The organism is Amycolatopsis sp. N2S4-7 (assembly GCF_058119595.1).
The window spans coordinates 4,022,060-4,472,090 of record NZ_CP172299.1 but is presented as its reverse complement, the minus strand read 5'-3'; the positions used below and the strand labels follow the sequence as shown (position 1 = coordinate 4,472,090).

Annotated in this window: 437 protein-coding genes, 3 tRNA genes, 3 pseudogenes and 1 riboswitch (2 of these 444 cut by a window edge); of the genes and pseudogenes, 269 read left to right on the top strand and 174 right to left on the bottom strand. The window is 71.9% G+C overall.

All coding sequences use genetic code 11. The features are described from left to right. The 8 genes from ACH54P_RS20940 to ACH54P_RS20905 form a co-directional block, all read left to right on the top strand. Nucleotides 1-565, top strand: the 3' portion of a protein-coding gene (locus tag ACH54P_RS20940; protein WP_489915223.1) for an ABC transporter ATP-binding protein. Its footprint begins 257 nt before the window's first position; the window shows 565 of its 822 coding nt (coding positions 258-822); its start codon lies beyond the left edge, outside the window; the stop codon is at nt 563-565. 54 nt (nt 566-619) lie between these two features. After that, nucleotides 620-1,399 (top strand): enoyl-CoA hydratase/isomerase family protein, encoded by a 780-nt coding sequence (locus tag ACH54P_RS20935; protein ID WP_489915221.1) that lies wholly within the window; start codon nt 620-622, stop codon nt 1,397-1,399. 4 nt (nt 1,400-1,403) lie between these two features. Then, nucleotides 1,404-2,369 (top strand): class I SAM-dependent methyltransferase, encoded by a 966-nt coding sequence (locus ACH54P_RS20930; RefSeq protein WP_489915219.1) that lies wholly within the window; start codon nt 1,404-1,406, stop codon nt 2,367-2,369. Next, nucleotides 2,370-3,536: a class I SAM-dependent methyltransferase gene (locus ACH54P_RS20925; protein WP_489915217.1), complete on the top strand. Its 1,167-nt coding sequence runs from the start codon at nt 2,370-2,372 to the stop codon at nt 3,534-3,536. 80 nt (nt 3,537-3,616) lie between these two features. After that, nucleotides 3,617-4,381: an HAD family acid phosphatase gene (locus ACH54P_RS20920; RefSeq protein ID WP_489915215.1), complete on the top strand. Its 765-nt coding sequence runs from the start codon at nt 3,617-3,619 to the stop codon at nt 4,379-4,381. Between the two features lie 63 nt (nt 4,382-4,444). Continuing rightward, nucleotides 4,445-4,822, top strand: a complete 378-nt coding sequence (locus ACH54P_RS20915; RefSeq protein ID WP_489915213.1) for a DUF427 domain-containing protein — start codon at nt 4,445-4,447, stop codon at nt 4,820-4,822. Next, nucleotides 4,797-5,669, top strand: a complete 873-nt coding sequence (locus tag ACH54P_RS20910; protein WP_489916548.1) for a LysR family transcriptional regulator — start codon at nt 4,797-4,799, stop codon at nt 5,667-5,669. The genes ACH54P_RS20915 and ACH54P_RS20910 overlap by 26 nt, the downstream gene beginning before the upstream one ends. 66 nt (nt 5,670-5,735) lie before the next feature. Further along, nucleotides 5,736-6,671, top strand: a complete 936-nt coding sequence (locus tag ACH54P_RS20905; RefSeq protein WP_489915211.1) for a hypothetical protein — start codon at nt 5,736-5,738, stop codon at nt 6,669-6,671. 3 nt (nt 6,672-6,674) lie between these two features. On the opposite strand, the gene ACH54P_RS20900 is transcribed toward ACH54P_RS20905, so the two are convergent. Continuing rightward, nucleotides 6,675-7,382 carry a DUF2306 domain-containing protein gene (locus ACH54P_RS20900; RefSeq protein ID WP_489915209.1) on the bottom strand — a complete coding sequence of 236 codons (708 nt, stop codon included), beginning with the start codon at nt 7,380-7,382 and terminating at the stop codon, nt 6,675-6,677. Nucleotides 7,383-7,523: 141 nt separating this feature from the next. Here ACH54P_RS20900 and ACH54P_RS20895 point away from each other — a divergent pair, with 141 nt between their 5' ends. The 3 genes from ACH54P_RS20895 to ACH54P_RS20885 are packed head-to-tail and all read left to right on the top strand — an operon-like array spanning nt 7,524 to nt 9,942. Continuing rightward, complete coding sequence (locus ACH54P_RS20895) at nt 7,524-8,423, top strand: TetR/AcrR family transcriptional regulator C-terminal domain-containing protein (protein WP_489915207.1); 900 nt, start codon at nt 7,524-7,526, stop codon at nt 8,421-8,423. A 39-nt stretch (nt 8,424-8,462) separates the two neighbouring features. After that, nucleotides 8,463-9,404, top strand: coding sequence for an SDR family NAD(P)-dependent oxidoreductase (locus ACH54P_RS20890; RefSeq protein ID WP_489915205.1), 942 nt, complete (start codon nt 8,463-8,465; stop codon nt 9,402-9,404). A 10-nt stretch (nt 9,405-9,414) separates the two neighbouring features. Further along, the gene (locus ACH54P_RS20885) at nt 9,415-9,942 is read left to right on the top strand and encodes a GNAT family N-acetyltransferase (protein ID WP_489915203.1); all 528 of its coding nucleotides are present in this window, start codon (nt 9,415-9,417) and stop codon (nt 9,940-9,942) included. On the opposite strand, the gene ACH54P_RS20880 is transcribed toward ACH54P_RS20885, so the two are convergent. Genes ACH54P_RS20880 through ACH54P_RS20850 form a run of 7 tightly spaced genes read right to left on the bottom strand, consistent with a single transcriptional unit; the run spans nt 9,939 to nt 15,263 of the window. Beyond that, nucleotides 9,939-10,229: a hypothetical protein gene (locus ACH54P_RS20880; protein ID WP_489915201.1), complete on the bottom strand. Its 291-nt coding sequence runs from the start codon at nt 10,227-10,229 to the stop codon at nt 9,939-9,941. The genes ACH54P_RS20885 and ACH54P_RS20880 overlap by 4 nt on opposite strands. Before the next feature lie 48 nt (nt 10,230-10,277). Further along, nucleotides 10,278-11,711, bottom strand: coding sequence for an FAD-dependent monooxygenase (locus ACH54P_RS20875; RefSeq protein ID WP_489915199.1), 1,434 nt, complete (start codon nt 11,709-11,711; stop codon nt 10,278-10,280). A gap of 11 nt (nt 11,712-11,722) precedes the next feature. After that, the gene (locus tag ACH54P_RS20870; protein WP_489915197.1) at nt 11,723-12,298 is read right to left on the bottom strand and encodes a PadR family transcriptional regulator; all 576 of its coding nucleotides are present in this window, start codon (nt 12,296-12,298) and stop codon (nt 11,723-11,725) included. A 41-nt stretch (nt 12,299-12,339) separates the two neighbouring features. After that, entirely contained in the window at nt 12,340-12,768 is a 429-nt protein-coding gene (locus tag ACH54P_RS20865) for a MarR family winged helix-turn-helix transcriptional regulator (RefSeq protein WP_489915195.1), read from the bottom strand. Between the two features lie 30 nt (nt 12,769-12,798). Further along, nucleotides 12,799-13,569, bottom strand: a complete 771-nt coding sequence (locus ACH54P_RS20860) for a maleylpyruvate isomerase family mycothiol-dependent enzyme (RefSeq protein ID WP_489915193.1) — start codon at nt 13,567-13,569, stop codon at nt 12,799-12,801. A 36-nt stretch (nt 13,570-13,605) separates the two neighbouring features. Next, nucleotides 13,606-14,868: an RNA polymerase sigma factor gene (locus ACH54P_RS20855; protein WP_489915191.1), complete on the bottom strand. Its 1,263-nt coding sequence runs from the start codon at nt 14,866-14,868 to the stop codon at nt 13,606-13,608. Next, on the bottom strand, nt 14,868-15,263 hold the full coding sequence (locus tag ACH54P_RS20850) for a YciI family protein (RefSeq protein ID WP_489915190.1): 396 nt from the start codon (nt 15,261-15,263) through the stop codon (nt 14,868-14,870). Before ACH54P_RS20850 ends, ACH54P_RS20855 begins: the two co-directional genes overlap by 1 nt. Nucleotides 15,264-15,386: 123 nt before the next feature. Between ACH54P_RS20850 and ACH54P_RS20845 the strand changes: the two genes are divergently transcribed. Then, entirely contained in the window at nt 15,387-16,541 is a 1,155-nt protein-coding gene (locus ACH54P_RS20845; protein ID WP_489915188.1) for an MFS transporter, read from the top strand. Here ACH54P_RS20845 and ACH54P_RS20840 read toward each other — a convergent pair. Further along, on the bottom strand, nt 16,531-17,325 hold the full coding sequence (locus ACH54P_RS20840) for a helix-turn-helix transcriptional regulator (RefSeq protein WP_489915186.1): 795 nt from the start codon (nt 17,323-17,325) through the stop codon (nt 16,531-16,533). The two genes, ACH54P_RS20845 and ACH54P_RS20840, sit on opposite strands and share 11 nt — an antisense overlap. Nucleotides 17,326-17,403: 78 nt before the next feature. Between ACH54P_RS20840 and ACH54P_RS20835 the strand changes: the two genes are divergently transcribed. Then, nucleotides 17,404-18,255, top strand: coding sequence for an SDR family oxidoreductase (locus ACH54P_RS20835; protein ID WP_489915184.1), 852 nt, complete (start codon nt 17,404-17,406; stop codon nt 18,253-18,255). A gap of 126 nt (nt 18,256-18,381) precedes the next feature. Here the strand turns inward: ACH54P_RS20835 and ACH54P_RS20830 are convergent, their stop codons facing one another. Continuing rightward, nucleotides 18,382-19,011 (bottom strand): winged helix-turn-helix transcriptional regulator, encoded by a 630-nt coding sequence (locus ACH54P_RS20830; protein ID WP_489915182.1) that lies wholly within the window; start codon nt 19,009-19,011, stop codon nt 18,382-18,384. An 86-nt stretch (nt 19,012-19,097) separates the two neighbouring features. Here ACH54P_RS20830 and ACH54P_RS20825 point away from each other — a divergent pair, with 86 nt between their 5' ends. Beyond that, entirely contained in the window at nt 19,098-19,466 is a 369-nt protein-coding gene (locus ACH54P_RS20825) for a VOC family protein (RefSeq protein WP_489915180.1), read from the top strand. Between the two features lie 40 nt (nt 19,467-19,506). Continuing rightward, on the top strand, nt 19,507-20,328 hold the full coding sequence (locus tag ACH54P_RS20820) for an MBL fold metallo-hydrolase (RefSeq protein WP_489915179.1): 822 nt from the start codon (nt 19,507-19,509) through the stop codon (nt 20,326-20,328). A gap of 43 nt (nt 20,329-20,371) precedes the next feature. Here the strand turns inward: ACH54P_RS20820 and rox are convergent, their stop codons facing one another. From rox to ACH54P_RS20805, 3 genes are all read right to left on the bottom strand, one after another. Further along, the gene (gene rox, locus ACH54P_RS20815) at nt 20,372-21,808 is read right to left on the bottom strand and encodes a rifampin monooxygenase (protein ID WP_489915177.1); all 1,437 of its coding nucleotides are present in this window, start codon (nt 21,806-21,808) and stop codon (nt 20,372-20,374) included. A gap of 194 nt (nt 21,809-22,002) precedes the next feature. Next, nucleotides 22,003-23,148: a C40 family peptidase gene (locus tag ACH54P_RS20810; RefSeq protein WP_489915175.1), complete on the bottom strand. Its 1,146-nt coding sequence runs from the start codon at nt 23,146-23,148 to the stop codon at nt 22,003-22,005. Continuing rightward, nucleotides 23,145-24,107 (bottom strand): nucleoside hydrolase, encoded by a 963-nt coding sequence (locus ACH54P_RS20805; protein ID WP_489916546.1) that lies wholly within the window; start codon nt 24,105-24,107, stop codon nt 23,145-23,147. The genes ACH54P_RS20810 and ACH54P_RS20805 overlap by 4 nt, the downstream gene beginning before the upstream one ends. A gap of 52 nt (nt 24,108-24,159) precedes the next feature. Here ACH54P_RS20805 and ACH54P_RS20800 point away from each other — a divergent pair, with 52 nt between their 5' ends. Both ACH54P_RS20800 and ACH54P_RS20795 read left to right on the top strand, forming a co-directional pair. Further along, nucleotides 24,160-24,915, top strand: coding sequence for an acyltransferase (locus ACH54P_RS20800; RefSeq protein ID WP_489915173.1), 756 nt, complete (start codon nt 24,160-24,162; stop codon nt 24,913-24,915). 43 nt (nt 24,916-24,958) lie between these two features. After that, a complete protein-coding gene (locus ACH54P_RS20795) occupies nt 24,959-25,336 on the top strand; it encodes a hypothetical protein (RefSeq protein WP_489915171.1) in 378 nt (125 codons plus the stop codon). Nucleotide 25,337: 1 nt separating this feature from the next. Here the strand turns inward: ACH54P_RS20795 and ACH54P_RS20790 are convergent, their stop codons facing one another. Further along, nucleotides 25,338-26,663 carry an APC family permease gene (locus ACH54P_RS20790; RefSeq protein WP_489915169.1) on the bottom strand — a complete coding sequence of 442 codons (1,326 nt, stop codon included), beginning with the start codon at nt 26,661-26,663 and terminating at the stop codon, nt 25,338-25,340. Then, nucleotides 26,660-27,544, bottom strand: a complete 885-nt coding sequence (locus ACH54P_RS20785; RefSeq protein WP_489915167.1) for a carbon-nitrogen hydrolase family protein — start codon at nt 27,542-27,544, stop codon at nt 26,660-26,662. Before ACH54P_RS20785 ends, ACH54P_RS20790 begins: the two co-directional genes overlap by 4 nt. 75 nt (nt 27,545-27,619) lie before the next feature. Between ACH54P_RS20785 and ACH54P_RS20780 the strand changes: the two genes are divergently transcribed. Both ACH54P_RS20780 and ACH54P_RS20775 read left to right on the top strand, forming a co-directional pair. Next, the gene (locus ACH54P_RS20780; protein ID WP_489915165.1) at nt 27,620-28,324 is read left to right on the top strand and encodes a FadR/GntR family transcriptional regulator; all 705 of its coding nucleotides are present in this window, start codon (nt 27,620-27,622) and stop codon (nt 28,322-28,324) included. Between the two features lie 205 nt (nt 28,325-28,529). Further along, on the top strand, nt 28,530-29,960 hold the full coding sequence (locus ACH54P_RS20775) for an alpha/beta fold hydrolase (protein WP_489915163.1): 1,431 nt from the start codon (nt 28,530-28,532) through the stop codon (nt 29,958-29,960). Between the two features lies 1 nt (nt 29,961). Here the strand turns inward: ACH54P_RS20775 and ybiA are convergent, their stop codons facing one another. Both ybiA and ilvA read right to left on the bottom strand, forming a co-directional pair. Beyond that, nucleotides 29,962-30,531 (bottom strand): riboflavin biosynthesis intermediates N-glycosidase, encoded by a 570-nt coding sequence (gene ybiA / locus ACH54P_RS20770; RefSeq protein WP_489915161.1) that lies wholly within the window; start codon nt 30,529-30,531, stop codon nt 29,962-29,964. 20 nt (nt 30,532-30,551) lie between these two features. Continuing rightward, nucleotides 30,552-31,808, bottom strand: a complete 1,257-nt coding sequence (gene ilvA / locus ACH54P_RS20765; RefSeq protein WP_489915159.1) for a threonine ammonia-lyase IlvA — start codon at nt 31,806-31,808, stop codon at nt 30,552-30,554. Nucleotides 31,809-31,896: 88 nt separating this feature from the next. Between ilvA and ACH54P_RS20760 the strand changes: the two genes are divergently transcribed. After that, nucleotides 31,897-32,388, top strand: a complete 492-nt coding sequence (locus ACH54P_RS20760; RefSeq protein WP_489915157.1) for a SigE family RNA polymerase sigma factor — start codon at nt 31,897-31,899, stop codon at nt 32,386-32,388. Beyond that, nucleotides 32,385-33,368 (top strand): hypothetical protein, encoded by a 984-nt coding sequence (locus tag ACH54P_RS20755; protein ID WP_489915155.1) that lies wholly within the window; start codon nt 32,385-32,387, stop codon nt 33,366-33,368. The genes ACH54P_RS20760 and ACH54P_RS20755 overlap by 4 nt, the downstream gene beginning before the upstream one ends. Here the strand turns inward: ACH54P_RS20755 and ACH54P_RS20750 are convergent, their stop codons facing one another. After that, nucleotides 33,369-34,793, bottom strand: a complete 1,425-nt coding sequence (locus tag ACH54P_RS20750) for a short-chain fatty acyl-CoA regulator family protein (RefSeq protein ID WP_489915153.1) — start codon at nt 34,791-34,793, stop codon at nt 33,369-33,371. Nucleotides 34,794-35,021: 228 nt separating this feature from the next. Here ACH54P_RS20750 and aceA point away from each other — a divergent pair, with 228 nt between their 5' ends. Beyond that, the gene (gene aceA, locus ACH54P_RS20745) at nt 35,022-36,302 is read left to right on the top strand and encodes an isocitrate lyase (protein WP_489915151.1); all 1,281 of its coding nucleotides are present in this window, start codon (nt 35,022-35,024) and stop codon (nt 36,300-36,302) included. Nucleotides 36,303-36,394: 92 nt separating this feature from the next. Then, nucleotides 36,395-38,002, top strand: coding sequence for a malate synthase A (gene aceB, locus ACH54P_RS20740; protein ID WP_489915149.1), 1,608 nt, complete (start codon nt 36,395-36,397; stop codon nt 38,000-38,002). Between the two features lie 121 nt (nt 38,003-38,123). On the opposite strand, the gene ACH54P_RS20735 is transcribed toward aceB (ACH54P_RS20740), so the two are convergent. Continuing rightward, nucleotides 38,124-41,744 (bottom strand): S8 family serine peptidase, encoded by a 3,621-nt coding sequence (locus ACH54P_RS20735; protein ID WP_489915144.1) that lies wholly within the window; start codon nt 41,742-41,744, stop codon nt 38,124-38,126. Between the two features lie 143 nt (nt 41,745-41,887). Between ACH54P_RS20735 and ACH54P_RS20730 the strand changes: the two genes are divergently transcribed. Continuing rightward, on the top strand, nt 41,888-42,379 hold the full coding sequence (locus tag ACH54P_RS20730) for a SigE family RNA polymerase sigma factor (RefSeq protein ID WP_489915142.1): 492 nt from the start codon (nt 41,888-41,890) through the stop codon (nt 42,377-42,379). Between the two features lie 10 nt (nt 42,380-42,389). Continuing rightward, entirely contained in the window at nt 42,390-43,280 is an 891-nt protein-coding gene (locus tag ACH54P_RS20725) for a hypothetical protein (protein ID WP_489915140.1), read from the top strand. Here the strand turns inward: ACH54P_RS20725 and ACH54P_RS20720 are convergent. Next, entirely contained in the window at nt 43,271-43,804 is a 534-nt protein-coding gene (locus tag ACH54P_RS20720) for a TetR/AcrR family transcriptional regulator (RefSeq protein ID WP_489915138.1), read from the bottom strand. The two genes, ACH54P_RS20725 and ACH54P_RS20720, sit on opposite strands and share 10 nt — an antisense overlap. Before the next feature lie 82 nt (nt 43,805-43,886). Here ACH54P_RS20720 and ACH54P_RS20715 point away from each other — a divergent pair, with 82 nt between their 5' ends. From ACH54P_RS20715 to ACH54P_RS20705, 3 genes are all read left to right on the top strand, one after another. After that, nucleotides 43,887-44,345: a nuclear transport factor 2 family protein gene (locus ACH54P_RS20715; protein ID WP_489915136.1), complete on the top strand. Its 459-nt coding sequence runs from the start codon at nt 43,887-43,889 to the stop codon at nt 44,343-44,345. Between the two features lie 56 nt (nt 44,346-44,401). Next, nucleotides 44,402-45,181: a class I SAM-dependent methyltransferase gene (locus tag ACH54P_RS20710; protein ID WP_489915134.1), complete on the top strand. Its 780-nt coding sequence runs from the start codon at nt 44,402-44,404 to the stop codon at nt 45,179-45,181. 129 nt (nt 45,182-45,310) lie between these two features. Next, nucleotides 45,311-45,439, top strand: a complete 129-nt coding sequence (locus ACH54P_RS20705; protein ID WP_489915132.1) for a hypothetical protein — start codon at nt 45,311-45,313, stop codon at nt 45,437-45,439. Nucleotides 45,440-45,448: 9 nt separating this feature from the next. On the opposite strand, the gene ACH54P_RS20700 is transcribed toward ACH54P_RS20705, so the two are convergent. Further along, nucleotides 45,449-46,726, bottom strand: coding sequence for a glycosyltransferase family 4 protein (locus ACH54P_RS20700; protein WP_489915130.1), 1,278 nt, complete (start codon nt 46,724-46,726; stop codon nt 45,449-45,451). 126 nt (nt 46,727-46,852) lie between these two features. Here ACH54P_RS20700 and ACH54P_RS20695 point away from each other — a divergent pair, with 126 nt between their 5' ends. After that, nucleotides 46,853-48,616 carry a glycoside hydrolase family 2 protein gene (locus ACH54P_RS20695; RefSeq protein WP_489915128.1) on the top strand — a complete coding sequence of 588 codons (1,764 nt, stop codon included), beginning with the start codon at nt 46,853-46,855 and terminating at the stop codon, nt 48,614-48,616. 18 nt (nt 48,617-48,634) lie between these two features. Here the strand turns inward: ACH54P_RS20695 and ACH54P_RS20690 are convergent, their stop codons facing one another. Continuing rightward, entirely contained in the window at nt 48,635-49,750 is a 1,116-nt protein-coding gene (locus ACH54P_RS20690) for an ROK family protein (protein WP_489915126.1), read from the bottom strand. Between the two features lie 85 nt (nt 49,751-49,835). Here ACH54P_RS20690 and ACH54P_RS20685 point away from each other — a divergent pair, with 85 nt between their 5' ends. Beyond that, a complete protein-coding gene (locus ACH54P_RS20685; RefSeq protein ID WP_489915124.1) occupies nt 49,836-51,065 on the top strand; it encodes a YbiU family protein in 1,230 nt (409 codons plus the stop codon). A gap of 49 nt (nt 51,066-51,114) precedes the next feature. Here ACH54P_RS20685 and ACH54P_RS20680 read toward each other — a convergent pair whose 3' ends face one another. From ACH54P_RS20680 to ACH54P_RS20665, 4 genes are all read right to left on the bottom strand, one after another. Then, the gene (locus tag ACH54P_RS20680; RefSeq protein ID WP_489915122.1) at nt 51,115-51,345 is read right to left on the bottom strand and encodes a hypothetical protein; all 231 of its coding nucleotides are present in this window, start codon (nt 51,343-51,345) and stop codon (nt 51,115-51,117) included. A 217-nt stretch (nt 51,346-51,562) separates the two neighbouring features. Then, nucleotides 51,563-52,051 carry a glutathione peroxidase gene (locus ACH54P_RS20675; protein WP_489915120.1) on the bottom strand — a complete coding sequence of 163 codons (489 nt, stop codon included), beginning with the start codon at nt 52,049-52,051 and terminating at the stop codon, nt 51,563-51,565. Between the two features lie 9 nt (nt 52,052-52,060). After that, complete coding sequence (locus ACH54P_RS20670; RefSeq protein ID WP_489915118.1) at nt 52,061-53,566, bottom strand: 1,4-alpha-glucan branching protein domain-containing protein; 1,506 nt, start codon at nt 53,564-53,566, stop codon at nt 52,061-52,063. Then, nucleotides 53,563-54,336, bottom strand: a complete 774-nt coding sequence (locus tag ACH54P_RS20665) for a class I SAM-dependent methyltransferase (RefSeq protein ID WP_489915116.1) — start codon at nt 54,334-54,336, stop codon at nt 53,563-53,565. The genes ACH54P_RS20670 and ACH54P_RS20665 overlap by 4 nt, the downstream gene beginning before the upstream one ends. A 52-nt stretch (nt 54,337-54,388) precedes the next feature. On the opposite strand from ACH54P_RS20665, the gene ACH54P_RS20660 reads away from it, so the two are divergent. Then, the gene (locus ACH54P_RS20660; protein WP_489915114.1) at nt 54,389-54,814 is read left to right on the top strand and encodes a hypothetical protein; all 426 of its coding nucleotides are present in this window, start codon (nt 54,389-54,391) and stop codon (nt 54,812-54,814) included. On the opposite strand, the gene ACH54P_RS20655 is transcribed toward ACH54P_RS20660, so the two are convergent. After that, nucleotides 54,792-55,637, bottom strand: a complete 846-nt coding sequence (locus ACH54P_RS20655; protein ID WP_489915112.1) for a DegV family protein — start codon at nt 55,635-55,637, stop codon at nt 54,792-54,794. The genes ACH54P_RS20660 and ACH54P_RS20655 overlap by 23 nt on opposite strands. Nucleotides 55,638-55,881: 244 nt before the next feature. On the opposite strand from ACH54P_RS20655, the gene ACH54P_RS20650 reads away from it, so the two are divergent. From ACH54P_RS20650 to ACH54P_RS20635, 4 genes are all read left to right on the top strand, one after another. After that, nucleotides 55,882-56,667: an electron transfer flavoprotein subunit beta/FixA family protein gene (locus tag ACH54P_RS20650; protein WP_489915110.1), complete on the top strand. Its 786-nt coding sequence runs from the start codon at nt 55,882-55,884 to the stop codon at nt 56,665-56,667. A gap of 26 nt (nt 56,668-56,693) precedes the next feature. Beyond that, nucleotides 56,694-57,653 carry an electron transfer flavoprotein subunit alpha/FixB family protein gene (locus ACH54P_RS20645; protein WP_489915108.1) on the top strand — a complete coding sequence of 320 codons (960 nt, stop codon included), beginning with the start codon at nt 56,694-56,696 and terminating at the stop codon, nt 57,651-57,653. 158 nt (nt 57,654-57,811) lie between these two features. Further along, nucleotides 57,812-58,594: a GNAT family N-acetyltransferase gene (locus tag ACH54P_RS20640; RefSeq protein ID WP_489915106.1), complete on the top strand. Its 783-nt coding sequence runs from the start codon at nt 57,812-57,814 to the stop codon at nt 58,592-58,594. Next, nucleotides 58,591-59,466, top strand: a complete 876-nt coding sequence (locus tag ACH54P_RS20635; protein ID WP_489915104.1) for a lysophospholipid acyltransferase family protein — start codon at nt 58,591-58,593, stop codon at nt 59,464-59,466. The genes ACH54P_RS20640 and ACH54P_RS20635 overlap by 4 nt, the downstream gene beginning before the upstream one ends. 320 nt (nt 59,467-59,786) lie before the next feature. Here the strand turns inward: ACH54P_RS20635 and ACH54P_RS20630 are convergent, their stop codons facing one another. Beyond that, on the bottom strand, nt 59,787-60,689 hold the full coding sequence (locus ACH54P_RS20630; RefSeq protein WP_489915102.1) for an NADP-dependent oxidoreductase: 903 nt from the start codon (nt 60,687-60,689) through the stop codon (nt 59,787-59,789). A 147-nt stretch (nt 60,690-60,836) separates the two neighbouring features. Between ACH54P_RS20630 and ACH54P_RS20625 the strand changes: the two genes are divergently transcribed. The 4 genes from ACH54P_RS20625 to mnmA all read left to right on the top strand — a co-directional run bounded on the left by ACH54P_RS20625 (nt 60,837) and on the right by mnmA (nt 65,899). Beyond that, nucleotides 60,837-62,129, top strand: a complete 1,293-nt coding sequence (locus tag ACH54P_RS20625) for a helix-turn-helix transcriptional regulator (RefSeq protein ID WP_489915101.1) — start codon at nt 60,837-60,839, stop codon at nt 62,127-62,129. 45 nt (nt 62,130-62,174) lie between these two features. Continuing rightward, nucleotides 62,175-63,542 carry an MFS transporter gene (locus tag ACH54P_RS20620; protein WP_489915099.1) on the top strand — a complete coding sequence of 456 codons (1,368 nt, stop codon included), beginning with the start codon at nt 62,175-62,177 and terminating at the stop codon, nt 63,540-63,542. A gap of 64 nt (nt 63,543-63,606) precedes the next feature. Continuing rightward, on the top strand, nt 63,607-64,803 hold the full coding sequence (locus tag ACH54P_RS20615) for a cysteine desulfurase family protein (RefSeq protein ID WP_489915097.1): 1,197 nt from the start codon (nt 63,607-63,609) through the stop codon (nt 64,801-64,803). 4 nt (nt 64,804-64,807) lie between these two features. Further along, complete coding sequence (gene mnmA, locus ACH54P_RS20610; RefSeq protein ID WP_489915095.1) at nt 64,808-65,899, top strand: tRNA 2-thiouridine(34) synthase MnmA; 1,092 nt, start codon at nt 64,808-64,810, stop codon at nt 65,897-65,899. 7 nt (nt 65,900-65,906) lie between these two features. On the opposite strand, the gene ACH54P_RS20605 is transcribed toward mnmA, so the two are convergent. From ACH54P_RS20605 to ACH54P_RS20585, 5 genes are all read right to left on the bottom strand, one after another. Further along, nucleotides 65,907-67,064, bottom strand: coding sequence for a DUF222 domain-containing protein (locus ACH54P_RS20605; protein ID WP_489915093.1), 1,158 nt, complete (start codon nt 67,062-67,064; stop codon nt 65,907-65,909). A 333-nt stretch (nt 67,065-67,397) separates the two neighbouring features. Continuing rightward, the gene (locus tag ACH54P_RS20600; RefSeq protein WP_489915091.1) at nt 67,398-67,850 is read right to left on the bottom strand and encodes a GNAT family N-acetyltransferase; all 453 of its coding nucleotides are present in this window, start codon (nt 67,848-67,850) and stop codon (nt 67,398-67,400) included. A gap of 10 nt (nt 67,851-67,860) precedes the next feature. Further along, nucleotides 67,861-68,262 carry a GNAT family N-acetyltransferase gene (locus tag ACH54P_RS20595; RefSeq protein WP_489915089.1) on the bottom strand — a complete coding sequence of 134 codons (402 nt, stop codon included), beginning with the start codon at nt 68,260-68,262 and terminating at the stop codon, nt 67,861-67,863. A 79-nt stretch (nt 68,263-68,341) separates the two neighbouring features. Next, nucleotides 68,342-69,385 (bottom strand): MBL fold metallo-hydrolase, encoded by a 1,044-nt coding sequence (locus ACH54P_RS20590; RefSeq protein ID WP_489915087.1) that lies wholly within the window; start codon nt 69,383-69,385, stop codon nt 68,342-68,344. Between the two features lie 104 nt (nt 69,386-69,489). After that, nucleotides 69,490-70,311, bottom strand: coding sequence for an LURP-one-related family protein (locus ACH54P_RS20585; protein ID WP_489915085.1), 822 nt, complete (start codon nt 70,309-70,311; stop codon nt 69,490-69,492). A gap of 121 nt (nt 70,312-70,432) precedes the next feature. Between ACH54P_RS20585 and ACH54P_RS20580 the strand changes: the two genes are divergently transcribed. The 4 genes from ACH54P_RS20580 to ACH54P_RS20565 all read left to right on the top strand — a co-directional run bounded on the left by ACH54P_RS20580 (nt 70,433) and on the right by ACH54P_RS20565 (nt 74,938). Further along, nucleotides 70,433-71,470 carry a methionine synthase gene (locus ACH54P_RS20580; protein ID WP_489915083.1) on the top strand — a complete coding sequence of 346 codons (1,038 nt, stop codon included), beginning with the start codon at nt 70,433-70,435 and terminating at the stop codon, nt 71,468-71,470. A gap of 84 nt (nt 71,471-71,554) precedes the next feature. After that, entirely contained in the window at nt 71,555-72,259 is a 705-nt protein-coding gene (locus tag ACH54P_RS20575; RefSeq protein ID WP_489915081.1) for a hypothetical protein, read from the top strand. Between the two features lie 11 nt (nt 72,260-72,270). Continuing rightward, entirely contained in the window at nt 72,271-74,451 is a 2,181-nt protein-coding gene (ligA, locus tag ACH54P_RS20570) for an NAD-dependent DNA ligase LigA (RefSeq protein ID WP_489915079.1), read from the top strand. After that, entirely contained in the window at nt 74,444-74,938 is a 495-nt protein-coding gene (locus ACH54P_RS20565) for a GNAT family N-acetyltransferase (RefSeq protein WP_489915077.1), read from the top strand. The genes ligA and ACH54P_RS20565 overlap by 8 nt, the downstream gene beginning before the upstream one ends. 63 nt (nt 74,939-75,001) lie before the next feature. Here ACH54P_RS20565 and ACH54P_RS20560 read toward each other — a convergent pair whose 3' ends face one another. Continuing rightward, nucleotides 75,002-75,655, bottom strand: a complete 654-nt coding sequence (locus ACH54P_RS20560; protein ID WP_364258797.1) for an ACT domain-containing protein — start codon at nt 75,653-75,655, stop codon at nt 75,002-75,004. Between the two features lie 236 nt (nt 75,656-75,891). On the opposite strand from ACH54P_RS20560, the gene gatC reads away from it, so the two are divergent. The 8 genes from gatC to ACH54P_RS20520 all read left to right on the top strand — a co-directional run bounded on the left by gatC (nt 75,892) and on the right by ACH54P_RS20520 (nt 83,881). Continuing rightward, nucleotides 75,892-76,191, top strand: coding sequence for an Asp-tRNA(Asn)/Glu-tRNA(Gln) amidotransferase subunit GatC (gene gatC, locus ACH54P_RS20555; RefSeq protein WP_489915075.1), 300 nt, complete (start codon nt 75,892-75,894; stop codon nt 76,189-76,191). Then, the gene (gatA, locus tag ACH54P_RS20550; RefSeq protein WP_489915073.1) at nt 76,188-77,705 is read left to right on the top strand and encodes an Asp-tRNA(Asn)/Glu-tRNA(Gln) amidotransferase subunit GatA; all 1,518 of its coding nucleotides are present in this window, start codon (nt 76,188-76,190) and stop codon (nt 77,703-77,705) included. Before gatC ends, gatA begins: the two co-directional genes overlap by 4 nt. Next, nucleotides 77,702-79,207, top strand: a complete 1,506-nt coding sequence (gene gatB, locus ACH54P_RS20545) for an Asp-tRNA(Asn)/Glu-tRNA(Gln) amidotransferase subunit GatB (protein WP_489915071.1) — start codon at nt 77,702-77,704, stop codon at nt 79,205-79,207. The genes gatA and gatB overlap by 4 nt, the downstream gene beginning before the upstream one ends. A gap of 3 nt (nt 79,208-79,210) precedes the next feature. Next, the gene (locus tag ACH54P_RS20540) at nt 79,211-79,741 is read left to right on the top strand and encodes a hypothetical protein (protein ID WP_489915069.1); all 531 of its coding nucleotides are present in this window, start codon (nt 79,211-79,213) and stop codon (nt 79,739-79,741) included. 249 nt (nt 79,742-79,990) lie between these two features. Further along, nucleotides 79,991-81,070 carry a Gfo/Idh/MocA family protein gene (locus tag ACH54P_RS20535; RefSeq protein WP_489915067.1) on the top strand — a complete coding sequence of 360 codons (1,080 nt, stop codon included), beginning with the start codon at nt 79,991-79,993 and terminating at the stop codon, nt 81,068-81,070. After that, nucleotides 81,067-81,984, top strand: a complete 918-nt coding sequence (locus ACH54P_RS20530; RefSeq protein ID WP_489915065.1) for a DUF6807 domain-containing protein — start codon at nt 81,067-81,069, stop codon at nt 81,982-81,984. Before ACH54P_RS20535 ends, ACH54P_RS20530 begins: the two co-directional genes overlap by 4 nt. A gap of 8 nt (nt 81,985-81,992) precedes the next feature. Then, a complete protein-coding gene (locus tag ACH54P_RS20525) occupies nt 81,993-82,739 on the top strand; it encodes a cupin (protein ID WP_489915063.1) in 747 nt (248 codons plus the stop codon). Continuing rightward, nucleotides 82,739-83,881, top strand: a complete 1,143-nt coding sequence (locus ACH54P_RS20520) for a Gfo/Idh/MocA family protein (protein ID WP_489915061.1) — start codon at nt 82,739-82,741, stop codon at nt 83,879-83,881. The genes ACH54P_RS20525 and ACH54P_RS20520 overlap by 1 nt, the downstream gene beginning before the upstream one ends. Before the next feature lies 1 nt (nt 83,882). On the opposite strand, the gene ACH54P_RS20515 is transcribed toward ACH54P_RS20520, so the two are convergent. The 3 genes from ACH54P_RS20515 to ACH54P_RS20505 all read right to left on the bottom strand — a co-directional run bounded on the left by ACH54P_RS20515 (nt 83,883) and on the right by ACH54P_RS20505 (nt 89,852). Further along, nucleotides 83,883-84,335: a hypothetical protein gene (locus tag ACH54P_RS20515; protein ID WP_489915059.1), complete on the bottom strand. Its 453-nt coding sequence runs from the start codon at nt 84,333-84,335 to the stop codon at nt 83,883-83,885. Between the two features lie 70 nt (nt 84,336-84,405). Beyond that, a complete protein-coding gene (locus ACH54P_RS20510; protein ID WP_489915057.1) occupies nt 84,406-88,347 on the bottom strand; it encodes a nucleic acid/nucleotide deaminase domain-containing protein in 3,942 nt (1,313 codons plus the stop codon). 296 nt (nt 88,348-88,643) lie between these two features. Continuing rightward, a complete protein-coding gene (locus ACH54P_RS20505) occupies nt 88,644-89,852 on the bottom strand; it encodes a PQQ-dependent sugar dehydrogenase (protein ID WP_489915055.1) in 1,209 nt (402 codons plus the stop codon). A 65-nt stretch (nt 89,853-89,917) separates the two neighbouring features. Here ACH54P_RS20505 and ACH54P_RS20500 point away from each other — a divergent pair, with 65 nt between their 5' ends. Beyond that, nucleotides 89,918-90,826 carry a 2-hydroxyacid dehydrogenase gene (locus tag ACH54P_RS20500; RefSeq protein ID WP_489915053.1) on the top strand — a complete coding sequence of 303 codons (909 nt, stop codon included), beginning with the start codon at nt 89,918-89,920 and terminating at the stop codon, nt 90,824-90,826. Nucleotides 90,827-90,852: 26 nt separating this feature from the next. Then, nucleotides 90,853-91,428, top strand: a complete 576-nt coding sequence (locus ACH54P_RS20495; RefSeq protein WP_489915052.1) for a DoxX family membrane protein — start codon at nt 90,853-90,855, stop codon at nt 91,426-91,428. A 247-nt stretch (nt 91,429-91,675) separates the two neighbouring features. On the opposite strand, the gene ilvD is transcribed toward ACH54P_RS20495, so the two are convergent. Further along, a complete protein-coding gene (gene ilvD / locus ACH54P_RS20490; RefSeq protein WP_489915050.1) occupies nt 91,676-93,520 on the bottom strand; it encodes a dihydroxy-acid dehydratase in 1,845 nt (614 codons plus the stop codon). Between the two features lie 105 nt (nt 93,521-93,625). Further along, nucleotides 93,626-94,075, bottom strand: a complete 450-nt coding sequence (locus tag ACH54P_RS20485; protein WP_489915048.1) for a PH domain-containing protein — start codon at nt 94,073-94,075, stop codon at nt 93,626-93,628. A 424-nt stretch (nt 94,076-94,499) separates the two neighbouring features. Between ACH54P_RS20485 and ACH54P_RS20480 the strand changes: the two genes are divergently transcribed. The 4 genes from ACH54P_RS20480 to ACH54P_RS20465 all read left to right on the top strand — a co-directional run bounded on the left by ACH54P_RS20480 (nt 94,500) and on the right by ACH54P_RS20465 (nt 98,200). Further along, nucleotides 94,500-96,296 carry an acetolactate synthase large subunit gene (locus ACH54P_RS20480; protein ID WP_489915046.1) on the top strand — a complete coding sequence of 599 codons (1,797 nt, stop codon included), beginning with the start codon at nt 94,500-94,502 and terminating at the stop codon, nt 96,294-96,296. A gap of 1 nt (nt 96,297) precedes the next feature. After that, nucleotides 96,298-96,804, top strand: a complete 507-nt coding sequence (ilvN, locus tag ACH54P_RS20475) for an acetolactate synthase small subunit (RefSeq protein ID WP_003080760.1) — start codon at nt 96,298-96,300, stop codon at nt 96,802-96,804. A gap of 39 nt (nt 96,805-96,843) precedes the next feature. Beyond that, on the top strand, nt 96,844-97,857 hold the full coding sequence (ilvC, locus tag ACH54P_RS20470; RefSeq protein ID WP_013223583.1) for a ketol-acid reductoisomerase: 1,014 nt from the start codon (nt 96,844-96,846) through the stop codon (nt 97,855-97,857). An 88-nt stretch (nt 97,858-97,945) separates the two neighbouring features. Continuing rightward, nucleotides 97,946-98,200, top strand: a complete 255-nt coding sequence (locus ACH54P_RS20465) for a DUF397 domain-containing protein (RefSeq protein WP_489915043.1) — start codon at nt 97,946-97,948, stop codon at nt 98,198-98,200. On the opposite strand, the gene ACH54P_RS20460 is transcribed toward ACH54P_RS20465, so the two are convergent. From ACH54P_RS20460 to ACH54P_RS20445, 4 genes are all read right to left on the bottom strand, one after another. After that, nucleotides 98,197-99,063 carry a nuclear transport factor 2 family protein gene (locus ACH54P_RS20460; RefSeq protein ID WP_489915041.1) on the bottom strand — a complete coding sequence of 289 codons (867 nt, stop codon included), beginning with the start codon at nt 99,061-99,063 and terminating at the stop codon, nt 98,197-98,199. The two genes, ACH54P_RS20465 and ACH54P_RS20460, sit on opposite strands and share 4 nt — an antisense overlap. Nucleotides 99,064-99,133: 70 nt before the next feature. Next, complete coding sequence (locus tag ACH54P_RS20455; protein WP_489915039.1) at nt 99,134-100,462, bottom strand: ankyrin repeat domain-containing protein; 1,329 nt, start codon at nt 100,460-100,462, stop codon at nt 99,134-99,136. Between the two features lie 203 nt (nt 100,463-100,665). After that, nucleotides 100,666-101,490 carry a TIGR03620 family F420-dependent LLM class oxidoreductase gene (locus tag ACH54P_RS20450; protein ID WP_489915038.1) on the bottom strand — a complete coding sequence of 275 codons (825 nt, stop codon included), beginning with the start codon at nt 101,488-101,490 and terminating at the stop codon, nt 100,666-100,668. Continuing rightward, nucleotides 101,487-102,386, bottom strand: a complete 900-nt coding sequence (locus ACH54P_RS20445; RefSeq protein WP_489915036.1) for a TIGR03620 family F420-dependent LLM class oxidoreductase — start codon at nt 102,384-102,386, stop codon at nt 101,487-101,489. The genes ACH54P_RS20450 and ACH54P_RS20445 overlap by 4 nt, the downstream gene beginning before the upstream one ends. Nucleotides 102,387-102,474: 88 nt before the next feature. Between ACH54P_RS20445 and ACH54P_RS20440 the strand changes: the two genes are divergently transcribed. From ACH54P_RS20440 to ACH54P_RS20415, 6 genes are all read left to right on the top strand, one after another. Beyond that, a complete protein-coding gene (locus tag ACH54P_RS20440; RefSeq protein WP_489915034.1) occupies nt 102,475-103,038 on the top strand; it encodes a TetR/AcrR family transcriptional regulator in 564 nt (187 codons plus the stop codon). Nucleotides 103,039-103,163: 125 nt separating this feature from the next. After that, nucleotides 103,164-104,762 (top strand): phosphoglycerate dehydrogenase, encoded by a 1,599-nt coding sequence (serA, locus tag ACH54P_RS20435; RefSeq protein ID WP_489915032.1) that lies wholly within the window; start codon nt 103,164-103,166, stop codon nt 104,760-104,762. Nucleotides 104,763-104,992: 230 nt separating this feature from the next. After that, the gene (locus ACH54P_RS20430) at nt 104,993-108,355 is read left to right on the top strand and encodes a S8 family serine peptidase (protein ID WP_489915030.1); all 3,363 of its coding nucleotides are present in this window, start codon (nt 104,993-104,995) and stop codon (nt 108,353-108,355) included. A gap of 228 nt (nt 108,356-108,583) precedes the next feature. Next, entirely contained in the window at nt 108,584-109,624 is a 1,041-nt protein-coding gene (locus tag ACH54P_RS20425; RefSeq protein ID WP_489915028.1) for a 3-isopropylmalate dehydrogenase, read from the top strand. 628 nt (nt 109,625-110,252) lie between these two features. After that, a complete protein-coding gene (gene cimA, locus ACH54P_RS20420) occupies nt 110,253-111,857 on the top strand; it encodes a citramalate synthase (RefSeq protein WP_489915026.1) in 1,605 nt (534 codons plus the stop codon). Between the two features lie 31 nt (nt 111,858-111,888). Then, a complete protein-coding gene (locus ACH54P_RS20415) occupies nt 111,889-112,659 on the top strand; it encodes a fumarylacetoacetate hydrolase family protein (RefSeq protein ID WP_489915024.1) in 771 nt (256 codons plus the stop codon). 47 nt (nt 112,660-112,706) lie between these two features. Here ACH54P_RS20415 and ACH54P_RS20410 read toward each other — a convergent pair whose 3' ends face one another. Then, a complete protein-coding gene (locus ACH54P_RS20410; protein ID WP_489915022.1) occupies nt 112,707-113,945 on the bottom strand; it encodes an FAD-dependent oxidoreductase in 1,239 nt (412 codons plus the stop codon). 529 nt (nt 113,946-114,474) lie between these two features. On the opposite strand from ACH54P_RS20410, the gene ACH54P_RS20405 reads away from it, so the two are divergent. The 4 genes from ACH54P_RS20405 to ACH54P_RS20390 all read left to right on the top strand — a co-directional run bounded on the left by ACH54P_RS20405 (nt 114,475) and on the right by ACH54P_RS20390 (nt 118,948). After that, nucleotides 114,475-115,209 carry an HAD family hydrolase gene (locus ACH54P_RS20405; RefSeq protein ID WP_489916544.1) on the top strand — a complete coding sequence of 245 codons (735 nt, stop codon included), beginning with the start codon at nt 114,475-114,477 and terminating at the stop codon, nt 115,207-115,209. 50 nt (nt 115,210-115,259) lie between these two features. After that, nucleotides 115,260-115,331: transfer RNA gene (locus ACH54P_RS20400), tRNA-Gln, on the top strand. A gap of 101 nt (nt 115,332-115,432) precedes the next feature. Next, nucleotides 115,433-115,508 (top strand) — tRNA-Glu (locus ACH54P_RS20395). Nucleotides 115,509-115,903: 395 nt separating this feature from the next. After that, nucleotides 115,904-118,948, top strand: a complete 3,045-nt coding sequence (locus tag ACH54P_RS20390) for a hypothetical protein (RefSeq protein WP_489915020.1) — start codon at nt 115,904-115,906, stop codon at nt 118,946-118,948. A gap of 336 nt (nt 118,949-119,284) precedes the next feature. Here the strand turns inward: ACH54P_RS20390 and ACH54P_RS20385 are convergent, their stop codons facing one another. Both ACH54P_RS20385 and ACH54P_RS20380 read right to left on the bottom strand, forming a co-directional pair. Continuing rightward, nucleotides 119,285-119,695 carry a histone-like nucleoid-structuring protein Lsr2 gene (locus ACH54P_RS20385; protein ID WP_489915018.1) on the bottom strand — a complete coding sequence of 137 codons (411 nt, stop codon included), beginning with the start codon at nt 119,693-119,695 and terminating at the stop codon, nt 119,285-119,287. Nucleotides 119,696-119,853: 158 nt separating this feature from the next. Next, nucleotides 119,854-120,144: pseudogene (locus ACH54P_RS20380) on the bottom strand (CocE/NonD family hydrolase C-terminal non-catalytic domain-containing protein); the annotation flags it as partial. Between ACH54P_RS20380 and ACH54P_RS20375 the strand changes: the two are divergent. From ACH54P_RS20375 to ACH54P_RS20365, 3 genes are all read left to right on the top strand, one after another. Further along, entirely contained in the window at nt 120,086-120,415 is a 330-nt protein-coding gene (locus ACH54P_RS20375) for a LysR substrate-binding domain-containing protein (RefSeq protein WP_489916542.1), read from the top strand. The pseudogene ACH54P_RS20380 and the gene ACH54P_RS20375 overlap by 59 nt on opposite strands. 472 nt (nt 120,416-120,887) lie before the next feature. Continuing rightward, complete coding sequence (locus ACH54P_RS20370; RefSeq protein WP_489915016.1) at nt 120,888-121,259, top strand: hypothetical protein; 372 nt, start codon at nt 120,888-120,890, stop codon at nt 121,257-121,259. Nucleotides 121,260-121,527: 268 nt separating this feature from the next. Continuing rightward, complete coding sequence (locus ACH54P_RS20365; RefSeq protein ID WP_489915014.1) at nt 121,528-121,881, top strand: hypothetical protein; 354 nt, start codon at nt 121,528-121,530, stop codon at nt 121,879-121,881. A 57-nt stretch (nt 121,882-121,938) separates the two neighbouring features. Here the strand turns inward: ACH54P_RS20365 and ACH54P_RS20360 are convergent, their stop codons facing one another. Together ACH54P_RS20360 and ACH54P_RS20355 are read right to left on the bottom strand one after the other, a co-directional pair. Continuing rightward, complete coding sequence (locus ACH54P_RS20360) at nt 121,939-122,622, bottom strand: DUF6766 family protein (protein WP_489915012.1); 684 nt, start codon at nt 122,620-122,622, stop codon at nt 121,939-121,941. Nucleotides 122,623-122,704: 82 nt separating this feature from the next. Then, a complete protein-coding gene (locus ACH54P_RS20355; protein WP_489915010.1) occupies nt 122,705-123,082 on the bottom strand; it encodes a hypothetical protein in 378 nt (125 codons plus the stop codon). Between the two features lie 351 nt (nt 123,083-123,433). On the opposite strand from ACH54P_RS20355, the gene ACH54P_RS20350 reads away from it, so the two are divergent. From ACH54P_RS20350 to ACH54P_RS20325, 6 genes are all read left to right on the top strand, one after another. Beyond that, nucleotides 123,434-123,688, top strand: coding sequence for a hypothetical protein (locus tag ACH54P_RS20350; RefSeq protein ID WP_489915008.1), 255 nt, complete (start codon nt 123,434-123,436; stop codon nt 123,686-123,688). Nucleotides 123,689-123,750: 62 nt separating this feature from the next. Next, nucleotides 123,751-125,301 carry a hypothetical protein gene (locus ACH54P_RS20345; protein ID WP_489915006.1) on the top strand — a complete coding sequence of 517 codons (1,551 nt, stop codon included), beginning with the start codon at nt 123,751-123,753 and terminating at the stop codon, nt 125,299-125,301. A 32-nt stretch (nt 125,302-125,333) separates the two neighbouring features. Then, nucleotides 125,334-125,585, top strand: a complete 252-nt coding sequence (locus ACH54P_RS20340; protein ID WP_489915004.1) for a hypothetical protein — start codon at nt 125,334-125,336, stop codon at nt 125,583-125,585. 318 nt (nt 125,586-125,903) lie between these two features. Further along, nucleotides 125,904-126,572, top strand: coding sequence for an HU family DNA-binding protein (locus tag ACH54P_RS20335; RefSeq protein WP_489914994.1), 669 nt, complete (start codon nt 125,904-125,906; stop codon nt 126,570-126,572). Nucleotides 126,573-127,273: 701 nt separating this feature from the next. Continuing rightward, a complete protein-coding gene (locus ACH54P_RS20330) occupies nt 127,274-127,468 on the top strand; it encodes a hypothetical protein (RefSeq protein ID WP_489915002.1) in 195 nt (64 codons plus the stop codon). Nucleotides 127,469-127,666: 198 nt separating this feature from the next. Beyond that, nucleotides 127,667-128,080, top strand: coding sequence for a histone-like nucleoid-structuring protein Lsr2 (locus ACH54P_RS20325; protein ID WP_489915000.1), 414 nt, complete (start codon nt 127,667-127,669; stop codon nt 128,078-128,080). 125 nt (nt 128,081-128,205) lie between these two features. Here the strand turns inward: ACH54P_RS20325 and ACH54P_RS20320 are convergent, their stop codons facing one another. Further along, nucleotides 128,206-129,108 (bottom strand): LysR family transcriptional regulator, encoded by a 903-nt coding sequence (locus ACH54P_RS20320; protein WP_489914998.1) that lies wholly within the window; start codon nt 129,106-129,108, stop codon nt 128,206-128,208. Between the two features lie 100 nt (nt 129,109-129,208). Between ACH54P_RS20320 and ACH54P_RS20315 the strand changes: the two genes are divergently transcribed. Further along, entirely contained in the window at nt 129,209-130,048 is an 840-nt protein-coding gene (locus tag ACH54P_RS20315) for an oxidoreductase (protein ID WP_489914996.1), read from the top strand. Nucleotides 130,049-130,171: 123 nt separating this feature from the next. Here ACH54P_RS20315 and ACH54P_RS20310 read toward each other — a convergent pair whose 3' ends face one another. Continuing rightward, a complete protein-coding gene (locus ACH54P_RS20310; protein WP_489914994.1) occupies nt 130,172-130,840 on the bottom strand; it encodes an HU family DNA-binding protein in 669 nt (222 codons plus the stop codon). 638 nt (nt 130,841-131,478) lie between these two features. Between ACH54P_RS20310 and ACH54P_RS20305 the strand changes: the two genes are divergently transcribed. From ACH54P_RS20305 to ACH54P_RS20290, 4 genes are read left to right on the top strand one after another with little or no spacing between them, the layout of a single operon-like run. Next, nucleotides 131,479-133,221 carry an ATP-binding protein gene (locus ACH54P_RS20305; RefSeq protein ID WP_489914992.1) on the top strand — a complete coding sequence of 581 codons (1,743 nt, stop codon included), beginning with the start codon at nt 131,479-131,481 and terminating at the stop codon, nt 133,219-133,221. 34 nt (nt 133,222-133,255) lie between these two features. Then, the gene (locus tag ACH54P_RS20300) at nt 133,256-134,416 is read left to right on the top strand and encodes an exonuclease SbcCD subunit D (protein ID WP_489914990.1); all 1,161 of its coding nucleotides are present in this window, start codon (nt 133,256-133,258) and stop codon (nt 134,414-134,416) included. Nucleotide 134,417: 1 nt separating this feature from the next. Further along, on the top strand, nt 134,418-137,822 hold the full coding sequence (locus tag ACH54P_RS20295) for an AAA family ATPase (RefSeq protein ID WP_489914988.1): 3,405 nt from the start codon (nt 134,418-134,420) through the stop codon (nt 137,820-137,822). Next, nucleotides 137,819-138,796 (top strand): hypothetical protein, encoded by a 978-nt coding sequence (locus ACH54P_RS20290; RefSeq protein ID WP_489914986.1) that lies wholly within the window; start codon nt 137,819-137,821, stop codon nt 138,794-138,796. Before ACH54P_RS20295 ends, ACH54P_RS20290 begins: the two co-directional genes overlap by 4 nt. Before the next feature lie 61 nt (nt 138,797-138,857). On the opposite strand, the gene ACH54P_RS20285 is transcribed toward ACH54P_RS20290, so the two are convergent. Both ACH54P_RS20285 and ACH54P_RS20280 read right to left on the bottom strand, forming a co-directional pair. Beyond that, complete coding sequence (locus tag ACH54P_RS20285) at nt 138,858-139,337, bottom strand: hypothetical protein (RefSeq protein ID WP_489914984.1); 480 nt, start codon at nt 139,335-139,337, stop codon at nt 138,858-138,860. A gap of 23 nt (nt 139,338-139,360) precedes the next feature. Further along, complete coding sequence (locus ACH54P_RS20280; protein ID WP_489914982.1) at nt 139,361-139,855, bottom strand: hypothetical protein; 495 nt, start codon at nt 139,853-139,855, stop codon at nt 139,361-139,363. A gap of 162 nt (nt 139,856-140,017) precedes the next feature. Here ACH54P_RS20280 and ACH54P_RS20275 point away from each other — a divergent pair, with 162 nt between their 5' ends. Next, a complete protein-coding gene (locus tag ACH54P_RS20275) occupies nt 140,018-142,078 on the top strand; it encodes a glycoside hydrolase family 3 C-terminal domain-containing protein (protein WP_489914980.1) in 2,061 nt (686 codons plus the stop codon). A 93-nt stretch (nt 142,079-142,171) separates the two neighbouring features. Here the strand turns inward: ACH54P_RS20275 and ACH54P_RS20270 are convergent, their stop codons facing one another. Then, a complete protein-coding gene (locus tag ACH54P_RS20270) occupies nt 142,172-142,750 on the bottom strand; it encodes a hypothetical protein (protein WP_489914978.1) in 579 nt (192 codons plus the stop codon). A 60-nt stretch (nt 142,751-142,810) separates the two neighbouring features. Next, complete coding sequence (locus tag ACH54P_RS20265) at nt 142,811-143,056, bottom strand: hypothetical protein (protein ID WP_489914976.1); 246 nt, start codon at nt 143,054-143,056, stop codon at nt 142,811-142,813. A gap of 121 nt (nt 143,057-143,177) precedes the next feature. Between ACH54P_RS20265 and ACH54P_RS20260 the strand changes: the two genes are divergently transcribed. Continuing rightward, nucleotides 143,178-143,492: a nuclear transport factor 2 family protein gene (locus ACH54P_RS20260; protein WP_489914974.1), complete on the top strand. Its 315-nt coding sequence runs from the start codon at nt 143,178-143,180 to the stop codon at nt 143,490-143,492. Nucleotides 143,493-144,176: 684 nt separating this feature from the next. On the opposite strand, the gene ACH54P_RS20255 is transcribed toward ACH54P_RS20260, so the two are convergent. Then, nucleotides 144,177-144,878 carry an IclR family transcriptional regulator gene (locus ACH54P_RS20255; protein ID WP_051183801.1) on the bottom strand — a complete coding sequence of 234 codons (702 nt, stop codon included), beginning with the start codon at nt 144,876-144,878 and terminating at the stop codon, nt 144,177-144,179. A gap of 143 nt (nt 144,879-145,021) precedes the next feature. Between ACH54P_RS20255 and leuC the strand changes: the two genes are divergently transcribed. The 4 genes from leuC (at nt 145,022) to ACH54P_RS20235 (ending at nt 151,353) form a co-directional block, all read left to right on the top strand. Continuing rightward, a complete protein-coding gene (leuC, locus tag ACH54P_RS20250) occupies nt 145,022-146,455 on the top strand; it encodes a 3-isopropylmalate dehydratase large subunit (RefSeq protein ID WP_489914972.1) in 1,434 nt (477 codons plus the stop codon). 19 nt (nt 146,456-146,474) lie between these two features. After that, the gene (gene leuD, locus ACH54P_RS20245; protein ID WP_489914970.1) at nt 146,475-147,077 is read left to right on the top strand and encodes a 3-isopropylmalate dehydratase small subunit; all 603 of its coding nucleotides are present in this window, start codon (nt 146,475-146,477) and stop codon (nt 147,075-147,077) included. Between the two features lie 229 nt (nt 147,078-147,306). Then, nucleotides 147,307-147,996 (top strand): HU family DNA-binding protein, encoded by a 690-nt coding sequence (locus ACH54P_RS20240; protein WP_489914968.1) that lies wholly within the window; start codon nt 147,307-147,309, stop codon nt 147,994-147,996. A 492-nt stretch (nt 147,997-148,488) separates the two neighbouring features. Next, a complete protein-coding gene (locus ACH54P_RS20235) occupies nt 148,489-151,353 on the top strand; it encodes an AfsR/SARP family transcriptional regulator (protein WP_489914966.1) in 2,865 nt (954 codons plus the stop codon). Between the two features lie 91 nt (nt 151,354-151,444). Here the strand turns inward: ACH54P_RS20235 and ACH54P_RS20230 are convergent, their stop codons facing one another. Genes ACH54P_RS20230 through cofC form a run of 3 tightly spaced genes read right to left on the bottom strand, consistent with a single transcriptional unit; the run spans nt 151,445 to nt 155,445 of the window. Continuing rightward, nucleotides 151,445-152,398 carry an NUDIX hydrolase gene (locus ACH54P_RS20230; protein WP_489914964.1) on the bottom strand — a complete coding sequence of 318 codons (954 nt, stop codon included), beginning with the start codon at nt 152,396-152,398 and terminating at the stop codon, nt 151,445-151,447. Beyond that, nucleotides 152,395-154,779, bottom strand: coding sequence for an RNA degradosome polyphosphate kinase (locus tag ACH54P_RS20225; RefSeq protein ID WP_489914962.1), 2,385 nt, complete (start codon nt 154,777-154,779; stop codon nt 152,395-152,397). The genes ACH54P_RS20230 and ACH54P_RS20225 overlap by 4 nt, the downstream gene beginning before the upstream one ends. Nucleotides 154,780-154,821: 42 nt before the next feature. Next, the gene (cofC, locus tag ACH54P_RS20220) at nt 154,822-155,445 is read right to left on the bottom strand and encodes a 2-phospho-L-lactate guanylyltransferase (protein WP_489914960.1); all 624 of its coding nucleotides are present in this window, start codon (nt 155,443-155,445) and stop codon (nt 154,822-154,824) included. Nucleotides 155,446-155,712: 267 nt separating this feature from the next. Between cofC and ACH54P_RS20215 the strand changes: the two genes are divergently transcribed. From ACH54P_RS20215 to ACH54P_RS20205, 3 genes are all read left to right on the top strand, one after another. After that, nucleotides 155,713-156,417, top strand: coding sequence for a lysophospholipid acyltransferase family protein (locus ACH54P_RS20215; RefSeq protein ID WP_489914958.1), 705 nt, complete (start codon nt 155,713-155,715; stop codon nt 156,415-156,417). Continuing rightward, the gene (locus ACH54P_RS20210) at nt 156,417-157,433 is read left to right on the top strand and encodes an NAD(P)H-dependent glycerol-3-phosphate dehydrogenase (RefSeq protein ID WP_489914956.1); all 1,017 of its coding nucleotides are present in this window, start codon (nt 156,417-156,419) and stop codon (nt 157,431-157,433) included. Before ACH54P_RS20215 ends, ACH54P_RS20210 begins: the two co-directional genes overlap by 1 nt. Nucleotides 157,434-157,633: 200 nt before the next feature. Continuing rightward, nucleotides 157,634-158,113, top strand: a complete 480-nt coding sequence (locus ACH54P_RS20205; RefSeq protein WP_489916540.1) for a cysteine dioxygenase — start codon at nt 157,634-157,636, stop codon at nt 158,111-158,113. 12 nt (nt 158,114-158,125) lie between these two features. Here the strand turns inward: ACH54P_RS20205 and ACH54P_RS20200 are convergent, their stop codons facing one another. From ACH54P_RS20200 to ACH54P_RS20175, 6 genes are all read right to left on the bottom strand, one after another. Then, a complete protein-coding gene (locus ACH54P_RS20200; RefSeq protein ID WP_489914954.1) occupies nt 158,126-159,103 on the bottom strand; it encodes an asparaginase in 978 nt (325 codons plus the stop codon). Between the two features lie 14 nt (nt 159,104-159,117). Next, nucleotides 159,118-159,942: a class I SAM-dependent methyltransferase gene (locus ACH54P_RS20195; protein WP_489914951.1), complete on the bottom strand. Its 825-nt coding sequence runs from the start codon at nt 159,940-159,942 to the stop codon at nt 159,118-159,120. Further along, a complete protein-coding gene (locus tag ACH54P_RS20190; protein ID WP_489914949.1) occupies nt 159,939-160,319 on the bottom strand; it encodes a VOC family protein in 381 nt (126 codons plus the stop codon). The genes ACH54P_RS20195 and ACH54P_RS20190 overlap by 4 nt, the downstream gene beginning before the upstream one ends. A gap of 72 nt (nt 160,320-160,391) precedes the next feature. Next, nucleotides 160,392-161,132: an FAD:protein FMN transferase gene (locus ACH54P_RS20185; RefSeq protein ID WP_489914947.1), complete on the bottom strand. Its 741-nt coding sequence runs from the start codon at nt 161,130-161,132 to the stop codon at nt 160,392-160,394. After that, nucleotides 161,129-161,587: an FMN-binding protein gene (locus ACH54P_RS20180; RefSeq protein ID WP_489914945.1), complete on the bottom strand. Its 459-nt coding sequence runs from the start codon at nt 161,585-161,587 to the stop codon at nt 161,129-161,131. Before ACH54P_RS20180 ends, ACH54P_RS20185 begins: the two co-directional genes overlap by 4 nt. A gap of 8 nt (nt 161,588-161,595) precedes the next feature. After that, nucleotides 161,596-162,942: a ferredoxin reductase family protein gene (locus tag ACH54P_RS20175; protein WP_489916538.1), complete on the bottom strand. Its 1,347-nt coding sequence runs from the start codon at nt 162,940-162,942 to the stop codon at nt 161,596-161,598. Nucleotides 162,943-163,089: 147 nt separating this feature from the next. Here ACH54P_RS20175 and ACH54P_RS20170 point away from each other — a divergent pair, with 147 nt between their 5' ends. From ACH54P_RS20170 to ACH54P_RS20160, 3 genes are all read left to right on the top strand, one after another. Next, on the top strand, nt 163,090-163,803 hold the full coding sequence (locus tag ACH54P_RS20170; protein ID WP_489916536.1) for a response regulator transcription factor: 714 nt from the start codon (nt 163,090-163,092) through the stop codon (nt 163,801-163,803). Beyond that, nucleotides 163,800-165,224: a sensor histidine kinase gene (locus tag ACH54P_RS20165; protein WP_489914943.1), complete on the top strand. Its 1,425-nt coding sequence runs from the start codon at nt 163,800-163,802 to the stop codon at nt 165,222-165,224. The genes ACH54P_RS20170 and ACH54P_RS20165 overlap by 4 nt, the downstream gene beginning before the upstream one ends. An 88-nt stretch (nt 165,225-165,312) precedes the next feature. Next, entirely contained in the window at nt 165,313-165,852 is a 540-nt protein-coding gene (locus tag ACH54P_RS20160; protein WP_489914941.1) for a hypothetical protein, read from the top strand. Here the strand turns inward: ACH54P_RS20160 and ACH54P_RS20155 are convergent. Further along, complete coding sequence (locus ACH54P_RS20155) at nt 165,841-166,506, bottom strand: pyridoxamine 5'-phosphate oxidase family protein (protein ID WP_489914939.1); 666 nt, start codon at nt 166,504-166,506, stop codon at nt 165,841-165,843. The two genes, ACH54P_RS20160 and ACH54P_RS20155, sit on opposite strands and share 12 nt — an antisense overlap. 80 nt (nt 166,507-166,586) lie before the next feature. On the opposite strand from ACH54P_RS20155, the gene pdxR reads away from it, so the two are divergent. Then, a complete protein-coding gene (gene pdxR / locus ACH54P_RS20150; protein WP_489914937.1) occupies nt 166,587-167,960 on the top strand; it encodes a MocR-like pyridoxine biosynthesis transcription factor PdxR in 1,374 nt (457 codons plus the stop codon). 802 nt (nt 167,961-168,762) lie between these two features. After that, nucleotides 168,763-169,857, top strand: coding sequence for a D-alanine--D-alanine ligase family protein (locus ACH54P_RS20145; protein WP_489914935.1), 1,095 nt, complete (start codon nt 168,763-168,765; stop codon nt 169,855-169,857). Here ACH54P_RS20145 and ACH54P_RS20140 read toward each other — a convergent pair. After that, nucleotides 169,854-170,390 (bottom strand): DUF3515 domain-containing protein, encoded by a 537-nt coding sequence (locus ACH54P_RS20140; RefSeq protein WP_489914933.1) that lies wholly within the window; start codon nt 170,388-170,390, stop codon nt 169,854-169,856. The two genes, ACH54P_RS20145 and ACH54P_RS20140, sit on opposite strands and share 4 nt — an antisense overlap. A gap of 42 nt (nt 170,391-170,432) precedes the next feature. Beyond that, on the bottom strand, nt 170,433-170,666 hold the full coding sequence (locus tag ACH54P_RS20135) for an Lrp/AsnC family transcriptional regulator (protein ID WP_003091994.1): 234 nt from the start codon (nt 170,664-170,666) through the stop codon (nt 170,433-170,435). 137 nt (nt 170,667-170,803) lie between these two features. Here ACH54P_RS20135 and ACH54P_RS20130 point away from each other — a divergent pair, with 137 nt between their 5' ends. Together ACH54P_RS20130 and ACH54P_RS20125 are read left to right on the top strand one after the other, a co-directional pair. Then, the gene (locus ACH54P_RS20130) at nt 170,804-171,760 is read left to right on the top strand and encodes a thiamine-phosphate kinase (protein WP_489914931.1); all 957 of its coding nucleotides are present in this window, start codon (nt 170,804-170,806) and stop codon (nt 171,758-171,760) included. A gap of 16 nt (nt 171,761-171,776) precedes the next feature. Further along, entirely contained in the window at nt 171,777-172,256 is a 480-nt protein-coding gene (locus ACH54P_RS20125) for a GNAT family N-acetyltransferase (RefSeq protein WP_489914929.1), read from the top strand. On the opposite strand, the gene ACH54P_RS20120 is transcribed toward ACH54P_RS20125, so the two are convergent. Continuing rightward, entirely contained in the window at nt 172,243-173,457 is a 1,215-nt protein-coding gene (locus ACH54P_RS20120) for a glycoside hydrolase family 27 protein (protein WP_489914927.1), read from the bottom strand. The genes ACH54P_RS20125 and ACH54P_RS20120 overlap by 14 nt on opposite strands. Before the next feature lie 32 nt (nt 173,458-173,489). On the opposite strand from ACH54P_RS20120, the gene ACH54P_RS20115 reads away from it, so the two are divergent. Genes ACH54P_RS20115 through ACH54P_RS20105 form a run of 3 tightly spaced genes read left to right on the top strand, consistent with a single transcriptional unit; the run spans nt 173,490 to nt 175,562 of the window. Beyond that, nucleotides 173,490-174,020: a gamma carbonic anhydrase family protein gene (locus ACH54P_RS20115; RefSeq protein WP_489914925.1), complete on the top strand. Its 531-nt coding sequence runs from the start codon at nt 173,490-173,492 to the stop codon at nt 174,018-174,020. Between the two features lie 30 nt (nt 174,021-174,050). Then, nucleotides 174,051-174,728, top strand: coding sequence for a uracil-DNA glycosylase (locus tag ACH54P_RS20110; RefSeq protein ID WP_489914923.1), 678 nt, complete (start codon nt 174,051-174,053; stop codon nt 174,726-174,728). A gap of 57 nt (nt 174,729-174,785) precedes the next feature. After that, entirely contained in the window at nt 174,786-175,562 is a 777-nt protein-coding gene (locus ACH54P_RS20105; RefSeq protein ID WP_489914921.1) for an alpha/beta fold hydrolase, read from the top strand. Between the two features lie 48 nt (nt 175,563-175,610). Here ACH54P_RS20105 and rpmB read toward each other — a convergent pair whose 3' ends face one another. Further along, nucleotides 175,611-175,802, bottom strand: a complete 192-nt coding sequence (gene rpmB / locus ACH54P_RS20100) for a 50S ribosomal protein L28 (RefSeq protein WP_003091970.1) — start codon at nt 175,800-175,802, stop codon at nt 175,611-175,613. A gap of 134 nt (nt 175,803-175,936) precedes the next feature. Here rpmB and ACH54P_RS20095 point away from each other — a divergent pair, with 134 nt between their 5' ends. The 3 genes from ACH54P_RS20095 to ACH54P_RS20085 are packed head-to-tail and all read left to right on the top strand — an operon-like array spanning nt 175,937 to nt 180,156. Continuing rightward, nucleotides 175,937-177,520, top strand: a complete 1,584-nt coding sequence (locus tag ACH54P_RS20095) for a DAK2 domain-containing protein (protein WP_489914918.1) — start codon at nt 175,937-175,939, stop codon at nt 177,518-177,520. A gap of 3 nt (nt 177,521-177,523) precedes the next feature. Continuing rightward, a complete protein-coding gene (gene recG / locus ACH54P_RS20090; protein WP_489914916.1) occupies nt 177,524-179,677 on the top strand; it encodes an ATP-dependent DNA helicase RecG in 2,154 nt (717 codons plus the stop codon). Then, complete coding sequence (locus ACH54P_RS20085) at nt 179,674-180,156, top strand: GNAT family N-acetyltransferase (protein WP_489914914.1); 483 nt, start codon at nt 179,674-179,676, stop codon at nt 180,154-180,156. Before recG ends, ACH54P_RS20085 begins: the two co-directional genes overlap by 4 nt. On the opposite strand, the gene ACH54P_RS20080 is transcribed toward ACH54P_RS20085, so the two are convergent. Continuing rightward, on the bottom strand, nt 180,116-180,751 hold the full coding sequence (locus ACH54P_RS20080) for a TetR/AcrR family transcriptional regulator (protein ID WP_489914912.1): 636 nt from the start codon (nt 180,749-180,751) through the stop codon (nt 180,116-180,118). The two genes, ACH54P_RS20085 and ACH54P_RS20080, sit on opposite strands and share 41 nt — an antisense overlap. Nucleotides 180,752-180,782: 31 nt before the next feature. Between ACH54P_RS20080 and ACH54P_RS20075 the strand changes: the two genes are divergently transcribed. The 5 genes from ACH54P_RS20075 (at nt 180,783) to ACH54P_RS20055 (ending at nt 189,762) form a co-directional block, all read left to right on the top strand. Further along, nucleotides 180,783-181,934, top strand: coding sequence for an erythromycin esterase family protein (locus ACH54P_RS20075; RefSeq protein ID WP_489914910.1), 1,152 nt, complete (start codon nt 180,783-180,785; stop codon nt 181,932-181,934). A gap of 58 nt (nt 181,935-181,992) precedes the next feature. Continuing rightward, nucleotides 181,993-184,515 (top strand): caspase family protein, encoded by a 2,523-nt coding sequence (locus tag ACH54P_RS20070; protein WP_489914908.1) that lies wholly within the window; start codon nt 181,993-181,995, stop codon nt 184,513-184,515. Nucleotides 184,516-184,558: 43 nt separating this feature from the next. Continuing rightward, the gene (locus ACH54P_RS20065; protein ID WP_489916534.1) at nt 184,559-185,446 is read left to right on the top strand and encodes a S8 family peptidase; all 888 of its coding nucleotides are present in this window, start codon (nt 184,559-184,561) and stop codon (nt 185,444-185,446) included. Between the two features lie 133 nt (nt 185,447-185,579). Then, complete coding sequence (locus tag ACH54P_RS20060) at nt 185,580-188,957, top strand: pyruvate carboxylase (RefSeq protein WP_489914906.1); 3,378 nt, start codon at nt 185,580-185,582, stop codon at nt 188,955-188,957. Between the two features lie 16 nt (nt 188,958-188,973). Beyond that, complete coding sequence (locus ACH54P_RS20055; RefSeq protein WP_489914904.1) at nt 188,974-189,762, top strand: arginase family protein; 789 nt, start codon at nt 188,974-188,976, stop codon at nt 189,760-189,762. 23 nt (nt 189,763-189,785) lie between these two features. On the opposite strand, the gene ACH54P_RS20050 is transcribed toward ACH54P_RS20055, so the two are convergent. Together ACH54P_RS20050 and ACH54P_RS20045 are read right to left on the bottom strand one after the other, a co-directional pair. Beyond that, nucleotides 189,786-190,148, bottom strand: a complete 363-nt coding sequence (locus tag ACH54P_RS20050; protein ID WP_489914902.1) for a GntR family transcriptional regulator — start codon at nt 190,146-190,148, stop codon at nt 189,786-189,788. Then, nucleotides 190,145-190,840, bottom strand: a complete 696-nt coding sequence (locus ACH54P_RS20045; RefSeq protein ID WP_489914900.1) for a hypothetical protein — start codon at nt 190,838-190,840, stop codon at nt 190,145-190,147. The genes ACH54P_RS20050 and ACH54P_RS20045 overlap by 4 nt, the downstream gene beginning before the upstream one ends. A gap of 290 nt (nt 190,841-191,130) precedes the next feature. Here ACH54P_RS20045 and ACH54P_RS20040 point away from each other — a divergent pair, with 290 nt between their 5' ends. Continuing rightward, nucleotides 191,131-192,411 (top strand): PucR-like N-terminal domain-containing protein, encoded by a 1,281-nt coding sequence (locus tag ACH54P_RS20040; protein ID WP_489914898.1) that lies wholly within the window; start codon nt 191,131-191,133, stop codon nt 192,409-192,411. A 9-nt stretch (nt 192,412-192,420) separates the two neighbouring features. Here the strand turns inward: ACH54P_RS20040 and ACH54P_RS20035 are convergent, their stop codons facing one another. The 4 genes from ACH54P_RS20035 to ACH54P_RS20020 form a co-directional block, all read right to left on the bottom strand. Further along, nucleotides 192,421-192,987 carry a DUF6801 domain-containing protein gene (locus ACH54P_RS20035; protein WP_489914896.1) on the bottom strand — a complete coding sequence of 189 codons (567 nt, stop codon included), beginning with the start codon at nt 192,985-192,987 and terminating at the stop codon, nt 192,421-192,423. A gap of 27 nt (nt 192,988-193,014) precedes the next feature. After that, nucleotides 193,015-193,602: a DUF6801 domain-containing protein gene (locus ACH54P_RS20030; RefSeq protein ID WP_489914894.1), complete on the bottom strand. Its 588-nt coding sequence runs from the start codon at nt 193,600-193,602 to the stop codon at nt 193,015-193,017. Between the two features lie 11 nt (nt 193,603-193,613). Further along, nucleotides 193,614-195,044, bottom strand: a complete 1,431-nt coding sequence (locus tag ACH54P_RS20025) for a DUF6801 domain-containing protein (protein WP_489914892.1) — start codon at nt 195,042-195,044, stop codon at nt 193,614-193,616. Between the two features lie 86 nt (nt 195,045-195,130). Further along, nucleotides 195,131-195,769 (bottom strand): DUF6801 domain-containing protein, encoded by a 639-nt coding sequence (locus ACH54P_RS20020; protein WP_489914890.1) that lies wholly within the window; start codon nt 195,767-195,769, stop codon nt 195,131-195,133. Nucleotides 195,770-196,223: 454 nt separating this feature from the next. Here ACH54P_RS20020 and ACH54P_RS20015 point away from each other — a divergent pair, with 454 nt between their 5' ends. Beyond that, on the top strand, nt 196,224-197,084 hold the full coding sequence (locus ACH54P_RS20015; protein WP_489916532.1) for an RCC1 domain-containing protein: 861 nt from the start codon (nt 196,224-196,226) through the stop codon (nt 197,082-197,084). 48 nt (nt 197,085-197,132) lie between these two features. Here ACH54P_RS20015 and ACH54P_RS20010 read toward each other — a convergent pair whose 3' ends face one another. The 13 genes from ACH54P_RS20010 to ACH54P_RS19950 form a co-directional block, all read right to left on the bottom strand. Continuing rightward, complete coding sequence (locus tag ACH54P_RS20010; protein WP_489914888.1) at nt 197,133-197,774, bottom strand: hypothetical protein; 642 nt, start codon at nt 197,772-197,774, stop codon at nt 197,133-197,135. Nucleotides 197,775-197,843: 69 nt separating this feature from the next. After that, nucleotides 197,844-198,815 (bottom strand): hypothetical protein, encoded by a 972-nt coding sequence (locus ACH54P_RS20005; RefSeq protein ID WP_489914886.1) that lies wholly within the window; start codon nt 198,813-198,815, stop codon nt 197,844-197,846. Beyond that, nucleotides 198,812-199,315: an Rv1363c family protein gene (locus ACH54P_RS20000; protein WP_489914884.1), complete on the bottom strand. Its 504-nt coding sequence runs from the start codon at nt 199,313-199,315 to the stop codon at nt 198,812-198,814. Before ACH54P_RS20000 ends, ACH54P_RS20005 begins: the two co-directional genes overlap by 4 nt. Next, nucleotides 199,303-200,502, bottom strand: a complete 1,200-nt coding sequence (locus ACH54P_RS19995) for an MCE family protein (RefSeq protein ID WP_489914883.1) — start codon at nt 200,500-200,502, stop codon at nt 199,303-199,305. The genes ACH54P_RS20000 and ACH54P_RS19995 overlap by 13 nt, the downstream gene beginning before the upstream one ends. Next, nucleotides 200,502-201,575 (bottom strand): MCE family protein, encoded by a 1,074-nt coding sequence (locus ACH54P_RS19990; RefSeq protein ID WP_489914881.1) that lies wholly within the window; start codon nt 201,573-201,575, stop codon nt 200,502-200,504. The genes ACH54P_RS19995 and ACH54P_RS19990 overlap by 1 nt, the downstream gene beginning before the upstream one ends. Next, nucleotides 201,572-202,606 carry an MCE family protein gene (locus ACH54P_RS19985; RefSeq protein ID WP_489914879.1) on the bottom strand — a complete coding sequence of 345 codons (1,035 nt, stop codon included), beginning with the start codon at nt 202,604-202,606 and terminating at the stop codon, nt 201,572-201,574. Before ACH54P_RS19985 ends, ACH54P_RS19990 begins: the two co-directional genes overlap by 4 nt. Further along, entirely contained in the window at nt 202,603-203,595 is a 993-nt protein-coding gene (locus ACH54P_RS19980; protein WP_489914877.1) for an MCE family protein, read from the bottom strand. The genes ACH54P_RS19985 and ACH54P_RS19980 overlap by 4 nt, the downstream gene beginning before the upstream one ends. Continuing rightward, nucleotides 203,592-204,596: an MCE family protein gene (locus ACH54P_RS19975; protein WP_489914875.1), complete on the bottom strand. Its 1,005-nt coding sequence runs from the start codon at nt 204,594-204,596 to the stop codon at nt 203,592-203,594. The genes ACH54P_RS19980 and ACH54P_RS19975 overlap by 4 nt, the downstream gene beginning before the upstream one ends. Beyond that, a complete protein-coding gene (locus tag ACH54P_RS19970; protein WP_489914873.1) occupies nt 204,593-205,867 on the bottom strand; it encodes an MCE family protein in 1,275 nt (424 codons plus the stop codon). Before ACH54P_RS19970 ends, ACH54P_RS19975 begins: the two co-directional genes overlap by 4 nt. Next, nucleotides 205,864-206,718 (bottom strand): MlaE family ABC transporter permease, encoded by an 855-nt coding sequence (locus ACH54P_RS19965; protein WP_489914871.1) that lies wholly within the window; start codon nt 206,716-206,718, stop codon nt 205,864-205,866. Before ACH54P_RS19965 ends, ACH54P_RS19970 begins: the two co-directional genes overlap by 4 nt. Nucleotides 206,719-206,720: 2 nt before the next feature. Next, nucleotides 206,721-207,515, bottom strand: coding sequence for an MlaE family ABC transporter permease (locus tag ACH54P_RS19960; protein ID WP_489914869.1), 795 nt, complete (start codon nt 207,513-207,515; stop codon nt 206,721-206,723). A 386-nt stretch (nt 207,516-207,901) separates the two neighbouring features. Continuing rightward, nucleotides 207,902-208,894, bottom strand: coding sequence for an LLM class flavin-dependent oxidoreductase (locus tag ACH54P_RS19955; protein ID WP_489914867.1), 993 nt, complete (start codon nt 208,892-208,894; stop codon nt 207,902-207,904). Between the two features lie 8 nt (nt 208,895-208,902). Beyond that, on the bottom strand, nt 208,903-210,297 hold the full coding sequence (locus tag ACH54P_RS19950; protein WP_489914865.1) for an FAD-dependent monooxygenase: 1,395 nt from the start codon (nt 210,295-210,297) through the stop codon (nt 208,903-208,905). A 56-nt stretch (nt 210,298-210,353) separates the two neighbouring features. Here ACH54P_RS19950 and ACH54P_RS19945 point away from each other — a divergent pair, with 56 nt between their 5' ends. The 3 genes from ACH54P_RS19945 (at nt 210,354) to ACH54P_RS19935 (ending at nt 215,027) form a co-directional block, all read left to right on the top strand. Then, complete coding sequence (locus ACH54P_RS19945; protein WP_013223678.1) at nt 210,354-210,557, top strand: helix-turn-helix domain-containing protein; 204 nt, start codon at nt 210,354-210,356, stop codon at nt 210,555-210,557. Nucleotides 210,558-210,564: 7 nt separating this feature from the next. Then, complete coding sequence (locus tag ACH54P_RS19940; protein ID WP_489914863.1) at nt 210,565-211,032, top strand: Clp protease N-terminal domain-containing protein; 468 nt, start codon at nt 210,565-210,567, stop codon at nt 211,030-211,032. Nucleotides 211,033-211,262: 230 nt separating this feature from the next. Beyond that, nucleotides 211,263-215,027: an nSTAND1 domain-containing NTPase gene (locus ACH54P_RS19935; RefSeq protein WP_489914861.1), complete on the top strand. Its 3,765-nt coding sequence runs from the start codon at nt 211,263-211,265 to the stop codon at nt 215,025-215,027. Between the two features lie 228 nt (nt 215,028-215,255). Here the strand turns inward: ACH54P_RS19935 and ACH54P_RS19930 are convergent, their stop codons facing one another. Continuing rightward, nucleotides 215,256-217,373, bottom strand: coding sequence for a HelD family protein (locus tag ACH54P_RS19930; protein ID WP_489914860.1), 2,118 nt, complete (start codon nt 217,371-217,373; stop codon nt 215,256-215,258). 123 nt (nt 217,374-217,496) lie between these two features. Between ACH54P_RS19930 and rsmD the strand changes: the two genes are divergently transcribed. The 14 genes from rsmD (at nt 217,497) to ACH54P_RS19860 (ending at nt 229,050) form a co-directional block, all read left to right on the top strand. Further along, nucleotides 217,497-218,057, top strand: a complete 561-nt coding sequence (gene rsmD, locus ACH54P_RS19925; protein ID WP_489914858.1) for a 16S rRNA (guanine(966)-N(2))-methyltransferase RsmD — start codon at nt 217,497-217,499, stop codon at nt 218,055-218,057. Nucleotides 218,058-218,110: 53 nt separating this feature from the next. Then, the gene (gene coaD / locus ACH54P_RS19920; protein ID WP_489914856.1) at nt 218,111-218,596 is read left to right on the top strand and encodes a pantetheine-phosphate adenylyltransferase; all 486 of its coding nucleotides are present in this window, start codon (nt 218,111-218,113) and stop codon (nt 218,594-218,596) included. 141 nt (nt 218,597-218,737) lie between these two features. Continuing rightward, the gene (locus ACH54P_RS19915; RefSeq protein ID WP_489914854.1) at nt 218,738-219,436 is read left to right on the top strand and encodes a ribonuclease domain-containing protein; all 699 of its coding nucleotides are present in this window, start codon (nt 218,738-218,740) and stop codon (nt 219,434-219,436) included. 63 nt (nt 219,437-219,499) lie between these two features. Beyond that, entirely contained in the window at nt 219,500-220,000 is a 501-nt protein-coding gene (locus ACH54P_RS19910; RefSeq protein ID WP_489914852.1) for a SigE family RNA polymerase sigma factor, read from the top strand. Then, entirely contained in the window at nt 220,000-220,683 is a 684-nt protein-coding gene (locus tag ACH54P_RS19905) for a hypothetical protein (protein ID WP_489914850.1), read from the top strand. Before ACH54P_RS19910 ends, ACH54P_RS19905 begins: the two co-directional genes overlap by 1 nt. Before the next feature lie 111 nt (nt 220,684-220,794). Further along, complete coding sequence (locus tag ACH54P_RS19900; protein WP_489914848.1) at nt 220,795-221,523, top strand: DivIVA domain-containing protein; 729 nt, start codon at nt 220,795-220,797, stop codon at nt 221,521-221,523. A 765-nt stretch (nt 221,524-222,288) separates the two neighbouring features. After that, nucleotides 222,289-222,891, top strand: coding sequence for a YceD family protein (locus ACH54P_RS19895; RefSeq protein ID WP_489914846.1), 603 nt, complete (start codon nt 222,289-222,291; stop codon nt 222,889-222,891). Nucleotides 222,892-222,961: 70 nt separating this feature from the next. Then, nucleotides 222,962-223,144, top strand: a complete 183-nt coding sequence (gene rpmF / locus ACH54P_RS19890; protein WP_003090635.1) for a 50S ribosomal protein L32 — start codon at nt 222,962-222,964, stop codon at nt 223,142-223,144. A 13-nt stretch (nt 223,145-223,157) separates the two neighbouring features. Then, complete coding sequence (rnc, locus tag ACH54P_RS19885; RefSeq protein ID WP_489914844.1) at nt 223,158-223,907, top strand: ribonuclease III; 750 nt, start codon at nt 223,158-223,160, stop codon at nt 223,905-223,907. A 90-nt stretch (nt 223,908-223,997) separates the two neighbouring features. Then, nucleotides 223,998-225,353, top strand: a complete 1,356-nt coding sequence (locus ACH54P_RS19880) for a chondroitinase-B domain-containing protein (RefSeq protein ID WP_489914842.1) — start codon at nt 223,998-224,000, stop codon at nt 225,351-225,353. A 46-nt stretch (nt 225,354-225,399) separates the two neighbouring features. After that, nucleotides 225,400-226,269 carry a bifunctional DNA-formamidopyrimidine glycosylase/DNA-(apurinic or apyrimidinic site) lyase gene (gene mutM / locus ACH54P_RS19875; RefSeq protein WP_489914840.1) on the top strand — a complete coding sequence of 290 codons (870 nt, stop codon included), beginning with the start codon at nt 225,400-225,402 and terminating at the stop codon, nt 226,267-226,269. Between the two features lie 58 nt (nt 226,270-226,327). Next, nucleotides 226,328-226,759 (top strand): helix-turn-helix domain-containing protein, encoded by a 432-nt coding sequence (locus ACH54P_RS19870; RefSeq protein ID WP_489914838.1) that lies wholly within the window; start codon nt 226,328-226,330, stop codon nt 226,757-226,759. A gap of 591 nt (nt 226,760-227,350) precedes the next feature. Further along, complete coding sequence (locus ACH54P_RS19865) at nt 227,351-227,881, top strand: hypothetical protein (RefSeq protein WP_489916530.1); 531 nt, start codon at nt 227,351-227,353, stop codon at nt 227,879-227,881. Beyond that, the gene (locus ACH54P_RS19860) at nt 227,878-229,050 is read left to right on the top strand and encodes an MAB_1171c family putative transporter (protein ID WP_489914836.1); all 1,173 of its coding nucleotides are present in this window, start codon (nt 227,878-227,880) and stop codon (nt 229,048-229,050) included. The genes ACH54P_RS19865 and ACH54P_RS19860 overlap by 4 nt, the downstream gene beginning before the upstream one ends. A 142-nt stretch (nt 229,051-229,192) precedes the next feature. On the opposite strand, the gene ACH54P_RS19855 is transcribed toward ACH54P_RS19860, so the two are convergent. Beyond that, nucleotides 229,193-230,095, bottom strand: a complete 903-nt coding sequence (locus tag ACH54P_RS19855; RefSeq protein WP_489914834.1) for an SMP-30/gluconolactonase/LRE family protein — start codon at nt 230,093-230,095, stop codon at nt 229,193-229,195. A gap of 61 nt (nt 230,096-230,156) precedes the next feature. On the opposite strand from ACH54P_RS19855, the gene ACH54P_RS19850 reads away from it, so the two are divergent. The 4 genes from ACH54P_RS19850 to ACH54P_RS19835 all read left to right on the top strand — a co-directional run bounded on the left by ACH54P_RS19850 (nt 230,157) and on the right by ACH54P_RS19835 (nt 233,306). Then, nucleotides 230,157-230,603 carry an Lrp/AsnC family transcriptional regulator gene (locus tag ACH54P_RS19850; protein ID WP_489914832.1) on the top strand — a complete coding sequence of 149 codons (447 nt, stop codon included), beginning with the start codon at nt 230,157-230,159 and terminating at the stop codon, nt 230,601-230,603. An 89-nt stretch (nt 230,604-230,692) separates the two neighbouring features. Continuing rightward, complete coding sequence (locus ACH54P_RS19845; RefSeq protein ID WP_360684380.1) at nt 230,693-231,016, top strand: PadR family transcriptional regulator; 324 nt, start codon at nt 230,693-230,695, stop codon at nt 231,014-231,016. After that, nucleotides 231,013-232,236, top strand: a complete 1,224-nt coding sequence (locus tag ACH54P_RS19840) for a DUF1700 domain-containing protein (RefSeq protein ID WP_489914830.1) — start codon at nt 231,013-231,015, stop codon at nt 232,234-232,236. Before ACH54P_RS19845 ends, ACH54P_RS19840 begins: the two co-directional genes overlap by 4 nt. A 104-nt stretch (nt 232,237-232,340) precedes the next feature. After that, nucleotides 232,341-233,306: an alpha/beta fold hydrolase gene (locus ACH54P_RS19835; protein ID WP_489914828.1), complete on the top strand. Its 966-nt coding sequence runs from the start codon at nt 232,341-232,343 to the stop codon at nt 233,304-233,306. Nucleotides 233,307-233,502: 196 nt separating this feature from the next. Here the strand turns inward: ACH54P_RS19835 and ACH54P_RS19830 are convergent, their stop codons facing one another. Further along, entirely contained in the window at nt 233,503-234,027 is a 525-nt protein-coding gene (locus tag ACH54P_RS19830) for a YflT domain-containing protein (protein WP_489914826.1), read from the bottom strand. Nucleotides 234,028-234,237: 210 nt separating this feature from the next. On the opposite strand from ACH54P_RS19830, the gene ACH54P_RS19825 reads away from it, so the two are divergent. Genes ACH54P_RS19825 through ACH54P_RS19810 form a run of 4 tightly spaced genes read left to right on the top strand, consistent with a single transcriptional unit; the run spans nt 234,238 to nt 238,427 of the window. Beyond that, a complete protein-coding gene (locus ACH54P_RS19825) occupies nt 234,238-235,602 on the top strand; it encodes a glutamine synthetase family protein (RefSeq protein ID WP_489914824.1) in 1,365 nt (454 codons plus the stop codon). After that, on the top strand, nt 235,583-236,299 hold the full coding sequence (locus ACH54P_RS19820) for a gamma-glutamyl-gamma-aminobutyrate hydrolase family protein (RefSeq protein ID WP_489914822.1): 717 nt from the start codon (nt 235,583-235,585) through the stop codon (nt 236,297-236,299). Before ACH54P_RS19825 ends, ACH54P_RS19820 begins: the two co-directional genes overlap by 20 nt. Continuing rightward, nucleotides 236,296-237,660, top strand: coding sequence for an aldehyde dehydrogenase family protein (locus tag ACH54P_RS19815; protein ID WP_489914820.1), 1,365 nt, complete (start codon nt 236,296-236,298; stop codon nt 237,658-237,660). The genes ACH54P_RS19820 and ACH54P_RS19815 overlap by 4 nt, the downstream gene beginning before the upstream one ends. Next, on the top strand, nt 237,660-238,427 hold the full coding sequence (locus ACH54P_RS19810) for a 3-oxoacyl-ACP reductase (protein WP_489914818.1): 768 nt from the start codon (nt 237,660-237,662) through the stop codon (nt 238,425-238,427). The genes ACH54P_RS19815 and ACH54P_RS19810 overlap by 1 nt, the downstream gene beginning before the upstream one ends. Here the strand turns inward: ACH54P_RS19810 and ACH54P_RS19805 are convergent. Beyond that, complete coding sequence (locus ACH54P_RS19805) at nt 238,424-238,621, bottom strand: hypothetical protein (protein ID WP_372670492.1); 198 nt, start codon at nt 238,619-238,621, stop codon at nt 238,424-238,426. The genes ACH54P_RS19810 and ACH54P_RS19805 overlap by 4 nt on opposite strands. 71 nt (nt 238,622-238,692) lie before the next feature. Between ACH54P_RS19805 and ACH54P_RS19800 the strand changes: the two genes are divergently transcribed. The 7 genes from ACH54P_RS19800 (at nt 238,693) to ACH54P_RS19770 (ending at nt 248,298) form a co-directional block, all read left to right on the top strand. Next, on the top strand, nt 238,693-240,015 hold the full coding sequence (locus ACH54P_RS19800) for a helix-turn-helix domain-containing protein (RefSeq protein ID WP_489914816.1): 1,323 nt from the start codon (nt 238,693-238,695) through the stop codon (nt 240,013-240,015). Nucleotides 240,016-240,093: 78 nt separating this feature from the next. Beyond that, nucleotides 240,094-240,187, top strand: a riboswitch (glycine riboswitch). A 134-nt stretch (nt 240,188-240,321) separates the two neighbouring features. Continuing rightward, a complete protein-coding gene (gcvP, locus tag ACH54P_RS19795) occupies nt 240,322-243,153 on the top strand; it encodes an aminomethyl-transferring glycine dehydrogenase (RefSeq protein WP_489916528.1) in 2,832 nt (943 codons plus the stop codon). A 7-nt stretch (nt 243,154-243,160) separates the two neighbouring features. Then, the gene (gene gcvT, locus ACH54P_RS19790; protein ID WP_489914814.1) at nt 243,161-244,252 is read left to right on the top strand and encodes a glycine cleavage system aminomethyltransferase GcvT; all 1,092 of its coding nucleotides are present in this window, start codon (nt 243,161-243,163) and stop codon (nt 244,250-244,252) included. Between the two features lie 13 nt (nt 244,253-244,265). Further along, nucleotides 244,266-244,643 carry a glycine cleavage system protein GcvH gene (gene gcvH, locus ACH54P_RS19785; RefSeq protein ID WP_489914812.1) on the top strand — a complete coding sequence of 126 codons (378 nt, stop codon included), beginning with the start codon at nt 244,266-244,268 and terminating at the stop codon, nt 244,641-244,643. After that, entirely contained in the window at nt 244,644-245,918 is a 1,275-nt protein-coding gene (gene glyA, locus ACH54P_RS19780; protein WP_489914810.1) for a serine hydroxymethyltransferase, read from the top strand. Next, nucleotides 245,915-246,916, top strand: a complete 1,002-nt coding sequence (lipA, locus tag ACH54P_RS19775; protein WP_489914808.1) for a lipoyl synthase — start codon at nt 245,915-245,917, stop codon at nt 246,914-246,916. Before glyA ends, lipA begins: the two co-directional genes overlap by 4 nt. A 14-nt stretch (nt 246,917-246,930) precedes the next feature. Continuing rightward, on the top strand, nt 246,931-248,298 hold the full coding sequence (locus ACH54P_RS19770) for an L-serine ammonia-lyase (protein WP_489914806.1): 1,368 nt from the start codon (nt 246,931-246,933) through the stop codon (nt 248,296-248,298). A gap of 12 nt (nt 248,299-248,310) precedes the next feature. On the opposite strand, the gene ACH54P_RS19765 is transcribed toward ACH54P_RS19770, so the two are convergent. After that, a complete protein-coding gene (locus ACH54P_RS19765; RefSeq protein WP_489914804.1) occupies nt 248,311-248,541 on the bottom strand; it encodes a hypothetical protein in 231 nt (76 codons plus the stop codon). Nucleotides 248,542-248,659: 118 nt separating this feature from the next. Here ACH54P_RS19765 and ACH54P_RS19760 point away from each other — a divergent pair, with 118 nt between their 5' ends. Beyond that, nucleotides 248,660-249,385, top strand: a complete 726-nt coding sequence (locus tag ACH54P_RS19760; protein ID WP_489914802.1) for a FadR/GntR family transcriptional regulator — start codon at nt 248,660-248,662, stop codon at nt 249,383-249,385. A gap of 77 nt (nt 249,386-249,462) precedes the next feature. Continuing rightward, nucleotides 249,463-251,376, top strand: a complete 1,914-nt coding sequence (locus ACH54P_RS19755; RefSeq protein ID WP_489914800.1) for a transglycosylase domain-containing protein — start codon at nt 249,463-249,465, stop codon at nt 251,374-251,376. Nucleotide 251,377: 1 nt separating this feature from the next. Here ACH54P_RS19755 and ACH54P_RS19750 read toward each other — a convergent pair whose 3' ends face one another. Together ACH54P_RS19750 and ACH54P_RS19745 are read right to left on the bottom strand one after the other, a co-directional pair. After that, nucleotides 251,378-252,034, bottom strand: coding sequence for an O-methyltransferase (locus ACH54P_RS19750; protein WP_489914798.1), 657 nt, complete (start codon nt 252,032-252,034; stop codon nt 251,378-251,380). A 19-nt stretch (nt 252,035-252,053) separates the two neighbouring features. After that, the gene (locus ACH54P_RS19745; protein ID WP_489914796.1) at nt 252,054-252,836 is read right to left on the bottom strand and encodes an ABC transporter ATP-binding protein; all 783 of its coding nucleotides are present in this window, start codon (nt 252,834-252,836) and stop codon (nt 252,054-252,056) included. Between the two features lie 89 nt (nt 252,837-252,925). Between ACH54P_RS19745 and ACH54P_RS19740 the strand changes: the two genes are divergently transcribed. The 4 genes from ACH54P_RS19740 (at nt 252,926) to ACH54P_RS19725 (ending at nt 256,442) form a co-directional block, all read left to right on the top strand. Then, complete coding sequence (locus ACH54P_RS19740; protein WP_489914794.1) at nt 252,926-254,257, top strand: aminotransferase-like domain-containing protein; 1,332 nt, start codon at nt 252,926-252,928, stop codon at nt 254,255-254,257. 106 nt (nt 254,258-254,363) lie between these two features. Next, nucleotides 254,364-255,497, top strand: a complete 1,134-nt coding sequence (locus tag ACH54P_RS19735) for an FAD-dependent oxidoreductase (RefSeq protein ID WP_489914792.1) — start codon at nt 254,364-254,366, stop codon at nt 255,495-255,497. Nucleotides 255,498-255,532: 35 nt separating this feature from the next. Further along, complete coding sequence (locus ACH54P_RS19730) at nt 255,533-255,940, top strand: transposase (protein WP_489914790.1); 408 nt, start codon at nt 255,533-255,535, stop codon at nt 255,938-255,940. A gap of 40 nt (nt 255,941-255,980) precedes the next feature. Beyond that, complete coding sequence (locus ACH54P_RS19725) at nt 255,981-256,442, top strand: transposase (RefSeq protein WP_489914788.1); 462 nt, start codon at nt 255,981-255,983, stop codon at nt 256,440-256,442. A 14-nt stretch (nt 256,443-256,456) separates the two neighbouring features. Here the strand turns inward: ACH54P_RS19725 and ACH54P_RS19720 are convergent, their stop codons facing one another. From ACH54P_RS19720 to ACH54P_RS19710, 3 genes are all read right to left on the bottom strand, one after another. Beyond that, nucleotides 256,457-258,238, bottom strand: a complete 1,782-nt coding sequence (locus ACH54P_RS19720; protein WP_489914786.1) for a hypothetical protein — start codon at nt 258,236-258,238, stop codon at nt 256,457-256,459. An 824-nt stretch (nt 258,239-259,062) separates the two neighbouring features. Beyond that, on the bottom strand, nt 259,063-261,042 hold the full coding sequence (locus ACH54P_RS19715; protein WP_489914784.1) for an SDR family oxidoreductase: 1,980 nt from the start codon (nt 261,040-261,042) through the stop codon (nt 259,063-259,065). A 60-nt stretch (nt 261,043-261,102) separates the two neighbouring features. Further along, complete coding sequence (locus ACH54P_RS19710) at nt 261,103-261,309, bottom strand: hypothetical protein (protein WP_489914782.1); 207 nt, start codon at nt 261,307-261,309, stop codon at nt 261,103-261,105. Nucleotides 261,310-261,526: 217 nt separating this feature from the next. Between ACH54P_RS19710 and ACH54P_RS19705 the strand changes: the two genes are divergently transcribed. After that, on the top strand, nt 261,527-262,750 hold the full coding sequence (locus ACH54P_RS19705) for an NAD(P)/FAD-dependent oxidoreductase (RefSeq protein ID WP_489914780.1): 1,224 nt from the start codon (nt 261,527-261,529) through the stop codon (nt 262,748-262,750). On the opposite strand, the gene ACH54P_RS19700 is transcribed toward ACH54P_RS19705, so the two are convergent. Next, entirely contained in the window at nt 262,743-263,462 is a 720-nt protein-coding gene (locus ACH54P_RS19700; RefSeq protein ID WP_489914778.1) for a MerR family transcriptional regulator, read from the bottom strand. The two genes, ACH54P_RS19705 and ACH54P_RS19700, sit on opposite strands and share 8 nt — an antisense overlap. A 46-nt stretch (nt 263,463-263,508) precedes the next feature. On the opposite strand from ACH54P_RS19700, the gene ACH54P_RS19695 reads away from it, so the two are divergent. After that, on the top strand, nt 263,509-263,772 hold the full coding sequence (locus ACH54P_RS19695; RefSeq protein ID WP_489914777.1) for a hypothetical protein: 264 nt from the start codon (nt 263,509-263,511) through the stop codon (nt 263,770-263,772). Here ACH54P_RS19695 and ACH54P_RS19690 read toward each other — a convergent pair. Next, nucleotides 263,762-264,973: a multidrug effflux MFS transporter gene (locus ACH54P_RS19690; RefSeq protein WP_489914775.1), complete on the bottom strand. Its 1,212-nt coding sequence runs from the start codon at nt 264,971-264,973 to the stop codon at nt 263,762-263,764. The two genes, ACH54P_RS19695 and ACH54P_RS19690, sit on opposite strands and share 11 nt — an antisense overlap. A 206-nt stretch (nt 264,974-265,179) precedes the next feature. Here ACH54P_RS19690 and ACH54P_RS19685 point away from each other — a divergent pair, with 206 nt between their 5' ends. The 6 genes from ACH54P_RS19685 (at nt 265,180) to ACH54P_RS19660 (ending at nt 271,701) form a co-directional block, all read left to right on the top strand. Then, the gene (locus tag ACH54P_RS19685; RefSeq protein ID WP_489914773.1) at nt 265,180-266,031 is read left to right on the top strand and encodes a fumarylacetoacetate hydrolase family protein; all 852 of its coding nucleotides are present in this window, start codon (nt 265,180-265,182) and stop codon (nt 266,029-266,031) included. A 2-nt stretch (nt 266,032-266,033) separates the two neighbouring features. Continuing rightward, nucleotides 266,034-267,338, top strand: a complete 1,305-nt coding sequence (locus ACH54P_RS19680; protein WP_489914771.1) for an enolase C-terminal domain-like protein — start codon at nt 266,034-266,036, stop codon at nt 267,336-267,338. Then, entirely contained in the window at nt 267,331-268,077 is a 747-nt protein-coding gene (locus tag ACH54P_RS19675) for an SDR family NAD(P)-dependent oxidoreductase (RefSeq protein ID WP_489914769.1), read from the top strand. Before ACH54P_RS19680 ends, ACH54P_RS19675 begins: the two co-directional genes overlap by 8 nt. Nucleotides 268,078-268,139: 62 nt before the next feature. Then, nucleotides 268,140-269,171, top strand: a complete 1,032-nt coding sequence (locus tag ACH54P_RS19670) for a sugar ABC transporter substrate-binding protein (RefSeq protein WP_489916526.1) — start codon at nt 268,140-268,142, stop codon at nt 269,169-269,171. Further along, complete coding sequence (locus ACH54P_RS19665; protein WP_489914767.1) at nt 269,168-270,691, top strand: sugar ABC transporter ATP-binding protein; 1,524 nt, start codon at nt 269,168-269,170, stop codon at nt 270,689-270,691. The genes ACH54P_RS19670 and ACH54P_RS19665 overlap by 4 nt, the downstream gene beginning before the upstream one ends. Further along, nucleotides 270,688-271,701: an ABC transporter permease gene (locus ACH54P_RS19660; protein ID WP_489914765.1), complete on the top strand. Its 1,014-nt coding sequence runs from the start codon at nt 270,688-270,690 to the stop codon at nt 271,699-271,701. Before ACH54P_RS19665 ends, ACH54P_RS19660 begins: the two co-directional genes overlap by 4 nt. 42 nt (nt 271,702-271,743) lie before the next feature. On the opposite strand, the gene ACH54P_RS19655 is transcribed toward ACH54P_RS19660, so the two are convergent. Beyond that, nucleotides 271,744-272,475 (bottom strand): FadR/GntR family transcriptional regulator, encoded by a 732-nt coding sequence (locus ACH54P_RS19655; RefSeq protein ID WP_489914763.1) that lies wholly within the window; start codon nt 272,473-272,475, stop codon nt 271,744-271,746. Between the two features lie 81 nt (nt 272,476-272,556). Here ACH54P_RS19655 and ACH54P_RS19650 point away from each other — a divergent pair, with 81 nt between their 5' ends. From ACH54P_RS19650 to ACH54P_RS19640, 3 genes are read left to right on the top strand one after another with little or no spacing between them, the layout of a single operon-like run. Further along, nucleotides 272,557-272,895 (top strand): L-rhamnose mutarotase, encoded by a 339-nt coding sequence (locus ACH54P_RS19650; RefSeq protein ID WP_489914761.1) that lies wholly within the window; start codon nt 272,557-272,559, stop codon nt 272,893-272,895. 5 nt (nt 272,896-272,900) lie between these two features. Beyond that, nucleotides 272,901-273,869, top strand: coding sequence for an aldo/keto reductase (locus ACH54P_RS19645; RefSeq protein WP_489916524.1), 969 nt, complete (start codon nt 272,901-272,903; stop codon nt 273,867-273,869). Beyond that, a complete protein-coding gene (locus tag ACH54P_RS19640) occupies nt 273,866-274,735 on the top strand; it encodes an amidohydrolase family protein (RefSeq protein ID WP_489914760.1) in 870 nt (289 codons plus the stop codon). Before ACH54P_RS19645 ends, ACH54P_RS19640 begins: the two co-directional genes overlap by 4 nt. 34 nt (nt 274,736-274,769) lie before the next feature. On the opposite strand, the gene shbA is transcribed toward ACH54P_RS19640, so the two are convergent. The 4 genes from shbA to ACH54P_RS19620 all read right to left on the bottom strand — a co-directional run bounded on the left by shbA (nt 274,770) and on the right by ACH54P_RS19620 (nt 277,109). Continuing rightward, nucleotides 274,770-275,423, bottom strand: coding sequence for an RNA polymerase sigma factor ShbA (shbA, locus tag ACH54P_RS19635; protein WP_489914758.1), 654 nt, complete (start codon nt 275,421-275,423; stop codon nt 274,770-274,772). A 253-nt stretch (nt 275,424-275,676) separates the two neighbouring features. After that, entirely contained in the window at nt 275,677-275,973 is a 297-nt protein-coding gene (locus ACH54P_RS19630) for a DUF202 domain-containing protein (RefSeq protein ID WP_489914756.1), read from the bottom strand. A 291-nt stretch (nt 275,974-276,264) separates the two neighbouring features. Continuing rightward, nucleotides 276,265-276,618, bottom strand: a complete 354-nt coding sequence (locus ACH54P_RS19625; protein WP_489914754.1) for a YidH family protein — start codon at nt 276,616-276,618, stop codon at nt 276,265-276,267. Between the two features lie 11 nt (nt 276,619-276,629). Further along, nucleotides 276,630-277,109 (bottom strand): GtrA family protein, encoded by a 480-nt coding sequence (locus ACH54P_RS19620; RefSeq protein ID WP_489914752.1) that lies wholly within the window; start codon nt 277,107-277,109, stop codon nt 276,630-276,632. A 148-nt stretch (nt 277,110-277,257) separates the two neighbouring features. Between ACH54P_RS19620 and ACH54P_RS19615 the strand changes: the two genes are divergently transcribed. After that, complete coding sequence (locus tag ACH54P_RS19615) at nt 277,258-277,668, top strand: hypothetical protein (RefSeq protein ID WP_489914750.1); 411 nt, start codon at nt 277,258-277,260, stop codon at nt 277,666-277,668. A 76-nt stretch (nt 277,669-277,744) separates the two neighbouring features. Beyond that, nucleotides 277,745-278,038, top strand: a complete 294-nt coding sequence (locus ACH54P_RS19610) for an iron-sulfur cluster biosynthesis family protein (RefSeq protein ID WP_020644357.1) — start codon at nt 277,745-277,747, stop codon at nt 278,036-278,038. Between the two features lie 171 nt (nt 278,039-278,209). Here ACH54P_RS19610 and ACH54P_RS19605 read toward each other — a convergent pair whose 3' ends face one another. The 3 genes from ACH54P_RS19605 to ACH54P_RS19595 are packed head-to-tail and all read right to left on the bottom strand — an operon-like array spanning nt 278,210 to nt 282,393. Continuing rightward, nucleotides 278,210-279,331, bottom strand: a complete 1,122-nt coding sequence (locus ACH54P_RS19605) for a glycerate kinase (RefSeq protein ID WP_489914748.1) — start codon at nt 279,329-279,331, stop codon at nt 278,210-278,212. Then, nucleotides 279,328-280,272 carry a 2-hydroxyacid dehydrogenase gene (locus ACH54P_RS19600; protein WP_489914747.1) on the bottom strand — a complete coding sequence of 315 codons (945 nt, stop codon included), beginning with the start codon at nt 280,270-280,272 and terminating at the stop codon, nt 279,328-279,330. The genes ACH54P_RS19605 and ACH54P_RS19600 overlap by 4 nt, the downstream gene beginning before the upstream one ends. Before the next feature lie 30 nt (nt 280,273-280,302). After that, nucleotides 280,303-282,393, bottom strand: coding sequence for an alpha-galactosidase (locus tag ACH54P_RS19595; protein WP_489914745.1), 2,091 nt, complete (start codon nt 282,391-282,393; stop codon nt 280,303-280,305). A 76-nt stretch (nt 282,394-282,469) separates the two neighbouring features. Between ACH54P_RS19595 and ACH54P_RS19590 the strand changes: the two genes are divergently transcribed. From ACH54P_RS19590 to ACH54P_RS19460, 27 genes are all read left to right on the top strand, one after another. Further along, entirely contained in the window at nt 282,470-283,660 is a 1,191-nt protein-coding gene (locus tag ACH54P_RS19590) for an ROK family protein (protein WP_489914743.1), read from the top strand. Between the two features lie 18 nt (nt 283,661-283,678). Then, nucleotides 283,679-284,947, top strand: a complete 1,269-nt coding sequence (locus tag ACH54P_RS19585) for an ABC transporter substrate-binding protein (protein ID WP_489914741.1) — start codon at nt 283,679-283,681, stop codon at nt 284,945-284,947. Further along, the gene (locus ACH54P_RS19580; protein WP_489914739.1) at nt 284,944-285,906 is read left to right on the top strand and encodes a carbohydrate ABC transporter permease; all 963 of its coding nucleotides are present in this window, start codon (nt 284,944-284,946) and stop codon (nt 285,904-285,906) included. The genes ACH54P_RS19585 and ACH54P_RS19580 overlap by 4 nt, the downstream gene beginning before the upstream one ends. Beyond that, the gene (locus ACH54P_RS19575; RefSeq protein ID WP_489914737.1) at nt 285,906-286,745 is read left to right on the top strand and encodes a carbohydrate ABC transporter permease; all 840 of its coding nucleotides are present in this window, start codon (nt 285,906-285,908) and stop codon (nt 286,743-286,745) included. Before ACH54P_RS19580 ends, ACH54P_RS19575 begins: the two co-directional genes overlap by 1 nt. A gap of 22 nt (nt 286,746-286,767) precedes the next feature. Next, nucleotides 286,768-288,084: a glycoside hydrolase family 27 protein gene (locus tag ACH54P_RS19570; RefSeq protein WP_489914735.1), complete on the top strand. Its 1,317-nt coding sequence runs from the start codon at nt 286,768-286,770 to the stop codon at nt 288,082-288,084. 165 nt (nt 288,085-288,249) lie between these two features. Then, the gene (locus tag ACH54P_RS19565; protein WP_489914733.1) at nt 288,250-289,059 is read left to right on the top strand and encodes a CoA transferase subunit A; all 810 of its coding nucleotides are present in this window, start codon (nt 288,250-288,252) and stop codon (nt 289,057-289,059) included. Further along, on the top strand, nt 289,056-289,814 hold the full coding sequence (locus tag ACH54P_RS19560; RefSeq protein WP_489916522.1) for a CoA-transferase subunit beta: 759 nt from the start codon (nt 289,056-289,058) through the stop codon (nt 289,812-289,814). The genes ACH54P_RS19565 and ACH54P_RS19560 overlap by 4 nt, the downstream gene beginning before the upstream one ends. Beyond that, nucleotides 289,811-290,992 (top strand): thiolase family protein, encoded by a 1,182-nt coding sequence (locus tag ACH54P_RS19555; RefSeq protein WP_489914731.1) that lies wholly within the window; start codon nt 289,811-289,813, stop codon nt 290,990-290,992. Before ACH54P_RS19560 ends, ACH54P_RS19555 begins: the two co-directional genes overlap by 4 nt. A 13-nt stretch (nt 290,993-291,005) precedes the next feature. Further along, on the top strand, nt 291,006-291,743 hold the full coding sequence (gene pcaH, locus ACH54P_RS19550; RefSeq protein WP_489914729.1) for a protocatechuate 3,4-dioxygenase subunit beta: 738 nt from the start codon (nt 291,006-291,008) through the stop codon (nt 291,741-291,743). After that, on the top strand, nt 291,743-292,297 hold the full coding sequence (pcaG, locus tag ACH54P_RS19545) for a protocatechuate 3,4-dioxygenase subunit alpha (protein WP_489914727.1): 555 nt from the start codon (nt 291,743-291,745) through the stop codon (nt 292,295-292,297). The genes pcaH and pcaG overlap by 1 nt, the downstream gene beginning before the upstream one ends. A gap of 13 nt (nt 292,298-292,310) precedes the next feature. Next, nucleotides 292,311-293,087 carry a 3-oxoadipate enol-lactonase gene (gene pcaD / locus ACH54P_RS19540; RefSeq protein ID WP_489914725.1) on the top strand — a complete coding sequence of 259 codons (777 nt, stop codon included), beginning with the start codon at nt 292,311-292,313 and terminating at the stop codon, nt 293,085-293,087. Further along, entirely contained in the window at nt 293,084-293,488 is a 405-nt protein-coding gene (gene pcaC, locus ACH54P_RS19535; protein WP_489914723.1) for a 4-carboxymuconolactone decarboxylase, read from the top strand. Before pcaD ends, pcaC begins: the two co-directional genes overlap by 4 nt. A gap of 10 nt (nt 293,489-293,498) precedes the next feature. Beyond that, the gene (locus ACH54P_RS19530; protein WP_489914721.1) at nt 293,499-294,329 is read left to right on the top strand and encodes an IclR family transcriptional regulator domain-containing protein; all 831 of its coding nucleotides are present in this window, start codon (nt 293,499-293,501) and stop codon (nt 294,327-294,329) included. A 133-nt stretch (nt 294,330-294,462) separates the two neighbouring features. Beyond that, nucleotides 294,463-295,059: a nucleotidyltransferase family protein gene (locus ACH54P_RS19525; RefSeq protein ID WP_489914720.1), complete on the top strand. Its 597-nt coding sequence runs from the start codon at nt 294,463-294,465 to the stop codon at nt 295,057-295,059. A gap of 528 nt (nt 295,060-295,587) precedes the next feature. Next, nucleotides 295,588-296,466, top strand: a complete 879-nt coding sequence (locus ACH54P_RS19520; protein WP_489914718.1) for an AAA family ATPase — start codon at nt 295,588-295,590, stop codon at nt 296,464-296,466. Nucleotides 296,467-296,730: 264 nt separating this feature from the next. Next, nucleotides 296,731-296,804, top strand: a tRNA-Arg gene (locus ACH54P_RS19515). Nucleotides 296,805-296,999: 195 nt separating this feature from the next. Next, nucleotides 297,000-298,112 carry a vWA domain-containing protein gene (locus ACH54P_RS19510; RefSeq protein ID WP_489914716.1) on the top strand — a complete coding sequence of 371 codons (1,113 nt, stop codon included), beginning with the start codon at nt 297,000-297,002 and terminating at the stop codon, nt 298,110-298,112. After that, nucleotides 298,105-299,217, top strand: coding sequence for an XdhC family protein (locus tag ACH54P_RS19505; RefSeq protein ID WP_489914714.1), 1,113 nt, complete (start codon nt 298,105-298,107; stop codon nt 299,215-299,217). Before ACH54P_RS19510 ends, ACH54P_RS19505 begins: the two co-directional genes overlap by 8 nt. A 255-nt stretch (nt 299,218-299,472) precedes the next feature. Continuing rightward, nucleotides 299,473-299,997, top strand: coding sequence for a (2Fe-2S)-binding protein (locus ACH54P_RS19500; RefSeq protein WP_489914712.1), 525 nt, complete (start codon nt 299,473-299,475; stop codon nt 299,995-299,997). After that, on the top strand, nt 299,997-302,438 hold the full coding sequence (locus tag ACH54P_RS19495; protein WP_489914710.1) for a xanthine dehydrogenase family protein molybdopterin-binding subunit: 2,442 nt from the start codon (nt 299,997-299,999) through the stop codon (nt 302,436-302,438). Before ACH54P_RS19500 ends, ACH54P_RS19495 begins: the two co-directional genes overlap by 1 nt. Further along, the gene (locus ACH54P_RS19490) at nt 302,435-303,289 is read left to right on the top strand and encodes an FAD binding domain-containing protein (protein ID WP_489914708.1); all 855 of its coding nucleotides are present in this window, start codon (nt 302,435-302,437) and stop codon (nt 303,287-303,289) included. Before ACH54P_RS19495 ends, ACH54P_RS19490 begins: the two co-directional genes overlap by 4 nt. 78 nt (nt 303,290-303,367) lie before the next feature. Beyond that, on the top strand, nt 303,368-304,117 hold the full coding sequence (locus tag ACH54P_RS19485) for an SRPBCC family protein (protein WP_489914706.1): 750 nt from the start codon (nt 303,368-303,370) through the stop codon (nt 304,115-304,117). A gap of 381 nt (nt 304,118-304,498) precedes the next feature. Then, nucleotides 304,499-305,722 carry a GGDEF domain-containing protein gene (locus ACH54P_RS19480; RefSeq protein WP_489916521.1) on the top strand — a complete coding sequence of 408 codons (1,224 nt, stop codon included), beginning with the start codon at nt 304,499-304,501 and terminating at the stop codon, nt 305,720-305,722. A 66-nt stretch (nt 305,723-305,788) separates the two neighbouring features. Next, entirely contained in the window at nt 305,789-306,856 is a 1,068-nt protein-coding gene (locus tag ACH54P_RS19475; RefSeq protein WP_489914704.1) for an NAD(P)-binding domain-containing protein, read from the top strand. A 286-nt stretch (nt 306,857-307,142) separates the two neighbouring features. Continuing rightward, nucleotides 307,143-308,699 (top strand): discoidin domain-containing protein, encoded by a 1,557-nt coding sequence (locus tag ACH54P_RS19470; RefSeq protein WP_489914702.1) that lies wholly within the window; start codon nt 307,143-307,145, stop codon nt 308,697-308,699. An 11-nt stretch (nt 308,700-308,710) separates the two neighbouring features. Continuing rightward, entirely contained in the window at nt 308,711-309,946 is a 1,236-nt protein-coding gene (locus tag ACH54P_RS19465) for an MFS transporter (RefSeq protein ID WP_489914700.1), read from the top strand. Then, nucleotides 309,943-310,884: a hypothetical protein gene (locus tag ACH54P_RS19460; RefSeq protein ID WP_489914699.1), complete on the top strand. Its 942-nt coding sequence runs from the start codon at nt 309,943-309,945 to the stop codon at nt 310,882-310,884. The genes ACH54P_RS19465 and ACH54P_RS19460 overlap by 4 nt, the downstream gene beginning before the upstream one ends. Here the strand turns inward: ACH54P_RS19460 and iolD are convergent. The 8 genes from iolD to ACH54P_RS19420 are packed head-to-tail and all read right to left on the bottom strand — an operon-like array spanning nt 310,881 to nt 319,087. Further along, the gene (iolD, locus tag ACH54P_RS19455) at nt 310,881-312,716 is read right to left on the bottom strand and encodes a 3D-(3,5/4)-trihydroxycyclohexane-1,2-dione acylhydrolase (decyclizing) (protein ID WP_489914697.1); all 1,836 of its coding nucleotides are present in this window, start codon (nt 312,714-312,716) and stop codon (nt 310,881-310,883) included. The two genes, ACH54P_RS19460 and iolD, sit on opposite strands and share 4 nt — an antisense overlap. Next, the gene (iolB, locus tag ACH54P_RS19450) at nt 312,713-313,603 is read right to left on the bottom strand and encodes a 5-deoxy-glucuronate isomerase (RefSeq protein WP_489914695.1); all 891 of its coding nucleotides are present in this window, start codon (nt 313,601-313,603) and stop codon (nt 312,713-312,715) included. The genes iolD and iolB overlap by 4 nt, the downstream gene beginning before the upstream one ends. Next, the gene (locus ACH54P_RS19445; protein ID WP_489914693.1) at nt 313,600-314,442 is read right to left on the bottom strand and encodes a Cgl0159 family (beta/alpha)8-fold protein; all 843 of its coding nucleotides are present in this window, start codon (nt 314,440-314,442) and stop codon (nt 313,600-313,602) included. Before ACH54P_RS19445 ends, iolB begins: the two co-directional genes overlap by 4 nt. Further along, a complete protein-coding gene (gene iolC, locus ACH54P_RS19440; RefSeq protein WP_489914691.1) occupies nt 314,439-315,368 on the bottom strand; it encodes a 5-dehydro-2-deoxygluconokinase in 930 nt (309 codons plus the stop codon). The genes ACH54P_RS19445 and iolC overlap by 4 nt, the downstream gene beginning before the upstream one ends. Continuing rightward, entirely contained in the window at nt 315,365-316,144 is a 780-nt protein-coding gene (locus ACH54P_RS19435) for an ATP-binding cassette domain-containing protein (protein WP_489914689.1), read from the bottom strand. The genes iolC and ACH54P_RS19435 overlap by 4 nt, the downstream gene beginning before the upstream one ends. Next, nucleotides 316,141-317,184, bottom strand: coding sequence for an ABC transporter permease (locus ACH54P_RS19430; protein WP_489914686.1), 1,044 nt, complete (start codon nt 317,182-317,184; stop codon nt 316,141-316,143). The genes ACH54P_RS19435 and ACH54P_RS19430 overlap by 4 nt, the downstream gene beginning before the upstream one ends. Beyond that, nucleotides 317,181-318,185, bottom strand: a complete 1,005-nt coding sequence (locus ACH54P_RS19425; protein WP_489914684.1) for a sugar ABC transporter substrate-binding protein — start codon at nt 318,183-318,185, stop codon at nt 317,181-317,183. The genes ACH54P_RS19430 and ACH54P_RS19425 overlap by 4 nt, the downstream gene beginning before the upstream one ends. 23 nt (nt 318,186-318,208) lie before the next feature. After that, nucleotides 318,209-319,087: a TIM barrel protein gene (locus ACH54P_RS19420; RefSeq protein ID WP_489914682.1), complete on the bottom strand. Its 879-nt coding sequence runs from the start codon at nt 319,085-319,087 to the stop codon at nt 318,209-318,211. Nucleotides 319,088-319,199: 112 nt separating this feature from the next. On the opposite strand from ACH54P_RS19420, the gene ACH54P_RS19415 reads away from it, so the two are divergent. Both ACH54P_RS19415 and ACH54P_RS19410 read left to right on the top strand, forming a co-directional pair. Next, nucleotides 319,200-320,222, top strand: a complete 1,023-nt coding sequence (locus ACH54P_RS19415; RefSeq protein WP_489914680.1) for a LacI family DNA-binding transcriptional regulator — start codon at nt 319,200-319,202, stop codon at nt 320,220-320,222. Next, complete coding sequence (locus ACH54P_RS19410) at nt 320,219-321,217, top strand: Gfo/Idh/MocA family protein (RefSeq protein ID WP_489914678.1); 999 nt, start codon at nt 320,219-320,221, stop codon at nt 321,215-321,217. Before ACH54P_RS19415 ends, ACH54P_RS19410 begins: the two co-directional genes overlap by 4 nt. On the opposite strand, the gene ACH54P_RS19405 is transcribed toward ACH54P_RS19410, so the two are convergent. After that, entirely contained in the window at nt 321,207-321,788 is a 582-nt protein-coding gene (locus tag ACH54P_RS19405) for a TetR/AcrR family transcriptional regulator (protein ID WP_489914676.1), read from the bottom strand. The two genes, ACH54P_RS19410 and ACH54P_RS19405, sit on opposite strands and share 11 nt — an antisense overlap. A gap of 58 nt (nt 321,789-321,846) precedes the next feature. Here ACH54P_RS19405 and ACH54P_RS19400 point away from each other — a divergent pair, with 58 nt between their 5' ends. Then, nucleotides 321,847-322,350, top strand: coding sequence for an SRPBCC family protein (locus ACH54P_RS19400; protein WP_489914674.1), 504 nt, complete (start codon nt 321,847-321,849; stop codon nt 322,348-322,350). Beyond that, complete coding sequence (locus ACH54P_RS19395; protein ID WP_489914672.1) at nt 322,347-322,820, top strand: GNAT family N-acetyltransferase; 474 nt, start codon at nt 322,347-322,349, stop codon at nt 322,818-322,820. The genes ACH54P_RS19400 and ACH54P_RS19395 overlap by 4 nt, the downstream gene beginning before the upstream one ends. Before the next feature lie 191 nt (nt 322,821-323,011). On the opposite strand, the gene asnB is transcribed toward ACH54P_RS19395, so the two are convergent. Next, on the bottom strand, nt 323,012-324,853 hold the full coding sequence (gene asnB, locus ACH54P_RS19390) for an asparagine synthase (glutamine-hydrolyzing) (protein WP_489914670.1): 1,842 nt from the start codon (nt 324,851-324,853) through the stop codon (nt 323,012-323,014). Nucleotides 324,854-325,255: 402 nt separating this feature from the next. On the opposite strand from asnB, the gene kdpF reads away from it, so the two are divergent. From kdpF to ACH54P_RS19360, 6 genes are read left to right on the top strand one after another with little or no spacing between them, the layout of a single operon-like run. Next, nucleotides 325,256-325,357 carry a K(+)-transporting ATPase subunit F gene (gene kdpF / locus ACH54P_RS19385; RefSeq protein WP_103337465.1) on the top strand — a complete coding sequence of 34 codons (102 nt, stop codon included), beginning with the start codon at nt 325,256-325,258 and terminating at the stop codon, nt 325,355-325,357. Nucleotides 325,358-325,394: 37 nt separating this feature from the next. Further along, nucleotides 325,395-327,056: a potassium-transporting ATPase subunit KdpA gene (gene kdpA, locus ACH54P_RS19380; RefSeq protein ID WP_489914668.1), complete on the top strand. Its 1,662-nt coding sequence runs from the start codon at nt 325,395-325,397 to the stop codon at nt 327,054-327,056. Further along, nucleotides 327,053-329,101 (top strand): potassium-transporting ATPase subunit KdpB, encoded by a 2,049-nt coding sequence (gene kdpB, locus ACH54P_RS19375; RefSeq protein WP_489914666.1) that lies wholly within the window; start codon nt 327,053-327,055, stop codon nt 329,099-329,101. The genes kdpA and kdpB overlap by 4 nt, the downstream gene beginning before the upstream one ends. A 5-nt stretch (nt 329,102-329,106) precedes the next feature. Continuing rightward, nucleotides 329,107-329,697: a potassium-transporting ATPase subunit C gene (locus tag ACH54P_RS19370; RefSeq protein ID WP_489914664.1), complete on the top strand. Its 591-nt coding sequence runs from the start codon at nt 329,107-329,109 to the stop codon at nt 329,695-329,697. Nucleotides 329,698-329,701: 4 nt separating this feature from the next. Continuing rightward, the gene (locus tag ACH54P_RS19365; protein WP_489914662.1) at nt 329,702-332,230 is read left to right on the top strand and encodes a DUF4118 domain-containing protein; all 2,529 of its coding nucleotides are present in this window, start codon (nt 329,702-329,704) and stop codon (nt 332,228-332,230) included. Continuing rightward, on the top strand, nt 332,227-332,925 hold the full coding sequence (locus ACH54P_RS19360) for a response regulator (RefSeq protein ID WP_489914660.1): 699 nt from the start codon (nt 332,227-332,229) through the stop codon (nt 332,923-332,925). Before ACH54P_RS19365 ends, ACH54P_RS19360 begins: the two co-directional genes overlap by 4 nt. A 248-nt stretch (nt 332,926-333,173) precedes the next feature. Here ACH54P_RS19360 and ACH54P_RS19355 read toward each other — a convergent pair whose 3' ends face one another. Beyond that, nucleotides 333,174-333,770: a hypothetical protein gene (locus tag ACH54P_RS19355; protein ID WP_489914658.1), complete on the bottom strand. Its 597-nt coding sequence runs from the start codon at nt 333,768-333,770 to the stop codon at nt 333,174-333,176. A gap of 175 nt (nt 333,771-333,945) precedes the next feature. Between ACH54P_RS19355 and ACH54P_RS19350 the strand changes: the two genes are divergently transcribed. Together ACH54P_RS19350 and smc are read left to right on the top strand one after the other, a co-directional pair. Beyond that, nucleotides 333,946-334,233 (top strand): acylphosphatase, encoded by a 288-nt coding sequence (locus ACH54P_RS19350; RefSeq protein WP_489916519.1) that lies wholly within the window; start codon nt 333,946-333,948, stop codon nt 334,231-334,233. A gap of 169 nt (nt 334,234-334,402) precedes the next feature. Next, nucleotides 334,403-338,029, top strand: coding sequence for a chromosome segregation protein SMC (smc, locus tag ACH54P_RS19345; RefSeq protein WP_489914656.1), 3,627 nt, complete (start codon nt 334,403-334,405; stop codon nt 338,027-338,029). A 14-nt stretch (nt 338,030-338,043) separates the two neighbouring features. Here the strand turns inward: smc and ACH54P_RS19340 are convergent, their stop codons facing one another. From ACH54P_RS19340 to ACH54P_RS19315, 6 genes are all read right to left on the bottom strand, one after another. Then, nucleotides 338,044-339,042, bottom strand: a complete 999-nt coding sequence (locus ACH54P_RS19340) for a GDSL-type esterase/lipase family protein (RefSeq protein ID WP_489914654.1) — start codon at nt 339,040-339,042, stop codon at nt 338,044-338,046. Further along, on the bottom strand, nt 339,039-341,741 hold the full coding sequence (locus tag ACH54P_RS19335) for an exo-rhamnogalacturonan lyase family protein (RefSeq protein ID WP_489914652.1): 2,703 nt from the start codon (nt 341,739-341,741) through the stop codon (nt 339,039-339,041). Before ACH54P_RS19335 ends, ACH54P_RS19340 begins: the two co-directional genes overlap by 4 nt. Nucleotides 341,742-342,216: 475 nt before the next feature. Next, nucleotides 342,217-342,441: a hypothetical protein gene (locus tag ACH54P_RS19330; protein WP_489914650.1), complete on the bottom strand. Its 225-nt coding sequence runs from the start codon at nt 342,439-342,441 to the stop codon at nt 342,217-342,219. Nucleotides 342,442-342,554: 113 nt separating this feature from the next. Next, nucleotides 342,555-343,055: a DUF3455 domain-containing protein gene (locus tag ACH54P_RS19325; protein WP_489914648.1), complete on the bottom strand. Its 501-nt coding sequence runs from the start codon at nt 343,053-343,055 to the stop codon at nt 342,555-342,557. 82 nt (nt 343,056-343,137) lie between these two features. After that, on the bottom strand, nt 343,138-344,715 hold the full coding sequence (locus ACH54P_RS19320) for a sodium:solute symporter (RefSeq protein WP_489914646.1): 1,578 nt from the start codon (nt 344,713-344,715) through the stop codon (nt 343,138-343,140). A gap of 18 nt (nt 344,716-344,733) precedes the next feature. Then, a complete protein-coding gene (locus tag ACH54P_RS19315; protein WP_489914644.1) occupies nt 344,734-345,942 on the bottom strand; it encodes an anhydro-N-acetylmuramic acid kinase in 1,209 nt (402 codons plus the stop codon). Between the two features lie 139 nt (nt 345,943-346,081). Here ACH54P_RS19315 and ftsY point away from each other — a divergent pair, with 139 nt between their 5' ends. Beyond that, on the top strand, nt 346,082-347,377 hold the full coding sequence (gene ftsY, locus ACH54P_RS19310) for a signal recognition particle-docking protein FtsY (protein ID WP_489914642.1): 1,296 nt from the start codon (nt 346,082-346,084) through the stop codon (nt 347,375-347,377). A gap of 126 nt (nt 347,378-347,503) precedes the next feature. On the opposite strand, the gene ACH54P_RS19305 is transcribed toward ftsY, so the two are convergent. Continuing rightward, nucleotides 347,504-347,992 carry a hypothetical protein gene (locus ACH54P_RS19305; protein WP_489914640.1) on the bottom strand — a complete coding sequence of 163 codons (489 nt, stop codon included), beginning with the start codon at nt 347,990-347,992 and terminating at the stop codon, nt 347,504-347,506. Between the two features lie 139 nt (nt 347,993-348,131). Between ACH54P_RS19305 and ACH54P_RS19300 the strand changes: the two genes are divergently transcribed. Next, complete coding sequence (locus ACH54P_RS19300) at nt 348,132-348,632, top strand: GNAT family N-acetyltransferase (protein ID WP_489914638.1); 501 nt, start codon at nt 348,132-348,134, stop codon at nt 348,630-348,632. On the opposite strand, the gene ACH54P_RS19295 is transcribed toward ACH54P_RS19300, so the two are convergent. Next, on the bottom strand, nt 348,629-349,405 hold the full coding sequence (locus tag ACH54P_RS19295) for an IclR family transcriptional regulator (protein WP_489914636.1): 777 nt from the start codon (nt 349,403-349,405) through the stop codon (nt 348,629-348,631). The two genes, ACH54P_RS19300 and ACH54P_RS19295, sit on opposite strands and share 4 nt — an antisense overlap. A 111-nt stretch (nt 349,406-349,516) precedes the next feature. Here ACH54P_RS19295 and aceB (ACH54P_RS19290) point away from each other — a divergent pair, with 111 nt between their 5' ends. Next, on the top strand, nt 349,517-351,094 hold the full coding sequence (gene aceB, locus ACH54P_RS19290; protein WP_489914634.1) for a malate synthase A: 1,578 nt from the start codon (nt 349,517-349,519) through the stop codon (nt 351,092-351,094). Next, the gene (locus ACH54P_RS19285) at nt 351,095-352,282 is read left to right on the top strand and encodes a DUF6986 family protein (protein ID WP_489914632.1); all 1,188 of its coding nucleotides are present in this window, start codon (nt 351,095-351,097) and stop codon (nt 352,280-352,282) included. It abuts the gene before it with no gap. A gap of 3 nt (nt 352,283-352,285) precedes the next feature. On the opposite strand, the gene ACH54P_RS19280 is transcribed toward ACH54P_RS19285, so the two are convergent. After that, nucleotides 352,286-353,452, bottom strand: coding sequence for a DUF2786 domain-containing protein (locus tag ACH54P_RS19280; protein ID WP_489914631.1), 1,167 nt, complete (start codon nt 353,450-353,452; stop codon nt 352,286-352,288). Nucleotides 353,453-353,528: 76 nt separating this feature from the next. On the opposite strand from ACH54P_RS19280, the gene ACH54P_RS19275 reads away from it, so the two are divergent. Next, nucleotides 353,529-353,855 carry a DoxX family protein gene (locus ACH54P_RS19275; RefSeq protein WP_489914630.1) on the top strand — a complete coding sequence of 109 codons (327 nt, stop codon included), beginning with the start codon at nt 353,529-353,531 and terminating at the stop codon, nt 353,853-353,855. Here the strand turns inward: ACH54P_RS19275 and ACH54P_RS19270 are convergent. Next, on the bottom strand, nt 353,852-354,340 hold the full coding sequence (locus tag ACH54P_RS19270; protein WP_489914629.1) for a MarR family winged helix-turn-helix transcriptional regulator: 489 nt from the start codon (nt 354,338-354,340) through the stop codon (nt 353,852-353,854). The two genes, ACH54P_RS19275 and ACH54P_RS19270, sit on opposite strands and share 4 nt — an antisense overlap. 8 nt (nt 354,341-354,348) lie before the next feature. Continuing rightward, complete coding sequence (locus tag ACH54P_RS19265; RefSeq protein WP_489914627.1) at nt 354,349-355,686, bottom strand: PucR family transcriptional regulator; 1,338 nt, start codon at nt 355,684-355,686, stop codon at nt 354,349-354,351. 122 nt (nt 355,687-355,808) lie between these two features. Here ACH54P_RS19265 and ACH54P_RS19260 point away from each other — a divergent pair, with 122 nt between their 5' ends. Genes ACH54P_RS19260 through pucD form a run of 4 tightly spaced genes read left to right on the top strand, consistent with a single transcriptional unit; the run spans nt 355,809 to nt 360,737 of the window. Continuing rightward, nucleotides 355,809-356,672: an FAD binding domain-containing protein gene (locus ACH54P_RS19260; protein WP_489914625.1), complete on the top strand. Its 864-nt coding sequence runs from the start codon at nt 355,809-355,811 to the stop codon at nt 356,670-356,672. Then, complete coding sequence (locus ACH54P_RS19255; protein WP_489914623.1) at nt 356,663-357,145, top strand: (2Fe-2S)-binding protein; 483 nt, start codon at nt 356,663-356,665, stop codon at nt 357,143-357,145. Before ACH54P_RS19260 ends, ACH54P_RS19255 begins: the two co-directional genes overlap by 10 nt. Then, nucleotides 357,142-358,482 carry an 8-oxoguanine deaminase gene (locus ACH54P_RS19250; RefSeq protein WP_489914621.1) on the top strand — a complete coding sequence of 447 codons (1,341 nt, stop codon included), beginning with the start codon at nt 357,142-357,144 and terminating at the stop codon, nt 358,480-358,482. The genes ACH54P_RS19255 and ACH54P_RS19250 overlap by 4 nt, the downstream gene beginning before the upstream one ends. Continuing rightward, nucleotides 358,479-360,737: a xanthine dehydrogenase subunit D gene (gene pucD, locus ACH54P_RS19245; RefSeq protein WP_489914619.1), complete on the top strand. Its 2,259-nt coding sequence runs from the start codon at nt 358,479-358,481 to the stop codon at nt 360,735-360,737. The genes ACH54P_RS19250 and pucD overlap by 4 nt, the downstream gene beginning before the upstream one ends. Here pucD and ACH54P_RS19240 read toward each other — a convergent pair. From ACH54P_RS19240 to ACH54P_RS19215, 6 genes are all read right to left on the bottom strand, one after another. Beyond that, nucleotides 360,724-362,310: a glycoside hydrolase family 27 protein gene (locus ACH54P_RS19240; RefSeq protein ID WP_489914617.1), complete on the bottom strand. Its 1,587-nt coding sequence runs from the start codon at nt 362,308-362,310 to the stop codon at nt 360,724-360,726. The two genes, pucD and ACH54P_RS19240, sit on opposite strands and share 14 nt — an antisense overlap. A gap of 114 nt (nt 362,311-362,424) precedes the next feature. Then, a complete protein-coding gene (locus ACH54P_RS19235) occupies nt 362,425-363,009 on the bottom strand; it encodes a TetR/AcrR family transcriptional regulator (RefSeq protein WP_489914615.1) in 585 nt (194 codons plus the stop codon). 47 nt (nt 363,010-363,056) lie between these two features. Continuing rightward, nucleotides 363,057-363,938 (bottom strand): factor-independent urate hydroxylase, encoded by an 882-nt coding sequence (pucL, locus tag ACH54P_RS19230; protein ID WP_489914613.1) that lies wholly within the window; start codon nt 363,936-363,938, stop codon nt 363,057-363,059. A 3-nt stretch (nt 363,939-363,941) separates the two neighbouring features. Next, on the bottom strand, nt 363,942-364,259 hold the full coding sequence (uraH, locus tag ACH54P_RS19225; protein WP_489914611.1) for a hydroxyisourate hydrolase: 318 nt from the start codon (nt 364,257-364,259) through the stop codon (nt 363,942-363,944). Beyond that, a complete protein-coding gene (gene uraD / locus ACH54P_RS19220) occupies nt 364,256-364,735 on the bottom strand; it encodes a 2-oxo-4-hydroxy-4-carboxy-5-ureidoimidazoline decarboxylase (protein WP_489916517.1) in 480 nt (159 codons plus the stop codon). The genes uraH and uraD overlap by 4 nt, the downstream gene beginning before the upstream one ends. Nucleotides 364,736-364,814: 79 nt before the next feature. Further along, nucleotides 364,815-365,336, bottom strand: coding sequence for a helix-turn-helix domain-containing protein (locus ACH54P_RS19215; RefSeq protein ID WP_489914609.1), 522 nt, complete (start codon nt 365,334-365,336; stop codon nt 364,815-364,817). A 130-nt stretch (nt 365,337-365,466) separates the two neighbouring features. Here ACH54P_RS19215 and allB point away from each other — a divergent pair, with 130 nt between their 5' ends. Together allB and alc are read left to right on the top strand one after the other, a co-directional pair. Next, nucleotides 365,467-366,795, top strand: a complete 1,329-nt coding sequence (allB, locus tag ACH54P_RS19210; protein WP_489914607.1) for an allantoinase AllB — start codon at nt 365,467-365,469, stop codon at nt 366,793-366,795. Nucleotide 366,796: 1 nt separating this feature from the next. Continuing rightward, nucleotides 366,797-367,810, top strand: a complete 1,014-nt coding sequence (gene alc / locus ACH54P_RS19205) for an allantoicase (protein WP_489914605.1) — start codon at nt 366,797-366,799, stop codon at nt 367,808-367,810. A gap of 48 nt (nt 367,811-367,858) precedes the next feature. On the opposite strand, the gene ACH54P_RS19200 is transcribed toward alc, so the two are convergent. From ACH54P_RS19200 to ACH54P_RS19185, 4 genes are read right to left on the bottom strand one after another with little or no spacing between them, the layout of a single operon-like run. Beyond that, complete coding sequence (locus ACH54P_RS19200; RefSeq protein WP_489914603.1) at nt 367,859-368,032, bottom strand: hypothetical protein; 174 nt, start codon at nt 368,030-368,032, stop codon at nt 367,859-367,861. Between the two features lie 60 nt (nt 368,033-368,092). Continuing rightward, complete coding sequence (locus ACH54P_RS19195; RefSeq protein ID WP_489914601.1) at nt 368,093-368,848, bottom strand: MBL fold metallo-hydrolase; 756 nt, start codon at nt 368,846-368,848, stop codon at nt 368,093-368,095. A 36-nt stretch (nt 368,849-368,884) separates the two neighbouring features. Then, nucleotides 368,885-369,361 carry a CoA-binding protein gene (locus ACH54P_RS19190; RefSeq protein ID WP_489914599.1) on the bottom strand — a complete coding sequence of 159 codons (477 nt, stop codon included), beginning with the start codon at nt 369,359-369,361 and terminating at the stop codon, nt 368,885-368,887. Continuing rightward, the gene (locus ACH54P_RS19185) at nt 369,358-370,644 is read right to left on the bottom strand and encodes an O-acetylhomoserine aminocarboxypropyltransferase/cysteine synthase family protein (RefSeq protein WP_489914597.1); all 1,287 of its coding nucleotides are present in this window, start codon (nt 370,642-370,644) and stop codon (nt 369,358-369,360) included. The genes ACH54P_RS19190 and ACH54P_RS19185 overlap by 4 nt, the downstream gene beginning before the upstream one ends. Nucleotides 370,645-370,922: 278 nt before the next feature. On the opposite strand from ACH54P_RS19185, the gene ACH54P_RS19180 reads away from it, so the two are divergent. The 5 genes from ACH54P_RS19180 (at nt 370,923) to ACH54P_RS19160 (ending at nt 374,682) form a co-directional block, all read left to right on the top strand. Continuing rightward, nucleotides 370,923-371,450 (top strand): DUF3887 domain-containing protein, encoded by a 528-nt coding sequence (locus tag ACH54P_RS19180; protein WP_489914595.1) that lies wholly within the window; start codon nt 370,923-370,925, stop codon nt 371,448-371,450. A gap of 40 nt (nt 371,451-371,490) precedes the next feature. Beyond that, nucleotides 371,491-372,789 carry a serine hydrolase gene (locus tag ACH54P_RS19175; RefSeq protein WP_489914593.1) on the top strand — a complete coding sequence of 433 codons (1,299 nt, stop codon included), beginning with the start codon at nt 371,491-371,493 and terminating at the stop codon, nt 372,787-372,789. Next, nucleotides 372,786-373,223, top strand: coding sequence for a VOC family protein (locus tag ACH54P_RS19170; RefSeq protein WP_489914591.1), 438 nt, complete (start codon nt 372,786-372,788; stop codon nt 373,221-373,223). The genes ACH54P_RS19175 and ACH54P_RS19170 overlap by 4 nt, the downstream gene beginning before the upstream one ends. Before the next feature lie 62 nt (nt 373,224-373,285). Beyond that, nucleotides 373,286-373,699 (top strand): PPOX class F420-dependent oxidoreductase, encoded by a 414-nt coding sequence (locus ACH54P_RS19165; protein ID WP_489914589.1) that lies wholly within the window; start codon nt 373,286-373,288, stop codon nt 373,697-373,699. A gap of 122 nt (nt 373,700-373,821) precedes the next feature. Next, on the top strand, nt 373,822-374,682 hold the full coding sequence (locus tag ACH54P_RS19160; protein ID WP_489916515.1) for a sigma-70 family RNA polymerase sigma factor: 861 nt from the start codon (nt 373,822-373,824) through the stop codon (nt 374,680-374,682). Between the two features lie 5 nt (nt 374,683-374,687). Here the strand turns inward: ACH54P_RS19160 and ACH54P_RS19155 are convergent, their stop codons facing one another. Together ACH54P_RS19155 and ACH54P_RS19150 are read right to left on the bottom strand one after the other, a co-directional pair. Further along, a complete protein-coding gene (locus ACH54P_RS19155; protein WP_489914587.1) occupies nt 374,688-375,428 on the bottom strand; it encodes a (2Fe-2S)-binding protein in 741 nt (246 codons plus the stop codon). Nucleotides 375,429-375,479: 51 nt separating this feature from the next. Then, nucleotides 375,480-376,337 carry a putative RNA methyltransferase gene (locus ACH54P_RS19150; RefSeq protein WP_489914585.1) on the bottom strand — a complete coding sequence of 286 codons (858 nt, stop codon included), beginning with the start codon at nt 376,335-376,337 and terminating at the stop codon, nt 375,480-375,482. 173 nt (nt 376,338-376,510) lie between these two features. Between ACH54P_RS19150 and ACH54P_RS19145 the strand changes: the two genes are divergently transcribed. From ACH54P_RS19145 to ACH54P_RS19135, 3 genes are read left to right on the top strand one after another with little or no spacing between them, the layout of a single operon-like run. Further along, nucleotides 376,511-377,899 carry an ammonium transporter gene (locus tag ACH54P_RS19145; RefSeq protein WP_489914583.1) on the top strand — a complete coding sequence of 463 codons (1,389 nt, stop codon included), beginning with the start codon at nt 376,511-376,513 and terminating at the stop codon, nt 377,897-377,899. Continuing rightward, on the top strand, nt 377,896-378,234 hold the full coding sequence (locus ACH54P_RS19140) for a P-II family nitrogen regulator (protein WP_247062350.1): 339 nt from the start codon (nt 377,896-377,898) through the stop codon (nt 378,232-378,234). The genes ACH54P_RS19145 and ACH54P_RS19140 overlap by 4 nt, the downstream gene beginning before the upstream one ends. Before the next feature lie 8 nt (nt 378,235-378,242). Then, on the top strand, nt 378,243-380,558 hold the full coding sequence (locus tag ACH54P_RS19135; protein WP_489914581.1) for a [protein-PII] uridylyltransferase: 2,316 nt from the start codon (nt 378,243-378,245) through the stop codon (nt 380,556-380,558). A 141-nt stretch (nt 380,559-380,699) separates the two neighbouring features. Here the strand turns inward: ACH54P_RS19135 and ACH54P_RS19130 are convergent, their stop codons facing one another. The 6 genes from ACH54P_RS19130 to ACH54P_RS19105 form a co-directional block, all read right to left on the bottom strand. Further along, nucleotides 380,700-382,052: an FAD-dependent oxidoreductase gene (locus ACH54P_RS19130; protein WP_489914579.1), complete on the bottom strand. Its 1,353-nt coding sequence runs from the start codon at nt 382,050-382,052 to the stop codon at nt 380,700-380,702. Then, nucleotides 382,045-382,707, bottom strand: coding sequence for a VC0807 family protein (locus ACH54P_RS19125; RefSeq protein ID WP_489914577.1), 663 nt, complete (start codon nt 382,705-382,707; stop codon nt 382,045-382,047). The genes ACH54P_RS19130 and ACH54P_RS19125 overlap by 8 nt, the downstream gene beginning before the upstream one ends. Next, the gene (locus ACH54P_RS19120; protein WP_489914575.1) at nt 382,704-383,306 is read right to left on the bottom strand and encodes a TetR/AcrR family transcriptional regulator; all 603 of its coding nucleotides are present in this window, start codon (nt 383,304-383,306) and stop codon (nt 382,704-382,706) included. The genes ACH54P_RS19125 and ACH54P_RS19120 overlap by 4 nt, the downstream gene beginning before the upstream one ends. Nucleotides 383,307-383,373: 67 nt before the next feature. Next, complete coding sequence (locus ACH54P_RS19115) at nt 383,374-384,678, bottom strand: GGDEF domain-containing protein (protein WP_489914573.1); 1,305 nt, start codon at nt 384,676-384,678, stop codon at nt 383,374-383,376. A 419-nt stretch (nt 384,679-385,097) separates the two neighbouring features. Next, the gene (locus ACH54P_RS19110; protein WP_489914571.1) at nt 385,098-385,850 is read right to left on the bottom strand and encodes a glucose 1-dehydrogenase; all 753 of its coding nucleotides are present in this window, start codon (nt 385,848-385,850) and stop codon (nt 385,098-385,100) included. A 24-nt stretch (nt 385,851-385,874) separates the two neighbouring features. Further along, nucleotides 385,875-386,462: a TetR/AcrR family transcriptional regulator gene (locus ACH54P_RS19105; protein ID WP_489914569.1), complete on the bottom strand. Its 588-nt coding sequence runs from the start codon at nt 386,460-386,462 to the stop codon at nt 385,875-385,877. Nucleotides 386,463-386,583: 121 nt separating this feature from the next. Between ACH54P_RS19105 and ACH54P_RS19100 the strand changes: the two genes are divergently transcribed. Both ACH54P_RS19100 and ku read left to right on the top strand, forming a co-directional pair. Then, the gene (locus tag ACH54P_RS19100) at nt 386,584-386,952 is read left to right on the top strand and encodes a hypothetical protein (protein ID WP_489914567.1); all 369 of its coding nucleotides are present in this window, start codon (nt 386,584-386,586) and stop codon (nt 386,950-386,952) included. Nucleotides 386,953-387,005: 53 nt separating this feature from the next. After that, nucleotides 387,006-387,887, top strand: coding sequence for a non-homologous end joining protein Ku (gene ku / locus ACH54P_RS19095; RefSeq protein WP_489914565.1), 882 nt, complete (start codon nt 387,006-387,008; stop codon nt 387,885-387,887). A gap of 276 nt (nt 387,888-388,163) precedes the next feature. Here the strand turns inward: ku and ACH54P_RS19090 are convergent, their stop codons facing one another. Then, nucleotides 388,164-388,628: a MarR family winged helix-turn-helix transcriptional regulator gene (locus ACH54P_RS19090; protein ID WP_489914563.1), complete on the bottom strand. Its 465-nt coding sequence runs from the start codon at nt 388,626-388,628 to the stop codon at nt 388,164-388,166. Between the two features lie 10 nt (nt 388,629-388,638). Beyond that, nucleotides 388,639-390,429 carry an ABC transporter ATP-binding protein gene (locus tag ACH54P_RS19085; RefSeq protein ID WP_489914561.1) on the bottom strand — a complete coding sequence of 597 codons (1,791 nt, stop codon included), beginning with the start codon at nt 390,427-390,429 and terminating at the stop codon, nt 388,639-388,641. A 217-nt stretch (nt 390,430-390,646) separates the two neighbouring features. Between ACH54P_RS19085 and ffh the strand changes: the two genes are divergently transcribed. From ffh to ACH54P_RS19000, 17 genes are all read left to right on the top strand, one after another. Beyond that, the gene (gene ffh / locus ACH54P_RS19080) at nt 390,647-392,185 is read left to right on the top strand and encodes a signal recognition particle protein (RefSeq protein WP_489914559.1); all 1,539 of its coding nucleotides are present in this window, start codon (nt 390,647-390,649) and stop codon (nt 392,183-392,185) included. Beyond that, entirely contained in the window at nt 392,182-393,258 is a 1,077-nt protein-coding gene (locus ACH54P_RS19075) for an amidohydrolase family protein (protein ID WP_489914557.1), read from the top strand. The genes ffh and ACH54P_RS19075 overlap by 4 nt, the downstream gene beginning before the upstream one ends. Nucleotides 393,259-393,304: 46 nt before the next feature. Further along, complete coding sequence (locus tag ACH54P_RS19070; RefSeq protein ID WP_489914555.1) at nt 393,305-394,030, top strand: CPBP family intramembrane glutamic endopeptidase; 726 nt, start codon at nt 393,305-393,307, stop codon at nt 394,028-394,030. 100 nt (nt 394,031-394,130) lie between these two features. After that, entirely contained in the window at nt 394,131-394,934 is an 804-nt protein-coding gene (locus tag ACH54P_RS19065) for a CPBP family intramembrane glutamic endopeptidase (RefSeq protein ID WP_489914553.1), read from the top strand. A gap of 194 nt (nt 394,935-395,128) precedes the next feature. Beyond that, nucleotides 395,129-395,572, top strand: coding sequence for a 30S ribosomal protein S16 (gene rpsP, locus ACH54P_RS19060; protein WP_043780385.1), 444 nt, complete (start codon nt 395,129-395,131; stop codon nt 395,570-395,572). Beyond that, nucleotides 395,569-395,808 (top strand): RNA-binding protein, encoded by a 240-nt coding sequence (locus ACH54P_RS19055; protein WP_003103110.1) that lies wholly within the window; start codon nt 395,569-395,571, stop codon nt 395,806-395,808. The genes rpsP and ACH54P_RS19055 overlap by 4 nt, the downstream gene beginning before the upstream one ends. A gap of 22 nt (nt 395,809-395,830) precedes the next feature. Continuing rightward, complete coding sequence (gene rimM / locus ACH54P_RS19050; RefSeq protein ID WP_489914550.1) at nt 395,831-396,343, top strand: ribosome maturation factor RimM; 513 nt, start codon at nt 395,831-395,833, stop codon at nt 396,341-396,343. A gap of 93 nt (nt 396,344-396,436) precedes the next feature. Beyond that, complete coding sequence (gene trmD, locus ACH54P_RS19045) at nt 396,437-397,198, top strand: tRNA (guanosine(37)-N1)-methyltransferase TrmD (protein ID WP_489914548.1); 762 nt, start codon at nt 396,437-396,439, stop codon at nt 397,196-397,198. A gap of 152 nt (nt 397,199-397,350) precedes the next feature. Next, nucleotides 397,351-397,719, top strand: a complete 369-nt coding sequence (gene rplS / locus ACH54P_RS19040) for a 50S ribosomal protein L19 (protein WP_489914546.1) — start codon at nt 397,351-397,353, stop codon at nt 397,717-397,719. Nucleotides 397,720-397,750: 31 nt separating this feature from the next. Then, nucleotides 397,751-398,689, top strand: coding sequence for a signal peptidase I (gene lepB / locus ACH54P_RS19035; RefSeq protein WP_489914544.1), 939 nt, complete (start codon nt 397,751-397,753; stop codon nt 398,687-398,689). A gap of 90 nt (nt 398,690-398,779) precedes the next feature. Continuing rightward, nucleotides 398,780-399,622, top strand: a complete 843-nt coding sequence (locus tag ACH54P_RS19030; protein ID WP_489916513.1) for a ribonuclease HII — start codon at nt 398,780-398,782, stop codon at nt 399,620-399,622. Continuing rightward, nucleotides 399,619-399,942, top strand: a complete 324-nt coding sequence (locus ACH54P_RS19025; RefSeq protein ID WP_003096226.1) for a DUF2469 domain-containing protein — start codon at nt 399,619-399,621, stop codon at nt 399,940-399,942. Before ACH54P_RS19030 ends, ACH54P_RS19025 begins: the two co-directional genes overlap by 4 nt. A 296-nt stretch (nt 399,943-400,238) precedes the next feature. Further along, the gene (locus tag ACH54P_RS19020) at nt 400,239-400,616 is read left to right on the top strand and encodes a YraN family protein (protein ID WP_489914541.1); all 378 of its coding nucleotides are present in this window, start codon (nt 400,239-400,241) and stop codon (nt 400,614-400,616) included. Continuing rightward, nucleotides 400,616-402,127 (top strand): YifB family Mg chelatase-like AAA ATPase, encoded by a 1,512-nt coding sequence (locus ACH54P_RS19015; protein WP_489914539.1) that lies wholly within the window; start codon nt 400,616-400,618, stop codon nt 402,125-402,127. Before ACH54P_RS19020 ends, ACH54P_RS19015 begins: the two co-directional genes overlap by 1 nt. Nucleotides 402,128-402,311: 184 nt before the next feature. Continuing rightward, nucleotides 402,312-403,454: a DNA-processing protein DprA gene (gene dprA / locus ACH54P_RS19010; RefSeq protein WP_489914537.1), complete on the top strand. Its 1,143-nt coding sequence runs from the start codon at nt 402,312-402,314 to the stop codon at nt 403,452-403,454. Nucleotides 403,455-403,556: 102 nt separating this feature from the next. Further along, nucleotides 403,557-404,537: a tyrosine recombinase XerC gene (locus tag ACH54P_RS19005; protein WP_489914535.1), complete on the top strand. Its 981-nt coding sequence runs from the start codon at nt 403,557-403,559 to the stop codon at nt 404,535-404,537. Between the two features lie 109 nt (nt 404,538-404,646). Then, entirely contained in the window at nt 404,647-405,495 is an 849-nt protein-coding gene (locus tag ACH54P_RS19000) for a FliA/WhiG family RNA polymerase sigma factor (protein ID WP_489914533.1), read from the top strand. Here the strand turns inward: ACH54P_RS19000 and ACH54P_RS18995 are convergent, their stop codons facing one another. Then, on the bottom strand, nt 405,496-405,963 hold the full coding sequence (locus ACH54P_RS18995; RefSeq protein ID WP_489916511.1) for a M23 family metallopeptidase: 468 nt from the start codon (nt 405,961-405,963) through the stop codon (nt 405,496-405,498). Nucleotides 405,964-406,578: 615 nt separating this feature from the next. On the opposite strand from ACH54P_RS18995, the gene rpsB reads away from it, so the two are divergent. The 6 genes from rpsB to ACH54P_RS18965 all read left to right on the top strand — a co-directional run bounded on the left by rpsB (nt 406,579) and on the right by ACH54P_RS18965 (nt 412,349). After that, nucleotides 406,579-407,454, top strand: coding sequence for a 30S ribosomal protein S2 (rpsB, locus tag ACH54P_RS18990; RefSeq protein ID WP_364274107.1), 876 nt, complete (start codon nt 406,579-406,581; stop codon nt 407,452-407,454). Nucleotides 407,455-407,550: 96 nt separating this feature from the next. Next, nucleotides 407,551-408,366: a translation elongation factor Ts gene (gene tsf / locus ACH54P_RS18985; RefSeq protein WP_489916509.1), complete on the top strand. Its 816-nt coding sequence runs from the start codon at nt 407,551-407,553 to the stop codon at nt 408,364-408,366. A 114-nt stretch (nt 408,367-408,480) separates the two neighbouring features. Continuing rightward, complete coding sequence (pyrH, locus tag ACH54P_RS18980) at nt 408,481-409,224, top strand: UMP kinase (RefSeq protein WP_003065595.1); 744 nt, start codon at nt 408,481-408,483, stop codon at nt 409,222-409,224. Nucleotides 409,225-409,273: 49 nt separating this feature from the next. Further along, complete coding sequence (gene frr / locus ACH54P_RS18975) at nt 409,274-409,831, top strand: ribosome recycling factor (RefSeq protein ID WP_364570223.1); 558 nt, start codon at nt 409,274-409,276, stop codon at nt 409,829-409,831. After that, nucleotides 409,831-410,943, top strand: a complete 1,113-nt coding sequence (locus ACH54P_RS18970) for a phosphatidate cytidylyltransferase (RefSeq protein WP_489914530.1) — start codon at nt 409,831-409,833, stop codon at nt 410,941-410,943. The genes frr and ACH54P_RS18970 overlap by 1 nt, the downstream gene beginning before the upstream one ends. Before the next feature lie 80 nt (nt 410,944-411,023). Then, nucleotides 411,024-412,349: an MFS transporter gene (locus ACH54P_RS18965; RefSeq protein ID WP_489914528.1), complete on the top strand. Its 1,326-nt coding sequence runs from the start codon at nt 411,024-411,026 to the stop codon at nt 412,347-412,349. Here ACH54P_RS18965 and ACH54P_RS18960 read toward each other — a convergent pair. Then, nucleotides 412,337-413,182, bottom strand: coding sequence for a VOC family protein (locus ACH54P_RS18960; RefSeq protein ID WP_489914526.1), 846 nt, complete (start codon nt 413,180-413,182; stop codon nt 412,337-412,339). The two genes, ACH54P_RS18965 and ACH54P_RS18960, sit on opposite strands and share 13 nt — an antisense overlap. Before the next feature lie 112 nt (nt 413,183-413,294). On the opposite strand from ACH54P_RS18960, the gene ACH54P_RS18955 reads away from it, so the two are divergent. Then, nucleotides 413,295-414,104: a class I SAM-dependent methyltransferase gene (locus ACH54P_RS18955; RefSeq protein WP_489914524.1), complete on the top strand. Its 810-nt coding sequence runs from the start codon at nt 413,295-413,297 to the stop codon at nt 414,102-414,104. Here ACH54P_RS18955 and ACH54P_RS18950 read toward each other — a convergent pair. Beyond that, complete coding sequence (locus ACH54P_RS18950) at nt 414,044-414,664, bottom strand: PadR family transcriptional regulator (protein ID WP_489914522.1); 621 nt, start codon at nt 414,662-414,664, stop codon at nt 414,044-414,046. The genes ACH54P_RS18955 and ACH54P_RS18950 overlap by 61 nt on opposite strands. 161 nt (nt 414,665-414,825) lie before the next feature. Here ACH54P_RS18950 and ACH54P_RS18945 point away from each other — a divergent pair, with 161 nt between their 5' ends. The 6 genes from ACH54P_RS18945 (at nt 414,826) to ACH54P_RS18920 (ending at nt 421,638) form a co-directional block, all read left to right on the top strand. Beyond that, nucleotides 414,826-415,833 (top strand): FecCD family ABC transporter permease, encoded by a 1,008-nt coding sequence (locus ACH54P_RS18945; protein WP_489914520.1) that lies wholly within the window; start codon nt 414,826-414,828, stop codon nt 415,831-415,833. Beyond that, nucleotides 415,830-416,858, top strand: a complete 1,029-nt coding sequence (locus ACH54P_RS18940; RefSeq protein WP_489914518.1) for a FecCD family ABC transporter permease — start codon at nt 415,830-415,832, stop codon at nt 416,856-416,858. Before ACH54P_RS18945 ends, ACH54P_RS18940 begins: the two co-directional genes overlap by 4 nt. Nucleotides 416,859-416,868: 10 nt before the next feature. Next, nucleotides 416,869-417,687 carry an ABC transporter ATP-binding protein gene (locus ACH54P_RS18935; RefSeq protein ID WP_489914516.1) on the top strand — a complete coding sequence of 273 codons (819 nt, stop codon included), beginning with the start codon at nt 416,869-416,871 and terminating at the stop codon, nt 417,685-417,687. Further along, entirely contained in the window at nt 417,677-418,684 is a 1,008-nt protein-coding gene (locus ACH54P_RS18930; protein WP_489914514.1) for an ABC transporter substrate-binding protein, read from the top strand. Before ACH54P_RS18935 ends, ACH54P_RS18930 begins: the two co-directional genes overlap by 11 nt. Nucleotides 418,685-418,696: 12 nt before the next feature. Then, the gene (locus tag ACH54P_RS18925; RefSeq protein WP_489914512.1) at nt 418,697-419,182 is read left to right on the top strand and encodes an Lrp/AsnC family transcriptional regulator; all 486 of its coding nucleotides are present in this window, start codon (nt 418,697-418,699) and stop codon (nt 419,180-419,182) included. 107 nt (nt 419,183-419,289) lie between these two features. Further along, nucleotides 419,290-421,638 carry a transketolase-like TK C-terminal-containing protein gene (locus ACH54P_RS18920; protein WP_489914510.1) on the top strand — a complete coding sequence of 783 codons (2,349 nt, stop codon included), beginning with the start codon at nt 419,290-419,292 and terminating at the stop codon, nt 421,636-421,638. Here the strand turns inward: ACH54P_RS18920 and ACH54P_RS18915 are convergent. The 5 genes from ACH54P_RS18915 to ACH54P_RS18895 form a co-directional block, all read right to left on the bottom strand. Beyond that, nucleotides 421,521-422,177 carry a hypothetical protein gene (locus tag ACH54P_RS18915; protein ID WP_489914508.1) on the bottom strand — a complete coding sequence of 219 codons (657 nt, stop codon included), beginning with the start codon at nt 422,175-422,177 and terminating at the stop codon, nt 421,521-421,523. The two genes, ACH54P_RS18920 and ACH54P_RS18915, sit on opposite strands and share 118 nt — an antisense overlap. Before the next feature lie 331 nt (nt 422,178-422,508). Next, nucleotides 422,509-422,631, bottom strand: coding sequence for a hypothetical protein (locus ACH54P_RS18910; RefSeq protein WP_489914506.1), 123 nt, complete (start codon nt 422,629-422,631; stop codon nt 422,509-422,511). A gap of 10 nt (nt 422,632-422,641) precedes the next feature. Beyond that, the gene (locus ACH54P_RS18905; protein ID WP_489914504.1) at nt 422,642-422,914 is read right to left on the bottom strand and encodes a hypothetical protein; all 273 of its coding nucleotides are present in this window, start codon (nt 422,912-422,914) and stop codon (nt 422,642-422,644) included. A 92-nt stretch (nt 422,915-423,006) separates the two neighbouring features. Next, nucleotides 423,007-423,204 carry a hypothetical protein gene (locus ACH54P_RS18900; protein ID WP_489914502.1) on the bottom strand — a complete coding sequence of 66 codons (198 nt, stop codon included), beginning with the start codon at nt 423,202-423,204 and terminating at the stop codon, nt 423,007-423,009. A gap of 168 nt (nt 423,205-423,372) precedes the next feature. Then, nucleotides 423,373-424,224 carry an SDR family NAD(P)-dependent oxidoreductase gene (locus ACH54P_RS18895; RefSeq protein ID WP_489914500.1) on the bottom strand — a complete coding sequence of 284 codons (852 nt, stop codon included), beginning with the start codon at nt 424,222-424,224 and terminating at the stop codon, nt 423,373-423,375. Between the two features lie 56 nt (nt 424,225-424,280). Here ACH54P_RS18895 and ACH54P_RS18890 point away from each other — a divergent pair, with 56 nt between their 5' ends. Further along, a complete protein-coding gene (locus ACH54P_RS18890) occupies nt 424,281-424,883 on the top strand; it encodes a TetR/AcrR family transcriptional regulator (RefSeq protein ID WP_489914498.1) in 603 nt (200 codons plus the stop codon). Nucleotides 424,884-424,941: 58 nt separating this feature from the next. Here the strand turns inward: ACH54P_RS18890 and ACH54P_RS18885 are convergent. Both ACH54P_RS18885 and ACH54P_RS18880 read right to left on the bottom strand, forming a co-directional pair. Continuing rightward, a pseudogene (locus tag ACH54P_RS18885) lies at nt 424,942-425,088 on the bottom strand (helix-turn-helix domain-containing protein); the annotation flags it as partial. Nucleotides 425,089-425,141: 53 nt separating this feature from the next. After that, complete coding sequence (locus ACH54P_RS18880) at nt 425,142-425,603, bottom strand: AraC family transcriptional regulator (protein WP_489914496.1); 462 nt, start codon at nt 425,601-425,603, stop codon at nt 425,142-425,144. On the opposite strand from ACH54P_RS18880, the gene ACH54P_RS18875 reads away from it, so the two are divergent. The 5 genes and pseudogenes from ACH54P_RS18875 to ACH54P_RS18855 all read left to right on the top strand — a co-directional run bounded on the left by ACH54P_RS18875 (nt 425,595) and on the right by ACH54P_RS18855 (nt 429,414). Next, nucleotides 425,595-426,047 (top strand): HD domain-containing protein, encoded by a 453-nt coding sequence (locus ACH54P_RS18875; RefSeq protein WP_489914494.1) that lies wholly within the window; start codon nt 425,595-425,597, stop codon nt 426,045-426,047. The genes ACH54P_RS18880 and ACH54P_RS18875 overlap by 9 nt on opposite strands. A 392-nt stretch (nt 426,048-426,439) precedes the next feature. Continuing rightward, nucleotides 426,440-426,682: a zinc-binding dehydrogenase gene (locus ACH54P_RS18870; RefSeq protein WP_489914492.1), complete on the top strand. Its 243-nt coding sequence runs from the start codon at nt 426,440-426,442 to the stop codon at nt 426,680-426,682. A gap of 6 nt (nt 426,683-426,688) precedes the next feature. After that, nucleotides 426,689-427,650, top strand: a pseudogene (locus ACH54P_RS18865) (TIGR03619 family F420-dependent LLM class oxidoreductase). A 352-nt stretch (nt 427,651-428,002) separates the two neighbouring features. Continuing rightward, nucleotides 428,003-429,109, top strand: coding sequence for a dual-specificity RNA methyltransferase RlmN (rlmN, locus tag ACH54P_RS18860; protein ID WP_489914490.1), 1,107 nt, complete (start codon nt 428,003-428,005; stop codon nt 429,107-429,109). Nucleotides 429,110-429,147: 38 nt separating this feature from the next. Further along, complete coding sequence (locus ACH54P_RS18855) at nt 429,148-429,414, top strand: hypothetical protein (protein ID WP_489914488.1); 267 nt, start codon at nt 429,148-429,150, stop codon at nt 429,412-429,414. A gap of 36 nt (nt 429,415-429,450) precedes the next feature. On the opposite strand, the gene ACH54P_RS18850 is transcribed toward ACH54P_RS18855, so the two are convergent. Together ACH54P_RS18850 and ACH54P_RS18845 are read right to left on the bottom strand one after the other, a co-directional pair. Further along, the gene (locus ACH54P_RS18850) at nt 429,451-430,326 is read right to left on the bottom strand and encodes a hypothetical protein (RefSeq protein ID WP_489914486.1); all 876 of its coding nucleotides are present in this window, start codon (nt 430,324-430,326) and stop codon (nt 429,451-429,453) included. Continuing rightward, the gene (locus ACH54P_RS18845) at nt 430,323-431,333 is read right to left on the bottom strand and encodes an NBR1-Ig-like domain-containing protein (protein ID WP_489914484.1); all 1,011 of its coding nucleotides are present in this window, start codon (nt 431,331-431,333) and stop codon (nt 430,323-430,325) included. The genes ACH54P_RS18850 and ACH54P_RS18845 overlap by 4 nt, the downstream gene beginning before the upstream one ends. A gap of 67 nt (nt 431,334-431,400) precedes the next feature. On the opposite strand from ACH54P_RS18845, the gene ACH54P_RS18840 reads away from it, so the two are divergent. From ACH54P_RS18840 to ACH54P_RS18830, 3 genes are all read left to right on the top strand, one after another. Then, complete coding sequence (locus ACH54P_RS18840; protein ID WP_489914482.1) at nt 431,401-431,985, top strand: toll/interleukin-1 receptor domain-containing protein; 585 nt, start codon at nt 431,401-431,403, stop codon at nt 431,983-431,985. A 140-nt stretch (nt 431,986-432,125) separates the two neighbouring features. Next, the gene (locus ACH54P_RS18835) at nt 432,126-433,262 is read left to right on the top strand and encodes an FAD-dependent oxidoreductase (protein ID WP_489914480.1); all 1,137 of its coding nucleotides are present in this window, start codon (nt 432,126-432,128) and stop codon (nt 433,260-433,262) included. A gap of 59 nt (nt 433,263-433,321) precedes the next feature. Continuing rightward, complete coding sequence (locus tag ACH54P_RS18830) at nt 433,322-436,177, top strand: hypothetical protein (protein WP_489914478.1); 2,856 nt, start codon at nt 433,322-433,324, stop codon at nt 436,175-436,177. Here the strand turns inward: ACH54P_RS18830 and ACH54P_RS18825 are convergent. Further along, nucleotides 436,174-436,605, bottom strand: a complete 432-nt coding sequence (locus tag ACH54P_RS18825; protein ID WP_489914476.1) for a MerR family transcriptional regulator — start codon at nt 436,603-436,605, stop codon at nt 436,174-436,176. The two genes, ACH54P_RS18830 and ACH54P_RS18825, sit on opposite strands and share 4 nt — an antisense overlap. A gap of 24 nt (nt 436,606-436,629) precedes the next feature. On the opposite strand from ACH54P_RS18825, the gene ACH54P_RS18820 reads away from it, so the two are divergent. Next, nucleotides 436,630-438,042, top strand: a complete 1,413-nt coding sequence (locus tag ACH54P_RS18820) for an MFS transporter (protein ID WP_489914474.1) — start codon at nt 436,630-436,632, stop codon at nt 438,040-438,042. Here ACH54P_RS18820 and ACH54P_RS18815 read toward each other — a convergent pair. The 3 genes from ACH54P_RS18815 to ACH54P_RS18805 are packed head-to-tail and all read right to left on the bottom strand — an operon-like array spanning nt 438,017 to nt 439,389. Beyond that, nucleotides 438,017-438,301 carry a ubiquitin-like small modifier protein 1 gene (locus tag ACH54P_RS18815; RefSeq protein WP_489914472.1) on the bottom strand — a complete coding sequence of 95 codons (285 nt, stop codon included), beginning with the start codon at nt 438,299-438,301 and terminating at the stop codon, nt 438,017-438,019. The two genes, ACH54P_RS18820 and ACH54P_RS18815, sit on opposite strands and share 26 nt — an antisense overlap. Nucleotides 438,302-438,304: 3 nt before the next feature. Further along, nucleotides 438,305-438,631: a WD40/YVTN/BNR-like repeat-containing protein gene (locus ACH54P_RS18810; protein ID WP_489914470.1), complete on the bottom strand. Its 327-nt coding sequence runs from the start codon at nt 438,629-438,631 to the stop codon at nt 438,305-438,307. Beyond that, a complete protein-coding gene (locus ACH54P_RS18805; RefSeq protein WP_489914468.1) occupies nt 438,601-439,389 on the bottom strand; it encodes a WD40/YVTN/BNR-like repeat-containing protein in 789 nt (262 codons plus the stop codon). The genes ACH54P_RS18810 and ACH54P_RS18805 overlap by 31 nt, the downstream gene beginning before the upstream one ends. 161 nt (nt 439,390-439,550) lie before the next feature. Here ACH54P_RS18805 and ACH54P_RS18800 point away from each other — a divergent pair, with 161 nt between their 5' ends. From ACH54P_RS18800 to ACH54P_RS18790, 3 genes are all read left to right on the top strand, one after another. After that, nucleotides 439,551-439,919 (top strand): YciI family protein, encoded by a 369-nt coding sequence (locus ACH54P_RS18800; protein ID WP_489914466.1) that lies wholly within the window; start codon nt 439,551-439,553, stop codon nt 439,917-439,919. Nucleotides 439,920-439,974: 55 nt separating this feature from the next. After that, nucleotides 439,975-440,799 (top strand): NAD(P)H-binding protein, encoded by an 825-nt coding sequence (locus ACH54P_RS18795; protein ID WP_489914464.1) that lies wholly within the window; start codon nt 439,975-439,977, stop codon nt 440,797-440,799. A 93-nt stretch (nt 440,800-440,892) separates the two neighbouring features. After that, nucleotides 440,893-441,780, top strand: a complete 888-nt coding sequence (locus ACH54P_RS18790) for a M48 family metalloprotease (RefSeq protein WP_489914462.1) — start codon at nt 440,893-440,895, stop codon at nt 441,778-441,780. Here ACH54P_RS18790 and ACH54P_RS18785 read toward each other — a convergent pair. From ACH54P_RS18785 to ACH54P_RS18775, 3 genes are read right to left on the bottom strand one after another with little or no spacing between them, the layout of a single operon-like run. Further along, entirely contained in the window at nt 441,770-442,732 is a 963-nt protein-coding gene (locus tag ACH54P_RS18785; protein WP_489914460.1) for an NAD(P)-dependent alcohol dehydrogenase, read from the bottom strand. The genes ACH54P_RS18790 and ACH54P_RS18785 overlap by 11 nt on opposite strands. Then, nucleotides 442,729-442,953 carry a helix-turn-helix transcriptional regulator gene (locus ACH54P_RS18780; RefSeq protein WP_489914458.1) on the bottom strand — a complete coding sequence of 75 codons (225 nt, stop codon included), beginning with the start codon at nt 442,951-442,953 and terminating at the stop codon, nt 442,729-442,731. The genes ACH54P_RS18785 and ACH54P_RS18780 overlap by 4 nt, the downstream gene beginning before the upstream one ends. Beyond that, nucleotides 442,947-443,399 carry a hypothetical protein gene (locus tag ACH54P_RS18775; protein ID WP_489914456.1) on the bottom strand — a complete coding sequence of 151 codons (453 nt, stop codon included), beginning with the start codon at nt 443,397-443,399 and terminating at the stop codon, nt 442,947-442,949. The genes ACH54P_RS18780 and ACH54P_RS18775 overlap by 7 nt, the downstream gene beginning before the upstream one ends. A 105-nt stretch (nt 443,400-443,504) precedes the next feature. Between ACH54P_RS18775 and ACH54P_RS18770 the strand changes: the two genes are divergently transcribed. Continuing rightward, nucleotides 443,505-443,855 carry a YciI family protein gene (locus ACH54P_RS18770; RefSeq protein WP_489914454.1) on the top strand — a complete coding sequence of 117 codons (351 nt, stop codon included), beginning with the start codon at nt 443,505-443,507 and terminating at the stop codon, nt 443,853-443,855. Nucleotides 443,856-443,950: 95 nt separating this feature from the next. Then, nucleotides 443,951-445,162: an RNA polymerase sigma factor gene (locus ACH54P_RS18765; protein ID WP_489914452.1), complete on the top strand. Its 1,212-nt coding sequence runs from the start codon at nt 443,951-443,953 to the stop codon at nt 445,160-445,162. Here the strand turns inward: ACH54P_RS18765 and ACH54P_RS18760 are convergent. Continuing rightward, the gene (locus ACH54P_RS18760) at nt 445,137-445,766 is read right to left on the bottom strand and encodes an enoyl-CoA hydratase/isomerase family protein (RefSeq protein WP_489914450.1); all 630 of its coding nucleotides are present in this window, start codon (nt 445,764-445,766) and stop codon (nt 445,137-445,139) included. The two genes, ACH54P_RS18765 and ACH54P_RS18760, sit on opposite strands and share 26 nt — an antisense overlap. Next, nucleotides 445,763-446,356: a TetR/AcrR family transcriptional regulator gene (locus tag ACH54P_RS18755; protein ID WP_489914448.1), complete on the bottom strand. Its 594-nt coding sequence runs from the start codon at nt 446,354-446,356 to the stop codon at nt 445,763-445,765. The genes ACH54P_RS18760 and ACH54P_RS18755 overlap by 4 nt, the downstream gene beginning before the upstream one ends. A 55-nt stretch (nt 446,357-446,411) precedes the next feature. Here ACH54P_RS18755 and ACH54P_RS18750 point away from each other — a divergent pair, with 55 nt between their 5' ends. Further along, nucleotides 446,412-446,765 carry an arsenate reductase family protein gene (locus ACH54P_RS18750; RefSeq protein WP_489914446.1) on the top strand — a complete coding sequence of 118 codons (354 nt, stop codon included), beginning with the start codon at nt 446,412-446,414 and terminating at the stop codon, nt 446,763-446,765. Here the strand turns inward: ACH54P_RS18750 and ACH54P_RS18745 are convergent. Continuing rightward, the gene (locus ACH54P_RS18745) at nt 446,762-447,973 is read right to left on the bottom strand and encodes a threonine synthase (RefSeq protein WP_489914444.1); all 1,212 of its coding nucleotides are present in this window, start codon (nt 447,971-447,973) and stop codon (nt 446,762-446,764) included. The two genes, ACH54P_RS18750 and ACH54P_RS18745, sit on opposite strands and share 4 nt — an antisense overlap. Nucleotides 447,974-447,984: 11 nt before the next feature. Further along, nucleotides 447,985-448,476 (bottom strand): EXPERA domain-containing protein, encoded by a 492-nt coding sequence (locus ACH54P_RS18740; RefSeq protein ID WP_489914442.1) that lies wholly within the window; start codon nt 448,474-448,476, stop codon nt 447,985-447,987. 30 nt (nt 448,477-448,506) lie between these two features. On the opposite strand from ACH54P_RS18740, the gene ACH54P_RS18735 reads away from it, so the two are divergent. Beyond that, entirely contained in the window at nt 448,507-449,289 is a 783-nt protein-coding gene (locus tag ACH54P_RS18735) for a DUF1295 domain-containing protein (protein ID WP_489914440.1), read from the top strand. Continuing rightward, nucleotides 449,268-450,031 carry the 5' portion of a carbon-nitrogen hydrolase family protein gene (locus ACH54P_RS18730; RefSeq protein WP_489914438.1) on the top strand. 70 nt of this gene lie beyond the right edge of the window, so the window shows 764 of its 834 coding nt (coding positions 1-764); the start codon lies at nt 449,268-449,270; its stop codon lies beyond the right edge, outside the window. Before ACH54P_RS18735 ends, ACH54P_RS18730 begins: the two co-directional genes overlap by 22 nt.

Below are 450,031 nucleotides of genomic sequence, written 5' to 3'. Positions count from 1 at the left end.
CTTCGACCTGCGCCCGCGCATCGGCTTCACCTCGGCGGCCATCGCCCAGCGCGTGCCCGGCGACGAGCTGGTCAAGGACGTCGTGGTCAGCGCCGGCTACGCCGTGCTCGGCCGCTGGCGTGAGGAATACGACACCCTCGACACGGCCCGCGCGACCGAGCTGCTCGACGCGATGGGCATCGGGAACCTCGCCGAGCGCACCTTCGGCACGCTGTCCGAGGGCGAGCGCAAGCGCGCGCTGATCGCCCGGTCGCTGATGACCGACCCGGAGATGCTGCTGCTCGACGAGCCGGCCGCCGGCCTCGACCTGGGCGGCCGCGAGGACCTGGTCGCGCGGCTGTCCGCGCTGGCCATGGACCCGGACGCGCCCGCGCTCGTGCTGGTCACCCACCACGTCGAGGAGATCCCGCCGGGGTTCACCCACGCGTTGCTCCTCCGTGACGGCCACGCGGTGGTCTCCGGGCTCGTCGACGACGTCATCACCAGCGAAAACCTCTCGAAGACGTTCGACCAGGACCTCGTGCTGGAGCGTTCCGGGGATCGCTTCTTCGCCCGCCGTCGCTAGGCTGTCCTTACCCGCCGGTAGCGTGCTGGCAGATCGTCAACGAGGAGGATGGGCGTGGGAGAGTTCGTAACCCTTGAGGTCAAGGACGGGGTCGGCACGATCCGGCTCGACCGGCCGCCGGTCAACGCCCTGAACGCCCAGGTCACCGCCGAGCTCGCCGAGCTGGCGAAGGAGGTCTCCGAGCGTGACGACGTCCGCGCGGTGATCCTCTACGGCGGCGAGAAGACCTTCGCCGGCGGCGCGGACATCAAGGAGATGGCCACCCGCACCTACCCGGAGATCGCGAAGTTCGGCGCGACCCTCACCGGCACGCTGGCCGCCATCGCGAACATCCCGAAGCCGGTTGTCGCGGCCATCACCGGGTACGCCCTCGGCGGCGGCCTCGAGCTGGCGCTGACCGCGGACTGGCGGGTCGCCGGCGACAACGTCAAGGTCGGCCAGCCCGAGATCCAGCTCGGCGTCATCCCCGGCGCGGGCGGCACCCAGCGCCTCGCCCGGCTGATCGGGCCCAGCAAGACCAAGGACATCGTCTACACCGGACGGTTCGTCAAGGCCCAGGAAGCACTGGCTCTCGGGATCGTCGACCAGGTCGTCGCGCCGGACGACGTCTACGCGGCCGCGCACAAGTGGGCGGCGCAGTTCGCGAACGGCCCCGCCGTGGCGCTGCGCGCGGCGAAGGCGGCCATCGACGGCGGTCTCGACATGGACCTGCCGAACGCGCTCAAGCTCGAGTCGCACCTGTTCGCCGCCCTCTGGGCGACCGAAGACCAGCAGAACGGCATGAAGTCGTTCATCGAAAACGGGCCCGGCAAGGCCACTTTCGAAGGGAAATGACGCCTTGACCGACGTGAACGACCCGGCGCCGAACCCGCACGCCACCGCCGAAGAGGTCCAGGCGGCCTACGCCGACCCGAAGCTGGCGAACGTGCTGTACCACGACTGGGAAGCCGGGACCTACGACGAGAAGTGGTCCATCTCCTACGACGAGCGCTGCATCTCCTACGCCACCGACGTGTTCAACGCCGTCGCGGGCGAGGACGGCCAGCCGTACCAGCACGCGATGGAGCTGGGCAGCGGCACCGGCTTCTTCCTGCTGAACCTCATGCAGGGCGGCGTCGCCAAGAAGGGCTCGGTCACCGACCTCTCGCCCGGCATGGTCCAGGTCGCGCTGCGCAACGCCGAGAAGCTCGGCCTCGACGTCGACGGCCGGGTCGCCGACGCCGAGCGCATCCCGTACGACGACAACACGTTCGACCTGGTCGTCGGGCACGCGGTGCTGCACCACATCCCGGACGTCCAGGCGGCGTTCCGCGAGGTGCTGCGCGTGCTCAAGCCGGGCGGCCGGTTCGTCTTCGCCGGCGAGCCGACGAAGATCGGCGACTTCTACGCCCGCAAGCTCGGCCAGTTCACCTGGTTCCTGACCACCCGCGTGACGAAGCTGCCCGCGCTGCGCGGCTGGCGCCGTCCGCAGGAGGAGCTCGACGAGTCCTCGCGCGCCGCCGCGCTGGAGGCCGTCGTCGACATCCACACCTTCGACCCGTCGGAGCTGGAGGGGTGGGCCCGCGGGGCGGGCGCCCAGGACGTCCGCGCGGTCACCGAGGAGTTCGCCGCGGCGCTCGCGGGCTGGCCGATCCGGACGTTCGAGGCCGCGGTGCCGCCGGAGAAGCTGACCGTCCGCTGGCGGCTGTTCGCCTACAAGCTGTGGCTGCGGCTGTCCGCCGTGGACAAGAAGCTGCTGGCGAAGGTGCTGCCGCGCGAGCTGTTCTACAACGTGATGATCACCGGGACCAAGCGGCCGTCCTGAGTGGGTTATTCGTTCAGCCTCGGCGACGTCGCCTTCCTGCGCTCCGGCGCGGGTGAGGCGGCGCTCGCCGAGGTCTCGGCCCTGCCGCTGACCGACCGCATCGCGTCCGTCGCCCGGGTGCGCCGCCTGGTCGGCGACGAGCACGCGGCCGCCGTCCTGGAAACGGTGCTGCTGCGCCGCAAAGCCGCGTCCAAAGTGGATTCGGACGGCTGGCTGTTCACGTCGGATGCGCTCCAGCAGGCGAGCGCCACGCCCGTCGCGCGGCACCGAGCCGCTCGCCTGGCCGGGCTCGACGTCCACGACGTCACGTGTTCCGTGGGCGCCGACCTCGTCGAAATCGCCCGGGTGGCGCGGCGCACGCTGGGGTCCGATCTGGACCCGGTACGGCTGGAGATGGCCCGCCACAACGGAACCACCGCGGGCGTCGCGTTCGGGCTCGTCCGCGCCGACGCGCTGCGGCCGGTCAGCCGGGACGCCGTGGTCGTCGCCGATCCGGCCCGCCGGGACTCCGCCGGCCGGCGGTCCTGGAAACCGGCCGACTTCGCCCCGCCGCTGGACGGCCTGGTCGAGGCCTGCCCGGGCCGCGCGCTCGCGGTGAAGTGCGCCCCCGGCCTCGACTTCGCGCTCACGCCGTGGGCCGACGAGGTCGAGCTGGTGTCGCTCGACGGGCAGGTGCGCGAGTCGTGCCTCTGGCGCGGCCTCGGCACCGGCGTCACCCGGCGGGCCACCGTGCTGCGCGCGGACGGGACACAGTGGACGGTCACCGACGCGGAACCGGACGAACTGCCCGGCCGGGAGCCGGGGGAGTGGATCGTCGACCCGGACGGCGCCGTCGTCCGCGCCGGGCTGGTCCGCCACTACGCGGCGCGCCACGGGTTGTGGCAGCTGGACGAACGCATCGCGTACCTGACCGGTGACACCCCGCCGCCGGGGGTGCGGGCCTTCCGCGTCCTGGAGCACGGGCCGTACACGGAAAAGGCGCTGAAGGCCGTCCTCAAGCGACACGACGTCGGGCGGCTGGAGATCCTGGTGCGGGGCCTGGACGTCGACCCGGACGCGCTGCGGCGGCGCCTGAAACCCCGGGGTGCCGCGGAAGCGTCGGTGGTGCTCACGCGGATCGGGCGCTCACCCGTCGCGTTCCTGTGCCGCGCTGAAAGAATCACGTGAACGGAAACTTTCGAGGGGTGGAACTCCGGGTGAACGTGACGTACGTTCCCCCAGTTGCCGAGTTTCACTGGAGGGTCGCCGTGTCGAACAAGTGGTCAGGTCTCGTCAAGCTCGCCGCCGCCGCGGCCATCGGCGCCACCGTCGCCTCGGGGGCCACCGCGCTCGCCGGCTCGGACGACTCGACCGCCGCCCGCTCGAAGGAGCCGGCCAACATCGGGAAGGTCAAGCTCGACGTCAAGGCCTACTACGGCGACTACCTCGACGCCGCCGGCAAGCACCACTACTCCGACACGAGCCAGTTCGTGAAGGACACCAACCGCATCGTCACCGACGCGAAGCGCTTCCTGCAGCAGCAGCTGGGCCGGGTGACGAACCCGGCGGTCGTGCTCGACGTCGACGACACCTCCGAGGTCACCTACGGCTGGGAGGCCGACAACGACTTCGGTTTCGACCCGGTCAAGCAGCAGCAGGCCATCGACAACGGCACCTTCGACGCGAACAAGCCGGTGCTGGAGCTGGCCAACTGGGCCGCGCAGCACGGCGTCAAGGTGTACTTCCTGACCGGCCGCAACGAGTTCCAGGGGCCGCAGTCGCTGAAGAACCTCGCCAACGAGGGCTACCCCGCGCCGGCGGGCGCGTTCTTCAAGCCCAAGACCACCGCGCCCGACTACCTGCCGTGCGGGCTGACCTGCAACACCGTCCAGTACAAGTCGGGCACGCGGGCGCACATCGAGGCGACCGGCGCGAAGATCGTGCTGAACCTCGGTGACCAGTTCAGCGACCTCGAAGGCGGCTACGCGCTGCGTCCGGTCAAGCTGCCGAACCCGATGTACTACCTGCCCTGATCGCGGAATAACCACCGGGCCCGGTGTGCTGCTCCTGGTACACAGGACTCTCAGGGAGCTGACATGGCGAAGCAGGTTCTGCAGCCGGGCCCGGACCACCCGATCACCGTCGAGCCCACGAAGGCGCGGGTGGTGGTCAAGGCGGGCGGGCGCGTCGTCGCGGACAGCCGCAACGCGTTCACCCTGCAGGAATCCACGTACCCGGCGGTCCAGTACATCCCGCTGGCGGACGTCGATCCCGCGGTGCTGGAGCGGACCGACCACGAGACGTACTGCCCGTACAAGGGCGAGGCCGGCTACTACAGCCTCCACGTCGGGGACGTGCGGGCCGAGAACGCGGTCTGGACGTACGAGAAGCCGTACGACGCGGTCGCGCCGATCAAGGACCACGTCGCGTTCTACCCGAACGTGGTGGATTCGATCGAGCTGGTCGAGGACTGAGCTGGACCTCGACCTGCTGAAGACGTTCCTGGCCGTCCACCGGGCAGGCTCGCTGACCGGCGCGGCACCGTCGCTGGGGTTGTCCCAGCCGACGGTGACCGCGCAGGTCAGGGCCCTCGAGGAGCAGCTGGGACAGCAACTGTTCGTCCGGCGCGCGCGGGGCGTGACCCCGACGTCGGTGGCCGACGAACTGGCCGCCCGCGTGGCTCCACACGTCGACGCGCTGTCCGACGTCGTCGTGGGGCGCACCGACCCGTTCGCGACGCCGGTGCACCTGGCCGGCCCGGCCGAGCTGACCACCGCGCGGGTGCTGCCCGCGCTGGCGGGCCTGGTCGGGTCCGGGCTCAAGCTCCGGGTGACGTTCGGCCTGGCCGACAACCTCCTCGCCGGGCTCGCGCACCGGCGCTTCGACCTGGTCGTTTCCACGATCCGGCCGCGCGGCCGCGGCTTCACGGCGACGCCGTTGACCGACGAGGAGTTCGTCCTGGTCGGCCGCCGCGGCTTCGACGGCGACCCCAGGACGGCGCCGCTGGTCGCCTACGCCGAAGACCTGCCGATCATCCGCCGCTACTGGCGTTCGGTGCTGGGCGTGCGGCCGCCGGCGGGTCCCGCCGTGGTCGTCCCGGACCTGCGCGGTGTCCTGACGTGCGTGCTGGCCGGGTTCGGCGTCAGCGTGCTCCCGCGGTACCTCTGCGCGGCCGAACTCGCGTCGGGTGACCTGGTCGCGCTGCTGGAGCCCGAGGAGCCGCCGATCAACACGCTCTTCGTCGTCAGCCGGGCGGAGCCGTGCCGGGCGGGTCCGGCGGCGGTGCGGGACGCCCTGCTCGCCGACGCCGCCGGGTGGTGACGACGGAACCGGAGATCATCCCGGCGAGTCCCAGTCCGGCAAGGCGGAGCCGACTGAGGGAGCTCGATGAACACCTGGAAGAGGAAGGCCGCCGTCGTGACGGCGAGCGTCGCGGTCGCGATCGGGACGACCGCCGTCGCCGCCGGACCGGCCGTGGCGGCGATCAGCTGCGAGACGTCGTCGAGCGGGAAGCTCGCTTCGTTCTACTCGGGGCTTTCGGCGTCCTACGCGTATGACGGACGCTTCGCGAAGGGCCCGGCGGTGCCGGAGCTGGAGACGTACACGCCGCAGGGCATCGCCACCTGGTACGGCTGGGACGGCGGGAACGACCTCCTGGTGATCGCGGCCTACCGCGACGGCCACGACGCCCACCTGATCGGGATCGACGCGAAGACCGGCAAGCACGTCGGCACCGTCGCCATCGCGGCGACGCACGCGGGCGGCATCGCGATCACCCAGGGCTGGGCGTTCGTGCAGGGGTCGGGCGACTCGATCCGCAAGTACCGGCTGTCCGAGCTCAAGGCGGCGATGAAGAAGTCCGGGACGCCGTACCTCAAGCAGGTCGGCGAGGCCCGCACGGTCTACGGCGCGTCGTTCCTGACCAGCTACGGCGACAACCTGTACTCGGGCAAGTTCAGCGAGACCGGCCGCGAGAAGATGTACCGCTACAAGGTGGGCACCGACGGTTCGCTGACCACCCAGTCCGGCGCGTACGAGGTGCCCACCAAGACCCAGGGCCTGATGGTGACCCGGTCCCACTTCGTGTTCAGCACCTCGTACGGCAACGACAACCGCGGCAACATCTACGTCGTCGACGCCGGCGCGCGGGACATCGACCGGTCTTCGACCCGGTGCTACCGCTCGCCCAGCATGAACGAGGGCATGACCGAGTCGGGCGGTTACGCCTACCTGGTCTTCGAGTCGGGTGCCGCGCAATACGTCGCGAAGAACCCGCGGAACATCATCCGGAACCTGCACAAGGGCCGGGTTTCCGGGCTGTAGGGCTCAGGCCGGGGACGGCGCGCGGCGGCGTCCCCGGCCCCGCTCCAGCCACCATTCGGCGAACAGCAGCGGCAGCACCCAGCCGGTCCACGTGGTGATCCCGGCGATCGCCTGGACCATGGCGAGCTCGCTGCCGCCGAACGTCGTCTCCAGCTGCGGGGTGAACACCAGGAACCACACGACGCCCCAGATCCGGTTGCTGATGATCGACATGCACAGCGCGAAGCTGCGGATCATCCAGCGGCGGTGGTCGCCGAAGCGCCGGGCCCGCGCCATCCGGTAGCCCTGGACGGTGAAACCGAACCAGAGCAGTGAAAGCAGCACCGTCGACACCGCGCCGATCGGGCCGAACGCGGCGCCGAGGGCCACGAAGAACCCGGCGATCGACGCCGGGATCGCGCCGGCGAACACGTACACGCGGCCGGTCCGGCGGTGCACCGCCGGGTACCGCTGCCGCAGCCACGGCCAGATCTGCAGCGCGCACGTGACCATCGCGATGCTGGCGAAGCCGATGTGCGCCACCAGTACCGGGTAGTACCAGCCGAGCCCGGCGGGCGCGGGGACGCGCGACTGCGCCGCGTCCAGGCCGAGGTAGGGCGGCAGGGAGTAGACCAGGAACACCGTGACGAGCAGGCCCAGCGGGAACACCCACGGCCGGCGCCACCACGTCTTCTTCGCGGGCCGGGCCTCGGGCTTTTCGATCGTGGTCATGGGTCCCCCTGTTCGTACGGTGTATCGGGACCGTATTGACCAGCGGGAAGCCTCGGCAATGCCTGCTGGGAACAATGGGGGAGGACCCTGGAAGTGTTCTAGGCTGCTCCGTGAAGTGTTCTAGAACGGTGGAGGTGGCATGTGGCCGAACCGGCGCCCTACCTGCGGATCGCGGCGGACCTGCGGCGCCGGATCAGCGCCGGTGAACTGCGGCCCGGTGACCGCGTCCCGTCGACCCGCGCGCTGGTCCGCGACTGGGGTGTCGCGATGGCGACCGCGGCGAGAGCGCTCTCCGTGCTGGGCGAGCAGGGCTGGGTGCGCGCGGTGCCGGGCAGCGGCACGGTCGTGGCCGAGCGGGCACCGGTCAAGCCGCCCCTGGGCCGGGAGGGCCTGGTCCGCGCGGCCGTCGCGCTCGCCGACGCCGAAGGCCTCGCCGCGCTGTCGATGCGGCGGCTCGCCGCCGAGGTCGGCGTCGGCCCGATGGCGCTCTACCGGCACGTGCCGGACAAGGACGAGCTGCTCCGCCTGATGGCCGACGCGGCGCTCGGGGAAGCGGAACTCCCGGAGCCGGGGCCGGTGCCCTGGCGGCCACGGCTCGAACTGGCCGCCCGTGCGCAGTGGAGCGCCTACCGCCGTCACCCGTGGCTCGCGCCGATCCTGCTGAACTCGCTGGTCCGGCCGCCGATCGTGGCCGCCGGGCTCCGGCTGGTCGACTGGTCGCTGCGCGCGCTGGCCGGCACCGGCCTGCGGCGGCGGGTCAAGCTGCAGGTGATCATGACGCTCAACGGCTGGGTCGGCGGGCTCGCGGTGAGCAACTCCTTCGAAGTCCAGGCGGAGCAGGAAAGCGGCATCTCGGGCGACCAGCGGCTCGAGGCGGACCTGTCCCTGCTGCTGGGGTACCTGGAGTCGGGCCGGTTCCCGGAGCTGGCCGAGGTGCTGGCCGGGCTGGACGACGTCGACCTCGACGAGGCGTTCGAGTTCGGGCTGCGCCGCCAGCTCGACGGCATCGGCGTGCTGCTGGGGGAACACCGGTCGGTTTGACGGATGGTCACGGCGCCCGGCCCGGCCACGCTGGGGCCCATGAGCGAGAACGACGAAGAAGCCCGCCGCTACAGCCGTCGCCGGCTCCTGGCCACCGGCGGGATCGCCGCCGGGGTGGGTGCGGTCGCCGGCGTCGCCGGCGGGGTGGCCCTGGTGCAGGGCGGGGCGAAGACACCGCAGATCGCGCCGTCGGCGGCGCGGCGGTTCGCGGGGAAGGTCGTGCTGGTCACCGGGGCGACGTCGGGGATCGGCCGGGCGGCCGCGGTGCGGTTCGCGGCCGAGGGCGGGAAGGTCGGCTTCTGCGGGCGCCGCGAGAACCTCGGCGCTTCGGTCGAGCGTCAGATCCGCGACGCGGGCGGCGAAGCGACGTACGTGCGCGCCGACGTCCGGTCCGAAGACGACGTGAAGCGATTTGTCGACACGGTCGCCGGCAAATACGGCGGGCTGCACGTGTGCTTCAACAACGCGGGCGTGACCGTCCAGAAGCCGCTGGACGAGTACACCGCGGCCGAGTGGGACGACGTGGTGGGAACCAACCTGCGCGGGAACTTCCTCGCGCTGAAGTACGAGGTGCCGCACCTGAAGGCGGCGGGCGGCGGGACAGTGGTGGTCACGGCGTCGTCCAACGCGCTGGCCACCGACGCCGGCCGCGCCGCCTACACGGCGTCGAAACGCGGCCTGGTCGGCCTGGTCCAGACCGCGGCCCTGGACTACGCCGGGCACGGCATCCGCGTCAACGCGCTGGTGCCCGGCACGACGAACACCGAGCTGGTCCGGCGAGCGGGTGGCGCGATGGACCTGCCGGACGCGGTGTGGGACGCGATGGCGGCGAACTGGGCCCTCACGAACGTCCCGGGGTTGAAGCGGATGGCCACGGCGGACGAGATCGCGGTCTTCGCACTGGCCCTGGCTTCGGGCGACTTCCCGTACCTGACCGGTGCTCAGCTGGTGATCGATGGCGGAAAGACCGCGCACGCCTAGACTGGTGGCGGTGCTGATCACCACGGAACGGCTCACGCTGCACGCGTGGTCCGAAGAGTTCTTCGACGACTTGTTCGCCCTGGCCCAGATTCCCGAGACGGTCCGCTACGTCGGCACCGGCGAGCCGTGGACCCGCGAATACACGCTCGGCAAGCACCGAGCGACGCTCTCGCACTGGGCCGAGCACGGCTTCGGCTGGTTCGCGGTGTCCGCGGCCCCCGGTTCCTTCGACGGCGTGGTGTCGCTGGTCCGCCGCGGCGCCCCGGAGTCGGGCCTCGGCTTGCCGGCGGTGGAGATGGGCTGGTGGATCGCCCCCGCCGGCTGGGGCCGGGGGTACGCGACGGAGGCGACGACGGCGGTCCGAGACAAGGTCTTCGAGTCCGGCTGGGCGGACCGCCTGATGGCGGTGTACGAACCGGTGAACAAGGCTTCGGCGCGGGTCGTGGAGAAGCTCGGGTTCACGCCGCACAGCAAGTTCACCCTGGACGGCCGGGAGGAGCAGCGGGCGGTCCTGGACCGTCCGGTCCGCCCCACCTAGGTCGTCTCGCGCATGCAGATTTCGGTGAAGACGTGACCCTCGGGAATCACGCGGAACGAATGCCCGGTCCGGACGGTGAGGGTGAGCATGATCTTGCCGGTCCCGGTCCGCCGGTAACCGCTGTGGTCGGGCACGTAACCCGCGGCCCTGATCCTGCCGGCGAGCACCCGCCGGACCTCGGCCACGGTGCCGGAGCGGATGGTCTGCAGGCACATCGAAGCCTGGTGGCCGAGGGCCGCCCACCGCCGGCGGTTCTCGTACACCAGCAGCAAATAACGTCCACGCATCCGGCGCCTCCCCAGGTCCGCCCCCTGCCGGCAGGGTACGCGCTCCGGTCAGGCGTGCGCCGGAACCGGGACGTCGCCGATCCAGCGGCGCACCGCCTCCGCCAGACCCGCGTCACCGGAGCCGGGCGTGCCCACCCACGCCACGTGCCCGTCCGGCCGCAGCAGCACCGCCTCGATGTCCGAAGTGGACGGAGAGGCGGCGTGGACCACCTCGACCGCCGGTGCCCACGCCGCCAGCGAGCCCGTGAGGTCCAGCAGCACCGGACGTCCGGCGTGCAGCAACGCGGCCAGGTGGGTCGGGTGCCCGGAAACCGAGAGCGGAACGTCCGGCGCCAGCCGCCCCAGCCACGGGTGCCCGCCCGGTTCGTAGCAGGCGTCCAGGCCGGTGATGATCTCGGCCAGCGCCCGGTTCCCCGCCGGGTGCGCGGCGACGCGGCGCATCAGGTCGGCCCACGGCTCCCCGGCGGCTTCCTCCAGCGCGACCTGCGCCCGCGTGTTGGCCAGGATCCGTTCCCCCGCCGCGTGCCGCTCGTCGTGGTAGGTGTCCAGGAGAGCGTCCGGCGCGGTCCCGCGGACCACGGCGGCGAGCTTCCAGCCCAGGTTGAAGGCGTCGTCGAGGGCGACGTTCACGCCGATCGCGCCCGCCGGCGGGTGGATGTGCGCCGCGTCGCCGGCGAGCAGGACGCGTCCGGAGCGGTAGCGCTCGGCCAGCCGCGCGGCGTCGCCGAAGCGGCTCAGCCAGCGGGGCGCGCTCAGTTCGACGTGCCGGCCCAGCACCGCGTCGACCTGCGCCTGGAGCCGGTCGAGGGTGACGGGCGTGTCCTTGTCCGCGGGCGGGTCGTCCTCGCGGACGACGATCCGGACGTACCCCGGCCGCGGGATGACGAACACGCTGCGGCCGTCCGGCCCGGCCGACGGTCCGTACGGCAGCTCGCATTCGACGTCGCCGAGCAGGGCGAACCAGCGCGCGTCGACGCCGGGAAAGCCGATGCCGGCCTGCTTTCGCACGGTGCTGCGCCCGCCGTCGCACCCCACGAGGTACCGCGCCCGGATGGTCTGTCCATTGTGGATCACCGCGGTGACGCCGTCGGGGAGCGGGGTGAACGACTTCAGTTCGTGGCCGCGCCGGATTTCGACGCCGAGTTCGAGGGCCCGGGCTTCGAGGACCTCCTCGACCCGGGTCTGCGGGATGCCCAGCGAGAAGGGGTGACCGGTCGCCGCGCCGTCGAGCAGCAGCGGCCCGGGCAGGCCGGTGACCGGCGCGTGCGGCACGCGGTGGCCTTCGGCGACCAGCCCTTCGGCCAGCCCGCGCCGGGCCAGCAGGTCCAGCGAGCGCGAGTTGAGGTTGAAGCCGCGGCAGTACGGCGGGCGCTCCGGGTGGCGTTCGACGATCGTGGTGCGGACGCCGGCCAGCGCGAGCTCCGCGGCGAGCAGCAGGCCGGCCGGGCCGGCGCCGGCGACGAGGACATCGGTTTCGAGCACGGTTCTTCCCCTCAGAAGTGTTCGGGCCAGGGCAGGGAGCCGGACCGGATTTCGGCGGCGGTGCGGCGCGCCCAGTCCAGTTCGGCCTGCCAGGCGTGCCGGACGAACTCGACCTCGATCATGAACAGCCGCGGCGCGCCCTTGCCGACGGTGTCCGCGAGCGCGGTGTCCGCGCCCTCGATGCGTTCGGCGAGGTGGCGGGCGCGTTCCTCCAGCGCGTCGGCGGCGCGCTCCGGTCCCAGCGCGCCCAGGTAGCTGACCGCCGCGACGAACTTCGGGTACTCGGCGACCGGCACGCGGACCAGCTCGTCGAGCCAGGCGACGAACTCCTGGCGGCCGAGTTCGGTGTGCGCGTAGACGGTCCGCTCCGGCCGGTTGCCCTCCCGCACCGTCTCGACGGGCTCGATCCAGCGGTGCTTCGCCAGCGACTCCACGGTGTCGTAGAGCGAGCCGGGGTTGATCTTGAAGGTCGTGTCCTTGTAGCGCTCGCGCAGCGTGGACGCCATTTCGTACGGGTGCATCGGGCGTTCCAGCAGCAGGCCGAGCAGGGCCAGCGCGAGGGTGTTGCGGATCTTGCGTGGTGGCACTAGTCGCTCCCTATTAGTCGGAACCGACTATACGACCGCCGTCAAGTCAGGTTTTCGACGCAGGTGCGCAGCAGGTCGGCCAGGTGGCGCTGCTGATCGGCCGAGAGGTCGCCGAGCATCTCCGTCTCGACCTGCGTGACCAGCTCCTCGGCGGCGCGCAGCTTCGCGTGGCCGGACGGCGTCAACTCGACCGGGCGCGCCCGGCCGGTGCTCGCCTGCTCCGCCACGGTGACCAGCCCGGCCGACCGCAGCCCGCCCAGGACGTCCCGCAGCGACTGCCGGGTGACGAAGGTGATCCGGGCGAGCTCGGCCGACGACGCGCCGGGGTGGTCGTCGAGCGCGCGCAGCACGGCGTACTGCGACATCGACAGCTCGATCGGGCGCAGCCGGTCGGTGCACGCCTGGTTCAGCGCCTGCTGGGCGCGTTTGATCAGGTAGCCGGGCCGGCCGCCGGTCGGGACTGGACTCATGACAGGAACCTTACAGACCGGCCTGGCCGCTCAGAAGCGCGTGTGCTCCAGCCAGTGCCGGAACAGGTCCGCGTCGCCGGACACGGTGAGCCGGGGGTCGTCTTCGGGGAGGCGCCCGGCGAGCGCGAGGAGCAGGTCGGCGGCGCGGCCCGCGACGACGACGTCGGCCTCGGCGTGCCCGTGCCCCACTTCGACGCCCGACGGCGTCCGCCGGACCAGCCAGTCGAGCCCGGGCTCGGTGGCGTGGAACAGCAGGGTCTCGCCGGTGCCCCGCAGCGGCGTCCGGTCCAGCGCCGGGTGGTACTGGCGCGAAAAGACGGCGACCAGGCCGAGGCCCTCGGCGATGCCGTCCGCGGCGAGCTCGGCGTCGACGTCGTACGGCGTTTCCGTGGCGAAGGCGGCGTCCGCGCGGTGGACGACGGTTTCGTGGGTGAGCCGCCGCGTCCAGAACCCGGCCCGGCGATCGGGCGTCCAGGTCGACGTCGGTGTCTCCGGGCCGACTTCGGCCACCACGGCGACGAGCCGTTCCGCGCCGTCGACCAGCCAGCCGCCGAGGGCGTCGAACGCGGGCGGGTCGTCGACCGTGACCGCGTCGAAGGGCACGTACCCGGTGGGCCGGCTCGCGATGATCGCGGCGGACTTGTGGTAGGCCAGCCCGACGTGGCAGGTCAGGTCACGCAGTGTCCACTCCGGACACGTCGGCACGCGCAGCGCCGGTTCGGCGCCCGCGATCGTCGTCCCGAACCGCTCCGCTTCCGCGACGAGGGCGACGGCCAGCCGGTCGTGGCTCAGGGTCTTCACCCGGCCACCGTAAACCGGGCGGCGGCGGCCGTGGGGTCATGATCCGCTGCCCCGAAGGCCACCTCCCGGGACCTGGACGGGTGCCTCCGCGGTGCCGGACGATGACTTCCGGAGCCGGGCGGCGCGCGTCAGCAGGTACCGCCGCTCCGGGGTGTTGGCGGTCCGCGCGGCCGCCGCGTCGTAGTGCCGGACGGCGGCGGCCCCGTCGCCGGCCAGCTCCAGCAGGTGCGCGCGGGCGGCGTCGGGCCGGTGCCCGGCCAGGTCGAGCGTGTCCAGCAGCGCGAGCCCGGCGGCGGGCCCGTGCACCATCGCCGTCGCGATCGCGCGGTTGAGCGACACCACCGGGTTGTCCGTCATCCGGTCCAGCAGCCGGTAAGTGCCCAGGATCCGGGGCCAGTCGGTGTCTTCGAAGCGCGGCGCGACGTCGTGGGCGGCGGCGATCGCGGCCTGCAGCCGGTACTCGCCGGCGTCGCCGCGCCCGAGCGCTTCGGTGACCAGCGCGACGCCCTCCCGGATCTGCGCGCGGTCCCACTTCGCCCGGTCCTGCTCGGCCAGCGGCACCAGCTCGCCGGACGGACCGGTCCGGGCCGGGCGCCGCGCGTCGGTGAGCAGCATGAGCGCCAGCAGCCCGGTGACTTCGCCGTCGTCCGGCAGCATCCCGTGCAGCAGCCGGGTCAGCCGGATCGCCTCGCCGGACAGCTCGGTGCGGTGCAGGCGGCCGCCGGCGCTGCTCGTGTAGCCCTCGTTGAACAGCAGGTAGAGCACGTGCAGCACCGACCGCAGCCGGGCTTCGCGCTCGCCGTCGTCCGGCAGCCGGAACGGCACGGCCGAGGCCTTGATCCGCGCCTTGGCGCGGCTGATCCGCTGCGCCATGGTCGCCTCCGGGACCAGGAACGCCCCGGCGATCTCGGCCGTGGTCAGGCCGCCGACCGCGCGCAGCGTCAGCGCGATCGCCGACGCGGGCGTCAGCGCCGGGTGGCCGCACAGGAACAGCAGGACCAGCGTGTCGTCGGTGTCCGGGACCGCCGCGGGCGGGGGTTCCTGGGCCGCCGCGTCCTCCCGGCGGCGCCGCGCCTGGTCGCCGCGGAGCTGGTCGGTCAGCCGGTTGACGGCGGCCTGCAGCAGCCACCCGCGCGGGTTGTCCGGCAATCCGCCGGACGGCCAGTGCTTCGCCGCCGCGAGCAGCGCCTCCTGGACGGCGTCCTCCGCGGCGTCGAAGTCGCGGAACCGCCGCGCGACGACGCCGAGGACCTGCGGCGCGAGCGTGCGCAGCAGGTCCTCGACCCCTTCGCCGGGCATCAGGCGGGCGCGCTCATCACCTGGCGCACCTCGATCGGGTGCTGGATCGGCACGCCGTCCGGCCCGGGCGCGGCCGAGACCTGCGCCGCGATCTCCAGCGCGCGGTCCTCGCTGTCGACGTCGACGAGCCGGTAGCCGGCCAGCAGTTCCTTGCCCTCCGGGTACGGCCCGTCGGTGACCACCGGGCTGCGCCGGCCGTCGGAGACGACGGTCTTCGCCGCGTCCGGCCCGGCCAGGCCCTGCGAATCGACCAGCTCGCCCTTGTCCCGCAGTTCGTCGTCGAGCGCTTGCTGGAACGCGATGTGCGCCCGGATGTCCTCCAGCGGCCACTCGCCCATGGGGACGTCACACCCGGCGGCGGTCGTGTAGCTCTGCAGCAGCAGGTACTTCGGCATGTTCGGCTCCTGTTCCGCGCCTTCGGCCGGCGCGTTCACGGGTAAGGACGGAGCCCGGCCCGCGGTCTCTACATCGGCGGCGCACTTTTCCGCGCTTCGGAGGGTAATCGCTACGGTGGCCGGATGACCGGGGAGTTGAAACGCGCCCGCCTGGGGGTTTCCGCCGTGTTCGCCGTGTGCGGCGCCGCGTTCGCGACGTGGCTGGCCCGGGTGCCCGCGGTGCAGGAACAGCTGGGCCTGACCACGGGACAGCTGGCGACCGGGCTGTTCGGGCTCGCGGCCGGGTCGGTGCTGGCGCTGCTGGGCGCGGGGGCCCTGCTCACCCGGATCGGCAGCCGCGCGGCCGTCGTGCTGGGCGCGGCCGTGCTGTGCGCCGGCCTGCCGCTGGTCGCGTTCGCGTGGTCCGCGCCGGTGTTCGTCGCCGCGCTCGTCGTGCTCGGCGTGGGCAACAGCCTGCTCGACGTCGCGATGAACGCGCACGCCGCCCGGGTCGAGGAGGGCTACGGACGCCCGATCTTCGCCGGGTTCCACGCCTTCTGGAACATCGGCGGCCTCGCCGGTTCGGGCGTCGACGCGCTGATGGAGGCCGCGCACGTCCCGGTGTCGGTGCACTTCCCGATCGCCGGCGCGGTGCTGCTCGCGCTCGCGCTGTGGGCCGCGCGCACCCGGCTCCTCACCGGCGCGGACCGCGGCCAGGGCGACGCCGCGTTCGCGTGGCCGAGCCGGGCGCTGGTGCCGCTGGGCGTGCTGGCGTTCTGCGGGTTCGTCGCCGAAGGCGCGGTCAACAGCTGGAGCGCGGTGTACCTCGCCGACGTCACCGGCGCGACACCCGCGCTCGCCTCGCTGGGCTACTTCGCCTTCTCCGGGACGATGATCGCGGTCCGCCTGGTCGCCGACCGCGTCGTCGCGCGGACGGGCGCGGTGCGGTTCGTCCGCGTGGCGACCACGGTCGCCGTGCTGGGGTTCGCCCTGGTCCTCGCCGTGCCATCGCCGGTCGCCGGGGTGCTCGGCTTCGCCGTGGTCGGGCTCGGCGTCGCCGGGATCGTGCCGATCGCGTGGAGCGCGGCGAGCCGGAAGCAGGCGGACGCGCCGGGCCGGGCGGTCGCCGCCGTCGCCGCGTGCGGCTACCTGGGCTTCCTCGTGGAGCCCGTGCTGGTCGGCGCCCTGGCCACCCGGATCGGCCTGCACTGGGCGCTGTCGTCGGCGGTCGTCGTCACCTTCGCGATCCTGTTCCTGGCGCCGTCGCTGCGGGTGCGGGACCCGGCGCTCACGCGGTGAGCAGCCGCTTCAGGCCTTCGGCGGACGGACTGCCCGGCGCCGCCGTGTAGACGATCAGCCGGTGCTCGTGCCCCGGGACGGCGAGGATCTCGCAGTCCAGCTCCAGCGGGCCCGCGACCGGGTGGACGGTCCGCTTGGTCAGCGTCCGCTGCACGACGACTTCCCGCTCCGCCCAGAGCCGGGCGAACTCCGGGCTCTCGGCGAGCAGTTCGTCCACCAGGGACCGGACGGCGGCGTCGGCCGGGTACCGCCCGCCGGCGCGCAGGTCCGCGACGCACTGCCGGGCCAGCTCCAGCCGGTTCCCCGTGATCGTGTCGCCGGTGTCGAACAGCCGGCGCAGGCGGTTGCGCCGCTTCGGCGGCAGCGCGGCCGGGTCGCCGATCAGTGCGACCAGCATCCGGTTCCAGGCCACCAGGTCGTAGCCCGCGTCGATCACCATCGCCGGCACGGCGTCGAGCCGGTCGAGCAGCCGCAGGACGTTCCCGGGCACCGGCCGCGGCGACGGCGCCGGACCGGAGTCGGTCAGCCGCCGGAGGTACGCGTGTTCGTCGCCGGTCAGCCGCAGCGCGCGCCCGAGCGCGGTGAGGACCTGCTCCGACGGCCGCGGCCCCCGGCCCTGTTCGAGCCGCACGTAGTAGTCGACGGAAATCCCGGCCAGCAGCGCCACTTCCGTGCGCCGCAGCCCCGGCGTCTGCCGCCGTGGCCCGGGCGCGAGCCCGACGTCGGCGGCCTGCAGCCGGGCCCGCCGGCTGCGCAGGAACGCGCCCAGCTCCACCCTGTCCATCGTCCCATCATCACCCCGCGGCGGGGTGGTACCGCCAGTGCCTACCCCGGTCCGGGCACCCGGGACGAGCCTGGGCGCATGACGATTCTGGTGACCGGGGCCCGGGGGAACGTCGCCCGTGCCCTGGTGGCAAACCTGCTCGAAGCCGGGTACGAAGTCCGTGCGGCCGGCCGGGATCCGGGCCGCGCCCGGCTGCCCGGCGGCGTCGAGGTGGTCGCGGCCGACCTGGCCCGGCCCGAAGGCTGGGACGCGGCCTTGAGCGGGGTCACGAAGGCGTTCCTCTACGCCGGCACGGCCGGGCTCGGCGGGTTCCTCGCCCGGGCGGGCGGCCTGGCCCACGTCGTCCTGCTGTCCGCGGCGGGCGCCGACCCAGCGTCGGGCGACGCGATCACCCGTGCCCACGGCGAGGCCGAGCGGGCCGTGCGCGATTCGGGGACGCCGTGGACGTTCCTGCGTCCCGTGGGTTTCGCGGCCAACCGCCTGCTGTGGGCGGAGCCGATCCGCGCGGCGGGCGTGGTGCGCGACCCGTTCCCGGACTCGCACGCGGCGCTGATCCACGAGGCCGACATCGCCGCCGTCGCCGCGAGCGCGTTGACGTCGTCGGGGCATGCCGGCGCGGAGTACACGCTGACCGGACCGGAATCGCTCACCGTGCGGCGCCAGGCTTCGCTGATCGGCCGGGCGGCCGGACGTCCGGTCCGCGTCGAGGTCCAGGACCTCGACGACTACCGCCGCGAACTCACGGCGGCGTTCGCGGCCCGCGGCCTCGGCAACGTGGGTTCGGCCGACGTGGTCGAAGCCCGCATGCAGCGCCTGGCCGCCCTGGTGGGCCACCCCCAGCCGACGACGGCGACCGTCGCGGAGATCACCGGCCGCCCGGCGCGGGGGTTCGCCGAGTGGGCTGCAGACCACGCCGGGGATTTCGCGTGACCGGGTCGCGCAGCAGCCGGTCGCCGCCGACCTCCACGCGGCCGCCCGGCGCGGGCCGGGGATTTCGCGTGGCCGGGTCGCCGCCGATCTCCTCGCGGCCGCCCTGGCCGGGACTCGCGTGACCGGTCAGCCCTCGTGTTCGCGCAGCAGCCGCCGGACGGCTTTCCGGTCCCCGCCCACCTCCACGCGGCCGTCGGCGATCGCGGCGTCGAGGTCCGACGGCTTCTCGAGCAGGGCGTTCAACGTCGGCGGGTCGGTCCGGAGCGTGGCGTCCGGTGCCGCGGGTTCGCCCGGCTCGACCGTCAGGCGGCCGGGCTCGGTGCGGACCGTCCACACGCGAGCGTCCAGTTCGACGCGGTAGCACGCCGACCCGCGCGGGCGGGCGGAGCCGCGGAGGAACAGGAGCACCGAGGTGACGCCCAGGTTCGCGGACCGGGGGAGCGGGACCCGGGCGCCCCAGGCCCCCAGCGCGAGCACGACCGGCTCCAGTTCGCGGCCCCACTCCGTCAGCTCGTAGACGGTCGAGCCCGCCGGCGGCGGCAGTTTCCGGCGCGCCACGACGCCGTGGCCTTCGAGCTCCCGCAATCGGTCGGTGACGAGGTTCGAGCTCGCGCCCGGCAGCGCGCGCCGGACGTCGGAGAACCGCTGCGGCCCGAGCAGCAGCTCGCGCACGACGAGCAGCGCCCAGCGTTCGCCGACGACGTCCAGCGCGCGGGCGATCGTGCAGGCGTCCCCGTAGCTGCGGCTCGTCGGCATGGTGCCAATCTACAACTAAGAGGTTGTTTTTAACAACTAGCACGGAGTACGGTGGCGGTCTCGGACGTCGACGGGAAGGAACGGTCATGGGCCGGCCGGTCGTGCACTTCGAAATCATCGGCAGCGACCCCGCGCGGCTGCGCGGGTACTACGGCGAGCTGTTCGGCTGGGCGTTCGACACTTCGGGTCCCGTGTCGGACCAGGTGTCGGAGCCGGGCAACTACGGGTTCGTGGAAACGGACGGCATCCCGGGCGGCGTCGGCGGCGGCGCGGGACACGAGAGCCACGTCGTGTTCTACGTGGGCGTCCCGGACGTCGCGGCTGCGCTGGCCGAGGCCGAGCGGCTCGGCGGAACCCGCCGGATGGGCCCGGACCGCGCGCCGGGGCGGGACCTGGTCGTCGCCCACTTCAGCGACCCGGAAGGGAACCTGATCGGCCTCGCGGGCCCGGCCTGACGCTTGACCTCCACCTCGCTGGAGCTCCAAGACTGGCGGCATGACGATCTGGATCTGCGGAACCTGCGGGGTCGAGCACCCCGACACCGAACAACCCCCGGCCGGCGCGTGCGCGATCTGCGCCGACGACCGCCAGTGGGTCCCGGCCGCCGGGCAGGTGTGGACGACGTTGGACGAACTCGCCGCCGGCGGCCACGAAGTGGTGCACCAGGAACTGGAACCGGGCCTGCACCGCTTCAACCGGGAACCACCGTTCGGCATCGGCCAGTGGACGCACCTGGTCCGGACCGCCCGGGGCAACCTGCTGTGGGACCCGCCGAACCACCTCGACCCGGCGCTGGCCGCGAAGATCGAGGAACTCGGGGGCGCCGCGGTGATCGTGGCCGGCCACCCGCACATGTACGGCTCCCAGGTCTCCTGGAGCCACCGCCTCGGGCGCGTTCCCGTGCTCGTGCACACCGCCGACCGGCAGTGGGTGCGGCGGGAGGATCCGGTGCTCCGTGAGTGGTCCGGCACCGAGCGGATCCTCCCCGGCGTGACGCTCGTCGAGGCGGGCGGGCACTTCCCCGGTGCGGCGGTGGCCCACGTCGGGAACGACACCGGCGGCACCCTGCTGGCCGGCGACACGATCGTGCCGGTGGCCGCGGCCGGGTGGGTGACGTTCATGCGCAGCTACCCCAACAAGATCCCGCTCTCGGCCGCCCTGGTGCAGCGAATCGTGGACCGGCTCGAACCGTACGAGTTCGACCGGCTCTACGGCCTGCCCGGCGGCACGGTGCTGGGTGACGCCAAGGGCTCGGTGCGCCGGTCCGCGGAGCGCTACATCGCCTGGGTGAGCGGCGCGAACGACCACCTCGGCTGACTGCCGGGAGGAAGGTGCCGGCGGCGCCTTCCTCCCGGCGGGATCAGCGGGCGGGCTCGCCGAACCAGCGGGCGAGGTGGTCGTCCAGGTCCCGCTGATCGTCGCCGATCCAGGCGACGTGCCCGTCGGGGCGGAGCAGGACGCACGGAACGTCCAGGGCCGCGGTGGGATCCGCGAGGTGGTCGACGCGGTCCGACCAGCCGCCGGCGGTCAGGCGTTCGGTGCGGTCCAGCAGCAGGCCGCGGCCGCGATGCAGCAGGTCGTAGAGGCGGCCCGGTTTCACGTCGATGTCGCGCAGGCGGCGGCCGAGCAGGTCGGGACCTTCGCCGAAGTCGTAGCGGATGTCGATCGCGGTGATCTTCTCGATCAGGAAGCGGTTGACCTCGTCGAAGTCCATCAGTTCGGTGAACAGCCTGCGCAGGGCCCGCGGGCCCGGTTCGGGGGACAGCAGGGCGTTCTGGGCACGGGTGTTGTCCAGCACGTCCGCGGCGACCGGATGACGTTCGGCCTCGTAGGTGTCCAGCAGGGTGTCCGGCGCCCAGCCGCGGAGCTGCGCGGCCAGTTTCCAGCCGAGGTTGAAGGCGTCCTGGACGCCCAGGTTGAGGCCCTGCCCACCGGTGGGCGGGTGGATGTGCGCCGCGTCGCCGGCCAGCAGGACCCGCCCGACCCGATAGCGTTCGGCCAGCCGGGTCGCGTCCCCGAAACGGGACAGCCAGCGCGGGGAATGCACGCCGAAATCGGTGCCGGCGATGGCGCGCAGCCGGTCTTGGAAATCCTCGAGGGTGGGCGGTTCCGCGCGATCGCGGACGCCCTCGGCGGGGACGACGACGCTGTAGACGCCGGCGCCGAAAGGCCTGACCCAGAACGGTTTGTGGGTCTCTTGGACTTCGGCCACCTTGGCGGCGATCTCCTCCGGCGGCACCCCGGCTTCCATCTCGCCCATCAGCGTCTCGGTCCGCGAGGGCTCGCCGGGGAAGCCGACGCCGAGCAGTTTTCGCACGGTACTGCGCCCGCCGTCACAGCCGACGAGATAGCGCGTACGCAGCCGTTCTCCGTCGGCCAGTTCGACGGTCACCCCGTCGTCGTCCTGCTCGAACCCCGTCACCGCACCGCCGCGGCGGACCTCCGCACCCAGGTCGACCGCGTGTTCTTCGAGAAGGCGTTCGATGACCGGCTGCGGGATGCCCAAGAGGTAGGCGTGCGCGGAATCCAGGTCCCGGGGCGCGGGTTTGGCGATGGCGGCGAAGAAACCGGCAGCCGGACGCTGCCGTCCGTGCGCGAGAAGGCGATCCAGCAGTCCGCGCATGGCCATCAGCTCGAGGCTGCGGACGTGCAGGCCGACGATGCGGACGAACGACTTGGGCTCGGTTTCCTTCTCCAGCACGAGTACGCGCACACCGCGCAGCCGCAGTTCGCCGGCCAGGGTCGCGCCGGTCGGCCCGCAGCCGGCGATGATCACGTCGAACTTCGGAGAGTCCATGGTGGTGCCTTTCGGGAGTGCCTGGTGGTCGAGGCGCTCCCGGCGACACCTACGTCAGTCGCCGGCCGTGACGGGCAGGGGGAGCACCCACGTCGATACAGCGGTCATGGGTCTCACCTCCTCGGGCGGGTCACGGTCGGCTGCAAGGTACAAGCCCGGGCGCGACCCCGTCCAGTCCTTTTCCGGCCCCCGGCTCAGGCCGTCGGGCGGCCCGCTCCCGCGTAGTCGTCGCCGTCCCTGCGGTACGAGTGGACCTGCACCGCCTGGCCGGTCTGCGGCGCGTCGATCATCTGCTGGTTGCCGATGTACAGCCCGACGTGGTGGATCTTCGTCGCCGGCTCGCCGTAGAAGATCAGGTCGCCCAGCTGCGGGTCGGTCACGTGCGGGACGCTCCGGAACTGCGTGTCGGCCGTGCGCATCAGCTTGACCCCGGCGCTCGCGTACGCCGCCGTCGTCAAGCCCGAGCAGTCGAAGCCCGGGTCGTTGCCGCCGGTGCCGTTGCCGCCCCAGATGTAGGGGAGGCCGATCTTGTCGATGGCGAAGTTGACCGCGCTCAGCACCGCCGCGTTCGGCGCGGCCGAGCCCTGGCCGACCGTGCCGTAGACGTTGACCGTCGCCAGCGTCCGGTGCAGGAACAGCGGCGCCGCCTGCAGCGTGCTGACCGCGTCCCACCAGGTCTGGCCCTGGGACAGGTCGTGGCCGTCGGCGCACAGCGCCCGCCCGGTGGTCAGGGCCGCGTCGTCGATGTTCTGCACGTCGGGCTTCCCGCCCGAGTAGCTCGCCTGGTACTGGCCCCAGATGGCGGGGGACAGCTGCATCGGCCCGGCGGCGTTCGCCGTCGAGACGACCTTGTTGTAGAAGTCGCGCACCTCGATCGTGCCGAGCGGCTTGTCCAGCACCCCGGTGGTGCCGAGCTGCCCGCTGCGCGCCCGGCCGTGGTCGGAGGTCACCTTGCCGACCGCGGCCAGCGTCACCCACGACAGGTGACAGCCCGGGACGTCCTTGCCCAGCTTCGTCGTCGCCTTCGCGTAGCCGACCATCGCGCGCAGCGGGATGTCGAGCCACTGGCTGGTCTTGGACGCCCAGGCGTCGAACTCGCTCGCTTCCGGCACCTTCGGCGGCGTCGGCGTCTGCGGCGTGGTCTTCGGGGCGGACGTCGTCGTCGGCGGCGGCGGCATTGTCGCGGCGGCGTTCGTGGTTGCCTGCTGCTTCGGCGCCAGCTGGACGCCGACGACCAGCGCGGCCGCGACCACGACCACGGCGGACACGACGATCGCGGCCTTCCGGCGGCGCGGTTCGCGGGGCGTCTCGTCCGCGACGACGTCGGGTTCTTCGCTCACCGGGCGGCCCCGGTCAGCCGGTCGAGCACGAAGCCGCGCAGGCCGTCGAGGTCGGTGTCCATGGCGACCTCGATCGGACGGCCGGGGCTGAACTGCGGGTCGTCCTCGCCGAGCCGCCGCCGGTCGACCAGGGTCTGCCCGCGTGCCGGGCCGAGCCCGCAGTCGACGTCGACGCGGTAGGTCTCGGTGTGCAGGATCCCCGGCGAGATGGCCTCGGCGACCGCGACGGCGTCGTGCATGACCATCCGGTCCTCGCCGAACACGCGCGTGTAGTGCTGCCGGTAGGTCGAGGTGAGGCCTTCGAGGGTGGCGCCGACCGGCCCCGACGCCGCGAGCTTCGCCAGCCACTCGCCGTCGACGGCGCAGCGGTGGGTGAGGTCGAGCGGCACGAGCACGACCGGGACGTCCTCCTCGACCAGCACCCGGCGGGCCGATTCAGGGTCGCTCCAGATGTTGAACTCGGCGGCGGTGGTGCTGTTGCCGAACGTCACGCCGCCGCCCATGATCACCAGCCGCGCGATCTTCGCCGCCGCGCCCGGGTGCGCCGCGAGCAGCGCGGCGATGTTCGTCAGCGGTCCGATCGGCGCGATGGTCACCGGCTCGTCGGCGGTTTCCAGCAACTCGAGCATCAGGCTGACGGCGTCGCGCTCTTCGAGCGGCCGGCTCGCCTCGGGCAGGGTGTAGGAGTGGCCCGACAGGCCGTCGCCGCCGTGGACCTCCTTGGCGTCGCGCGGCTTGGAGTAGACGAGCGGCCGCGCGGCTCCGGCGGCCACGGGCACGTCGGTGCGGCCGAACAGCTCCAGCAGCCGCCGCGCGTTCGAAGTCGTCCGCTCGATCGGGACGTTGCCGAACACCGACGTCACGCCCAGCAGGTCGACGTCCGGGGACAGCGCCGCCAGCGCGATCGCCAGCGCGTCGTCGACGCCCGGGTCGGTGTCGATGATCAGCTTCGTGCCCATCCAGCTCCCCTTGCCCGTGAACCCGTCCCGCACACAGGTTACGGTCACGGGCATGACGTCGATGTGGGGTGCACCCGCGCTGTCGCGGGTGCGGGCCTGGCGGCGCGCCCGGCGCGACCCGCGGCAGGCGAAGTTCCTGACCGCCGACTCGCTGCGCTGGGTGCTGCGAAACCGCGCGTACACGCCCTGGTACCTGGTCCGGTACTACCGGCTGCTCAAGTTCCGGCTCGCCAACCCGCACATCATCCTGCGCGGGATGCTCTTCCTCGGGAAGAACGTCGAGATCCACTGCCGGCCGGGGTACGGGCGGCTGGAGATCGGCCGCTGGGTGCACATCGGCGACGGCAACGCCATCCGCTGCCACGAGGGTTCGCTGCGGATCGGCGACAAGTCGGTGTTCGGCCGCCAGAACGTGATCAACTGCTACCTCGACATCGAGCTCGGCGCGGCCACGCTGGTCGCCGACTGGGTGTACATCTGTGACTTCGACCACGTCATCGCCGACATCCACGTGCCGATCAAGGACCAGGGCATCGTGAAGTCGCCGGTGCGGATCGGGCCGGACACCTGGCTCGGCACGAAGGTCAGCGTGCTGAAGGGCACCCGCATCGGCCGTGGTTCGGTGCTGGGCGCGCACGCGGTCGTCCGCGGGGACATCCCGGACTACTCGATCGCGGTCGGCGCGCCGGCCCGGGTCGTCCGCAACCGCGAAGACGACTACGCCGCCGACGCCGCCCGTCGCGAGGCTGTCGCGGACATGGCCCGCAAGGCGAACAAGGCGCTGCAGAAGACCCTCGGCGAGCAGTAGATCTACTCAGGTTTTCCGCCCTCGTCCTGGCCATACTGACCGGGTGGGGGAACTCCGGACCGCCTGGTCGTCGCTCGTGCTGGCGCTGTGTGCCGTCGGCCTGCTGCTCGTCGTCCCGTTCCTGGTGCTGCTCGGTTTCCTGGCGAGCATCCCGGTGTTCGGCGAAGCCGGCGACGGCGCGGACGGCTACCTGACGTGGGCGGCCTGGCTCGGCGCCGGGTTGCCGCTGGTCGGCGTGGTCGTCGCGGCGGCCGCGCGGCGTCGGGGGTGGACGTGGTTCTTCGGGATCTGCCTGGCCGTCGCCGCCGCGGTCGCGGCGCTGAGCTGGGCGGACGAGCTCCGGCACGCCCCGCCCCCGTCGCCGGGGCCGCGCCACTGCGTCGAGCGCAGCGGCGGCGGCAACGACTGCCCGGGCGGCTGACCTACTCCTCGAACGTCATCTCCGGCGGCGGCCGCCGGAAGCCGCGGGTGATCGCCGCCAGGACGACGACGCCGATCGCCAGCCAGACCAGGCCGAACACGAGCGCGATGCCGTCCAGGTTGACCAGCAGCCACAGATCGACCACGGCGCCGATCACCGGGAACACCACCCAGGTCAGCACGCGTTTCCCGGCCCGGTCGCGCAGCCAGGTCGCGACCACGCTGACGTTGACGAAGGTGAACGCCGTGAACGCGCCGAAGTTGATGAACGACGTCGACGTGCTGACGTCCAGCGCCAGCGCGACCAGCCCCACCAGCCCGGTGAGGACGATGCCGAACACCGGCGTCGCGAACCGCGGCTGGAGCTTGCCGAAGACGCGCGGCAGGACACCGTCGCGGCCCATCGCGAACATCAGCCGGGACGCGCTCGCCTGCGCGGCGATCCCCGACGCGAACTGCGCCACGACGAGACCGGCGAGGAAGAACGACGCGAAGAGGTTGCCGCCGATCGTCGTCGCGATTTCGAACGCGGCGGACGACTCGTCGGTGAACGCGCTGCCCGGGTGGGCGAGCTGGGTGAAGTAGGCGAGCACGACGAAGATGCCGCCGCCGATGAGCGCGGTCAGCAGGATGGCGCGCGGGATCGTCCTGCGCGGCTCGATGGTCTCCTCGGTCAACGTCGTCACGGCGTCGAAGCCGAGGAAGGAGTACGTCGCGAGCGCGGCGCCGCCGGAGACCATGCCCAGCGTGGTGCCCGCGTGGAAGAACGGCTGCGTGCTCGCCAGCGAGCCGCCGACGTGCAGCACCTGCTTGACCGAAAGCACGACGAAGAACCCGATCACGAGGATCTGGAACGCCATCAGGACGAAGTTGGCCTTTTCGGCGATCTTGATGCCGAGGACGTTGAGGATGGTCGTCACCGCGATGAAAGTGATCAACCAGATCCAATTCGGCACGGCGGGGAACTCGGCCGAGAGGTAGGCGCCGCCGATCAGCCAGATGACCATCGGCAGGAAGAAGTAGTCGAGCAGCACCGCCCAGCCGACCAGGAACCCGGCGCGCGCGTCGACCGCTTTCCGGACGTAGGTGTAGGCCGACCCGGCGACGGGGTGGGTGGCGGCCATCTTCCCGTAGCTCGCCGCCGTGAACAGCATCGCGACCAGCGCGAGGAGGTAGGCCGAGGGCACGGTGCCCTCGGTCGTCGTCGCGACGATGCCGAACGTGCCGAGCACGATCAGCGGCGCCATGTAGGCGAGCCCGAACAGGACGACGCCGGGCAGGCCGAGCCGGCGCTGCAGGGCGGCCGGGGCCGCGGCCGTGGTGGTCATCGGTCGTCTCCTTCTTGTGGACGCCAGCGGTCCGGGTCGATCCGGCCCTGGTAGAGCGGCAGGCGCAGGGGTGCGTCGGCGGGGGTGAACTGCGCCCACATGCGGTTGGTGCCCGCGGTGCCGTCGCGTCGGACGCGGGCCACCTCGTCGAGGTCGATCGTGTGGGCGAGGACGCCGTCGTCCGGGCCGGGCAGTGCGCCCAGGACGTCGCCTTCCGGGCCGACGAGCAGGCTGTCGCCCATGCCGAGCGGGCCGGCCGTGTTCACGCTGGCGACGAAGACCTGGTTGACGATGGCGTTCGCCCGGGCCAGGACCAGTTCCTGAGCCCGGTCGGGGGTGGTGGTCTGCACGGGGTTGAGCACGAGTTCGGCGCCCATCCAGGCCAGGTGACGGGTGACTTCGGGGAACCAGGCGTCGTAGCAGATCGAGAAGCCGACGCGGCCGGCGTCGGCCAGATCGGCGACGACGAAGCGGTCGCCGGGGTCGTACGGCTCGTACGGCCGCCAGGGGAAGACCTTGCGGTACCAGCCGGCGAGCTCGCCTTGCGGGGAAAAGACCAGGGCGGTGTTGAACAGCTCGCCGTGGTCGCCGGTTTCGCACACCGTGCCGGGCGCGAGCCAGATGCCCAGGTCGCCGGCCAGTTCGGCGAGCTCCTTGGTGCGGTTTCCGGCCAACGGCTGGGCGGCGGCCCGGAGCTGCTCGGTGCGTTCGCCGCCTTCGCCGCCTTCGCTGTTGACGCCGCAGAGGTGCAGCTCCGGGAAGGCGGCCAGGCGCGTGTCCGGGAACCGGCGAAGGACGGCCTCGACCTCGCCCGCGAACCCGGCGTCTCCGGCGGGGCGGGGCGGCGCTTGCACCAGGGCGATCGGCAGGGGGCGCGGCATGGACGAAAAATAGTCCATCTTGAACACTTAAACAAGAGTGCTCAAGATGAGCAGTTTGTGCGGTACGGTCGGTTCATGGCGACCGCAGATCTGAGCGCGCCCGCGTTGACCGGGATCCGGCGGCTGTCGGCACTGGACACCGTCCGCGCCCGGATCGCCCTCGCCGTGGAGCTCGGCCTGCTGAAGCCGGGGGAGCGCCTGCCGGCGAACGGCGAGATCGCGCGGGCCCTCGGCGTCGCCGAGATCACCGTGCGGCGGGCGCTGGAGTCCCTGGCCGAAGACGGGCTGATCGAACGCCGCCGCGGTCGTGCGGGCGGGACGCTCGTGGCCGAAAACCCGCCGGCGGAGCGGGTCCGCGAGGTGGGCGCCTACCGCGAGTCGGCCGCCGAGGTCCGCGAGCTGATCGACCACCGGCTGGTGCTGGAGGTGGGCTTGGTGCAACTGGTGGCGAAGCGCGCATCCGACCTCGGGCGGCTGCGGACGCTGGTCGCCCGGATGGACACGGCGGCGGGCTGGGCGGAGTTCCACGAGCTCGACGCGGAATTCCACCGGACGGTGGCCGCCCCCGGCCCGGCCGCGGCGGTCGCGCAGTACGAGGTGGTGCTGGCGGAGCTGTACCGGTTCTACCTGCCGTACCCGATGGCCAAGCTGCGCGACTCGAACCGCGACCACGCGCGGTTGGTGAAGGCATTGGCCTCAGGCGACCCCGACGCGGCGGCGCGGGTCACGCGCAGGCACGTACGCGGGTTGCACCAGACGATGTTCGTGGGCCTCGGCTGAGTCGGAGAGGCATCGGGTCGGCCGAGGCGGTGGCCATCGGGTCAACCCGCCTTTGCGGCGGCGGGCGTTGCTCGCCGGATGGCTGGCCGGGTTCGCGGCGCGTGGGCGTCGGGTCATCGCCGCCTTTGCGACACCCGGCCGATCGGCGGTGAGCATCGGCTGATCGGCCGATCTCCCCACCGGCTGCGCCCGCCACCCTGAGCTCATGTCGATCACCCGGTTCGCCGTTCCGCTGCTCACCGCGGCGGCGCTGCTCCCCGCCGTCCCCGCGGTCGCCGCCGCCGACGGGCTCTCCTGGCAACTCTGCTCCGCCGTCGCGAAGGGCTGGGACCCCGGCGACCACCGCACCGAGTGCGCGCTCGTCCCCGTCCCGCTGGACTACGCCGACCCGGGTGGTCCGGAAATCGACATCGCCGTGAGCCGGATCCGGGCGACCGGCGAGCGGACCGGGGCCGTGCTGCTGAACCCCGGCGGTCCCGGCCAGTCCGGCCTCGACATGCCCCGCAGCATCGCCGACAGCCACGCCGCCGGCATCGGCGTCCACCACGACCTCGTCGGCTTCGACCCGCGCGGGGTCGGCTACAGCGCCGATCTGCCGTGCGCCGTCGACGTCCAGGAGCCGGATCCCGGCCTCCCGGACAAGGAGAAGGCCCGCGAAGCCGCGGAGCGCGCCGCCAAGGCCAACCGCGAGTGCGTCGCCGCGCACCCCGCCTTCGTCCGCAACCTGACCACGCCGACGATCGCCCGCGATATGGACCGCATCCGCGTGGCGCTGGGCGAAGACAAGATCGGCTACTACGGCGTCTCCTGGGGCACCGCCCTCGGCGCGCAGTACCGGACGCTCTTCGACGACCACGTCGACAAGATGCTGCTCGACTCCGTCATGCCGCCCGATCTGAACGTCACGGCGATGGACGACGGCCAGGCGACCGCCGGCGAGAACACCTTCCACGACTTCGCGTCCTGGATCGCCCGCTACGACGCCGTCTACCACTTCGGGACCACGGAGCCGGTGGTCGCGAAAGCCCTGCTCGACCTGCGGGCCGAGCTGACCGCCCACCCGCGCGGCGACGTGGACGGCGCGACCGTCAACGGCATGCTCGCCAACCCCCGCCGCGACTGGGCCGACCTGGCCCAGCAGCTGGCAGCGATCCGCGACGGCGGCACAACATCACCCGATCGTGCGAAGCAGCCGGGACAGCTCGGCTGGGACGGCGAGGCCCACGCGTTCAACCACTTCCAGCAGACGGCCCTGCTCTGCAACGAGTCGGCGAGCCCCCGCGACTTCGAGACCGTCTGGCAGCACCGTCTCGACCGGATGCGGCGCCTGCCGGTCGCGGGTGGCTACGGCTTCTACGAACAGCTTTGCGTCGGCTGGCCCCTGCCCGCGCGGCCCTGGACCTTCACGGCCGGGACGAGCCCAGTGCAGCTGGTCGGCCACGTCTACGAGCCGGTCACGCCGATCGGCTGGGCGATCGGCATGCGCCGGCGGATCGGCGGCGCGCTGATGACGATCGAGGACGACGCCCACGGCTCGCTGTCGTCACTGCCCTGCGCCGCAGCCGCGGTCACGTTCTTCGACACGGGCACGACGACGTCGAAGTCGTGCCCCGGCGAGCCGGTCCCGGCGCCGTGACTCAGGTGCGGGCGCGCAGCTGGTCGCGGACCTCCATCAGCGCGAAGCCGAGCAGGTTGAGCCCGCGCCAGTAGTCCGGCTTGGCCGCGTTCTTCTCTTCGCGGGCGAGGCCGGTGCCCCAGACGAGGTCCTTCTTGGACGCCTCGACGAGCACCGCCTCGCCGGTCCCGAGGAGGAACCGGCGCAGGTCGCGGTGGGCGCGGAACTTGGCCAGGTTGCCGTCGACGACGATGTCGAACCGGTGGCGCTCCCAGGTGGCGGCGTCGAACCCGGCGACCTCGCGGCCGAGCACCTTCGCCGTCTTCGGGTCGGGCGTGGTCCGGATCAGCTCCGCCTTCTCGTGGTCTCCGAACAGCGACGCCTTGCCGGCCATCATGTAGTGCTCGGCGGTGGGGTAGACGACGCCGTCGGCCTCGAACGGGTCGAGCCACCACTGGCTCAGGCAGCTCGCCGTCACCCGCCCGGACTTCGACGGCGTGTGGCCGTAGAACAGCAGGTATTCGGGCTCCGCACCCTCGTGGACCTTTTCGCGCAACGCCTCGACACTGCGGACCCCGTCGACCTTCACCATCCGACTAGTGGACCACGTGCTCAAAGCAGGAAGTGGAACAGGGGGCTGCCCGGCTCGATCCGCTCCACCTGCAGGGGGCTCGCGTCCATCCGGGCCAGCAGTCCCGGGAGGTCGGACGACCGGGCGATCTCCACGCCGACCAGCGCCGGGCCCATCTCGCGGTTGGTGCGCTTGACGTACTCGAAGCGGGTGATGTCGTCCTCGGGGCCGAGCACCTGCTCGAGGAACCGCCGCAGCGCGCCCGGCTCCTGCGGGAACCCGACCAGGAAGTAGTGCTTCAGCCCTTCGTGCATCAGCGAGCGTTCGAGGATCTCGCTGTAGCGGCTGACGTCGTTGTTGCCGCCGGAGACCAGGCACACGACGGTCTGGCCCGGCTCGACGTCGACGACCGTGCCGAGCGCCGCCGCGGCGAGCGCGCCCGCGGGTTCGGCGATGATGCCGTCGGACTGGTACATCGCCAGCATCTCGGTGCACACCGCGCCCTCGGCGACCGCGGTCAGCTCGGCGCCGCTTTCGCGGATCAGCGGGTAGGTGACGCCGCCGGCCTCGCGGACGGCGGCGCCGTCGACGAACGAGTCGAGCTGGGGCAGCCGCACCGGCCGCCCGGCGTCCAGCGCCGCCGCCATGCAGGCCGCGCCCGCGGGCTCGACGCCGACGATCCGGACCTCCGGGTGCCGCTCGCGCAGCCAGCTGCCGACGCCGGCGAGCAGCCCGCCGCCGCCGACCGGCACGACCACGACGTCGGGGACGAAGCCCAGCTGCTCGATGACCTCCACCGCGACCGTGCCCTGGCCGGCGACGGTCCGGATGTCGTCGAACGCGGGCACCAGCGTCGCGCCCGTGCGCTGGGCGTCCTCGTTGGCCGCGGCGAAGGCGTCTTCGTACGTTTCGCCGACGACGATGACCTCGATGTGCGCGCCGCCGAGCGTCGCGATGCGTTCGCGCTTCTGCCGCGGCGTCGTCCCGGGCACGTACACGCGGCCGCTGGCGCCCAACCGGCGGCACGCGTACGCGACGCCCTGGGCGTGGTTGCCCGCGCTCGCGCAGACGACGCCGAGCTGCCGGGTCGGCTCGTCGAGCTGGACGATGAAGTTGTAGGCGCCGCGGATCTTGTACGACCGGACGGTCTGCAGGTCCTCGCGCTTCACCCAGACCTGGGCGTCCACCCGGGACGACAGCCGCGCGCTCGGCTCCAGCGGCGTGCGGGTCACCACCCCGGCCAGCCGCTCGGCGGCCTTTTCGATGGTCGCGGCGGTCACCGTGTCGATGTCGTGCACCCCGATGAATCTACGACTCGCGCGTCCCGGGCAACCTCCCGGGCCTCCGGGCGCATCAGAGGGGTGACGAACAGGATGGGGGGCGCCGATGGACGCCGGTTTCACGGAGTACGTGACCGCGCGGACGGCTTGGCTGCGCAAGGTCGCGTACCTGCTCTGCGGGGACTGGCACCGCGCCGACGATCTGGTCCAGTCGGCGATCACCCGGCTCTACGCGAACTGGCCGCGGGCCGCGCGGGCGGACAACCTCGACGGCTACGCCCGCCGGACGCTGGTCAACACGTTCCTCGCCGAGCAGCGGACGTCCTGGTGGCGGCGGGTCGACCTGCGCGGAACGGACCACGATCCGCCCGCGAATGGCCCGGACGTCGACACGGCACTCGACCTGCGGGCCGCGCTCGACCGGCTGCCGGCGCGGCAGCGCACCACCGTCGTGCTGCGTTACTTCTGCGACCTGCCGGTCGCCGACACCGCCCGGGCACTGGGGTGTTCCGAGGGCACCGTCAAGAGCCAGACCGCGAAGGCCGTCGACGCGCTGCGCGAGCTGCTGCGCGAGCCGATTCCGGAGGGACGAGCATGACCGACCACGAGCTGGCCACGAAGCTGAAGGAGCTGGCCGACGCGCCCGCGCCGCCGCCCCGGATCGACCTCGACCGGGCCCGCCGGCTGGGGGGACGTCGTCGGCGCACGCGGACCACGGCGCTGGTCGTCGGCTGCACCGCGGTGGTGACGGCCGCGGGCCTGACCGCCGTGTCGGTGTTCCGGACCACGCCACCGCCCGCACCGGCGGCCGTCCTGCCCCAGCCCGCGCCCGTCGCGCCGGCGCCCACCGACAACCCGCTGGTGACGAAGGCGAGCTTCGGCTGGCTGCCGGAGCCGATCAAGGGCATCGAGTACGGCGTCGGCGGCCACGGCGACTACGCGCTGGCCATCGGCCGCGGCGACCTGGCGCCGATGATCTGGCTCGCGGTGTACGACCAGGAGCCGCCGTTGGACCGCAGACGTGACATGGGCGGGCGGGCGGTGCGCGTCCCGGTCCGGGTCGGCGACCGCGACGGCTACTGGGTCACGGCCGACGCGAGGGACCCGCTGAACCACGGCAACAGCTACCTGCGCTGGCCGACCGGGGACGGCCGCTGGGCCGAGCTGAACGCCTACTACCTCGCCCTTCCCGACCTGCGGCAGGTCCTGCTGCGCGTCGCCGGGGAGGTGACGTTCGCGAACCGCGCGGTGCCCTTGCCACTGCACGTCACCGGTCTGCCGGAGACGTTCCGCGTCGCCGACGTCAACCTGTGGCGCCGTCCCGACACCGACAACGTCCCGTGGCGGGCGGTGCTCCAGTACTCGTCGAACAGCGCACTGGCGACGATCACCGTCTCCCTCCCCGGCGGCCAGGCGGACGGCCTCGGCAAGCCCGTGTGCACGACGAAGAACGGGCTGCAGGCGTGCGTCGCGATCGACCAGCCGAAGGCGGCGGGCATCACGTCGAAGGAGCTGCTGGGCCGGATCACGCTGATCGGCCCGGACGAGGCGAAGTGGACTCCGCACGTGATCGGCTGATCAGCCCTTCGGCACCGCGGGGTAGGGGACGAAGGTGCTCGTGTTCTCGTCCACCGTGAGCTGCTTGCCGATCGTCGGGAACGCGCGCTGCGAGCACGCCGGGCGTTCGCAGACTTTGCAGCCCATGCCGATCGGGGTCGCCGCGGCGGGTTCGTCGAGGTCGAGGCCGGTCGAATAGACGAGCCGCCCGGCGTGGCGCAGTTCGCAGCCGAGACCGACCGTGAACGTCTTTCCCGGGCTGCCGTAGCCGCCGATGTTGCGCGACACCGTGCGCGCGACCCAGAAGTAGCTCTTGCCGTCGGGGAGCGTCGCGATCTGGGTGAGGATCTTGCCCGGCTGGGTGAACGCCTCGTAGATGTTCCACAGGGGACAGGCGCCCCCGACGCGCGAGAAGTGGAACCCGGCCGCGGACTGCCGCTTCGACATGTTCCCGGCCCGGTCCACCCGCACGAACGAGAACGGCACCCCGCGCTGCTTGGGCCGCTGCAGCGTGGACAGCCGGTGGCACACGGTCTCGAAGCCGACGCCGTAGTGGTCGCACAGCCGCTCGATGTCGTAGCGGAACCGCTCGGCCGTGGCCAGGAACGGTCCGTAGGGGAGGATCAGCGCCCCGGCGAAGTAGTTCGCCAGGCCGACCCGGGCGAGCGACCGCGCGGCAGGACCGGAGAACGCCCACGAGTCGGCCAGCTCGGTGATCAGGTCGTCGTACTCGAGCAGCGCGATCTGCGAAGCCATCCGGAACGCCTGCTGCCCGACCCGAAGGCTCGGCGCCAGCCGCAGCACCCGCGTCACCGGCTCGTAGCGGTGCTGCTGGCCGGCGGCCTCGTCGATGCCTTCGCTGGTGACCTCGACGCCGTAGCGCTGCGAAAGGCGTTCCTTCAGCGCGCTGAGCACCTGGCCGCGCTGCAGCGGGATGTCGGCGGCCATCTTCTCGGCGCGTTCGTCCAGCTCGGCGACGTAGTTCTCGCGCTCGTAGAAGAAGTCGCGCACCTCTTCGTGCGGCAGGGGCGCGGCGGCGCTGCCGTGCAGGCCCAGGCCGTTTTCCGTGGTCAGCGCGGCGGTGTTCTCGACGGCGTTGCGGTAGCTGCGGTGCAGCTTGACCAGCGCCTGCGCGATCGCGGGCAGGTTCGTGGCGAGCTCGTTCAGCTCGCCCATGGTGACGTCGACGCCGAGGGCCTCGTCGAGCAGCGCTTCCTTGACGTCCGCGACCAGCCGCGAGGTGTCGTTGTTGGCGAAGAACTCCGTGTCGACGCCGAACGCCTGCGTGATCCGCAGCAGCACGGGGACGGTCAGCGGGCGCGAGTTGTGCTCGATCTGGTTGAGGTAACTGGGTGAGATCTCCAGCACACGGGCGAGGTCCGCCTGGCTCATCGCCCGGCTTTCGCGGAGGTGCCGCAGCCGCGCGCCGGCGAAAGTCTTCTCCATTCGTGCCCTCCTTTCCGGAAGGTTTCCGGTCCTGAACGGTTACGTGAACGGTCAAGAACGCGGATTTTCGCGGTGCTTGCGAACCGGCGATTCGCAACCTTTGCAAAGAGCGTACGGACCCTTCGCACAAATTGGCAAATTGGACAACTGGACCCGATTTTCGCTGCCGTGTCAGGGTCTGACCAAGCAAGGCGAGCAATCGCAAACTTCGCAACACCGGGAGTACCGATGACGGAACAGGCCAAGCAGGCGGCCGCGGAGCTGGCCGCGCAGTGGGCGAGCGACCCCCGCTGGGCTGGCGTCCAGCGCTCCTACTCGGCCGAAGACGTGATCAAGCTGCGCGGCAGCGTCGTCGAGGAGCACACGCTGGCCCGCCGCGGTGCGGAGAAGCTGTGGAACCTCCTGCACACCGAGGACTACATCCACGCGCTGGGCGCCCTGACCGGTAACCAGGCCGTGCAGCAGGTCCGCGCGGGCCTGCAGGCCATCTACCTGTCCGGCTGGCAGGTCGCGGCCGACGCCAACCTGTCGGGCCAGACCTACCCGGACCAGAGCCTCTACCCGGCCAACTCGGTGCCGGCCGTGGTCCGCCGCATCAACAACGCGCTGGGCCGCGCCGACCAGATCACCTGGGCCGAAGGCAACACGGACATCGACTGGTACGCGCCGATCGTCGCCGACGCCGAGGCCGGCTTCGGTGGCCCGCTCAACGCGTTCGAGCTGATGAAGGGCATGATCGCCGCCGGCGCCGCGGGCGTGCACTGGGAAGACCAGCTCGCGTCCGAGAAGAAGTGCGGCCACCTCGGCGGCAAGGTCCTCATCCCGACCAAGCAGCACGAGCGCACGCTGAACGCCGCGCGCCTCGCGTCCGACGTGCTGAACGTGCCGACCCTGGTCGTCGCCCGCACCGACGCGCAGGCCGCGACGCTGCTGACCAGCGACGTCGACGAGCGCGACCAGCAGTTCCTCACCGGCGGCCGCACCGCCGAGGGCTTCTACGAGGTCCGCAACGGCATCGAGCCCTGCATCGAGCGTGGCCTGGCCTACGCCCAGTACGCCGACCTCCTCTGGATGGAGACCTCGGAGCCGGACCTCGAGGTGGCGCGCAAGTACGCCGAGGCCATCAAGGCGAAGTTCCCGGACCAGATGCTGGCCTACAACTGCTCGCCGTCGTTCAACTGGAAGAAGCACCTGGACGACGCGACGATCGCGAAGTTCCAGCGCGAGCTCGGCCACATGGGCTACAAGTTCCAGTTCATCACGCTGGCCGGCTTCCACGCGCTGAACTACTCGATGTTCGACCTGGCGCACGGCTACGCCCGCGAGGGCATGACCGCCTACGTCGACCTGCAGGAGCGCGAGTTCGCTTCGGAGAGCCGCGGCTACACCGCCACCAAGCACCAGCGCGAGGTCGGCACCGGCTACTTCGACAACGTCGCGACGGCGCTGAACCCGGAGAGCTCCACCACGGCGCTCAAGGGCTCCACCGAAGAAGCCCAGTTCCACTGATCCCGGCCGCGGCCGGCGGCGGCACCCCCCCTCCGCCGCCGGCCGCGTCCCTCCCTCTTTCCTTCCCTGCCCACAGCTCGCGGAGGCACCCCATGGTTGATCGGCTGAACTACCGCATCGAGGTCACCGGACCGGTCGAGGGCCGGTTCGCGGAGATCCTCACCCCGGCGGCACTCGACTTCCTGGCCAAGCTGGACAACACGTTCGCCGGTCGCCGGCGCGAGCTGCTCGACGCCCGCCGCACGCGGCGCGAGGAACTGCAGTCCGGCGAGAAGCCGCTCGGCTTCCTGCCGGAGACCCGCCGGATCCGCGACGACGAGTCGTGGCACGTCGCCCCGACCGCGCCCGGTCTGGAGGACCGCCGCGTCGAGATCACCGGCCCGACCGACCGCAAGATGACGGTCAACGCGCTGAATTCCGGCGCGAAGGTGTGGCTGGCGGACTTCGAAGACGCGACGTCGCCGACGTGGCACAACGTCATCGACGGCCAGCTCAACCTGTTCGACGCGATCCGCCGCAACATCGACTTCACCACCGAGGCCGGTAAGCACTACGCCATCGGCGACGACCCGGCGACGATCGTCGCGCGCCCCCGCGGCTGGCACCTGGTGGAGAAGCACATCCGCATCGACGGCCGCCCGGTGTCGGCGAGCCTGGTCGACTTCGGCCTGTACTTCTTCCACAACGCGCGTCAGCTGGTCGCCCGCGGCGTCGGCCCGTACTTCTACCTGCCGAAGCTGGAGAACCACCTCGAAGCGCGGCTGTGGAACGACGTCTTCCTCCTGGCGCAGCGCGAGCTCGGCATCCCGCGCGGCACGATCCGCGCGACCGTGCTGATCGAGACGATCACCGCCGCCTTCGAGATGGACGAGATCCTCTACGAGCTGCGCGAGCACGCGGCGGGTCTCAACGCGGGCCGCTGGGACTACATCTTCAGCATGATCAAGAACTTCGCCGCGCACGGCGCCGACTTCGTGCTGCCGGACCGCGCGCAGGTCACGATGACCGTGCCGTTCATGCGCGCCTACACCGAGCTGCTCGTGCAGACCTGCCACAAGCGCGGCGCGCACGCCATCGGCGGCATGGCCGCGTTCATCCCGAGCAAGGACCCGGAGGTCAACGCGACCGCGATCGAGAAGGTCCGCGCCGACAAGGAACGCGAGGCCGGCGACGGCTTCGACGGCTCCTGGGTCGCGCACCCCGGCCTGGTCCCGGTCTGCCGCGAGGTCTTCGACCGCGTGCTCGGCGGCTGGCCCAACCAGCTCGGCAAGCTCCGCGAAGACGTCCACGTCACGGCGGAGGACCTGCTCGACGTGGCCAGCGCCGGCGGCGAGGTCACCGAAGCGGGCGTGCGCGCGAACATCAACGTCGCCCTGCGCTACGTCGACGCGTGGCTGCGTGGCACCGGCGCCGCGGCGATCCACAACCTGATGGAAGACGCGGCGACCGCGGAAATCGCGCGGTGCCAGGTGTGGCAGTGGATCCGCAACGGCACGAAGCTCGAGGACGGCACCGCGCTGACCCGCGAGCTCGCGGTCGAGTTCCTGGACGACGAGCTGACCAAGGTCCGCGCGGACCTCGGCGAGGGCAACCGCCTCGACGACGCCCGCGAGATCTTCACCGAGACCGCGCTGGGCGAGAAGCTGCCCAGCTTCCTCACCACGGGTGCCTACGCGCGGTACCTTACGGACGCCCGGTAGCAGGGCCCCGGCCTCCCCTACCTGACGAGGGGAGGCCGGATCCACACTGGTTGGGATGGTGTGGACCGGACCGGTCCGGTCGGCGGTGGCTCCCCGCCGACCGGACCGGTCCCTTTCTCCGTCAGCCCACCGCGTACGCCCGGATCACGGTCTGGCGCACGGTGTTCCCGCTGTCGTCGCTCGCGCTCGCCCGCAGCGAGACGGACCCGCTCGCCGGGTTCCGCACCACGACCGTCCAGTGGTCCCCGGTCCGCGTCGTCACCGCGGGCTGCCAGGTGCGTCCGTCGTCGGTGGACATTTCGACAGCCAGCTTGGTCCCGGCACCCCCGCCTTGCCGCTCCACGAACGCAGGGATCGTGAAGAACCGGTTGCCCGGCGCGCGGTTGCGGAGGTCGACGGCGGGCGCGAAGCGGGCCGTCAGCAGCGGCAGGGCCTGGCCGTCCGCGGCGGCCGACGAGCGGAACCCCCACTCCGCCGAGACGTCCGTCCACAGTGGCCACCAGCCGGTGTGCCGGTGGGCCTCGGCGGTGAGCCGGTACGCGCCGTCGGCGTCCGGCACCGGGATCGCCGCGAGCGTGGGTTCGCCCGACGGCGCGACGGGAACCACGACGCCGTCCCGGGTGAGACCCACCGAACCGGTGTCGCCGGCGAACGCCTCGGGCTTGCGCGGCCGGCCGGCGGCGTCGCCGAACAGCGGCAGCCACAGGTCGAAGACGCCGTCCTTGCGCCACGCCCACGGCCGCGGTTTCTCGCCGGAGTACGTCACGGTCAGTCCGCGCAACGTCGGCCCGGCGACGGCCTTGTTCCAGCTCAGCTGGTACTTCCGGCCCGCGGCCACGTCGAGGTTTTCGGTCAGCTCGCCGCGGTGACCGCCGGTCCACACCGTCTCCCACCGGCCGGGGGAGTAGTACTCGGACCGTTCCTGCTGCGCGGCGACGGGTTCGGTGTAGCCGTACCCGATCAACCGGCCGAAGAACTCGCGCCCGGCGACGTACCGGACTTCGCCGGGAGCGTTGTCGTGGTAGGCGGTGCGCACTTCGGCGAGGTCACGGGTCTTCGGCCGCTGCACGCGGGGCGCCGTCAGCTGCTTTTCGACGCCGTCGGACAGCTCGTAGCGGAAGTTCGGCGACGGACGGCTGACCACCGTCGCCGACGCCCGGCCCGTCTTGGCCAGTTCCGTGAACCGCTGCGCGGTCACGCTCTGCCCGCTCCAGATCGTCGGCAGGGTCAGCTTCGGCAGTTCGCCGCCGAGGACCGTGGCCGCGGCGGCGTCGCCGGACAGGTCGACCAGGCCGAGCGCCGCTCCGGCGTGCTCGACGTTCGCGAGCCGCCGGTACGTCTCGTCGACCGGCGTGCTCGACGGCAGCCGGAGGACCACGAGCTTGCCGTGGACGTCGATCCCGGCCAGGTCCTCCGGTGTGCCGGCGCCGCCGGACGCCACCGGGAGCGTGGTGCGCCCGGCCGGGGCGGCCGATTCCAGCCAGCGACCCCGGACGGCGAACGGCTGCCCGTCGTCCGCGGTCAGCTCCAGGTCCGGCTCGGTGGCCCGCCGTTGCTGGGCGAAGGCGAACGTCGCCGACGAAGTGCCCGGCACCGTCGCGGCGAAGGCCTCGTGGAAGCGGGGATCGAGGTCGAACCCGCCGTCGAAGACGCACGCGCAGGCCGTGATCCGGCTCAGCCGCTCGACGGTGTGCGTGCCGCCGCGCGCCGCCGGGTTGTCCGGCTCGAGCGACACCGGTTTGCCGTCGCGCGCGTCGAACGTCTGCGTGACGGCGTGGTCGAGGACGAGTTCGGGGTGGGTGATGAAGCTGTACGACGGTTCCTGACCCGGTCGCGGCGTCTCGATCACGCTGTTCACGACGTAGCGGCCGCGCGGCAGCCGGTAGGTGCCCGGCTCGCCCTGGGTGAGCGCGCCGCTGTCGAGGTCGAGGATGGTCACCGGCGGATAGCCGGTCGGTGACCACGGTTTGCCGTCGCGGTCCAGGAGGCCGACGGTCAGGTCGTACGTCTCGTCCTCCTGCCGCACCGACAGCGCGGTGCGGGTGCTGACGCCGTCGCCACGCGCGGTGAGGACGCCGGAGTACGTGCCCGGGTGCCCGTCCCGCGCGGTGAAGGTGAGGTCCACCGGGGAGCTCCCGCCGGCCGGCACCGTCACGGTCGCCGGGAAGGTGACGCCGTCGAGGGACGTCTCGAGCGTCAGCGTGACCGGGGCGGTGCCCGCGTTGTACCAGGTCACCGTCGCGTGCTTGGTCATCCCGTGGTTGGGCCACGGGAGGAATGCCGACGCGCTGCCGGTGGCGGTGACCGTCGTGGTCGTCGCGCGGGCGACGTCGACGCGGCCCGTGCCGACCGCGGCCGGGGTGGCGTCGACCGGGGTGGCGGTGCTGGTCAGAGCGGCCTTGAGGCGGTCAGCGGTCCAGTCGGGGTGCTGCTGGGCGAGGATCGCCGCCGAGCCCGCGACGTGCGGCGTCGCCATCGACGTGCCGCTCAGCGTCTGGTAGCTGTCGCCGACGGGGTCGCCCGCGGACGGAATCCCGGCGGGCCGCGCGGCGGTGATCGCCTCACCGGGCGCCGCGACGTCCGGCTTCGCGGCGCCGTCGCCGATCCGCGGCCCCCGGCTGGAGAACGGGCTGAGGACGTCCTTTTTGGACACACTGGCCACGGCGAGCGCCGCGTCGGCCGCGGCCGGGGCCGCGACGGATTCGTCCTGCCCGAAGTTGCCCGCGGCGACGACGAAGAGCGTGCCGTACTGCCGGGTCAGGGTGTTCACGGCTTCGGACACCGGATCGGTCCCGTCGGACGGTCCGCCGCCGAGGCTCATGTTGACGACGCGCGCGTGCGCTTCGGTCACCGCCCACTGCATGCCGGCCAGGACCGTGCCGAGCGTGCCGTCGCCGGAGTCGTCCAGGACCTTGCCGACGGCCAGCGTCGCGTCGGGGGCCACGCCCCGGTACTTCCCGCCGGACGCCGCGCCGGAGCCGGCGATGGTCGAGGCCACGTGCGTGCCGTGCCCGTGGCCGTCCTCGACGCTGCCCTTGCCGGTGAAGTCCTTGCTCGCCGTCACGTGCCCGGCCACGTCCGGGTGCGCGGTGGCGATCCCGCTGTCGAGCACGGCGACGGCGACCCCGCGGCCGGTCAGGCCCGCCTGCCACGCGGTGGGGGCGCCGATCTGCGGCACGCTCTGGTCGAGGGTCGCGTGCACCTTGGCGTTCAGCCAGACCTTCGCGGGGCCCGCCGCGAGCGTCGCGGGTTCCGCGGTGAGCCGGTTCCAGAACGCCGCGGCGCCGGACTTCGGCTCGTCCAGGGCGGTGTAGCCGAGCCCGGACGGCCGCGCGGCGACACCGGTCCGGGTGGCGACCGCCGGGTCCGCCTGGCGGACCAGCAGCGGCACGTGCGGTGTGCGGGCGTCGTCGTAGCCCTGGCGCAGCAGGCCGGTGACGTTGAACAGCTGCTCGTCGAGCCGTCCGGCCCGGACGAGCCCGGCGGCGTCGCCGGGCAGGACGTACCGGTCTCCGCGCCGGGCGTACTGCTGGAACGGCACCGGGCGGTCGCGGCGGGCGGGCAGCACCCGCACGTCGGAGCCGCTGACCAGCACCTGGTCGCCCGTGACCAGCGTGATCCGGCGCGGCGAGGCCGCGGGCCCGTCCACCGGCCCGCCGCCCGGGGCGGCCGCCGCGCCGGGTGCCGCGAGCGCGCCCACGGCCAAGGTCACCGCGAGGATCGCGGTGGTGGGTCGTCTCATGGGATGTTTCCTCCCTTGTCGGAGTCCCTCGGCCTGTGGAACGGCCTCGGCGAGCCGGCGGGTTGCCCGGATTTCGATCTCCGGGCAACCCCGGCGCCCGTGGACCCCGTTGGACAGGTGTTGGGGGCGACGAGGAGGAACTGGTGAAACGGTCGGAAGAAGCGGGGTACCGCGACTACGTCACGGCCCGGATGGAGGTCCTGCGCCGCACGGCGTACCTGTTGTGCCGGGACTGGCACCTCGCCGACAACCTGGTGTCGATCACCATCGGCAAGCTGTACCGGCACTGGCCGCGGGTCCGGCAGGTCGAGCACCTCGACGCCTACGTGCGCCGGATCCTGGTGCGGACGTGGCTGGACGAGAAGGCCAGAGCCTGGCGGCGGGAGGAGCCGGCGGAGACGCTGCCGGAGCCTGCGGTGCTGCCCAGCGACGACGTCGTCGAGCGGATCGGCCTGCTGGAACTGCTCGACGCGCTGCCGCCGCGGCGCCGGGCCGCGGTGGTGCTGCGCTACTACTGCGACCTGTCCGTCGAGGAGACCGCCGAGATCCTCGAGTGTTCACCCGGAACCGTGAAGAGCCAGACCGCGCGCGGGCTCGACTCGCTGCGCGCGCTCGTCGCCGCGAGCCAGAGCTGATGGAGGGGCAATGAGCAAGGACCAGTTCGACGCGGCGATGGGCGCCGTCCCACCGTCCACAGTAGACGTCGAGGCGGTGCTGGACCGCGAACGCCGTCGCGCGCGGGTGCGGCGGGTGGCGAACCCGTGGACCGCCGCGGGCGCAGGCGTGGCGGCAGTGGCCGTCGGCGTGGCGGTGGCGTTCGTCCCCGGTGGCTCCGGTGGCTCCGGCGGCACGGCGGTGGTGCCCGGGGCGTCCGGCACGCCGACGGCGCCCTCGCCCTCGGAAGATCCCTGTGCCGTCAGCCCCTACCCGCCGCAGACCGGCGCGCCGATCCCGGAGACCGCGGCCGCCGCGGCGAGCCGGCTGACGAAGGCGCTGACGGGTGCGGTGCAGCAGCGGGTCGCCGAGGGCACGAAGCTGACGGAGAACGCCGCCCAGGGTGAGTACCCGAAGGGGAAGCAGCACCCGCCGTTGACCTTCTTCCACGTGTTCTCCGCGCAGGTGCGGCACGAGTCGTCGTGCCGCGGCGGCGAGGACTACTTCATGGCCGCGGCCACGACGTCGAAGGGAGCGCTCAGGGGCAACGTCTGGGCGATCGTGACGCGGCTCGGCGGCAACGCCACACCGGCCACCGAGTGCGGCAAACCGCCCGAGGACATGCAGCAATCGTGCGAGCGGAAGGCCGGGCCGCACGGCGAGACGGTCGTCGAGGAAACGCTCAGCTCCCCGGGGCAGGCGACGTTCAACCGGACGAACGTCACCAAGCCCGACGGCACGGGCGTCATGGTGGAGGCGCAGAACGTCGCCGACGACGCCAAGAAGAACCACCCGGACGGGCCGGACATGCCGTCGCCGCCGCTGACCCTCGCCCAGCTGACCGACATCGCGCTCGACCCCGGCCTGACGCTCTACCCCTGAGCAGCCAGGATGGCCTTCGCGGCTTCGCGGGCCGTGCTCGCTTCGCCCGGGTCACCGGTGATCGCGGCGAGCACGGTCGCGCCCTCGACCAGCGCGAACAGCTGGTCGGCGGTGCTCCGGGCGGCGACGAGACCACGCAGGTAGGCGCGGACCTCGTCCTTGTGCTTGCGGATCGCGGCGGCGATGCCCGGCGCGGGCTCGCCGAACTCGCCGAAGGAGTTGATGAACGCGCAGCCGCGGAAGCCCGGCTCGGCGAACCAGCTCCCCAGCCAGTCGAAGACGGCGAGGGGGTCGTCGCCGCGGGCGTGGACGAATTCGCGCAACGACCTCCGCCAGCGCTCGTCCCGGCGGAGGAGGTAGGCCTCGACCAGGTCGTTCTTCGCCGGGAAGCACTGGTAGAGCCGCTTGAGCGAGACGCCCGAGCGCGCGCGGACGGCGTCCATCCCGACCGCCTGCACGCCGTGGGCGTAGAAGAGCTCTTCGGCGGCCTCCAGCAGGCGGTCGGTCGCCTCCGTGGAATTCATGTCACCTGCCTCTGGCGCGGAGAATGGCCGTTCTCTAGGCTACCGGAGAACGCGCGTTCTCTACTTGATGGAGGAAGATCCCATGACCCCACGCCCGCCCTTCCCGCCGTTCGACGAAGACACCGCCCGCCAGAAGGTGCAAGCCGCCGAGGACGCGTGGAACACCCGAGACCCGGAGCGGGTCTCGCTCGCCTACACGGAGGATTCGGTCTGGCGCAACCGCGACCAGCACGTCGTGGGGCGCGCGGAGATCGTCAAGTTCCTGACGGCGAAGTGGGAGCGCGAGCTGGACTACGCGCTGCGCAAGGAGCTGTGGGGCTTCCGCGGCAACCGCATCGGCGTCCGGTTCCAGTACGAGTCCCGGAACGCCGAGGGCCAGTGGTTCCGCAGCTACGGCAACGAGCTGTGGGAGTTCAGCGACGAAGGCCTGATGCGACGGCGCGAAGCGAGCATCAACGACGTCCCGATCGCGGAGGCCGACCGCCGCATCTTCGGCCCGCGCCCGGAGTCCGAACACGGCGTGCTGCTGCCGGTCTTCTGAGTCCGCCCTCGGCGGAACCGCGCCCGGCGGCCCCGCGGCCCCGGCAGGCTCGGGGCATGACGGCATCGGCGTTCGGCGGGGAAGTGAGCGAGTACTACCAGCGGTTCCGCCGCGGCTACCCGCCGGAGGTGGTGTCGGCGCTGGTCACGGCGTTCGGGCTGACCCGCTCGGACGTCGTGCTCGACCTCGGGTGCGGCACCGGCCAGCTCACCCGCGCCCTGGCGCCCTCGGTCGGCGCCGTGCTCGGCATGGACCCGGAACCGGCGATGCTCGCCCAGGCCCGCGGGGCGACGGCGGAGTCGAACGTCAGCTGGTTGCTCGGCGCGGACACCGACCTCGGCGCACTGACGGCGGTCCTCGGCCCAGGCCGCCTGGCCATGGTGACGGTGGCGCAGGCGCTGCACTGGATGGACCACGAGCGGCTGTTCGCCGCGGTGCGTCCGCTGCTGCGCCCCGGCGGCGGGGTCGCGGTGGTGACCAACGGCGAACCGCTGTGGCTCCAGGACACCGCGTGGTCCGCCGCGCTGCGAGAGATCCTCTCGGCGTACCTCGGCACCCCGCTGCACCGCACCTGCGGAACGGACGCGGCGAGCCAGCAGCGGTACGCGGACGCCTTGTCGGAGGCCGGATACGGCGTCGATTCGCTGGTCGTCGAGTACTCCGCGCCGCTGAGCGTCGAGGAGATCGCCGGTGGCGTGTTTTCGGCGATGAGCCCCGAGCAGCTGCCCGCCCCCGACGCGAGGCCGGCGTTCACCGAGCGCGTCCGGGAGGCCGTGGCGCCGCACGGACCACTGCGGGAGCAGGTCCGCGTGCGGCTCCTGACCGGAAGCCGGTGAACCGGACGAACCGATCACGGAAGGCGATTACGTACCGGTCCCTACTGTTCCGCTGATTGTTTCCCGGGGAAGCGGCGCGGATGCTCGCTGCGAGGCGCCCGTCGCGCCACCGTTCCCCGAGGAGTCCCCATGACCAGCAGGTTGAGAGCTGTCGCCGCCACCTTCTTCGCCGTCTTCGCCCTCGCGCTCACCGTCGACGCGGCCGTGACCACGCCCGCCGCGGCGCAGCCGGACTGCGTCCGGCCCTGCCGCTTCTGAACGGCCTACCTACAGTTCCGGAACCCCGGCGGCGACCGGCTCGAAGGCGTTCCCGGTGGCGATCTTCGGCCGGGGCAGCTCGACCGGTTCGGCCGGCTTCGCGCGCCGGTAGACCGCGGCGGTCGCCTCGGCGATCCGGCTCCAGTCGAAGTCCGCGGCCAGCCGGGACTGGGCGGCTCGGGCCCGCTCGGCCGCGGCGTCCGCGTCGGACAGCACCGTCGTCACCGCGTCGGCCAGCGCGGCGACGTCGCCGGGGCTGAACGCCAGCCCGGTCTCGCCGTGGACCACGACCTCGCCGAGCCCGCCGGCGGTCGACGCCACCAGCGGCGCCTTCGCGGCCGCGGCCTCCAGCGCGACGATCCCGAACGGCTCGTACCGGCTGGGCAGCACCACGGCGTCGGCCGCGGCGAGCGCCGCGCGCAGGTCGCGGTCGGACAGGTGCCCGACGAAGTCGACCGCCCGCCGCACCCGCAGCTTCCGCGCCTGCTCGACCAGCTCGTCGAAGTGCCGTCCCTTTCCGGCGACGACCACCCGCGTGCCGGGGTGGCGGCGCCGGATGCGGGGGAGCGCGGCCAGGAGGTCCTGCACGCCCTTCTCCCACTCGAGCCGGCCGAAATAGAGCAACAGCGGCGCCCCGGCCGGGCTGTAGACCTCGCGGGCGTGCGCGATTTCGTCCGCCGGCACCTGCCAGCCGCGTTCCTCGATGCCGTTGTGGATCACGGTGACGTCGGCCGCTTCGACCTCGAAGAGGTGCGCGACCTCCCGGCGCATGGCCTGCGAGCAGGTGATCAGCGCGTCGGCGCGGTTCGCCAGCCACCACTCGACCGAGTGAACCTGCTGGTTCAGCGGGTGCGACAGCCAGCCGGAGTGCCGCCCCGCCTCGGTCGCGTGGATCGTGCCGACCAGCGGTACCCGCGCGGCCTCGGCGATGGCGATGGCCGGGTGCGCGACCAGCCAGTCGTGCGCGTGCACGACATCGGGCTGCCAGCCGCGCAGCAGGTCCTGCGCCGCGCGGATCATGGCGTGGCCCATGGCCAGCGTCCAGGCGACGAGGTCGCGTTCGAAGGTCACGTGCATCGGGTCTTCGGCGACCCGGATGATCCGCACGCCCTCGACGACGCGGTCGGTGCGCGGGTGCGTCCCGGCGTCGGTGCCCGCGGCGTGCCGGCAGAGCACGACGACTTCGTGACCCTGCCTGGCCAGGTGGCAGGCGAGCGCGTGCACGTGCCGGGCCAGGCCCCCGATGGCCACTGGCGGGTACTCCCAGGACAGCATCAGCACACGCATGCGCAGAGGTTACTCGCGAGTCGGAAGGGCTCCGCGCCGCCCGTGCCAGCCGACCGGCGGGAACTTCGTCCGGAATGTGACACGTCTCACCGGCAGCCTTCGCGATCTCTGCCACCATCGGCCGGGATGACTCCTCCCGAAGACCCCGGCTGGCGCCGGCTCGACCCGCCCCTGTCCACTCCCTGGACCGGCGAGGTGGGTCCGGGCAACGCGCTTCCCGAGTACCCGCGGCCGCAGCTGACCCGGTCGCGCTGGCTGAACCTCAACGGCGTCTGGGAGTACGCGGGCTGGCCGTCTTCGCCCGACGAGCCCCGGCCATCCGGCTACGCCGAGCGGATCCTGGTCCCGTTCCCGCCGGAGTCGGCGTTGTCCGGAATCGGCCGTCGCGACGAGGTCCTCTGGTACCGCCGCCTGGTCGAGATCCCGGCCGACTGGCGTGGCGACCGCGTCCTCCTGCACTTCGGCGCGGTCGACCAGACGGCGAAGGTCTGGGTCAACAACCAGCTCGTCGCGACGCACGAAGGTGGCTACACGTCGTTCAGCGCGGACATCACCGACGTCCTGCGGGCTTCGGGGCCGCAGGAGCTGACCGTCCGGGCCGAGGACCGGACCGACATCGAGCCGTTCCCGGTCGGCAAGCAGCGCAACGCGCCCGGCGGGATCTGGTACACGGCGTCGTCGGGAATCTGGCAGACGGTCTGGCTGGAGCCGGTGCCCGAGCACCGCGTCGAACGGCTGGACCTGACCCCGGACCTGACCGGCGTGACGGTGTTCCCCCAGGTCACCGGCGGCGCCGAGGTCGTGGTCGTCGTTTCGGCGAACGACGCCGAGGTGGCCCGCGCGTCGGGGCCGGCCGGCACGTCGGTGCGCGTGGACGTTCCCGAACCACGTCTCTGGACGCCCGACGACCCGCACCTCTACACGCTGCGCGTCCAGCTCCGCGACCGCCACGGCGCGCTTCTCGACGAGGCCGGCAGCTACGCGGGCCTCCGGACGATCGGCCTGGTCCCGGACGAGCGCGGGCGCCCGCGGATCGCGCTCAACGGCCGCGTCACCTTCCTGCACGGCCCGCTCGACCAGGGCTACTGGCCGGACGGCATCTCGACCGCGCCCACCGACGACGCGCTGCGCTTCGACCTCGAAAAGACGAAGGAGCTGGGCTTCAACTTCGTCCGCAAGCACGTCAAGGTCGAGCCGGCCCGCTGGTACTTCTGGGCCGACACGCTGGGCCTGGTCGTCTGGCAGGACATGCCGTCGCTGACCGCGTCGTTCGACGGGCCGCCCGGGATCGCGCCGGACCCGGTGCCGCGGGCGCGCGAGCGGTTCGAGGCGGAACTGATCAAAATGATCACTCAGTTGCGGGCGGTCCCGTCGATCGTCGGCTGGGTGCCGTTCAACGAAGGCTGGGGCGAGTTCGAGACGGCCCGCGTCGCGGAGCTGGTCAAGTCCCTCGACCCGACCCGGCTGGTGATCGCGAACAGCGGCGTCAACTGCTGCTTCTCCCGGCCGGACAGTGGCGCGGGTGACGTCTACGACAACCACACGTATGTGGGCCCGGGGTCGCCGTCGGTGGCGGACGGCCGCGCGCTCGTCGACGGTGAGTACGGCGGCCTCGGCCTGGTCCTCGACGACCACCGCTGGCCCGGTCCGCCGAACGCGTACGAAATGACGACTACGCCGGAGCGGCTCACCGAGCGCTACGCGGAGGTGAGCGCCGCTCTCGAGCGAGTGGTGGCGGAATGCGGGTTGTCCGGCGCGGTCTACACGCAGACGACGGATGTCGAGAACGAAGTCAACGGCCTGCTCACCTATGACCGGCGGGTGGTCAAGGTCGACGCGGACGTGGTCGCGAAGTGCGTGCGAGCGGTGATCGGGGCAGGCTCGGCCTGACCTCGCCGACAGCCGTCGTCAGTTTTCGGCCACCGCTCTGAGCAGGCCGTCGCGCCCGTGGTCGAGCGCCGACAACAGGGCCCCGCGCAGCGCCGCCGAGTCCGTCACGGCTCCGGCCTCCACGCGCACCGGCCCGGGCGCCACCGCGTGGACCGTTCGCCGGATTTCCGCCACGAGCTCCGGCCGGCTCCCGGCCGGCCCGCCCAGGAGCACCAGGTCCGGGTCGACGATCGTGCAGATCGCGGCCACGGCCCGGCCGAGTGTCGCGCCCAGCAGCCGTAGCCGTTCGACGGCCACGGCGTCTCCGGCCGCCTGGTCGAGCGTGGTCAAGATCGCGCCGACGTCCAGCGAAGGCGCGTCCGCCCGCCCGAACCCCTGGTCGGCGAGGGTCGACGCGAGCGTGGACCCCGAACTGTCCAGGTAGCCGATCTCGCCCGCCAGGCCGTGCGCCCCGCGGACCAGCTGGTCCCCGACGTAGAGGCTGACGCCGAGCCCGGCGCCGACATAGACGTACGCGAAGCTCTTCGCGTCCCGGGCGGCGCCCTCCCGCCGTTCGGCGAGCGCCGAGAAGTTGACGTCGTTGTCGAGGAGGACGTCCGGGCCGATCTCGCCGGCCCGCAGCGTGCCTTCGGGAAATGGCGACCCCGGCAGTGCGACGACCTCGTGCGTGACAGGGTCGACGGGGTTGGCCACCGAGATCGCGGTCGCCCGCACCGGCCCCGGCCCGGCGACGCCCGCGGCCGTGATCGCCGCCCGGACGGCGGCGGTGATCGGACCGGCGTCCGGTGGGTGCCGTTCGGTGGCCAGGACCGTCCCGGTCAGATCCGTCGTCACGGTGCGGATGCCCTGCTGGTTCACCTCGGCGGCGACGACGCGCCCGGCGTCGGCGGCCAGCTCGTAGAACGTGGCGATCCGGCCGCGGCGGCCGGTCTGGTCGGTGCCCGTGGCCCGCAGCGCGCCCGCCGTCTCGAGCCGCCGGACGGATTCGGAGATCGTCGGCTTAGAGATCCCGGTGGTCGCCGCGAGCTCGGCGCGCGTGGTCCGGCCGTGGCCGAAGACGTGGTCGAGGACCGCGCGGTCGGTCATCGCCCGCAGCATCGCCAGGCGCGGGAGCGGCCGGTCGGGGTCGGACATCGCACCTCTTGTGGCGGGGGACGGACAGGGGTTACCGTAGCCGGGCCATTCTAGTAAGGAGTCCTAACCAAAACGGAGGACGCCGGTGACCACCACGGAACTGCCCACGAACATGTCCGAAGCCATCTCACGGACCAAGCGGGAGCTGCGCGCCCGGATCGGCGACGTCGCCGGCGCGTTCGCCGAGGTCCGGGACGCGATGCGGCGGGAGGTCGACGCCGTCGCCGCGGATCCGGACGCCTTCCCAGTGGTCCGCTACCGCGACATCGCCGACGGCACCGTGCCGCAGCGGACGCTCGACGCCGTCCGGCGCCGCGGCTGCGCCGTCGTCAAAGGCACCTTCGCGCGCGAAGCGGCCGAAGCGTGGGACGCCGAGCTGGCCGCCTACCTCGCCGACAACGACTTCGCCGGCACCTACCAAGGCCCGGCCGACGACGTCTTCGCCGGCCTCGCCTCCAGCCAGCCGCAGATCTACCCGGTCTACTGGTCGAAGCCACAGATCCAGGCCCGCCAGCACGAGCACATGGTGACCGTCCGGCGGTTCCTCAACTCCTTCTGGCGGCACGAGTCCGAGGGCCGCGTCTGGTTCGACCCCGACCGCGACACGGCCTACCCCGACCGCATCCGCCGCCGCGCGCCCGGCTCGGCGTCGCTGGGCCTGTCCGCCCACACGGACTCCGGCTCGGTCGAACGCTGGCTGCTGCCCGCCTGCCAGCAGGTCTTCCGGCACGTCTTCGCCGGCGACTGGCGCGCCTACGACCCGTGGGACGGCGCCCACCGCACCGAAGTCGACGAATATCCGTCGACGGTGATGTGCTCGGCCTTCCGCACCTTCCAGGGCTGGACGGCGTTGTCGGAAATGCGCCAGGGCGACGGCCTGCTCCACGTGGTGCCGATCCCGTCGGCGATCGCGTACGTCCTGCTTCGCGCCCTGCAGGACGACATCCCCGACGACGACCTCTGCGGCGCGGTCAACGGCCAGGCGCTGCCGGTCAGCGACAAGTACCACGACGTCCTGCTGCCGGCGCTGACGTCGATCCCCGACGTCGAACCGGGTGACACGGTGTGGTGGCACGGCGACGTCGTCCACGCGGTCGCCGACGGCACCAATCCGGACCGCTGGGGAAACGTCATGTACATCCCGGCGAGCCCGCATTGCGCGAAAAACGCCGCCTACGCCGAGAAATGCGGACGCGCATTCCTGGCCGGTAAGAGTCCCGGCGATTTCGCGCCCGAAGACTACGAAGTGCACTGGACCGGCCGCGCCACGATCGACGACCTCAACGCAGTCGGACGCGCCCAGCTCGGCCTGTGAACGGGCACCGCGCCGGGGCGGAGGCCACCCGCCCCGGCGCGATCGGCCACTACAAGGACAGCCCGAGTCCCAAGTGGAGACCCAGCAGGTGAAGGGGCTCGCCGTGGTGGTGGTGATGGTGGTGGTGGTGACCGCCGCACACCAGCAGGCAGTGGCGGGCTTGGACGTCCGCGTCGGACTGCGTCGCGGCGGAGGCGGTTCCCAGTGCGGGGCCGGCCAGCAGCAGCCCGAGTGCCACGGGGAACGCGGCCACGGCGGCCCGGCGTGTGGAGGTGCTCATCGGTGATCCCTTCTCGCACACGGTGGCGCCGGAATGGCGTCGTCTCCAGTATTCGGCGCGGAGAAGGGAAAACGGCAGACTGATCACCCGGGATTAGACCGTCCGGATCGCGGCACCCGATTTTATGGGGTTTGCGTGATACCCGGTCAGCGGGGTGTTTCCCGCCGGTCCGGTGAATTCCGGCGATGGCGGGGGACAGGGGTCCCCCGCCGTGGTATCACGCCGGAAGGGCCGCCTCGATGGCCTTGACGACCGTCTCGTCCTCGGGCTCGGTCCGCGGCCGGAACCGCGCCAGGACCTCGCCGTCCGCGCTGACCAGGAACTTCTCGAAGTTCCACTGGACGTCACCGGCGGCACCCTCGGCGTCGGCCGCCTTGGTCAGCTCCGCGTAGAGCGGGTGCCGGTCCTCGCCGTTGACGTCGATCTTCTCGAACATCGGGAACGTGACGCCGTAGGTCGTCGAGCAGAACGTCTGGATCTCCTCCGCGCTGCCCGGCTCCTGCCCGGCGAACTGGTTGCACGGAAAACCGACCACGGAGAAGCCTTGGCCGCCGAAGCGCTCCTGCAGCCGCTCCAAGCCCGAGTACTGCGGGGTAAGGCCGCACTTCGACGCGACGTTGACCACGAGCAGCGCCTTGCCGGCCAGCGAGCCGAGCGAGCTGTCCTGCCCGTCGAGCGTCTTGACCGGAATGTCGTGAATCGCCATGAGTCCCTCTCAGTCGTGCTTCAGCGCCCGGGCGTCGAGGTGCCCGAACGGTCCGTCGTCGGCGCGGAAGGCGGCGGCGAGCTCCTCGGCCCGCACGCGGTCGCCGCGGCGCAGCAGCCCGGCGAGCGCGTCGAAGCGCTCGGTGTGCACCGCCGCGCGCCGCCGCGCGTAGTCGGCGGCGGAGTCCTTCGTGACCATGAACGCCCAGTCGCTTTCCAGCGCCAGCATCGCCTCGGCCACGGCCTGGTCGGCGACGGTGTCCCGGGCGGTCGTGTCCAGCCCGGCGACCAGGTCGAGGAGCCGCCCCTGCAGCGCCGCGTTGGCGTCGACCATGTCCTTGACCTGCTCGCCGTCCCAGACGCGCCAGTCCTTGCCCGACCCCCACGACGACGACGGCAGGTCGATCGGCGGGCCGACGTGTCCAGCCTCCATCGCGCCCTTCAGCGTCGTCACCCGCACCCCGGCCTCGGGTAGCGCGCGCAGCACGCCTTCCAGCCAGGCCGGGCCTTCGTGCCACCAGTGCCCGAACAGCTCCGTGTCGTACGCGGCGACGACGAGGGCCTCGCGCCCGTGTTGCGCCTTCAACGACCGAAGCCGCGTCACGACCGTGTCGACGAAGTCCTTGACGTGCAGCCCGAGGACGTCCGCAGCGAGCGAAGGGTCGTACGGCGCCTTGTCCGGCGGCTCGACCGTCTTGCCGGTGACGCGCGACGCCTTGAGCCCGACCTCGTGCGCCCACGTGTGGAAGTCGCGGTACGCGGCATGGCCCGGATAACCGGCCTTCGGCGACCACACGCGGTAGGTGACCTCGAGGTCCCGGCCGAACGCGAGGACGTCGGTGTCGCCGACCGGCCGCGCGGCCCAGGTCTCGCCGCGCAGCGACGGGCCGTCGACGAGGAACCGCCGCACGCCCGCGGCCGCGTAGGCGTTTTCCAGACCAGGCGCGTAGCCGCATTCGGGCGCCCAGATCCCCTCGGGCCGCGACCCGATCCGCAGCGCCGTGTCGGCGAGGCCGAACTTCAGCGCGAACTCCCGCACCCGCGGGTCCAGCAACGGCTGGAACGGGTGCGCGAGGGGGCCGCCGAGCAGCTCGATCGTCGAGTCGTCGACCAGCGACCGCAGGATCGGCGAGAACCCGTGCCGCCACCGCGTGCCGAGTTCTCCGGCCGCGCGGACCGCGGTCCGGTGCTCGGCCGCGGCGAGCTCGCGCAGGATCGGATCGTCCCGCCAGAGCGTCGACGCGTGCTGCGCGCGCAGCTGCCAGTGGCCGAGCCAGTCGTGGAACGCGCGGATGCTGTACGGGTCGTCGAGCTGCGCGGCGAGCACCGGCGTCACGCCCAGCGTCAGCACGTCCCGGCGGCCTTCGGCGGCGAACCGTTCCAGCAGGTCGACCATCGGCAGGTACGAGTGCGCCCACGCCTGGTAGAGCCACTCCTCGCCGACCGGCCAGCTCCCGTGGTGCGGCAACCACGGCAGGTGGCTGTGCAGGACGAGGCAGAAGGTGCCTTCGTTCATCGGCGCACCGCCACGGCGACCAGGTCGAGGCTCGCGTCGAGGTTGTCGCCGTGGATGTCGAACCCGGTCGCTTCGATCGCGGCGACGTCGGCGAGCAGCGCCGCGGGCCAGACGGCCTGCCCGGGCAGCTTGCCCATGACGACGTCGAGCTGGGCGTCGATGATCGAACCGCCGTACCGCTCGTCGAGCGCGCGCACGGCTTCGCCGTGGTGCAGGCCGTGCAGCGATTCGACGTCGAAACCGGCGTCCGTGAGGAGCTCGGCCAGCTCCGCCGGCGCCAGCTCACGCGTGTGGAACGGGTTGAGCGGCGTGTCGCTGTCCGGCGTGAACGTCAGCCGGTTCGGCGTCGTGACCAGCAGCCGCCCGCCCGGCTTCAGCACCCGGTGGCATTCGGTGAGGAACCCCGCTTGGTCCCACAGGTGCTCGATGACCTGGAAATTGGCCACGACGTCGACGGCGCCGTCCCGCACCGGCAGGTACGCCAGGTTCGCCCGCGCGACGGTGACCTCGGGGTAGCGCCGGGCGACGTGTTCGGTCGTCGGCACGTCGTAGTCCAGCGCGAGCACCCGCCGGGCCGTGGTCGCGACGAGCCCGGCGCCGTAGCCCTCGCCGCAGCCGGCTTCGAGCACCGTCGCGTCCGCGCAGTGGGGGAGCAGGGCGGCGTACGCGGCTTCGTGGCGGCGGAACCAGTAGTTCTCCTCGGCGATGCCGGGGACGGTGCGTTCGCCGGTCAGGTGCAGCGCCTCGGCCCGGGTGGCTGGGGTGGTCACGTCCGCGACCCTAGCGGTGTCACGTCCGGTCCGGCCGTCTCGTTCCGTGGTCATGCAACGGACCATCACCCGCGTACTCCTCGTCGTCTTCGGCCTCGTCGAACTGCCCGTCGGCCTCTGGCCCCTGCTCTCGCCACTGGGCTTCTACCAGGACTTTCCCGGCTTCCGCAGCGGCTGGGTCAGCATGGACGGGCCCTTCAACGAGCACCTCCTGCGCGACTTCGGCGGCCTCAACCTGGCGCTCGCGGCGCTGCTGGTGGGAGCCGCCGTGATCGGCACCACAGCGGCCGCGCGGCTCGCGGCCGTCTCGGCGCTGCTGTTCGGGCTGCCGCACTTCCTCTACCACCTCGGCCACGTCGGGCACTTCGAGACGATCGACCAGGTGCTCATCCTCGCGACGACCGGCCTCGGCGTGCTGGTGCCGCTCGCGCTCCTGCTGATCCCCGCGCGCCGGGTCAGTACACCGGCGACACCGTGATGCCGAGCGCGCCCGGGCCGAGGTGCGCGCCGATGACCGTGCTCGCCTCGACGACCATGCTCTCGGCCATCGCGGGCACCCGGCGTTCGATCTGCCTGCCGATCTCGAGCTCGTGGTCGCTGGCGCCGAACCGGGTCACGGCGATGTCGGCGCGGAACCCGCCGGACTTCTTCACCGCGAGGTCGACCATCTTGGCCAGCGCCCGCCGGGTACCGGGGACGCGGGCCAGCGGCGCGACCTCGCCGTCCTTGACCGTGAGCAGCGGCTTGATCGAGAACGCGGAGCCGATCATCGCCTGCGCGGCGCCGATCCGCCCGCCGCGCCGGAGGTATTCCAGCGTGTCGACGTAGATGAATTCGGTGCTCGTGGCGCACCGGCGTTCGGCGGCTTCGATGACGCGGCCGGCGTCCGCGCCGGCCGCGGCCGCCCGGGCCGCGGACACCGCGGCGAAACCGAGGCTCATCCCGGTGGTGCGGCTGTCCAGGACGTGCACCGGGATGCGGACCTGCTGGGCGGCCTCCCGGGCCGCGCGGACGGTGTCGGACATGCGGCCGGAGATGTGGATGCTGACGATGGCGGTCGCGCCGGAGGCCGCCGCTTCCTGGTAGGTCCAGAAAAACGCCCCCGGATCCGGGGGCGCAGTGGTGATCACCTGTCCCGCTCTCATCGCGTCGATCACCTCGCCGCGGTCGAACCGGTTTTCGTCGTCGAAGTGACTTCCCAGGTTCAGCTGGATCTGGACGACTCCGATGGCCCAGCGGGCGGCGACGAGGTCGGGCAGGCAGGAGCTCGAGTCGGTGATGACGGCGATGCGCGCGGGCATGGTGGGGGAGGTTAATGCCTCACACCCACTGCTAGTAGGCCGTGGTTGGTCCGATCGGACGAACGGCACTTCGGGCGGGGTAACCGGTCGACTACCGGGACAATCGTCCCAATAGATTGCGCATCCAGGTGAATGGCGTCACCTCGGCGGGTCCTGGCGGCCGAATGCCCCTAATCTACCGGCCAGTAGAGCACTGTCCCGTGGTCTTCCCGCGGGCCACGAACCGGGAGGTCGAAGCAGACCCATGACCAACATCGTCGTCCTGGTCAAGCAGGTACCGGACACCTACTCGGAGCGGAAGCTCAACGGGTCCGACCACACCCTTGACCGCGAATCCGCCGACGCCGTGCTCGACGAGATCAACGAGAAGGCCGTCGAAGAAGCGCTGAAGATCAAGGAAGCCGGCGAGGGCGAGGTCACCGTGATCTCGGTGGGCCCGGACCGCGCGACCGACGCCATCCGCAAGGCGCTGTCCATGGGCGCCGACAAGGCCATCCACGTCTCCGACGAGGCCCTGCACGGCTCCGACGCGATCGCCACCGCCAAGGTGCTCGCCGCCGCGATCGCGAAGGTCGAAAGCTACGACCTGATCATCGCCGGAAACGAGTCCTCCGACGGCCGTGGCGGCGCCATCCCGGCCATCCTCGCCGAGCTGCTCGGCCTGCCGCAGGTCACCTACGCCCGTGAGGTCACGGTCGAGGGCACGACCATCAAGGCGGTCCGCGAGACCGAGGACGGCCTCACCCGCCTCGAGGCGACCCTGCCCGCCGTGGTCAGCGTCGGCGAGAAGATCAACGAGCCGCGCTACCCGTCCTTCAAGGGCATCATGGCCGCGAAGAAGAAGCCGGTCGAGACGTTCACCATCGCCGACCTGGGTGTCGACGCGGGCGAGGTCGGCCTGGCCAACGCGTGGTCCACGGTGACCGAATCCTCGCCGAAGCCGCCGCGCACCGCCGGCGAGAAGGTCGAGGACGAGGGCGACGGCGGCACCAAGGTCGCCGAGTACCTGGTCGGCCAGAAGCTCATCTGACAACGGTTCGAGGAGGAAGTAGAACAATGGCTGAAGTACTCGTCCTCGTCGACCACGTCGACGGTGAGGTCAAGAAGGTCACGCTCGAGCTGCTGACCGCCGCCCGCGCGCTCGGTGAGCCGTCGGCCGTCGTCGTCGGCCCGACCGGCACCGCCGCCAAGGCGAAGCAGGCGCTGGCCTCGCACGGCGCCGCCAAGGTGTATGTCGCCGAAGGCGACGACGCCGCGAACTACCTGGTCACGCCGAAGGTGGACGTGCTCGCCGCGCTGGCGCAGCAGGCCTCCCCGGCCGCCGTCCTGGTCACCGCCAGCGGTGAGGGCAAGGAGGTGGCCGCGCGCCTCGCCGTCCGGCTCGGCTCCGGCCTCATCTACGACGCCGTGGGCGTCAACGGCGACGGCGTCATCGACCAGTCGATCTTCGGTGGCGCGTTCTCGGTGAAGTCGAAGTCCGCGAAGGGCGCCCCGGTCGTCTCGATCCGCCCCGGCGCGGTCGAGGCCGAGCCCGCCGAGGGCGCGGCGGCCGAAGAGACCGTCGAGATCCCCGCCACCGACGCGGCGAAGTCCACCCGCATCACCGGCGTCGAGCCGGTGACCGGCGGTGACCGGCCGGAGCTGACCGAGGCCTCGATCGTGGTCTCCGGTGGCCGCGGCGTCGGCTCGGCGGAGAAGTTCGACGTCGTCGAGAAGCTGGCCGACTCGCTCGGCGCGGCTGTCGGCGCCTCGCGCGCCGCCGTCGACTCCGGCTACTACCCGGCGCAGTTCCAGGTGGGCCAGACCGGCAAGACCGTGTCGCCGCAGCTGTACATCGCCCTCGGCATCTCCGGCGCGATCCAGCACCGCGCCGGCATGCAGACGTCGAAGACGATCATCGCCGTCAACAAGGACCCGGAGGCGCCGATCTTCGAGATCGCCGACTTCGGCATCGTCGGCGACCTGTTCAACGTCGCGCCGCAGCTGACCGAAGCGGTCGAGAAGCGCAAGGGCTGATCGCTCGTCCGAAGGGCCTTCCGGGAACTCCCCGGAAGGCCCTTCGCGGGTTCTCAGGACCTGAGAGAAGCCTGAGAACCCGCCATTAACTGAACGTGCACTAATCGGTCATCGGATGGCACTCTCCGCGGCTTCCTCCGCGCAGGTACACCTTGACCATGACGACGTCACAGCTCCTCGTCAGCACTGATCAGGCGGGTGTCGAGCTCCCCGCGGACGCTCCCCGGTACTCCCTTCTCGTCGCGCACGCGAACGACGAAGTGGTCGCCGCGCAAAAGCTGCGTCACCGGGTTTTCGCCGAGGAGATGGGCGCACGCCTGCACTCCCTCACGCCCGGCCTCGACGCAGACGAGTTCGACGAGTTCTGCGACCACCTCGTCGTCCGCGACGACAACACCGGCGACATCGTCGGCTGCTACCGGATGCTGCCGCCGGACCGCGCCGCCCAGGCCGGGAAGCTGTACGCCGACAGCGAATTCGACCTGACCGCCCTCGACGGCATCCGGCCGTCACTGGTCGAAACCGGCCGTTCGTGCGTGCACCCGGACCACCGCAGCGGCGCCGTCGTCAGCCTGGTCTGGGCCGGGATCGCCCGCTACATGCTGCTTTCGGGCCACCGCTACCTCGCCGGCTGCGCGTCCGTCCCGCTGGCGGACGGCGGTTCGCTCGCCGCCGGCGTGTGGGACATCCTGCGCACCAAGCACTACTCGGACGAGGCCACGCGCGTCTCGCCACTGATCCCGTGGGACGCCACGGGGATCGAACGCCCGGCGCGCGCCACGCTGCCGCCGCTGATCAAGGGCTACGTCCGGCTCGGCGCCAAGGCCTGCGGGCCACCCGCGCTGGACGCGGACTTCGGCGTCGCGGACTTCTTCGTCGTGCTGGACCTGCACAACGTCGACGAGCGGTACCTGAAGTTCTTCCTCGGAGTCCAGGTATGAGCCACGCCTGGATGCCGGCCTCGCCGTGCGGCGACGGCTGCCTGACCCACGACAACCCGGTCGTTAGCTTCCCCCGTCGGGTCCTGCGCTTCGGGGCGGCGATCGGGGTCGTCTTCGCGGCGCTGCTGTTCGCACCGGTGCTGCTGGTGGCGCCCCGCCTGGTCCGGCTGATCTTCCGCGGCATGCTGCGGGCGTTCGGCGTCCGCCTGGACATCCGGGGCGGCGCCGATTTCCTGACCGCCCCCGCCGGCCGCGGCGCGCTGGTGGTCAACAACCACATCTCGTGGCTCGACATCGTGGCGATCAACGCCCTGCGGCCGATGCGCGCACTGGCGAAGAAGGAGATCGCGAGCTGGCCGGTGCTCGGCGGCCTGGTCCGCCGCGGCGGCAGCATCTTCCTCGACCGCGAACGGCTGACGACGCTGCCCGCCACGATGGCTTCACTGGCCGACGCCCTGCGGACGGGCTCGCTGGTGAGCGTGACTCCGGAGGGCACGACGTGGTGCGGCCTGGCCTCAGGCCGCTTCACGACGGCGACGTTCCAGGCGGCCATCGACGGCGGCGTCCCGGTCCGCCCGATCGCGCTGCGGTACCGTCTCGCCGACGGCCGCGAGACGAGCCGCCCGGCCTTCATCGGCCCGGAGTCGCTGATCGCGTCCCTGCGCCGGGTCGCGTCCCTGCGCGGCCTGGTGCTCGAGGTCCACATCTGCCCGGAGATCGCCCCGGGCCGCGCGGAGAACCGCCGCGAACTGGCCGCCCTCGCCGAGGCGGCGGTCCATTCCGCACTGGGCACGGTCCAGATCCCGGCCCAGGCGCGGCGCCGGACCCCGCGAGGGCAGAAGGCGCCACTGGCTTCGCCTCCCGCGAAGTGATCCGGGCCTGTCGCCGCGACCCGGCGACAGGTCCGGGTCGGCTTGCAGCGTTGTTCGTGGCCTGTCACCGTTATTCGGCGACAGGCCACGTTCGTTGCTCAGCCGGTCGGGCTTGGAGACCCGCTGGCGCCCGTTGTTCTGCCGGTCGGGCCTGGAGATCCGCTGGCGCCCGTTGCTCAGCCGGTCGGGCGAAAACCGCTGCCGCCCGTTGCCACATCTGCTCAGGCTGGCCGGATCCGGCTTGGTGCCGGTCCGGCCCGCCGAACGGCTGCGAAGACTGGCCGAATCCGCAGCGGCCGTCCCCAGCCCGCCCGCCTCGGTCAGCTGACGGCGATCGTCAACTTCCCGCCCGGGTGCCCGCCCTCGCTCTCGATCTGCGCCGCGGCCGCCTCGGCGAGTGGGTAGCTCTTGCCCTGCGCGATGCCGACCCCGCGGTCGGTCACCCAGCCGGCGATCTCGGTCAGGACCTCCCGCGTCTGCTCACCCCCGCTGGAGAAGGGGATGCCCAGCTCGAAGGCAGCGCCGTCGGCGATGGTGACGATCCGGTCCTTCGTGCCCCGCAGCTCGACGGACTCGGGCAGCACCCCGCGACCGGCGGCGTCGAACACGGCGTCCACCGGCCCGGACGCGACCCCGCGGACCCGCTCCAGCCAGCCGTCGCCGTAGAGCACCGATACGACGCCCAGCGACTTCAGGTCGTCGAGGCTCCGGCTGCCGCCGGTGCCGATGACGGTCAGCCCCTGCGCGACGGCGACCTGGGCGGCGAACCGGCCGACCGTGCCGCTGGCGCCGTGGATCAGCAGCGTCTCGCCTTCACGGACGTCAAGCAGCCCGAGAACGCGAAGCGCCGTCTCGCCGGCGACAGGCATTGCCGCCGCGTCCGCCCACGAAAGGCTCGCGGGCTTCGGCGCGACGGTCTTCGCCAGCGCGTACTCGGCGTACGCGCCGGTCTCGGACCAGCCGAACACCTCGTCGCCGACGGCGAAGTCCGCGCCCTCGCCGACGGCGTCGACCACCCCGGCGACCTCGAGGCCGGGGATGTGCGGGAAGGGGACCTGGAAGTTCTGCTGCATGGCGCCGTTGCGGATCTTCCAGTCGATCGGGTTGATCCCGGCGGCCCGGACGGCCAGCCGCACCTGTCCCGGTCCGGGCTCCGGCACCGGAACCTCGGACAGCTGCAGGACGTCCGGCCCGCCGTAGGCGGAGAAGGTGATCGCTCGCATGGTGTTTCTGCGCTCCTCGGTTCGTGACCTTCGGTGTTCGAATGTCCTCCCTGGAAGTCAACTCGTCCAGCGGGTCCGCCGAACCACCCGGACGAGCAGTGTTCACTAGCCGGACGAGCAGGTCGCCGGCCCGGGGACGCGCCTACCTTGGCAGCCAGGGATGCCTCCTGGTCGGATCCGCGCCACGTCCTGGACGTCGTCGAACGGCTGCTTTCGGCGCCGCGGCCCCAGCTGCTCAGCCGGTTTTCCGTCGAGCTGGGGAAGCTGATCCCGCACCGCGCCGTCGCCATGCAGACGGGGGACTGTCCCCGCAGCCCGCTCAAGGTCCTCGGCGACGAGACGATCACCCAAGCCGTGACGAGCGTCGAGCTGCAGCGGCTGGTCGACCGCAGCGAGCCGGACCAGGCCCTGGTGCTCGACGGTCCGCTGGGAGGCGTCGAGCGTCGTCTGGTCCTGCTCGCTTCGACGCCGGCGGTCGGCCGGGGCGCCGTGCTCGCCGTGGTGCCGGAGGACGCGGAGCCGCCGTCCGCCGAGCTGGAGCTCGCGGCCCAGTTGTGGCACATCGTCAGCACCGACGCGGGCCAGCGCGCGACCGACCCGGGCCCGGACGTCCTGGCCAGCAGCCTCGCCGCGGCGACCGCCCGGGCCCAGGCGATCACGGACCTCGGCCAAACCCACGCGGCGACCCTCGTCACACTCCTGGCGGTCCTCCGCTCCGGACGGCTTTCCGACGCCGTCGCGCGCCGCACCGCGATCGACCTCGCCGCGGACGCGCTCCTCGAGCTCAAAGGCGTCGTCGACCGCGACCAGGCGCTGTCCGCAGAACAGGCGGACGCGGCCTTCGCCGTGCTCAAGACCCAGCTCGCCGACCTGGTCCGGCACACGGAGGTCGACGTCGACCTCGCCGACCCGGTCGGCGACGCGTCCCTCCCGCAGGACATCGCCCACACCGCGCGCACCCTGACCCGCGGCCTGGTCCTGGCCGCCGTCGACCGCCCGGCGACCACGCGCCTGCGAGCGTCCTGGCGGCTGGACGGCTCGGTGCTGCGGATCACGGTCCGCGACGACAGTCCCGAAGTCGCCGACGCGATCCCGGCCCGCGGCCTGACCGACCGGCTCACCACCCTCGGCGGCCACTGGGAGGTCGACGCAGTACCCGGCTGGGGCACGACGGTCACCGCGGTCCTCCCGCTCGGCGTGGCCGAACCGCCGGAGCTGCGGCCCCTCGACCGGCTCAACCCGCGCGAACTCGAGGTTCTGTCGGGCATCTCGCAAGGCTTGCGCAACCGGCAGATCGCCGAGCAGCTGCAGCTCAGCGAACACACGGTCAAGTTCCACGTCCGCAACATCCTCGACAAGCTGAACGTGAGCTCCCGCGGCGAAGCGGCCGCCTTGGCCCGCGACCTGCCGCTGGAACCGGTGGCGCACCGCTCCGCCTGAAATCGGCTTGACCTCCAGCGGGCTGGAGGTTGCACTCTGCTGATCATGGCCTCGACGATCGACTCCGCACCGCGTCGCCGAAGTGTGCTGTGGAGCGCGGAACACCGGCTGACCACGGTCGCGCTGCTGCTCGTGGTCACCCTGGTCGCGTTCGAGAGCATGGGCGTCGCGACGGCCATGCCGACCTTGGTCGCCGACCTCCACGGGCTGTCGCTGTATGCGTGGCCGTTCACGATCTTCCTGATTTCCAGCGTGGTCGCGACGGTCCTGTCGGGCCGGATCGGCGACCGCCGCGGCCCGGCGCCGGCACTGCTCGCGGGTCCCGTGCTGTTCGCGGCCGGCCTGGTCGTCGCGGGGACGGCGACCGGGATGCCGACGTTCCTCCTCGGCCGCGCGCTCCAGGGCTTCGGCTCGGGACTGCTCCTGGTCTCGGTCTCGCTCCTGATCGCGCTGACGTTCACCGACCACGAACGCCCGGTGATCTACGCGGCGAACGCCGCGGCCTGGGTCCTGCCGGCGGTGATCGGCCCCTCGGTGGCCGGCGTGGTGACGGTGAGCATCGGCTGGCGTTGGGTCTTCCTCGGCCTGGTCCCGCTCGTGGCCGTTGGCGTGGTGATGCTGGTGGTGGTCGTCCGCCGCTTGCCGACGCATGCGCCCGCCACGGGCGGTCGCCGCGCGAGCGTGCCGCAGGCGATCTTCGCCGCGCTGGGCGTCGCGGCGCTGACATGGGCGGCTCAGCACCAGTCCCTCCTGGCCCTCGGCTACGGCACGGTCGGCCTCGTGGCGCTGGGCTACGCCCTCCGGACGCTGCTGCCGGTCGGGACGCTGACCTCCCGCCCCGGCCTCCCGACGGTCGTCGCCTCCCGCGCCCTGATCGCCGGCGCGTACGCCGGGATGGAGGCGTACCTGCCCCTGACGATGAGCGCGGTCCACGGATACAGCCCCGCCCTCGCCGGCCTGCCGCTGACGATCACGGCTTTGGGCTGGTCGGCGGCGTCGGCAGCGCAAGGCCGGTTCCTCAGCTGGTCGAGGGAGGCATCGCTACGCACGGGGTTCTGGCTGGTCGCGGCCGGGCTCGTCTGCTTCGGCTTGGTCTCCCAACCCTGGTTCCCCAGCTGGGTGGCGTTCGTCGCCTGTGCGGTCGGCGGCGCCGGAATGGGGATCGCGATGCCCGCGATCTCCGTCCTCCTGCTCCGGTACTCACCCGAAGGTGAACGCGGGTTCAACACTTCGGCGATGCAGCTCGCGGACTGGGTGGGGTCCGCGCTGCTCATCGGCTTGGGCGGCGTCCTGCTGAGCGTGATGGGCTCCGTTCTGCACCCGTCGCCGGCGATGGGCCTGCTCACGGTGGCCTTGGTTGCGCTCGCGTTGCTGGGCGTCCGGCTGACGGGAAGGTGGCCGTCGAAGGTGTGACAGCCCACTTCGAGGGCCAGGGTGGGCTTCGTCACGCGCTGGAGCGGACTACCCTGAACTAGCGATGACCTATCTCGACCACGCGGCGACCACTCCGATGTTGCCCGAAGCCCTAGCGGCGATGACCGAGGCGCTGTCCACCGTGGGCAACGCCTCCGCGCTGCACTCTTCGGGCCGCCGGGCGCGGCGGATGGTCGAGGAGGCCCGCGAGACCATCGCCGACGCCATGGGCGCCCGCCCCTCCGAGGTGATCTTCACCGGCGGCGGTACGGAGAGCGACAACCTCGCGGTCAAGGGCATCTACTGGGCTCGTCACGACGAGCAGGAGCAGCGTCGGCGCATCTTGTGCGGAGCTGCGGAGCACCACGCCGTGCTCGACACCGTCGAATGGCTCGAGGCCCACAGCGGCGCAGAGATCACGTTCCTCGACGTGGACAGCCAGGGCCGCGTTTCGCCCGACGTCCTCCGCGCCGCCATCACCGCGGATCCCGAGACCGTGGCGCTGGCGACCGTGATGTGGGCCAATAACGAGGTCGGCACGATCAACCCGATCGCCGAGCTGGCAGCGGTCTGCGCCGAGTTCGACATCCCGCTCCACACCGACGCGGTCCAGGCCGTCGGCGCCGTTCCGGTCGACTTCGCGGCCAGCGGCGCCGCTGCGCTCACCCTCACCGGACACAAGCTCGGTGGTCCGTTCGGTGTCGGAGCACTCCTCCTTGGACGCGACGTGACCTGCGTGCCCCTGCTGCACGGCGGGGGCCAGGAGCGCAGCGTTCGTTCCGGCACCCTGGACGTCCCGGCGATCGTCGGGTTCGCAGCTGCCGTGCAAAGCAGCGTCGGAACCCGAGCCGAGTATGCGAAGCGCGTCGAGGAGCTTCGAGACGGGCTCATCGAAGCCATTCGGCGCGAAGTGCCCGATGCTGTTCTCAACGGCGGAGACGGTGAGCGGCTGCCCAGCCATGCCCACTTCACATTCCCCGGGTGCGCCGGCGACAGCCTGTTGATGCTGCTCGACGCCAAGGGCATCGAATGCTCGACTGGCTCCGCCTGCACCGCGGGCGTCGCCCAGCCGAGCCACGTACTACTCGCCATGGGTGCCGACCCGGCGGCGGCCCGTGGTTCCCTCCGTTTCTCTCTCGGCCACACATCCACTGCCGCAGACGTCGAGGCAGTGGCTGCCGAGATCGGCGGAGTCGTCACGCGTGCCCGGCAGGCCGGCCTGGCCGGAATGCGCAAGCAGACCCAGAAGCAAGAGGTGTAAGGCAATGCGGGTTTTGGCCGCGATGAGCGGAGGAGTGGACTCGGCGGTTGCCGCAGCACGTGCGGTCGACGCGGGGCACGACGTCGTCGGCGTGCACCTGGCGCTTTCGGCCAAGCCGGGCACGTTGCGGACCGGCTCGCGCGGGTGCTGCACGATCGAAGACTCGCACGACGCACGGCGGGCTGCCGACATCCTCGGGATTCCGTTCTACATCTGGGATTTCGCGGAGCGCTTCACCGAAGAGGTCGTCGAGACCTTCGTCGGTGAATACGCCGCCGGTCGCACGCCGAACCCGTGCGTCACCTGCAACGAGAAGATCAAGTTCGAAGCTCTTCTCGAAAAGGCGATGGCACTCGGGTTCGACGCAGTCGCCACTGGCCACTACGCGCGTCTCACCGTCGTGAACGGCGTGCCCGAGCTGCGTCGTAGTGCGGACAGCGGCAAGGACCAGTCCTACGTGCTCGCCTCCCTCACCGCGGAGCAGCTAAGCCACGCCATGTTCCCTCTTGGCGACTCTTGGAAGACCGAGGTGCGGGCCGAGGCGGAGCGACGAGGTCTGTCCGTCGCCAACAAGCCGGACAGCCACGACATCTGCTTCATCCCGGACGGTGACACCAAGAAGTTCCTGGAGAACCGGCTGGGGCAGCGTCCTGGCGAGCTCGTCGACGCAGAAACCGGGGCGGTTCTCGGCCGGCACACAGGGGTGCATGGATTCACCGTTGGGCAGCGCAAGGGCCTCGGCATCGAGGCTCCGGCGCCGGACGGTCGTCCTCGGTATGTCCTGTCGCTCGAGCCGGTGTCCGGCTCGGTGAAGGTCGGTCCCGCAGCTGAGCTCGGGGTCAAGGTGATCGAGGCCGATCGCGCGATCTGGCCCAGCGGCCGGCCGCTGACCGAACCGACCGAGTGCGTGGTCCAGGTCAGGGCTCACGGGGGCATCGTCGACGCGGTCGCCGACGTCGACTCGGACACCATGACTGTGCACCTGCGTGAGCCGCTGCGCGGAGTCGCCCCGGGGCAGGTCGTCGTCCTCTACCGCCCGGATGCCGACGGCGGGGACGTCGTCCTGGGCAGCGCGAAGATCTCCGGCACCCGCTGAGCGTCGGTCACTTTCGGCGCTTGATGCTGAATCGGCTTGCTCGTCGGCGGCCGGGGTTCATCGCCGGTGGCGTCGTCGAGTGCACCCGTCCGGCTGGCGTCGCAACGTTCACGGTGCCGTCCGGAGTGACCTCGTAGTCCCAGCCAGGTTGTCCCTTCAGCTTGCGGTGCCGCGAGCAGTAGGTGACCGGCTGATCGGCCGCCCCCTCGGTCTCGCCCTGTGCGCGAGTTCCTTCGATGCCGCAACTCTGGGCGGGCCGCGTGCATCCGGGCTGGCGGCACTCCTGGTCCCGCACCCGGATGAACTCGTCGTGCTCGAGCAGGTGGCGCGTTGGAGAGAGTTCGATCGCCTGGCCGGTTCGCGGGTCGGTGAGGACCCGGCGAAGGGTCGTGTCGGGGCCGCCGATGATGTGGCGGGCCACCTCCGCCGCGAGGGATCCGCGGCCGGCCAAGATCGCCGGGGATTCGCTGAGGCCGAGGTAGGTATCCAAGTCGATGTGCAGGAACACCTCGGTGCGCTCGCTCGGACCACCCGTGCCGCTGAGCAGCAGGTCCACGGCCACGTCCGCTCGGAGCTGATCCAGCGTCCGCGACTCGTCCGGAGTCTTCATCGCTCGAGCGGCCCGGTCGATGCGGGCGAAGGCGGCAGTCGCCTTTTCGGTCGGCGCGTTGTTGATCGACACATGGGTCACGCCGGCGTCCTGGTGATGCAGGGCGAACCGCCGTTCGACGAGTTTCCGCTCGGTGCGTTGCGCCGCACCCTCCGGATCGACCTTCGCGGCTGCGTAGGCCGCGGCCCGGCGGACCTGGGTGGCGTTCCGGCCCGGAACCCGGTCCACGAGCGTCGCGTCGACAACCTGTACCCGATCGCTGGGCAGCCATGCCGTCGCATCCGTGACCTTCATGGCGCGATAGAGGTCGAGTCTGCCGTCGTCCATGAGGTCGAGCATGCGGGGGAGTCGGGCAATCAGCGCGTTGGCCGCGGAAACGATGGAACTGGCCCGGTGTTCCGTTACGGACAAAGCCAAAGCCACTTCCGAAGCCGCGCTGGGCGCCCGTCTCCGGCGCACGCTCAGTTCCGCGATCGCTCTCAGCTGAAGGGCCTGCAGCTTGGAAATCTCGGCGTCGGTATCGCGGATAAGGTCGATGATCTGGTCGTCTTTCATGCGCTGCAACGTATGCGGATCGGTGCGGACCGAGCGAAGCATGAACGGGAGCTTGTCGTGCTCGCTTCGGTCAGTCGAGGGAGTGAGCTTGCGGAGTGGTTGCGAAGATGCCATGAGCGTGACCGTACGGCCGCTCACGAGAAAAGTCATCGAGATTCGCGGGAATGGGTGGCGAAAGGGAGCGAACGGTCCTTTCGTGCTCTTCATGACTTGACGCACGGCAATAGATTCGGAATCGTTCGCGTGCGTGGACACGTGCGTCGTCGATGGAGGGAGGATCCAATGTCCAATATGGACAGACGGCAGTTCAACGGACGTCGAGGCCATCAGTGCTTAGAGCTTGAGCTTGAAACCTGTGTGACTGGGTTCGAAACCGAGGCGCTTGTAGAACCGGTGTGCGTCTGTCCTGGAGACGTCGGACGTGAGCTGCACGAGTGCGCACCCGCGCCGTCGCGACTCGTCGATTGCCCAACGTATGAGGTCGGCGCCGAGTCCGGTGCCCCGATGGTCGACGTGGATCCGCACTGCCTCGATTTGACCACGGAGCGCGCCTCGCCTGGCCAGGCCGGGAATGATCGTCAGCTGCAAGGTTCCGACGGGCTCATCACCGGAAGCGACAACCATCAGAAGCTGGTTCGGGTCCGCGACGATTTCGTCGAAGGCCCGCAGATAAGGCGCGAGATCGTTGGGATCGTCCCGGGTGGTGCCGAGCTGGTCGTCCGCCAGCATGCGCACGATCGCGCCGACGTCCTCTCGCCGTGCCCTGCGGATGGTGTAGTCGGTCACGGCGTCAGTATCACAGGACGCGGGTGAATCCTTGGTAGCTGTGCTCGAAACCGAAGCGGGCGTAGAACTCTCGCAGGTCGGCGCGGTTGAGGCCGGAATCCAGGTGGAGACGGGTGCAGCCTCGTCGGCGGGCTTCGTCGATGCCCCAGGTCAGGAGCGCGCTGGTGACCCCGCGCCGCGCGGCGCGGATGCCTTCGAGGAGGCCGCGGGGAGCGCCTTCCCACGCGAGCCCTCGCAGCACGGTCAGCTGGGCGGTGCCGGCGACGCCGTTGTCGTCCTCGGCGACGACCAGCGTGACGTGCGGAGTGTTGATCAGCTCCTGGAGCGCGGCTGCCAGCGGTTTGCCCGGCGCACCGAACAAGCGCACGAGCGCCTCGATGTCCGTTGCGCGGGCACGTCTGATGACATCCATTTCACCCAGTATGCAGGATGGCCATCGATGGTCGTAACTGCTACAGGGCGGCTACGCGCGGTGTCGACCGCCGTGTTCCTCAGGTTGTCGCGTAGTGCCGAACCCCGTCGACGACCTGGGCGGTCAGTTTGCCCTGCGCTACCAGGAGGTCGAGGTGCGCTGCCGTTTCCAGGACCGCGAGCATGCGGTTGAAGGAGTCCATTTCGGACAGCTTGCGGTTGCGACGGGTCCAGCCGACCCGGTTCGCGGCTTCGAAAGCGGTGCTCGCGCCGGCCACGATCTGGGAGCCCATCGTTTCGAGGCGTTGCCGATGATGTTCCAGAAGCTCGTCGACCCGTGTGTGCACGCTTTCGGATACGGGGCCGTGGGCGGGAAGCATGCGGCGGTCCGGCATCGCGCGCACCAGGCGCAGGGAGTCGATGAAGTCGTTGAGCGGCAACTCGGCCGGCACGGGCTGGAACCCGATCGAGGGCGTGATGTGGGGCAGTACGTGGTCACCGGAGAACAACAGATCGGCGGTGTCGTCGACGAAGACGACATGCCCGGCCGTGTGTCCGGGAGTGGCGACGACGTTGAACTCACGTCCGGGGAGGATCGGCCTCCGGCCCGGCGTCAGCCATTCGTCGGGCGCTTCCCAGAGATCGGCTTCCGTGTGCCGCCGGTTCGTGCCGAACTCGCGAGCCAGCGCCTCGACGACCTCACTGGCGCCCGCCCGGAACAGCAGATCGACCTGGGCTTCCATCGGCAGCCGGTCGGGGTTGCCCGACACCTTCAGCGACGGCTCTTCGTCTTGGCCGAGGGCGATCTTCGAGCCGAATTCACGACGGAGGACGACCGCCTGTGAATAGTGGTCCCGGTGCACGTGGGTCACGAGGAACTCGCTGACGTCGGCGAGTTCGGCGCCGATGCCGCCGAGTGCGTCCGCAAGCTGTTGCCGTGCGACGGCCAACGCCCAGCCCGAGTCGACCAAGACCAGCTTCTCGCCATCGGTGACCGCGTAGACGTTGACCGCGCGCAGAGCGTCGTTGGGCAAGGGCAACGGGATCCGGTAGACACCGGTCGAGACCTCGTAGATTCCGGGCTCGGTCCAGTTCCTGTCGCTGCTTTCCGGCAACGGTTCCACGGTGACCTCCGTCCCGGCGAGACCTCGGCGTCCCGGCCTTTCTTCACCCTGAGCCGTGCCGGGCTCGCTGTCCACCGGGAGGAGATGAGACACCGGTCACTCGATCAGTCGGTGTCCTGCTTCAGGGCGGTGTCGATCGTGAGGGCCGCGGCGACCACCATGCTGGCCAGCGGATCCGGCAGCGGGTGGGGGATCTCGACGACGTAGTTGTCGGCCGTGGTGAAGGCGGCCTTGAGGAACCCACCCCACGTCTTGGTCACCCGGGCGACTTCGGTGCCGGCGTGGTCTCGGATCGAGAAGTTCCAGGCGCGCCAGTTCTCGGCGAAGATCCCGCCGACCGAGCGGCCGTCGACGACGAAGCCGAACCGGATCTTCCCGAAGACGTTCTCCTGGACGATCTCGCCGATCGGAGTCTCGTCGGCCCTGGTGACGACGAACCGCGACTTGAACACCTTCGCGGGCCGGGTCACCTTGAGCACGGTGCTGTGGTTGGCGTCGCGGACCTCGAACTTGTGGGTCAGGAACTGGTCGTAGTTGGTCAGGAGCCGGATCGCCTTCTTCAGCGTGCTCTGGCCGACCTGGACGACCCCGCCGAGCCGGTTGCCGTTCTGGTCGAAGACGCCGAACTCGTTGGCCATCTCGATCAGCTTGGCGCGCTGGTTGACCACCAGGACCGGTTCCGTGAACAAGGTCCCGCCACCGCTCTGCCCGCCGCCTCGGCCGCGGGTCGCGCGGTTGACCTGGCTCTGGATCCGCGCCGGGTCGTGGCCGCGCTCGATGTCCAGCTCGATCGGCGCAGAGTCGCTCGGCGGTGGCTGGTTGGCCGGCCGGGTGTTGGTGGTCCAGGCCTGGCCGTCCCACCATCGGTGCAGACGGGGATCCCGCGCGTCGGGGTACCAGCCCGGTTGCGGTGGCGAACTCGTCATGGCCGGTCAGCCTATCCGCGCGGACCTGCTCGTGGTGTCGGTAAAAGGAAATACGGTGAATGTCCGCATACCGGCGGCCCGGTCGGCGCCGCCGGGGGGTGGTCGACCAGAATCGGTGGTCGTGAACGAGCGACTTTGGCCCAGCGGTGCCGCGACGGCGATCGGCTCGATGCCGGGCACGGACCCGGCGGAGGCGGCGGCGGTCGTGTTCGGCGAGCTGCCCGACTTCCCGCACCTGCCGGAGCTGCCGGCTCGCGGCGTCGGGGCGGACATGCTCGGCCGGACCGCCGCGTTGCTGGTGGACCTGGCCGTCGAGGTCGTCCCGAGCGGCTACCGCGTCGCGGCCCGGCCGGGGCACGAGCACCGCCGGGCCGTCGACCTGCTCCGCTGGGACCTCGACGCCTTGCAAGAGGCGCGCGAGAAGGCCGGAGTCACGCCGCCGGTCTTCAAGGTCCAGGTGGCCGGGCCATGGACCCTCGGCGCCGGGATCGAACTGCCCCGGGGGCATCGGGTGCTCACCGACCGCGGCGCCCTGCGCGACTTCAGCGCGTCCCTGCTGGACGGCCTCACCGGCCATGTCGCCGAAGTCCGAGCCAGGACGGGCGCACCGGTGGTCGTCCAGTTCGACGAGCCGTCGCTGCCCACGGTGCTGGCGGGTGGGCTGTCGACGCCTTCCGGCTACGGGAATGTCCCGGCGGTGCCGGAGCCGGACGCCCGTGACCTGCTCGCCACCATGATCGACGGCGCCCGGCAGATCACGGGCAATCCCGTGATCCTGCATTGCTGCGCCGCGAAACCGCCCCTCGGCCTGCTGCGCCAGGCCGGCGCGGACGCCATCGCCTTCGACCTCGCCGCGCTCGACGGTGCGTCCGCCGCGTTCCTCGACGAGATCGGCGAGGTGTGGGACGGCGGGGCGACGTTGTTCTTGGGCGCGGTCCCGGCGACGGCGCCCGCGTCTCCGCCCAGCCTGAAGGACATCGGTGAGCCGGCCTTCCGGCTGGCCGACCGGCTCGGCTTCAACCGGAGCGTCCTCGCCGAACGGGCCGTGCCGACGCCCGCATGCGGCCTCGCCGGCGCGACGCCGGAATGGCTGCGCCGGACCCTTGCGCTGACGCGTGACCTCGGCAAGGCCTTCGTGGAGCCGCCGGAGGACTGGTGACGGAATCCGGCAACTCGCCGACGTCCGCTCCGCCCGGCAAGTAGCGTGTCGGGGTAGCCGACCGAACGAGGACCACCCGTAACCATGCGCCTGTTCCGCCGCAAGAGCACCGCCGCCGATCCGCCCGACCCGCGCACCGCGTGGCCCGAGCAGCACGTGCCGGAGGACCCGGCGGCCGCCGCGGAAGCGTTCTGGCACGGCTGGTTCGACTTGCTCCCGATGACCAGCGCGGCGCTCGGCGAGGGCGAGCCGCACCGGGTCGAGCACGAGCTCTGCCAGCTGGTCGAGGCGCTGCACCCGCGGCTGCACTTCTCGCTCGAACGGGGGCGACAGGCGATCTACGCCCTGGTCGTGACCGGCCAGGAAGACCCGGAGCTGCGGCCGTTCACCGACGCGTGGCGCGCCGCCGCGCCGCCGGACGACGCGATTTGGGAGTACCACGACTCCGTCCCGCCGGTGCCCGATCCGACCGAGGTCACGGTGAACCTCGGCGAGCACCGGATCGCGCTGGCCGACGTCCGGGTTGTCGCGCAGGTGGACGACGACGAGCACGTGGTCGACGTCGCCGTCTTCCACCCGGGGTTCCGCGACCTTGACGACGCCTCCCGGCGGACCATGACTTTCCTGCCCCTCGACGCGACACTGGGTGAACGGCTCGCCGCCGAACGGTTACGCCGCGTCGAGACCGCGGAGGCCGAGCCGGCCGGGGCGATCACCCTTCTGGAGCTCCGTGAACTGGTCCGCGGACTGGACGCCGGGCCGGACGAAATTGTCGGTACCTCCGGCTAGGGTTACCACCCGTGAGCAGCACCGAACTCCCCCAGGACCAGATTGCGGCGGTCGACGCCCCGGTGGCCGCCGAGGACGTCGCCGACGTCCCGGCCGACGTGCGCGAGCGGCACGCTGCCCTCGCGGAGGAACTGCGCAACCACCAGTTCCGCTACTACGTCCTGGACTCGCCGATCATCTCCGACGGGCAGTTCGACGAGCTGCTCGGCGAGCTGCAGCGGCTGGAAGAGGCGCATCCGGCGCTGATCACGCCCGATTCGCCGTCCCAGCGGGTCGGGGGCACGTTCTCGACCGAGTTCACCGCGCACGACCACCTCGAGCGCATGCTCAGCCTCGACAACGTCTTCGATGAGGACGAGTTCCTGGCCTGGGTCGAGCGCGTCGAGAAGGAGGTCGGGCGCACCGAGTTCCTCGCCGAGCTGAAGATCGACGGCCTGGCGATCAACCTCCTGTACGAGAACGGCCACCTCACCCGGGCGCTCACCCGGGGTGACGGCCGGACCGGGGAGGACGTCACGCTGAACGTCCGCACGCTCGACCAGGTGCCCGAGACACTGACCGGCAGCGACCAGTTCCCGGTGCCCGCCCTGGTCGAGGTGCGCGGCGAGGTCTACTTCCGTGTTGAGGACTTCCTCGAGCTGAACGCGAAGATGGTCGAGGCGGGCAAGCCGCCGTACGCGAACCCGCGCAACACCGCGGCCGGGTCGCTGCGGCAGAAGGACCCCAAGATCACCCGCGAGCGCCGGCTGCGGCTGATCTGCCACGGGCTCGGCAAGCGCGAGGGCTTCGAACCGCAGCGTCAATCGGAGGCGTACGACGCGCTGGCGGCGTGGGGCTTGCCGGTGTCGCCGCACAGCAAGGTGCTGACGTCGGCCGAGGAACTCACCGAGCACATCACCTACTGGGGTGAACACCGGCACGACGCCGAGCACGAGATCGACGGCGTGGTCATCAAGGTCGACCAGGTGGGACTGCAGCGACGCCTGGGCACGACGTCACGCGCGCCGCGGTGGGCGATCGCGTACAAATACCCGCCCGAAGAAGCGATCACCACGCTGCTGGACATCCAGGTCGGCGTCGGGCGCACCGGACGGGTGACGCCCTTCGCGGTCACCGAGCCGGTCACGGTCGCGGGGTCGACCGTCGCGCGGGCCACCCTCCACAACCAGGAGGAGGTCAAGCGCAAGGGCGTGCTGATCGGCGACCGGATCGTCATCCGGAAGGCCGGCGACGTCATTCCCGAGGTCCTCGGGCCGGTGGTGGAAGCGCGCACGGGCGACGAGCGCGAGTTCGTCATGCCCACCCATTGCCCGGAATGCGGCACGGAGCTCGCCTACCAGAAGGAAGGCGACAAGGACATCCGCTGTCCGAACACCCGGTTCTGCCCGGCGCAGCTCCGGGAGCGGCTCTTCCACCTGGCCGGGCGCGGCGCCTTCGACATCGAGGTCCTCGGGTACGAGGCGGCGGTCGCGCTGCTCGACGCGCGGGTGGTCGCCGACGAGGGCGACGTCTTCGACCTGAACGAGGACAGCCTCGCCGAGGTCGAGCTGTTCCGGACCAAGGCGGGCGAGTTGTCCGCGAACGCGCGGAAGCTGCTCGCCAACCTCGACGCGGCGAAGGACCGGCCGTTGTGGAAGGTGCTGGTCGCGCTGTCGATCCGGCACGTCGGGCCGACGGCGGCGCAGGCGCTGGCGCGCGAGTTCGGCTCGATCGAGCGGATCGAGCAGGCGAGCGAGGAGGAACTGGCGGACGTCGACGGCGTCGGCCCGACCATCGCGCGGGCGACTCAGGAGTGGTTCGAGGTCGGCTGGCACCGCGAGATCGTCGAAAAGTGGCGACGCGCCGGCGTGCGGATGGCGGAGGAGCGCGACGAGTCGATCCCGCGCAACCTCGAAGGGCTGTCGATCGTGGTGACGGGCTCGCTCGACACCTTCTCCCGCGACGAGGCGAAGGAAGTCATCATGGCCCGCGGCGGCAAGGCCGCTGGGTCCGTCTCGAAGAAGACCGCGTTCGTCGTCGTCGGCGACTCGCCTGGGTCGAAATACGACAAGGCTGTCCAGCTGAAGGTGCCGGTGCTCGACGAAGCCGGCTTCCGCGTCCTCCTGGAGCGGGGGCCCGAGGCGGCGCAGGAGGTGGCGCTGCCGACCGGTGACGAAACGGGCGAAGAAGAGACTGGGGGAACCGATGGGTGATGTCGAGATCCGGCCGCCGCGGCCCGAGGAGTATGCCGCGGCGGGCGAGGTCACGGTGCGGGCCTACGACGCCGACGGCCACCTGGCCGGGGACGTCGGGTATGACGCGGAGTTGCGCGACATCGAGCGGCGGGTCGAGCTGGCCGAGGTGCTCGTCGCTGTCGACGGCGCAGGAGAGGTGGTCGGCACGGTGACCATCGTGCATCCCGGCTCTCCGTACGCCGAGATCTCGCGGCCGGGGGAGCTGGAGTTCCGGATGCTGGCGGTGGCGCCGTCGGCGCGTGGCCGCGGCATCGGCGAGGCGTTGACGAAGGCCGTGCTCGACCGTGCGCGGGCGCTGGGCATCCGCAAGGTGGTGCTGAGCAGCGTCGAGGGGATGCGCAGCGCGCATCGGCTCTACGAGCGGCTCGGCTTTGCCCGCCTGGCCGAGCGGGACTGGCGGCCATACCCGCATATCAGCCTGATCGCCTACCAGATCGACGTCTGACCTGGCGGTCGCCGAATCGGGGACGAGCTGTTCGTCCCCGATTCGGCCACGCCGGTCCGGAGCTCAGCCGTCGAGGACGACCGCGACGATGCCCGCGAGGTGGGCGAGCCGGGCGACCTCGGCGGCGCGGAAGTTCGGCCCGCCCGGGCGGGCGACGAGCAGCGCCTTGCCCGGCTTGCCGAGCGGCGTGGCGGCCAGCTCGGTGCCGAGCTCCTTCCACGTCTCCGGGATCCAGTCGTCCTCGCTGTCGAGCACCGTCGCGCGTTCGAGCGGCAGCCACGGCAGGTCGGTGATCGGCGTCTCGGGAGCCGCGCTGGACGAGGCCAGCCGGACCGCGCCGGTTTCGGCGTGTTCGACGATCATCGCCCAGCCGGCACGCACGATGCGGGGGACGCCCTCGGCCAGGATGTCGAGGCCGGACTTCGGCTGCGCGGCGATCTCTTCGACGAGTTCGAGCTCGCGGTGCGTGTCCAGCACGCCCGCGTAAGGGCGGACCGCGTCCACTTCGACGCCTTCGACGCTCTCCGCCGCCGTGATCAGCGCGTCGGGCAGGCGGCCCGACGGGAGCTCGACCACCAGGTCGTCGACGGCGACTCCGCTGCCGCGTTCGACGACGTCGACGCTGAGGATGTCGGCGCCTACCGTGCCGAGAGCCGTGGCGACCGCGCCGAGGGTCCCCGGGCTGTCCGGAAGGAGGACCCGGATCAGGAACGACACCACGCGCCCCTCTCACCTCTGGCGTCCCAGCCTTGCCGTGGGACGCTCGATGCCGGTCGCCGATTGTGACAGACCCACCCGGCTCGCGGGACCTGCTGTCCGCCGGGCGGGATGCGAGCGTCGCCGGACGGCACCTGGCTTGCGCCGGGCGTAACCCAGTCGAGTCCGCCCACGCCGCCACCATAGACTTGCAGCTTCCGAGACAACCCGCACAGCACAACCCGGGAGTCACCCGCGTGCCCAACATTTCCCGAGACGAGGTCGCGCACCTCGCGAAGCTGGCCAGGCTGGCCGTGACCGACGACGAGATCGACGTCTTCGCCGGCCAGCTCGACCAGATCCTGGACTCGGTGGCCAAGGTGAGCGAGGTCGCCGCCGACGACGTGCCGCCGACGTCGCACGCCGTGCCGCTGACGAACGTCTTCCGACAGGACGTCGTCGTCCCCGGGCTCTCGCAGCAGCAGGCGCTGGCCGGTGCGCCGGCCGCCGAGGACGGGCGTTTCCGGGTGCCGCGGATTCTGGGGGAAGAGCAGTGACCGAGCTCATCAAGCTGTCCGCCGCGGAGCTGGCGGAGAAGATCCACGCGCGTGAGGTGTCCGCGGTCGAGGTCACGCAGGCCCACCTGGACCGGATCGCCGAGGTCGACGACCACATCCACGCGTTCCTGCACGTCGACACCGAGGGCGCGCTGGCCGCGGCCAAGGCCGTCGACGAGGGGCTCGCCGACGGCAACGCGCCCGCGTCGTCGCTGGCCGGCGTGCCGCTCGCGCTCAAGGACGTCCTGACCACCGAGGGCGTGCCGACCACGTGTGGGTCGAAAACGCTCGAAGGCTGGATCCCGCCGTACGACGCCACGGTGACGCGCAAGTTGCGCGAGGCCGGCGTCGTGATCCTCGGCAAGACCAACATGGACGAGTTCGCCATGGGGTTGTCGACGGAGAACTCGGCCTACGGCCCGACGCACAACCCGTGGGACCACGCCCGCATCCCGGGCGGGTCGGGTGGCGGCTCGTCGGCGTCGATCGCGGCCTTCGAGGCGGCCATCGCCATCGGGACCGACACCGGCGGCTCGATCCGCCAGCCCGGGTCCGTCACCGGGACCGTGGGGGTCAAGCCGACCTACGGTGGCGTGTCGCGGTACGGGCTCGTCGCGTTTTCGTCGTCGCTCGACCAGGCCGGGCCGTGCGCCCGGACGGTGCTCGACGCCGCGCTGCTGCACGAGGTCATCGCCGGGTACGACCCGCGCGACTCGACCTCGATCGACGCGCCGGTGCCGCCGGTTGTCGCCGCGGCGCGCCAGGGCGCGAACGGTGACCTGAAGGGCGTCAAGGTCGGCGTCGTGAAGGAGTTCGGCGGCGACGGCTACCAGCCGGGCGTCCTGCGGTCGTTCCAGGGCGCGGTCGAACAGCTGCGGGCGCTCGGCGCCGAGGTTGTCGAGGTCTCTTGTCCGCATTTCGTCTACGCGCTGCCCGCGTACTACCTGATCGCGCCGAGCGAGTGCTCGTCGAACCTCGCCCGGTTCGACGCCATGCGCTACGGCCTGCGCGTCGCCGACGACGGCACGCACAGCGCCGAAGAGGTCATGTCGCTGACCCGCGAAAAGGGCTTCGGCGCCGAGGTCAAGCGGCGCATCATGCTCGGGACGTACGCGTTGTCGTCCGGCTACTACGACGCCTACTACGGCTCGGCGCAGAAGGTGCGCACGCTGATCACGCGTGACTTCGACGCCGCCTTCCAGCAGGTCGACGTCCTCGTGTCGCCGACCACGCCCACGACCGCGTTCAAGATCGGCGAGCGCGTCGACGACCCGATGGCGATGTACCTCGCCGACCTGTGCACGATCCCGTCGAACCTCGCCGGCAACGCCGCCATGAGCGTGCCGAGCGGGCTGTCCGACGAGGACGGGCTGCCGGTCGGCCTGCAGATCATGGCCCCGGCGCTCGCCGACGACCGGCTCTACCGGGTCGGCGCCGCCTACGAGGCCGCCCGCGACGCCGCCGCTGGTGGCTCGCTCGTCCACAAGGTCCCGGAGCTGGGAGGAACGAAGTGACTGCCGTGGCCGAGTTGATGGACTACGCCGACGTCATCGAACGCTTCAACCCGGTGCTCGGGCTCGAAGTGCACGTCGAGCTCAACACCAACACGAAGATGTTCTGCGGCTGCCCGAACGAGTTCGGCGGCGAGCCGAACACGAAGGTCTGCCCGACCTGCTTGGGCATGCCCGGCGCGTTGCCGGCGGTGAACGGCAAGGCCGTCGAGGGCGCGATCCGGATCGGTCTCGCGCTGAACTGCGAGATCGCCGAGTGGTGCCGGTTCGCTCGGAAGAACTACTTCTACCCGGACATGCCGAAGAACTTCCAGACCTCGCAGTACGACGAGCCGATCGCCTTCAACGGCTACCTCGACGTCACGCTCGACGACGGTGAGGTCGTCCGCGTGCAGATCGAGCGCGCGCACATGGAGGAGGACACCGGCAAGTCGCTGCACGTCGGCGGCGCCACCGGCCGGATCCACGGCGCCGAGCACTCGCTGCTCGACTACAACCGGGCCGGCGTGCCGCTGATCGAAATCGTCACCAAGCCGATCGAGGGCACCGGCGAGCGGGCCCCCGAGGTCGCGCGCGCCTACGTGAGCGCGCTGCGTGACCTGCTTCGCGCGCTCGACGTGTCGGACGTCCGCATGGACCAGGGCTCGCTGCGCTGCGACGCGAACGTTTCGCTGATGGCGAAGGACGCGACCGAGTTCGGCACCCGGACCGAGACGAAGAACGTCAACTCGCTGCGCAGCGTCGAGCGCGCGGTGCGCTACGAGATGACGCGGCAGGCGGCGATCCTCGCCGACGGCGGGACGATCAAGCAGGAGACCCGGCACTTCCAGGAGGCCGACGGCACCACGTCGCCGGGCCGGACGAAGGAAACCGCCGAGGACTACCGGTACTTCCCGGAGCCCGACCTGGTCCCGATCGCGCCGTCGCGCGAGTGGGTCGAGCAGCTGCGCGGCACGCTGCCGGAGATGCCGTCCGAGCGGCGGAAGCGGATCCAGACCGAGTGGTCGCTTTCCGACGAAGCCCTGCGTGACCTGCTGAACGTCGGTGCCGTCGACCTCGTCGCGGCCACGGTCGAGGCCGGCGCGTCGCCGGACGAGGCGCGCGGCTGGTGGGTCAACACGCTGGCGCAGGAGGCGAACACCCGCGAGGTCGAGCTCGCCGATCTGCCGATCACGCCGAAGCAGCTGGCCGAGGTCATCGGGCTGGTGTCGTCCGGCGAACTGACGAACAAGCTGGCCAAGGAAGTCGTCCAGGGTGTGCTCGCCGGTGAGGGCGAGCCGCGCGATGTCGTCGAGAAGCGCGGGCTGAAGGTCGTCTCGGACGACTCGGCCCTGCTCGCGGCGATCGACGAGGCCCTGGCGGCGCAGCCCGACGTCGCGGACAAGATCCGCGGCGGCAAGGTGGCCGCGGCGGGCGCGATCGTCGGAGCGGTCATGAAGGCGACCAAGGGGCAGGCCGACGCCAAGCGGGTCCGCGAGCTGATCATCGAGCGCGTCGGTTCCTGACCGTTGTCCTTCTCCGTCAAAAGCGTCACCTGGCGCGAGTGGCTCGGCCTGGCGGCCGGGCTGCTCGCGCTGGGCTCGACGTTCCTGCCGTGGACCACGCTCAGCACCAACAAGGCGGAAATCGAGGACATCCTCTCGCAGTTGCCGCGCGACGACGTCATCCGCGACGCGTGGCACTCGAGCTTCTTCGCCTGGTGCCCGCCGTTGCCGTTGCTGCTGGCCGGGCTGGTCGTGGTCTTCTTCGGCCGCATCCGGAAACTGCGGGTCAGCGGGCTGCCGCACCTGTGGCTGGTGGTCGCCGCGGCGTCGCTGCTGCTGATGGTGATCGGCTGGTTCACGCTCGACTGGGAGTTCGACGCCGACCAGCGCGGCATCTTCGACGCCGCCGGGATCGCCATCAACCCCGGCTCCGGGCGGTTCCTCGGGCTGCTCGCCGCGCTCGTGTCGGGCGTCGCCGCGTTCCTGGACATGCGCGCGGTGCGGGCCGAGAGCCGGCAGCCGCGGAAGCGTGAGCCTCGGAGCAAGAGCCGCTGATCGCCTGGGCCGCGGTTGTCGGGAGCAGGCAGGTGTGCGGAGCCGCGGTGAGGTCGGTACGGCCTTCGTAGCCCGTGTGGGAGACCGAGCCGCAGGTCGTCCGTTTGGTTGACCACCAGCGTTGACAACGTTGTCAGTTTGGTCGGCCGTTGCGCGAGAAAGCGCTTTCTGACACGGTCGAAGTCGGCGTCGCCGATGCCGCGCCGATCGCTGCCGCGGGGTGTCGTCGTCGAGGAGGGAGGTCCGGGGTTGGCTTCGGGAAAGCGCTTACGGGTCGCCGTCGTCGGGGCTGGGGGGATCGCCGGGAGCCATCGGGCCGCCTTTCAGGCTCATGGCGGCGACGTCGACCTCGTGGCCGCCGCGGACGTCGATGAGGCCCGGGCCGTGGCGTTCTGTGCGGCGACCGACCACGCCAAGCCCTACCGCGACCTCGACGCCCTGCTCGCCGAGCAGGAACCCGACCTCGTCTCGATCTGCACGCCGCCGGGACTGCACGTCGAGCAGACCAAGAAGGTCCTCGAGAGCGGCGCCTGGGTCTGGTGTGAGAAGCCGCCGTGCCGGTCGCTCGCCGAGTACGACGAGATGGCCGCCGCCGAACGGGACGGGGGTCCGTACGCCGCCTTCGTGTACCAGCAGCGGTCCGGTTCGGGCGCCGCGCACTTCCGGAGCCTGCTCGTGGACGGGGAGCTCGGCCGTCCGCTCGTCGCGCACTGTCAGACGACCTGGTACCGCGACGCCGCCTACTACGCCGTGCCCTGGCGGGGGCGGTGGGAGACCGAGGGTGGCGGGCCAGCCATGGGGCATGGCATCCACCAGATGGACCTGCTGCTCCACCTCCTCGGCGAGTGGGCCGAAGTGCGGGCGATGACCGCGCGGCTGGTGCACGACGTCGAGACCGAGGACGTCTCCACCGCGCTCGTCCGGTTCGAGTCGGGGGCGCTCGCGACCGTCGTCAACAGCGTCCTCTCCCCGGACGAGGTGAGCCGGATCCGGATCGACTGCGAGCGCGCCACCGTCGAGCTCACCCACCTCTACGGGTACGGCAACGACCACTGGCGTTACACCCCCGCACCGGGGCTGACCGTCGGAAACACGCCGCCCGCCGACGTCGCCAGCTCGCACGCCGCCGCGTTCGCGCCGGTCCTGGCCGCGTTCCGGGAAGGGCGGCGGCCGCCGTGCAGCGGGGCGGACGGGCGGCGGGTGCTGGAGTTCGTCGCCGCGCTCTACAAGTCCGCGAGCACCGGCCTCGGCGTGCGCCGCGGGCAGATCGGGCCCGGCGACGCCTTCTACCGGTCCATGGCCGGGACCGCGGACGGAAACCGCCGGTGAGCGCGCCCATCACCGTGACCCACCGGCACGGCGACCACGTCGTCGTCGAGGCGGCGGGCGTCCAGCTCCTGTCCTATGTGTACAAACCCGACCCCGTGGCGTACGAGTCCCGCAAGCCCTACACCCATCCGCTGCGCACCCTCGGCGGCTGGTGCGTCAGCGGGTACCGGCCGTCGGACCACCGGTGGCACAAGGGCCTGCAGATGACGGCGAGCCACCTGTCCGGCCAGAACTTCTGGGGCGGCCACACCTACGTCCCCGGCCGCTGGTACCAGGACCTGCCCGACCGGATCGGCTCCATGCGGCACGACGAGTTCGCGGACTTCACCGTCGAGGGCGACCGGCTGAGCCTCACCGAACGGCTCACCTGGGTCGCCAACGGCGGCGACGAGTGGGCGCGGGAACGGCGTGACATCGTCATCCACTCGGTCGAGCCGGCCGAGGGCGCCTGGGCCCTCGACTGGGCGATCGAGCTGACCAACGTCCGCGACGTCCCGCTCGAGTTCGGCAGCCCGACCACCGCCGGCCGCGACCAGGCCGGGTACACCGGCCTGCACTGGCGTGGTCCGCGGGACTTCGGCGGCGGCCGCGTCCTCGGGCCCGGCGACCTCGAGGGCGACGCCATGATGGGCGCGCAGGCGCCGTGGCTGGCGTTCGTCGGCGAGCACGACGGCGTCGACGCGCACTCGACGCTCGTCTTCGCGCACGCGCCCGAGAACGACAAAGCCATCCACGAGTCGCACTGGTTCGTGCGTTCGCAGGACGCGCCGATGGTCGCCATCTCGTGGGCGTTCTTCGAAGAGTTCGCGCTGCCGCCGGGGGAGAGCTTCACTTATCGCTACCGGATCGTCGTCGGCGACGGGGCCTGGGACCGCGACCGGGTGACGCAGTACCTCGAGAGCCACGGATTCTGAGGAGCAGCATGGACGAGTTCCCGCTACCGGGTGGCATCGGCGTCTCGCACCTGCGCGCCTACGACTGGGCGGCCGAGGACGGCGTCTGCGGCGGCAGCCCGCACCTGCACCTCGCCTGCACCGAGGCGTACGTCGTCACCGGGGGACAAGGCGCCGTCCAGACGCTGAGCACCGGCGGCTACGCCGAGACGCCCCTGGAGCCCGGGGTGATCGCGTGGTTCGCGCCGGGCACCGTGCACCGGATGGTGCAGGGCGGCGGCCTGCGCGTCACGGTCCTCATGCAGAACAGCGGGCTGCCCGAGGCGGGCGACGCCGTGTTCACGTTCCCGCCCGACGTGCTCGCCGACGCCGCGGCCTACGCCGAGGCCGCCGCGTTGCCGAAAACCGACGACGCCGCCCGACGGCGGCGTGACCTGGCGATTCGCGGTTACCTGCCGCTGCGGGAGGCCCTGCTGGACGGGGACGCGGAGCCGCTGCGGGCCTTCCACCGCGCGGCCGTCGCGCTCGTCGGGCCGAAGGTCGCCGGGTGGGTGCCGCGCTGGCAGGCCGGGGCGCTGAAGGCCGCCGAACTGACCGGGGCGCACCTCAAGGCGCTCGCCGACGGCGACGGGAGCCACCTCGAGCAGGCGGGGGTCCGGGTCGCGACGCCGTCGAACCCGGACGGCTACGGCATGTGCGGGCGCCGCGCCGAATACGACATCCCGGGTGTCACCTCGCCCTGCGGCGGGGACGCCCTCGATCAGGAAGGCCAGTGATGAACCAGCCCAGTATCGGAGTGCTGCTCAACGGGGTCACCGGCCGGATGGGGTACCGGCAGCACCTGCTCCGGTCGGTGCTGGCCATCCGGGAGCAGGGCGGCGTCGAGCTGCCCGACGGCACCCGGGTGCAGCTCGAGCCGATCCTCGCCGGGCGCAACGCGGCGAAGCTCAAGGAGCTCGCCGACCGCCACGGCCTGACCGCGTGGACGACCGACGTCGATTCGGCGCTGGCCGACGTCCAGATCTACTTCGACGCGCAGCTGACGTCGGCGCGCGAGCCGTCGGTGCGGGCGGCGATCGCCGCGGGCAAGCACGTCTACGCCGAGAAGCCCCTGGCCGAGTCGCTGCCGGCCGCGCTGGAGCTGGCCGGGCTCGCGCGGGACGCCGGGATCTGCCACGGCGTCGTGCACGACAAGCTGTTCCTGCCCGGCCTGCGGAAGCTGCGGCGGCTGATCGACGGCGGGTTCTTCGGGCGGATCCTGTCGGTGCGCGGCGAGTTCGGCTACTGGGTGTTCGAGGGCGACTGGCAGGAAGCGCAGCGGCCGAGCTGGAACTACCGCGCCGAGGACGGCGGCGGAATCGTGCTCGACATGTTCTGCCACTGGAACTACGTGCTCGAGAACCTCTTCGGCCGCGTCTCGGCGGTGACGGCGAAGGCGGTGACGCACATCCCGCGTCGCTGGGACGAGCAGGGCGAGGCCTACGCGGCGACGGCCGACGACGCCGCGTACGGCATCTTCGAGCTCGAGTCGGGGACCATCGCGCAGATCAACTCGTCGTGGTCCACCCGGGTCTTCCGCGACGAGCTGGTCGAGTTCCAGGTCGACGGCACCGAAGGCAGCGCGGTCGCCGGGCTGCGGCGCTGCCGCGTCCAGCACCGCTCGGCGACGCCGAAGCCGGTGTGGAACCCGGACCTCCCGGCGACCGAGCCGTTCCGCGACCAGTGGCAGGAGGTCCCGGACAACACCGAGTTCGACAACGGCTTCAAGGCGCAGTGGGAGGAGTTCGTCCGGGACGTCGTCGCCGGACGGCAACACCGCTACGACTTCTTCTCGGCCGCGCGCGGACTGCAGCTGGCCGAGGCCGGGCTGACGTCGTCGGCGGAGGGCCGCCGGGTGGAGCTGAAGCCGCTGGCGTAGCTCAGGCCTTCGGGAACCGCGGCGCCTCGAGCACGCGGTAGTGGTACGTCTGGCGCTCTTCGTGGTCGACGAGCGTCCGGAAGCCCGCCTCCCGCACGACCTCCAGCAGCGAACGGACGATCAGTTCCTTCGCCGTGACGACGTAGGAGACGAGCGGGTCGGCGGGATCCTGCCGGCGGAGCCGGGTGTGGTAGGACTCCGTCTCCTGGACGGGCGCGTGCCACTCCAGCGTCACCCCGAAGGGCTGGATGTCGTGCACGTGGATCCACGCCCCGGGCGGCCACGGGTCGGGCGTGAAGCGGTCGAGGACCGTCGCCGCGAAACCCATCCTGGTCAGTTCCGCCCGCACGGACTCCGCCAGTTCGCGCCAGGACGCGACCGCGTCGTCCGGCGCGCGGAACAGCGGGTTGTCGGCCAGGTGCGCGGCCTTTTCGAAAGCGAAAGGATCGGTCACCCATTCACCCTAACAGAGCCCGGTGGTGGCCGGCGCCGGAACGCGCGGCCACCACCGGGTACTCAATTCGTCACCGATATCCCGCGCCGCGCTGGGCGATCAGGGCTTCCAGGGTTTCGATTTCCTGCCTGCTTTGTTTCAGGTAGTAGACGGCGAAGTCGATCACCGTGCCGTTTTCGAGGGCCTCCCCGAGGAGCGGCAGGCACCGGTCGGTGCACGGGCTCCGTTCGGTGAACAGGCGCTCGATCGCCTTCGTGTCGAATCCCTTGTCCTGGAGCGTTTTGATGATGCGTTCCTCGGCGTGGAGGCCGCTGCCGCTGATCGCGCCGATGTAGCCGTCGCCGAGGACCGGGTCCTTGTACCCGGGGATCTTCGCCACCGAAACGTTGATCTCCGGCCTCCTGAGCAGGCCCGTCGCCCGGCGGAACTCGTAGGCTTTGTCCGCGAGTTCGCTGCCCCAGCGTTCGTACTGGACGGGGTTGAGGCAAAGGCCGCCCGCGGCGGCCGCGCGGAATGCCGCGAACCCGGGAACACAGGCCGCGCCGACCTTGCTGATGAAATTGCGCGCCAGATCACCGAGGGTGTTCCGGACCGCGATGCTCGATAGGAATTCCTCCGAACTCAGCGCGCTCAGCCGGGACGCGAGGAACGTATCGCTCGCGATTCCGGTGACGAACTCCGCGCCGATCGTCAGCTCGATGCCCGCGCCCGCCGCTTCCGCGAGGAAACCGGCTTCGGCGCCGGCGAGGGCGCCGACGAGCGGGGCCGTGCAGATTTCGGCGCAGAAGACGCCGGCGCCGATGATCACCGCGCCCGCGACGATCGTGCCGCCGATCGTCCACCAGCGCTCCGCGTCGGCTTCGTCCTCGGCCTGCTGCTTGGCGTCGGCGATCGCCTTGTTGATGACGTACGTCAGCGCCGGGTTGTACGCGCCCTTCAGGCAGTCGTTGAACGTCTGCTCGCTGTACTGCTTGAGCTGGTTGCAGACCGCGACGTTGCGTTCGGACTCGCCCTTGGGGTCATTGATCAACCGGGTCGCGCGCGCCACGCAGTCGTCGTGGGCCGGGCCCGCGGGGACGGCGTTGCAGGCGTTGTTGACGTCGTCGGCGAACTTCTTCTTGGCGGCGTCGATCTCCTGGTTGGCCTTGGCGATCGCCTTGTCGCGGGCGTCGTTCGCGGCCGTGACGGCGGCGTCGGCGTCCTTGCCGGCGTCGATCGCGTCCTGGTACGCCTGGTGCGCGGCCTGGATGGCGCTCTGCGCGTACTGGGCCGCCACGTTGGCCGAGTGCCGCGCCGACATGGCCGACTGCGAAGCCCGGACCGCCGCCTGCGAAGCGCGGGCCGCGGCCTCCTGCGCGGTGACGGCCGACTCGTACGCCTTCTGCGCCGACTGCCGGGCATCCTCCGCCGACTGCGCGGCCCGCGTCGCCGCCGCGATGGCCGCGTCGGCGTGGGCGGTGGCCTGCCGTGCGTACTCGGCCGCCTGGTCCGCGGCGTGGCGGGCGTTGGCGGCGACGGACTGGGCCGTGGCCGCGTTCTTGGACGCCGTCGCCGCGACCGAAGTCGCTTCCGCGACGAGCCCGGCGACGACCGCGTTGTGCGCCGCCGACTCCCGGTCGTGCCGGGCGGCGACGTACTGGCCGTTGAGCCGGTACATGCGGACCATGTCGGGCGGGCCGGCCAGTGCCGCCTGGGCCAGCATCCGGGCCTCGGGCCCGGTCGCGGTGTTGGCGATCAGCTGGTTCAGCGCGAGGCGGTCGTCCTTCTCCCGGGCGAGGTTCTGCCCGGTGTCGAGGAACTGCCGGTACGCGGCCACCGTCGCGGCGTCGAGCGCCTTCTGCGCCTCGGAGACGACGACGGCGTTGCTCTCGGCGCGCGCGGCGGCCTGGACCTGGTTGACCTGGATCCGCAGGTCATTGCCTTCGGTGGGGTAGTCCGGCGACGCGAGGAACCGCTTGACGTCGGCGTCGCTGCCCGCGAGCGCCTGCTGCCCGGCGGCCTTCTTGGCCGCGTTCGCGTCGGCGATGAGCTCCTGCAGGGTTTCGCGGTCGTCGAGCGCGGCCGCCTGGCCGATGCCGGTGCGGACGAACTCCCGGACCTCGCGGTCGGCTCCGGCCAGCGCGCCTTCGGCGGCCGACTTCGTCCACGGTCCGCCGGTGGCCAGCAGGCGCAGCGCGATCTTCCGGCCGTCGAGGACGGCCAGGGCCGGATCGGTGCCCGGGGCGTTCGCCTCCGCGAGCAGCCGGGTGGTTTCGGCGTCGCGCTGGGCTTCCTGCGCCGCGTTCCACTTGCGGGTCAGGCCCAGCCGGTCCTGGACGCCGAGAGCCTGCTGCGCGGCCTCGGTGGCCTGGTCGGCCTGCAGCGCGAGCCGGTCCTCGTCGGCCTTGCGGGCGGCGGTGTAGATCCGGTTCGCCTGGTTGGCCGAGTCGACCGCGATCTGCGCGGCGGCGCTCGCCGCGTTCGCGTGCTCGGTCGCGAGCTGGGCCGCCTGTTCGGCGCCGACCGCGTGTTCGGCCGCGTCCTTGGCCGCCGCGGCGGCGACGGCGGCGTCCACCGCGGCCCGGGACGCCAGTTCCCGCGCCTGCGCCGCGGCATCGGCCGCTTCGTCCGCGTACGCGCGGGCAGAGGCCGCGGCCCGGTTCGCCCGGTCGGCTTGCCGCTGTGCGGTCGCCGCCGCGGCTTCGGCCTCGTGGGCGTCGGCGCCGGCGTTCTTCGCCCACTTGACGGCTTCACGCGCCGCCGCGGCCGAGTTCGACGCGTTCTGCCCGGCCGAGTTCGCGGCGTCGATCGCCTCGCGGGCGTGGCCCAGCGCGGTCTTCGCCTGGTCGATCGCGTCGACGGCCTGCTGCGCGCTGGTCGACGCCGCGGCCGCGTCGATGGCGGCCTTCGAGGCGTCGCCGGCCTTGCCGCGGTCGACGCGGGCGGCGGCGGCCGCGTTCCACGCGGCGCTCGAGGCCTGCCCGGCCTTCGCCGCCGCGGCGGCCGCCCGCGTCGCGGCGTTGGCGGCGACACGCGCCGCCGACGTCGCCGCGTTGGCCGCGCCGATCGCCGTGACCGCGGCGTTCGCGGCTCGGTCGGCCGCCGACGCGGCCCGGCCGGCCGCTTCGGCCGCACCGGCGGCGTTGTCCTTCGCCGCTTCCGCGGCCTGGGCGGCGAGTTCGCTCGCCTGCCGCGCCAGGTCGGCTTCCTTCAGCGCGCGGTCGGCGGCGTTCTTCGCCTCCTGGGTTTCCTGCGCGGCCTGGGCGCCGGCGATCTTCGCCGCGTCGACCAGTTGCTGGATGCTCGCGGTCTCCTGGTCGCGGGCGGCCGCGACCTCCCAGTCGCGGTCGATGAACAGCCGCAGCCGGTTCGGGGTCCCGTCGTCCAGCGCGTCCTGCGCCGCGGCCTTCGCCTCGGGGCCGCTGATGGCGAGGATCTGGTTGACCCGCACGCGCAGGTCGGTCGCCTCGGCGCGGGCCGACGTCGTGTCCAGGAACTGGTGGAGTGCCTCGAAAGTCCCGTTGTCCAGCGCGGCCTGCGCGGCCTTTTTGACCTCCGGACCGCCCGCGGCCATGATCTGGTTGACGCGGACGCGCAGGTCGGTGACCGACGCGGACGCCCACCCGTCGTTCAGGAACTCGCGCAGCGCGGCCGGATCGCCGTCGGCGGCGTCGAGCGCCTGCTGCGCCTTGGTCTTCACGGCCGGCCCGCCGGCCGCGAGGATCTGGTTCACCGACAGCCGGTCGTCCAGCGCGGCGAGGCGGCCCAGCTTGTCGTTCAGGAACGCCTCGACGTCGGCGTCCGAGCCGATCAGCGCCTTTTCGGCTTCGGCCTTGACCTGCGAGCCGGCGCTGCGCCAGACGGTGAGCACCTTGGCGCGCGGGGAGAGCGGCGCACCGGCGGCCGCCGTGGTGGCGGCGGCCCGGGGGACCGCGGCCGGCGCCGCGGCCGCCTGCTGCACGGTTTGTGCGGTCAGTGCGGCCACCATCGCGACGATCAGGCCGCCGCGCCGGAGCCGCTGGAGTCTCTTCACCGGTCTCATGGCTCTCTTTCGCGAACGCGCACCGGCGCCACACCGTCCGGTGCTCGGGTGGAGGGAAACGGCCGGAAGAAAGCTCAGGCGAGCGGCGAAGAATCGCGATACGTCGATCGGGCAGCACAAAGCCGGGCACGAAGCGCGAACATCCGGAAATCCCCCTCAGCGGAACACCTGTGAGTTTCCGCCCGACAGCGACCTTAACAGCGCGAAGATCACCGAAGCAGGAGGCAAAAGGGGGTGATCGGGGTCACATTCGCGGCAAAAGAACGCGCCGGCTTGGTCCGGCCGGGTCAGTCCTTGCCGTTGCCGCCGCCGGACGTCGCCGGCGTGATCAGCACGACGCGATCGTCGCTCGAGACCGGGGTGCCGCCGTCCTTGTTGACCGTGCCGGCCACCGCGAGCTGCGGGTTGATCATGCTCATCCCGGCGAGCCGCCCGAACGTCGCCGGCGGCTTGCCGGTCTTGCCGTCGAGGCTCACCGTCGGCTTGCCGCTGACCGCGCCCTCGGCCGTCACCGGCAGGTTCTGCAGGTTCCCGGCCAGCGACGTCCCGACCGACACCGAGCCGTTGGCGTCGACGAAGTCCGCACAGCCCGCGACGCCCGGCTTTTCCGGCCACGTCCACGCCGGCGTCGTCAGCGGCTGCCCGGCCTGCACGCGGTAGAGGGCGTCCTTGTCGGCGAGCCGGTCGGTGACCCAGACGCGGCCGCCGTCGGCGGAGGCGCACAACCCGCCGGGGGCGTGCAGGCCGGCCGCCACCACGAGCGCGCCGTTCGGGTTGCCCGCCGCGGCCTTGCCCGACGTGTCGATCCGCAGGACCTTGCCCGCCAGCGAACCGGCGTCGGCCGCGGCGTTCGGGTTGCCCGCGTCGCCGGTCGCGACGAGCAGCGCGCCACGGTTGTCGGCGCCGATCGTGCCGCGGTTGCCGGTCGCGCCCTTCGGGATGCCGGTGAGCACCGGCTTCGGCGCCTGGCCCTTCGCGAAGCGCACGACGCGGTTGTCCGTCGCCGTCGTGACGTAGGCGAACACGAGCTGGTCCTCGACGTAGGACGGCGAGAGCGCGAGCCCGGTCAGGCCGCCGTCGCCGGCCGCCTGGACGTCGAGCTTCGCGAAGTCCGTCGCGTCCTTGCCCGCCGTCGCGAGCAGCACGCGGCCGCTCTTGCGCTCGCCCGCCAGGGCGCTCGGCGTGGAGCCGTCACCGGGCAGGCCGGCCACCGCGGCGACGGTGTCCAGGCAGGTCGCGATCACCGAGGGGTCGAAGTCCTTGCAGCCCTGGGGCGGCGGCACCGGCGTCGCCGACTGGCCGGGCCGCGCCTGCTTGCCGTCGCCGCCGGAGTCCGCGCCGGGGCCCTGGACCTCGGGCGGCGACTCGGGGCTGGGGACGGGTGCGGGGCTGAACGTCTGGCCCGCCGCGGTGTCGTCGAACCGCGCGCACCCGGCGGGCAGCAGGACGCCGCAGGCCAGGATCGCCAGCAGGGCCGACCGGTACCGGGTTCGCATGATCGCCCAGCCTAGGACCCGCCGCGTGAACCATGGGTGAGTACTCCTCGATTACGTTGGGGATCATGACGCTGACCGTGCTGGTGCCCGACGACGAGGGCATGTCCGTGCTCGCCGAGGTCCCGCGGGTCCTGCCCGTGCGCTACCAGTGGGGCGAGCCGGTGCCGCCGGAGGCCGCGAAGGCCGAGGTGCTCATCCCCGGCAAGCACCCGCCGGGCGAGCAGCTGTGGCGCACGCTGCCGAGCCTGAGGCTGATCCAGCTGCTGTCCGCCGGCGCCGAGGACTGGGTCGGCAAGGTGCCCGACGGCGTCCTGCTTTCCACCTGCCGCGGCGCGCACGGCGGGAGCACCGCCGAGTGGGTCGTCGCCGTGCTGCTGTCGCTCTACCGGAAGCTGGACGCCTTCGCCGCCGCCCGGCGCGACGGCCGGTGGGAGCGGCAGACCGCCGAAACGCTGCAGGGCAAGCGCGTGCTCATCATCGGCGCCGGCGACCTCGGGCGGCACCTGCGGCGACGGCTCGAGCCGTTCGAGGCGCGGTGCACGATGGTCGGGATGACCGCGCGGGAGGGCATCCACGGCGTGCGCGAGCTGCCCGCGCTGCTCGGCCTGCACGACGTCGTGGTGCTGATGGTGCCGCTGACCTCGCGCACCCGCGGGATGGTCAACGCGGAGTTCCTCGCCGAAATGCGCGACGGCGCGGTGCTGGTCAACGCCGCCCGCGGCCCCGTCGTCGTCACCGACGCCCTGGTCGCCGAACTGGCCACGGGCCGGCTGCGCGCCGCCCTCGACGTCACCGACCCCGAGCCGCCGCCCGCCGGGCACCCGCTGTGGACGGTGCCGGGCCTGGTGCTGACCCCGCACGTCGGCGGGGCCGTGCGCGGGGTGCGGGGCCGTTCGTACGCCGTCGCGGCGGCGGAAATCGCCCGGTACGCCGGGGGAGAGCTGCCGGACAACCTCGTGCACGGGGAGTACTGAACCGTGAGATTCGCTACTCTTCGCGCGTGAGCAGTGGAGACGAGTTTTCGCAGCAGCCCACCAGCCTCCTCTCGGGTGTCGAGGACGACGGGGCCGACGACGCCCCGCGCCAGGGCGGTCTGGGTCTCGGCCTGCTGGTCCTGCGGCTCGCGCTCGGCGTGACCATGGGGGCGCACGGCCTGCAGCACCTGTTCGGCCTCTTCGGCGGGCCGGGCATCGGCGGGTTCGCGCGGGTGCTGGAGACGTTCGGCTACCACAAGCAGACGACGCTGCTGTCGTGGATCACCGGCATCACCGAACTCGGCGGCGGGGTGCTGGTGGTGGTCGGGCTGTTCACGCCGCTGGCCGCGGCGGGCCTGCTCGGCGTCGCCGCGAACGCGGTGTACGCGAAGTTCCACGGCGGGTTCTTCGAGGGCCAGGGGCAGGGGTTCGAGTTCGAGCTGCTGCTCGGGGCGGCGGCGCTGAGCCTGCTGTTCACCGGATCCGGGCCGATTTCGCTGGAGCGGAACACGCCGTGGCGGAAGCGGCCGTTGCCGCTGGGACTGGTTTCGCTGCTGCTCGCCGCGGCGGCGGCCGTGGTGGTCATCGTTCTGACGCGGTAGCCGCGGCTGGGCACGACTCGGCGGCGCAGAACGACCCTGGGGCAACAACGCCTCTGGGGACAACTCGGTCACGAGCACGCAGCCTGTGGACAACCCGGCTGCGCGGCCCGGAATTGTCAGTGCCCGCCGGTAACGTTGAAACCGGGGGTCCCCCTCACGCGCGCGGGGGTTGGGCGTCCGGCTCGAAAACCGTAAAGGCCACCGCGGGGGACTCCCCACGGTGGCCTTCACGAAGCTGTCCAGAGACCTACTTGTTCACGTCCCGAACCGCGCCCGTATCGGCCGACGTGGCCATCCGGGCGTACGCGCGCAAAGCCGCCGTCACGGGGCGCTGGCGGTCCTTCGGCTGCCACGGGCGCTCGGAGGCCTCCATCTTCGCGCGGCGCTCGGCCAGCACCGACTCGTCCACCAGCAGCTCGAGGCGTCGCTCGTGGATGTCCAGGAGGATCCGGTCGCCGTTCTCCACCAGGCCGATCAGGCCGCCCGCCGCCGCCTCCGGGGAGATGTGGCCCACGGAAATGCCGGACGAGCCGCCGGAGAAGCGGCCGTCGGTGATCAGGGCGCACTTCTTGCCCAGGCCCGACCCCTTGAGGAACGCCGTCGGGTGCAGCATCTCCTGCATGCCCGGGCCGCCCGCCGGACCCTCGTAGCGGATGACCAGCACCTCGCCCGGCTGGATCTCCTTCTTGAGGATCGCCGACACCGCCTCCTCCTGGCTCTCCAGCACCCGCGCCGGGCCCTCGAAGTGCCACAGGTCCTCGTCGATGCCCGCGGCCTTGATCACCGCGCCGTTCTCGGCGAGGTTGCCGCGCAGGATCGCCAGGCCGCCGTCCTTCGTGTACGCGTGCTCGACGTCGCGGATGCAGCCGCCCGCCGCGTCCGTGTCCAGTGACGACCAGCGGTTCGACGTCGAGAACGCTTCCGTCGTGCGGACCCCGCCCGGCGCCGCGTGGAACAGCTCGAGCGCAACAGCTGAGGGCGACGAAGCCCGGATGTCCCAGGCGGAAAGCCAAGAGTCGAGGTCGCGGGAGTGCACGGACCACACGTCGGTGTTCAGCAGCCCGCCGCGGTACAGCTCACCGAGGATCGCCGGGATGCCGCCGGCCCGGTGGACGTCCTCCATGTGGTAGTCGGAGTTCGGCGCCACCTTCGACAGGCACGGCACGCGCCGGCCGATCGCGTCGATGTCGGAGATCGTGAAGTCGACCTCGCCCTCCTGGGCGGCGGCGAGGATGTGCAGCACCGTGTTCGTCGAGCCGCCCATCGCCATGTCGAGCGCCATCGCGTTCTCGAACGCCGCCTTGGACGCGATCGAGCGCGGCAGCACCGAGGCGTCGTCCTCTTCGTACCAGCGGCGGCACAGCTCGACGACCGTGCGCCCGGCCTCTTCGAACAGCGCGCGGCGCGCGGCGTGCGTCGCCAGCGTCGAGCCGTTGCCCGGCAGCGAAAGACCCAGCGCCTCGGTGAGGCAGTTCATCGAGTTCGCGGTGAACATGCCGGAGCACGAACCACACGTCGGGCAGGCGGACCGCTCGACGACGTCCAGCCCGTCGTCGTCGACCTCGCTGCTCGCCGACGCCGCGATCGCGGTGATCAGGTCGGTCGGGGCCTGCGCGACGCCGCCCACGACGACGGCCTTGCCGGCCTCCATCGGGCCGCCGGAGACGAACACGACCGGGATGTTCAGCCGCATCGCGGCGTTGAGCATGCCGGGGGTGATCTTGTCGCAGTTGGAGATGCACACCAACGCGTCGGCCTGGTGCGCGTTGACCATGTACTCCACCGAGTCGGCGATGATCTCGCGCGAGGGCAGCGAGTAGAGCATGCCCGAGTGGCCCATCGCGATGCCGTCGTCGACGGCGATGGTGTGGAACTCGCGCGCGACGCCGCCGGCTTCCTTGACCGCGCCGGCGACGATCTCGCCGAGGTCCTTCAGGTGCACGTGGCCGGGCACGAACTGGGTGTAGGAGTTGGCGATCGCCACGATCGGCTTGCCGAAGTCGCTGTCGGTCATGCCGGTGGCGCGCCAGAGCGAGCGCGCGCCCGCCGCGTTGCGGCCGTGGGTGGTGGTCCGGGAACGGAGAGGCGGCACGGCGAACTCCCAGGTCGGATGGTGGGCCAGGCGGAGGTTCGGAACGCTCCGGCGAAACTGGTCCTACCAATTTAGCCCTCCGGGCCGGGCCCGTGTGCCGTGGGGCTACTCGCTGGCCGAGGTCTCCGGCTTGCCGGGCTTGATGTCCTCGGGGTCCAGCAGGCCGCTCGGGTCCGCCACCAGACCTTCGCTGACCAGCGACAGCACCGGCAGGTGCCGCGTGCGGACCGTCGGCAGCGGCACCTTCGTGTCGTCCTTGAGCACCGCCTGCACCCGCGACTTCTTGGTGATCGCCAGCCCCTTCAACGCCGACCACGGGACGTCCCGGTGGCCGAACACCGTCCGGACCGCCAGGCCTTCGCGGGTCGCGACGGTGCGGGTGCGGATCACGAACACCGCCAGCGCGATCGGGAAGAGGTAGAGCCACTGCAGGTACGGGATCTCGCCGAGGGCGATCGGCGTCACGCAGATCGTCAGGAGGGCGATCGCCATGAACGACGTGCGGGGGATGCGGAAGACGGCTTTCCGGCCCTCGTCCTGCTCTTTTTCGGCCACCCGGAAATGGTGCACCGCCGCGCGGACCGGCCCGGACCCGGGTCGGGCAGGGGTGACGTGCGCCGCGTGCGTGTCCAGCATGCGGAATCGCCGTCCCGCAGAGTTGACACCCGCCCGGCGTTCGGTCTAGCGTCATCGCCGTGACACCGCTGACCGGCCTCGTACTTCCCAAGCGCGTCGACGCTTAGGGAAGACTTTCCGCTGCGTCGACGCGCGACCCTCGTGCGACCTTACGGTCGGCGAGGGTTTTTTGTTGCCCAAGGGAAGAGATTCCCGGCCCCACCGCACAAAACCGACCCGAACGAGTGACACCGAGACCCACGAGGCAGACCCGATGACCAGTGCCACAAATCCGACGAAGCCGGGTCCCACACCCGGCGCGCCCGGCGCACGTCCGAAGCCGGCGCCACCGGCGGGAACCCCGGTGCGCGTCACCGGCGCCCAGTCGCTCGTGCGTTCGCTCGAGGCGGTCGGCGCCGAGGTGGTCTTCGGGATCCCCGGCGGCACCATCCTGCCCGCCTACGACCCGCTGCTCGACTCGACGAAGGTCCGCCACGTCCTGGTCCGCCACGAACAGGGCGCGGGCCACGCGGCCACCGGCTACGCGCAGGCCACCGGCAAGGTCGGCGTCTGCATGGCCACCTCCGGTCCGGGCGCGACCAACCTGGTCACCCCGCTCGCCGACGCGAACATGGACTCCGTCCCGGTCGTGGCCATCACCGGCCAGCAGTCCCGGGCGCTGATCGGCACTGACGCGTTCCAGGAAGCCGACATCTGCGGCATCACCATGCCGATCACCAAGCACAACTTCCTCGTCACGGACCCGGCGGACATCCCGCGGACCATCGCCGAGGCGTTCCACCTGGCGTCCACGGGCCGACCCGGCCCGGTCCTGGTGGACATCCCCAAGGACGTGCTGCAGGAGATGACCTCGTTCTCCTGGCCGACCGAGCTGCGGCTGCCGGGCTACCGCCCCACGCTGCGCCCGCACGGCAAGCAGGTCCGCGAAGCCGCGAAGCTGATCGCGAAGTCGCGTCGCCCGGTGCTCTACGTCGGCGGTGGCGTGATCAAGGCGGAGGCGCACGCGCAGCTCAAGCAGCTCGCCGAGCTGACGAACATCCCCGTCGTCACCACGCTGATGGCGCGCGGCGCGTTCCCCGACTCGCACCCGCAGCACCTCGGCATGCCGGGCATGCACGGCTCGGTCGCCGCCGTCGCCGCGATGCAGCGCGCCGACCTGCTGATCGCCCTCGGCGCCCGGTTCGACGACCGCGTCACCGGCCAGCTGGAGTCGTTCGCGCCGGACGCCGCGGTCGTGCACGCCGACATCGACCCGGCCGAGATCTCCAAGAACCGCAAGGCCGACGTCCCGATCGTGGGCGACTGCAAGGAGATCATCGGCGAGCTGATCACCGCCGTGCAGACGGAGTTCGAGCACGGCGGCAAGCCCGACCTGACCGACTGGTGGACCCAGGCCGACGACTGGCGCAAGACCTACCCGGCCGGCTACGAGTGGCCCGACGACGGTTCGCTGTCGCCGCAGTACGTCATCGAGCGGATCGGCGAGATCGTCGGCCCCGACGCGGTGTACGCCGCCGGTGTCGGCCAGCACCAGATGTGGGCCGCGCAGTTCGTCAAGTACGAGAACCCGCGCACCTGGATCAACTCCGGCGGCCTCGGCACCATGGGGTACGCGGTGCCCGCCGCGATGGGCGCGCAGTTCGGCGTCCCGGACAAGCAGGTCTGGGCGATCGACGGCGACGGCTGCTTCCAGATGACCAACCAGGAGCTGGCCACCTGCGCCATCGAGGGCGCGCCGATCAAGGTCGCCGTGATCAACAACGGCAACCTCGGCATGGTCCGGCAGTGGCAGAACCTGTTCTACTCCGAGCGGTACTCCAACACCGACCTCGGCACGCACAAGCACCGCATCCCGGACTTCGTGCTGCTGGCCGAGGCGCTGGGCTGCGCCGGGCTGCGGTGCGAGACCCGCGAAGACGTCGACGCCACCATCCGCCGCGCGATGGAGATCAACGACCGCCCCGTCGTGATCGACTTCGTCGTGGGGAAGGATGCCCAGGTGTGGCCGATGGTCGCGGCCGGCACCGGCAACGACGAGATCATGGCGGTCCGGGGCATCCGGCCGCTGTTCGACGACGACGAGGTTTCGGTCGAGACGACCGAGGCCGCCGCGGAAGCCGCTGGGGAGGGTGAGCGCTGAGATGAGCGTCCACACGCTGAGTGTCCTGGTCGAGAACAAGCCCGGTGTGCTCGCGCGCGTCTCGGGCCTGTTCTCCCGCCGCGGGTTCAACATCGAGTCCCTCGCCGTCGGGCCCACGGAGAACCCCGAGGTGTCCCGGATGACGATCGTGGTCGCCGTGGAAGAGCTACCGCTCGAACAGGTGACCAAACAGCTCAACAAGCTGGTCAACGTGATCAAGATCGTCGAGCTGGAGCAGTCGACCGCCGTGCAGCGCGAACTACTGCTGGTCAAGGTCCGCGCCGACAACACCGTGCGCAGCCAGGTCCTCGAAACCGTCCAGCTCTTCCGTGCGAAGGTGGTGGACGTGTCCCCGGAGGCGCTCACCGTCGAGGCGACCGGGACGTCGGACAAGATCGGTGCCCTGCTGCGGATGCTGGAGCCGTATGGCATCCGCGAGCTCGTGCAGTCCGGCATGGTCGCGGTGGGCCGTGGCGCCCGTTCGATCACGGCCACTTCACCGCGATAAAGAAGTCTTTGTAAGTCAGGAAAGGAAGCAGTAACCCCCATGGCAGTGGAAATCTTCTACGACGACGACGCCGACCTCTCGATCATCCAGGGGCGCAAGGTCGCTGTCATCGGCTACGGCAGCCAGGGCCACGCCCACTCGCTGAGCCTGCGCGACTCCGGCGTCGACGTCCGCATCGGCCTGCCCGAGGGGTCCAAGTCGCGGGCGAAGGCCGAGGAGCAGGGCCTGCGCGTGCTCACCCCGGCCGAGGCGTCGGCCGAGGCCGACCTGATCATGATCCTGGCGCCGGACACGAAGCAGCGCTTCATCTACGAGCAGGACATCGCGCCGAACCTCAAGGACGGCGACGCGATCTTCTTCGGGCACGGCTTCAACATCCGCTACGACCTCATCAAGCCGCCGGCCAACGTCGACGTCGCGATGGTCGCCCCGAAGGGCCCGGGCCACCTGGTCCGCCGCCAGTTCGTCGACGGCAAGGGCGTCCCGGCGCTCATCGCCGTCGAGCAGGACGCCTCCGGCAACGCCCAGGCGCTCGCCCTCTCCTACGCGGCCGCCATCGGTGGCGCCCGCGCCGGCGTCATCAAGACGACGTTCACCGAGGAGACCGAGACCGACCTCTTCGGCGAGCAGGCCGTGCTCTGCGGTGGCGCGTCCGCGCTGGTGCAGACCGGGTTCGAGGTGCTCACCGAGGCCGGCTACGCCCCGGAGATCGCCTACTTCGAGGTGCTGCACGAGCTGAAGCTGATCGTCGACCTGATGTACGAGGGCGGCATCGCGCGCCAGCGCTACTCGATCTCCGACACCGCCGAGTACGGCGACCTGACCCGCGGCCCGCGCGTCATCTCGCCGGCGGTCAAGGAGGAGATGAAGAAGATCCTCGGCGAGATCCAGGACGGCACGTTCGCCCGCGAATGGGTCGCCGAGGACGAGGCAGGCCGGCCGAACTTCACCAAGCTCGAGGAGCAGGGCAACCAGCACCCGATCGAGGCGACCGGCAAGAAGCTGCGCGACCTGATGTCGTGGGTGGACCGGCCGATCACCGAGACCGCCTGACCTTCTTTTCGGCAACACGGTTCCCGCAAGACGCCGAAGGGGACGCCCGTGCCGGGCGTCCCCTTCGGCGTCTCGTTACGCTGGCCGCATGACCGATGACAAGGCGCACATCCGGCACCACCTGGACCTTTCGCGGGCCGAGTGGATCCGGGGTGAACCTGCGGGCGTCACCCTCGACGAGGTTGTCGAGTACGCCTTCGTGCCGCACACCGATGGCGTCACCTACGTCGCGATGCGGAAGTCGACGGATCCCGAGGGCGTGGTCCTGGTCTTCACGCCTTCGGAATGGGACGCGTTCCTCAAGGGCGTCCAGGACGGCGAGTTCGACCTGCCCGAAGCCTAGGAAAGCTTCGCGGCCAGCTCGGGGATCCGCCCGAGGTCACCGGCGATGCCGAGGTGGTCGCCGTAGTCGCGGGATTCGACGATCAGGCCGTCGCGCACGCGCATCGAGAAGATGTTGGCGATCCGCACCGGACGGCCGTCGTAGCTGCCCTGGTAGGCGAACTCACCGATCAGCACCTCCGGGTCGGTGCCCTGGTAGGTGACCAGGTCCGCGACGGCGAACCCCGGGTTCAGCGCCTTGCCCGCCGCGAAGTGGGCCCGCAGCTCGCCGCGGGTGCGCACCACGTCGGAGCCCGGCAGGAACGGGTGCGTGACGTGCGTTTCCCCGGCGTACAGCTCCGGCAGCTCGTCCCAGCGTCCGCCCGCGACGCCGTGCACGAGCCGTTCGAACACGGTTCCGGCGCTTTCCGGGGTGACCGGGGAAAGCTCGCGCGGCGGCGCCTGTTCGTAGGCCTTGACGAGCTGGCCGACCCCGTCGCGGATCGCCGCGAGCCGCAGGTAGTCGTGGTAGTCGCGGGAATGGACGATCAGGCCGTCGCGGACGCGCAGCACCTGGATGTTGGCCGTCGTGGTCGTCCGGCCGGTCTCGACCGACTCGGCGTCGTAGTCGTATTCCGCGACGATCACCTCGGGGTCGGTCGTCTCGTGGACGACGACGTTCTTGCGCTTGAGGCGCAGCGCTCCCGCGAGGGCGCCGGCGAAGCGCTCGTGGACCGCCGCGCGGCCGGTGAGGCGGGTCGGGCGCGGCACGGCCTGGGGGTGTTCGACGACGGTGTCCTCGGCGTAGAGCGCGGAAAGCTCACCGAACCGTCCTTCGCTGATGCCGTCGGACAGGGCGGCGAACACGTCGCGGGGTGTGGTCATGGGTCCTCCCAGAAGGCAAAACGGAGTCTGTAGTCCGCCTGAGACGATACGGACTACAGACTCCGGTTGTCTACCGGGTGCGCAGCAGGTCCCGCGCGGCCGGCTGCCCGCACACCTCCGCCCACTTCTCCGGGGTGCTGTGGAAGATCGCGTCCCGGGCTTCGAGGTCGGCGCCGTTCTCGACGAGGACGTCGATCGCGTCCAGGTGCCCGGACTGCGCCGCGAGGTGCAGGGCCGTGACGCCTTCGCCGTGGTTCGGGCCGCCGAACGTGCCGGCGTGGTTCACGTCGGCGCCGAGGTCGAGGAGCGTCCGGATCGCGGTGACCCGCCCGGTCGCCGCCGCCCAGGCCAAGGCCGTCCCGCGGTAGACGTCGGCGTCCGGCCGGGCGCCGCGCGCGACGAGGGTGCGCAAGGCGCCGGCACGGTCGTTGCGCGCGGCCCAGGCCAGGGCTTCGTTCTTGACTTCGGCGGGGTCGTCCGCCGGCTGCCACCGCGGGAAGCCGCTGTGCGGGCGGTAGAAGCCGCGGTGAGCTCCGGCGGCCGGGTGGCCCGGCGTCAGCAGTTCCTCGAGGAGGTCGGTGTCGCCCAGCCCGGCCGCGACGCGCAGGTTGCCGGGCGCCCGGCTGTGGTCCGCGAGCTTCTCCGCGGCTTCGTGGTGACCCCAGAACAGGGCGACGACCAGGGGAGTGCCGCCGTCACCGCGAGCGGAGACGTCGACCGGCGCGCCGGCGTCGAGCAGCTGGTCGAGCAGGAGCGGGAGGTTGCGGTAGGCGGCCTGGTGCAACGGCGTCCAGCCGTGGACGTTGCCGCGGCCCGGGTCCGCGCCGTGGTCGAGCAGCACGCGGGTCAGCCGTTCGTCGCAGGTGGCGCCGGCCATACCGAGCAGGTCGTTGCCGTTGGTGCCGCGGGCGGTGACGAGGCCGGGGAACTCGGCGAGCAGCTCGCCGAGCCCGTCGACGTCCCGCGCCTCGATCGCCCGGTACGCGCGGGCGAACGGTTCACCACTGTCCACAAGCGACTTGACGTGCTCGCGGAGTGCTTTCCAGGAACCGAAACCGTGCTCCCGGGCGACGACCACCCGGGCGCCGTCCCGGGTGAGCGGCTGACCCCACCGGTCGAACGGCTCCCGCGCGCCGGGCGTCTCGTCTTCGGCGGAGGCGAGGAGGCCGAGCGCGCGCTCGGCGTAGTAGTGGACGTCCTGGTGGTACGGGTGCTGCAGGCTTTCGCCGTGTTCGGTGACGCGCCGGACGTACGCCTGCAGCTTCGGCCAGCTCGGGAAGCCGTGGTCCCGGGCGATCCGGAACTGTGCTTCCGACAGCTTCACGGCTTCGGCGCGCGCGAGGTCCTTCGCGCGCTTGCGCAGCTGGTCCAGGCTGGGTTTCGCGGGCAACGTGCCCATGGTGCCTCCTTCCCTCGTCGCCCGTGGTCCGCCGGCACCGGGCAGGAAGAAGGTGCGGAGCTGGTGGTGCGGTGCTGCGGGGGTGGGCTCGGCCCTTTCCGCGGACGGGGCGCGGCCCTCACCGCGCCCCGTCACCCTACGCCGACGTGATCGAAGGGGCATCACCCGTGATTCCCGTCAGGACACGGGTGATGCCGCGCTGATCACGGGAGGAGGTCCGCCAGGCGGCGGTAGGACTTCTCCGTGCGGGCCAGGACCTGGACGCAGACGTGGTCGGCGCCCGCGTCGAGGTGGGCCCGGATCCGGTCGGCCGCCGCCTGCTCGCCGGTCGCGACCAGGGCGTCGACCAGGCGGTCGCTGCCGCCGTCGGCCAGGTCGGCGTCGGTGAAGCCGAGCCGGCGGAGGTTGGCCTGGTGGTGCGGGGCCTGCCGGACGTACAGGTCCACGTGCTCCCGCGCCGCGTCCCGCGCGTCCGAAGGCGAAGCGTCCAGGATCACCGCCTGCTCGACCGCCAGGTACTTGCCGGCACCGAGCCGTTCCCGGGCCACCGCGGTGTGTTCCGGCGGGACGAAGTACGGGTGGGCGCCGTCGGCCCGGTCGGCGGCCAGGTCCAGGACCCGGGGACCGAGCGCCGCGAGCAGCCGCCGCGGCCGGGGTGACGGCGGTGGCAGGCCCGGCAGGGCGGCGGCGTCCATCCCGTCCAGGTACTCGCGGATCGCTGCCAGGGGCCGCGCGCCGGGAAAGTGCCCGCCGAGGCCGACGGTGAACCGGCCCGGGTACGCCTCGCCGAGCGCCCGCGTCGCCGCTTCCGCCGTGATCGGCGCGCGGCGGTCGAACCGCGCGATCCCGGTGGCCACGGTGATGCGGGAGGTCGCCGCCAGGATCAGCGCCGCCTGCGTGAACGCGTCCCGCCCGGCGTACTCGCCGAACCAGAGCGCGTCGAAGCCGAATTCCTCCACCTCGGCGGCCGTTTCGCGCACCACGCCGATCGGGGCGCCGTCGAAGAACCGCCAAATCCCGACGCTCATCGGGTCACCTCCGGGGCCAGCTCGGCCAGTAGGTCCACTGTGGATTCGAAAGTGGCCGCCGACGGGGTCAGCAGCACGTGGTCCGCGCCCGCGTCGAGCAGCTCGGCCAGCCGTTTCGCGATGGTTCCCGCGTCGCCCCACAGCACGAGGTTGTCGACGAACGCGTCGCTCGGCCCGGTGATGTCGGCTTCGGTGTAGCCGAGCCGTTTCCAGCCCGCGATGTAGCCCTTCACGTGGTGTTCGCGCGAAAGGGCCACGCGCCGCCGGACGTCGGCCCTGGCGTCCTCGCGGGTGCCGAGCACCACCGTCTGCTGGGGGATCAGCAGCTTGTCCGGCCCGAGGATTTCGCGGGCGTACGGCGTGTGCGAAACCGGCTGGGCGAACGGGTGCGCGCCGTCGGCGTGGTCGCGGGACAGGGCCAGCATCCTCGGCCCGACCGCGGCCAGGACGCGCGGGAACGCCACCGGCACCGGGTTTTCCGCCGCAACGGCGTCCATTTCGGACAGATAGGCGCGCATCCGGTCGATCGGCCGGTACTCCTCGCCGTGCTTCGCCGCCTGGAACGCGTGCCCGATGCCGATGCCGAGCACGAAGCGGCCGGGATGGGCCCGGGCGAGGGTGATGCCGCCCTTCTCGGCGGTCCGCCCGGGCCGTGCCCAGACGTTGGCGATGCCGGCGCCCAGCACGACGTCCGGCACCGAGGCGAGCAGGTCGCCGAACTGGGCGAACAGCTCGCGCGTGCCGGAGGCTTCGCCGCTCCAGATCGAGCGGTAGCCGAGCTCGGCGAGCCGCCGGGTGGCCGCGCGCTCGACGTCCGGCGGCGGAGCCATGGGGACGCTCGGCAGCCAGGCGCCGACCGCGCCGAGCCGCGCGCGGGTGTCTTCGATCAAGGTCATCCTCGAGTCCCTCCAGTAATGTGAGGCTGCCTCCGGTTACTGTACGGAGGCAGCCTCCGATTGGCTACCCGGTAGGCTCGGAAGGGCGATGACCGAAGTCAAGCCGATGCGCGCGGACGCCCGCCGCAACTACGAGCGCCTCCTCGAAGAGGCGCAACGCGCCTTCGCCGAACACGGCGTCGAGGCGTCGCTGGAAGACGTCGCGCGCCGCGCCGGGGTCGGCATCGGCACGCTCTACCGGCACTTCCCGACGCGGGACGCGCTGCTCGAGACGCTCCTGCGGGCCCGGTTCGACGCCCAGGCCGAGCGGGCGCGCGAACTGCTCACCCACCCGGAGCCGCTGAACGCGCTGCAGACGTGGCTGGCCGGGCTCGGCGACGCCACCGGCACCTTCCGCGGCCTCGTCGAACTCACGGCCGACGCGCTCGACGACGAATCGTCCCGGTTGTACGCGTCGTGCCACGAGATGCGCGAGGCCGGTTCCCATCTGGTGGAACGTGCGAAGCGCGAAGGCGAACTGCGCCAGGACGTCACGACGCACGAGCTGCTTTTGTTGCTGCACGCGGCATCCTGGGCGGGTGGGCACCTGCCCGCCCCGGGAGGCATGCAGCGCCTCCTGGCTCTTGTTTTCGAGGGATTACGGGCGAGTTAACACCGTGGGAAGCCAGGGGGCGGCCCAGCGGGTTAAACTCCGGCTCGACCGGGGCACAACGACGTGCTGAGACCGTCTGTCGACACAGAGCGTCCTGGAAATGACCAGATAGTGGGAGCCGCATCGTGAGCAAGCCCAACAAACCCGTCGTTCTCATCGCGGAGAAGCTCGCCCCCTCCGTGCTGAGCGTCTTCGGTGACGAGGTGGAGGTCCGGCACGTCGACGGTACGGACCGGTCCGCGCTGCTCGAGGCGGTGAAGAGCGCCGACGCGCTCCTGGTCCGGTCCGCCACCCAGGTGGACGCCGAAGTCCTCGGCGCCACGACCCAGCTCAAGGTCGTCGCCCGCGCCGGCGTCGGGCTGGACAACGTCGAGGTGCCCGCCGCCACCGAGCGCGGCGTCCTGGTCGTCAACGCGCCGACGTCGAACATCGTCTCCGCCGCCGAGCACGCCGTCGCCCTGCTGCTGTCGGTCGCGCGCCGCGTCCCGGCCGCCAGCCAGAGCCTCCGCGGCGGCGAGTGGAAGCGCAGCTCGTTCTCCGGCGTCGAGCTCCAGGGCAAGACCATCGGCGTGGTCGGCCTCGGCAAGATCGGGCAGCTGTTCGCCCAGCGCCTCGCCGCCTTCGACACCAAGCTCATCGCGTACGACCCCTACGTCTCGGCCGCGCGCGCCGCGCAGCTCGGCATCGAGCTCGTCACCCTCGACGAACTCCTCTCGCGCGCCGACGCCATCTCCATCCACCTGCCGAAGACGCCGGAGACCAAGGGCCTCATCGACGCCGAGGCGCTGAAGAAGACCAAGCCGGGCGTCATCATCGTGAACGCCGCCCGCGGCGGGCTGATCGTCGAGGAGGACCTGGCCGACGCGCTGCGCTCGGGCCACGTCGGCGGCGCCGGCATCGACGTGTTCGTCACCGAGCCGACCACGTCCAGCCCGCTGTTCGAGCTGGACAACGTCGTCGTGACGCCGCACCTGGGCGCGTCGACGGCCGAGGCGCAGGACCGCGCGGGCACCGACGTCGCGAAGTCGGTGCTGCTGGCCCTGCGCGGCGACTTCGTGCCGGACGCGGTGAACGTCTCCGGCGGCGGCGCGGTCGGCGAGCACGTCCGCCCGTACCTGTCGCTGACCCAGAAGCTCGGCACGCTGCTCACCGCCTTGAACCCGAAGGCGCCGACGTCGGTGACCGTGCAGGTCAAGGGCGAGATCTCCAACGAGGACACCGGCGTGCTGCAGCTGGCCGCGCTGCGCGGGGTGTTCACCGGCGTGGTCGAAGACCAGGTCACCTTCGTCAACGCGCCGCAGCTGGCGGAGAAGCTGGGCGTGCAGGTCGAGCTGGAGACCGAGTCGGAGAGCCCGAAGTTCCGCAGCCTGGTCACGGTGCGCGCGGTGCACTCCGACGGCGCGGTGCTGACCGTGTCCGGTTCGGTCACCGGCCTGGACGAGGTCGAGAAGCTGGTCGAGGTCAACGGCCGCGGCTTCGACCTGCGTGCCGAAGGCACCGTCCTGCTGGTCGAGTACGGCGACCGCCCGGGCGTGATGGGCCGCGTCGGCACGCTGCTCGGCGAAGCCGGCATCAACATCGAGGCCGCGCAGATCAGCCAGACCACCGACGGCTCCGACGCGGTGATGCTGCTGCGCGTCGACCGCCACATCGACTCGCACCTGCTCGACCCGATCGGTGCTTCGGTCGGCGCGCACACGATCCGTGCCGTCGACTTCAACTGACGTAACACTTTCGAGGGCCCCCTGTCACCCGGCAGGGGGCCTTCGTGCGCAATTACATTCACATAACGGACTTCTTTGCCTACGGAAGTAGGTGTTTTGGGGCATTAGGTTCTCCCCGCGAGGTCGAACCACGCGCCGTCGAGGGCACGGCGCTGTGCCGCGCTTCACCGTCGGGGGTGCCAGGAGCGGCAGGCAGGTTCGGGTCCAGACCTCGAGTAAGGGGCCGACTCATGAGCAGATCCCGCTTACCCGCTCGCGCCACGACGGCGGCCTTCGCCGTGGTGCTGGCCGCCGCGCTGGGCGCGCCGGCCGCGAGTGCGGCGGACGCTCCGCTCGCCGACGGGGTCACGCCGGCGAAGATCGACGACGCGAAGCTGCAGGGCAAGCTCTCGCCGCGGCTGGGCGCCGCGCAGGGCCGTGTCACCGCGTTCGTCGAGCTGGCCAAGAAGCCCGCCGTCGACGCGTTCACCTCGGCGCAGCCCCAGGGCAAGGAGGCTGCCAAGCGCGCCGCCAGGGCCGCGAAGGACGACACCTCGGCCGCGGTGAACTCGGTCCTCGGCCAGCTGCGCGCGGCCGACGCGAAGCCGCAGGTCGTCACCCAGACCGCCAACGCCGTTCCCGGCGTGGTCGTCACGGCCGACGCCGCGAAGCTGCGTGAAGTCGCGAAGCGGGCGGACGTCGTCGCGGTGCGCACGGTCGTCCCGAAGACCCGCACCAACGCCAGCGCCGAGCAGCTGACCAACACCCTCGCCGCCTGGCAGCAGACCGGCAAGTTCGGCGACGGCGTCCGCGTCGGCGTCATCGACGACGGCATCGACTACACCCACGCCGACTTCGGCGGCCCCGGCACGCAGGCCGCCTACAACGGCGTCGACCGGACCAAGCCGACCCCGCTGTTCCCGAGCGCCAAGGTGGTCGGCGGCACCGACCTCGTCGGCGACGACTACGACGCCGCGACGGCCGGCAAGACCACCCCGAAGCCCGACCCGAACCCCCTCGCCTGCGGTGAGCACGGGACGCACGTGGCCGGCACCATCGGCGGCTTCGGCGTCACCGCCGACGGCAAGACCTTCAAGGGCGACTACAAGAAGCTCACGGCCAAGAAGGTCGACGAGATGCAGATCGGCCCGGGCACGGCGCCGAAGTCGCTGCTCTACGCCATCAAGGTGTTCGGCTGCGCGGGCTCGACGAACGTCACCTCGCAGGCCCTCGACTGGGCACTCGACCCGGACGGCGACGGCGACTTCACCGACCACCTCGACATCGTCAACCTCTCGCTCGGCTCCGACTTCGGCGCGCCGGACGACCCGGACTCGCTGTTCGTGCGCAAGCTCGCCGCGAACAACGTGCTCCCGGTGATCTCCGCGGGCAACGGCGGTGACATCAACGACGTCGCCGGCTCCCCGGGCAACACCCCCGAGGCGCTCACCGTCGCCAGCACGCGCGACGCGGGCATCCTGCGCGACGCCGCCGAGGTCAAGGCGCCGGCGACCGCCGCGGGGCAGAAGACCGGGCAGTACAGCCAGAACTACACCGGCTACGACAACCTCGACCTGACCGCCCCGGTTGTCGCGCTGTCTCCGGCGAACGCCGCGGGCTGTGCGCCCTACTCGGCCGAGGACAAGGCGAAGGCCGCCGGCAAGTTCGTCTTCCTGGAGTGGGACGACAACGACTCGACCCGCGCCTGCGGTTCGGCCGCGCGCGCCAACAACGCGCAGGCCGCCGGGGCGAAGGGCGCGCTGCTTTCGTCCACTTTGGAGCACTTCAGCGCGGGCATCGCGGGCAACGCGGCGATCCCGATGTTCCAGTTCACCGGCTCCGCCACCAAGACGCTGCGCGCGGCGCTGACCGCGGGCACGCTGCAGGTCCGGCTCTACGGCGCCGGGCGCGCCTCGATCCAGACCTACGACAAGACGATCGTGGACACCCCGAGCTCGTTCACCTCGCGCGGCACCCGCGGCCCGGCCGTCAAGCCGGACGTCGCCGCCCCCGGTGACACGATCACCTCGGCGTTCCGCGGCAGCGGCAACGGCCGGACCGTGCTCTCGGGCACCTCGATGGCCGCCCCGCACACCGCGGGCATCACGGCGCTGGTCCGCCAGTCCCACCCGGACTGGTCGGTCGAGGAGGTCAAGGCCTCGGTCATCGACACCGCGGGCCACGACGTCACCGACGGCGCGGGCCACACCTACGCGCCGCAGCGGGTCGGCAGCGGCCGGATCGACGCCAAGGCGGCGCTGGACAACCAGGTGCTCGCCTACGTCGTCGACGACCCGGGCACGGTGAGCGTCAGCTTCGGCACGGTCGAGGCTTCCGGGCCGGTGACCCTGTCGAAGACGATCAAGCTGGTCAACAAGGGCGTCACGCCGGCCGAGTACACCGTGGCCTACCAGGCGGTCAACGCGCTGCCGGGCGTCGAGTACACAGTGGACAAGCCGACGGTGAAGCTGACCCCGCGCGGCACCGCCAAGGTGAAGGTGACGCTGAAGATCACCGACCCGAAGGCGCTGCGCAAGGTCATGGACCCGACCATGCAGGCCACCCAGGCCGGCCTGGCTCGGCAGTTCGTCGCCGACGCATCCGGGCGCGTCGCGTTCACCCCGGTGAGCGGGGCCAAGGTGCCGCTGCGGGTCTCGGTCTACGCCGCGCCGAAGCCGGTGTCGACGATTTCGACCCCGCCGTCGGTGAAGTTCGCCCCGGACGCCACCCAGGCCGTGCTCAACCTGACCGGCAAGGGCGTCGACCAGGGCGCCGGCGCGCAGCGGTACCGCTCGCTGATCAGCGTGCTCGAGCTGCAGGCGGAGTCCCCGCAGCTGCCCGAGTGCGACGCGGACGTCGTCACCGACTGCACGGTGAACAAGACGGCCAAGGGCGGCGACCTCCGCTACATCGGCGCGGCGTCCACCGCTCCGCTGGCGAAGGCGCAGGGCGAGCCGGAGAACGCGATCCTCGCGTTCGGTCTGTCCACCTGGGGCGACTGGGCGAACATCGGCAGCAACACCTCGCCGTTCGTCGACATCGACACCACCGGGGACGGGACGCCGGACTTCGAGACCTACGTGACCAAGGCGACGTCCACCGACGTCCTGCTGGCCGTCACGGTCGCGCTGACCCCGGGCTTCCCGCAGGTCGACGTCCAGGCCGTCAACGGCCAGCTCGGCGACGTCGACACGAACGTGTTCGACACGAACGTGGTCACGCTGCCGGTCTCGCTGGCCGCGCTCGGCATCGACGCGAACGCCGACAGCCACCGCATCTCCTACACGGTGGGGGTGAGCGGTTTCTACGTCGCGCCGGGTACGACGAACGGGCTGATCGACTACGTCGGCACGCCGCTTTCGTTCGACGCGCTCGCGCCGGGCTACGCGGTCCAGGGCGGCGGCGACGCCGCGCTCGGCTACGTCGCGAAACCGGGAACGGCGCTGGTCGTGACGCGGAACGCGGCGTCGGCCGCGGCCGACAAGGCACTCGGGCTGCTCGCCATCGAGCACCACAACGCCGCGGGCAACCGGGCGAACGTGGTCAAGGTGGACGCGGCCCAGGGCGCCCGGCCGGGGAACGACCGTCAGCCGATCGGGGCCGGCGGCCGGTAAGTCCGGGCAAGATCGATTCGTGCAGGACCAGGGGCGTCTCCGGCGGGTTTCCGCCGGGGGCGCCCTTCTGGCATTCACCCGATTGGGTGTCTCACCCTGCGGGAGGATGCGGCATAAGGGTGGTGCGGCTACGGCCGTTTGTCTACGGCCGGTAACCTTCCGGCTGCTGGCGTTTTGTTGCGGTGGGCCATCGGTGCGGCCGGTGGTCCGGTCGACGGAGGTGTGTGGATGCGGCTCGCGGTGATCCCAGGTGACGGGATCGGGCCCGAGGTGGTCTCCGAGGCGCTGAAGGTGCTCGGCGAGGTAGTACCGACGGCGGAGATCACGAACTACGACCTCGGCGCCGCCCGATGGCACTCGACCGGTGAGCTGCTCCCGGAGTCGGTGCTCGGCGAGCTCCGTCAGCACGACGCGATCCTGCTGGGCGCGGTCGGCGATCCGACGGTGCCGAGCGGAATCCTGGAGCGCGGCCTGCTGCTGCGCCTGCGGTTCGAAATGGACCACCACGTCAACCTGCGTCCGGCGCGGCTGTACCCGGGTGTCCGGGGACCGCTGGCCGACGCGGGTGACGTCGACATGGTTGTCGTGCGCGAAGGGACCGAAGGCCCGTACGCGGGTACCGGTGGCCTGCTGCGCAAGGACACCGAGCACGAGATCGCGACGGAGGTCAGCGTCAACACGGCGTTCGGCGTCCGCCGCGTGGTCGCGGACGCGTTCAACCGCGCCGAGGCCCGTCCGCGCAAGCACCTGACGCTCGTGCACAAGACCAACGTGCTCGAATACGCGGGTTCGCTGTGGTCGCGGATCGTCGAAGAGGTCTCGCTGGAGCACCCGGAGGTGACGGTCGCGTACTCCCACGTGGACGCGGCGACCATCCACCTGGTGACGGACCCGTCCCGGTTCGACGTGATCGTCACGGACAACCTGTTCGGCGACATCATCACCGACCTCGCGGCGGCGGTGACGGGCGGAATCGGCCTGGCGGCGAGCGGCAACCTGGACATCACCCGCCGCAACCCGAGCATGTTCGAGCCGGTCCACGGTTCGGCCCCGGACATCGCGGGCCAGGGCCTGGCCGACCCGACGGCGGCGGTGCTTTCGGTGGCGCTCCTGCTGGACCACCTGGGCCAGAAGGAGTCGGCGCGGCGCATCGAGGCTTCGGTGGCGTTCGACTTGGCTACGCGGGACCAGTCTTCGCCGGGGGCCACGCAGGCTATCGGTGACCGGCTGGCGGCTCTGGTTTCGTCGAATGTTCGGACGGCGGGCTGAGTTTTTTCTTCGGGAGGGCCCCGCGCTGAGGTGGCGCGGGGCTTTTTCGTGCCTTCCGCAGCGGCGGGCGTGTTGCGGACAACCGAGCTTGGCCAGCCCGTGGTCGAGTTGCCGCCGTGTCTTCGCTGCGGCTGTCCCACCGTGCGCATCTTGAGGTCCGCCTGCGCGAGCGTCATTCCGGCGGCGCCGATCCGGGCCTGCGCGCTGTCGTGCAGGCCGCGTTCGATCCGCCGTAGCTCGGCCGCCTGCGCCCCGGGGCGTGGAGGTGAGTTCGCGGGCCGCCAGGCCAGCTGCCGCGGCCCGTGGTTTTCCACAGCAGCGCCGCATTGTGGACAACCGAGCCGTCGAGAGGCTTTTCCGCCGGTTCTGTCGGGCCCCGCCGATAGACTGGACCGGGGTCAGCCCCCAGGGAGCGGTGGGGCTTGGTCGGTGGGGGATTCCCGGATCGTGGGAGTCTGGACCCAGCTTGTGGACTTCTCCGCGAACCCTGTGGCATGATGCGACCGTGACCAGCTTCGCGATCATTATCGACGAGCGCGCCGGACGATAGCTCCCACCGAGCACCCGGCGCGCAACCTCTCGCACCCTGCGGGAGGTTTTTTTGTTGCCCGAGAACGAGGAGATGACCGTGACCCGCAAGGAGCCCGCCGATACCCCCCTCGGCGACGCCTTCCACCTCTACGACACGACCCTGCGCGACGGCGCGCAGCGGGAGGGCATCTCCTACTCCGTCCAGGACAAGCTGGCCGTCGCGCGGCTGCTGGACGAGCTCGGCGTCGGGTTCATCGAGGGTGGCTGGCCCGGGGCGCTCCCCAAGGACACGGAGTTCTTCGCCCGCGCCGCGAAGGGCGAACTGCAGCTCAAGCACGCCGCCCTCGTCGCGTTCGGGGCGACGCGCAAGGCCGGGACCACCGCCGACGCCGATCCGCAGGTGCGGGCCCTGCTCGACAGCGAAGCGCCGGTCATCACGCTCGTCGCGAAGTCCGACCTCAGGCACATCGAACGCGCTCTCCGCGTCGACGTCGACGAAGCCTGTGCGATGGTGAAAGACACCGTCGAGTTCCTCACCAAGGAAGGCCGCCGCGTCTTCCTCGACGCCGAGCACTTCTTCGACGGCTACGCCCACTCTCCCGAGACCTCCCTCAAGGTCCTCGACGCCGCCGCGCACGCGGGCGCCGACGTCCTCGTGCTCTGCGACACCAACGGCGGCCAGCTGCCGCTCGGGCTCGCCGAGACCGTCTCGGCCATCAAGGAAAAGACCGGATTCCGGCTCGGAATCCACTGTCAGGACGACACTTCCTGCGCCGTGGCGAACTCCGTCGCCGCGGTGCAGGCCGGCGCGACGCACGTCCAGTGCACCGCCAACGGTTACGGGGAGCGGGCCGGCAACGCCGACCTCTTCGCCGTGACGGGAAACCTGGTGACCAAGCTCGGCATGGACGTCCTCCCGACCGGAGGCGCCGCCGAACTCACCCGGGTCTCCCATGCCCTTGCCGAAATCGCCAACCTCGCCCCCTACACCCACCAGGCCTACGTAGGGGCGTCGGCTTTCGCTCACAAGGCGGGACTGCACGCGAGCGCGATCAAGGTGGATCCGTTGTTGTACAACCACATCGATCCGTCTTCCGTCGGCAACGACATGCGGGTACTGGTCACCGAGATGGCCGGCAGGGCCAGCCTCGAGCTCAAGGGACGTGAGCTCGGGGTCGACCTTGCCGGCCGGCCCGAAGCGCTGACGAGCGCGATCACGAAGGTCAAGCGCCTCGAGGCGGAGGGCTGGTCCTTCGAGGCCGCCGACGCCTCCCTCGAGCTCCTGCTGCGGCAGGAGGCCGACGTCCCCGCCGAGGCGCCGTTCGAGCTCGAGTCCTACCGCGTGGTGCTCGACCACCGCCCGGACGCCGAGGTCATGGCCGAGGCGACGGTCAAGGTGCACGTCGGCGGCCAGCGCGTCATCGCCACCGCCGAGGGCATCGGCCCGGTGCACGCCCTCGACGCCGCGCTCCGGAAGGCCCTGTCGCCGCACCTGTCCTGGTTGGACAGTGTGGAGCTGGCCGACTACAAGGTGCGGATCCTCCAGGGGCACCCCGGCACCGACGCCGTCACCCGGGTGCTGGTGGAGAGCACCGACGGGGAACGGGAGTGGACCACCGTCGGGGTGCACGGGAACATCGTCGAGGCCAGCTGGCTGGCGCTGTGCGACGCGCTCGTCCACAAGAGCACGACCGTGGCCTGACTCACGGGTGGGGCGCACGTAGACTGGTCGCGTGCGCCTAGCCCGTATTGCTCATCCCGGTGGTGTCGCGTTCGCCTCGATCGAAGGCGACGGCGACGACGCCCAGGTCCTCGAAATCGCCGAGCACCCGTTCGGCAAGCCCAACTTCACCGGCAAGCGGTGGCCGCTGGCCGACGTCCGGCTGCTCGCGCCGATCCTGCCGTCCAAGGTGATCGCCGTCGGCCGCAACTACGCCAAGCACGCGGCCGAGTTCGGCAACGAGGTGCCCGCCGCCCCGATGCTGTTCCTCAAGCCGTCGACGACGGTCATCGGCCCCCACGCGCCGATCCGCCGCCCGTCGGGCATCGGCCGGGTCGACTTCGAGGGCGAGCTCGCCATCGTCATCGGCCAGCCGGTGAAGAACGTCCCGGCCGCGCGCGCCGCGAGCGCGATCCTCGGCTACACGATCGCGAACGACGTCAGCGCCCGCGACCTCCAGAAGTCCGACGGCCAGTGGGGCCGCGCCAAGGGCTTCGACACCTTCTGCCCGCTCGGCCCGTGGATCGAGACGTCGATCGACGCGTCCGACCTGGCGCTCAAGGCCGAGGTCGACGGCGAGCTCAAGCAGGACGGCCGCACCTCCGACCTCGTCCACAAGATCCCCGAGCTGGTCGAGTTCGTCTCCGGCGTCATGACGCTCCTGCCCGGCGACGTCATCCTCACCGGCACCCCGGAGGGCGTCGGCCCGATCGAGGGCGGCCAGAGCGTCTCGATCACCATCGACGGCCTCGGCACCCTGACCAACCCGGTCGAAGACATCTGAGCCGAAGCCGTGAAGGCCACCGCGAGGTGGCCTTCACGGCTTTCCGGCTACCGCTGCACCGGCTCCATCGGGCGCCGCGCGTAGGCCGGGGCGTGCTCCGGGCGCAGGCCCAGGCCCAGCAGCCGCGCCGGGATGTACGACAGCCGCGGGAACCGCGCGAACAGCTTGATCATGGGCGCCGGCGGGCCGTTGCGCTTGCCCGCCATCACCGGCCGCATCACGGCCCGGTGCAGCAGCCGCTGCAGCCCCTGCACCAGGACCGTCGGCGCCAGCCGCCGCGCGCGCACCTTCGCCAGGTCCGCCTCCGACGGGCGGCCCCGCCGCAGCGGCTCGGCCAGCAGCGTCGCCGCCGCGACGGCGTCCTGCACCGCCAGGTTGATGCCGACCCCGCCGATCGGCGACATCGCGTGCGCCGCGTCTCCGAGGCACAGCAGCCCGTCGGTGTGCCACTTGCGCAGCAGGTTCAGCCGCACGTCGAGGAACTTCACGTCGTCCATCGACTTCAGCTCGTCCACCCGGTCGGCGAACTCCGGGCAGATCAGCGTCACGTTTTCGCGGAACGCCTCGATGCCCTCCTTGCGCAGATCCGCCCCCTTCGGGCTGAGGTAGGCGATCTGGAAGAAGTCCGGGCGCGGCAGCGGCACGGCGAACCGGCGGTCGTGCATCTTCGGCGTCAGCATCCCGCCCTCGTCGCCTTCCTTGCGCGAGAGCCGGAACCACCAGACGTCGAACGGGCAGTCGTACTCGTGCGGCACCAGGCCGGCCTCGCGGCGGGCCAGCGACCACCGGCCGTCCGCGGCGAGCACCAGGTCGGCGCGGATTTCGCCGGTCTCGCCGGAACTGGTGCGGTAGGTGACGCCCTCGACCCGGCCGTGCTCGCGGACGAGACCGGTCATTTCGGTCTCCATCCGCAGGACGAACGTCGGCTCCTTGCGTGCGCTCTCGGCGAGCAGGTCGAGGAAGTCCCACTGCGGCACCATCGCGATGTACGGGTGCGCCACCTTCAGCCTGCTCAGGTCGGCGAGCTTCATCATCTCGCCGTTCTCGGTCGGGAACCCCGCCGCGGTCAGCTCGCTGTGCGGCAGCGCGTGGAACTTCTCGCCGAGGCCCAGCTCGTCGAGCAGCGTGAGCGTCGACGGGTGGACGGTGTCCCCGCGGAAGTCGCGGAGGAAATCGGCGTGCTTCTCCAGCACAGTTACCTCGACACCGGCCCTGGCCAGCAGGAGTCCCGCAACCATCCCGGCCGGCCCGCCACCGATGACGACGCAGCGCGTGCGCTCGGTCATCTCCACCATCTCCCCTATTCATCGCCTGTTGAATAACTCGAGGATGCACCTGGCCGCAGCCCGCGTCAAGCGATGTGGCGGGGGATACGCTGATCGGGCTACGCCGGGCGCTTCTCGTGGATCGCGGTGATTCGGGGAAACTGTCCAAACGCGACCGTCCGGTGGGCTCGTGAACCGGGTCACGCGCCGGCCCGGTACCGCCGGTGCCCTTCCGGGGGCCGGTGTCCATGTGGACGGTCGGATTTTCAAGCCCGGTAAGGGTTTTGTGTCAGTTTGGGATGGAGTTGCCCGGCTGGAACTCTTCGTCCGGCATCGGTCGGATAACCGACAGGCGACGGTTCGCCAACTGGGAGTAGAGCCGGTGCGCCGGAACAGGGGAGCGGCAATCACCTCTTTGGCAGCGTCGCGAACGCTGCGGTTGCCCTAGCCTCACTGGGTGGATTTCGCCCTGGCACCCCGGACCCCGTCGCGAACCGCCCCGCCCGCCGCGGCGGCGCACGAGCCCTGGGCGCCGCCCGAGCTCCGGCTGGTGTGCCTGGACATCGACGACACCCTGATCGACTGCACCGCCGCGATCCGCCGCAGCCTGCACATCCTCACCGGCCGGGGCGACCTGTGGCCGTTGTGGGACCTGATCACCGAGGAGCACGTCGCCCTCGTCGTCGCCGGCGAGCTCGACTACGCGACCATGCACCAGCGGCGCACCGACTGCTTCCTCGCCGAGATCGGCATCTTCGCCGACGCCGAGCAGGTGAGCTCGTTCGAGCGTCGCCGAAGAGAGCTGCTCGACCACTCCTGGCAGCTGTTCGACGACGTCCTCCCGTGCCTGGAATGGCTCCGCGCCGCCGGCCTGACGCTGGCCGCCGTGACGAATGCGTCGGGGTCGCACCAGCGGAAGAAAATGGCCGACCTGGGCCTCGCGCCGTTTTTCGACCACGTCGCCATCGCCGGCGAGCTCGGCGTCGCGAAACCCGATCCGGTGATGTTCCACACGGTCTGCCTCGGCCTGGGCTGCGCCCCCGCCCAGGCCGTCCACGTGGGAGACAAACTCGACACCGACGCGATCGGCGCCCGCGACGCCGGCCTGGGCGCGGTCTGGCTCGACCGCGACGGCATCGCCGAGCGCGCGCCCGAGGGCGTCCACACGCTGGCCGGCCTCGCCGAGCTGCCTGAGCTGCTGGTTTCGGAGTACGCCACGATCGGGGTCCCCGCCCAGCGCGGCAGTGACACCCCCGCGTTCACCGTCCGGAACGGCGTGCTCTAGTATTTCTCTCCGTGCGGTGCTGAACCGACCAGGTCGGTGAAGTACCTCACTGGGGTATGGTGTAATTGGCAGCACGACTGGTTCTGGTCCAGTTAGTCTAGGTTCGAGTCCTGGTACCCCAGCTGCGGAGAGTGACCCCCCTGCGAAGCGAGAAATCGCCTCTGGTAAGTTCTCTCCAGCAAGAAAAACAGAAAAGCCCCTGGGAAACCAGGGAAGATCCTAAGCCCCCGTCGTCTAGCGGCCTAGGACGCCGGCCTCTCACGCCGGTAGCGTGGGTTCGAATCCCATCGGGGGTACCAGTAGTTACCATCAAGCTCGGCTGACCCAGGTCAGCCGAGCTTTTTGCATGCGCGGAGATCTTTTCCACGGCCCTCTTCGGCAGATGATCAATCGGCAGTCCGACCATGATCGTCACGTCGTGCGTTGACGCTGAGCTGCTGTCGCGAATGGCGACACCTGTGGCGGGTGAGGAACGCTTTGACCAGCACAAATAACTCCCCGATCGGGTGAAGACTGTCCGCAAGAGGTAACGAATTTCCGGGTGACCGTCGTCGCGGCGGCGGGACCGCTCGGCGCTTCGAGCGGGATGGCGGTGGACGGGAAGAAGCGGAACGACGACGGTCGAGACAGCAGGGGGTGGTGCCGGTCGTGGGGACTCGGGCCCCTTGCGCGAGCCGCTCGACACGAAGGAACCGTGAACCCGCACGTGAACGTCCGTCCGCACACCACGACGCGCAAGACAGCCTCCGACGCCGCCGTCAGCCGTTTGGCACTCGCTCTTCCCGAGTGCTCTCCCCAGCAGCTGGAGATCGCGTCGTTGCGGAGCGAGGTCGGGGACGCCGACTTGCCCCTCTTGACTCCCTACGTCGCCAGGGAGCACGACAAGCCGCTCGTCGCCCTGGTCGAGCGCGCGGAAGCCGGAGTCAGCGGAATCGTCTCGCTGATCGGCGAACCCGCGACGGGGAGGAAGCGGGCCGCCTGGGAGGCGATGCACCATCGTGCGAGCGGTGCGCGCGAACCGTTGCTGAACTCCTGGTACGTGTGGCCGGGAACGAGCCCCAGCGATCCCGTCACCCTGCTCGCGGAGATCGCGAGGATGCCGCCCAAGACCGGGTACTGGTTGGTGGAAGCCGATCGCTACTTCGTCAACGCCGGCCCGGAAACCGGCAATGAGGTCGCTCTTGCCCTCCGCGCTTTGCTCGGGGATCCGACCCGGGGCCCGAACCTGATCATCTGCACCTTCACCCCGCGGGTCTGGCAGTCGCTCACCGCTGTGCCGTCCGTGCCGGGAGAAGACCAGTACCAGCAGGTCCGGCTGCTGCTGGCGGGCAGTCAGGTCGTGGTGCCCGACAGCTTCACGGAAGCGGAAGTCAGGAAAGCGGCCGAGTCGGGAGACCCGCGGCTGGCCGAAGCCGGCACCAGGGCCGCCGGTCGCCGGGTCATCCAGTACCTCGCCGCCGCACCTTGGCTGGACGGTGCCGTCGAGGCCGCGACCCCGGCCGCGCGCGCGATCCTGCGCTGCGGCGTGGCGGTTCGCCGGCTCGGTCATGGTCGCTGGATTTCGCGCAACCTTCTGGAGCGTGGCTCGCTGGGCTTCTTCACCGAACCGGAGCTGGAGGAACTCGACGGGGACTGGTTCTCCGTGGCGCTGGAGGAACTGACCCGGCGTGGCACCGGGGGCGCCAGCCTGCTGACCGACAAGGCGGCACCGGTGAACGCCGACGGTGACCATGGCCAATGGCTTCGGCTGGACGAGCACATCGATCGGCGCTTCGTCAAGGACAACAAGGCACCGCAGCCCGCCGAAGCGGGTCTTTGGGCGGCGCTGGTCGAATTCGCTGCGACGGACAGCCTCATGGTGCTGGCGGCCGAGTGCCGTCGTCGTCGACTTCTGCTCCAGTGCAACCAGTTCTACCGCCGGGCCGCCGACGAGAACGTGCCTGGCGCCGCCGAGGCGTTGATCGACTTTTTCCGCGACGCGAAGCGAGTCGACGACGTCGTCGAGGTCTACGCCGAACTGGCCTCGGCCGGCAGTGACGAAGCGCGCCTCGACGCGGCCGAGACGCTGATTGCCGCACAGCGTCGAGTCGAGGCCATGCGGTGGCTGGAGCCGGTGGCCGGCTCGAGTGATCGCGCCCGGGTCCTCATGGCGATGGCGCTCGCGGACGCCAACAAGCCGGCCTCGGCCGTCGGCGGCTACCAGGCGCTGGCGAAGGAAGGCGTGCTGAGCGCGGCAGGAGCCGCGGCGGACCTGATGACCGACAAGACGACCGACGGCGGTCTGTGGGACGGCTACTCGGAGAACCGGTACGAACCCGCGATCGAGTGGTTGACGGATCTGCTGGACCAGCCGGGGATCGACACCCGCGGCAAGATCATCGAGCTGATGATCGCCCGAGACGAAGGGCGGATAGAAGATGTGACCCGCTGGCTCCACGAGCGTGGGCAGGGCGGCGATCACCTGGCCTACCTTTACGGTGCCCGCTTGCTCGCCGAGCACGATCGAGCCGAAGACGCGCTTTCGTGGTGTGACACCGCAGTCGAATACGGCGTCGACGGTGCTCGTACCGCGATGGCGATGGTCTACGCGCAGGCCGGCTTCCTCGACGCAGCGTTCCAGCACGCGAGGGCCGCTGCCGTCGAGAACCCTGCCGTGCTCACGGCCATCTCGGAGATGTTCGCGCGCAAGGGTTTGCTGCAGAGGGCGTTGGAGGGCTTCCGGGACGCCGCCGACCTGGGCGACACGGCGGCCTGGGCTCGCGCTGCCGAAGCGGCCGCCGAAGTCGGCTGGGAAGACGTCGCGGGTGACTTCGTGAAGCGCGCCGAGCGCGTGGGAATGGCGTCCGCCGCCCTCCGGCAGCGTGTCGCCGGTGCGATGTGCCGCTCGGGGAAGGCCCGGGAGGCGATCGAGTGGTACCTCGGCGGGGTCGACCTGGCCGATCCCGGGGTGCTGGAACCGATCAGTGACTTCCTGCTCGTGGACGAGACGTTCCACGCCGCCGCGGAGAAGTATGCGCGTCTGGTCCACGTCAGCCGCGGTGAGGCGCTGAACTGGGTGGCCGAAAGCCTGCTCAAGATCGGGTACCGGGAACTGGAGGCGCAGCGCCGCCACGTCGCCAACACCGGCGCGAACCTCTGGCCCAAGTTCAACGACAAGATCGTGATAGCCGTCGAGTACTGGTTCCCCGCGGCGGCAGCGGCGGGCTACGGACCGGCGTGGCTGCGTACCGTGGACGTGCTCCTCGAGCTGGGGCGCTACGAGTCAGCCGCTCGCCGGCTCCGGGACGCCCGGATCAAGGCGAACATCCGCAGTGAGATCCACGAAGTGATCATCCTGGCCCGGGAGCACGAGGACAACGCCGACGAGGTGGTCGCGATCGTCGAGGCGCAGATCGAGCGCGGAATCACGACGGCGGTGGCACGAACCGCGGTCGCTCTCCTGGTTCACGAGAAGACAGAGCACGCGGAGAGGCTGCTCATCCGCGGACGGGACGCCGGCGATCTGCCGTCGCGGGTGGCCCTGGCCGACTTCTGGTGCCGGCACGAAAACCCGACGAAAGCGCTCGACGAGTACTTCGTCGCACTGGCGTCCGGTTGTGACGTCCAGCAGAAGATCGTCCAGACCATGCACGTGGCTCGGAACAAGGAAATGCTCAAGGACTTCCGGACGTATGGTGTGACCCCGAGGGGTGAGCTGGCGAAGCCTTGGGCGGCTGCCGCTTCGAAACTCGCCCGGTAGTACGTTCACGGCCCGTGAGCAGCAACCCGATCCGGCCGCAGTGGCGCGTGCCGCGTCCTTGGTGATGGGTTTGGTCTTCGCGCGCAGGCTGCGAAAGCGAATCATGAATCCGACGGAGCTTGTTCTCGCTCTGTTCCGGGTGGGGACGCGTGATCCTCGCGGGTTGCTCAACGGAGTGCGAGTGGGCCGCTCCGGCCATTGAGTGTCGGCCCGATCACAAACAGTGGAATTCGACGGGTTCGGGGAAGAAGTGGCCGTCGGCGACGAGAGTTCGTGGGCTCGTCGCCGACGGAATGGTTGCGGTGATCTCTCCCCAGTGATCTGCCGCCACCGCCGTTACTTCTTCGCGGCCGCGACCTTCTTGCGCGGGGCGCGCTTGCGCGGCGCCGCCGCGGGGGGCTCGGCCTCCGCTACCTGGGCCTGCTCGTAGGCGGCGATCACCTCGGAAGACAGGCGGCCCCGCTCGGAGACCTCGTAGCCGTTCGCGTTGGCCCACGCCCGGATCTGCTGGTTGCGCTCGCGGTCGGACGCCGTCGTCGTCGACTGGCCGGTTGCGACGCGGACCTTGCGGCCTCCGGTGCGGCGGGCGGCGGCGATGTAGCGGGCGAGTTCGTCGCGCAGGGCGCTGGCGTTGTCGTCCGAGAGATCGATTTCGTAGGTGACGCCGTCGAGCGCGAACGGGACGGTGTGGGCGGCGGGCGTGCCGTCGATGTCGTCGAGCATCTCGACGAGGACCTTCTGGGCCATTCCTGCTCCTTGATCCTGATGCGGGGCGCGTTGTGACTTGGCACACGAATTTGTTGCTCCACTGTGGAGTATAGCCATACCCGCTGGTCTGGGGAAATTTCTCCGCCATTCCGCCAGATGCAGCAAATCACTCCCGCGGCCGGAAAAAGCGACCGCAATCAGGAACGCGTGATCCGGACGGTGCCGCCGGCGAAGGGCACCCGGCCGCCCGGGGCGTCCGAGTCGATCTCCGGGTAGTCGCCGGCGGCCACCGTGACCTGCAGGTGGTGTCCCGCCGGGACGCGGTGGCGGGTGGGCCGGACGTGGACCGGGAGGTCGCGGGCCACGCCGGGGCGGACCGGTGGCTTCCGTTCGTGGCCGAAGCGGTGGCTCGCCTTCAGCCGGCCCTGCGTGACGCGGACGGCCGTGCCGTCCGGGCCCACGTCCGACACCACCACCGCGAGGTTGCCGTCGGTCGCCGAGAAGCCACGCGTTCTCCTTGCGAGCGTCTGCCGTGGCCGGGCTCGTGGCGGCCTGGGTGTCTCGTCCGTGCCGGGGCTCGTGCTTCCGCTCGTCCGGTTCGCGGGCCTGGACCACCGGCCCCTCGGCACACCGCGCACGGAACGGCGCATCGCCGTCGTCCGCGTCCCGCACCGGCCGCTTTCACCCGCGGCTCGCGCGTTCCTGAACGCCGTCACCGACGCCAGCCGGTCCGGCGGGGCACGGGAATCGCGGAGGTGAATTCGTAGGGAACCGGCGAGGCCGCGCGTCGCCCGGCTGCGGGCTTGGCTTGGGGGTTCGTACCTCGCCGGTTCACCTGACGGGTGCCTCCGGGAGACCGGGACACCGTGATTCGATCATAGGCAACCCGGCTCGATTTCCTCGCTGTTCTTCGGGTGGTTGTGGCCTGAACGTGTGTGCGAAGCCGCGGGTCCACGGCCCGGCGGTTTCCGGGTTCACTCTTGCGTCAGGTCGCGAGGAGGATCAAGGTGTCCATGGCGCAACCGGTCTTGCCGCGGTTCAAACCTTCTCGGCGCCGTGAATCGGATTTGACTCGATCGGGGCAACCACTGCCCGGTCAGCAGCTTTGGACGCGCACACGATGGTGGAATGAAGTGTGAATGGCGCGGGATTTGTCAGTACGTTCCCTCTCGCGCAGGGCGGAGAACACACCCCGTCCTCCCCATTGTGATCGTCTATTAGAGGAGTCTCCATGTTGAAGAAGGTTGGTTTCGTCGTGGCTGCCATGGCTGCGGGCGCGTTCCTGGCCGGCGGTGTCGCCGCGGCCGACACCCCGGACGGCCACGTGCACCACCACGGTCACTACCTCGGTGGCTCCGACTCCACCGAGCAGTTCGGCCTGCTCAACCTGAGCAACACCGACGTGCTGCACAACGTCAACGGCACGCTCGGCGTGTGCGGCAACGACGTGAACGTCCTGGGCGTCCAGGTCCCGATCCACGACTCGCTCAACGGCATCGGCGTGCCGATCCTGTCGCCGGGCGGGTCCGAGGCCAGCGGCGAATCGCCCTACAACTGCGCGTCGGGCGGCATCGCCGACGGCGGCACGAGCCAGGGCGACTGAGTCTCCGCGCCGCGGCCGCCCGTGGTGTGTGCGGACGCCGGCCCCAGGCGCGGAATCCGGCACCGCGCGTGACGTCGTACCGCGTGCCCGGAACAGGGAGCGAGCTGCACACTCCGGTTCCCCGTCCCGGGCACGCCGCGACGCCGTGCGGCGCCGGCACGGGTGGGGCCGGGCACGCGGAGCGACGCGTGCCCCGGTCCCACCCCCGTGAACCCCCACCAGCGCGGCCCCGGACCGGGACCGCAGACCCACTTCAGGAGTTTTTCCCGTGATCAAGCAGCTCGGCTTCGTCGCCACGACCCTGGCCGCCGGCATGGCGATCCTCGGCGGATCCGCCTCCGCGACCGACATCACCGTCGCCGGCCAGCCGATCGACCACAACGACCAGTTCGGTCTCGTCGGCAACGTCCAGGGCCTCGACGCCCTGCACAACGTGAACCTCGTCGGCGGCGTGTGCGACAACGAAGTCAACGTCCTCGGGGTGCAGGTCCCGGTCCACCACGTCGCCGAAGGCGTCGGCGTGCCGGTGCTCTCGCCCGGCTGGCACGAGGCCGAGGGTGGCACCCCGGACAACTGCGCCGCCGGATCGATCGAGGACGGCGGATCCTCGCAGGGCGACTGACCGGGACCCCTTCAGGCCGCCGCGCGGAGCTTCTCCGTGCGGCGGCTTTTTGCTGTCTCAGCCCGACTCGTCGGTCACGCCGTGGGGGGTGCCGACCGGTTTGGACTCCGGCGAACCACGCTGGCGCAGGTAGACGCCGAAGACCGCCATCGAGCCGATGGCCAGGAACTCCGACTGCCAGTTCTGCAGGGTGCGGTTCCAGAAGTCCGCCGACACGACGTATTCCGGCCAGGACACCGGGTCCCCGAAGCCGCTGAGCTGTTCGGCGTTGTAAGCGGCGTCTCCCGCGACGGACTGGGCGAGCCAGGAAAGCACGAAGATCGTGCCCATGACCAGTCCCAGCGAGCGCGAGAACACCGCCGTCCGCCAGCCGCCGGCCTTCGCCCAGGGCGGCGAACCGGCCTTGGCGTAGCGGCCGACCAGCTGGTCGCGATCGCTCTCGATCCCCACCCGGCTCAGCGGCTTCGACTCGGGGGAGCCGCGCTGGACCAGCCAGACGGTCGCGAAGATGTACAAGAAGAACTGCAGGTACTCCGACTGCCAGTTCTCCGCGACGTCCACCGCGAACGACGAGGACGTCAGGTAGTGGCCCAGGCTGACGGGGTCGGTGCCGCGGGCGAGCTGCTTGTCGTTGAAGTCGGCCAAACCGGACAGCGCCTGGCCCACGAGGCTCACCAGGAACAGGGCGCCGAACCCGAGGGAAAGGCCGTTGTCGCGGAGGAAGGTACCGAGCCGGTTCATCGTCCGAGCACCCCGATCAGGAGGAAGTACGCCAAGCCGCCGAGGACGACGACGAGATACCCGATGTAGACGCCACGTGCTCTCATCGGCCACCTACCGTGCAGTCGTAGACCTGCTCGTTGCGGAGCCGGCAGCCCGCGCCGGTGACCCGCCAGCCGTCCGGGAAGTCGTGCAGGAACAGGGTGTCGGCCGCGGTCCGGACCTGGGCCTCGTCGCCCCAGACGACGACCGGGCCGGGCGGGGCGTGGGGGAGCCGGGCGACCGGTGAACCGGCGGCGCAGCCGGCCGGGCCCAGGGCGTCACGGGCGCGGGGAGCCAGCAACGCGCAGGCCGACCCGCCGCCGTCCGCGACCGCCGCGAGGAACCGCTGCACCGCGTCTTCCGCGGACGAGGTGTCCGCGGCTGAACACCCGCAGAGGAGGACCGCTGCGGCGCCGAGTCCGGCGATGATCTTGCGCACAAGGGGGAATACCCCCGGGAGCCGGAGTTCACACGGGAGCCCCCTCGGCGCCGGTCCGGCCGGGGCGGGGCCGGGCGCGGCCGAGACGTCCAACCGGCCGCCGAAAGCGGGGCGAGCCGTTCTCCGGTATCTTGGCCCGGACCGGCCGGATATCGGCCTTGGGGGACAACATTTTCGGTCGTTGTCCGGTGTCGGATTTTCCTGAACAGTTCGATTGTGGCGGCAACAATGCACGCCCGGGGCTTTCTTGGGCCATTCGGCTGAAACTGCGCACCCACTGGTATCAGGCCTGTGCCTGAAGGCGACTTTCCTGTGCAGCACGCCCACCCGTGGATGGTCGAAGGACAGCCGGTGAACGATCGGGAGTGGCCGCGCTCCGAGGCGGGACGCGGAGACGGAACGGAAAACGGGCCGGCCGGACGGCCCTCCGAAGACGAGCCGTCCGAATCGGCGGGCGAGGTCGAAATCCCGCTCGGGATGCCGATGACCCCCGCGGAAATAGCGCGCTTGAAGGCAGCAGCCGAACGACACCGCGATCGGGAGGAAACCGACGCACCTGCCCAGGCGGACGAAGCGGCACCGAAGGAAGAAGGAGATGACCAGTGATGCCCGATGCACAGGAGCCTCAGGGTGGAGCCGGCGGTTCCGGCGGTGGTACGTCCCGCGCGATGGCGGACCTGACGGTCGACGAACTGCTGGCCACCCCGCCGTCGCCGGTCCGGTCGCCGCTGTTCGTCCACCGGTTCCCGGTGCCGGTCGAGGAGTTCGAGCGGATGAAGGTCGACGCGCGCACGCACGACCTCGCCCCGCTCGCGACCGGAGACGTGCTCGAGGCACAGGTGGACGAGGAAGCGTCGGCTGAAGCGGCCGAGGAGAACCCGCCCGAGGACGAACCCGCCGGCGGCCTGGCCCCGGCCGCGTCCGCGAGCTTCGACGGGATCTCGCAGACCGCGTTCCGCCCGCCGGACTGCACGGTCGCCGTCGGACCGAGCCGGGTGCTGGCAGCGGTCAACGTCGATCTGGTGGGGTACGACAAGAGCGGGTTGCAGGCGTTCCGGTGGGCGAACTTCACCGCGCTGTTCAACCCCGTGCTGCCGGCCGGGGCGCAGCTGTTCGATCCGAAGCTCGCCTACGACCACTACAGCGGCCGGTGGATCGTCTGCATCGCGGGCCGGCGCGCGGCTCCGCAGGGAGCGTGGATCCTGCTCGGCGTCTCCCAGACCGACGACCCGGCGGGCGCGTACTGGATCTGGAGCACCGACGCCACGACCAACGGCTCGACGGCCACGAACAACTGGTCGGACTACCCGATGCTCGGGTTCGACACCCAGGCGATCTACGTCTCGACCAACCAGTTCGCCTTCGGCGGCGGGTTCTCGCACGCGAAGGTGCGCATCTTCAACAAGGCGGAACTCTACGGTGGTGGCGCGGGTCCCCAGCACACGATCCGCTGGTGGGACTCCTGGAACCTCAAGAACCCCGACGGGAGCGCGGCGTTCACCGTCCAGCCGTGCTGCCACTTCCAGGGACAAGGCGGCAATCCCCGCGCCTACCTGGTCAACTCGCTGTTCCCGTCGGGCTCGAGCCTCACGCTGTGGACGCTGTCCAACCCGCTGGCCCTGTGGTCCGGGGGCGCGCCGTCGCTGACGTCGTCCGCGGTGGCGTGCCGCGGCTACAGCATGCCGCCGGGCGCGGTGCAGAAGGACGGCGGCGCGACGCGGATCGCGACCAACGACATCCGGCTCCTCAACGCGGTCTTCCAGTCGGCGGGCGGCACGCAGCGCGTGTGGACGGCGCACACCTCCGCCTACAGCTGGGCCGGCGACAGCGAGGCGCGCTCGGTGGTGCAGTGGTACGAGATCGACGTCCCCACGGCCACGGTGGCCCAGCAGGGCGCGTTCGGGGCGGCCGGACGGCACTACTTCTTCCCGGTGATCCAGACGGACATCTCCCGCAACGCGCACGTCGCCTTCGGCCGGTCCGCGGCCGACGAGTACGGCCACCTGCGCCAGACCGGGCGGCTGGCCACGGACCCCGTGAACTCGCTGCAGGGCAGCGCGACGGTGGTCGCCGGCCAAAGCGCCTACACCGGTGGCCGGTGGGGTGACTACTTCGGGATCGCCAGGGATCCTTCCGACGCGCGCACCGTGTGGAGCTACGGCGAGTACGCCGGAGCGGGCAACAGCTGGCGGACCCGGATCAACGCCGCGAAGTACTGAGAAGCCGGACAACCGAGGAGAGGCCGCAAGTCATGAGTACTCCACGAGCACGCAAGCTTCGCGTCGCGGTCGAAGCCGCGCTCACCACGATCAGCGCCGTCGCCCTGGTCCTGACCCTGGTGGCCCGGGACTGGATCGAGCAGCTGACGGGCGAATCCCCCGACGGCGGCAGCGGTGCGGCGGAATGGCTGTTCACCGCGGTGGCCTTCGCCGCGACGGCCGTGTTCGCGTCGGTCACGGTGTGGGAGTGGCGCCGGGTGCGGGCGCGCCCGGCGTCGGCCTGAGCCGCCCTCCCGGCGGCGAACACTCGTTGAGCCGCTTGGGTTTTACGCGAAGCCCAGTCGAACAACTGAGCGACTGAGGACGTCCTGTCCTATATGGACGCGTTGCGCCGTGAAGGGAAGAGTCGCAGGTCAGGGGCGTCTCGTGCGGGTTCGGGCCGCCGGACGGGGTGCGTGTCCGACGGTGTCGTGAGGCAGACTTCCCCCACGACACAACGGAGTTACGGGTCACCATGTTTGGATTTTGTGCCGTTCTGGTAATACTCTGTGTGATGTCGGCCGAGATGGGCCTGACGGTTGGTTCCACTATGGAGGACTGGAATGACGAACAAGGCCCAGCTGATCGAGGCGCTGTCGGAGCGTCTGGGCGACAAGAAGGTGGCTTCGCAGGCCGTTGACGGTCTGGTGGACATCATCATCCGGACGGTCAACAAGGGCGAAAAGGTCAACATCACCGGGTTCGGGGTGTTCGAGAAGCGTGCCCGTGCCGCGCGCACCGCTCGCAACCCGCGTACCGGTGAGGCCGTGCGGGTGAAGAAGACGAACGTGCCCGCGTTCCGGGCCGGGACCACGTTCAAGGACGTCATCTCCGGGACCAAGAAGCTGCCGAAGGCCACCCCGGTCAAGCGCGCCACCGCCGCGACCAGCACGCGAGCGACCGCGACCAAGACCGCCGCGGCCGCCCCGGCCAAGGCCACCACCACCCGCACCACCCGGGCGGCTGCCGCGAAGCCGGCCACCACCCGCTCCACCACCACCCGGACCCGCGCCACCGCGGCCAAGCCCGCCGCCAAGGCCACCACCGCCACCAAGGCCGCCCCCAAGGCCACCGCGACCAAGACCACCGCAGCCAAGCCGGCCGCGGCCAAGGCGAGCACCACCCGGGCCAAGGCCACCGCCAAGCCCGCCGCCACCAAGACCGCCGCGGCCAAGAAGACCACCGCCGCCAAGGCCCCCGCCAAGCGGACCTCCGCCGCCAAGAAGAAGTAACACCAGCTCCACCGCCGGAAGGGCCCCACACCACAGGTGCGGGGCCCTTCCGCCGTTTCCAGGTCCCCGGACGCGGCTTTGCACACGGCTCGGGCGAGACCGGGCCCCTGGGCGAGGCCTCCCGGCTGCGGCTCGGCGAATCCCTGGCCATGGCCGCCTTCGACTCAGCTCGCCGGTGGCCGGGCGCTCGGAGCCCGCACGAGCGGACCTTCGCCCAGCGAATGCCCGCTCGGCGAATCCCTGGCCACGGCCGCCTTTGGCCCAGCTCACCGGAGCCCGCACGGGCGGACCTTCGCCCAGCGAATGCCCGCTCGGCGAATCCCAGGCCACGACCACCTTTGACCCCAGCCCGCCGATGACGCGGCTCGGGATGAGTGATTCCGGGCCGGGAGCCCGGAGCCCGCACGGGCCGACCTCCCCCAGCGAATGCCCGCTCCGCGAGGATCAGCGGCGAGGCCATCCACGGCAACTCCCCCACCGTTCTCAGGCAAGCCGGCTTGAACGCCGTTTACCCCTCCGAAGTTCCCCGGAACCGGTGCCGGTCACCCGCTCACCACTTCACCTCGAGAGTCGCGAAACAATTCCGCGGACGCGTCCCCGAGAGCCTCGATTCTCGGAATCATGCCACGGTTGCGTCCCCGCGTTCCGGGGTAGCCGTCGAGGGTGAAGAAGCGGCCCGACGACCTCGGCGAGGAGTGGCGATGACGGCGGACGAGAACCGGCCGGAGGATCCCGAAGCGGACCTTGCCCGCAGCCGGCAGCACATCAAGGAAGCGAAAGAGGCCGCCGAGAAGGCCGACCTGGCCGATCCGGCCGAGGGGGACGCCGACGAGGCGCTCGAGACGGATCCGCCCTACCACCACGGCGAGCAGGGTTCCACTCCATCGGGAACCTGATTCCGGCGATCCCGGAAGGGCCCCGCACCCCCAGGTGCGGGGCCTTTCCCGTGCGCGGTGAGTCCTATCAGGACCGTCGAACCCGGAAAATTGCCGTACCGATCCCCGAGTGGATACACTCCACCGAAGAACGTCGGCCATTGTGCAACTTGTCACACGTCACGTTCACGGACGCACATCCAGCTGAGGAGCATTCCCGTGGCCCAGAAAGTCCTCGTCGAGATCCTGGACGACATCGACGGCACCACCGCCGCCCAGACCGTTCAGTTCGGCCTCGACGGCGTCACCTACGAAATCGACCTGTCGGACCAGAACGCCACCGCCCTGCGCGACGCGCTCGCCCGCTACATCGCGGCCGGCCGCCGGATCGGGGGCCGGAAGGTCCGGGTCGCGACCGGCCAGTCGACCACGACCAGCACGACCGACCGCGAGCGCAACCAGCAGATCCGCGCCTGGGCCAACGCGAACGGCTACGAGGTCTCCGAGCGGGGCCGCCTGTCCTCCGAGGTGATCGCCGCCTACGAGCAGGCCCAGGTCGCCGAGGCCGAGGCCCCCGCCGCGGCGCCGCGCAAGCGCGCCCCGCGCAAGAAGGTCGCCGCCGCCAAGAAGTAACGGCGGTGGCCGGCAGATCACTGGGGAGAGATCACGCAGCCGAACCGTTGGCGGCCAGGGCCGAACACCCTCGCCGCCGACGGAGGCCCCTTCCGCCGTAGCCCATCCCCGGACCAGCCGGTCAGTCAGCCGGACGCGGTCAGGTCCGTCGACGCGGCCACCTCGGTGACGACGTCCAGCAGCGCGCGCAGAGCGGCGGAGTCGTTGCCCGCCGACCAGACCACCTCGGTCGAGACGCGTTCCCCGGCGATCGGCACGAACACCACGCCGGTGCGGCGCAGGTTTCCGGCCGAGCGAGCCAGCCGCGTGATGCCCTCCCCGGCCGCGACGAGGCCGAGCAGCGCCTGGACGCTCGCGTCCCGGTGGACGACGTCGGGGGTGAACCCGGCCGCCTCGAAGGCGTTGTCGAACGCCCGGTGCCACGGTTCCCAGGAACTGCGCGGGGTCAGCACCCAGCGTTCGCCGGCCAACTCGGCCAGGGCCACTTCGGCGCGACCGGCCAGCGGATGCCCCTCGGGCAGGACCGCGCACACCGGTTCACTCACGAGCGTCCGGGTTTCCAGGTCGTCCACGAGCGGCGGCCGGGTGAACGCGACGTCGTAACGGCCTTTCCGCAGCCCCTCCACCAGCAGGGCGATCGTCGTCTCCTCCGTGCTCAGCCGGAGTTCCGGGAGCCGTTGCCGGACGGCCCGCACCACCGGCGGCAGCAGGTGGTTCGTCGTGGTCGCGAGGAAGGCGAGGCAGAGGCTGCCGACCTCCCCGCGGGCGGCCCGGGCCACCACGTCGAACGCCTCGTCGGCGCGGGCGAGCACCGCACGGGCCTCGGGCAGGAACAACGCGCCGATCGCGGTCAGGCTGGTGCCACGGGTGTCGCGGTCGAAGAGCTTCACGCCCAGCATGCGCTCCAGCAGGGTCATCTGCTGGGACAGCGACTGCTGGCTGATCACGAGCCGTTCGGCGGCGCGCGTGTAGCTGGACTCCTCCGCGACGGCGACGAAATACCTCAGCTGCCGCAGATCGGGGGTCACAGGAAAAGCTTACAACCACGACAGGTAACCGGTGTTGGACGACGCGGGGACACCGAGACGACCATCGACCTCGGTGAACAACAACGTGAAAGGCATCGGAATGACGAACGAAACACCGGACCGCGTCTGGCTGATCTCGGGCTGCTCCAGCGGCTTCGGCCGGGAGCTCGTGCAGGCAGCGCTGGCCGCCGGCGACCGGGTGATGGCCACCGCGCGCCGCCCGGAGACCCTCGCGGACCTCTCGCGGGCCGGGGGCGACCGGATCAGCACCGTGGCGATGGACGTCACCGACCCGGCGTCCGTCCGTGCGGCGGTCGAAGCGACGCTGGCCGTGTTCGGCCGCATCGACGTCCTGGTGAACAACGCCGGCGTCAGCGTGATCGGGGCCGTCGAAGAAACCCCGGTCGAGGACCTGCGGGGCATGTTCGAAGTCAACTACTTCGGCGCGGTGGAGCTGACCCGGGCCGTCCTCCCCGTGCTGCGTGAGCAGGGGAGCGGGACGATCGTGGTGATGAGCTCGCTCGGCGGCGTGATGACCTTCCCGGGGCTGGGCGGCTACAACGCCACCAAGCACGCGCTCGAGGCGCTGGGCGAGGCGCTGTCGCTCGAACTGGCCCCGCTGGGCATCCGGGTCCTGGTGGTGGAACCGGGGATGTTCCGGACCCGGTTCAGCACCAGTCTGCAGTGGACCCCCGAGAACCCGGCCTACGACGCGACCTCCGGCGAACTGCGGCGGATGGTCAAGGGTGTCGTGGGCCAGGAGGCGAACGACCCGGCGAAGGGCGCCGCGGCGATCATCGAGGTGCTGAGCGCCGAGAACCCGCCGCTGCACTTCCTGCTCGGCGAAGACGCGGTCGACGGGCTGCGCGACCACCACGAGGCCCTGCTGGCCGACGTCGCCCGGTGGGAGACGCTCAGCCGCTCGACGACGGCTTCCTGACCGGGCCGTGGTTCGCCGATGGCTGACGGCGAACCCCGGGTACCGGCAGCCGGACGGGGTGCCCGGAACGGCGGAAGGGCCCCGCACCTGTGGTGTGGGGCCCTTCCGGCGGTGGAGCTGGTGTTACTTCTTCTTGGCGGCGGAGGTCCGCTTGGCGGGGGCCTTGGCGGCGGTGGTCTTCTTGGCCGCGGCGGTCTTGGTGGCGGCGGGCTTGGCGGTGGCCTTGGCCCGGGTGGTGCTCGCCTTGGCCGCGGCCGGCTTGGCTGCGGTGGTCTTGGTCGCGGTGGCCTTGGGGGCGGCCTTGGTGGCGGTGGTGGCCTTGGCGGCGGGCTTGGCCGCGGTGGCGCGGGTCCGGGTGGTGGTGGAGCGGGTGGTGGCCGGCTTCGCGGCAGCCGCCCGGGTGGTGCGGGTGGTGGTGGCCTTGGCCGGGGCGGCCGCGGCGGTCTTGGTCGCGGTCGCTCGCGTGCTGGTCGCGGCGGTGGCGCGCTTGACCGGGGTGGCCTTCGGCAGCTTCTTGGTCCCGGAGATGACGTCCTTGAACGTGGTCCCGGCCCGGAACGCGGGCACGTTCGTCTTCTTCACCCGCACGGCCTCACCGGTACGCGGGTTGCGAGCGGTGCGCGCGGCACGGGCACGCTTCTCGAACACCCCGAACCCGGTGATGTTGACCTTTTCGCCCTTGTTGACCGTCCGGATGATGATGTCCACCAGACCGTCAACGGCCTGCGAAGCCACCTTCTTGTCGCCCAGACGCTCCGACAGCGCCTCGATCAGCTGGGCCTTGTTCGTCATTCCAGTCCTCCATAGTGGAACTACTAGTCACGGCCCATCTCGGCCGACACTGCACACGGTATTACCAATACCGCACAAAATCCAACTGGGGGTCGAAATATTTCCTTGTACGGGGGCGGGTTCCGCCTCCTGGGAGACCTTCCCCGGACACCTTCGATGCGAGAAACCGGACCTCGACCACCGCGCTGAGCAGGCAAAACAGGGTCTCTCGGCCGTCCACAGTGGTCGTCCATATAGGACCCGAAGCCGTTCGGAAGACTTTTTCGCCCGACACGCCGGTACGGGGCGTCCCGGCGTGTGGCTGAGGCCACGCCGGCCCCGATCCCGCGCAGCGATCGGGGATCCCGGCCCCTCCGGCGGGCCGTCGCGGGGGCCGCCGGAGCCCCTTCGCCGTGGTTCCAGGCGGAAGCCGGGCAGAAGCCCGGCAGCGGGCGTTGCGGCGCAACCGATGAAGCCCGCCGGAATGCCTGTGACGGCAAAAGGATCTTCCCCGTAGGGTGAACTCACTCGTTCGGCGCAGCGTGGCCTGCGGTGACGGCGCGAGTACCCGGCGCCCGCAACGCCGTGTTGGGCGCGGGACTGTCGGTCCGGCGAGCTAGTCTGCGGCCGGAGGAAGCGCCGGGCGGACAGGGAGAACCGTGGACCAGGAGACGCTCACCACCGTGGTCGGACGGGTGGCAGGCACCGAGGACTCGACGCCGCTGCAGTTCTGCGTGGCCATCGACCCGGAGGCCTATCTGCAGCTCGACGACGTCGTCGTGACCCGGCGGGAACTGCCCGGCCTGGGCGAAGTCACCTCCTACGGCGTCGTGACGCAGGTGAGCGCGCGGCACGAGGGGGCCAGCTTCGGCAGCGACGTCTTCCTGATCTCCGACGGCGTCCTGCCCGCCCAGGTCCAGGAGATCGCCGAGATCGCCACCACCCGCGTCGAGCCCGAGTGCTACGTGCCGCCGCGGCCGGGGTCGGTCGTCCAGCGCGCCGTGGGCGAGGATCGCGCGCAGGCGCTGTACTTCGACAACATGACCCGCCAGGTGGCGGTCGGCCTGGGCCGGGACGGCGAACCCGTCTTCCTCAACATGGACTTCCTCGACGGCACCCGCGGCGCGCACGTCAGCATCTCCGGCGTCTCCGGCGTCGCCACGAAGACGTCGTTCGCGTTGTTCCTGCTGCACTCGATCTTCCGCGGCGGCGCCCTCCCGAACGCCCACAACGCCAAGGCCCTGGTGTTCTCGGTCAAGGGCGAGGACCTGCTGTTCCTCGACACCCCGAACGTCCACCTCGACGAAAAGCTCAAGGCCGAGTACGCCAAGCTCGGGCTGCCCGCGGAGCCCTTCGCGTCCGTCGGCTTCTACGCGCCGCCGACCCCGTCGGACACCACGGGGAAGCCTTACGTCACCGGGCGCACGTCCGGCGTCGGGGCGTTCTGGTGGACCATCGCGGAGTTCTGCGCCAAGGACCTGCTGCCCTACGTCTTCGCCGACGCCGAGGACGAGCGCAACCAGTACACGATGGTCATCCACCAGGTCGCGAACCGCCTGCGCCTGGACAGCACCCCCGCGGGCACGGACGGTGCCGCGAACGTCGACGGCGTGCTGTGCCGCACCTACGCCGAACTCGTCGACGTCATCTGCGAGCGCGTCACCGACGAGGAAACCCGCGCGAGCTGGGCGGGCGCGGTCACCGGCGCGGGCACGGTCAACGCCTTCATCCGCCGCCTGCGCTCCAGCCAGCGCGCGCTGTCCGGCCTCATCCGCGGCGACCTCACCGACCACCCGGCGCGCCAGTTGTCGACGGAGAACCAGCAGGTGACCGTCGTGGACATCCACAACCTCGTCGAGCGCGCGCAGCGGTTCGTCGTCGGCGTGACGCTCGCCGCGGAGACCGCGCGCAAGGAGGCGGCCGGCCCGGGCGGGCTGCTGTTCACCATGCTGGACGAGCTGAACAAGTACGCGCCGCGCGAAGGCAGCAGCCCCATCAAGGAGGTGCTGCTCGACATCGCCGAGCGCGGTCGCTCCCTCGGCGTCATCCTGATCGGCGCGCAGCAGACCGCCAGCGAGGTCGAGCGCCGCATCGTCAGCAACAGCTCGGTGCGGATCGTCGGCCGTCTCGACGCCGCCGAGGCCTCGCGCCCGGAGTACGGCTTCCTCCCGGCCAGCCAGCGGGTCCGCGCGACGCTCGCGACACCGGGCACGATGTTCGTGAGCCAGCCGGAGATCCCGGTGCCGATCGCCGTCGGCTTCCCGTTCCCGGCCTGGGCCACGCGGCTTTCCGAGGCCGGGCAGATCCCGACGACGACCGCCACGTCGAGGAAGTCCGATCCCTTCGCCGGCCTGCCGACGCGCGGCGCCGACCCGTTCGACGACGACCCGCCGCCGTTCTGATGCCCCGGCCCGATCCCGCACGGAAGGACGCCGCGTGAAGTTCCTGCACACCTCCGACTGGCACATCGGCAAGACGCTCAAGGGCCGCAACCGCCTGGACGAGCAGCGCGCCGTGCTCGGCGAGATCGTCCGGATCGCGCGGGAGCAGCCCTTCGACGCGATCCTCGTCGCGGGCGACCTGTACGAGACGTCGGCGCCGTCGGCCGCCGCGCAGGAACTCGTGGTGCGGGCGCTGATGGCGCTGCGCGAAACCGGTGCCGAGGTCCTCGCGATCGCGGGGAACCACGACCACGCCGCGACGTTCGAGGCGTACCGGCCGCTGCTGCGGGCCGCGGGCATCCAGTTGTCCGGCGATCCGCGGCCCGTCAGCGACGGCGGAGTGGTGTCGTTCGACGCCCGGTCGACCGGCGAGCGCGTCAACGTCGCCGTGCTGCCGTTCCTTTCGCAGCGCTACGCGGTCCGCGCCGCCGAGCTGCTCGCCGGGACCCCGGCGGACAACGTCGGCGAGTACGACCAGCGCGTGCGCGACATCCTGGACCACCTCAAGTCCGGGTTCACCGGCGGCGCGGTGAACCTCGTCATGGCGCACCTGACGGTCACCGGCGGGACGATGGGCGGCGGCGAGCGCGCGGCGCAGTCCATCTTCGAGTACCACGTGCCCGCGACGGCGTTCGGCGCCGAACCGCACTACGTCGCGCTCGGCCACCTGCACCGGCGCCAGTCGCTGCCCGCCGCGTGCCCGGTGCACTACAGCGGTTCGCCGTTCGCCGTCGACTTCGGCGAACAGGACAACAAGAGCGTCGTCCTCGCGGTGGAGGTGACGCCGACGACGCCGGCGAAGATCACCGAAATCCTGCTGACCTCGGGACGGCGGCTGCGGACCGTCCACGGCACGGTGGCGGAACTGACCGGCCGCGCGGGGGAGTTCGGCGAGGACTACCTCCGCGTCTACGTCCGCGAAGCGACCAGGGCCGGGCTGCGCGAGGAGATCCAGGAAGCCCTGCCGAACGCGCTGGAGATCCGCATCGACCCGGAGTTCGCCGCGCCGGTGACGACGTCGGGCGGGGAACGGGCGGTCGCGGACCGCTCGCCGGGGGAGCTGTTCGCCTCCTACTGCGAGGAGCGGACGGTCGAGGACAAGCGCGTGCAGGCGCTCTTCGCGCGGCTGCACGACGAAGAGACGAGCGGGGTGTGACATGCGGCCTGTGCTGCTGGAGATGACCGGCTTCGCGTCGTTCCGCGAGAAGACCGAAGTCAGCTTCGAGGACACGGACTACTTCGCGCTCGTCGGGCCGACCGGTGCGGGCAAGAGCACGGTGATCGACGCGCTCACCTTCGCCCTGTACGGCTCCGTCGCCCGCTGGGACCACGAAGGCCTCGTCGCGCCCGCGCTCGCCCCGACGGCGAACCGCGCGACCGTGCGGCTGGTGTTCGACGCCGGCGGCGCGCGCTACCACGTCGTGCGCGAAGTCCGGCGCAGCGGCGGGAAGAAACCCACGGTCAGCGTGAAGAACGTCCGCCTGGAACGGCTCGCCGACCCGGCCACGCTCGGCGGGCCGGAGGACGCCGCCGACCCGGTCGCGGCCGACTCCGAGGTCACCCCGGCCATCGAGCGCCTGCTCGGGTTGACGTTCAAGCACTTCTGCACCTGCGTGGCGCTGCCCCAGGGCGACTTCGCGGAGTTCCTGCACGCCAAGGCCGCCGACCGGCAGAAGATCCTCATCAAGCTGCTGGGCCTGGAGGTCTACGAGCGGATCGGCCGCCGCGCGGGGGTGACGGCGGAGCAGCAGAAGCAGCGCGCCGCCGTCCTCACCGAGCAGCTGGGCAGCTACGCCGACGCGACCGAGGAGGCCGTCGGGGAACTCGCCACGCGGATGACCGTTCTCGCGGACCTGGACGCCCGGGTGACCGCGGCGCTGCCGGGGCTGAACGACGCGACCCGCGCGCACGACGAAGCCCGCCAACGCGTCGCGACGCTGACGCGGGAGCTGGGCGTTCTCGACGCGCTGGAACGCCCGGACGGTGTCGAAGACCTCGAAACCCGGCGCCGGGCCGCGGCGGACGCGGCGACGGCCGCGCGAACCGGGCTGGAGAAGGCCGAAACGGCGGACGAGACGGCTCGGGCCGCCTTGGCCGCCGCGCCCGACCGTGGGGAGCTGGAGCGGATCCGCGCCGCCCGCACGGAACTCGCCGAGACCGAAACGGCCCTCCCGGGGCTGGAAGAGGCGGCGAAGACGGCGTTGCGGGCGAAGGAGGCCGCCGCCGCTGCGGTGACCGAAGCCGTCTCCACCGTCGACGCGGCCCGGAAAACCCGGGACACCACGGCCCGGGCCGCCGAGGACGCGGCCGCCGAAGCCGCGCGCGCCCGCCAGGACCGCGATCGGCTGGCCGGGCTGCGGCCGCCGAAGGACCTCGGGGACCTGACGGCGGACGCGGCGCGCGTCGCGAAGCGCACGAAGGATGCGGCCGCCCGCCTGAGCGCGGCCGAAGCCGCCGACGCCGAAGCGCGCGCGGCACTGGCCGCGCAGCCGGACGTCGCCCCGCTCGCCGCCGCGCGCTCGGACGCCCGCACGCTCTACGCGGTGTGCGAGGCGCAGCGGAAGGCCGCGCCCGAACAGGCCGCCCGCCGGAAGGACCTCGAAACCGCGCGAAGCGCCTTCGCGGGTACCGACGCCGAACTCGTCGCGGCGAAGGCCGCGCTGGCCGAAGCCGAACGCACCGGGCAAGCCCTGGTGCTGCGGGCCGGGCTCGCCGTCGGGCACGCGTGCCCGGTGTGCGAGCAGGAAGTCACGACGCTGCCGGACGCCGTCGGCCACGCCCACCTGGCCGAGGCCCGTGACCGCGTCGAGCGCGCCGAACGGGACCGCGCCGCCGCCGAGTCCGCGCTGCGAACGCTGGAACGGGCCGTGGACCGCGACGCCGACTCGGCCGCCTCCGCGGCCGCGCAGGCGGAAGAACTGCGTGTGGTCCTCGCCGGAGTCGCGGGGCCGCCGGAGTCACCGGCGCTGCGGCGCCCGGTCGAGGTCTCTTTTTCCGAGCAGGACTACGCGGACCTCGTCGCGGCCGTGCGCGCCCGCGGCGAATGGCTGTCGGCGACCATCGACGGCCGTTCGCGCGTCGCCGAAGCCGCGCGCGCCGCGGACGCGGAACTGGCCGCGGCCCGCGCCGAACGCGCGGCGGCGCAGAACGACGCCGACGTCGTCGAAAAGTCGTTCACGGCGGCCCGGGAGGCGTTGCGGGCGGCGCGGGATCCGCTGGTGGAGCTGGGCGCGCCCGCGATCGACGGCGACGACGTCCCGGCGGGCTGGCAGCGGCTGACCGCGTGGGCGGCGGCCACGCTCGAAGCCCGGCGGACGGCGCTGGCCGCGCTCGAAGCGGCCGCCGAAGCCGCGGGCAAGGAAGCCCTCGTCGCGGCGGACGACCTCGCTTCGGCCGAGCGGAACGCCGAGCAGCGCCGGACCAGGGCGGTCGACGCGGGCCTCGCCGAACAGTCGGCGAGCACTCAGCTGGCCACCGCCCGGCGCCGGCACGGGGAACTGGTCGCGACGCTCGCCGAAGCACCGTCGGCCGACGTCGTCGCCGAGCAGCTCGCCCGGGTCGCCGAGCTCGAACAGGCCGCGCGGGCAGCGGACGCGACCCTGCGCACGGCCCGCGCGACCGCGAAACAGGCCGCGGAAGCCCAAGCGAGCATCGGCGAACAGGTCGACGCCGAGCGGCAGCGGCTGTCCCGGGCGCGCGACCCGCTGGTCGGCCTCGGCGCCCCGCCGATCGACGGCGGGAGCCTCCTGGACGCCTGGAGCGCGCTCACGGACTGGGCAGCCGGGCAGGCGGACGAGCACCGCGAGCGCCTGGCCGTCGCGACGACCGCCGAGGGCGAAGCCGCCGAAGCGTTGCGGGCGGCCGAACGCGCCGTCGTCGACGACGTCACCGCGCATGGCGTTCCCCTGGACGAGGCGGGGGCGGTGCGGGAGCGCGTCCCGGTCGCCGTCGCCACGGCCCGGGCGCGCGCCGAAGCCGACCACACCGAGATGCGGCGGCGCCTGGCCAGGGTGGAGGGCCTGCGGGGCGACATCGCGGCCGCGGAGTCCGAAGCGCAGGTCGCGCGGCTGCTCGCGGATCTCCTGCGCTCGGACAAGTTCCCGCGCTGGCTGATCGCCGGGGCGCTCGACACGCTGGTCGCCGAGGCGTCGGCGTCGCTGCTCGAACTGTCCGGCGGCCAGTTCGAGCTCACCCACGACAAGGGCGACTTCCTGGTGGTGGACCACAACGAGGCCGACGCGCGGCGCCCGGTGAAGACGCTGTCCGGCGGGGAGACGTTCCAGGCGTCGCTTTCGCTGGCGCTCGCGTTGTCGTCCCAGCTCGGCGCGATGGCCGCGGAGGGCGCGACCCGGCTGGAGTCGATCTTCCTCGACGAGGGCTTCGGGACGCTGGACGAGGCCACCCTCGACGTCGTGGCGTCCACTTTGGAGAACCTCGCCGCCACCGGCGGCCGGATGGTCGGGGTGATCACGCACGTGCCGGCGCTCGCCGAGCGCGTCCCGGTGCGGTTCCAGGTCACCCGCGACGGCACCGGCTCGCACATCAGCAGGGAGGGCGCGTGACCGCGGTCGCCGGCATGAACTTCAGCATCGACAGCTGGGACCCCGGCTACGGCAGCTCGATGGAGGCCGAGGAGCTGGCGCGGTCGGGCGCCGAGGTCGAGCTCGAGGTCGAGGTGCCCGTGGAAGAGTGGGCGCCCATCGATCCGTCACCGGTGCCGGCGCCGGACGCGGTGTTGTTCGTCGACGGCGTCCGCCGGATCGACGCCCGCGTCTGGATCGACGACCCGGCGGAGACGAATTCGGCGTCCATCGGGCTTTGCGCGTCCTACGCGGCCGGGGTGGTGTGCTGCTGCGAGGGACAGGCGCACGTCGTCGCGACCGACGTCCGGCGAGGGGTCTTCACGGTGGCTCCGGAAGCCGGCGACATCCCGACCTCGGCGGGGGTGTACCGGGCGTTCCGCGCCGCGGCCAAGGAGGACAAGCCGCTGGCGGTGGTGCTGTCGTCGGCGTTGCAGGAGCAGCTGGCCGAGGCCGAGCTGGACACGGCCACCGCGGCGCGGGCGGCGATCGCCGGGCACGCCGGGAGCGACCTGCTCGTGGTCGACGGCCCGCTGAGCGGGCGCACGCACCTGCCCCGCGCGGTCGGGTTCATCAAGAGCCACCAGACGACGTACCTGCCCGGTGAGCTCAACGCGATGGTCGGCCGGCTCGGCCCGCACCAGCGCACGCCGGTGTTCCTGATGGGCACGACGTGGGTCCGGCATTCGTGGTACCTGCGGCTGCCGTCGGCGAGCGGGCCGCCGTGGGCGGGCGTGGTGCGCGTCGAGGCGGCGCCGCACCTCGGCCGCGAAGAGGTGGCAGCGCTGGCGAACCTCACGCAGTCGGTGCTGGGCCGGTTCGCGTCCGTGCCGTACAAGGACTCGCGGGCGCCGCAGAACCTGTACCCGATCGCGGGGCTGGAGCGCGACCTGCGCCACCGGCTCGGGGACCAGCAGTTCGTCTACCGCGCGCTGCGGCTGGCCGCGGCCCGCTGAGACCGGGCCCCGGGACGGTGGCCTGGGGATTGCGCACCGTCCCGGGGTGTCCTTCGGGGACTCAGCTCAGCGAGCCGTCCCCGGTCTGCGGCGCTCCGGCCGGTTTCACCGCGACCTGCGGCTTCGCCGGCTTGGCGGGCTTCGACGTCGGCTTCGGCTTCGTGGCCGTCGGCTTCGGCTTGGCGGTCGTCGACGTGGGCGGCGTGCCCCGGATCGTGAACTTCGCCGTGAGCACCTCTCCGCCCGCGCACGTGAACTGCGCGGTGTAGGTGCCGGGCGTCTCGATCGCGGTGGTCCCGCCGCGGTGGGCGCCGAAGTTGCCGCCTTCGGTCCACTGCAGCGGCGCGGTGAAGCCCGGTGACGTGGCCGGGGTGGCCGGGTTGCAGCCGTCGACCGCCGCGCGTGTCTCGGCGCGGATCACGCCACCCGGATCGACCTCTCCGGTCAGCGACCAGACGGACTCGCGTGCGGCGGCGGGGGTCGTCAGCGTCAGTGAAGCCGCGCTCACCGCCAGTACCCCGATCAATGTCTTCTTGAGCATGCGTTGTCCCCTCTCGGTCGAGGTCAGCTCAGCGAGCCGTCCCCGGTCTGTGGTGCGCCGGACGGCTTCACCGCAACCTGCGGCTTGGCGGGCTTCGGCTTCGTGGCCGTCGGCTTCGGCTTCGCGGTGGACGTCTTCGTCGGCGGCTTCGGCGTGGTCGTCGTGGGTGTCGGCGGGGTGCCGGTGATGGTGAACTCCGCGGTCAGCACTTGGCCGTCACGGCAGGTGAACTGCGCGGTGTACGTGCCCGGCGTCTCGATCGCCGTCGTTTCCCCGCTGTACCGGTCCCAGATCCCCCGGCCGGTCCACTCGAGCGGTTCGGTGAACCCCGGCGACGTCGCCGGGGTGCTCGCCGGACAGCCGTCGATCGCCGCGTAGGTCGCGGCGTAGACCGTGCCGCCCGGCTCGACCTTTGCCGTCAGCCTCCAGGTGGGTTTTTCCGCGGCACCGGCCGGGCTCGCCAGCGCCAGCGAAGACGCGGCCGCCACCGTTAGGCCGATCAGTGCTTTTTTGAGCAAGGTCGCTCCCCTTCCGTTCTCGCCTCCTCCACGTTTGAGCCGGGCAAATGGTTGAGTCCATTTCGCGTTCAAGTACGTGAACGACAATCGAGACTATGTTTCCCCATCACATATGCGTTAACTTGGCCGCCGTTGGTCCCGTTCGGTGGCGAGGGAGACTCGATGCGCAACGGCCGGCTGGTTCTTGCCGCGGTACTGGGGTTGTCGCTGGCGGCCCCGGCGACGGCGGTGGCGGACGCCCAACCCTGGCGCGACGCGCGCCAGTCGCCCGACCGCCGGGCCGCGGAGCTGATCGCGGCGATGACCCTCGACGAGAAGATCTCCCAGCTGCACCTGCAGCCCGACGCCGAGCACCAGCGGTACGTGCCCCCGATCCCGCGTCTCGGTGTGCCCGGCTTCCGGATCGCCAACGGCCCGGCCGGCATGGGCCCGGCCGACGACAAGCCGCAGAAACCGGCGACCGCGCTGCCGGCCACGATGGCGCTGGTGTCGACGTTCGACACCGGCGTCGCGCGCCGGTACGGCCGGCTGATCGGCAGCGAAACCCGCGCGCTCGCGCACAACGTGTCCGAGGCGCCCGACATCAACATCGCCCGCGTGCCCCGCAACGGCCGGACGTTCGAGGGGATGGGGGAGGACCCCGTGCTCGCCGGCGCGCTGGCCGCCGCCGACATCCGCGGCATCCAGGAGAACGGCACCATCGCCGAGGTCAAGCACTACGCGGCGAACAACCAGGAGACCCAGCGCTTCACCATCGACGAGCACATCGACGAGCGCACCCTCAACGAGATCTACCTGCCGCACTTCGAGCAGTCGGTCACCGAAGGCCGCGCGGGCTCGGTCATGTGCGCCTTCCCCAAGATCAACGGCGTCTTCATGTGCGAGAACCCGGCACTGCTGCAGGGCAAGCTGCGCGACGACTGGGGGTTCAAGGGATTCGTCCAGTCCGACTGGGGTGCCGCGCACAGCACCGTCGGGTCGGCGAACGCGGGCATGAACCTCGAGATGATCGACGGCACCTGGTACGGCGACCGGATGAAGCAGGCCGTGCTCGCCGGGCAGGTCACCGAACAGCGGGTCGGCGAGCTGCTGCTGCCGCGGTTCCGCACGATGTTCGCCTTCGGGCAGTTCGACCACCCGCCGGTGCTTTCGCCCTTGCCGACCGCCCGCCACGACGCCGCCGCGAAGGACTTCGCCGAACGCGGCATGGTGCTGCTGCGCAACGAGCACGCGCAGCTCCCGCTCAGCTCTTCGGTGAAGTCGATCGCGCTCGTCGGGCCGTTCGCCACGAAGGCCAAGACCGGCGGTGGCGGCAGTTCCGCCGTCATCCCGACGTCCACAGTGGACCCGCTGCCGGGGCTCCGGCAGCGCGTTCCCGGCGCCACCGTGACCCTCGACGACGGCAGCGACCCGGCGCGGGCGGCCGCGCTGGCGCGCGCCGCCGACGTCAGCGTCGTGATGGTCGGCGACAACGAGACCGAGGGCAAGGACCGGCCGAGCCTCGCCCTGGACGGCAACCAGGACGCCCTCGTCGCCGCGGTCGCCGAGGCCAACCCGCACACGGTGGTCGTGGTGAAGAGCGGCGGGCCGGTGCTCATGCCGTGGGCCTCGCGAGTGCCCGCGATCCTGCAGGCGTGGTACCCCGGCCAGCAGGACGGCGCGGCGGTGGCGAGCGTCCTCTTCGGCGACGTCAACCCGTCGGCGAAGCTGCCGATCACGTTCCCGGCGGCGGACGCGGACACGCCGGCGAACACGCCCGCGCAGTTCCCTGGCGTCGACGGGGTCGCCACGTACTCGGAGGGTCTGCAGGTCGGCTACCGGTGGTTCGACGCGCAGGGCCGCACGCCGCTGTTCCCGTTCGGCCACGGCCTGTCGTACACCACGTTCGCGTTCTCGGGCCTGACGGTGAAGAACACCGGCGACGGCGCCACGGCGACGTTCACGGTGCGGAACACCGGTCACCGGGCGGGCGCCGAGGTGGCGCAGCTGTACCTCGGCTTCCCGGCGGCCGCGGGCGAGCCGCCCCGGCAGCTCAAGGGGTTCGAGCGGGTGGAGCTGGCCCCGGGTCAGGCGAAGCGCGTCACGATCCGGCTCGACGCGCGCGACTTCTCCGTGTGGGACACGGGCAGCCACGCGTGGCAGCCGGTGCGGGGCGGGTTCACGGTGCAGGTGGGCGACTCGTCGCGCTCGTTGCCGCTACAGGCGCCGCTGAACCGGCGCTGACGGCGGCCGGTCCGCGCTGTGTACTGCCGGAGCAGGGGGTGCCCTGCGCGTCCACGGGGACCGCAGGACCGAGGCCGGTGAGCGCGGCGGCGGTCAGGCCTTGCAGCCGGGAGCCTGGATGGCGGCGAGCATGAGTTCCGGTGATTCCGTCATCGGGGCGACCGGGTCGTAGGCGCCGTCGACGTCCTGCTGGGCCTGTTCGAGCGCGGCCACGGCCGGGTCCTGTGAGGCCTGGTCGCCCGGCTTCGCGCGGTCGAGTTCGGCTTTCGCGTTCGCCGCGCGGTCGCGCGCCTTCGTGTACTTCGTGGCGAACGCCTTCCGCACGGTCTCGGCCAGCGGCACCGGCGCGGGTGGCAGCGCCGCCAGCTTGTCGACCACCTCGCCGGTCCGGGCCGCGATCCCGCCGAGTTCGGTACTGAGGGCCTTCTGCGCTTCCGCGACCGAGCCCGGCTGCGGCTTCGCCGGCTCGGCTTCGCGGTTGGTGCGCTGGCGGTAGCCGTGGACCGCGGCGCAGAAACCGTCCATCCAGTTCAGCGCCGCCGGGTCGGCGGCCGGCGTGGACGGCGGCGTGGCGGCCGCGGTCACCGTGACGGTCGGCGCCGCCGGCGTCGTGCCCGAACAGGCGGCGAGCACCAGGCCGGCGGCGAGCAGCAGCCCCGCAGCGATCTTCATGGGTTCCCCCTCGCGGTGATCCTTCGCGGATACACGCGCGAGCCGGCCGAACGGTTGCCTTCAGGCCGCGGCGAGCGTCCCGCCCAGCGCCAGCCGGCCCTCGGCGGTCAGTTCGGCCCGCGCCCACTGCCCGACGGCCACGACCTGCGCCGGCCGGATCAGCCCCGCCCGTGCCAGCTCGTGCGCGGTGGTCTGATCACAGCACGGCAGGCCGTCGACCCGCAGGTCCGGTTCGCAGCTGCAGGTCAGCTCGGCTCGTCCGGCGCCGACCGCCCGCAACATCGCCAACGCCCTTCGGTTCACCATGGTCGTCCCCCCTCTGTGGTGCTGACTCCTAGGAGACGTGACCGCCGTCACCGAATACGCCACTTTCGCCGGGTTCCCCCGAAAAGGTGCACCCGCGGCCGCCGCCTGCTGGAATGAGGCCATGACGGACCAGATCGCCGACCCGGCGGTGCGCGCGTTCATCGACGCGCTGAACGCGGGCGACCGCGCAGCGTTCCGGGCCACGCTGACCCCGGACGCAACGATGTCCGACGACGGCACCGACCGCGACCTCGAGGAGTGGACGGACCGCGAGATCTTCTCCAGCCAAGGCCACCTGGAGGTGGAGACGGCGGAGGACGAGGGCCGGAAGTTCACGGCGAACTACTCGAACTCGACGTGGGGCGCGATGCGAACCCGCTGGCGGTTCGTGGTGCGGGACGGAAAGGTAGCCCGCTTCGAGACCGGCCAGGCTTAGCCGTACCGCGTCGGGATCACTGAAGTTCGGCCTCGCGGCCGCTCGCATTGCTCGGCCTGAATCCGTCGGCGGTCCTCGGATCCTGACGCGCTGCTCGCCTCGCCGCCTCGATCGGGCCACCTGCGGTCAGCTCGCCGCTCCGAACCCGCCGCACCCGGGGACCTGGCGCAGGTCGAGGTCAAAGCCCGGCCACGCCCTCGACGGCGGCGGCCACAAGGTCCGCGCCGCGTCGCAGGCGGGCGCATCGTGTCCCGGCCTGGCCCAGCATCACCGGCGACCGCCCTGGGCTACGGCTAGTGCGCGTCTGACAAACCCGGTGCGCGCGATGGTCGAAGGCATCACCTGGCCTGGCATCGCCGGATGGCCGACGACGGCACCGGAGGCGCGGTGCTGCGGCTCTACTGACCGCCGTGAACCCAGCGGGCTGGGTGTCGGTGGACTTCACGATCGTGCGGCGCATAAGTGCGCCACCACCGTCACCGCTGACCCTGGGCTGGGGCGCCGAACACGGATCTGCCGGCCGAGCCGCCCGAGCAAGCGCAGCCCCCGCCCTCTCCGGGGGTCCGGCCCCGCGTCCAGCCTATCGGGCCTGCCTGACAAAAAGCCGGAAAAGCCCCCTGCCCAGGCCCGCTTGTCCACATCACAGCCACCCTGTGGACAAGCGAGGCCGTCGAGACAGAACCCTCAGAGCCGTTCCTGCAGCGCATCCGCCGCCGCGAGGAGGTCCGCCGCCCATCGTGCTCCCGGTTTGCGGCCGATGCGCTCGATCGGGCCGGACACCGACACCGCCGCCACCACCGTGCCCGCCGAGTCGCGGACCGGGGCCGAGATGCTCGCCACACCCGGCTCGCGCTCCGCGACGCTCTGGGCCCAGCCCCGGCGCCGGACCTCCAGCAGTGTCCGCTCGCCGAAAACCGCGTCCGCCAGGATCGTGCGCTGCGTGTGCGGGTCCGCCCACGCCGCGAGCACCTTCGCTCCCGAACCGGCCGTCATCGGCAGCCGGGAACCCACCGGGACCGTGTCGCGCAGCCCGCTCGGCGGCTCCGCCGTCGCGACGCACACGCGCTGGACGCCGTCACGCCGGTACAGCTGCACGCTTTCGCCCGTGACGTCCCGCAGTTTCGGCAGCACCACGCCCGCCGCGTCGAGCAGCGGGTCCGTCGAACCGCCCGCCAGCTCGGCCAGCGCGGTACCGGGACGCCAGCGCCCGTCCGGGCCGCGGCGCAGCAGCCGGTGCACCTCCAGGCCCACCGCGAGCCGGTGCGCGGTGGCCCGCGGGAGGCCGGTCCGCGTGCACAGTTCCGCGAGGCCGCAGGGGTCGTCCGCGACCGCCTGGAGGACGGCCACTGCTTTGTCCAGTACTCCGATACCGCTATGCTGTCCCACGACCCGATACTAGCGTCCCGCACTTTGGGAAGTCCAGCATCTGGGAAAACCCTGAACTCGAGCTGCGCTCCTCCTATCGCGGCTCGCACCCGCTCCGCATGTGCGCGCCCGAGTTCGACGACGAACCGTGGAAGGAGCCGGAGATGACCAGCCCGACCGGCAAGGCCCGCACGCTGGCGGAGAAGGTGTGGGAAAGCCACCTCGTGCGCCGAGGTGAAGGCGCCGAACCGGACCTGCTCTACATCGACCTCCACCTGCTGCACGAAGTGACCAGCCCGCAGGCCTTCGACGGCCTCCGCCTGGCCGGGCGGCCGGTGCGCCGCCCCGACCTGACCATCGCGACCGAGGACCACAACGTCCCGACCGTCGACATCGAGCTCCCCATCGCCGATCCGGTCTCGCGCACCCAGGTCGACACCCTTCGCCGCAACTGCAAGGAGTTCGGGGTCCGGCTGCACCCGATGGGTGACGCCGAGCAGGGCATCGTGCACGTCATCGGCCCGCAGCTCGGCCTGACCCAGCCCGGCATGACCGTGGTCTGCGGCGACAGCCACACCTCCACCCACGGCGCGTTCGGCGCCATCGCCTTCGGCATCGGCACGTCCGAGGTCGAGCACGTGCTCGCCACGCAGACGCTGCCGCTGCGCCCCTTCAAGACCATGGCGATCACCGTCGACGGCGAACTGCGCCCCGGCGTCACCGCGAAGGACATCATCCTCGCGGTGATCGCCAAGATCGGCACCGGCGGCGGCCAGGGCTACGTCCTGGAGTACCGCGGCAAGGCCATCGAGGCGCTCTCGATGGAGGCCCGGATGACCGTCTGCAACATGTCGATCGAGGCCGGCGCCCGCGCCGGGCTGATCGCCCCGGACGAGACGACGTTCGAGTACCTCAAGGGCCGCCCGCACGCGCCGAAGGGCGCCGACTGGGACGCGGCGGTCGAGAACTGGCGGCAGCTGCGCACCGACGACGGCGCCGAGTTCGACGCCGAGGTGCACCTGGACGCGAGCGCGCTGACGCCGTTCGTCACCTGGGGCACCAACCCCGGCCAGGGCCTCCCGCTGGGCGCCGAGGTGCCCGACCCGGAGCAGATCCCGGACGAGAACGACCGCATCGCCGCTGAAAAGGCCCTGTCCTATATGGACCTGAAGCCGGGCACGCCGCTGCGGGAGATCGCGGTCGACACCGTCTTCCTCGGCTCCTGCACCAACGGCCGGATCGAGGACCTGCGGGCCGCGGCCGAGGTGCTGCGCGGTCGGAAAGTGGCGGACTCGGTCCGGATGCTGGTGGTTCCCGGCTCCATGCGGGTCCGCAAGGCGGCCGAGGAGGAGGGCCTCGACGAGGTCTTCACCGCGGCGGGCGCCGAGTGGCGCCAGGCCGGCTGCTCGATGTGCCTCGGCATGAACCCGGACCAGCTGAAGCCGGGGGAGCGCAGCGCGTCGACGTCGAACCGCAACTTCGAGGGCCGGCAGGGCAAGGGCGGCCGGACGCACCTGGTCTCGCCGCTCGTGGCCGCCGCCACGGCCGTCCGGGGCACGTTGTCGTCCCCGGAAGACCTGCTCACCGCCGCCCGCTGACCCGAGAGGAGCTCCCACCATGGAACCGTTCACCCAGCACACCGGCATCGGCGTCCCCCTGCGCCGGTCCAACGTGGACACCGACCAGATCATCCCGGCGGTCTACCTCAAGCGGGTGACCCGGACCGGCTTCGAGGACGGCCTGTTCGCCGCCTGGCGCGGCGACGAGAACTTCATCCTCAACCACGAACCGTTCAACCGCGGCAGCGTGCTCGTCGCGGGCCCGGACTTCGGAACCGGTTCCTCCCGCGAGCACGCCGTCTGGGCGCTGATGGACTACGGCTTCAAGGTCGTCATCTCGGCCCGGTTCGCCGACATCTTCCGCGGCAATTCCGGCAAGGGCGGCCTCGTGGCCGCGCAGTGCGAGCAGCACGACGTCGAGCTGCTGTGGAAGCTGCTCGAGAACGAGCCCGGCACCGAGGTCACGGTGGACCTCGAGACCAAGACCGTGCGGGCCAAGGACTTCACCGCGCCCTTCCAGATCGACGACTACGTCCGCTGGCGGCTGCTGGAGGGCCTCGACGACATCGCTCTCACGTTGCGCCATGCCGGTGAGATCGACACCTTCGAGGCGAGCCGCCCGTCCTGGAAGCCGACGACCACGCCGGTCGCCGCCGGCTAGCCGGGTCGCGGGGCGGGATCGCCTGCTCGGCAAGGGGATCCCGCCCTGGACGGCCGACTCGTCCACGACGCCCGAACGGTACTTCGGAAGCTCCTTCGCGAGGCGGAACCCGCCCCGCGGCAAGGGAAAGATTCCGCGTACCGTTTGGAATTTGTGCTGCCTTGGTAATACCGTGTGCAGTGTCGGCCGTCACGGCCGTGGACGAGTACTTCCTTCTTGGAGGACTGGAATGGCCAACAAGGCCCAGCTGATCGAGGCGCTGACGGAGCGCCTGGGCGACAAGAAGGCCGCTTCCGAGGCGGTCGACGGTCTGGTCGACATCATCATCCGGACGGTCAACAAGGGCGAAAAGGTCAACATCACCGGCTTCGGCGTGTTCGAGAAGCGCGCCCGCGCGGCTCGCACCGCCCGCAACCCGCGCACCGGCGAGGCCGTGCGGGTCAAGAAGACCAACGTGCCGGCCTTCCGCGCCGGGACCACCTTCAAGGACGTCGTGTCCGGCGCGAAGAAGCTGCCGAAGGCCACCCCGGTCAAGCGCGCGGCGACGGGCACCCGCACCGCGGCGGCGACCACGACGACACGGGCCGCGACGTCCCGCACGACGGCGGCGAAGCCCGCGACCACGCGCTCCACGACGACACGGACCCGCGCGACGGCAGCGAAGCCGGCCGCGGCAAAGCCGGCGACCACCCGGACGACGGCGGCCAAGGCGGCCCCGAAGACGACGACGACCCGGGCGAAGGCGGCTCCGAAGACGACCGCGGCGAAGACGACCGCGGCGAAGACGACGGCCGCGAAGACGACGGCCGCGAAGACCACGGCTGCGAAGACGACCGCCGCGAAGACGACCACGGCTCGGAAGACCACCGCCGCCAAGGCTCCGGCCAAGCGGACTTCGACCGCGGCGAAGAAGAGCTGACCCGCCAAAACTGTCGTACCCCTGCGGTAACGTGAAATCCGGGGGACCCCCTGGGGGTTACCTTCTGCTAGGCGAGCGATTTTCGGCAGGGCCCTGCGCATGCTGCGCGGGGCCCTGCCGTATGTCCGGGTTGGTGTGGGCGTTTGCTGCCGCCGGGCGGTAGCCGGGGGTCGCTGGTTGTGGGGGTTGGCGCTGCTGAGCGGTACCTGGAGCGGCCGGTGCCGTGGGCCGGCGCTGCTAGGTGTTGGGGGCTCGGCGCGGTGATCTGCCGTTCCGCCGGGTTTGCTGTTGTCGAGTGACTTGTGCTGTGAGCAGGGTGGCCACGGACCGGCTCGTGCGGTGGAATGGCCGGTGCTGCGGCCCCACCGTTCTGCTGGCAAAGACCAGGGCCGAAACCGGCTGCTACTCACCGCAAAGCAAGCCACCCGCAAATCACCCGCTCGGCGCAACCCCCATCCCCGGGACCGGTTCCGCCCAATTTCGCAAAGTTGCTTGAGCGCCCGGCCGAGTGGTGCCACGCTGCGTTCTTCGGGGCCCGCGCCCGGCCGGCCCCGAAGAACGCTCGAGGCGAACCTGGGGGCGACCACCATCGACATCCGGCTTCTCGGCCCGTTCCAGGTGCTCGTCGACGGTTCCCCGGTCGTGCTGACCAGCTCCCGTCAGCGCGCCCTGCTCGCGACGCTGGCGCTCGCCGCGGGTCGGCTGGTGTCGATCGATGCCCTTGCCCGCGGGGTGTGGGGAGAAGCGCCGCCCGCGCACATCCGCGGCAGCCTGCAGACCTACGTCATGCGCCTGCGCCGGCTGTGCGGCGAAGAAACCGTCGTCACCGAACCGGACGGGTACCGGCTGGTCGTCGACCCGTCCCGGGTGGACGCCCTGCGCTTCCTCCGCACCCTCGACCAGGCCGCCGCCGCGACCGAACCCGCGCACCGGCGGGCCCTGCTCACCGCCGCGCTCGCCGCCTGGGGTGGCGCGCCCCTCGAAGGCGTCGGCTCACCCGCGCTGGCCGCCGAATGGGGACCGCTGCTGACCGAGCGCCACCTCTTCGCCATCGAACAACGCATCGACCTCGACGCGGGGCTCGTCCCCGACGCCCGGCTCATCGCCGAACTGACCGATCTCGTCGCCCAGCACCCGCTGCGGGAATCGTTGTGGGAACGGCTGGTGCGCGTCCTCGCCCGGTCGGGGCGCCGCGCCGAAGCGCTGTCCCGCTACGCCGGGCTCCGCGCGTTGCTGGCCGACGAGCTGGGCGTCGAACCGGGCGAAGACCTGCGAAGGCTGCACGCCGAACTGCTCGCCGCCGACGCCGGACCCGCCGTCCGCGCCACCGTTCCGCGGCAGCTGCCCTTCGACGTCGCCGGCTTCACCGGCCGTGGTCCCGAACTCGCCGAGCTCGACCGCCTCCCGCCCGGCGGTGCCTCCGGGATCGTCGTCGTCGAGGGGACGGCTGGGGTCGGGAAGACGTCGCTGGCCGTGCACTGGTCCCACCGCGTCCGCGACCGCTTCCCCGGCGGCCAGCTGTTCCTCGACCTGCGCGGGCACTCCGCGGACACGCCCGTCGCCCCGGCCTCCGCGCTGGCCGGCTTCCTCCGCGCCCTCGGCGTCCCGCCCGAGACGCTGCCTTCCACAGTGGAGGAACGGTCCGCGCTGCTGCGCAGCAGGCTGGCCGGCAGCCGCACCCTGATGCTGCTCGACAACGCCCGCGACGCCGACCAGGTCCGGCCGCTGCTGCCCGGCTCCGGCAACCTCGTCGTCGTGACCAGCCGCAACCAGCTGCGCGGCCTCGTCGCCCGCGACGGCGCCCGCCGCATCGCCCTGCGTTCCTTCGACGACCGCGACGCCGCCGCCCTGCTCGCCGGCAGCGTCGGGCCCCGGCGCGTCGCCGCCGAGCCGGACGCCGTCGCGGAACTGGTCGAGCTCTGCGGCCGCCTGCCGCTGGCCCTGGCGCTCGCCGGGGAACGCGCTTCGCGGTTTTCCGGCGTTTCGCTCGCCGGAATCGTCGAGGAACTGCGTGACCAGCGGCTGCGGCTCGACACCCTTCGCGATCCCCAGGACGCCGGCACCGATCTGCGCGCCGCGTTCTCCTGGTCGTACAAGGCGTTGCGCCCGGCTGCGGCCCGCTTCTTCCGGCTGCTCGGGCTCCACCCCGGCCACGGCTTCAGCCTGTCGTCGGCCGCCGCGCTCGCCGGCGCCGACCTGCGCGAAGCCCGCGAGCTCGCCGACCAGCTCGCCGCCGCGCACCTGCTCAACCAGCCCGGCACCGATCGCTACCAGTTCCACGACCTCCTGCGCGTCTACGCCGCCGAACTCGTCGAAACGGAAACGACCGCGGCCGACCGCGCGGACGCCCGGCGCCGGCTCCTCGACTGGTACCTCGCCACGGTCGCCGAAGCGAACAAACTCGTCCGGCCCGACCTGCTCACCGACGACATCACCCTCGAACCCGCGCCCCTGCCGCCCGTCCGGTTCACGCAGCACGAAGACACGATCGCCTGGTACACGACCGAACGCGCGGCGCTGACGGCGCTCGTCGGCATCGCCGCCGACCACGGCTGGACGGCCCGCGCGTGGAAACTCGCGTGGCTCCTGCGCGGCTTCTTCGCCGAACGCCACGACCGCGACGACTGGATCACCACCGCGCGCGTCGCCGTCACCGCCACGCGCGACGCCGGCGACACGACCGGCCTCCAGTACAGCGCCAACAACCTCGGCTCCGCCTACCTGCGCACCCTCCAGCCCGACAAGGCCCTCGAAGCCCTCGAGGAAGCCCGCGCCGCGTCCGAGACCGGCGACGGCAGCGCGTTGACGGTGGCGATCCTCTCCAACCTCGCCGGCGCCTACTACGTCCGGGCCGAATACGCCGAAGCCGAGCGGCACGCGCTCAAGGCCGTCCGCCTCGCGCGCGACCACGGCCAGCGCACGTTCGTGCCGCACGCGCTCCTCAACGTCAGCGCCAGCCGCATCGGCCTGCACGACTACGACCACGCCGCCGAAGCCGCCCAAGCCGCGCACGAAGCCTTCGCCGAACTCGGGGACCGCTACCACGCGGCGCTCGCGCTCGGGAACGTCGCCGAAGCTCTCGAAGGAGCCGGCAGGCACGAAGAAGCGGAGAAGGCCGGTCTAGACGCTCTCGCGGAGCTGAAGGAACTGAACGCGGACTACGGCACGATCGACGTCCAGATCACCCTCGGCCGCCTCAAGCACCGCACGGGCCGGCTGCGCGAGGCGAGTGGCCATTGGGCCGAGGCGCTGACCGTGTGCCAGCGCCTCGGCGACCCCCGCGTGACGGAGATCCAGGCCCTGCTGGCAACGGTGCCGACAGAAAGGCCCCCGGCCCGGGATGCGCCGTACCCCTAGCCCGGCGCAGCCCAGCGGGACCCGGGACAAGTACACCAAGATCGACTGTCACGCTGCTGTCTCGTGACAGCGCGGGGGCCAGCGACGCAGGTCAGGAGTGACTCGGCGAAGGGGCAGGCAACGCACTCGGGTGGTAGTCCGCCGCCACCAGAACCGGGCCCTCTTCGGCCGTCGGGGGGCGGAACGACAGCACCCAGAACGACCCCTTCTTGCTCGGGACCATTCCGCCGCGCGCGGCCGACAGCTCCACGCCGTCGCGGTCGGCCAAGGCGCTCACCAGGTCCGGGATCACGCCGCCCTGGCTGCAGACCACCGGTGTTCCGCCGTCGCCGGCCACCGCCAGCAGGCGCGCCAACCCCAGCACCGGGTCGGGCCAATAACCCTGCTCCGACAACAGCGGCTCGTGCCGCACCTCCGTGCCGGTGTCCTCCGCGATCCCGTGGACCGTCTGCACGCACCGCAGCCGCGGCGCCGACAGCACCCGGTCCGGCCCGAACAACGCCAGCACCCGCCGCAACGCCGCCGCCTGCCGCTGGCCCGCCTCCGACAACGGCCGCAGGTCGTCGTCGCCGGTCCACTCGTCCCGCTTGCCCGCCTTCGCGTGGCGCACCAGCAGCACCGTCGTCAGGCCCACCGGCAGTTCGCAGAACGCCCGCAGCACCCGGACGTCCTCCGGCCGCGTCAGCACCTTCTCCGCCGCGACCGGGTCGAGCCAGCGCAGCTCGTCGACCTCGTCGTTCGCCGCGAACTCGCCCGACACGGCCTCCGCCGCGAAGTAGTCGACCGTCTTCGGGACCGTCCCGGACCCGTGCCGCGCAGGCACCGGGTACGCCGTCCGCGTCAGGTAGCGGCCCAGGACCGCCGTGAACCCGGTCTCCTCGGCCACCTCCCGCACCGCGGCCTCGGCGATCGTCTCGCCCGGATCGAGCTTCCCCTTCGGCAACGACCAGTCGTCGTACCGCGGGCGGTGCACCAGGGCGACCTCCGTCGCCCGCCCGGCGGCGCGCCACAGCACCGCGCCGGCCGCCCGTACCTCCTGGGTCATCCGGCGGCCCCGTGCAGCTTCGCCAGCTCCAGCTGGTGGTCACGCACGCGCGAACCGTCCGCCGGGAACGGCGACCACTCGCCGCTCGCGGTCAGCACCCAGCAGCGCGTCGCCGGGTCCAGCGCCGAGTCGAAGATGTTGTCGAGCTGCGACGTCAGCTTCGGGTCCTTCACCCGCACCAGCGCCTCGATCCGCCGGTCCAGGTTCCGGTGCATCATGTCCGCGCTGCCGATCCAGTGCGTGCCGCCCGCGCGGAAGTGGAAGACCCGCGAGTGCTCCAGGAACCGGCCCAGGATCGACCGGACGTGGATGTTTTCCGACAACCCTTCGACACCCGGCTTGAGCGCGCAGATGCCGCGGACCACGACGTCGACGGGCACCCCGGCCTGCGACGCGTGGTAGAGCGCGTCGATCACCTGCTCGTCGACCAGGGAGTTGCACTTGATCCGGATCCCGGCCTGCTGCCCGGCCCGCGCCAGCTCGATCTCCTCGCCGATCGCCCGCACGATGCCGCGGCGGATGCCGTGCGGCGACGTCAGGATCGTCCGGTAGGTGTCCTGGCGCGAATAGCCGGTCAGCACGTTGAACAGGTCCGTGATGTCGGCGCCGATGCTCGGGTCGGCCGTCAGCAGCCCGAGGTCTTCGTACAGCCGCGCGGTCTTCGGGTTGTAGTTGCCGGTGCCGATGTGGCAGTAGCGCCGGATCGTCGAACCCTCCTGGCGCACCACCATCGACACCTTGCAGTGCGTCTTCAGCCCGACCAGGCCGTACACGACGTGCACGCCTGCGCGCTCCAGCGTCCGCGCCCAGGTGATGTTCGCCTGCTCGTCGAAGCGCGCCTTGATCTCGACGAGCGCGACAACCTGCTTGCCCGCCTCGGCGGCGTCGATCAGCGCGTCGACGATCGGGGAGTCGCCCGACGTCCGGTACAGCGTCTGCTTGATCGCGAGGACCTTCGAGTCGGCCGCCGCCTGCTCGATGAACCGCTGCACGCTCGTGGAGAACGAGTCGTACGGGTGGTGCACGAGCACGTCACCCTCGCGAAGCGTCGCGAAGACGCTCTTCGGCGTCTCGCGCTCGCCGAACGCCGGGTGCGTCGCCGGGACGAACGGGCGGTCCTTGAGCTCCTTGCGGTCCACAGCGGACAGCTGGTGCAGGCAGGTCAGGTCGAGCAGCCCGGGCACCTCGACGACGTCGGCCGGGTCGACGTCCAGCTCGCGCAGCAGCAGTTCGAGCATGTGCTCGCTCATGTCCTGCGCGACCTCGAGGCGCACCGGCGGGCCGAACCGGCGCTGCGCCAGTTCGCGCTCGAGCGCCTGGAGGAGGTCTTCGTCGCGGTCTTCGTCGACCTCGAAGTCGGCGTTGCGGGTGACGCGGAAGACGTGGTGCTCGGTGACGTCCATCCCGGTGAACAGCTCGCCGAGGTGGGCGGAGATGAGTTCTTCGAGCGGCAGGAACGTCGCCGTCCGGCTGGTGCGCTCGGTCTCGACGCGCATCAGCCGCGGCACGTTGCTCGGCACCTTCACCCGGGCGAAGCGCTCGGTGCCGCCCTCGGGGTCGCGGACCGTGACCGCGAGGTTGAGCGAAAGGCCGGAGATGTAGGGGAACGGGTGCGCCGGGTCGACGGCCAGCGGCGTCAGCACCGGGAAGATCTGCTCGGAGAAGTAGCTGGACAGGCGCAGCTGGTCGGCGCCGGCGAGGTCGGTCCAGCCGACGATCCGGATGTCGTGCTCGGCCAGCTGCGGGCGCAGGTTCTTCTCGAACGCGCCGGTCTGCCGCTCGACCAGGTCCTGGTTGCGCTTGGAGATGTAGTCGAGCTGCTCGCGCGGGGTGAGCCCGTCCGCGCTGCGCACCAGCAGGCCGGTCTCGTCGCGGCGCTTCAGGCCGGCGACGCGGACCATGTAGAACTCGTCCAGATTGGACGCGAAGATGGCGAGGAACTTCGCCCGCTCGAGCAGCGGCTGCGACTCGTCCTCGGCCAGCGCGAGCACGCGGGCGTTGAAGTCCTGCCACGACAGCTCGCGGTTGAAGTACCGGTCGTCCGGCAGCGTCTCGACGGCCGTCGGCGCGGCGGTGACCGCCGGCGGCGCCGACGGGACCGCGCGGAACTCCTCGGCGCCGCGCGGGTTGCCGTGCGCGGAGCTGCGGCGCCGGGTCGTCGCCGGGGTGGCCGCCGCGGCGGTGGTCTTGCGGGTTCTCGCCTTGCCGGCGGTGGCACGGGCGGCGGTGTCGCGGGCGGTGGACTTCGACGGGACCTTCTTCGCCGCGGCCGGCTTGGCCGGGCTCGCCGGCTTCTTCGCCGCCTCCGGGGATCCGGTCGCCGGGTTCCGTCGCCTCCGCGGTGCGGGCGTGCCGCCGTCTTCTGTGCTCACGGCCCCCATTGTTCACTAAGCCAGGCGGGATTGCGCAGGCTGCGGTGAAGGTCAGATGAACAGCTCAGCCAGCCGCGCGGCCGTGTGTTTTCCGACACCCAGGCCGCGGACGTGGGCGAGGTCTTCCGGGGTGTCGACGTCGCTGCGCAGGGTCGGGAGCGCTTTCTCCAGGGGGAACGCGCCGGAGGCGTGGTGCGCGCGCGCCGAGCCCGGGCCGAAGTGCGGGTCGAGGGGCCGGCCGGGCGCGGACAGCAGCAGGGTGGTGCCGGTGCCCTGGCGATCGGCGACGAAGGCCCGCCGGCCGTCCGCTTCGGCGAGCGCGGCCGTCAGATCGCCGGCGCGCAGGGCGGGGAGATCGGCCTGGAGGGCGCCGACGACGCCGGCCGGATCGTCGGCGCGGAGCAGGGCTTCGCCGTGGCGGAAGGCGGCGTTGAGGTTCTTCGCGGCGGGCTCGGGAACGATCTCGACCCCGAGCTCGGCCAGCTCGGCGACGGCCCCGGGATCGGCGGCGACGAGCAGCACCCGCCGCACCCGCCCGGCCGAGACGACGGCGGCGAGCGTGTCGGCGGCCAGCGCCAGGACCAGCCCGGGGTGCCGGTCCGCCTCGACGGCGCCACGCAGCCGCGACTTGCCGTCGCGGGGGTGTTTCATCGGCACGACCAGGTCCACGTCCACCCGTCCATCTTTACCCGAAAGGCGCGGCGCGTGTCGGCGGATGGGACGGGTTGTCCACAGGCGACGGGTGTTGTGGACAGCTCGGGCCGTGGGGCCGTGCTCCTGAGGGGCCGTCGCGATCCGCCTCCTCCACCCCGGCCCCCAGCTCCACAGCCCCGCCACCCCAGGTCGCGGCCCTCTCCCCGGCCGCTGAGGCGACCCTCCCTGGACCGCTCCGAACCCGGCGCGGCAGGATCTGGGGCGGATGTTGGACGTGAGGAGGAGATCGTGGCCCGGCGTGAGAAGGGTGGCTTCTGGGTGGGGCTCGCCGCCGCACTGTTCTATCCGCTGACGGCGATCGCCCGGCGGGTGTACGTCGGGGCCGAGAAAGTCCCGCGGCAGGGGCCCGCGCTGCTCGTCATGAACCACATCTCGCACCTCGATCCGGCCGTCGACGCCGTGTTCGTGCACCGGCAGAAGCGCGTTCCGCGGTTCCTCGGCAAGGAGAGCCTGACCCGGACGCCGTTCTTCGGGAAGATCTTCGTCGGCGCCGGGCAGATCCCCGTCTCGCGTGGCTCGGCCGCCGCCGGGGACAGTCTCAAGGCCGCCCATGATGCCCTCGCCCAGGGCAAGGTTGTCGTCATTTACCCCGAAGGCACCATCACCAAGGACCCCGCGGGCTGGCCGAAGGAGTCCTTCACCGGCGCCGCCCGGCTCGCGCTGCAGAACGACGTCCCCGTGATCCCGATCGCGCGCTGGGGCACCAGCCAGATCTTCAACGGCTACACGAAGAAGTTCACGCCGTTCCCGCGCAAGACGATCACCCACTCCGTCGGCGACCCGCTCGACCTCTCCGCCTACCGCGACGGCAACACCCGCAGCGCGTCGAAGCTGCGCGAAGTCACCAAGATCATGATGGACGAGGTGACCCGGTTGCTCGCCGAGATCCGCGACGAGGAACCGCCGTCGGCGAAGCCGGGGGACACCGCCTGATGCGCGCCGACGTCCAGCGGGTCACCGTCCTCGGGGCCGGTTCGTGGGGCACCGCTTTCGCGAAGGTGCTCGGCGACGCCGGCCGTGACGTCACGGTGTGGGCGCGCCGCGAGCAGGTCGCCGAAGACATCCGCGAGCGGCACGTCAACAGCGCGTACCTGCCCGGGGTCGCCCTTCCGGAGAACATCACCGCCACCAGCGACCCGGCGAAGGCCCTCGCCGGAGCCGAAGCCGTCGTGCTCGCGGTCCCCAGCCAGAGCCTGCGGGCGAACCTGACGTCGTGGCGCGCCCTGCTGCCACCCGAGGCGATCCTCGTCAGCCTCGCCAAGGGCGTGGAACTCGGCACGCTCAAGCGGATGAGCGAGGTGATCGCCGAGATCGTCGGAATCACCGCCGCCGATGTCGTGGTCGTCACCGGGCCGAACCTGGCCAAGGAGATCGCCGCCGGCCAGCCGTCCGCTTCGGTGCTCGCGTGCGCGGACCACGAGCGCGCGGTCGCGATCCAGCGCGCCTGCGCCAACTCCTACTTCCGCCCGTACACGAACACCGACGTCGTCGGCTGCGAACTCGGCGGGGCCTGCAAGAACGTCATCGCGCTCAGCTGCGGGATGGCCGCCGGCCTCGGCCTCGGCACGAACACGATGGCGACGCTGATCACCCGCGGCCTGGCCGAGATGGCCCGGCTCGGCGCGAAACTGGGCGCCGACCCGCTGACGTTCGCCGGGCTCGCCGGCGTCGGCGACCTGGTCGCGACGTGCTCGTCGCCGCTTTCGCGCAACCGGACGTTCGGGGAGCGCCTCGGCCGTGGCGAGACCCTCGAACAGGCTCAGGCGGCGGCCGGCGGGCAGGTCGCCGAGGGCGTCATGTCGTGCTCGTCGATCCGGGCGCTGGCCTCGAGCCTCGGTGTCGACATGCCGATCACCGACGCCATGCACCGCGTGTGCCACGAGGGCGTCGACCCGCGGCAGGCCGGCGCCGAGCTGCTGGGACGGTCGCAGAAGCACGAGTGGTCCTGAACGGGTGACCTACCGCCCGGATGGTGGGAGTGGCTTGACCGGGGTCCGGCGCGCTGGGACTCTGGTCGCCATGTTCGCGTACGGCGTGTCCGAGCTGCGGGGCCTCACGGGCCTCCGCGCCGCCGTGCGCGCGTGTCGCTGTTGTCGGTGAACCCAGCCCCGGCCCAGCTCGACACCCTTTTCCTTCCGTGAGGACCCTCATGTTCGCCGTTCCGGACAACACCCTGCTGCGTCCCGAGAACCCCGCGCTGCGCCACCCGGTGCGCGTCGCGCTGGAGGTCGCCGCCGACCGTGACCGCTGGCGCCACCTGCTGCGCTACGACCCCGAAGAGCGCTTCGCGGCGCTCGTCTCGAAGGACGAGCAGCAGGAGGTGTGGCTGATGAGCTGGCTGCCCGGCCAGCGCACCGACCTGCACGACCACGCGTTCGCCGGCGGCGCGTTCACCGTGGTCGGCGGCCACCTGACGGAGGCCGTGGCGCGCCGGGCACCGGACGGCCGCGCGGTCACCGAGCTGCACGCGCTCGCGGCGGGGCAGTCGCGGGTGTTCGGGCCCGGGTACGTGCACGAAGTGCGCAACGAAGGCCCGGACCCGGCGGTTTCGGTGCACGTCTACCGGGACGCCGGACGCGCGATGCGGTCGTACCACCTCGACCCGCTGGGCGGCCCGGTCCTCGACTGAGCGGCGGCGGGGTCAGTCCAGGTCGCCGCGGGCTCGGAACTCCCGCTCGACGCGGTCGCGGTCCGCGCCGGAAGCCAGCAAGGTGTGCAGCAGGATCCGCGACTTCCGCGCGTCCAGCCAGCCGGCCATCGTCGCGCCCAGCGCGATCAGGCTCGACTCCGAACCGCGGAACCCGTACGTCGACCGCAGCGTCGGGCCCGCTCCCGTCCGCGAAGCGACGACGACCGGCAAGGACGGCACCAGCCGCTCGACGACGTCGGCCGTGCCGGACGACACGTGTCCCGCGCCGGTCGCGGCCAGGACGATCCCGCGCACCCCCGGCTGCGTCGCGGCGAACTCGAGCACCGCGCCCGAGTCGTCGAGACCGGCTTCGACGATCGGAACCAGCCCGGTGAAGTCGTCGCCGGACAACGCCGGCTGCCGCGGTGGCGACGGGTGGAAGTAGTGCACGGCGTTCTCGACGACCATGCCGAGCGGCCCGGCGGGCGCCGACGAAAACGCCTCCAGGTGGCTCGAATGCGCCTTCCGCACCCAGCGCGCCGCGTGGACGTCGTCGTTGAGCGTCACCAGCGCGCCGCGGCCCCGGCTGCGCGGATCGGCCGCGACGGTCAGCGCGTTGCGCAGGTTCGCCGGGCCGTCCGGGCTGAGCAGGCCCGCGTTGCGCATCGCGCCGGTGACCACGACCGGGGCGTCCGACGGCCAGCACAGGTCCAGGAAGTACGCCGTTTCCTCGAGGGTGTCGGTGCCCTGCACGACGACGAAGCCGTCGGCGTCCTGGCGCAGCCCCCACTCGCGGCACCGCAGCAGCGTCGCGAAGTCCAGCGACGCGCTGCCGATGCCCGCCAGGGTTTCGGCCAGGACGTCCATCGGCAGGTCGCCGAGCGCGCCGAGCAGGTCGGCGGCGCCGAGCCGGGGCACGGCGCCGCCTTCGCCGGGGACCGGGGCCATCGAAATGGTGCCGCCCAGCGTGGCGACCGCGATCAGGGGCATGCGGCCCACCCTATTCAGCCGGTCTTGACCGCCTGGAGCGTGTAGCTCGCCGCGAGCCGCGACGGCGCGTCCTTCAGCCGCCACTCGCCCGCGGCTTCGTCGCGCACCATCTGCCCGGGCAGCGCGTTCCACGGGACGCTGTCGTGCTCGGTGAACCCGGTCGGCGTCAGCCCCCGGTCCAGCAGCGCGGTGATGATCTCGCCGAGGGAGTGGGCCCACTCGTGGGTTTCGGTGTGGACCTGCTCACCGTCGACCTCGACGTAGCTGCCCGGCTCGTCGAACACCAGCGGCTCGGCGTGCTCGAAGTACGGGTACCGCGGCACCGCCGGGTCGCTCGTCTCGTCCAGCGTCCCCAGCATCGGGTGGCCTTCCCGGACGAAGAGCCGCCCGCCGGGCCGCAGCAGGCCGGCGACCACCGCCGCCCAGCGCGCGGCCGACGGCAGCCAGCACAACGCGCCGATGCCGGTGTAGACCAGGTCGAACCGGCCCGCGCCCAGCACTTCGACGGCGTCGTGCACGTCGGCTTCGTGGAAGTCGATCTCGGCGCCCGCCGCGGAAGCCCGCCGCCGCGCCTCCGCCAGCGCCGGCCCCGAGAAGTCCAGGCCCGTCACGGACGCGCCGAGCCGGGCCAGGGAGATCGTGTCCGTGCCGAGGTGGCACTGCAGGTGCACCGCGCGCAGCCCGCTGATGTCGCCCAGGCGCGGCCGGTCGAACCGGACGACGCCGCTGAGGTGGGCGGGATCCGCGAGGAAGCGGGTGAAGTCGTAGCCCGGCGACGCGGCGTGCAGCACCGCCCGCTCGTCCCAGTTCGCCTTGTTGACGGCGAACGAGTCCGTCACGACGTCGCCGCGCGTTCGGCCGCGCTGCGCAGGACGCAGAACTCGTTGCCCTCGGGGTCGGCGAGGACGGCCCAGCCGGTGCCGTCGGGGTTGCGGAGGTCGTTGACCAGCGTCGCGCCCAGGCCCAGCAGCCTGCCGACCTCCTCGTCGCGCGGGTCGTCCGGCTGCAGGCACAGGTGGAGGCGGTTCTTGACCGTCTTCGGCTCCGGCACCCGCAGGAACAGCAGGTCGATCCCGCCGTCCAGCTCGATGCCGACCTCGTCGTCGCCGGGGGAGTCGGTGTCCGGGATCGGCTTCCCGGTGACCTGGCTCCAGAACTGGCAGAGGGTGTACGGATCGGCGCAGTCGACGGACACGTGCAGGACGGAGGACGGCATGGCACTCCTCGGGAGTCGGACCTTTCGGGCGGTTCCGAGTCTGGCCGAGTGCGAAAGCCGGGGCGAACGGATTTACGACGCCAGCGCCAGCCCGGCCGTCCGGTGCACGCGACGGCTGTCGTCGACGATCAGGATCTCGCAGTCCGGCCGGTCGGCCGCCCAGGTGATGCCTTCGGTGCCCATCGCGAACGCCGCCGTGGCCAGCGCGTCCGCGGTGACCAGGTCGCCGGCCACGACCGTGACGCTCATCAGGCCGGTCGCGGGCGTGCCGTCGCGGCCGTCGAGGATGTGGGAGCCGCGCTCGTAGGCCGCCGACGTCGCGATCGCGCCGTTGCGCGACTCCAGCACCGCGCACACCGCGAGGGGCTGCTCGGGGTGGCGCACCCCTACCCGCCACGGGCGGCCGGGTTCCGGCTCGCCCGCGGTGACGACGTCGCCGCCGGCGTTGAGGCAGAACGTCGTCGCGCCTTCGGCCTTCAGCAGGTCGGCGGCGCGTTGCACCGCCCAGCCCTTCACGACCGCGCACGGGTCGAGGCCGCGGCCGGGCAGCCGCGCGCGGAACGCGCCGCCGGAGAGCTGCTCGTAGTACGCGCAGAGCTCCAGCACCTCCAGGAGGTCTTCGCTCAGCTCGGCGGCCGTCAGCTCGCCGCGGTCGTACCGGCTGACCTCGCTGTCCTCCTTGAACGGGCTGAACCGGGCGTCGACGTCGCGGAACCAGGCGAAGACGTCGTCGACCACCTCGGCGAAGTCGCCATCGTCCCGCAGGTCGAGGGAGATCGGCAGGCCCATCACCTGTTCCACGCGGGTGGTCATCGGTTGCCCCTCGCGTCGATGGCCGCCTGCAGCGACGTCTTGTACGACTCGCTCGTCTCGGTCGCCCCGGTCACCGTGTCGATGTCGGCGCTCTGCGCCTGCATCGCCTCTTCCTGCAGGCGCGGCAGGGCGGTGAGCGCCCGCCCGCTGTCCGGCGCCTGCATCAGGGTGATCGCGGTGAGCCGGGTGCCGGTGAAGGTCACCTGGACCTGCACGGTGCCGTAGTTGCTGGACTCCGCGGTGCCCTGCGTGGTCACCGTCGCGTTCGCACTGTCCGTACTTCCTGGAGTGTCCGAAGTGGAGGGAGTGGTCGTCGGGGCGGCCGGTGTGGACGGTGCGGTGACGCTCGGCGGCGCCTGGGCGACGGCAGTGCTGCGCAACGGTTCCGGCTCGAACCGCCAGACCGCGATGAACCCGGCGATCGACAGCGCGACGACGAAGATGGTCTTCTTCAAGGCTCCCCCTAGGCCGCGAGGCTGAAGCGTTCGGCGTGGACCTGGGCACCCGGCACGCGCAGCTCGCGCAGGCTGCGCAGCACGGCCGAGGTCATCCCCGGCGGGCCGCAGACGAACACGTCCCGCTCGTGCACGTCCGGCACCATCATGTGCAGGTTCGCCGGGCCGAGCATGGCTCCGCGCGGCCCGACCGCCTGGTCCGGTCCGGTGAGGACGCTCACCATGGCGCCGCGCGCCTTGGCGAGTTCGTTGAGCTCCGGCAGCAGGACCGCGTCGGCCTGGTTGCGGACCCGGTACAGCACGACGACGTGGCCGTCGATGTCCTCCAGCAGCGCGCGGATCGGCGTGATGCCGACCCCGCCCGCCACGAGCAGGGCGTTGGGCCGCTGCTGGTGGATCGTCGTGAACGCGCCGTACGGGCCTTCGGCGAACACCCGCGTCCCGACCCGCAGGGAGCGCAGCCCCGCGCTGGAGCCGCCGAGGGCCTTCGCGGTCAGCCGCAGGGTGCGGCCGTCGGGCGCCGCGGACAGCGAGAAGGGGTTGGCCTGCCACCAGCGGTCCTTCGTGAGGAACCGCCACAGGAAGAACTGGCCGGCCTTGGCCGGCATCCGGTCCAGGTGCTTGCCGCCGATGTACACCGAAACGACGTCCGGGGACTCGGAAACCACCGCCGTGACGCGCAGCTGGTGGCGCAGGTTCCGCCACAGCGGCAGCACGACGCGGCCGGCGAGGACGGCGGCGCCGGCGCCGAGCCAGAGCGTCCACCAGTACGCCTTCGCCGCGGGGGAGCTGGTGAACGACTGGCCGAGCGCGATCTGGTGGGTGAACGCCAGCAGGACCGCGGCGTAGGTGTAGAGGTGGATGAAGTGCCACGTCTCGTAGGCGAGCCGCTTGCGCGCGAACTTCGCCGACACCGCGCCCACGACGAGGATCACGGCGAAGGCGACCAGCGCCCGCAGGATCCCTTCCAGCCGGTTGGCCATCTCGACCAGCTCGTCGACGACGCCGCTGCTCTCCACCTCCGCGTAGCCGAAGGTGATGAACACCAGGTGCGCCAGCAGGGTCCACAGGATCGTGAACCCGGTCCAGCGGTGCCACGAGGTCAGCCGGTCCATGCCGAGCCGCCGGTCCAGCCAGGGCAGCCGGGCCACGAGCAGCAGCTGGAACGCCATCGCCAGCGCGCCGTACAGCCCGGCGAGCCTGCCGATGGTGATCAGCACGTTGTCCGACAGGCCCGCCGAGGCGAACATGAGGGTCACGGCGGCCACGTTGGCGCCCAGGAAGGTGAAGAGGCCGGATTTCGCGGCGATCCGGGGGCGGATCGCCGAGCGCGTGGCCTCGGCGGTCTGCGTCATGGTGGTCACACGGATTCCCCTTCGGTTCGGTTCACGAACGCCAGCCTCGCCACGCAGCCTGTGGCGAGTCTGGGTGCGGGCTGTCGGATTCCTGTCGGCGCGCGCCGCGGCTCGCCCGCCGCGCGCGGGTCGGGAGAAGATGGGGTGGTGCAGACCCCTGACCCCGTGCGCCTGCTCGTCGTCGACGACGAGCCGCACATCGCCGACCTCGTCGCCACCGTCGCCCGGTACGAGGGCTGGCACGCGGTCACGGCCGGCTCCGGCCGGGCCGCGCTGACCGAGGCGGCGGCGTTCGGACCGGACATCGTCGTGCTCGACCTCATGCTGCCCGACCTGGACGGCTTCACCGTGCTCGACCGCCTGCGGGAGAACGGCAACGCGGTGCCCGTGGTGTTCCTCACGGCCAAGGACGCGACCGCCGACCGGATCGCCGGGCTCACCCGCGGGGGTGACGACTACCTCGTGAAACCGTTTTCGGTCGAGGAGCTGATGGCGCGGCTGCGCGCGGTGCTGCGGCGCAGCACCGGCGTCGTGCACCAGGCCGCGGCGCGCGGCGCCGTGCTGGAGGTGGGGGACCTCACCCTGGACGAGGACACCCGCGAGGTCCGCCGCGGCGAGCGCCTGGCCGAGCTGACCCCGACCGAGTACGAGCTGCTGCGCTACCTCATGCGCCGGTCGCCGTCGGTGCTGACGAAGGCGCAGATCCTCGACCACGTGTGGGAGTACGACTTCGGCGGCCGGTCCAATGTGGTCGAACTGGTCATCTCGCACCTGCGGCGCAAGATCGACGCGGGCGACGGCGAACCGCTGATCCACACGGTGCGCGGCGTCGGCTACGTCGTGCGCCAGGTCAACCGGTGAAGCACACCTTCTGCCGGTGGTACGGGGCCTGGCAGCGGACGCGGCTCGGCACCCGGATCGTGCTGGGTCTCGGCGCGCTCGCGCTGGTCGTGTTCGCCGCGGTCGGTGTCACGACGGTCGGGATCATGCACGGCTACCTCGACCGGCGGCTCGACGAGCAGCTGTCCAAGAGCCAGAACACACAGCTGCCGCAGCTGCGCGAGACGCACGGCTCGCCGCAGTCGGTGTACTCCTGGTACTCGGCGCTGTACAAGGTGCGCGACGGCGTCGCGGTCCCCGAGCTGGGCGGCCAGCTGCCGCGGGACGCCCGGCAGCTGGCGAACATCGCCGCCGAGGCGGCGAACGGCGACGTCACGCGCAACATCTACCTCCACGACGACGGGCCGTACCGGGTGCGCGCCTGCCCGGTCGACACCGATTCGGTGCTGCTGAGCGCCGCGCCGCAGAAGGACCTGAACGGGACCGTCCAGCAGCTGATCTGGGTCGAGGTCGGCGCGTTCGCCTTCGCGCTCGCCCTGCTGGTGCTCGTCGGGCGGCTGGTGCTGCGCCGCGGCCTGCGGCCACTGGCCGACATGGCCGGGACCGCGCACGACATCGCGTCCCACGACCTCACCGCGAACCCCGCACTGACGGTGCGCGCGGCCGGCACCGGCGGCGGCGCGGAGGTCGAAGAGCTGCGGACGGCGTTCAACGTGATGCTGGCCCACATCGACACGTCGCTGGCGGCGAAGACCGAGGCGAACGAGCGACTGCGCCGGTTCGTCGCGGACGCCTCGCACGAGCTGCGGACGCCGCTGACGTCGATCCGGGGCTACGCCGACCTCTTCCGCTACGCCGCGGCGAACGAACCGCGGGAGCGGGAAGCGCACCTGGCGAAGATCCGCGAGGAGACGGCGCGGATGACGGTGCTCGTCGACGACCTGCTGCTGCTGGCCCGCCTCGACGCGCGGGCCGCCGAGACACCGTTGCGGCCGGAGCGGGTCGACCTGGCCGAGCTCGCGGGCGACGCGGCGGACGCGTTCGCCGCCGGGCGGCCCGACCACCCGCTGACGACTTCGCTGGAGCCGGCATCGGTGGACGCCGACCCGGTGCGGCTGCGGCAGGTGCTCGACAACCTGCTGGCCAACGCGGCCGTCCACACCCCGCCCGGCACCGCGGTGCAGCTTTCGGTGGCGGCCGAAGGGCCGGAGGGGGTCGTCCGGGTCGGTGACGCCGGACCCGGGATCGCGCCGGGCGACCAGGAGCGGATCTTCGACCGGTTCTTCCGCGTCGACGACTCGCGAACCCGCGGCAACGGCGGAACGGGGCTCGGGCTTTCGGTGGTCCAGTCCCTGGTGACGGCCCACGGCGGCACGGTTTCGGTGACTTCGGAGCCGGGCCGCACGGTGTTCACGGTGCGATTGCCCCTCGCGCGGTCGTGAACCCCGGCCGATCGGGTGTCCTTCGGGGCAGGCTTTTCGCACCGGTAGGCGGCTGGACGGTCTCCGGCGGGTCCGGGAAACTTCGGGGGTGTCCGCCACCACTGACATCGTGCAGACGACCACGGGCGTCGCGTCGCTGGTCGTGGCGTTGCTGGCACTGAAGGTGCAACGGCAGGCCGCGGCTGATCCCGAGCCGCGGCAGGCTCCGCCCGTTCTCCCGCAGCCGTGGGAGTATCCGCCTCCCGTCCCGGGGCCTTCGGTGCCCCGGGACCCCGCGCCCGCCGCCGCGCAGTGGTCCGGCCTGCGCGCGTTCGCCTTCAGCATGATCGGTGGTGCGTTCTACGGCGTCGTGACCGACGTGTGGCTCCGCAGCCCCGCGCAGCGCCTGGTGATCGCCTTCTGCGCACTGGCGGCCGGCTGCCTGCTCCTGCTCTACGTGCGCGTCAGCGCGTCCCGCAACCCGGTGCTGTACCTGGTGGTGGGGGCCACCATCGGCATCTCGGCCGGGTCCGCGCTCACCGCGTTCATCCCGCCGTACACCCTGTCGGACTCCCTCTTCGGCGGCGGTGTCGTCCTGGTGATCGCGATCGGGCTGCTCGTTTACGACCGGCGCCGGTCAGCGCGCTGAGGCGGTCCGCTGCGCGCGACCGGTGACGTGCGCCGGTGTCGTCCAGCCGGGGGAGAGGTCCGTCGACGGCTCCGGCGCGCCGAAGACCGTCCGCACCGGCAGCACCCCGGCCCACGCCGTGTCCGCGTCCACGTCCTCCGGCTCGTCGTCCGGACCTTCGGCGCGCATCTTCACCGACGCCTCCGCGAGGTCGAGCGCGAGCACCGACACCGCGGCGAACTCCTTGGCGTTGACCTCGCGCGCGTGCTCCCACGAGCCCGGCGCCAGGTGGTCGGTGAGCACCTTCAGGCCGTGCATCTTGGCTTCGGCGTCCAGGACCGGCTTCGCCGTCCCGAAGATGACCGCGCTGCGGTAGTTCATCGAGTGGTTGTTCACCGAGCGCGAGTAGACGATGCCGTCGAGCAGGGTCACGGTGACGCAGACGTCGAGGTCCCGCGCGGCCGTGCGGAGGCTCGCCGCGCCGGTCGACCCGTGCAGGTAGAGCGTGTCGCCGTCGCGGCCGTAGCCGGTCGGGAGGACCAGCGGGACGCCGTCGCGGACGACGCCGAGGTGGCAGATCAGGCCTTCGTCCAGGACGGCGTGCAGCGCGGAGCGGTCGGTCACGGCGCGGTGCTTCTTGCGGCCGAGCGTCGTTCGGGGCGTGGTCGACAACATGCGATCAGCGTCTCCCGGCGCAGTGGCATCGGAGAACGTCCACTTCTCGTACACTTGGGAAGTCCACTTGAGGAGGTCCCGTGTCCCACGCCGACACCGCGCTCCCGGTCAGCCTCGACCGCGAGGCCGTCACGCCGCTGGCCGTCCAGCTCGCCGACGCGCTGCGCGAGGCCGCGGCGTCCGGGCACCTGCGCGGCGGCGACCGGCTCCCCTCGACGCGGGCCCTCGCCGGCCGGCTGGGCGTCAGCCGCACGGTGACGTCGGCGGCGTACGAGCAGCTCCACGCCGAGGGCTGGATCGCCGGGCGGCACGGCTCCGGCACCTACGTGACGACCCCGCCGTCCGTGTCCGCCGGCGAGGTGCCGACGCCGGGGGCGGTGCCGGCCGCGGAGGCCGAGACGTCGCCGCTGCTCGACCTCGGCCCGGGCACGCCGTGGGCGGCCGGGCTCGACCGGGCGGCGTGGCGCCGGGCCTGGCGCGCGGCGGCCGACCCGGACCCGCTCGTGCGCGCCCACCGCGCCGGGCTGCCGGAGTACCGCGCGGCCGTGTCGGAACACCTGCTGCGCCACCGCGGCCTGGCCGCCGGTTCGGTGCTGGCCACCGGCGGGACGACGGCGGCGGTCGTGGAACTGGCCGCCGCCGTGCTCGACCGCGGGGACGTCGTCGCCGTCGAGGAGCCCGGGTACCAGCGCGCGGTGCAGGCGTTCCTGCGGGCGGGCATGCGGGTCGCCGGTGTGCCGGTGGACGAGGAAGGGCTGCGGCCGGAGGCGATCCCGGCGGGCGCGCGGGCGGTGTACTGCTCGCCGGCGCACCAGTACCCGATGGGCAGCCGGCTGAGCGCGGCGCGGCGGGTTTCGCTGGTCGAGCGCGCGCGGGCGTCGGCGATGCTGGTCATCGAGGACGACTACGACGGCGAGCTGCGGTTCGACGTCGCGCCGCTGCCGATGCTGGCCGCGCTGGCCCCGGACGTCGTGGCGCACCTGGGGACGACGTCGAAGATCCTGACGCCGACGCTGGGCGCGGGCTGGATGGTGGCGCCGGAGGCGATCACGTCGGCGGTGCTGGCGTACCGCGACCTGACCGGCACGCGGCCGTCGCCGGCCGGGCAGCGGGTGCTGTACGAATTCGCGCGCAACGGCGACCTGGGGCGGCACCTGCGCAAGCTCCGCCGCGAGATGGCCGAGCGGCGGACGTTGCTGGCGGGAGCCCTGGCATCGGCGGGCATCCCGGTCCGCGGCGACGACGCGGGGGCGCACCTGGTGGTCCCGTTCCCGTCGGCAGCGGTGGAGGCATCGGTGATCGCGGAGGCCGAGCGGCGCGGGATCCGGCTGGACGGGCTGGCGCGGCATTTCGCGGGGACACCGACGGCGCACGGGGTGGCGATCGGGTATGCGGGCTGTGGACGGGAGGCTTTGGTGGCGGCGTTGCCGACGCTGGTTTCGCTGCTGCGCTGAGGCTTGGGTCGGTTGGTGGCCTCTTCGTCTTGGCTTCGATGGCTTCGATGGCTTCGTGCCGGTGCCGGTGCCGGTGCGCCTGGGTTGTCCACAGTTCGGCGGTGGTGTGGACAGCGGGGTCCTGACTGCGGCTTTTCCGGGGTTTGTGTCGGTGCCCGCCGATACGCTGGCGTTGGGCGGTGGCCCCCAGGGAGGGCGGGCTTTGTTTCGGGGCGGGCCTCTGTCTGGAGCGGGCCTCTGTCTGGAGCGGGCTCTGTTCGCCGTGGCGAGACTGGTTGTCCACAGGCCGGTCGTGATGTGGGTAACCAGGCGCTGCCAGGGTCATTTCCCGGCTTTGTGTCGGTCGTCGTCGATACGCTGGCGTCGGGCGGTGGCCCCCAGGGAGGGCGGGCTCTGTTCCGGGGCGGGCTCTGTTCCGGGGCGGGCTCTGTTCCGGGGCGGGCTCTGTTCCGGGGCGGGCTCTGTTCCGGGGCGGGCTCTGTTCCGGGGCGGGCTCTGTTCCGGGGCGGGCTCTGTCTGCCGTGGCGAGGTCCGCCGTGGCGAGACTGGTTGTCCACAGGCCGGTCGGAATGTGGGTAACCCGCCGCTCCCCACGCCTTTTCCCGGATTCCCGTCGGTCCTCGCCGATACGCTGGATCCGGCGGGGGCCCCCAAGGGAGGGCGGGCTCTGCCCCGGGCCCACCAATGCCTCGATCTACCAGACGTACCGGAACCCCCGCCGGTTGCGTTCGTCGCGTCTGGCCGCTCGCTCGTCGCACGGGGCTGGGCTGTTCGGCGAGGTCACCGGGTACGGTGGCTCACCATGAGCGAGAAGATCCGGGTGGCGGTCGTGTTCGGCGGGCGCAGCAGCGAGCACACCATCTCGTGCCTGTCCGCGGGCAGCGTCCTGGGCAACCTCGACCCCGCGCGGTTCGAGGCGGTCCCGGTCGGGATCACCCGCGAAGGCCGCTGGGTGCTCGGCTCCGGCGACTCCGCCCAGCTCGCCATCCGCGGCCGCGAACTGCCGTCGGTCGACGACGGCAAGGGGCTCGTCCTCGCCGGTGATCCATCCAGCCAGGGGCTCGTGGCCGTCGAGCCCGGGCGGGAAAGCGAGACCCTGTCGCGCGTCGACGTCGTCTTCCCGGTGCTGCACGGCGCCTTCGGCGAGGACGGCACCATCCAGGGCCTGCTCGAACTCGCCGGCATCCCGTACGTCGGGCCCGGTGTGCTCGCCAGCGCGGCCGCCATGGACAAGGAAACCGCGAAGAAACTCCTTGCCGCCGAAGGGCTTCCGGTCGGCACCTACGCCGCGCTGCGGCGTGGGCAGTCCACTTTGGAGCAGAAGGACCGCGAAAAGCTCGGCCTGCCGGTGTTCGTCAAGCCGTCGCGCGCCGGCTCCTCGGTCGGGATCTCGCGCGTCGCGTCCTGGGACGACCTCGACGCCGCGATCGAGCTCGCCCGCGCGACCGACCCCAAGGTCCTCGTGGAGGCCGCGGTCGTCGGCCGTGAGGTCGAGTGCGGTGTCCTCGAATTCCCGGACGGCCGCATCGAAGCCTCGCTGCCGGCCGAGATCCGCGTGCTGTCCGAGGACGAAAACGCCTGGTACGACTTCGAAACCAAGTACCTCGGCGACGACGCGGAGCTGGACATCCCGGCGAAGCTCGACGACGCGCTCACCGAGAAGCTCCGCGCGATGGCCGTCGAGGCGTTCCGCGCGCTGGACTGCCAGGGCCTGGCCCGCGTCGACTTCTTCGTGGGCGCCGACGGCGAGCTGACCATCAACGAGGTCAACACCATGCCCGGGTTCACGACGAAGTCGGCCTACCCGAAGATGTGGGAAGTGACCGGGATGGACTACTCGACGCTGCTGACCACGCTCATGGAGACGGCGATCGCCCGCGGAACGGGCCTGCGCTAGGAGAAGCGCAGCGGCCGAGCGGGCAGCTTCGCGGCCACCGTGTCCGAGATCTGCTGCAGCGGACCCGTCCCCGCGCTGTCGGGCACCGTCAGCGCCGCGTAGACCTCACGGTCCACCACGTACCACGTCGACGCGCCCTCACCCGGCACCTGCAGCCACTGCACCTTGTTCACCAGGCGCAGCGGCGCCGTCGGGGTCAGCTCCGGGGGACGGTCCAAACCGCACCGCAGCACCAGCGGGTCCTGCTCGCCCCAGGCGATCGTGGCCGGCGGGGCGGGGTCGGCCAGCTCGCGCGGCTTCAGCGAAACGCCGTTCGACGTCAGCTCGGAGGGGACCGCGCCCAGCAGCGTCCCGCAGGCCGGCGCCGAAGCGAAGGGCGCCGGGACCGAGACCAGCGGGAGCGGCCCGGCCTCGGGGGGCGAGGAGCCCTTCGTCCACGCGATCACGGCGACGGCGACCGCCAGGGCCACGGCGAGCGCGGCCGCGGTGACGAGGACCACCCTGGGCGGCGCACCGGTGTCGGAGTCAGGCACCCGACCACTACACCACAGCGACGGGCCCCCCGGACCTCGAGGTCAGAGGTGGACGACCGGGCAGGTCAGGGTCCGCGTGATGCCTTCCACGTTCTGCACCTTCGCCACGACGAGCTGGCCCAGCTGGTCGACGTTGTCGGCGGCCGCGCGGACGATGACGTCGTACGGTCCGGTGACATCCTCCGAGCTGGTCACACCCGGGATGCTGGAGATCTCGGCAGCCACCGCGGCCGCCTTGCCGACCTCGGTCTGGATGAGGATGTATGCGTGGACCACGGCGCGCCCTTTCGTCGGGATCGATCGGCTCAAGGTAGGAACGTCATCAGCAACGTATCGCCAGCTCACGGAAAAACATAGGGCATCCGACTATCGGTGATCGATCTTTGTCCCGGTAGAGAAAGCAGAGGTGACCGGTGTCACCGAACGACGGAACGGTCGCCGAGACCGGCGAGTTCGCGCTCATCCGCGCCGTCACCGAAGGACGGCGCCAGCCGCCGGGCACGTTGCTCGGCCCCGGTGACGACGCCGCCGTCATCGCCGCCCCCGACGGCCGCGTCGTGGCGAGCACCGACGTGCTCGTCCAGGGCGTGCACTTCCGGCTCGACTGGTCCGCGCCCGAGCACGTCGGGCGCAAGGCCGTCGCCGTCAACCTGGCCGACATCGCCGCCATGGGCGCCACCCCGACGTCCGTCCTCGTCGGCCTCGCCTGCCCGCCCGACACCCCGCGCGAGGTCGTCACCGGGCTCGCCGACGGCATGTGGGCCGAGGCCGAACGCGCCGGCGTCGGCGTCTCCGGCGGCGACATGGTGCGCGCCGACCAGCTCGTGATCAGCGTCACCGCGCTCGGCGACCTCGGCGACCGCGAGCCGGTGACCCGCTCGGGCGCCCGGCCCGGCGACGTCCTCGCGGTCTGCGGGCGCCTCGGCTGGGCCGCCGCCGGCCTGGCCGTGCTCGGCCGCGGCTTCCGCTCCCCGGTCGGCGTCGTCAACGCGCAGCGCTGCCCGGAACCGCCCTACGAAGCCGGTCCGCGCGCCGCGCTGGCCGGGGCCACGGCGATGATCGACGTCTCGGACGGCCTGCTGGCCGACCTCGCCCACATCGGCGAGGCCTCCGGCGTCGGCCTCGACGTCCGCACCGCCGACCTCGACGTCCCCGCGCGGCTCACCGAAGTCGGCGCCGCCCTGGGTGCCGACCCGCTCGACTGGGTCCTCACCGGCGGCGAGGACCACGCGCTGGCGGCCACCTTCCCGCCGTTCACCGAGCTGCCCGACGGCTGGCGCACGATCGGCGTCGTCACGATGGCCGACTCCGGGATCACCGTGGACGGCAAGCCTTTTGCCCGAGAAGGCGGCTGGACGCACTGGCGCTGATCTAAAGTCGGCGGACGTGAGAATCGTTCCGGTCCCCTACGACCACCCCGACGCGGCCAAGCTCATGGCCGCGGTGCAGCAGGTCTACGTCGAGCGCTACGGCGACGAGGACGTGACCCCGATGAGCCCGGCGGACTTCGACCCCCCGCAGGGGGTTTTCCTCGTCGGTTACCAAGGCGAGGAAGCGGTCGCCTGCGGGGCGTGGCGCGCCCACGACGGCCCCGAGCCGGACTTCCGGGACGGCGACGCCGAGTTCAAGCGGATGTACGTCGCCGATTCCGCCCGCGGTCGTGGGTTCGCGCGGATGATCCTGTCCGAACTGGAGCGCACGGCGGCGTTGTGCGGCCGCAAGCGCGCGGTCCTGGAAACCGGCACCAAGCAGCCCGAGGCCATCGCGCTCTACACGTCGTCGGGGTACGCCGAGATCCCGAACTTCGGCGTGTACAAGAACGAGCCCGAAAGCCGGTGCTTCGGCAAGGACCTCACCTCGGCGTGAGCTTCAGCAGGGCCGCCGCGTGCGGTCGCAGGGTCGCCGAGACGTCGGTGCCGACGTCCTGGTGGGCCCAGAGATCGCGGACCTGCCACGTGCCCGGGATCGACGCGGAGACGGTCGCGGTGGTGCCGCCGGTGTTGAGCAGCACCACCGCGAAACCGCCGTCCGACAAGGGTTTCCCCCAGACCTGGTAGCCGGGCCCGGTGCCGAGTTGCCGCCCCTGGCCACCCGCGAAGTCCTGGTCGACGGCGATCGCTTCGGCGTTGGAGAGCGTCGCGAGGTCGGCGTCACCCAGCTGCGCCGGGTCGGTGCCGGCGAACAGCGGCGCGTTCAGCACGGCCCAGACGCTGAAGTGCGCGCGGGCCTCGTCGGCGGTGAGCGTGCCGTTGCCGACCTGCAGCATGTCCGGGTCGTTCCAGCCGCCCGGGCCGCCGCTGTGGGTGGCGACGGCGGCCTGCTGGTCGATGGTCGCGAGCACCGAGTCCCAGGTCGCGACCAGGTCGTTCGTGGTCCGCCACAGGTTCGCCACCGGCCGCGCCCAGGTCCAGGGGCTGGAGACGCCGTATTCGGAGATCGCGTAGACGATCGGGCGGGGCAGCGCCGCGAGCTCGTCGCGCATCTTCTCGAACGCGGCTTTCCGGTCGAGGCCGTCGACGGTGTCGGCGTTGCACCAGTCGTACTTGAGGTAGTCGACGCCCCAGCGGTCGAACGTCTCGGCGTCCTGGTGTTCGTGGCCGAGCGAGCCGATGCCGGACGCGGGGTAGGCGTCGTTGGCCATCGCGCAGGTCCGGCTGCCGGGGACGGAGTAGATGCCGAAGAGCAGGCCGCGGGAGTGGACGTAGTCGGCGAGGTCGGCGATGCCGTGCGGGAACCTCGCCGGGTCGGCCTGGAGCGAGCCGTCGGCGGCGCGCGCGGGCGCCTGCCAGCAGTCGTCGACGACGACGTAGTGGTAGCCGGCGTCACGCAGTCCCGTGTCGGCGAGGGCGTCGGCCGCTTTCCGCACGACGTCCTCCGTGAGGTCGTAGCAGCGGACCTGGTTCCAGCTGTTCCAGCCCATCGGCGGCGTCTCGGCCAGGCCGTTCGCCAGGGCCGGCGAGGCCACGGGCAGGCTCAGCAGCCAGGTCAGCGCGACGAGGAGGAGCACGAGGGCCGTGCTCTTCGGACGGGTGTTCGGGTTCGCGGCGATGCCGTGATCCAATCGCAAGGCACGTGAAACCGCGGTCACCCGGAGGCGGCATGCCGATCTACGCACTCGGTTCCCTCGAGCCGACGATCCACCCCGACGCCTACGTCCACCCGGACGCGACGGTGATCGGTGACGTCCGGATCGGCGCCCACGCGTCGGTGTGGCCGCAGACGGTGCTGCGCGGCGACCACGGCTACATCGAGATCGGCGAGCGCTCGAACGTCCAGGACGGCTGCGTCCTGCACTGCACCGAGCGGCACCCGACGATCCTCGGGCCGTCGTCGGCGATCGGGCACGCGGTGCACGTCGAGGGCGCGACGATCGGCACCGGCTGCCTGATCGCGTCCGGCTCGGTGGTGCTGAACGGCTCCGTGATCGAGGACGGCGGCATGGTCGGCGCGGGCGCGGTGCTGTCGTACGGCTCGCGCGTGAAGACCGGGGAGATCGCGCTGGGCGTGCCGGGGAAGACGCGGGAGAACAAGTCGTTCACCCCCGAGAACATCGCGATGGTCGTCGATTCCTACGTCGAGCGGGCGCGCCGGTTCAAGGCCGGACTGCGGCGGCTCGACCCGCGCGGGTGACGCCGGCCACGCCCGGTAAGCTCGCGGGCCGTGACCGCACGACCGCTGCAGGACATCGTCGAGGCAGGCTGGGCGAAAGCCCTCGAACCGGTGGCGCCGCAGGTCGCCGCGATGGGGGAGTTCCTCCGCGCGGAGATCGCCGCGGGCCGGACCTACCTGCCGGCGGGTGAGCACGTCCTGCGGGCGTTCAAACAGCCGTTCCACGACGTGCGGGTGCTCATCGTCGGCCAGGACCCGTACCCGACGCCCGGGCACGCGGTGGGCCTGAGCTTCTCGGTGGCGCCGGACGTCCGGCCGATCCCGAAGAGCCTGGTCAACATCTACAAGGAGTACTGCGACGACCTCGGCCACCCGCTGCCCTCCACCGGCGACCTGACGCCGTGGGCCGACCAGGGCGTGCTGCTGCTCAACCGGGCGCTCACCGTGCAGCCCGGGAAGTCGAATTCGCACCAGGGCAAGGGCTGGGAAGACGTCACCGAGCAGGCGATCAAGGCCCTCGCGGCGCGGCCGGAGCCGATGGTGGCGATCCTCTGGGGCCGCAACGCGCGGAACCTGCGGCCGATGCTGGGCGACGTCCCGTGCATCGAGTCCGCGCACCCGAGCCCGCTCTCGGCGCACAACGGCTTCTTCGGGTCGCGGCCGTTCAGCCGGGCCAACCAGCTGCTCGTCGAACAGGGCGCGCAGCCGGTCGACTGGAAACTCCCCTGAGGTCCGTGTCCGGATCGGCGTGACGGCTCCGACCAGGGGTAAACCTTTGGAGGAGAGATGAACGTCATTTCGGCCGACGGCACCCCGATCGTCTTCGAGCAGACCGGTGCGGGCGCGCCGGTGCTCCTGGTCGGCGGCGCGTTCAACGACCGGACGACCGTCGCGGGCCTGGCGGAAGTGCTGGCCGGCGACTTCACGGCGATCACGTACGACCGCCGGGGCCGCGGTTCGAGCGGCGACGCGCCTTCGTACGAGGTCGAGCGTGAGATCGAGGACATCGCGGCGCTCATCGCGCAGGTCGGCGGCTCGGCGTCGGTGTTCGGGCACTCGTCGGGGGCGGTGCTCGCCCTGGAGGCGGCCGCGGCGGGACTGGCGATCGACAAGCTGGTGGCGTACGAGCCGCCGTACGCGACCGACGAGCACCCGCGGGCGGACGTCCTCGACGAGGTGAAGGCGCAGCTCGCGGCGGGTGACCGCGACGGCGCGGTGGCGACGTTCCTGATGGTCGCGGGCACGCCGGAAGAAATGATCGAGGGGATGAAGCAGGCCCCGGTGTGGGGCTGGTTCACGGCGCTGGCGCACACGCTCCCGTACGACCTGACGATCTGCGGCCCTGGCGCCCGGCCGCGCACGGAGAACCTGGCGCGGATCACGGCCCCGACGCTGGTCATCGGCGGCGGTGCGAGCCCGGATTCGCTGCAGTCAGGGGCCCGCGCGGCGGCCGCGGCGGTTCCGGGAGCCCGTCACGAGACCCTCGAAGGGCAGGACCACGGGGTGCTGCAGAACCCGGAGTCCCTGAAGCCGCTCGTGCTGGACTTCCTGAAGCAGGCGTAAAAAATGGCGGGTGCTCCGAGGAGCACCCGCCATCCCAAACTTCTCGCCTCAGCCGCGAACGACCTTGCCCGCCTTGATGCACGAGGTGCACACGTTCAAGCGCTTGCGCTGGGACACACCCACCTTGGCGTGGACGGTCTGGATGTTCGGGTTCCACCGGCGGTTGGTACGGCGGTGGGAGTGCGAGACCGACTTGCCGAAGCCGGGTCCCTTGCCACAGACGTCGCACACGGCAGCCACGTCGAACTCCTTTGGATCTGGGTCATAGAAATGAGCCCAGATGCACTGGGCAACTCGACCATAGTAACTACTGGCTTCCCGGGCTTTCGCACCGGGTCGATACGCTCGCCCGGGAACGCTGAGGAGGTTACGGGGTGCGGGTGCTGGACGCGGCGGCGGTGGCGGCCTGGGCGGCGGGCTGCGTGCACAGTCTCGCGACCCTGCGGCCGGCCATCGACGGGATCAACGTCTACCCCGTCGCCGACTCCGACACCGGCTCCAACATGCTCTTCACGCTGAGCGGCGCGGCCGCCGCACTCGAAACCGCCGAGCCGGAAACCGCCGCCGACGCGCTGAAGGTCCTCGCGCGCGGCGCGGTGGCTTCGGCCAAGGGCAACTCCGGCGTGATCATCTCCCAGGTCGTGCGCGGGCTCGCCGACGCCGCGGCCGGCGCGGACCGGCTGGACGGCCCGTGGCTGGCGGCCGCGCTGGGGCACGCCGACGAGGTCGCCACCGGCGCCGTGAGCCGCCCGGTCGCCGGGACCATCCTGACCGTGCTGCACGCCGTCGCCACCGCGGTGCGCGGCGACACCCGCACGCTCGGCGAGGTCGCCGAGACGGCCGCGAAAGAGGCCGCACTCGCCCTCGAAAAGACGCCGGAGCAGCTGCCCGCGCTGGCCAGGGCCGGTGTCGTCGACGCGGGCGCCCGCGGGCTCGTCGCCGTGCTCGACGCCCTGGTCGGGGTGCTCACCGGCACACCGCTCGAGCAGGAGCACGCCCTGCAGGTCCACGCCTCCCCGGACGCGCAGGCCTACGCCTGGGAGGTCATGTACCTCCTCGACGGCGTCGACGAAGTGAGCTTGCCGACCCTGCGCAAGGAGCTGAGCGGGCTCGGCGACAGCGTCACCGTGGCCGGCGACGGCTCGGGCAGCCACGCCGTGCACGTCCACTGCGCCGACATCGGCGCCGCCATCGAAGCCGGGCTCGCGCTCGGGCGGCCGCGCGGGATCCGCGTCGAGCCCCTGCTCACGCCGACGCCGATCGAGGCAGGCGGCGGGATCGACCGCACGGTCGTCGCCGTCGTGCACGGCGGCGAGCTGGCCGAGCTGCTGCGCGCCGAGAGCATCCCGGTGCTGGCCGTGCCCGAGGGCGGGACGCCGAGCGTCGAGGACATGATCGGCCTGCTCAACGAGGCCGCCGGGCGCCACGTCACGGTCCTGCCCGGCAGTGTCGCGCTCACCGCCGCGGCCGACACCGCGGCCGGGCACGCGATGGCGGCCGACCGGGACGTCGTGGTCATCCCGTGCGCGTCGCCGGTGCAGGTGCTGGCCGCGCTCGCGGTGCACGACGCCGGGCGCCGCACCAACGACGACGTCGTCGCGATGGCCGAGGCGGCGGCCGCGACCAGGCGTGGCGAACTGCGGATCGCGCAGGAGGAGTCGCTAACCTGGGTGGGCCGGGCCCAGTCCGGCGACGTGGTCGGCCTGGTCGACGACGAAGTGGTGCTGATCGAGCCCGCGCCCGCGTCCGAGACGAACCTGGTCGCGGCCGCGATGAAGGTGCTGAACCGGATGCTCGCGCTCGGCGGGGAGCTGGTGACGGTGCTGAGCGGCGCGGCCGCCCCGCCCGGGGTCGCCGAGGAGCTGGCCGAGCAGCTGCGGGTGGAGCACCCGGAGGTGGAACTGGCCGGCTACGCCAGTGGCCAGGCCGACGCCGTGCTGCTGATGGGAGTCGAATAGCGAATGGCCGGATTGCGCGACAAGCTGCCGTTGCTGCTGGGCGCCAAAACGGCGAAGGCGCTCGCCACGGCCTTGGACATCGAGACGGTCAGCGACCTGCTGCGCCACTACCCGCGCCGCTACGCCGAGCGCGGCGAGCTCACCGACATCGCGGGCCTCGAGCTCGGCGAGCACGCCACGGTGATGGCGCGGATCGAGAAGGTGAGCAAGCGCCGGATGAAGTCCCGCAACGGGACCATCCTCGACATGGTGATCACCGACGGGAAACGCCGGCTCACGTGCGCCTTCTTCAACCAGGCCTGGCGGGAGAAGGAGCTGGTCCCCGGCAAGACCGGCCTGTTCGCCGGCAAGGTCTCCGCCTTCCGCGACACCCTGCAGCTGACCAACCCCGAGTACGAGCTCCTCGACGCCGAGAACGCGGACGAGGCGATGGACGACTTCCTCGCCGCGATCATCCCGGTGTACCCGGCGGCGCAGGGCATGCCGTCGTGGTCGATCGGCAAGTGCGTGCGCCAGGTTCTCGACGTCCTCGAAGTCGACGAGGACCCGATGCCGCCGGAGCTGCTGCGCCTCTACGCCCTCCCGGACCTCGACAACGCGCTGCGCGGGATCCACCGGCCGCAGAACTGGGGCCACCTGGAGAACGCGAAGAAGCGGCTCAAGTGGGACGAGGCCATGGCCGTCCAGCTGATCTTCGCGCAGCGGCGCCATTCCGCGATCTCGCGCCCGGCGAAGCCGAACCCGCACGTCGGCGGCGGCATCCTGGACGCGTTCGACAAGCGGCTGCCCTTCGACCTGACCGCGGGCCAGCGCGGGATCGGCGACGAGATCGCCACCGACCTGGCCACCGAGCACCCGATGAACCGCCTGCTGCAGGGCGAGGTCGGCTCGGGCAAGACGGTCGTCGCGCTGCGGGCGATGCTGCAGGTCGTCGACAACGGGCGGCAGGCCGCGATGCTGGCGCCGACCGAGGTCCTCGCCGCGCAGCACGCGCGGTCGCTGCGGGAAATGCTCGGCGACCTCGGCCAGGCGGGCGAGCTGGGCGCCGCCGAGAACGCCACCCGCGTCACGCTGCTCACCGGGTCGATGGGCGCGAAGGAGCGCAAGAAGGCGCTACTGGAGATCGTCAGCGGCGAGGCGGGCATCGTCGTCGGCACGCACGCGCTGATCCAGGACCACGTCGAGTTCGCCGACCTCGGCCTCGCCGTCGTCGACGAGCAGCACCGCTTCGGCGTCGAGCAGCGGGACGCGCTGCGCACCCGCGGGGCCGGCGACACGAGCCCGCACGTGCTGGTGATGACCGCGACGCCGATCCCGCGGACCGTCGCGATGACCGTGTACGGCGACCTCGAGGTGTCGGCGCTGCGCGAGATGCCGGTCGGGCGGTCGCCGATCAAGACCACCGTGGTGCCGGTCGCGGAGAAGCCCGCCTGGTTCGAGCGGATCTGGCAGCGGGTCCGCGAAGAGGTCGGCAAGGGGCACCAGGCGTACGTCGTGTGCCCGCGGATCGGCGACGAACCGCCGTCGGACAAGAGCGACAAGCGGCCGCCGCTCGCGGTCCTGGAGGTCGCGCCCGAGCTGGAGCACGGCCCGCTCCAGGGCCTGCGGATCGGCGTCCTGCACGGCCGGATGCCGCCCGACGACAAGGACGCGGTCATGCGGGCCTTCTCCGCGGGCAAGCTCGACGTCCTCGTCGCGACGACGGTGATCGAGGTCGGCGTCAACGTGCCGAACGCGACCGCGATGGTGATCATGGACGCCGACCGGTTCGGGGTCAGCCAGCTGCACCAGCTGCGCGGCCGCGTCGGCCGGGGCAGCGTGCCCGGGCTGTGCCTGCTGGTCACCGAGACCCTCGACGGCACGGCGACGCGCGAACGGCTGGCGGCGGTCGAATCGACCACCGACGGCTTCGAGCTGTCCCGCCTCGACCTGGAGCTGCGCCGCGAGGGTGACATCCTGGGCGCCGCGCAGTCCGGGAAGCGGTCCACGCTCAAGCTGCTGTCGCTGCTGCGGGACGAGGACGTCATCGCCGAGTCGCGGGCCCGGGCGCAGGAGATCGTCACCCAGGACCCGGAGCTGAAGAAGTACCGCGGCCTGGCGCACATGGTCGCCGACGTCGTCGACGTCGACCGCGCGGAGTACCTGGAGAAGAGTTGATCTCGGTCCGCGCCGCCACGGTGGCCGACGCCCCGGCGATCGGCGAGATCCACGTGGCGTCGTGGCGGGCGGCGTACGCGGGCCTGATCCCGGAGGACTTCCTCGCCCGCCTCTCGGCCGAGTCGCGCGCCGCGTCGTGGGCCCGGCGCATCGGCGATCCCGACATCCCCGGTCAGGTGCTCCTCGTCGAGGACGACGGGGTCGTCGCGGGGTTCGCCGCCTTCGGGCCGGGGCAGCTCTACGCGCTCTACCTGCTGCCGGAGTTCTGGGACCGGGGGCTCGGCCGGTTGCTGCACGACCGGGTCGTCGAAGAGATGTCCGGCGACAGCGCCGTCCTGTGGGTGCTCGCGACGAACGAGCGGGCGAAGGCCTTCTACGTCCGGCAGGGCTGGGTGGACGACGGCGCCCGCCAGACCGAGACGATCGACGGCGGGCGCGTCACGCTGGAGGAGATGCGGTACCGGCGCCGGTTGCCGTGAACACGCCGGCTTTCGCGGCGACGGCCGCCGCGGCCGCGGCGAGGCCCGCGTCCGCCGGCGTGACGCCTTCCCGGGACACGAACAGGCGGTAGAAGACCGGTCCGCACGCCACCCGCACGACCTCGACCGGGTCGGTCCCTTCCGGTACTTCGCCGCGCTCGATCGCCCGGTGCACGGCGGCGGCCGAGCGGGCGTGGCGGTCGACGTAGAACTCCCGCAGGGCGTCGGCCGCGCGTGCGGACAGGAACGCCGCCGAGATCGACGCCGTCGGGAGCTCACGCTCGCCCGGGGTGGTGAAGTAGCCCACCAGCTCCAGGTTGATCGCGCGCAGGTCGCCTTCGAGGGAACCGGTGTCCGGCACGGCCCACTCCTGCTCGGTGCCCATCTGCAGCGCCGCCGCGACCAGGCCCTCCGCGGACTCCCAGCGGCGGTACAGCGTCGTCTTGTGCACGCCGGAGCGTTCGGCGACCGCCTCGACGGTCAGCTCCGCGTACCCGCGTTCGCCGAGCAGCTCGAGGGTGGCGTTGAGCGCGGCCAGGCGGGTCCGCTCGGTGCGGCCGCCCGGGCGCTTCGTCCCGGAAATCTCGGTTGCCAACTGCTACTCCTGTTGCATTAGTGTGCCCAGTATGACAGGAACCGTCGCCGTTGCCGCAATCGCCGACCTGATCGGCGACGCCGAGGTTGTCGCCATCGGCGAGAACAACCATCACATCCGCGAGTTCGGTGCGCTGCGCGACCGCCTCCTGCGCCACCTCGTCACGGAACGCGGGTTCACGGTGCTCGGGTTCGAGGGCGGCTTCCCGGAGGGGCACCTGGTCGACGCTTGGCTGCGGGGTGGTCCGGGCGAAGTCGCCGGCATCGCCCGAGACGGCTTCACCTTCGGCCTCGGCGACTCGGCCGGGGTGCACTCGATGCTGACCTGGCTGCGCGAGCACGGCGGAGTCCGGTTCTTCGGGCTCGACGTACCCGGCTCGGCGGGTTCGCCGGTGCCCGCCCTGCAGGCCCTGCGTGCGCACGTCTTGCGCGTGGATCCGGCGAACGTGTCCCTTGTGGACACGGCGTTGGCTGCCTGTGAGCCGTACGCGTCGGTCAGCAGCGCGGTCGCCCCCGCACGGTACAAGGAGATGAGCGCCGACGCGCGGGACGCGGCGACGGCGGCGTTGACCGTCCTCAAAGGACACGTGGAAGCACTGGCGTCCGTCTACGGCGAAGCCGCCGCGCACCACGCGGAGGGCGCCCTGCGGGTCGATCTCTACCTGCGCGAGCTCGACGGGCTGATGGCGGGCCGGGCACCCGAGCCGCAGAGTTCTTCGCGGGACGCGTACATGGCGGCCACCGTCCGGTTGCTGCGGCGGCTGCACCCGGGCGAGAAGATCGTGCTGATGCTCCACAACGGACACCTCCAGCGCGTCCCGTTCTCGCCGATGCCGGGCATGATGGCGCCGTCGGCGGGCACGCACCTGGCCGCGGAGCTGGGGGATCGCTATTTCGCGCTGGCGCTCACGGCCGTTTCGGGGACGACGACCGGCCTGGTGCCCGACGAGGCCGCGCCGCTCGGCTTCCGGATGTTCGAACAGGCCCTCGAAGAGCCTCCGGCAGGCGGGATCGAGGCGGCGCTGGCGGGCAGCGCGCCGTGCCTGGTGGACCCGCGGAGCTGGGACGACGAGGCGTCGAGCATCCGGCACGCGCACACTTCCGTGCCGGTCGATGTGGCGGCCGCGTTCGACGCAGTCGTCTGCCTGGAAAAGCAGGAAACCGTTTACCGCGCGGCCCCCTGAACAGGTGTGCCCGTTCGGCTGATTGCCGCAGTGCCCGCGGTGGGCGTCTCCTACCGGTATGGCCGGGCGGAGGCGGGCGTTGATCGTCGCCAACGGCGAGTACGACAACGCGGGGCTGCAGCGGCTGAGCTCGCCCGCGGCGGACGCCGACGCCCTCGCCGGGGTGCTCGCCGACCGGGCGATCAGCGACTTCGACGTGAAGGTGGTCCGCAACGAGACCGCGCACGTCGTGCAGGCGGAGATCGAGGACCTCTGCGTCGAAGGCCGTCCCGACGACGTCCTCCTGCTGCACTTCTCCTGCCACGGGCTGAAGGACGGCGCGGGGCAGCTGTTCTTCGCCGCCCGCAACACCCGGCCCGACCGGCTCGGGTCCACGGCCGTGCCCGCGCACTTCGTGCAGCAGTGCATCCGGCAGAGCCGCTCGCGCAGCGTCGTCCTGCTGCTGGACTGCTGCTACGGCGGGGCGTTCGGGCAGGGCGTGGCGGTACGGGCGTCGGGCGACGCGAACGTCCTCGACAGCTTCCGCGGCGGCCGCGGCCGGGCGGTCATCACGGCGTCGAACTCGATCGAGTACGCCTTCGAGGGCGCGCGGCTGGCCGAGGGCGAGGCCGCGCAGCCGTCGGTGTTCACCTCGGCGCTGGTGGAGGGCCTGCGCACGGGCGAAGCCGACCGCGACGAGGACGGCTGGATCGCGCTCGGCGAGCTGTACGAGTACCTGTTCGACCGCGTCCGCGAGCGCAACCCGAAGCAGACGCCGAGCCGCGACATCGAGATGCAGGGCGAGCTCTACCTGGCGAAGAGCAGGCGTCGCCGGATCAAGCCGTCCCCGGTCCCGCCGGACCTGTCCGCGGCGATCGGCGCGGAGAACCCCTTCACGCGGCTGGGCGCGGTGGCGGAGCTGCGCCGCCGGCTGGCGAGCGACAACCTCCCGGTGGCGATGGGAGCGTTCGAGGCGCTGAAGACGATGGCCTCGACGGACATCGAGCACGTGGCCGCGGCGGCTTCCGACGCGCTGGGGTTCGCGGTGGTGCGGGTCGACGTGTCGGAGGTGCGCTTGTCCGCCCCGCCGGGCGCGGTGGCGTCCGCGACGCTCCGGCTCGCGGGACCGCCGGTGGCGCGGGAGGCCCGGTTCGACGCGTCCCACGGGTGGATCCGGGTCGCGGAGGTTTCGGGTGGGGCGGAGCTTTCGGTCACGGCCGGGGACGCGGGGGTGCGGCGGGGGAAGGTGGTGGTGACCGGGCCGACCGGGGACGTCGTGGTCGCGGTGGAGATCGAGGCGGTGCCGGTTGCGGAGGTCGGGCCGGAGCCGGAGGTGGCTTCGGAAGCTGAGAGCGAGGCGGGGGCCGCGCCCGCCCAGGGCACCGCGGCGCGGATCGGGCCACCCGAGCCGGTCGCCGCGGCCGAACCGCGGCCCGTGGCGGCTGCTTCGGAACCGGCCGCGGGACAGGCCATCGAACCGGCCACGGGACAGGCCATCGAACCGGCCACGGAACGGGCCTCGGAACCGGCCGCGAAGCGGGCCCTTGAACCGGCCACGGAACGGGCCTCGGAACCGGCCGCGGGACAGGCCATCGAACCGGCCGCGGGACAGGCCATCGAACCGGCCGCGGGACAGGCCATCGAACCGGCCGCGGGACAGGCCATCGAACCGGCCGCGGGACAGGCCATCGAACCGGCCGCGGGACAGGCCATCGAACCGGCCGCGGGACAGGCCATCGAACCGGCCGCGGGACAGGCCATCGAACCGGCCACTGAACCGGCCACTGAACCGGTCAGTGCCGTGGATCCGGTCGGCGGCTTCGCCGGGCTCCTCGCGATCGCGGGCGTCGTCTTCGCGGTCGCCGGGCTGCCGCTCGACTACCGCTACGGCTACTCCCTGAGCCAGTACCGGCCCGGCATGGAAGCCGCCGTCGTGGTCGTGGCCGCCTGTGCCCTGCTCGCCGGGATCCTGACACTGGCCCCCCGTACGAGGTCGTGGACAGGTCCCGCGCTGCTGCTCGGCACCGGTCTCGCCGCGCTGTTCGGGCTGCTGCGCTTCCTCGGCGAAACCATCGCGCTCTCGCAGCAGGGGGACACCGAGCTGAAAGCCGGCTACACCTTCGCGCTGCTCGCGCACATCGCCTGGGTGATCGCCGGGGCGTTCGGGCCGGCCGCGCTGCACCGGAGCCGCGCGGTGGACCTCGGGGCCGGGTGGGTGCGCGACCGGCCAGCCTGGCTGGCGATCGCGCTCGGCGTGGCGGCCGCGGCCGGCTGGGTCGTGCAACTCGGCGACCTGAACACCTACGACTCCAGCGACGGTGGCCGGGCCGCGGCCTACTTCCTGCTCGGCGCGCTGCTGGCCGTGTTCGTGCCCGTCGTCGCCGTGGCGCTGCGCCCGCGCGCGGTCGGCTGCGCCGTGCTGGCCACCGGGACCGCCGGTCTGCTGGGCGTGCTGGCGCCGACGTTCGCCGCCTGCCTGGAGGAGTCCTCCGTGTCGCTGACCGGGCAGGCGATCGCCGTCGTGGCCCTCGTGCTGCTGGCGGCCGACACCGTCGTCCTCGCCGTCCGGGCGCGGAATCAGCCGATCGGGCGACAGCCCTGAGTTGTCGCGCGAGCACCGCCGGGGTACCACGACGATCATGAAGATGCTTCTCGCGGCGGTGGCGGCCGTTCTTGCCGGGCAGACCGCGGCCGGCGGGGTGCAGCCGGATCCGCCCAGCTGGGGGCTCGACCGCATCGACCAGCGCGCCGGGCTCGACCACGCCTACCACTACGCCACCGACGCCCCCGACGTCACGATCTACGTGATCGACAGCGGCGTCGACGCGAAGCACCCCGACTTCCAGGGCCGGGTCGCGCCCGGGCGGGACTTCCTCGGCGGCGGCTCCGACACGTCCGACCCCAACGGCCACGGCACCCGCCTCGCCGGGATCGCCGCGGGCAAGGACCACGGCGTCGCGAAGGGCGCGCAGATCGTGCCGGTGCGGGTGCTCGACAAGGACGGCGGCGGCGCCCCCGAGCGGATCATCGCGGGCATCGACTGGGTCGCGCAGAACGCGCAGCAGCCCGCGGTCGCCGTCCTCGGCATCGGCGGCGTCCCGAACGACCGGCTCGACGCGGCGGTGAAACGGCTGGCCGCGGTGATGCCGATCGCGGTGCCCGCCGGCAGCGAGACGGCCGACGCGAGCGGCTTCTCGCCGGGCCGGGTGCCCGAGGCGCTGACGGTCGGGGCCACCGACGCCCAGGACCGGCCCGACAAGGCGTCGAACTTCGGCCAGGACGTCGACCTGTACGCCCCGGGCGTCGACGTCCCGGGCCCGATCGCCGGCGGCACCGGAGCGGGCCCGGAGTCGGGCACGTCGATGGCGGCGGCGTTCGCGGCCGGCGTGGCGGCGCTCTACCGGTCCCAGCACCCCCAGGCAACCCCTGCCGAGGTCGACGACGCCCTGGTCCGCGCGGCGACCCCGGACGCGCTCCAGGGGGTCCCGGACGGCACCGCCAACCGGCTGCTTTACGCGCCGCCGGGATCCTGAAAAGCTGCCCCAGCACCTCGCCCGGCAACCGTCGGCGGCGCATGATGTCCATCACCTGGTACTGAACTCCCGCAGAGCGGGAAGAACCGGGTAACGTGCGTTGACTTACCGATCCAAATGGGAAGGACCGGGCATGTTCCGCAAGGTGCTGGTGGCCAACCGCGGGGAGATCGCGATCCGAGCGTTCCGCGCCGGCTACGAACTGGGCGCGGGGACGGTCGCCGTGTTTCCGCACGAAGACCGCAACTCCCTGCACCGGCTGAAGGCCGACGAGGCGTACGAGATCGGCGAACCCGGTCACCCGGTGCGCGCCTACCTCTCGGTCGACGAGATCGTCGCCGCGGCGAAGAAGGCGGGGGCCGACGCCGTCTACCCCGGTTACGGCTTCCTCTCCGAGAACCCCGACCTCGCGCGCGCGTGCGAAGAAGCGGGCATCACCTTCGTCGGGCCGAGCGCCGACATCCTCGAACTCACCGGTAACAAGGCCCGCGCGGTCAAGGCCGCGCGCGAGGCCGGCGTGCCGGTGCTGGGATCGTCCGAACCGTCCAGTGACGTCGACGCGCTGGTCGCGGCGGCCGAAGACCTGGGCTTCCCGGTCTTCGTGAAGGCCGTCGCCGGGGGTGGCGGGCGCGGGATGCGCCGCGTCGAGGACCCCGCCGTGCTGCGCGAGTCCATCGAGGCCGCCGCGCGCGAGGCCGAGTCCGCCTTCGGCGACCCGACCGTCTTCCTCGAGAAGGCCGTCGTCGAGCCGCGGCACATCGAGGTGCAGATCCTCGCCGACGGCGCGGGCAACGTCATCCACCTCTACGAGCGCGACTGCTCGGTGCAGCGGCGCCACCAGAAGGTCGTCGAACTCGCCCCGGCGCCGAACCTCGACCCGGAGCTGCGCGACCGGATCTGCGCGGACGCGGTCAAGTTCGCCCGGCAGATCGGCTACCGCAACGCCGGCACCGTCGAGTTCCTTCTCGACAAGCAGGGCAACCACGTCTTCATCGAGATGAACCCGCGCATCCAGGTCGAGCACACCGTGACCGAAGAGGTCACCGACGTCGACCTCGTGCAGTCGCAGCTGCGGATCGCCTCCGGCGAGACCCTCGACGACCTCGGCCTGAGCCAGGACAAGATCTACCTCCGCGGCGCCGCGCTGCAGTGCCGCATCACCACCGAAGACCCGGCCAACGGCTTCCGCCCGGACACCGGCATGATCTCCGCCTACCGCTCGCCGGGCGGCTCGGGCATCCGGCTCGACGGCGGCACCGCCTTCTCCGGCACCGAGATCAGCGCCCACTTCGACTCGCTGCTGGTGAAGCTCACCTGCCGCGGCCGCGACTTCAAGACCGCCGTCGGCCGCGCGCGCCGCGCCGTCGCCGAGTTCCGGATCCGCGGCGTCGCGACGAACATCCCGTTCCTGCAGGCCGTCCTCGACGACCCCGACTTCCGCGCCGGGCGCGTCACGACGTCGTTCATCGAGGAGCGCCCGCACCTGCTCACCGCGCGGACCTCGGCCGACCGCGGCACGAAGCTGCTGACCTACCTCGCCGACCAGACGGTCAACAAGCCGCACGGCGAGCGCCCGAAGACGCCGGACGCCACCCTGAAGCTGCCGAAGCTGCCGAAGGACGCGCAGCCGGCCGCGGGCTCGAAGCAGAAGCTCGTCGAGCTCGGCCCGGCCGGGTTCGCGCAGTGGCTGCGGAAGTCGCCGCACATCGGTGTCACCGACACGACGTTCCGCGACGCCCACCAGTCGCTGCTCGCCACGCGCGTCCGGTCGAAGGACCTCCTCGCCGCGGCGCCGGTCGTCGCGAACACCCTGCCGCAGCTGCTGTCGCTCGAGTGCTGGGGCGGCGCGACCTACGACGTCGCGCTGCGGTTCCTCGCCGAGGACCCGTGGGAGCGGCTGGCCGCGCTGCGCGAGGCCGTGCCGAACATCTGCCTGCAGATGCTGCTGCGCGGGCGCAACACCGTCGGGTACACGCCGTACCCGACGGAGGTGACCCACGCCTTCGTCCAGGAAGCCACTAAGACCGGCATCGACATCTTCCGGATCTTCGACGCCCTCAACGACGTCGAGCAGATGCGCCCGGCCATCGAAGCCGTGCGCGAGACCGGCTCGGCCGTCGCCGAGGTGGCGCTCTGCTACACCTCGGACCTGTCCGACCCGGGCGAGAAGCTCTACACGCTCGACTACTACCTCAAGCTGGCCGAGCAGATCGTCGGCGCCGGCGCGCACGTGCTGGCGATCAAGGACATGGCCGGGCTGCTGCGCGCGCCCGCGGCGACCAAGCTGGTCACCGCGCTGCGCAAGGAGTTCGACCTGCCGGTGCACATCCACACCCACGACACCGCGGGCGGCCAGCTGGCCACCTACCTCGCGGCGATCAACGCGGGCGCGGACGCCGTCGACGGCGCGGTGTCGTCGATGGCGGGCACGACGTCGCAGCCGTCGCTGTCGTCGATCGTGGCGGCCACCGACCACTCCGACCGCACCACCGGGCTCGACCTGCAGGCGATCGGCGACCTGGAGCCGTACTGGGAGAGCGTGCGCAAGATCTACGCGCCCTTCGAGGCCGGGCTCGCGTCGCCGACCGGGCGGGTGTACCACCACGAGATCCCCGGCGGGCAGCTGTCGAACCTGCGCACCCAGGCCATCGCGCTCGGCCTGGGCGACCGCTTCGAGGACATCGAGGCGATGTACGCCGCCGCCGACAAGATCCTCGGCCACCTGGTGAAGGTGACGCCGTCGTCCAAGGTCGTCGGCGACCTCGCGCTGCACCTGGTCGGCGCGGGCGTCTCCCCGGCCGACTTCGAGGCGGAGCCGAACAAGTTCGACATCCCCGACTCGGTGATCGGCTTCCTGCGCGGCGAGCTCGGCGACCCGCCGGGTGGCTGGCCGGAGCCGTTCCGCACCAAGGCCCTGGAGGGCCGGGCCGCCGCGAAGCCGGTTGTCGAACTGTCCGAAGAGGACCGGTCCGCGCTGGCCGCGGAACCGCGCCGGACGCTCAACCGGCTGCTGTTCCCGGGGCCGACGAAGGAGTTCGAGGCGCACCGCGAGGCCTACGGCGACACGTCGGTGCTGCCCAGCAAGGACTTCTTCTACGGGCTGCGGCCGGGGGAGGAGTACGCGGTCGACCTCGAGCCGGGCGTGCGGCTGCTCATCGAGCTGGAGGCGATCGGCGAGGCCGACGAGCGCGGTGTGCGCACGGTGATGTCGACGCTCAACGGCCAGCTGCGGCCGATCCAGATCCGCGACCGCTCGATCGCGTCGGACATCCCGGCGACCGAGAAGGCGGACAAGGGCAACCCGAAGCAGGTCGCGGCGCCGTTCGCCGGCGTGGTCACGCTGCAGGTCGCGGAGGGCGACACGGTGGAGGCCGGCGCCACGGTCGCGACGATCGAGGCCATGAAGATGGAGGCGTCGATCACCGCGTCCACCGGCGGCAGGGTGGGCAGGCTGGCGATCACCTCCGTCCAGCAGGTCGAGGGCGGTGACCTCCTGCTGGTGCTGGAATGACCGCTAGCATCGGCTGATGCTGATCAACGCGGTACCGCAGCGGCAGGGCGCGGCCGGGCCGCGGGCGGCGGAGCTGCCGGACGGCTGCCTGGCGCTCGCGGAGCTGGCCGGGCACGTGCTCGGCCGGCCGGTGCACCACGTCCGGCAGACCCGGTCGGTGTCCGAAGCGGACCGTGGGGTGTTCTCCCGCGCGGTGCTGACGGGCCCGAACCGCGCGGCGCAGCTGGCGGCACTGGAGGCACCGGGCGGCCCGGTCCTGACGATCGGCGGCGACTGCGGCGTCGAGCTGGTCCCGATCGGCGTCGCCCGCTTCCGGTACGGCCCCGGGCTGGGCGTCGTGTGGTTCGACGCCCACCCGGACCTGAACACGGCGGAGTCGTCGCCGTCGGGGGCGTTCCACGGGATGGTGCTGCGGTCGCTGTTCGGCGAGGGCGACCCGGAGTTCGCGGCGGACCCGGCGTTGTCGCCGGGCAAGGTGGCGCTCGCCGGGACGCGCGTGTTCGACGCCGAGGAGCAAGCGGCGGTCTCGCGTGGCCTGGCGGTCACCTCGGTGGCGGCGTTGACGGACGTCGAGAAGCTGTACGTCCACGTGGACCTCGACGTGCTGGACGCGTCGGAGTTCGGGGGTCTCAACTACCCGGAGCCGGACGGGTGGACGATCGAGCGGCTGGTGGCGGAGCTGGACGCGCTGGCGGGGTTCGAGGTCGTGGGCGCGGGGATCACCGAGTGCGTGGGGACGCCGCGCGAGGTCGAGGTGCTGGAACCGGTGGTGGCCGCGGTCGGCCGGTTGCTTCAGCCGCGATAGGTGCGGACCTTCGGTCGCCCGCCTCAGCCGCGGTAAGCCTCGCGGACCGCTTCGATCGCCGTCTCGAGGTCGGCGCCGAGGTCGTGGGCCTGGGTCGCGAACTCCTTGGCCGCCACCCGCAGCAGGGCCGCGCGGTCGGGGCGGCCCGACGGCACCGTCACCACCGTGCCGCGGGCCCGGGCTGTCGCCACCCAGCCCGCCGCCTCCAGTTCGCGGTACGCGCGGGCCACCGTTCCGGACGCCAGTCCCAGGTCGCGGGCCAGCTGGCGGATCGGCGGCAGCCGCGTCCCCTCGGGCAGCGCGCCCGTGCTCGCCGCCCGGATCACCTGGTCGTGCACCTGACGCCAGGGCGCGACCCCGGTTTCGGTGTCGACGACGATCTTCACGCCGGTGCGGGCTGCCGCTTCAGCGGCGCGGTGACCGCCAGGAACGCGGCCAGTCCGGCGACCGTGACCAGCAGCGAGCCGAAGTTGCCCGCCGGCCAGCCGATCGCCGCGCAGGCGGCGATGCCCAGCCCGAGCGCGACGCGTCCGCTGCGGCGGCGCAGCGCCAGGTCGGCGCGCGGTTCCCCGACCGCCGGGCGGCGCACCGCCAGCGCCGTGATCACCCAGCAGACGACGGTCGTGGCCGCTGCGGTGGCCAGCAGCGTCCACCGCGCGGTCCAGGCCAGGTGCACGATCGCGGCCGCCGACGCCAGCCCGCTGAGCACGAGCGCCCAGGCCGGGACGATGTCGGCCAGCGTCCGCGGCGCCAGGACGGCTTCGCGGCGCGGGCCGCGGGACGGCCGCTGGGCCAGCAGCTCGGCGATCAGGCCGCCGACCAGCAGGGTCGTGACGATCGTGCCCGGGACGTCGTCGCCGAGCGCCGGGGGGATCGCCAGGTACAGCCACGGGTACCAGAGCCGGCGCCGCTTGAGGTACCGGACGGCGAGCGCCACTTCGGCGGCGTCCGGGTCCGGCACCCCCCACCGCACCAGCAGCCGCGCGCCGTGCTTTTCGCCCGGCCACAGCACGATCAGGATCATCAACCCGATCAGCCCCGTGATGAACGCGACCGCGAGCGTTTCGCCCCACGTCATGTCGCACCTCCTCGCTTGTACCAAGCGTACGATACAAGCGGGGCGGCCGCCGGACGGCTCGTCCGTTCGTACGCACCATCGTGCGCAGTCGGCGGGTCGGTTGTCAGCGATCCGCAGCGACGCCTCGTGAACTTGTCGCGAAGTTGACAAGAAATCGGTTTCCCTTAACGGACGTGACACGTTTGGCGTTAGTTTTTCGATGTGTCCGGTGTCACCCCGCACCAGGCGCGGGGTGCCCGTTCGCGCTTGGCGCGGGCGGGATCCCGGGGCGGAGCGAAGGAGCTGCTGCGATGTCGGTGGAGCGCGGATTCGATCACGCTGCGCCCCCTCCCGCCGCACTGCCCCGCAAGCTCGCGGACATCCTGCGTCCCGAACTGGCCAGCCTCGCGGCCGAGATCGTCGACGAGATCCGCGCGACCATCCCGGCCTACGCCCGGCCGCTCGACGGGCCCTACGGCAAGTCGATCCGGGCCGGCGTCGAATACGCGATCACGTTGTTCGTGGCGCAGATCGCCGACCCGACGGTGTCCAAGGAGCAGTCCCACGAGGTGCACCACCGCTTGGGGCAGAACGAAATGCGCGAAGGCCGCAGCCTCGACACACTGCAGTCGGCGTACCGGGTCGGCGCGCGCGTGTCGTGGCGGCGGATCATGCGCGTCGGCCGCCGGAGCGGGCTTTCGTCGGCGGTGATGTCCCAGCTGGCCGACGCGATGCTGGCGTTCATGGACGAGCTCGCCTCCGTCGCGCTCGACGGCTACCTGGAAGCGAAGGCGCGCACGGCGGGAGCGCTCGACACCTGGCGCCGCAAGCTGCTCCACCTGATCCTCGAGACGCCGCCCGCGTCGCCCAAGGCGATCGCCGAGCTGGCCCAGCTGATCGGCTGGCCGGTGCCGTCCGACGCGACGCCGGTGGCGGTCTGCCCGGCCGACGGCGTCGCCCCCGCCCGCCGCCACGCCGGGCTCGACGCGGACGTCCTCGCCGAGCTCGACACCGCCGACCCGAAACTGGTGGTGCCCGGCGAACTCGGCGCCGCCCGGCTGGCGACGCTGCAGGTGGCCCTGCCGGACTGCCGGCTCTCGATCGGCCCGTGCGTGCCGCTCGCGTCGGTCGCGGATTCCCTGCGCTGGGCCAGGAACGCGCTGCAGCTCGCCGATCGCGGCGTGCTGGCGCCGCGCCCGGTGCTGCGCGCCGAGGAGCACCTGGCGACCCTACTGGTCAACTCCGACACCGGCCTGGTCGGCACGCTGCGGCACCGCCTGTTCGCCCCGCTGGCGGACATGACGGGCAAGCAGCAGGAGCGGCTGCTGGAGACGCTGCGGGCGTGGCTGGACAGCCAGGGCAACGTGGTGGAGATCGCGGAGCGCCTCGGCGTCCACCCCCAGACGGTCCGCTACCGCATGCGCCAGCTGCAGGCGACGTTCGGTGACAAGCTCCGCGACCCGGCGGCGCGCTTCGAGATGGAACTGGCCCTGCGCGCGGGCGCCGCGCCGCTGCCGCTGCGGTACCCGGTCAGCGAGCTGCTCCCGGCGCCGCGCACGGGCGGTTCCCGTCCACAGTGGACGTCCAGCTAGCCGGGACGGTCACCCGATCGGCAGGCCCGGCGTGAAGGTCGCGTCCTGGCCGGGCAGCGGGGAGCAGACCAGGACCGGGCCCGACGGGTTGCCGTCGGGCCGGTGCAGGTTCGGGATCAGGACCAGCCGGTCCGCCCGGAACGTGACGACGCCCGGCGGACCCGCTTGGTGCGTCTGCCGTTCACCGCGGAAGCCGATCGTTGCCGGGCCCGCGCCCCAGGTCACCGGGTTGTCGACCGCGGCGGTGGTCGACGACCGGGGCGCGTTGTCCGCCTCGACGAACGCCGCGCTCCGCCCGCCGTCGACGCCGTCGTTGCCGCGGCTGGTCAGCCACGTCGTGGCGGCCGGGGACATGGTCACGCGCCCGGAGACGTCCGTGATCAGGAAGTTCGCGCCGGGCGCGACCACGTCCGGGCCGGTGAACGCCAGCGAGAGGGTCGCCGGCAGGACGGACTCGTCGGGGAACCGGCAGCCGTAGCCGAGCTCCGCGGACCGGAACGTCGTGCTCGCGTGGGCGGGCGTGGCGAAGAGGGCCGTGGTCGCGAGGGCGAGGGTCGACGCCGTGCGGGTGAACATGTCTCCTCCTGGGCTGCTCGGGCCGTCCTAGCCGATCGGCACGTCCGGCTGGAACGCCGGGTTCTGCGCCGGGCTCGTGACCCGCAGCGTGCACAGCGACTGCAGGATCACCCAGGTGTCCGTGGTCTTCCGGTGGAACTGCAGGGTTTCGGTGATCTGCGGGCCCAGCGCGAACCCGGCCGAGCCCGACGTCCCCGCGGTGAAGGGCAGGTCCGCCGCCGTCTCCGGGAAGGTCAGCGGGCCACCGCCGCCGACGGGCTGTTCGGGGAAGCCGCCGGAGACCGGTGCGCTGGGTGGCGTCGCGTTGGTCGCGGTGAGCGTGGCGGCGAACGAGCCGTGGACGCGGTCGTAGCCCGCCGCGGTGAAGATCGAGTGCACCGCCGGGTCCATCGTGTGGGTCAGGTGCACGCCGGTGAGCGTGAAGGTGCCGCCGGGCGGCACCGGGGCGTCGACCGCGAACGTGCCCGTGAACGTCGAATTCAGCGGCGGGATCCCGGGGAACGTGCACCGGTACCCGAGCGCCGCGGTCTGCGCCGTCATCGTTTCCGCGTGCGCCGTCCCCGCCGTCACGCCCGTGACGAGCAGGGCCGCCGCGACGGCCGTTCCCACCTTCATGGTGCTCCCCCTCAGTTCGGTTTCTTGGCCACCTTCTTCGCCGCGGCGTCCGCCGAACCCGGCAGGGGCGGGTCGGAGCCGGGCGGGCACTGGGTGTGGTCCGGTTCGGTGCAGGGCACGAGGTTGTAGGTGTCGACGAAGGCCTGGTTGCCGCCGCCCGAGCCCATCCCGGTGAGCAGCGGGCTCAGTTCCTGGCTCCCGGCGCCGCACCCGCGGAAGGCGGGCAGCACGAAGCCCTTCTCCGGATCGGTCCGGATGTGCCCGACGCTGAACGGGTCGTACGGGCCGGTCAGTTCGAGGGACACCGGCTTCTCCGTCACGCAGTCGGGGCCGAGGTCGAGCGGGACGCCGTTGACCTTCGCGTCGCTCAGCCGGGCCATCACCGTCAAGCTCGTGCGCAGGTTCGTCTCGCCTTCGGGCGTGTCGTAGAGCGAGCCGCTGATCTCGATGATCTTGCTGTCGCGGTAGTCGACGGGCAGGAACTCGACGGTTGCGGTCACCGGCACGAACCCGAACCCGAGGAACGTCGTGGTGGCCGGCTTGAACAGCGTCGACCCGGTCACGCGGCGGTCGAGGATGTCGAAGGTCTCGGAGTCGACCGTCAGGATGAACAGCCCGTTGATCAGGAAGGCGGGGTCGCTGACGACCTCGGCGCCCAGCTTGGCGACGGTCGACTTCGTCAGGACGCTGACCAGGCCCAGCGGTGTCGGCGGCAGCTCGAGCGGGTCGGCCAGCGTCTGCTGCGCGGTCACCCCGCCCGGACCCTGCTGCTGCTTCTGTTCCGTGCCGGGCACCGTCTTCGGCAGGACCAGGATCTTGCCCAGCGTCGCCGGCTGACCGGCGTCGAGCGTGCACGCGACCGGCGGCGCGGGCGGGGTTTCCGCCGCGTCGGGCGCGGGGACCGCCGCGAGCGTGAGCACGGGTGCGGTGACGTCGAGGGTGACCGGGCCGACGGTGTTGATCGCGATCTCCGGCACCGCGCCGGTCGCGGTCAGGGTGACGTCGCCGGTCTCCGGCAGCGCGGTGGGTGCCACGGTCAGCGCGACCGGGACGGTGTCCGCGCGGTCGCTCTGGTGCACGTCGACGGCCGTCTTCACCCCGCCCTGGAGCGACCCGGCGGTGGCGCCGGCGGGAAGCAGGGCCAGCGCGACGTCGCGGGGGAGCGTCAGCTTCGCGGAGAACTCGCCGATCGTCGCCGCCGCGCCGGTCTTCGCCTGGGCGGGCAGCGTGGCCGACGTCTCGACGGTCAGCCCGCGCGGGCCGAGCGGATCGGCGAAGGGGCAGGTCACCGAGACCGACGCCGTCGCCTTCGTGTCCGGGGGGACCGCGGGGGCGGGGGCGGCCGAGCCGACCCCGGTCAGCGCGCCGTTCGCCGCGGACAGCAGGCCGGCGGCCGCCAGCGCGGTCACCGTGACGGAGCGGGGCCGGACTCGACGGGGCATCGGGTTCCCTGGGGTGCGTTTCGGAAGCGGGGACGGGAGGTTCCCGGTGCGGGCCACCCTGGAGCGGCCCGCACCGGGAAGCCCGGTCAGGAAACGGTGATGCTCGGGCTGAACGCGGTGTTCTGCGCCGGGCTGGTCACCTTGAGGGTGCAGTTCATCGTCCACGGCGCCCAGACGCCGGTGGACTTCTTGTGGAACTCCAGGTTCGCCGACAGCGAGTTCGTCAGCGACAGGGTGGCGGTGCCCGCGGTGGCCGGCGCGGTCCAGTTCGGGACGCCGGACGTCGCGACCTGCGAGATGTTGACCGTGATCGGCCCGGTCGGCGGGTAGATCACCTCCGGGATGTTCAGGCCGGTGGCCGACGGCTGCGACAGCGTGCCCGCCGACGCCGCGACCGGCACGGTCGCCTCGCCCCGGATACCGTCGTAGCCGACCGCGGTCAGCAGCGAGTGGACGGCGGCGGTGATCGACGCCGTGCCGCCGACGTTGGTCGGGGTGATGGTGGTGCCGGCCGGGACCACGTCGTCCGCGTCCAGGTGCGCGGTGACCGCGACCGGCTGCGGCGAGATGCCGGGGAAGGTGCAGTTGTAGGTGACGCCTGTCGTTCCACCGGCGGTGTAGGTGACGGTGGCCGCGGCCGCGGTGCCCGCGGTGAGCACCGCGATGGCGCCGACGGCGGTCACGGTGGTGGCGATACCGGCGGACAGCCTGCTGAGTCGGGACATACCTGTCATCTCCTTTGATTCAGTTCAGTCTCGGCTTTGGCTGATCGATTGCTCGCCGCCGTTGATCCCCCATCGTGTTCGCCTGGCCCCGTTGCCCCGAGCGGCGGGACGCGATTCATCGACGTGCGAGTGGAGGTCCATCTGCCGAAATCGAGGCTACTCGCCAGTTCAGTACGGAACAAGACTTCGCGCCGGCGTGGGTGAGGCACATTGCGGGGGCGCCGGTTTCTTGTGCGCGCTCGCGCAGGCCGGCGACCGGATTTGGCGGATCGTGACAAATAACGGCCACGCGGCCGAACGGCGGCCGGGAACGGTCTACGATTTACGATCTTGCCGATGCAATGCCGGATATCGAAACCGGAGAAATGAGGCTACCGTGCCGGGTACTTCCCGTTGTGGCCGGGTATCGCTGAAGGGGGCCGCATTCGCGGTGGTGGCGGCCGCGGCCGCGTCGATGTGCGCCCTGCCCGCTTCCGCCGCCGGTACCGGCGGCGTGATCGCCTGGGGCAAGCCGGACTACAACGTCACGATCCCGCCGCCGGAGGTGCTGGCGGGGGTCGCCGCCGTGTCGGCGGGCAGCACGACCGCGCTCGCGCTGAAGGACGGCGCGGTCCTCGCGTGGGGCACGAACAACTGGGGCGCCAACGAAGTCCCGGCCGCGGCGGCGTCCGGCGTCAGCCAGATCGCCTCGGGCTGGGGGCACGAGCTGGCGCTGAAGAACGGCAAGGTCCTGGCCTGGGGCAACAACTGGTACGGCCAGACCACCCTGCCGTCCTCGGTGGCCAGTGGCGTCATCGCGATCTCGACGTCCAACATGCACAGCCTGGCGCTGAAGCAGGGCGGGCAGGTGATCAGCTGGGGGTCGCGCACCGACGTCCCGTCGGCCGCGCAGTCCGGCGTGACCGCGATTTCCGCCGGTGGCGACCACAACCTGGCGCTGAAGAACGGTGGCGTGCTGGCCTGGGGCGGCAACACCTACGGCCAGGCGACGGTGCCGGCCGGTCTGTCGTCCGGCGTGACGGCGGTGTCCGCCGGGTTCCAGCACAGCCTCGCGCTCAAGGACGGCCGCGTCTACGCGTGGGGCCGGAACAACTACCTGCAGGCCGACGTCCCGCCGGAAGCCCTGTCCGACGTCGTCGGCATCGACGCCGGGTTCAACCACAACCTGGCCTTCAAGGCCAACGGGGACATCGTCGTCTGGGGTTCGAACATCGTCGGCGAGTCCACGCCGGTCACGTGCGGGCCGGTGTTCGCCGTCTCGGCCGGGGACAACGACAGCTTCGTGCTGAAGGAAAACCCGAACGCGCCGTGCTGAGCCGGTGGGTGGCGGACCCGGGGGTCCGCCACCCAGCCGGTGCTGCGGTCAGGCGTCGCTGGCCAGGTCGAGCGAAATCGTGTTGCCCGGCCCGGAAACCAGGGCGCCGAGCGCGATGTCGGCCACGAAGCAGTTGGTGAACTCGGGGATCGTGTAGGTGCCGGTCACGGTGATCGCGGGCGCCGTGATGTCGACGTCCTGCGCGCTGAGGTTCAGGTCGAGCGGGGTCTTCGTCTTGCAGCTGCCCGGCACGGTCGGCAGCGGGAAGATCGGCACGATCGGGCCGGCCCAGATGTCGTAGATCTCCATGTTGGCCTGGGCGTGCGTGGTCAGGTTGCCGTCGGCGATGGTGCCGGTGGCGGGGCCGGTCGGGGTGACCTTGACCTTCGCCTTGATCCGGAACAGCCCGGAGACCAGGGAGATGTCGGCCTGGGACGGCGGCAGCGACAGGTTCGCGCTCAGCCCGACCGACCCGGTCTGGTCGTCGATCAGCAGGTTGCCCTTGAGGGAGCCCGGGCCGAGTTTCATGGCGCTGCCGGTCTTCTTCACCGTGGTGGTACCGGTCACCTTGTAGGACACGGGGATCTCGACGACGTCGGCCGACGCCGGCGTCACGGCGACCCCGCCCAGTACGACGGCCGCCGCCGATCCGAGCACGGCCAGTCTCCTCAGCTGCGTTGCCACGGACATAGTTCTTCTCCCTTGCGATTTTTCCGGCCGTTTCCGGGTGCTCCCGGAAACGGTTTCGGTCGAGCTGCTTCAGCGCGGTTCGAGTGCGGTGATGACCCAGCCGCTGCCGGCGCGTTCCGCGGTCACGGAAAGCTGAGCCGCGGCGCTGTCGGTCGCATTGTTGTCAGCACGGACGGCTGATTGATCGAGAAAGACGAGTAACCGCGCGTGACCATTCCGGAGATCCTGCACGGCGATCGCCGAAACGCGTGAAGTGAGGACGAGTTTCTGCTGCGGAGCCTTCTCGCGGACCTGCGCGAAGAGCCGGTCGTAGGAATCCTTGGCCGACCCGCGCAGCACCTCGGCGGCGGCCTTTTCGGTGACGTCGGTCCGGTCGTAGGAATACGAGAAGATCCGGTTCACGGCCAGGGTGACGGCCGAGGTGACCTCGGCGGTGGCCCCGACATCGGTGAGGGCGAGGTTCGCGGCGGCGGACTGGTCCCCGGCCGACCGGGCCTCGACGGTGAACCAGACCCCGGCCCCGGCGAGCAGGACGGCGGCGGCGAGCAGGAGAGCGGGAAGCCGCAGCCAGGCGGGCCGGGACTCGGCGGGCTCACCGGCTTCGGCCTCGGCCTCGGCATCGACTTCGGGCTCGCGCTCGGCTTCGGGCTCGGCCTCGGCTTCGGGCTCGCGCTCGGCTTCGGGCTCGGCTTCGGGCTCGGCGGGGTGCTCGCCGGTCGCCGCGGGAGCGGCCTCGGAGCCGGGGGCGGTAGCCGGCTCGGCCAGGTCCTCCGCTTCGCCGGGCTTCGCTCGGCCGGAGTCGCCTTCCGCGGCCGCGGAGACTGTCTCGTGCTCGGCACCGCCAGAGCGGAGAGCGGTCTCCTGCTCGGCCAGGTCTTCGGCTTCGCCGGGCTTCGCTCGGCCGGAGTCGCCTTCCGCGGCCGCGGGGGCTGTCTCGTGCTCGGCACCGGCGGCGCGGGGAGCGCTTTCCGGCTCGACCGGCCCGGATCCGGCCACCTCGGCGGCACTCCGCTCGGCCGCAGCCGTCTTCGTGCGGCTCATCGGGCACCTACCGGCAGCTGGTCCAGCGCGCTCAGCTTCCACCCGTCCGGGGTCCGGGCCAGCGCCGCCGCGAAGCGGTTGCGTTTCACCGCCGGGGCCGTTCCCTGCTTCGCCATCGTGATCTCCACCGAAGCCAGCATCTTCGCCGTGCCCGCGTGCTCGTCCAGCTCACTGAGGGCCGCGTCCACCACGCGGCCCGTCGCCACCGTCGCGTTGGCCGCCAGCGTCTTCTTCGTCGTGTCGTCCGTGCGGGCCAGCTGGTCGTGCAGCGGGCCCGTCGACGCCGACAGCCAGCGGCCCAGCCCGCCGTCGACGTCGTGGTAGTCCAGGCTGCTCAGCTCCGCCACCAGCGTCCGGCCGCTCGCCAGGGCGTCGTCGCGGGCCACCCCGTACGTCAACGCCGGATCATGGGCGGCCGCGTACCACGTGTAGCCGGACCAGCCCGCGAACACCGCCGCCGCGGCCGCCAGGGCGACCGCCCCCACCTTCAGCGCAGCCACAGCATCTCCTCGAGGCTCGTCGACGTGACCTGCCCGTCGAGTCCGGTCAGCCCGCCCGGCAGCGCCGGGGCCGGCACGGGCGGGTGCGGCGCGTTCTGCGTGCCGCGCACCGAGCTCTCGTCCCCGTGCGGCAGCGTGCACGACGCGCCGGTGTTGAACGGCAACGGCGAGAGGTCCGTGCTCGGCCGGTGCGGCGTCCCCTCGTAGCCCTGCAGGCACGGCGGCGGGTCGTCGAAGTTGAGCACCAGCCCCATCCGCAGCCGGCCGCTCTGGTCGTCCACCGCCGAACCCACCGCCGCCACCGCGCGCGGCAGGTCGGCCATCAGCTGCTCCTCCGCCGCGGTGCGGGTGCCGAACACCCGGGCCGTCGTCAGCAGGTTGGCCAGCAGGATCGGCAGGCCGGGGTCGTTCTCCTTCAGCAGCCCCGAAAGCTCGGACGCCGCGGGCGGCGCGGTCGCGATCAGCTGCCGCAGGTCGCCGTCCGACTTCGCCAGCTGCTGGGCGAAGAGGCGGGCGTTGCCGCTGAACGAACGCCACTCGGCCGAGGAGTCCACCTGGGTGCGCAGCACGGTCGCGCCGTCGCCGATCAGCTTCGACGTCTGCGGCAGGTGGGCGGTCGCCTCCTGCGTGAACGCCGTCGCCGAGTCCATCAGTGTCTGCAGGTCCGGGCCCGCGCCGCGCAGGGCGTCGTCGAGCTCGTCCACCACCGTGCGCAGGTCCTGGGTCGGCACCGACGCGGTGAACGAGTCGAGGTCGGTCAGGAGGTTGTTCACCGGGAGCGGCAGCGTGGCCGACTCGCGCCGGATGACCGAGCCGCCGCCGAGGTAGGGCGCGTCGGCCGTGCGCGGCTGCAGGTCGACGTACTGCTCGCCGACCGCGGACCGGTTCGCCACCACGGCGCGGGAGTCGGCCGGGATCGGCGGCGCCGCGTCGTCGATCAGCAGGTCGGCCTCCATCCCGGTGACGGTGAGCCGCAGCTCGCCGACCCGGCCGACGGCGACGCCGCGGTAGGTCACCTCGCCGTTGGTGAAGAGGCCGCCGCCTTCGGCGAGCTCCAGCTTGACCGTGTAGCTGCCGGAGCCGAACAGCCGGCCGAGCCCGGCGTAGTTCGCGCCGACGAACGCCGTCGTGGCCAGCGCGATCACGACGAACAGGACGACCTGGACCCGCACTCTGCGCGTCAGCATCAGCTGCCTCCCGAGACCCGGGCTTCGCCGCTGGGCAGCGGGAGCGTCGGCAGGCCCGGCGGGACACCCTGGCCGGGCGCGGGCAGCGGCACGCCGGGTGCCGGGATCATCGACGCGTAGGCGTTGATGTAGTCGCCCTTCACCGCGGGCAGCGCGGAGTCCGGGAACGGGAACGTCGGCAGCATCTGCAGCGACTGCGGCAGGTCCTCCTCGGCCTCGGCCAGCTGGTCCAGGATCGGCGCGAGGGCGCGGAGGTCGGCGACCAGGTCGTCGCGGCTGCGGTCGACCACGTCGGTGGCGACCGTCGAGAGCCGCTCCAGGGCCTGCAGCATCGAGACGAGCTGGGTGCGCTGGTCGCTCAGCGCCTGCAGGCCCGGCGTCAGGTCGGTCAGCGCGCCGGAGACCTGCTCGTGGCGGTTCGCGAGCGTCGCCGACAGCCGGTTCAGGCCGTCGAGCGCTTCGGTGATGTCGGAGCGGTGGGCGTCCAGGTCGGTCATCAGGGTGTCCACCCCGGACAGGAACGAGCGGATCTGCTCTTCGTTGCCGTCCATCACCTTCGACAGCTCGCGGTTGATCGTCTGCAGCTGGCCGATCCCGCCTCCGTTGAGGAGCAGGGAAAGCGCGCCGAAGATCTCCTCGAACTCGGGGTTGCGGTTGGTGCGGGCCAGGGTGATCGTGGCGCCGTCGGCCAGCCGGCCCGCCTTCGCGCTGTCGCCGTCCGGGGCGGCCAGCTCGACGAACTTCTCGCCGAGCAGGCTGGACTGGCGCAGCCGCGCGATCGCGTTGGCGGGCAGCACGACGTCGCCGTTGACCTCCAGGACCGTTTCGGCCGTCCAGCCGTCCCCGCCGAGCCGGATCTCCCGCACCCGGCCGACCGGCACGTCGCCGACCTTCACCGCGGCCTGCGGCACCAGGTCGAGCACGTCGGCGAACTGCACGGTCACCGCGTACGGGTGGTCGCCGACGTCGGCGCCACCGGGCAGCGGCAGGTCGTAGACGCCCTTGAACTCACCCGACGAGCAGCCCGCGAGCACGAGGCACCCGATGCCGACGGCGATGAGGACCCGCTTCACCGGCCACCCCCGTTGGTGTAGACGTCGCCGGTGACCGGCAGCGGCAGCGGCTGGAGGTAGTAGTCGAGGTTCGAGCGGCCACGCAGCCGCCCGGTGGCCGGGTCGACCGCTTCGAGCGCGTTCGTCACCGCCAGCGGCACGGCGTCGAGCGTGCCGGCCAGCGACTCGCGCTGCTCGACGAGCGTCCGCGTGGTCGTCACCAGGTTGTCCACATTGGCCTTGAGCGCGCCGCGGTTGTCCCGGATGAACGCCTGGACGTCGCCGAGCGCGCGGCCGAGCCCCTCGAGCGCCTTGGCCAGGTCGCCGCGGTTGGCGGCCAGCGTGCCCGCGATCTGCGACAGCTGCTGGTTGACGTCGCTGACCTGGTTGTCGTTGGTGGCCAGCATGGTCGTGAACTGCTGCAGCTCGTCGACGGTGCCGAACAGGTCGCCCGAGTTCCCGGCCAGCGTGCGCGCCAGCTGCGCGAAGTTGCGCACGCTGTCGTTGAACGCCCGCCCGTTGCCCTGCAGGTTCTGCGCGCCGGTCTTCAGCAGGTCCGACAGCGCGCCCTGCGAGTTGGCGCCGTTCGGGCCGAGGGCCTTCGACAGCGAGTCGAGGCTGGCGTAGAGCTGGTCGAGCTCCACCGGGGTGGCGGTGCGCTGGACCGGGATCGAAGCGCCGTTCTCCAGGCGCGGGCCGCCCCGGGCCGGCTTGGCGAACTGGACGTAGCGGTCGGCGACGACGCTGGGGGCGATGACGAGGACCCCGGTGTCCGCGGCGATGCCGACCGAGCCGTCGACGCTCATGTCGACCTGCACCTGCTCGCCGCGCGGGGTGACCGCGTCGACCCGGCCGATCCGGACGCCGAGCACGCGGACGTCGGAGCCGGGGTAGACGCCGACCGCGCGGGTGAAGAACGCCGTGACGTGGTGCTGCCCGTGGCCGTCGAACACCCACCACAGCGCCGCCGTGACGACGAGGGCGAGCAGCAGGGCCGCGGCGATGAACCGGCTGGTCAGCACCCCGGCCCGGGTGGTGGTCAGTGCGCTCACTTGGTCCCTCCCGGGTTCTTCGGCGGGACGCAGGGGTCGTGGTTCTCGGGCAGCAGACCGCAGAGGTAGGCGTCGATCCAGCGGCCGTTGCCGGTCGTGTTGGTGACCACGCGGAAGTACGGCCCGGCCAGCTGCAGGCCGCGGGTGAGGTTGTCGTTCTGCCGCTCGAGCAGGTCGGTCACCTGGTTCAGGGCCTGCAGCGCGGGCTTGAGGTCGTCGGTGTTGTCCCGCACCAGCCCGCTGAGCTGCTCGGCCAGCCGCGCCGAGCCGGTGAGCAGGTCGCTGATCGCGTCGCGGCGCCGGTTCAGCTCGGTGAGCAGCAGGTTCCCGTCGTCGATCAGCTTCTCGAAGTCGTCGTTCGAGTTCGCCAGCGTCGTGGTCAGCGTCCGCGCGTTGGCCAGCAGCTCGGCGATCTGGCTGTCCCGGCTGGACACGGTCTTCGACAACCGGCTGAGCCCGTCCAGCGCGCTGCGGACGTGTTCGGGGGAGTTGCGGAAGGTGTCCGACAGCGTCGTGAAGCTGTCCGCGAGCTGCTTCGTGTCGATCGCGCCCACCGTGTCGGCGAGGCCGTTGAAGGCGTCGGTGACGTCGTAGGGCGTGACGGTCCGGGTCCGGGGGATCGGCCGGGCGGGGTTCTGCACGCCGTCGCCGGTCGGGTTCAGCGCGAGGAACTTGCGGCCCAGCAACGTCTTGATCTTGATCTCGGCGGACGTGCGGTCGCCGATCCAGGCGTCCTTGACGCGGAAGGAGACGAGGACGTGGTCGTCGGCCAGCGCGACGTCCCGCACCTCGCCGACCTTGATGCCGGCGATCCGGACCTCGTCGTCCGGCTGCAGGCCCGCGGCCTCGGTGAACTCGGCCTCGTAGGTGGTGCCGCCGCCGACGATCGGCAGGTTGTCGTAGTTGAACGTCACGGTGAGCAGCGCGGCCAGCGCGACGCTGCCGATCACCCCGAGGACGATCGGGTTGCGCTCCTTGAAGGACTTCACGACTCACACCTCGGCGTCGGGACGTACACGCCGCGCTGGGGCTTCGTTTCCAGCACCGCGCGGCAGAGGAAGAAGTTCATCCACGTTCCGTACGAGGCGACGCGGCCGATCTCGTTGAACTTGACGGGCAGGTTGGTCAGGAAGCTGTCCACATCGGACTGGTTCTCGGCGAGCGTCCCGGCGACGCCCCGCAGGCCCGCGATGCTGTCCTTCAGCGGCGGCCTGGCCTGCTCGAACAGCCCGGCGGTGGACTGCGTGAGGTCGCCGATCCCGCTGATGGCGTCGCCGATCGCGACGCGGTCGCCGGCCAGCCCGGACACCAGCTGCCGCAGCGTGGACACGAGGTTCGCCAGCGCGTCGCCCTTGCCGTTGACGGTCTTCAGGACCGTGTTGAGGTTCCCGATCACCTCGCCGATCACCTGGTCGCGCCCGGCGAGGGTGGTGGTCAGCGAGCCGGTGTGGGCGAGCAGGCTCTCGACGGTGCCGCCCTCGCCCTGCAGCACCTGGACGATTTCGCCGGAGAGCTCGTTGACGTCGTTCGGCGACAGCGCCTGGAACAGCGGCTTGAAGCCGTTGAACAGGTCGGTGAGGTCCAGCGCCGGCGTCGTGCGGTCCAGGGGGATTTCGCCGCCTTCGGGCAGCTGGGCGCGCGTGGCGGTGGTCCCGCGCTCGAGGGCGATGTAGCGCTGCCCGACCATGTTGCGGTACTTGATGACCGCCTTGACGTCGGCGGGCAGCCGCCGTCCCTGGTCGAGCGAGAACCCGACCAGCGCCCGGTTGTGGTCGCTGATCTCCAGCGACTCGACCTGGCCGACGCGGACGCCGGAGATGCGCACGTCGTCGCCGACGTTGAGCGAGGTGGCGTCGAGGAACTTCGCCGTGTAGCGCTCGGTGGCGCCGACGCCGGAGTTCGTGATGGACACGGCCAGCAGCGTCGTCGCGAGCGCCGTGACGACGATGAAGATCAGGCTCTTGATCAGCGGGGCGGCGATGTTCCTCACTTGAGCGTCACCTCCGTGCCGCGGTAGAGCGGCCCGACGAGCACGCTGCTCCAGGCCGGGACCTGGGCCGTCGGCACCCCGATCGACGGCGCGACGAGCGTGGCCAGCAGCTGCTGCTCCTGCGGCGAGTTCGCGACGCCGAGGTCGCCCTCGCCGCCGGTGAGGAGCGGGTGCCCGCCCGTGCCGGGCGCCGTCGCGGCGGTGCCGGTGGTCGGGGCGACGCCGGAGGGGTAGCAGCGCGGCTCGCCGCCGGCGGTGTAGCGCGGGTCGTCCTTGCCGGGCAGGTACTTCCCGCTGTCGGTGGTGACCGCGACGTCGGCGTGCAGGCCCGGCTCCGTCGTGCCCGCGCCGAGGACCTTGTCCATGGATTCCCTGAGTGCGTTGAGCGAGCCGAGCGTGCACGCGAAGCTGGGGGAGTACTTCGCGGCGATCTCCAGTGGCGCGCGGCTGTCGGCGGCCAGCGAGATGAGGTTGTCGCGGTTGTTGGCCAGGAAGGTGGTGACCTCCTGCGAGGACGACGTCACCTGCTGGTACACCCCGGCCAGGTCGGCCTGCTTCTCCTTGACCGTGTCGAGCGTGACAGCCGAGGCGGTGAGCGCGTCGAGCAGGTCGGGCGCGATGTCGCCGTACAGGCGGGAAACCGTGGCGAGGTCCCGGATGTCCGAGGTCAGCTGCGGCAGGTCCGGGTTGAACTCCTTGAGGTACGCGTCGGCGGTGCCGATCGTCCGGCCGAGCTGTTCGCCGCGGCCCTCCAGCGCCGTGGACACCGCGGTCAGCGTCGTCGCGAGCTTCTGCGGCTGGACGGCCTGCAGCACCGGGAGCAGGTTGTCGAAGACCCGTTCCAGCTCGATCGCGTTCGCCGAGCGGTCCTGCTCGATGACGTCGCCGGCGACCAGGTGCGGGGCGCGTTCGCCGTCCGGGATGGACAGCTGGACGTACCGCTCGCCGAACAGCGTCTTCGGCACGAGCAGCGCGGAGACGTTGCGCGGCAGCATGTCCACCTTGCCCGGCTCCAGAGCAAGCGCTATCTCGGCGCCCTGCGGGGTGGCCCGGACGTCGCGGATCTCCCCGACGAGCACGCCGCGGGCCTTGACCTGGCCGCCCGCGGAGAGCTGGTTGCCGATCCGGCTCGCCTTGAGCGTCACCGGCACCGTGCTGACGAAGTCCTTGTCGTACACCTTGATCGACAGCGTCACCAGCACGCCCATCACGACCAGGAACAGCACGCCCGCGGTGCGGACCCCGGTCTTCCGGCGCGTTTCCCGCCTCATCCGGCCACCTGCACGGTTGTCGTCGCGCCCCAGATCGCCAGGCTGAGGAAGAAGTCCAGCACGCTGATCGCGACGATCGCGGTGCGCACCGCGCGCCCGACCGCGACCCCGACGCCGGCCGGGCCGCCGCTCGCGCGGAAGCCGTAGTAGCAGTGCGCCAGCACCACGACGACGCTGAACACCAGGACCTTCCCGAACGACCACAGCACGTCGCCGGGCGGGAGGAACAGCAGGAAGTAGTGGTCGTAGGTGCCCGCGGACTGGCCGAAGAACCAGACGGTGATCTGCCGCGAGGCGAGGTAGCTCGACAGCAGCCCGATCGCGTAGAGCGGGATGACGGCGAGGAACCCGGCGATGACCCGCGTCGTCACCAGGTACGGGACGCTGGGGATGCCCATGACCTCCAGGGCGTCGATCTCCTCCGAGATCCGCATCGCGCCGAGCTGCGCGGTGAACCCGCAGCCGACGGTGGCGCTCAACGCGAGCCCGGACACCAGCGGCGCGATCTCGCGGGTGTTGAAGTAGGCGGAGACGAACCCGGCGAACGCCGAGGTGCCGACCTGGTTGAGCGCGGAGTAGCCCTGCAGGCCGACGACCGTGCCGGTGGCGACGGTCATCCCGATCATCACGCCGATCGTGCCGCCGATGACGGCCAGCGCGCCGCTGCCGAAGCTGACCTCGGCCAGCAGCCGCACGATTTCGCGCAGGTAGCGGCGGATCGCGCGCGGGGTCCAGGCGATCGCGCGGAGGAAGAACAGGATCTGGTCGCCGAGGGTGTCGAGGAAGCCGAACCGGCGGTCGACGGCCTCGCGCACGCGGGTGCCGCGGGTGGGGACTTCCGTCGTCGTCACGATCAGCTCCCCTTGGGCGGCACGAGTTGCAGGTAGACGGTGGTGAGCACGAGGTTCAGCACGAACAGGAGCAGGAACGTGATGACCACCGACTGGTTCACCGCGTCGCCGACGCCCTTCGGCCCGCCCTTCGGGTTGAGCCCGCGGTAGGCGGCGACGACCCCGGCGACGAAGCCGAAGATGAGGGCCTTGATCTCGCTGATCCACAGGTCGGGCAGCTGGGCGAGAGCGGAGAAGCTCGCCAGGTACGCGCCCGGGGTGCCGTGCTGCATGATCACGTTGAAGAAGTAGCCGCCGAGCACGCCGACGACGCTCACCATGCCGTTGAGGAAGACGGCGACCCCCATGGCGGCGAGCACCCGCGGCACGATCAGCCGCTGGACCGGCGAGACGCCGAGCACCTCCATCGCGTCGATCTCTTCGCGGATGGTGCGGGAACCGAGGTCGGCGCACATCGCGCTGCCGCCGGCCCCGGCGATGAGCAGCGCCGTGACGATCGGGCTGGCCTGCTGGATGATCGCGAGCACGCTCGCCGCGCCGGTGAACGACTGTGCGCCGATCTGCGTGGTCAGCGACCCGATGTGCAGCGCGATGACCGCGCCGAACGGGATCGAGACCAGCGCCGTCGGCAGGATCGAGACGCTCGCGATGAACCAGAACTGCTGGATCAGCTCGCGCAGCTGGAACGGGCGGCGGAACGTCAGCCGGACGACGTCGAGGCCGAGCCCGTAGAGCCGTCCGGTCTGCCGCAGCGCGGCGGCCCCGGGGAACGACGCCGTCGTCGTCCGTTCGGCCATTGGTGTGCCTCCCCAGCGGTTTCGCCGGCACGTCGAATACACCCGAGTCGAGCAAAGGGAAATGGTCCGAACGGGGTAACAATTGTCGGCCATTCACGGTCTCGGGGGTCGCCGTGCCGTTTCCTACTGGTCGGTACGCTAACGACGGCCTTGCTGGGAGACAAGAACTTGAGCAGGATCACGCGGTCACGGGCTGGTAACCGCGTATTTATTGTCGAGTACTGACAAACGGACCGGATCTTGTTGTCAGCGGAGGAAAAGAAATTCCCGTCCCGGGTGCGGGAGAGGTGCCGGACCTGCGCGGACGTGACCATTCCCGCGCACGGGAACGCCCCGGGCCGCCCGGCAGGCAGGGTAGGCCGGGCGGGCCGGGGCGTCCAGGCGGCTCAGGCCTTGAGGCCGGCGATCAGCTCGTAGGAGCGGACCCGGTCGGCGTGGCCGTGCACCATCGTCGTGATCATCAGCTCGTCCGCGCCGGTGTCGGCCAGCAGCTGCTCCAGTCCCTTGTGGACCGTCTCCGGCGAGCCGACGATGCTCGAGCCGAAGCGCTCGGCGAGGAACGCGCGGTCCATCTCGGTGTACGGGTATTCCGCGGCTTCCTCCGGCGTCGGCAGCGCGATCGGGCGGCCGCGGCGGAGGCTGAGGAACGTCAGGCCGCTCGGGCCGGCCAGGAAGCGGGCGCGCTCGTCCGTCTCGGCGGCGACCACCGACACGCCCAGCATCACGTGCGGCTCGTCCAGGACCCCGGGCCGGAAGTTCTCGCGGTAGAGCTGGACCGCCGGGATGGTGTTCTCGGCGGCGAAGTGGTGCGCGAAGGAGAACGGCAGCCCGAGGCGTCCGGCCAGCTGGGCGCTGAAGCCGCTCGACCCGAGCAGCCACACCGGCGGCTGGTTGCCCTCGGCGACCACGGCGTTGACGCCCCGGGCCTCCGAATGGGTGAAGTAGCCGATCAGTTCCTGGAGGTGCTCCGGGAAGTTCTCCGCGGACAGCCCGCCCGGGCCGCGCAGCGCCAGCGCGGTGCGCTGGTCCGTGCCGGGCGCGCGGCCGATGCCGAGGTCGATCCGGCCCGGGTGGAACGCCTCCAGGGTGCCGAACTGCTCGGCGACGACCAGCGGCGCGTGGTTGGGCAGCATGACCCCGCCCGAGCCGACGCGGATCCGCTCGGTCGCGTCGGCGACGTGGCCGATCAGCACGGCCGTCGCCGAGCTGGCGATGCCGGGCATGTTGTGGTGCTCGGCCAGCCAGTAGCGGTGGTAGCCCAGCCGTTCCGCGGCGCGGGCGAGGTCGAGGGTGTTGCGCAGCGTCTCGCCGACGGTGTTCCCCTCCGAGACGGGGGACAGGTCGAGCACGGACAGCGGCACGTCAGGCAGTGAGCTCACAACCGGGGTCAACGCCCCGGTGCCGCCATTGCTTCCCGCAACACGGCCGGATCGTCCCCGCTGAACGCCACGACGCCGTCCGGGCGCACGAGCAGCGCGTCGGCCGGGGCGTCCGGGCAGCCGGCTGTGACGATCTTCACGTGCGGCCCGGCGGCTTCGCGAAGGTCGGCGCGGTCGGCGAAGTCGAACAGCACCGGCCGCGCGGCGCGCATGATCTCGGCCACCCGGGTGGCCCGGCCGCCGACGGTCAGCGGCAGGTCGGGCACGTACGGCAGGGCGTCGGCGTCCCGCAGCAGCCCGGCCAGGTGCCGAGTCGGCTCTTCGAACGCCGCCAGTTCGCCGAAGAGCGTCCGCAGGGCGTCGCCGTCCTCGCCGGTCAGGCGGTCGAGCAGGGCCTGGACGCGGGTCTGCGTCAACGTCCGCGCGGCCACCGGGTGGCGCTCGTCGTGGTAGGTGTCGAGCAAGCGGTCGCCGGCTTCGCCGCGGACGACGGCGGCGAGCTTCCAGCCGAGGTTGACCGCGTCCAGCAGCCCGACGTTGAGCGAGGAGCCGCCGGCCGGGAAGAGGTGCGCGGCGTCGCCGGCGAGCAGCACACTCCCGGCGCGGTACCGCTCGGCGAGCCGGGCCGAACTCACCGTTCGCGACAGCCACAGCGGTTCACCGAGCGGCAGGTCGGTGCCCAGAACGCGCCGGACGGCGTCGCGGAACTCGTCGAGGGTCGGTTCGCCCGGCGGCTCCGGCGTCACCTCGCGGACACCGGCGATCACGACGCCCGGCGTCAGCGACGTCACCAGCACGCGGCCGGCGGGACGGCGGTTCCAGCCCCGCGCGAGGCCTGCCGTGGTGGTGAAGAGGTCGAACGGCGCGTCCGTCCGGAAGTGCCCGAGGCGCAGCAGTTCTTCGTCCGTGGTGCCGGGGAAGCCGATGCCGGCGAGTTCGCGGACGCGGCTGTGCGCGCCGTCGCAGCCGACGACGTACCGGGCCGTCAGGCGGTATTCGCCGTCCGGGCCGCGGACGGTGAGGGGGTCGAGGGCGAGCAGTTCGTGACCGCGCCGGATCTCGGCGCCGAGTTCGGTGGTGCGTTCGGCCAGGAGGGCCTCCATGCGCGGCTGCTGCAGCATGAGCCCGCGCAGCGGCGCGCCGTCGAGCTTGGTGAAGTCCAGGGGGATCGGCCCGAAGGGGAAGCCGGGGAACGGCCCGGCGAACGGGGCTTCGGCCCGGAACCGGTCGAGGAGCCCCCGGTGGTCCAGCTGCTCGACGATCCGGCCGCCGAGCCCGTTCGCGCGCGGCCGCCCGTCCGGGGCGGCCCGCCGGTCCAGCACCGCCACCGTGGCTCCGCCGAGCCGCAGCTCCGCCGCCAGCATCAGGCCCACCGGGCCAGCCCCGATCACCGCGACATCCATGACGCCCTCCTTTGTCAGTTCAAACTGACATGTATGTCAGGCTAGACTGACACCCCATGGAAGCGGAAGAGCTTTCGGGGCGGGTTTCGGAAACCGACCCCGCGGTCGCGCTGCGGGCCGTCGGCGCGCTGCACCGGCTCGCCGAGCAGGTCGAGGCGGCGGCCGTCGCGCACGCCAGGGAACGCGGCTGGTCGTGGGAGCAGATCGGGGACGCCCTCGGCGTCGCCCGCCAGTCCGTGCACGCGAAGTACGGGAAGTGAGGCCGCCGTGCTCGACCGGTTGATCGCCAAGAGCCCGTTCGCCACGGTGGTGACGGCGGCCCTGGAGGAGTCCCGCCGCCGCGGCGACCGCCGGCTCGGCACCGAGCACCTGCTGCTCGGCCTCCTCCACCACCCGGACGGCGCCCGGGCCCTCGGTGTCGACCTGGCCACCGCGCGAGCGGCCCTCGACAGCTTGGACCGGGCGGCCCTGGCCGCACTGGGCATCGAGGTGGAGGGCCTGCGCCCGGCGGTGGTGACGCCGCCCCGCCGCGCCCGGGTGACCCCGGGGGCGTTGACGTCGAACGCGCGCGCGGTGGTCAACGAGGCGATCCGCGGGATGCCGAAGCCCCGCGACCCGCTCGCCCTGCTGCGGGTCCTGCTGACGGCGACGCCGCCCGATCCGGCGGCGGACCTGCTCGCGGAGCTCGGTGTGGATCGCGAGGCTGTCCGCCGTCGGCTGGGTTCGCCTGCCTGATCGGCCCGATCTGCTCGCGGAGCTCGGTGTGGATCGCGACGCTGTCCGCCGTCGGCCGGGTTCGCCTGCCTGATCGGCCCGATCTGCTCGCCGAACTCCGCGTCGGCCGCCTCGCTGTTCGCCGTCGGCTGGATCCGGCCACCTGATCGCGCGCGATTGGCTACGGTGGGCGAACCGGAAAGAGAAAAACCGGCGAAACAGGAGGACGGGTGCCGCGTCCGGAGCGACCCTTGGATCCCGGGGACGATCTGCTGACCGAATTCGCCGCCGATCTCCGGCGTTTGCGCGAGAGCGCCGGGAATCCGACCTACCGCGAGCTCGGGCGGCGCGCGCACTACTCGGCAGGCACGCTGTCCGAAGCCGCCGGTGGGCGGAAACTCCCCAGCCTGGCCGTCACTTTGGCGTACGTCCGGGCCTGCGGCGGGGTGCCGGGGGAATGGGAGGAGCGCTGGCACGCCGTCGCCGACGAGTCGCGCCGGGACGGTGCCGATTCACCGCCCGAGCCGGCATCAGGGGAAATTCCGCCGTACGTGGGGCTGGCCGCATTCGGGCCCGCCGACGCGAGCCGATTCTTCGGCCGGGAGCGGCTGGTCGAAAAGCTCACCGCGCGGCTTTCGAGACAGCGTTTTCTCGCCGTCCTCGGCGCGTCCGGCTCGGGAAAGTCGTCGCTGCTGCGGGCGGGTCTCCTGCCCGCCGTGAAGGGGCCGGCCGTGCTGCTCACCCCGGGCGCCCGGCCGCTGCAGGAGTGCGCCGTCAAGTTCGCCGCCGCGCTCGGCGTCGCGGCCGGTGCCCTGCTCGACGACTTCGCCGCGCACCCGCGCAACCTCGGCCTCGCCGCCCGCCAGCTGGTCGACGGCGAAGACACCGACGTCGTGCTCGTCGTCGACCAGTTCGAAGAGGTGTTCACCCTCTGCCAGGACCAGCAGGACCGTGCGCAGTTCCTCGACGCGCTCGTCACCGCGACCACCGAGCCCGGCAGCCGGATCCGGGTGGTGCTCGGCATCCGCACCGACTTCTACACCCACTGCGCGCGGCACCCGGAGCTCGCCGAAGCCATGCAGGACGCGCAGGTCCTCGTCGGCCCGATGACCACCGAGGAGCTCCGGCAGGCGATCTCGCGGCCCGCCGTCGACGCCGGCTACCGCGTCGAGAACGCGCTCGTCTCCCGGCTCGTCGCGGACGCCACCGGCCAGCCCGGCGTGCTGCCGCTGCTTTCGCACGCGCTGCTGGAGACGTGGCGACGCCGCCGCGGCACCACGCTCACCCTCGCCGGGTACGAGTCCACCGGCGGCATCGAACGGGCCGTCGCGCAGACGTCGGAAGGCACCTTCGCGACGCTGTCGGGCCGTCAGCAGCGGCTGGCGCGGCAGGTCTTCCTCCGGATGACCGCGCTCGGCGAAGGTACCGAAGACACGAAGCGCCGCATCAGCCGCGCCGAGCTGGACACCGACGACGAGGACACCGCCGTCGTGCTCGGCGAGCTGGCCGCGGCGCGGCTGGTGACCCTCGACGACACCGGCATCGAAATCGCCCACGAGGCCCTCATCCGCGGCTGGCCGCGCCTGCGCGAGTGGCTCACCGAAGACCGCGAGGGCCTGCGCGTCCACCGCCAGCTCACCGAGGCGACCGACGCCTGGGAGTCGGTCGACGAGGACCCCGGCTGGCTCTACCGCGGCACCCGCCTGGCCATCGCGCGGGAGTGGGCCGCGCGCCAGGATTCCGCGCTGTCCCAGCGGGAACGGCGGTTCCTCGACGCCAGCCTCGCCGTCGAGCACGCCGAACAGGCGCGCGACCGCCGCCGCACCCGGCGGCTCCGGCAGCTGGTCGCGCTGCTCGCGGTCCTGCTGGTCGTCGCCGTGGCCGCCACCGCCTACGCCGTGCGCGCCGAGACCACGGCCACCGACCAGCGCAACAGCGCGCTCGCCCAGAAGGTCGCCGGCGAGGCGCTGGCCATGCGCGCCACCAACCCGGCGCTCGCCGCGCAGCTCGCCCTCGCCGCGTACCGCCTCGATCCGAGCGCCGACGCGCGCAGCTCCGTGCTCGGCATGTTCGGGACGCCGTACTCGACGCGGCTCACCGGGCACACCGGCCGGATCAACACCGTCGCCCTGCGCCCGGACGGCCAGGTCATGGTCACCGCCAGCTGGGACGGCACGGCCCGGCTCTGGGACGTCCACGACCGGCACCACCCGGCGCCGCTGGGCACGCTCGCCGGGCACAACGGCAACGTCAACAACGTCGCCTTCTCGGCCGACGGCCGGACCGTCGCGACCGCGGGCTTCGACGGCACCGTCCGCGTCTGGGACGTCACCGACCCGGCCCGGCCGGGCCCCGGCGTCGTCTTCGAACAGCACCCAGGCAAGTCGTACGCGGTTGCGTTCAGCCCGGTGGCGCCGCTGCTCGCGACCGGCGACGTCGCCGGGACGCTCCGGCTGTACGACGTCGCGGACCCCGCCCACCCGAGGCCGGTGGGGGAGCTGACCGGGCACACCTCGTACGTCAACAACCTCGCGTTCAGCGCCGACGGCCGGCTGCTCGCCTCCGCGTCGGCCGACAAGACCGCGCGCGTCTGGGACGTCGCTTCGCGGCGCCAGCTCGGCATCGCGGCCGGGCACACCGACGTCGTGCACGCGGTGGCGTTCAGCCCCGGCGGGCACGTCCTCGCCACGGCGAGCCAGGACCAGACCGCGCGCCTGTGGGACGTCACCGACCCGGCTCGCCCGGCCCAGCTCGCGTCGCTCGGCGCGCACAAGGCGATCGTCCGGTCGGTCGCGTTCACCGCCGACGGGCGCACCCTCGCCACCACCGGCTTCGACCGCACCGCCCGGCTGTGGGACGTCGGCGACCCGCGGCAGCCGCGCGAGCTGCCGTCCCTGCCCGGGCACACCGGCGCCGTCGTCTCCGCGGTGTTCACCCGCGACGGCCGCACGCTCGCCACGGCCAGCGACGACCAGACCGCCCGGCTGTGGGACCTGCCCGGCCCCGGCATCCCCGCGCACACGGCGCAGACGTGCCACGCCGCCTTCGGCCGCGGGGTGCTCGCCACCGGCGGCTACGACGAGGTGGTGCGGCTGCACGACGTCACCGACCAGGCCGCGCCGCGCCCGCTGGCCACGATCGGCGGCTTCGGCGACGCGGTCTGCGGCGTCGCGATCAGCCCGGACGGCCGGACCCTGGCCACCGGCAGCTGGGACCACACGATGACGCTGCGGGACATCACCGACGCGCGGCACCCCGGGCCGCCGGTGGTGTTCAACCGGCTGCACGACGACGTCGACGCGGTCGCGTTCAGCCCGGACGGGCGGCTGCTCGCCACGGCGGGCGACGGCCACACCGCCCGCCTCTGGGACCTCTCCGACCGCCTGCGGCCGGTGGAGATCGCCCGGCTGGAAGGCCACGACGACGACGTCCACACGCTCGCCTTCAGCCCCGACGGCCGGACCCTCGCCAGCGCCGGCTGGGACCACACGGCGCGGTTGTGGGACATCTCGGCACCCCGGGCCCCGCGGCCGCTGGCGAAGCTCGAAGGGCACACGGACACGGTCTACTCGATCGCGTACAGCCCCGACGGCCGGTACGTCGCCACCGCGGGCGCCGACCGCTCGGTCCGCCTCTGGGACGTCGCCGACCCGGCCGCCGCGCGCCTCGCGGCGGTCCTCACCGGCCACACCGACAACGTCCTGTCGGTGTCCTTCAGCGGCGACAGCCGCACCCTGGCGTCCGGCAGCTACGACCGCACCATCCGGCTGTGGGACGTCGCCCGCCGCGAGCCGTACGCGGTCCTGCCCGAGGAACACGACCGCGTCTACGCCGTGCGGTACGCGCCGGACGGCCACACGCTGGCCGGGACCGTCGCGGACGGCACGGTACGGTTGTGGGAAACCGATCCTGACCGGGCGGCCGAAAGAATCTGTGCGGTGGCGGCACCCCGGATCACGGACGCCGAGTGGACGGCCAGCCTCCCCGGCCTCGATTACGCGCCACCCTGCCCCTGACGGGTTGTTCGGCGTTGTTGTTCGGTGGCCGAGCGCGGACACCGAACAACCCGGATCGGATAGACATGCCCTCGGACGGAGAACGTCCCCAAAGACGAACACTCACCGGGGGTCTGAAGGGCTCCTTCAAGGGCACGGGATCCCCGCCTCTCCCGCCCCTCGAAGGAGCCCTTCAGCGTGTCACGACCGCGGAAGCCGCCCTCCAGGTACGCGAACCGACCCTCGGGGTCAGGGGTGGGGGAGCCAGTCCGGGTTCGAGGCCAGGACCGTCAGCTGCTGCGTCGCCCGCGTCAGGGCCACGTACAGCACCCGGCGGCCGGTCGTCGACTCCGTGATCAGGTCCACCGGCTCGACCAGCACCACCGCGTCGTACTCCAGGCCCTTCGAATCCAGGCTGCCGACGACCTTCAGCCGTTCGTCCGCCTGATCCGACAACCAGCCCGCGACCTCCGGCACCCGGTCCATCGCCGTGATGACGCCGACCGTGCCCTCCACGGCGCCCAGCAGCTCCTTGACCGCCGCCTGCGTCGCGGCCGCCAGGCCCGCCGCCTCCACCGGGCGGACGTCCGGCACCACGCCGGTCTTGCGGACCGCCGCCGGCAGCTCGTCCGCCTCCGCGTGCCCGGCCACCACCTTCGCCGCCAGGTCGAAGATCTCCGCCGAGTTCCGGTAGTTCGTCCGCAGCGTGAACCGCCGCCGGGTCGTCTTCACCCCGAACGCCTGGTCGCGCGCCTGCGCCGCCTCCGCCGGGTCCGGCCACGAGCTCTGCACCGGGTCGCCGACCACCGTCCAGCTCGCGTACTTCCCGCGCCGGCCCACCATCCGCCACTGCATCGGCGAAAGGTCCTGCGACTCGTCGACGACCACGTGCGAGTACTCGTCGTAGTGCTCGGGTCGCGTCGGGGCGCCGCCGGACCGCTGCGGCTCCACCTCGATCACCTGCCGCCGCTTGCGCTTCGGCGGCGGGCCGATCAGCACCCGCAGCTCGTCCAGCAGCGCCACGTCCGCGATCGACCAGCCCCGCGAGCGGTCCGCGAAGTCCGCCGCCAGCAGCGAGATCTCGTGCCGGTTCAGCACGCCCTTCGCCACCGACGCCAGCCGCTTCTCCTCGCCCAGCCACTTCAGGATCTGCGCCGGGTACAGCACCGGCCACCACACCACCAGGAACCGGTGGAAGTCGATCCGCTCACCCAGGTCGGTGATCAGCTCCGCCCGGTCGAACGGCTTCCCGTCGGCCTTCGCGTACTCCTCGGCCTTCGACGCCAGCGCGTCCAGCAGCAGCTCGGCCGCCCGGATCCGCGACCGGTTCGGCGGCGCGCCCTGCGTGTGGGCCTTGCGGCGCACCTTCTCCAGGTCCCGCGCCGAGAGCTTGAGCACCTCGCCGCGGTAGACGATCCGCATCTCCTCCGGCGCCCCCGGCGGCGTGTCCCGCAACGCCCGCAGCAGCACCTTCCGCATCCGCAGCGACCCCTTGACCGCCGCCAGCGGGGCCGCGTCCTGCCGCGTCGCCTCCAGGCCGTCGAGGACTTCGCCGAGCGCGCGCAGTTCGACGTTCGTCTCCCCCATCGAGGGGAGGACCCGCGAGATGTAGCTGGTGAACACGCCGGACGGACCGATCACCAGCACGCCGGCGCCGCCGAGCTGACGCCGGTGCCGGTACAGCAGGTAGGCCGCGCGGTGCAGGGCCACGGCGGTCTTGCCGGTGCCCGGCCCGCCGGTGATCTCGGTGACCCCGCGCCACGGCGCCCGGATCACCTCGTCCTGCTCCTTCTGGATGGTGGCGACGATGTCGCGCATCTTCTCGCCGCGCGAACGCCCCAGGGCGGCCATCAGCGCGCCCTCGCCGACGATCTGCATGTCCTCGGGCACGGCGTCGGCGATCAGCACGTCGTCGTCGACGTCCAGCACGTTCTGGCCCGAGCAGCGGATCACGCGCCGCCGCACGACGTCCATCGGCTCCTCGGCCGTGGCCTGGTAGAACGCGGCCGCGGCCGGCGCGCGCCAGTCCGTGACGAGGTTGTCGAACTCGGCGTCGCGGATGCCGAGCCTGCCGACGTACACGCGCTCGGCGTCCTGGAGGTGGTCGAGCCTGCCGAAGACGAGCCCCTCGTACTCGGCGTCGAGCGTCTGCAGCGTCTGGTTGGCGTGGTAGACCATCATGTCGCGCTCGAACAGCATCGACGCCTGCTCGAAGATCGCTTCGCGCTGCGCACCCTGGCCGATTTCGTAGCCCTTCGTGCGCATCGCCTCGGCTTGGGCCCGCAGTTCGTCCAGACGGGTGTACACGCGATCGACGTGGGCTTGTTCGATGGCGATCTCGGCCCGTCTGACCCGAGGTTCCGACACGCATGGCTCCTTGACAGCTCTGGATCGCCTCCGAGGGCGAAGAACGACTCTACGCGTTGGGCGCGACGGGGACACCCGTGTCCCGGTTCTGAGTGCCGCGCGTCATCCCCCCACAATCGGGGGGTGACGAGGATCGTGGCCGGGACGGCGGGCGGGCGGCGGCTGAAGGTGCCGCCGAAGGGCACCCGGCCGACTTCGGAGCGCGTAAGGGAAGCCCTGTTCAACGCCCTGGAGACAGCGGGGGAGCTGGACGGCGCCCACGTCCTCGACCTCTACGCCGGGTCCGGCGCGCTCGGCCTCGAGGCCCTTTCCCGCGGCGCCGCCGACGCCCTCTTCGTGGAGGCCGACCGGCGCGCGGTGGACGTCCTGCGCGGCAACGTCGCGGCGCTGGGCCTGGGCGGCACGGTCCGCGCCGGGCAGGTCGAGGCGGTGGTCGCCGCGCCCGCGCCCCAGGCGTTCGACCTCGTGCTGGCCGACCCGCCGTACGCGGTCGACGCGGCCGCGCTCGGGAGGCTGCTCGCGGCGCTGGCCGCGGGCGGCTGGCTGGGCGGGAGCGCGCTGGTCGTCGTCGAACGCGCCGCGCGCGACGGCGAGCCGGACTGGCCGGCGGGCTTCGAACCGTCGCGCGCGAAGAAGTACGGCGACACGGCCGTCTTCTGGGCGGAGTACACAGCTGTGGCGTGAGCCACTCGCGCAAGAGCGGGCGCGGCGCCGCGCGGCACGGTAGCGTCCGCGCCATGCGGCGTGCGGTCTGTCCCGGTTCCTACGATCCGGCCACCAACGGGCACCTCGACATCATCGAGCGGGCGAGCCGGTTGTTCGACGAGGTCGTCGTCGCGGTGGGGGTGAACAAGAGCAAGAAGGGCCTCTTCGAGGTCGAGGAGCGCCTGGAGATGCTGCGCGAGATCACCGCGAAGCTGCCGAACGTGCGGATCGACTCGTGGGAGGGCCTGCTGGTCGACTACTGCCGCGACAACGACATCGCGGCGGTCGCCAAGGGCCTGCGCTCGGTCAGCGACTTCGACTACGAGCTGCAGATGGCGCAGATGAACCGCGAGCTCACCGGCGTCGAGACGCTGCTGATGGCGAACAACCCGGCGTACGGGTTCGTGTCCAGTTCGCTCGTCAAGGAGGTCGCGGCCCTCGGCGGCGACATCGAGCACCTGGTGCCGCCCGTCGTCTACGACCGGCTTTCGGAGAAGTTCCCGAAGCTCGGGCGCTGACCCTCCACACCGGACTTCCCGCAACCCGGGCGTCCGGTCCCCGTCGATCGGCCCCGTCCGTTCGTCGGGACTTGGCCCGGCCGGGGCGGGAGTTCACGTTCTCGTCTTCTGGCGATCATCCGATCGGGTTACGGTCCGAAAATGACCAACTACCGATCACGCCTGGTCGCGGTCCTCTTCGCGCTCCTGGCCACGCTGTTCGCCGGGGCCACCGCCGCCGAAGCGGTGCCGAGTTCACCGGCCGTCGCCGAGCAGAACGCCTGCGGGAACCTCTCCGGGTTCTCCCACACGACGCTCCCGGCCCTGCCGGCCGAAGCGACGACGACGTACAACCTGATCCAGCGGGGCGGGCCGTTCCCGTACCCGCAGAACGACGGCGTCGTCTTCGACAACCGGGAAGGCATCCTCCCGGCCTGCGCGTCGGGCTACTACCACGAGTACACGGTGCCCACGCCCGGCTCGACCAACCGCGGCACGCGCCGCATCGTGACCGGCAGCGGCGGCGAGTACTTCTACACCGGCGACCACTACGCCACCTTCAAGGTCATCGACGTCGGCGGCGGCACGACGCACGCCTGCGGCGACCTGTCCGGCCTGGCGAAGATCGGCTACTCCCAGCTCTCCGCGGCCGCGAAGACGGTCGTGGACAACGTCCGCGGCGGCGCGTCCACCGGCACGACCTACGAGAACCGCGAAGGCGTGCTCCCGGCCTGCGCGTCCGGCTACTACAGGCTGTTCGCCGTCGGCACGAACGACCGCGTGATCTCCGGCAAGGCCGGCGAGCTGGCCTACACACCCGACCACTACGCCACGTTCAAGCGGATCGACCTGAATTCCTGACCCGTGCAACGCGCCGCGCCCCCTCGTCCGTGAGGTACACCGGAACACCGACGAGGAGGCGCGATGCGGGCTGCGGACGACGCGGACTTCCGGGAGTTCGCCCGGGCACGGGCCATGGTGCTCAGGCGGACCGCGTACCTGCTGTGCGGCGACTGGCACCTGGCCGAGGACCTGGTCCAGAACGCCCTGGTGAAGCTGTACCGGACCTGGCCGAAGATCACCCGCCGCGGGCCCGTCGACAACTACGCCCGGCAGGTCCTGCTGCGCTGCTGGCTCGACGAGCAGCGACGGCCCTGGCGGCGTCGCGAACGCCGTGACGGCGTCGTGCCGGACCAGCCCTCGCCCGCGCCCGAGACCGGGATTTCCGACCCGCTCCTGCGCGCCCTCGCCGAAGTTCCCCCGAAGCAGCGCGCCGCCGTCGTGCTCCGCTACTGCGCCGACCTCCCGGCGTCGGCGGTCGCGGAGGTGCTGCGCTGCTCGGAAGGAACCGTCCGGAGCCAGGCCGCGCGCGGGCTCGAGACGCTTCGCGGCGTCCTCGAGCACAGCGCGGAGAGGAGTGCGTGATGACCGATCTCGAAACCCGCCTCAGGGACGTCCGGTTCGCGGAACCGCCGCTCGGGTTCGACCCGGACGAGGTCGCGGACCGGGGGGCCCGGCAGGCGCGCACGCGCTCCGCCGCGGTGGTGGTCCTCGCGGCCGTCTCGGTCGTGGCCGCCGCGTTGTGGTTCTGGATCCCGCCGCAGGACCGGGTGGGGCCCGCGGCGGCGCCGGTGCCGCCGTCGCTCGCCGAGCAGTCCCGGATCCGCCTGGCGCTCAGCGACGCCGTCATGCGGGCGCTGCCCGGCGTGCACGACCTGACCCTGGGCCGGTCGTCGGCCGACAGCATCGGCCCCGACCGGATGAGCGTGACGGCCGAGTTCGTCGACGCGGGCGGACGGCCCGGCAACTTCCAGCTGACGGTGCGCGGGGCGCGGGCCGCGCACCAGGTCGTCCCGGCCGACCGGCTCTGCACCGCGTCCGGCACGGCGTCGCACTGCGTCCGGCTCCCGCAGCCCGGCGGCGGCGTCCTCGTGCTCTCCGAACTCGTCTACCAGGACGAAAACGGCGCTCCGGTGCGCGAGGGCACGAACGGGTTCCTGTACCGCCCCGACGGCTCGACGGTGATCGTCACCGGCGGCCTCGGCTACCCGCTGACCGAGGAGCAGCTCACGAAGGTGATCACCGATCCGGCCTTGGCGCTGACCTAGGACTCCGGCGCCGGGCGTGGTCCCGGGGGACACGCCCGGCGCCGGTCGCGTTCACCGCTTCGGCGGCCGATCAGGGCAGACTGGTCACAGCGACAGGGGATTGGAGTTGCCGTGTACCGGGTTTTCGAGGCGCTCGACGAGCTCGTCACCATCGTCGAGGAGGCGCGCGGCGTCCCGATGACGTCCAGCTGCGTGGTGCCCCGCGGCGACGTGCTCGAACTCCTCGACGACGTCCGCGACGCACTGCCCGCGGAGATCGACGACGCCCAGGACGTCCTCGACAAGCGCGACGACCTGATCCACGCCGCCCGCAAGGAGGCGGGCGAGACGGTCGCCGGCGCGAACGCCGAGGCCGAGCGCGCGATCGCCGACGCCACGGACGAGGCGGAGCGCATCCTGGCCGACGCGCGCGCCCGCGCCGAGCAGATGCTCGCCGACGCGCACGACCAGGCCGACCGCACGGTCGCGGCGGGCCAGGCGGAGTACCAGAACCTCACGGACCGCTCCCGCGCGGAATCCGAGCGCATGGTCCAGGCCGGCCGCGACGCGTACGACCGCGCCATCGAGGACGGCCGCGCCGAGCAGGCCCGCCTGGTCGCGCAGACGGAGGTCGTCCAGGCGGCCCACGCGGAATCGGCGCGCATCGTCGACGAGGCCCACGCCGAAGCCGACCGCCAGCGAGCGGACTGCGACGCATACGTGGACGGCAAGCTGGCGGAGTTCTCGGAGCTCCTGGCCACGACGCTGCGAACGGTCGACTCGGGCCGCAACCACCTCCGCTCGCCGGCGAACCTGCCGAGTTCCGGCGGACGCCCGACGCTGTACGACTACCAGGTGTGATCCGAATCTCGCCGCTGGGTTCGCTGGCCTTTGCTCGGGCGGCGGGCTTTCGTCCGGGGTTGTCCACAGTTTCGCCTGGGTGGGGATAGCTGGCTCTGAACGGCGGCTTTGCCCGGATTTCGTGCGGGCGTCGCCGATACGCTCAATGGGGCTGGAGGTTCCCCCTGGGAGGGCGGGCCGTGGCTGGTGGGGCGGGCTCTGCGCCAAAGTGGCCTGTTCACCGCGGCACTTGCGGTCTTGCCTCGTCTCGGCCCGGTCGGCCGGACGCGTTTCCTGTCTTACTTGCCCTCGCCGTCGCAGCTCAGGTGGGCCGTGCGCGAGGGGTGGCTTGTTTCCTGCGGCACTTGCGGTCTTGCCTCGTCTCGGCCCGGTCGGCCGGACGCGTTTCCTGTCTTACTTGCCCTCGCCGTCGCAGCGCAAGTGGGCCGTGCGCGAGGGGTGGCTGGTTTACCGCGGCCCTGCGGCCTCACCCCGTCGCAACCCCGTCGGCCGGTTGCGTTCCGCGCCTCACCTGCCCTCACGCCGTCCCAGCCCAAGAGGGCCCTGCGCGAGGAGCGGCCTGTTTACCGCGGCACAGGCCTCACCCGGTCTCGACCCGATCGGCCGGATGCCTTCCCCACCTCACCTGCCCCGCCGTCCCAGCCCAAGTCGGTCCGACGCAAGGAGCGGCCCGCGCACCGCGGCCCCCCAGTCCCGACCCCGGCCGGATGCTCATCCCCCGTCCCAGCTCAAAAGCCCTCGCCAACGGTGCGTACTCTGGACTGGATGTCCGAGAACAAGACCCCCCAGCTCGACGACCGCAGCCCCTGGGTGATCGACACCCGTGAGCTCGGCCGTCACGCCGGCCTCAGCCGCGCCCTGAAGCGCAGCGTGCCGGTGGAGACGCCGCTCGGCGTCCCCGACGTCATCACCATCGACGCCGGCTCCACGCTCGAGCTCGACCTGCTCCTCGAGTCGGTCGTCGAAGGTGTGCTCGTCAGCGGCACCGCGACGGCGACGGCGAAGGGCGCCTGCGCCCGCTGCCTCGACCCGCTGACCGAGGAGGTCGAGGTCGAGGTCCAGGAGCTGTTCGCCTACCCGGGGTCGGCCACCGAGGAGACCACGGACGAGGACGAGATCCCCCGGCTGGTCGACGACCGGATCGACCTCGAGCCCATCGTGCGCGACGCCGTCGTGCTGGCCCTGCCGCTGGCGCCGCTGTGCACCGAGGACTGCGCCGGGTTGTGCATCGAGTGCGGCGTCAAGTGGGCCGATCTCGAGCCCGGACACGGGCATGAGAAGATAGACCCTCGGTGGGCCGCACTCGTGGAGCGATTCGACGAGAATGCGGGCGAGAAGCCTGCGCAGGGCCCAGCTGAGCAAGCCTGACGAGCGCCCAGCTCGTTCCGGAGGAAAGTTCGCTCGCACCGCGAGCAGACCGTCATAAGGAGATCTACTCGTGGCCGTCCCGAAGCGGAAGATGTCGCGATCCAACACGCGCTCCCGCCGCAGCCAGTGGAAGGCGGCTCCGGTGCAGCTGGTGCCCTGCTCCAACCGCGCCTGCAAGCAGCCGAAGCTCCAGCACGTCGCGTGCCCGTCGTGCGGCCAGCACAACGGCCGCCAGGTTGTCGAGCCCGCCTGATCGGGTAGCCGACATGGGGGGCAAGACGCCCGGGGGACCACCGGCCGATCCGGCGCCGTTGCTCGAAGCGCTCGGGGTCACACTCGACCCCGAGCTGCTCCGGCTGTCGCTGACCCACCGTTCGTACGCGTACGAAAACGGGGGTCTGCCGCCGAACGAGCGGCTGGAGTTCCTCGGTGACGCCGTGCTCGGCCTCGTCGTCACCGATCACCTGTACACCACACACCCCGACCTGCCCGAAGGTCAGCTCGCGAAGCTCCGTGCCAGCGTCGTCAACATGCACGCGCTGGCGCGGGTCGCCCGCGGGCTCGGCGAGGGCGGGCTCGGGGCGCACCTGCTGCTCGGCAAGGGCGAAGAGCTCACCGGCGGCCGGGACAAGGCGAGCATCCTCGCCGACGGGCTGGAAGCCGTCATCGGTGCCGTCTACCTCGAGCACGGCATCGAGATCGCCCGCAAGCTCGTGCACCACCTCTTCGACGGCCTGCTCGCCGAGGCGCCGCTGCGCGGTGCCGGGCTCGACTGGAAGACGAGCCTGCAGGAGCTGACCGCGTCGAGTGGCCTCGGCGTGCCCGAGTACAAGGTCGAGGACACGGGGCCGGACCACCGCAAGGAGTTCACGGCCACGGTCCTCATCGCCGGCCGTCCGCTCGGTCACGGCAACGGGTCGACGAAGAAGGAAGCGGAGCAGAAGGCCGCCGAGACGGCCTGGCGTTCGCTGTCGGCCGAACTCGAGGCCGAGAAGAAGGCCGAACCGGAGTCCTGATCAGCGGGAACCCGCGTTGACGTATCCGCCTGCCCCTCAGTAGCGTGTTGATCATCCGCCGCGCTCGTACTCACTGAGAGGTCTTGGCGGATGCGTCTGCTCTTCGTTCCCCTGCTCACGGCGACTCTCGTTCTCGTACCCGGGCCGGTCGCCTCGGCCGCGCAGGTCCGCGTGACGTCGCTGTCGGCGTTGCAGGCCGCTATGGACAAGGCGAACCCCGGTGACACGATCGTGCTCGCCGACGGGTCCTACTCCGCGGGCTCGACGCTCTCGATCAAGCGGTCCGGCACCAGTTCCGCGCCCGTGACGGTCGCCGCCGAGCACACCGGCCAGGCCACCATCACCGGCTCGAAGACGTTCTCCTTCGCGAGCGGCGTCTCGAACGTGGTGCTGCGGGGGTTCAAGTTCCGCAACGGAGCTTCGCTGACCGTGCCCGCCGACGCGTCGCACAACCGCCTGACCCGCAACGACTTCCAGCTCACGAGCGACGGCAACTGGGTCACCGTCAGCGGTGACGACACGGTGGTCGACCGCAACGTCTTCCAGAACCGCACCACCCAGGGCGTGTTCCTGCAGATCCTCGGGCCGTCCGACGCCATGGCGAAGCGCGTCCACGTGCACCACAACTACTTCTACAACCACCAGTTCTCCGGCTCGAACGGCGGTGAGTCGATCCGGCTCGGGCTGAGCAACCACCAGTCGTACACGGCGAACGCGCTGATCGAGAACAACCTCTTCGAGAAAGCCGACGGCGACAGCGAAGCGATTTCCGTCAAGTCGTCGGACAACGTCGTGCGGTACAACACGATCCGCGACAGCAAGGGCTACATCGTGCTGCGCCACGGCAACCGCAGCGTCGTCGAGGGCAACCTCCTGTTCGGGTCGGGCATCCGGTTCCACGGCAACGACCACAAGGTCGTGAACAACTACGTCGCCAACACCGGTGGCCGCGCGATCGTGTTCGGCTCCGGTGACGAAGCCGACAGCGGCCCGACGAGCAAGCTCCACGACCGCCCGGACCGCGTGACGGTCGCGTACAACACGGTGCTGGGTTCGAACAGCGTCATCGACGGCGACGGCGGCGACTTCAAGCCGAAGGACTGCGTGGTCGCGGACAACATCGTCAAGGGCACGTCCGGCACGCTGGTGACGCTGCCGAGCGGGTCGACCGTGAAGTACGAGGGCAACATCACCTACGGCGGTTCGGCCGGGATCCCGTCGAAGGCGGTCGACCCGAAGCTGGTCAAGGACGCGGCGGGCCTGTACCGGCTGGCCCCGGGCAGCCCGGCGATCGACGCCGGCGCCGGGTCGTACCCGTCGGCGGCGAAGGACTTCGACCTGCAGGCCCGCAGCGGCGCGTTCGACGTCGGCGCCGACGAGTACTTCGCGTCGGGCGCCACCCGGGTGCCGCTGACCAAGGCCGACGTCGGGCCGTCGGCGCCCTGACGGCGTCGCTCAAAAAACTGTCGTACCCGGCGGGCACAATGGCCGCATGCCCGAACTCCCCGAGGTCGAAGTCGTCCGCCTGGGCCTGCAGGCGCACGTCGCGGGCCGGACCATCCGCGAGGCGGAGGTCCTCCACCCGCGTGCCATCCGCCGCCACGCCCTGGGCGCGGAGGACTTCACGCAGCGCCTCAGCGGCACGCGCGTCGAGGCGGCGCGGCGCCGCGGGAAGTACCTGTGGCTGGAGCTGTCCGACAAGGAGGCGCTGCTGGCCCACCTCGGGATGAGCGGGCAGATGCTCGTCCAGCCCGCGGACGCGCCGGACGAAAAGCACCTGCGGGCGCGGCTGCGCTTCGACGACGACGGGCCGGAGCTGCGCTTCGTCGACCAGCGGACGTTCGGCGGCCTGGCGCTCGACGACCTCCACGACGTCGGCGGCGACGTGCTGCTGCCCGACACGATCGCGCACATCGCGCGCGACCCGATGGACCCGGAGTTCGACCTCGACACGGCCGTGCGCGCGCTGCGGTCCCGGCGCACCGAGGTCAAACGGGCCCTGCTCGACCAGACGCTGGTGTCCGGCATCGGCAACATCTACGCGGACGAAGCCCTCTGGCGCGCTCGCCTGCACTGGTCCCGGCCGACGGAAAAGCTTTCGCTCGCGAAGGGGCGTGAGCTGCTTTCGGCAGCTGCCGACGTGATGAACGCGGCGCTGGGCGCGGGCGGGACGTCGTTCGACGCGTTGTACGTGAACGTCAACGGGCAGTCGGGGTACTTCGACCGGTCCCTGGACGCGTACGGCCAGGAGGGCCTGCCGTGCCACCGGTGCGGTACGGCGATCCGGCGGGAGCCGTTCATGAACCGCTCGTCGTTCTCGTGTCCACGGTGCCAGCCCCGGCCGAGGGCGAACTCGCGTTGATAAATGGTGTTCGCCTTTCAGCTAGGATGAATACGCCTGGTAGCTGAGGGAGTGCATCGTGGTCAAGGAGCCCGGAAAGTCGACGCTGGCCGACAAGATCGACCGGCTGTTCCACGTGGTCCGCAGGCCCGATCGGGAGCCGTACAGCAACGAAGAGGTCGCGAAGGCGTGCCGTGAAGCAACGGGCGAGAGCTTTTCGACGACGTATCTGTGGCAGCTGCGCACCGGCCGCCGGGACAATCCGACCAAGCGCCACCTGGAAGCACTCGCCCAGTTCTTCGGCGTGCCTCCGGCATACTTCTTCGACGACGAGCAGAGCCGGAAGATCGCCGAGGAGCTGGCCCTGCTGGGCGCACTGCGCGACGCGGGCGTCCGGGACCTGGCCCTGCGCGCGGTAACCCTCTCGGCCGACGGTCTCGACACGATCAGCGACATGATCGACGCGATCGCCCGGCGGGAGGCCGGCCGCGGCGGGAAGAAGGAGAGCTGACGTGAGGAACGCGATCGCCGGTGTGGGTCTCTCGGCGGCGTGAAGGGGAGGGGTCGGAGTGGGGGTACCCGGGAGGTGGCAGTCTGTCGGCTTCATGCCGCGGGGGGTCGCCATCCACAGGGCAGCGATCGGCTCGGCCCCGTCCTGCGATGGGCTTCGGCAGCGGAGTGGGAGGCTGTCGTGAGGCGGCGGGCGGGCTTGCATCGCCTCGGCCCCTCTGCCGGGGCTGTGCGGCAGCGGCGTGGTGGGGGGGCTGACGTGAGGGTTCGGGAATCCGGCTGGCGGGCTTGCGCCGCCTCGGCCGCTCTGCCGGGGCCGAACGGCAGCGGCGTGGTGAGAGGCTGACGTGACTGATCGGGAACCCAGCGAGCGGGCGCGCACCGCCCCGGCCACCTTGCCGGGGCCGAACGGCAGCGGCGTGGTGAGAGGCTGACGTGACTGATCGGGAACCCAGCGAGCGGGCGCGCACCGCCCCGGCCACCTTGCCGGGGCCGTCCGTCAGTGGCGTGGCGGAGGAGGGCTGAGGTGGACGGTGCCCCGTGGCGGCGGCTTTCGGCGCGGCGCGAATCCGCGCGGCAGCCGGGCCGGACCCTGTGGCGGCGGGCGCGTCAGGTCGCCGATGCCGTCAGGCTGCCGGAGCCGTTCGATGCCGAGGCGTTCATCGCGGACCTGGCCGCCGAGCGCGGCCGCCCGATCGAACTCATGCCGGTCAGCGCCCCCGAAGGCGCGCCGTGCGGGCTGCTCATGAGCACCGAACGCGCGGACTACATCCTCTACCCGACCAACACGACCGCCCTGCACCGGCGGCACATCCTGCTGCACGAGGTCGGGCACCTGCTCTGCGGCCACACGGGCTCCGACGCCGGGGCCGACGGCGTCGCGATCGACGCCGCGGCCGGGCGGCAGCTGATGCCGAACCTCTCGCCCGAGCTGGTCCGGCGCGTCCTCGGGCGCACCACCTACAGCGAGGTCGAGGAACGCGAAGCGGAGCTCGTCGCGAGCCTGCTCGCGCAGCGCGTCGTGCGGCCCGAAGAACCGCGCGAGCCCGCGCCCGGCGTCCCGGACGGGGTGCGGCGCTTCGACACGCTGTTCGGCGGCCGGTCCCGCCGCCGGGCGCCGTGATCGAGACCCTGGCCTACCACCTGTGCGTGGTGGGGTTCGCCGGGTTCGGGTACAAGCTGATCGAGGCGCGCCACAGCCAGCCGGTGCGGACGATGTGGTTCCTCGCCGGGTTCGGCATCTGCATCGCCACCGGCATCATGGTCCTGACGCCGGCGATGGAGGCCCTGATCGGCCCGGGCCCGGTGTTCGAGTGGGTCGCGACCCTGGCCGGCGACGAGCTGAGGCTGGGCGCGATCGCCTTCGCCGTCGCGTTCACGCAGTCGGTGTGGCGCGGCGACGGCGCGAGGCTGGCGCCGCACGCGTTGTTCACCGGCGCGACGATGGTGCTGCTTGCGGTGTGTTTCGCGCTGTCCGAGCCGGAGCGCGTCGGCGACGAGACCGTGTTCTCGCCCGGCACGCTGCCGTTCGCGCTCGGCGACAAGATCCTGTTCCTGGTGTACAGCCTGATCAGCCTCGGCCTGCTGTTCGCGGTGTTCGCCCGCAGCGCGTGGCACGCGGAGCCGGGCCCGCTGCGCGCCGGGCTGTGGCTGCTGGTGGTCGGGGTGGGCGCGGCGTTCGCGTGGACGTTCTGGGACGTCGACGACGTCCGCCGCCTCGCCGAGACGGCGCGGATCGGCGCCCGCGAGGACCTGCCGTCGTCGGTGCTCGCCGCGACGACCGTGGGGTTCGTCGCCGCCGGGGCGACGCTCAGCGCGTGGTCGCCGGCGGTGTCGTCGGTGCTCGGCCGGGTCCGCGCGTACCGCGCGTACCGCCGCATCGAGCCACTGTGGACGGCGTTGCGCGCGGCTGTCCCGGGCATCGCCCTCGAGCCGGGCCGCGCACTGGCGGGCGGCGCGGAGTTCGCGCTGTACCGCAGGGTGATCGAAATCCGCGACGGCCACCTGGCGCTGCGAGCCCACTTCGACCCGGACCTCCCGGCCCGCGCGGAGGAGGAGGCCCGCCGCGCCGGAGTCCGCGAAGCCGACCTGGCGGCCACGGTGGAGGCGGTGACCTTGGCCGCGGCGATCGAAGCGGGCCGCGAGGGCCGCCGGTTCGAGCAGGGCAAGACGAGACCGGACCCCCTCCCGGACGCGGACGTGACCACCGAGGCGGCATGGCTGGTCCAGGTGAGCCGCGCCTGGCGCCGAGGCACGGTGGTGGACCGGATCCGCGCCGGCGCGCTCGGCTAGCCGCCCCGCGCCGAGGGCCGGGTCCGGCAGCCCTCTTGTGCGGCAGTGGATTCGGCGCGCTTCGAGGCCCGCCTGTTCGCGTCGGCGGGTTCGCCACGGGCCGCGCACCCGCCCCCCATCCGCAGCGCGCCGGCCCACCCGGTCAGCGTGGGTAGCGAGCCCCGTTGACCGTCACCCTCAGCGTGTACACCGAGCTCGAAGCCGTGATGAACAGCTCGTTGCCCCGGGCTCCGCCGAACGTGAAGTTCGAGCAGATCTCCGGTAGGCGCAGCTTGCCGATGCGGGTTCCGTCGTCGGCGAAACAGTGCAGCCCGTCGTGGGCCGCCGCCCAGACTCGGCCGTTGCTGTCTACTCGCACCCCGTCGAAACCGCCGCTGTCGCACGTCGCGAAGATCTCGCCGCCCGTCAGGGTTCCGTTGTCGCGGACCCCGAACACCCTGATGTGGCTGGGTTCCTGCCGCGTGTCGGCGATGTACAACAGGGACTCGTCGGCCGAAAACGCCAGCCCGTTCGGCCGGGAAAAGTCGTCGGCGACGATCCGGATTTCACCCGAAGGGTCGACGCGGTACACGTGGCACGCGCCGATCTCGCTCTCCGCCTGGTACCCCTCGTAATCACTGTCGATGCCGTAACTCGGGTCGGTGAACCAGATTGACCCGTCCGAATGCTCGACGACGTCGTTCGGGCTGTTCAGCCGCTTCCCCTCGAACTCGGACGCCAACACGGTGATCGAGCCGTCGTGTTCCGTGCGCGTCACCCGGCGGGGGCCCTGCTCGCAGCTGACCAGCCGGCCGCGGCGGTCGACCGTGTGGCCGTTCGCGTACCCCGACGGCTGCCGGAACACGCCGACCTGGCCGGTCGTCTCGTCCCAGCGCAGTGTGCGGTCGTTCGGGATGTCGCTGAACACCAGGTAGCGGCCCGCCGGGAAGTACGCCGGCCCCTCCGTCCAGCGGCAGCCCGTGTGCAGGCGCTGCATCCACTCGTCGCCGTTGACTCGCGCGAAACGCTCGTCCAGCACCTGGAAGTCCGTCTTGACCAGATCCATCCGTCACCCCTAACGAGATTCTGTCACAAGCATGGATTGCCGAACCTGATATGGTCAAGTCGTGGATGACGTGGATCGCGTATTGCTCCAAAAGCTCCAGGAAGACGCGACGCAGCCGTATGCGGCCCTCGGCAAGGCTGTCGGCCTCTCCGCCGGCGCCGCTCACGAGCGGGTGCGCAAGCTCCGCGAGCAGGACGTCATCCGGCGGACGACGGTGGACGTCGACCCGGTGGCCGTCGGCCGCGGGGTCGCGGCGTTCGTCCTCGTCGACGCGAACGCCTGGATGGGGGACGAGCCGGTGCGGGCCGCCCTCGAGGCGCTGCCCGAAGTGGTCGAGGCGCACGTCATCGCAGGTCCGGCGTCGCTCCTGGTCAAGCTGCGCACGGCCACCACCGAAGAGCTCCAGGTGTCGCTGCGCCGGCTGTTCGCGATCGACGGCGTCACCGGCACGCAGACCATCGTCGTCCTGGAATCGTTCTTCGAGCGTCCGGTCGACACCGGCGCCTGATCCACTTCGGCACGCCCGTCTGGCCCTCCGCCGTGCGCACTACTGTGTAATGCGTGGTACCTTTCCAAGCGTAAGACTGGAGGGTGTGGGTGGAGATCAGTCAGCTGCTCAAAGGGGTGCTCGATCTCGCCGTCCTGGCGGTGCTCCGCGAAGAGGACGGCTACGGGTACGACGTCCTGCGAAGACTCAGGACAGCGGGCCTCAACGAGGTGGGGGACGCGTCGGTGTACGGGACGTTGCGCAGGCTCTACAAGGCCGGCCTGCTCACCTCGTACGTGGTGCCCAGCGAAGAGGGGCCTCACCGCAAGTACTACAGCCTGAACGAGCCGGGCCGGCTTCGGCTGGCGGAGTCGGGCAAGACCTGGCAAAGCTTCGCATCGACGATGAACGTGCTTTTGGGAGAGGCAGCATGAGCGAGAAGCCGACCGCCGTGCGGGTGTATCTGGCGCGGGTCCGCACCGCGCTCGCCGACCTGCCCGCCGGCGAAGTCGAAGAGATCCTCGAAGACGTCCGCCCGCACCTGGCGGAGCTGGAGGCCGAGCTGGGGGAGGGCGCCCGCGTCGAGGCCCTGATCGAGCGGCTCGGCTCCCCGGAGAGCTACGCCGCCGAGCTGCGCGCGTCCGGCGGCTACCCGCCGGCGGCCGAGGGTGTCACCACGCAGGTCATGACGACGACGAAGCCGGGGCTGGCCAAGCCGCGGATCGCGTGGTGGGGCCTGGTGTTCTGCGCCGTGGCGCTCGCGCTGTTCGCCTTCGCCGCCGCCATCAACGTCGACGCCGACGTGCTGATCGGCCTGGTCCTGCTGGCGCCGGTGTTCCTGCTCAGCGTCGTGCTGCTGGTGCGCGGCGGCGTCGAGCCGGTGCTGGCGCTGCCCGAGGTGGCGTGGCTGCGGTCGCTGCTGGCGAAGACCCGCGGGCAGGAGGACGGCGGGAAGGTGCTCAGCTACCTCGGTTCCCTGAAGCCGGCGTGGTGGGTGCTGTGCGCCGTCGCGCTGCTCGCCTTCGGGGTGCTGCTCATGATGCGGCAGCGGGACGCGGTGCTGCTGCTGCCGTTCCTGCTCGTCGCCGGGGCCGCGATCGTGTGGGCCGGCCCCCGGGTGCGGGCCGACCGGCGGCTGCTGTGGGTGGCGGTGCCGATTTCGGCGTTCGTCATCGGCGGCGCGTTCGGCGGGTTCGGTGCCGTGGTCGGCCTGATCTCGCACCAGACCTCCTACCCGAGCTCGAGGACCTACTACGAGTCGTCCGACCAGTACGGCAACGACCAGCTGACCTACGGCGGCCACTCGATCGACAACGTCTACGCCTTCGACGCCGAAGGCAAGCCGCTGACCGAGGTCTACCTCTACGACGAGGAGGGCCGGCCGATCACGCTGACCCGCTACGGCTGCGAGCGTTCGAGCGGCAGCAAGCAGAAGATCGGGGAGGACAACCGGTTCCCGCGGCCGCGGATCGAGCAGGGCGTCACCGACGACCAGGGCAACTACAACGGCTACAACGGGTACCGCTCCGCCTGCCGCGAGGACGCGGGCGTGCCGTTCAGCGCCGCGATCCCGAAGGTGACGGCACCGTCGCCGACGCCGGTCAGCCCATCGGCTTCTTCGTCGGCGCCGGCCTCGCCGACGCCGACGAAGTAAGGGGGAGCGAACGCCAGGAGCGGAGGTCGGGGCCGCTCCTGGCGTTCACCCGTTCCGAACGCGCGCGAAACGTCCCGCGAACGCGGGCGTGGTGAGCTCGACGGGTGCCGCCACTCACGGACCGTTTCGCCCCGCGCACCCGGGTCGTCCACGGGTACGAGCGCGCCTACCGGATGGCCGGGCGCGGGCCGGCCGTGCTCTTCCTGCACGGCATCGGCGACGACTCGTCGACTTGGCTGGACCTGCTGGCGTCGCTGTCGGCCGACTTCACGGTGATCGCGCCCGACCTGCTCGGCCACGGTTCTTCGGCCAAGCCGCGCGCGGACTACTCCGTCGCCGCCTACGCGTGCGGCATGCGCGACCTGCTGACGACGCTCGACGTCGACCGGGTGACGGTGGTCGGGCATTCCCTCGGCGGCGGCGTCGCGATGCAGTTCGCCTACCAGTTCCCGGAGCGCTGCGAACGCCTCGTCCTGGTCGGCTCGGGTGGGGTCGGCGCGGGCGTCCACCCGCTGCTGCGCCTGGCGGCGGCGCCGGGCGCGGGGCTGGTGCTGCCGCTGCTGGGGACCCCGCCCGCGGTCGCGGCGCTGCGCGGGTTCGCCGGGCTGCTGCGGGTGCTCGAGGGGCCGGACCTCGACTACGTGCTGACGCGGTACGTCCGGCTGGTCGAGCCGAGCACGCGCTCGGCGTTCCTGCGGACGCTGCGGTCGGTCGTCGACTGGCGCGGGCAGGTGGTCAACATGCTGGACCGGTGCTACCTGACCGACGGCATCCCGACGCTGCTGGTGTGGGGCACGGAGGACAAGGTGGTGCCGAGCGGCCACGCGCTGCGCGCGCACCGGGCGATGCCGGGCAGCAGGCTGGTGCTGTTCGAGGGCGCGGGCCACTTCCCGCACCGCTCCGACCCGGCGCGGTTCCTGGAGATCCTGCGCGAGTTCCTGACGGCGACCCCGCCGGCACGGTACGACCGGGCGCGGTGGGGAGAGCTGCTGCGCGCGGGACGTCCGGCTTCTGCCGCGGCGGAGGAGGCGGGGGTACCGGACGAGCCGGCGGTGTCGTCGGGCACCTGAGCAGCCCCCGACGCGGCGGCGAGCGCGTCGGCTTCGGACGTGGCGGAGGGTCGTTCCGGACGTGGTGAGACAGCGCCGGACGCGCCGAAGCGCAGCCCTGATGCGGCGAGGGCGTCCCGGCCTTGCCGAAGGCCAACCCCAACACGACGAAAGGCCGCCCCGGGAACTCCCGAAGGCGGCCTTCCCCGACAACCCGTCAGTGGCCGAAGGCGCTCCGCGCTGCCAGGTCCGCCAGCAACGCACGGCCCTTCTCGGCGTTGCGGGGCTGGGACAGCACGTCGTACCGACGCGCCACCAGCTGGCTCTGCGAGATGAACCCGCGCTTGTTGCGGTTCGCCGCGTAGCCCAGGGCGCCGAAGAGCAGGTTGAACCCCAGACCGGCGACCAGGCCGATCGCGATGGGGACCAGGCCGGCTCCCGGGTTCAGCAGGCTGAGCACCAGGCCGAGGAACACACCGAACATCGCGCCGGACGTGGCCGCGCTGCCCAGGACGCGCGCCCAGGACAGCTTGCCCGCGACCCGCTCGACGAGCAGCGGCTCCACTCCCACGATCGTGACGTCGGTGACCGGGAAGTCCGCGCCCGCGAGGTGGTCGACCGCCCGCTGGGCCTGCTCGTAGGACTCGTAGGAACCGATCGGCCAGCCGGTGGGCAGGGTCGGCAGCTGGGGCCGGGCCGTCGCGGGCTGTCCGATCGTGCTCTGCGTGAATGCTGTGGTCATCGATCTCACCTCTCTGCCCCGTTCAACGTGCGAGTACCCCGGTTTCCTCCCGTCCGGCCGAATTCACAGACTCTTCTCAGCCGGGCAAAGCGCCCAATCCGACCGTCGACTCAATGGCTCAAGAAAATACCTTTGTTCCGGTTGACCTGCCGCGCCTCACCGGGTAGGAAGGACCGGCAAAGGATTCGCATCAAACCTTTGGGGCGGCTGATGGCACGCAGGCGAGGCATGCTCACGCTCGACGAACTCCGGGCGCGCGTGGACGCGGGCACGATCGACACCGTGCTCGTCGCGATCACGGACATGCAGGGCAGGCTCCAGGGCAAGCGCTGCTCGGCCGAGTACTTCCTGGACGAGGTCGTCGGGCACGCCACCGAAGCCTGCAACTACCTCCTGGCCGTGGACGTCGACATGAACACCGTCGACGGCTACGCGCTCTCGTCCTGGGAGACCGGCTACGGCGACTTCGTGCTCCGTCCCGACTTCGAGACGCTGCGGGAGATCCCCTGGCAGGAGGGCACCGCGCTGGTGCTGGCCGACGTCGAGCGCGTGCAGGGCGGCCCGGTCGCCGTGTCGCCGCGGCAGATCCTCCGCCGGCAGCTCGAGCGCCTCGCCGAGCGCGGGCTCGCCGCCTACGTCGGGACCGAGCTCGAGTTCATCGTCTTCGACGACACCTACGAAGCCGCCTGGGACAAGCGCTACCACGGCCTCAAGCCCGCCAACCAGTACAACGTCGACTACTCGATGCTCGGCACCGCGCGCCTCGAGCCGCTGCTGCGCCGGATCCGCAACGAGATGGCCGGCGCCGGCCTCTACCCGGAGTCCGCCAAGGGCGAGTGCAACCCCGGCCAGCAGGAGATCGCCTTCCGCTACACCGACGCGCTCTCCACCTGCGACAACCACAGCGTCTACAAGAACGGCGCCAAGGAGATCGCCGCGCAGGAGGGCAAGAGCCTCACCTTCATGGCGAAGTACAACGAGCGCGAGGGCAACTCCTGCCACATCCACATCAGCCTGCGCTCCACCGAGGGCCGCGCCGTGTTGTCCGGCGACAGCGAGCACGGCTTCTCCAAGCTGATGGAGCACTTCCTCGCCGGCCAGCTCGCCGGCCTGCACGAGCTGACGTACTTCTTCGCCCCGAACGTCAACTCCTACAAGCGGTTCGTGCCCGGCAGCTTCGCGCCGACCGCGATCGCCTGGGGCACCGACAACCGCACGTGCGCGCTGCGCGTCGTCGGCCACGGCGAGTCGCTGCGCGTGGAAAACCGCGTGCCGGGCGGGGACGTCAACCCCTACCTCGCCGTCGCCGCGCTGATCGCCGCCGGCCTCCACGGCATCGAGAACGAGCTGGAGCTCGAGGAGCCGTTCACCGGCAACGCCTACCACTCCGGCCGCGCCACCGTGCCGACCACCCTGCCCGAGGCCGCCGCGGCCCTGAGCGGCAGCGACCTGGCCAAAGCCGCGTTCGGCGACGACGTCGTCGCGCACTACCTGAACGCGGCGAAGATCGAACTCGACGCCTACAACGCCGCCGTCACCGACTGGGAGCTGATCCGTGGCTTCGAGCGACTCTGACGACCGGCCCGTCATCGGCCTCACCAGCTACCTCGAACCCGCGAAGTTCGGCGTCTGGGACACCGAAGCCGTGCTGCTGCACCGGGTCTACGTCGACTGCGTCGTCGCGGCCGGCGGCATCCCGGTCCTCCTGCCGCCGGTGACCGGCGGTGACGACCGCTTGATGTCCACTGTGGACGCGCTGGTGCTCACCGGCGGCGCCGACGTCGAGCCAGGGCGCTACGGCCACGAGCCGCACCCGAGCACGTTCACCCGGCCGGAGCGGGACGCCTTCGAGTTCGGCCTGTTCGCCGCCGCCCGGCGGCAGCGGAAACCGGTGCTCGGCGTGTGCCGCGGCCTGCAGGTGATGAGCGTCGCCCTCGGCGGCACCCTCGCCCAGCACCTGCCCGAAACCGCGGGCACCACCGAGCACCAGCCCGCGCCCGGCACGTTCGGCACCAGCACCATCTCGCTCAAGGAAGGCAGCCGCGCGGCCGCGATCCTCGGGACGGAGACCAAGGGCCTCTGCTACCACCACCAGGCGATCGACCGGCTCGGCACCGGCCTGGAAGCGGTCGGCTGGGCCGCCGACGGGACGATCGAAGCCGCCGAGGTGCCCGGCGAGTTCGCCCTGGGCGTGCAGTGGCACCCCGAGCAGGACAGCGACGACGTCCGGCTGTTCCAGGCTCTCGTCGAAGCGAGCAAGGAGAAGCGATGAGCACGTTCGACGTGATCAACCCCGCCACCGAAGAGGTGGTGCGGTCGGTCGCGCTGACCAGCGCCGAAGAGACCGACGCGGCGATCGCCCGCGCGCAGGCGGCGTTCCCGGCGTGGCGCGACGTCACCCCCGGCGACCGCGCGCGGCTGCTGCGCCGCTTCGCCGACGCCGTCGAGGCCGACCTCGAGAACCTCGCGCGGCTGGAGGTCACCAACTCCGGGCACACGATCGGCAACGCCCGCTGGGAGGCGGGCAACGTCCGCGACGTCCTCAACTACTACTCCGCCGCGCCCGAACGCCTGATCGGCAAGCAGATCCCGGTGCCGGGCGGCGTCAACGTCACGTTCCAGGAGCCCCTGGGCGTGGTCGGCGTGATCGTGCCGTGGAACTTCCCGATGCCGATCGCCGGCTGGGGCTTCGCGCCCGCGCTCGCCGCCGGGAACACCGTCGTCCTCAAGCCCGCCGAGCTGACGCCCTTGACCGCCATCCGGCTGGCCGAGCTGGCGCGCGAGGCGGGCATCCCGGAGGACGTCTTCCAGGTGCTGCCCGGCAAGGGATCCGTGGTCGGGCAGCGGTTCGTCGACCACGTGGGCGTGCGCAAGGTCGTCTTCACCGGCTCCACCGAGGTCGGCAAGCAGATCATGGCGGGCTGCTCGGCCCAGGTGAAGCGCGTGACGCTGGAGCTGGGCGGCAAGAACGCGAACATCGTCTTCGCCGACTCCGACCTGGAGAAGGCCGCGGCGACCGCGCCCTACGGCGTCTTCGACAACGCGGGCCAGGACTGCTGCGCGCGGTCGCTGATCCTCGTCCAGGCGAGCGCGTACGACCGCTTCATGGAGCTCCTGGAACCCGCGGTGCACGGCGTCGTCGTCGGCGACCCAGGCGACGAGAAGACCGAGATGGGCCCGCTCATCTCGGCCGCGCACCGGGAAAAGGTCGCGGGCTACGTGCCGGACGACGCGCCCGTCGCGTTCCGCGGCAGCGCGCCGGCCGGGCCCGGCTTCTGGTTCCCGCCGACCGTCCTCACCCCGCCGGACCTGCGGCACCCCGCCGTCGCGGACGAGGTGTTCGGCCCGGTCGTCGCCGTCGTGCCGTTCGCGGAGGAGGCCGACGCGATCCGGATGGCCAACGCCACCGAGTACGGCTTGTCCGGCTCGATCTGGACCCGGGACGCCGGCCGCGCGTTCCGGGTGGCGCGCGGTGTCGAAGCCGGCAACCTGTCGGTGAACTCGCACTCTTCGGTGCGCTACTGGACGCCGTTCGGCGGCTTCAAGCAGTCCGGGCTCGGCCGCGAGCTGGGCCCCGACGCCGCGGCGGCGTTCACCGAAACCAAGAACGTCTTTCTCAGCACGGAGGAGTAATGGTCCAGCGTTTCGAAGGCCGCGTCGCGGTGATCACCGGCGGCGCGAGCGGCATCGGGCTCGCCTCGGCCCGCCGCCTGGCGAGCGAAGGCGCGAAGGTCGTCATCGCGGACCTGACGCCGGCGGAGGGCAAGGCGGTCGCCGACGAGATCGGCGGCGCCTTCATCCAGACCGACGTCACCGACGCCGAGCAGGTGGAGAACCTGTTCCACAGCACGGTCGAGCAGTTCGGCTCGGTCGACGTCGCGTTCAACAACGCCGGCATCTCCCCGCCCGAGGACGACTCCATCCTGACCACCGGCATCGACGCCTGGGAGCGGGTGCAGCGCGTCAACCTGACGTCGGTGTACCACTGCTGCAAGGCCGTCCTGCCGCACATGCAGCGCCAGGGCAAGGGATCGATCATCAACACGGCGTCGTTCGTCGCGGTGATGGGCGCGGCGACGTCGCAGATCTCCTACACCGCGTCCAAGGGCGGCGTGCTCGCGATGAGCCGCGAGCTGGGCGTGCAGTTCGCGCGGGAGAACATCCGCGTCAACGCGCTGTGCCCGGGGCCGGTGAACACCCCGCTGCTCAAGGAGCTGTTCGCGAAGGACCCGGAACGCGCGGCGCGGCGGCTGGTGCACGTGCCCGTCGGCCGGTTCGCCGAACCGGAGGAGATCGCGGCCGCGGTCGCCTTCCTGGCCAGCGACGACGCCAGCTTCATCACGGCGTCCCAGTTCCTCGTCGACGGCGGTATCTCCGGCGCGTACGTCACCCCGCTCTAACGCTTGGTCGGTTTCTTGACGCCGTAGACCTCCCGCAGGTAGTTCCACGCGGCGTTGAGCTTCTTGCGCTCTTCGGACACGAGCTTTTCGCGGCGGCGCAGCACGCGGACGGCGATCTCGGAGGCGAGGAAGGCACCGGCGGCGAAGGTCAGCACGCCGACGATGAGCGTCAGGGCGATGATGGTGGTGGTCATGCTCACAGCGTCGGGCGCGCGTGGGCGATTTGTCCCTGCGCAAAGCTAGCGGGTTTCGTTAGCTTTGTGAGGTGACGCACTGGCGCGCCGACGAGTGGGCGGAAGCGGTCCGGACCGGCATCCGCGCGAGGGGGCTCTCCCTCGACGAGGCGGCCCGCCGGATCGGCGTCCCGACGTCGACGCTGCGCAGCTGGATCGAGCACCGGCACGCGCCGAAGGTGACCGTCTTCGACCACTGGGCGCAGCTCGCCGAGGTGACCGGCCTCGGGGAGGCCGAGCTCCTGCGCGTCGCCGGCGTGCTGCCCGACAGCCTCGCGAGCCCGGTGCACGTCGCGCAGGCGGCGAAGGCGCTGCGGGAGGGCATCGACCAGGCCGGGCAGTTCCTCCGGCAGGCGACGGCGCTCGTCTACTCCTCGCCCGGCACGCAGGTGGCGAACGCCATCGCGGCGTCGCCGATCGACTGGGAGATGCGGATCCGGTCCGCCACCCGCGGCGACGAGGTCCGCGTCACCTACCACCACTACGTCGGGGTCGTGCCGCCGCGCGAGTTCCCGCACTCCGACGCCGAGGCGCGCCGCATCATCGAGCACGAGATCCTCGGCGACCTGTGGCGGCCGCTGGGCCTGTACTGGCGGGTCGCCGAGGTGCACGACTGGCACGAGCCGCCCCGGCTGGTGATCCAGGTGCCCGAGCAGGAGGCGACGCGCCCGCCGTCGCCGTCCCCGGCGGCCGTGACCGCGCCGCCGGTGGTGGTGCTGTCGCCGATCTGGGGCTACGGCGAGCTGCTGGCGTCGCTGGTCGCCGACGGCCTCGGGTTCGGCAACGTCGACTTCCGCTACTTCGGGCTGCCCGACGCGATGGCCGACCGGGTCCGGATCACCGGGCGCGAACTGGCCGAGCCGGCGCCGCGGCTGGTGCACTCGGTGCCGCCGATCATGCTGCTCCACGGCCTGGCCGTGCCCGACCTGACCGGACGGCTCCCGGTCGTGGTCCGCTACGGCGCCCGCATGCGCGAGCGGGCGGCGCGTATCTACCGCGAGCCGCTGCTCGAAGCCGGGTTCGCGGACCCGGAGGAGGGCGCCCGCGCGATCGAGGCCGCGGTCGAAGACGTCGTCCGCCGATTCGCTGAGGGCTGCGCGTACTTCGAGGTCACGCTCACCGACGACGACGTCTTCGACGGCGACCGGCCCTCGCTGGACCGGCTCAACGATTCGGTGGCGTGGTTCGCCGAGCACGTCGTCGAGCACGTGCTGCTGGGCGCGGGCCTGCCGCCGGTGCCGCTGGGCGGCCCGCTCAAGCGGCTCGTCCTGCCGTCCGGCCGGGTGCGGCGGCCGCCCGCGCTGGCCGGCCAGGTGGTCCGCCGGGTCGCCAGTCGAACACCGCTCGAGAACTGATGTGGCGTTGCCCGGGTGAAGTAGACGGACCTCGAAGGCGGCAGGTACCGTAACCGCCACAACTGCAGATCGGGCCGTAGAGCCGAGGCGGGAGAGCCCTCACGAAGTCGGTGGGGCACCGAAGGAGCAAACTCCCCGGAATCTCTCAGGTACCTGCTACCGCTTCGCGCGAGGCCACTCTGGAAAGCAGGCGCACCCGCGCCTCACCCAAGGTGAAAGCCGTGTGTCCCACGGTGAAACTCTCAGGTGCCATGACAGAGGGGGAGTTCCAGCGCACCACTGTGTGCCCGGCCCAAGGAGCTCCCGATCACTTCTACGCAGTTCGACGCCCGCCACATCGGCCCGTCCGAGGCCGAACGCGCGAAGATGCTGGCCGAGTGCGGCTACGGCAGCCTGGACGCCCTCGTCGGCGCCGCCGTGCCGAGCGCCATCCGCGCGACCCGCGACCTCGTCCTCCCGCCCGCCGCGTCCGAAGAGGAAGCCACCGCGGAGCTGCGCGCGCTCGCCGCGCGCAACCGGCCGATGACGCAGATGATCGGCCTCGGCTACTCCGACACCGTCACGCCCGGCGTGATCCGCCGGAACGTCCTCGAGAACCCGGCCTGGTACACCGCGTACACGCCGTACCAGCCGGAGATCTCGCAGGGCCGCCTCGAGGCGCTGCTCAACTTCCAGACCATGGTCGCCGACCTGACCGGCCTGGCCACCGCGAACGCGTCGCTGCTGGACGAGTCGACCGCCGTCGCCGAAGCCGTCACGCTGATGCGCCGCGCGTCGAAGTCCAAGTCCGACAAGGTCGTGCTCGACGCCGAGTGCCTGCCGCAGACGATCGCCGTCGTGCGCACCCGCGTCGAGGCCCTGGGCATCGAGGTCGAGGTCCGCGACCTGCTGACCGGGCTGCCCGAGGACTTCTTCGGCGTCGTCGTCCAGTACCCCGGCGCGTCCGGCGTGCTGCGCGGCCGCGGCTTCTACCACGCGATTTCGGAGTCGGCGAAGGCCGCGGGCGCGCTGTTCACCGTCGCCGCCGACCTCCTCTCCCTGACGCTCGTCACCGCGCCTGGCGAGTTCGGCGCCGACGTCGCCGCGGGCTCGACGCAGCGCTTCGGCGTCCCGCTCGGCTACGGCGGCCCGCACGCCGGGTACATGTCCGTGCGGTCGGGCCTCGAGCGCTCGCTGCCCGGGCGTCTGGTCGGCGTCTCGGTCGACGCGGACGGCAACCCGGCCTACCGGCTCGCGCTGCAGACCCGCGAGCAGCACATCCGCCGCGAGAAGGCGACGTCGAACATCTGCACCGCCCAGGTGCTCCCGGCCGTGCTGGCCGCGATGTACGCGGTCTACCACGGCCCGGACGGCCTGAAGAAGATCGCCCGGCGCGTCCACGGCCTGGCCGCGGGCTTCGCCGACGCGCTGCGCAAGAGCGGCGTCGAGGTCGTGCACGAGTCGTTCTTCGACACCGTCGTCGCGCGCGTGCCCGGCCGGGCCGCCGAGGTCCACGCGGCCGCGCGGGCCCAGGGCATCAACCTCGGCCACGTCGACGGCGATCACATCCGCGTCGCCTTCGACGAGGTCAGCACCCCCGCGATCACCGCGAAGGTCCTTCGCGCCTTCGGCGTCGAGGCCGGCGTCGAGGACGGCGTCGCCCTGCCGAGCGGCCTCGCCCGCGAGAGCGGCTTCATGGGCCACGAGGTCTTCGGCACCCACCGCTCCGAGACGGCGATGCTGCGCTACCTGCGCCGCCTCTCCGACCAGGACTACGCGCTCGACCGCGGCATGATCCCGCTCGGCTCCTGCACGATGAAGCTCAACGCCACCGCGGAGATGGAGCCGATCAGCTGGCGCGAGTTCGCCGGCATCCACCCGTTCGCGCCGGCCGAGGACGCCGAGGGCTACCACGTCCTCGTGGCGCAGCTCGCCGAGTGGCTGGCCGAGGTCACCGGCTACGACAAGGTGTCGCTGCAGCCGAACGCGGGCAGCCAGGGCGAGCTCGCCGGGCTCCTCGCGATCCGCGCCTACCACCGCGCGAACGGCGACGAAGGCCGGGACGTCTGCCTGATCCCGTCCAGCGCGCACGGCACGAACGCCGCGTCCGCGGTGCTCGCCGGGATGCGCGTCGTCGTGGTCAAGTGCACCGACGAGGGCAACGTCGACCTCGCCGACCTGCGGGCCAAGGTGGACGCCCACCGCGACGCCCTCGCGGCGATCATGGTGACGTACCCGTCCACGCACGGCGTCTACGAGCACGACATCGACGAGCTGGCGAAGATCGTGCACGACGGCGGCGGCCAGGTGTACGTCGACGGCGCGAACCTCAACGCCCTGCTCGGCCTGGCCAAGCCGGGCGAGTTCGGCGGCGACGTCTCGCACCTGAACCTGCACAAGACCTTCTGCATCCCGCACGGCGGGGGCGGCCCCGGTGTCGGCCCGGTCGCGGTGCGCGCGCACCTGGCGCCGTACCTGCCGAACCACCCGCTGCTCGACGCCGCCGGTCCCGCGACCGGCGTCGGCCCGATCAGCGGCGCGCCGTACGGCTCGGCGTCGATCCTGCCGATCTCGTGGGCCTACGTCCGGATGATGGGCGCGCCCGGCCTGACCGCCGCCACGAAGGTCGCCGTGCTCGCGGCGAACTACGTCGCTTCGCGCCTGGCGCCGCACTACCCGGTGCTCTACACGGGCCAGGACGGCCTGGTCGCGCACGAGTGCATCCTCGACCTGCGGCAGATCACCAAGGAGACCGGCGTGACGGTCGACGACGTCGCGAAGCGGCTCATCGACTACGGCTTCCACGCGCCGACCATGTCGTTCCCGGTCGCGGGGACGCTGATGGTCGAGCCGACCGAGTCCGAGGACCTCGGCGAGATCGACCGGTTCATCGCCGCGATGATCGCCATCCGCGCCGAGATCGACGAGGTGGCCAACGGCAAGTGGACCGCGGAGGAGTCGCCGCTGCGGGGCGCCCCGCACACCGCCGAGACGCTGGTCGGGGAGTGGGACAAGCCCTACGACCGGGAGCTGGCCGTGTACCCGGCGGGTGTTTCGCGCAAGAACAAGTACTGGCCGCCGGTGCGGCGCATCGACGGCGCCCGCGGTGACCGTAACCTCGTGTGCTCCTGCCCGCCCCTCAACGCTTACGAAGGCTGATCCCGACGTGTCGAAAGAGACCTCCCTGCACGGAGTCCACAAGGGACTCGGTGCGCTGTTCACCGACTTCGCCGGCTGGTCGATGCCGGTCCGCTACGCCAGCGAGCTGGCCGAGCACAAGGCCGTCCGCGAGGCGGCCGGGCTGTTCGACCTCTCGCACATGGCCGAGATCCACGTCACCGGCAAGCAGGCCGCGGACGTCCTCGACTTCGCGCTGGTCGGCAACCTCACCGGGGTCAAGCCGGGCCGCGCGCGGTACACGATGATCTGCAACGCCGAGGGCGGCGTGCTGGACGACCTGGTCGTCTACCGGCTGGCCGACGAGCACTACCTGGTCGTCGCGAACGCGGGCAACGCCCAGGTCGTCGCGGACGCCCTGGAAGAGCGGGTCGCGGGCTTCGACGCCGTCGTCGACGACCGGTCGGAGACCACGGCGCTGATCGCCGTCCAGGGCCCGAACGCCGCGGCGATCATCGGCGCCGTCACCGACGCCGACCTGGGTGCGCTGAAGTACTACGCCAGCGTCCCGGCCGTCGTGAAGGGCCACGACGTCCTCCTCGCCCGCACCGGCTACACCGGCGAGGACGGCTTCGAGCTGTTCGTGAACGCGGACGAAGCGCCCGCGCTGTGGCGTCTCCTCATGGAGGCCGGCGAGCCGCACGGGCTGGTCCCGGCCGGTCTCGCCTGCCGCGACACGCTCCGGCTGGAAGCCGGGATGCCGTTGTACGGCAACGAACTCACCGTCGAGCAGAGCCCGTTCGAGGCCGGCCTCGGGCGCGTCGTCAAGTTCGAGAAGCCGGGCGACTTCGTCGGCCGCGCGGCGCTGGAGGAGCGGTCCAAGGCGGACGTCCCCCGCGTGCGGGTGGGGCTCAAGGGCGCCGGCCGCCGCGCTCCGCGGCACGGCTACCGCGTGCTCTCCGGCGAGACCGAAATCGGCGAGGTGACCAGCGGGGCGCTGTCGCCGACCCTGGGTTACCCGATCGCGATGGCGTACGTCGATCGGGCGTACGCCGAGCCCGGCACCGCGCTGTCCGTCGACATCCGGGGCAGGATCGAGCCCGTCGAGGTCGTCGCCCTTCCCTTCTACTCCCGCGCGTAAAGGACTTTGAGCCATGAGCATCCCCGAGAACCTGCAGTACACGAAGGAACACGAGTGGCTGAGCGTCGCCGACGGCGTCGCCACCGTGGGCATCACCGCCTTCGCCGCCGAGTCGCTCGGTGACATCGTGTTCGTCCAGCTCCCCGAGGCCGGCTCGACCGTGACCGCGGGCGAGGTGTTCGGCGAGGTCGAGTCGACCAAGTCGGTCAGCGAGCTGTACGCGCCGGTCTCCGGCGAGGTCGTCGAGGTGAACGGGGCCACTTCGGACACCCCCGAGGTCATCAACTCCGACCCGTACACGGAAGGCTGGCTGCTCAAGGTGCGTCTGACCGGGGACGTGCCGGAACTGCTCGACGCCGCCGCGTACGCCGCGCACACTCAGGAGAGCTGAATGACGACCTTCGACGCGCACCTGTCCGAAGTCGACCCCGAGGTCGCCGCGGCCGTCGCCGACGAGCTGACCCGCCAGCAGTCGACCCTGGAGATGATCGCCTCCGAGAACTTCGCCCCGGTGGGCGTGCTCGAGGCCCAGGGCTCGGTGCTGACCAACAAGTACGCCGAGGGCTACCCCGGCCGCCGCTACTACGGCGGCTGCGAGCACGTCGACGTCGTCGAGCAGCTCGCCATCGACCGCGCGAAGGCCCTCTTCGGCGCCGACCACGCCAACGTGCAGCCGCACTCGGGCGCGCAGGCCAACGCGGCCGCGATGTTCGCCGTGCTCAAGCCGGGCGACACGATCCTCGGCCTCGACCTGGCGCACGGCGGCCACCTGACGCACGGGATGAAGATCAACTTCTCGGGCAAGCTGTACAACGTCGTCGCCTACCACGTCGACAAGGAGACCGGCATCGTCGATCTCGCCGAGATCGAGCGCCTCGCCGTCGAGCACAAGCCGAAGCTGATCATCGCCGGCTGGTCCGCCTACCCGCGTCAGCTCGACTTCGCCGAGTTCCGCCGCATCGCCGACCTCGTCGAGGCGCGGCTGATGGTGGACATGGCGCACTTCGCCGGGCTGGTCGCGGCCGGGCTGCACCCGTCGCCGGTCCCGCACGCCGACATCGTCACCACGACCACGCACAAGACCCTCGGCGGCCCGCGCGGCGGCCTCATCCTGTGCCGCGAGGAGCTGGCGAAGAAGATCAACTCGGCGGTGTTCCCCGGCCAGCAGGGCGGGCCCCTCGAGCACGTCATCGCGGCCAAGGCCGTCGCGCTGAAGATCGCCGCGAGCGAGGAGTTCAAGGAGCGCCAGCAGCGGACGCTCGAAGGCTCGCGGATCCTGGCTTCGCGGCTGTCGCAGCCGGACTGCGCTTCGGCGGGTGTCCGGGTGCTGACCGGCGGCACGGACGTCCACCTGGTGCTCGTCGACCTCGTCCAGTCCACCCTGGACGGACAGCAGGCCGAGGACCGGCTGCACGAGGTCGGCATCACGGTCAACCGCAACGCCGTCCCGTTCGACCCGCGCCCGCCGATGATCACCTCCGGCCTGCGGATCGGCACGCCGGCGCTGGCCACCCGCGGCTTCCGGGCGGACGACTTCACCGAGGTCGCCGACGTCATCGCCGAGGCACTCAAGCCGGACTTCGACGACGCCCTGCGTTCGAAGCTGCGCGACCGCGTCGAGACGCTGGCGAAGAAGCACCCGCTGTACGCGGACCTGTCCCGGTGAACGCTCAGCCCGAGGGCCGGAAGCTGTTGCGTCTCGAGGTTCGCAACAGTGAGACGCCGATCGAGAAGAAGCCGCCGTGGATCAAGACGCGGGTGCGGATGGGGCCGGAGTTCACCGAGCTCAAGGGTCTGGTGCGCCGTGAGGGTTTGCACACGGTGTGTGAGGAAGCGGGTTGTCCCAACATTTACGAGTGTTGGGAAGACCGGGAGGCGACGTTCCTGATCGGTGGGGATCAGTGCACGCGCCGGTGTGATTTCTGCCAGATCGATACGGGTAAACCGGCTGAGCTGGATCGGACGGAGCCGCGGAAGGTCGCCGAGTCGGTGCAGGCGATGGGGTTGCGGTACTCGACGGTCACTGGTGTGGCGCGCGACGACCTGGAAGACGGGGGTGCGTGGCTGTATGCGGAGACCGTGCGGCAGATTCATGCGTTGAATCCGGGTACGGGTGTGGAGTTGTTGATCCCGGATTTCAACGCTGATCCTGGGCAGTTGGCTGAGGTGTTCGGGTCGCGGCCGGAGGTGTTGGCGCACAACGTGGAGACGGTGCCGCGGATTTTCAAGCGGATCCGTCCCGGGTTCCGGTATGCGCGGTCGTTGGCGGTCATCACGGCGGCGCGTGAGGCTGGTCTGGTGACGAAGTCGAACCTGATCCTGGGTATGGGGGAGACCCCGGACGAGGTGGCTCCGGCGATGCGGGACCTGGTCGAGGCGGGGTGTGAGATTTTGACGATCACGCAGTACCTGCGTCCCTCGCCGCGGCATCATCCGGTGGATCGGTGGGTCAAGCCGGAGGAGTTCGTCGAGCACTCCCAGGCTGCCGAGGCGATGGGCTTCGCCGGGGTCATGGCCGGGCCGCTGGTGCGTTCGTCCTACCGCGCCGGACGCCTCTACGCCCAGACCAAGGGCTACCGTGGAGAGGAGCTGCCGGAAAACCTGCGGCACCTCGCCGACCAGGGCCCGGCCGCGCAAGAAGCCAGCTCGCTGCTGGCGCGATAGGAAGGGGCGGATCAATGGCGATCAGCGTCTTCGACCTGTTTTCCATCGGCATCGGGCCGTCGAGCTCCCACACCGTCGGCCCGATGCGCGCGGCACTGACCTTTGTGGACGGACTCGGCGACGACCTCGGCCGGACCGCGCGCGTCCAGGCCGAGCTGTTCGGCTCCCTCGGCGCGACCGGCTTCGGTCACGGCAGCGACAAGGCCGTCCTGCTCGGACTTTCGGGTGAGCGTCCCGAAGAGATCGACACCGACACTGTGCCCGGTCGTGTCGCGGACATCCGCGAGTCCGGCCGCCTGCTGCTGGGCGGCACGCACGAGATCGCGTTCGACGAGGACACCGACCTCACCATGCACCGGCGCAAGTCCCTGCCGGCGCACCCGAACGGCATGGTGTTCCGCGCGTTCGACGCGGCTGGTGAGCTGGTGCGCGAGCGGACGTACTACTCGGTCGGCGGGGGCTTCGTCCGCGACGAGTCGTACGAGACGGACGCGGTGTTCGTCGAGGACTCGACGCCGGTGCCGTACCCGTTCCGCACCGGCGCGGACCTGCTCGGGCACTGCGCCGCGACGGGGCTGCCGATCAGCGAGATCATGCTGGCCAACGAGCTGTCCTGGCGTTCGCGCGAGGAGGTGCGGGACGGGCTTCTCGCGATCTGGGCGGTCATGGCGGAGTGCGTCCGCAACGGCTGCACGCACGAAGGCGTCCTGCCGGGCGGGCTGAAGGTGCCGCGGCGCGCGCGGGCGTTGCACGAGAAGCTCCTGGCCGAGGACGGCGCGGACGACCCGCTGTACGCGATGGACTGGGTGAGCCTGTACGCGCTGGCGGTCAACGAGGAGAACGCCGCGGGCGGCCGCGTCGTCACCGCGCCGACCAACGGCGCCGCCGGGATCATCCCGGCCGTGCTGCACTACTACCAGCGCTTCATCCGGCACTCGTCGGACGACGGCATCGTGAAGTTCATGCTCACGGCGGGCGCGATCGGCTCGATCCTCAAGCAGACGGGCTCGATCTCGGGCGCGGAGGTCGGCTGCCAGGGCGAAGTCGGCTCGGCGTCGGCGATGGCGGCGGCGGGGTTGACCGAGGTGCTCGGCGGGTCGCCGGCCCAGGTGGAGAACGCGGCCGAGATCGGGGTGGAGCACCACCTCGGGCTGACGTGCGACCCGGTCGGCGGCCTGGTCCAGATCCCGTGCATCGAGCGCAACGCGGTCGGCGCGTCGAAGGCGATCCACGCGGCCCGGATGGCCATGCGCGGCGACGGCAGCCACGTGGTGACGCTGGACAAGGCGATCAAGACGATGCGCGAGACGGGCGCGGACATGAGCGTGAAGTACAAGGAAACGGCCCGCGGCGGCCTGGCGGTGAACGTCATCGAGTGCTGACGGCCCGGCGGCTCAGCGCTGCCGATCCTCCGGTTCGACGGCCAGCCGCAGGCCGACCTCCACCAGGGTCCAGCCGAGCTGCTGGCGCCGGGTTCCGGTGCGCCGCCGAGGCGTCGCCCGGCCGGGTGGTCGGTTGCGCACGCCGTGGCGGAGTTCGTTCTCCCGCTCGTGCACCAGGTCTTCGGCCATCAAGAAGTGCACCGGATCGCCCCCTGCGTCGATGTTCGGTGTCGTGGTCCTCATCGTCGCTCACCGTGCCCGTCCGGTTCCACCGGTTTTCCGCGCCGCGAACACCAGTGTCACCGAGAGCGACGGGGCCCGGCCACTCCGAAGGTGCGCCGCCGCGGCCTAAACTCGCGGGATGGAGTCGACCTCGGTGGTGAATGCCGGTGAAGCGCTGTTCCGGCCGGTTCGCGCGGGCAATGCCTTCGAGGAGACCGTCGAGCGGTTGCTGCAGGCGATCCGGCTCGGGGTGGTCGGGGCGGGGGAGCGGCTGCCGTCCGAACGCGAACTCGCCGAGCGGCTCGGCGTCAGCCGCGTCACGCTGCGCGAAGCCATCCGGGCCCTCTCGGACGCCGGTTACGTCGAGTCACGGCGGGGGCGCTACGGCGGCACGTTCGTGAACGAAAGCCTGCCCGGGCCGCCCGAGCAGTCACCCGGCGGCAAGGTCGACGCCGTCGCGCTGGAGGACGCGCTGTGCCTGCGCTACGTCCTCGAAACCGGTGCCGCGGAAATGGCGGCGGCGCGGTCGCTGAGCCCCGCCGACCGGCAGCACCTCACCGGCACGCTCGCCGAGGCCGCGGGCGCGGGCCTCGACGACTACCGCCGCAAGGACTCCCGGCTGCACCTGGCGATCGCCGAGGTGACGGCGTCCGGCTCGCTGACCACGGCGATGGCCGACGCCCGCACCCGCGTCAACCAGCTGCTCGACCGGATCCCGCTGCTGCCGCCCAACCTCGAGCATTCGAACGCCCAGCACGAGGCGATCGTGGACGCCATCCTCGCGGGCGACGCGGCCGCCGCCCGGCAGGCGATGGCGGAGCACATCGAGGGCACGGCGTCGCTGCTGCGCGCGTTCCTCTCCTGACGCCCGCCTTGACAGGATTCGAACAACCTCGTTAGTTCTCCACAGAACCTTCACCACCGGCCGGCCGTCATCCATTCGTGACCTTGCCGACGGAGGAAGAAACCGAAGCCCCCGCGAAGCCGGACTCCCCGCGCCGACGCCGGTGGCGGCGCATCCGGCGGATCGCGTACTGGACCACCGGCGCGCTCGTCGGCGTGCCGCTGATCGCCTTCTGGGTCGCCTACCTGGTGCTCGACGTCCGCAGCCCCGAGGAGGTCCTGGCCGGGCTCGACAAGACCGTCGTCCTGCAGTACTCGGACGGGTCCGAGCTGCTCAAGGTGATCCCGGCCGACGGCGACCGGCGGTTCGTGCCGTACGGGCAGGTGCCCGCGAAACTCCGCGACGCCATCATCGCCACCGAGGACCCGACCTTCTGGGACAACCAGGGCTTCGACCCGACCGGCATCGGCCGCGCGTTCCTCACCGGCGTCGGCGGCGGGTCCGGGATCACGCAGCAGTACATCAAGAAGTCCACCGGCGACGAGGACGCCACGATCGGGCGGAAGTTCGCCGAGCTGGTGCTGGCCACGAAGATCACCCAGGAGCAGAGCAAGGAACAGATCTTCGAAAGCTACGTCAACATCATCTCCTTCGGCCGCGGCACGTTCGGCCCCGCCGCGGCGATGAACGCCTACTTCGGCAAGAAGCTCGACGACTCGATGACCTGGAGCGAAGCCGCGTTCCTCGCCGGGATGATCCAGTCGCCTTCGGTGCACGACCCGGCCGCCTCCGGCGACGCCCACGCGGCGCGGCGCTGGCAGTACGTGCGCGACAAGCTCGTCGCCCGCGGGTACGTGAAGGGCGACGAGAAGCTGGCCTACCCCGGCGACGAGGTCCAGCCGCCGTCGGAGACGCGCGCGGGCCGCCTCTCCTACGACGAGTTCCACATCAAGCAGCAGGTCCTGGCCGAGCTCGAACAGGACGGTTTCCCGCTGGGCCGGCTCCAGCAGGGAAACCTGACCGTCGAGACGACCCTGGACCGCGGCATGCAGGACGCCGCGAAGAAAACGTTGCAGGACAGGCTGAAGAGCCAGCCCCAGGAGTTCCGCGGCGCCGTCGTCGCGGTCGAGCCGAAGACCGGCGCGATCCGCGCCTACCAGGGTGGCGACCAGGGCGTCCGCGACTACGCGAGCACCCCGCACGCGGCCGGCTCGGCGTTCTACCCGTTCACCCTCGCTGCCGCGCTGCGCCGGGGCTACGGCCCGAACGTGCCGATTTCGGCGCCCGAGGAGCAGGAGTTCCTCGGGGAGAAGTTCAAGTACCCGGCCGTCTGCAGCCTCAAGTGCACGCCGCGCACGGCGATGCGGGCGCACGCCGACGGCCCGTTCGTCGCCCTGGCGAAGAAGTTCGGCCCGGACGTGCTGAGCGAGACCGCGCGGCAGGCCGGGATCCCCGAGACCGTCGACGGCACGCCGACGATGCGCGAGAAAGACGGCTTCCTCATCGGGCCGGGCATCGCGATCGGCCGGTACCCGCTGCGGCCGCTGGACATGGCCGGCGCCTACGCGACCTTTGCCGCGGACGGCCGCCGCACGACCCCGCACCTGGTGGCGAAGGTGCGGGACGAGAGCGGCGCGGTCATCTGGGAGCACACCGACACCGCGCGCCCGGCGTTCGACGAAGACGGCGGCCAGAGCCGCCGCATCGCCCAGGAGGTCACCGGCACGCTGACCGACAGCAGCGGGGCCGCGCTGCGCACCGGCGAGGCCGAGCACGGCACCAGCCCGGACAACCAGGACGCCTGGGCCGTCGGCTACACCCCGCAGCTGGCGACCGCGGTCTGGATCGGCTCCGACGACGAACGCCGGCTGAAGGACGCGAGCGGTGCGAAACTCAGCGGCGACGTCGTCCCGGCCGCCATCTGGCGCGACTTCATGGCGGCGGCGCACCAGGACGTGCCGGCCCGGCCGATGGCCCCGGGCCCGCCGCCGGTGGTGCGGCCGCCGCGCTGAGTCAGCGGACGAGAGCCAGGACGAACCCGTCGTGCCCCTTGGTGCCGACGGTCTGGACGGCGGTGGCGTCCAGCCGCGGTTCGGCGGCGAGGACGTCGAACATCTCGCGGGCGCCCAGCACGTTCGGGTCGGTGCTCGAGGGGTCGGCCACCCCGCCCTGGCGGACGACGTTGTCGACCACGATCGTCGTGCCGGGGCGGGACAGCTTCAGCGTTGCGCGCACGTAGTTCGCGAGGTTGTTCTTGTCCGCGTCGATGAACACGAAGTCGAACGGGCCCTCGAGCGACGGCAGCGTGTCCAGCGCGGCGCCGACGCGGATGTCGACCACGTCTTCGCCGAAGCCCGCCCGGGCCAGGTTGGCCTTCGCGACCGAAGCGTGCCGGGGCTCGTATTCGCAGGTCACCAGCTTGCCGCCGGGTGGGAGGGCGCGCGCCAGCCAGATCGTGCTGTACCCGCCGAGCGTGCCGATCTCCAGGATCGTCCGCGCGCCGGCGAGGCGGGCCAGCAGGTTCAGCAGCTTGCCCTGGTTGGGCGCGACGGCGATCGGCGGCAGCCCGGCGGCGGCCGCGTCGGCGAGGGCGTCGTCGAGCACCGGATCGGGGGCGAGGAGCGCCTCGGTGAGGTAGTCGTCGACTTCGGCCCAGCTCTTGTCGGTCATGGCACCTCCGCACCCCAATCTAGCGGGCTTTCGGGATCACCAGCGGCGTCCCGGTCTCCGGGCACGGCATCACCCGGCACGGCAGCTCGAAGATCTTCTCCACGTTCGCCTCCGTGACGACCTCCTCCGGCGTCCCCGCCGCCACCACCACGCCGTCGCGCATCGCGATCAGGTGGGTCGCGTAGCGGGCCGCGTGGTTGAGGTCGTGCAACACCGCCACCAGCGTCCGCCCCTGCTCCGCGTGCAGGCGGGCGCACAGGTCGAGGATCTCGATCTGGTGCGCGATGTCGAGGTAGGTCGTCGGCTCGTCGAGCAGCAGCAGGTCCGTCCGCTGCGCCAGCGCCATGGCCAGCCAGACGCGCTGGCGCTGCCCGCCGGACAGCTCGTCCACCAGCCGGTCCGCCAGGTCGGCGACCCCGGTCGCGCGCATCGACTCCGCCACGATCGACGCGTCTTCGCGCGATGACTGCCGCAGCAGCTTCTGGTGCGGGTAGCGGCCGCGGGCGACGAGGTCGGCGACCGTGATGCCCTCCGGCGCGATCGAGCTCTGCGGCAGCAGCCCGAGCCGGCGCGCGACCTCCTTGGCGCCGTACGAACCGATCGTCGCGCCGTCGAGGTAGACCGAGCCCGCCTGCGGTTCGAGGGTCCGCGACAGCGCGCGCAGCAGGGTCGTCTTGCCGCACGCGTTCGGCCCGACGATGACCGTGAACGAGCGGTCCGGGACCACGACACCGAGGTCCTCGGCGACGGTCCGGCCGTCGTAGGCCAGCGTCAGGTCTTCGGCAAGCAGACGAGCGGTCACGGAGGTAAGGCTAACCTAGGTGGGCGGCCTGCCCCGGAGAAGTGGGATCATGCTCACCGACGGCGTTCCGGCGGGAAGCGAAGGTGGACATGGACGACTACCGCGTCGTCGCGGACGCCCTCGCCGCCGACATCGAGGCCGGCCGCCTCCGCCCCGGCGACCGGCTCCCGCCGCAGCGCCGCTTCGCGCGGCAGCGCGGTATCGCGAACTCCACCGCCGCCCGCGTCTACGGCGAACTGGTCCGGCGCGGCCTGGCCGTCGGCGAGGTCGGCCGCGGCACGTTCGTCCGGGCCGCGAAGCCGCCGCCGGAACCGGCGCTCGCCGAGCCCGGCGACGCCCGCGTCGACCTCGAGCTCAACTTCGCCGTGCTGCCGGGGGAGTCGGCGCGCCTGGCGCGGGCGCTGGAACCGCTGCTGCGCGACGACGTCCTCACCGCGGCCCTGCACCCGATCGGCGCCGCGGGCACCCCGGCGGCGCGGGCAGCGGCGGCCGCGCTGCTCACCCGCGGCGACTGGCGGCCGGACCCGGCGACGCTGCTGTTCACCGGCAACGGCAGGCAGGCCATCGCGGCGGCGATCGCCGCGTTCGTCCCGGTGGGGGAGCGGCTCGCGGTCGAGTCGCTGACGTACCCGGTCGTGAAGGCGCTTTCCTCACGGCTCGGCGTGGAGCTGGTGCCGATCGAGACGGACGAGTCCGGCCTGGTGCCGGAGTCCTTGGCCGCAGCCGGGCCGGTGCGCGCGCTGTACGTCCAGCCCACCTTGCACAACCCGCTCGGCACGACGATGCCGCCGGAGCGCCGCGCCGAGCTCGCCGAGGTCGTCGCCCGTCTGGACCTGCCGGTGATCGAGGACGGCATCTACACGTTCCTGCGCGGGGATGTCCGGCCGTTCGCCGCGTTCGCGCCGGAGCGGACGGTGTTCGTCGACAGCCTGTCCAAGCGGGTCGCCCCCGGCCTGACGGCGGGTTTCCTGGTGACGCCGCCGTCCTGGACGGCGCGGCTGGCGTCGTCGGTCCGCTCGGGCGGCTGGGCAGCGTCGCGCTTCGCCGTCGAAGCGGCGACGCAGTGGATCGTGACGGGCACCTTGGCCGAGGTCGAAGCCGCGAAACGGCGTGACGCGGCGGCTCGCGCGGAGGTGGTCACCGAGAAGCTGGCCGGCTTCCCGGTCAGCGGCGACGCGCTGGCGTACCACCGCTGGTGGGAGCTGCCGGAGCAGTGGCGCGCGGAGACGTTCGTGGCGGCGGCGGCCCGCCGGGGGATCGCGCTGTCCCCGGCGGCGGCGTTCGCCGTGTTGCCGGGCCACGCGCCGAACGCGGTGCGGATCGCCGTCTCGGCGCCGCCGGTGACGACGTTGTCCGCGGCCCTCGGCGTCCTGGCGGCGCTCGCCAACGGCAGCCCGGACGACCTGCTGGCCGGCGACTAGGAGCCGTACCAGCGCGTACCAGTGCCGTGCCAGCGCCGTGTGCGGCCCGCACCAGGGAGCCGCGCCAGCCTTCGGGTGTCGCACCGAAAACCCCGAAGGAGCACGGATGTACACCCCAGTCACGATCATCGGCGCCGGTCTCGGCGGTCTCACCCTCGCCCGGGTTCTGCACGTCCACGGTGTTCCGGTCGTGGTGTACGAGGCGGAGTCGTCGCCGATGGCGCGGATGCAGGGCGGGATGCTCGACATCCACGACTACAACGGGCAGCTGGCCGTGGAGGCGGCCGGGCTGATGGAGGAGTTCCGGGGTCTGGTCCTGGAGGGCCGTGAGGCGATGCGGATCCTGGATCGCGACGGGACCGTCCTGTTCGACGAGGCCGACGACGGCACGGGCGGGCGTCCGGAGGTGCAGCGAGGCGAGCTGCGGCAGATGCTGCTCGACGCGCTCCCGGACGGCACTGTCCACTGGGGACACAAGGTCACCGGTACCCGTTCTCTCGGCGGGGGCCGGCACGAAGTGGGTTTCGCCAACGGCACCACCGTCGTGACGGACTTGCTGGTCGGAGCCGACGGCGCCTGGTCGCGCGTCCGGCCGCTGCTCACCGACGCCACACCCGAGTACGTCGGCACGTCGTTCGTCGAGACCTACCTGTTCGACGCCGACACCCGTCGCCCCGCGACGGCGAAGGCGGTCGGCGGCGGCTCGCTGATGGCGCCCGCCCCGGGCAAGGGCATCAACGCCCACCGGGAGAGCGGGGACACCCTGCACGCCTACGTGTCCCTCACCCGGCCGCTGGACTGGTTCGACGCCGTCGACTTCACCGATCCCGACGCGGCCGCCGCGCGGGTCGCGGCGGAGTTCGACGGCTGGGCGCCGGAGCTCACCGCGCTGATCACCGACGCCGACACCGCGCCCGTCCTGCGTCCCCACTACACCCTGCCGATGGGGCTCCGGTGGGATCGCGTGCCGGGGGTGACCCTGGTCGGCGACGCGGCCCACCTCATGCCGGTCAACGGGGAAGGCGCCAACCTGGCCATGCTCGACGGCGCCGAACTCGGCCAGGCCCTCGCCGCGCACCCCGGCGACGTCGAGGCCGCGCTCGCCGCGTACGAGCGGGTCATGTTCGTCCGCAGCGCCGAGGTCGGCGCCGAGGGCGCCCGGTTCGGCGAGCTGCTCTCGGGCGCCGCGGGCGAGAACATCGCCCAGAACCTGATCGACTTGTTCACCGGGGTGAACTAGGGCGTGTCTGACAAACGCCACGGCTGTTTGCTGGGATGCTGTCGGCCGTGTCGCGGTTTCAGCTGCTCTCGGATGCTCAGTGGGCGTTGATCGAGGATCTGCTGCCGGTCCGCACCGGTAGGCGTGGTCGGCCGTTCTCGGATGCGCGGGCGATGGTCGAGGGGATCATTTACCGGTATCGGTGCGGAATCGCGTGGCGGGATGTTCCGGCGGTGTTCGGTGCGTGGCAGACGATCTGGACCTGGCATCGCCGGATGGCCGGCGACGGCACCTGGGACACCGTGCTGCAGCGCCTGCTCACCGAAGCCGACGCGGCCGGCCTGGTCGATTGGTCGGTATCGGTCGACTCCACCATCGCCCGAGCCCACCAGCACGCCACCAACATCACCCGCGCCACGGGGGGCTGGGTCGAACTACACGGATCTACTCGCCGAGCCGCTTGATCACGCGATCGGCCGCTCCCGCGGCGGCTGGAGCACCAAAGTGCACCACCTCGTCGACGGCAACGGCCGACCTCTGGTGACGCTGGTCGGGCCCGGCCAGGCCGGAGACGCACCGATGTTCCCGCACCTCATGCGACACTTGCGCATCCGCCGGGCTGGACGCGGCAGGGCCCGCACGAGACCTGACCGCGTCCGCGGCGACAAGGCCTACTCCTCGAGAGCGATCCGCGGGCATCTGCGCGACCGCGGTATCACCGCCGTGATCCCCGAGCCGGCTGATCGGGCCGGGCACCGCGACCGCCGCGGTTCCCGCGGCGGTCGTCCACCTGCCTTCGACCCGGTGGACTACCGCGGCCGCAACGTTGTCGAGCGACGGTTCAACCTGCTCAAGCAATGGCGGGGTTTGGCCACTCGCTACGACAAGCTCGCCATCATCTACCGATCAGCCGTCGTCCTGCACGCGGTGATCACCTGGACCAAGGCATTGTCAGACACGCCCTAGGGAGGCGCCCGAGCTCAGGGGGCGTACTTGCCCACGAAGCTGCCGCAGGTGACCACGCGGCCCGTGAGCCGGTCCTGGATCGCCTTCTCCAGCCCGAGGTAGGTGAACACCGGCGTGTCGGCCGGGACTTCGGCCGGCACCGGGCCGCCGGTCGCCAGCAGGCGGGTCGGCACCGTCTGGAAGAGCACCAGGTAGCCGCCTTCGCGGTTGAGCGCGTCCGCCGTCTCGAGCATGCGGGCGGGCGCGTCGCCGACGATCTCCAGGGGCAGCGGCCACTCCAGCGGGAACGGGTTGCGCAGCCCGAACGCCGGGTACGCGAACGCGTTGTCCGGCAGGACCGCCGTCCGCCCGGCCGGGAAGCGGTCCGCGCAGTCGCGGATCTGCTGGACGTAGCGGAACGTCGAGGGGTTCGTGCGGATGCCGGACATCGCCGGGCTGACGTCGCCGAGGTCCGCCGTCAGCCGGTCGTGCCCGAGGTCGAGGTAGGCCGCCTGGTCGTGCCGCGCGACGACGACCCAGCCGCACACGGCCACCGCCGTCAGCCCGGTCGTCGCGGTCACCCAGCGCCGGGCGAGCCGCGGCCGCGGCGGGACCAGGTGGCTCAGCAGCAGCAACGCCGTCAGCGCGAGGGTGCCGGTGAGCAGCGTCGGCGTGTCGTTGCCCCAGGACAGGCTGGTCATGAACCCGGTCGCGAGGACCAGCAGCCCGGCCCACGGCACCTTCCGCCGCACGGCCGCGGTCACCGGCACGCTGACCGCGACGATCCACCACAGCACGTCCGCCCAGCGCGAGGAGCCGGTGAACCGGCCGTCGACGACCGTCCAGACCACCGCCGCCGCGCCGGCGAGCACGAGCACCCAGGACGCGGCCCGCCCGGCCGCGCCGAGCCGGTCGCCCGGCAGCCGGACAGCCAGCAGGACCACCGCGATCACGGCGAAGAAGCTCAGCTCCCGCACCGGTGCCTGGGTGAGCACCTCCGGGTCTTCCAGCCACAGCCCGAGCAGCCGTTCGCCGTACGCGGGCACGCCGCCGGTGAGCTGCTCGACCATCTCCGCGAAGCCGCCGCCGAGGCTCACCCACGCCACGTACGCGAGGCCGGGCGCGCCGAGCGCGAGGAGGTCGAGGAGCAGCCGGCGCCACCAGCGCGCGGTCCGCAGCGCGCCGGCGCGCGTCGCCGGGTGCAGCAGCAGCCACAGCACCCCGATCACGGCGGCGAGCGCGAAGCTCTGCTTGACGAACACGGCGCACCCGAGCAGCACGAGCCCGCCGCGGCGGGCGAGCGCGCGGTCCCCGCTCAGGCCGGCGTCCAGCGCCCAGGCACCGCAGGCGGTGAGCGCGATGCCGTCGACGGTGTGCCAGGCCATCAGCGGGAAGGCGTTGAGGTTGATCAGCGACGCGGCCGCGACCATCGCGGTCATGCCCGGGCCCCAGTCCAGCACCCGCCGGCGCGTGACCAGCGTGGCGAAGGCGATCGTCGCCACGATGATCTCGATCATGGATAGGAAGCTGGAGCCGAAGAACAGCGGCATCGGCAGCGCGTAGTCGGCGACGTGCAGCACCGCGGACCCGAGCGGGCGCGCGGAGATGATGTCGGCGTGCGGGACTTCGCCGTGGAGCACCCGCCACGCCTGGGCGAGGATGAAGCCCTGGTCGGAGGGGTGGAACCCGAAGCGCCCGACGCGGTACTCGGTGGCCAGCGCGAGCAGCACCACCCAGCCGGCGTGCACGCTCCAGCGCAGCATCGGCGGTTTCGCCGGAGCCGGGGCGGCGGCGCGCGCAGGACTCGCCACGTCCACGCCTGCCCGCCTTCCGCTCCCGATCACCAGGGAAGCGATGGTAGCGGCCACCGCGGCGGCGGACATGACGAGCACCACCGGGGCAGGTGGTTCGCCCGGGGCGGGGGAGCGGGCGGGGCCGGACATCGCGGCTGAGGTGACGAGCGCCGGGCGCCGGCGGCGGGCCCGCGGCGCAGAGAGACGGGGCCGAACACCGCGGCCGGGCGGCGGCGGATGGGGGCGGCATCATCGCGCGCTGGCAGGGCACTCGGGTGCGGAGAGGGCGGCGGCCCCGGATGCACGGCTGGGGCGAGATGGCTTGCGGGCCAGGCCGGGCCAGGCCAGGCCGGGCCAGGCCGGGCCGGGTCGGGTCGGGTCGGGCGGGCCAAGCCGGGCCGGGTCGGGCCAAGCCGGGCTGGGGCGGGCCAGGTCGGGCTGGGGCGGGCCAGGTCGGGCCGCGTCAGGGCGGGCCAAGCCGGGCTGGGGCGGGCAGGCCGGGCCGCGTCGGGGCGGGCCAAGCCGGGTGGGGCGGGCCAAGCCGGGTCGGGCCGCGTCAGGGCGGGCCAAGCCGGGCTGGGGCGGCCAGGCCGGGCCGGGCCGGGCCGGGCCGAACCGGGCCGGCAGCCGGAGCCGGGGTTTCGCCCGGCTCCGGCCCCTGTCACCCGGCCGTACTCCGGGCCGTGCCGATCGCGGCCGTCTCGTCCGCGGCCGCGAATCGTTTCCCAGTGCTGGTTTCCGGCATTCCGAACTCCCCAGTTCCCAAGGCCGCTCGAATGAGCGGCGCGAGCGCGAGGGTAGAAGTACCCACCGCCCCGGTGCCAGGGTTTCGGCGGAATTCGCGGCGATCAGGCGCGGCGGCGCCAGATCAGGCGGGTCAACGCCGCCGCGACGGACGCCGGTGCGGGCCGGCGCGGCAGGCCGCGGGCTTCCGGTGCCGACTCCGGCATCGCCCGGTACGCCAGGTGCGCGGCGAACCGCGCCAGCCGCGGCGCGGCGAGCGTCGCCAGCTCGGCGGCGCGGCCTTCGGACAGGCTCAGCACCTCCGGCCGCTCCTCCAGGGCCTTCACCACCAGCGCCGCCGCGCGTTCCGGGCTGCTCGACGGCAGGCCGCGGTAGCCGGTCGGCGCGATCATCGGCGTCCGCACCAGCGGCATCCGCACCGACGTGAACGTGATCCCGTCCGACAGCGTCTCGCGCCCGGCCGTCAGCCCGAACTCCTCCAGCGCCGCCTTCGACGCCAGGTACGCCGAGAAGCGCGGGGTGTCGGTCTGCAGGCCCTGGGTCGTCACGTTGACGACGTGGCCGAACCGCCGCTCGGCCATCGACGGCAGGAAACCGAGGATCAGCCGCACCGGGCCGAAGTAGTTGATCGCCATCGTGCGCTCGTAGTCGTGGAACCGTTCCGTGGACAGCGCCACCGAGCGCCGGATCGACCGCCCGGCGTTGTTGACCAGCATGTCGACCGCGCCGTGCTGGCCGAGGACGTCCTTGACCAGTGCGTCGACGGCGTCGCCGTCGGTGAGGTCGCACGGGTGCGCCGCCGCCACGCCGCCGGCCGCGGTGATCTCGTCCCGCACCTCTTCGAGCTCCGAAGCGCGGCGGGCCACGAGGATCACCTTGGCGCCCTTGCGCGCCACGGCGAGCGCCGACGCCCGGCCGATCCCGGACGACGCGCCGGTGACCAGCACCGTGCGCCCGGCCAGGCCGTGCCCGCGGCGGGCGCGGTCGGGGTCGAGGTGGGCCTGCCAGTACCGGTGCAGCGGCGCCGCGTAGTCCCGCAGCTCGGGCAGCTCGATACCGCTGCCGAACAACGCCGTCGTCGTGCGCGCGGTGTCGAAGACGACGTCCATGGTCAGGTGCGGCAGCACCGCCGGCGGCACGCCGAGCTCCTCGAGGACGGCGGCCCGGGCCGCCCGGCCGCCGGGCACGCGGTCGACGCCGGCGGCCGCGGCCTTCGCGACCCGGCCGCCCACGCGCCGCACCACCCCGGACGGCCGCGCGGGCAGCACGGCCCGGATCACCGGCCCGCCCGCGGCGCGCGCGAAGGCGTTGTAGACGGAGTTGAGCGACTGCGGCCGCGCGGCGGCGAGGTGGTAGGTCGCCCCGGACGGCGCGTCCCGGTGCATCAGGTACTCCATCGCCTCGACGACGTAGTCGACCGGCACCAGGTTCGTCGCGCCGAGGTCGGGCGCGGCCAGCGGGAGGCGCCGGGGCAGCGCGGCCAGCCGCGAGATGGCGGGGAGGAAGTAGTACGGCCCGTCGATCTTGTCCATCTCGCCGGTGCGCGAATCGCCGACGACCGCGGAGGGCCGGTAGACGCGGTAGGGCAGCGGCTGCTCGCGGACCAGCTTCTCGGCCTGGAACTTCGTCGCGTGGTACGGCGAGGAGAAGCGCTGGCCGAGGTCGAAGTCGGCTTCGGTGAACCGCCCGGCGTGGTCGCCCGCGACGGCGATCGAGGACACGTGGTGCACCAGCCCGGCTTCCGCCGCGGCGGCGAAGGCGAGCAGGTGCCGGGTGCCCTCGACGTTGGCGCGCCGGTTGGCCTCCTCGTCCGCGGTGAGGTCGTAGATCGCGCCGAGGTGGACGACGTGGTCGATGTGCGGCAGCGTGGCGGTGTCGACGCCGAGGCGGGGTTCGGCGAGGTCGCCGACCACGGGGTGCAGCTTGTCCGCGCCCGCCCAGCCGCGGGCCGACGCCGAAAGCCGTTCGCGGGAGGTCTCACGGACCAGCGCGTGGACGGCGGCCGTCTCCGGCCGCCGCAGCAGCCGGGCGACCAGGCGTTTCCCGATGAAGCCCGTCGCGCCCGTCACGAAGTAGGTCGTCATGGCCGGTCCCTTCGTCGTCGGGCCCGACTCTAACCTACTCCAGAGTAGGAACGGTAGTTGTCAGCTTTCGGACGTCTCGTCGTCGGCCGTGGCCACGACGGCGTCGCGCAGGGCGGCCCGCAGCCGTCCGACGTCGAGCGGCCCGAGCACCGCCGCCTCGCCCGGTGGCGCGACCAGCACCACCTTGTCGTCGCTGACGAACACCGTCACGTCCCTGCGCCTGCCGGCCAGATCCCGGCAGCCGATCGACCACTCGCCCCGACTCATGGTCGCCGCCCTCCGCATTTCTCCTCGTGGTCGTGCTCCGTGCGAGGGTGGGAGCGGGACGCGGGAGCCCTATGACGCCGGTTCACCCGATCTGCCTACTCGCGGGTTTCCCCTTGCGGTTCGCGGATTTCCGGCGTAGGGACCGGGACGGGATGTGGTCCGGCGGGTTCGGGAGTAGCGTCCGCGGCACGAGCCGTCGTCACCGTGGGAGGTCAGGATGTCGGAGCCGCGGAAGATCGTCATCGTCGGTGCGGGCCTCGGCGGGGCGTCCGCCGCGGCCGCGTTGCGCGAACGCGGTTACCCCGGCGAAATCCTGCTGATGGGCTCGGATCCGCGCCGCCCGTACGAGCTGCCGGCGCTGTCGAAGGGCGTGCTGCTGGGCAACACCGACGAACCCGACTGGGTGCACGAAGAGAAGTACTACGCCGAGCACGACATCCGGTTCAGCCCCGGCGTCACCGCGACCCGCGTCGAGCTCGGCGCGCGGCTGGTGCTGGACGACGCGGGCGGCGAGCACCGCTTCGACCGGCTCGTGCTGGCGACCGGCTCGCGGCCGCGCTCCCTGCCGGTCCCCGGCGGCGATCTGCCCGGCCTGTACACCCTGCGCAGCCTCGACGACTCGCTCAAGCTGCGGTCGGCGTTCGCCGGGGCGGAGCGCGTGGTCATCGTCGGTGCCGGCTGGATCGGCTCCGAAGCCGCCGCGGCGGCCCGGACGCACAACGCCGAGGTGACGGTGGTGGACCCGGTCGCGGTGCCACTGGCCACCGTCGTCGGCGAGACCGTCGGCGGGGTCTTCCGGGACCTGCACAGCGAAAAGGGCGTGCACTGGCGGCTCGGCGAGCAGGTCGCCGAGATCACCGGCGGGCCCGGCGGCGTCCGCGGCGTCCGGCTCGCCGGCGGCGAAGAGCTGACGGCGGACGTCGTCCTGGTCGCGGTCGGCGCGGCACCCCGGGTGGAGCTGGCGCACGCGGCGGGCCTCGAGCTGGCCGACAACGGCGGCGTCTGCGTGGACGCGGGCCTGCGCACGGCGGCCCCGGACGTCTACGCGGTCGGCGACATCGCCGCCCACTTCCACCCGCGCTTCGGCCGCCGCATCCGCGTGGAGCACTGGGCGAACGCGAAGGAGCAGGGCACGCACGTGGCGCAGAACCTGCTGGGGGAGAACGAACCGTTCCTCGCCTCGCCGTACTTCTTCACCGACCAGTACGACCTGGGCTGCGAGTACCGCGGGCTGGCCGATCCGGCGACGGACGAGCTGGTCGTTCGCGGCGACCTGGCGTCCCGCGAGTTCACGGCGTTCTGGCTGCGCGAAGGCCGTGTCGCGGCGGCGATGAACGTCAACATGTGGGACGACGGCGACGCGTTGGGTGCCCTTGTCGACGGGCGCGCCACCGTGACCGCCGAACAGCTCAGGACGGCGGATCTGGCGTCGCTCACCTGAGGCGGTCGCGCATCAGCGCGTCGAGCCGCCGCCAAGCGGGCGACGACGCGTTGACCGCGCCCTGCACCAGCGCCGGGATCGCGGAACCCCGTTCGTACGAAGGGAGTTCGGCGCCGTAGCGCGCTCGGGTGGCGGCGACGAGCCGCTCGGCCAGTGCCTCGACGCGCGGGTCCCGCGGGTCGAGGTCGTGCACCCGGTCGTACTCGAGGACCAGGGAGCACAGTGCCGGGTCGGCCAGCATCGCCGCCTGGTCCCGGAAGTTCGCGCGTGCCGTCTCCGGGTGGGTCGCGAACACCAGCAGCCACAGGTCGTTCTGCAGCGCGACCCAGCGTTCGCTGAACCCCAGACCGCGCAAGCCCGCGAGGTGGTCCACGACGTCGGCGGGCAACGCGGACAGCTGCCCGTCGGCGAGCTGCCGCAGCCGGGCCCGGGTGTCTTGCAGGCCGCGGATGCGGGCGGCGAGGTCGTCGTCGATCTGCCGGAGCGCCGGGACGAGCCCGCCGCCCGCACGGAGTTCGCGGATGCGCGCCAGCGGTACGCCGGCCTCCGCCAGCGTGCGGATCTTGATCAGCTCGACGGCGTCGGCCACGCGGTAGCGGCGGTAGCCGGACGCGTCGCGCGGCGGCTCCGGGAGGAGACCCTTGGCGTGGTAGACGCGGATCGTCTTGGGCGTCACCCCGACGTACCCGGCGAGCTGTCCGATGGTGAGCACCCCGCCATCGTCGCACTTGACCTTGCCCCTGGGGCAAGGTCGCAGGATGACCGGCATGGCGGACTACGAGACCCTGCGCGCGCTGGCCGACGAGGGCAACGAAACGGCCCTCGACCGGCTCGCCGACCTCGCCGACGCCCGCGGCGACGTCGAAGAGCTGAGCGAGCTGCTGGACGAAGGCTGCGACCACGCCGGCGCGCTGCTGACCCGCCGCGCGGTCGCCGCGGGCGACCTGCTGGAACTGCAGCGGATCGCCGACGCCGGCCACGAACCGGCCGGTGCGGAGCTGGAGCGTCTGCTCAGGGAGTGACTTCGTGCGTCAGGGTCAGGAAGGCCACCAGGGCCAGCAGCGCGAAGCCCGCCATGGTCGCGGCCATCGGCACCGCCGTGCCCGGGCCCCCGAGCCCGACCAGCGGCGTCGCGATCGCGCCCACCACGAACTGCAGCACCCCCAGCAACGCCGAAGCCGCGCCCGCCGAACGAGCGTGCGAGGCCAGCGCCAGCGAGCTCGAGTTCGGCATCACCAGGCCGATGCTCGACACGAGCAGGAACAACGCCACCAGCAGCACCGGCAGGGGAGCCCGGGTCAGCACGGCCGCGAGCACCGAAGTCCCGCCGACGGCACCCAGGACCAGACCGGAAGCCAGCAGGGCGCGTTCCCGGATCCGGCCCACGAGCCGGCCGCTGAGCTGCCCGGCCAGCACGATGCCGACGCCGTTCACGCCGAACACCACGCTGTAGGCCTGCGGGCTGAGCCCGTACACGCCCTGCAGCGCGAACGACGACCCCGAGATGTAGGCGAACATCGACGCGAACAGCAGCCCGGACGCCAGCGCGTAGCCCGCGAACGTCCGGTCCGCCACGAGCCGCCCGTACGCGCGCATCACCCGGCCGAGCCGCGCGGGCGAGCGCCGGTCCGGCGGAAGCGGCTCGGGGAGGGCGAAGACGACCACGGCCAGCAGCAGCGCACCGAACGCCGTGAGCACGACGAACACCCCGCGCCAGGACGTCCAGTTCAGCAGCTGCCCGCCGATGAGCGGCGCGAGGATCGGGGCGAGCCCGCTGACCAGCATCAGCGTCGAGAAGAACTTCGTCATCGCGGTGCCGGAGTAGAGGTCCCGCACGGTGGCGCGGGCGATCACGACCCCCGCGGCGGCGCCGAGGGACTGCACGCCGCGGGCGGCGACCAGCAGCCAGGCGTCCGGGCTGACCGCGCAGAGCACCGAGCCCACGACGTACAGGGCGAGCCCCACGAGCAGCGGACGGCGGCGGCCGAGCGCGTCCGACAGGGGCCCCAGCACGAGCTGGCCCAGCGCGAGGCCCGCGATGAACGCGCCGAGCGTCAGCTGGACCGTGGTGTCCGCCGCGTGCAGGTCGTCCGCCATCCGCGGCAGCGCGGGCAGGTACATGTCGATCGACAGCGGGCCGAACGCCGAGAGGCCACCCAGCACGAGGACGAACTTCAGCTGCGCCCGCCTGCCCGGCGCGGTACGTTCCGCCGTGGTGGTCATGCGCCTCCTGCCGGTCCTTGCCTCCGACCAGCGACGCCGTGACCGGGGCTATTCCGGCTGTGATCGGTGACACTTCGTGGTCGACCGGGCGGTGAACCGATACTGATCCGACCAATTTTGCAACCGATTCAGCGATGGCTCTGGATCGACGGTCACGACTGCGATATACATCGGATGTCTGGTCGGTGTGGGTGAAGGGAATATCCGTGCAGCTTGTGCGCCTCGGGGAGCCGGGAAGTGAGCGTCCGTTCGTGCGTGCCGACGACGGCACGACCTACGAGCTGGGCGGCCTGACCGCCGACATCGACGGCGGCTTCCTCGCCGCGGACGGGATCGCGCGCGCGGCCGCCGCGCTCGCCGCCGGGGAACTGCCGCGAGCGGACGCCGGCGGGCTGCGCGTCGGCTCGCCCATCGCCCAGCCGGGCAAGGTCGTCTGCATCGGCATGAACTACCGCCGCCACGCGGAGGAGACCGGCGCGACCCCGCCGACCGAGCCCGTCGTCTTCATGAAGGCGCCGGACGTCGTGGTCGGCCCCGGCGACGACGTCCTCATCCCGCGCGGCTCGGTGAGCACCGACTGGGAGGTCGAGCTCGGCGTCGTCATCGGGAAGACCGCGCGCTACCTGGACAGCGTCGACGACGCTCTCGAGCACGTCGCCGGTTACGTCGTCTCGAACGACGTCTCCGAGCGCGCGCTGCAGTTCCGCACCGCGCAGTGGGACAAGGGCAAGTCCTGCGAGAACTTCAACCCGCTCGGCCCGGCGCTGGTCCCGGCGAGCGAGGTGCCCGACCCGCAGGACCTCGGCCTGCGGCTGTGGATCAACGGCGAAAAGAAGCAGGACTCGTCGACCAAGGACATGATCTTCACGGTGGCCGAGATCGTCCACCACCTCAGCCAGGTGATGGTGCTGCGGCCCGGCGACCTGGTCAACACCGGTACGCCGGAGGGCGTCGCGCTCGGGCAGCCCGACCCGAAGCCCTACCTGCGCGACGGCGACGTCATCGAGCTGGAGATCGACGGGCTCGGCCGGCAGCGCCAGACCGCGAGGCAGGCCTGACCATGGCGAAGATCATCGGCATGGAGGTGCTGGACGTCCGGTTCCCCACCTCCCGGGAGCTGGACGGCTCGGACGCCATGAACCCCGACCCGGACTACTCCGCCGCCTACGTCGTGCTGCACACCGACGGCGGCCCGGACGGCTACGGCCTCGCGTTCACCATCGGCCGCGGCAACGACGTCCAGGCCGCCGCCATCCGCGCGCTCGCCCCGCACGTCGTCGGCCGGGACGTCCCCGAGGACGCGGCCGCGCTCGGCGACCTGTCCCGCACGCTCGTCGGCGACTCGCAGTTCCGCTGGCTGGGCCCGGAAAAGGGCGTCGCGCACATGGCTGTCGGGGCGGTGGTCAACGCCGCGTGGGACCTCGCCGCGCGCCGCGCCGCCCTGCCGGTCTGGAAGTTCGCGGCGCGCATGACGCCCGAAGAACTGGTGTCCCTGGTCGACTTCCGCTACCTCTCCGACGCGCTCACCGAAGCCGAAGCCCTCGACATCCTGCGTGCCGCCGAACCCGGCCGCGCCGAGCGCACCGCGCGGCTGGAAGCGGACGGCTACCGCGCCTACAGCACGTCACCCGGCTGGCTCGGCTACGCGGACGCGAAGCTCGTGCGGCTCGCCGAACAGGCCGTCGCGGACGGCTTCGAGATGATCAAGCTCAAGGTCGGCGGCAACCTCGAAGACGACGTCCGGCGGATGAAGCTGGCACGCGAGACGGTCGGCGACGGCATCCGGATCGCCGTCGACGCCAACCAGCGCTGGGACGTCTCCGCCGCGGTCACCTGGATGACCGCGCTGGCGCCGTACGACCCGTACTGGATCGAGGAGCCGACCTCCCCGGACGACGTCCTCGGGCACGCGGCGATCGCGAAGGCCCTGGCCCCGATCCGCGTCGCCACCGGCGAGCACGTTCAGAACCGCGTGGTGTTCAAGCAGCTGCTGCAGGCGAACGCGATCTCGGTCCTGCAGCTGGACGCCGCCCGCGTCGGCGGGTTCAACGAGAACCTGGCGATCCTGCTGCTGGCCACGAAGTTCGGCGTCCCGGTGTGCCCGCACGCCGGCGGGGTCGGGCTCTGCGAGCTCGTCCGGCACCTGTCGATGTTCGACTTCGTGGCCGTGTCCGGCACCGACGCGGACCGCTCGATCGAGTGGGTCGACCACCTGCACGAGCACTTCACCGACCCGGCCGTCGTCGAGCGCGGCCGGTACCTCGCCCCGACCGCCCCCGGCTTCTCCGCGCGCATGCACGACGCCACGCTGCGCCGGTTCCGCTTCCCGGACGGTCCCGAGTGGACGGAGACCGCAAGTGAGTGAATTCGAGGGCCTGGTGGCCGCCGTCACCGGAGGCGCCTCGGGCATCGGCAAGGCCGTCGCCACCCTGCTGGCCGAACGCGGCGCGCAGGTGGCGGTGCTGGACCTGAAACCGGGCGACGACGGTTTCCGCTGCGACGTCGGCTCCGATCAGGAAGTCCGCTCGGCGATCGACGCCGTCGTGGACCGCTTCGGGCGCCTCGACATCCTGGTCAACAACGCCGGGATCGGTGCTCAGGGCGACGTCACGGGCAACGACGACGACGAGTGGCACCGCGTGTTCGACGTCAACGTCGTCGGCATGGTCCGGCTCGCGCGCGCCGCGCTGCCGCACCTGAAGAAGTCGCCGTCCGCGGCGATCGTCAACACCTGTTCCATCGCGGCCTGGGCCGGTCTGCCCCAGCGCGCGCTCTACTCGGCCACCAAGGGCGCGGTGCTCTCGCTGACCCTGGCCATGGCGACCGACCACCTGCCCGACCGGGTCCGCGTCAACTGCGTGTGCCCGGGCACGGCGGACACCCCCTGGGTGGGCCGGCTCCTCGACGCCGCCGAAGACCCGGCGGCCGAACGCGCGGCGCTCGCGGCCCGCCAGCCGATGGGCAGGCTGGTCACCGCCGACGAGGTCGCGAACGCGATCGCCTACCTGGCGAGCCCGCGGTCCGCGTCGACCACCGGGACCGCGCTCGCGGTCGACGGCGGCATGTACGGCCTGCGCCCGCGCGGCCCCGTGCAACACCAGTAAGAGACTTGATTTCCGCTGTCATCAAGGAGGATGCGGTGCGCGCTGTGTTATTCCAGAACAGGGTGATCCAGGTGGCCGCCACGGCCGCCGTCTGCGGCCTGGTACTGGCCGCCTGCGGGTCCACTAAGGACAACGCGTCGGCGCCCGCGGCGGGCGGCAACGCCGGTGGCAAGGTCGGGGCGACCCTGCCGCTGCTGACCTCGCCGTTCTGGCAGGCCTACAACAACTACGTCCCGAAGATGGCCCAGTCCGAGGGCGTCGACGTCCTCCCGACGGTCAACGCCGACAGCGACCCGGCGAAGCTGATCACCGACATCGGCACCTTCCTCAACCAGGGCGTCAAGGGCCTGGTCGTGACGCCGCTGGACTCCGCGGCCATCGTCGCCGGGCTCAAGCAGGCGGAGAACAAGGGCGTGCCGGTCGTCGCCGTTGACGTCGCCCCCGAGAGCGGCAAGGTCGCCATGGTGGTGCGGGCCGACAACAAGGCCTACGGCACCAAGGCGTGCGACGCGATCGGCGAGAAGGTCAAGTCCGGCAAGGTCGTGCAGATCATGGGCGACCTCGCGTCGGTCAACGGCCGTGACCGCTCGGAAGCCTTCCGCGACTGCATGAAGCAGAAGTACCCCGGCATCCAGGTGCTGGAGATCCCGGCCGAGTGGAAGGCCGACAAGGCGTCCTCCGGGCTGGACAGCATGCTGACCGCGAACCCGGACATCAAGGGCGTCTACATGCAGGCGGGCGGCGTCTACCTGGCCCCGACCGAGCAGGCCCTCAAGCGCAAGAACCTGTTCTTCCCGGTCGGCGACCCGAAGCACATCGTGCTCGTCTCGAACGACGGCATCCCGCAGGAGCTGGCCGCGATCCGCGCCGGCGAGCTGGACGCCACCGTGTCCCAGCCGGCCGACGCCTACGCGAAGTACGGCCTGTACTGGCTGAAGAAGGCCATGGCGGGCGAGACGTTCAAGGCCGGGCCGACCGACCACGGCAGCACCATCGTGGAGATCAGCCCCGGCATCCTCGAGGACCAGCTGCCCGCGCCCGTCATCACCAAGGACAACGTGGACGACAAGGCCCTGTGGGGGAACAACCTGTGACCGCGCTGCCCGCCGGCGAATCCGCCGTCCCGGTGGTCAGCGCCGTAGGTGTCGGCAAGCGCTACGGCCCGACCGTGGCCTTGCACGACGTCAGCCTCACCGTGCACCCGGGCGAGTCGCACGCGCTCGTCGGGCGCAACGGGGCCGGCAAGTCGACGCTCGTCTCCATCCTCACCGGCCTGTCTGCCACGGACACCGGGCACGTCGAGTTCGGCGGCGAGCCGGCCCCTCCGCTGTCCAAACAGGACGAATGGAAGGCGCGCGTCGCCTGCGTGTACCAGCACGCGATGGTGGTCCCGCAGCTCACGGTCGCCGAGAACCTGTTCCTCAACCGGCAGGCGGGCGGCGGGTTCGCCATCGGCTGGAAGACGCTGCGGCGCAAGGCGCGCGAGCTGCTGGACTCGTGGGACGTGCACGTCGACGTCGACACCCCGGCCGGCGACCTGTCGGTGGAGGACCGGCAGTTCGTCGAGATCGCCCGCGCGCTGTCCTACGGCGCCCGGTTCATCGTGCTCGACGAGCCGACCGCGCAGCTGGACAGCCAGGCCATCGAGCGGCTCTTCGAGCGGATGCGCCAGATGCAGGCGGGCGGGGTGACGTTCCTGTTCATCTCGCACCACCTGCACGAGGTCTACGAGGTCTGCCAGGCGGTGACCGTGCTGCGCGACGCGAAGCACGTGCTCACCGCGCCGGTGTCGGAGGTCGGCAAGGCCGAGCTGGTCGACGCGATGACCGGGGAACCGGGCGGGCTGTCGGTCCGCGACGCGGCGTCCCGGGAAGCCCTCGACGACGCCGCCGCGGAGATCCTCGCGGTCGAAGGGCTGTCCGGTGACAGCTTCTCGGACGTCTCGTTCCGGCTCCGCCGCGGCGAGGTCGTCGGGCTCGCGGGCAGCAACGCCAGCGGCAAGCACCAGGTCGCCGAGACGGTCTACGGCCTGCGGGCGCCGTCCGCGGGCACGATCAGCGTCGACGGCTCGCCGCTGCGACCGGGCGACATCCCGGCAGCGATCCGCGCGGGCATCGGCTGCGTGCCGCGCGACCGGCACCACGAAGGCCTGGTCCTGGCGCACTCGATCGCCGACAACGCCACGCTGTCGATCCTGGACAAGCTCGGCCGCGGCGGGATCGCGTCGCCGGGCTCGCGGTTCGCGAGGGCGTCGCAGGCCTTGGCTGACTACGGCATCGTGGCCGCGAGCGCCGAGCAGCCGGTGTCCGACCTGTCCGGCGGCAACCAGCAGAAGGTCGTGCTGGCCCGGGCCCTGATCGGCGACCCGCGGGTCGTGGTGCTGATCAACCCGACCGCGGGCGTGGACGTGAAGTCGAAGGAGGCGCTGCTCGCGGTCGTCGACCGGGTGCGCGCCGAGGGCAAGGCGGTGCTGATCGTCAGCGACGAGCTCGACGACCTGCGCCTGAGCGACCGGGTCCTGGTGCTGCGCGCCGGGGCCGTCGTCGCCGAACACCAGGCCGGGTGGTCCGACGGCGACCTCGTGGCCGACATCGAAGGAGTCGAGCTTTCGTGACCGACGTGATGACCTCCCCGCAGACGGAGCTGCCCGCGCCACCACGGCGCCGCAAGGCCGTCTGGCTGCGTGAACTCGCGCTCTTGCCCGCCCTGGTCGTCGTGTTCCTCATCGGCGGCCTGGTCGACGACACCTTCGTCGGCTGGAGCAACATCGTCAGCATCCTGACCGCGTCGGCGGCGCTCTCGCTGGTCGTGCTCGGCGAGTCGCTGGTGCTGATCACCGGGAAGTTCGACCTGTCGCTGGAATCGACGATGGGCTTGGCGCCGGCGCTCGGCGCGATGGTCGTGATCCCGGCCGCGTCGGCCGGTTTCGGCGTCGAGCTGCCCGCCGCGGTCGGCCTGCTGGTGATCCCGCTCTGCGGGGCGCTGGTCGGGTTCGTCAACGGCTTCCTGATCGTGAAGCTGAAGCTGAACGCCTTCATCGTGACGTTGGCGATGCTCACCGTGCTCCGCGGCGTGCAGGTCGGCTCGACCAAGGGCAAGACGCTGTTCAACCTGCCGGACTCGTTCACCAACCTGGCGACGACGACGTTCCTCGGGCTGCCGATGTCGGTGTGGCTGGCCGCGGCGCTGTTCGCCGTCGCCGGCTGGGTGCTGCGCTACCACCGCGTCGGCCGCGCGCTGTACGCGATCGGCGGCAACCGCGAAGCCGCGCGGGCGGCGGGCGTGCGTGTCGACCGGATCGCGTGGGCGGTGTTCGTCGTCGCCGGGATCCTCGCGGCGATCGGCGGGCTCGCGTACACCGGTTACGTCGGCGCGCTGGGCGCGAACCAGGGCTCCGGGATGATCCTGCAGGTCTTCGCGGCCGCGGTGATCGGCGGCGTCTCGCTCGACGGCGGCAAGGGCACCCTGGTCGGCGCCCTGACCGGCGTCCTGCTGCTGGCGTCGGTGTCGAGCCTGCTCAACTACGCGCACGTCACGGCGGAGTGGCAGGGCGCGATCTACGGCGCCATCATCCTGGTCGCGCTGATCATCGCCCGGTACGCGGGCGGAAAGCCCCAGACCTGACGCTCACCCCGTGAAGATCCGACGTTCTCAGGAGTGCGTGTGCTACGAGGCTTCCGCGGCCGGCTCGGCGTCCGGGTCGGGCACCGTCGGGTCGTCCGCGGTGCCGAGGGCGTTGCGCAGCCACTGCTCCACGCCCGCGACGTGCACGGTCGCCCACGAGCGCGCCAGTTCCGGCTCGCGCGCGGCGATGGCCTCGTAGATCGCCGTGTGCTGTTCGCGGGTCTTCGCGACCGCGCCCTCCTGGGTGAGCCCGCGCCAGATCCGGGCGCGGGCGGTCGGCCCGGAGAGGCTGTCGAGCAGCGAGCAGAGCACGGGGTTGCCGGACCCGTCGGCGATCTTGCGGTGGAACTGCAGGTCGTTGGCGACCAGCGCTTCGACGGTCGGCGAGTCCTCCAGCTCCCCGAGCAGCGTGCCCAGCTCGGCGATGTCGGCGTCGCTCATGTGCATCGCGGCCAGCCCGGTCGCGGCCGGCTCGAGGATCCGGCGCACGGCCAGGAAGTCGAGGACCGTGTCGTCGCGGTGGAAGTCGACCACGAACGTCATGGCGTCGAGCAGCAGGTTGGGTTCGAGGCTGGTGACGTAGGTGCCGTCGCCCTGGCGGACGTCGAGCACGCGGATCAGGCAGAGCGCCTTGACCGCCTCCCGCAGGGAGCTGCGCGAGAGCCCGAGCCGCTGGGCGAGCTCGGCCTCCTTAGGCAGCCGGTCGCCCGGCGCCAGCTCGCCGGAGATGATCATGTCCTTGATCTTGTCGATCGCGACATCGGTGACGGGCATCGTGTCCGCCCTTCCCTGCAACAGACCTCGGATGTTTCGGTGTTCCTCCCCAGCGTGCCATGTCCCGGCGAAGGAGTGGTGATGACCCACGGACCCGCACCGCAAAGAGTGGCTCTGCACACCCGGCTCAAACCCGGCAAAGAGGCCGAGTACGAGTCCGTCCACGCCGTCATCCCGCCCGAACTGGACACCGCCCTGCGCGAAGCCGGGGTCCGCTCCTGGCGGATCTGGCGTAACGGTCTCGACCTGTTCCACGTCCTCGAAGTCGACGACTACGCGGCGATGCGGGCGGCGTTGCGGGACCACCCCGCCAACGTCCCGTGGCAGGCGAGGATGGCCGAGCTGCTGGCCGTCGAGGACGACTACTCCGGCGACGACACCGGCATCGGGCTGGTCTGGGAACTGCCGGTGAAGGAGTGACGGTGTTGGAACTCTCCCTCTCCCCGCTGGGGCTCGGCTGCGCGCAGCTGGGCAACCTGTACCACGCGATCAGCGACGAAACCGCGGCGGCGACCGTGCGGTGCGCGTGGGACGAGGGCATCCGCTACTTCGACACCGCGCCGCACTACGGCCTGGGGCTGTCGGAAGCCCGGCTCGGCGCGGCGCTGCGGTCCTTCCCGCGCGACGAGTACGTGCTCTCCACGAAGGTCGGCCGGGTCCTGGAGCCCGACCCGGGTGGCGCGGGTGCGGTCGACGACCAGGGGTTCGCCGTCCCGGCCGCGTACAAGCGCCGCTGGGACTTCAGCCGTGACGGCGTCCTGCGGTCCCTGGACGACAGCCTGACCAGGCTGGGGCTCGACCGCGTCGACATCGTCTACGTCCACGACCCCGACGACCACTTCGAGGAAGCCCTGCGCGGCGCCTTCCCGGCGTTGCGCGAGCTGCGGGACCAGGGCGTGATCGGCGCGTTCGGCGCGGGGATGAACCAGGCGCCGATGCTCACGGAGTTCGTCCGCCGGACCGATCTCGACGTGCTGCTGGTGGCGGGGCGCTACACGCTGCTCGACCAGCCGGCGCTCGACGAGTTGCTGCCGCTCTGCGTCGACCGCGGCGTCTCCGTCGTCGCCGGCGGCGCGTTCAACGCCGGCATCCTGGCCACGGCCGAGCCGGGCCGCGTCTACGACTACGCCGAGGCGCCGCCCGAGCTGGTCGAGCGGGCCGGCCGGATCGCCGCGATCTGCGCCCGCCACGGCGTCGAGCTGCCGGAAGCCGCGCTGGCGTTGCCGATGGGGCACCCGGCGGTGGCGTCGGTGGTCGTCGGCGCGCATGATCCTTCGCAGGTCAGCGTGAACGCGCGGCGCGCGCGGGCCGTGGTGCCGCCGGAGCTGTGGACCGAACTGGTCGACGCGGGCCTGCTGCGCGCCGACGTCGTCATCGCCGAAGGAGTCTCATGATCGACGCCCACCACCACCTGTGGGACCCGTCGCGGCGCGACTACCCCTGGATGGCCGGCGAGGCCCTCGACCCGATCCGCCGCCCGTACACGGTGGACGACCTGCGCGCGGTGACGAAGGCGGCCGGGGTGCACGCGACGGTCCTGGTCCAGACGGTCTCGTCGGACGAGGAGACCGCCGAGTTCCTCGCGACGGCGGTGGCGGAGCCGGTGATCGCGGGCGTGGTCGGCTGGGCCGACCTGACGGCGCCGGACATCGCGGACCGGCTGGCCGCCCTGCGCGCGCAGGGCCCGCTGGTCGGCCTCCGCCACCAAGTGGAGACCGAGCCGGACGAAGACTGGCTGCTGCGCCCGGCGGTGATGGCCGGGCTGAGCACGCTGTCGGCGGCGGGCCTGACGTACGACCTGCTGATCCGCCCCGCCCAGCTGCCCGCGGCGGCCGAGGTGGCGTTGCGGCTGCCGGAGCTGCGCCTCGTCCTGGACCACGCGGCGAAGCCGCCGATCGCGGCGGGGGAGTGGGAGCCCTGGGCGTCCGGGATGGCCGCGCTGGCGGCGCGCGAGAACGTGGTGTGCAAGCTGTCCGGGCTGGTCACGGAGGCGGACTGGACGGGGTGGGAGGTCGGCCACCTGCGCCGGTACGTGGACCACGTGCTGGAGGTGTTCGGGCCGTCCCGCCTGCTGTTCGGCTCGGACTGGCCGGTCTGCGAACTGGCGGCGTCGTACGAGGTGGTCCTGGACGCGGCGATCGCGCTGACCGGCGGGCTGTCGGACGCCGAGCGCCTGGCGGTGTTCGAGCACAACGCCAGGACGACCTACGGCCTGGCTCCCGGCGTGGATGCGGGCGGGGACACCTCTTCCAGGGGGTAGAAGAGGGTTCCCCGCCCGCCGCTGGGGTGGTCTCTCAGAACTCGTCGTCGCGGATCATGCCGCGCAGCCGGGTCAGGGCCCGGTGCTGCGTCACGCGGACGTTGCCCGGGGAGATCCCGAGCGCCTCCGCGGTCTCCGTCGCCGAGAACCCGACCGCGATGCGCAGGGTGAGGATCTCCTGCTGGACCCGCGGGAGCGAGGCGAGCAGCCGGCCCAGACGGGCGCCGAGGTCGAGGCTCAGCGCGCGGGTCTCCGGCTCGTTGCCGACCAGCGGCCGCTCGGGCAGCTCGGGGACGGGCTCGGAGCGGTCGCGGGCGACGGCGCGGTAGGCGTCGGCGACCTTGTTGGCCGCGATGGCGTGCACGAGGTAGAGGAAGGAACCGCCGCGGTCCTGGTAGTCGGGGAGCGCCTTGAGCACGGCGAGGCAGACTTCCTGGGCGACGTCGTCGGCCGACAGGTAGGAGAGGTCGCGGCCGCCCATCCGGGCGCGGCAGTAGCGGACCACCACCGGCTCGATCATCTGCAACAGAGAGTGGATGGCGGCCGGGTTGCCCTCGCCCGCGTCCTTGACGAGGGGGTCGAGGTCCTCCTTCGTCAGCCGCCCGCTGGGCCTCGGCAATGACTCCGGAGTGCGATAATCGCGAACGGAGGAAGCGGATTCCTCAGTGGTCCTCGGCGGTGCTGTCATGGTCGTCTCCCCGGCCGACCCTCGACCGTCGCTGCCGGGGGTTCAACACTCCGTAACTGTTCCATCGCAGATACTCCGGGAGATCCGGGTTGACCTGCTCTCCGTGCGACGCAGCGTAATCGTAGGCGCCTCCCCGGCCGTCAGTCCAGATTTCAACGACTAATACCCCGTTAGCAGCAGCGGTCGTGATGTTCCCGCGACCAGGCCCCGCACATTGCGATTAATCGGTTTCAGGATGTGCCGAGTTCACCCGTCAGTGGAGAACGACCACGGACGCGGCAGTCACGGTCACCGCCAGCGACGCCACGGCGGGCAGTGCGGGACTCAGCGGCCCCGGTTCGGGGGCGCGCAAGGCTCGTTCGCGGTGCGCCCCGATGGCCGCGAGCAGGGCAGACGTCCCGGCGGCGAGCAAAACGGGGACCAGGGCAAGCCCCCAGTGCCGCTGGGCGGCGGAGTGCAGGAGCAGAGCGGTGCAGGCGGCCGAAGCCAGCGCGGTCCGCCGCCAGGCGAGCCCGGTACGTTCGGCCTGAGCACCGGCGGGCGAGGTCACGGCCGCGTCCCGGTGGGCGTGTCGGTAGTTTTGACGTCGCGATAATCGCGAACAAGCGGTATTCGGGGCGAGGTGCCGCGCCGGGAGGCGCTACCCCGGTCGGCCGAGGGCCGCGGTGCCGAGCTCCGCGGGGCCGGGCGGGCCGGAGCGGCGTCGAGTGCGCTCCGTGGTCGACTGAGGCCGGTTCGAGGATCGCGTTTGCGGCGGCGGATGTCCACCCGGCGGCTCACGAGACCACCGGTGAACCCGGCCGCGCCGTCGATGAGCCGCCGCTCGCCACCACCCGGCGGCTCACGAGACCACCAGCAACACCGCCGCAGCGACGATCAGCACCAGCAGCCCGCCGGTCAGCACCAGGATCATCCAGCTCCGCGGCAGCGGCTTCCCGGCCCGCATCGCGATCTGCACCCGCCGCCACCTTGGGTACGCCGTCGCCGCGAGGACCGCCGCCAAGACAACGCACAACCCCGCGAGCACCGCGCTGGCCGTGGCCGGTGACGGCACCAGCTGGTGGACCGCGACCCCGCCCGCGAGCAGGCCCAGCGCCGTGCGGACCCACGCGAGGAACGTGCGTTCGTTCGCCAGCGTGAACCGGTAGTCCGGTTCGGTGCCACCCGCGTGGGGCTTGATGTCGTCCGAGGCCACGTCCGCAGACGCTAGCCGGTGTGCGCGGCCGTGGCCGGTTCGGTGTGGTGTGCGAACACCCACCAGCGCAGCACGGCGAACCGCACGAACCCGCCGACCACGCTGGCCAGCAGCAGCGTGCCGGTCTCCTCCCACGACGTCGGCCGCTCGACGATCGCGTCGAGGATCGCCAGCACCGCCGAGCCGTACCCGGCGTAGAAGGCGAACGTCAGCAGGTCCTGCAGGTGCCGCTTCCCGGCGTTGCTGTGCCGTCCGGCGAAGGTGACGCGGCGGTGGAACTCGGTGTTGCCGACCGTCGTGAGCGCGATCGCGACCAGGTTCGCGACCTGGGAGCCGAGCTCGTCGCGCAGCAGGAGGAACAGAACGGCCTGGACGCCGGTTGTCACTACGCCGGCCACGACGTACCACGCCGCGTGCGTGCCGAGCTCGTGGTGCCGGTCCGGGTCGGTGGCGAGCAGCCGGTGGTCCGGTGCGCACCTGGTGGTGGCCATGATCCGAACCTACCCTGCATTCACAAACTTGTGAATATGTTAAACCGGTTGAAGAAATGTGATCCCCGTGACACCGCCGGGGTTTCGGCCTCCGGCACCTCGGGTAGGTCACCGGAGATGACGACTTCCTACGCGCCGGGAGAATTCTGTGAGTGACCGTGACACGGCCGAACCGGATAGCTTGACCCCCAGCGAGGCGCTGGACGAGGACGAGCTGCGCGTGGATCCCCTGGAAGAGGGCATCGAACCGCCCGAGCACTGGAGTGCCGCCGACCGCTTCGGCACGACACCCAGCGAAATCCGCGAAGGCGAGCCGATGCGGCAGCGCCTCGCCGAAGAGGAACCGGACACCGAGCCGGAGCCGATCCCGGACCGCCCGCTCGCGGCGACCCCGGCGGCGGAGCTCGACGAGACGGTCGAGGACGCACCGGCGGACTTCGAGCCGGTGACACCGGTCGACGAGATGCCGCACCGGCACGCCGACCCGGATCCGGGGGAGCGGGCGGACTACGCGGGCGGCTCGGTGGCCGACGCCATCCGCCAGGCCCGGCAGGGCTGATCCGCTCAGACTGCACGTCCGTTCGGCCGCCCCTAGCGTGGGGCTGCATCGGACCGCGACGAAGGGAAGGCCGAAAATGCTGACCGTGACCGAAGCCGCCGCCGAGGCGATCACCGCACTGACCAGCCAGGGCGAGGGGGACGCCGGGCTCCGCCTGGCGGTCCAGAACGCGGACGGCGAAAGCGCCCAGCTGGCGCTGTCCGTCGCCCCCGAACCCGCGGAGGGCGACAGCGTGCTCGGCGCCGAAGAAGGGCCGAAGGTGTTCCTCGAGCCCCAGGCGGCGGCGCTGCTCGACGACAAGGTGCTCGACGTCCAGGAGGACGAAGCCGGCGGAGTCGCCTTCGCCGTCTTGCCCCAGCACACGAGCTGACCGCGGCGAACGGGCCTTTCGCGCGAGAGCGGAAGGTCCGTTCGCCTAGCGGGATCGCCAGTTGCGGCCCAGTTCCGTGGCTCGCGCCTAGCGGGGTCGCCAGTTGCGGCCCAGTTCTGCGGCTCGCGCCTAGCGGGGTCGCCAGTCGCGGACCAGTTCCGCGGCTCGCGCCTAGCGGGATCGCCAGTCGCGGACCAGCTCCGCGGCTCGCACCCGCAGCAGTTCCGCCGCGTGGAGCCGCGCGTGGTCCAGCGAAGGTGCGTGGTCGATCAACGCGCTGCTTCCCACGACGCCCAGCCGGGCCAGCCCGGCGGCATCGAGCTGGATCCGGCCCGCGAGCGCCAGCAGCGGCACCCCGCGCGGCCGCGCCCGGTCCGCGATCCCGGCCGGTGCCTTGCCGTTGAGGCTCTGCTCGTCGAGCGAACCCTCACCGGTGATGACGAGATCGGCGCCGTCCAAGGCTTCGTCGACCCCGGTCAGCCCGGCGATGAGGTCGAACCCGGACTCCACGCTGGCCCCGAGGGCGATCGCGCCCGCCGCGATACCACCGCCGGCCCCGGCGCCCGGCACTCCCGTGACGTCCGGTGCGCCGCCCACCTGCAGCGCGTGGGCCCACCGGCCCAAGGCCTCGTCGAGCGCCGCCACTTCGGCCGGTCCCGCGCCCTTCTGCGGGCCGAAAATCGCCGCGGCGCCGTCCGGGCCGAGCAGCGGATTGGTGACGTCGGTCGCGACCGAGACGCGCACTCCGCTCAGCCGCTCCCGCACCGGCGTCAGCTCGGCCGACGCGACCCGCGACAGCGTGCCGCCGCCCAGCCCGACCGGCGCGCCGAACGCGTCGAGCACCCCGGCGCCGAGCGCGCCCAGCATCCCGGCCCCGCCGTCGGTGCTGGCCGTGCCGCCGACCGTGAGCACGAGCCGTTTCGCGCCGTGCACCAGCGCGTTCCCGAGCAGTTCGCCGACGCCCCAGGTGTGCGCGGCCATCGCGGTTTCCGGGCTGGGGTCGACGAACTCGATCCCGCACGCGCGTGCCGCTTCGACGTAGGCGGTGCCGTCGAGCACCGCGTACCGCGCTTTCACCGGCTCTTCGAGCGGACCGCGCACCGTCAACCCGACGATCCGCGCGCCCGCGGATTCGAGCACGTCGAGGGTGCCTTCGCCGCCGTCGGCGACCGGGCAGGTGACGATTTCGGCGTCCGGCAAGGCGTCGCGCACGCCGAGCGCGATCGCGTCCGCGGCTTGGACCGCGGTGAGACTGCCCTTGAACTTGTCGGGCGCGATGACGACGCGGGTCACGGCTTCACCTCCGTCAGCGGGGGACGCCCGGCGAGCACCGCCGCGACGTTGCGGGCCGCCAGCACGGCCATCTCGGTGCGGGTCTCGACCGTGGCCGACCCCAGGTGCGGGCTCAGCACGACGTCGTCGCGCCCGAGCAGCCGGGGTTCGACCTCGGGTTCCTTCTCGAACACGTCGAGCGCGGCGCCGGCGATCTCGCCGGCTTCGAGGGCGTCCGCCAGCGCGGCTTCGTCGACGACCGGGCCGCGGGTCGTGTTCACGAGGTACGCGCCGCGTTTCATCGCGCGCAACGCGGCGGCGTCGATCAGGTGCCGCGTCTCCGGCGTCAGCGGGCAGTGCAGGGAGACGACGTCCGAGCGCGCCAGGAGTTCTTCCAACGGCACGAACTCGGCGCCGGTCTCCTGCTTCGACCGTCCTGAGTAGACGATCGACATCCCGAACGCCTCGGCCCGTTTCGCCATCGCCCGGCCGATCTGGCCGAACCCGACGATGCCGAGCGTCTTGCCCTGCAGGCCGGAGCCGAGCAGGAAGCCGAGGTGGAACGACCACGGCGTGCGCGAGCGCAGCAGCCGTTCACCTTCGCCGAGCCGCCGCGTGACGGCGAGCAGCAGGCCGAAGGCGAGGTCGGCGGTGGCGTCGGTGAGCACGCCCGGGGTGTTCGTCACGACGACGCCGCGTTCGGCGAGCGCCGGGACGTCGACGTTGTCGTACCCGACGGCGACGTTCGCGACGACCCGCAGCCCCGGCCCGGCGGCGTCGGCCAGCGCGCCGTCGAGCCGGTCGTGCAGCATGCCGACGACGGCGTCCGCGCCGGCCACGAACTCGTGCAGTTCCGCGGGCGTCAACGGGCGATCGGCGGGCGACACCTCCACGTCGCCCGCCTCGGCGAGGAGCTTCACCGCGTCGTCGGGAATCCATCGGGTCACCGCGATCTTGGCCACCCCGACAGCCTAGGCCACGGCACCGACAGTTCAGCCCACTCGCGTCAGCCGCACGACCGCGCTCGCGTACCCGCTGCCCGGCAGCGGCACGTCGAGGCCGTGGCTCAGCAGCACCGCGCCGTCGTGCACGACGCCGTCCTGGTCGCGGTACCGCCCCGCCGGGTCCAGCCCGGCCGGCCGCGGCGGGGTGAAGGGGCGCGCGAACTCCGTGGGCCGCCGCCAGACGAAGACGACCACCGAGCCGCCCAGCACGTACTGCACCGCGGTCAGCGCCGACGTCGCCGGATCCGCCAGCCGGTACAGCTCGCCGTGCTGCACGACGGGCCGGATCTCCTTGTACAGCGCCACGAGCGACGCCGCTTCGGCGAGTTCCCCGGCGGTCCAGCGAGGCAGGTCACCGCCCAGGCCGAGCACGCCCGCCATCGCCACGTGGAACCGGAAGCTCAGCGGCGCCTCGCGGCCCGTGGTCGGGTTCGGGCTGTCGGTCACCCAGGCCGACATCGTGCCCGCCGGGTAGACCTGGCCGTAGCCGTGCTGGATGGGGATCCGGTCGGCGGCGTCGGTGTTGTCCGACGCCCAGATCTCGTCCGTGCGCGCGAGGATCGCGAGGTCGGTGCGCCCGCCGCCGCCCGCGCACCCCTGGATCCGCAGGTTCGGGTGGTCGGCCCGCAGCCGGTCGAGGATCGCGTACACGGCGCGGACGTGGTCGACCCACAGCCGTCCCGGATCCTCGGCCGACGGCCAGCCCGCCTCGGTGAACGCCCGGTTCATGTCCCACTTGAGGTAGTCGATGCCGTGCTCGCCGACGAGCCGGTCGAGCCACTTGTGCGCCCAGTCCGCGACGTCCGGCCGGGCGAAGTTCAGCACGAGCTGGTTGCGCAACGTCGTCCGTTCGCGGTTCGCCATGTGCAGCACCCAGTCCGGGTGCGCGCGGTAGAGATCGCTGTCCGGGTTGACCATCTCCGGCTCGACCCAGAGCCCGAACTGCATGCCGTGGGCGTGCACCGCGTCGACGAGCGGCCGCAACCCGTCCGGAAAGCGCTGGGCGTTGGCGATCCAGTCGCCGAGCCCGGCGGTGTCCCCGGTGCGGGCGCCGAACCAGCCGTCGTCCATGACGAACAGCTCGGCGCCGACGCGCGCGGCCGCCGCGGCCAGCTCGGTCTCGGTCCGCTCGTCGACGTCCCAGCCGGTCGCTTCCCACGAGTTGTAGACGATCGGCCGCAGCTCCTGCGGGTGCGGCTGGACGAACTCGCGGACGTAGGCGTGCCACCGCCGGCTGGTGCCGCCGAAGCCGTCGGCCGCGTAGAGCCCGGCGAACACCGGCGTCTCCCAGGTTTCGCCGGGCCGCAGCCGCCAGGTGACGTTCTCGTGGCCGAACCCGCCGGTCCACGTGACGCGGCCGGTGTGCGTGCGCTCGACCGTGATCCGCCAGCTTCCGCTCCACGCGAGAGCCGTGCTCCACACCTCGCCGGCCGTCTCCGTCGCGTCGCCCGCGTCGAGCATCACCCACGGGTCGACCTGGTGGCTGGAGACGCCGCGACGGCTGGTGAGCGTCGTCTCGCCGACCGGCAACGGCTCGCGCAGGACACCGTACTCCGCGCTCCACGCGCCAGACGTGCGGGTGAGCCTCGCGCCGTCGCGCCGGGGGAGCGTCCAGGACGCGGAATCCGTGCGCAGCAGGGAAATCGAGACGTCCCCGGTGTTGTGCAGCGACGTCCAGCGCTCGACGACGTCGCCGCGGACGCGGTAGTGCAGGGCGAGTGTAAGCGGGTAGTGGCGGTCGGCGAGCCGCACGACCAGCGCGTCGTCTTCGAGCGCGAAGCCGTCGTAGCGCCACTCGAGCGCCGAAGTCCCGTCCTCGTACCGCACGGCGAGGGCCGCGACGCCGAAGAACGCGCCGCCCTCGGCGGGCAGCTCCTGCCGCTCGTCCCCGGGTTCGTCGAAGCTGCTGTCGGCCGGATTGCGCCGGGCCGCCACCTGCGCGGCCTGGGCGAGGGTCAGCGGCGGGCCCCAATGGACGTGCCGCGGCCGGTCGCCGGCGTCGAGCCGGAAGGCGTACGAGCTCTCGGGGGTGCGCAGCAACCAGAGCCGGTGCGCGGGGTCGTGTTCCACGAGCGACATGCCCCCGAGCGTAGGCAGGACCAGCCAAAAAATAAATTCTTGACGAAGTTAATTAATCCTGCCTACCCTTCCGGCCATGCCTCGCAGTGCACCGGCAAGGGCGCCGATCACCAGTCCCGCGGCAGCGACCGTGTTCACCACGGTCCTGACCGAAGGGCCGGTTTCCCGCGTCGACGTCGCCCGCCGCACCGGGCTTTCCTCCGCGGCGGTCACCAAGGCGGCCCGGCCGTTCATCGAAGCCGGCTACCTCGAAGAGCTCGCCTCCGAAGGCCGCACCGCGCCCGGCGCCGGCCGCCCCGCGAACCCCCTCGCCATCCGGCCGGACCGCGAGTACTTCGTCGGCGTCAAGATCACCGGCGACAACCTGATCGGTGTGGTCACCGACCTGCGCGCCGACGTCCGGGCCAGCGCCCACCACGCGCTGACCAGCCACGACGCCGGCCACGTCGTCCGCGCGCTGGCGGACCTCGTCGGCGAGCTGCTCGGCGGGCCCACCCCCGACGGCACCAGCAACCTCCGCGAGCGCGCCTACTGCCTCGGCGTCGCGGTGTCCGGCGACGTCGACCGCGCGTCCGGCGTCGTCCGGTACTCGCCGTTCCTCGGCTGGCGGGACGTCCCCCTGGCCGAGCTGCTCGACGAGGCCACGGGCCTGACGACGACGCTGGAGAACGACGTCAAGGCCCTCGCCGTCGCCGAGCAGTGGTTCGGCGAAGGCGTGGGCGCGTCGTCGTTCGCGCTGGTCACCGTGGGGACCGGGATCGGCAGCGCGCTCGTGGTGAACGGCGACCTGGTCCGCGGCGCGCACGGCGTCGCCGGCGAAATCGGGCACGTCCCGGTCGCCGACGGCGGGCCCTCCTGCCACTGCGGCGGCCAGGGCTGCGTCGAAGCGATCGCTTCCACCGAAGCGATCCTCGTCCGCGCTCGCGAGATCTCCGGAGAACCGGCGCTGACCATGGAAGACGCCGTGACCCGCGCCCGCGGCGGCGACGAACCGCTGCGCGGGGTGTTCGCCGGGGCCGGGCACGCGATCGGGCTCGGCCTGGCCGCGCTGGTCAACCTGTTCGGCCCGGAGCGGGTGGTCGTCTCCGGGGAAGGCGTCGCCACCTACGACCTGTTCGAGGAGCAGATCCGCCGGACCTTCGCGGTCCAGGCGTTCGGCAGCGCCGCCCGGTGCGGCCTGGTGATCCGCCCGCTGCCGTTCGAGGAGTGGGCGCGGGGCGCGGCCGCCGTCGCCATCCAAAGTCTTTTCATCGCCGAGAGCGTCTAAGGAGTCCCTGTGAGCCCCATGAATCGCCGAAGCTTCCTGGTCGGTTCCGTCCTCTTCGCCGGTGGCGCCGCCCTCGCGGGCTGCACGAGCGATCCGCTGAACAAGAACGCGGGCGCCGCCTCGGGCGCGAAGGTCACGTTGCAGCAGTGGTACCACGCGTACGGCGAATCCGGGACGCAGCAAGCGGTCCAGCGCTACGCGCAGGAGTTCACCAAGGCCCACCCGGACATCGCGATCAACGTCAGCTGGATCGCCGGCGACTACGAGACCAAGCTCAACTCCGCGATGCTCACCGCGCAGGCACCGGACCTGTTCGAGCTGGGCGACTTCCGGTACCAGAACGTCAAGAACGGCCTGCTCGCGCCGCTCGACGACATCGTCGGCCCGGTGAAGGGCGACTTCAGCCAGGCCGCGCTGGACACGGTGACCGTCGACGGCAAGGTCTACGGCGTCAAGATGATCGACGACGTCATGATGCTGTACTACCGCAAGAGCGCGCTGCAGGCCGCGGGCGTCCAGCCGCCCCAGACGTTCGCCGAACTGCTCGAAGCGACGCGCAAGCTGAACAGCGGCAAGCAGAAGGGCCTGTACGTCGGCACCGACGGCGTCGGCGAAGCGGCGACGCTCCTGCTCTGGTCGTCCGGCGGCGACTTCTTCGACTCCAGCGGCAAGAAGGTCGCCTTCGCCTCGCCCGAGGCCATCGCCGCGATCGGCGGCCTCAAGCAGCTGCACGACACAGGCGGCTTGCTCCAGGGCTACCCCACGGACTGGTCCGACCCGGGCGCGTTCGCCAACGGCGCCACCGCGATGCAGTGGGGTGGCTTGTGGTCGCTGCCGGACATCAAGAAGGCGCTCGGGGACGACTTCGGCGTCGTGGCGTGGCCGAAGTTCGGCGACGCCGGCAAGCAGGTCGCCCGCGTCGGCGGCTGGTACCAGCTGGCCAACGCCAAGTCGCAGAACCTGGACGCCGTCAAGAAGTTCATCGACTGGCTGTGGATCAAGAACGCCGACCTGCAGAAGGACTGGTGCGTCAAGTACGGCTTCCACATCCCGGCCCGCAAGGAGGTCGCCGCGCAGACGACCGAGTTCTCCAGCGGCCCGGCGAAGGACGCCGTGACGATCTCGCAGCAGAACGGCAAGTCCTACTCGGGGCTGTGGAACAAGGCGTCGGCGACGCTGTTCCTGCAGGCCGCGACGAAGATCGCCAACGGGCAGGCCGACCCGGCCGCCGAGCTCGCCGACGCGGCGAAGAAGGCACAGGCCGAAGTCGACAAGCAGCTGGCATGACAGCCGTGGTGGAGACGCCGCCGGTCGCCAGGCCGGCGGCGTCCGCGAAGAAACGTCGTCGCCGAAGGGATTGGCGGGCGATCGGCGCGTTCGCGGTGCTGACCGGGCCCGTGGTGCTCGGGCTGGGCCTGTTCAAGTACGTCGCGATCGGGTGGAGCTTCCTGCTCAGCTTCAACGACGCGCGCGGCACGATCACCATCGGCCACTGGATCGGTTTCGACAACTACGCCTTCCTCCTCGGCGACGACGCCTTCCTGACGTCGCTGTCGACGATCGCGATCTTCACGGTCTTCATCGTGCCGATCACCTTCGTGGCCTCGCTCGGTCTCGCGGTGCTGATCAACAGCATCAAGCGGGGCAAGGCGTTCTTCCGGACGGTGTTCCTCATCCCGGCGGCGGTGTCGTACGTCGTCGCGGCGCTGGTGTGGAAGATGGCGCTGTTCAACGGCCTGCCCTCCGGCGTCGCGAACGTCATCGGCGGCCTGTTCGGCGCGGACCCGGTGCCGTGGCTGTCGACGACGAGCCCGCCCGTGTACTGGGTCGCGGTCGTGACGCTGCGGCTGTGGCTGCAGGTCGGGCTGTACATGATCCTGTTCCTGGCCGGGCTGCAGGCGATCTCGCCGTCGCTGTACGAGGCGGGCGAGCTGGACGGCACGACGAAGTGGCAGGCCTTCCGCTACATCACGCTGCCGCAGCTGCGGAACACGTCGGTGGCCGTGCTGATGCTGATCCTGATCGCCGCGTTCCAGGCCTTCGACGAGTTCTACAACCTGTTCGGCACCGGGCTTTCGGGCACGGCGACCGCGCCGGTGAAGCCGCCGCTCGTCTATCTGTACGACTCCGCGCTCGGCGACCAGAACTACGGCGTCGGCTCGGCGGGCGCGTTCCTGCTGACCGTGATCATCGTCGTGATCACCCTGGTGCAGGGCCGGTTCGTCGGCTTCGGGAAGAAGGACTGATGGCCGTTCTCCCCGCGCCCCGGCTGAGGAAGGCGCCGAAGTACGTCCTCGCGTCCGTGCTGTCGGTGATCTTCCTGCTGCCCTTCTACATCATGCTGCGCAACGCGCTGATGACGCGGCAGCAGGTCAGCTCGCCGGACTGGTCGTGGCTGCCCGACCCGCTGTCGTGGGTCAACTTCGGCGACCTGTTCGCCGACGCCTCGGTGCCGATGGCGCACTCGCTCTGGAACTCGTTCCTGGTCGCGATCGTCACCGCGCCGGTCGGCACGCTGTTCGGCTCGATGGCGGGGTACGCACTGGCCCGGATCAACGTGCCGGGGCGGCGCGCGGTGTTCACGTACGTGCTGGTCACGCTGATGATCCCGCAGTCGGTGACGTTCGTGCCGACGTTCGTCGTCGTCGGGTCGATGGGCGGGGTCAACACCGAGTGGGGGATCATCGCGCCGAACCTGTTCAGCGCGTTCACCGTCATCCTGTTCCGCAACTTCTACCTGCGGTTCCCGGCCGAAATCGAAGAGGCGGGCCGGCTCGACGGGCTCGGCTACCTCGGCGTCTACCGGCGCCTGGTCCTGCCGAACTCCGGGAGCATGCTCGCCTCGCTCGGCGCCCTGATGTTCATCGAAAGCTGGAACGCGTTCCTGTGGCCGCTGGTGATCGGGCAGGACCCGTCGTCGTGGACCGCGCAGATCGCGCTTTCGACGTTCCTGACCGCGCAGTCGGTCAACCTGCCGGCGCTGTTCGCCGGTGCTCTGGTCACCATCGCGCCGCTGGTCGCGATGTTCCTGGTCGCCCAGCGGTTCATCGTCAGCGGGATCGCGGCGAGCGGGCTCAAGGAGTAGGTCCCCTACCGAGGAGTGTTCAGTGAAGCGCCTCCTTTCCGTTTTCCTCGCCGTGCTCGGGCTTCTGTCCCTGGTGGTTCCGGCCGCCGACGCCCGGACGTCGTTCGTCAAGCCGTTCATGGGCTGGAGCAGCTGGAGCCTGGAGTCGTCGACTCGCGCGGGTTACGGCACTTCGTGGCTGAACGAGTCGCACGTCCGCGACGCGGCTTCGGCGATGGCTTCGAAGCTCAAGTCCGCCGGCTACACCTACGTCAACATCGACTCGGGCTGGAACGCTTCGCAGTCGTGGGTCTTCCACACCGACGTCAACGGCATCCCCGACCCCGATCCGACGCGGTTCCCCTCCGGGATCCCGGCGTTGGCTTCTTACGTGCACTCCCTCGGGCTGAAGCTCGGCCTGTATGCCGTGACGGGCCTCGAGAAGGAGGTCTACGACAAGAACGCGCCCATCCTGGGGACGTCGTGCCACGCGCAGGACATCGCCTACCGGCCGCTGACGCCGTCGAACGGCTGGGGTGGCAACTGGAAGGTCGACTTCACGAACCCCTGCGCGCAGAAGTACTACGACTCGATCGTGGCGCGCTTCGCGTCCTGGGGGGTCGACTTCGTCAAGGTCGACGGGACCACCGCGGACAACGTCGCCGACATCAAGGCATGGTCCGCGGGCATCGACCACTCGCGGCGGCCGATGTGGCTGACGGCGAGCGCGTGGCCGGTGCCGCGGTCCATCGGTCCTGCCCTGGCTCCCTACGCGAACGGCGTGCGCGTCGACACCGACGTCGAGTGCTACTGCGAGACGGTGTCCACCTGGGACAGCTCGGTCAAGGCGCGGTGGGCGGACCTGCCGGGCTGGCAGGGCGTGTTCGGGCCGCAGTACCGGCCGGACCTGGACTCGATGCCGATCAGCAACAACACCGGGTCCGGCATCCAGGACGGGATCTCCGACGTCGAGCGGCAGAGCGTCATGACGTTCTGGTCGATGGCGTCCTCGCCGCTCTACGTCGGGGGAGACATCTACTTCCTGGACGCCTCCGCCGTGTCGATCCTGACGAACCCCGAGGTCATCGCGGTCGACCACGCCGGTTCCTACCCGGCCCAGGTCACCGGCGGGAACCTCCAGGTGTGGAAGAAGCGCGCGCCGGACGGCCGGTGGTACGCGGCCGTCTACAACCTGGGTTCTTCCGCCGCGGACATCAAGGTGGACTTCGCGTCCTTGGGCGTTCCGGGGGCGCGGCCGGTGCGTGACCTCGTCGCGCGGACGGACCTCGGGCGGTTCCGGGGCTCGTGGACGGCCTCCGCCGTTCCCGCGCACGGGTCCCGCCTGGTCCGGATCGGCTGACTTCTCTTCCCGAAGGGGACTTTTCTCGCGCGAACGGCGAGAAAAGTCCCCTTCGTCGTGCGCAGGTCATCCATTGGGCGGAAGACGTCTGGTCGCCGGACCGCGCACCGTGCTATGTTCGGTTTCAGAACGAGTGTGCGTGATGCGAACAGTTCGGAGGGTGTGATGGCGGAGCTGCTGTCGCTGGAAGAGGCCGTGGCCCGGCTGGTGCACGACGGGGACACCGTCGCGCTCGAGGGCTTCACGCACCTCATTCCCGTCGCGGCCGGGCAGGAGATCATCCGGCAACGGCGCCGGGACCTCACGCTGGTGCGGATGACCCCCGACATCGTGTACGACCAGCTGATCGGCGCGGGCTGCGCGCGCAAGCTGATCTTCTCGTGGGGCGGCAACCCCGGGGTGGGCTCGCTGCACCGCTTCCGCGACGCGGTCCAGCACGACTGGCCGGTGCCGCTGGAGATCGAGGAACACAGCCACGCGGGCATGGCGAACCGGTACGTCGCCGGCGCGTCCGGCCTGCCGTTCGCGGTGCTGCGCGGCTACACGGGCACCGACCTGCCGGCGCAGACGGCCACGATCAAGCCCATCACCTGCCCGTTCACCGGCGAGCGCCTCACCGCGGTCCCGGCGCTGAACCCGGACGTCACGATCGTCCACGCGCAGCGCGCGGACCGGCAGGGCAACGTCCAGATGTGGGGCATCACCGGCGTGCAGAAGGAAGCGGTGCTGGCGGCGAAGCGCTCCCTGGTGACGGTCGAGGAGATCGTCGACGAGCTGGAACCGCGTCCCGGAGCGGTCGTGCTCCCGGCGTGGGTGGTCACGGCGGTCGCCGAGGTCCCCGGCGGCGCGAAGCCGTCGTACGCGGCCGGGTACTACGAGCGGGACAACTCGGCGTACCAGGCGTGGGACGAGGTGGGCCGCGATCGCGAGGAGTTCACGAAGTGGCTGAACGAGCTGACCGGGGTGACGGCATGAGCGCGGACTACACCTCCGACGAGATGATGAGCGTCGCGGCGGCCCGCGCGCTCGGCGACGGCATGTCCTGCTTCGTCGGCATCGGCCTCCCGAGCAAGGCGGCGAACCTCGCGCGCCGCGCCCACGCGCCGAACCTGACGCTGATCTACGAATCCGGCTGCCTGGGCGCGAAGCCGTCCCGCCTGCCCCTGTCGATCGGCGACGGCGAGCTGGCCGACACCGCCGACGCCGTGGTCAGCGTCCCCGAGGTGTTCAACTACTGGCTCCAGCCGGGCCGCATCGACGTCGGCTTCCTCGGCGCCGCCCAGCTGGACAAGTTCGGCAACATCAACACGACGGTGATCGGCTCGGACTACCACGACCCGAAGGTCCGGCTGCCGGGCGCGGGCGGCGCCCCGGAGATCGCGGCGTCCTGCGGCGAGGTGTTCATCGTGCTGCGCCAGAGCCCGCGGGCGTTCGTGGAGAAGGTCGACTTCGTGACGTCGTTCGGCCACGGCACCGGCAAGGGCGACCGCGAAAAGCTCGGCCTCCCTGGCAAAGGCCCGACCCTGGTGGTGACGGACCTCGGCCTGATGCGCCCCGACCCCGAGACGGCGGAGCTGACGTTGACCCAGCTCCACCCCGGTGTGGACCTCGACAGCGCCATCGCGGCCACGGGGTGGAAACTGAAGGTGTCCGACAACCTCGAGACCACCCCGGCGCCCACGGAGCAGGAGCTGACCCTCCTGCGAGATCTGGAGAAGGCAAGCGCATGACCGACGTCTACGTCCTCGACGCGATCCGCACCCCGTTCGGCCGCTACGGCGGCGCACTGGCCGGTGTCCGCCCGGACGACCTCGCCGCGGGCGTGCTCAAGGCCCTCCGGCAACGCAACGACCTCGACCCGTCCACAGTGGACGAAGTGACCCTCGGCGACGCGAACGGCGCCGGCGAGGACAACCGCAACGTCGCCCGCATGGCCACCCTGCTCGCCGGCTGGCCCACCAGCGTCCCCGGCAACACGGTCAACCGCCTCTGCGGCTCCGGCCTCGACGCGGTGATGCAGGCCAGCCGCGCGATCCAGGTCGGCGACGCGTCCCTGGTCGTCGCCGGCGGCGTCGAGTCGATGACCCGTTCGCCGCTGGTCATGCCGAAGCCGGAAAAAGCCTTCCCCGCGGGCAACCAGACCCTCTACAACACCGCGCTCGGCTGGCGCATGGTCAACCCGGCGATGCCGTCGCAGTGGACGGTCTCCCTCGGCGAGTCCACCGAGCAGCTCGCCGAGCGCTACGGCATCGGCCGCGACGAGCAGGACGCCTTCGCCGCGCGCAGCCACGTCAACGCCGCCAAGGCGTGGGACGAGGGCTTCTACGACGACATGGTGGTCCCGGTCGACGGCGTCGACCTCGCCCGCGACGAGGGCATCCGCCCCGACTCCAGCCCCGAGAAGCTGGCCAAGCTGAAGCCCGCCTTCCGCAAGGAAAACGGCACCGTCACGGCGGGCAACGCCTCCCCGCTGAACGACGGCGCCTCGGCGCTGCTCCTCGGCGACGAGGCCGCCGCGAGCCGTCTTAACGCGACTCCGCTCGCCCGGATCGCCGGCCGCGGCGCGGCCGGGGTCGACCCGGACGTCTTCGGCATCGGCCCGGTGCGCGCGGCCGAAATCGCGCTGGAACGCGCCGGCATCGGCTGGGACGACCTGGTAGCGGTGGAGCTGAACGAAGCGTTCGCCGCGCAGTCGCTGGCGTGCCTGCGCGACTGGAAGAAGCTCGACCCGGCGATCGTCAACACCCACGGCGGCGCGATCGCCATCGGCCACCCGCTCGGCGCGTCCGGGGGCCGGATCCTCGGCACCCTGGCGCACGACCTGCACCGCCGCGGCGGTGGCTGGGGACTCGCCGCCATCTGCATCGGCGTCGGCCAGGGGCTGGCCGTCGTCCTCGAAGGCCGGTAAGGGAGAGAACAACGTGGCTACTCCGACCGAACTCAGGCTGCCGCGCTACGGGGAGGACCCCGACGGCACGCACCCGCCCCTCGACTACGCCGGCTACCGCTCCACGGCGCTGCGGTACCCGAAACAGCCGCTGGTGCTGCTCCCGCAGATGCTCACCGAGGTCACCGGCCCGCTGCTCGGGCCGGGCCGCCTCGGCGAGCACGACAACGACCTCACCCGCCGGCACGCGGGCGAGCCGCAGGGGCAGCGGATCATCGTCACCGGGCGGCTGCTCGACGGCGACGGCCGTCCGGTGCGCGACTCCCTCGTCGAGATCTGGCAGGCGAACGCGGGCGGCCGCTACCGGCACACCGGCGACCGCTGGCCGTCCCCGCTCGACCCGAACTTCGACGGCGTCGGCCGCACCCTGACCGACAGCGACGGCCGCTACACCTTCACGACCATCAAGCCCGGCGCCTACCCGTGGAAGAACCACGACAACGCCTGGCGCCCGGCACACATCCACTTCTCGGTGTTCGGCTCGGCGTTCACCCAGCGGCTGGTCACCCAGATGTACTTCCCGGACGACCCGCTCTTCTCCCAGGACCCGATCTTCAACTCGATCCCGGACGAGAAGGCCCGGCAGCGGATGGTCTCGCGGTACGACCACGACATCACCCAGTCCGAGTGGGCGCTCGGATTCCAGTTCGACATCGTGCTGCGCGGGCGCGACGCGTCGGTGTTCGAAGAGGAAGAGGAGGGCGAGGACTGATGACCAGGCTGCTGCCCACCCCTTCGCAGACCGTCGGCCCGTACCTGTCGATCGGGCTGCCCTGGCCGGACGGCCCGCACGTCGTCCCCGAGGGCACGCCCGGCGCGTTCTGGATCCGCGGCACCGTCCGCGACGGCAACGGCGACCCGGTCCCGGACGCCATGATCGAGACGTGGCAGGCCGACCCGGACGGCGGGTTCCGCCACCCCGACAACCCGCGCGGCGAGGCGTCCGGCGAGTTCCGCGGCTTCGGCCGCTGCCCGACGGCCGCCGACGGCACCTACGGGATCCTCACCCTGCTGCCGGGCGTCCTGCCCGGCGCGGACGGCATCACGCAGGCCCGCCACATCGACGTGTCGGTGTTCGCGCGCGGCCTGCTCAACCGGGTCGTCACGCGGATCTACTTCGAGGACCAGGACAACTCCGAAGACCCGGTGCTGGCCACGGTTCCGCAGGAGCGGCGCGGCACGCTGATCGCGGCGAAGACCGAGGACGGCTACCGCTTCGACGTGCGGCTGCAAGGTGACGGCGAGACCGTCTTCTTCCGGGTATGACGGGGGTGACGGAGTGAGTGCCGTGCGGCTGCACCGGGTCGTGGAAGGGCCCGGCGACGGGCCGGTGGTCGTGTTCGGCGGCTCGCTCGGCAGCGACCACCGCATGTGGGAACCGCAGGTCGCGCCGCTGGTGGAGCGCGGCTTCCGGGTGGTCCGGTACGACGCGCGCGGGCACGGCGCCTCGCCGGTGCCGCCCGGGCCGTACGAGCTCGACAACCTGGGTGCCGACGTCGTCGCGCTGCTGGACGACCTCGGTGTCGCGCGGGCGCACCTGGTGGGCCTGTCGCTCGGCGGGATGACCGGCATGTGGCTCGGCGTCCACGCGCCCGACCGGATCGCGAGCCTGGTGCTGTGCTGCACGTCGGCGAAGCTCGGCCCGCCCGGGATGTGGGTCGAACGGGCCCGCGCGGTCCGCGCCGGGGGCACCGCCGCGATCGCCGAGGCCGGGGTCGGCCGCTGGGTGACGCCGGAGTACGCGCGGCGCCACCCCGACCGCGTCGAATTCCTGCGCGCGATGATCGCCGCGGTCCCGGACGAGGGCTACGCGGCCTGCTGCGGGGCGATCGAGCGGATGGACCTGCTCGACGTGCTGCCGAAGATCACCGCGCCCACCCTGGTCATCGCGGGTGCCGAGGACCCGGCCACCCCGCCGGGGGAGCACGCGCGGCCGATCGCCGACGGCATTCCCGGCGCGCGGCTGGAGGTCGTGGCGAACGCCGCGCACCTGGGCAACTACGAGCGGCCCGACGAGTTCAGCAGGCTGATCCTCGAGCACCTGGAGGCGATGTGACCGGCGAACGGCACGAGCGGGGCATGAAGGTGCGGCGCGAGGTGCTCGGCGACGAGCACGTCGACCGCGCGGTCGCGGGCACCACGGAGTTCAGCCGCCCGTTCCAGGACTACATCACCGAAGGCGCGTGGGGCTCGGTGTGGGCGCGCGACGGCCTGGACCGCCGGACCCGCAGCTGCGTCACGCTGGCGGCGCTGACCGCGCTGCAGGCGCACAACGAGCTGGCGATGCACGTCCGCGCCGCGGTCCGCAACGGTCTCACGGCCGCGGAGATCGGCGAGGTGCTGCTGCACACCGCGGTCTACGCCGGCGCGCCGGCGGCGAACGCGGCGTTCGCCATCGCCCAGCGCACCCTCGCCGAGCTCGGCGAGCCGAGCGCCCTGCCGGCCGACGCCGGATAGGGTGCCGGGCATGGAAGCGGGGAGGCCCATCGAAGCCGAGCTCGACGGCGAACCGGCGCACCGCGGCGCCCACCACGTGCAGTCGCTGGAGCGCGGGCTGGCCGTGATCAAGGCCTTCCACGCGGGCGCGGCGGAGCTGACCCTCAGCGACGTCGCCCGCACGACCGGCCTCACCCGCGCGGCGGCGCGGCGCTTCCTGCTGACCCTCACCGACCTCGGCTACGTCCGCACGGACGGCAAGTACTTCTCGCTGACGGCCCGGGTGCTGGAGCTGGGTTACTCGTACCTGTCGAGCATGACGCTGCCCGAGGTGGCGCAGCCGCACCTGGAGCACCTGTCCGCGGGCGTGCACGAGTCGAGTTCGGTCTCGGTCCTGGAGGGCACCGACATCGTCTACGTGGCGCGGGTGGCGGTGTCGCGCATCATGACGGTCAGCATCAACGTGGGCACCCGCTTCCCGGCGTACGCGACGTCGATGGGGCACGTCCTGCTGGCTGGCCTCAGCAAAGCGGAGCTGGAGGCGTACTTCGTGGTGGCCAGCCTGGACCGCCTGACCGACCGCACGGTCACCGCCCCCGATCGCCTGCGAGCCGAGCTGGCCAAGGTAGCGGAGCAGGGCTGGGCGATGGTCGACCAGGAGCTGGAGGAAGGCCTCCGCTCTGTGGCGGCCCCGATCCACGACCGCAAGGGCCGAGTGGTGGCAGCGGTCAACCTGTCGACGCACGCCAGCCGAACGACGGCGGAGTCGGTGCAGAAGGACCTGGTCCCCCCATTGTTGGCCACGGCCCAAGCCATCGAAGCCGACTTGGCGGTCGGCGCCCCAGGCCGCGCCCATGGCTGACCAGGTTCGGACGACGGCACCCACGACCGACCTGCTTGCCCCACCGCCCTCCGGTGCCGCGTCGCCCGCTGGCACCGGATCGCCCGCAGGCACCGCATTGCCCTCCGGTGCAGCGTCGCCAGCCGGTGCCGGATTGCCCGCCAGCGCCCCACCCGTCGCCGGACTGCTCCTCGCGGCCGGGGCCGGTCGTCGCTTCGGCGGCCCCAAAGCCCTCGCCGAACTCGACGGGGAGCCCTTCGTCCTCCGGGCGCTGAATGCCCTGACCGCCGCCGGGTGCAGCACGATCCGGGTCGTTCTCGGCGCCGCCGCGGAGGACGTTCTCGCCCTCCTGCCCGACCCCGCCCAAGCCGTGCGCGCCGAGGACTGGGCCAGCGGTATGGGCGCCTCCCTCAAAGCCGGACTGGCGGCGCTGGCCGAGACGGAAGGCCCGGTCGCGGCGCTCGTCCACCTGGTCGACCTCCCTTGGGTCGGAGCCGACATCCTCACCAGGGTCGCCGCAAACGCGACGACCGAGACGGTCGCCCGTGCGGCCTACGACGGCATCCCCGGCCACCCCGTCCTCCTCGGCCGCCACTGGTGGCCGGAAATAGCCCAAACCGCCCAGGGCGACCGAGGCGCCCGCGACTGGCTGGCCACCCGCCCCGACCTCCACCTGATCGAGTGCGCCGACCTGGGCAGCGGCCGCGACATCGACCACCGAACAGACCTCCCCGGCCCAGCGGCTTCTTAACGCCCAACGCGCCGACCTCGCCCGCCCCCGCGACGCCCGAGCGAACACCCGCGCGCCACGCCGATTAGGCGAGCCTTCCGTGGCGTGGCTGCGCTGACCTCGCCCGACCGGCAGACCGCGCCACCGGCTGCGCTGACCTCGCCCGACCGGCAGACCGCGCCACCGGCTGCGCTGACCTCGCCCACCCGGCAGACCGCGCCACCGGCTGCGCTGACCTCGCCCGACCGGCAGACCGCGCCACCGGCTGCGCTGACCTCGCCCACCCGGCAGACCGCGCCACCGGCTGCCCTGACCTCGCCCGACCGGCAGACCGCGCCACCGGCTGCGCGGTCTGCCGGGTGGGCGCCCACTAGCGAGCACCGCCCCCGGCGCAGGCCCGCCCAGCCAGGCAGGCCCGGAGCGAGCTCCGCCGCGCGCGGACCTGCCCACCCGCAAACCCCAGCAGGGCCGCGCCCGACTCACCCCCTGCGAGCCTGCCCACCCCAGCAAGCACCGCGCCCGGGCCGAGCTCGGCCTACGATCGACACTGTGACGGACTCGCTCGCCTCGCCTGAAGAACTTGCCGCCGCGCTCGACGTGACCGGTTACCTCGCCGATGACGGGCTGGCCACCGCCGGCTTCCTCGCCCTGCGGATGGGGCGGCCGCTGTTCTGCGAAGGCGAACCCGGCACCGGCAAGACCTCGCTCGCGCTGGCCCTCGCCGCCGCTCTTGATCGGCCGCTTGTCCGGCTTCAATGCCACGAGGGCATCGATGCCGCCCAGGCCCTCTACGAATGGGACTTCCCGCGTCAGCTGCTGCACCTGCGCGCGCTGGAGGCCGCCGGGGATGGGCACCTTGATGTCGAGGCCGCCGAGCGCTCGCTCTACACCGAACGGTTCCTGCTGGCCCGGCCGCTGCTGCAGGCCCTGATCACCGCGCCGTGCGTGCTGCTGGTCGACGAGATCGACCGCGCCGACGACGAGTTCGAAGCCTTCCTGCTGCAGCTGCTCGACGAGCACGCCGTCACCATCCCCGAATACGGCGAAGTCCGCGCCGAGCAGCCGCCGCTGGTGGTGCTCACCTCCAACCGGACCCGCGAGGTGCACGACGCCCTCAAGCGCCGCTGCCTGTACCACTGGCTGGAACACCCCGACCTCGCGCGGGAAGTCACGATCCTGCGCCGGCGGATTCCGCAGATCGGCGAACTCCTCGCCCGGCAGATCGCCGAAGCCGTGCACCGGCTCCGCGAAATGGATCTGCTGAAACCGCCGGGAGTCGCGGAGTCGCTCGACTGGGCGCGTGCCCTCCTGACGCTCCAGCGTGACGAGCTGGACGCCGCATCGGCCGCCCGGACGCTCGGCGCCGTCCTCAAGTACAGCGAAGACCTCGACCGCGTCCGCGCGAAACTCGACGCCCTGTTCGCCTGACCACTGTCCACAAGGGACAGTGGATTAATTGCGTTGACCCCCGACGGGGCCTCGGGCATTCTTTTGCCAGCACACCGCACCGAAAGGAGGAGATCGTGACCCGATTCCGGCACCTGGACCGATGCGGCACGATCTCCCGTGCCGTCCGCTGAAATTCCTTTTCTTTCCGAAGGCTCTTCGCGCCCACCCGCCGCTACCTTGGGTCGGCCGCCGCGAAGAGCGCGGCCTGCGCCCGCCCGGGGAGGGGTGCGCGCGGGCCGCCCCGTCCCGGTAGCTCAGCAGGACAGAGCGCGGCGCTACGAACGCCGAGGTCCGAGGTTCGACTCCTCGCCGGGACACCGACAAGCACCCGCGCAGACAAGCGCGCAGGGCGGGCACCCGCGCAGACAAGCACGCAGGGCCGACAACCACCGCGCCGACAAGCGCGGCGCTCGCAACCGCGCAGGCCGACAATCACCGCGCAGCCAAGCGCCCAAGGCCGACAAGCATCCGCGCCGACGAGCGCACCCCGCCGACAGGCGCACAATGGAGTCATGACCACGGTCTCCGATCCGGTGGCCGGCTACGCCGGGTTCGCCGCCGCGCTGCGTGAAGCCGGGGTTGCCTGCGATGCGCACCGCGTTCAGGCCTACCTGACGGCCGTCGGCGAGGTCGATGTCGCCGAGCCCACCCAGCTGTACTGGGCCGGGCGGCTGACGCTGTGCTCGAGCCCCGACGACCTCGCCTGCTACGAAGAGGCCTTCAGCCAGTGGTTCTCGATCGAGACGCCCACCCCGCAGCGCGCGAAGTCCGTCGTTCCGAAGCAGGCCCGGATCGCGCCCCTCGTCGACGCGGAGGGCGGGGACGCCGAGGGCGGGGACGGTCCCGAGCAGCTGAAAGTCGCCGCCAGCACCCAGGAGGTGCTGCGCCACCGCGACCTCGCCGCCTTGACCACCGCCGAGCGGGAACACCTGCGCGAACTCCTCGCCACCCTCCGCCCGGCGCCGCCGAGACGGCCCGCTTCCCGGCGGACGCCGTCGCGGCGCGGGCGGCTGGACCCGTCGCGCACGCTGCGCGCGATGCTCGCCAGCGGCGGTGAACCGGTGAAACTCGCGCGCGTCCGGCGCGGCAGCAGGCCGCGCCGGGTGGTCCTGCTCATCGACGTCTCCGGTTCGATGAGCCCGTACGCCGACGCGTTGCTGCGGTTCGCCCACGTCCTGACGCGGTCCGCGCCCCAGTCCGTCGAGGTCTTCACGCTCGGCACGCGGCTGACCCGGGTCTCGCGCCAGCTCCGCCAGCGTGACCCGGAGCGCGCGATGCTCGCGGCGGGCTCGGCGGTGCCGGACTTCGCCGGCGGCACCCGCCTCGGCGAGACGCTCCAGGCGTTCCTCGACCGCTGGGGCCAGCGCGGGGTCGCGCGCCGCGCCGTCGTCACCGTGTTCTCCGACGGCTGGGAGCGCGGCGACACCGGTCTGCTCGGCGAGCAGCTCGCCCGGCTGCGCCGGCTCGCGCACGCCGTATTCTGGGTGAATCCGCATGCCGGCCGTGCGGGGTACGCTCCGGTCCAGTCGGGCATCGTGGCCGCGCTGCCTCACATCGACCGGCTGCTGGCCGGGCACACCCTGGCCACTTTGGAACGACTGCTCGGGGAGATTTCCGATGCGTGACGTACTGGACGACGTGTTCCGCCGCTGGTCGGCGGGGGAGACCGTCGGGCTCGGCACCGTGGTCGCCACCTTTTCCTCGGCGCCGCGCGCGCCCGGCGCCGCGATGGTCGTCGCGCCGGACGGCACCGTCGCCGGCAGCGTGTCCGGCGGCTGCGTCGAGGGCGCGGTCTACGAGCTCGCGCAGGAGGTCGTCGCCGAGCGCAAGCCGGTGCTGCAGCGCTACGGCGTCACCGACGACGACGCGTTCGCGGTCGGCCTGACCTGCGGCGGGATCATCGACATCTACGTCGAGCACGTCGACCGGCAGTCGATGCCGGAGCTCGGCGACGTCGTCGCGTCCGTGCGCGGCGGCGAGCCGGTCGCGGTCGTCACGATCATCGAGCACGAGCGGGACGGCCTGGTCGGCGAGCACATGATCGTCTGGCCGGACCGGACCGCGGGTTCGCTGGGATCGTCGCGGATGGACGACGCCGTCGCCGACGACGCCCGCGGCCTGCTGGCCAGCGGCCGCACCGGCACCCTGCACTACGGCCCGGACGGGCAGCGCCGCGGCGAGGGGATGGCGGTGTTCGTCAACTCCTTCGAGCCGCCGCCCCGGCTCCTGGTGTTCGGCGCGATCGACTTCGCCGCCGCGATGGCGCGCATGGGCGCCTACCTCGGCTACCAGGTCACGGTGTGCGACGCGCGGCCGGTGTTCGCCACGGCCAGCCGCTTCCCGGACGCGCACGAAGTCGTCGTCGACTGGCCGCACCGCTACCTGCGGGCCGAGGCCGACGCGGGCCGCATCGACCAGCGCACGGCGATCGCGGTGCTGACCCACGACCCGAAGTTCGACGTGCCGCTGCTGGAGGTCGCGCTGCGCCTGGACGTCGGTTACGTCGGCGCGATGGGCTCCCGCAAGACGCACGACGACCGGTTCGCGCGGCTGCGCGAGGCCGGGATCACCGAGGCGGAGCTGGAACGGCTGTCCTCGCCGATCGGTCTCGACCTGGGCGCGCGCACCCCGGAGGAGACGGCGGTGTCCATCGCGGCGGAGATCATCGCGCTGCGCTGGGGCGGCGGCGGGAAGCGCCTCGCCGAGCTGAGCGGCCGCATCCACGGCTGACTGTCCCGGGTTTTCCGCTGCTCCGGCTGGCCCATAAAAGTTCACCCATCCGGACTTCCGCGAATGCGGTGGCCCACCGAGGATTTCCGCGTATCTGCGGAACAAGTAGTTGAACGTGTGACATCAGGACTTGTCCGCGCGAAGGTCGCGTAGCACGCTCGGGTCTGTGAGCCCGATCACGGTCGGGCCTGGCCGTTCCCGAACCGGCTCGCCGCTGCCACACCCCCGGCGGGCATCCGCTTTTTTGGAGGCCTGATGCGCATCTCCGTCACTGTCGACGGGACGAAGTACACCGACGAAGTCGAGCCCCGCACCCTTCTCGTGCACTACCTGCGAGAGCGGCTCGGCAAGGTCGGCACCGTCGTCGGCTGCGACACCAGCAACTGCGGCGCCTGCACCGTCCACCTGGACGGGCACAGCGTGAAGTCCTGCTCCGTGCTGGCCGTGCAGGCCGACGGCTGCGAGGTCACCACCGTCGAAGGCCTCGCCCGCGACGGCAAGCTGCACCCCGTCCAGCAGGCCTTCCACGACAACCACGCGCTCCAGTGCGGGTTCTGCACGCCGGGGATGATCATGCAGTCGATCGACCTGCTGGCCGACAACCCGGACCCGGACGAGCAGGCCGTCCGCGAAGGCCTCGAAGGCAACCTCTGCCGCTGCACCGGCTACCAGAACATCGTCCGCGCGGTCCGCGACGCCGCGCAGCACATGAGCCCCGGCGCCGGCCCGGAGGCCGAGCGGATCGCCGAGAACAAGCACGTCGGCGTGGGTGGTGACTGATGACCGCGACGATCGAACCGGAGGTCGGGAAGTCCCGCCGCCGCAAGGAGGACGAGCGGCTGATCACCGGCCGCACCCGCTGGACCGACAACATCACGCTGCCGGGCCTGCTGCACATGGCGGTCCTGCGCAGCCCGTTCGCGCACGCCAAGATCGTCTCGATCGACACGTCGGCGGCGAAGAACGCCTCCGGCGTCGTCGCCGTCTTCACCGCGAAGGACCTCGACCCGGACAGCGCGATCGGCATGCCCTGCGCGTGGCCGATCACCCCGGACATGAAGGCGCCGCGCCGCCCGGTCCTCGCCGCCGACCAGGTCAACTTCGCCGGTGAGGGCGTCGCGGTCGTCGTCGCGCGGTCTTCGGCCGAAGCGCACGACGCGCTGGAGGAGATCGACGTCGAGTACGACGAGCTGCCGGCCGTGCTCGACATGGAAGCCGCGATCGCCGACGGCGCCCCGCTGGTCCACGAGGACCTGGGCACCAACACGAGCGCGGTGTGGAAGTTCGACTCCGGCGAAGCCGGCACCGGCGGCAACGTCGAGGACGCGCTCAGCTCGTCGGAAGTCGTCGTCAAGCGCCGCTTCCGCCAGCAGCGCCTGGTCCCGGCCTTCATGGAGCCGCGGGCCTGCGTCGTCGACCCGACCAGCAGCCAGATCACCATGTGGTCGGCCACGCAGGTGCCGCACATCCTGCGCGTGATGTCGGCGCTGACGCTCGGCATCCCCGAGCACAAGCTGCGCGTGATCGCCCCCGACGTCGGCGGCGGCTTCGGCGGCAAGATCGGCGTCCTGCCCGAAGAGATGATGTCCCTGCTGGTCGCGCAGAAGCTCGGCAAACCGGTCAAGTGGAACGAGACGCGGTCGGAGACCATGCTCGCCGCGCACCACGGCCGCGACCAGATCCAGGACATCACCATCTCCGCGACGCGCGACGGCCAGGTGACCGGCCTCAAGGTCGAGCTGCTCGCCAACCTCGGCGCGTACAACGGCCTGGTCGGCCCGGGTGTGCCGATCCTCGGCGCGTTCATGTTCAACGCGATCTACAAGATCCCGGCGTACCACTTCGCCTGCACCAACGTGTACACCACGACGACGCTGACCGACGCCTACCGCGGCGCCGGCCGGCCCGAGGCGACGTTCGGGATCGAGCGGATCATGGACGAGCTCGCCGTCGAGCTCGGCATGGACCCCCTGGAACTGCGCGAGAAGAACTGGATCAAGCACGAGGAGTTCCCGTTCACGACGGTGTGCGGGCTGACCTACGACTCCGGCAACTACGAGGCGGCCACCGCGAAGGCCAAGCAGCTCTTCGACTACGACGGCCTGCGCGCCGAGCAGGAGAAGCGCCGCGCGGCCAAGGACAAGGTGCAGCTCGGCATCGGCATCTCGACGTTCACCGAGATGTGCGGGCTCGCGCCGTCGCGGGTGCTCGGGTCGCTGGACTACGGTGCCGGCGGCTGGGAGTACGCGTCGATCCGGATGCTGCCCACCGGCAAGGTCGAGGTCACCACGGGCGCGTCCGCGCACGGGCAGGGGCACGAGACGGCGTGGAGCCAGATCGTCGCCGACCAGCTGGGCGTCGCGTTCGAGGACGTCGAGATCCTGCACGGCGACACGCAGTCGTCGCACAAGGGCATGGACACCTACGGCTCGCGGTCGCTGGTTGTCGGCGGGATCGCCGTCATCAAGGCCGCCGAGAAGGTGATCGCGAAGGCCAAGCCGATCGCGGCCCACCTGCTCGAATGCGCCGAGGACGACCTCGAGTTCGCCGGCGGCAAGTTCACCGTCAAGGGCACCGACACGTCGACGACGATGGGTGACGTCGCGCTCGCCGTGTTCGCGGCGCACAACCTGCCCGACGGGGTCGAGCCGTCGCTCGATTCGGACGCGACGTTCGACCCGGAGAACTTCTCGTTCCCGCACGGCACGCACCTGTGCGCCGCCGAGGTGGACACCGAGACCGGGCGGATCAAGCTGCGCTCGTACGTCTGCGTCGACGACGTCGGGGTCGCGGTGAACCCGCTGATCGTCGAGGGCCAGGTGCACGGCGGGCTCGCGCAGGGCATCGCGCAGGCGCTGTTCGAGGGCACCGAGCACGACGAGAGCGGCACGCTCACCACCGGCACGTTCGCCGACTACCTGCTGCCGTCGGCGGCCGACCTGCCGTCGTTCACCACCGACCGCACGGAAACGCCGTCGACGACGAACCCGCTCGGCGCCAAGGGCGTCGGCGAGGCGGGCACCATCGCGTCCACCCCCGCGGTGGTCAACGCGGTGATCGACGCCGTGCGGCCGTTCGGGGTCGGCGACATCGAGATGCCGTTGACGCCGATGCGGGTCTGGCACGCCATCCAGCACGGCACCACCGACGCGGGCGGCCCCGGCCGCGACGAAGCCGGTGGCGGGCTCGGTTCGATCGACGCTTCCGGAGGTGCGCAGTGATCCCGGCTTCCTTCGACTACGTCCGCCCGTCCACAGTGGACGAAGCGGTGCAGGCGCTGGCGTCGGCGGGCGAGGACGCCAAGGTGCTGGCCGGCGGGCAGAGCCTGCTGCCAGTGCTGCGGATGCGGCTGGCCACGCCGACGACGCTGATCGACCTCGGCCGCGTCGCGGAGCTGCGCGGCGTGCGGGAGGAGGGCGACGAGCTGGTCATCGGCGCGATGACGACGCACTACGACGTGCAGCGCGACGCGCTGATCGCTGCGCACGCCGCGTTGCTCAAGGAGGCGACCGACACGGTGGCCGACCCGCAGATCCGCCACCGCGGCACGCTCGGTGGCGCCATCTCGCACGCCGACCCGGCGGGCGACCTCCTCGCGCCGGTGCTGGCGCTGGAGGCGTCGCTGGTGGTGGCCGGTCCCGGTGGTCGCCGGACGGTGCCGGCGGCGGAGTTCTTCCAGGACCTGTTCACCACGGCGCTGGCCGCGGACGAGCTGCTGGTCGAGGTCCGCATCCCCAAGCACACGGGGTGGCGGGCGCACTACGAGAAGTTCAACCGGGTCGCCCAGGCGTGGTCGATGGTCGCGGTCGCGGTCACCGTCCGCACCGAGGCCGGCGTCATCGAGGAGGCCCGGGTCGCGCTGACGAACATGGGCTCGACCCCGGTGCGCGCCTCGGGGGTCGAAGCGGCGCTGGTCGGGGTCCAGGCCTCGGCCGACTCGATCGCCGCGGCGGCTTCGCACGCGGCGGAGGGCACGAACCCGCCGGTCGACAGCAACGCCGACGTCGAATACCGCCGGCACCTGGCCCAGGTGCTGACGGGTCGCGCGATCGCGGCGGCGGCGGGAGCCTGACGCTTCACCCTGGCCGCCGCTCCGGTGGCGGCTAGGGTGGGCATCGGACCCCGTCGTCTTCAGGAAGGAGGTCGGCCCGTGCGGCTCGACCACGAATTCACCGTCCCGGCTCCGATCGGCGAGGTCTGGCAGGCGGTCGTCGACCCCGAACGCGTCGCCCCGTGCATGCCCGGCGCGACGCTGACGAAGGTCGAAGGGGACAAGTTCAGCGGCACGGTGAAGGTCAAGCTCGGGCCGATTTCCCTGCTGTACAAGGGCAACGGCGAGTTCCTCGAAAAGGACGACGCCGCGCACAAGGTCACGATCAAGGCCTCGGGCAAGGACTCGCGCGGCGCGGGCACGGCGGCCGCGACGGTGACGCTGACCCTGACGGAGGCCGAGGGCGGCACGCACGGCACGGTGGCGACCGACCTGTCGATCACGGGCAAGCCCGCCCAGTTCGGCCGCGGCCTGATCAGCGAGGTGGGCGGCAAGATCCTCGACACGTTCGCGGGCTGCCTGTCGGGCAAGCTCGCCCCGGCGGCCGAGCCGGCCCCGAAACCCGGGGCGGCATCCCCGGCGCCCGAGTCACCGACGGCAACGCCGGAGCCGGTGGCCAAGCCGGAACCGGCGGTCAAGGCGGCCCCGACCACCCCGGAGATCAACACGGAGCCGAAGCCGGCTGCGGACCGTCCCCCGCTCCACAGCGTTCCGGCGGCCCCGGAGACCGAGGCGATCGACCTGCTCGACTACGCGGGGCAGTCGGTGCTGAAGCGGGTGGCGCCGGTGCTGATCGCGATCGCCGCGGTGGTGGGGCTGGTGGCGGTGGTTCGGGCGCTGCGCAAGTAGGGGAGTTTCGCTCGGGTTCGCGGTGGCGGGCCGGGTGGCTCGCGTCGGCCGGCCGTGTCCTCCGCGGTTGAGTCGCGCCTGTCTCCGTCCCGCGTGGCGGGTTGATCCTTTCCAGCGACGATCCTTGCCCTTCCGGACCGCCGACCAGGGCAGACCCACCCTGAGCGGGTCTTCGAGCAGGTGCGTTGCCCGCAATTCCCCCGGACTGGCGACGCGCGTCGCCGGAACGGCTACGCTGGGCTACCTGGTCGGCCGAACTTCGCGCGAGGGGTACGTCACGATGCCGGTCCGTCACTTTCGTGGCTTCGGCTCTTGAGAGCCCAGGTCGCCGTGCGCCGGGAAGCGTTTTCCGCCTGGCCGGGCTGGCCTGCGCGATGGGGGATGTGGGCCGGCGCGAAAGCGCGCTGGATCACCTACGCGCTCGGCTGTGAACTGCTCGCCGTCGTGGCGACCGGGGGTGCGCTGGTCACCGGGTTCGGTGGGCCCGTGCGACCGGTGTGGTTCGCCGCGCTGGTCGCCCTCGGGGTGGCGCAGGCCGAGATGTCCCGCCGCATCGAACGGTTGCGCCGGTGGATGAGCGGGCAGACGCACATCAACGTCACGTCCGTCTGGTACCTCGCCGGCGTCGTGCTGCTCCCGCCCGCTTGGGTGGCCCTGCTGGCCGTCGTGCTCTACACGCACCTGTGGGTGCGCGTGTGGCGTCAGGTCCGTACCCGGCCCGCGCACCGCTTCGTCGCCAGCACGGCGTGGGCGATGCTCTCGTGCTTCGCCGCTTCCTCCGTTCTCGCGGTGTTCGGGCTGCACGGGACGCCGTTGCAAACGCCACGCGGGTTGTTCGCGCTCTGCCTGGCCGCCGCGGTGTTCGAGCTCGTGAACGTCGGGCTGGTCGCCACCGGGATCTACCTCTACACCAGCCAGCGCTCGGCGGCCGACCTGATGGGCACCTGGGAGGACAACGCGTTCGAGCTGGCGACCCTCTGCCTCGGCGGGCTCGCCGCGCTGGCGCTGGTCGAGCAGCCGGTGCTGGTCGTGTTCGTCGTCGCGCCGTTGCTGTTGCTGCACCGCTACCTCCTGCTGAAACAGCAGCTGCAGGTCGCCGCCGTCACCGACGAGAAGACCGGGCTGCTGAACACGGCCGGCTGGCACGAGTCCGCGGTGCGCGAGCACGCCCGCGCCCAGCGGCGCGCCCCCACCGGCGGCTTCGCGGTGCTGATGATCGACCTCGACCACTTCAAGCGGATCAACGACACCTACGGCCACCTGACCGGCGACGACGTGCTGGCGGCCGTCGCGGTCGCGATCTCCGGTTCGGTGCGCCAGGGCGACACGGTCGGCCGGTTCGGCGGGGAGGAGTTCGTCGTGCTGCTGCCCGGGATCGGCCGCGCCGACGTGCTCGCCATCGCCGAACGGGTACGGGTGGCGGTGGGCGAGCTGAACGTCGTGATCTCGACGGGCACCGGCACGGTCCGGGTGAGCGGCCTGTCGGTGTCCATCGGGGTCGCGCGCCACCCGGACGCGGGGCCGACGCTCGACGACATCCTCCGGGCAGCCGACGCGGCCCTGTACCGCGCCAAGGAGGCCGGTCGCAACCGCGTTGCCGTGTGAGGTGGGTGGAAGGCGCCTGTGATGTACGGCGCGAAATACCGGGCCCCGGCAGCCGTTGACACCGATATGAGCGGCGCGGATCACGAGACGGACGTGGTGGTGATCGGCGCCGGCCAGGCGGGGCTGTCCGCGGCCTACCACCTGCGCCGGGCCGGGTTCGGGAACCGGAGCGGGTTCGTCGTTCTCGATCACGGCAAGCGGGCCGGCGGTGCGTGGCAGTACCGGTGGCCGTCGCTGGTGCTGGGGAAGGTGCACGGCATCCACGACCTGCCGGGCCTGGCCTTCGGCACCCCGGACGTGACGCGTCCGGCGTCCGAAGTGGTTTCCGAGTACTTCGCGCGCTTCGAAAGCGTGTATGACCTCCCGGTTTTGCGGCCCGTCGACGTCCGGTCCGTGACGCGGGCGGGGGCGCGGCTGGTGGTTTCGAGCCCGGCGGAGTCATGGGCCGCGCGCGCGGTGATCAGTGCGACCGGCACCTGGGACCGGCCGTTCTGGCCGCACTACCCCGGCCAGGAGACGTTCGCCGGCCGTCAGCTGCACACCGCGGACTACACCGGGCCGGAGGACTTCCGCGGCCGGCGGGTGGTCGTGGTCGGCGGCGGGGCGTCGGCGGTGCAGCTGCTGATGGAGTTCGGCCCGCTCGCCCGCGCGACGGCCTGGGTGACGCGACGCCCGCCCGTGTGGCGCGACGAGCCGTTCAGCGAGAACTGGGGACGCAACGCCGTCGCGAAGGTCGAGGAGCGGGTGCGGGCCGGGCTGCCGCCCGAGAGCGTCGTGAGCGTGACCGACCTGGCCGTGACGCCCGAGGTGCGGGCCGCGCGCGCCGCCGGGATCCTGGACCGCCGGCCGATGTTCGAGCGCATCACGCCCGACGGAGTCGTCTGGGCGGACGGCTCGCGGTTCGACGCCGACGTGATCCTCTGGGCCACGGGCTTCCGCGCGGCGATCGACCACCTCGCGCCGCTGCACGTCCGCGAACCCGGGGGCGGGATCCGGATGGACGGCACCCGCGTGGTGCTCGAGCCGCGCCTGCACCTGGTCGGGTACGGGCCGTCGGCGAGCACGGTCGGCGCCAACCGGGCGGGGCGCGCCGCGGTGGCGGAGATCCGGAAACTGCTGCGTTCCGGCAACTGAGCTGGGGCTTCGCCGGAACCTGTCCCGGCGCCCGGAGCAGTGCACCGTTCAGCGGCACACGCCCTGAACAGCGGAAATCGTCAAAAACTCACCCACTTGACCGATTCAAGGACAAGACACGTCTTGTCATCCGGAAGCCGATCTCGTTACAGTCCGCTTAGTTAGGAAACTTTCCTAACTGTTTCATCGCCGTTCACCGACGCCGCAGCCCACCAGCCACCGCCAGGCCCCGAAGGAGCGCGACGTGCCGTCCATCCGACTACGCCCATTTGCCCGACTCACCCCGGTGATCGCCGCCGTGGTGCTGCTGCCCTCGGCGATCGCCGCGGCCAGCACCACGAAGGCCGCCGATGTCCTGCTGTCGCAGGGAAAGCCCGTCGCCACCTCGACGATCGAAAGCTCGTCGTACACCGGCGCCAAGGCCGTCGACGGCAGCACCACCACCCGCTGGGCCAGCGCCGAAGGGTCCGACCCGCAGTGGCTGCGGATCGACCTCGGCCAGGCCGCCACCGTCCACCGCGTGGTCCTCAACTGGGAAGCCGCCTACGCCAAGAAGTACCGCATCGAGGTCTCCGACGACGGCACGCAGTTCACCACCGCCGCGACCGTCGACACCGGCGACGGCAAGATCGACGACCTCGGCGGCCTGGCCGCCCACGGCCGGTTCGTGCGTTTCGTCGGCCTGACCCGCGCCACGAGCTACGGCTACTCCTTCTGGGAGATGCAGGTCTTCGGCACCACGGACTCCTCCGGTGACACCCAGGCCCCGACCACGCCGACCGGCCTCACCGCAGGCGCGGCCACCGCCACCAGCGTCCCCCTGACCTGGAGCGCCGCCACCGACAACGTCGGCGTCGCCGGTTACGACGTCCTCCGCAACGGCACGCCCGTCGCCACCAGCGCGACGCCGACCTACACCGACACCGGGCTCGCGCCGGACACCACCTACACCTACAGCGTCCGGGCCCGCGACACCGCGGGCAACGTCTCGCCGGCCAGTACCGCGATCACGGTGAAGACCGCGGCCGGAAGCCCGGGTTTCGTCCTGGCCGCGGCCGGCGACATCGCCGAGCGCTGCACCGCGAGCAGCTCGAGCTGCGTCCACGTGAAGACCGCGAAGCTCGTCGAAACCATGAACCCCGCCGCGGTGATCACCATGGGCGACAACCAGTACGACGACGCCCACCTCTCGGACTTCAAGTCCTACTACGACACGACCTGGGGCAAGTTCAAGAGCAAGACCCACCCCATCCCGGGCAACCACGAGACCTACGACGACACGCCGTACAAGGGCTACGACGACTACTTCGGCGCCATCGCGAAGCCGCAGGGCAAGCGCTACTACAGCTGGGAAATGGGCAACTGGCACTTCATCGCCCTCGACTCCAACGACTTCGCCACGCACGAGTTCGCCGAGCCGGCCCAGATCACCTGGCTGAAGCAGGACCTGGCGAACAACACCAAGGGCTGCGTCGCGGCCTACTACCACCACCCGCGGTGGAGCTCCGGCGACCACGGCGACAACAAGGACAGCATCGAGCTGTGGAACATCATGACGGCCAACAAGGTCGACCTCGTCCTGAACGGCCATGACCACGACTACGAACGGTTCGTGCCGCAGAACGCCGACGGCCAGGCCGACGCGAACGGTCCCGTCGAGATCGTCGGCGGTTCCGGCGGCGCCAACCTCTACGACCTGAGCCCGGCCCACGCGACGACCGCCAAGCTGCTGAAGACCCACGGCGTCCTCAAGCTGTCGATGACGGACAACAGCTTCCAGTCGCAGCTGATCGGCGTCGACGGCAAGGTCCTCGACAGCAGCCCCACCTACACCTGCCACTAGGAGGGACGAGCATGTACATCGCGGCAAGCCGTACCTCGGACGTGGCGGCCGGGACCGACCGGAAACCCGCCTTGAAGCGGGTGTCCGCCAACGTCGTGGCGCTCGGTGTGGTCAGCCTGGTCACCGACGTCTCCTCGGAGATGGTCACCGCCGTCCTCCCGCTCTACCTGGTGCTCGGCCTCGGCCTGAACCCGCTGCAGTTCGGGCTGCTCGACGGGCTCTACGCGGGCGCCACCGCGGTCGTGCGGGTGCTCGGCGGGCACCTCGCCGACCGGTGGCGGCGGCTCAAGGCCGTCGCCGGGTTCGGGTACGGCTTGTCCGCGGTGTGCAAGCTCGGCCTGGTCGCGGCCGGCTCGTCGGTCGCGGCGATCGGGGTGGTGCTCGCCGCCGACCGCACCGGCAAGGGCCTGCGCACCGGCCCGCGCGACGCGCTGATCTCGCTCAGCAGCGAGCCGGAGACGCTCGGCCGCTCGTTCGGGGTGCACCGGGCGATGGACACCGTGGGCGCGTTCCTCGGCCCGCTGGTGGCGATGGCGGTCCTCGCGCTGAGCCTCGGCAGCTACACGAGCGTGTTCTTCACCAGCTTCTGCGTCGCGGCGATCGCCGTGCTGCTGCTGGCCCTGTTCGTCCGGGACCACCACCCCGGCGGAGCCGGCCGCGCCGCGGTCTCCGCCAAGGCCGCGTTCGCTCTCCTGAAACAAAGCGACTTCCGGCGCGTGACGCTCTGGGCGGCGCTGCTCGGCCTGGTGACCGTCGGCGACTCGTTCGTCTACCTCGTGCTCCAGCGGCGGTGGGAGATCGCGGCGACGTGGTTCCCGCTGCTGCCGCTGGGCACCGCCGGGGTCTACCTGCTGCTGGCCGTGCCGCTCGGCAGGCTGGCGGACCGGATCGGCCGCTGGCCGGTGTTCCTCGGCGGGCACGCGGCTCTCTGTCTCGCTCTGGTGCTGCTCTGCGGCCCGCAAGCGGGCCTCTGGCTCGCCGTGGTCGCGCTCGGCCTGCACGGCGTGTTCTACGCGGCCACCGACGGCGTCCTGATGGCCGCCGCCGGGCCGCTCATCCCCGCCGGCCTGCGCGCCACCGGGATGGCCGTCGTGCAGACGGGGCAGGCCGTCGCCCGGATGCTCTCGTCCGTCCTCTTCGGACTGGCCTGGACCCTCTGGGACCTGCGGCCCGCGGTGCTCGTCGCCGCGGTCTGCCTGGCCGCCGTGGCCATCGCCGCCGCGATCGCGAAGCCGGTGCGGCCGTGAAGAAACTCGTCCTCGCCCTCGCCGGCACGGTGCTCCTGATCGCCGCGGCCGTCACGTACACGGTCAGCGCCCGGCACGGCACCGCGGAAGCCGGACCTGAAGCGCAGCTGACCCTGGACCCCGGCCAGCTGCTGTTCCGCAGCGTCTCGACGGGCCGCGTCGGCGCCGTCCCCCTCGCCGACCCGGCGGCGCAACCCCGGCTCAGCGGGCTGAAGTGCGACCGGTTCGCGGTGGCGAAGCAGACCGCCGTGTGCCTCGCCGTCAAGCCGGGAACGCTGCCGGCGGTGACCGACGTCCTCGTCCTGGACGACCACCTCGCCGTCCGCCACACCGAGTCACTGCCCGGCACCCCGAGCCGCGCCCGGGTCTCCCCGGACGGCAAGCGCGTCTACTGGACGCTGTTCGTCACCGGCGACTCGTACGCGCAGACCGGCTTCTCGACGCGCGCGGGGGTCTACGAGGTCGACACCGGACGGCTCGTCAAAACGGTCGAAGAGCTCCCGGTGTTCGTCGGCGGCGAACGGTACTTCGCGGCCGACGCCAACTACTGGGGCCTCACCTTCGCCCCCGACGGCACCCGCTTCTACGTGACGCTCGGCAGCAAGGGCAAGACGTACCTCGTCGAAGGCGACTACGCGCGCTACCGCGGGAAAACCCTGCGCGAGAACGTCGAATGCCCGTCGCTGTCCCCGGACGGCACGCGGGTCGCGTTCAAGAAGAAGGTCGGCGACGGCGTCTGGCGGCTCTCGGTCCTCGACCTGAAGACGATGGCGGAAACCGAGCTGGCGGAGCGGAGGAGCGTCGACGACCAGGCGCTCTGGCAGGACGACGGCACCGTCCTCTACGGACTGGAGAACGCCGTCTGGGCGGTCACGGCGGACGGCTCCGGCGCACCGCGGAAGCTGGTCGCCGACGCCGCGTCGCCGGCCGTCACTTAGGACCTGAGGTAGCGCACCTGGCCGTCCTTACCGCGCTCGTACCCGTCCCGGCCCGCGAGGTGTTCCGGCACGCCGACCTCCCACCACGCGCCCGCTTCCGTCCACGCCGACGGCTGCGTCTTCACCACGACCACCGCCGGGCGGCGCTCGGCCGCGGCGGCCTCGCGAGCCGACGCGTAGGCGGTCCGCAGCGAATCCACTGTGGACGCCTCGAACACCAGGCAGCCCAACGACTCCGCATGACGCGCGAAGTCCACTCGCGGCGGTGAAGCGTGCGAAGTCGTGCAGTCGGCGTAGAAGTTGTTGAACGGCTTCCCGCCCTGACCCTCCTGGAGCCGCGCGATCACCGCGTACCCGTCGTTGTCGCAGACGACCGCGACGAACGGGTGACCCGCGAAGGCCGCCGAGAACAGCTCCGAGTTCAGCATCAGGTACGAGCCGTCGCCGAGCAGCGTCGTCACCAGGCCCGGGTGGGCGATCGCCGCGCCCCACGCGCCGGACAGCTCGTAGCCCATGCACGAGAAGCCGTACTCGACGTCCATCGAGACCGACCCCGACCCGCGCCAGCCGCCGATCAGCTCGCCCGGCAGCCCGCCGGACGCCGTCATGACGTAGTCGTCCGGCGCCGAAAGGTCGTTCACCACCCCGACTACCTGCGCGTACGACGGCACCTCCGAGGAGTCCGACCGCAGGGTGTCGATGTGTGTGTCCCAGGAGGCCCGCTCGGCCGCGGCCCGCGAGGTCCACGACGGGTCGACCCGCCAGCTCTCCAGCTGCGCTCCCAGGTCGACCAGGCCCGCGTCGGCGTCCGCGACCACCGACAGGGCCCCGTGCTTGACGGCGTCGAAGCGCGCCGCGTTGAGCGCGATCAGGCGGACGTCGGGGGAGAAGACCGTCCAGGACGCCGTCGTGAAGTCCTGCAGCCGCGTCCCGACCGCGAGGACGACGTCCGCCGCGGCCGCGACGACGTTCGCCGACGTCGAGCCGGTGATCCCCAGCGGTCCCGCGTGCAGCGGGTGCGAGTGCGGCACCAGCGTGCGGCCCGCGGTCGTCTCCACGAGCGGAATCCCGTGCCGCTCGGCGAAGTCCAGCGCGCGTTGCCCGGCACCGGAGTACCGGACACCGCCGCCGAGCACCAGCAGCGGGCGGCGAGCGGCACGCAGGACCCCGGCCGCCTCGGTGACCGAACGCCGGTCCGGTCGCGGGCGCAGGGGCCGGTGCGTGACCGGCGCGAACAGCGCGTCCGGGAAGTCGTACGTCTCCGCCTGGACGTCCTGCGGCAGCGCCAGGGTCACCGGCCCGGCGTCGGCGGGATCCGTGAGCACCCGCGCGACCTGCGGCAACGTCGAAAGCAGCTGCTCGGGCCGGGTGATCCGGTCGAAGTAGCGCGAGACGGCGCGGAACGCGTCGTTGACCGTCGCGGTCGCGTCGCCGAACGGCTCGATCTGCTGCAGCACCGGGTCCGGCGCGCGGTTGGTGAACGTGTCGCCCGGGAGCAGCAGCACCGGCAGCCGGTTCGCGTGCGCGACACCGGCCGCGGTGACCATGTTCAGTGCGCCCGGCCCGATCGACGACGTCACGACGCCGACCTGCCGCCGGTGCGTGGCCTTCGCGTAGCCGACCGCGGCCAGAGCCATGCCCTGCTCGGTGTGCCCGCGCCACACGGGAAGCTCGCCGCGGTGTTCCTCCAACGCCGTCCCGAGGCCGAGCACGTTGCCGTGCCCGAAGATCGCGAACACGCCCGGGAACAGCGGCACCTCCGCGCCGTCCAGGGTTTCCGACCGCTGGGAGAGGAGCCAGCGGACCAATGCCTGAGCCGTCGTCAACTTCACTGGACACGCCCTTCGTGGCTCGTCACCGGACAGCGCGGGTCGAGGTCCTGCGCCGCCCACGTGTCGCGGACCCAGCCGTGCGCCGGGTCGTCGCAGAACGCCATGGACCGCTCCGGCGCGGGCCCGGCCAGGACGTTCAGGTAGTACATCGGGTAGCCCGGGGCGGCCACGCACGGGCCGTGGAAGCCGCACGGGATCAGGAAGACGTCGTGGTCGCGCACGGCGACGTGCTCGTCCAGCTCGCCGTCCGCGGTGTAGGTCCGGTGCAGGCCGAAGCCTTCGCGTGACGGCGTCACGCCGTCGCGGCCGGCGATGCGGAAGTAGTAGATCTCCTCGTTGACGACCTCGCACTCGGAGGCTTCGTCGTGCTTGTGCGGCGGGTACGACGACCAGTTGCCGCCCGGCGTGATCAGCTCGCAGGCGTTGAGCTTGTCCGCGTGGTCCCAGACCCCCGGCACGCCGAAGTTGGTCACCTGCCGCGTCGCCTGCCCGGCGCCGCGCACCTCGACCGGCACGTCTTCGGCGGGGCCGTACTTCGGGTCGAGACGCCGGGTGCAGCGCGCCATCGGCAGCGCGACCTCGAGGCCGTCCTTTGTCGACAATTCGACTTCGGCGTCCCGGGGGACGTAGGCGAAGTCCGTCACGCGAGTGAAGACCGAGTCGCGGCCGCGCAGTTCGAAGGCCTGCCCATCGACCCGGACGGTCGCGGAACCGGCCAAGGGCAGCACGAACGCCTCGAACTCGCCGGTGTGCAGGACGCGCGTTTCGCCGGGAGCCAGGGAGAGCACCCGCAGCCCGGAGTACCGCCACCCGGCGGTGTCCGGGGTCAGCCGGACCGGGTCGGCGTTGTCGGACAGTGTCCCCAGTGGACGGTGCAGCTTGCTCATTTCGCAGCCTCCAGTAACTTTGCGGCGGCTTCGACAGCAGCCCTTGCGTTTCCGCCGAGCTGGGTGTGGCCCGCGACCAGGCCGCGGACGACCCCGTGCCACAGCAGCCACGAGTCCGCGTCGGCGGCCGGGTTGCCCGACGGCGTGCCGCCGAGCACCACCACCGGGAGCGTCGTCGCGTCCAGGACGGCGGCCGAGCCGGTGGGTGGCAGCTTCAGCCAGGTGTGCGCCGACGTCGTGCCGAGGCCGGACGCGACCGTGACGGCCCGCGCCAGCGACACCTCGTCCTCCTGTGGCACGAGTCCGCCCTCGGAGCGGGCGCAGGGGAGCGGCTCGATCATGGCGACCAGGCCGTACGCGGCCAGCTCGGTGACAGCGTCGGCGCACGCCTGCAGGTTCGCGGCCGTGCCCGGGTCGGAATCGACGAGCCGCAGCAGCATCTCGCCGCCGTCGAGACCGCAGTCGATCAGTGTCCGGGCGTCGTAGCCGGTGAACCGGTCGTCGCGGTTCATCGCCCCGAAGACGACCTTGTCGTGCAGCGCGTCGAGCAGGAGCAGCTCCTCGACGACGTCCGGGGTACCGAGGACGCCGTCGACGGCCGGGTTCTCCAGCGCGACCAGCAGCCGCTCCAGCAGCGTTCGCCGGCCGAGAGGAGCGTCGCCGGCCCCCAGGGCCCCTCGGGCTGGGCGATCAGCGGCGACCAGGAACAGCGTGCCCTGGTCGGACAGCAGCTGCGGACGCCGTTTGCGGGTCGCGTACGCCTGCCGGATCGCGCCCGGGTTCGTCGCGCGGGTGTGCAGCAGCTCCTTCCAGCGCTCGTCGCTCAGCACCGAGGTCACAGCAGCTCCTCGATCTCGGCCGCGGTCGGCATGGCGTCGGCGCAGGCCAGGCGGGATGCGACCAGTGCGCCCGCCGTGTTCGCGTACTCCGCGATGCGCACGGGGTCCCAGTCCGAGAGGAGCCCGTGGATCAGGGCGCCGCCGAAGCCGTCGCCGGCGCCGAGCCCGCAGACGACCTCGACGCGTTGCGGCGACACCGTCCACCGGTCCTCCGGCGTCGCCACGAGCACGCCCTCGGCGCCCTTCTTGATCACCGCGAGCCGCAGGCCGCGGTCGAGCATCCGGTCCGCGGCGGCGTCCGGGTCCGCGGTGCCGACGGCGACCTCCACCTCGGCCCGGTTGCCGACCGCGGCGGTGACGTGGTCGAGCATCCAGCCGATCTCGGTTCGCGCGCTTTCGACGTCGGGCCAGAACATCGGCCGGTAGTCCAGGTCCAGGACGGTGTGCTCACGGCGTCCCCGGGCTTCGAGGATCTTCCGCTGGGTCGCCCGCGCCGGTTCGGCGGAGACGCCGGTGCCGGTGACCCACAGCAGCGGCACCGACTCGACGACGTCCCAGGGCACGTCGTCGTCGGTCAGCGTCAGGTCGGGCGCGATGGGGGAGCGGTAGAACAGCAGCGGCGGGTCCGCGGGCGGGTTCAGCTCGCAGAACACCACCGGCGTCTGCAGGTCCGGCGAAGTGCCCACGAAGGACGGTGACACGCCGAAGCCGTCGAGGGCCTGCCGCACGTAGTCGCCGAAGCCGTCCGGCCCGACCTTGGTGAGCACCGCCGTGCGCCGGCCGAGCCGCGCGGCGGCGACCGCGACGTTGGTCGCGGTCCCGCCGAGCGACTTGGCGAACGTGCTGACCCCGGCCAGCGGCACGCCGCTCTGCTCCGGGTACAGGTCCACCCCGACCCGGCCGATCGTGAGCGCTTCGAGCGTCACGCCTTCTCCACCTGCCGCAGTTCGTGTTCGAGGGCTTCCAGTTCCGCGCCGCCCGCCATCTGGCGGGTCAGCTCGTTGATGTCGATCTCGGACTTCTCGTAGTGGCCGAGCGACGCGCCCCGCTTGAGCAGCAGGAACCGGTCCGCGACGGGGTAGGCGTGGTGCGGGTTGTGCGTGATCAGCACGACGCCGAGCCCGCGGTCACGGGCCTGTGCGACGTACTTCAGCACCACCCCGGCCTGCTTGACGCCGAGTGCGGCGGTCGGCTCGTCGAGGATCAGCACCTTCGCACCGAAGTACACCGCACGGGCGATCGCGACGCACTGGCGTTCGCCGCCCGAGAGCGTCCCGACCGGCTGCTCGACGTCCCGCAGGTCGATGCCCATGTCGGACAACGCCTTCTTGGTCGTCTCGCGCCCTTTCTTCCGGTCGAGCATCTTGAAGGGGCCGAACCCGGTCGTCGGCTCGGAGCCGAGGAAGAAGTTCCGCCAGACGCTCATCAGTGGCACCACCGCGAGGTCCTGGTACACCGTCGCGATGCCGCGGTCGAGGGCCTCGCGCGGCGAGGTGAGCCGCACGGGCTCCCCCTCGATGAGGAACTCGCCCCGGTCGTGCTGGTGCACGCCGGCCAGGATCTTGATCAGCGTCGACTTCCCGGCGCCGTTGTCGCCGAGCACGCACGTGACCTCGCCGGCGTTGACCACAGTGGACACATCGCGCAGCGCGATGACGCTGCCGTACGTCTTCCCGATGTCTTTGACTTCGATCAAGCTCATCGGCGTACCCTCTCCGCGCGGCGCCGGAAGGCGTTGTTGACCAGGACCGCGGCCAGCAGCATGATGCCGAGGAACAGCATGAACCAGTCACTGTTCCACTGCGCGAACACGATGCCCTGCCGGGCCATGCCGAAGATCAGCGCGCCGATCGCCGCGCCCACCGCCGAGCCGAACCCGCCGGTGAGCAGGCAGCCGCCGATCACCGCCGCGATGATGTACTGGAACTCCAGCCCGATGCCCTGGTTCGCCTGGACGCTGGCGAAGCGCAGGATGTTGATCGAGCCGACCAGCCACGCGCCGAGCGCGGTGCCCATGAACAGCAGGATCTTCGTGCGCACCACCGGCACGCCGACCGAGCGGGCCGACACCTGCGACCCGCCGACCGCGAAGATCCAGTTGCCGAACCGGGTCCGCACCAGCAGCCAGGCCGCGATCGCCGTGACGGCGATCCACCAGATGATCGACGACTGGAACTCGGTGCCGCCCACGTCGAACGTGGACGCGAACAGCCCGCCGGCCGACTCGTAGCCGCTGGTCGAGCGCATTCCCGACACCTGGACGGTGTTGGTGACCAGCCGCGTCACGCCGAGGTTGAGCCCCTGCAGGGCCAGGAACGACCCCAGCGTGACGATGAAGCTGGGCAGACCGGTCTTCATCACCAGCCAGCCGTTGAACGCGCCGACGCCGAGCGCGAACGCCAGCGAGGCCAGCAGCGCCAGCCAGACGTTCCAGCCCGCCTGCGTCGCCAGGATCGCCGTGACGAGCGACGTCGACGCCGTCATCACGCCCGCCGACAGGTCGAACTCGCCGCCGACCATGAGCAGCGCGACCACGACGGCCATGATGCCCAGGGTCGACGAGTCGTCGAGCCAGGTCGCCACGCCCAGCGGGCTGAGGAACTGGCTGGTGACGACGGAGAAGAACACGAACACGAGCACGGCGCCGAGCAGCGCGCCGATCTCGGGCCGGACCACCAGGCGGTCGGTCAGGCCCTTTTTCGCGACGCGTTCGTCGGGGTGCGCCTGGATGGCTTCGGTCATCGCGTGCCGCGCTGCGCGTACGGGGCCACGGTGTCGATGTTGGTCTTGTCGACGAAGCCGGGGCCGGTCTGCACCGGGTGGCCGCCGCCGATGGTGTTGCCGTTCTCCTTGTACAGCTTGAGGAACACGATCGGCAGGTAGCCCTGCTCGTACTGCTGCTGGTCGACGGCGAAGAGGATGGTGCCGGCCTTGATGGCCGCGACGACGTCGGCGTTCAGGTCGAACGTCGCCACCTGGGCCTTCGAGCTCGCCTCCTTGGCGGCGTCGACCGCGCGGGCCGCGACCTGCGAGTTCAGCGCCAGCACCGCGTCGATCGACGGGTCGGACTGGAGTGCGCCGCGGATCCGCGACTGCGCGTCGGTCGGGTTGGAGATGTCGACCTGCAGAGTGGTGACGTTGCCGAACGTCTGCTTCGCGCCGTCGCAGCGCTGGTTCTGGCCGATGTTGCCGGCTTCGTGGATGACGCACAGCAGCTTCGTCTTGCCGGCGGCCTTGAGCCGCTGCCCGGCGCCCTGGCCCGCGAGGCCCTCGCTCTGCCCGACGTGCGCGATCGCGCCGAACGCCGCGCTGGAGTCCTCGCCGGAGTTGATGGTGACGACCGGGATGCCGGCCTTGACCGCGTTCTGGATCGACGTCTGCAGGGCCTGCGGGTTCGCCATCGAAACCACGAGCCCGCCGACCTTCTGCGCGACGGCGTTGTCGATCAGCCGGGCCTGGTTGCTCGGGTCGCCGTCGGAGAAGTAGTCGACCCCGACGTTCAGGTCCTTGCCCGCCTGCTCGGCGCCGTTCTTCACGACGTTCCAGAAGGCGTCGCCGGCGCTGCCGTGCGTGACGACGGCGATCTTCAGCGGACCGCCCGACCCGGGCGCCGCGGCGGCCGAGGTCGGGCTGCCGCTCGCGCTGCTGTTCGAGTTGTCGGCGCTCGGGCCGCTGCAGGCGGTGAGGACCAAGCCGGCCGCGGCGATCGCCGCGAGTCCGGCCAGTTTCTTGACAGAGAACACAGTCACTCCTTTGGGACCAGGGATTAGAGGGAGCCGATGATCTTCGCGAGGTGGGTCAGGCTGCGCCCGGTGTCCCGGCGGGGGAGGTCGTCGGGGCTCGAGTCGCCGAGGGCGGTGTCCTGTTCGAGGACGTACCAGCCGTCGTAGCCGGCCGCCTGGACGGAGCGCACCATCGACGCCACGTCCACGTCCCCCTCGCCGAGCGGGGTGTAGAGGCCCCGCCCGACCGCGTCGGTGTAGCCGAGCCGTCCCGCGCGGACTTCGCCCGCCAGGTCTTCTCGGACGTCCTTGAGATGCACGTGCCCCACCCGTTCGGGATACCGCTTCGCCAGCTCGACCGGATCCGTCCCGCCGATCATCAGGTGCCCGGTGTCGAGGCACAACCCGAGATCGGAATCGGCGAGGAAGCGCTCGACCTCGGCCTGCTGCTCCACGTGCGTGCCGACGTGCGGGTGCAGCACCGTGCGCAGGCCGTGCGCGGCGGCGATGTCGCGGATCTTCCCGGCCGTGTCGACGAGCGTCGCCCATTCGGCGTCGGTGAGCTTCGGGCGTTCGTCGTAGCCGTCGAGGCCGGTCGCGGCGGCGAGCACCAGGACGTCGCCGCCGCACGCGGCGAACAGCGCCGCGGACTCTTCGGCCTCGTCGAGTGCGTGCTGTTGATCGGTGTGCAGCACGACGGCGAGGAAGCCGCCGACGAGCGTCAGGTCGTACTTCCCGAGCAGCTCCCGCAGCGCGGCCGGGTCCCGCGGGAGGTAGCCGGGCGGGCCCAGCTCGGTGGCCTGGACGCCCAGCTCCGCCATCTCGCCGAGCACGGTCGCCGCGTCCAGCACCCGGCCCCAGCCCGGCACTTCGCAGACGCCCCAGGAGATCGGGGCGGCGGCCACGCGGATCGTCGCTGTCACAAGGGGCCTCCGTTGGTCCGTTGGAGCGCTCTATTGATTAGAGCGCTCCAATCTTGTAGCGTCCGTCACAGCAAAGTCAAGGCCGAGTTTCCGGTGATCAGGGGAGGTGCGCATGGTGCGTCCGACGATGGAGGACGTCGCCGCACGGGCGGGAGTTTCCCGCGCACTGGTCTCCCTGGTGATGAACAATTCGCCGAAGGTCTCCGACGCCCGGCGCGCGGCGGTGCTGCGCGCGGCGGAAGAACTCGGCTACCAGCCGCACGTGATGGCGCGGTCGCTGGCCAGCCGGACGTCCACCGTGCTCGGCGTGATGGTCAACGACCTGCGCAACGCCTTCTTCGCCGACGTCGTCGAGGGGCTCGACGCGGCCGCCCGGGCCGCGGGCTTCGACCTGATCCTCAACACGGGTGGCCGCAGTCCCACCCGCGAGTGGAACGCCCTGCACAACCTGCTTTCCTTCCGCCCGGCGGGGATCATCCTGCTTTCGCCGGTCGTTCCGGCGGCGTCGATCCAGACCGCGGCCAAGCAGTGCCCGGTCGTGCTGGTCTCGCGGACGATCCGTTCGTCCACGGTGGACACGGTGAACGACGACGGCGAGGCGGGGTCCGCCTTGGCCGTCGACCACCTCGTCGGCCTCGGGCACCGGCGCATCGCCCACCTGGACGGCGGTGGCGCGGCGGGCGCGGCCCAGCGCCGTCGCGGGTTCCAGGAGGCGATGCGGCGGCACGGCCTGGAGCCGATCGTCGTGCGCAGCGAGCACACCGACACCGGCGGCGAGAAGGCGGTGCGCGAGCTGCTCGCGACGTACCCGCCGGCGGACCTGCCCACCGGGCTGGTGGCGGGCAACGACTTCAACGCCGTGGGCGCGATCTCGGCCCTGGAGGAAGCCGGGCTGCGCGTGCCCGGGGACGTCTCGGTCGTCGGCTACGACAACACGTCGCTCGCCGCGCTGCGGCACCTCTCACTGACCACGGTGGACCAGCCGCGCACCGAAATGGGACGGCTGGCCTTCGAAGCGCTGATCGAACGCGTCCGCGGGGAGCGCACGGAGCCGGTCCGGCACCTGCTGCACCCGTCCCTGGTGGTCCGCGCGACCACCGCCGAGGTTTCTGCGACAGGAGGGTCATCACGATGAGGTTGGGACTGGCGGGCACCGGCCGGATCGGCACCGCGCACGCGGAGACGCTGAAAGGCTTCGAGGAGGTCGAGTCGGTCGTGGTGGCCGACGTCGACCCCGCGCGGGCGGCCTCCGCCGCGGCGAAGATCGGTGTCGAATCGGCTTCCCTCGACGAGCTGTTCACCGCGGGGCTGGACGGCCTGGTCGTCACGGCGGCCACCGACGCGCACCCGGCCCTGATCATCGCGGCGGTCGACGCGGGCATCCCGGTGTTCTGCGAGAAGCCGGTGGCCGCGGACATCCCCGGCACCCTGGCCGTCATCGACCGCATCGGCGCGTCCGACGTCGAAGTCCAGATCGGGTTCCAGCGCCGGTTCGACGCGGGGTACGCGGCGGCGCGGGCGGCGGTCGCCTCGGGCGAGCTGGGCTGGCTGCACACGCTGCGGGCGACGACGTTCGACCCGGCGCCCCCGCCGGCGGAGTACGTCGCCCACTCGGGCGGGCTGTTCCGCGACTGCGGCGTGCACGACTTCGACATCATCCGCTGGGTCAGCGGCCGCGAGGTCGACGAGGTCTACGCGATCGGCGCCAACCGCGGCGAGCGGTTCTTCGCCGACGCGGGCGACGTCGACACGGCGGCGGCGACGCTGACCCTGGACGACGGCACCCTGGCGACGGTGTCCCTGACGCGCTACAACGGCGCCGGCTACGACGTCCGGCTGGAGGCGCTGGGCTCGGTCTCCGGCGTGGTGGTCGGCCTGGACGACCGGGCCCCGCTGCGGTCGGTCGAACCCGGGGTTCCCCCGTTGCCGGGCCCGGCGTACCCGGGGTTCATGGAGCGGTTCCGTCCGGCGTACACGACCGAGTTGCGTGCGTTCCTCGACGTCGTCGCGGGCCGGTCGCCTTCGCCGTGTGTCGCCGCTGACGCTTTGGAGGCGTTCTACATCGCCGAAGCGTGCGAGGTCTCGCGCCGTGACCGGCGTCCGGTGAAGCTGGCGGAGGTCAGGCGCTGAGGAGCTTGCGGACGGTGCGCTCCACGAGCGTGACGGCCTTCGGCGGGGGAGTGCGGCCGGTCGACAGGTAGCGGTGGACGACGGCGCGCGGGATCTCGACGAGGGCCAGCACGACGTCCTCGTCCGTGCAGCCGGTGAGCGGCGGAAGCGCGCGGGTCGCCTGCTTGAGGGCGGCGCGCAGCGCGTCTTCGTCCTTGGCTACGGCTTCTCTCGCCTCGGGTGACCAGTCGGCGGGGCCGAAGGCGTGCTGGCCGGCGTCGAGTACGCGGGCGCCTTCGGGGTGCTTCCGGGACCAGTGGACGACGCTCGTCGCGGCCGCCACCGCCGCGTCGACCGTGGTCGCGTCGCCGAGGGCGCCGGTGAACGTGTCCTGGAAGTCGCGGACCGTGCGGCGCCAGAGCTCGGCCAGCAGCGCGGGACGGTCCGGGAAGCGGTGGTAGATCGAGCCGTTCGGCGCGCCGGCGGCCTTCGCGGTGGCGGCCATCGTGACCGCGCGGGCGCCGCCCCCGGCGAACAGCGTCGCGGCGGCGTCGAGGAACTGCGCTGTGGTGTGCGTCGCGGGGCGGCCCATGTTGTAGAGATTATGCTCTAATACGTTCTGGAGGACAGTCTCCAGAACGGAGGGTCTCATGGTCCGCAACGTCCACACCCGGAGGTTCCCGGGTGCTTCTTCGTCGTTGGTCTCCCTGCTGGACACGCTCGGCACCCCGGACGACCGGCTCTGGCCGGTTACGGACTGGCCCCCGGCCCGCCTCGACGGCCCTCGCGTCCCGGGCACGCCGGCCGGTCACGGGCCGGTCCGGTACGTCCTGGAGGAGGTGTCGCCGACGCGGCTGCGGTTCCGCTTCACGGCCCCGGTGGGTGTCCGGGGGTACCACGAGTTCACGATCGACGGCGACGCGCTGACGCACGTCCTGTCGGTCTCGCTGCACGGCTGGGCCCGGCTGACCTGGCCGCTGTTCTTCCGCCCGCTGCACGACGCGCTGCTGGAGCAGCTGCTCGACCGGGCGGAGCTGGCGGTGACCGGCCGGGTCGAACGGCCGGTCCGCTGGTTGCCGTACGTCCGGTTCCTGCGCGGGCTGGGCGAAATCCGCTCGCGCGCCCGGCCGCCGGTGGCGAAGATCCGGGCATGATCGCGCTGACACCGTTGGACGAGGCCGCCTTGGCGCGGCTGCTCGAAGCCGCCGCAGCCGGGGCCGATCCCCTGGAGGTGATGCCCCCGGTCGACGGCCGGCCCGGCTGGACCCCGGCGCGCCGCGACGCGTTCCTGGCGTTCCACCGCGCCCGGTCCTTGAACCCGGCGACGGCGGTGGAACGCACGTGGGTGATCGACGCCGAGGGCGTGGCGGTGGGCGCGGCCCGCTTGGAGCCCCACGGCGACGCGGTCGAGGCGGGCATCTGGCTGGCCCGCGACGCCCGCGGCCGCGGGATCGGCAAGCAGGTGACGACGCTGCTGCTGGCCGAAGCCCGGGCCGGCGGCGCGGCAAGGTTCGTCGCCTCGACGACGGCGGACAACCACGGCGCCCGCGCCCTGCTGGCCGGAACGGGTGCGGTGCTCACCGCCGAGGGCGAGGACGTCTCCGCGGAGCTCCCGCTCGGCTGAGCTGAAATTCCACGGTCTTCGCGGGCCGGAAAACGGCCGGCGACGGCGGTCGAACCGGCGGAGTGCCGCGGCGCGCCTGCTTCCGCGACCGGGGAGAGCGCGGCGGCCCCGGAAGCGCGGTCCCACCGCTCCGGTGATGTGCGGAAGCGGTGCTGTCCGCGGCGACGACACCGCCGCGGACCGCACGAACCTCAGTCGAGCTGCAGCTCCGGGGAGTACATCTCGATCCAGTGGTACAGGTCGAGCAGCCGGTCCATGCCGACGCGCGCCGCCGGTTCCATGGTCGCCGGGTCCACTTCGGACACCCGGTGCGCCCACGTGCGGTCGACCAGGCCGAACACCGAGTGGCCCGGCTCCGCGAGAACCTCCTTGACCTGCTGCTGCAACGCCGCCGCGTAGCCCGGGTCCTGCGTCGACGGGTACGGGCTCTTCACCCGCTGGGCCACCGACTCCGGCAGCACGTGCTTGGTCGCGTGCCGCAGGAGGCTCTTTTCGCGGCCGTCGAACGTCTTCAGCGACCACGGCGTGTTGTACACGTACTCGACCAGCCGGTGGTCGCAGAACGGGACGCGGACCTCCAGGCCCACCGCCATCGACGCGCGGTCCTTGCGGTCGAGCAGCATCCGCACGAACCGGGTCAGGTGCAGGTGGCAGATCGTCCGCATCCGCGCGTCCAGGGCGGACTCGCCGTCGAGGTGCTCGACCGAGGCCACCGCCGACCGGTACTGGTCCGCGACGTAGGACTCCAGGTCCAGCTTCTGCCGCAGCTCGGTCGTGTACAGCGACGCGCGTTCGTCCATCATCGCCGTCCGGAACGCCAGCCACGGGAACGTGTCCGCGTTGACGGTCTTCTCGTCGTGGAACCAGCGGTAGCCGCCGAACACCTCGTCGGCCGACTCGCCCGACAGCGCCACCGTCGATTCGCCGCGGATCGCCTTGAACAGCAGGTACAGCGAGGTGTCCATGTCGCCGAGCCCGGCCGGGATGTCCCGTGCCCGCAGCACCGCGCGCCGCACCTCGGGGTCGGTCAGCTCAGCGGGGTTCAGCATGACGTCCTGGTGCGCGGACCCGACCAGGGAAGCGACGTCACGCACGAACGGCGAGTCGGCGGTGTCGCGCATCTCGTCCGGCTTGAAGTTCTCCTCCTGGCCGAAGAAGTCGACGGAGAACGTCCGCAGCTGCTCGCCCTGTTCGGCGAGCCGGGCCGCGGCCAGCCCGGTGACGGCGCTGGAGTCGAGGCCGCCGGACAGCAGCACGCAGCGGGGGACGTCGGCGACGAGCTGCCGGTTGACGATGTCGGTCATCAGCTCGCGCACCCGGGCGACCGTCGTCTCCTGGTCGTCGGTGTGCTGCTTCGCGTCCAGCTTCCAGTACGTGCGCGTGCGCACGCCCTCGCGGGACACGGTGACGATCGTGCCCGGCTGGACCTCCTCCATGCCCTTCCACAGCGACCACCCGGGCCGCTTGGTGAACGCCATCAGCTCGCGCAGGCCGTCGGTGTCGACCACCTTGCCCGCCAGCGGGTTCGCCAGGATGGCCTTCGGCTCCGACCCGAACAGGACCCCGTCCTTGGTCGGGTAGTAGTAGAACGGCTTGATGCCCATCCGGTCGCGGATCATGACGAGCCGGTCGTCGCGCTCGTCCCAGATCGCGAAGGCGTACATGCCGTTGAGGTGGTCGACGACCGCGTCGCCCCACTGCAGGTAGCCGTGCAGCACGACCTCGGTGTCGCTGTCGGTCTCCCACTGGTGCCCGAGCTTCGTCAGCTCTTCCTTCAGCTCGGTGAAGTTGTACGCCTCACCGCTGTAGACCATCGCGACGTCGCCGTTCGGCGTGTGGACGGACATCGGCTGGCGGCCGCCGGGCAGGTCGATGATGGCCAGCCGCCGGTGGCCGAGCGCGACGTGCGTGCGCACCCACGTGCCTTCGTCGTCGGGGCCGCGGCAGGACATGGTCGCCGTCATGGCGTCGACCACGTCGCGGCGGCGGGTGAGGTCGGCGTCGTAGGAAACCCAGCCGGCGATACCGCACATAGGTGATCCCCTCTCCCAAGATTTGCTTAGCCGATACAACTATCGGTAACCCAGGTGTAACACGGCCCGAAGATCTTGTCTGCCCGAATTGCACGTTCCGCACTTGTTCGGTCACTGGGTGTGTCGCGAGTCACTAACCAACTGCATGCGGTGACAACGAGGCAAACGCTTGCGTGACCGCCGCCACCGGCCATCAAGACGGCGTAAACGGGTGTCAGGAACGCATCAAGGCGCCGTCAGCCGTAGGCCGGAACGGGGTTCCCCCGCCGCAGAGTGAACGCGTCCGGTCACCGAACCCGGTGACCCGTCTTGAGAGGTGCCTGTGGCCGACTTGCTCTACGCCGTCCTGCTGATCGGCGTGTTCGTGGTGCTGGCGCTGGTCCTGCGCGGGCTGGAGAGGCTGTGAGCGGCGCGGGGACCGTGGCCGACGTCGTCGGCGGGCTGCTGGCGCTGGGCCTGCTCGTCTACCTGTTCGTCGCCCTGATCAGGCCGGAGAAATTCTGATGCGCCCCGACGTGCTTTTCCCCGCGGAGGGGCCGAAATGACTGACACGACGGCCGGGCTCATCCAGCTCGGCCTGCTCCTCGCCGCCCTCGCCGTGGTCTACCGGCCCATGGGCGACTACCTGGCGCGCGTCTTCTCCACCGAGAAGCACCTCAAGCTCGAAAAGGGTCTCTACCAGCTCTTCCGCGTCAACCCGGACTCCGAGCAGCGGTGGCCGACCTACGCCGCCGGTGTGCTCGGCTTTTCGTTCGTCTCGGTCGTCCTGCTCTACCTCCTGCAGCGCCTGCAGCCCCTTCTCCCGTGGAACCTCGGCCGCGGCTCGGTGAGCCCCGGCGTCGCGTTCAACACGGCGGTTTCGTTCGTCACCAACACGAACTGGCAGTCCTACGTCCCCGAGACGACGATGGGCCACTTCGTGCAGATGGCCGGGCTGACCGTGCAGAACTTCCTGTCGGCGGGGGTCGGCCTGGCCGTGGCGATCGCGGTGACCCGCGGGTTCGTCCGCGCGAAGACCGACCGGCTCGGCAACTTCTGGGTGGACCTGACCCGCGGCACGATCCGCGTCCTGCTGCCGATCGCGTTCGTGTTCGCGATCGTGCTGGTCGCCCTCGGGGTCGTGCAGAGCCTCAAGGCCGGCGTCGCCGTGACGAACCCCGACGGCAGCTCCGGCACCCTCGCCCTCGCCCCGGCCGCGAGCCAGGAGGCGATCAAGGAACTCGGCACCAACGGCGGCGGCGTCCTCAACGCCAACTCCGCGCACCCGTTCGAGAACCCCAACGCCTGGACCAACCTGATCGAGCTGTTCCTGATCCTGGTGCTCCCGGTCAGCCTGACCCGCACGTTCGGCAAGCTGGTGGGCAAGCCCAAGCAGGGCTACGTCCTGTTGAGCGTGATGGGCCTGCTGTGGGCGGCTTCGCTGGTTGTCATCTGGTTCTCCGAAGCGAACGCGAGCAACCCGGCGGCGCTGGCCGCGGGCGCGAGCATGGAAGGCAAGGAACAGCGGTTCGGCATCGGCTCGACGTCGCTCTTCGCCGACACCACCACCGGCACGTCCACCGGCGCGGTGAACGGCGCGCACGACAGCTTGTCCGGCCTCGGCGGCGGGGGACCGCTGCTGAACATGCTCTACGGCGAGATCTCGCCCGGCGGCGTCGGCACCGGCCTCTACGGGATCCTCGTGCTGGCCGTCATCGCCATGTTCCTCGCCGGCCTGATGGTCGGGCGCACCCCGGAGTACCTGGGCAAGAAGCTCGGCAGGCGCGAGGTCACCTGCGCGGCGATCGCCATGCTCGCGATGCCGACCGTGGTGCTCCTCGGTTCGGGGATCGCGCTGCTGCTGCCGGGCACGCCGGGCGCGCTCGGCAACCCCGGCGCGCACGGCCTGTCCGAAGTCCTCTACGGCTACGCGTCGACCGGCAACAACAACGGCAGCGCGTTCGGCGGCCTGACCGCGACGAGCGACTGGTTCCAGTCGTCGTTCGGCGTCGCCATGGCGCTCGGGCGGTTCGTGCCGATCCTCGCCGTGCTCTGCCTGGCCGGTTCGCTGGCCGCGCAGCGCAGGGTGCCGGAAACCGCCGGCACCCTGCCCACCACCGGTCCGCTGTTCGCCACCCTGCTCACCGGCACGGTGGTGCTCGTCGCGGCCCTCACCTTCATCCCGGCGCTCGCGCTCGGGCCCATCGCGGAGGCACTCGCATGACCGTCACCGAAGAACGACCTCAGGTGACTCCCACCACCGAGACCATTGGCCGGGTCGGCGCCGGGGTCTTCAGCCCCCGCCAGCTCTGGACGTCGCTGCCGGACGCCCTGCGGAAGCTCAACCCGAAGCACCAGCTCGGCAACCCGGTCATGTTCGTGGTCTGGGCCGGCTCCGCGCTCACCACCGTCTTCGCGGTCACCGACCCGAGCGTGTTCACCGTCCTGATCACCGCCTGGCTCTGGTTCACGGTCTTGTTCGCGAACCTCGCCGAAGCCGTCGCCGAAGGGCGCGGCAAGGCCCAGGCGGAAAGCCTGCGGAAGTCGAAGAAGGAGACCGTCGCCCGGCGCCTCACCGCAACCGGCGAGGAGCAGGTGCCCGGGGTCGAGCTGAAGATCGGCGACCTGGTCGTCGTCGAAGCGGGCCAGGTGATCCCGGGCGACGGCGACGTCGTCGAGGGCATCGCGACCGTCGACGAGTCGGCCATCACCGGCGAGTCGGCCCCGGTCATCCGGGAGTCCGGCGGCGACCGCAGCGCCGTCACCGGCGGCACCACGGTGCTCAGCGACCGGATCGTCGTGAAGATCACCACCAAGCCGGGCGAATCCTTTGTGGACCGCATGATCGCGTTGGTGGAAGGCGCTTCCCGGCAGAAGACGCCGAACGAGATCGCGCTGACCATCCTGCTCTCGACCCTGACGATCATCTTCCTGCTCGCCGTCGTGGCGCTGCAGCCGATGGCCCGCTACTCCGGCAGCGAGCAGTCCGTGATCGTGCTGACCGCGCTGCTGGTCTGCCTCATCCCGACGACCATCGGCGCGCTGCTGAGCGCCATCGGCATCGCCGGGATGGACCGGCTGGTGCAGCGCAACGTCCTGGCGACGAGCGGCCGCGCGGTCGAAGCCGCGGGCGACGTCTCGACGCTGCTGCTCGACAAGACCGGCACCATCACCTTCGGCAACCGCCGCGCGACCGAGCTGATCCCGGTCGGAACGTCCACACCGGACGAACTGGCCCGCGCGGCCCGGCTCGCCAGCCTGGCCGACGAAACCCCCGAGGGCCGCAGTGTCGTCGAGCTGACGTCGGACCACGCGGCTCAGGACGAGCACGGCGAGTTCGTCCCCTTCACCGCGCAGACGCGGATGAGCGGGCTCGACATCGGGACCCGCCGGATTCGCAAGGGGGCGGCGAGTTCCGTCCGCGCCTGGGTGCGCGACAACGGCGGTGACTTCCCCGACGAGACCGAGCGGGTGGTCGACGAGATCAGTGCCCAGGGCGGCACCCCGCTCGTGGTCGCCGAGGACGCCGTGGTGCGCGGCGTGATCCGGCTGTCCGACGTGGTCAAGCCGGGCATGAAGGAACGCTTCGACGAGCTGCGCTCGATGGGCATCAAGACGGTGATGATCACCGGCGACAACCCGCTCACCGCGAAGGCCATCGCCGCGGACGCGGGCGTCGACGACTTCCTCGCCGAGGCCAAGCCCGAGGACAAGATGGCCCTCATCAAGCAGGAGCAGGAGGGCGGGCGGCTGGTCGCGATGACCGGCGACGGCACCAACGACGCCCCGGCGCTCGCGCAGGCGGACGTCGGCGTCGCGATGAACACCGGCACCTCGGCCGCCAAGGAGGCCGGGAACATGGTCGACCTCGACAGCGACCCGACGAAGCTGATCGAGATCGTCGGCATCGGCAAGCAGCTGCTGATCACCCGCGGCGCGCTGACGACGTTCAGCGTCGCCAACGACCTCGCGAAGTACTTCGCGATCCTGCCCGCGATGTTCACCGGCATCTACGCCCAGCTGGGCGGGCTGAACGTCATGCACCTGGCCACGCCGAAGTCGGCGATCCTGTCCGCCGTCATCTTCAACGCGCTGATCATCGTCGTGCTGATCCCGCTGGCCCTGCGGGGCGTGCGGTACCGGCCGTCGTCGGCCTCGGCCCTGCTGCGCCGCAACCTGCTCGTCTACGGCTTCGGCGGGATCGTCAGCCCCTTCCTCGGGATCTGGCTGATCGACCTGCTCGTGCGCCTCATCCCCGGAATCGGGTGAACGTCGTGAACACTCTCGTCAAGCAGACGTGGGCCGGCCTGCGGGTCCTGCTCGTCATGACCGTCCTGCTCGGGATCCTCTACCCCCTGGCAGTGTGGGCGATCTCCCGCGTCCCGGGCCTCGAACACAACGCCGAAGGCTCGATCGTGACGCAGAACGGGCAGGCCGCCGGATCGTCCCTGATCGGCGTCGACCCCGTGCCCGCCGACCCCGCCCACGACCCGTGGTTCCACAGCCGGCCCTCGGCGGCCGGCCCCGGCATGCCGTCCGGTGCGTCCAACAAGGGCCCGTACAACGAGGATCTGGTGAAGGCGATCGAGCAGCGCAAGGCGTCGATCGCCGAGCGCGAAGGCGTGTCACCCGGCCAGGTGCCGCCGGACGCGGTGACGGCGTCGGGTTCGGGACTGGACCCGGCGATCAGCGTGGCCTACGCCGATCTCCAGGCCGCGCGCGTCGCGCGGAACACCGGCCTTTCCCTCGACCGGGTGAAGCAGCTGATCGGACAGAACACGAGCGGGGCCGGGATCGGCGTGCCGGGGGTGACTGTGCTCCCGCTCAACTTGGCCGTGCAGGCCGCGGCCGGAGGGGCACACTGACACCGTGACCACCGAAAACAAGCCGCGCCGGGGAGAGCTGAGGATCTACCTCGGCGCGGCTCCGGGCGTCGGCAAGACCTTCGCCATGCTCGGCGAAGCGCGGCGGCGGCGCGACCGCGGCACCGACGTCGTCGTCGGCCTGGTGGAGACGCACGGCCGCGAGAAGACCGCGGACCTGCTCGACGGCCTCGAGATCGTCCCGCGGCGGCAGGCCGGGCACCGCGGCCGCGAGTTCGAGGAAATGGACCTCGACGCCGTCCTGGCCCGCGCGCCCGAAGTCGCCGTCGTCGACGAGCTCGCGCACACCAACGTGCCGGGGTCGCGCAACGCCAAGCGCTGGCAGGACGTCGAAGAGCTGCTGGGCGCGGGCATCGACGTGCTGTCCACGGTCAACGTGCAGCACCTCCAGAGCCTCAACGACGTCGTCGAGCGGATCACCGGCGTCACCCAGCAGGAGACCGTCCCGGACGAGGTCGTCCGGCGCGCGGAGCAGCTCGAGCTGGTCGACATCACCCCCGAGGCGCTGCGGCGGCGGCTCGCCCACGGCAACGTCTACCCGGCCGAGCGGATCGACGCCGCGCTCGGCAACTACTTCCGCCCCGGCAACCTCACCGCGCTGCGCGAACTGGCGCTGCTCTGGGTGGCCGACCAGGTCGACGTCGCCCTGCAGCGCTACCGCGCCGAGCAGCGGATCACCGAAACGTGGGAGGCACGCGAACGCGTCGTCGTCTCCATCACCGGCGGCCCGGAGAGCGAGACGCTCATCCGCCGTGCCAGCCGGATCGCCACCCGGGCCGGCGCCGAGCTGCAGGTGCTGCACATCCTGCGCGGCGACGGCCTGTCCGGGATCGGGCCCACCGCGATGGCCCGCTGCCGGACCCTGGCCGAAGAGGTCGGCGCGACCTTCCACACCGTCGTCGGCGACGACGTGCCGGCCGCCCTGCTCGACTTCGCCCGCGGCGTCAACGCGACCCAGCTCGTCATCGGCACCTCGCGGCGCTCCCGCGTGGCCCGGCTGTTCGACGAGGGCATCGGCGCTTCGGTGGTCCGCCGGTCGGGGCCGATCGACGTGCACATGGTCACCCACGCCGAGGCGGGCGGGCGCCTGCGGACCCGGCTGGGCGCGAGCCCGCTGGGGTTCTCGCGGCTGGTCGCGGGCTGGGTGCTGGGCTTCGTGCTGCCCGTGCTGGTGACCGTCGTCGGCGTCACCGTGCCGAGCGGGCTCGACTTCGCCACCGACGTCATCTCCTACGTGCTGGTCACCGTGATCGTGGCGCTGGTCGGCGGGCTCGGCCCGGCGCTGGTCGCGGCCGTGCTCGGCGCCGGGTTGCTCAACTTCTTCTTCACCCCGCCGCTGTACACGCTCACCGTGCACACCCCGCAGAACCTCGTGACGCTGATCGCGATGATCGTCGTCGCGGTGCTGGTCGCGCTGGTCGTCGACCAGGCCGCGCGCCGGGCCACGCAGGCGGCGCGGGCGCGGACCGAGGCGGCGCTGCTCGCCTCCTACGCCAAGACCGTGCTGACCCACGCGGACCCGATCGAACGGCTGCTGGCGAAGGTGCGGGAGAACTTCGCGCTCACGTCGGTGACCCTGCTGGAGAAGCGGGACGGCGCATGGCGGCGCGTGGCCGTCGCGGGGGAGCACCCGTGCGCCGACCCCGACGAGGCCGACGTCGACATCGCCGTCACCGCCGACGTGCACCTGACCCTGCGCGGGCGGGCGCTGCCGGCGACCGACCGGCGGGTCCTCGAAGCCGTGGCCGGCCAGGCCCTGCTGGCCCTGCGCCAGCAGCGGGCGGCCGCCGCCGCGGCCGAGGCCGAGCGCAAGGCCGAGGCGACCGAACTGCGCACGACGCTGCTCTCGGCCGTCGGGCACGACCTGCGCACGCCGCTGACGTCGATCAAGGCGTCGATCGGCAGCCTGCGCGCCCCGGACCTCGCCCTGTCCGAAGAGGACACGGCCGAGCTGATGGAGGCGATCGAGCTGTCCGCCGACCGGCTCGCCGGCCTGATCGACAACCTGCTGGACTCGTCGCGGCTGGCCACCGGGGCGGTGCGCCCGCACCTGCGCCCGGTCGGCTACGACGAGGTCGTCGCGCACGCCTTGTCCACTGTGGACAACTCGGAGGCGGTGCGCGTGGCCGTCGACGACCAGCTCCCGCCGGTGCTCGCCGACCCCGGGCTGCTCGAGCGGGTGGTGGCGAACGTCCTGGACAACGCGCTGCGCCACGGCGGGGCACCGGTGTCGGCGCGGGCTTCGGCGCACTCGGGCCAGGTGGAGCTGCGGATCGTCGACCACGGCAAGGGACTGCGCAAGGGCGCGGCGGACTCGGCGTTCGCGCCGTTCCAGCGGCTCGGGGGCGACCGGGACACCACGCCGGGCGTCGGGCTCGGGCTGTCGGTGGCGAAGGGCTTCACCGAGGCGATGGGCGGCACGATCCGCGCCGAGGACACCCCGGGCGGCGGGCTCACGATCGTGGTCTCGCTGCCCGCGTTCAGCGTCGAGTTCCAGGAAGAGGGGGTGCGATGAGCGACCCGGGTGCCACCGTGCTGGTGGTGGACGACGAGCCGCAGATCGTGCGGGCACTGCGGATCAACCTCAGCGCCCGCGGCTACAAGGTGATCACCGCGCACGACGGCACGGCCGCGCTCAAGGCGGTCGCCGAGACCAAGCCCGACGTCGTCGTGCTCGACCTCGGCCTGCCCGACCTCGACGGCACGGAGGTGATCGCCGGCCTGCGCGGCTGGACGACGGTCCCGATCATCGTGTTGTCCGCCCGCGGCGACTCGGCGGACAAGGTCCAGGCCCTCGACGCGGGCGCCGACGACTACGTCACCAAGCCGTTCGGGATGGACGAGCTCCTCGCCCGGCTGCGCGCGGCGGTCCGCCGCTCGGCGGTGGCCGGCGGCGACGGCGTGGACGCGGTGGTGGACACCTCGTCGTTCACCGTGGACCTCGCGGCGAAGAAGGTCCGCCGCCACGACGGCGTCGAGGTCCACCTGACGAAGACGGAGTGGGGCGTGCTGGAGCTGCTGGTCCGCAACCGCGGGCGCCTGGTGGCGCAGAAGCAGCTGCTGCACGAGGTGTGGGGCCCGTCGTACGAGACGGAGTCCCACTACCTGCGGGTGTACCTCGCCCAGCTGCGGCGCAAGCTGGAGCCGGAGCCTTCGCGGCCCCGGCACCTGCTGACGGAACCGGGGATGGGTTACCGCTTCGAGGTCTAGAACCAGAAGGTCGGCTGCTCGATCCCGAACCGCAGCTTCGCGTGGCGCTTGGACGCGGCCGCCGGGAAGGAGATGTGCCGGGAAGCCGCGAGCAGGTCGCGGAAGCAGCGCTGCATCGGTGGTCGCGGCGGTACTCGCGCAGCCGGATCCGGCCGTCGGGGGATCCGGTACGCCTCGTCGATCGCCGCGGTGTCCTGGCCCAGGAACGCCGAAGGCCACCGCCGCGGCGGTGGCCTTCGGGGCTTCCCTCACTGCGCGTGCGTGGGGCTTCCGGTCGACGCGGCCGTGTCGGTGGGGGTGGCCGTCGGCGCTCCGCCGGTGCTGGTGCCGCCACCGGTCGTCGTCGACGTCGGCGGGGTGTCCGGGGAGGTCGGCGTGGTCGTCGTCGGCGACGGTGTGGTCTTCGTGGTCGTCGGCGGCTTCTCGGTCGGCTTGGTCTCCGGCGGCGGGTTGTCGCCCGTGTCGCCGCGCGGCGGGGGCGGCGAGGCCTGGGTGACCACCGTGGTCGTCGTCTTGCCGTCCGGGCTGACCGACACGACGGTCGACGGCGCGGCCGACGACGTCGGGCTCGACGTGGGCGTCTCACTGCCGGCGGTCGACGGGCCGGTCGACGACGGGGTGGCCGGCAGGGTCTGGACGCCGGCCGGCAAGGTGCCCTGGCCGCCGGTGCCACCGGTGCCGCCCGCGGTGCTGGCGGGGACGGGGCCGGCGAGTTCGGCGACGGCGGCGAACGCCGTCGCGACGACCAGCCCGGCGACCCCGAGCACGACGTACCCGGTGCGGTTCGGTTTGCTGCTCTTCGGCGGCGCGGTGTCGATCCTGGTGATCCCGTCGGGGCGGGGCATACAGGCTCCTTGGGGAATTCGGGGAGGCGCGGGTGAGGTCGTGAACCGGGCACAACGCCCGCGGCGGGGGAGCGACCTCGGCGGCGAGGTTATCACCGGCGTGCGGGTATTCGCCCAGGTAGTGGCCTTGATCCGTTACTGTGCGCGGTCGGTTGACCCGGAAGGGAGGAAACGCGTGGGTGAGGAAGAAACGAACACCCGGTTGACGGCGTGGGTGCGGGGCCGGGTGCAGGGGGTCGGTTTCCGCTGGTGGACGCGCAGCCGTGCGCTCGAACTCGGCCTGGTCGGGAGCGCGAGCAACCTCGCCGACGGCCGTGTCGAGGTCATAGCGGAGGGTAGCCGGGACCACTGTGCGCGGCTGCTGGCGGCGCTGCGGTCGGGAGAATCACCCGGAAGTGTGGAGCACGTCGCCGAGCGCTGGTCCGACCCGAAAGGGGGACTCCGGGGCTTCGTCGAGCGGTGAGCCGGGCCTTGGTGCTTCCGGGGCGGGTGTGGTCCAGGAGGTTGCTGGGGTCACGCGGGGTGTGCTAAGGCGCGCCGAGGAGGGGGCGCGTCCGGCGGTCCCCGGACGCCCCCAGGTAGCCTGGGACGATTGAACCGCCAGTACCCGCGGCCAGAGGGGTCAGCACCACGTGCACCTGAAAAGCCTGACGCTCAAGGGCTTCAAGTCCTTCGCCTCGGCGACCACGCTGCGCTTCGAACCGGGGATCACCTGCGTGGTCGGGCCGAACGGCTCCGGCAAGTCGAACGTGCTGGACGCGCTGCGCTGGGTCATGGGCACCCAGGGCGCCAAGGACCTGCGCGGCGGCAAGATGGAGGACGTCATCTTCGCCGGCACCGCGGGCCGCGCCCCGCTCGGCCGCGCCGAGGTCACCCTCACCATCGACAACGCCGACGGCGCGCTCCCCATCGAGTACTCCGAGGTGTCGATCACCCGCCGGATGTTCCGCGACGGCGCGAGCGAGTACGAGATCAACGGCGACCGCTGCCGCCTGATGGACGTGCAGGAGCTGCTCTCGGACTCCGGCATCGGCCGGGAGATGCACGTCATCGTCGGCCAGGGCCAGCTGTCGGCGATCCTCGAGTCCAAGCCCGAAGAGCGCCGCGCCTTCATCGAAGAGGCCGCCGGCGTCCTCAAGCACCGCAAGCGCAAGGAACAGACCCTGCGCAAGCTGGCCAACATGCAGGGCAACCTCGACCGCCTCGGCGACCTCACCACCGAGCTGCGCCGCCAGCTCAAGCCGCTGGGCAAGCAGGCCGAGATCGCCCGCAAGGCCCAGTCGGTGCAGTCCGAGCTGCGCGACTCCCGGCTGCGCCTGCTCGCCGACGACCTGGTCACCCAGCGCGACGCGATCGCGCGCGAAGAGGCCGACGAGCGCACGGCCCGCCAGCGCCGCGCCGAGGTCGAGCAGCACCTCGAGGTCGTCTCCGCCGAGGAAGCCGAGCTGGAGGCGTCCCTCGCGGAGGACGCGCCGCTGCTGCAGACCGCCCAGGAGACCTGGTACAAGCTGTCCGCGCTGGCCGAGCGCCTGCGCGGCACCGTCCGCCTCGCGATCGAGCGGCAGCGGCACCTGTCCGCCGACGTGGCGACGAGCACCGGCGGCCGTGACCCGGAGGAACTGCTCGAAGAGGCCGAGCGCGTCGCCGAGCAGGAAGAAGAGCTCAACGAGGCCGTGATGGAGGCCCGGGAGCTGCTCGCCGAGACCGTGCTGCGGCGCGAGGACCTCGAACAGCGCGTCCAGGCCGCGGAGCGCGCGCACTGGGCCGCCGTCCGCGCCATCGCCGACCGCCGCGAGGGCATGGCCAAGCTGACCGGCCAGGTCGAGGCGCTGCGCAGCAAGAACGGCGCCACCACCGACGAGATCGACCGGCTCAGCGTCTCCATCGAGGAGTCGGCCGAGCGCGCGGAAATCGCCGTCGAAGAGCTCGAAATGGCCAAGGCCGAGGGCGGCGCGGAGGAGTCCGACGACGCCGGCCTGATGGACCGCCACGACCGCGCGGTCGAGGCCAACAACGCGGCCAAGGCGCGCGTCGAAGAGCTGGTCAGGGCCGAACGCACCGCCGAGCGCGAGATCGCGTCGGAGAGGGCCCGCGTCGAAGCGCTGTCGATGGGGCTGCGGCGCAAGGACGGCGCGGGCGCGCTGCTCGGCGCGTCCCACGAGCTGCCGGGCCTGCTCGGCTCGGTCGCCGCGCTGCTGACCGTCGAGCCGGGCCACGAAGTCGCGCTCGCCGCGGCGCTCGGCCCGGTGGCCGACGCGGTCGCCGTCTCGGGCGGCGAAGACGCCCTGCGCGCGCTGAAGTACTTGAAGGACACCGACTCCGGCCGGGCGGGCATCCTGCTCGGCGGCTTTTCTTCATCGTCTTTCGAAGACCCGGCGTCCACTGTGGACACGTACTCGTGGCCGTCGCTGCCGGAAGGCGCGCGCTGGGCCCGCGAGGTCGTCACCGCGCCGCCGCAGCTGCGCGCCGCCGTCGAGCTGGCGCTCGACAAGCTGGCCATCGTCCGCGACCTCGACTCGGCGCGGCACCTGGTCGCCGCGCACCCGGACGTCCGGGCCGTCACGGCCGAGGGCGACGTCTTCGGCGCCCGCTGGGCGATCGGCGGCTCCGGCAAGCGCGAGAGCGTGATCGAGGTCCAGGCCGCCGTCGACGAAGCCGCCGCGCGGCTGCGCACGGCCGAACGCCAGCTGGAGCAGTACGCGGCCGAGCTGGAAGGCGCCCGCGCCGAGCAGCAGGCGCGTCGCGAAGAGGTCTCCCAGGCCAAGGACGCCCTCGGCGAGGCGAAGGTCCGCAAGGCCCGGTTGTCGGAGCGGCTCAGCCGGCTGCAGCAGGCGGCCCGCCAGGCGCAGGCCGAGGTCGAACGGCTCTCCGGGCAGCGCGCGAAGGTCGAGCAGAGCCGCGTGCAGGCGCTGGCCCAGCTCGCCGAGCTGGAGGAACGGCTCGCCGCCGTCGCCGAGCAGCCGGTCGAGGACGACCCGGACACCGCCGAGCGCGACGAGGCCGTCGAAGAGCTGGCCGTCGTCCGGCAGCAGGAGATGGAGGCGCGGCTCGCGCAGCGCACCGCCGAGGAGCGGGCGCGCAGCATCGCGGGCAAGGCCGAAGGCCTCCGCCGCGCCGCGCACGCCGAGCAGCAGGCCCGTGAACGCGCCGAGCGCGCCGCCGCGGCCCGCAAGCGCGGTGCCGAGATCGCCAACGCCGTCGTCAACGGCGGCGAGATCGCCCTCGAGCGCATCGAGCACTCCGTCCAGCGCGCGGCCACCGAACGCGACCAGGTCCAGGCCCGCCGCCAGAGCCGCGAGGCCGCGCTGACCGGCGTCCGCGCCAAGGTCCGCGAGCTCACCGGCGAACTGGAGAAGCTGACCGACGCCGTGCACCGCGACGAGGTGCTGCGCGCCGAACAGCGGCTGCGGCTGGAGACCCTCGAAGCCAAGATCGCCGAGGACTTCGGCATCGGCCTCGAGGACCTCGTCCGCGAGTACGGCCCGGACGTCCCGGTCCCGCCGAGCGCGGGCGAGATGGCCGAGTACGAGGCGGCCAAGGACCGCGGCGAGGACGTCACCCCGCCGCCGCCGATGCCCTACGACCGCGACACCCAGGCCCGCCGCGCCAAGCGCGCCGAGAAGGACCTTTCCCTGCTGGGCAAGGTGAACCCGCTCGCCCTGGAGGAGTTCGCGGCGCTGGAGGAGCGGTACAAGTTCCTCTCGACGCAGCTCGAGGACCTCAAGGACACCCGCAAGGACCTCGAAGCCGTCATCAAGCAGGTCGACGAGAAGATCCTCGAGGTCTTCGCCGGGGCCTACGCGGACGTGGCCCGCGAGTTCGAGACCGTGTTCAGCGTGCTGTTCCCCGGCGGCGAGGGCCGGATGGTCCTCACCGATCCGGACGACCTGCTGAGCACCGGCGTCGACGTCGAAGCCCGTCCGCCGGGCAAGAAGGTGAAGCGGCTGTCGCTGCTGTCCGGTGGCGAGAAGTCGCTGGTGGCGGTGGGCATGCTGGTCGCGATCTTCCGCGCCCGGCCGTCACCCTTCTACGTCATGGACGAGGTCGAGGCCGCGTTGGACGACACCAACATGCGCCGGCTGATCGGGCTGCTGGAGCAGCTGCGCGACTCGTCGCAGCTGATCATCATCACCCACCAGAAGCCGACCATGGAGATCGCCGACGCGCTCTACGGCGTGAGCATGCAGGGCGACGGCATCACGAAGGTGATCTCGCAGCGCCTGCGCACGGCCGAAGAGGAACCGGTCGCGGTCGGCTGACCCCTCCGCCGGGGTCAGCGCCGGAACGCCGCGGCGGGCAGGTGGGCTTCGGCGAGCCCCCGGACGACCAGGCCGGCCATGACCCTCCCGCCGTAGGCCGAGAAGTGCGACGAGTCCTGGACGCCGTCGTGCTCCGCGGTCAGGTACAGCGGCCAGGACCCCTGCTCGCCCAGCCGTTCCAGCAGGTCACGGCTCTTGGCGGTCAGATCGACCAGCGGCACCCGCAGCCGCCCGGCCACGTCGCGGATCACCGCCGGCTGGTCGACGCCCAGCTTGTTGACGATCAGGCCGGTCGGCGTGAGCTTGCCGTCCGGGCCGAAGAGGTGCCGCACCGGCGGGGTGACCAGCACCGGCCACCCGCCCTGCCGCCGGACGCCGTCCACCAGCTCGCGCAGGTTCGCCCGGTAGACGTCCTCCGGCGTGGTCTTGTCGTTGTGCGCCAGCTGGATCAGGACCTCGTCGCCCGGGCGCACCAGCGGCGCGACGGTGGCGAACAGGCGCGGGTCGCTCAGCCAGGACACCGTGCTCTCCCCGGAATCCGCGTAGTTGGCCACGACGATGCCGGGCCGCAGCAGCTGGGGCAGTTCCTGCGCCCAGCCGCGCTTCGGCCCGACGAGCCAGTCCGAGGCGGTCGAGTCGCTGAGCACGAACAGCCGGGGCAGGCGGGGCGCGGGCGTGACCGACACGCGCACCGCGGCCGGGTCGTCCCCGGTGAGCCGCAGCTGCAGGCCGGGTGTTCCCGGCCCTTCCTCGCCGGTGGGCATGCTTTCCGGGGTGCGCACGTTCACCGTCAGCTCCTCGCGCCGGAACTGCCCGGCGCGGGTGGCGACCGGCGCGAGCACGGTCCGCCGCGCCTCCACCTCGATCCCGGTCCGCGCGGCCCGGGTGGCGCTGCCCAGCGTCACGACAACCCGGTAGTCCCCGGGCGGAACGTCGAAGGAGTACTCGCTGCCCGCGGTGGGGACGGCGGGCAGCAGCGAGAGGACGAGCGCGCCGACGACGGCGGGGATCACGGTGCCTCCTGGGGTGCGACGGCGAGCAGGGTGAGGTAGGCGAGGGTGCGCTGGGCGAAGTCGTTGGTGGAGAACGTCGCGAAGTCACCCGCCGGGTTCGACGTGCCGCGCGCCGGGATTTCGTCGACCGGCGCGACGACCGCGGTGCCCGCCACCCGCACGGGCGCGGGCCACGGCCGGCCGGCCGGGTCGGAGGTGAGCTGGTCCCAGCCCCGCCTGCGGAGGGCCGCGTCGCCGAGCTGTTCCCCGGCCCACGCGGTCACCCGCGAATAGATCGTCTTGAAGACCTGGGGGTTGAAGTCCCGCCCGTAGCGGGCGATCTTCTCCTCGGCGGGCGCCTGCACGTAGCGCGCGAAGTCCAGCAGGGTCCGGCGGAACTCCGGGACGTCGACGAGCTCGAGCGCCTCCCACAGGATCTGCTCACCGCAGAAGGCCATCGACAGGTTGTACCCGCCCTCGAAGTCGCCGCGGCCGAAGTTCGTCAGGTGCCCGGTGGCGGGGTCGAATCCCACGGCCCCACCGGCCTCACCGGTGAAGAGCCCGGCGGGGAACGCCGCGATGTCGCGCATGCCCGTGACGATCCGGTCGCGCCAGCGCGGATCGCCGGTGCGTTCCCACTCGGTCAGCCAGTTGCTCACCAGGGCGTACCAGTCCGGGCCGATCCGCAGCCGGGTCGGGGCCTGCGTCTGCGGCGGCAGCACTTCGCGCAGCGGCTCGACCGTGAGGAGCGTGGTGTCGGCCCGCAGCGAGCTGCGGATCAGGTCGCCGAGCAGCTCGTCGGCGGTCAGGTAGTAGGCGAACCGCTTGGTGAACGACTCGCCGATGCGGGCCTCCTTCGCACCGTCGCCCCAGTGCGACACGGCGTGCCGGGAGCCGAGGCCGGCGAACCGGCCGCTGTGGTGCGTGTCGACCTCGCTCACGTGCTGGGTCATGGCCTGGGCGAGCCGGAACACCTCCGGCCGGCCGGTGCGCAGGAAGACGTACCAGAGCGCCGCGTCGGTGCCGAGTTCCGCGTTGTCCCAGGCGTAGCCGCCGACGTCGTAGCGCCAGCAGTGGCGGTCGGCGTCGTAGGTGTGCATGACGTCGCCGTAGTGCCAGAACCCGAGGAACCCGCGCTGCCCGACCTGCCCGGCGTAGAAGTCCACTTCCCGGTCGATGCCGTCCTCGTAGGCGGCGCGGGTCGCGGTGGCGCGGTCGGGCAGGCTCCAGCGGCCGAAGACGCCGGCCGCGTGGTACCGCTCCGGGCTCGCCACGACCTGCGGCGGAGCACCGACCTGCCGGGACAGCTGGGCCACGCGCTCGCGTGACGGCGTGCCGGCGAGCGCCCACAACCACATCTCGGTCGAGCGGGCGATGCCCTCCGGGGTGGCGAACCCCTCCTGCACGTCCTCGTAGGAGAGGTCCAGCCCGTGCGCGGTCGTGTCGTAGGGGCGCAGGTCCATCGCCCCGGCCTGCGGTGCCCACGACCACAGCGTCACGGTGGCGGTGTCGCCCGCCGCGTCGCGAACGTCCACGGCCCGGGGGAAGCGCTGCCAGAAGTCGCGCATCCCGAAGCCCAGGCCGCCGTCGGTGCTGCCCGCGAAGCCGAACCCCGACGCGCGGTCGCCGAACCCGGCGTGCTTGAGCCAGCTGCCCGCGGCCGAGGTGCGCTTCCACACCGAGAAGTGCCCGGCGCTCTCCTGGAACAGCGTGAAGTCGTTCCACAGAGCCAGCTTCTGGTACCCGTCCCGCACCTGCTGCGACCACTCGGCGACCGGCGGGGTCGCGGTGCCGTCGACCTGCGCGGCCCGCACCGCCGAGCCCGGGTCGCGGCGCAGGCCGGTGAGCACGCGCACCGGCTCGGCCCACACCCCGCCGGCCGCGGTGCCGAACCGGACGTGCCGGTCGTGCGGCTCCCGCGTCATCGGCACCGCCACCCGCAGCCCGAGCCCGCGCACGAAGTCCCGGTTCGCGTCGGCGTCCCAGACGAAGTGGTGCACCAGGCGGATCGCCTCGTCGCCGGCGCCGAGGCTGACCCGCAGCGTCCACGGCAGGATCGCGCGGCCGCCGCCCGGGCCGCGGTGGCGCCCGGTCAGCTTGACGACGGCGCGCACCGGGCCGTGCTGCTCGACGGTGGCGGACTCGACGAAGCCGGTCCAGTCGATGGTCCGCGCGGCGTCGTCCGGCTTGTCCTGCAGGGTCAGCACGAGCCGCCCGCCGTGCGCGGTGAGCCGGTCGCCGCGGGTGACGCTGCGGAGGACCTCGGGACCGCGGTCGGCCAGCCGGACGTCGACGATCCCGTTCGCCAGCCGGAGCCCGCCCGCCGCCCGCGACACGGTCACCGGGCGGGCGGGGGCCGCCGGGGTGCCGGGACGCAGCCGGAACGCCGTGCTCACCGGGGTTTCGGCGCCGAGCGCGTGTCCGGTCCACTTGAGACTGCCGTCCGGCCACCAGGCGAGCGGCCAGGACTGCACGGGCACCGGGGTGCCGTCCGCGGCGTCGAGCGCCAGCGCCGTGCCCTTGGTGAGCTGCCCCCTCGGCCACGGCACGCCCCACGTGCTCCCGGTGGCGGCGGGTGGCGGGCCGTCCAGCCAGTGCAGGTCGGCCGACGGTGGGCCGGGTGCGGCGGCGGCCCGGGCGGGGACGGCGAGCGCGGCCGCGGCGGCCGCGGCGGTGGTGCCGGCGAGGAAGATCCGGCGGGGGAACGGTGACGACGGCATCGGCGGCCTCCGGCCAGGCTGTCCCGGGCGTTCCCGCGTGACGGCTGCGTCGCGTGGGGGTTTAAACGATTCAAGCCCGCGTCCGGTGCGCTGTCAACGCCTGTGGCCGCCCAATCGGTAAGCGCTTTCCGGCAACGGCGGCGGAGATTCCCTCCTTTGCCGGATTCGCTTTTGCGCCGCTCGGCGGCAGGATGGGGCAGGCGCGGAAAGCGCTTTCTGAGGGGGTCGGCCGGGCCCGCCGGGAGCTGCTCCACGCAGTTCAACCGGTGCCGCGCCCGGAGAGCTGCCAGACGAGGTTCAACCCGGTGCCGCGTCCGGGCGGCGCCGGAGAGCTACCGCGTGAAGTTCAACTCGGCGCCCCGCTCGGGCGGCACCGGAGAGCTACCGCGTGAAGTTCAACTCGGCGCCCCGCTCGGGCGGCACCGGAGAGCTGCCGCGCGAAGTTCAACCCGGCGCCCCGCTCGGGCGGCCGGGCTCAGCGCATGTCGTCTTCGCGGGGTGCGCGGTCGTCGGGCTTGGCGCGGGGCTCGTAGGTGCTGAGGTCGTTGCCCAGCCAGGTCGCGTCCTCGATCCGCGGGCGCCGTCCGTGCGGCCTGATCATGCCGCGCTTCACGCCGCGTTTGCGGTCCGCCCGGTCCATGGCCAGCGCGATGACCAGCACCACCGCGAGCACCACGCCCAGCCCGATGAAGAACCCCATGGAATCCCCCCGTCTCCCGGGCTCAGGCTACGACAGCACGGCCCCGCGCGCACCGCACTTTCGCCCATCCGAACGCCCCCGAGGTGGCGCCGGACGCCACCTCGGGGCGCTGGTTACCCGGCCACCCAGAAGGCGTAGTCGGCCGAGTACCGGACCGCGGTCTGGGTCCCGGCCGTGCACGTCCCGGCCGGGGCCACGCCGCCGCGGGTGTCGAGGCGCTGGATGTACGTCACCTTGCCGAAGACGCCGTCGCCGGTGTTGAGGTTCGCCTTGAGGAGCAGCTGCGGGATCGCGTCCGGCTTCGGCGAGTTGGCCACCGCCGCCGCGCCGACCGTGCTGCCATCCACAGTGGACGTCCAGACCGGGCCCTTGCTGTGGAGCGCCACCGGTTTTCCGTGCCGCGTCAGCACGGCGGCGGGCTGGATCAGCGTCCACGCGCCGTTCGTGCAGCCGTAGATCTGCACGCCTTCGGCGGGGTAGGTGGCCAGCGGCCGGTTGCCGTCGGGGACCTTGATCTCGTCCGGCACCTTCGGGGCCGCCGGGGTGGCCGAAGCCGTCGCCGCGCCGCCGACCACCAGGGCGCCGACCGCGAGCGCCACCGTCATCCGTCTCATGTTCCCACCTTCGATTCCTCCCGCCGCTTCCCGGCGGGCACCCGGACTGCACACGGACGCCCGCCGGAAGCGGTTCAAAGGATCAGGCGGCGGTGACCTCCTCGGCCTCGCCCTCGGCCTCACCCGCGGCCTCGGCTTCGGCCGCCTTCGGGTCCGGCGTGCGGTGCCGCAGCGCCAGCAGGCCGCCGACGACCAGCGTGATCACCACCCCGAGCAGCGTGTACCACGGGTAGGCGAGCGCGACCTTGTCGCCGGCCGCCTTGCCGAAGTCGATCCCGATCAGGCCGCCGGTCTTCGCGCTGAACTTCACCCCGAGGATGACGAACGCCATCACCACGACCGTGACGGCGAACGCGACGATCGCGTCCACCTGCCGCGCCTTCTTGATCAGCAGGCCGAGCAGGAACGACCCGAGCAGCGCGCCGTAGGTGTAGCCGGTGATGGCCAGGCCGAGCTCGATCACCGAGTTCTTCGTGGTGGAGAACAGCGACGCGAACACCGCGAACACCACGGCCCAGATCAGCGTCCACATGCGACCGTGCTGCAGCAGCTTCGAGTCCTCGGGCGAGCGCTTGGTGAACCGCTGGTAGAGGTCGGCCACGGTGGACGTCGACAACGCGTTGAGCGCCGAGGCCAGCGCGCCCATGGTCGAGGCCAGGACCCCGGCGATGAGCAGGCCCGACACGCCGACCGGGAGATCGTCGATGATGAACCGCGAGAACACGTCGTCCGGGCTCTGCAGGCCGAGCTGGGCGACGGACTTGCGGCCGTTGAACACCCACAGCATCGCCCCGACCAGCAGGAACAGCGCGAACTGGATGGTGACGATGATGCCGCTGCCGATGAGCGCCTTCTGGCCGTCGCGCAGGCTGCGCGTGGCCATCAGCCGCTGGGCGATCAGCTGGTCGGCGCCGTGCGAGGCCATGGACAGCGCCGCGCCGCCGAGCACCGCCGTGACGAACGCGTACGGGCTGGTCAGCAGGTTCTTCGTGAAGTCGACGAGCATGAACTTGCCGTCCGCGGACGCCTGCGAGGCCCAGTCGCCCGGCAGCTTGTTCAGCAGCACGATCGCGGCCACCGCGGCACCGCCGAGGTAGAGCGACAGCTGGATGACGTCGACCCAGACGACCGCCTTGATCCCGCCGATGTAGGCGTAGATCAGCGTCAGCGCGGTCAGGATGACGACGATGACCCAGTAGTCCAGGTGGATGTTGTAGTGGCCGAGGATCACCTTGATCGGGATCGCGCCGGCGAACAGGCGCACGCCCTCGGCGAGCAGCCGGGTGATGACGAACGTCACCGACGCGGTGCCCTGCAGCCCGGAGCCGAACCGCTTGCCGAGGAACGCGTACGCGCTGACCAGGTTGCCCCGGAAGTACCGCGGCAGCAGCACGAACGCGGCGACGGTCCGGCCGATGATGTAGCCGAAGGCCAGCTGCAGGAACAGGAACGCGTTGCCGAAGACGAGCCCCGGCGTGCTGATGACGGTCAGCGTCGAGGTCTCCGTGGCCACCACGGACAGCATCACCGCGCCCCACGGCAGGCTGCGCTCGCCGACGAAGTAGTCGGCCGCCGACCGTTGCTTCCGGCCGACGAGCACGCCTATCAGCGGCATCGCCGCCAGGTAGACCACGATGATGGCGAGGTCAACACCGCGCATGGACTTCTCCTACCTCAGTCATCCGGCCTTCTCCGCGACTCGCAACCGCGTCACGGTGCCCCCCAGCGGGGCGGGAAGGTTCAGGGGCCCGGCGCCCGGGACGAGCGCGCCGAGCAGGCGCGGCCCGCGGGCGCCGGTCGCCGACGGCACCGTACCGGGCACGCCGCACCAGGTGAGCCAGCCCAGCAGCGCGGTCAGGTACGCCTCCTTGCCGGCGCCGGGCAGGCCGAGGTCGTCGCTGGTCTTCAGCACCGCCGACGACAGGTTCCGGGTCAGCGCCGCCATCAGCGCCGGGTTCGCGACGCCGCCGCCGGACGCGACGACCATCGTGACGCCGTGGCGGAGGCACTGGTCGGCCACCGTCACGGCGGTCAGCTCGGTCAGCGTCGCCAGCAGGTCACCGGGTTCGATCGGCTGGAGACCGGCGAGGGCGGCGTCGAGGTAGGGCGCGTTGAAGTGCTCCTTGCCGGTGGACTTCGGCGGCGCGGCGGCGAAGTACGGGTCGGCGAGCAGCCGGATGAGCAGGTCGGCGCGCACCGAGCCGCTGAGCGCGAGCCGCCCGTCGACGTCGCTGCGCCGTCCCGTGACGCGGTGGGCGGCGAGGTCGAGCAGGGCGTTGGCGGGCCCGGTGTCGTAGGCGATCGCCGGTTCGCCCTCGGCGACGACGGTGATGTTCGCGATACCGCCGAGGTTCAGCGCGGCGACCGGGCGGCCGGTGTCCTCGGCGAGGCCGCGCAGCCAGAGCTGGTCGAGCGTGCTCGCCAGCGGAGCGCCGTGGCCGCCCGCGGCGACGTCCCGGGTCCGCAGGTCGGCGACGACCGGCAGCCCGGTGCGTTCGGCGATCCAGGCGGGCTGGCCGAGCTGGAGCGTGCCGCGGACGTGGCCGTCCTCGACCCAGTGGAACGCCGTCTGGCCCAGCGACGCGACCAGGTCCGCGGTGCCCCCGGCCAGTTCTTCCGCGCCCCGCAGCGCGGCGCCGGCGAACGCCTGGCCGACGCCGGTGTCGAGCCGCGTGAGCTCGCCTGCGGTGCACGGGTTCGGCGGCAGCGCGGCGAGCAGGCCCTCGCGCAGCGGCTCCGGGTAGGGGACGTCGAGCTCGCCGAGCGGCGTCAGCACGACGGTGTCGTCCTCGGCGTGCAGGTCGGCGGCGGCCACGTCGATGCCGTCGAGCGACGTGCCCGAGATCAGTCCGAGCACCCGGAAGCCGTGGCCCGCGCGTGTCCCCATCCGGAGGGGTTTAGTGCAGGCCCCCTGGTGACGCAACCCACGTGGTGAAGTCTTGGCCCAATCGGGACCTACGTCGTTATGAATTGCCTGGGCGGACGGGGTGTCCGGGCCGGACGGGCGCGGATGAAAGGATGGGCGCGTGTCGAGCACCTGGTTCCTGTTCGTAGTCGTCGCCGTCGTCGTGCTGGTCGCCCTCCTGGTGACCGGCCTGCTGGTCGCGCGCAAGCGCCGCATCAGCCTGGACGCCCAGCGCGAGGCCGAGGCGAAACCGAAGGGCGGTTCCTACGCGGCGAGCGGGGGGATCGCGCTCGCGCCCGGCGGCACGGCGCCGCCGGTGGAAGAACCCGCCGTCGAGCACCCGGTCGGGGACCGGCCGGAGGTCGACGGCCAGCCCGCGGTGGGCGACGACGCGGCCGTGCCGCGCGACTCGCCGCAGCGCACGGTGCGCGACGTCAAGCTGCCCGACGAGCCCGCGGTGGCCGAGCCCGTCACCGAGGAGATCGACCCCGCGACCGGCCGCCTGGAGCGGCTGCGCGGCCGGCTGTCGAAGTCGCGGTCGGTGTTCGGGACCAGCCTGCTCGGCCTGCTCGGCGCCGGTGACCTGGACGAGGACTCCTGGCAGGACGTCGAGGACACGCTCCTGATGGCCGACCTCGGTGCGGCCACCACGAACCAGATCGTCGAGCGGCTGCGCGACGAGCTTTCCCGGCGCGCGGTGCGGTCCTCGGCCGAGGCGCGCGAGGTGCTGCACGAGGTGCTCACGGCGCAGCTGTCGACCGACGGCGAGCGCGCGGTCCGGGCGCTGCCGCACATCGTCGACGGCAAGAAGCAGCCCGCGGTGGTGCTGGTGGCGGGCGTCAACGGCACGGGCAAGACGACGACCACGGGCAAGCTCGCCCGGGTCCTGGTCGCCCAGGACAAGACGGTGGTGCTGGGCGCGGCGGACACGTTCCGCGCGGCGGCGGCGGACCAGCTGCAGACGTGGGCCGAGCGAGTCGGCGCGGAGGTCGTCCGCGGCAAGGAAGGTGCGGACCCGGCGGCGGTCGCGTTCGACGCGGTCAAGCGCGGCGTGGACACCGGGGTGGACGCGGTCCTGATCGACACGGCGGGCCGCCTCCACACGAAGACGGGCCTGATGGACGAGCTGGGCAAGGTCAAGCGCGTCGTGGAGAAGCAGGCGAAGGTCGACGAGGTGCTCCTGGTCCTCGACGCGACGACGGGCCAGAACGGCCTGATGCAGGCCCGCGTGTTCGCCGAGGTCATCGACGTGACGGGCATCGTCCTGACGAAGCTGGACGGCACGGCCAAGGGCGGCATCGTGTTCCAGGTCCAGCGCGAGCTGGGGGTCCCGGTCAAGCTGGTCGGCCTGGGTGAGGGGCGGGACGACCTGGCCCCCTTCGAGCCGGGCGCCTTCGTGGACGCCCTGCTGGGCTAGGTGATCGTTTCGCTGGGCAACCAGTCGTAGACGGTCTCGCACAACCCGCGGTGCCCGCGGATCAGGACCAGGGCTGAGCAGCGTGCGCCGAACCGCGAGGTCTTCGCCCGGCGGTGTCGTTTCCCCCTAAAGCCCGAAGAGCGGTGTTCCGTCCGGCCCCCGGAGGCCGAGGCCCAGCAGGACCGGGGCCGTCGGGCGCTGGGCCGGGATGACCACCGGGGACGTCCGACGCGCCGTCACCGTCAGGCGGGACCAGCCGATGCCCTGCAGCGTCGGGCCGGAACGGGTGCGGCGCCGCGGGTCGACGATCATCGCCGCGCCGAAGTAGGCGCCTCCCGGGAGGGCGACGCGGGTCGTGTGGCCCAGCACCATCGAGAACGCCGTGCCGCTGCGGCTGCCCTGCTCCTGCAGCGTGAGGATCACCGGCGTCCGCGCCCGGGTCGTCATGTGGTGCCGCACGGAGATTTCGACCGTCCCCGACGGCGTCCCGCCCGGACGCGGCCAGGCGGGCGGCTGGGGCGGGCCGTCGAGCGCGCGGTCGACCAGCCTCTCCAGGAGGTTCGAAGCGGCGCCCTGCGCGAGCCAGGCCAGCGCGCCGCCGGGGTGCGGGTCCATCGGCCGTCCCTCCGGTGAAAATCGGATGACGGGCGGGTGCGCGCCGGCGCAGAATCCGGGCATGCCCGGTTGACGCACGTCCGCTCGTGCCCCTCCTCGTACCGGACCTCCCACAGTCCGCCACGAGAGAGGAACCACCATGACCACCATCCACGGCGAACGGGTAACGCTACGCCCCATCGCCGCCGAAGACCGCGCCCGCGCGCGCGAAATCCTGGCCACTCCCGAAGTCGCCCGCTGGTGGGGCGAGCCGGATTCCGAGACCGAAGGCCTGTACACCGTCGAGGACGGTTTCGCCGCCTACGTCATCGAGTGCGACGGCGTGGTCGCCGGGCTGATCCAGAGTTGCGAGGAGCCGGACCCGCAGTACCGCCACGCGGGCATCGACATCGCGGTCCACCCGGACCTCCACGGCCGGGGCATCGGCACCGACGCCCTCCGCGCGCTGGCCCGGCACCTGCTCGACCGGGGCCACCACCGCCTGACGATCGACCCGGCCGCGGCGAACGAACCCGCGATCCGGGTGTACACGAAGGTGGGATTCCGGCCGGTCGGCGTGCTGCGCCGGTACGAGCGGAGCGCGGACGGCACCTGGCACGACGGCCTGCTCATGGACCTCCTGGCCGGAGAGCTGGCCTAGACCGTGACCGCCGCCTGGGACAGGCTCGCGCCCAGGGCGTCCGCCACCCGCTGCACCGCCGGGGCGATGTGGGCCACCGCCTCGGCGGTCAGCCGTCCCGACGGGCCCGACACCGAAACCGCCGCCGGCACCGGCGCGCCCGGCACCGCCACCGCGACGCACCGGACGCCCAGCTCCTGCTCCGCCTCGTCCAGGGCGTACCCCTGCGAAGCGATCCGCGAGAGTTCGACGGCCAGCGCGTCCGGGTCGGTGAACGTGTGCTCGGTGTACGCGGGCATCCCGGTCCGGCCGAGCAGCTCACGCACCTCGGCCGACGGCAGGTGCGCCAGCATCGCCTTGCCGACGCCGGTGCCGTGCGGCAGCAGCCGCCGGCCGACCTCGGTGAACATCCGCATCGAGTGCTTCGAAGGCACCTGGGCCACGTACACGACTTCGTCGCGCTCCAGGACCGCCAGGTTCGCCGTCTCGCCGACCTCCTCGACCAGCTCCGCCAGCAGCGGCCGCGCCCAGGCGCCGAACTGCATGCTCGCGTTCTCGCCGAGGCGGATCAGCCGCGCGCCCAGCGCGTAGCGGCGGTTGGTGTTCTGCCGGACGTACCCCAGGTCGACGAGGGTGCGGATGAGCCGGTGGATCGTCGGCATCGGCAGCCCGGACAGCGTCGCCAGCTCGGACAGGCTGGCTTCACCACCGGTGTCCGCGAGGTGTTCCAGCAGCTCGAAGGCGCGCTGCAGGGACTGGACGCCGCCGTCGCGACCGTTCTTCTCCGCCGGCACGGTGGCCCTCCTTACGTCGGCGTTGAGCTTCCGCTATGCAGAAACTATAGTCCGGCTGGTAGAAAACCGTAGGGCCGTTATCCAAAGATCCGAACCCTCGAGGTGTTCCACATGTCTTCTGAAGTCCAGGTGCTGGGCGAGCCGGTCGAGCGCGGCGACGAGATCCTCACGCCGGAGGCGCTCGACTTCCTCGCCGGTCTGCACGACGCCTTCGCCGGCCGCCGCGACGAGCTGCTCCAGGCGCGGAGCAAGCGCCGCGAGGAGGCCAGGACCACCGGCAGGCTCGACTTCCTGCCGGAGACGAAGGAGATCCGCGAGGGCGACTGGCAGGTCGCCGGTGCCCCGCCCGCGCTGCAGGACCGCCGCGTCGAGATCACCGGGCCGACCGACCGCAAGATGACCATCAACGCGCTCAACTCCGGCGCGAAGGTGTGGCTCGCCGACCTCGAGGACGCCAACACCCCGCACTGGGCCAACGTCGTGTCCGGCCAGGTCAACCTGTACGACGCCGTCCGCGAGACGATCACGCTGGAGAGCGGCGGCAAGAGCTACGCGCTGAAGGACGACGTCGAGCACGCGACGATCGTGGTCCGCCCGCGCGGCTGGCACCTGCCCGAGAGCCACCTGACCTTCGGCGGCCGCGAGGGCGTCGGCGCGCTCGTCGACTTCGGCCTGCACTTCTTCCACAACGCGGCCGAGCTGCTCAAGCGCGGCAAGGGCCCGTACTACTACCTGCCGAAGATGGAGAGCCACCTCGAAGCGCGGCTCTGGAACGACGTCTTCACCCACGCCGAGAAGACGCTGGGCGTCGAGCACGGCACCGTCCGCGCGACCGTGCTGATCGAGACCATCCCCGCCGCGTTCGAGATGGAAGAGATCCTCTACGAGCTGCGCGAGCACGCCTCGGGTCTCAACGCGGGCCGCTGGGACTACCTCTTCAGCGTGATCAAGTACTTCCGCGACGCCGGCGAGAAGTTCGTGCTGCCGGACCGCAACTCCGTCACCATGACCGCGCCGTTCATGCGCGCCTACACCGAGCTGCTCGTGCGCACCTGCCACAAGCGCGGCGCCTTCGCGATCGGCGGCATGGCCGCGTTCATCCCGAGCAAGGACCCCGAGGTCAACAAGGGCGCCTTCGAGAAGGTGCACGCGGACAAGTCGCGCGAGGCCGGCGACGGCTTCGACGGCTCCTGGGTCGCCCACCCCGGCATGGTCGAGCTGTGCAAGGAGGAGTTCGACAAGGTCCTCGGCGACCGGCCGAACCAGCTCGAGCGCACCCGCGACGAGGTCAGCGTCACCGCCGACCAGCTGCTGGACGTCGCTTCGACGCCGGGTGGCGCGACGGCGGCCGGCCTGCGCGCCGCGGTCGACGTCGGCGTCCGCTACATCGCCTCCTGGCTGGGCGGCAACGGCGCGGCGGCGATCCACAACCTGATGGAGGACGCGGCGACCGCCGAGATCTCGCGCTCGCAGATCTGGCAGTGGGTCAAGAACGGGACCACCTTGGACACCGGTGACGTCGTGACGTCGGAGCTGGTGCGCGGCGTGCTGGCCGACGTCCGCGGCGAGCTGGCGGCCGAGCTCAAGCCGGAACAGCTGGAGCCGGCCGTGGAGCTGTTCGAGCAGGTCGCGCTGGCCGACGAGTTCCCGGACTTCCTGACGCTGCCCGCCTACGAGCGGATCAAGTAGGTGCGTCTTCCCGAAGACGTCTACGCCGCCGCCGACGCGCGCCTGGCTTCGGCCGACGCGCGCGTCGCGGCGGCGTACCCGGGGGAGCGGCCGGGCCGGCAGCCGGTGCACACCGTCTACGTCCCGGCGTCGCAGTACCGGACGCGCCTGGTCGCCGACTGGGGCAAGCAGGCGATGCGGGTCTTCGTCGAGCACGAAGACCTCCTCGGCCTCGACGCCGACGTCCACGAACGCGTCCGGGCGAAGCTGCTCACCGAGCCGATCGAGGACCTGCGGATCGACTTCGAGGACGGCTACGGCCGCGTGCCGGACGACGTCGAGGACGCCGCCGCGCTGGCGGCCGGCCAGACCCTCGCGACCACCGGCGGGACGCCGTTCACGGGCATCCGCTTCAAGAGTTTCGAAGCGGCGACGCGCCGGCGTGGCATCCGCACCCTGGACCTGTTCCTCACGGGTCTGCTGGACAACGGGCCGCTGCCGCCCGGGTTCGTCGTCACGCTGCCGAAGGTGACCGCGGTCGAGCAGGTCTCGGTGGCCGCGGAAGTGCTGGCCCGCCTGGAATCCGCGTACGGGCTCGCCGAGCGGACGCTGAGCTTCGAGGTCCAGATCGAAACGGCCCAGTCCATTGTGGACGCCGATGGGACGCTCTCGGTGGCGCGGATCGTGCACGCCGCCGACGGCCGCTGCACAGGCCTGCACTACGGAACGTACGACTACAGCGCGGGTCTCGGCATCGCGGCGGCGTACCAGAGCATGGAGCATCCCGCGGCGGACCTGGCGAAGCAGCTGATGCAGGTCTCGGCGGCGGGCACCGGTGTCCGGCTCTCGGACGGTTCGACCAACCGCCTGCCGATCGGCGACGCGCTCCCGTCGGCGTGGGCCGAGCACCGGCGCCTGGTCCGGCGGTCCCTGGAACGCGGCTTCTACCAGGGCTGGGACCTGCACCCGAACCAGCTCCCGACGCGCTTCGCGGCGACGTACACCTTCTACCGCGAGGGCTTCCCGGAAGCGGTGGACCGGCTGCGCGCGTACGCGGAGAAGACGGCCGGAGGCGTCCTGGACGAACCGGCGACGGCGCAGGCGCTGGCGGTGTACCTGCTGCGCGGCCTCGACTGTGGCGCGCTCGACGAAGGTGAGCTGCCGTTCGGGCGGCCGGAGCTGGAGAAGTACGCGCTGCGCCTCGCCTGAGGGTCACCCACGAAGCCGGGCGCGGTCGGCGGCGGCCCGGCCCGAGCCCCAGCCTTCGTGGCTCCGCACGGTCACCGACTTGTGCACCACGTCGGGGAAAAGCTGCGCGAAGGTCGTCGCCACCTGCTTCTCGCGGGAGGCCAGCACCGGCAGCAGCCGGTCCGCGTCGGGCGCGGCCGCGAGCGTCGTCTCCGCGGCCCGCTCGAGCCGCTCGCCGATCCGCGTGGCGTAGGAGACGAGGAACGACTGGCGGAAGTCCTTGGACCGGCGCCCGCGGTCGTCCTGGCCGCCGGCGATCATCGCGCGGGTCGCCTGGACGAGCAGCGACGTCGTCAGCAGCGCGACGGCGTCCAGGTCGTCCTCGTCGCCGACGACGGTGACGAAACCCCAGCGCGGGTCGAAGATCGCGCGGCAGCGGTTCGCCTTCGCGACCACGTCGGCCAGCAGCGACTTGGCGTCCAGGTACGGCGTGTCCAGCCAGAGCCGGCGGGGCACCGGCGCGTCCGGCGCCGCCGCGCCCGCCTCGACCAGCGCGCGGTCGAGCGCGTGGCGGGTCATCAGCTCCTGCGCCTTCGCCGAAAGGGCCTCGGCCTCGTCCGGGAACGAGCTCGACTCGGCCTTGGCCAGCAGCGCGCGGACCCGGCTCAGCTTCTTCTCGTCGGCGGAGTGGTGCGCGGCCGGCCGCCCCGGCGGCGTGGGCAGGATCGGCAGGGCCATCAGCAGGCCCAGGGCTTCGACGACCGCCGTCACCGCCTCGGCCGGCGTCAGGATGTGCTTCGCCGCCCACTGCGGGAGGTGCGGCTCGGCCGGGTCCCACCAGCGGACCGCGCCCGGCTCGTCGGTGCCGGCCAGTGCGTCGAGCACGTACGAGCCGGCGAACTCGTCGACCCGGCGCCGGGCCGCGTGGCCGAGGTCCTCGGGCAGCCAGCCGTTCCGGCGGACCCGCCCGATGACCTGCTGCGCGGCCCGGTCCGCGCCTTCGGCGAGCCCGGGCGGCAGCGTGAAGTCCGGGGCCAGCCGGTCCGCGCACCGCCGGGCCGCGCCCGCCACGCCCCGCGCCGTCTCGGAGGCGGCGCCGAGCAGCGCGTTGCCGAAGTCTTCGGCCGTCACCGGTGGCGGCTCGGTCCGCCCGTCTACGGCGGGACGCTGGCGCCGGTTCTGCTTGCCCACGCTCTCACCTCCGTGATCGAGTGTGCCGCAGCGGCCGATCCGGTCACCTTCCGGGCGGCGGGCCCGTCGAGACGGCATGCACACCGCCGTCATCCTCACCACGATCGTGCTCAACGCGGCCGTCGGCGTCGCCGACCTGCTCAAGGCCCGGTTCGTCCTCGCCACCTCCGCCGCCGTCGACGTCCCGCCGAGCTGGCTGCCGATGCTCGGCACGCTTAAGCTCGCCGGCGCGGCCGGCCTGGTCCTCGGCCTGCTGGGCATCCGGCCGATCGGCGTCGCCGCGGCGATCGGGCTCGTCCTGTTCTACGTCGGGGCGATCGTCGCGCACGTCCGCGCCCGCAAGTTCGCCACGGGCGCCGCGCCGCTGTTCTTCCTCGGACTGGCGGCGGCGACGCTGGTCTAACGCAGCCGGGGGAGGGCGGCGCGCGCGGCGTGGCTCAACGTCCGCAGGTCCTCGGCGAACTGCTCGCGGTGCTCCGACGGCAGGGGCCCGAGGAAGAACTGCTCGATGTTCTCGACGTGCAGCCGGCTGGCCCGCACGGTGGTCTCGTCGCCGAGCGAGGTCAGTCGCACGAGCTGGACGCGGCGGTCGTGCGGATCGGCCGTCCGGGTCACCAGGCCCAGCGCCTCCATCCGGTCGACCAGCCGGGTGGCGCCGCCGGTGGTGAGCACCTGTTCCTGCGCGATCGAGCGCATCGTGAGCCCGGCCGAGCCCGCGCGGCCCACGATCAGCAGGACCTCGTACATCAGGTGCGTGATCCCGCATTCGCGTTCGAGGGCCCGCCCGAGCAGGTATTCCAGCCGGTTCGCCGCCCCCTGGAGCCGCCCGAAGGCCAGCACGCGGGCGTCGTTCGCCGCCTGCCGGGCCGAAGTGATTTCGGGGTCCACCCCGCCCATCATCCCGCTTGGTCGCCCGCGCGCAACGCGAGGTAGACGTCGAGCTGGTCGGTGAACTCGGTCAGGTCCGCACCGAGCAGCTCGCCCGCGCGGCCGATGCGGTAGCGCAGCGTGTTGACGTGGACGTGCAGGGCCTTCGCCGCCCGCGTCGGCGACCCCGAGCACTCCAGGAACACCCGTACCGTGTGCACCAGGTCCGTGTGCTGCTCGGCGTCGTAGTCCAGCAGCGGTCCGAGGACACGCCGGCGCAGCGCCGCGCGCAGCCCGTCCGGGGCGCCGGCCAGCAGCAGCTCGTGGACGTCGACGTCGCCGGACGGGACGACCGCGACGCGGCCCGGCCGTCCGGCGGCCACCGCCAGGGCGTACCGCGAGATCTCCCAGGCTTCGCCCCGCGGCGCGGGATCGCTGACCCCGCACAGGATCCGCTTCGCCCGGAGCAGAGGCTCCACAGTGGACAGCTCTTCGACCGCCGAAGCGGGCCAGGGGCCGGTCGCCGCGTACGACGTGTCCCCGGCGGACTCGAGGAGGCGCCCGCCGGGCAGCAGCTCACTCAGGACGTCCCGGCTTTCGTCGCTGCCCTCGGTCCGCAACGCGACCACGCGCACTTCGCCGGGCAACTCGACGTCGGGCCGCGAAGCACGCGCCCGCGTGACGCCGACGAGCCCGGCCAGTTCCTCGGCCAGCTCGGTCTGCGCGGTGCTCAACGGCCCGCCGACGGCGACCAGCCACGGCACGGCGTGACGTCCCTCGGCCGGGAGGACCGTCAGCGACCCGGGCTCCTTGGCCGCGTACCGGCGGACGACGTCGGTCACCGGCACCGGCAGCGGCGCGGTCCCGGCGACCACCCGCCCCAGCGCCGACAGGACCCAGCACGGCAGCCCGAGCTCCGCCGAAGCGCGTTCCAGCAGCGTCTCGACGGGGGAGTCCGCGGCCGCCTGCAAACGTTTGCGCGAGCTGTCGGACGCGGCCGCCAGTGCCAGCACCACCTGCTCGGTGATCACCGAGAACGACAGGTCGGCCGGCACCTCCAGGAGCGGGATCCGATGCCGGACGCAGGCGTCGACGACGTCGTCCGGGATCCCGCCCGAGTCGGCGCCGGACGCGGCCAGCGCCGCCGCGCCCGAGCGGGCCAGCGCGGCCACGAACGGCTCGGCGTCGCCCGGTCCGCGCCACCAGAGCAGGCCGGAAAGCACCAGCTCACCGGCCGAAAGGTACCGTCCGGGGTCGGACAGCTCCGTGACGTAGATGCGCGTCACCGGCCGGTCGAGCAGGTCGGCCCCGGCCCGCGGGCGCAGCCGCAGCCCCGGCAGGCCCAGGAGAGTTTTCACGGTCGTCATCAGGCTTGTAGGAAAGCACAAGCCGGGCCCTTTCCGCTCTCGTGCGTTTCATGGTCCGTGCCGTTGCCGCCCGCGCCCGGTTGGGCGTCTACTGGTCTATCGCCTCACGCCAAGGAGCAAGAGTGGAGTTCCTGCGTCCCACGACGCTCGCCGAGGCCCTGGCCCTCAAGGCCGAGCGGCCCGACGCCGTGCCGATCGCCGGCGGCACCGACGTCATGGTCGAGCTGAACTTCGACCACCGCCGCCCGGCCGCCCTCCTCGACCTGACCAGGGTCCCCGAGCTGGCGGAGTGGTCCACATCGGACGGCACGGTCCGGCTCGGCGCCGGCGTCCCGTACAGCCGCGTCATCACCGAACTGGGTGAATCCGTCCCGGCGCTGGCCATGGCTTCGCGCACGGTCGGGTCACCGCAGATCCGCAACCGCGGCACCGTCGGCGGCAACCTCGGCGCCGCGTCGCCCGCCGGGGACACCCACCCGGTGCTGCTGGCCCTGGACGCGCGGGTCGAGGCGGCCTCCGTCCGGGGGACCCGCCTCCTCCGCGCGGAGGAGTTCTACGTCGGCGTGAAACGGCACGCGCTGGAGGAGGACGAGCTGATCACCGCCGTCCACCTGCCCGCGCACGCCGGCCCGCAGCGGTTCGCCAAGGTCGGGACGCGCAACGCCATGGTCATCGCGGTCTGCTCCTTCGCCCTCTCGCTGCGCGGGGGCGAGGTGGGCGCGGCCATCGGGTCCGCCGCGCCGACCCCGCGCCGCGCCCGCGCGGCCGAAGAGTTCCTCGCCGCGGAACTGCCGTGGACGTCCACCCAGGCGTTGCCGGACTCCCTGAAGCGCCGCTTCGGCGAACTGGTGGCCGAAGCGGCGTCACCGATCGACGACGTCCGGGGCAGCGCCGCGTATCGGAAGCACGCGCTCGGGGTACTCGCCCGGCGTACGTTGACCTGGGCCTGGGACGACCACCTGACGGGGGAGCGCGCATGCGCCTGAATGTCACCATCAACGGCGAGCAGCGGCAGGCCGACGACGTGTGGGAAGGCGAAAGCCTGCTCTACGTCCTGCGCGAGCGGCTGGGCCTGCCGGGCTCGAAGAACGCCTGTGAACAGGGCGAATGCGGCTCCTGCACGGTTTACCTCGACGACCTCCCGGTGTGCGCCTGCCTGGTCGCGGCCGGGCAGGCCGAGGGCCGCGTGGTGCGCACGGTCGAGGGCCTGGCCGACGGCGACACCCTCGACCCGGTCCAGCAGTCCTTTGTGGACGCGGGCGCGGTGCAGTGCGGCTTCTGCACCCCGGGCCTGGTCGTCGCCGCGCACGACCTGCTGAACCGGGTGCCCGACCCGAGCGACGAGGAGATCCGCGAAGCGCTGGCCGGCAACCTCTGCCGGTGCACCGGCTACGAGAAGATCCTCGACGCGGTGCGCGTGGCGGCGAAGGGCACTCTTCGAAAGGACACAGTCGCGTGAAGACGCTCATCGCGAACGCGGCGATCGCCACGGTGACCGGCGAGGAACACGCGAGCGGCCACGTCGTCGTCGAGAACGACCGGATCGCCGAAGTCGGCGAAGGCATCTACACGGGGGAATTCGACGAGCGCGTCGATGCCTCGGGGTGCCTGGTCACGCCCGGCCTGATCAACACCCACCACCACCTCTACCAGTGGGCCACCCGCGGGATGGCCGCCGACCACACGCTCTTCGAGTGGCTGGTCGCGCTCTACCCCGTCTGGGGCCGCCTCGACGCGGAGGTCACGCACGCCGCCGCCACCGCCGGGATGGCGCGGCTGGCGCTGACCGGCTGCACGACCGTCGCCGACCACCACTACGTCTTCCCCCGCGACGGCGGCGACCAGGTCGAGGCCCTCGTCGCGGCCCGCCAGCGGATCGGCGTCCGGCTGCACGTCGTCCGGGGATCGATGGACCGCGGCGAATCCGACGGCGGCCTGCCGCCGGACCACCTCGTCGAGACGACCGAGGACGCCCTGACCGGCACCGAAGCGGCGATCGACCGCTTCCACGACGCCTCGGCGGAGGCACACCTGCAGATCGCCGTCGGCCCGTGCTCGCCGTTCTCGGTCACCGAGCGGCTCATGTCCGGCGCGGCCGAGCTGGCCCGCCGCAAGGACGTCCGCCTGCACACCCACCTCGCGGAGACCCTGGATGAAGAACGCCAGTGCCTCGCCGAGGTCGGCTGCACGCCCGCCGAGTACGCCGACAAGCTCGGCTGGCTCGCCGACGACGTCTGGCTCGCGCACACCATCCACCTCGCGCCCGACGCGATCCGCCGCTTCGGTGCCACGGGGACCGGGTCGGCGCACTGCCCGACGTCCAACGGCCGCATCGGCGCCGGCATCGCCCCGGTCCGCGACCTGCTCGACGCGGGTGTCCCGGTCGGGCTCGGCGCCGACGGGGCCGCGTCCAACGAGTCCGGCGGCCTCGGCGAAGAGCTGCACCAGGCGTTGCTGCAAGCCCGTCAGCGCTGCGGCCCGCGTGGCCTGACGACGCGGGAAGCGCTGTGGATGGGCACGATGGGCGGCGCCCGCTGCCTGGGCCGCGCCGACAACCTGGGGTCGCTCGAACCCGGGAAGCTCGCCGACCTCGCCGTCTGGGACCTGACCGGGCTGAACTACGCGGGCATCACCGACCCGGTCGCGGCGCTGGTGCTCGGCACCACGCCGCCGTTGCGACGGCTGTTCGTCGGCGGCAAGCCCGTCGTCGAGGACGGCACGCTGCGTGAAGCCGACGAGTCCGGGATCGCTCGCGAGCTGGCGTCCGCGAGTGCCCGGCTGCGGGAGGACCGATGACCGCGGTTTCCGTCGCCACCACGACCGCGAACGGCGTCGGCGCATCACCGCGTCGCCCCGACGGCACGGTGAAAGTGCGCGGTGAGTTCGCCTACTCCTCGGACCTGTGGCACGAGGACATGGTGTGGGGCGTGACGCTGCGCAGCCCGCACCCGTACGCGCGGATCACGTCGATCGACATCACCGAAGCCCTCACCGTGCCCGGGGTGTACGCGGTGCTGACGCACGAAGACGTCCCGGGCGTCAACCGCTACGGCCTCGAACACTCCGACCAGCCGGTGCTCGCCTCCGACGTCGTGCGCTACCAGGGGGAGCCGGTCGCGCTGGTCGCCGCCGACCACCCGGAGACCGCGCGCCGCGCGATGAAGCGGATCAACGTCACTTACGAAGAGCTTTCCCCGGTGACGGACTCCGAAGCGGCTGTCGCGGGCGAAGGTCCTTCGCTGCACTCCGGCGGCAACGTCGTGCGGCACGTGAAGATCCGACGCGGTCCTCAGGACGTCTCCGCCGACGTCGTCGTTTCGGGTGTGTACGAGGTCGGGATGCAGGACCAGGCGTTCCTCGGCCCGGAGTCCGGGCTCGCCGTGCCGGACACCGAAGGCGGTGTCGACCTGTACGTCGCGACGCAGTGGCTGCACGTCGACCAGCAGCAGATCGTCGCGGCCCTGGGGCTGCCGGCCGAGAAGGTGCGGCTGACCCTCGGTGGTGTCGGCGGGGCGTTCGGCGGCCGCGAGGACCTGTCGATGCAGGTGCACGCGTGCCTGCTCGCCCTGCACACCGGCAAGCCGGTGAAGATGGTCTACAACCGCGAAGAGTCTTTCTACGGCCACGTGCACCGCCACCCGGCGAAGATGTACTACGAGCACGGCGCCACGCGCGACGGCCGTCTCGTGTACGTGCGCACGCGGTTGTTCCTCGACGGCGGCGCGTACGCGTCCTCGACCGGGGCCGTGGTCGCGAACGCCGCCACGCTCGGTGTCGGGCCGTACAAAGTGGACAGCGTGTCCGTCGACTGCTGGGGCACCTACACGAACAACCCGCCGTGCGGCGCGATGCGCGGGTTCGGCGCGGTGCAGGCGGCGTTCGGCTACGAGTCCCAGATGGACAAGCTCGCTCTCGCCTGTGGCCTGGATCCGGTGGAAATCCGTGTCCGCAACGCGATGAGCGAAGGCGATCTCATGCCGACCGGCCAGGTCGTCGACTCCGCCGCGCCGGTCGCCGAGCTGCTGACCCGCGTGCGGGAGATGCCGATGCCGCCGGAGCGGCCGTTCGACCTGCGGCACATGCCGGGCGGGGTCTCGAACACGACGCACGGCGAAGGCGTCGTCCGCGGGGTCGGGTACGCCGTCGGGATCAAGAACGTCTGCTTCTCCGAAGGCTTCGACGACTACTCGACCGCGCGGGTGCGGCTGCAGCTGGTCGGCGGCGAGCCGGCGGCGACCGTGCACACCGCGGCCTGCGAGGTCGGCCAGGGCCTGGTGACGATCATGCAGCAGATCGTCCGGACCGAGCTGGGCGTCGACCAGGTGACCGTCCTGCCGATGGACACCTCGATCGGCAACGGCGGCTCGACGTCGGCGTCCCGCCAGACCTACGTCACCGGCGGCGCCGTGCAGGCCGCGTGCGCGGCGGTGCGGGCGCGGCTGCTGTCCCGGTTCGACGCGAAGGTGCGGGTCGTCGGCGGCAAGCTCGTCGCGGCCGACGGCCAGGTGCTGGCCGACCTGGTGGACGTCCTCGGCGACGACGTCCACGACGAAACCGTGGAGTGGCGGCACCGGCCGACCACCCCGCTGGACCCGGAAACCGGGCAGGGCACCGCACACGTGCAGTACGCGTTCGCCGCGCACCGGGCGGTCGTCGACGTCGACACCGAACTGGGCCTGGTCAAGGTGGTCGCGCTGGACTGTGCCCAGGACGTCGGCAAGGCGCTGAACCCCCAGGCCGTCGAGGGCCAGATCCAGGGCGGCTCGGCGCAGGGGCTCGGGCTCGCCGTGATGGAGGAGATCCAGACCTCCGGCGGGAAGATCCGGAACCCCTCCTTCACCGACTACCTGATCCCGACGGTGCTGGACATGCCGCCGATGACCATCGACGTCCTGGAACGCCCCGATCCGCACGCGCCCTACGGCCTGCGCGGGGTCGGCGAACCGCCGACGATCTCGTCGACCCCGGCGATCGTGGCCGCGATCCGGGCCGCGACCGGGCTCGCGCTCCCGCGCGTCCCGGTCCGGCCGGAGCACCTCACGGGGACTTGAGCTGCCAGTTCTGGTTGGCGTCGTCGTTGCAGCCCCAGAGTTCGAGCTGGGTGCCGTTGACGTTGCCGGCGGGCTTGTCGCCGCCGGTGACGTCGACGCAGAGGCCGGACTGCGTGCCGGTGATCGAGCCGTCGGGGTTGAGCTTGAACTTCTGGTTCGCACCGCCGTGGCAGGTCCAGGCGATGAGCTTGGTCCCGGCGGCGGTGCCGCCGTCGTTCGCGTCCAGGCAGAGGCCGTTCGCTTTCAGCTCCCCGGCGCTGGTGAAGGTCCAGGCCTGGTTGGCGCCGCCGTCGCAGTCCCGGATGTCGACCTTGGTGCCGGGCGTGGGGACGGTGCCGTTGATGTCGATGCAGCGTGACGACGACGCGCCCTGCAGCGGCTGGGTGGTGCCGACGCTGCTGCCACTGGCGTTGGCCTTGACGCGGTAGACGACGGTGCTGTGCGACGGCACGTTCGCGCTGATCGTGCCGGTGGTCGTGGTGAGCTCCTTCGACCAGAGATTGGTCAGCCGGTAGCTCGACGCGGCGGGCAGCCCGGCCGCGGCGGTGCTCGTCGAGATGGTCTTCGTGGTGCTGTTCTCGTTGAACAGCACCACGGCGACGTCGCCGTTCTGGAGCGGCTTGGCCAGGACGTCCAGGCCGTTTCCGGTCGCGATCCGCCGGGCCTGCTTGCCGAGCGGGTCCTGGTCGACGGCGATGACGTCCGCGTCGAGGTACGTCGAGAAGGTGGCGACGCTGGCCGAGCGGAGGTCGGCGCCCGCGATGAGCGGCGCGGCCATGGCCGCCCAGAGCGTGAAGTGGGCGCGGTCCTCCTGGAAGTCCATACCGTCGCCGACCTCGAGCATGTCGGGGTCGTTCCAGGCGCCGGGCTTGGCGGCGGCCGCGAGGCCGACGTTCTGGCGGTAGATCGAGTCGATGCTGCCCCAGTTGTTGGTGATGTCGCCGGTGGTGCGCCACAGGTTGCCGACGTCCGGCGCCCAGGTCGACGGGCTGAAGTTCCCCCATTCGCAGATGCTGTAGGCGATCGGGCGGCCGGTGGCCTTGAGCGCGTCGCGCATCGCGGAGTAGCGGCGGACGTAGTCCTGCTGCGTTTCGCCGGCGGGGCTGCCGCAGTTGTCGTACTTGAGGTAGTCGACGCCCCAGCTCGCGAAGAGGTTCGCGTCGGCCTGCTCGTGACCGAGGCTGCCGGGGTAGTGCTGGCAGGTTTCGCTGCCGGCGCTCTCGTAGATGCCGAACTTCATGCCGCGGGCGTGGATGTAGTCGCCCAGGGCCTTGAGGCCGCTGGGGAACTTGGCGGAGTCGGCGACGAGGTTGCCGTTGCCGTCCCGCGTCTTGGTCATCCAGCAGTCGTCGAGGTTGACGTAGGTGTAGCCGCGGTCGCGCATCCCGGAACCGACCATGAGGTCGGTGGTCTGCTTGACGAGCGTCTCGTTGATGTTGCACTCGAAGGTGTTCCAGGTGTTCCACCCCATCGGCGGGGTTCTCGCGAGCCCGTTCTCCAGGGCTTGCGCGGACGGGCTCACGAGCCCGGCAGCGGCGACGGCGGCGGCGAGGACGGCGAGGATTCGGCGCATGGCGGCTCCAACCGGACGGCGATGTGAGGCAGGAGGACTAGACCACTGCGCAGCATCCGGTGTCGGATGCTGCGCGGTCAAGCGCCATTTTGAGTATTCGTGTTGGATTACCGACTAAAGTTGTGTGTTCTCGTGGAGAAGTCGTTGGGCAACCTCGACGGTGGCCGCCCCCGCGACGGCCATGGCTTCGGTGTCCCGCAGCGAGCGGCAGAGGACGAAGGCGCCTTCGAGGTTGTTGACGGCGGTGATGGTGAGCGTCCGCGCGGCGGCCGGGGTGAGCCCGAACTTCCCGAACTTCTCGGTCCCGGCGTCGATCCAGGCGGTGAAGACGTCGGCGGTGGCCTGCCGCAGCGGTTCGTTGGTGGAGGCAACCTCGAGGGCGACGGTCGCGATCGGGCAGCCTTCGACGTAGTCGGTGGCTTCGAGGGTGGCGATCCCGGCGGCGAAGAAGGCTTCGATCCCGCTGACGAGATCGGGAGCGGGCGCGATGAACAGGTCGAAGAGCTGGATGTAGGCGAGCCCGGAGGTCCGGATGACCTCCTGCCCGAGCTGCTCCTTGCCCCCCGGGAAGAAGTGGTAGAGCGACCCGAAGGGAGCATTCGCCTCGGCAACGATCTGCTTCAGCCCGGTACCGCTGTAGCCGTTGCGCTGGAAGAGCTCCGCGCCGGCGGCCATGATGCGTTCTTTGGTCCCTGCCACGCAACCGAGGATACGCGCTCGTTAGAGCGTTCTACCGAGTCCGGGGGTCAGTGGAGGTCCCAGGCCGGGCCCGGGTCCTCGGCGTCGTCGCGCAGGATCGTGCCCTCGATCAGCCCGTACGGCCGGTCCGCGGCGTAGAACACCTCGTTGTCGTTCTTCAGCCCGAACGGGCTCAGGTCCACCAGGAAGTGGTGCTTGTTCGGCAGCGACAGCCGCACCTCGGCGACCTCTTCGCGCCCCTTCAGCACCGCTTCGCCCATCGCGTACAGCGTCTGCTGCAGCGAAAGGCTGTGCTTCGTCGCGAAGGTCTCGAGCATCAGCCGCCGGATCTCGCGGTGGCTTTCCGCCCAGTCGATGTCGTCGCCCTGGTAGCGCCACTTCGCCGTGACGGCGGTGGCGAGGATCCGGTCGTCGGTCTCGGCGAGCGTCGTGTACTCGTCGCGCGGGAAGCCGTGGAACTCCGAGCCGGTCGACTTCAGCAGGGTCAGGCCGTCGATGCCGGACACGACCCACGCGCGGCCGTCCTGGACCGTGACGGCGGTGGTGCGCCGTTCGTCGTCGGCGCGGCTGAACGCGTGGTCGTGCGGCTCGCCGCCGACGGTGATCCGGTCCCAGCCGTGCTCGTCGATCTTGATCCGGGCGCCGGTGATGTTCTCCTGCGTGCCGGTGAAGTGCCGCGCCAGGCGCAGGCCGAAGTCCTCGATCTCGCCGACCGGCGCCTCCTTCGCGAAGGCGTACACGGTGTTCTTCTGCGTGTCGGTCGCGAGGACGCCGGCGTTGTCGCCGGTCAGGTGCGTCGCGGCCAGCTCGCCGCGCAGCGACGTCGAAACGGTGAGGTCCTTCAGGTGGTGCACGGGGCCGTCGCGGCGCACCGTCACCAGGCGGACCTCCGCCTTGCCGTACTGGTTGGGGCCCAGGGTGATGGCCACGGTTCAGCTCCCTCGGTAGGTCGAATAGGCGAACGGGCTGAGCAGGAGCGGCACGTGGTGGTGCGCGGTGCCGTCGGTGATCCGGAAGGTGAGCGCCACCTCCGGGAAGAAGGCGTCCGGCCCCAGGTAGGCGCCGGTGTCGAAGATCAGGCGATAGCCACCGGGCTCGAGGGCTTCCGGGCCGAGCTCGCGGATGCGGCCGTCGTCGTCGGTGCACCCGTCGGCGATCGGCTTCCCGCCGGCGGTCTCGAAGCGGACGGCGATCCCCGCCGCGGGGCGTCCGGTCGCCGTGTCGAGGACGTGGGTGGTCACGAGGCTCACGCGGTCACCGCTTTCGCGAGTCGGAGTTCGGCGATCTTGAGGAGTTCCCGCCCGGCGACGGCGAGTTCGGTCGCGGGATCGTTGTCCAGCCTGGCGTGGAGGATCTTCAGCAGTTCCTCGCCGCTGCGGCCGCTGGCGCAGACCAGGTAGACGTGCCCGAACTTGGCCTCGTACTCGGCGTTCGCGGCGGCGAACGCCTCGGCGTTGTCCACACCGGACTGTTCGCTCCGGGACCACTCGCCCTCGGTGTCCTGGCGGGTCGGCTTTTCCCCGATCCGGGGGTGGGCAGCCATGGCCTGCCGGATCTCGTCGCTGCTCAACGGCAGCCCGGCGGCGGCCAGCAGCGCGTCCCGGCTTTCGTAGGGCCGGCGTTCCAGGATCGCGTCCACCCAGCGGGGGACGGCGAGACAGGCGGTCAACGCCGGACGGACATCGTCGGCGTCGCCGGTGTTGAAGTCGGTGAGGGTGAGCGGCACGGGGAACTCCTCGTGGGTGGCGTCCCGCTGACCGTACGTCGACACCGGAGTTCCGTCAACATTTTGTTGAAAGCCCTGGTCAGTCGGCTTCCCGGTTGAGGTAGTTGTAGACGGTGAACCGCGTGACCCCCAGCGCGTCGGCCACCGAGGAGACGGATTTCCGCAGCCCGAAGGCCCCGCGTTCACGCAGCAGCCGCACCGCGCGCTGTTTGCCGGGCCGGTCGAGTGCCCCCAGCTTGGCGCCCAGTTCCCGCTCGACATCGGCGATGAGCCGGGCGAGCGCGTCGTGCAGTTCGACGACCGGGCCGCCGTTCGGGTCGTGCTCCGACTCGCCCGGTTCCGCGCCCGCGCTGTCCGCCGTCCCGCCGGCTCGGCGCAGCTGCAGCGTGACCCGCGTGGCGCCGCCCTCCAGGGCTGCCTTCGCGATCGCCGGAAGAGCCTCCAGCAGCGTCTCCGCCTCACCCCGGGCGAGCGTGCCGAGCGGCCCGAAATCGGTGTCCAGCCCGGCTTCCGCGGCGGCGTCGCGCGCGGCGACGGCGTGCTCGGGCGGCGAACCCTCGCCACGGAACGGTTCGCTGGTGAACTCCGCTTCAAGCCGCACGAGGATGACCGTAACGCGCCGCGTCCGTCGTTGACGAGCGGCGCGCGCCGTGGTTACTGTCGTTGTGCGAAACCGCCTTTCCGTACTGTGAAATCGGCGGTGGTCAATTCCTCCCGGAGAAGGGTTTCGGATGGATCTTGTGGTGCGCGCAGCCCGGGCCGTGACGGCCGAGGGCGAGGTTCCGGCGACCCTCGGCGTCGACGGCGGGCGGATCGTCGCGGTCGAACCCGGCGGCGCGCGGCTGTCCGGCGACCGGGTCCTCGACCTCGGCGACGACGTCGTGCTGCTGCCGGGTCTGGTCGACACGCACGTCCACGTCAACGATCCCGGCCGCGCCGAGTGGGAGGGCTTCGAGACGGCGACCCGCGCGGCCGCGGCGGGCGGGGTGACCACGATCGTGGACATGCCGCTCAACAGCCTGCCGCCGACCGTCGACGTCGCGGCCCTGGAGGTCAAGCGCAAGGCGGCGGCCGGCCGGGTGCACGTCGACGTCGGTTTCTGGGGTGGCGCGATCCCGGGCAACGTCGCGGATCTGCGGGGCCTGCACGAAGCCGGCGTGTTCGGCTTCAAGTGCTTCCTGCTCCACTCGGGCGTCGACGAGTTCCCGCCACTCGACCCGGACGGACTCGACGAAGCGTTGCGGGAGCTGAGTTCCCTCGACGCGCTGATGATCGTCCACGCCGAGGACGCGCACGAGATCGACGAGGCGCCGGAGCCGCACGGAGGTCGCTATGTCGACTTCCTGCGCTCCCGGCCGCGCGTGGCGGAGAACCTCGCGATCACGCACGTGATCGAGGCGGCCCGCCGCCATTCGGCGCGGGCGCACATCCTGCACCTGTCCTCTTCGGACGCGCTGCCGCTGATCGCCTCGGCACGCCGAGAGGGCGTGGCGCTGACTGCGGAGACCTGCCCGCACTACCTCAGCTTCATCGCCGAGGAGATCCGCGACGGCGCGACGCAGTTCAAGTGCTGCCCGCCGATCCGGGAGGCGGCCAACCGGGAGCTGCTCTGGCAAGGGCTCGCCGACGGCGTGATCGACTGCGTCGTCAGCGACCATTCGCCGTGCACGCCGGAGCTGAAACGCTTCGACAGCGGCGATTTCGGGCTCGCCTGGGGCGGGATTTCGAGCCTGCAGCTGGGGCTTCCGGCGGTCTGGACGCAGGCGCGGCAGCGCGGGTTCGCGCTCACCGACGTCGTCCGCTGGATGGCCGAACGCCCGGCCGCGCAGGCCGGGATGCGCCGCAAGGGGCACCTGGCGGTGGGCCGCGACGCCGACTTCTGCGTGTTCGCCCCGGACGAGGCTTTCGTGGTCGACGTCGCGAAATTGAAGCACCGCAACCCGGTCAGCGCCTACGACCGGCGTCCGCTCGCCGGCGTCGTGCGCTCCACCTGGTTGCGGGGCACCGAAATCACCGGCGACGAGCCCCGCGGCGCGTTGCTGAACCGGGGGGACTGCTGAAATGGAGGCTGCCTTGTCCGACCGTCCTGAGTGGACAGAACTGCCCGACCTCGCGTCACGCCGCTTCGGCGGGACCGTGATGTGGGCGACCGACGAGCTGTTCGCCGAGAAGGAGAACCTGGTCAACCCCTGGGCGCCGGCGCACCGCGCCGAGACGTTCGGGCCGAAGGGCCAGGTCTACGACGGCTGGGAGACCCGCCGTCACCGCGAACCGGGCGACGACCAGGCGATCCTCCGGCTCGGCCTGGCCGGCACGATCACCGGCGTCATCGTCGATACGGCGTTCTTCAAGGGCAACTACCCGCCGTTCGTCTCGGTCGAGGCGACGTCGGTGCCGGGCTACCCGAGCGCGGCGGAGCTGGCGTCGGCGGACTGGGACGTCCTGGTCGACCGCGCCCCGGCAGCCGGCCACACGGAGAACTTCCACACGATCAACGGTTCTCGCCGGTACACGCACGTCCGCCTCACCCAGCACCCGGACGGCGGCGTCGCCCGCCTGCGCGTGCACGGCGCCCCGATCCCCGACCCGGACCTCCTCGACCTGGACGCGCTCGATCTGGCGGCCCTGGAGAACGGCGCCGTGGTCACCGGCTGCAGCAACAAGTTCTATTCGTCGCCGAACAACCTGCTCTCGCCCGGCCTGGCCGCCCACCAGGCCGAGGGCTGGGAGACGGCCCGCCGCCGCGCCGACGGCAACGACTGGGTGACCCTCCGCCTGGCCGGCGCCGGCATCGTCCGGTTCGCCGAGCTGGACACGAGCAACCTCAAGGGCAACGCGCCCGGCTGGGCGTCGGTCAGCGGCCGCGGCACCTACGGCGAGTGGGTCACTCTGCTGCCGAAGACCCGCCTGCAGCCGGACACCCGCCACCGCTTCGCGCTGAAGGACGGTCCGGAGGTGACCGAGGCCCGCCTGGACATCTACCCGGACGGGGGGATGGCCCGGCTGCGCCTGTTCGGCCGGCTCACCGAGGCGGGCCGCACCAACCTGAAGGCCCGGTTCGCCAAGACCCGCTGACGTCCCGCGAGCCGCCGCCGAGGTGCAGACCTCGACGGCGACTCGCGGTCAGTTCGCGTCGGGACGGTTGAGGTAGGCCGAGGCCAGTGACAGGACGCACGCGCAGCCGACGATCGCGCTGACCCACCACGGCAGGCCGGCCACGATGCTCCAGACGCAGCCCGCCGCCGCCAGGAGGGCGACGAGGATGTTCCGGAACTGCAGCGGGGTCGGTTTGGCCATGCCGCCAGCCTCTCACGGCCCCGCGTCAGAGGTCCGCGCGCGCCCTCTTTCCCGTCTGTGTCAGACCTCCGCGCGTTCCCCGGGCTCGAGCAGCACGAGGCGGTCGGCGAGGCCGGCCGCCTCGAACTCCATCCGCAGCACGTCCGGACCTTCGCTGAAGTGCTGCCAGCCGCGGAAGTGCAGCGGAACGACCTTGGCCGTGCCGAGCGCCTTCGCCGCTTCGACGGCATTCGCGCTGGTCAGCGTCAGGGGAGCGCGGTCGAAGAGGACCGTCCGGGCCGCGCCGGCGAAGAGCACCGCGATGTCGACGCGGAACCGCGACGCGATCTCCCGCACCAGGTCGACCGACGCGTTGTCCCCGCTGACGTACACCGTCGGCAGCCCCTCGCCGCTCAGCACGAACCCGGTGACCTCCCCGGTCACCTGCTCGGCGCCCTCCGGCCCGTGCAACGCCGGGACGGCGGTGACCGTCAGCGGGCCGACGCGCGTCTCCTCCCACGGCTTCAGCCCCCGCGCGGCGCCGCCGAGCCTCTCGGCCCCGCTGGGCGTGATCAGCGTCAGCGGCACCGACTCCAGGTACGCCCGGCCACGTTTGTCCAAGTTGTCGGGGTGCTGGTCGTGGGACAGCAGCACGGCGTCCACCACGCCGACGGCGTCCTCGGTCAGCGCCGAGTCCTCGGTCTTGACCAGCACGCGGTTGCCGACGGGGTGGTCGCCGGGCGCGTCGAAGGTCGGGTCGGTGAGCAGCCGGACGCCGCCCAGTTCCAGGAGCGCGGTCGGGCCGCCGGACAAGGTGATCCCCAGTTTCTCGGTCATACCCGGGGCCAACAGCGGGAACGCGCGTTCTCTTCCCTAGGGTTCCGACTGCCTCCGTGAACTGATCACGCCGGTGTTGAAGCCGGCCAGGTGCAGCCCACCGGCGAAGCGCGCGTGCTCGATCTTCACGCACCGGTTCATCACGACGTCCAGCCCGGCCTCCCGCGCCCGGTCGGCCACCGGCTCGTGCCACAGACCGAGTTGCAGCCACAGCGTCCGCGCGCCGGCGTCGATCACCTCTTCGGCCACCTGGGGGAGGTCGTCGTGCTTCCGGAACACGCTGACCAGGTCCGGTTCGCCCGGTACCTCCTTGAGCGAGGGGTACACGGGCTTCCCGAACAGGGTGTCCAGGCGCGGGTTGACGAAGTTGATCTCGTAGCGCGTCGACGAGAGCAGGTACGTCGCGACGAAGTAGCTGGGCCGCGCCGGGTTGGCCGACGCGCCGACGATCGTCACCGACTTCGTCCGGTTCAGGATCCCGCACCGCTCGACGGCTCCGACCTCGTACGTCATCCGGCCACCGCCTTGCCGAGAGCCTGGTCGAGGTCCCAGAGGATGTCGTCGACGTCCTCCAGGCCGATCGACAGCCGGATCAGGTCGGGACCGACACCCGCGGCGGCGAGCTGATCCTCCGACAGCTGGGCGTGCGTCGTCGACGCCGGGTGGATCACGAGCGTCTTCGCGTCTCCGACGTTCGCCAGGTGCGACAGCAGCTCCACCGATTCGACGAACGTCTCGCCCGCGCGGCGGCCGCCGTCGATGCCGAACGAGAACACCGCTCCCGGCCCCGCAGGCAGGTACTTCTTCGCCAGGTCGTGGTGTGGGTGGGAGGGCAGCCCGGCGTAGGACACCCAGGCCACGCGTGGGTCCGCTTCGAGGTACTCGGCGACCGCCCGGGCGTTGGAGACGTGCGCGTCCATCCGCTGGGGGAGTGTCTCGACCCCCTGCAGCAGCAGGAAAGCCGAGTGCGGCGAAAGGACCGCGCCGATGTCGCGCAGCTGCTCGGCGCGCAGCCGGGTGCAGAACGCGTACTCGCCGAAGTTCTCCCAGTACCGGAGGCCGCCGTAGCTGTCGACGGTCTCGGTCATCCGGGGGAACTTCCCGTTGCCCCAGTCGAACTTCCCGGACTCGACGACGATCCCGCCGAGCGTCGTCCCGTGGCCGCCCAGGAACTTCGTCGCCGAGTGCAGCACGATGTCGGCACCGTGTTCGATGGGGCGGCACAGGTAGGGCGTCGCGAGTGTCGCGTCGACCACCAGCGGGATGTCGTGGGCGTGCGCCAGGTCCGCCAGTGCCGCGAGGTCGGCGATGCCGCCACGCGGGTTGCCGATCAGCTCGGTGTAGACCAGCCGGGTCCGGTCGGTGATCGCCGCCGCGTAGTCGTCGAGACCGCCGCTGACGAACGTCGTCTCGACGCCGAACCGCCGGAGCGTGCCGGTGAGCTGGGTGACCGTGCCGCCGTAGAGGCCGCTCGCGGACACGATGTGGTCGCCCGCCTCGGTGAGCGCGCTGAAGGTGAGGAACTCCGCCGCCTGCCCGCTCGCGGTGGCCACGCCGCCGATGGCGCCTTCGAGGCTGGCGATCCGTTCCTCGAACGCGGCCACGGTCGGGTTGCCGATGCGGCTGTAGATGTTGCCGTACTTCTGCAGGGCGAACAGGTTCGCCGCGTCGGCCGCGTCTTCGAAGACGAAGCTCGTCGTCTGGTAGATCGGCACGGCGCGCGCGCCGGTCGCCGGATCGGGGGTGCCGCCCGCGTGCAGTGCGCGGGTGCGGAAGCCCCAGCTGCGTTCACTCATCGGTTCTCACCGTAACCGTCCTCCCCTCCGGGTGGCCACGCCTTCCAGGTGGTGGGCGTGGCCATTTCGTGCTGCCGAGCGTAGCACGGAATGGAATTCCGTGCGCTACACTCGAAAGTATGAATTGCGTTGCCTGTGGCAAGCCGCTGCCACCTCGGCGCGGAGCTGGGCGAAATCGCCAGTACTGCGACGCCACCTGTCGGAGTGCTGCCCGCCGTCAGCGGGCGCACGTAAAGAATGACTTGACAACACCGCCGCGTCAATCCACTCTTGACATTGTGCCGGGCAAGCCGCTGGCCGCGGTTGCCGAAGCGCTGCGGAGACTCCGTGACGCCGAAGCGACACTGCGGGAAACCGTGGACGCGGCCAGGGCGGCCGGGCACACCTGGCAGGAGATCGGTGACCTGCTGGGTACCAGCCGGCAGGCCGCCTTCCAGCGGTTCGGCCGGCCGGTCGATCCGGCGACGGGTACGTCCATGGCGGAGCTGAAGCTGCCGGACGCGATCCATCGCGCCGAGGAGCTCGTGGCGGAGCTCGTCGGGTGCCAGTGGCACGAGGTGCGCCGGGATTTCGACGATCGCATGCGCGACGCGGTCGGCGAGGACGAGCTGCGGCTCGCCTGGGCCCAGGTGGCCGGATCGGTCGGACGCTACGAGCGGATGGGGGAGCCGTACGCGCGGTCCACGGACGAATACACCATCGTCCACATGCCTCTGTCCTTCGAGGCGGGGGAGCGGACCGTGCTGGTGACCTACCGCGAGAACGGGCAGGTGGCCGGGCTGTGGATCCGGCCGCCCGAGGAGTAGCCGGTGACCAAGGGGGAACGATGAGACAGCAGGGGGAACGATGAAGGCAGCGATAGCAGGCGTGGTGGCGGTGCTGGCACCACTGGTGGCTCCGGCCGCCGGCGCCGCCGAAGTGCCCACGGCGAAGCAGCAGCTCGAGTGGGTGGTCGACGCGACCGCGCGCGTCCCGGTGTCCGATGTGGAGGTCCGGCAGCACGTCGCCCAGGTCCTCCTGACCGCGGCCGGGGGCACGGCGGGCGTCAACGTCGCGCTCACCGGGCTCGGCCGGATCGAGGTGAAACGGCTCGTCACCGAGGCACCGGACCGCGTCGAGGCCGCGGTGCACGGCACGCTGGACGACTACCTGCTGGACCTCCACGTGGACCAGGCGGGGTTGATCGACGCGCTCCGCGCCACGCCGGACGACCCGGTGCCGGTGTCGTGGCCGGAGGTCGACACCCAGCTCGCGGCGCTCGGCGGCCGGGTGTCGTTCGGGGCGTCGGAGATCCTGCCGGACGGGCGCTGCCGTGACGTGCACGGTGTGCGCGACGACGTGCAGCGGCCCTTGGGGTCGGCGTTCAAGCTCTACGTCCTGGGCGCGCTCGGCAAGGCGGTCGCCGAGCACAAGGCGTCGTGGGACGAGCAGCTGGCGATCCGCGACGACTGGAAGAGCCTTCCGTCCGGGGTGCTGCAGAACGAGCCGGCCGGGACGCGGCTTCCGCTGTCCACTTACGCCGACAAGATGATTTCGATCAGCGACAACACCGCCACCGACCACCTGATCCACCGGCTCGGCCGGGACGCCGTGCAGCGGCAGCTCGGCGTGTTCGGCAACCAGCGGCCGTCGGCGACCATCCCGTTCCTGACCACCAAGGCGCTCTTCGAGCTCAAAGCGACCCAGTACCCGGCCCGCGCCGACGCCTACCTGGCGCTGCGCCGCTGGGCGAGGCCGGCCGCGGTCGCCGGCCTGGAACGGCTCCCGCTCACGGGGCTCACCGCCTGGCAGGCGCCGGAGAAGATCGACGACATCGAGTGGTTCGGTTCGCCGGACGACATCTGCCGGGCTTTTTCGGGACTGCGGAAGGAAAACCAGCCGGAGATCGGGCACGCACTGTCGCTGAACGACGGCGGGCTGGGTGTCGACCGGGCGAAGTTCCCGGAGGTCTGGTTCAAGGGCGGCAGCGAACCCGGCGTGCTGACCCTGAACTACCTGGCACGCACGGCGGACGGCCGCTCGCTGGTCACCAGCGTCATGGTGTCGGATCCGGCGGCCGCGTTGAACGAAAGCCACGTCGCGGCACGGGGGATCGCCGTCGCGAAGGGCGCGGTGGCGCTTCTCGCGGCTACGCTTCGTCCGTGACGGTGCGGTGGAGCCTGACGATCGACTGCGCGGAGCCCCGCGCACTGGCGAAGTTCTGGGCGGTGGCCCTCGGGTACATCGAGCGGCCACCACCCGCCGGGTTCGCCGGCTGGGAAGCCTGGTTCGAGCACCACGGGGTGCCCGAGGCGGAGTGGGACGACGGCGCGTACCTGAGCGATCCGGAAGGCGTCCTGCCGAACCTGAGCTTCCTCAAGGTGCCCGAGGGGAAGGTCGTGAAGAACCGCCTCCACCTGGACGTCCAGGCCGGCGGTGGTCGCGAGGTTCCGTGGGAGACGCGGTGGGAGCGGGTGGCCGAGGCGGTCGCCCGCCTCACCGCGGCGGGTGCGACGGTGCTGGCGGAGTACGAGCTGGACGGCCGCCCGGACCACATCCTGATGGCGGATCCGGAGGGCAACGAGTTCTGCGTGCTCTGAACTGTCGATCCGGGTACCGGCTGTTCGTGTAGCGGGTGGATCCGAATCAGGAAGGAGCTGTCATGTCGTTCACGGCCGAAGAAGTCGGCTACCTGCGTTCGCAGCCGCTCGCCCGCGTCGCCACGCTCGGTGCGGGGGAGCAGCCGGACCTGGTCCCGCTCGCCTTCGAGTACGACGGCCGGTACTTCTGGATCGGCGGCGTGGGTGCGGCGGTGGCGGCGACGCGCAAGTTCCGCAACGTCGCCGCCGGGCGCCGGAAGGTCGCGCTGCTGGTCGACGACCTGGTGTCGCTGCAGCCGTTCATCGCGCGGGCGATCCGGGTGTACGGCGTCGCGGACGAACCCGTGGAACGGACCGGCCTGGTGGGGCCGGGACTGTATTCGCGGGTCACGCCGCGGATCTCGTGGAGCTGGAACATGGCGGGCGAACCCGCGGGCGAGACCTGGTACGAGCCGAGGAGGGCGGTGCATGGCTAGCTGATCGGTTCCTCCTGGCGGTGGGGATGACTGAGGTCACGCCCGGCTTGGGGCGTTCCTGTCACATCGGCCGCCGCGGCGGGGTCTACTGCTACGACCCCGGACGGAAGGAACAGGACACGGTGGACGCGCTGACCGAGCGGTTCGAGCAGGAGCGGCCGCGGCTGAGGGCGGTCGCCTACCGGATGCTCGGTTCGGCGAGCGAGGCCGACGACGCCGTCCAGGAGGCCTGGCTGCGGTTCGATCGCACCGACACCGGTGAGGTCGAGAACGTCGGCGCCTGGCTGACGACCGTGGTCGCCCGGGTGTGCCTGTCCCTGCTCCGCACGCGTCGCAACCACCGCGAGGAGCCGCTGGACGGTCGGCCCGAGCCGGGTGAGGACCGCCGGGATCCCGAGCAGGAGGCGGAGCTGGCCGATTCGGTCGGGCTGGCGCTGCTGGTCGTGCTCGACGCGCTGGGGCCGGCCGAGCGGGTCGCGTTCGTGCTGCACGACATGTTCGCGGTGCCGTTCGACGAGATCGCGCCGATGATCGACAAGACCCCGGCCGCCACCCGGCAGCTGGCGAGCCGGGCCCGCCGCCGGGTCAAGGGCGGCGCCGCCGCGACGGATGCGGATCTGCCCCGGCGGCGCAAGGTGGTCGAGGCGTTCCTGGCCGCGTCCCGCGGCGGGGACTTCGAGGCGCTGCTCACCCTGCTCGACCCGGACGTGGTGCTGCACGCCGACCGGTTCGTCGGCCCGAGCCCGGCGCCGGTCGTGCTGCGCGGCGTCGAGAGCGTGCGCCGGGGCGCGGTGCTGGCCTCCGAACGGTCCCGCGCCAGCGAACTGGCCCTGGTCGACGGCGCACCCGGCCTGCTCATGGTGCGGGAGGGGCGGCTGGCGGTCGTCCTGGCGTTCCGCGTCGACGGCGACCGGATCACCGGCATCGAGGTCATCGCCGACCCGGAGCGGCTGCGGGGACTGGAGCTCGCCGTCCTCGACTGACCTGGTCAGCCCAGGGCGGCGCGCAGGCGTGCTTCGCGTTCGGACGGTGTCTGACGCGGGCAGCTCACACACTTGGGGTTGCCGACCTCGTAGATCAGGCAGCACGAAGCCCGGCGTACGGCGGGCGTGCGGCCGACGCGTACGAAGCGCGGCTTCGGCAGACCCAGGCCGATCGCGGCCACCAGCGGCTCGGCCAGGGCCATCGCCTGCTCCGTATCGGACGTCCACAGCAGCCGGTTGCCGATCGAGTCGGTCGCGATGGCGCCCAGCGCGCGCTCCCGGGCCCCGGTGACCGCGGCGATCGTCCTGATCGTGGTTCCGAGCGCCTCGCCGAAGGCGGCGCCCAGCTCGGGCAGCCCGCCGACGAGGGGGCGGGTCGAGCGGGCACCGAGGAACCGCCCGTCGGCGAGGAGGTCGAGCTCCATGGCGGTCAGGGAGGGATCGGCGAGGACTGGGGCCCCGCGGCGGTCGGCCGGGGAGGGGGTGGCCGGCGACGGGGTCGTCGAGCCGTCGACTGGCGAGCTGGCTGCCGACCTGGGATCAACCACCACCGAGCCCGCCATCACCTCGCTGACCAGGGCCTCAACCGCAGGAGCAACCAGCACCGACGACAGCGAGTACCACCAGATCGTGCCCAGCACCTCCGGCGGGGCGCAGCCGTAGAGCTTCGCCGCGCCGCCGATGCGGGCCCGTACCCACTCCGCGTCCGCGAGCAGGGTCGCGGGGGCGGTCCAGTCGGGCTTCACGTCCTCAAGCCTTCCAGACCCTGACGCGCCGCGTCTCCCAGCGCGGGCGAGTCACAGCCGCCGGTAGGTGGAGACCGTGAACGAGACCGTCACGACCTGGGGCTCCGACAGCGCGTCGAGGCGTTCGCGGCGGCCGCCGCGGTCGAGGTGGTGGGCCGCCGGGCCCATCTCCACCGCCTGGCGGACCTGCTTCGGCGTGAGCTCCGCCGTGCGCCGGACCTCGGTGCGGCCCGTGCGGGCGAAGTACTCGCCGAGGGTGCCGTCGAGGCGTTCCTCCTTGCGGTCGTCGACGGCCAGCACCAGGTCGCCCAGCTCGCGGAGGTGGTCCGGGGCCGGGGCGGCGACCGTCAGCAGGCCGCCGGGGCGCAGGACGCGGTGGAACTCCGGCCCGTTGCGGGGCGCGAAGACGTTCAACAGAACCGACGCCACCTCGTCGCCCAGGGGCCACGGCTCCCACAGGTTCCACACCGCCGCGCCCAGGCGGGGGTGGGCCCGGGCCGCGCGGCGCAGGGCGGCCGCCGAGACGTCCAGCGCGAGCCCCGTCGCGGCCGGGGCCTCCTCCAACACCCGCGCCAGGTAGTAGCCCGTGCCGGCGCCCGCGTCGACGACGAGGCCGTCGCCCGCCGCCTCCGCGGACAGCCGCGCCAGCTCGTCGGCGAGCGCCCGGTAGGCACCCGACGCCAGGAAGTCGGCGCGGGCCGCGACCATCGGCGCGGTGTCCGCCGTCCCGGCCGGGATTCGCGCGTGCAACAGGTTCACGTAACCCTGTCGCGCTAGATCGAATGAGTGGCGGTTCCCGCAACGCAGCGTGCGCTCGACTGCCCCGATCGGGTCACCGCACACCGAACATCGCAGCGCGTCGACAACCCGGGGTGGCAGTGGGTCATTCCCGTGGTCGGCAGGCGTCATGGGGATATTCGACCACGACGTTTCGCAACCGGACACTCCAGCACCGGTCCCGGGAAACCTGGCCGTAACAAGCGGGCGCGGACAGTTCACGCGGGCGAAACCTCGCGAGCCGCCCCGTGAAACACCGCGCGCCAAAACTGCCATCGCACCAACCCAGGGCACGGGAGGACGATGTGCTGAACGCAGGAGACACCGCATGGGTACTGGCCAGCGCCGCGCTGGTCATGCTCATGACCCCAGGACTGGCGTTCTTCTATGGCGGCATGGTCCGCGCGAAGAGCGTCTTGAACATGCTGATGATGAACTTCATCGCGCTGGCCGTGGTGGGGGTGTTGTGGGCCCTGTACGGCTTCTCGATGTCGTTCTCCAACGACGCCTTCGGCGGCCTCGTCGGTAACTTCGACTTCGCCGGGCTGACGGACACGGTCGGCAAGCTCGCCGGGTACGCGGTCGCCGCGACCGACACGTCGCCGGCGGTGGCGTGGCCCGGCTCGGATGCGCTGCCGGTGCTCGCGTTCGTCATGTTCCAGCTGATGTTCGCGATCATCACCCCCGCGCTGATCTCCGGCGCCATCGCCGACCGCGCGAAGTTCTGGGGCTGGACGCTGTTCGTCGTCATCTGGGTGACGATCGTCTACTTCCCGGTCGCGCACTGGGTGTTCTCGTTCAACGGCTTCATGGGCCCCGACGCGGTCGGCGGCTGGATCGCCAACAACCTCAAGGCGCTCGACTTCGCCGGTGGTACCGCGGTCCACATCAACGCGGGTGCCGCGGGCCTCGCGCTGGCGATCGTGCTCGGCAAGCGCAAGGGCTGGCCGAAGGACACCGGCCGCCCGCACAACGTGCCGTTCGTGCTGCTCGGCGCTTCGCTGCTGTGGTTCGGCTGGTACGGCTTCAACGCCGGCTCGTCGCTGGCCGCGAACGACCTCGCCGCCGTCGCGTTCACCAACACGACCGTCGCCACCGCCGCCGCCGTTCTCGGCTGGCTGGTGGTCGAGCAGCTCAAGTTCGGCAAGCCGACCACCCTCGGCGCGGCTTCCGGCGCGGTCGCCGGCCTGGTCGCCGTCACCCCGGCGTGTGGTTACGTGAGCCCGCTCGGCGCCATCGCCATCGGCCTCATCGCCGGTGCCGTCTGCGCGCTGGCCATTTCGCTCAAGTTCAAGCTGGGCTTCGACGACTCGCTCGACGTCGTCGGCGTCCACCTGGTCGGCGGCATCGTCGGCACCCTGCTCATCGGCTTCTTCGGCACCACCAGCGTCAACGCGCTCGGCGCCGACGGCCTGTTCTACGGCGGTGGGTTCACCCAGCTGGGTCGCCAGGCGGCGGCCGCCGGTGCGGTGCTCGCGTACTCCTTCGTCCTGTCCTTCATCATCGGCTTCGTGATCAAGAAGGCCGGCGGCTTCCGCGTCAGCGCCGAGGACGAGATCAGCGGCATCGACGAGGCCCAGCACGCGGAGAGCGCTTACGACTTCACCGGGTCCAGCGGCGGCATCGGCCAGCCGACGACCTTCCCGGTCAAGTCCGCCACCGGCACCGCGAAACTCGAGGAGAGCAAGGCATGAAGCTCATCACGGCGATTGTGAAGCCGTTCACGCTCGACGACGTCCGCTCCGCGCTGGAGCAGCTGGGCGTGCTGGGCATGACCGTCAGCGAGGTCCAGGGGTACGGCCGGCAGAAGGGCCACACCGAGGTCTACCGCGGTGCCGAGTACTCGGTCGACTTCGTGGCCAAGCTGAAGATCGAGGTCGTCACCGACGACACCAACGTGGAGAAGGTGCTCGACGCCGTCACCACGGCCGCGCACACCGGCAAGATCGGTGACGGCAAGGTGTGGGTGACGCCGGTCGAGACGGTCATCCGGGTACGGACCGGCGAGCGCGGCACGGACGCCCTATAGGTACGGGGATGGCCGACGGGGGCGAACTGGTCAAGGCCACCGAGCGTTTGCTCGAGGGCAGGCACGGGAGGCTGGGGGCGTCCGCTCTGCGGGCGGCCCTGGTCGACCTCTACGAGTTCTGGCTGGGCAGGGGAGCCTCGGCGGCCGGCGTCGACACCGCGGAACCGGGTGTCGCGCTGGTCGCCGTGGGCGGGCTCGGCCGGCGGGAGCTGGTGCCGTTCTCCGATCTCGACCTGCTGCTGGTGCACAACGGCAACAGCGGCGTCGGCGAGATCGCGGACGCGCTCTGGTATCCCTTGTGGGACGCGAAAGTCGGGCTCGACCACTCGGTCCGGACGCCCGGCGAAGCACTGAAGGTCGCTTCGGAGGACCTTCGCACCGCCATGGGCCTGCTCGACGCCCGGCACCTCGCCGGGGACGCCGAGCTGACCGGTCGGCTGGTTTCCGCGGCGCGGGACCAGTGGCGCCGGACCGCCCGCAAGCAGATCCCGGACATGACGGCGTCGGTCCGGCAGCGCTGGGCCCGCAGCGGGGAAATCGCGCAGTCCGCCGAACCGGACCTCAAGCACGGCCGGGGCGGGCTGCGGGACTTCGCCGTCCTGGAGGCATTGGCCGCGGGCCAGCTCACCGCGCGCCCGGGCGAAGAACTCCTGGCGGCTAAGGAACTCCTGCTCGACGTTCGCACCGAGCTGCGGCGCGAGATCCGGCGCGAACGCGACGTCCTGTCCGCGCCCGAAGCCGAGCTGGTCGCCGCCGAACTCGGGTTCGGTGACCGGTTCACGTTGGCCCGCAAGCTTTCCGGTGCGGGCCGCACGATCGCGTACGCCCTCGACGTCGCCCTGCGGTCCACTGTGGAGCCACCGAAGGCGCGCTTCGGACGGCGTCCGGCGCGGACCCCGCTCGCCGAAGGGGTGGTGCTGCACGGGAACGAGGTCGCGCTGGCCCGCGACGCCGTGCCCGCGAAGGACCCGGCGTTGCTGCTGCGGGTCGCCGCGGCGTCGGCGCGGACCGGCAAGCCGATCGCGCTCGGCACGCTCAAGGCCCTGGCCGAATCGGCCCCGGAGCTGCGTGCGCCGTGGCCTTCGGAGGCGTTGAACGCCCTCGTGGAGCTGCTGGGCGCGGGGGAGGGCCTGGTCGACGCGGTCGAGTCGCTCGACCGGACCGGGCTGTGGTCACGGCTGTTCCCGGAGTGGGGCGCGGTCCGCGACCTGCCGCCGCGTTCGCCGGTGCACCAGTGGACGGTCGACCGGCACCTCGTGCGCACCTGCGTCGAGGCGGCCAAGCTGACCACCACCGTGTCACGGCCGGACCTGCTGCTGATCGGCGCGCTGCTGCACGACATCGGCAAGGGCCGCGACGCCGACCACTCGGAACTGGGCGCCAAGATCTCCGCCCAGGTCGCGACCCGGCTGGGCCTCGACCCGGCCGACGCCGCGACGGTGTCGGCGATGGTCCGCCACCACCTGCTGCTGCCGCACACGGCGACGCGCCGCGACATCAGCGAGCCGGCCACGGTGGCGCGGGTGGTGAAGACCCTGGACAGCGACCTCGTCCTGGTCGAGCTGCTGCACGCGCTCACGCAGGCCGATTCGCTGGCGACCGGCCCCGGCGTCTGGACGGACTGGAAGGCGCGGCTGCTCGCCGAGCTCGTCTCCGGCTGCGAGGAAGTCCTGCGGGGGCAAGGGTTCACGGCGCCCGAGCCGATGGACGCCGAACAGCGCGAGCTCGTCGCCCAAGCGGTGGCATCGGGCAACGGCGAGATCCGGATCAGCTCGCACGGCAAGGTCGTCACGGTGCTGCTGGCCGTGCCGGCCCACGCGGAGCTCCTGGCGCCCGCGGCGGGAGTGCTGGCGCTGAACTCGATGGAGGTGCACTCGGCGGTCCTGCGCGGCCACGACGGCGGACGCGCGGGAGTGTTCACGGCGTCGCCGAAGTTCGGCTCGCTGCCGGACGCGACGCTGCTGCGCGAGCAGTTCGCCCGCGCGGTCGCGGGCACCCTCCCGCTCACCCAGCGCCTGGCGGCGAAGGAACGCGACTACAGCTCACCCGACGCGGCGCCGGTCGCGCCGAAGGTCCTGTGGTTCGACGACGAGACGAGCGGGCCCGACACGGTGGTCCTCGAACTGCGCGCCGCCGACCGGATCGGCCTGCTGTTCCGCGTGGCGGGGGCTCTGCGCCGCTGCGACGCGGAGGTCCGCTGGGCGAAGGCATCGACTTTGGGCGGCGCGGTGGTGGACTCGTTCGCGGTCACCCCCCGCGGCGGCCGCATCGAGCCGGGGTGGCGCCGCGAGGTCGAGCAGGCGCTGCTGGCCGCGGCTTCGTGAGTGACCCGGCCGAGCCGCTTGGGTGGTGGCTCGGCCGGGCTTCCGGCGGGGGCGGTTCGGGCACGCCGAGCTCGGCCGGGTTACCGGCGCAGTGCCGCGGCCGTTCGGGCACGGCGCGACTCCCGCGGTGGCTCGGCCGGGCTACCGGCGCAAAGCCGCCGCCGGTTCGGGCACGCCAAGCCATCGGTGCAGCGCCTCCTCCAGCCCCGGTCCGCCGTCCCAAACCACGTACCCGTCCGGCCTGACGAGCCGAGGCTCCGAGCCCTCGCGGGTCTCGACGCGGTCGGCCCACCCCGGCGGCAGCCCCGCGCCGACGAGCACCGCGCGGCCGTCCGGTGCCACTGGGATGTTCGTGGCGCGACCGGAAACGCCCGGATAGCTCAGCCCGATCCCGGAGATCTCCAACGCGACCGCGCGGCGGGCTTCGGGGACGGCGAGCAATCCCGTCACCACCTCCCGGACCGCCATGGCGTCCGGATCGGGGATCCCGAGCACCGCCTGCGCGCGGGTGCTGAGCAGCACCCGCGCGGCGACCGGGTGACGCTCGTCGTGGTAGCTGTCGAGCAGTCCCGCCGGGGCGTGCCCGCGGACCTGCGCGGCCAGCTTCCAGCCGAGGTTCACCGCGTCCTGCAGACCCAGGTTGAGGCCCTGGCCGCCGACCGGGAGGTGGATGTGCGCCGCGTCGCCCGCGAACAGGAGGCGGCCGTGGCGGTACTTCTCCAGCTGGCGCGCCGCGTCGCCGAAACGGGACGCCCACAGCACTTCGCCCACCTCGATCCCCGGTCCGTGCGCGGCGGTCAGGGCCCGCTGCAGCTCGCCGGCCGTGACGGGCGCGTCGCGGGGAAGCCGTTGCTGCTCCTCGCCGAAGACCACCGTCCGGTGGCGACCACCGGACAGCGGGAGCAGGTAACCCGAAGCCTGGGACGGCAGCTGCCAGCTTTCGGCGAGACCGGCGGGCTTCCCGGCCAGCGTGACGTCGGCGACGACCAGGGAGACCCGGGCGGGCGTGCCCGGGAACCCGGCGCCCAGCAACGACCGGACCGTGCTGTGCCCGCCGTCGGCCGCGACCAGCCAGGCGGCCCGGTGGTCGCGGCCGCCCGCGGTGACGGTGACGCCCTCGTCGTCCTGCGTCACCGCCGTGACGGCCGCGCCGCGCAGCACCGGGGTGCGCAGCCGCGCCTCGATCGCCGCCGCGACGTTGGCCTGCTCGACGCCGAGCTGGTACGGGAAGCGCGTCGGCAGGTCCGTGTAGTCGATCGGGAAGCCGGAGAAGTGCCCGGCGGGCAGCCGCGCCTGGACGTGCGGCTCGATCGCGGCGAGCAATCCGCGGTCCGCCAGCACTTCGACGGACCGGGGCTGCAGGCCCAGCGCCTTCGACTGCGTGGCCGGCCGGGCGTCCCGCTCCAGGACCAGCACGTCGAGCCCGGCGCGCTCCAGTTCGAACGCGGTCAGCAGGCCGGTCGGGCCGGCGCCCGCGACCAGGACGTCAGGCATCGAGGTTCTCCTTGCGGAGGTACCAGACGTGCCAGACGATCAGGCAGGCCAGCGCGGCGAACCACACCACGGTGGTCACCAGCGAGATGAGGTCGATCGGCAGCGTGTAGACGAGCACGATGTGCAGCACCGCGTTGGCCAGCAGCGTCGCGCCCCACGCGGCCGTGTTGATCCGCAGGCCGCGCCGGAACCGGGCGTCGGTGTCCCAGCGGGCCGCCCAGGCCGCCGCGCCCTCGGCGCCCCGCTTGACCTCGGCGATCGTGCGGCCCAGCGTCAGCTGCGCCGGCCGGCCGACGAAGACCGTGACCAGCATCCACGCGCCGAACAAGCCACCCAGCGCGGCGGTCCAGCCCTCGCGGATCGCCAGCGTGCGCGGGTCGTCCGAGAGCAGGCCGAGCACGACCGACAGCACCAGGACGCTCAGCGTGACCAGGGCGACGAGGTCGATCTTGCGGTTCCGCACGATGGTCCACAGCACGTACGGCGCGGCCACGAGAACGCCGGCCATCAGGGCCCACCACTGGCTGACGCCCGCCATGCGCAGCCCGTAGAACAGCGCCATCGGCACGACGACTTCGAACACGACGGTCAGCACGTTGGCGCGGACCACCCGGCGCAGGCCGGCGTCGGGCTCGGTCTTCTCTTCGATCATCATGCGGATCCCCCAACGGATTCGGGTGCGGTCGCCCGCACGTACAGGTCGGCCAGCTCCCGGCCGATGCGCTTGAGCTCGGCGGGTTCCAGCCCGGCCTCGGCCGCCGTGGCGACGACGGAGTCGAGGCCGGCGGTGAAGGCGAGCGCCGTGGTCCGGGCGTCGAGCGGGCCGAACGCGCCCGCCGCCTGCCCGGTGCGGAAGTGCTCTTCGAACAGCGCGAGCCGCCCGTTGACGCCCGCGCTCTGCGAGCCCGCGTTCTTCACCAGGTCGATCAGCGCGCGGATTTCGGCCGGGTGCTCGCCGACGAGCTCGACGTTCGATTCGACGTAGGCGCGCAGCTGCGCGACGTGCCCGACGGCGGCGTCGATGCGCGGCTGCATGAACGCCCCGGTGACCTCTTCGATCTCGGTGACGCACGCCGCGAGCAGGTCGTCCTTGCCCGCGAAGTGGTAGCTGATCATGCCGGTGCTCGACAGGCCGGCGTGCTTCGCGATCCGGCTGAACGACGCCTTGGCGTACCCGGCCTCGGCGATCACTTCGATCGCCGCCCGCACGATCTGCGCGCGGCGGCCGGACTCGGTGAACGTTCTTGCTCGCATGAGCAAAATTTAGCTCGATCAAGCAAAACTCGCAAGTCGCCTGGTCAGGGCAGGGAAAAGGGACGGGTCAGGCCGTCGCGGTGCCGTCGACGACTTGGTTGCGGCCCGCGTTCTTGGCCCGGTAGAGGGCCTTGTCCGCGGCCTGCAGCAGGCGGTCGACGGCCGTGCCGCCGTCGGGGTAGGTCGCCACGCCGATGGACGCCGACAGGTCGCCGATCATGCGGATCTGGCTGCCGTCCTCGTACTCGACCTTCAGGCGCTCGATCGCCGACCGGATCCGCTCGGCCACCGCCAGGACCGCCGCCGGGCCGATGTCGGGGAGCAGCACCACGAACTCTTCGCCGCCGAAGCGGCCGACCGAGTCGTAGTCGCGGACCGCGCTCTTGATCGTCGAGGCCACCGCGCGCAGCACCGTGTCGCCCGCCAGGTGGCCGTGCTGGTCGTTGATCAGCTTGAAGTGGTCCAGGTCGATCATCAGCACGCCGAACGTGCTCCGCGTGTTGCGCTGCGCCCTCGCCAGTTCGCGCGAAGCGAGCAGGTGCCACCCGGTCGTGTTGAACAGGCCCGTCTTCTCGTCGGTCGTCGCGGCGATCTCCAGCTGCTTGATCAGGACCGCCCGGTGCAGCACCAGCAGCGGCGGCACGATCGCGACGGTGAGCGCGGGCAGCGTCGCCAACGTCAGCGCCGTGAGCATGCCCAGGCAGAGCGTCGCGACTTCGAGGAGGTTGTCGCCGAGGCCGCCGAAGAACGCCTTCACCGAGCGCGTCGTGATGGTCAGCGCCGGGACGATCGTGATCGCCGCGACCAGGAAGTACGTCAGCGCGGCAAGGGCGATCGCCGTGACGCCGCGCCGGCCCGACGTCAGCGCCACGGACATGTCGCCGACGCCGAGCCGCGCGAGCACGAAGTCGGCCGAGTAGCAGGTGACGACGACCAGGGTCGCGTTCAGCGTCATCCGGAACGGCGGGACGCGCTTCATCCGCGCGAGGCTGCGCGTCGCCAGGTGCACGTAGAGGACGGCGACCAGGGCCGCGCCGAGCGCCGGCGGCAGGAGCAGCACCCCGGCGAACGTCCAGACCGACGTCAGGTTGATGTGCGGGGTGTCCGACACGAGCCGCCGGACGCGCTCGATCTGCCGGCCCAGCTCCGCCTGCAGCACCCCGAGGCCGGCGAGGACGCCGAAGACGGCCAGGTCCCAGACCCGCACGGGCACGGACACGGCCGTCCAGACGGTGGCGACGAGCGCCACCGACTCGACGAGGAAGCAGTAGAAGATCAGCGACCCGCGCTGCTGCCAGAGGGTCCAGCGAGCAGGACGAAGCACCCCACGGATCCGGCCCACGCGGGGTTCGGCCGGACGGGCGCCGTCCATACTCAAGGCGGTGCAACTCCCCTGGGTGATCCGACGATCCGCGTCCACCCCACCACATCGGGCGGCCGCGATCGACGATTGCCACACGTTCGGAGCAGTGAAGGGAGGCCGCCGCCATGCGCAACCGCGAGTCCTGAACCCCACCCCTGTCCGCCCGCACGCCCGAGAGGAGAGCTGTCGTGCGTAACCGCGAGTCCTGAATCCCAGCCTGTCCGCCGCCGCGCCCGAGAGGAGAGCTGCCGTGCGCAACCGCGAGTCCTGAACCCGTGCATCCACCGGCCACCGCGTCCGGAAGGAGACAGCCGTGCGCAACCGCGAGTCCTGACCACGCCGTGCACCCAGTCCGTCCCGGCAGGAGAGGGGAACGTCACCATGCGCAACCGTGAGTCGTGAACCGCCGTGGGTCCGGGTGGGACCGCTCAGGCGGTCGCGCCGCCGTCGACCACCAGGTCGTGCCCCACGGTGAAGGCGGCTTCGTCCGAAGCCAGCCACAGCACCGCGGCGGCCACCTCGGCGGTGGCGCCCACCCGGCCCAGCGGGATCGCGTCCTTCAGGCGCGCGGCGCGGTCCGCGTCCGTCTCGCCCGGCCGTCGTGACATGTCCGTGTCGGTCGCGCCCGGGCTGACCGCGTTGATGCGGACGCCGTCGGCGATGTGGTCGCGCGCCGCCGTGCGGGTCAGCGCGCTCACCGCGGCCTTCGACGCCGCGTAGGCCGCCAGGTTCGGCAGCCTGCCGTGCGCGCCGATGTTCGACGCCATGTTGACGATGGCGCCGCCGCCGTGCGCCCGCATGTGCGCGACCTCGTGCTTCAGGCACAGCCAGGTGCCGGTGAGGTTCGTGCCGATCACCGCGGCGAAGGCGTCCTCGTCGAGGTCCGCCACCGGGGCCGGCGACCCGAGGATGCCCGCGTTGTTGAACGCGACGTCCAGTCCGCCGTGCCGCGCGACAACCGTGTCGACCATCCGGGCGACGTCCGCCGAATCGGTGACGTCGACGGTCACCGCGCTCGCGTCGCCGCCGATCTCCTTCACCGCGGACGCGAGCCGCTGCTCGTCCCGGCCCGCGACGACCACCGTCGCGCCTTCGGCCGCGAACGCCTGCGCTGTCGCCCGCCCGATGCCCGAGCTGCCGCCGGTGACCAGGACGACCTTGCCGGTGAACCGTGCCCCCATGATGTGCCTTTCTTTCTGGTCCGATCAGTCTTGAATAAGGAGACGAAGAGCTTGTGAGACGGCCGCGTCCAGCCGCTGGGCGGCGTCCGTTCCCTTGCCCAGGACGCGCAGGCCCTGAAGCACGGTGAGCAGGAACCGCGCGAGGGTCGCCGGGTCGCTGCCGACGGCGAGTTCGCCCTGCGCCTTGGCGCGTTCCAGCGCCATCGTGAGGGCGACCTCGAGGGTGTCCCAGCTGCGTTCCACGAGCCGGGCGACCTCGGGGTCGCGGGGGAGCAGCTCGATCGCCGCGTTGACGACGAAGCAGCCCATCCTGGTGTCGTCGCCGAGGATTTCCGCCACGTAGCCGTCGAAGAGCCGGCGCACGGCGGCCACGCCGGACCCCGGGCTCGACAGCTCGGTCATGACGCGCGTGTCGGTTCGTTCGGCGTAGCGCTTCAACGCCGTCACGTAGAAGTCGTGCTTCGTGCCGAAGGTGGCGTACAGGCTGGCCTTGGCGACGCCGAGGTGCGTGACGAGGTCGCTGACCGACGTCGCTTCGTAGCCCTGACGCCGGAAGAGCGTGAGCGCGGCGTCGCAGGCTTCGTCGACGTCGAACTCCTTGACCCGGGACATGATCGAACCCTAACGCTATCGAGAACGCCCGGTCAAATAAGCGGGCGGCGGTGTGTCGTGTTCGGTGACGGCGCGTGCGGTGGCACTATGGCTGCTCTGACCGGCCCTGAGGGGGTGAGCGATGCAGGATCCGCAGCGGCTGACGCTGCCGCCGACCGTCGTCGCCACCCACCTGCGCTCCTGCGCCGAGGAACTCGCCGCCGGCCTGCGCTGCGGCGGCCCGGGCGCCACGACCGCCGAGCTCACCGACGTCCTCGCCCAGCTGGTGGCGGGCCAGGAAGCCATCTCCCACGCGCTCGCCGGCCTCGCCGCCCGCGTCGAAGGCGGCGCGGACGCGCTCGCCGCCGCCCCGCCGCTGGACGTCGAGGTGGTCACCGAGGTGCTCCGCGCGGCGGCCATCGCCTCCCGCTGTTCGGCCGAAGCGCTCGACGAGGTCACACCGTCGTTCGAATGTGTGAGCGAATCCGTCGCGCCTGACACCCGTTTGTAGCTGTCGGCGCCCGCGATCGCCTGTCTAGCCTGGGAGCTGCGGAGGTGGCTCGCATGCGCGCGGTGTGGACGGGCACGATCGGGTTCGGAAGTTACGCCATTCCGGTGAAGGCGTACAGCGCGACCGAGGACCGCGAAATCCCGCTGCACCAGGTGCACGAGGCCGACGGCGGCCGCGTCCGGGTGAAGCGGGTCTGCGAGGTCGACGGCGCCGAGGTGCCGCCCGAGGAGATGGTCCGCGGCTACCTCGTCCCCGGTGGCGACGTCGTCCTGCTCTCCGACCACGAACTCGCGTCGCTCCCGATGCCCGGCCGCACGATCGCCATCCGCGGGTTCGCCCCGCTCGCCGACGTCGACCCGATCTGGTTCGCGAAGAGCTACTACCTGGAGCCCGAGCCGTCGGGCACCAAGCCGTACGTCCTGTTCAGCGAGGCGCTGCAGCAGTCGGGCCGGATCGCGCTGGTCACCGTCGCGCTGCGCCGCCGCGAGACGCTCGGGGCGCTGCGCGTGCGCGACCAGGTGATCGTGCTCGAGACGATGCTGTGGCCGGACGAGGTGCGCACGCCCGACTTCCCGTTCCGGCACGCCGACGTCGACATCCGGCCCGGCGAGCTGCGCCGCGCGGTGAACCTCGTCGAGGAGCTGACCGGCGAGTTCGATCCCGGCCGCTACCCCGACCGTTACCGCGAAGCCTTCCAGGCGTTGATCCAGGCGAAGATCGACGGTGCCGAGGTCGTCCAGCCGACGGCCGCCGAGCAGGCCGAGGGCGTCACGCGGCTGCTGGCGGCTCTGCAGGAGACGGCGTCCGAAGCCGAGGACGCGCGCAACGCGGCCGTCGCGAAGGCCAAGGCCGCCGCTTCGAGGGCGGCGAAGGCGCGTACGACGGCGAAGCAGGCCGCGTCGCGCAGCCGTGGGCGCACGAAGACGTCCGGCTGAGTATTACTACCCACGGGTAATTGAGGGTTCTCACACTCAACCCGCCGCCTCCGGCGCGGCAGACTTCCTTCTGCCAGCGGATACCGGATCGCTGGCGAGGGGGAAAGTCCGGACGGCCCCTGGGGAGGTGAGCCGTCCGGGCACCAGGGTTCCGGGGCGGGCCGAGGGAGGAGCGGCCCGTTTCCGGAACCCGTCCCGCACCGCGGGGAGGCGGCGCGGAACAGGGGGTGTCTTGAAGGCCGCCGTGGAGGGATCGAGGGGTCTCCACGGCGGCTTTCAGGCGTCCGCGACCCGGATCAGCAGGTCGGCGGCCAGCTTGAGCAGCTGCCGCTCGGTCGGCGAGAGCGTCGACTCCAGCGCCGCGGCCAGCCAGCGTTCCCGCTGCACGCTGTAGTCGCGCAGCACCGCCAGCCCGGCCGGGGTGATGCTGATCAGCGAGCGGCGGCCGTCGTCCGGGTCGGTCGTGCGGGTGACCAGCTCGCGTTCGGTCAGCCACGCCAGGATCCGGGTCAGCGACTGCGGCTGCAGCCGTTCGGCCTCGGCCAGCTCGGTCGGCGTGTGCGTGCCCGCCCGGTAGAGCCGGCTCAGCACCGCGAGCACCGCCGGCCCCGGGCCGTTCGGGTCGCGCTCGGCGCGCATCCGCCAGTTCAGCCGCCCGACGCCCTCGCGGACCCGCCAGGCCAGCTCGGCGAGCTCGGGGTCCGCGCTGACCGGGGGAGCGACGTCGGGTTCGGGCTGCATGGCCCCCAGATTAGGTGGTTCCGCGGACCAGCCGGGCATAACGCCCTTCGCGCGCCAGCAGCTCTTCGTGCGTCCCCCGTTCGGCGATCCGGCCTTCGTGCAGCACGACGATCTGGTCCGCGTGCTCCACAGTGGACAGCCGGTGCGCGATCGTCAGCGTCGTGCGGCCCGCGGCGAGCCGGTCGAGCTCGGCCTGCACGGAGCGCTCCGTGCGGGTGTCGAGCGCGCTGGTCGCCTCGTCGAGGATGAGCACCGGCGGGTTGCGCAGCAGGATCCGCGCGATCGCGATCCGCTGCTTCTCGCCGCCGGAGAACCGGTAGCCGCGCTGGCCGACGACCGTGTCGTACCCCTCGGGCAGCCCGGCCAGGGTGTCGTGGATGTGCGCGGCCTTCGCGGCGGCCTCGATGTCCTCGTCGGTCGCGTCCGGCTTCGCGAAGCGCAGGTTCTCCCGGACGGTGTCGTGGAACAGGTACGTCTCCTGCGAGACCATCCCGACGCCGGCGGCCAGCGAGGCCAGCGTGACGTCGCGGACGTCGACGCCGTCGATCTTCACCGACCCTGCGCTCACCTCGTACAGCCGCGCGACCAGGTACGCGAGCGTCGTCTTTCCCGAGCCGGTGGAGCCGACGAGCGCCGTCGTGGTCCCGGCCGGGACGTCGAGGTCGATGTCCCGCAGGGTCAGCGGTCCCTCCTCGTCGTAGCGGAACGAGACACCGCGCATCGAGACGTCGCCGCGGCGCACGACCAGGTCGGCCGCGCCGGGCTTGTCGGCGATCTCCACCGGCAGGTCGAGCACCTCGAAGATGCGGCCGAACAGCGCCTTCGACGTCGCCACGTTCTGCCCGATCGTCTGCATCGCGGTCGCCGGCGCGACCAGCCGGTTGAGCATGCTGGTGAACGCGACGACGGTGCCGAGCGAGATCGGCGACGCGCCGCCGGCCAGCGCGAGCCCGGCGATCCAGTAGACCAGCGCGGGGATCACGGTCAGGCTCATCGCCCGCGACGCGACCTGCCAGCGCCCGGCCAGCGCGGCCGCCCGTTCCAGCCCGGCGATCTCCCGCGACTCGGCGCCGAACCGCTCGCGCATCGCCCGCTCGTTGCCCATCGTCTTGGCGAGCAGCACGCCGGTGACCGACAGGGACTCCTCGACCATGGTCGTCAGCCGCGCCATCCGCCGCGTGCGGCCGCGGGCCAGCGTCCGCCGCTTCTTGCCGAGCCGCAGCGTGAACAGCAGGAACAGCGGGACGACGACCAGCGAGAGCGCCGCGAGCTGCCAGTCGAGCAGGATCAGCGCGACGGTGATGGCGATCGTCGTGGTGGCGTTCTGCACGACCGACCCCGCCGTCGTGGTGATGACGTTGTCGACGCCGCCGATGTCGTTGAACACCCGCGAGAGCACTTCGCCGCTCTTCGTCCGGGTGAAGAAGCCGAGCGACATCCGCTGCAGGTGGCCGTAGACGGAGACGCGCAGCTCGTTCATCACCCGCTGCCCGATGGTGTTGGACAGCCCGGTCGTGGCGACGCCGAGGGAGCCGCTGCCGACCGCGCAGGCGATCATCCCCGCGGCCAGCAGGCTGATCAGGAGCGTGTCGCGGTGCGGAAGGGCGTCGTCGAGGATCTCGCGCAGCAGGAACGGCGAGACGACGCCGAGGCCGGCCTGCAGCACGATCAGCGCGAACAGCGCGCCGAGCGGTCCGCGGTGCGCGCGGAACAGGCCGGCGATCCGCCGCAGGGGGACCGGTTCGTCGGCGTCGGCGGCCGGTTCGGTGAGCGACGGCCGGGGTCTGGTCGCGGAAGTCATACACGTATGTTTACCGATTGCCAGTGCGGCCGCCAGTGAATTTCGCCACCTGAAGCCAATTGCCCGGGTTCTCGCGCGTCAAGTAGTACATCTCTGTGTATTGATCGCGTGCGCGACCTTCGCGTACCCGTGAGGTGGGGGACCCGGAGCGACTACCCTCGGAGGGGCCGGCCTCGTCCGGCGCGCCACTCTCGACCCAGCTGGAGCGTGCACACCCGTGTTCGACACCCTGTCCGATCGGCTCACCGCCGCCCTGCAGACGCTCACGCGCAAGGGCAGGCTGTCCGACGCCGACATCGACGCCACCGCGCGCGAGATCCGCATCGCGCTGCTGGAGGCCGACGTCGCCCTCGGCGTGGTCAAGACCTTCATCGCGAGGATCAAGGAGCGGGCGAAGGGCGCCGAGGTCTCCCAGGCGCTCAACCCCGCGCAGCAGGTCGTCAAGATCGTCAACGAGGAGCTCGTCGGGATCCTCGGCGGCGAGACGCGCCGGCTCAACCTGGCCAAGACCCCGCCGACGGTGATCATGCTCGCCGGCCTCCAGGGCGCCGGTAAGACGACCCTCGCCGGCAAGCTCGCGATGTGGCTGAAGAAGCAGGGCCACGCGCCGATGCTGGTCGCCTGCGACCTCCAGCGCCCCAATGCCGTCACGCAGCTGCAGGTCGTCGGCGAGCGCGCCGGCGTCGTCACCTTCGCGCCCGAGCCGGGCAACGGCGTCGGCGACCCGGTCGACGTGGCCCGCCGCGCCATCGCCGAGGCGAAGCACGCGCAGCACGACGTCGTCGTGGTCGACACCGCGGGCCGCCTGGGTGTCGACGAAGAGCTGATGAAGCAGGCCGCCGACATCCGCGACGCGGTCGAGCCGGACGAGGTCCTGTTCGTCGTCGACGCCATGATCGGCCAGGACGCCGTGACCACGGCGCAGGCGTTCCAGGACGGCGTCGGCTTCAGCGGTGTCGTGCTCACCAAGCTCGACGGTGACGCCCGCGGTGGTGCCGCGCTGAGCGTCCGCGAGGTCACTGGCCAGCCGATCCTCTTCGCGTCCAACGGCGAGAAGCTCGAGGACTTCGACACCTTCCACCCGGACCGGATGGCGTCGCGGATCCTCGGCATGGGTGACGTGCTGACCCTGATCGAGCAGGCCGAGCAGGCCTTCGACCAGCAGCAGGCCGAGAAGGCCGCGGAGAAGCTCTCGAGTGGCCAGCTCACCCTGGAGGACTTCCTCGAGCAGATGCTCGCGGTCCGCAAGATGGGCCCGATCGGCAACCTGCTCGGCATGCTCCCGGGCGCCGGCCAGATGAAGGACCAGCTGGCCCAGGTCGACGACAAGCACCTGGACAAGCTGCAGGCGATCATCCGCGGCATGACCCCGGCCGAGCGCGACAACCCGAAGCTGATCAACGGGTCGCGCCGGCTGCGCATCGCCAACGGTTCCGGCGTCACCGTCCGCGAGGTCAACGACCTGGTCAACCGGTTCTTCGAGGCCCGCAAGATGATGGCCCAGATGGCCGGCCGGTTCGGCTTCGGCGGCGGGGGCGGCGGCTCCAAGTCGCGCAAGGGCAAGAAGGGCAAGAAGGGCCGCGGCCCGACGCAGCCCAAGGTCCGCGGCGGCTTCCCCGGCGGCATGCCGATGCTGCCGCCGGGCGGCCAGATGCCGGGCGGCATGCCCGACCTGTCGCAGCTGGGCGGCATGAACGACGTACCGGGCTTCGACCCGTCGAAGTTCAAGCTGCCGAAGAACCCCAAGGACAATTGAGCACGGCGCTGCACGCCGCCGGGGTGGTCCTGCCCGGCGGCGAGCCGGGGGAGCTGTGGATCACCGGCGGCCGGATCTCGTTCGAGCCGGTGCCGGACGCCGAGACGCTGGGCCGGGACGTCTACCTCGTGCCCGGCCTGGTCGACGCGCACTGCCACCCCGGCATCGGTGTCGGCGGCCCGGTCTCGCTGGAAGAGGCGACCGAACAGGCGCTCACCGACCGCGCCGCGGGCACGCTGCTCATCCGCGACTGCGGCCTGCCCATCGACGTCCGGCCCCTGCAGCAGCGGGCCGACCTGCCGACGATCATCCGCGCCGGCCGGCACCTCGCGCTGACCAAGCGGTACATCCCCGGCCTCGGCATCGAGCTGGACGACCCGGCGCAGCTGCCGGACGCGGTCGCGGCGCAGGCCCGGGACGGCGACGGCTGGGTCAAGCTGGTCGGTGACTGGATCGACCGCGGCGTGGGCGACCTCGCGCCGCTTTGGCCCGACGACGTCCTGGCCGAAGCCGTCGAGGTCGCGCACGGCCACGGCGCCCGCGTCACCGCGCATGTGTTCGGCGAAGCCGCCCTGCCCGGGCTGATCGCGTCCGGCATCGACTGCCTCGAGCACGGCACGGGCCTGAGCACCGACCAGCTGGCGGAACTGGCGCGCCACGACGTCGCGCTGGTGCCGACCCTGATCAACATCGAGAACTTCCCGGGCATCGCGGACAAGGCGGGCAAGTACCCCGCCTACGCCGCCCACATGCGCGCGCTGCACGCCGGCGTCGGCGAGATGGTCGCCTCGGCCGTCGAAGCGGGCGTCCGCGTCTTCGCGGGCAGCGACGCCGGCGGGATGGTCGAGCACGGCAGGCTCGTCGACGAGATCGAGGCGCTGCACCGCGCGGGCATGACCCGCGAGCAGGCCCTCGCGAGCGCGTCCTGGGCGGCCCGCGACTGGCTCGGCCACCCCGGCATCGCCGACGGCGCCCCCGCCGACCTGCTCGTCTACGCGAGCGATCCGCGCGAGGACCTCGGCGTCCTCCGGCACCCGGAGCACATCGTGCTCGGCGGCGTCGTGTACGCGTAGACCCCCGCCGATTTCCTTGCGGGGTCGGCACTTTAGCGTTGGGTGCGTGACGGACGACGACGGCGCACGGCGCGTGCTGGGGGCGCACTGGTGTTTCGTGGCGTTCTTCGCGGGGATCGCCGGCTACTACCTCATCAACCTCGTGATCGCCGCGGCGGTCAACCGCAACGTCGGCGAGTTCGACCCCCTCGAGCTGCGCGACATCGGCCCGCTCCTGCTGCTGGCGTTCGTGCCCAACCTCCTGCTCGGCCTCGGTCCGGCGGTCGGTTCGTGGCTCTGGGGCCACGGGCTGCGCGCCGACTTCGGCCTCAAGCCGACCTGGCGCGACGTCCGGATCGGCCTCGCGTGCGGCGTGCTCGCGCTCGTCGTCGGCTACCTGCTCAACCTGATGCTCATCGCCGTCTACGGCGCCGACGACGTCTCGGACAGCCCGCTGACCGACCTCGCCGACACCTTCGACGGCGACACGGTGTGGCTGGTGCTCGCCGCGGTGATCGTCATCGCCGGCGCGCCGATCACCGAGGAACTGCTGGTCCGCGGCACGCTGTGGAACGCGCTCTCGGTCCACCGGATCCCGTCCTGGGTGGTGCTCGTGCTCACCGCGCTGGTGTTCGCGCAGCTGCACGGCGAGCCGACCCGCACGATCGCGCTGTTCGGCCAGGGCATCGCGATCGGGCTGGCCCGGCACCTGTCCGGCCGGGTCAGCGCCGGGGTGATCGCCCACGCGGCCAACAACCTGCCGCCCGCGGTGCTGCTGTTCGTCGCGCATTGAGCGTTGCGAAGATCGATGGACAGTAGTCGGACGGATACTGTGTGATCACCGCGCGGCGGCTAGGCTCGACACAGGAGCCGAGCGACGCGGAGGGCAAGGCGTGACCACTTCCCAGCCCCGGGACCCGGCTCCCGACGCGACACCGTTCCCCGAGCCCGAGGAACCGGCCGCGACCGCCTTCCTGCCGGCCCCGCCGCGGCACCGCTGGGGGTTCGGGGCCTTCCTGCTCGTCGAGGCCGTGCTGCTGGCGTCCGCCGCGTTCGTCTCCGTGCTGGTCGGCGACACCGGTCCCGGCCCGCTGCCGATGCGGGTCGTGCTGCTCGGCACCATGCTGCCGACGATGATCGCGGCCGGCGTCGCCGTGCTGATCACCTGCGTCCGCGGCAACGGGCCTGTCGTGGACCTGCGGATCGAGTGGCGCTGGGCCGACGTGAAGACCGGCTTCCGGTTCGGCTGCGTCGGGCTCGTCTTCACCACGCTCGGCGCCTACCTCTGGACGCAGCTGGTCGGCAACGCCAACGCGACGTCGGCGATCAGCGCGCTGGTCGAAGACCGGAAGATGTCCGTCTCGGCCGCCGTGGTGATGTTCGTCTACCTCTGGCTGCTCGGGCCGATCTGCGAGGAGATCATCTACCGCGGCCTGCTCTGGGGCGCCGCGGAACAGCTGCAGTGGCGCAGCGAGCGCTGGGGCCGCGTGGCGGCGTTCCTGCTGTCGACGGCGGTGTTCGCGGCCAGCCACCTCGAGCCCCTGCGGACGACGTTGCTGCTGGTCATCGCGGTGCCGATCGGCCTGGCCCGGCTGGTCACCGGACGGCTGCCGGGCAGTATCGTCGCGCACCAGGTCAACAACTTCCTCCCGGCGCTCACCATCCTGCTCGGGGCGCTCGGAGTGGCCTCTTTCTGAGCCTCTTTCTGAGCCTCTTTCTGAGCCTCTTTCCGGGCCGCCGACGCCGTCTGGCAGAATGGCACACTGCCTGCTTCCGCCGGACCCTCTCACCGTGCGAAAGCTCCTGACCTTCGGGTGCCCGCGTCCGTGTCCCCACTCGGCCCGCGTGCGCCCAGCCCAGCACCAGAGAGATTCGAGGAGAACCCACACCCGTGGCCGTCAAGATCAAGCTGCAGCGCCTCGGCAAGATCCGTGCGCCGTACTACCGCATCATCGTCGCCGACGCGCGCACCCGCCGGGACGGCAAGGCCATCGAGACGATCGGCAAGTACCACCCGAAGGAAGAGCCGAGCCTGATCGAGGTCGTCTCCGAGCGCGCCCAGTACTGGCTGGGTGTCGGCGCGCAGCCGACCGAGCCGGTCCAGCGCCTGCTGGAGATCACCGGTGACTGGCAGAAGTTCAAGGGCCTGCCGGGCGCCGAGGGCACCCTGAAGGTGGCCGAGCCGAAGCCGTCCAAGCAGGACCTGTTCAACGCGGCGCTGGCCGCGGCCGGCGAGGAGCCCTCCACCGAGGCCACCACGCCGAAGAAGAAGTCCGCCCCGAAGAAGGCCGAGGCCGAGAAGGCGGAGGCCGCTGAGGGCGAGAAGTCCGAGTGAGTTTCCTCGCGGACTCCCTCGAGCACCTGGTGCGCGGGATCGTCGACAACCCGGACGAGGTCCGGGTCGAGCTGCTGACCACGCGTCGTGGCCGCACGCTCGAGGTGCACGTGCACCCCGACGACCTCGGCAAGGTGATCGGCCGGGGTGGTCGCACGGCGACCGCCCTGCGCACCGTCATGGGCGGCATCGGTGGCCGCGGCGTCCGGGTGGACGTCGTCGACACCGACCGCTGAGCCCCGGGTCGGAACGGTCAGGATGGACGTCGTAGTCGGCCGCATCGCGAAAGCGCACGGCATCCGCGGTGAACTCGCGGTGGACGTGCGCACGGACTCGCCGGACGAGCGGTTCAAGATCGGTGCGGCCGTCACGACGAAGCTGCGTGACGGCAGCAAAAGGGAACTCACCATCGCAGCCGCCCGCGAACACAGCGGGCGGCTGCTGGTGCGTTTCGAGGAGGTCCTGACCCGCGACGTCGCCGAGACGCTGCGGGGCGCGCTGCTGCTGGCCGACACGGACACGCTGCCGCCGACCGAGGACCCCGACGAGTTCTACGACCACGAGCTGGCCGGTCTCCGCGCCGAGCTCGCCGACGGCACGGTTGTCGGCAAGGTTGTCGAGATCGTCCATTCGCCCGCGGGCGAGCTCCTGGAGCTCGACGTCGACGGCCGCGAGGTGCTGGTGCCGTTCGTCCGCGCGATCGTCCCGACGGTCGACGTCGACGGCGGCCGGGTCGTGCTCGACCCGCCGGAAGGGCTCCTGGACGCCTGAGAACCTTGTTCAGCCGTCGGCCGGCGCGAGAGTCACCGCAGGCAGGCGAGCTTCGGTTCCGTGGCGCCGACCTAACCAGAATAAGGTTCTGAGATGCGGATCGACGTCGTCACGATCTTCCCCGAATACCTCGACCCGCTGCGCGCCGCGCTGCTGGGCCGGGCGATCGACCGTGGCCTCATCGAGGTCGGCGTGCACGACCTGCGCGAGTGGACCCACGACGTCCACCGCGCGGTCGACGACGCGCCGTACGGCGGCGGTCCCGGCATGGTCATGAAGCCGCAGATCTGGGGCCCGGCCCTGGACGAGGTCTGCGGTCCGGAGACGCGGCTGGTCGTGCCGACGCCGGCCGGGCGGCCGTTCACCCAGGAGCTGGCGCACGCCTACGCGGCGGAGAAGCACCTCGTCTTCGCCTGCGGCCGGTACGAGGGCATCGACCAGCGGGTTGTCGACGACGCCGCGCGCCGGATGCCGGTCGACGAGGTGTCGATCGGCGACTACGTGCTGGTCGGCGGCGAAGCGGCGGTGCTGGTCATCGTCGAGGCCGTCGTCCGGCTGCTGCCCGGGGTGCTCGGCAACGCGCGCTCGGCCGCCGAGGACTCGTTCTCCGACGGCCTGCTCGAAGGGCCCAGCTACACGCGGCCCGAGGTGTGGCGGGACCTGGCCGTGCCGGAGGTGCTCCGGTCCGGCAACCACGCGCTGATCGACCGCTGGCGGCGTGACCAGGCCCTGGAGCGGACGGCCCGCCGCCGCCCCGATCTCCTGGCCCACCTGCCGGAAGGTAGTCTCGACAAGCACGATCTCGGGGTCCTGGAGGGCTTGGACCCCGAGCAGGCCAAGGGGCCGGTTACTTGACCGGTGGCCCGGTCTGTAATACTTGACAGGTTGGCGTGAGTGGACCTCCTCGTCCACGAGCCCGCCATCAGCCCCCCGGGTCGCCCGCAGCGGCACCGTTGCGCGCCCGGGATCTGTACGCAAGCCATACCGAAGACGAGGACGGACCACCGATGAACACCCTGGACGCGCTGGACAAGCAGTCGCTGCGTTCCGACATCCCGGACTTCCGCCCGGGCGACATGCTCAAGGTGCACGTCCGCGTCATCGAGGGCAACCGCGAGCGCAACCAGGTCTTCCAGGGCGTCGTGATCCGCCGTCAGGGCGGCGGCATCCGGGAGACCTTCACCGTTCGCAAGATCTCCTTCGGCGTCGGCGTGGAGCGCACCTTCCCGGTGCACTCGCCGAACATCGCCGAGGTCGAGGTCCACAAGCGCGGTGACGTGCGGCGCGCGAAGCTGTACTACCTGCGTGACCTGCGCGGCAAGAAGGCCAAGATCAAGGAGCGCCGCGAGAACCGCGAGACGGCCTCGGCTAACTGAGTCACCACCCGGTTACCGGTAGCCTGACGACGTGGCCGAACCCGTGTCCCAGAACGCTCCTGAGGATGACCCCGATCGCTCCGAGGAGGACAAGCCGAGGCTGTCCCGCTCCGAGGAGCGCGGGGGATCCCGCCGGCGGCGAGCCAAACCCGCCAAGAAACGGTCGTTCTGGAAGGAACTGCCGATCCTGCTCGTGATCGCCCTGGTGCTCACGATCCTGATCCAGACATTCCTCGCGAAGGTCTTCATGATCCCGTCGGGATCGATGGAGGCCACCCTGCACGGGTGTCCGGGGTGCACCGGCGACCGGATCCTGGTCGACCGGGTCACCTACGACTTCACTGAGCCCTCCCCGGGCGACGTGATCGTGTTCAAGGGTCCGCCGGCGTGGATCAACAACGAGATCGCGCCGCAGGAGTCGAGCAACATCGTCGTCCAGGGCCTGCGCGGTCTCGGCTCGCTGGTCGGGTTCGCCCCGCCGGACGAGCGCGACTTCGTCAAGCGGGTGATCGCCGTCGGCGGTCAGACCGTCCAGTGCTGCGACCCGCAGGGCCGCATGATCGTGGACGGCAAGGCACTCGACGAGCCGTACATCTACTGGGACGACCCCTCGAACCAGCAGCAGAAGACCTTCGAGCCGGTCAAGGTGCCGGCCGGGATGGTCTGGGTGCAGGGCGACAACCGCAACAACTCCGACGACTCCCGGTTCCAGGGCGGCGGCGGCGTGAACGGCGCGGTCCCGGTCGACAACATCATCGGCAAGGCGCGGATCATCGTCCTGCCGCCGAGCCGGTGGGGCGGGATTTCCGACCACAACCCGCAGGAAGCGGCGCAGCCGGTGGCCCTGGGTGCGCCGGCCTGGCAGAGTGGGCTCCCGCTCGGTGCCGGGATCGCGGCGGCCTGGCCGGTGCTGTTCTTCGGGCGCAAGCTCAAGTCCGGACTGCGCCGGGCGGCCGGGCGGAAACCCTAGCCACCCGATCCTTGTCGGCAGACGGGTGATCCAGCCTTGACACTTCCCGTTCCCCTCACCGCGGCCGAGCCGATCCGGCCACCGCGGGCCGTGGTGCGCGGCGACCTCTTCTGGGGTCTGCAGGGCGCCCTCGACCGCCGTGGCCTCGGCCCGGTCGCCGGTGTGGACGAAGCAGGCGCTGGCGCGTGCGCGGGGCCGCTGGTGGTTGCGGCCTGCGTGCTCAAACAGGGCGACGCGGCGAAGCTCACCGAACTGACGGACTCCAAGCTGATGACGGCCAAGGCGCGGGACCGGGTCTACGACCTGGTCCTCGCCCGGGCCGTCGACTACTCGGTGATCGTCATCCCGACCGCCGAGGTCGACCTCTACGGCATCCGGGTGATGAACCTGGAGGGCATGCGCCGCGCGGCGGCCGCGCTCCGCGTGTCCCCGGGCTACATCCTCACCGACGGCTTCCGGGTCCCGGGTCTCACCGCCCCGAACACGGCGGTGATCAAGGGCGACCGCTCGGTGGCCTGCATCGCGGCCGCGTCGGTGCTGGCGAAGGTGACGCGGGACCGCATCATGGCGGGCCACCACGAGGACTTCCCCCACTACGGTTTCGACGTGCACAAGGGTTACAGCACGTCCGACCACCTCGCGGCGCTTCGCGAGCACGGGCCCAGCGACGTCCACCGCTGGTCGTACACGAACGTCGCGACGGTGGCCATCAAGCACGGCCTGCGCCCCGCGCGACCGGTCCTGCTGACCTACGCGGCCCTGGAAAAGGCCATCGAGGGCGGGTCCGCCGCCAGCCTGGCCGCGGTCCTCGACGAAGCACTCGAGCCACAACTCAGCCTGCCGCTGCATGCCCCGGCCGCGGGTGTGGGTCACAATGAACGCTCCGCCGGCGGAGCAGCAGCACGATCCCGAGGAGGGGCGCGGATTTCATGAGCGCAGAGGATCTCGAGAAGTACGAGACCGAGATGGAGCTCTCGCTGTACCGCGAGTACCGCGACATCGTCGGCCAGTTCTCGTACGTGGTGGAGACCGAGCGGCGGTTCTACCTGGCGAACGCGGTCGACGTCCAGGTCCGCGACGGCGGCGGTGAGGTGTACTTCGAGGTCCGCATGTCCGACGCGTGGGTCTGGGACATGTACCGCCCGGCCCGCTTCGTCAAGCACGTCCGGGTCATCACGTTCAAGGACGTCAACGTCGAGGAGCTCGACAAACCCGACCTCCGCCTGCCCGAGGACGGCCCGTTCTCGGGCTGAGTCCCGTCTTCGACAACCCGCGCCGGCTCATCCCTCCCGGATGAGCCGGCGCGGGTCTTTTCGCGGTCTTTTCGCGTGTCGGCCCTTCGGGCTCTCGCCTTAGCACAGCGGGCCGACAATCCGGGGCCTTCGCCGGCGTCCGGTGGAGAAGTTGTCCCCATCCCCCCGGTTGTCCACAGACCGGCGATCCGGGGCTGGTCCGGCCGTCCCGTGCCCTGGCATCGTCGAACGCACACGCACCGTGATCGCCGGGACCGCCCCGGTGACCGGCGCGGACCGACGAGGGGGCGAACACGATGACGGGCACCGACCAGCTCGCCAGACACCGGCGCGAACTGGGTGCCTGGGGCGAGGACCTCGCGCTCCGGTACCTGCGGGACCACGGCCTCGTCCTGCTCTGCCGCAACTGGCGCTGCCGCGAGGGCGAGCTCGACCTCGTCCTCACCGACCGCGCCCGCGTGATCTTCTGCGAGGTCAAGACCCGCTCCGGCACCGAATTCGGGCTCCCGACGGAGACGGTCACGGAGGAGAAGGCGGCCCGGGTCCGCCGCGCCGCCCAGCGCTGGCTCCGCGAGTTCCGCATCGGCTGGTGCCCGGTCCGCTTCGACGTCGTCACGGTCCTCGCCGAACCAGGCACCCGCCCCCGCCTGAACCACATCGAGGCGGCGTTCTGATGCCCATCGCGAAGGCATGGTCAGCGGCCCTTCTGGGCGTCGACGGCCGGGTGATCGAGATCGAGGCCGACCTCGGAGGCGGGCTGAGCCGGGTCACCCTCGTCGGTCTCCCCGACGCCGGGCTGCGGGAGGCGAAGGACCGCGTCCGCTCGGCCATCCGCAACTCCGGGCAGCCCTGGCCCGACGGCAAAGTGACGCTCGGCCTGTCCCCGGCGAACTTGCCGAAGGTCGGTTCGGCTTACGACCTCGGTATCGCAGCGGCCGTGCTCGCGGCCACCGGCGCTGTCCCGGCGACGCGGCTGCTGGGTACCGTGCTGCTGGGCGAACTCGCCCTGGACGGCCGGATCCGCGCGGTTCGCGGTGTCCTCCCGGGCCTGCTGGCGGCGCGCGCCGCCGGCTATGAACGTGCCGTCGTGCCTGCGGACTCCCTCGCCGAGGCCGGGCTGGTCGACGACATCGAAGTCGTGGGTGCCTCTCACCTGCGCGACCTGGCGGCCTGGCTGAAGAGCGAAGTCGAATTGGCGCGTCCGGAGCCTCCCGGCCCCCCAACGCCCCCGGAGGTGCCGGACCTCGCCGACGTCATCGGCCAGCCGGAGGGGCGCTGGGCCCTGGAGGTCGCGGCGGCGGGCGGGCACCACCTCCTGCTCACCGGGCCACCCGGCGTCGGCAAGACGATGCTGGCCAAACGGCTGCCCGGCCTGCTGCCACGGCTGTCGCCCGAGGAGTCCCTGGAAGTCACGGCGGTGCACTCGGTCGACGGCTCGTTGTCGAAGTCCTCGCCCTTGGTCACGGTCCCGCCGTTCGTCGCCCCGCACTATTCGATCTCCCTCGCGGCGCTGATCGGCGGCGGCAGCGGGATCGCGTTGCCCGGCGCGATCAGCCGGGCCCACCGAGGTGTGCTGTTCCTCGACGAAGTCTGCGAATTCGGCGGCCAGTGCCTCGAGTCGTTGCGGACGGTGCTCGAAGAGGGCGAGGTGCGCATCGCCCGGGTCAAGGGGTCGATCACCTATCCGGCACGGTTCCAGCTCGTCCTGGCCACCAACCCGTGCGCCTGCGCACCACCGAAGGACGCGGACTGTGTGTGCTCTCCGCTCGCCCGTCGCCGCTACCTCGGGCGGCTCTCCGGCCCGCTCCTCGATCGCGTCGACCTGAGAGTCCGGCTGCGGCCGCTGAGCGCCCTGAGCGCGCACGACACGGGCACGGCGGAATCGTCGGAAGTAGTCCGGGCGCGGGTGCTCGAGGCTCGCGAACGAGCCACCCACCGATGGCACGAGCACGGCTGGCGCTCGAACTCCGAAGTCCCCGGACCGGCTTTACGTCGCCAGTTCCCCCTGCCTCCGGCCGCGACGATGCTGCTCGACCGCGCGCTGGATCGCGGAGCCCTGAGCGGCCGAGGCGCCGACCGCTGTCTGCGCATCGCCTGGACCCTGGCAGACCTCGACGGCGAATCCAGACCAGGCGCCGAACAGGTCGGCTCGGCACTGGCGTTTCGCGAACGGGTGGCGGCATGAGCGCCACCCGCGTGGACCTGCCTTCGCCAGTCGCGCAGACCCGAAGGCGATTCACCAGCCGCCCGCAGCAGGACCTCCGGAGTTCGTGTCGTATCGCCGCGTCCTGGGCGGCGTCATCGTCCAGGCGTAGGCCCACGAACGCGGCCGAACCATTCCCGTCGGTCTTCCGGAAAGGAGCCACCGCATGACCGCCGATGAGCTCCGGCGGGCTCGCGCCTACCTGCTGCGCGTAGCCGAGCCTCCGACCCCGGCACTCGTCGCCTTCGTAGCCGAGCACGGTCCGGTCGAAGCCGCCGGGCGGGTTCGACGGGGCGACTGTCCGCCCGAGGTGCGCAAGGCCACCGAGGCGCGGCGGGACTACGACCTCGTCGCCCAGGACTTTGCGCGAGCCACCGCGGCGGGCGCCCGGCTGGTCGTGCCGGAGGACGACGAGTGGCCCGCCTGGCCGCTGCTCTCCCTGGACCTCGCCGCCCGGCGTGGGATCTCCGAGGCCGTACCGCCGCTCGCGTTGTGGGTGGCCGGCGAAGCCGCGCTCGGCACCGCCGCCGACCGCGCTGTGGCGGTCGTCGGTGCCCGCGCGGCCACCGAGTACGGCGAACACCATGCAGCCGAGCTGTCGTACGGGCTGGCCACCCGGGGCGTGCCCGTCTTCTCGGGCGCCGCCTACGGCATCGACGGCGCGGCGCACCGCGGCGCGCTCGCCGCCGAAGGGGTCACCGTCGCCGTGCTGGGCTGCGCCGTCGACGCGGGCTACCCGGCGGGCCACGTCGGCCTGCTGAGCCGGATCGTCCGGTCCGGCGGCGCGGTGGCCAGCGAATACCCGCCCGGCACGCCCCCGGCCCGGCACCGCTTCCTGGTCCGCAACCGGCTCATCGCCGCCCTCACCGAGGGCACCCTCGTGGTCGAGGCGGGGCGGCGCAGCGGCGCCCGCAACACCGCGAGCACCGCCGGCGCCCTCGGCAAGGTCGTGATGGCGTTGCCGGGGCCGATCTCGTCCGCGATGTCCGTCGGCTGCCACGACCTGATCCGCGACGCGCGGGCGACGCTGGTCTCGAGCGTCGACGAGGTCCTCGAGACCGTGGGCCGCTTCGGCGCCGCCGAGGGCACCGCCTCGGCCCGGCCGAGACGTCCCACCGACCGGCTGGGCCCCGAGGCATTGCGGGCCTACGAGGCACTGGCCGTGCGCACCGACCGGTCCGACGCCGAGATCGCGGCCGAATCCGGCCTGCCGCTGCGGCGGGTGCGGGCGCTGCTGCCGGAGCTGGAGATCGACGGATTCGCCGTCCGCGCCGAGGCGGGCTGGCGACGACGGAGGGAAAGCGCGTGAACGCCACGGATTCCGGGAGAAATCGTCGATGTGTTCGGCCGGACCGGTGGGCCCGCGTGGCGATCCTTGACCGGCGGCGGTTGTTCGCGCAGCGTGACAACCATGCCGTCACCACGCTCCGGCCGGGCCCGTCGTCCGGACCTGCGCGCCCTTCGGGCCGCGCTGCCCGAGCCGGTCCAGGCCGTCGTCACCGGGTACGAACGGCACCTCGGGCTCGAACGCGGCCTGTCCGCGCACACGGTCCGCGCGTACGTCGGCGACGCGGTGTCGTTGCTCGGGTTCGTCGTGGACGGCGGGGGCGGGCTTGCGGACCTGGACCTCGGCCGGCTGCGGGCGTGGCTCGCCGCCCAGCAGTCCGGCGGGGCGAGCCGGACGACGCTCGCCCGGCGGGCCGCGTCGGCGCGGACGTTCACCGCGTGGGCACACCGCACCGGGGTCCTGGCCACGGACCCGGGTGGCCGGCTCGCCGCACCGCGGGCGCACCGCACCCTGCCGGGGGTGCTGCGCGCCGGGCAGGCGGGGGACGTCATGCGGGCCTCGGCCGCCGGTGCGGCCGAACGTGATCCGGTCGCCCTGCGTGATCGCGCGATCGTCGAGCTGCTCTACGCCACGGGCATCCGCGTGTCCGAGTTGTGCGGGCTGGACGTCGGTGAAGCCGATTTCTCCCGTCGTGTCGTGACGGTCCTCGGCAAGGGCGGGAAGGAACGCGTCGTCCCGTTCGGCGTGCCGGCGGCGGCGGCCCTGACGGACTGGATCGAGGAGGGGCGGCCGAAGATCGTCGCCGAAACCGGTGGTGACAGCGTCGAGCCCGCACTTTTCCTTGGTGTCCGGGGCAAACGCGTCGACCCGCGCGCGGTGCGGCGCGTCGTGCACGACGCCGTCTCGGCGGTGCCCGGAGCAGCCGACATGGGGCCCCACGGCCTGCGCCATTCGGCGGCGACGCATCTGCTCGAAGGGGGTGCCGATCTCAGGAGCGTTCAGGAACTGCTTGGTCACGCTACGCTTGCCACGACGCAGCTCTACACTCATGTGACCGTCGACCGGTTGAAAGCGATCCATGACCGAGCGCACCCCAGGGCCTGAGGCGGCCGGGGGAGTCTCGCCGGGGTCGTCACCAGCGGGCCCGGCGGCGCACGCGCATCCGCACGAGCACGGAGACGACACTGAGCCGCATGCCGAGAACGACTGTGCAATGACCGCAGGACCGCACGTGACCGAAGCCACCGGAGTGACCACTCACGGTGAAGCCGCCGCGCCCGCGGAAGCCCGCGCCGGCTACGACGTCGACGCCGGGATCGCGGCGCTGTGGCGGCAGTTCGCCGACAGCCCCGACCAGGCGTCGCGCGATCGGCTCGTGCTGCACTACGCCCCGCTGGTCAAGTACGTCGCCGGCCGGGTCGGCACCGGCCTGCCCACCCACGTCGACGTGGGTGACCTCGTGCAGTCCGGGATCTTCGGGCTCGTCGACGCGATCGAGAAGTTCGACCCCGAGCGCGGCCTGCGCTTCGAGACGTACGCGATGCAGCGCATCCGCGGCGCGATCCTCGACAACCTGCGTTCGCAGGACTGGGTGCCGCGCGCGGTCCGGAGCAAGGCCAAGGAGGCCGAGCGCGCGATGGAGCGCCTCGGCGCCCGTCTGCACCGCACTCCGACCGACGCCGAGCTCGCTGCCGAACTCGGCATCGGCCTCGACAACCTGCGCGACTTCTACGGGCAGTTGCAGCTCACCAGCGTCGTCGCGCTGGAGGACCTGGTGGCCGCGGGCAAGGACAGCGGCTCCCTGGTCGACACGCTGCCCGACGACGACGCTGTCGACCCCGTCGCGGTGCTCGTCGACCAGGACAACCGCCGCCAGCTCGCCCAGGCCATCGCGCAGCTCACCGAGCGCGACAAGATCGTGGTCAGCCTCTACTACTTCGAGAGCCTGACCCTCGCCGAGATCGGCAAGGTCCTGGGCGTCACCGAGTCGCGGGTCAGCCAGCTGCACACCCGGGCGGTCATGCGCCTGCGCGCCAAGCTGGTCGAGCAGACCGGCACCTGATCAGGCACCACCTCCCCACGGCTTGAGCCGGTACTCGCCCACCTCACCGATCAGGGCCAAGGGGTCGACGTACTCGTCGCCGCGCCGGACGCCCCAGTGCAGGCAGGCCGCCACCGGGCAACCGGGGTGCCCGGCGAGGACGGTGCCGAGCACCTGGCCCCGGTAGACCTGCTCACCGACGGCCACCTTCGGCGCGACCGGCTCGTAGGTGGTCCGCAGGCCGCCATCGTGGTCGACGGAGAGCACGGGCCGCCCGCCCACGAGCCCGGCGAACACGACGACCCCCGCATCGGCGGCGAGCACCTCCTGCCCGGGCACGGCGGCCAGATCGACCCCGCGATGCCCGGCGCCGTAGGGCGTTTCGGGGGCGTCGAAGTATCGGGTCACCACCGGAACGGGTGAAAGTGGCCAGGACAGCCGCGACTGGCGGAGGGTTCGAGGAGCCTGAGCAGCTGGGCTGCCGCCCATCCCCGTGGGTGGTGCCGGGCCGCTCGACCACGGCTCGGCCGCGCTCACCTCACCCGTCCGGGCGGCAGTCGTCCCCAGGCCCACCGCGGAGGCCGGCACCTCCGCCGCAACCGGCCGCGCGGCCGGCGCCGGAAGCCGGGATCCCTCGGCCCCATCCGCCCCTCCGCACTCTCCGAATGGCACCATGACCAGGGCCGACAGGGTCACGAACCACCCCGCCGCCCAGCTCCGGAAACGACTGATCGACTCCACCTCTCCAGCCTGCGGCACCCCGCGGCCCCGTGGGGGCTTGCCGGTGAATCTGTGGACAACCGGAGGCGATGTGGACAACTCGGCCGCCGGTGGGGGAGGGGCTGGTGGCAGGGAGTAGAATCTTTTCCGCGGTCCGCGTCAGCGGGCTGACTTCGCGTGCACGTGCGCGTTCCCCGGCTGTGAACACCGGCCGGGCGGGTCGCACGGTGTCCGGCGGTCCCTGGGGTCTCACGCCGCAGGGTCCGGACACCGCCACGGGCACCAGGGCGAGCGGCCACCCGGCCGCGAGCGACAAAACCGAGCAGCGCGTCAGCGGCGAACCACCGCGGGCGCGCACGACACAGAAGAGGTGTGATTCCGGCAATGGCCGTCGTCACCATGAAGCAGCTGCTCGACAGCGGCGTGCACTTCGGGCACCAGACCCGCCGCTGGAACCCGAAGATGAAGCGCTACATCTTCACCGAGCGCAACGGCATCTACATCATCGACCTGCAGCAGACGCTGACCTACATCGACCGTGCGTACGAGTTCATCAAGGAAACCGTCGCGCACGGTGGCACGATCATGTTCGTCGGTACCAAGAAGCAGGCTCAGGAAGCCATCGCGGCCGAAGCCTCGCGCGTGGGCATGCCCTACGTGAACCAGCGCTGGCTCGGCGGCATGCTGACCAACTTCCAGACCGTGCACAAGCGCCTCCTCCGCCTGAAGGAGCTCGAGTCGCGGGAGCAGACCGGCGGCTTCGAGGGCCTCACCAAGCGCGAGATCCTGACGCTGACCCGCGAGAAGGACAAGCTCGAGAAGACCCTCGGCGGTATCCGCGACATGGCCAAGGTGCCGAGCATCGTGTGGATCGTCGACACCAAGAAGGAGCACATCGCCGTCGGCGAGGCTCGGAAGCTGAACATCCCGGTCGTCGCGATCCTGGACACCAACTGCGACCCGGACGAGGTCGACTACCCGATCCCGGGCAACGACGACGCGATCCGCTCCGCCGCGCTGCTGACCAAGGTCGTCGCCGAGGCCGCGGCCGCCGGTCTGATGGCCCGCTCCAGCCGCAACGGTGCTTCGGCCGACACGAAGCCGGAGCCGGGCGTCGCCGCGGACGAGCCGCTGGCCGAGTGGGAGAAGGAGCTGCTCGCCGGCTCCGAGACCGCCGCCGCCGACGCGACCGAAGCCGCCGCTGCCGTCGAGGCGGCCCCGGCCGAGGCCGCCACCGAGCAGGCGACCGCCTCCTCCTGATGCTCCACCGCCCGTGCGGCCGACCCACCGTGGCCGGCCGCACGGGTGCAGCACCAGCCAAAAACTTACGTACCTGAAATGGACGGATCCACCACAATGGCGAACTACACCGCCGCTGACGTGAAGCGCCTGCGCGAGATGACCGGCGCCGGCATGATGGACTGCAAGAAGGCGCTCGAGGAGAACGACGGCGACTTCGAGAAGGCCGTCGAGTTCCTCCGCATCAAGGGCGCCAAGGACGTCGGCAAGCGCGCCGAGCGCGCCACCGCCGAGGGCCTGGTCACCGGCGAAGGCGGTGTCCTGATCGAGCTCGACTCCGAGACCGACTTCGTCGCGAAGAACGCGGACTTCCAGGAGCTCGCCGCGAAGATCGTCGAGGTCGCGAAGACCGTCAAGACGAACGACGTCGAGGCGCTCAAGGCCGCCGAGCTCGACGGCAAGACCGTCAACGAGGTCGTCCAGGAGCTGTCGGCCCGCATCGGCGAGAAGCTCGAGCTGCGCCGCGTCGTGGCCTTCGAGGGCCAGACCGCGACCTACCTGCACCGCCGCGGCTCCGACCTGCCGCCGGCCGTCGGTGTGCTCGTCGAGTTCACCGGTGACGACGTCGACGCCGCCCGCGGTGCCGCCATGCAGGTCGCCGCGCTGCGCGCGAAGTACCTGACCCGCGAGGAGGTGCCGGCCGAGATCGTCGAGAACGAGCGCCGCATCGCCGAGCAGACCGCCCGCGAGGAAGGCAAGCCGGAGCAGGCTCTGCCGAAGATCATCGAGGGCAAGGTCAACGCCTACTACAAGGACAACGTCCTGCTCGAGCAGCCGTCCGTCAAGGACAACAAGAAGACCGTCAAGGCTCTGCTCGACGCGGCCGGCGTCACGCTGACCAAGTTCGCCCGTTTCGAGGTCGGCCAGGCCTGAGGCCAGGTCCGGGCGTAGGTTTCACCCAGTGCCCCGTCTCCGTCCATCGGGGACGGGGCACTGTCGAATCTAAAAGAACAATTGCACGGTCGAGGGGCGTAGGAGGCGACATAGATGGGTGACCGGGTCGAGGGTGGCTACCGGCGGGTGCTGCTGAAACTGGGCGGCGAAATGTTCGGCGGTGGTTCGATCGGCGTCGATCCGGATGTCGTCCACTCGGTCGCGCAGCAGATCGCCGACGTCGCGCGCACCGGAGTCCAGGTCGCGGTCGTGATCGGCGGCGGCAACTACTTCCGCGGCGCGGAGCTGTCGCAGCGCGGCATGGACCGCGACCGCGCCGACTACATGGCGATGCTGGGTACCGTGATGAACTGCCTGGCGCTGCAGGACTTCCTGGAGAAGGAGGGCCTGCCCACCCGCGTGCAGACCGCCATCACGATGGGCCAGGTCGCCGAGCCCTACATCCCGCGCCGCGCCGAGCGGCACCTGGAAAAGGGCCGCGTCGTGATCTTCGGCGCCGGGGTCGGCATGCCGTACTTCTCCACCGACACCGCGGCCGCGCAGCGGGCGCTCGAGCTGGGCTGCGAAGCCGTGCTCATGGCGAAGGCCGTCGACGGCGTCTACACCGCGGACCCGAAGGCCGACCCCACCGCCGAGATGTTCCGCGAGATCACCCACCGCGAGGTGCTGGAGCGCGACCTCAAGGTCGCCGACGCGACGGCGTTCAGCCTCTGCATGGACAACAACATGCCGATCATCGTGTTCAACCTGCTCACCGAGGGGAACATCGCCCGCGCGGTGAGTGGTGAAAGAATCGGCACGTTGGTCAGCACCCCCGCCGACGGGGTACCGGCCTAGACCTGCTGGGATCAGCAAGCGCCACACCATCACAACACCGGGAGTAGCCGTGATCGACGAGACCCTCCTCGACGCCGAGGAGAAGATGGAAAAAGCGGTGGCCGTCGCCAAGGACGACCTGACCTCGGTGCGCACCGGCCGGGCGACTTCGTCGATGTTCTCGCGCATCGTGGTCGAGTACTACGGTGCGCCGACCCCGCTGAACCAGCTGGCCAGCGTGAACGTGCCGGAAGCCCGGATGGCGCTGATCAAGCCCTACGACCAGACCCAGCTCGGTGCCATCGAGAAGGCCATCCGCGAGTCCGACCTCGGGGTCAACCCGAGCAACGACGGCCAGGTCATCCGGATCGTCATCCCGCAGCTCACCGAAGAGCGGCGCAAGGAGATGGTCAAGGTCGCCAAGAGCAAGGGCGAGGACGCGCGGGTGACCATCCGCAGCATCCGCCGCAAGGCCAAGGAAGAGCTCGACCGCATCGGCAAGGACGGCGAAGCGGGCGAGGACGAGGTCGTGCGCGCGGAGAAGGAACTGCAGAACCTCACGGACACGTACTCGCACAAGGTCGACGAGCTGGTCAAGCACAAGGAAGCCGAGCTGCTCGAGGTCTGATGGCACAGGTGAGCGAGGAACGCGAGGACCGGGTGGACGCCACCGGAGAGCAACCGGCCGACGCCGGGGCTCCGGCGACCTCGGAAACGGGCCGGGCGGCGGAGACGCCGACCGGCCCGCTGGCTGCGGGAACCGGTGAAGCGAGCCGGTTGTCGGCCGCCGGAACCGCCGCGGCCGAGACGCCGACCTCGGAAACCGGTGAGACGAGCCGGTTGTCGGCCGCTGGAACCACCGCGGCCGAGACGCCGACCCGGGAACCCGCGACTCCCGAGACCGCCACCCCGGAGGCCAAGAAGGCCTCCAAGGCCGGCCGCAACCTGCCCGCCGCCATCGGGGTTGCCCTGCTGCTCGGCGCCGCGATCATCGTTTCCCTGCTCACCGTGCGCTTCCTGTTCATCGGGATCATCGCGGTCGCGATCGCGGTCGGCACCTTCGAGTTCGCCGGGGTGCTGCGCCGGGTCGCCGACACGCGGGTCGCGATGATCCCGGTGCTCGTCGGCGGGCAGGCGATGATCTGGCTCGCCTGGCCGTTCGGCCGGGAAGGCGCGCTCACCGCGTTCGTCCTCACCGTCCTCGCCTGCCTGCTGTGGCGGCTGCCCGGCGGCGCGAAGGGCTACCTGCGCGACATCAGCGCGTCGGTGTTCGCCGCCGCCTACCTGCCGCTGTTCGGCGCCTTCGCGGCGATGCTCGTGCCGCCGTCGGACGGCGTCGGGCGCGTCCTCACCTTCCTGATCGGCGTCGTCGCCTCCGACACCGGCGGGTACATCGCCGGCGTGCTCGGCGGCAAGCACCCGATGGCGCCCACCATCAGCCCGAAGAAGACCTGGGAAGGCTTCGGGGGTTCGCTGGTCGGTGGCGTCGTCGCCGGGGCGCTGACGCTGAGCCTGCTGCTCGACGGCCACGTCTGGCAGGGCGTCATCTTCGGCGTCGCGATCGTCCTGACCGCGACCCTGGGCGACCTCGTCGAGTCGCTGATCAAGCGCGACCTCGGCGTCAAGGACATGGGCACGCTCCTGCCCGGGCACGGCGGGATCATGGACCGCCTCGACTCGCTGCTGCCCTCGGCCGTGGTGTCCTGGCTGCTGCTCTCGGCGTTCGTGCCCGTCGGCTGACCTGCGGTGGGAGCCCTCGCCTACCAGCGGTAGGCAACGGTTCGTGGACCGCCGAAGCGTCCGTGGGTTTCACTCGGGGCATGCTCACCGAACCCCGCGCCCCGGCGAAGCTCGCCCTCACCGCCGTGTGCCTGGGCTTCCTGATGATCACGCTCGACGCGACCATCGTGAACCTGGCGCTCCCCGCGATCGGCGACGACCTCGGCGAATCCTCGACGGCTGCGCTCCAGTGGGTCGTCGACGCTTACACCGTCACCCTCGCCGCGTTCCTGCTCACCTGGGGCGCCGCCGGCGACCGGTGGGGGTCGCGCCGCGTCTTCGAAGCGGGTGTCGCCGTCTTCGTGATCGCCAGCATCGGCTGCGCGCTCGCGGGAGACGTGCCGTGGCTGATCGCGGCACGGGCGGTGCAGGGTGCCGGGGCCGCCGCGCTGCTGCCGTCGTCGCTCGCCCTGATCGTCCACCAGTTCCCGGACGCACGCGAGCGGGCCCGTGCCCTCGGCGTGTGGGGCGGGATGAGCGGCGCCGGGCTCGCCGCCGGGCCCGTGCTCGGCGGGCTCGCGGTCGGCCTCGCCGACTGGCGGCTGGTCTTCGCGGTCAACGTCCCGGTCGGGATCGTCGCCATCGTCCTGACGCGCCGCGCGGTCACGGAACCGCCGCGCCACGCCTCGACCCGGCTCGACCTCGCCGGGCAGGTCTTCGGCACGGCGTCGCTGGCGGGGTTCGTCGCCGGGTTCATCGAGTCGGGGCACGCCGGCTGGGCCGCGCCCTCGACCCTGGCCCTGCTCGCCGGGGGAGTGGTTGCGGGCGGCGTGTTCGTGGCGGTCGAGCGGCGCGTCCCCGAGCCCGTGCTGCCCCTCGCCGTCCTCAAGATCAGGAACTTCGCGGTGGCGACCGGGATCGGCGGCCTGTTCAACTTCTGCCTCTACGGCACGCTCTTCAGCCTCGCGCTGTACCTCCAACGCGTCTGGACGCTCGGCGCGCTCGCCGCCGGGCTCGCGCTGGTGCCGCTGACGACGGTGGTCGCGCTCAACGCGTTCTTCAGCGGCCGCCTCACCGGGCGCTTCGGCCCGCGCGTGCCGATGGCCGTGGGCGCGCTGGCCGGGCTCGCCGGCTCGGCCGGCTTCGCGCTGCTGCCCGCGGACCGCGCGCTCGTGCCGTTCGTCGTGGCCTCGGTCGTCTTCGGCGGCTGCTCGCTGGCGATGCCCGCGATGACGTCGCTGGCGATGAACTCCTTGCCGGGCAAGGCCGGGCTGGCCGCCGGCGTGCTCAACGCGTCGCGCCAGACCGGCGGCGCGATCGGGGTCGCGCTCGTGGGCGCGCTGCTCCCGGCCGCCGGGATGTGGCTGGTCGCGGCCGCGTACGCGCTCGTCGCCGGGTTGGTGCTGCTGACGCGTCAGTCGTCGTAGGGGTCGTCGACCTCGGCGCGGCCCCAGCCCTCGGTGACGCGCGAGTGGTCGATCACCGCGAAGACGGCGCCTTCCGGGTCGGCGAGGATCGACATCCGGCCGAACGGGGTGTCGTACGGCTGGATCACGACGGTGCCGCCGTGCATGAGCGCCTCACCGGCGACCGCGTCGACGCCGCGCGCCGGATCGATGTCGAAGTAGACGAGCCAGTGCGGCGGGGTGTCGAGGCTGTACTCCGACCCCATCACGTACCGGTACAGCACCGGCTCGTGCTCGATGAGCCATTCGACGTAGTCGAGGGATTCGCCGTCGCCGATCTGGTGGCTGCCGTAGGTGAACAGCTTGGTGTAGAAGTGGTCCGCCGCGACGCCGTCGTGGGTGTTGAGGTCCGCGCCGCTGAACGTGTTGGGGATCCCGGTGACGAACTCCCAGTCCGGCGGTACCTCCCAGAACACCACCGGCGCGCCGCACGCGTCGAAGGCGTGCAGGATCGTGCCGCGCTCCGGGATCGGCGCCGGGCCGAGGGTGATCCGCCCGCCGAGGTGCTCCACCCATTCGGCCGCGCTGGCGGTGTGCGGCACCGACAGGTGCGGCATCCAGCCCAGCGGCGCGCCCTGTGCGGCGCGGTAGAGCCCGCCGACCGGCAGGTTGTTGAGCGTCGCGATGGCGTAGCGGCCGTCGGACGTCGCCGGATCCCGTTGAGTGGTGTACGTCCAGCCGAAGAGGGCACCGTAGAATCTCTCCGCGATGGCCTGCTCGCGGCAGGCCAGCTCGATCCAGCACGGAATTCCGGCCGGGACCGGGGACGGGGTACTGGACGGGCCGAATGCCATGAAGTGCTCCTCCCGAGACCCACCGAATTCTAGGCGTGATCCGTGAGTTTTCCGCCAAGATTTCGACGCCGGAGAATCACTCCCGGCCGACAGGCCCCGGAAGGAGCAGCGGGTGCGGTGGTCGTCGCGGCGCACGGAGGTCGTGCCGAGCCCGAACATCTGGTACTACCAGGCCGATTACGAGCTGGAGAACCGCGCGCAGGACAGCGCCGGCGAGATCTGGCGCGTGTTGCGCGAGGAGTGCGACTGGACCGGCCGTGACGTGCTGGACGTCGGCTGCGGCGACGGCTTCCACCTGCCGCGATTCGCCCGCGACGCGCGATCGGTGCTCGGGGTGGAGCCGCACGAGCCGCTGGTGCGAAGCGCGCTGAAGCGGGTGAGCGGACTGCCGAACGCGGACGTCAAGCTGGGCCGGGCCCAGCGGTTGCCGGTCCGCACCGCGAGCGTCGACGTCGTCCACGCGCGCACGGCGTACTTCTTCGGGCCCGGCTGCGAGCCCGGGCTGGCGGAGGCCGAGCGGGTGCTGCGGCCGGGCGGGGCGATCCTCATCGTCGACCTCGACGTGACCAGCGAGCCCTACGGCGGCTGGATGCGCGCCGACCTACCGCACTACGACCCGGCCGCCGTCGAACGGTTCTTCGCCAGGGCCGGGTTCGGCTGCCGCCGGGTCGCCACCGAGTGGCGCTTCGCGACCGCCGCGGACCTCGAAGCGGTGCTGAAGATCGAGTTCAGCAAGCCCGTGGCCGAACAGGCGATCGCGGAGTCCTTGCAGCGTAACGGGAATCGCGCGCGGGACCTGACGCTGCCGGTGGGCTACCGCGTGCACACGCGGGTCAAGCCCACCGGCCTCGTCCTGCCAGGTCACTCGGCTGCTTCTTCCGGAGCCGAGGATTCGTCTTCGTCCTCGCCGAGGATGCCGTAGAGCGAGCGCCGGGCGTCGTTGAGGACCTCGGCCGCGCGGGCCTGCTGGCTCTCGGTGCCCGCGCGCATGATCTGCACGACGGCGGCGGCCAGGTTCTTGCCCGCCTTGGCGAGCCCGATCTCACCGGGGTCGACGTCCTGCGCGATCTGCTCCCACGGCGGGGTGCTGTCCTGCGCTTCCGCGGCGGCGCGGCCGGCGTCGGTCAGCTCGAAGAGCTTCTTGCCGTGCTCGTCCTTGCTGATGACCAGGCCTTCGTCGGCCAGCAGCTGCAGTGTCGGGTAGACCGAGCCGGGGCTCGGCCGCCAGAAGCCGCCGGAGCGCTCGCCGATCTCGCGGATGATCTCGTAGCCGTGCCGGGGCTGCTCGGCGAGCAGCGCCAGGATCGCGGCGCGGACGTCACCGCGGCGGCTGCGCCGTCCGCCGTGACCCCGCCTGCCCGGTCCGTGGCCGCGACCGCGTCCACCGGGGCCGAAGCCCGGGGGGAACTCGCCGAAACCACCGAAGGGGCCGAAAGGTGCGCGCCCACGCTCGTGGGCGAAGGGGTGTCGTTGCCTACGCATGTCTGTGTTCCTTTCTCGAACTGTTGCGACACGTTCACGATATATCGGAAACAGTCGCCTGGCAACCCGCTGCCGGTGATGCCGCTCACGCAACTTGAGAGCTCAAGTTCCGCCGCCTAGGGTAGGCAAGCCTAAACACCTGTTAGCAAAGGTAACTTCCTGTGCGGACCCGCTCGCTCCCGCTCACGGCCGGGCTGCTGGTCCTCGCGGCGGCCGTCGTGGCCGCCGTGCTGCTCAGCATCGCCGTCGGCACCCGCGGCCTGAGCCCGGGCACCGTGCTGGACGCGCTCGTCCGCTTCGAGCCAGGCAACCCCGACCACCTCGTGGTCCGCGAACTCCGGCTCCCGCGCACCCTCGCCGGCGTGCTCGCCGGCGTCGCGCTGGGCCTGTCCGGGGCCGTCATCCAAGGGGCGACGCGCAATCCCCTGGCCGATCCCGGCCTCCTCGGCGTCAACGCGGGCGCGGCCCTCTTCGTCGTCCTCGGCATCGGCACGTTCGGCATCACCAGCGTCGGCGGCTACGTCTGGTTCGGCTTCGCGGGCGCCGCGGCGGCCGGGGCGGTCGTCTACGGCGTCAGCTCGCTCGGCCGGGCCGGCGCGACACCGGTGAAGCTCGCGCTGGCCGGCGCCGCGGTGACGGCGGCACTGGCTTCGGTGACGAGCGCGCTGCTGCTCACCGACGCCACGACGTTCGACCAGTACCGGTTCTGGCAGGTCGGCTCGCTGACCGGCCGGGACGCGGCGACGATCACCCAGGCCGTGCCGTTCGTGCTGGCCGGCGTCGTGCTCGCGCTCGTCGCCGCCCGGCAGCTCAACGCGCTCGCCCTCGGCGAAGACGTCGCCCGCTCGCTCGGCCAGAACGTGCCGGTGGCGCGGCTGGTGTGCGCGCTCGCCGTCGTCGTCCTCTGCGGGTCGGCGACGGCGATCGCCGGGCCGATCGCGTTCGTCGGATTGACGGTCCCGCACGCGGCGCGGCTGCTCACCGGACCCGACCACCGCTGGCTCCTCCCGTACTCCGCGTTGATGGCGCCGCTGCTCCTGCTCGTGTCCGACGTCGTCGGCCGCGTGGTCGCGCGCCCGGCCGAGGTGCAGGTCGGGATCATCACCGCGCTCGTCGGTGCGCCCGTGTTCGTCTTCCTGGTGCGCCGCCGGAAGGTCGTGGCGGTGTGAACGCTGTGGAGGTGGTCGCCGCCGCGCGTCGCCGGGGTGCCGTGCGGGCCCGCGCGGTGTCGCTCCTGCTGGTCCTGGCGATCGTCGTCGTCTTCGCGGTTTCCCTGGCGGTGGGCGACTTTCCCGTTCCGCTCGGCGACCTGCCCGGCCTCCTCTTCGGCGGCGACGGCGTCGGCCGCGCGGCCTACGTCGTCACGGAACTCCGCCTGCCGCGCGCGGTCACCGGCGTCCTCGTCGGCGTCGCCTTCGGGACGTCCGGGGCGCTCTTCCAGCGCCTGCTGCGCAACCCCCTGGCCAGCCCGGACGTCATCGGCGTGACCCAGGGCGCGAGCGCGGCGGCGGTCGTCGCGATCGTGCTCTTCGGCGCCGCCGGCCCGGTGGTCTCGGCCGCGGCGCTGGCCGGCGCGGTCCTCACCGGCGCCACGATCTACCTGCTCGCCCGCCGCGGCGGCGTCCACGGCTACCGGCTCGTCCTCGTCGGCGTCGGGGTCGGCGCGGTCCTGACCAGCGTCGTCTCGTACCTGATGACCTGGGCCGACGTCACCCTCGCGCAGCAGGCGCTGGTGTGGCTGACCGGCAACCTCAACGGCCGCGGCTGGGACCACGCGCTCCCGCTCGCCGCCGCCCTCGCCGTCCTGCTGCCGGCGGCCCTGCTGCAGAGCCGCGCGCTCACCGGGTTGCAGCTGGGCGACGACACCGCGGCCGGGCTCGGCCTGCGCGTCGAACGCAGCCGGCTGACCCTGCTGCTGGTCGCCGTCGCGCTCGCCGCCTTCGCGACGGCGGCCGCGGGGCCCGTCGCGTTCGTCGCGTTCGTCGCCAACCCGATCGCGACCCGGCTGGTCGGCGGCGCCCGCGCGGGACTCGTCCCCGCCGCCCTGACCGGCGCGCTCGTGGTGCTGCTGGGCGACTTCGCCGCCCAGCACCTGCTCGGCGCGCAGCTGCCGGTCGGCGTCGTCACCGGCGCCGTCGGCGCCCCGTACCTGCTGTGGCTCCTGGCCACCGCCAACCGCGCCGGGCGCATGTGAGAGGAACGCCGTGACCCTGCACACCGAAAACCTCGACCTCGGCTACGGGCCGCTGCGCGTGGTCAAGGACCTCTCCGTGCGCATCCCCGAAGGCAAGATCACGATGATCGTCGGGACCAACGCCTGCGGGAAGTCGACGCTCCTGCGGGGCCTGGCGCGCCTGCTGACCCCGACGGCGGGCGCGGTCTACCTCGACGGCAAGGCCATCACGTCGTTGCGCAGCAAGGACGTCGCCACCGTCCTCGGCCTGCTGCCGCAGTCGCCGACCGCGCCCGACGGCATCACCGTCGCCGACCTCGTCGGCCGCGGCCGCTACCCGCACCAGGGGATGTTCCGCCGCTGGAGCGCCGAAGACGACGAAGCCGTGGCCCGCGCGATGCTCGCGACCGACACCGTCGAGCTGGCGCAGCGCCCGGTCGACGAGCTGTCCGGCGGGCAGCGCCAGCGCGTCTGGATCGCCATGGCGCTGGCGCAGCGGACGCCGTTGCTGCTGCTCGACGAGCCCACGACGTTCCTCGACATCGCCCACCAGGTCGAGGTCCTCGACCTGCTCGCCGAGCTGAACGCCGAGGACGGCCGGACGATCGTCATCGTCCTGCACGACCTCAACCTGGCCGCCCGCTACGGCGACCACCTGATCGCGATGAAGGACGGCCGGATCGCCGCCGAGGGCGCGCCCGCCGACATCCTCACCGCCGACCTCGTCGCCGACGTCTTCGGCATGCCCTGCCGGATCATCGCCGACCCGGTCTCCGCCACGCCCATGGTCGTCCCGATCGGCCGGCGGCGGGCCACCCCTCCGGAAGAAGGAACCCCCGATGCGTCCTAAGTGGACTCGATCGATCGCCGTGCTGGCGTCGGTCGCCCTCCTCGCCGCCTGCGGCCAGCCGTCGAAGCCGAGCAGTTCGGGCGTCGGCGACCAGGACGTCGCCACCGGCGGCCGGCTGTTCTCGACCGCGGACAGCGAGACGGCGAAGCTCGGCGCGGACGTCGGACCGGGCGTCTTCCCGCGGACCGTCACGCACGCGCTGGGCAAGACTAAGCTCGACAAGAAGCCCACGCGGGTCGTGGTGCTCGACAGCGGCGAGCTCGACGACGTCCTCGCGCTCGGCGTCACGCCGGTCGGCATGGCCACGACGGCCGGGCAGAGCGGTGTGCCGTCGTACCTCGCCGACCGCGTCCAGGGCATCCCGACGGTCGGGGACATCAACAACCTCAACCTCGAGGCGATCGCGGCGCTGACGCCGGACCTGATCGTCGGCAGCAAGCTGCGCGCCAACGACCTCTACCCGCAGCTGTCGAAGATCGCGCCGACGGTGTTCAGCATCCGGCCAGGGTTCCCGTGGAAGGAGAACCTGCTGCTGGTGGGGGCCTCGCTCGGCGACGAGACGAAGGCCGTCGGGCTGCTGAACGACTACCAGAAGCGCGCGAACGAGGTGAAGGCCGGGATCAAGGGCGCACCGAAGGTCTCGCTGCTGCGGTTCCTCTCCGGCAACATCCGGCTCTACGGCAACCTGTCGTTCATCGGCGTGGTCCTCAAGGACGTCGGCATCGCGCGGCCGGCGAACCAGAACATCAACGAGCTCGCGGCGCAGATCTCCAAGGAGCGCATCGACGAGGCCGACGCCGACTGGATCTTCTACTCCAGCTACGGCGCGGGTCCGAGCGCGGACGAGAAGGCCGTCACGAGCAGCGGGCTGTGGGCCGGGCTGGGTGCGGTCAAGGCGAAGCATGCGATCCCGGTCGCCGACGAGGTGTGGTTCCTCGGTCTCGGCCCGATCGGGGCGATGAAGGTCCTCGACGACCTCAAGAAGTATCTCGGCTGAGAAGATCGGCTCGTGCCGGAAACCATCGACGAGATCGACGCGCGCCTCCTGCAGGCGCTGGGGGAGGACCCGCGGTCCACGGCGGTCGCGCTGGCCGAGCGGCTGGGCCTGTCCCGCAACACGGTGCAGGCCCGGCTCGCGCGGCTGGAGCAGCGCGGCGTGCTCGGGACGTTCGAACGCCGCATCGACCCCGCGCGGCTGGGCTACCCGCTGCGGGCCTTCGTCAACGCGATGGTCGACCAGCGGCGCCTCGCCGAGGTGGCCGAAGCCCTCGCGGCGATCCCCGAGGTGACCGAGGTGTGCGGCCTGACCGGGGCGAGCGACCTGATGGTGCAGGTCGTCGCCGTCGACGCCGACAACCTCTACCGGATCGCCGGGCACATCCTCGCGTCGCCCGGGGTGGAGCGGACGAACATCTCGCTCGTCATGCGCGAGCTCGTCCCGTACCGGCTGACGCCCCTGCTGGAGCGCGTGCATTCTGCGCACCCGGAGACCTGAGCCGTCCGGTTCCGGTGGGCATTCTGCTCACTTCCGGTGGCATCGGTTGTGCGATGCGTTCACCAGTGCTGTCCTGGTGGGCGCTTCCTGCACGAAAGGTGTCGACGATGACCCATGCCCCCGTGACCGCCCCGGCGCTCACCGCGATCGAGCAGCGGGTCCTGTGGCTCGCCACGGCGATCGTGCACCAGGCCAACCGGGTCCGGCCCAACCCGTCCGGGCTCAAGGTCGGCGGGCACCAGGCGTCGTGCGCGTCACTGGTCTCGATCATGACGTCACTGTGGTTCCGGCACCTGCGGCCCGAGGACCGCGTCTCGGTGAAGCCGCACGCGTCGCCGGTGCTCCACGCGATCAACTACCTGCTCGGCGAGCTCGACGAGGCCTACCTGCCGACGCTGCGCGAGTTCGGCGGCCTGCAGAGCTACCCGAGCCGCGCCAAGGACCCCGACCCCGTCGACTACTCGACCGGCTCGGTCGGCATCGGCGCGACCGCCCCGATCTGGGGTGCGCTGGCGCGTCGCTACCTGACGACCCGGGGCTCTTCCGCCGGCACCGGACGGCAGTACTCCCTGGTCGGCGACGCCGAGCTGGACGAGGGCGCGATCTGGGAGGCCATTCTCGACCCCGGCGTCGCGGAACTCGGCGAGATCGTCTGGATCGTCGACCTCAACCGCCAGTCCCTCGACCGCGTCGTCCCGAACATCGCGGCCGGGCGGCTGCAGGGCATGTTCGACGCCGCCGGCTGGCAGGTGCTGACGCTGAAGTACGGCCGGCTGCTGGAGGAGCTGTTCACCCGGCCAGGCGGCGCCGAGCTGCGGGCGCGGATCGACGGGATGCCGAACCCCGAGTACCAGCGGCTGCTGCGCTGCGACGCCGCGCAGGTGCGGGACCGGCTGCCCGCGGGCAATGCCGCCTTGGCTGCGTTGGTCGCTTCGCTGGACGACGAGACGCTGCTGGCCGCCATCCGCAACCTCGGCGGCCACGACCTCGGCTCGCTCGACGAGGTCTTCGCGTCGATTTCGGACGACCGGCCGACGGTGATCTTCTGCTACACCGTCAAGGGGCGCGGGCTGCCCACGCAGGGGCACCCGCAGAACCACTCGTCGCTGCTGACGGTGTCACAGATGGAGGAGCTGGCGGCGTCTCTGGGGACGGACCTCACGTCGCCGTGGGAGGGCTTCGCCGAGGGATCGCCTGAAGCCGCCTTGTGCGCTGAAGTCGCTTCGCGCCTTCGCCGTGAAGACGTTCCTTCGCTGCCTTCGGTGGACCTGCCCGTCGACATCGGGCGTACGCCGTCCGGGACCGCTACGACGCAGGCGGCGCTTGGACGCGTCCTGCTCGACCTGACGCGCGAAGCACCTGAAGCGGCGAAGCGCGTTGTGACGGTCAGCCCCGACGTCAGCTCGACGACCAACCTGGGCGGCTGGGTCAACAAGGTCGGCGTCTGGTCGGCGACCGAGCGCCGCGACTGGTTCGAGGACGACCCCGAGACGATCATGCACTGGCGCGAGAAGCCGACCGGCCAGCACGTCGAACTGGGCATCGCCGAGACGAACCTCGTGGGGTTGCTGGGCGAGCTCGGTGCCACCTGGAGCCGGTGGGGCGAGCCGCTGCTGCCGATCGGCGTGATGTACGACCCGTTCGTCGAGCGCGCGCTCGAGCCGTGGTCGTTCGGCATCTACGCGGGCGGGCAGTCGATCCTCATCGGCACGCCGTCCGGCGTCACGCTGGCCCCGGAAGGCGGCGCGCACCAGTCGATCACCACGCCGTCGATCGGCATCGAGCAGCCCGGCTGCGTCAGCTACGAACCGGCGTTCGCGATCGACACCGAGTGGACGCTGCTCGCCGCGCTCGGCCGGCTCGGCAAGCCGGGCGGCACGTCGTCGTACTTCCGGCTGTCGACCCGGCCGGTCGACCAGACGCTCGCGGCGGTGCCCGCGGACCCCGCCGCCCGCGAACGCCGTCGCCGCCAGGTCGTCGCGGGCGCGTACCTGCTGCGGCGGGCCGCTTCACCCGCAGTCACGCTGGCGGCGATGGGCGCGCTGGTGCCGGACACCCTGGCGGCGGCCGAGCGGCTGGCCCAGGTCGGCGTCGAGGCCGACGTCGTCTGCGTCACCAGCCCGGGCCTGCTGTTCGAGGCAGTTCAGGCCCGGTCCGGCCGGGGGAGCGCCGAGTCGTGGATCCTCGACCAGGTCTTCCCGGCGTCGCGGGCGAAGCCGCTGGTCACGGTCCTCGACGGCCACCCGCACACGCTGGCGTTCCTCGCCGGGGTCAACCGGGTGCCGTCGGTCGCGCTGGGCGTCACGGGCTTCGGCCAGTCCGGGTCGCTGGAGGACGTCTACCGCCACCACGGCATCGACACCGACGCGATCATCCGGGCCGCCCTCGACGTCGTGGCCCAGCCGAAGGTGGCGCCGGCGAGCAGGGCGTCCATCTTCGCGTTCCAGTCGGGGTGAGCCCCGTACTGGACGACGAGGATCTTGCTCGTCGGCAGCCACCACATGCGGACCTCGTTGTTCTGGGTCTCGTCCTTGCAGGTGACCTGCCAGTGGCCGTACTCGGCGGTCTTCGGCCCGATCGGCTTGAAGCCGGACTCGACGAGGTTGCTGCCGGTCGCCTCGGCGCCGTCCCCGGGCGGCGAGGCGGGGGTGATGCAGGTGGGGACGTCCGTGCCGGTGTACCAGCCGAAGGGCCGCTTCGCGCTCGGCAGGTTGATGGGCGCGTTGGGGTCCGAAGTCGCTTCGCGGAGGTCCAGGAACCGGGCTTCGCAGACGATCGTGCCTTCGCTGACGCAGCCGTCGAGCAGGCCGTCCTGGCTCTTGTTCGTGTACTTCGCGCCGACGGGCAGGGCGAAGTGCATGGTCCCGACGACGACCTGCGGCCCGGCGGCCTTCGTCACGGTCGGGACGGGTTGCGCCTGACCCGCGGTCGACGTGGTGCAGGCGGCGGCGCTCAGGGCCACCGCGGCGACCAGGACGATGTGCCGGAAGGACACGGGCTCACCTCTTTCGTCAGGCCTTGGACTCCCCGGCGGCCTTCCCGGTTTCACCGGTGACCTGGGGTACACCCGGCCAGGGTGGCTCGTGGGACACCGGTCAGGTTATGACTGCCCTCCCCCTCGTCTTCGACGCCCCCAAGCGTGGCCCGGGCGGTGGACGGCGCTCGTCGCCCGTCCCGAGCTGATCCCATCGGCGGCGGAGGGCCACGAGGTCAACCACCACGTCGCGTTCGGCTCCGGTGACCACCACCGCGCGCGGGCCGCGACGAGCGCGGCCAGCAGGTCGTCGGCGGGCTCGGCCCGGCGCTGCGCTGCCCGACCAGCGTGTTCAGGGCGCCCGCCGGCCTTCCGCGGGTGTCACGGTTCCGCCCGAGGCGACCAGCGTTTCGGTGCACTCGCGCACCATCGGGTGCTCGCCCGGCGGCACGCCGAGCAGCTCGCTGATCACCACCACAGGCAGTTCAGGCCACCGCCGAGGCGAAGTCCACGGACGGGCTGATGCCGTCGAGGAGCGTGTCGGCGATTTCCTGGATCCGGGGCTGGAGCAGCTCCACCCGGCGGCCGGTGAACGCCTTGGCCACCAGCGCCCGGATCCGGTTGTGCTCGGGCGGGTCCATCGCCGGCAGGTTGCCCGCCGGTTCGAAGCCGGGACGCCCGCGCGGCACGTCCGCCCCGGCCGCGGCGGCGCGCGAGAACGAAGGGGTAGGGGACAGCCCGGACCTCCATCGCCTCATCGTGCGGCACCCGTGGGCGGCGGCGTACCGCCCACGGTCAGGTCGTCCACGGTGCCGGAGCCGAGTTGCGAAGGCCGCGTCGCCGTCGGCGGTCAGGCGGCCGGGGTGATGAGGAGGGGGAACTCGCGGTCGACGACGCACAGGGCCGTGGTGGCCCACATCGCGAGCGAGCTGCCCACGCACCGCCCGCCCGGCGCGGATTCCGCCTGGGCGGAAGCCGTTCCGGTCGCCCCGAGGAGGACTCCGGTCGTGAACACCAAGGCACCGATCGTGGCAGTGATGCGTCGCATGGCGATACTCCTGTCCTAGAGCCGGTTTCCGGTTTGCTCGTACCGCCGGGGAGTGCCCCGGAACCCGCGCGGCAGAACGGATCGGCGGCCCATGGCACCGTCTCGGGTGACACCCACTGGAGCCTCACCAGTCACCCCCCTCGGGGTGCCGGCGGGGCCTGCACCCGTTCAGATGCTCCGGTGGGTGCTGACCGCCGCTCGGAGTTCGGCCAGCTTCGGGGCGAGGGCGGCGTCGACCGCCAGCGGGTCGCGCGCGTTGAGGTCCTGCATCTTGCGGCGTTCGGGGTGCTGGGTGTTGATGTCGATCCGGCGTTCTTCGAGCCCGGTCACGATCTCCGCGACCACTTCGCCGACGGGCCGCAGCCCGTACCCCAGATCCGCGCCCGCCCGCGTTGTCGTCATCATCGGCGTGTCGACCGGGCCGGGGTAGACCGAGGCCACGTGGATGCCGCTGCCGTACAGTTCGCGCCGCAGGGCTTCGCCGAAGCGCATGACACCGGCCTTGGTGGCCGCGTACGTCGCGTAGAACGGCGTGCCGACCAGGCCCGCGGCCGACGAAATCCCGACCAGCGCCGCGTTTCCGTGCTCTGCGCCCGCTGCTCGCAGGTGCGACAGCGCCGCCCGCGTGGTGAGGATCGGGGCCAGCAGGTTGAGGTCGACCATGGCGCGGATGTCCGCCACGTCGATGTCCTCGAGTGCCGCCGCCCGGACGTTTCCCGCGTTGTTGATCAGGACGTCGAGGCCGCCGAGCGCCTCGACCGCTTCCGCGACCACGCGGTCCGGCGCTCCGTCGGCGGTGAGGTCGGCGGTGATCGGGTGCGCGGTGCCGCCGCGCTCGGCGACCAGCGCCGCCGTTTCGGCCAGCGGCTCGGCGCGGCGTCCGGCGAGCGCCAGCACGCCCCGCCGGGATGCCAGCTCCAGGGCCAGGGCGCGGCCGATGCCGCTGCCGGCTCCGGTGATCAGGGTGCGGCGTTCCCGCAGGTCGAGCGCGGGAAGACTCATCTTTGACACAGCTGTCATGGTTGGACCGTAGCCGATCTTTGATCGCCCCGTCAAAGATGGGGTACGCTGAGGTCGTGGCGGGCAAGCGGCAGTTCGACGAGCGGCGGACCCTCGAGCTGGCGAGGGACATCTTCTGGGCCAAGGGGTACGGCGCGACGTCCATTCAGGACATCGCGAACGCCTCCGGCGTCCTGCGCGGCTCGCTCTACAACGCCTACCAGGACAAGGAAACCCTGTTCCTGCAGGTGTTCGAGGACTACGCCCGCGATTTCCTCGCCGAGGCGGCCCGCGTGCTCGCCGACCCCGACGTCGACCGCGCCCTGCGGGAGTTCTTCGGCTTCACCATCACGTCCATGACCACCGGTGAGCCGCATCGCGGGTGCCTGACGACCAAGACGGCGATCGACTCCCGGGCCGACGGCGAGCGGATCCAGGCCGCGTTGCGGGGCCTCCTGGACGGTCTGGAAGAGCTCGTCCGGGACCGGCTGTCGGCCGAAGAAGACCGGCTCGCCCTCCCCGCGGCCGACGCGGCGCGGGTGCTGGTCACCATGACCCGGGGCATCGTCGTGATGGAACGCGTCTACGAGGACCCGGAACGGCTCCGGGCCACCGCGGAATCGTTGATCGACGTGGTGCTGGCCGGTCAGCGGCGTGCCGTGCCGAACCGGCGCCGATAGCGGCGGGGCTGATCGACAGCTTGCGGGCGAAGACCCGGCGCAGGCTTTCGTAGCCGGGGAACCCGGCGAGGGCCGCGGCCTGCGTCGCGGTGTGCCCCTGGTCGAGCAGCGCCCTGGCCAGGTCGAACCGGATGTTCTCGACGTAGCGGGCCGGTGTCGTGGCCAGCTCGTCGTGGAAGAGCCGGGTGAGGTGCCGGGTGCTCACGTTGAGGTGCTTGGCGAGCTCGCCGGGTGAATGGTCCCCGCCCGGGTTCGCCGTCACCAGGCCGGTGATCGTGCGCAGGGCCGGCGAGCGCGGCGGGGATCCTTGCAGCGGCGCGGAAACTGCGACTGGCCACCCGCCCGCTGCATGTACACCACCAGGGCGCGGGCGACGTCGCGCGCCAGGTCGGGCCCCTGGTCCTCTTCGACCAGGGCGAGCGCGAGGTCGATCCCGGCCGTCACGCCTGCCGAGGTGTAGGTGGTGCCGTCGCGGACGTAGATCGCGTCGGGCTCGACGCGGCAGGTGGGGCACCTGGTGGCGAGCTCGTGCGCCACCTGCCAGTGCGTGGTCGCGCGCTTGCCGTCGAGCAGGCCCGCGGCGGCGAGGACGAACGCCCCCGTGCAGATCGACGCGACCCGGCCGGCCACCGCCGCCGGGGTCCGCGCGGCGTCCGCCAGGTCGGCGGGAACCCGCGTGCGCGGGTACCGGAGCTGCTGTACGTCGCCGCCATGTTCCACGACGCCGGCCTGCTGACTCCCTTCTCCGACGCCGAACAGCGCTTCGAGGTCGACGGCGCCGACCACGCTCGCGAGTTCCTCCTGCACCGCGGCTTCCCGGCGGCCGCCGCCGAGACCGTCTGGACGGCGATCGCGCTGCACACCACCCCGGGCATCCCCGGCCGGATGGCGCCGGAGATCGCGACCACCTACCTCGGTGTCCTGACCGACGTGCTCGGCTTCGGCCTGGACGAGCTGGACCGCGACCAGCTGGACGAGATCGTCGCCACCCACCCACGGGGAAACTTCAAGGACGACTTCCTGCGTGTCACCGTCGACGGCCTGAGAAACCGGCCCGACACGACGAACGGCACCGTGAACTCCGACTACCTCGAACACTTCGTCCCCGGCTTCCGGCGCACGACGACGGTCGAGCGCATCACCGGCTCGCCGTGGCCGAGCTGATGTCCCGGACGGACTCGAGCATGCGCGCGATCACCGTGCGGGACCGGGACGCGGGTGCCGCCGGCCTCGCCCTGACCGAACTGCCGTACCCCCGCGCCGCGGAAAACGACGTCGTCGTGCGCGTGCACGCCGCGGGCTGCACGCCCGGAGAACTCGACTGGCCGACCACGTGGACCGATCGCGCGGGCCGAGACCGGACACCGAGGCCCGCAACCTCGCTCCACTCGCGGCCGACATCGACCACACCGTGGCGGCCGCGGTGCCCATCTCCGGGCTGACCGCGTGGCAGGGGCTGTTCGACCACGCCCACCTCACGGCCGGCCAGGTTGTCCTCGTCCACGGCGCCGCAGGCGGGGTCGGCTCCCTCGCCGTCCAGCTCGCCCGCGAGGCGGGTGCCCGCGTGCTCGCCACCGGCCGGGCCGGCCACCGCGCGGCCGAAGGACGGGCGGGCCGTCTTCTCCGTCGTCGAACCCGACCGCGCCCGGCTGGCCGACCTCGCCGAGCGCGTGCGGGCCGGGCGGCTGCGCCCCCTCGTCGGCGACGTGGTGCCACTCGCCGAGGCGGCCGCCGCGTTCACCGCCCGCCACCGCTCGCCCGGGAAGACGATCACCCGGGCCGCGACCACCCTTTTGTGAGGAACCATGGAACTCGGAATCGCACTGCCCACCGCCGGGCCGCAGACCTCCCCGGAGACGATCGTCGAGATCGCCCAGGAGGCCGAACGGCTCGGCTACGCCGCGTTGTGGACGTTCGAACGCGTGCTGCGCCCGCTCGAGAAGGTCGTGCTGTGGAGCGGCGGTGAACCCCAGCCGGTGCCGGAGTTCTACGCCTCGACGTACGAGCCGCTGGCGACGCTGGACTACCTCGCCGCCGTGACCGAGCGGATCAAGCTCGGCACCGCGGTCCTGGTGGCGCCGCTGCACGTGCCCGTGGTGCTCGCCCGGCGGCTCGCCACCTTGGATCGCCTGAGCGGCGGCCGGGTCATCGCGGGCCTGGGACAGGGTGGCAGCACCAGGAGTTCGAGACGGCGAACGTGCCGGTGGTCCGCAAGGGCGCCCGCACGGAGGACTTCATCACGGCGATGCGGGCCGCGTGGGGCCCGGACCCGGTCCGGCACGAGGGCGGGTTCTACCGGATCGCGCCGTCGGAGGTGAACCCCAAGCCGGTCCAGGCCCACATCCCGGTCTTGCTGGCCGCGAACGCGCCCGCCGCCGTCAAGCGCGCCGCCCGGATCGCCGACGGCCTCATCCCGATCACCTCCTCGGCGGCGGAGCTGCGGGACATCGTCTCCGCGTTCCACGCCGCCGCCCGGGAGGCGGGCCGCGACCCCCGGGACCTCGCGGTCGTCAACCAGGTGCCCTGGCCGACCCCGCTCACCCGCGAGCCGATCGGCGCGGGCCGGCCCTTCCTCGGCGGATCGCCCCGGCAGGTCGCCGAGGACCTCGTGACGGCCCGCGAGAGCGGAGCCACCCAGGTGTACCTCGCCGGCGGCCAGGGCCTCGGGCTCGACGAGGGTTTGCCGGCCGCCGACGTGGGCGGATGGCTGGAGTTGCTCGGCGAGGTGATCGAGGCGGCCGGCCGCCTCGGCGTCCTGGAGCCGTGAGGACGGCGGCCGTCCCGGTCCGGCGCGTCAGCGGGGTGAGGCCTGCGTCGATGAGCCCGTCGGACAGTGCCGGCACCGAAAATGGCCGGCGTTCGGCGCACCGCTGGGGCGCGTGGCTGACCGGCGCGGTCGGCGTCTGCGAATTCCTCGACGGCTACGCCTGCCAGGCCGGAAACCCCGGGCCAACGGCTCCATCAACGCCTCAGTACGGAGATCGGTCGGTTCACCGCTGCCGGGGACGCCTTCCTCCGGTCGCGTGGGGTGTAGGCGCTCAAGAGGTTCGTGACCTGGCCTACAGCCGTGCGGGGCGGCTCGGGCGGGGATTTCGGGGCCGTGGGACACTGGCGGAGCTATGACTGCCCTCCCCCTCGTCTTCGACGCCCCCAAGCGTGGCCTGCCGCCGCGCCACCTCGCCGACCTTTCGGTGGCCGAGCGCGCCGCCGCGGTGGCTGAGCTGGGGGAGAAGCCGTTCCGCGCGAAGCAGCTGTCGAACCACTACTTCTCGCGCCTGACGGTCGACCCGGAGGAGATGACGGACATCCCGGCGGCTTCGCGGGACAGGCTGGTCTCGGACCTGATGCCCACGCTGCTTACGGAGGTCCGCGCCTTGGCGGCGGACAACGGCGCGACCCGCAAGACGCTGTGGCGCGCCCACGACGGCACGCTCCTGGAGAGCGTCCTGATGCGCTACCCGGACCGCGCGACGCTGTGCATCTCGAGCCAGGCCGGCTGCGGCATGGCGTGCCCGTTCTGCGCGACGGGCCAGGGCGGCCTGGACCGCAACCTGTCGACGGCGGAGATCGTGGACCAGGTCCGCTCGGCGGCGGCGGTCATGCGCGACGGCGCGATGCCGGGCGGTCCCGGCCGGCTGTCGAACATCGTCTTCATGGGGATGGGTGAACCACTCGCGAACTACAAGCGTGTGGTGGCGGCGGTGCGCCGGATCACGGATCCGGCTCCGGGTGGTCTGGGGATCGGCCAGCGTTCGGTGACGGTGTCGACGGTCGGTCTGGCGCCGGCGATCCGGAAGCTGGCGGACGAGAAGATGCAGGTGCGGCTGGCGGTTTCGCTGCACACGCCGGATGACGAGCTGCGTGACACGCTGGTGCCGGTGAACGAGCGCTGGTCGGTGGACGAGGTTCTGTCGGCGGCGCGGTACTACGCGGACACGTCGGGTCGTCGGGTGTCGATCGAGTACGCGCTGATCCGGGACATCAACGACCAGCCGTGGCGGGCGGAGCTGCTGGCGAAGCGGCTTCGGAAGCACCTGGGCCAGCTGGTGCACGTGAACGTGATCCCGCTGAACCCCACCCCGGGCAGCAAATGGGATGCTTCGCCGAAGCCGGTCGAGCGCGAGTTCGTGCGGCTGGTGAATGCCGGTGGGGTGGCGTGCACGGTCCGGGACACCAGGGGCCAGGATATCGCCGCGGCTTGTGGCCAGCTGGCCGCTGAAGGCTGAGTTTTCGGTTCTGTTTCTGTGATGGAGAGTTTGTCGTGATGTATGCCCCCAGCCTGCTGGACCCGGCTGCGGAAGAGTTGAAGCTGGCGGACTTCCGTGGCGCGACGGAGGTGGCTCGCGAGGCTCGGACGCTGCTGGGTGAGCGGTTCAGCTCGGTGACGTTCATGTACGTGCTGATGCGGGCGTTCGAGGTGGAGTACACGGCGGCGTGTGACGCGTCGCGCTGGCACGAGTTCCACGGCGGGCCGCGGGCGTTGTCGGACGCTGATCTGGAGAAGCTGCTCGCTCCGTGGCTCGACCGCTGAGCCAAGTCTGAAGCGCGTCCATCGACTCGGCCGCACTTACGTCGGCAGGGCCAGCGTGTGGTCATAGCGTTGCGGGTCTCGAGTGTCGACCTCCAGCCGGAGCCTGCCGTGGAGGCAAGGGGCGAGGTTGGGTGCCGTCATGACGAAATTGACGAGTGCGAGGTTGGGGAACCACTGGCTGCGTCCGGGGATGGCCAGTTCGCAGGTGCCGCCCGGATTCGTGTCGGGTACCGGGAGGACGGCCGGGCTGAACGGCAGGCTGGAGGACACCGGCGGTCCCAGGCGGTAGAGCAGCCGGTCTTTCCACGGCACCGTACCGTTGTTGATCAGCTGCACCTTGAGGACGAACAGGTCCCCGCGGCCGAGTACCACTGACAAGGTGGAGGCGGTGACGTCGATCCGCACGCTGTCCTGCGGGTCGACGTCGACCCGGTCCGGGAGGCGCGCACCCAGCTCCAGACGGCGACGGACCTCCGCTTGCAGCGCGTGCAGGTCGAATCCGTGCTGCGTCATGAGTTGCCGATGCCGCATGGACTTCTCTGCGCCGAGAACCCGTTCCATCAAGCGATCGGGGTCGTTCCACCACCGGTTCCCCGGCAGCTTCTCGACGATTCGGCGCCACTGCGTGAGGCGCAACGCCGGCGTGTTGGCCGGAACGGGATCGACAGGGAGGTCGACGGGCTTCAGCGGCAGGAGATCGGCGGGTGGATGACCTCCGGCTCGGGAAAGCACGTCGAACACTTCCATCCAGAGTCGCGCCGGAAGGTCGGAAGCTCCCTGTTCGACCTTGCTGATGCGCTGCCTGCTGAGGGTGTCGGGTGCCAGGCCGTGGGCTACGAGGTGGTCGGCGAACGCGCGCAACGACATCGAGCCCCGGGCGTTGCGCAACGCACGGCGTTGTTCGTCCGTCATTGGTGCGGCCAGTTCTCGAACGCGTTGTCCAGGTCTGCTGGTGGCACGATCAGCGTGACGATCACCCCGAGCAGGGTCGAGGGAAAGCAGTACGTGCCGTCCGGCCAGCCCATCTTCAGGCATGCGCGATAGGTGCCTGGTCTCTGTGGCGCCCGGAGGGGAACGCGGATTTCCACGGTTTCGCGTGGTGCGGTGTCCGGGACGGCTACGAACGGCGGAGTGCGGATACCCACGGCCGGTTCGTTCACCCGATAGAGGTATCGGTCCTGCCAGAACTTTCGCCCGGTGTTGTGGAGGACCCAGCGAGCGATCACCTGGGCTCCGGGGGCGACCAGGGTTCCCTCGGGCAATTCGTCGTCGTTGTCGCCGAGGCTGCCTGACCCGTCGTCGGGCGACGGCAGCCACGGAAGCGATCCCGCGCTGCGGTCGCGCCGTGCCGCGAGGGTCTCGGCCTGCTGCCTGAGCAGGGCGTCGACGCGCTGGTCGGTCGTGTCCATTCCGGCGGAAACGAACGCGTACTCCTCGCCGGGCGGCACGTGCGCGGGCAGGTGCCGCTTGATGCGGGGCGGGTTGCGTTCGTGGTCGGCGATCAGCGCGGTCGCCCAGGCGAACATGTCGACGAGGTACCCGTCGGCGCCGAAGGCGACGTCGTACGCCCTGACCAGCCACGGGGGGACCCGGCTGCCGGACACGATGGCCGACTGCTGCTTGCGGGCAACGGACAACCAGTCAGGCACCGGCAGTTGCGCGTTGTGGCCGCGTTCCACGCGCAGAACGTAACGGTCCGTGACCAGATGCGGGGTGGATCTCGACGAGCGTTCCGCTGAAGGAGCGAGGGCCTGGGGGTAGAGGTCAGTGATCGTCTCGTTGAGGATCTGCACGGTGTGCCAGGTGTGATCTCCGTTCGCGATGCGGATCTGCCGCATCGCCGCGGTCAGCTCGCGGCTGACCACCATGTGCACCGGAAGCGCGGGCCGAGGTCGTCCTCGGCGCATGCCGCTCGTCATGCGTGCCCTCCCGGAGGCGGACTGGTTAAGCTGGCGGACATAAATGTGCCCGTCGCACTCTATGCGCATGGTGCGTTCCAGTGGACTGATCTTCATCAACTACCGAGGGACCGATCAACCCTGGGCAGGGGTGGCTCTCGATAGCGAACTCTGTCGAAGGTACGGCGGCGAAGCCGTATTTCTCGATCATCGCTCGATGGCGCCCGGGGTGATTTTCGATGAAGCCCTGCTTGCGGCGGTCCGGCAAAGCGCAGTCTTGCTGGTGGTGATCGGTCCGGGCTGGCTCGCTGCTGTCGATGGGCACGGCCGCCGGCTCATCGACCGGCGGGACGACTGGGTCAGACGCGAGATCGCCGCGGCGTTCGAAGCGGGGGTGCGGGTGATTCCCGTCTTCGTGGGGGAACAGGAAAAACTGAATCCTGCCGCCCTCCCCGGCAGCATCCGTCGGCTGGCTGTTTGCCAGTTTGTCCGGCTGCGCCATCGCGATTTCCGTCAGGACGTCGATCATCTGGTTGCCACGTTGACGATGCTCGTGCCGCTCCCCGCATCGGTTCCCGATCAACCGCGGTGGGGCGAAGCGCCCGCGAATTCCCCGGCAGAGGATGCAGCCCGGGTGGGTGCCGTCGATGAGGGCCCAGCCACCAGGCGATGAAAGGCGGTGCCGACGGCCAGGGGACGAGCTGGCACCGTGACCGGCGGCCTGACAGGGCGCTGCCAGCGCCGTATGCGCCCCCTGCCAGCGGGCCCGGCCAGAGTCTGGAACGAAATTCCAGTCGGCCTCAAGGAGCCAGAATGTCCACCCCAGTCACGATCATCGGCGCCGGTCTCGGCGGTCTCACCCTCGCCCGGGTTCTGCACGTCCACGGTGTTCCGGTCGTGGTGTACGAGGCGGAGTCGTCGCCGATGGCGCGGATGCAGGGCGGGATGCTCGACATCCACGACTACAACGGGCAGCTGGCCGTGGAGGCGGCCGGGCTGATGGAGGAGTTCCGGGGTCTGGTCCTGGAGGGCCGTGAGGCGATGCGGATCCTCCACCTGGACGGGACGGTGTTGTTCGACAAGGCCGACGACGGCACGGGTGGACGTCCGGAGGTGCAGCGCGGCGAGCTGCGGCAGATGCTGCTCGACGCGCTCCCGGACGGCACTGTCCATTGGGGACACAAGGTCGTCAGCGTCCGCACGGTGAGCGAAGGACGGCACGAGGTGACCTTCGCCAACGGCACCACCGTCGTCACGGACCTGCTGGTCGGAGCCGACGGCGCTTGGTCGCGGGTCCGGCCGCTGCTCACCGACGCCACACCCGAGTACGTCGGCACGTCGTTCGTCGAGACTTACCTCTTCGACGCCGACACCCGCCATCCCGCGACGGCGAAGGCGGTCGGCGGCGGGTCGATGGCCGCGAACGGGACCACGCCCGGCCTGGGCATCAGCGCTCACCGGGAAAGCGGCGACACGGTGCACGCCTACGTCGAGCTCACCAAGCCGCTGGACTGGTTCGACGCCATCGACTTCACCGATCCCGACGCGGCCGCCGCGCGGGTCGCGGCGGAGTTCGACGGCTGGGCGCCGGAGCTCACCGCGCTGATCACCGACGCCGACACCGCGCCCGTCCTGCGGCCCCACTACACCCTGCCGATGGGGCTCCGGTGGGATCGCGTGCCGGGAGCGACCCTCGTCGGGGACGCCGCCCACCTCACGGCACCGAACGGCGAAGGCGCCAACCTGGCCATGCTCGACGGCGCCGAACTCGGCCAGGCGCTCGCCGCGCACCCGGGCGACGTCGAGGCCGCCCTCGCCGGCTACGAGCAGGCCATGTTCGTCCGCGCCGAAACCCCCGTCGACGAGGCCTTCCTCCTCGAGAGCCTGTTCGGTGACGACGTCCCCCAGCACATCGCCGACATGTTCACCCCGGACGAGCAGAAACCTTGAACCGCCCCGAAATCCGGGATCGGGCGCTACCCTGACCCGTCGACCGGCGAGGGGGCGGGATGGTGATCCAGTCGCACGACCTCGGGAGCGCCCGCGACTCGATCGCGGTGCTCTCCGAGTTCGGCACGCCGCTGGCCGACCGCCTCGCCCGCGCCCTCATCACGGTCGCCCACGACCTCGAGGGCCCGCTCTACACCCCCGAGGATCATGCCCCGGACGAGATCGGCGAGTTCGTCGCGGCCTGCCACCGCGAGCTGGAGGTGACGGCCCGCGCGCTCCGCGCCGAACTGGACCGCACCGCGCTGCTGGACTGCCTGTGCGTCGGCGTGCTGTTCGGACAGCACGGGCCGGGCGGGTTCAGCCCGGTCAACGAGTTCGCCTACGAAATGGAGCTGCTCGCCTCCGCCCAGAGCCGGATCAGCGCGCCCTCGTCCTTCACCCGGGACAGCCTGCAGGCGGCGCTGCGAGCCCTCGGCCTGGCCCGCCGTCGAAGCGTCTTGCACCGCTACGCCGCCTCGGGAGACGGGGGCCCGGCCCGGCGGCAGGTGCACCACCAGCTGGCCGAAGACGGGGTGTCGCTGCGCGGGGCGTTCCACACGCGCTACGACTGGGAATACTCGGTGCGGCTCGCGGACCAGATCCGGCGGCGGGGCGGCACCCACCCGGACCTGACCGTGTTGTTCTCGCTGTACCGCTTGGTCATGCGGCACCGGTTCGACCTCGTCGAGCGGTTCCGCCGGGAGATCGCCGACGCCGACGCCGCGCTCGGCGCCGTGCCGCGGGACGGCACCCTGCTGCACCTGCCGCGTGGATTCGTCCTGTCCCCGCCCGCGGCCGAAGTCCTGACGGCGTGCGCGCTCGAGCTGCTCGCGCCCTGGCCGGTGCTGGTCCAGGCCGTTCCCGAAGAGCTGCGGGGCGAGGCCGAGCAGTGGCGCGAACTGCTCACCACCGACCCCGCCGCTCTCGGCCGGAACCCGCAGTTCCGCCGGATCTTCCCGTCACCGCTGGCTTTCACGCCCCTGGTCCAGGAGGACGAGTACGTCCTGCTGACCCTGCCGCACGTCATCAGCACCACCCTCTCCCGCGTGGTGGAGCGGGTGTTCGCCGGCCGCTCCAGCCTGCCGTACTACCGGGCCCGCGGTGCGGCCGTCGAGAACGAGGCGGTCCGCCACCTGTCCCGGGTGTTCTCCGACGCGCACGTCCTGCAGGGCGGGAAGTACGCGGGTGCCCGCCCCGGCGAGCTCATCGAGGTCGACGGGGTCCTGGTGTGGCGGGACGTGGTCCTGGTCGTGGAGAGCAAGGGCGGGTACCTCAGCCGGCGGGCCCGGGCCGGCGACCCGGTGGCCGCCGCCACGGAGCTGCGCCGGACCGTCGGCGACGGCTTCTTCCAGGCCGCCCGCCTGGTCCGCGCGCTCGAGCGGGAACGCGTCGTCACGCTGACCGACGACGAGGGCCGGTCGCTGACCCTGAACGCCCGCGCCCTCCGCCGGTTCTACGTCGTGGTGCCCACCGCGGACGCCTTCGAGGTCGCGTCGACCACGCTGGACCTGCTGTGGCAGCGGGAAATCCTGCCCGACGGGGCGATCCCGCTGATCATCAGCGTCCAGGACCTGCACCTGCTCACCGATCTGCTGCGCACCCCGCTGGAACTGCTCGGCTACCTGGACTTCCGCGAGGAGATCCTGGCCGACCGCGAGGTGCGGGCCGCCGACGAGCTGGAGCTCCTCGGCTCCTACGTCGGGAGCACCGACGTCGTCGGCACCGCGGCCGGGGCGCGCGCCAACCACGGGAGCGGAATCGTCTACCTCAGCACCGACCAGCAGGAGAAGTACGTCGACCCGTGGGTCTTCGCGGCCTCTACGGCGCGGCTGGACGGGCGACCCGAACCGCCGCCGCCGCGTCGCCACACCGAAGCCTGCCGTGCCCTGATCGACCGGTTCCACGCGGCCACCGGGGACACCGCGGCGGCCGCTCTGCTGCACCAGCTCACCGGCGGGCACCTCGAGACGGCCGTCCGCGCGGCGAACCGGGCCCCGCGCCCCGGGCGGGGTGAGCCGGTCGGGTACCCGTTCGACGACCTCGGGGTCGTGGTCGTCCACCCCGTCGAGCTGATCCGGGCGGTGCACCGGCTTCCCGGGCTCCGCAGGTTCCGCGCCCGCCACCGGGTGATCGTCTACGTGACCCCGGACCTCGGCGGCCGGGTGCTGCGGTACGCCGAACCGGGCGGGAAGCACGTGTTCGCCGCGCGATCGGCGTCACTGGCGGAGCGGTCCCGCCTCGGCGCCCTGGACCCGTGGTTCGACACCGCCGCCCGCAGGCGGCACGGAACGCACCGGGACACCACCCCGGCCGACGAAGAGAACGTCACCACCCTGGTCCGCGCCGGCCTGCGGGACACCCTCGCCCTCGGCGTCACCCGGCTGGGGCTCACCACGCAGGTGCTCGACCTGGCCGACCGCGATCCCGGCCTCAGCCTGAACCAGGCCGCCGACTTCTTCCTCACCCACGTGCGCCGGGCCGCCGACGAGCTGGACGTCCACGTCACCGACCTCGCGCTCCCCACCGGCACCGCGCGGGACGTCCTGAAGCTGCTCGCTTCCGGCCGGGTCCGGCCGGAAGACGCGGCCGCCCTCATCCGGCTCACCGTCCACGACCCGGCGGCCCCGCCGGAGGCGCTGGCCCGATCCGGCGGCCTGCTCACCGAAGACAGCACGTCCGTGCTCGAGCAGGCCGTGCGCGAAGCGCTGGACACCCTGGGCCTCACCGTCGGCGACCTCCGCCGGATGGGCGGGAAGAGCCGCGCGAAAACCCGCAACCGCCTGGTCGGCGCCGTCCGCTCGCAGCACCCCGGCGTCAACCCCAGCGCCGTCGCCGCCCTCGTCGAACGCCTGATTTCGACCGGTGACGCGGGCTAAGGCTGCCCCGGCGCCCACAGGCCGTCCGCGTCGCCGGCTTCCAGGCGGCCGCGGTACACGCCGATCTTGCGGTCGATGAGCTGCAGGTTCTCCTGCAGCTCCGCCAGCTTGGCCAGCACCTCGGCGCGGTGCTCCTCCAGCAGCGCCAGCCGTTCGTGCTCGTTGCCGCGGCCGGCCGCGACCAGGTCCGCGTAGCGGCGGATCGTCTTGATCGGCATGCCGGTGGCCCGGAGCTTGGTGCAGATCTTGATCCAGTCCAGGTCCAGCTGGCGGTAGCGCCGCCGGCCGCCGGTGGTGCGGTCGACGCGCGTGACCACCAGGCCCGCTCGTTCGTAGTACCGCAGCGTGTGTGCGCTGACCCCGGTGCGGCGGGCCGCGTCCGCGATGGTCAGCCCCTCCGCGGGGATCGGGCGTTTGACTTCGAGCACACTCTAAATCCTAGCGTCGTTCCCATGAACGTTCCGACCTCTCACCGCCCGGCGCTCGTGCTGGCGATCTGCTGCGCCAGCATCGTCGTCGTGGTGATGGACATCTCCATCGTCACCGTCGCGCTGCCGTCGATCCGCCGCGACCTGGGCGCCTCCGTCTCCGGTCTGCAGTGGACGGTCGACGCCTACACGCTGGTGCTGGCCGGTTTCCTCGTGCTCGCCGGGTCGACCGCCGACCGGTTCGGCCGCCGGCGCGTCTTCCAGTGCGGCCTCGCCGTCTTCGGCATCGGGTCGCTGCTGTGCAGCCTCGCGCCCGGCATCGGCTGGCTCATCGCGGCCCGCGCGGTGCAGGCCGTCGGCGGCACGATGCTCAACCCGGTCGCGATGGCCATCGTCGCCACCACCTTCCCCGTCCCGGCGGAGCGCGCCCGCGCCATCGGCGTGTTCGGCTCGATGTCCGGCCTGGCGCTGGCGCTCGGGCCGATCCTCGGCGGCGCGCTCGTCGACAGCTTCGGCTGGCGAGCCGTCTTCTGGGTCAACGTGCCGATCGTCGTCGCCGCGCTCGTCGCCACCGCGCTGTTCGTGCCCGAGTCGCGGGCGCCGCGGGCCCGCCGGTTCGACCCGGTCGGGCAGGTGCTCGTGGTCGTCGTGCTCGGCAGCGTCGTCGAAGCCATCATCGAAGCGCGGTGGCTGGGCTGGACGTCGCCGGCGGTCCTCGGCCTGCTCGTCCTCGCCGGGCTCGGCGTCGCGGGCATCCTCCGCTACGAACCCCGCCGCGCCGACCCGCTGCTGGAACTGCGCCTGTTCCGCAGCGTCTCGTTCAGCGGCGCGATCGTCATGGCGCTGTTCGCGCTCTGCGGGTTCGGCGCGTTCCTGTTCGTCACCACGCAGTACCTGCAGGACGTCCGCGGCATGACGGCGTGGGCGGCGGGGCTGTGCCTGCTGCCCGTCGGCGTGCTCGTCCTGGTCCTCTCGCCGAAGACCGGACGGCTGGTCGGCACGCGCGGCCCGCGGCTGCCGCTGGTGGTCGCCGGGATCGCGCTCGCGCTGGGCGGCGCCGCGTCGGCGGGGCTCGGACCGGCCACACCGCTGCCCCTGGTGCTCGCGACCTTCCTGCTGTTCGGCGTCTTCCTCGGCACGGTCAACCCGCCGATCACCAACACCGCCGTCTCCGGGATGCCGGGGTCGATGGCCGGGGTCGCCGGGTCGCTGGCCTCCTCCGGCCGCCAGACCGGCACCACGCTGGGCGTCGCGATCGCCGGGTCGATCGCGGGGACGGGAACCGGCACGGCGGCCGGGGTGTGGTGGCTGGTCGCCGGGCTCGGCGCCGGGGTCCTCGCCCTGGCGCTGCTCAGCACCGGACGCCGGGCGGCGGCGACCGCCCGGCGCGCGGCGGCGTTGTTCGACGAGCTCAGCCTCCCGCGACCGACGGGATGATCTGGACCTCGGCGGTGTCGCGGAGTTCGGTCTCGGTGCCGCCGCGGTGGCGGCACTCCTCGCCGTCGACGTAGAAGTTGACGTACCGGCGCAGGCCCGCCTGTTCGTCACGCAGCCGTCGTTCCAGGGCCGGGTACCGCTCGGCGAGCGCGTCGAGGAGGGTGCCCAGCGTGGCCGGCTCGGCGACCTCGACGTCCAGGCGGGACTCGCCGCCCGCCTTGTCCCGCAGCGTTCCGGGCAGCAGCACGGTGATCCGCACGGCTCACACCGTCGCGGCTCGGACGCACAGCACGTCGGGCAGGTGCGCCGCGACGAGCTGCCAGCTGTCGCCCTCGTCCCGGCTGGCGTAGACGTCGCCGGTCCGCGAGCCGAAGTACACCCCGGCCGGTTCGGCGTCGTCGACGCACATCGCGTCGCGCATCACCCCGGCCCAGTACCCGTCCGGCAGGCCGGTGCCGACCGCCTCCCACGACTTGCCGGCGTCCTCGCTGCGGTACACCCGGCACCGGCCCTCCGGCGGGAAGCGCATGGCGTCGGCCACCAGCGGGAAGGTGTAGATCACCTCGGGCCGGTGCGGGTGCACGACCATGGGAAACCCGAAGTCGCTGGGCAGCCCGTCGGCGATGGACTGCCAGGTGGCCGCGCCGTCGTCGCTGCGGTAGACGCCGTGGTGCACCTGCGCGAAGAAGCGGTCCGGCGCCCCCGGGTGTGGGTCGCGACCTTGTGCACGCACTGGCCGTACTCGGGGAACGGGTCGGGCACGTGGACGGCCTTGATGCCCGTGTTGCTCGCCTGCCACGACTCGCCGCCGTCCTCGGTGCGGTAGACGCCGCCGGTGGACATCGCCACGGTGATCCGGCCGGTCTCCGTCGGGTGCGGGAGCACGGTGTGGATCGCCTTGCCACCGCCCCCGGGCGTCCAGTGCTCGCGGTGCGGGTGGTCCCACAGGCCGCGGACCAGCTCGTAGGTGCGGCCGCCGTCGGTGGAGCGGAAGAGGGCGGACGGCTCGGTGCCGGCGTAGACGACGTCCGGTTCGCTCTCCGGCCCGGGCGCGAGCTGCCACGCCCTGGCGAGGGATTCGCCGGTGTCCGGCGGGAACGCGATCGGGGCGTGGTCGGGCTCGTCCCAGGTCGCGCCGAGGTCGTCACTGGTGGCGACGCTCGGCCCGAAGTGCTCGCTGGTCACGCCGGCCAGCAGCCGGGGTGTGGCGCGGCGCGTGTCGATGCCGACCGCGTACACCTCGGTCATCGGGTGCCGGGGGCCGGACACCTCCCAGCTCGTCCGGCCGTCCTGGCTGGTCGCCAGCCACAGACCCTTGCGCGTACCGATCGCGAGCAGGACAGACATCCGGCACCTTCCTTCCGTGACTCACGTCACAGGTACTCTGCCGGAAAAATCTCCCCGGGGAAATGTCGAACGCCGGGAGCGGCCGATCGACGCGGGGGTGAAGGCCGGTCAGCGCGTCCGGGAAGACCCGGGCCCCGGCCGAAGACACCAGGGAGCAGACCATGCGTTTTCTCATGATGCACCGGATCGACGAGCGCGACCCGGCGGCGTGGAACCCCACCCCGGAGTTCATGGAGAAGATGGGCGCGTTCATCCAGGACTCCGCGGAGAAGGGCATCCTGATCACCGCGGAGGGCGTCCACCAGACCGACAAGGGGGCGTTGGTGCGCAAGCCGCGCGGGGCGGCGATCCGCGTCACCGACGGGCCGTTCGCCGAGGCCAAGGAGGTGATCGGCGGGTTCGCGCTGATCAACGCCGCGGACCGGGAGGCGGCCGTCGAGTTCGCCAAGCGGTACGTCGAGCTGTTCGACCTCGAGATCGAGGTCGAGGTGCGCCAGGTCGTCGAGTACGAGGATCTGCCGCAGGGCTGACACTGTCGCCGGTGGCGCTAGGCTGGCCGGGAACGACGACTCTGGGGGTGGAGCGATGTTCCTGGTCACCGGTGCCACCGGCAACGTCGGTGCGGAACTGGTCACGGCGCTGGCGGGGGCGGGTGAACCGGTCCGGGCGCTGGTGCGCCGGCCGGACACGGTGCTCCCCGACGGCGTCGAAGCCGTCACCGGCGACCTCAACGATCCCGCCGGCCTCACCGACGCGCTCAAGGGCGTCGAAGGGGTTTTCCTCATGTCCGGCTACGAAGACACGCCGGGCACACTGGCGAGGGCGCGCGAGGCGGGCGTGCGCCGGATCGTGCTGCTGTCCGGTGGTTCGGCCGCCCTGGAGAACCTGGACAACGCGGTCTCCCGGTACATGACGCTGTCCGAACGCGCGGTGCGCGGGTCGGGGCTGGAGTGGACCTTCCTGCGCCCGCGCGCGTTCATGTCGAACGCGCTGCGCTGGCTGCCGCAGCTGCGCGAGGGCGACACGGTCCGCGCGCAGTTCCCGGAGGTGGCGGCGGCCGCCGTCGACCCGGCGGACATCGCGGCGGTGGCGGCCCGTGCGCTCGCGGGCGGCCATGAGGGACGGACGTACGAACTGACCGGGCCGGTCGCGGTGCGGCCCGCCGAGCAGGTCGCCGTGCTGGCGGAGGTGCTGGGGCGCGACCTGGGGTTCGTCGGGTTGTCGAACGACGAAACGCGCGCGGAGCTCGAGGCGAGCATGCCGCGCGAGTACGTCGACGCGTTCTGGAACTTCTACGTCGACGGAACCCTGGACGAGGCGACGGTGTACCCGACGGTGTCCGAGGTGACCGGGCGGCCGGCGCGCAGCTTCGCCCAGTGGGCCGAGGCGCACGCGGACGCCTTCCGCTGAGGAGACCCGGCGCCGCCGTCCGGTGGACGGGCGTTGTGCTCCGGCTCCCCTCGCGCCAAGGTGGTGCTGCTGTCGGCCACCAGGGGAGCGGACTTGAGCGAGGACGAGCGCCGGCGGTCGTGGCCCGATCTCTCCGCCGTGCTCGCCGTCGTCCTCGCCGTGCCGGTGGTCGCCAGCAGCCTGCTCGTGCTCGGCCTGGCCGGGAAGCTGGTCTGGCCCGGGTACTTCTGGGTGGTGCCGGCCGGCTGGGTGGTGGCCGGCGGGATCACCTTCGTGCCCGCCTTCGAGCACTTCCTGCTGCCGCTGCTGTTCGGCATGCGGCGGCCGACCGCGCGGGAGCTGGCGCGGCTCACCCCGAGCTGGCAGGCGGTCTGCACGGCGGCGGGCGTGGCCGAAGACCGTTACCGGATCTGGGTCGACCGGTCGCACGAGCTGAACGCCTTCGCCGCGGGCGGGCACACCGTCGCCGTGACGCGGACCGCGCTCGACCTCCCGCCGCCGAGCCTCGAAGCGATCCTCGCGCACGAACTTGGCCACCACCTGTCCGGGCACACCCGGATTTCGCTGCTCGTCTGGTGGCTGGAGCTGCCGGCCCGGCTGCTGACGCGCCTGGTCCGGCTGCTCGCGCTGGCCGTGCCGTACGTCGGGCGGGCGTTCGCCGCCTTCGGGCGGTCGGTGGCCGTGCTCGTCACGGTGCTGCTGACGCTGGGCGTCCTCACCGCGCTCGCCTTCCTGGACCCGTGGCTGCTGCTGGCGCCCCTGCTCGGCCCGGTCCTCGCGTGGTCGAAACGGCTCGGCGAGTACCGGGCCGACCTGATGGCGGCGCGGCTGGGCTACGGACCGGAGCTGATCAGGCTGTTCCGGGAGTGGATCCGGGTCAACCGCGGCGACGAGCGGCGGCTGTGGGCCCGGCTGCTGGCCGGGCACCCGGCCCACATCGACCGGATCAAGCGGCTGAAGGAGCGCGGCTTCAGAGCGTGAGGACGACCTTGCCGGCCGCGTGCCCGCCGTGGACGTGGCCGATCGCGGCGACGGCGTCGGCGAGCGGGTACGCGCGGTCGAGCAGCGGCGTGACCTGTCCGGCCTCGATCATCTCCCGCAGGACCTCGAGGTCCGCGGCCCGGACGCGGGACAAGAGCCCGAGCAGCCGGTGCCGCGCGAAGGGGTTCAGCAGCGCCGCCCGGAACACGCGCTGGACGCCGCCCAGCCACTTGCCGCCTTCGCCGCCGACGATCACCAGCGTGCCGCGCGGGGTCAAAGCCCGGCGCAGGTGCGCCAGCGAGCGCAGGCCGGCGGTGTCCAGGATCAGGTCGTAGCTGCGCTCGGCGAAGTCCGAGCGCGTGTAGTCGACGACGTGGTCGGCGCCGAGCCCGCGGGCCAGGTCCGTCTTGCCCGTGCTGCACACCGCGGTGACCTCGGCGCCGAACGCCTTGGCCAGCTGCACCGCGAACGACCCCACGCCGCCCGCCGCGCCGATCACCAGGACGGACTGGCCAGCCCGGACGCGTCCCGCGTCGCGCAGGCCCTGCAGCGCGGTGCAGCCGGAGACCGCGACGGCCGCCGCCTCCTCGAACGAGAGCCGGGCGGGTTTCGCGGCCAGGAGGTCCGCCCGGGCGACGGCGTACTCGGCGAACGAGCCTTCGCCCGTGCCGAACACCTCGTCGCCGGGCCGGAACGCCGTGACGCCGTCGCCGGTTTCCTCGACCGTGCCCGCGAAGTCGAGGCCGCGCACCGGGTTCTTCGGCGCGCGCAGGCCGAATCCCAGCAGCCGCAGCAGGTACGGCTTTCCGGTGGTCAGGTGCCAGACGCCCGGGTCGACGCCGGCCGCGCGCACGCGCACGACGACTTCGCCGGCCCCGGGCGCCGGTCTGGCGAGGTCCGCCAGGCCGAGGACGTCAGGGTTTCCGTAGCGGTCTTGGACGAGGGCTTTCACGAGGACTCCTCCGGGTACTGGAACACGTCTTCGAGCGGAACCCCGAACACGCGCGCGATCTGGAACGCCATTTCCAGCGAAGGCGAGTAGCGGCCCTGCTCGATGGCGATGACGGTCTGGCGGGTCACACCGAGCCGGTCGGCGAGCCCGGCCTGGGTCATCTGGCCGTGCGCGAACCGGAGGGCGCGGAGCGAGTTGGTGACGCGGGTCGGTTTCACCACGGCTGGAAACCCCGGCGGTAGGCGAAGATCCGGGCGACCGAGCCGAGGATGGCCGACAGCGTGAACGCCAGGTAGACGGCGTTGGCGATCCAGAACTGCGGTGCCTCGGCCATCGCCAGCAGCAGGGCCGCGACGGCGCCGATGACGACGAACGAGTGGCCGACGTACTCGCCGAACCGGCCGATCTCGCGGTCGCGCTGGTCCTTCCGGCCGGCGTCACCCGAGAGGATCGCGGCCAGGATGCTGAGCACGATCGTCGCCGCGATGGACGCGCCGACCGTCCACAGCAGGGTCGCGACGTACGGGACTTCGGCCAGCGGCCGCCCGCCGGCCCGGCCGAGGACCAGGACGAGGTAGACCGCGTAACTCGCTATCGCGGCGATCCCGAGGATCCATGCGCGCTTCTCTTCGTGGGTCACCTCGTCAAGGTAAAACAAATTAGACATCGTGTCAAAGTTTCTTGACATGAGAAAATCTTCGGCGAGGGTGTCCAAGGCGGCGTCGGCCGTTCGTAGTCACCGCGTACGGCAACCGAGCCACTGGAGGATCCCGTGAAGTACCTGATGCTGATCAACGCCTCGCTCGACGCGGACGGCGAGGCCATGGGCGGCTGCACGCCCGAGGACTGGCAGCTGTTCGACAAGACCATCAAGGACTCGGGGGTCTACGTCTCCGGGAACGCGCTCGCCGACTTCACCACGGCCGCGGCGGTCCGCGTCGACGAGCACGGCGAGCGAGTGGTCACCGACGGGCCGTTCGCCGAGTCCCGCGAGGTGCTGGGCGGCTACTTCGTCGTCGACGTGCCGGATCTCGACGTCGCCCTCGACTGGGCGGCGCGCTGCCCGGGATCCCGCGGCGGCGGGCACATCGTCGTCCGGCCGCTCGCTTCGTACGGGGACTGACGGCGGTGACGGCGGCCGCGTCGGACGAGGCGTTCGGGGGTTCCGGGTGGCGGAGCCCCCGGCCCGGGGCGGAGCCCCGGCTGATACTGGAGGCGGTGTTCCGGGAGGAGCGCGGGCTGCTGCTCGCCGCGCTCGTCCGGCGGTTCGGCGACCTCGACCTGGCCGAGGAGGTGACGTCGGAGGCGATCGAAGCCGCGCTGGTGCACTGGCCCGCCGAAGGCGTGCCGCCGAAACCGGGCGCCTGGCTGATGACGACGGCGCGGCGCAAGGCCGTCGACCGGCTGCGCCGCGACCAGGCCTACGCGGCCCGGCTCGCGGTGCTGCAGGTCGAGGCCGAGCGCGCGGCCCCCGCCTCGCCGCCCGACGGCGGCCTCCCCGACAACCGGCTCCAGCTGTTCTTCACCTGCGCGCACCCGGCCCTTTCGGCCGAGGACCGCACGGCGCTGACGCTGCGCTGCCTCGCCGGGCTGACCACGCCCGAGGTGGCACGCGCGTTCCTGGTGCCGAGCGCGACGATGGGCAAGCGGATCGTGCGGGCGAAGAACCGGATCCGCACGTTGCGGATCCCGTTCCGGGTGCCGGACGCCGACGAGCTGCCCGGGCGGCTGCCGGGCGTGCTCCAGGTCGTCTACTCGATCTTCACCGAGGGCTACGCGGCCAGTTCGGGCCCGGACCTGCAGCGGCTCGACCTGGCGGAGGAGGCGATCCGGCTGGCCCGGATCCTGCGCCGGCTGCTGCCCGGCGAACGCGAGGTCGCCGGCCTGCTGGCGCTGATGCTGCTGATCCACGCGCGCCGCGACGCCCGCACCGGCCCGGACGGCGACCTGGTGCTGCTCGACGACCAGGACCGCGGCCGCTGGGACCGCGCGATGATCGAGGAGGGCGCCGCGCTGGTGGTCGTCGCGCTGACCGGCGGCCCGCCCGGGCTGTACGGCGTCCAGGCCGCGATCGCCGCGCTGCACGACGAGGCCCCGGACGTGGCTCGCACGGACTGGCCGCAGATCGTCGCGCTCTACGACGTGCTGCGCGGGCTGGCGCCGTCACCGGTGGTGGAGCTGAACCGGGCGGTGGCGGTCGCGATGCGTGACGGCCCGGCGGCGGGTCTCGCGCTGCTCGACGAGCTGGCCGGGGAACCCCGCCTGCGGGAGTACAGCCCGTTCCCGGCGGCGCGAGGCGACCTGCTCGGCCGTCTCGGCCGGACTGCCGAGGCCGAGTCGGCCTACCGTGAAGCCCTGGCACTGGCGGGCACCGAGCCCGAACGCGCCCACCTGCGCCGCCGCCTCAGGCCGGGGCGCGCAGAGCCGTGACGGCCGGGGCGAACATCGTCGCCTTGATCGCGCCCAGGGTGCCGCGGTCCTTGCCCGCCAGCACGCGGACGCGCTCGCTCGCCACCTTGACCAGTTCGGATTCGGCCGCGACCTCGTCCACCAGGCCGGCCTCCAAGGCGTCCACGCCGCCGAAGCGGCGTCCCGTGGTCATCGACGCGATCGCCGCGGCCGGGGTCAGCTTGCCCTGGATCAGCGCCGCCATCCCCGGCGTGAACGGGATGTTGATGTCCGCCTCCGGGAAGCAGAAGTACCCCCGGTCGGCGCGCATCACGCGGAAGTCGTGCGCCATGGCCAGCATCGCGCCCGCGCCGAACGCGTGGCCGTTGATCGCCGCGACCGTCGGCACCGGCAGCGTCAGCACCCGGGCGAGCAGCTCCTGCACGTCGGCGACGTACTGCGCGGCCTGGCCGCCGTGGGCCGTCAGCCACTCGAGGTCGAGGCCGTTCGAGTAGAACTTGCCGCCGCCCGTGGTCACGAGGGCGCCTTCCACGCCGTCCAAAAAGGAGTGCACGGTCTGCAGCCGGTCCGGCGAGAAGCGGTTCTCGTCGTCGCCGAGGTCCAGCACGGAAACGGGATCGGTCACGGTCGGTCCTTCTCTCGAGGGGGCACGGTCAGCACGGCCCGCACGGCGGCGGCGAGCCGTTCCCGCACCAGGGGGTCGGTGAGGTCGCGGCGGAAGAACGCGGTCGGCAGGTCGACGACACAGGTGGTGATCACCTCGACGGCCAGGCCGTCGCCGCGGTCCCACAGCTGCCGCGCCAGTCGCACGAGGAGCGCGACCAGACGTTTGTCCACCGCGTGCAGGGCGTCCGCCAGCTCGTCCGGCAGTTCGGGCCCGAACAGGCGGTCACCCCGCACCGTGAGCAGCATCCGGGCCCCGTCGGGACGCCGGGAAGCGAACACGGCGGGCGTGTCGGCCGCCGCGACCACGGCGTCGACCGGTGAGGAAGCCTGGTCCACCAGCGAGGTCTGCAGGTCGAGGAACGCGGTCGCCGCGCGCAGCCAGACCCGCGCCAGCACCGCGTTGAGCGAGCCGAACGCGTGGTAGATCGTCCCGTTCGGCACTCCCGCCGCGGCGGCCAGGCCGCGCACGGTGACCTCCGCCGACGACGCGACGAGCCGCTCGGCGACGTCGAGGAGCGCGTCGAGGTCGTGGACGCGGGGGCGGGGCATGCCGGCGACAGTAACAGAACGAGTGCTCCAAAACCATCGCGGTAAGCTGCCGCCCGTGGAGATCTGGGTGAACCCGGCGTGCTCGAAGTGCCGGTCCGCGGTGTCGATGCTGGACGAAGCGGGTGCGGAGTACACCGTGCGCCGCTACCTCGAAGACCCGCCGACGCCGGCGGAGCTCGAAGCCGTGCTGAAGCGCCTCGGCCTCGAGCCGTGGGACATCGCGCGCACGGCCGAGCCGATCGCGAAGGAGCTGGGCGTCAAGACGTGGGGCCGCGCTCCCGGGGACCGGGCGCGGTGGATCGCCGCGCTGGCCGAGCACCCCAAGCTGATCCAGCGCCCGATCATCACGGCCGACGACGGCACGACGGTCGTCGGCCGGACGCCGGAAGCCGTGCGCTCGGTCCTCTAGGGGATCGCGTCGGTCTTCGCGAGCAGCGGTACGTCCAGGGGCACCGTCTCCGGGTACTTGATCCCGGCGCCGGTGTTGAGCACGACGACGTCTTCATCGCCTTCGAGCCACCCCGACTCGCGAAGGTGCCGCAACGCGGCGAAGCACGCCCCGCCCTCCGGGCACACGAAGGTGCCTTCGCGTTCGGCGAGTTCCCGCTGCGCCGCAAGCAGTTCCTCGTCGGTGACGGCGACCGCGGTGCCGCCGGTCGCGTACACCGCGTCGAGCACGAGGAAGTCGCCCAGCGCCTTGGGCACGGTGATGCCGAAGGCGACCGTGCGCGCGTCGGGGAACGGCTCGCTTTCGCGGGCGCCGCGCCCGAACGCGTCGACGATCGGCGCGCACCCGGTCGCCTGCACCGCCACCAGCCGGGGGAGTTCTCCCGAAATCCAGCCCAGCGCCCGCATTTCCAGCAGGGCCTTGTAGATCCCGATGATGCCGACGCCGCCGCCGGTGGGGTAGAGGATGACGTCGGGCAGCCGCCAGCCGAACTGCTCGGCGATCTCGTAGCCCATCGTCTTCTTGCCCTCGATGCGGTACGGCTCCTTCAGCGTCGAGACGTCCTGGACGCCCTCGCGCCGCGGCACCGCCGCCGCGACGAGCTTGCCCGCGTCGCCGATGAGACCGTCCACCCGGTACAGCTCGGCGCCCGCGGCGACGCACTCGCGCATAGTGATCGCCGGTGCGTCGTCCGGCATCGCGATCAGGCTCGTCAGACCGGCGCGCGCGGCGTACAACGCCCACGCCGCGCCCGCGTTGCCGTTCGTCGGCATCGCGATCCCGCGCACGCCCAGCTCGGCCGCCCGCGAGACCCCGACCGCGGCGCCGCGGGCCTTGAAGGTGCCGGTCGGGACCAGGCCCTCGTCCTTCATCCACAGCCGCGAAAGCCCCAGCTCGCGGCCGTAACGCGGCAGCCGCAGCAACGGCGTCATGCCCTCGCCGAGGCTCACGACGTGCTCGGGCGACCGCACCGGCAGCACCTCGTGGTAGCGCCACAGCGTCGGCTCGCGCCCGGCGATTTCCTTCGGCGTCACGGCTTCGCGGACGCCGTCGAGGTCGTACCGCGCGAGCAGCGGCGCGCCGGCCGGGGAGAGGCCCTGGACGGCGTCGGCGTCGAAGCGCTCGCCGGTCCGGGAGCAGTCGAGGTGGCTGAGGAACGAGTACGGCACGGCGCCTCCGGTCAGAAACGGCGGGTGAACGGCTTCGGCGCGCGCATCCGGACCAGCAGCAGGAGCGGCACCAGGACGTAGGGCAGGTTGAACGCGAGGAACTTCGCCGGGTTGCCGGTGCGCGTGGCCGGGTCGCCGAAGAACTCGACGCCGAAGACGACGATCCCGGTCAGCGTGACGATCATCGTCGCGTAGACCACCGACGGCAGCTGGATCCAGTTCTTCCCGGTCAGCAGCGCGAAGACGAGCACGACGTAGAAGGGCATGTAGACGAACGCCGAGAGGCCGGTGACGATCCGCATCCAGTCCGGCGGGTGCATGAACAGCGGGTCGGCGTCGTGGGCGTACCAGTAGTTCGAGTTCACGAAGAAGTTGCCCGACGGCTTCGAGAAGTCGACGCCGACGGTCGGCAGGAGGTCGCTGATCAGCGACGTCACCGTGAAGGCCGAGAACAGCACCGCGAAGAAGACGTCGATCTTCCGTTCCCGCAGCGGCAGGTTCATACCACCGATCCTAGGTCCTAAGGTGAGCACATGGACGCGCTGCGGGTGTGCCTGTACGTCTTCGCCGGAGTGACGCTCGGCACCTGGCTGCTGTCCGTGCTGACCAGGGAGTACTCCTGGGTCGACCGGATCTGGTCGATCGTGCCGGTGGCCTACCTGGGGATCTTCGCCGGCGCCGCCGGGTTCGCCGACGCCCGGCTGGACGTGATGTTCGCGCTGGTCACGCTGTGGGGCGCGCGGCTGACGTTCAACTTCGCCCGGAAGGGTGGCTACGCCCGCGGCGGCGAGGACTACCGGTGGGCGGTGCTGCGCGAGCGGATGGCGCCGTGGCAGTTCCAGCTGTTCGACTTCTTCTTCATCTCGCTCTACCAGAACGCGATCCTGCTGCTGATCACGCTGCCCGCCTTGACCGCTTTGGACCACCGGGGCTCGTTCGGCGTCGCGGACGTCGTCGTCGCGGTGATCTTCGCCGGGTTCCTGGCCGGGGAGACGGTCGCCGACCAGCAGCAGTGGGAGTTCCACCGCGAAAAGCACGCGGGCCGGGCGCCGACGCGGTTCCTCCAGGCCGGGCTGTTCCGCTACTCGCGGCACCCGAACTTCTTCTTCGAGCAGGCGCAGTGGTGGGCGATCGCCGCGTTCGGCGTCGTCGCGGGCGGTCTGCAGTGGACGGTGGTCGGCGCGGTGCTGCTCACGCTGCTGTTCGTCGGCTCGACGCGGTTCACCGAGAGCATCAGCAAGGCGCGGTACCCGGAGTACGCCGACTACCAGCGGCGGACGTCCGCGGTGGTGCCGTGGCGGCCGGCGCGGGGATGACCGTCGTCGCCGCCCTGCAGATCGGCACGGGGGTGCCGCTCTCGCGGGTCCTGGCCTTCGAGGACGAGCTCCGCGGGGCTGCTGCCCTGGTGGTGCTGCCCGAGGCCGTCCTCGGCGGGTACCCGCGCGGGGAGCCGTTCGCCGAGTACTTCCGCGCGGCGGTGACCGTGCCGGGGCCGGAGGTGGCGGAGCTGGCCGGGCTCGCGGCGCGGACGGGGGCGAGCCTGGTGGCCGGCGTCATCGAGCGCGACGGCTCGACGCTGTACAGCACCGCGGTGTTCCTGGACCCGTCGCGGGGCCTGGTCGCGAAGCACCGGAAGCTGGTGCCGACGGCGCGCGAGCGCCTGGTCTGGGGCCGCGGCGACGGCTCGACACTCCCCGCGGTCCCGACGGCGGCGGGCCTCGCCGGCGCGGCGATCTGCTGGGAGAACCACATGCCGCTCCTGCGCGCGGCGATGTACGCGAAGGGCGTCCAGATCTGGTGCGCCCCGACGGTGGACGACCGCGACGTCTGGCAGGCGTCGATGCGCCACATCGCCGACGAAGGCCGGTGTTTCGTGGTTTCGGCGTGCGCGTACGAGTCTTCGGGGGAGGACCCGTTCCGGGGTGGAAGCGTGATCGTGGGCCCGCTGGGGGAGGTCCTCGCGGGCCCGCTGTACGGCGCGGAGGGTTTGCTCACGGCGGAGATCGACCTCGAGGAGGTGGTCACCGCGCGGCACAGCCTCGACGTCTCGGGCCACTA

Bases quoted from the DNA above. Each gene is read 5' to 3' on its own strand.
- ACH54P_RS20915 (WP_489915213.1), top strand. From the start codon at position 4,445: ATGGCGAAGCAGGTTCTGCAGCCGGGCCCGGACCACCCGATCACCGTC.
- ACH54P_RS20905 (WP_489915211.1), top strand. From the start codon at position 5,736: ATGAACACCTGGAAGAGGAAGGCCGCCGTCGTGACGGCGAGCGTCGCG.
- ACH54P_RS20900 (WP_489915209.1), bottom strand. From the start codon at position 7,382: ATGACCACGATCGAAAAGCCCGAGGCCCGGCCCGCGAAGAAGACGTGG.
- ACH54P_RS20890 (WP_489915205.1), top strand. From the start codon at position 8,463: ATGAGCGAGAACGACGAAGAAGCCCGCCGCTACAGCCGTCGCCGGCTC.
- ACH54P_RS20880 (WP_489915201.1), bottom strand. From the start codon at position 10,229: ATGCGTGGACGTTATTTGCTGCTGGTGTACGAGAACCGCCGGCGGTGG.
- ACH54P_RS20865 (WP_489915195.1), bottom strand. From the start codon at position 12,768: ATGAGTCCAGTCCCGACCGGCGGCCGGCCCGGCTACCTGATCAAACGC.
- ACH54P_RS20855 (WP_489915191.1), bottom strand. From the start codon at position 14,868: ATGCCCGGCGAAGGGGTCGAGGACCTGCTGCGCACGCTCGCGCCGCAG.
- ACH54P_RS20850 (WP_489915190.1), bottom strand. From the start codon at position 15,263: ATGCCGAAGTACCTGCTGCTGCAGAGCTACACGACCGCCGCCGGGTGT.
- ACH54P_RS20845 (WP_489915188.1), top strand. From the start codon at position 15,387: ATGACCGGGGAGTTGAAACGCGCCCGCCTGGGGGTTTCCGCCGTGTTC.
- ACH54P_RS20840 (WP_489915186.1), bottom strand. From the start codon at position 17,325: ATGGACAGGGTGGAGCTGGGCGCGTTCCTGCGCAGCCGGCGGGCCCGG.
- ACH54P_RS20835 (WP_489915184.1), top strand. From the start codon at position 17,404: ATGACGATTCTGGTGACCGGGGCCCGGGGGAACGTCGCCCGTGCCCTG.
- ACH54P_RS20830 (WP_489915182.1), bottom strand. From the start codon at position 19,011: ATGCCGACGAGCCGCAGCTACGGGGACGCCTGCACGATCGCCCGCGCG.
- ACH54P_RS20825 (WP_489915180.1), top strand. From the start codon at position 19,098: ATGGGCCGGCCGGTCGTGCACTTCGAAATCATCGGCAGCGACCCCGCG.
- ACH54P_RS20820 (WP_489915179.1), top strand. From the start codon at position 19,507: ATGACGATCTGGATCTGCGGAACCTGCGGGGTCGAGCACCCCGACACC.
- rox (WP_489915177.1), bottom strand. From the start codon at position 21,808: ATGGACTCTCCGAAGTTCGACGTGATCATCGCCGGCTGCGGGCCGACC.
- ACH54P_RS20805 (WP_489916546.1), bottom strand. From the start codon at position 24,107: ATGGGCACGAAGCTGATCATCGACACCGACCCGGGCGTCGACGACGCG.
- ACH54P_RS20800 (WP_489915173.1), top strand. From the start codon at position 24,160: ATGACGTCGATGTGGGGTGCACCCGCGCTGTCGCGGGTGCGGGCCTGG.
- ACH54P_RS20790 (WP_489915169.1), bottom strand. From the start codon at position 26,663: ATGACCACCACGGCCGCGGCCCCGGCCGCCCTGCAGCGCCGGCTCGGC.
- ACH54P_RS20785 (WP_489915167.1), bottom strand. From the start codon at position 27,544: ATGCCGCGCCCCCTGCCGATCGCCCTGGTGCAAGCGCCGCCCCGCCCC.
- ACH54P_RS20780 (WP_489915165.1), top strand. From the start codon at position 27,620: ATGGCGACCGCAGATCTGAGCGCGCCCGCGTTGACCGGGATCCGGCGG.
- ACH54P_RS20775 (WP_489915163.1), top strand. From the start codon at position 28,530: ATGTCGATCACCCGGTTCGCCGTTCCGCTGCTCACCGCGGCGGCGCTG.
- ybiA (WP_489915161.1), bottom strand. From the start codon at position 30,531: ATGGTGAAGGTCGACGGGGTCCGCAGTGTCGAGGCGTTGCGCGAAAAG.
- ACH54P_RS20760 (WP_489915157.1), top strand. From the start codon at position 31,897: ATGGACGCCGGTTTCACGGAGTACGTGACCGCGCGGACGGCTTGGCTG.
- ACH54P_RS20755 (WP_489915155.1), top strand. From the start codon at position 32,385: ATGACCGACCACGAGCTGGCCACGAAGCTGAAGGAGCTGGCCGACGCG.
- ACH54P_RS20750 (WP_489915153.1), bottom strand. From the start codon at position 34,793: ATGGAGAAGACTTTCGCCGGCGCGCGGCTGCGGCACCTCCGCGAAAGC.
- aceA (WP_489915151.1), top strand. From the start codon at position 35,022: ATGACGGAACAGGCCAAGCAGGCGGCCGCGGAGCTGGCCGCGCAGTGG.
- aceB (WP_489915149.1), top strand. From the start codon at position 36,395: ATGGTTGATCGGCTGAACTACCGCATCGAGGTCACCGGACCGGTCGAG.
- ACH54P_RS20735 (WP_489915144.1), bottom strand. From the start codon at position 41,744: ATGAGACGACCCACCACCGCGATCCTCGCGGTGACCTTGGCCGTGGGC.
- ACH54P_RS20725 (WP_489915140.1), top strand. From the start codon at position 42,390: ATGAGCAAGGACCAGTTCGACGCGGCGATGGGCGCCGTCCCACCGTCC.
- ACH54P_RS20720 (WP_489915138.1), bottom strand. From the start codon at position 43,804: ATGAATTCCACGGAGGCGACCGACCGCCTGCTGGAGGCCGCCGAAGAG.
- ACH54P_RS20715 (WP_489915136.1), top strand. From the start codon at position 43,887: ATGACCCCACGCCCGCCCTTCCCGCCGTTCGACGAAGACACCGCCCGC.
- ACH54P_RS20710 (WP_489915134.1), top strand. From the start codon at position 44,402: ATGACGGCATCGGCGTTCGGCGGGGAAGTGAGCGAGTACTACCAGCGG.
- ACH54P_RS20705 (WP_489915132.1), top strand. From the start codon at position 45,311: ATGACCAGCAGGTTGAGAGCTGTCGCCGCCACCTTCTTCGCCGTCTTC.
- ACH54P_RS20700 (WP_489915130.1), bottom strand. From the start codon at position 46,726: ATGCGTGTGCTGATGCTGTCCTGGGAGTACCCGCCAGTGGCCATCGGG.
- ACH54P_RS20695 (WP_489915128.1), top strand. From the start codon at position 46,853: ATGACTCCTCCCGAAGACCCCGGCTGGCGCCGGCTCGACCCGCCCCTG.
- ACH54P_RS20690 (WP_489915126.1), bottom strand. From the start codon at position 49,750: ATGTCCGACCCCGACCGGCCGCTCCCGCGCCTGGCGATGCTGCGGGCG.
- ACH54P_RS20680 (WP_489915122.1), bottom strand. From the start codon at position 51,345: ATGAGCACCTCCACACGCCGGGCCGCCGTGGCCGCGTTCCCCGTGGCA.
- ACH54P_RS20675 (WP_489915120.1), bottom strand. From the start codon at position 52,051: ATGGCGATTCACGACATTCCGGTCAAGACGCTCGACGGGCAGGACAGC.
- ACH54P_RS20670 (WP_489915118.1), bottom strand. From the start codon at position 53,566: ATGAACGAAGGCACCTTCTGCCTCGTCCTGCACAGCCACCTGCCGTGG.
- ACH54P_RS20660 (WP_489915114.1), top strand. From the start codon at position 54,389: ATGCAACGGACCATCACCCGCGTACTCCTCGTCGTCTTCGGCCTCGTC.
- ACH54P_RS20655 (WP_489915112.1), bottom strand. From the start codon at position 55,637: ATGCCCGCGCGCATCGCCGTCATCACCGACTCGAGCTCCTGCCTGCCC.
- ACH54P_RS20650 (WP_489915110.1), top strand. From the start codon at position 55,882: ATGACCAACATCGTCGTCCTGGTCAAGCAGGTACCGGACACCTACTCG.
- ACH54P_RS20645 (WP_489915108.1), top strand. From the start codon at position 56,694: ATGGCTGAAGTACTCGTCCTCGTCGACCACGTCGACGGTGAGGTCAAG.
- ACH54P_RS20640 (WP_489915106.1), top strand. From the start codon at position 57,812: ATGACGACGTCACAGCTCCTCGTCAGCACTGATCAGGCGGGTGTCGAG.
- ACH54P_RS20635 (WP_489915104.1), top strand. From the start codon at position 58,591: ATGAGCCACGCCTGGATGCCGGCCTCGCCGTGCGGCGACGGCTGCCTG.
- ACH54P_RS20630 (WP_489915102.1), bottom strand. From the start codon at position 60,689: ATGCGAGCGATCACCTTCTCCGCCTACGGCGGGCCGGACGTCCTGCAG.
- ACH54P_RS20620 (WP_489915099.1), top strand. From the start codon at position 62,175: ATGGCCTCGACGATCGACTCCGCACCGCGTCGCCGAAGTGTGCTGTGG.
- ACH54P_RS20615 (WP_489915097.1), top strand. From the start codon at position 63,607: ATGACCTATCTCGACCACGCGGCGACCACTCCGATGTTGCCCGAAGCC.
- mnmA (WP_489915095.1), top strand. From the start codon at position 64,808: ATGCGGGTTTTGGCCGCGATGAGCGGAGGAGTGGACTCGGCGGTTGCC.
- ACH54P_RS20605 (WP_489915093.1), bottom strand. From the start codon at position 67,064: ATGAAAGACGACCAGATCATCGACCTTATCCGCGATACCGACGCCGAG.
- ACH54P_RS20595 (WP_489915089.1), bottom strand. From the start codon at position 68,262: ATGGATGTCATCAGACGTGCCCGCGCAACGGACATCGAGGCGCTCGTG.
- ACH54P_RS20585 (WP_489915085.1), bottom strand. From the start codon at position 70,311: ATGACGAGTTCGCCACCGCAACCGGGCTGGTACCCCGACGCGCGGGAT.
- ACH54P_RS20575 (WP_489915081.1), top strand. From the start codon at position 71,555: ATGCGCCTGTTCCGCCGCAAGAGCACCGCCGCCGATCCGCCCGACCCG.
- ACH54P_RS20565 (WP_489915077.1), top strand. From the start codon at position 74,444: ATGGGTGATGTCGAGATCCGGCCGCCGCGGCCCGAGGAGTATGCCGCG.
- ACH54P_RS20525 (WP_489915063.1), top strand. From the start codon at position 81,993: ATGGACGAGTTCCCGCTACCGGGTGGCATCGGCGTCTCGCACCTGCGC.
- ACH54P_RS20520 (WP_489915061.1), top strand. From the start codon at position 82,739: ATGAACCAGCCCAGTATCGGAGTGCTGCTCAACGGGGTCACCGGCCGG.
- ACH54P_RS20505 (WP_489915055.1), bottom strand. From the start codon at position 89,852: ATGCGAACCCGGTACCGGTCGGCCCTGCTGGCGATCCTGGCCTGCGGC.
- ACH54P_RS20500 (WP_489915053.1), top strand. From the start codon at position 89,918: ATGACGCTGACCGTGCTGGTGCCCGACGACGAGGGCATGTCCGTGCTC.
- ilvN (WP_003080760.1), top strand. From the start codon at position 96,298: ATGAGCGTCCACACGCTGAGTGTCCTGGTCGAGAACAAGCCCGGTGTG.
- ilvC (WP_013223583.1), top strand. From the start codon at position 96,844: ATGGCAGTGGAAATCTTCTACGACGACGACGCCGACCTCTCGATCATC.
- ACH54P_RS20465 (WP_489915043.1), top strand. From the start codon at position 97,946: ATGACCGATGACAAGGCGCACATCCGGCACCACCTGGACCTTTCGCGG.
- ACH54P_RS20460 (WP_489915041.1), bottom strand. From the start codon at position 99,063: ATGACCACACCCCGCGACGTGTTCGCCGCCCTGTCCGACGGCATCAGC.
- ACH54P_RS20455 (WP_489915039.1), bottom strand. From the start codon at position 100,462: ATGGGCACGTTGCCCGCGAAACCCAGCCTGGACCAGCTGCGCAAGCGC.
- ACH54P_RS20450 (WP_489915038.1), bottom strand. From the start codon at position 101,490: ATGAGCGTCGGGATTTGGCGGTTCTTCGACGGCGCCCCGATCGGCGTG.
- ACH54P_RS20445 (WP_489915036.1), bottom strand. From the start codon at position 102,386: ATGACCTTGATCGAAGACACCCGCGCGCGGCTCGGCGCGGTCGGCGCC.
- ACH54P_RS20440 (WP_489915034.1), top strand. From the start codon at position 102,475: ATGACCGAAGTCAAGCCGATGCGCGCGGACGCCCGCCGCAACTACGAG.
- ACH54P_RS20430 (WP_489915030.1), top strand. From the start codon at position 104,993: ATGAGCAGATCCCGCTTACCCGCTCGCGCCACGACGGCGGCCTTCGCC.
- ACH54P_RS20425 (WP_489915028.1), top strand. From the start codon at position 108,584: ATGCGGCTCGCGGTGATCCCAGGTGACGGGATCGGGCCCGAGGTGGTC.
- ACH54P_RS20410 (WP_489915022.1), bottom strand. From the start codon at position 113,945: ATGACCGAGCGCACGCGCTGCGTCGTCATCGGTGGCGGGCCGGCCGGG.
- ACH54P_RS20385 (WP_489915018.1), bottom strand. From the start codon at position 119,695: ATGGCCCAGAAGGTCCTCGTCGAGATGCTCGACGACATCGACGGCACG.
- ACH54P_RS20370 (WP_489915016.1), top strand. From the start codon at position 120,888: ATGTTGAAGAAGGTTGGTTTCGTCGTGGCTGCCATGGCTGCGGGCGCG.
- ACH54P_RS20360 (WP_489915012.1), bottom strand. From the start codon at position 122,622: ATGAACCGGCTCGGTACCTTCCTCCGCGACAACGGCCTTTCCCTCGGG.
- ACH54P_RS20345 (WP_489915006.1), top strand. From the start codon at position 123,751: ATGGCGGACCTGACGGTCGACGAACTGCTGGCCACCCCGCCGTCGCCG.
- ACH54P_RS20340 (WP_489915004.1), top strand. From the start codon at position 125,334: ATGAGTACTCCACGAGCACGCAAGCTTCGCGTCGCGGTCGAAGCCGCG.
- ACH54P_RS20335 (WP_489914994.1), top strand. From the start codon at position 125,904: ATGACGAACAAGGCCCAGCTGATCGAGGCGCTGTCGGAGCGTCTGGGC.
- ACH54P_RS20330 (WP_489915002.1), top strand. From the start codon at position 127,274: ATGACGGCGGACGAGAACCGGCCGGAGGATCCCGAAGCGGACCTTGCC.
- ACH54P_RS20315 (WP_489914996.1), top strand. From the start codon at position 129,209: ATGACGAACGAAACACCGGACCGCGTCTGGCTGATCTCGGGCTGCTCC.
- ACH54P_RS20310 (WP_489914994.1), bottom strand. From the start codon at position 130,840: ATGACGAACAAGGCCCAGCTGATCGAGGCGCTGTCGGAGCGTCTGGGC.
- ACH54P_RS20295 (WP_489914988.1), top strand. From the start codon at position 134,418: ATGCGGCCTGTGCTGCTGGAGATGACCGGCTTCGCGTCGTTCCGCGAG.
- ACH54P_RS20285 (WP_489914984.1), bottom strand. From the start codon at position 139,337: ATGCTCAAGAAGACATTGATCGGGGTACTGGCGGTGAGCGCGGCTTCA.
- ACH54P_RS20275 (WP_489914980.1), top strand. From the start codon at position 140,018: ATGCGCAACGGCCGGCTGGTTCTTGCCGCGGTACTGGGGTTGTCGCTG.
- ACH54P_RS20270 (WP_489914978.1), bottom strand. From the start codon at position 142,750: ATGAAGATCGCTGCGGGGCTGCTGCTCGCCGCCGGCCTGGTGCTCGCC.
- ACH54P_RS20265 (WP_489914976.1), bottom strand. From the start codon at position 143,056: ATGGTGAACCGAAGGGCGTTGGCGATGTTGCGGGCGGTCGGCGCCGGA.
- ACH54P_RS20260 (WP_489914974.1), top strand. From the start codon at position 143,178: ATGACGGACCAGATCGCCGACCCGGCGGTGCGCGCGTTCATCGACGCG.
- leuC (WP_489914972.1), top strand. From the start codon at position 145,022: ATGACCAGCCCGACCGGCAAGGCCCGCACGCTGGCGGAGAAGGTGTGG.
- leuD (WP_489914970.1), top strand. From the start codon at position 146,475: ATGGAACCGTTCACCCAGCACACCGGCATCGGCGTCCCCCTGCGCCGG.
- ACH54P_RS20240 (WP_489914968.1), top strand. From the start codon at position 147,307: ATGGCCAACAAGGCCCAGCTGATCGAGGCGCTGACGGAGCGCCTGGGC.
- ACH54P_RS20230 (WP_489914964.1), bottom strand. From the start codon at position 152,398: ATGACCCAGGAGGTACGGGCGGCCGGCGCGGTGCTGTGGCGCGCCGCC.
- ACH54P_RS20225 (WP_489914962.1), bottom strand. From the start codon at position 154,779: ATGGGGGCCGTGAGCACAGAAGACGGCGGCACGCCCGCACCGCGGAGG.
- ACH54P_RS20210 (WP_489914956.1), top strand. From the start codon at position 156,417: ATGCGCGCCGACGTCCAGCGGGTCACCGTCCTCGGGGCCGGTTCGTGG.
- ACH54P_RS20205 (WP_489916540.1), top strand. From the start codon at position 157,634: ATGTTCGCCGTTCCGGACAACACCCTGCTGCGTCCCGAGAACCCCGCG.
- ACH54P_RS20200 (WP_489914954.1), bottom strand. From the start codon at position 159,103: ATGCCCCTGATCGCGGTCGCCACGCTGGGCGGCACCATTTCGATGGCC.
- ACH54P_RS20190 (WP_489914949.1), bottom strand. From the start codon at position 160,319: ATGCCGTCCTCCGTCCTGCACGTGTCCGTCGACTGCGCCGATCCGTAC.
- ACH54P_RS20185 (WP_489914947.1), bottom strand. From the start codon at position 161,132: ATGACCACCCGCGTGGAACAGGTGATGGGCCTGCCGATCTCCCTCGAC.
- ACH54P_RS20175 (WP_489916538.1), bottom strand. From the start codon at position 162,942: ATGACGCAGACCGCCGAGGCCACGCGCTCGGCGATCCGCCCCCGGATC.
- ACH54P_RS20155 (WP_489914939.1), bottom strand. From the start codon at position 166,506: ATGTTGTCGACCACGCCCCGAACGACGCTCGGCCGCAAGAAGCACCGC.
- ACH54P_RS20145 (WP_489914935.1), top strand. From the start codon at position 168,763: ATGAGCGAGAAGATCCGGGTGGCGGTCGTGTTCGGCGGGCGCAGCAGC.
- ACH54P_RS20115 (WP_489914925.1), top strand. From the start codon at position 173,490: ATGCCGATCTACGCACTCGGTTCCCTCGAGCCGACGATCCACCCCGAC.
- ACH54P_RS20105 (WP_489914921.1), top strand. From the start codon at position 174,786: ATGAACGTCATTTCGGCCGACGGCACCCCGATCGTCTTCGAGCAGACC.
- recG (WP_489914916.1), top strand. From the start codon at position 177,524: ATGGCCGGATTGCGCGACAAGCTGCCGTTGCTGCTGGGCGCCAAAACG.
- ACH54P_RS20075 (WP_489914910.1), top strand. From the start codon at position 180,783: ATGACAGGAACCGTCGCCGTTGCCGCAATCGCCGACCTGATCGGCGAC.
- ACH54P_RS20070 (WP_489914908.1), top strand. From the start codon at position 181,993: ATGGCCGGGCGGAGGCGGGCGTTGATCGTCGCCAACGGCGAGTACGAC.
- ACH54P_RS20065 (WP_489916534.1), top strand. From the start codon at position 184,559: ATGCTTCTCGCGGCGGTGGCGGCCGTTCTTGCCGGGCAGACCGCGGCC.
- ACH54P_RS20060 (WP_489914906.1), top strand. From the start codon at position 185,580: ATGTTCCGCAAGGTGCTGGTGGCCAACCGCGGGGAGATCGCGATCCGA.
- ACH54P_RS20055 (WP_489914904.1), top strand. From the start codon at position 188,974: ATGCTGATCAACGCGGTACCGCAGCGGCAGGGCGCGGCCGGGCCGCGG.
- ACH54P_RS20045 (WP_489914900.1), bottom strand. From the start codon at position 190,840: ATGACGTGGGGCGAAACGCTCGCGGTCGCGTTCATCACGGGGCTGATC.
- ACH54P_RS20040 (WP_489914898.1), top strand. From the start codon at position 191,131: ATGTCGGTGGAGCGCGGATTCGATCACGCTGCGCCCCCTCCCGCCGCA.
- ACH54P_RS20035 (WP_489914896.1), bottom strand. From the start codon at position 192,987: ATGTTCACCCGCACGGCGTCGACCCTCGCCCTCGCGACCACGGCCCTC.
- ACH54P_RS20030 (WP_489914894.1), bottom strand. From the start codon at position 193,602: ATGAAGGTGGGAACGGCCGTCGCGGCGGCCCTGCTCGTCACGGGCGTG.
- ACH54P_RS20025 (WP_489914892.1), bottom strand. From the start codon at position 195,044: ATGCCCCGTCGAGTCCGGCCCCGCTCCGTCACGGTGACCGCGCTGGCG.
- ACH54P_RS20020 (WP_489914890.1), bottom strand. From the start codon at position 195,769: ATGTCCCGACTCAGCAGGCTGTCCGCCGGTATCGCCACCACCGTGACC.
- ACH54P_RS20015 (WP_489916532.1), top strand. From the start codon at position 196,224: ATGTGCGCCCTGCCCGCTTCCGCCGCCGGTACCGGCGGCGTGATCGCC.
- ACH54P_RS20010 (WP_489914888.1), bottom strand. From the start codon at position 197,774: ATGTCCGTGGCAACGCAGCTGAGGAGACTGGCCGTGCTCGGATCGGCG.
- ACH54P_RS20005 (WP_489914886.1), bottom strand. From the start codon at position 198,815: ATGAGCCGCACGAAGACGGCTGCGGCCGAGCGGAGTGCCGCCGAGGTG.
- ACH54P_RS19995 (WP_489914883.1), bottom strand. From the start codon at position 200,502: ATGCTGACGCGCAGAGTGCGGGTCCAGGTCGTCCTGTTCGTCGTGATC.
- ACH54P_RS19970 (WP_489914873.1), bottom strand. From the start codon at position 205,867: ATGAGGCGGGAAACGCGCCGGAAGACCGGGGTCCGCACCGCGGGCGTG.
- ACH54P_RS19960 (WP_489914869.1), bottom strand. From the start codon at position 207,515: ATGGCCGAACGGACGACGACGGCGTCGTTCCCCGGGGCCGCCGCGCTG.
- ACH54P_RS19950 (WP_489914865.1), bottom strand. From the start codon at position 210,297: ATGGATGTCGCGGTGATCGGGGCTGGCCCGGTGGGCCTGATGCTGGCG.
- ACH54P_RS19945 (WP_013223678.1), top strand. From the start codon at position 210,354: ATGGAAGCGGAAGAGCTTTCGGGGCGGGTTTCGGAAACCGACCCCGCG.
- coaD (WP_489914856.1), top strand. From the start codon at position 218,111: ATGCGGCGTGCGGTCTGTCCCGGTTCCTACGATCCGGCCACCAACGGG.
- ACH54P_RS19915 (WP_489914854.1), top strand. From the start codon at position 218,738: ATGACCAACTACCGATCACGCCTGGTCGCGGTCCTCTTCGCGCTCCTG.
- ACH54P_RS19910 (WP_489914852.1), top strand. From the start codon at position 219,500: ATGCGGGCTGCGGACGACGCGGACTTCCGGGAGTTCGCCCGGGCACGG.
- ACH54P_RS19905 (WP_489914850.1), top strand. From the start codon at position 220,000: ATGACCGATCTCGAAACCCGCCTCAGGGACGTCCGGTTCGCGGAACCG.
- ACH54P_RS19895 (WP_489914846.1), top strand. From the start codon at position 222,289: ATGTCCGAGAACAAGACCCCCCAGCTCGACGACCGCAGCCCCTGGGTG.
- rnc (WP_489914844.1), top strand. From the start codon at position 223,158: ATGGGGGGCAAGACGCCCGGGGGACCACCGGCCGATCCGGCGCCGTTG.
- ACH54P_RS19880 (WP_489914842.1), top strand. From the start codon at position 223,998: ATGCGTCTGCTCTTCGTTCCCCTGCTCACGGCGACTCTCGTTCTCGTA.
- mutM (WP_489914840.1), top strand. From the start codon at position 225,400: ATGCCCGAACTCCCCGAGGTCGAAGTCGTCCGCCTGGGCCTGCAGGCG.
- ACH54P_RS19855 (WP_489914834.1), bottom strand. From the start codon at position 230,095: ATGGATCTGGTCAAGACGGACTTCCAGGTGCTGGACGAGCGTTTCGCG.
- ACH54P_RS19840 (WP_489914830.1), top strand. From the start codon at position 231,013: ATGAGCGAGAAGCCGACCGCCGTGCGGGTGTATCTGGCGCGGGTCCGC.
- ACH54P_RS19830 (WP_489914826.1), bottom strand. From the start codon at position 234,027: ATGACCACAGCATTCACGCAGAGCACGATCGGACAGCCCGCGACGGCC.
- ACH54P_RS19825 (WP_489914824.1), top strand. From the start codon at position 234,238: ATGGCACGCAGGCGAGGCATGCTCACGCTCGACGAACTCCGGGCGCGC.
- ACH54P_RS19815 (WP_489914820.1), top strand. From the start codon at position 236,296: ATGAGCACGTTCGACGTGATCAACCCCGCCACCGAAGAGGTGGTGCGG.
- ACH54P_RS19810 (WP_489914818.1), top strand. From the start codon at position 237,660: ATGGTCCAGCGTTTCGAAGGCCGCGTCGCGGTGATCACCGGCGGCGCG.
- ACH54P_RS19805 (WP_372670492.1), bottom strand. From the start codon at position 238,621: ATGACCACCACCATCATCGCCCTGACGCTCATCGTCGGCGTGCTGACC.
- gcvH (WP_489914812.1), top strand. From the start codon at position 244,266: ATGAGCATCCCCGAGAACCTGCAGTACACGAAGGAACACGAGTGGCTG.
- glyA (WP_489914810.1), top strand. From the start codon at position 244,644: ATGACGACCTTCGACGCGCACCTGTCCGAAGTCGACCCCGAGGTCGCC.
- ACH54P_RS19770 (WP_489914806.1), top strand. From the start codon at position 246,931: ATGGCGATCAGCGTCTTCGACCTGTTTTCCATCGGCATCGGGCCGTCG.
- ACH54P_RS19765 (WP_489914804.1), bottom strand. From the start codon at position 248,541: ATGAGGACCACGACACCGAACATCGACGCAGGGGGCGATCCGGTGCAC.
- ACH54P_RS19760 (WP_489914802.1), top strand. From the start codon at position 248,660: ATGGAGTCGACCTCGGTGGTGAATGCCGGTGAAGCGCTGTTCCGGCCG.
- ACH54P_RS19750 (WP_489914798.1), bottom strand. From the start codon at position 252,034: ATGACCGACAAGAGCTGGGCCGAAGTCGACGACTACCTCACCGAGGCG.
- ACH54P_RS19740 (WP_489914794.1), top strand. From the start codon at position 252,926: ATGGACGACTACCGCGTCGTCGCGGACGCCCTCGCCGCCGACATCGAG.
- ACH54P_RS19735 (WP_489914792.1), top strand. From the start codon at position 254,364: ATGTACACCCCAGTCACGATCATCGGCGCCGGTCTCGGCGGTCTCACC.
- ACH54P_RS19730 (WP_489914790.1), top strand. From the start codon at position 255,533: ATGCTGTCGGCCGTGTCGCGGTTTCAGCTGCTCTCGGATGCTCAGTGG.
- ACH54P_RS19715 (WP_489914784.1), bottom strand. From the start codon at position 261,042: ATGACGACCTACTTCGTGACGGGCGCGACGGGCTTCATCGGGAAACGC.
- ACH54P_RS19710 (WP_489914782.1), bottom strand. From the start codon at position 261,309: ATGAGTCGGGGCGAGTGGTCGATCGGCTGCCGGGATCTGGCCGGCAGG.
- ACH54P_RS19705 (WP_489914780.1), top strand. From the start codon at position 261,527: ATGTCGGAGCCGCGGAAGATCGTCATCGTCGGTGCGGGCCTCGGCGGG.
- ACH54P_RS19695 (WP_489914777.1), top strand. From the start codon at position 263,509: ATGACCGGCATGGCGGACTACGAGACCCTGCGCGCGCTGGCCGACGAG.
- ACH54P_RS19690 (WP_489914775.1), bottom strand. From the start codon at position 264,973: ATGACCACCACGGCGGAACGTACCGCGCCGGGCAGGCGGGCGCAGCTG.
- ACH54P_RS19680 (WP_489914771.1), top strand. From the start codon at position 266,034: ATGGCGAAGATCATCGGCATGGAGGTGCTGGACGTCCGGTTCCCCACC.
- ACH54P_RS19655 (WP_489914763.1), bottom strand. From the start codon at position 272,475: ATGCCCGTCACCGATGTCGCGATCGACAAGATCAAGGACATGATCATC.
- ACH54P_RS19650 (WP_489914761.1), top strand. From the start codon at position 272,557: ATGACCCACGGACCCGCACCGCAAAGAGTGGCTCTGCACACCCGGCTC.
- ACH54P_RS19640 (WP_489914760.1), top strand. From the start codon at position 273,866: ATGATCGACGCCCACCACCACCTGTGGGACCCGTCGCGGCGCGACTAC.
- shbA (WP_489914758.1), bottom strand. From the start codon at position 275,423: ATGACAGCACCGCCGAGGACCACTGAGGAATCCGCTTCCTCCGTTCGC.
- ACH54P_RS19620 (WP_489914752.1), bottom strand. From the start codon at position 277,109: ATGGCCACCACCAGGTGCGCACCGGACCACCGGCTGCTCGCCACCGAC.
- ACH54P_RS19610 (WP_020644357.1), top strand. From the start codon at position 277,745: ATGCTGACCGTGACCGAAGCCGCCGCCGAGGCGATCACCGCACTGACC.
- ACH54P_RS19595 (WP_489914745.1), bottom strand. From the start codon at position 282,393: ATGTCGCTCGTGGAACACGACCCCGCGCACCGGCTCTGGTTGCTGCGC.
- ACH54P_RS19590 (WP_489914743.1), top strand. From the start codon at position 282,470: ATGCCTCGCAGTGCACCGGCAAGGGCGCCGATCACCAGTCCCGCGGCA.
- ACH54P_RS19585 (WP_489914741.1), top strand. From the start codon at position 283,679: ATGAATCGCCGAAGCTTCCTGGTCGGTTCCGTCCTCTTCGCCGGTGGC.
- ACH54P_RS19580 (WP_489914739.1), top strand. From the start codon at position 284,944: ATGACAGCCGTGGTGGAGACGCCGCCGGTCGCCAGGCCGGCGGCGTCC.
- ACH54P_RS19575 (WP_489914737.1), top strand. From the start codon at position 285,906: ATGGCCGTTCTCCCCGCGCCCCGGCTGAGGAAGGCGCCGAAGTACGTC.
- ACH54P_RS19565 (WP_489914733.1), top strand. From the start codon at position 288,250: ATGGCGGAGCTGCTGTCGCTGGAAGAGGCCGTGGCCCGGCTGGTGCAC.
- ACH54P_RS19560 (WP_489916522.1), top strand. From the start codon at position 289,056: ATGAGCGCGGACTACACCTCCGACGAGATGATGAGCGTCGCGGCGGCC.
- ACH54P_RS19555 (WP_489914731.1), top strand. From the start codon at position 289,811: ATGACCGACGTCTACGTCCTCGACGCGATCCGCACCCCGTTCGGCCGC.
- pcaG (WP_489914727.1), top strand. From the start codon at position 291,743: ATGACCAGGCTGCTGCCCACCCCTTCGCAGACCGTCGGCCCGTACCTG.
- ACH54P_RS19530 (WP_489914721.1), top strand. From the start codon at position 293,499: ATGGAAGCGGGGAGGCCCATCGAAGCCGAGCTCGACGGCGAACCGGCG.
- ACH54P_RS19510 (WP_489914716.1), top strand. From the start codon at position 297,000: ATGACCACGGTCTCCGATCCGGTGGCCGGCTACGCCGGGTTCGCCGCC.
- ACH54P_RS19505 (WP_489914714.1), top strand. From the start codon at position 298,105: ATGCGTGACGTACTGGACGACGTGTTCCGCCGCTGGTCGGCGGGGGAG.
- ACH54P_RS19500 (WP_489914712.1), top strand. From the start codon at position 299,473: ATGCGCATCTCCGTCACTGTCGACGGGACGAAGTACACCGACGAAGTC.
- ACH54P_RS19495 (WP_489914710.1), top strand. From the start codon at position 299,997: ATGACCGCGACGATCGAACCGGAGGTCGGGAAGTCCCGCCGCCGCAAG.
- ACH54P_RS19480 (WP_489916521.1), top strand. From the start codon at position 304,499: ATGTGGGCCGGCGCGAAAGCGCGCTGGATCACCTACGCGCTCGGCTGT.
- ACH54P_RS19475 (WP_489914704.1), top strand. From the start codon at position 305,789: ATGAGCGGCGCGGATCACGAGACGGACGTGGTGGTGATCGGCGCCGGC.
- ACH54P_RS19465 (WP_489914700.1), top strand. From the start codon at position 308,711: ATGTACATCGCGGCAAGCCGTACCTCGGACGTGGCGGCCGGGACCGAC.
- iolB (WP_489914695.1), bottom strand. From the start codon at position 313,603: ATGAGCAAGCTGCACCGTCCACTGGGGACACTGTCCGACAACGCCGAC.
- ACH54P_RS19435 (WP_489914689.1), bottom strand. From the start codon at position 316,144: ATGAGCTTGATCGAAGTCAAAGACATCGGGAAGACGTACGGCAGCGTC.
- ACH54P_RS19430 (WP_489914686.1), bottom strand. From the start codon at position 317,184: ATGACCGAAGCCATCCAGGCGCACCCCGACGAACGCGTCGCGAAAAAG.
- ACH54P_RS19415 (WP_489914680.1), top strand. From the start codon at position 319,200: ATGGTGCGTCCGACGATGGAGGACGTCGCCGCACGGGCGGGAGTTTCC.
- ACH54P_RS19410 (WP_489914678.1), top strand. From the start codon at position 320,219: ATGAGGTTGGGACTGGCGGGCACCGGCCGGATCGGCACCGCGCACGCG.
- ACH54P_RS19405 (WP_489914676.1), bottom strand. From the start codon at position 321,788: ATGGGCCGCCCCGCGACGCACACCACAGCGCAGTTCCTCGACGCCGCC.
- ACH54P_RS19400 (WP_489914674.1), top strand. From the start codon at position 321,847: ATGGTCCGCAACGTCCACACCCGGAGGTTCCCGGGTGCTTCTTCGTCG.
- ACH54P_RS19395 (WP_489914672.1), top strand. From the start codon at position 322,347: ATGATCGCGCTGACACCGTTGGACGAGGCCGCCTTGGCGCGGCTGCTC.
- asnB (WP_489914670.1), bottom strand. From the start codon at position 324,853: ATGTGCGGTATCGCCGGCTGGGTTTCCTACGACGCCGACCTCACCCGC.
- kdpA (WP_489914668.1), top strand. From the start codon at position 325,395: ATGACTGACACGACGGCCGGGCTCATCCAGCTCGGCCTGCTCCTCGCC.
- kdpB (WP_489914666.1), top strand. From the start codon at position 327,053: ATGACCGTCACCGAAGAACGACCTCAGGTGACTCCCACCACCGAGACC.
- ACH54P_RS19360 (WP_489914660.1), top strand. From the start codon at position 332,227: ATGAGCGACCCGGGTGCCACCGTGCTGGTGGTGGACGACGAGCCGCAG.
- ACH54P_RS19355 (WP_489914658.1), bottom strand. From the start codon at position 333,770: ATGCCCCGCCCCGACGGGATCACCAGGATCGACACCGCGCCGCCGAAG.
- ACH54P_RS19335 (WP_489914652.1), bottom strand. From the start codon at position 341,741: ATGCCGTCGTCACCGTTCCCCCGCCGGATCTTCCTCGCCGGCACCACC.
- ACH54P_RS19330 (WP_489914650.1), bottom strand. From the start codon at position 342,441: ATGGGGTTCTTCATCGGGCTGGGCGTGGTGCTCGCGGTGGTGCTGGTC.
- ACH54P_RS19325 (WP_489914648.1), bottom strand. From the start codon at position 343,055: ATGAGACGGATGACGGTGGCGCTCGCGGTCGGCGCCCTGGTGGTCGGC.
- ACH54P_RS19320 (WP_489914646.1), bottom strand. From the start codon at position 344,715: ATGCGCGGTGTTGACCTCGCCATCATCGTGGTCTACCTGGCGGCGATG.
- ACH54P_RS19315 (WP_489914644.1), bottom strand. From the start codon at position 345,942: ATGGGGACACGCGCGGGCCACGGCTTCCGGGTGCTCGGACTGATCTCG.
- ACH54P_RS19305 (WP_489914640.1), bottom strand. From the start codon at position 347,992: ATGGACCCGCACCCCGGCGGCGCGCTGGCCTGGCTCGCGCAGGGCGCC.
- ACH54P_RS19300 (WP_489914638.1), top strand. From the start codon at position 348,132: ATGACCACCATCCACGGCGAACGGGTAACGCTACGCCCCATCGCCGCC.
- aceB (WP_489914634.1), top strand. From the start codon at position 349,517: ATGTCTTCTGAAGTCCAGGTGCTGGGCGAGCCGGTCGAGCGCGGCGAC.
- ACH54P_RS19275 (WP_489914630.1), top strand. From the start codon at position 353,529: ATGCACACCGCCGTCATCCTCACCACGATCGTGCTCAACGCGGCCGTC.
- ACH54P_RS19265 (WP_489914627.1), bottom strand. From the start codon at position 355,686: ATGACGACCGTGAAAACTCTCCTGGGCCTGCCGGGGCTGCGGCTGCGC.
- ACH54P_RS19255 (WP_489914623.1), top strand. From the start codon at position 356,663: ATGCGCCTGAATGTCACCATCAACGGCGAGCAGCGGCAGGCCGACGAC.
- pucD (WP_489914619.1), top strand. From the start codon at position 358,479: ATGACCGCGGTTTCCGTCGCCACCACGACCGCGAACGGCGTCGGCGCA.
- ACH54P_RS19240 (WP_489914617.1), bottom strand. From the start codon at position 362,310: ATGCGCCGAATCCTCGCCGTCCTCGCCGCCGCCGTCGCCGCTGCCGGG.
- allB (WP_489914607.1), top strand. From the start codon at position 365,467: ATGGATCTTGTGGTGCGCGCAGCCCGGGCCGTGACGGCCGAGGGCGAG.
- alc (WP_489914605.1), top strand. From the start codon at position 366,797: ATGGAGGCTGCCTTGTCCGACCGTCCTGAGTGGACAGAACTGCCCGAC.
- ACH54P_RS19200 (WP_489914603.1), bottom strand. From the start codon at position 368,032: ATGGCCAAACCGACCCCGCTGCAGTTCCGGAACATCCTCGTCGCCCTC.
- ACH54P_RS19195 (WP_489914601.1), bottom strand. From the start codon at position 368,848: ATGACCGAGAAACTGGGGATCACCTTGTCCGGCGGCCCGACCGCGCTC.
- ACH54P_RS19190 (WP_489914599.1), bottom strand. From the start codon at position 369,361: ATGACGTACGAGGTCGGAGCCGTCGAGCGGTGCGGGATCCTGAACCGG.
- ACH54P_RS19185 (WP_489914597.1), bottom strand. From the start codon at position 370,644: ATGAGTGAACGCAGCTGGGGCTTCCGCACCCGCGCACTGCACGCGGGC.
- ACH54P_RS19175 (WP_489914593.1), top strand. From the start codon at position 371,491: ATGAAGGCAGCGATAGCAGGCGTGGTGGCGGTGCTGGCACCACTGGTG.
- ACH54P_RS19165 (WP_489914589.1), top strand. From the start codon at position 373,286: ATGTCGTTCACGGCCGAAGAAGTCGGCTACCTGCGTTCGCAGCCGCTC.
- ACH54P_RS19150 (WP_489914585.1), bottom strand. From the start codon at position 376,337: ATGACGCCTGCCGACCACGGGAATGACCCACTGCCACCCCGGGTTGTC.
- ACH54P_RS19140 (WP_247062350.1), top strand. From the start codon at position 377,896: ATGAAGCTCATCACGGCGATTGTGAAGCCGTTCACGCTCGACGACGTC.
- ACH54P_RS19135 (WP_489914581.1), top strand. From the start codon at position 378,243: ATGGCCGACGGGGGCGAACTGGTCAAGGCCACCGAGCGTTTGCTCGAG.
- ACH54P_RS19130 (WP_489914579.1), bottom strand. From the start codon at position 382,052: ATGCCTGACGTCCTGGTCGCGGGCGCCGGCCCGACCGGCCTGCTGACC.
- ACH54P_RS19125 (WP_489914577.1), bottom strand. From the start codon at position 382,707: ATGATGATCGAAGAGAAGACCGAGCCCGACGCCGGCCTGCGCCGGGTG.
- ACH54P_RS19120 (WP_489914575.1), bottom strand. From the start codon at position 383,306: ATGCGAGCAAGAACGTTCACCGAGTCCGGCCGCCGCGCGCAGATCGTG.
- ACH54P_RS19115 (WP_489914573.1), bottom strand. From the start codon at position 384,678: ATGGACGGCGCCCGTCCGGCCGAACCCCGCGTGGGCCGGATCCGTGGG.
- ACH54P_RS19110 (WP_489914571.1), bottom strand. From the start codon at position 385,850: ATGGGGGCACGGTTCACCGGCAAGGTCGTCCTGGTCACCGGCGGCAGC.
- ACH54P_RS19105 (WP_489914569.1), bottom strand. From the start codon at position 386,462: ATGTCCCGGGTCAAGGAGTTCGACGTCGACGAAGCCTGCGACGCCGCG.
- ACH54P_RS19100 (WP_489914567.1), top strand. From the start codon at position 386,584: ATGCAGGATCCGCAGCGGCTGACGCTGCCGCCGACCGTCGTCGCCACC.
- ku (WP_489914565.1), top strand. From the start codon at position 387,006: ATGCGCGCGGTGTGGACGGGCACGATCGGGTTCGGAAGTTACGCCATT.
- ACH54P_RS19090 (WP_489914563.1), bottom strand. From the start codon at position 388,628: ATGCAGCCCGAACCCGACGTCGCTCCCCCGGTCAGCGCGGACCCCGAG.
- ACH54P_RS19085 (WP_489914561.1), bottom strand. From the start codon at position 390,429: ATGACTTCCGCGACCAGACCCCGGCCGTCGCTCACCGAACCGGCCGCC.
- rimM (WP_489914550.1), top strand. From the start codon at position 395,831: ATGGACGTCGTAGTCGGCCGCATCGCGAAAGCGCACGGCATCCGCGGT.
- trmD (WP_489914548.1), top strand. From the start codon at position 396,437: ATGCGGATCGACGTCGTCACGATCTTCCCCGAATACCTCGACCCGCTG.
- rplS (WP_489914546.1), top strand. From the start codon at position 397,351: ATGAACACCCTGGACGCGCTGGACAAGCAGTCGCTGCGTTCCGACATC.
- ACH54P_RS19025 (WP_003096226.1), top strand. From the start codon at position 399,619: ATGAGCGCAGAGGATCTCGAGAAGTACGAGACCGAGATGGAGCTCTCG.
- ACH54P_RS19020 (WP_489914541.1), top strand. From the start codon at position 400,239: ATGACGGGCACCGACCAGCTCGCCAGACACCGGCGCGAACTGGGTGCC.
- ACH54P_RS19015 (WP_489914539.1), top strand. From the start codon at position 400,616: ATGCCCATCGCGAAGGCATGGTCAGCGGCCCTTCTGGGCGTCGACGGC.
- dprA (WP_489914537.1), top strand. From the start codon at position 402,312: ATGACCGCCGATGAGCTCCGGCGGGCTCGCGCCTACCTGCTGCGCGTA.
- ACH54P_RS19005 (WP_489914535.1), top strand. From the start codon at position 403,557: ATGCCGTCACCACGCTCCGGCCGGGCCCGTCGTCCGGACCTGCGCGCC.
- ACH54P_RS19000 (WP_489914533.1), top strand. From the start codon at position 404,647: ATGACCGCAGGACCGCACGTGACCGAAGCCACCGGAGTGACCACTCAC.
- ACH54P_RS18995 (WP_489916511.1), bottom strand. From the start codon at position 405,963: ATGGGCGGCAGCCCAGCTGCTCAGGCTCCTCGAACCCTCCGCCAGTCG.
- rpsB (WP_364274107.1), top strand. From the start codon at position 406,579: ATGGCCGTCGTCACCATGAAGCAGCTGCTCGACAGCGGCGTGCACTTC.
- tsf (WP_489916509.1), top strand. From the start codon at position 407,551: ATGGCGAACTACACCGCCGCTGACGTGAAGCGCCTGCGCGAGATGACC.
- pyrH (WP_003065595.1), top strand. From the start codon at position 408,481: ATGGGTGACCGGGTCGAGGGTGGCTACCGGCGGGTGCTGCTGAAACTG.
- ACH54P_RS18970 (WP_489914530.1), top strand. From the start codon at position 409,831: ATGGCACAGGTGAGCGAGGAACGCGAGGACCGGGTGGACGCCACCGGA.
- ACH54P_RS18965 (WP_489914528.1), top strand. From the start codon at position 411,024: ATGCTCACCGAACCCCGCGCCCCGGCGAAGCTCGCCCTCACCGCCGTG.
- ACH54P_RS18960 (WP_489914526.1), bottom strand. From the start codon at position 413,182: ATGGCATTCGGCCCGTCCAGTACCCCGTCCCCGGTCCCGGCCGGAATT.
- ACH54P_RS18950 (WP_489914522.1), bottom strand. From the start codon at position 414,664: ATGCGTAGGCAACGACACCCCTTCGCCCACGAGCGTGGGCGCGCACCT.
- ACH54P_RS18930 (WP_489914514.1), top strand. From the start codon at position 417,677: ATGCGTCCTAAGTGGACTCGATCGATCGCCGTGCTGGCGTCGGTCGCC.
- ACH54P_RS18920 (WP_489914510.1), top strand. From the start codon at position 419,290: ATGACCCATGCCCCCGTGACCGCCCCGGCGCTCACCGCGATCGAGCAG.
- ACH54P_RS18905 (WP_489914504.1), bottom strand. From the start codon at position 422,914: ATGAGGCGATGGAGGTCCGGGCTGTCCCCTACCCCTTCGTTCTCGCGC.
- ACH54P_RS18900 (WP_489914502.1), bottom strand. From the start codon at position 423,204: ATGCGACGCATCACTGCCACGATCGGTGCCTTGGTGTTCACGACCGGA.
- ACH54P_RS18895 (WP_489914500.1), bottom strand. From the start codon at position 424,224: ATGACAGCTGTGTCAAAGATGAGTCTTCCCGCGCTCGACCTGCGGGAA.
- ACH54P_RS18875 (WP_489914494.1), top strand. From the start codon at position 425,595: ATGTTCCACGACGCCGGCCTGCTGACTCCCTTCTCCGACGCCGAACAG.
- rlmN (WP_489914490.1), top strand. From the start codon at position 428,003: ATGACTGCCCTCCCCCTCGTCTTCGACGCCCCCAAGCGTGGCCTGCCG.
- ACH54P_RS18855 (WP_489914488.1), top strand. From the start codon at position 429,148: ATGTATGCCCCCAGCCTGCTGGACCCGGCTGCGGAAGAGTTGAAGCTG.
- ACH54P_RS18850 (WP_489914486.1), bottom strand. From the start codon at position 430,326: ATGACGGACGAACAACGCCGTGCGTTGCGCAACGCCCGGGGCTCGATG.
- ACH54P_RS18845 (WP_489914484.1), bottom strand. From the start codon at position 431,333: ATGACGAGCGGCATGCGCCGAGGACGACCTCGGCCCGCGCTTCCGGTG.
- ACH54P_RS18840 (WP_489914482.1), top strand. From the start codon at position 431,401: ATGGTGCGTTCCAGTGGACTGATCTTCATCAACTACCGAGGGACCGAT.
- ACH54P_RS18835 (WP_489914480.1), top strand. From the start codon at position 432,126: ATGTCCACCCCAGTCACGATCATCGGCGCCGGTCTCGGCGGTCTCACC.
- ACH54P_RS18830 (WP_489914478.1), top strand. From the start codon at position 433,322: ATGGTGATCCAGTCGCACGACCTCGGGAGCGCCCGCGACTCGATCGCG.
- ACH54P_RS18820 (WP_489914474.1), top strand. From the start codon at position 436,630: ATGAACGTTCCGACCTCTCACCGCCCGGCGCTCGTGCTGGCGATCTGC.
- ACH54P_RS18810 (WP_489914470.1), bottom strand. From the start codon at position 438,631: ATGGTCGTGCACCCGCACCGGCCCGAGGTGATCTACACCTTCCCGCTG.
- ACH54P_RS18805 (WP_489914468.1), bottom strand. From the start codon at position 439,389: ATGTCTGTCCTGCTCGCGATCGGTACGCGCAAGGGTCTGTGGCTGGCG.
- ACH54P_RS18800 (WP_489914466.1), top strand. From the start codon at position 439,551: ATGCGTTTTCTCATGATGCACCGGATCGACGAGCGCGACCCGGCGGCG.
- ACH54P_RS18795 (WP_489914464.1), top strand. From the start codon at position 439,975: ATGTTCCTGGTCACCGGTGCCACCGGCAACGTCGGTGCGGAACTGGTC.
- ACH54P_RS18775 (WP_489914456.1), bottom strand. From the start codon at position 443,399: ATGTCTAATTTGTTTTACCTTGACGAGGTGACCCACGAAGAGAAGCGC.
- ACH54P_RS18755 (WP_489914448.1), bottom strand. From the start codon at position 446,356: ATGCCCCGCCCCCGCGTCCACGACCTCGACGCGCTCCTCGACGTCGCC.
- ACH54P_RS18740 (WP_489914442.1), bottom strand. From the start codon at position 448,476: ATGAACCTGCCGCTGCGGGAACGGAAGATCGACGTCTTCTTCGCGGTG.
- ACH54P_RS18735 (WP_489914440.1), top strand. From the start codon at position 448,507: ATGGACGCGCTGCGGGTGTGCCTGTACGTCTTCGCCGGAGTGACGCTC.